The sequence below is a fragment of the Bacillus massilinigeriensis genome, assembly GCF_900117315.1.
GTDB lineage: Bacteria > Bacillota > Bacilli > Bacillales > Cytobacillaceae > Bacillus_BE > Bacillus_BE massilionigeriensis.
This window is the reverse complement of record NZ_LT630337.1, coordinates 2365601-2826973: the sequence shown is the minus strand read 5'-3', so window position 1 is coordinate 2826973 and position 461373 is coordinate 2365601. Positions and strand designations below refer to the sequence as shown.

Here is a 461373-nt window from a genome sequence, read left to right as displayed (position 1 = left end):
ATCCATCTGTGAGAATTATCGTTCTTCAAACAGAAGAGCTTTCAATAGGCATACTTGTACGGGACGCAAAAGAAATCATTGATATCCCAGAAGAGAAAATAAAACAGGTTGGACTGGTAGCCTATCAAAAAACAAGTTATTTTGTAGGAGTTGCAAATTTAGAGTCGAGATTAGTAACAATCATCAGTCCTACTCAACTTGTTCAGTCTTTAGAAGGCATCAGAGAAATTCAAGAGTTTATGATGAGTCAGGTATAATTTTGCAGCTACTATTGTAGCTGTTTTTTTTAGTTTGTTGGGCATGTTCACTATGGTTGAGGTGAGGGTTTGATAGGATGGACGTTTACGGATTCTTTGATAAGTCTTATATTTGCTTGATGAAGGGATACTTTTGGGAAGAACTACTGATAGTGTCTATTATGTTTTTGATGAAAGGCAAAATCCTGGGAAGAATCAAAGAAAATATCACTCCCCCAATACAAAACCACCTATATCTGCACCCCTATCTCTTCACAAAAAGTAGCCATCTTCCTATGCCCATTTTAGATTAGGGTTTCGAGCTTTGATTTTTTATCAACTTGCCGCATAGTAGGAAGATTTCTATGAAAATGATAAAATAAGGTTGAATTTGTTTTGGGGATGTGTCAGAGCATGAAGGAAATGTATCCGAAAAACGGTCGAGTCATTTTACATGTTGATATGAATAGCTTCTATGCATCCGTTGAAATGGCCTATGATCCCTCTTTAAAGGGGAAACCATTAGCCATAGCAGGGGATGTAGAGGAACGGCGTGGCATTATTGTAACAAGTAGCTATGAAGCAAGGAAATTAGGAGTGAAAACAACCATGCCACTATGGCAGGCAAAAAAGCTTTGTCCTAATCTTATAGTGATGAAACCAAACTTCGACCGTTATCGTGCTGCTTCGATGGGGATGTTCGAAATCTTAAGTGAATATTCTAAGCTAGTTGAGCCTGTTTCTATTGATGAAGGATACATGGATATTACAGATAGCTTTGAATTGGGCACACCTATCGAAATTGCAAAATCAATCCAAAAACAAATTTTACACCAGCTTGATCTACCTTGTAGCATTGGGATAGCACCAAATAAATTTCTTGCAAAAATGGCCTCTGATATGAAAAAGCCTATGGGTATCACGATATTACGGAAAAGAGATATTCCTACTGTTTTATGGCCAATGGACATTGAAGAGATGCATGGAGTGGGAAAAAAAACAGCGGAAAAGCTGAGAAAAATAAATATCCTTACAATTAAAGACCTCGCACAAGCCGATCAGTTAATATTGAAAGGCTTGTTAGGGATTAATGGAATTCGACTAAAAGAAAGAGCAAACGGCAACGATCAGAGAAGAGTGGATCCAGATTCTGTTTCTGATTTCAAAAGCATTGGAAACTCAACAACCTTACCAAGAGATACAACCAATCAAAAGGAACTTTTCAAGGTATTGGACATGCTAAGTGAAAAGGTAGCAGTTCGGATGAAGAGAAAGCAAGTATTTGCAACAACTCTGAGTGTCACCATCCGTTATAAGGATCGTTCAACCTTCACGAGAAGCAAAAAGCTTAATAATCCTATCCATTTAAAAGAAGAAATAGGAAAGGTAGCCAAGCGTATTTTTCTAAAACATTGGAGTGGGGACCCGATTCGTTTACTTGGAATCACGGGTACGGATTTAGTAGAACAAAATCATGCTGTTAAACAGCTCGATTTATTTTCCTATGAAAAGGATGCAAAGAAGGAACCACTTATTGAAGCCGTTTCAAAGCTGAAAGAGAAATTCGGTGAAAAAATCATTGAGAATGCAAGCAGTTTAAAACCTGTTGAGAAGCCCAATCGGATTGGTACGGATACAAGTTTTAATAAAGATTTCCTTCATTCTTTTTTAAGCGAAGAAAAAGATTCAGAATGAGTGTTTTTTTCTAACTTATTATTGAAAGAATAGGATTAGGGTAGATTAGTTGCAACAATAAATGAATCTTTGATAAAGTAAAGTGGATTCTGAAATAATATGGCTATATCAGGTTAGAAGGGAAGAAAAACATGAGCAATCAACAAATAGGTGTAATTGGTTTAGCGGTAATGGGTAAAAATTTAGCTATGAATATAGAGTCAAGAGGCTATACTGTTTCCGTTTATAACCGATCACGAGAAAAAACAGATGAAATGCTTAAAGAAACAGAAGGAAAGAACATTTACGGTACATATTCCATTGAGGAGTTTGTTCAGTCTCTTGAAAAACCAAGAAAGATCATGCTAATGGTTAAGGCTGGCGGACCTACTGATGCTACGATTGAACAATTAAAGCCATATTTAGAAAAAGGGGATATTCTAATTGATGGAGGGAATACCTTTTTTAAAGATACGCAGAGACGGAATCAGGAATTAAGTGAAATGGGAATCCATTTTATCGGAACTGGTGTCTCAGGCGGAGAAGAAGGTGCTTTAAAGGGACCTTCCATTATGCCAGGCGGACAAAAGGAAGCGTATGATCTTGTTGCCCCAATTTTCAAGGATATTTCTGCAAAAGTAAATGGGGAACCTTGTACAACCTATATAGGACCTGATGGAGCAGGGCATTATGTCAAAATGGTTCATAATGGGATAGAATATGGTGATATGCAGCTGATTTCTGAATCATATTACTTATTAAAACAAGTTCTAGGGTTAAGTGCAGAAGAGTTCCATCAAGTATTCTCAGGCTGGAATAAGGGTGAGCTTGATAGCTACTTAATCGAGATTACGGCTGATATTTTTACAAAAAAGGATGAAGAGACAGGAAAACCTCTTGTTGATATCATCCTTGATACTGCTGGTCAAAAGGGTACTGGTAAATGGACAAGCCAAAGCGCATTAGACTTAGGTGTACCACTACCAATCATTACGGAATCTGTATTTGCACGTTTTATTTCTGCTATGAAGAACGAACGTGTTGAGGCAAGTAAAATTCTTAACGGACCAGATAAGCAGGAGTTTACAGGAGATCGTGAAGTGTTTATTGAGTCAGTTCGCAAGGCCTTATATATGAGTAAAATTTGCTCTTATGCACAGGGATTTGCTCAAATGCGAGTGGCTTCAGAGGAGTATGGATGGGATCTGCGTTACGGCGAGATTGCTATGATATTTAGAGGAGGCTGTATCATTCGCGCACAATTCCTCCAAAAGATTAAGGATGCATATGATCATAATCCGGGTCTAAAGAATTTACTTCTTGATCCTTACTTTAAGGAAATTATTGAAAGCTATCAATATGCTTTACGTGAAATTATCTCCATTGCAGTGCAAAAAGGGATACCAGTACCATGTTTCTCTGCGGCCTTATCCTATTACGATAGTTACCGTACAGAAACGCTACCTGCTAATCTCTTGCAGGCTCAACGCGATTATTTTGGGGCACACACCTATCAAAGGGTGGATAAAGAAGGAGTTTTCCATACAAACTGGTTGGATTAAACATAAAAAGAAGAGCGGCATATGCTGCTCTTCTTTTTATATAATTGATGATTGAGCTGTATTAACAGCTTTCAACCTCTAAATCGGCAATTGGCCACCAAAAGAAGCCGTCTTTTTCAAGAAGCTCATTGGCTGCTTGTGGTCCAGCTGTGCCTGAAGCATAGTTCGGGAAGCTTTCCTCTTTTGTGTTTTCCCATACCTCTGATATTTTATCGACAAAGCTCCAGGAAAGAGCAACCTCGTCCCAATGAGTAAAGTTGGTTGCATCTCCACGCATACAATCATAGAGCAGTCTTTCATATGCCTCTGGGGTATTCATGCCATTAACCCCTTTGTTGGCGAAATTTAGTTTTACTGGGGTTGCATCCATGCTTTGACCTGCCTTTTTAGCATTTAAATGAAGGGTGATCCCTTCTTCAGGCTGAATATGAATAACCAATAAATTTGGATTTAAGGTTTGGTCTGTTTGATAATATAGGTTCATTGGAATATCCTTGAATTGAATAACTATCTTTGTAGATTTGGTTCCCATCCTTTTTCCAGTTCGGATGTAAAATGGTACACCTGCCCATCGGAAATTATCAATCAAGAGCTTTCCTGCTACATACGTTTCTGTATTAGATTCAGGATCCACCATTTGTTCCTCACGATAACCTGGAACGGCTTCCCCATTTATTTCCCCATTGCCATATTGTCCACGAACAAATTTCTTATGAACCTTGCCTCCTTCAATCGGACGTAAGGCACGAAGAACTCTAACCTTTTCTGAACGAATCTCATCCGTCGTTAATTTTATTGGAGGCTCCATGGCGAGTAATGCAACAATTTGGAGCATGTGATTTTGCACCATATCCCTAAGGGCTCCACTTTTTTCATAATAGCGTCCACGCTCTTCAACACCTAGGGTCTCACTTGATGTAACCTGGATATTGGATATGTAACGGTTATTCCATAAAGGTTCAAATAGGGCATTGGCAAAACGGATGACCTCGATATTTTGTACCATTTCCTTACCGAGATAGTGATCAATCCGATAAATTTCATTTTCCGAAAAGGCTTTTCGTATTTGCTTGTTTAAATGCTTGGCTGATTCTAGGTCATGTCCAAATGGTTTTTCAATAACAAGTCGTTTAAAACCTTTTACTTTGGTCAGTCCATCCTCTTTTAAATGCAGGGCAATTGTTCCGAAAAATTCCGGAGCCATGGCTAAATAAAAGATTCGATTCCCCTGTAGGTCATAATTTGTATCCAATTCCTCAGCCATTTGTTTTAATGTAGCATACGATGCAGAATCCGTAACATCATGTGAATGGTAATAAAAATGGGAAGCAAATTCCTCTATCAATGCATCTTCCTTAGCTGATGAATGGACAGAGTTTCTTATATTTTGTTGGAATTCATCATTGGAAAGTGGTCGTCGAGCAACCCCGATGACAGCAAATTTTTTCGAAAGCTTTCCTTTTTCAAATAATCGATAAAGGGAAGGAAATAATTTTCGGTTGGCCAAATCTCCAGTCGCCCCAAAAATCACAATTAATGCGGATGGTTTTTCAGTTGTATTCACGATATTTGAACCTCTCTTCATGTAGAAATCATATGTTTATGGTCTTGGCAAATTTTATTAAAATAATAGTCTTTACAAATATAAAATTTTATCGATTATCTCAAAAATAAGCAACAGTTATGCAATAGATGTACACTCTTTTTATTTTTTTCAAATTTAAGTGAACTATCCATAGGGATTTTTACTTATTGAAGCATTATGTGATAGAGGGTTGATATGATATATTATAGTTCAGTGAATCATGTATCGGACAATGATTGTTTTAGTTTTGCTTGATGAATGTTTGGAAGGGAGTTTTATCAGTTGGAGGTTTTTTTCTTAGGCACTGGAGCAGGTATGCCTGCAAAGCTTCGAAATGTTACGTCTATTGCGCTGAAGCTTTTGGAAGAAAGAGGAGCGATTTGGCTATTTGATTGTGGGGAAGCCACCCAGCATCAAATTTTACATACATCGATTAAACCAAGAAGAATTGAAAAAATATTTATTACCCATCTTCATGGAGATCATCTTTATGGGCTGCCAGGGCTACTGGCTAGTCGTTCCTTTTTAGGTGGGGAATCAGAGGTTACAGTCTATGGTCCGAAGGGTTTAAAGGAATTTATCGAAATCAGCCTTTCAGTCAGCCAAACCTATCTTAAATACCCACTAAAGGTGATGGAGATTGAGGAAGGGACGATTTTTGAGGATGAACAATTTGTAGTGGAGACAAGACTGTTAGAGCACGGAGTCCCTTCCTATGGGTATCGGATTATTGAAAAAGACCTTCCAGGGGCTTTGCTTGCGGAAAAGTTGGAGGAAGCTGGTATTAAACCTGGTCCGATTTATAAAAAAATAAAAAATGGAGAAGCCATAACACTGGAGAACGGAGAAATTCTTGATTCCTCTCAGTTTATTGGCCCAGCACAAAAGGGACGGATTGTGACCATTCTAGGAGATACAAGAAAATGTGATGCTGCGATTTTGTTGTCCCTTGATGCAGACCTAGTAATTCATGAAGCAACATTCTCAAAAGGGGAAGAGAATCTTGCCTATGAATATTTTCATTCCACGACCGTTCAGGCAGCAGAAATTGCTAAAAAAGCGGGGGCAAAAAGATTGTGCATGACTCATATTAGCTCAAGGTATGACCGGAATTCCTGGCAGACACTTGTCGCAGAGGCCCAAGAAGTATTTCCAAAGTCCATGATTGCAGAGGATTTTAAAGAGGTTTTCGTTCCATTAAATAAGTAGAGATATGAAAATGGAGCCTGGAATGTTAGTATTTCAAAAGAAAGACTAATGATCCGGGCTCTTTTATATAATTGTTTTATTCAAGTTGGAATGAAAAATAGAAAATATTTGATCCCTCAATTATGAGGTTTTTTGAATTTTATTAATTTCTAATGTAATGGCTGAACCAAGTCGTTTCGATTGGGCAGTTGCCTCTTTTATGCAATGGATAAAGGCTTTCTGTACACCGTGGGCTTCTAGAATATTGATTCCCGCTTCAGTAGTACCCCCTGGGCTTGTAACCTCTTTGCGGAGCTGTTGAGGTTTTTTCGTTGTTGTCGATAACATTTCTGCTGCTCCAAGTAGGGTTTGAACGATTAATTCCTTGGCCATTTCTTCTTCTAATCCTATCTCAATCGCGCTTTTCTCTAAGGCCTCAACAAGATAATAGATATATGCTGGTCCGCTGCCTGAAAGACCCGTAACAGCATCTAGTTGATCTTCTTTTACAAAAGTTGTCAGCCCAACCGTGTCAAACATACTTTTTACAAGATTCATTTGTTTAGTTGTCACCATTTCATTGAATGCAAGTGCTGTTGCCGATTTCCCAACGGTTGCGGACGTATTTGGCATCGCTCTAACAATAGGCAAGGATTTTTCCGTAAGCATGTTGATGGAATCAATTGAGATACCAGCTAGTACGGAAACGAGTAACATATCGCTTTTTAGAAAAGGATTTAATTGTTCAATCGCTTCCTGGGCATCCTTTGGTTTCATTGCTAGAACAATCATATTCGCACCTGATACAAGTTCACTCATTTTATAGGAGTAGCTTACTCCATATTGCTTTTGAAGCTCCTGTAATCTTGATTGATTGCTTCTATTTGTCGTCCAAATTTTCTCACCTGCGATGAAATCGTTCTTAACCATTCCTGAAATGATTGCCTCAGCAATGGATCCGGCACCAATAATAGTAATTTTATTCATGAATCAAACTCCTCCCGTGGAATGGATTATTAAAAAAATGTTCGAATGTGTCCAAATAAAAAAGACCTCCGCCCAGTAAAGGACGAAAGTCTAACTTCCGTGGTACCACCTTCATTCACCTTTTCTATAATAAAGAAAAGATGCAGCTTTAGTCCATTAACGCTGGAACACGTCTAGGTTTTCCTAGAAGCTCATAAGGTAGGTTCAATGGTCAAGAGGACGATGAAGCCTTTCAGCCTAAACGAGCTTCACTCTCTTTCGTCATTTTCCATTTACTGGCCTTAATCGATTGCCGTTTTCATTCATTGGAATATTAATTGTGATTATGCAAGAAAACAAGCCTATTTGTCAAGAAGTAACTTTGAATTTTTTAAATTTTCTTATAATAATTATGTGAAAATAATGACAATTCCTAAAAATAACGTTAAACTAATTTTTATAACTAATATATGCAAAAGGATAGGGGTTTATCAGAAATTTGTTTTTATTTTTTATTTATATATAAATATAATACAAAGGGGTTATTGTATGGCAGAATGGATAAACGGTATTGCTAAAATTACGTTGCCCACACCATTTCCGGTGGGAGATGTAAATGTGTATGTAATAAAGGGCGAAAGATTAACACTTGTGGATGCAGGGGTGAATACGGAAGCTGCTCGGGAAGTGTTTAATAACGAGCTTCAAGAGCTCGGTCTTACTCCAAAAGATATTGAACAGATTGTTTTAACCCATCATCATATTGATCATATCGGTCTACTTGAATATCTCTCTCCAGATCTCGAAGTCTATGGTCATCCTTTCAATAACAGATGGCTTGAGCAATCAGAGCAATTCCTCGAAGAGCAGCGACAATTTTTCTATAAGATGTTTACTGAATTCGGTGTGCCTGATGAATTCTTACCTTTAATTCAATTATTAAAAAAACAATTTAAATATTCCTCGAAGCGTTCTCTTTCAGGGATATTAGTTGAAGGGGATATTCCTAAGGGTTTGTCAGAATGGAGGGTTATTGAGACACCAGGACATGCACAAAGCCATATTGGGCTTTTACGTGAAAAGGATGGTACCTATATCGCTGGTGATCATTTACTCGCTCATATTTCTCCGAATCCACTTATTGAGCCACCACTTCCCGGATCAATGGAGCGTCCTAAATCGCAGCTTCAATATAATGATGCCCTAAAGAAGCTTTTGCATTATCCAATCAATCTTGTATATACTGGACATGGTGATGAGATTACAAATGTTCCAGAATTAGTTGAAAAACGGCTCAATCGTCAGCATCAGCGGGCGATGATGGTGAAAAAATGGTTAGAGACAGAAGCTTTAACTGTATTTGAAATTTGCAAGCGTCTTTTTCCAAAGGTGTATAAACGTGAATTGATGTTGACGCTTTCTGAAACCGTTGCTCAGACGGACTATTTAGCTTCTATAGAAGAAATAAATATCGATAGTAAGAATGGAGCATTATCATACATGGTTAAATCATGAGAGGACTGATACGGTGAATCGCCTTAAGGGAAAGAATGTCATAATAACTGGAGCATCAGGCGGAATTGGAGCTGAAATCGCCAGGCTTTGTGCAGAAAGAGGGGCCAATCTCGTTCTTTTGGCGCGAAGCATGGATAAGTTAGAGGCTCTAAAAATCGATTTAGAGAGTTGTTTTTCTGTTCCTGTTGAAGTGCATCAGCTTGATGTATCTGATAAGGATCAAGTTGAACATGTATTTAATGAAATCCTCAAAAAACAAGAACAAGTGGATGTTCTAGTGAATAACGCTGGCTTCGGTATTTTTCGTGAGGCACATGAAGCGAAGCTCGACGAAATTCAATCGATGTTTGATGTCAATGTGATTGGGTTGATGGCCTGTACCCTAAAGGTGTTGCCATCTATGCGAAGAAGAAAGAGTGGACATATTATCAATATTGCCTCACAAGCAGGAAAATTAGCTACTCCGAAATCAAGCGTGTATTCAGCAACAAAGCATGCGGTGCTTGGTTTTACAAACAGTTTGCGCATGGAGTTATCAGATTATCATGTCTTTGTGACTTCGGTTAATCCAGGTCCCATCTCTACGAATTTTTTTCAAATTGCTGATGAGAAGGGTACATATGTTAAGAGTGTCCAAAGATTTATGCTTGATCCAAAATATGTGGCCAAAAAGATTGTGGACGCAATGCTAACCCCAACAAGGGAAATTAATCTTCCGCGCTGGATGAATGCGGGAAGCGTGATTTATACCTTGTTTCCAAGGGCGTTTGAAAAAATCGGGAAGAGGTTTTTTGATCGAAAGTAGGAAGGGGCTTGTTTGTCCCTTCTTTTTTATGTACTTGGGAGGGCTAGATGCGAGTGGTTTTTTAGGATGTATTTTTTGTGAAGGGAGGGGAGTGGGGTTGTAATATGCGTATTTTGGATGTGGTGAGTAATTTTAATTTCGTGAATAACCCTTGGACTTTCATGAGTGAATATATGGTTTCCGAATAAACCTGATTTTCGCGAGTGAATTTGGGTTTCGCAAATTTTTGCGAGTGTGAATTATGATTACGTTTTGTGAAAAATCCTGGGGTTTTCGCGTGTATTATGATTTCGCGAATAAGTCTTGATTTTCGCGAATAAATTTATGAATTTGCGAATAAACCTGGATTTTTGCGAATAAATTTTGGTTTCGCGAATAAATGTCTAGTTTTCGCGAATAAATTTCAAATTTCGCGAATATTTCCGATGATTTCGCGAATAAATTTTATTTTTCGCGAATAAACGCAGTTGAAACCAATATTTAAAATGAATAGAATAGGCCCACTCTCATAAATCAAGCATTTTTCAAATGATTAACATTATTTTTCCATTTCATATGACAATTTTTTACGAACCTCTTGTCCATCATTCACCTTTTCATGGTTAAGATGCAACAAAATCTGACCCTCCCATCGTCATTCCAACTGAATCAACTGAGCAAATCAGGAAAGAATTCATAGACTACATCATTTATGACCTCATATAATTCTGTTTCTCTATCCACCATCCTCATACATATCAATGACATTCTTATCGCAGGTTAATGGGCAGTAAGACCCCACTTCAAGAATTAGAGAATTCGAAGAAAGATAAGCGGGGATCGCCCGTAAACGTGCAGATTGGTTCAACTAACCATCAGTGGGGGATGAAAGAAAACCCCCACTGGTGGAAGTTTCACTATATATAAATCCTCATAATCCTTCTCCATCAGAGGTAGTTCTGTAGTTCTTCACCCCCACGATAATATTGCTTCATTCCGCTCTCCATCCATTTATCCATCCATTTTTTGTCCATATTTTTTTGCATCTCAGCTGTCAGTTTAACAGGTTCAAGAATAGACGCTAGGTGGTTTAGTAAAAAAATCCCTATTGAAACCGAACGTATATTCTTGTATGCTTATGAATAGAATAATATAAGAACACTTGTTCCTAATTTCTAGTGATAAGAGGGAATGATTATGATTGATTACAGCAAGATGCCACATAACAAAATCTTATGTGTGGACATGAAAAGCTTCTATGCCAGCTGCTCAGCTGTTATGGAGGGACTAGATCCTCTTACATGTTATCTAGCGGTTGTCGGAGAAGAGGAGCGGCAGGGAAGCATTGTGCTCGCAGCCTCACCACAATTAAAAAAGGAATTTGGAATTAAAACAGGTAATCGAAGGTTTGAAATTCCTGATGATCCGCGGATTAAAATAGTCGCACCGAGAATGGCTACTTATTTAAGAATTTCTACTGAAATCTCACGCGTGTTTCACCGATACGTGCCGAAGGAAGATATTCATACGTATAGTGTGGATGAGAGCTTCATTAAGGTTGATGGAGCGGTTAAGCTTTGGGGTGATGCTCATACGATTGCACGGAAAATAAAGGATGATATTGAACGTGAAATGCAGCTTCCCTGTGCGGTGGGAATTGGCCCGAATATGCTTATGGCCAAATTATGCCTAGACCTTGAAGCAAAAAAAAAGGGAATTGCGGAATGGACTTATGATGATGTTGAAACGAAACTGTGGCAGGTCTCGCCATTAAGTGAGATGTGGGGGATTGGGCGCAGAGTGGAAAAAACATTAAATGGAATGGGAATTTTCACTGTTGGTCAGCTTGCACGTTTTGACTTGGAGCAGCTTGAAAAGAAGTTTGGTGTGATGGGAAATCAGCTTTACCATCATGCGTGGGGAATCGATCTTTCTGAAATGGGAGCCCCTATCATAGAGGGACAAATCAGCTTTGGAAAAGGTCAAATATTACTTAGGGATTATAAGCAGGAGGATGAAATAAAAGCTGTCATTTTAGAAATGTGTGAGGAGGTAGCAAGAAGAGCGCGCACGGCATGTAAGGCAGGAAGAACGATTAGCTTGGGGCTAGGTTATAGCCAGGACGAATTTGGTGGAGGATTTTATCGTTCTAAGACAATTTCTCAGCCAACGAATATTACAATGGACCTTTATCACATCTGCTTAGAGCTTTTTCATCGGTATTATCAAGGGAAAACGGTTCGGCAAATTAATATTGCTCTTAGCAATATTGTGGATGATACCGAGCTTCAGCTTAGTTTATTTGATTTAAATGGCTGGAAAAAAAGAGATCTCGGCTATGTAGTTGATTCGCTTCGCCGTCGTTTTGGCTCTGATGCTCTTCTCCGTGCAGTCTCTTATACGGAAGCAGGAACGGCAAGGCACCGAGTAAAATTAATCGGAGGACATAAAAGGTAAGGAGGTAGCGTAATGATTCGTGATCGTGGTCGAATGAAGTGGGTTTCCATGATGCTTCCGGAACATGTGAAATTATTGCGTGATTGGGTGAAGGAAGATACGTATGAGCAAAGAAAGGTACTTGATGAACAGCAATGGGATGTCTTGAATGAGATTGTCCAAGAAGCCATGAAATATAGGAATCATGTTACAATGACCTATTATGATAACCATCGCTATGAAATGGTTGTTGGGGAGATTCATCATTGGGATGATTTGAATGAAACATTCCATATTACTGATCATTTTGGAGAGGTTCATCGTTTAAGGAAATCTGATATTGTTGATGTTCAATTAATGGAGGAATAGGGTCGCAGAAAATCTGACCCTATTCCTTTTCTTCCTTCGGAGCACGAACAACGGACGAGAAATTTCCTTTATGGCTTCCATCACAAAAAGGCTTTTTAGAAGACAAGCCACAGCGGCAAAGAGAAAAACTGGGCTTTGTTTCAAATTTATTTCCTTCCGCGTCCACAAGCTCCACATCACCTGTAATACGTAAAGAACCATTGTCATTTACTTTAATTGTAACCTTTGACATATCCAATCCCTCATTTCTTATTACTATATATTACATATAATGGTAAAAAATTCAATAAATCAAGTTAAAAGATGATGCTTTTCTAAATTCCTTTTCAAATTCGTTGAAATCCTGCCAAACTAGCATATTAAAATTCATTCATATTTTCGTCTGCACCTACATGTATTGAAAGTAGTGGAAAAACATCATCGTAGGCGCAGGAGGGAATAATGAGAGCGAAGAATTGGTGTGGATTTGTCGTATGCCTTTTTCTTTTAACAGGCTGTAAATACGATACTTTGGAGGAAGCAATAAAAAAGGATATTCCGTTTAATGTAGCTAGTGTTATTCATATTGAAAAAGTAAAAGATGGAGCAGTGGTCCTATATACGACGGAGCAAGAGCAGAATTTTCATATCATCGAGACGGTAGCCGTGGCATTTGTGAGCGGAAATGACAAGAATGGGTGGGAGAATATCGGAAATAATCATTGGGAATATGAAGGAAATCAAGATTTTTCCGTCTACACGAATACGTTTTACAAATACGATAAGAAGGGCAAATTAGAGCAAAAAATCCCTGTTGTTTACGGAATGGTGCAAAGTGAAGCAATTGAAACGATACAGTTTCAGGCTACAGGGAAAAATCAAAAATATGAGGACATAGACATCATTAAAAAGAATGGCAAGAGGTATTTTATCAAGCTTGATTCATATCAAAAGAGCATGGGGATTACAAAGGAAGGGAAAAAAATCATAGCCAATCTGCCCTCTTGAAAACCAATTCATCTAAAAACTCATCAACTGCCTTCTCGTAGCCCTCTTGATTTTCATTAAAAGATTGCGCATGAACACCGTTTGGAGCGAGGAATAGCTTCTTAGGCCCTTTCTTCCGTTCATACAACGCTTTGGTCATCTTAGGTAGTATATAGTCATCTTTTTCACTATGAATGAAAAGAATGGGCTTTTGAATATTTTCAATGACTGAGATAGGGGATAACCCTTTAAGTGAGTATTTTCCTCGAATTCGCAAAAAGATTTCAGCAATAGGCAAAATAAGCCTTGGTGGTAGTTTCATTTCCGTTTTTAATACATTGCTTAATTGTTCTCTAAAATCAGAAAACGGGCAATCTGCAATGTAAAAGTCAGCACCATCCTCGATGCTTCCTGCATAAAGAAGCATGGTTGCAGCCCCCATGGATTCTCCGTGTATGCCAAGAAATAGATGGGGGCCTATATCCTCCTTTAACCAGTCCACTACCGCTTTTAAATCAAATTTTTCAAAATAACCGTAGCTAGTTGTTTTTCCACCTGATTCTCCGTGTCTGCGGTGGTCATAAATGACAGCATTAAATCCCCGCTCTAAAAAGAGATTCATATATTTAATGGAGTTTACCTTGTTTTCGGTTACACCGTGAGAAATGATAACGTACCGATTGGTATGATGTGGTTCAACGACAATGGCCTTTAATAAGTAACCAAAAGGAGAATCAATCAAGATTTCGCGTTTTGGTAACTTGTGAAATTGAACGGGATTTAGTCTCTTCGCTTCCTTTTCTCGGTTGAAAATAAGATTATCTTCCTTCTTTTTAATAAACATAATCCGATTGGTAAAATAAACACCAATAGATGTTAGCAATACGAAAAAGGAAAATAGAAGGCGAAGTAAGATTTTCAAGTGAATCCCTCCCAAGTAGTCATTTTCTTTATTTTACCATTTGGCAGATGGATGAGAAAGATGATTCGAAAGTAAGAGAATGGGCATGGAAAACAGCTGACAATGTTTACAGGGCAAAAAAAGATACCCAGGAATAACCTAGGTATTCATCGTCTATTGTGGTGTATTTTGTCTTTTCGTTGGATGGATGGCTGTTTCTAAATCCTCGGCAGCAATTGTTTGTTTGACTGTATTGGCATTGGGTTTTCCTTTTTGGCTATTGCCCTTATCACGCTTTTGACTCATCTTTTTCAGGACTCCCTTCTATAGGCTTCACTAAATAAGATGGATGAACCCTTCAATCCTTATTCATATTCTTTTTTATAAGCCAGTCAATATTTTAACGAAAGAAAAATGTGAATTTTGACAAAATTAGAGGAATTCTGCGTTTGTGTCAAGTATAATGATAAGAGAACAAATGATGTACATAAGGGAGAGGGATGAAAGAATGTCAGCAACTGAGGTTGTGATTGTAAGCGCTGTCCGCACAGCAATTGGGAGTTTTAATGGAAGTCTAAAGGGGATTTCAGCTCCTGAGCTTGGAGCTATAGCAATAAAGGGGGCTCTTGAGAAAGCGGGTGTGAAGCCAGAGGCAGTTGATGAAGTCATCTTGGGGAATGTTCTTCAATCAGGATTGGGACAAAACCCTGCACGTCAAGCGGCATTAAAGGCAGGCCTTCCTGAAACAGTATCTGCTTTTACCGTTAATAAGGTTTGTGGATCAGGAATGAAAGCGGTTCATCTAGCAGCCCAAGCCATAGCAGCTGGAGATGCAGAGGTAGTTATTGCAGGTGGAATGGAGAATATGAGCCGTGCTCCGTACGTATTAAACAACGCAAGAGAAGGCTTCAAAATGGGCAATCAAACATTAGTCGATACGATGATTCAGGATGGCCTATGGTGTGCATTTAATGACTACCATATGGGAGTTACAGCAGAAAACTTAAGTGAAAAATACGATATTAGCCGAGAAGAACAGGACGAATTTTCGGCAAGAAGTCAACAAAAAGCAGCAAAAGCAATTGAAGACGGGAAATTTAAAGACGAGATTGTTCCAGTTGTCATTCCACAACGCAAAGGTGACCCTGTCGTATTTGAAACAGATGAATATCCTAAAAAAGGAACAACAGCGGAAAAATTAGCTGCCTTAAGACCGGCATTTAAGAAAAATGGTACAGTAACTGCTGGAAATGCATCAGGACTTAATGACGGGGCAGCTGTCCTTATTGTGATGAGCAAGAAAAAGGCTCTTGAACTAGGTGTAACACCACTCGTGACAATTAAAGGGAAGGCCAGTGCAGGAGTAGATCCAAGTATTATGGGGATTGGACCTGTAGAGGCAGTTAAGAAGGCTTTAAAGAAGGCAGAAATCTCTATTGAAGAATTAGAATTAATTGAAGCAAATGAAGCCTTTGCTGCACAATCAATAGCAGTTGACCGTGAGCTTCACTTTAATCAAGAGATATTGAATGTCAATGGTGGGGCGATTGCATTAGGCCATCCAATTGGGGCAAGCGGAGCAAGAATTCTAGTAACGCTAATCCACGAAATGAAGCGCAGAGAAGCAAAAACTGGCTTAGCAACGCTTTGTATTGGCGGCGGGCAGGGCGTAGCAACCATAGTGGAGTTAGCCTAAACATTTTATAAAGAAATAATGTTTAAAATTGGAAAAAGTACAGTGAAATACTGTACTTTTTTTATGTATGATGATGTTATAATAGAAAAAAACAAAAAAGAGGGATTGTCATGAAAAAGCATCAAGCAAAGCCAAAACAAAAAACGGATGATAAACCACTCACTTTAGGAGATTTACTAAATAAAGAACTTGTTAATCAATTAAAAGAAACAAAGACCCAATTAAAGGTAGAGGAAGACCGAAAAAAAGAATTAGAGGAAGAACGTAAAAGAGAAGCGCGTAGACAAAAGGAAAAAAATAAATCCTTTGAGGAGCTATTAAATGAAAGTGAGCTTAATTGGAAGGAATATAAGTGAACCGTTCATTCATAAAAAGGGTGGAATTATTTTATTTGATGGGGAATGCAATTTTTGCAGCAGCAGCGTTCAATTTATCATTAAAAGAGACCTAATAGGTTATTATCAATTTGCCTCTGTACAAAGTGAAATAGGGAAAAAAATATTAGAACAATATCATGTAGCAGAAAATATAGATAGCTTATTTCTCATTGACAACCAAAAATATTATTACAAATCCTCAGCTGCCCTTCGTATTAGTAAGAATTTAAAGGGATTTTGGAAGCTAGGATATTATTTCTTAATTATTCCAAGACCATTAAGAGATTTCATATATGATATCATTGCGAAAAATCGTTATAAGTGGTTTGGAAAAAGGGAGAGCTGCATGCTCCCATCACCTGAAATAAAAAATCGATTTTTATAATAAAAAGGAAAGGTTCCATTTTATTACGGGCGCCTTTCCTTTCAATTATTTCAACATCTACAATCGATGCTCCTGATATTTATTTGCATTGGAAATCGAGTGAATGATTTCGACATCTTCCTTGCTCAGACTTTGACTTTTAATTGCCTGTGCATTTTCTTTTAGCTGACTTACGGAGCTCGCACCTGCAATAACAGATGCCATACTAGGATGTGCTAAAAGATATTGCAGAGATATTTCTGTGAGGGAACGATTTTCAGCAAGCCGTGTTTTTAACTCTGAAACCACTTTTGCAAGCTCCTCATAGCTGTAGTCTAAGTATCCATTTTCCTTCACAGAAGAAGAAGCCTTTTGAAGCATGGCTTCACTTAATAACCCTTTAGCAAGCGGTCCTCGAGCAACAACACTGATTCCGTTTTTCTGAAGTAAAGGAAGGGCTTGTTCCTCCGGGCGACGGTCAAGAAGGCTATATTGCATCATCACCGATACGATGCTCGATTTTTTTACATATTCGTTAATCACAGTAGGCCGAATAGAAGAAATTCCATAGTATCGAATCAGCCCCTCGGATTTCAATTCTTCAAATGCCTCAATTGTTTCCTCAATCGGATCAACCATTGTCCCACCATGGAGCTGGTATAAATCAATATATTCCATACCCAAACGTTTTAGGCTTTGTTTAACCGCTTCCTTAATATAAGCCTTCGACGGATCCCAGTGCCAGCCTAATCCATCTTCATTCCAACGGTTTCCAACCTTTGTTGCTATAATGACCTTTTCGCGTACAGGTTTTAAGGCCTGTCCAACGAGCTTTTCGTTTACACCGTGGTCATACAAATCAGCGGTGTCGAAATAATTGATTCCTTCTTCTAATGCAGTCTCAATGATGGAACGGGCTTGAACCTCATCTGTACCTAATGACATACAGCCTAATCCAAGCTCGCTTATATAGAGATCAGATTTTCCTAATTGTCTTTTTTTCATCCCAGTCACCTCTATATTATTGTAACGAAGGTATCAAAATTAACCAACTTTTAGCAATTAGGAAATAATAAATTTTAACATAAAATAAGTCAAGTGGTATTGCTGTTTAGAATCTATATACCAAATGATTGGGCTTGTTTTCAATCCTTGCAAGAAACTGCTTTAGTCCAATCTTTTAACAAAGTATAATATTGAAGATTTTCTTTTAACTTTTGTCTAACTTCCCATGCCTTACCAACCAATATGATGCCTTTATCATGAACATAGATCTTCATATCCTTCGTCCTCCATCTTATGTATGATAAAATGTATGAACAACCAATATATGAATAGAACAGGAGTGACAAAATTAATGAGTCGCTTTGAAGAAAAAACGATGAAATCAGAGAAAATATTTTCCGGAAATGTGGTTAGCTTGCAGGTCGACGAGGTCAAATTACCAAATGGAAAGACTTCGAAGCGTGAGCTAATTAAGCATCCTGGCGCTGTTGCCATCCTTGCGATTACTGATGAAAACAAAATCGTGATGGTTGAGCAATATCGAAAAGCGTTAGAAAGAGAACTGGTAGAAATTCCTGCTGGAAAATTAGAAAAGGGTGAAGAGCCTAGAATTTGTGCAGAGAGGGAATTGGAAGAAGAGACAGGCTATGAATGCGAAAGCTTGGAGTGGTTAATTTCATTCTACACATCTCCTGGATTTGCTGATGAAATTGTTCATCTTTATCTGGCAAAAGGTCTTAAACAAAAAGAAAACGCTGCTTCCCCAGATGAGGATGAGTTTGTCCAATTGATTGAGCTTACCCTTGATGAAGCCCTTCAATATGTGAAGGAGCAAAAAATTTATGATGCTAAAACGGTTTTGGCTGTTCAATACTTACAATTACAAGAGGCATTAAAATAGTGGAGCATGTTTATGTAGATTTACATATTCACATCGGGAGAACTTCATCTGGAAGAGCTGTAAAAATTACAGGAGCAAAATCGCTTACCTTTTCTAATATCATTGAGCATGCAAGAGACAAAAAAGGTCTAAATATGGTAGGAATCATCGACTGCCATTCACCAGAGGTCATCATGGAAATGGAAACACTTATGCAAGCCGGTGAATTGATTCAACATGAGGCTGGTGGTTTATTTTATGGTGGACTATCGATAATTCCAGGATCGGAATTAGAAATTTATGATGAAAGCTGTCATGGTCCTATTCATGTCCTATGCTTTTTTCCAACACTTGAAATCATGAAAGAATTTTCAGCTTGGCTTTCAGGCCATTTGAAAAATATCCATTTAAGCTCTCAAAGGGTATATATCACAGGCCTTGAACTGCAAAATAAAGTGAAGAGCCTCAAAGGGATATTTATACCTGCACACGTCTTTACCCCATATAAAAGCTTATATGGAAAAGGGGTGGAGAAATCCTTAAAGGAAGTATTCGATCCAAAGAAAATTGATGGAATAGAACTCGGCCTTAGCTCCGACACAAGTATGGCTGACCAGCTAAAAGAACTGCATGATTACCCGTTTGTCACCAATTCAGATGCTCATTCACTAGGGAAAATAGCAAGAGAATATCAAACCATGCTAATGGAAACACCCACCTTTGAAGAATTGTTCTGGGCATTAGAAGGTAAAAATGGGAGAAAAATTATCGCAAACTATGGATTAGATCCATTGTTGGGAAAATATCATCAGACCGTTTGCGAGAAATGTGATACTCCTTTAACTGGTAACGAGAAAACATGTTTGCATTGCGGAAGCGAAAGGTTTACAAAAGGGGTTGCCAATCGAATATTAGAATTAAAATCAGCCAATGGTCCAAAAGCAGGTCGCCCTCCATATGTCCATCAAGTCCCCTTAGACTTTATTCCAGGGCTTGGACCTAAGCTTCTTGAAAAACTACTTGATCATTTTGGAACAGAAATGGCCATCCTGCACAAGGTCCCTTTCGAATCCTTACAGCAAGTAGTTCCACAGAAAATTGCAGAACTAATTGTCAAGGCGCGTAGTGGAGAGCTAAAGCTGAGTGCTGGTGGCGGTGGAAAGTATGGAAAGGTTGCAATGAATAAGATAGAGTAAAATATTAGCCGATAGCTTGCATCGAAAGAACTATTACTTGCAAGCTGTCGGCTGTTATATTTTGGGGACTAAAAGATTTAGGTTACCCTCGGACTTTTGCGAACACACATGTATCACGCAGTTGTTTCCCGTCAGCGCTCAGCAAATCCTTTCTCAATATTCCTTCCAATGTAAATCCCAATCTCTCTGGAATTTTCCGGCTATTAATATTTTCAGTATCACACCTAATTTCGACTCGATTAGCTTTAAGATGGTCAAAAGTGAAATCTGTTAAGCCTGTAACAGCCTCAGTAATATACCCGTTTTTTTGAAAGCGAATGTCACACCAATAACCAATCTCAAACTTTCCTACATCCCAATTGATGCGATGTAATCCCGTTCCACCAATGAACTGTTGGTCCTCTTTTCGGAAAATATGAAGACGGAAATCCTCACGAAGAATGAACTTAGAGTAGGCCCTTCGAATATCCTCCTCTATTTGTTCAATGTTTTGGACCCTTTGTGCCCAAGGCATCCATTTTTTTAAATCATTTCTTGAGTGATAAATGGCATCAGAAAGGGTTTTTCCGTCCCCAGGTAAACATGGCCGAATGAAAAGTCGTTCAGTTTCAATTTTGTCTGGAAAATCAATCAAAATATGACTCACTTATCTCACGCTCCTTATATATTAGTGAAGATTATATCTAAGCTTGTGTACAGAATTCAACCATTTTTTTCTAAATTGAAATCTAGTATTTTGGAAAATTACTAGATTTGATAGTCATAGGGATAAAAAAATGAGCATAAAATTTAGCAATAGATGACAGGGAGGAATTAGGCATGAGAAGAAAATGGAATCAAAATGTAGTCGTTAAACATATTAGCGAACATTCCTCAATTTATATATTTATTATCGTATTATTTCTTATGGGTGTCATTTTTGGAGCCATTGTTGTGAATAGCCTTAGTTTGAATCAAAAGGAGGATTTATTCTATTATCTTTCCCAATTTTTTGGACAAGTTTCTGATGGAAAGGTAGCTGACTCGAGGGATTTATTTATTCAAAGCTTTCTTCATAATAGTAAATTTATCGGCTTATTTTGGATCTTAGGGATTTCAATTATAGGTTTACCAGTTATCTTGATTTTGTTATTTATGAAAGGAATGGTTGTAGGGTTTACCGTTGGATTTTTAGTTAATCAAATGAGCTGGAAGGGATTTTTATTATCTTTTGTCTCCATCCTTCCACAAAATTTCATTATTATCCCCATTTTTATCATAGCGGCAACAATGGCTGTGTCTTTTTCTCTGAGAATGGTAAAAAGGGAATTTATGAAAAAAATAGGTCAGCCATTTCTGCCTTTATTCGGAAAGTATATTTTTTCATTCAGTATAGCCATACTGTTCATTGTTGTGGCTGCAGCAATCGAGGCATATATTTCCCCAACCCTTATCAAAACTGTAATACACTCCATTTAAGAAAGGACTCTATCGTTTTTTATAATAGATACTAAATGATAATTATTATTGAATGTAAATTGTAATTATTTTATTTTGAAACGGGTAAAGTATCTGTTATAATGAGAATGATAGTGGCGGGGGAGGAAGTACAAGAATGGAAACGAGAATTGAGAGAATAAAAAAGCAGTTGCATTCATCAAGTTATAAGTTAACACCGCAGCGGGAAGCGACCGTACGGGTTTTACTTGAACATGAAGAGGATCATTTAAGTGCAGAAGACGTGTACCTCCTAGTAAAAGAAAAATCGCCTGAAATTGGATTAGCAACTGTTTATCGAACTTTAGAGCTACTAACCGAATTAAAAATTGTTGATAAAATCAATTTTGGTGACGGAGTCTCAAGATATGATTTAAGGCAGGAAGGTGCTGCTCATTTTCATCATCATTTAGTATGTATTGAATGTGGAGCAGTAGATGAAATTCAAGAGGATCTTCTTGAGGATGTTGAAGCTGTTATTGAGCAAAGATGGAATTTTAAAATTAAAGATCATAGACTTACCTTCCATGGAATTTGTCATCGATGTAATGACAAATTGTCGGAGGAATCTGCTTTAAGAGGCTGACAGAATGGTCAGCTTTTTTATATTAACTTTGAATCTTCAAGATCTAAAGAAATTAATATTGCTTTATAAAGGTATAAATCTTGTCCAAAATGGCATATGTTGTACTATATAGTCCATTTTGGAGGAACAATCATGAAATCGTGGTTTACTCTTATTTTTCAAACAATAAAGGTATTTGTTCTTTTTACCGGGTTTACGATTCTATTTTATTATGGAATCATGTGGTTAAATGAAGAATACGAGAACTATCATCACTTTGATGAACCAAAGGGAGCAGCTATTAAGGTATCAGCTAGCGAACATGAGGAGGATCATTGGTGGTTTAACCGGTTAATTTTGTTCTATTTAAATGGGGAGTAATGAACGTGGAAAATCATTTAAAGGATTTTATTCATTTCTTAATGGTTGAAAAAGGATTAGCAAAAAACACAATTGTATCTTACGAAAGAGATTTAAAAGGCTACCTATTCTATTTAGCTGATATTGAGAATATATCGGATTTAAATCAAGTACAGAGGCTTCAAATTATTCATTTTTTGGGTAACTTAAAGGATGAGGGAAAATCCTCAAAAACATTAGCAAGACATGTGGCATCGATTCGATCATTTCATCAGTTTTTACTCAGAGACAAGGTAGTTGATCATGATCCTTCCGTCCACATTGAAAACCCTCAGCTTGAAAAGTCACTCCCAAAGGTATTAAGTCTTAAAGAGGTAGAAATTCTATTAGAAACCCCGAAACCAATTAATCCATTTGGTTTGCGAGATAAGGCTATGCTTGAGCTTTTATATGCTACTGGCATTCGCGTTAGTGAGTTAATTTCATTGAATACTGGTGATGTTCATATCACAATGGGCTTTGTCCGCTGTATTGGGAAAGGCAATAAGGAGCGGATTATTCCAGTCGGGAAAACTGCTCTCCAAGCAATAAAGAATTATCTAGAATTAGGGAGACCTGAATTAAGGTCAAGTAAACATAATGATGAAGCATTGTTCTTAAATCATCATGGGAAAAGATTAACTCGTCAAGGCTTCTGGAAAATTTTAAAAAGACTAACTCAGGAGGCTGGGATAAATAAGGATCTTTCACCACATACCCTTCGTCATTCTTTTGCCACTCATTTATTGGAAAATGGAGCCGATTTACGTGCAGTACAAGAAATGCTAGGTCATGCAGATATATCGACTACTCAAATTTATACACATGTGACGAAGACACGATTGAAGGATGTTTATAGCCAATTCCACCCGCGGGCTTAGTTCGAAGTTTAATAGATTGTAGTTGTTCAAAAAGCTGCCATAACTTTTGGTAGCTTTTTTATTGTATTATTCATAACCTATTTAGTAGAATAAAGATGTCAGACTTCTGACTTCAAAACGATATTTGGTTAGCTTTTTTAGTAAAGGGCAACATATCATAATATGGAACCGCATACAAAATAAAGCTATGGTTTCAAGACGAAGTTTATACATAAAGGAGGAGCTTTCATGACAAATCAATTTAAAAGAATTTTTATCATTGTTATGGATTCAGTTGGTATTGGTGAGGCACCAGATGCGAAAGAATTTAACGATATAGGCTCTAATACTTTTGGTCATATTGCAGAGAAGATGAACGGACTTCAAATGCCCAATATGGGGAAATTAGGGCTAAGTAATATAAAAGAAATTAAAGGAGTTCAAAAAGAAGCGAAACCTCTTGCTTTTTTCACGAAAATGCAGGAAGCATCAAATGGAAAAGATACGATGACAGGTCATTGGGAGATGATGGGGCTAAATATTCAAACCCCTTTCAGAGTTTTTCCCGACGGCTTTCCGCAAGAATTAATTACTGAATTAGAGGAAAAAACCGGAAGAAAGATCATTGGAAATAAGCCTGCAAGTGGAACTGAAATCCTTGATGAACTTGGCGAAGAGCACATGAAGACGGGGGATATGATCGTCTATACCTCTGCTGATTCAGTTTTACAAATAGCTGCACATGAAGAAATTATTCCACTTGATGAGCTTTATAAAATTTGCAAAATTGCAAGGGAACTGACATTAGATGAAAAATATATGGTTGGGCGTGTGATTGCGAGACCATTTATCGGTGAGCCAGGCAACTTTAAACGCACACCAAACCGTCATGATTATGCATTAAAACCTTTTGAAAGAACCGTCATGAATGAGTTAAAAGATTCAGGCTTGGATGTTATTGCCATAGGAAAAATATCTGATATTTATGATGGAGAAGGCGTAACAGATTCTCTACGCACTGTATCGAATATGGACGGCATGGATAAATTAGTGCAAACCTTAGATATGGATTTTACTGGAATTAGCTTTGTCAATTTGGTTGATTTCGATGCGCTTTATGGACACCGCAGAGATCCTATAGGCTACGGAAAAGCTTTAGAGGAGTATGATGAAAGGCTTCCAGAGGTATTTGAGAAAATGAAGGAGGATGATCTCCTCATCATTACAGCAGATCATGGAAATGACCCTGTACACCATGGTACAGATCATACTCGAGAATATGTTCCACTTCTAATTTATTCAAAGAGCTTTGATGAGGGAAGGGAATTGCCAATTCGTGAAACCTTTGCAGATATCGGGGCAACAATAGCTGAAAACTTTCATGTGAAGATGCCTAAATATGGGAAGAGCTTCCTAAACGAATTAAAGTAAGGAGAGATTTAGATGGATTTTACAAAGGTTCAAAATGCAGCGAGCTTTTTAAAGTTAAGATACACGAGTCAGCCTAAGATTGGTTTAATTCTTGGTTCTGGGCTTGGGGTATTGGGAGATGAAATAGAAAACCCGGTGAAAATACCATACGAATCCATTCCTGATTTCCCAGTTTCAACGGTAGAAGGACATGCAGGACAGCTAGTTTTTGGAATGATCAATGGAGTTCAGGTAGTTGCTATGCAGGGACGTTTTCATTACTATGAGGGATACAGCTTTGACAAAGTAACATTCCCTGTACGTGTAATGAAGGAGCTTGGAGTAGAAACAATTTTTGTTACAAATGCAGCGGGTGGAGTAAATGAAAGCTTTTCTCCAGGCGATTTGATGCTTATATCAGATCATATAAATAATATGGGCTCAAACCCACTAATCGGACCGAATGATCCTAAATTAGGTGTCCGTTTTCCGGATATGTCTGAGAGCTATTCAAAGGAGCTTCGGTCAGTTGCTCGAAAGACTGCTGAAAAACTTCAAATAAAAATTCAAGAGGGTGTCTATGTTGGAAATACAGGCCCAACCTATGAAACCCCTGCAGAAGTTCGGATGATTCGTTTATGGGGTGGGGATGCAGTTGGTATGTCAACCGTTCCTGAAGTAATCGTTGCTCGTCATAGTGGTATGAAGGTATTAGGAATATCTTGTATATCCAATATGGCTTCTGGAATTTTAGATCAGCCCCTTAATCACGAGGAAGTAATTGAAACGACAGAAAAAGTTAAAATTAACTTTTTGAAATTTGTAAAGGAACTGATTAAAGAAATCGGAGCATAGGTGTTTACAAATAAGTCTGTTAATATCACCCTAGCTTGCCATGTAATACAAGTGGGGTGGAAGAATGACCTTATTCACTCAATATAAAAAGAAGTGGTGAGAAAAATGAGAATGGTTGATTTAATCGAAAAGAAACGTAATGGAGAGGTACTTTCAACAGAAGAAATTAACTTTATCATTCAAGGATACACAGAAGGGTCGATACCTGATTATCAAGTGAGCGCACTTACAATGTCCATCTACTTTCAGGGCATGAATGATCGTGAAAGAGCCGATTTAACAATGGCCATGGTTCAATCAGGTGAGCAAATTGATCTCTCAAAAATCGAAGGGATTAAGGTTGATAAACATTCTACTGGAGGAGTCGGTGATACCACCACTTTAGTATTAGGTCCACTTGTTGCCGCAGTTGGAGTACCAGTAGCCAAAATGTCAGGTAGAGGGCTAGGTCATACGGGGGGTACGATTGATAAGCTTGAATCCGTATCAGGATTTCATGTTGAAATCGACAAGGATGAATTTATCAAACTTGTCAATGAAAATGGGATAGCTGTTATCGGACAAAGTGGAAATTTAACACCTGCAGATAAAAAGCTTTATGCACTCCGTGATGTGACTGCAACTGTAGATAGTATTCCACTTATCGCAAGCTCAATCATGAGCAAAAAAATAGCTGCTGGTGCAGACGCTATTTGTTTAGATGTTAAGACGGGTGCAGGGGCATTTATGAAGTCTCTAGCAGATGCAAGGGAGCTTGCGAAAGCCATGGTTCAGATAGGAAATAACGTAAATAGAAAAACTATGGCCGTTATTTCTGACATGAGTCAGCCTTTAGGTTTTGCGATAGGCAATGCTCTTGAAGTGAAGGAAGCAATCGATACATTAAAAGGAAACGGCCCTGAGGACTTAACAGAGTTATGTTTAACACTAGGAAGTCATATGGTATTTTTGGCGAAAAAGGCAGACTCTTTAGAAACAGCGAGAGAGCTTTTGAAAAAAGTAATCAAAGATGGTTCAGCATTAGAAAAATTTAAGACATTTTTGTGTGCTCAAGGCGGGGATCCTACGGTTGTTGATGACCCTTCTAAACTACCTCAGGCTAAATACATAATAGAGTTAGAGGCAAAAGAAACAGGATTTGTATCAGAAATCGTAGCGGATGAAGTTGGTACAGCCGCAATGCTATTAGGAGCAGGTCGTGCGACAAAGGAATCCAAGATTGACCTAGCTGTTGGACTTATTTTGAACAAGAAAATAGGGGATCACGTAGAGAAGGGCGATTCTCTTGTAACCATCCATAGCAATTTTGAAAATGTCCAAGAAGTGAAGGAAAGATTATATCAAAGTATTAAAATCAGTAGTAATAAGGTCACACCTCCTTCACTAATTCATGAAGAAATAACAGAATAATAATCGATTAAAAAATGCCAAGGATTTGTAATCCTTGGCATTTTTTTATTCCAGTCCTATCGAAAATGGGTAGGTATTGAATACGTAAGATATATGATAAAAAACAAAAGGTAAAAATTGTATATATTTATCGAAAATGGAAAAAATGTAATTATTAAGAATGGAGGGTTACTGTCATGAAACGTATTGTCTCTTTATTGTTAGTATTTACATTTCTTGCACCAAATTTTTCACAGAATGCTTATGCAGAAAAACAAACAGGAGTTCAACTTGTTGATGATGCAAAGTCAGCCGTATTGATTGAAAGAGATACTGGGACCGTCATTTATGATAAAGATAGTAAAAAGCGTTTACCCCCTGCAAGTATGACGAAAATAATGACCATGTTATTGATAATGGAAGCCATTGACAATGGCAGTTTAAAAATGAATGAAAAAATTAGAACAAGTGAATATGCCGCCTCTATGGGAGGTTCTCAGATTTTCCTAGAGCCTGGGGAGGAAATGACCACAGAGGAGATGTTAAAAGGAATTGCCATTGGTTCAGCAAATGACGCATCTGTTGCAATGGCAGAAAGGCTTGCTGGATCAGAAGAAGCCTTTGTCGAGTTAATGAATAAGAAGGCTAGAGAATTGGGCCTTAAAGATACTCATTTTCAAAATACAACTGGGCTTCCAACAGAAAATCATTATAGCTCAGCATATGATATGGCAATAATGGCAAAAGAACTACTGAAGTATGATCAAATTACTAAGTTTACCGGAACCTATGAGGCGTATTTAAGAGAGAATACGGATAAAAAGTTTTGGTTAGTTAACACAAATCGCTTAGTGAAGTTCTATCCAGGAGTTGATGGATTAAAGACAGGATATACCAATGAAGCAAAATATTGTCTAACTGCAACAGCACAGAAAAATGGGATGAGGGTTATAGCCGTTGTATTTGGTGCAACAACCTCAAAAATTCGAAATGCACAGGTAACAAAATTACTGGATTATGCCTTTAGCCAATATGAGACGCATCCAATGTATAAGCGAAATCATTTACTAGGAAAAGTTACTATTAGCAAGGGTGAAAAAAGAACGGTTGAGGCCGTAACAAGTGAACCTATCAGCTTGTTAACGAAAAAAGGTGTAGATATTAAAGATGTTAAGCAAAAAATCATTTTAAGCAAAAACATAAAAGCACCAATTAAAAAGGGCGATAAGATTGGAACATTAAAAATTACAAAAGAAGGTACAACGCTCGTGTCAAGCCCACTGCTGGCAAAAGAGGATATCAAGGAGGCAAGCTGGTGGGGTCTCTATAAAAGATCGATTGGTATGTTTTCAAAAGTTGAAGAATGAGTAAATGAACCATAATTTGATGTCGAAACCATTTGTAAAATTATCTTTTTTTATCGAAATGACACTAGTTTTGTCCATAGGAAGGAAATTGTAGAAAAAATATCGAATTGACTCACTAAATAAGACTAAGGAGGCTATGGTAGTGAGTCTTAACATTCGATTGGAAACAAAGGGTGACGTACTTTGTATTCGTTTAAGTGGTGAATTAGACCATCACTCAGCGGATCTTTTGCGTGAACAAGCAGCAAAAACGATAGAAAATGAAGACATTCGTCATATTGTTTTAAATTTAGAAAACCTTACTTTTATGGACAGTTCTGGGCTAGGTGTCATACTTGGTCGATATAAACAAATTCAACCATTCCATGGAGAAATGGTCGTGTGTGCTATCTCCCCTTCTATTCAAAGACTATTTGATATGTCAGGCTTGTTCAAAATCATACGTTTGGAGCCGACAGAAGAATTTGCTTTGCAAAGATTGGGGGTTGCGTAAAGATGAAAAATGAAATGAAGCTTCAATTTCGAGCGTTGAGCCAAAATGAATCATTTGCACGAGTTACCATTGCCGCATTTGTAGCACAACTGGACCCAACGATGGACGAATTAACAGAAATCAAGACGGTCGTCTCAGAAGCAGTCACTAATTGCATTATTCATGGTTATGAAAATGATGAAAATGGAATTGTTTATATTTCTGTGAGCATTGAAGATGGTTTTATAGATATGTCTATTAGTGATAAAGGGAAAGGAATTACTGACATAGAAGAAGCGAGACAACCCCTTTTTACAACAAAACCGGAATTAGAAAGATCAGGAATGGGATTCACGATTATGGAAAATTTTATGGATGAAATTGAAATACAGTCCGAACTTGGTAAAGGTACTGAAGTTCGATTAAGGAAGCATTTATCAAAGAGTAAAATGCTATGCAATTAAGGGAGTCTTGCCTATGGATGTGGAGGTTAAATCAGATAAAAAAGAGACCTATTTAAAGGATCATGAAGTGAAGGAACTGATTAAAAAAAGTCAGGAAGGAGATCAATCCTCTCGTGACTTAATCGTTCAAAAAAATATGCGTCTTGTTTGGTCGGTTGTTCAACGTTTCTTAAATCGTGGATATGAGCCGGATGATTTATTCCAAATCGGCTGTATTGGGTTATTAAAGTCTGTTGATAAATTCGACCTAAGCTATGACGTGAAGTTTTCAACCTATGCTGTTCCAATGATTATCGGTGAAATTCAAAGATTCATACGTGATGATGGTACGGTGAAAGTAAGCAGATCACTGAAAGAATTAGGAAATAAAATAAGAAAAGCAAAGGATGAGCTGTCCAAGTCACTTGGGCGAATTCCTACAATTAGCGAATTAGCTGAGTATCTTGATATTCCAGCTGAAGATATTATCCTTGCTCAGGAAGCTAGCAGAACTCCTTCATCCATTCATGAAACCGTCTATGAAAATGATGGTGATCCAATTACATTGTTAGACCAAATTGATGATGGGAACGAGGGAAAATGGTTTGATAAAATCGCCTTGAAGGAAGCCATCAGCGAACTTGATGAACGGGATCGCTTGATTGTTTTCCTGCGATATTATAAGGATCAAACCCAATCAGAGGTAGCAGAACGACTGGGGATTTCACAGGTGCAGGTGTCAAGACTAGAAAAGAAAATATTGAGATATATGAAAGACCGTATGGAAATTTGATTTCTATGCGGTTTTTTGTTTGTTTTATTTGGTCTAAAAAAACTGCTAGTGTGATTTGCCTGGTTGGCCACGAAGCGCACATAAAGCCCTGTCACGGATGAAAGGATGACTTGCGGAGAAGTGCACGAAGCGTCCATTTTGATAAAAAAAACTGGTGCTAATAAAATGTTAATTTGTCCCTGAAGCGTCCATTTTGATGGAAAAGCCTCATCGCGGATAAATGGTGATTATCGCGGATATATTGGAAAAATCGCGGATAAATCGAAAAAATCGCGTATATATTCCAAAAATCGCGGATAAAACAAAATAATCGCGGATATCCATAATTAGTGGATATCTATTATCCCTTTGGGCTCAGAAATTGCCTTCATATATGGGAAAAAGCAGCAAATCCATCCTTAGTATCAGTTTCTGTTAAACTAGAAAACCCTCATCATGGTGGATAAAAGCCCATTTTCGCGTACAAATCAGCAAAAATTGCGAAAAAAAAACAGGATACCGAATTATTCGGGTATTGAATCCAATATTTTCGCCAACTAATACGCTAAACTAGCAAACAGCACTATAGGAATGGTTTGTTCCGGTGGCATGAACACCTGCTTTTCTAAAATTTGGTCATCATGAAGTCAAAATTTGTAACTCATACTATTTATACGGGTAATCAATGTGTGGGGAGTGAACAGAATGGGAAAAACGATTTATATTCGTATGCGTCATCGTATTCAAGTTCGACCGCACCAAAGTGTTTATCTACATGATGTTGCTCAAGTGATCGCAGATGAAACCATCATAGATCAGCTAAATAAGCTTCAAGTCCATAAAGTATCAAAGCAAGATAAAAATTATATTATTATCGATGCGATGGTGGTTATAAGTAAAATAGCAGAATTGTTTTCAAATGTTGAGATTCAAACATTGGGACCATCGCAAACGATTATTGAAGTTCTTTTAAAAAAGAGAAAGGTTTCAGTACCTTTATTTCTTCTCGTTTGGTTCCTGCTATTTTTCGGATCTGCCCTTGCCATTATGAACTTTCATGACGATGTAAGCATGCAGAGTGTTCATCGACGACTATATAAAATCATCTCTGGGAGAGAAATAGATAAGCCTTTAATTTTTCAAATCCCTTATTCTCTAGGATTAGGTCTTGGAATGATTCTATTTTTTAATCATATCTTTCAGAAAAAATTTAACGAAGAACCGAGCCCTTTAGAAGTGGAAATGTTCAATTACCAGCAGGACTTAGATAATTACGTCATTATGCATGAAAATAAGGAAAGCTTTAAGAAAATAGATGATCATTAGTGCCTTATTTATTATGTTCTTAGGTTTTGCTGGTGGTTTATCAGTTGGATCAGGTTTTGTAGCATTTTTAACCGTTCTAGGAATTATCCCACGGTTAACTCAGCTTACAAAGACAATGGGAATGATCCATTGGTACGAATGGGCAGTAGTATGTGGAGCAATAACAGGAACCATTGGAAGTCTTATGGAGCCAATGGTTCTATTGCCAATTATGCTATTGATTCCAATTGGTTTGTTAAGTGGTGTTTATAATGGAATGTTAGCAGCCGCTCTAACAGAGGTATTAAATGTATTTCCGATTTTAGCAAAGCGTGTAAGAATAGATGATAAAATCATTATTCTCGTGATGGCATTTGTTTTTGGTAAAATATTTGGTTCTTTATTTCAATGGATTTACTTTGTAAATGAATAAAAGAAAAGAGAATCTACATTAGTTGAAACCAGAAAGTATACCATCAAGGAAGGGACATCCAATATGAGTAATCGACGGCGAGTCATTATTGTAACAGATGGAGACGAATATGCTAGAAAAACAGTTGAACTTGTAGCGAGGAAAGTTGGGGGAAGATGTATCTCAATGTCCTATGGAAATCCGTCTGGTAGGTCTGGTCCCGAACTAATTGGATTAATTAAGAAAGCACCAAATGATCCTGTGTTTGTCATGTTTGATGATAGTGGGTTTGTTGGTGAAGGCGCAGGAGAAAGGGCAATGAAGTATGTTGCTAACCATCAAGATATTGAAATATTAGGAGTAATAGCTGTTGCGGCAAAAACAAAGCAAAACGAGTGGACAAGGGTAGATGTTTGTATTGATCGTGATGGTGAGTTGACACCCTATGGAGTCGACAAATATGGGATACCGGAATTGGAAATAGGTCGTATGAATGGTGATACGGTTTATTGCTTGGACCAATTAGATGTCCCAATTGTTGTTGGAATTGGCGATATCGGAAAGATGGCAAAAAAAGATCATGTCGACAACGGATCTCCTATAACGATGAAGGCAGTAGAGCTTATTTTAGAAAGGAGTGGATTTTATGCCAAAGACGAGCTCTAAGCGGATTCCTATCTCCGATTCACTTGAAAAAAACGAACAATACATGAAGGACCGTGTTGGCCTAGGGGTTAGCTTTGACTTAGGTGTGAGAAAGATAAAAGTCCTCAAAAAAGGGGTCAATATATATTATGTAAATGGATTATGTGATACAAGTTTTATCGTAGCTATTTTAAGAGAATTAATGCGGGTAAATGATTTTGAAAAACAGTCATCTAAGCTATACGAAATTATTGAAAATCGGTTAGTCAATCAATCCCTTAAGCCGATTCAATATATGGATGAGCTTGTCGATGAAGTTTTATCGGGATTGATTGTTGTGGTCATGGAGGGTGAAACGACTGGGTTTGTGGTTGATGTTAGGAGCTATCCCGGGAGACAGCCACAGGAACCTGATACCGAAAAGGTCATTAGAGGATCTAGGGATGGTTTCGTAGAAAATATCATTTTAAATACGGCATTAACTAGAAGAAGAATTCGTGATGAGCGGCTCCGCTTTGAAATTATGAGAATCGGGGAGCGTTCTAAAACGGATGTTGCCATTGGATATTTGAAAGACGTAGCTGATCCAGATTTGGTCTCTATCCTCAAAAAGGAGCTCAAGGGAATTGAAATAGATGGCCTTCCGATGGCAGATAAGGCTGTAGAGGAGTTTCTGGTCAGACAAGGATGGAATCCATATCCGCTTGTGAGATATACAGAAAGAGCAGATATCGCGTCAACCCATTTATTAGAGGGCCATGTCATTATTTACGTTGACACTTCTCCAAGTGTTATTATCACACCAACTACCTTTTTTCATCATTTGCAGCATGCTGAAGAGTATCGACAATCACCAATGATTGGAACTTTTATCCGATGGGTTCGATTTATAGGGGTTATTGCATCGCTGTTTTTACTTCCCCTTTGGTTATTAGTCGTATTAGAGCCATCTCTACTGCCAAAGAGAATTGCCTTTATTGGACCAAATAAAACGACTCATATTCCGATTATTCTTCAGATGTTTCTCGCAGATTTTGGAAACTTAATATTAAGAATGGCATCCATTCATACACCAACTGCCTTATCAACAGCTATGGGTTTAATTGCGGCCGTATTAATTGGACAAATAGCCATTGATGTTGGGTTGTTTGTACCAGAGGTTATTTTGTATATTTCAGTGGCAACAATTGGTACATATTCAACTCCAAGTTATGAATTAGGAATTGCAAATACACTAGCTAGATTATTATTGCTTTTATGTGTATCACTCTTCCACACGATTGGATTCGTCATTGGATTAACCTTGTATTTGTTATTTCTTGTATCCATCCGTTCCTTAAATACTCCTTACCTATGGCCGTTTTTCCCTTTTAACCCATCTGCCATTTTACATGTAATATTCAGAAGGTCGGTTCTATCGTCGATTGTCAGACCAAGTATTGTTCATCCGTTAGATCGGTTCAGGCAGCCAAAAAAATCATAATTTAGACTATCACACCTCTTAATAGAAAATCCCTTAAGGGGTGTCTTTTTATGGACTCCTTCCTTTATTGCGGATTTTAAGTCAGTGTGGTAAAGTAATTTTTAATTAAGCAAAGGATTAAAGGATGTTGGATTGAATTTATTCTTATTTTCGTAGAAAATGGTTGGAATGAGGGATTATGATGCTTTATCACGGGACGATGAACATAAATGAGCAAGGTCATTTAGAAATAGGTGGCGTAGATACTGTCGAAATGGTTGAAGAATTTGGGACACCAGTATATGTTTATGATGTTGCACTAATTAGAGAGCGAGCTAGGGGATTTAAAAAAACCTTCGAAAAACTTGGCGTTAAGGCACAAGTTGCCTATGCAAGTAAGGCATTTTCCTCAATTGCTATGATTCAGCTTGCAGAGGAAGAGGGCTTATCCCTTGATGTGGTATCAGGCGGAGAGCTATATACTGCCATTGCTGCAGAATTTCCAGTAGAACGGATTCATTTTCATGGAAATAATAAAAGCATAGACGAATTGTCAATGGCTATTGACTATCATATAGGATGTATAGTGGTCGATAACTTCCATGAGCTTAAACTATTGCAGTCCCTTTGTAAGCAAAAGAAGCGGAAAATGAATATTCTATTACGCGTGACTCCTGGGATTGAAGCACATACCCATGATTATATTTTAACTGGTCAAGAGGATTCAAAATTTGGTTTTGATTTGCAAAATGGACAAGTTGATGCAGCATTAAAATTGGCTCTTGAATCAGAATGGATGAATGTTCTAGGCTTACATTGTCATATTGGATCTCAAATTTTTGAGACCACAGGATTTATTATAGCCGCAAGAAAAATCTTTGAAAAATTAAATGAATGGAAAGAAACACTTTCTTTCGAGCCTTCTGTCTTAAATTTAGGTGGCGGATTCGGAATTAAATATACGGAAGAGGATGCCCCTCTTGAGCCATCAAAATATGTAGAAGCAATCATTGAAGAAGTAAAGCAAAATGTGAATAAGTATGATATGAAAGCTCCTGAAATCTGGATAGAGCCTGGTCGTTCCCTTGTTGGAGATGCTGGAACAACCCTATACCGCGTGGGTTCAAGAAAGGATGTTCCGAATGTCCGTCATTATTTAGCAGTGGATGGGGGCATGAGTGATAATATCCGACCTGCATTATATCAAGCAAAATATGAAGCAGTCTTGGCAAACAGACCGTTAGATGAAGTAGAAGAAACTGTTTCTATAGCAGGTAAATGCTGTGAATCAGGAGATATGCTTATTTGGGATTTACCACTTCCTAAGGCCGATAGCAATGATATATTAGCTGTTTTTTGCACAGGAGCCTATGGCTATTCCATGGCAAACAATTATAATCGAATTCCTAGACCACCTGTGGTCTTTATCGAAAATGGTAAGGCAAGGCTAGTGGTGAAGAGAGAGTCGTTTGAAGATATTATTCGTCAAGACCTTCCACTAAAGGAAACGGCAAAAATAAGAGGCTGACCATTGGTCGCCTCTTATTTTTTATGAAAACAAGGATTTTATCGCATCAATCAGACTTACAAAAAAGTCTTTAAGCTTATCTAAAAATCCTTGCCCTTCTTCACTCTCAAGATATTTTGAAATTTTATCTTTCGCTTTATTTAGTTGATCGCCAACTTGGTTCCAATCGATATTTAAGTCTTTGAGCTTATTAAATAAGTCGATTAAACTTTGGATTTGCTTTTCTGTTAATTTAATTCCAAGCTCACTTGCCGCTTGTTCAATAATATTTCTTAATTCTTCTTCTGTCTCTGGTGGGTTTTTTGCTATTTCTTCTTTTATTTTTGCTAATAACGCAGATGCGTTTTCCTTCCCAATTGATTCTCCAAGCTTAGCTGTTTCAACCATTTCTTGGTTTGCTGCCTGTTTAACATCCTCCGGAATCGTTTTATCAGCAGATATTTCATAGGCCTTGATGATCCCTGTTAATGCTGCTGTTCCTGAAACAGGAATGGGAGCTGTTATATAAATACTTGCATCCTTGACACCTGCTGTAATGAGAGCATTTATATACATTTCATCTGTAACCCAATTAATGTTATTGGTTTCAACCTCAAGCCCTGATCCTTTTGCTGCAACAGTAATCGCAGAGGATGAGATAGCCCTTGTCCCAATTAATGATTTAGCTACATAATTCCCTAAATATTTATGTTCTTCTGCATTAGACACCGTAATGATTTGAGGATTATCAGGTGCTTTCATTTCCTTCAATAATGAACTTTTTTGAGAATCAGTCAGGTTTTCACCTAAGGTAATAATCATATCCCCTTCAGCAACGTCGGCAAAGCCTTTTAATGGCCAAGTTAAAAGAAAGGCTAGAACAATCAAAATGATACTACTTTTCTTCATTTGGTCCTCCTTCATGCATTGATGATTCTTTTCCCACATTAAGATTATAGCTGAATGAAAGGGATAAATACATCAGGAATAAGGCTGAACATAGCATAATTGCATTTTTTCGTGTACAATAATTTTAATTGGCGAATAGTAAGAAATTTCAGGAGGGTAAAAACGAAAGCATGAAGGAGAACAATAGAGCATTATTTTTCTTTTTATTGGCAATTGCTCTTATTTGGGGACTAATATATTGGCTATTCATCGCTTAAAAAAAATTGATTGAACATCTTTCTTGAATTTTGTATGATTATATCATTATATAAAGTTTCAGAAACAAAGATTTGATGAATTACATATACTATGGAAAGAGTTTAAAAATTAAATAAATTGGGAAAAATGGTTAATAATGTTCTTTTAAATAATGAGGGATCAATTATGTTAATTCGCTATAAAAAGTCATTTGAAAAAATCGCGATGGGTTTAATGTCTTTTATGCCTAATGAAAAGGATTTAAAAAGATTACAGCAAACCATTAAGCAATACGAGGATTCGGATCAATGGCAATTATTTTTATGGAAAGAAGATGATGACATCATTGGATTGATTGGTGTTCTCTTTAATGATGACAAGATGGAGATTAATCATATTTCAGTAAACCCTTCCCATCGTCATCATGGAATCGGAAAACAAATGGTGAAGGCATTGGATAATTTATATCCGGATAAGATTCTATATGCAAATGAAGAAATTGCTTCTTTTTTTGAAAAATGCAAAGTGGATTGATACATTTTAATAGATAACAACTTCTAAGGTCTGATTCATTCATGATGAGTCAGACCTCTTATTTTGCCTATGCTGCAATGCGTTGAATCGCTCTTCTATAACACTCGTACGGTCTCTTTTGGCATGTCGATGAATAAGCAGGTCTTTTGTTAAATCACTTTCCTTTCCCCACACCATCCCTTGCTGGGTACATATTTCTATCCCCTTTTTTAATAGAATAGCATCAACAATAGGTAAATTCATGCTCCTATATGGTTCCCCTGACCTTATTTCACTTTGCTTTGAAGTAACCATATCCAAAAATAAATCGGGGCTCAAGCCTAGTTTTTCAAGTTCTGCTTTATGAATAGTGAAGATTGGTATTGTTTTTTGGATCGTTTTTAAAGCGCCGTTGAAGTTGTTTCTGCGATGGTGATATAAAGAAACAGAAAGTAAAATGAAACCAACCCAAATGGAGTCTTTTGCTTGCTTTGTTGTGGTTTTCCAGTACTCCTCTAAAATCTCATGGCATTCGAAATAATCCCTGTCACCGTGAAAATGTGCTAAGAACTTTATGTATTCCTTTGGATACATTTATTCTCCTCCTAATCATATATCGATAGTTTAACACAGCAATAAAGTATTAGAAAAAGATATTTCTTAGTGACTTGAATACAGAAGGTTTAAATTTCTATTGGACAATCCCCTTCCTTCCTCTATATTATTAATATTGGGCTGTTTTCTCAAAGCTTGTTGTTATTTTGATGATAAATAAGTAGAGAGTAATGACATAGCAGCCTGAATACACGTAGACTCCTGAGGGAATGCGAGAAAGGTGAGACCCCCGCAGGAGCGTAGCAACGAGGAGGCTCACCGCTCGCCCACAGAAAAGCGGTGTGTATTCAGGCTGCGGTTATAAAAGCAACAATCTATACGAAAACAGCCTAATATTGATATATAATAATTTTATGAATAGAAGTATTGGTGGAAAATATGCAATATAAAGTGAAAATTGATGCATTTGAAGGCCCACTGGATTTATTACTACATTTAATTAATCGTTTAGAGATTGATATTTATGATATTCCAGTAGCTGAAATAACAGAGCAGTATTTATTGTATATACACACAATGAACGAGCTCGAACTAGATGTTGCAAGTGAGTTCTTGGTAATGGCTGCTACCCTATTAGAGATTAAAAGCAGGATGCTTCTTCCAAAGCATGAGGAAGAAATGTTTGAAGACGACTTTGAAATGGGGATGGAGAACGATCCAAGGGATGAGCTTGTCGAACGATTAGTTGAATATAAGAAGTATAAGGAAGCGGCTGGTGATTTAAGGCATTTAGAAGAGGAGCGCGGTTTAATCTTTACGAAGCCTCCTAGTGATCTTTCCGATTTTTCAAAGTCAGAAAATCAAGTGAAAGCTGATCTAAACGTCTCCTTGTATGACATGCTCGCTGCCTTTCAAAAGCTTCTGAGAAGGAAGAAACTGCAAAAGCCATTAGCGACAAAAGTGACCCGTCAGGAGATTCCGATTGAAAAGCGGATGGAAGAAATTGTGACAGTATTACAAAAAGCCAAGAAAAGAATGAACTTTTTTGATTTATTTCCGTTTGAAGATAAAGAGCATATTGTAGTTACTTTTCTTGCCATTTTAGAACTTATGAAGAGAAATGAATTATTTGTAGAGCAGGAAATGAATTTTGCTGACATTTATGTGATGTCAAAGGGAGGGTAACTGGATTGAACATCATTAATTGGAACGGAATAATTGAGAGTCTTCTTTTCGCAGCAGGAGATGAAGGCCTTTCTTTAAAGCAAATTGCAGAGGCAATTGAAGTGGATGAATATAAGGTACAAGAGATTATTCAAGAGCTAAGTGAGGAATATGAAAAAAATGATTCCAGGGGAATAAAAATCGTTCAACTAGCAGGGACCTTTCAATTGGCAACCAAAAAGAAGCATTCCACTTATTTAAAAAAGCTGGTGGATTCTCCAAATACAACAACCTTGTCTCAGGCTGCATTAGAAACCTTAGCAATCATTGCTTATAAGCAGCCGATAACCAGAATAGAAATTGAAGAAATAAGAGGGGTAAAATCGGAAAGACCAATCCAAACTTTGGTGGCTAAAGTGCTAATCAAGGAGGTTGGGCGAGCGGAAGGCAGTGGAAGAGCATATTTATATGGAACCACGAAGGAGTTTTTAGACTACTTTGGCCTTAGAAGTATTAAAGAGTTGCCTCCACTTCCTGAAAAGGGAGAGGATGAGTATGTCCAGGAGGAAGCAGACTTATTTTTTGACCATTTCAAAGATTCGTTAGATTCATGATTTTCATAACCATTCCTCACTAGAATATGATAAAATAAAATCACTCATTAGAATGACTGACAAATGGAAAAAGTCAAAAATCCTGTGGAAATTATGTTTTTCAATAGGAGGTGACTTTTTGAGTCAGTCTTTTTCTATATTGATACATTTGAAATGATTTGTATTATATTATTTACGAATGGTGGGGAAGGGTTGAGATTAAGTGATCATAAAAGATTGTAATGGTTATGAATTAAAAAAGGAAAAATCAAATACATCTGAGGATTTTTTTAATAGAAGTGAAGTTACATATGTAATAAATGGAGAGGAAAGAAAGCTTTCTGTATTATATGTTCGTTATTTTGATGAGCTTTTTCCTGAGTTTACACCCTTTAAAGAAAATCCCATCTTTAAAGTAGGTGGACGGGATGTTCATTTTAAGGATATTGTCGCATTAGTTGCATTGATGAAAAATCCAAGATTTCAAGAACGAAAACGAGTATATATAAATGCACAAAGTGAATTTCAATCCCTTTTTCAAGGCTTTGATTTTAGAGAACTCCCTCAATTATTTCAACAAATGCAAGAACAACATACTGAAAAGCTCTAGGCTCCATTAATTTTTATTTTTCAATCAATATAATTTCTAATACGGAGGTATAATGAGCATGGGAAATACAATGGTTCAAACTCAATTAGAGGAAGTAAGTCATTTCTTAACCAATGTTGTCTTAAAGACAGAGGAATACCTAAATCAAACAACAATCAATGATTTGATGAAGGAATGTAATGGAGATGAACAATATTATAAAAGGATTCTTGCTAGCTTCCGAAAGATTCTTGTATACTGTGATGAAAGCTTAGAAGCATGTAAAATCGTCCTTAAGTCAGAAACCTTCCCAAAAGGGGCAGCGGAAAAGACTCTGTATAAAATATACCATCAATGCATTGAAGAATTTTTCTCCCCAAAGAATGATGCCTGGTATGAAGACAGCCGTTCTGCCTATACAGGCAGAAATTCAATTAAATTTCACCAGGAGGCACCAGAAAGCATTAAAAATATTCTAAAGGGCTTAGAGGGTGAATTTCAAAAAGTCCGCGAAGATCTTGAATATTACGAAACCGATTATCGGACGAAAATGATTCAATCAAAATAATATATTCTGAAATAGTTTAAAAGTGGTCCTGAGGGCCACTGTTTTTTTATGGAAAAACGAATAAGCCCTAAATTTGCTCAATATCCAAGCCCTCTTTTCATAGGATAGATGGAAGCAATATAAAAAGAAAAGAGGGAAAAGAATTGAGTAAGTTTGATGATTATGTAAAAGAAGTGCTTCAATGGAATAAAGAAATCAAATTTCTGCTTGAATCGGAAGCTATTGATAGGAACGAAGAGGTATGGAGGAATCTTGACCGTTTTGCAGAGATGATGGAGGGAATTTCATCATCAAAAGAGCAGGATATTGCAAAATTACAGAATGAGGTTGGAAAACTTCATGAAAATATGGAAACCTACTTTACAAAAAGGCAACAGCTCGGTTCGATATTTGTAAAAGAGCCGTCAGTTCCCATAGGAGGCCATCGCCTTCCTCCATTACCATATGGGTACAATGGCCTTGAACCACATATATCAGCAGAAATTATGGAATTACATCATAAAAAACATCACCAATCCTATGTTGATGGACTGAATAAAGCAGAAAAAATGCTTGAAAAGGCAAGGAAAGACAAGGATTTTTCGCTTGTGAAGCATTGGTCAAGGGAATTAGCCTTCCATGGGTCAGGGCATTATTTGCATACAATCTTTTGGAATAATATGAGTCCGCAGGGTGGAGGTAGACCACAGGGCAGTCTTTTGAAGGAAATAGAAAGCTATTTTGGAAGCTACGAGGCCTTTGTTAATCAGTTTACAGAGGCTGCTAAACAGGTCGAGGGCGTTGGTTGGGCAATATTGGTTTGGTCCCCAAGATCACGTCATCTTGAAATCTTACAATCTGAAAGGCATATGCTTTTAACTCAATGGGATACGATCCCCCTTTTAGTACTGGACGTTTGGGAGCATGCTTATTATTTACAATACAAAAATAATCGAGCGGATTATGTGAAAAATTGGTGGAATGTCGTGAATTGGCGCAATGTCGAGGAAAGATGGGATCAAGCTAGAAAGCTAAGATGGAAGGCTTATTAATTAGAGTAGCCTAGGAAAACCTAATTTAGTGGTTTTCCTTTTTTCGTTTTTGATTTCTCCACAAGTATATTTGAAAGGATTGAGTTACTTGAAAAAGATTTTATCCGCGGATATATCTAAATAATTGCGGATATATTGAGATTATCGCGGAAATATCGAAAAAATCGCGGATAAAAGAAATCCCCCCCTATTTCGCAGACTCCCCCCCATTACTTTAATGGGATTTCTAATGCATTAGTGGCTAAAATTCCTAATGGAGCTAATAAACCTACCCAGAATCTCCTCAATACAAGCCAAAAAACACGAGCCTCTGCCTCCTAATTTATCAAAGCGTTTTACGTACTCCTCCGATTAGGATTTTGTCATAACCATCTATCTCCTGCATAAACTTGTACAAACCATAAAAGGAGACGAGGTTTGCCCTATGATAACAAAATCCAAAATATTCATCATTCTCCTAGCAGTCTCATGTTTGTTAGTGTATATACCTCAGAAGGCCAAAGCCTCTGTTTCAGTTAGCGCGAAAAGTGCCATATTAATTGAACAAGATTCTGGAAGAATCATATACGAAAAAAATGCCAATGAGAAAAGAAGAATTGCCAGCATCACCAAAATTATGACGGCTATTTTAGCCATTGAATCAGACAAGCTAAAGGAGACAGTTACGGTTAGTGAAAAGGCGGTAAGGGCTGAGGGGTCTTCCATTTATTTGAAACCAAATGAAAAAATTAAACTTGAAGACCTGGTCTATGGTTTAATGCTTAGATCCGGAAATGATGCAGCGGTAGCAATTGCTGAATATGTCGGTGGAAGTTTAGATGGATTTGTGTACTTAATGAATCAAAAAGCAGAGGAAATTGGAATGAAGAACACCAATTTTGCTAATCCGCATGGTTTGGATGATCACGAGAATCATTATTCCACCGCCAAGGATATGGCTTTGCTTACTAGGTATGCGATGGAAAACGGCACCTATCGTAAAATCTCTGGTACAAAAGTCCATCGGGCTCCGAATCCAAGTGAGAAGTGGGATCGGGTTTGGAGAAATAAAAACCGTCTGCTAACAGAGCTTTACGAATATTGTACTGGGGGGAAGACGGGCTATACAAAAAGGGCAAAAAGAACTTTAGTGACCACTGCTGAAAAAGGGGATATGAAGTTAATCGCTGTAACCTTAAATGACTCCAATGATTGGAATGATCATATTCTTATGTACGAGACCGCCTTTAAACAATATGATATGGCTGAGGTCTTACCGGAAGGAACCATTAAAGATATTACAAATCCATATTACCGTGGAAAAACGTATATAAAGCATCCAGTAACCTACCCTATTACAAATCAGGAAGAGGATTTGTTCCGCATCGAATACAAAATGCTAAAGCCAAAGAAAATATGGAAGAACGGAAATAGAGTACCAGAAATCGTGGGAAGGGCCACTATTTATTTTAATCAACAGCCGATATCAAAGCTTCCAATCTACTACAGGTATGCTGAAGATAAGAAAGAAACTTCACTAAAGGAATTTTTTAAGAATATTTTTATCTCAATGGTCGGGGTTAACGAAAATGGTTAATATTATTTGGGTTGCTCTAACCGTTATTGGAATCGTGTATGCCATGTTTAATGGAACGATTAATGAGGTCAATGAAGCCGTATTTAATGGTGCAAAAGAGGCTGTTACCCTTTGCATCGGTTTAATTAGCATCCTAGTTTTTTGGCTGGGAATCATGAAGATTGCAGAGGATTCTGGTCTATTGAAAAAACTATCTGGACTATTTCGACCAATCGTAAGCAAGCTATTTCCAGATGTCCCAAACGAACATCCTGCGATGGGATATATTTTATCAAATATGATGGCCAATATGTTTGGGCTTGGGAATGCAGCCACTCCTTTAGGAATAAAGGCTATGGAGGAGTTAAAGGCCTTAAATGGTGGAAAAAATGAAGCAAGTCGGTCGATGATTACCTTCCTTGCTATCAATACATCGAGTATTACACTTATTCCTACAACCGTGATTGCTATTCGTATGAATTATCATTCAGCTTCTCCTACTGATATTGTGGGTCCTACCCTTGTTGCGACCATTATTTCCGGAATAGGGGCCATCTTGATTGATCGTTATTATTACCATAGAAGAAGCCGTAAAGGATGAATATAAATGGAGATTATTTCAGCGATTTCTCTTTGGTTAATCCCCGTATTAATTGGGTTTATCCTAATATATGGAACTATTAAAAAGGTACCCACATATGAAAGCTTTGTAGAAGGCGGAAAAGAAGGAATAAAAATTGCAGTATCAATTATTCCTTTCCTAGTCGGGATGTTAGTAGCTATTTCAATATTTAGGGCGTCGGGTGCGTTAGAAGCTATGATGAAATGGATTGGTCCAGCTTTAGAGGCCATAGGAGTTCCACCAGAAATAGCCCCTCTTGCAATTATTCGACCGATTTCAGGTACAGCAGCATTGGGGATGACAAGTGATTTAATCGCCACTCATGGACCTGATTCATTTATTGGCAGACTTGCTGCGGTCCTTCAGGGAAGCACAGATACGACCTTCTATGTATTGACAGTCTATTTTGGTGCCGTTGGAATAAAGAAAATGGGGGATGCCCTTAAAGTAGGACTTTTAGCAGACCTAATTGGAATTATTGCGGCAATTATTATAGTTAAAATAGTATTTGGTGGACAATAGGGACTAATGATTTCATGTAGAATTATTTTTGAATCAAAAGGATTTATTAGGATCAGTAAATGAAAAATAATATTGGGATTAATAGTATATAAATCAAGGCTAACTGATTGGGTTAGTCTTTTTTATTTGATTGTATAGTCACGCTTTGAAATTAGGACAAATTGTGTCATAATTCTTAAGATGGAACACAAAAAGTTATCATAGAAAAATGTACGAGGTGAAATAGATGGAAAGGCTTCAAAAGGTAATTGCACATGCCGGTTTTGCATCAAGAAGAAAGGCAGAGGAAATGATTCTTGATGGCCAAGTGAAAGTCAATGGCAAAACTGTGCGCGAATTAGGAATTAAGGTTTCCCCAACAGATAAAGTTGAGGTAAATGGTATACCCGTTGAAAGTGAGGAGCCTGTTTATTTTCTTTTTTACAAACCACGTGGAGTTATATCAAGTGTGAATGATGAAAAAGGAAGAAAGGTGATTACTGATTTTTTCGGGGAAATTAAACAAAGGGTTTATCCAGTTGGAAGATTAGATTATGATACTTCTGGATTAATCATTGTAACCAATGATGGTGAGTTTGCCAATTTACTTATGCATCCTCGAAACGAAATCGAAAAAACATATGTTGCTAAAATTAAGGGGATTCCAACAAGAGAAGAAATTAGGAAATTGGAAAAGGGAATCATGCTAGAGGATGGTAAAACAGCCCCTGCTAGGGCAAAATTAACTAGTTTAGATAAAAAGAAGGAAACTTCCATTATTGAGTTAACAATCCATGAGGGCCGTAATCGCCAGGTGAGGAGAATGTTTGAAGCTTTAGGCTATAAGGTGATGAAATTGAAAAGGGAAAGGTATGGCTATTTAACATTACATAATTTAAGACCTGGTGATGTTAGAGAACTTACACCACATGAGGTAAAGCAATTAAGGGCACTAGCGAGTCATAAATCCTAAAAAAATTCATAGAAGTGTCACACTTCTATCATGTTGTTTTTAATATCGACATGATGAAAAATGTTATAATAAGAAGTAAAATGTGTCTATTTTTATTGGCAGTATACAAATGGGGGGTTGTATATGAAAAAGCAGCGTTTAGTCATTCGAACGATTATTTTAGCCATTTTAGCAGCTGCGGTTATATATACGCTATATGCCAATTTTACAAAAGAGGAAGTAGAAAAAGTAGAATTAGGAAAAACGGCTCCAGACTTTGCTTTAGTTGATATGAACGGACAGAAACATAAATTATCCGATTATAAGGGTCAAGGGGTATTCTTGAATTTCTGGGCAACCTGGTGTAAACCATGCAAAAATGAAATGCCCTACATAAATAATCAGTATCAAAAATATAAGGATCAAGGAGTTCAGGTTCTTGCAGTGGATGTCGGAGAATCTGATATCGTTGTAAAAGAATATGCAGATAATCTAAATCTATCTTTCCCTATTGTAAATGATAAGGATGGACAAGTGATGACTGCGTATGGAATTGATCCTCTACCAATTACCTTTTTAATTGACAAGGATGGGAAGGTAGTTGAAATACACAAAGGCGAACTCGTAAAAGAAGAAGTAGTACAAAAATTTATGGAAAAGATTAAACCATAAGGCTTAGAGGAGTTTTTTGAATGAATCAAGTAAAATGTGAATGCGGTCATGTCAATCCTCTCGGTACCATTTTATGCGAATCCTGTGGTAGGATTCTTGAAGAGCAAGAGGGGAACAAAGAGATACTTGATATGAGGTACGAAGGAAGTGCAAGACGTTCACAGACGTACAACAAGACGATCATTGATAAAATCTGGAATTTCTTTTCTTCTGTTAAGGTTGGGGTTTGGTTAATCGTAATCACGCTTCTAGCATCAGCGCTTGGAACGATTTATCCACAGGAAATGTACATCCCAGACGTGATGCCGGCTTCTGAATATTATGAGGATCAATATGGATGGTTAGGAAAATTATATTATCAACTAGGCTTTCATAATCTATATAGCTCATGGTGGTATCTTATATTAATTGCGTTAATTGGAGTGTCCCTTGTCATATGTAGTATCGATAGGGTTGTTCCATTGTATCGTGCATTGAAAAATCAGCGGGTGACTAGGCATGAAGGCTTTCTCAAGCGCCAGCGCCTTTTTGGGGCATCAAAATCTCAAAGTGTTGATGAGGATATCCAAAAGATAAAAGTAAAATTAAAAGAAAAGCACTATCACATTCGTGAAGAAAATGGTAATCTTTTAGCAGAAAAGGGTCGTTTTTCGCGCTGGGGTCCCTATGTTAACCATGTAGGCCTAATTATTTTCCTTCTCGGTGCTATGCTTCGCTTTGTACCGGGGATGTATATTGATAAGGTTCTTTGGATTAGAGAAGGGGAAACAAAGGTCATTCCTGAAACAAATGAAGAGTACTATTTAAAAAATGAGAAGTTCATCCTAGATTTCTATGAAAAGGGAAAGGATAATGAGGTTTTTGAGCAGGCTATCGATCAATCAGGGGGAATGGTTGCCAAAAACTATCAATCTAATGTTATCCTATACAAGAAAAAGGGCGATACAGTTGTAGGTGAGAAGCCAGAGCTTGAAAAGGTAAAAGAGGAGGGAATTCGTGTTAATCAACCTCTTAAATTTGAACGCTTTGCCCTCTATCAAGTTTCTTATAAACTAAACGAATTAGATAAGATGTCATTCACTTTAATAGATAAGGAATCAAAAAAAGAATTTGGGGATATTACAATAGACTTATATGAACCACAAAAGAGATATGATCTTGGAGATGGTTATTCTGTTGAAATAAGAAATTATTTTCCTGATTTTGTCTTTAATGAGGATCAAGAGCCAACGACTAAATCGAAAGTTCCAAATAACCCTGCTTTTGTGTTTGAAATGTTTACCCCAGATAAAAAGGATCCAGAAATTAGCTTTGTAGCAATTAAACAAAACTTGGAACCTTTTGGTGATAACAAATACAAAATGCAGTTTAAAAATATTGAAACAAAAAATGTTTCCGCATTAACCGTGCGCAAAGATTTGACATTATGGGTGATTATACTTGGGGGAATCGTCTTTATGATTGGTGTCATTCAAGGAGCCTATTGGAATCATCGCCGAATCTGGGTCACGCGTACTAATGGGGAAGTTTGGGTGGCTGCACATACAAACAAAAACTGGTTTGGACTTAAAAAGGAAATTCAAACGGTACTTTCAAATACAGAAATCCAGGTACCAGAAGATAAACTTCAGAATGAGAAGAGCGAATAAGGAGAGTGCGGGATGGTTAACCTTAGTTCCAATTTATTATACATTGCCTTCGTACTTTATTTGGTAGCTACTTTATTTTTTGGTGGAGCCATTAAAGATAAAAGGAAAAAGGATAATAATGGACCCAATCGTTGGGCAAAAATTGGCTTAGTGATTACAGTTGTTGGTTTTATATCTCAACTTGGATATTTTATTTTGCGCTGGATTGCAGCGGGACATGCGCCAGTAAGTAATATGTTCGAATTTGTTACGTTCTTTGGCATGTCATTAGTTGGAGCCTTTATTGTTATTTATTTAATATATAAGACACCACTATTGGGACTGTTTACACTACCAATTGCAATATTATTAATTGCTTATGCTAGTATGTTCCCTAGGGATATTTCACCACTTATTCCAGCATTGCAAAGTCATTGGTTATACATCCATGTTACAACAGCAGCTTTAGGTGAGGCGATCCTATCCATAAGTTTTGCAGCTGGGCTTATTTATTTAGTTAAAGTGGTTGATCAATCAAAACCAAATAAAAGGGCTGCTTGGTTAGAGGTTGTCATGTTTGCGTTAGTTGCAGTACTTGGTTTTATTGTTATTTCTACTGCATTCTCTATTTCTAGCTATCATTCTTCTTTTGATTGGATGGACAAAAATAATAATCAATCAAAATTAGAATATAAAATGCCGGCATTAGTTGGACCACATGAAGGAGAGCTTACGACAGAAGGTAAATTCTCCCCATTATTTGAGGTACCAGCATACATTAATGCAAAAAAACTAAATACTGTTATTTGGTCATTAGCAACAGGCCTTCTATTGTATTGTGTTATTCGCTTGGTTTCGCGAAAACGAATAGGAGCCTTGCTTCAGCCGCTTGTTAAAAAGATAAAACTAGATTTGGTAGATGAAATTAGCTATCGTTCAGTATTAATTGGATTTCCTGTTTTCACCTTGGGCGCTTTGATTTTTGCGATGATTTGGGCTCAAGTTGCGTGGACGCGTTTCTGGGGCTGGGATCCTAAAGAAGTATATGCTCTGATCACATGGCTGTTCTATGCTGCCTTTTTACACCTGCGACTATCTAAGGGATGGCATGGTGAAAAATCAGCTTGGCTAGCTGTAATTGGATTTGTAATCATTATGTTTAATACAATCGTCGTCAATTTAGTTATTGCCGGTCTCCATTCTTATGCGGGGTCTTAAAATAAAATTAACTGATTACACATGAGATTAACTATTTCCGAAAAAAATAAAAATGGAATATGACATAAAAATTCGTGCTGACATTATGTTCTGCGAGGGGGACTACCAGATGGAAAAAGATGTACACATTTTGATTGTTGATGATGAAGAGAGAATTCGTCGTTTATTAAAGATGTATTTAGAAAGAGAAAATTATATTATTGATGAAGCTGAAGATGGAAATGAAGCCCTCTCAAAAGCAATCACAAATGACTACGATGTTATTCTTTTAGATTTAATGATGCCTGGTAAAGACGGAATTGAGGTTTGTAGAGAATTAAGAGAAAAAAAGGCAACGCCTGTCATTATGCTTACAGCAAAAGGTGAGGAAGTAAATAGGGTTCAAGGATTTGAGGTTGGAACGGATGACTATATCGTGAAACCATTTAGTCCACGTGAAGTAGTTCTTCGCGTGAAAGCATTACTTCGCCGTTCTTCCAAAACAAGCTATTTACAAACAGAAACAACTACGAAGGATGTAATCGTCTTTTCTCATTTAACAATAGATAATGATGCACATCGTGTTCTTGCAGATGGCAAAGAAGTGAGTTTAACTCCAAAAGAATATGAACTATTATATTTCCTTGCAAAATCTCCTGACAAAGTGTTTGATCGTGAACAGCTTCTTAAGGAAGTTTGGCACTATGAATTTTTTGGAGATTTAAGAACAGTTGATACTCATGTTAAAAGGTTACGTGAGAAGTTAAATAAGGTTTCTGAACAAGCTGCAAGAATGATAGTTACAGTATGGGGCGTTGGATATAAGTTTGAGGTCGTCAATGAATGAGACTCTTTCGAAGCGTTGTAGGTAAACTGTGGATTACCATACTATTATTAGTTTCCTTTGTCCTTTTTATTTTAACAATACTACTTCTAGAGTTTTTCGATAATTATCACATTGATGAAATGAAAAGGGAACTAACAGTTACAGCAAACAAAATATCTAACGTTATCGATCAGAGAGATGAAACAATCGGTTTAGAGATTTCTTGGGAGCTGCTTGATGATGTTACGAAGGCTGTGATCATAAAGAATGAAAAAGACTATTATTATTCTCCTGATAATAAAAGTTCCATTCACTTACCTGCTTCTTATTTTTTAGATGATAAAATCTTATCATCCGCAATGAATAAAGAAAAACAGGTAGACAAAATCACAGACCTTCCTAGTGAAAATATCGATAATTCTGCGGATTCAAAAGTACTAATTGTTGGTGTCCCTCTATATGAAAATAATGAACAGATTGGTGCTGTATATATATTCCAATCCATGCAGGACATGAAAAAGACGACCAATTCAACGACTAAATTTATTTTCTTAGCAGCGGGTGTTGCCATTGTCTTAACAACGATATTTGCCTTCTTTCTATCGACAAGGATCACATTACCATTAAGAAAAATGAGAGAGGCTGCATTTGAGGTTGCACGAGGAAAATTTGATACAAAGGTGCCTATCTTACAGCATGATGAGATAGGGGAATTAGCTATTGCCTTTAATCAAATGGGGCGGCAATTGAAGTTTAATATGAATGCATTAAAGCAAGAAAAAGAACAGCTTTCTAGCATCTTAAGCAGTATGGCTGATGGAGTTATTACATTTAATCGTGATGGTACGATATTAATAACAAACCCACCTGCTGAACTTTTCTTGCAAAATTGGTTTTACGAACAGGGTCAAAAGATTGTGACAAGTGCTGTTCCATCTGAAGTAATGGAATTGTTTCAATCCGCAGTAGATACCGAGAAGGAACAAATTGGAGAAGTATCGATTCAAGGACGTTTTTGGGTAATTATTGTTAGCCCTCTTTATAACAATAAATTTATTCGTGGTGCAGTTGCTGTCATCCGGGATATGACGGAGGAACGGCAATTAGATAAATTACGAAAAGACTTTATCGCCAATGTTTCACATGAATTAAGAACTCCAATTTCGATGATGCAGGGTTATAGTGAAGCCATTGTTGATGGTATTGCTGAGAGTGAGGAAGAGAAGAAGGAAATGGCCAAGGTGATATACGAAGAATCACTTAGAATGGGCCGCCTTGTTAACGAACTTTTAGATCTTGGAAGAATGGAAGCTGGACATATCCAATTGTCGTTTGAGAAAATAGAAATTCAACCTTTTATTCAAAGAATTATAAGGAAGTTTCAAGGTCTTGCGAAGGAGAAAGGAATTTCCATTAGCTATAATAGGAATAGCACAGATGATTATTTCAATCTTGATTCAGACCGTATCGAGCAGGTATTTACCAACTTAATTGATAATGCTTTAAAGCATACACCAAATGGTGGTAATGTAGAGGTTATCGAAAAAGCAGATGAAAAGGGTCTTTATATTGAGATATGTGACTCTGGTTCAGGAATTCCAGAGGAAGACTTACCATTTATTTTTGAAAGATTTTATAAAGCTGATAAGGCGAGAACTAGGGGATCCGGTACAGGTCTCGGACTTGCAATAGCGAAAAATATTGTTTCTGCCCATAAGGGACGAATAACCGTCCACAGCAAAGTTGGTCAAGGAACGACATTTTCCTTCTTTTTACCTCGAAATAAAGAGTAAATTAGGGATTGATGACGATTGTTCTTGATTCACGGGAAACATTTTATTAAAAAGCTACCATTCTATTATTAACTAATAATCATCTAACAAATGGTATATGAGAGTATAAAACCTCAGTTTCATAAATTTTAGGAAGGATTTACCACAATAAATTCTTCCTTTTTTTTATAAAAAATAATATATTTATACGTGTAACTTTATTATTTATTTACTCGACTAATAAGTTGAAACGGGGAGGGGATACCGATGGACTCCGTTTTTGATGAACTATATAGAAAATATCATCATGACGTATTTCAATTTCTTTATTATATGGTTAATAATCGAGAACAGGCAGAAGATCTTGTTCAAGAAGTATATATCCGTGTACTGAAGTCATATAAACAATTTGAGGGAAAGAGCAGTGAGAAAACTTGGCTGTTTTCTATAGCCAGAAATGTTGCGATTGATTCTTTTCGCAAGCAAAAAAACTGGCGACAACGGATATTAGAAAAATTTGATTGGTCCACTCAACAGGTGAAGGATGATAGTCCAATTCCTGAGGAAATTACCCTTCAGCGAGAAGAACTTCAACTTATTTATCATTGTTTAAATGATTGTACAGTTGACCAAAAAATGGTTGTGATCATGAGGTATATACAAGAACTATCAATTGCAGAAACGGCAGAAGCCTTAGGTTGGACAGAAAGTAAGGTAAAGACCACTCAGCATCGGGCATTGAAAGCATTAAGGCAAAAAATGGAAGGAATAATTGATAAGGGGGGAATTCGTGGTGAAAAAGTCAGAGTTGAGCGATAAGCAACTAGAAGAATGGCTTAGCAGTATGCCAAAGGTGAAAGATCATCGCGATCCTCGTGACATCTATCAAAATATTTCGCTTAAACTTACAAAGAGGAAAAAAAGAATGGTATGGGTTATGCCAACCATTGCTGCTGCTACAGCTCTTATTCTTATATTTATTTTAGCCTCAAATCAATTATTTAAAACGGATTCTGAACAATTTGCATTGGATAGTCGAGGCAGTAACAATAAAAATGCTAAAGTGGAAGAACCACAATCTTTGAGTGATGAAATGAAAAAGGATAATAATGAAGATATAACGAAGAAAACAGGTCCAGAGGATAATCAAAATGCTCCAGAATCCCTCCAAAACGATAAGCAACTTACTTTTGGAAGTATTCAGTCAGATGAGACAGAAGGGACAACAGCGGTCTATCAAGCAGATTTAGCCGACCATGATGTTATTACTTATGCCATTCCAGATGAGAATGCACAGATTACTGTTCCGGTCAGTGTTCTAATTCCTAAAAATGAAAAATCAGTATTAGAGAACTGGGAAAAAACGATGTCTGAAATCAATGAGGGTGAATGGGGATTGGGTGACTTTTATCCAATCAATGGAGACGTGGAGTTAAATAAAGAAGGCAATCAGTTAAATATAGATGTCCCAAGTGATCATCAATATGGAATGGGAAGCACGTCACCTGATATTTTTATTGATGCGCTACAGCAATTATTAGATTTATTGGATATGAATAAAATGACCTTATCAACGGAAGGTAATCCAGGGATTGATTTAGGAAATTATGGACCTAAAACTGAAATAACTTTAGAACCACAGGTAAACCATGCCTATTATTTATTATTCCCGGCCAATCGAGATGAGCCGTTTATGGTACCCTCAAGAGAGAAATTTGATTCGGTGGAAAAGGCTTTATTATCTATGAAAAAAGATATGCAACCCAATTTGAAAGCATCTATTCCAGAACATGTAGAGGTAAATACCAATGAAGCCTCAGGTGATGCATTAATAGTCAATCTTGATGGAAATGGACAAATTCAGAATAATCTGGAAAGTGAGTGGATGATAGAGGCCATTCTACTTACAGCAAAAAGCTTTAACTTTAAGGAAGTAAAGTTTGAAAATACTAAAGTAAATCAGATTGGTCAGTTTAATTTATCGGAAAATCTCGAAGTTCCGATTGCAGCGAACAAAGAATATATAAAAAAATAGAAATGATTGATGAACTGACTCTAAATGGGTCAGTTTTTTTATTTTCAAAAAATACTTTTTTTGAATAAAAAGGTGAAAAATGTCCAAATAATAACAAATGTGCTTTTGGATTTGTACTCTATACTTGACAAAAGGTTCTAAAAAAGTACAAGTTGTCATATTGTGAAAGGGAGGGTACAAGAACAAGGAGGAAGAGAATGCGAGACTATTTAAAAAGATTATTAATTGCAGGGTTAATGGCGCTCTGTGTTAGCTTATTATTTCTTGGTGGAAAGCACTCTCAAGCGGCAACATTCGATATTGCGGAAGCAACAAAGGATTGGGTATGGCCTTCTGATGGAACGATAACCGATATGTTTGGAACAAGGAATGGACAACATAAAGGAATTGATATAGCAGCAGAATATGGATCATCGATATACGCAGTTGATGGTGGAAAGGTAATGAAATCTTACTATTCAGCATCCTATGGTCATGTTATCTTTATAAAACACCCAAATGATACAGAAACCGTCTATGCGCATTTAAAGAAGAGACTTGTGAGCGAAGGACAAAAAGTAGAACAAGGTGAACAAATAGGAGAAATGGGTAACACAGGTGATTCATCAGGAGTTCACCTTCATTTCGAGGTACATAAAAATGAGTGGACCTTCGATAAAAAGAACGCAATCAATCCGACTTTTGCCTTAGGAGAAGGGAAAGTAGGACAAGTCGTCTATGCATTACATAAAAGATCAAATAAGGAAGATGTAATAGAAGCGTCAGCAAGACCACAAATTGCGGAAGTAAACGAGCAGATTAAACACAAAAAAGGAAACTTATTAAATGTAAGTGCAGAAAAAAGCATAGATAAAGGAAAGTCTAAGGAACTCATTTATTCCGTTAAACAGGGCGATACTCTATGGTCTATATCCAAAAGGTATCAAACGACGGTTGAAAGCATTAAAAGGTCAAATAGCATAAGTAGTGATGAAATTAAGACAAATCAAAAGCTGAAGATTCCTACTGAAAACCAAAAGCAGTATTTAGTTCAAAAAGGAGATACTCTCTTTTCGATTGCCAGAAAAACAAATACTTCAATAAATAAAATCAAAGCTCTAAATCAATTGCCAAATGACATAATTATGGAGAATGATATCATAATATTGCCCTAAAATTAGGAACACGTGCTTAAGGGATTGCTCCATTGCTTTATAAAAAAAGTGGGAAGAACCTAGCATTCTCCCCACTTTTAACTGGCTATTTCCTATAAAGTAATACGACTAATAGATATAATGTCATCAAATTTTCTTAATAAGTTAAAGGTTTCATCATCTAGCGGTTTATCAAATGTTAGAACCATAATAGCGTCTCCGCCTGCATTTTTACGACCAACTTGCATAGTAGCAATATTGATGAGGTTTTCACCGAGAATATTTCCTACTTTACCAATGACGCCAGGACGGTCGATATGTTGGATATATAACAAGTTTCCTTCTGGAATAAGGTCAATATTGAAGCCGTTTAGAAGTACAATCCTTGGTCCGTAGTGGTCAATGTATGTCCCACGGACGACAAACTCGAACTTTTCACCTTTCGCTTTAACTTCTATGCAGTTATCATAACCGAAGGAATTTGTTGAAACCTTTTCTCCAACTGTAATTCCACGCTCTTTCGCAATCACTAAAGCATTTACCTCATTAACATTTACGTCAATTCGATTCTTAAAGAACCCTGATAGCAATGCTTTTGTTAAGTAGGTTGTCTCCAATTCAGTAACTGAACCAGAATAAGTAACTGTTAATTCAAGTACGACATCTTTTTGAGATTGAGAAACAATAGATCCAATTTGTTTCGCAAGGTTATGATATGGATGAATTTTTTCAAAAATATCCTTAGACATTGCTGGTAGATTTATAGAATTTGAGACAGGTTTATCTTCAAAGAACATGCGAACTTCTTTTGCTACTTGAGTCGCAACATTTAATTGAGCTTCTTTTGTTGATGCACCAAGATGTGGTGTGAAAATAACATTATCAAATTTAAATAAAGGATGTTCACCTGGTGGTTCTGTTACAAACACATCAAGTGCTGCACCTGCAACATGACCGCTACCAATAGCGCTTGCTAATGCTTGTTCATCGATGATACCACCGCGTGCACAGTTTAGTAAATAAACACCTTTCTTCGTTTTCTTTATTGCTTCATCATTGATAAGACCTTTAGTTTGAGGCGTTAATGGTGTGTGTACAGTAATAATATCAGCCTGTGGCAGTAGTTCATCCAATGTACAAGACTTCACCCCAAGAGTGGCTGCTCTTTCCTTCGTTAAGAACGGATCAAATACGATGACATCCATACCAAAGACCTTAGCTCTCTTAGCAATCTCAGAACCAATTCTACCTAACCCAACGATTCCTAGAGTTTTTCCATATAGTTCTGTTCCGATGAATGCATTTCTTTTCCATTCTAGATTTCTAACTGAAGAATAGGCTTGTGGGATGTTCCTCATTAGGGAAGCCATCATAGCAAAAGTATGTTCAGCAGTTGAAATGGTATTACCATCTGGTGCATTAACAACGATGACCCCACGCTTAGTAGCGGCATTAACATCAATATTATCTACTCCAACACCAGCACGGGCGATGATCTTCAATTCTGGCATTTTTTCTAGCAATTCTTCCGTTACCTTTGTAGCACTTCTGACAAGAATGGCATTAATTTGATCAAGTTCTACTTCTGGATCATCTACTTTTTTTTGAATGACTTCAGCATTTTCCATTTCTAGTAAAGGCTGTAAACCTACTTCACTTATGGCGTCTGCCACCAATACTTTATACATTAGTTTAACCCCCAGCAAAAACGATATAATTTTCTGATTATTGTACAAAACGAATATTTATCTGTCAATTGCAAAAAAACGTTCATGTTTAAATGAAAACGCTTTAATTGAATAATGTCATTAAAATTTAAAATATTATGACAAAATTAAGGAAAAAGCTGTGAAATAGTATGACTTAATTTGGATTTTGCTAATTTTGGGAGCTTGTTAAAATAAAAAGACGCAGACCAATGGACTGCGTTTTCTTAAAAATTATCCTCTTCCAGATAGGATATCTGTTAAAACAGGAACAATTTGCTTTTTGCGTGAAACGACACCCTTTAATAAAGCAGAATTGTTTTCTAATGTCACATTGTACGCTTCTTCTACTGCATCAGCTGAACGTCCTAATGCAATCGCTGTTGAATCGTTGTTTAATATATCTGTTATAACAAATAAAAATAAATCTAAGTTTTTGCTATCGATTTTTTTATTTAGCGCATCCTCAACATCCGATTTTCTGGACATTACGTCTTGAATATCAACAGCGTTCACTTGAGCGATTTCAACTTTATAATTTCCCATTTGAAATTCCTTGGCATCAAGAGAAATTAGTTGATCAATAGTTTTCTCACTTAAATTTGCCCCGGCTTTTAGCATTTCTAATCCGTAACTTTCTGCATCGACACCCGCAATTTCTGCTAGCTCGCGTGCAGCGGCAATATCTTCTTCTGTGCAAGTTGGAGATTTAAATAATAAAGAATCAGAAATAATTGCTGAAAGCATTAATCCTGCTATCTCTTTAGGGATTTCCACACCATTTTCTTTATATAATTTCTTCAAAATGGTTGCAGTACAACCAACAGGTTCTGCTCGGTAATATAATGGATCACTTGTTTCAAAATTAGCAATACGATGGTGGTCAATAACTTCTAAAATACGGACTTGATCAATATCATTAGCGCTTTGTTGACGCTCGTTGTGGTCAACAAGAATCACATTGTTTACCTCATTTGATACATTTTCAACAAGTCGAGGTGCCGTTGCTTTAAATGTGTCTAGAGCAAATTGAGTTTCAGCATTAACTTCACCTAAGCGAATGGGTTCGACATCTAATCCCAATTGTTTTTTTAAGTCCGCATAGGAAAGCGATGAACAAATTGAATCTGTGTCTGGGTTTTTGTGACCGAAAATAAATACCTTTTCCATAGTACTCTCCTTTGGTTATAGAAAAATTATGTAGTTTGTTTTTACCTTATAAATTTATCATAAAAATAGTAAATCAACAAAAAAATCTTACGAATTGAGTAACTTTTATTCACAAATATGATGTAGTGGGTTATAATTGGTTTGATTTAATTAAATATTGGTCTATCTTCGGGGCAGGGTGAAATTCCCGACCGGCGGTGATGAGGCAACTCTAAGCCCGCGAGCCTTGTTTTAGGGGCAGGATTTGGTGCGATTCCAAAGCCGACAGTAAAGTCTGGATGGGAGAAGGTGGAGGTTCTGCGGACATTCAAAAAATGCAGATTTTGAATGTTTATTAAGCGTGCCTATGTAAATTCTCCCTCAAGTAATCTTCTTGAGGGATTTTTCATTTACATATGCTTATTTCCTGCTGAACCTTTCTTCTTTAGGTGAGATAGGTCCTAAAAAGGAGAGAGGAAAATGAAAAACCAAAGAATTAAAATGCTCGTAGCAATCGGAATGTTTAGTAGTATCGCATATTTGTTAATGCTGTTAAACTTTCCACTACCAATGTTCCCAAGCTTTTTACTAATCGACTTTAGCGATCTTCCTGCATTAATGGCAACCTTAATATTTGGCCCATTGGCAGGAATCTTAGTGGAATTAATAAAAAATATTTTGGATTATTTTATGACGGGTAGTGAGACAGGAATACCCATTGGACATGCCTCCAATTTCATTGCAGGGCTGCTGTTTATTCTACCAACCTATTATATTTATCAAAAATTAAAAACAAAAAAAGGAATGACTTTAGCATTAGTGATTGGTTCAGTTACTATGGCTGTAATCATGAGTTTCCTTAATTACTTTGTATTCCTTCCTGCATACACATTCTTTGTGAATATGCCGGCAATGGCAGCTGCAGAAGCAATAAAATACATTGCAGCAGGAATATTGCCTTTTAATATTGTTAAGGGTTTAGCGATGAGTATCGTTTTTATGCTTATTTTTACAAGGATGCATTCTTGGATAGGAAAGCAAAGTTCATTTCGGAATGCTTAATATAGACAACAAAACAACGGACTGCACCGTTGTTTTTTTTTTATCGAATTGTATTTAACCAATAAAAAAGGCTGACTCCAAGGAATCAGCCTAATATTCAATATTTATTACTCAAATTTTGTAGCATCTCCATCAAATGGTTCGTCAGCAACCTTGATAGAATCTGTTGGGCAACCTTCAAATGCATCCATCATGTCATCAATTAACACATCTGGAATTTCTACAATTCCTTGATTATCGTCTAGCGTAACGAAGGCAATACCTTCATCATCATAATCATAAATATCTGGTGCAGCCGCACCGCATGCCCCACATGCAATACAAGTTTCTTTGTCTACAATCGTATACTTTGCCATGAAAAATAACCTCCCAAAAAAATAAACATAAATATCTTTATTCTATCCCATGTTAAATCGTATGGAATCAGTTCCTATAAACCCTATTGTAAAACTGTATGGATAACTTTTCAATAGAAAAAGTATTGAGAATGCTTATCAAAAAGGTTTATGACAAAATTTCCTAAAATCATACAAAGGCCATTGTTTCTTTCATATTCATGTTAAAATAGATAGTAATCAGGATGGATACTATTCTTGAATTAGTATTTCCTTGTTATCCTAAATTAACTAGAAGTTGAATGATTAGTATAGGTGGGCCTTATGAATTTAAATTATTGTTCAGTAGTAATTCTATATTGTTTAGAGAAAATAAATGCTGAAAGAACCGTCTACTCTATATTCCATTTGCTGAAGGGAAAAAAATCATCACAAACAATACAGGATTCCCACATTTTCCATTTGAGCAAACTTTTTTATTTATATCCAACCTTATCAAGAAACATGTTTGATCAAGCTATTCATCATTTAGAGTCCGATGGGTATATAGAAAAGATTTCTGATCAGATTTACAAGATAACAGGTAAGGGTAGTGCACGATTAGATGCTTTTCCAAGCCATAATCCGCTTCCTAAACATGTAAACGGGTGGCAATACCATACAATTTCAGATGTTTTTTGGCGTAGGCTTTCATTGCTTGTTCAGGTTAGTTCCAATCTCAATAGGAATCATGTCCAATACTTACCTATTCAAAAAGATAAAGAAATCCAGCTGTGGGTTAAAAAATTTATCCACACTAAAAAGGTAAGTAAGCAAAGTATAGCTAGCATCCTTTACAAGGAGCTTTTATCGATATTGGATAGTGAGGAAGAGATTAATCCATCCACATTGGTCATCCGTTTTTCTGGTTTTAATAATTATGGATTAACTCCTGAACAAGCTGCGGAGGAACTACATATCGAGTTTTATGAGTACCATGTCCAATTTATAAATGTACTACATTATATGCTTGAAAGTTTACTTTCAGACACAAAAAACTATCCTTTCATCCAATCTATTATTGATGATTATTCAATCAAGGTACCATTAACGATTTCTACGAAAAAGACATTTTCGTTAGTTCAAAAAGGATACACAATCGATGAGATTGCACACATGAGAAAGCTGAAAAGTAATACGATAGAGGATCACATTGTGGAGCTTGTAATTAATGTTAAAGATTTTGATATTCTACCCTATGTCAGTAAAGGAAGGCAAGAAAAGATTCTTCATGCAGTTCAGAATGCATCTTCTAAACAGTTAAAGCAAATACGGCAATTAGTTCAAGAGGCTAGTTATTTTGAAATCAGATTAGTAATGGCGAAATATGGAGAGAAAGAATGGAACTAGAAAAATCATTAAAATCCTATTTTCAATATGAATCCTTTAAGCCTGGTCAAAGGGAAGTCATCTCCTCTATTATTGGAGGAAATCATACCGTAGCTGTACTTCCTACGGGTACCGGAAAGTCGCTTTGTTATCAGCTGCCAGGGTACCTCCTTCCCGGAAAAGTACTAATTGTTACTCCTTTATTGTCATTAATGCAGGATCAAGTCGAGCAAATGGCAATGAGGGGGGAGAAAAGGGCAGTAGCAATTAACTCTTTTTTAAGTAAGGATGAAAAAAGAGAGGTTTTAAAGCGGTTAAATCATTATAAATTCATTTATATTTCTCCGGAAATGCTGAGCATGGAACATATGATTGTTTTATTACAGAAGCTTTCCATTTCGTTATTTGTGGTTGATGAGGCCCATTGTATTTCACAATGGGGGTATGATTTTAGACCGGATTATTTGAAATTAGGAGATATTAGAGCTAAGCTCCAAAGTCCATTAACACTTGCTCTAACGGCGACAGCTACAAATAAAGTGATTCAGGATATAACCCATTCATTAAAATTAGGTAATTGGCAGGAGTATATTGCTTCTGTTGACCGTCCCAATATCTCAATGCTAATTGAGAATGTAGGAGATATAAATGATAAGATAAAAAGAACTTTAGAGCTTGTTCAATCTTTAAAGGGGCCAGGAATAATATATTTTTCTAGTAAAAGATTAGCAGAGGAAATGGCAGACAAACTAAAGAGGAATGGCCATGCAAAAGCCAATGCCTATCATGGAGGGATGACCCAGGAGGACCGTATTCTGATTCAACAGCAATTTATTCATGGTCAGCTTGACGTGGTTTGTGCGACCAGTGCTTTTGGAATGGGCATAAATAAGGAAAATGTTCGTTATATCCTCCATTTTCACCTTCCTCTGCAATTAGAATCCTATGTTCAAGAAATCGGTAGAGCAGGAAGGGATGGAAAACCAAGCATTGCCATACTTCTTTATTCAGAGGGAGACGAGCAGCTCGCATATCAGCTAATTGAAAGGGAAATACCTAGTCTAGCACAAATTGAGTGGATATATCGTGAAATTCAAATGGATCCAAACTTAATTGAGCATATAGAGGAAAAAAGTATAGAGATTTGCTCGTATATCGGTGCATCCGAAACTCAATGGAGAATACTTCTTGAATTTATTAATAATCTTTCTAAAGATTCAACAGAATATGAACCACGATTCTTGGAATTCAAGTCCTTTGTTCAATCAAGAATCGAAGCAAAGAGACGCAATATACATGACATGAAAAATTGGATAAAGTCTGGCGAATGCAAAAGAGAAAAAATTCTCAACTATTTTGGAGAAAGTTTAAACTATAAGGTGGATCAATGTTGTGACCGATGTGGCATTGATTTGGAATTGTTTCAAGTAAAAGAAGTTGAAGAAGTGATGGCAGAGCCTTTTAACTGGAAGGAATATTTGAGAGAACTATTTTAGAAGAGTGAGCGGGTATTTAGTAATGAAAAATAGACAAGAAGAATTAATTAAACAGATGACTGATAAGGAATTGTTATTCCATCTATATCTTACGCAAATATTACTATTAACGATTTCCCTCATTTTAGGTATGATATTATTTGATGAATTCTCTTCTTTTATTGAGTTGTTTCGTTTTAATGACGCAAATAGCTACCTTATTGGTGGAACGGTTGGACTTGGAGTTGTGATTCTTGATCATGTATTAATGAAGATTCTTCCTCCACGATTTTACGATGATGGGGGTCTAAATAATAGAATTTTTCGCAATAAGGGAATCCTTCAAATTGCATTCATAGCTGGGGTTGTTGCGTTTAGTGAGGAGATTCTGTTTAGAGGCATTATCCAAACCCACTTTGGTTTAATTGTCTCTAGCTGTATCTTTGCAATTGTCCATTTTCGCTATCTTTTTAATTGGTTTTTATTCACAAATATAGTTGCATTAAGTTTTTTAATAGGGTTTATTTATGATACATCAGGGAATTTAGTAGAAACGATTTTTATGCATTTTGTCATAGATTTTCTGTTGGGAATTATTATCTCGATTTCACAAAAGAAGAAAGATGATGAACAGGAAGGGATTACCAATGAATAAAGAAGATCCATATCGAGATCAAGCTGAAAGGTTAAGGCAAAGAGTCGTACTGCAAAAAGAGGATCAAAGCAATCATATCAAAGACCAATTGCCTTCTAGGTCAGAAGCTCATAAACAAAAACATAGGAAAAAGAAGACAAAGATTAAGATAAAATACCCGCTTATTCGTCTATTAGTCTTGTTCTTTATTCTCCTTCCTATTACTATTTTTAGTGTTTACACATATCTGGACAATCAAAATAATGGGAAAACAAAGACTGCTAGTGTTGATAATAGTAAGTTTGAAACGGTAGATATAGAAAGTGATTCTGTGGAGGAGGATGAAATATCACCTTCTGATGATACGAATTTCAATTCTGAATCTGATGAAGATGAATTAGATCTGATTGAACCTTCCATACCAACAAACACAAATCAACAGGCCGGCGATGATAAAAATTCAGCTTCCTCACAGGAGACTGAAGAAACTAGTAACGGAAAAGTAGTTAAAGAGGAAACGAAGAAGGAAGACAATCGCGAAGTTGAAAAGGAAAAAAACGTAACCATTGTCTATCATAAAGTCCAGAAAAAAGAAACTCTTTTTAGTATTGCGATGAAGTATTATCAATCACAGTCAGGAATCGAGAAGATTAAGGCAGCAAACCATATTCAGGGAGAAGAGATTCAAGTAGGGCAAGTTTTACAAATCCCAATAAGCAAATAATAAACAATAAAGGCTTATACCATTTTAGGTTTTAAATGGTATAGGCTATTTTTATTGTTAAAGGTATCAATATTGTCATATTCCTTAAGACAAGCACATAAATTTAGTTGTAGTTGATTTATTATTGTTGTGTTTATTTCACTTTCCACTATTATTGCGTTTTTGGAGGGATACGTTTGGAAACACCAATAATGATGCTTGATGAAAATACGGACCTTGCAACAAAACAGATGCTCCAAAAGGTTGTTGACAAGAAAAGGAAATTTGAAAAATATAAATTTAGGCATAATTTCATTATTTGGTTAACGATCATCTCAAGCTTCATATATTTGCTTTACTTATACTATTCAATTATACTCCCTTATTCATATTCTTTCTGGTCTATGTTTTCTGCATTTGTAGATAACTCTAAAAACCTATATATGTTAATTCTAACCATTGGATTGTTTGGTTTAATGAACCTATTAAAACAGAAACGAGAAAAGGCGGAAAAAGAATTTCATGACTTAAGGAGAGAAATTGTTGATAAGAGTAAGGATCTTTGGAAAAAGGAAGAGGCATGGAAGAATCGCCATCAAGTCTTTGAAATGATGAAAAATAATTATGACATCAATCTCTTTTATGAAAGTAAATAAGAAGCAGCTAGAAAGCTGCTTCTGCAATTCTAAAAAAATTGCTTTTTGCCCTGCTCTTCTTTTAGAATTTCAACTGCTTCCCTAAACCTTTGGGAATGGACAACTTCCCGCTCACGTAAGAATCTTAATCCATCGTTTAAATCAGGATCGTCACTTAAGTTAATGAGCCATTGGTATGTCGCTCTTGCCTTTTCTTCAGCAGCGATATCTTCATATAGGTCTGCGATTGGGTCGCCTTTAGCTTGAATGTAAGTAGCAGTCCAAGGGACGCCAGCGGCATTGTGGTAAAATAATGCCTTATCGTGGTCAGCATAATGATCCCCTAGGCCAGCTGCCTTTAATTGTTCTGGAGTTGCGTCCTTAGTTAACTTATACACCATGGTGGCAATCATTTCGAGGTGGGCAAACTCCTCTGTTCCAATATCTGTCAGTAAGCCAATAACCTTATCTGGAATGGTATAACGTTGATTTAAATAACGAAGTGCGGCAGCAAGTTCCCCATCGGCACCACCATACTGCTCAATTAAAAATTTAGCTAGCATTGGATTGCATATACTTACTCTTACTGGATATTGGAGTTTCTTTTCATAAATCCACATTGCTATTTCTCCCTCCTTTAATAAAGGTAAATCTTGCCTTTATTTGATTATGATCTAATCAGGCAATCATAATTGCCACGGCCAAGGAGGATCATTCCAATTCCATGGTGTACCGGAAAAGCTGTTACCGAACTGCAATAATGGCCCAAAATTTTCTTCAAATATTTTTTTTAACCTTCTTCTTTCCTTAGCAAAGTGATTAAACTGATTAATCGCTTCCACATCTTGGTCATGGGTATCTAAATAGAGGGTTAGTTCCACTAAGACAAAATCAACTGCTTGAAGCTGTTCCATTAATTGATAAAACTCATTTGGCATCTGTTTCATGGATTTCCACCCTCCCTAGGTCTTTCATTAGGACCAAAGTATGGATCATAAAAAACCTTCCATAAGGTTCCAGCTCTAAGTGCTTCCATTGGACTAAATTGTGGAAGGTTTGGGGGTTGAAATCCTAGAAAAAGATTAGGCGGTGTGGAGTAGGTTTTAACTTTGATTGGGGGACAGGGATCGAACGGGCTTACAAAAGGATAGTAAGCTTTATGATGCGAGAACATGTATATCCTCCTTTTTATGTTATTATTGATTAAGCCACACATTAGAGAGAGATCCTAGAGTTTTATCTATCATAAAAGACTTAAGAGAAAAAGACTCCCCCTCTATAAGTAGAAGTATCACTTAATCAATTGATTGTATGAAAAGAATTCTATTTTTATGTTGATAATAAAGTGAAAAGAGGAAATTAATCTGGATTTGTGGAAATATATACATAGGCCAAATTACATGAGGTGATGACGATGTTTGTTAAGAGTATTATGATTCCTAAGCATTTAACGATTTCAGTTCAAGAAACGGACACGTTGGAGGCTGCGTTAGAGAAATTAGAGGAAAATAAGATTGACGGAATGCCTATTTTAAAGGAAGACGAATACATTGGGGTTGTGACAAGATACAATATATATGAAAATTATTTTAAATCGAATCAACCAAAAGAGGTTTTCTTAAAACAAACTCAAGTCAAGGAAATCGTATCCCATCAAAATAAATTCTTATTAGGGAAAGAATTATTCGAAGAAACCTTAATTGAATTAAAGGACTTTCCACTGTTGGCAGTGGTTGAAGAAAATCGTAAGTTTTTAGGAGTCGTAACGCGAGCAGATGTACTGGAGCAATTCCAATCGGTTTTTGGAAAAAATAGACCAGGTGTACGGATTACCTTTACATCGGTTGAAACGGAAGGAAGACTTGCTCGTTTATCTGAAATCGCTCATAATTTTCGAATCAAAATCATTTCTTTGGTCACATTTGATGAAACGGATAAGCTCGTTAGAAGGATCGTAATGAAAATCGAAAAGAAGGGCTACAGCGAGAAATTTATTAAAAAGCTTGAGGAATCAGGATTTAGAGTACTAGATATTCATGAAGACCAATAATATAATCTTTCCCTTCCAGACAAGGAGTTTGGAAGGGATTTTCATAATAACAAGGAAAAATTGATGACCTCTTTTTCGAAATGTCATTTTATTAGTTGATTTATAAAAGGGAAAATAATAAAGGAGGCTGACGCTTATTACATATTTTTTAATTATTATAATATTGGCTGTTATGGTCAGCGTATTTGTTTATATGTATAAAGAAGCTTATGAGAATAGGGTGGTTTATCACACCTTAGAATTCTCCGATTTTCCAGGAAGTTTCGGGCAGATACATTTATTCTTTATTTCAGATATTCATAAGCGGATCATCGATGATTCGATTATTAATGAAGTGAAAGGGAAGGCAGATATTGTGATAATTGGCGGAGATCTGCTTGAAAAAAATGTTTCCTTAGACCATGTTGGAACAAACCTTACGAAATTAAAGAAGGTAGCTCCAATATATTTCGTTTGGGGAAATAATGATTATGAAATAGATTACCACTTACTTGATGCCACACTTTTAGAACACGGAGTGAAGATTCTCGATAATACATCTGCAACCTTTGAATCGGAATTAGGAGAACGTTTTGCATTATTAGGGATTGATGATATTAGTCAAGAAAGAGACAGACTAGACCTAGCTCTATTAGATACAGGAGAGATAAAGTTTAAGGTGTTAGTAAGCCACAATCCGAAAATTATCGAGAAAATAAATTCTGATCAGCAAATTCAGCTTATCTTAAGTGGACATACCCATGGGGGACAGATTCATATTTTGGGTTACAGTCCCTTTAAAAAAGGTGGGATAGAAAAAATTAATGATACGGTTTTGCTTATCAGTAATGGATACGGGACGACGATGCTTCCATTAAGACTTGGAGCAAAAGCCGAAACTCATTTAATTACTTTAACAAAAAATTTGAAGGAAATTTAAAATAGTTATCTAATTTTTATTATAAGCCGTGCCTTGGCAAGTCTAGTCGAATCACCAACTAACAAATGCTTCATACACTAAAGCAAGAGTTCTGTTCAAGGCAGGAGGCATAATGATGCGCTTGGAACGATTAACCTATAATAAGATAAAAATATTTTTAACAACAGATGATCTATCTGATAGGGGTTTAACTAAAGAGGATATATGGAAGGATTCTCTGAAATGGCACCAATTATTTCATGAAATGCTTGAGGAAGCAAACGAGGAATTTGGGGTAGATTTTCATGGTTCAGTTGCTGTTGAAATCTTTTCCATCCAAGCTCAAGGAATGATTATGATTGTAACGATTGAAGACCAAGAGGAAGAAAATTTAAATGATCCCTTTCTTGAGATGCATGTTTCGTTTAACGGAAGAGAAGAATTACTCTTTTCCTTTATTGATTTTGAAGATGTAATTCAGCTTTCCAAAAGGTTACAATCAGCTGGTTACTTGAAAGGTAGTTTATATCATATGAATCAAACATATTATTTTTATATAAATGATGTACTTAACGACGATCTTGATTATATTACTGCCATTCTTGCAGAATATGGCCAATGTTCCTTTTCTAGTATCCATTACATTGAGGAGTACGGCAAACGGATCATTGAAAACCAAGCAGTCAAAGAAATTCTTCAACATTTTCGTTAATAACAAATAGAAGATAACAGTCTGGAGGCAAGCAAATGCTTGCCTTTATATATGAAGTAATCAAGAGGATTATTTTGGGAATTTATGACCGATTCATCTTTTGTATAAAACCGATTTAATATACATCCATTTTATATATGAGACAAGCTGCATTAGCTCCTATGAAAATGAGGAAAAGCCTTTATACGTTATATGGTAGCGGTTACATTTTGCTTCAAGAAATGTGAAAAAGTGTATCTTTCATCTTGAATATATTAATTAAAGGTGTATACTTGTGACTGATACGGCACATTAGAAAAAGTGATTTTTAGGGGGTTAACGAATGGTGGCCGAAAAGGGTACTGAAAATACAAAACATGATGTATTAATATCAACTCAAACTGTTATTCATAAAGCATTAGAAAAATTAGGCTATCCTGAAGAGGTATATGAATTGCTGAAGGAACCATTAAGAATGTTGACTGTGAAAATCCCTGTAAGAATGGATGACGGTTCGGTAAAAATTTTTACTGGCTATCGTGCTCAGCATAATGATGCAGTGGGACCAACTAAGGGTGGAATAAGATTTCATCCAAACGTTTCTGAAAAAGAAGTTAAAGCGCTCTCAATATGGATGAGTTTAAAATGTGGAATCGTTGATCTTCCGTATGGTGGAGGAAAGGGTGGTATCGTCTGTGACCCACGTGATATGTCATTTCGCGAATTAGAAAGATTAAGTCGCGGATATGTTAGAGCTATCAGCCAAATAGTCGGTCCAACAAAAGATATTCCGGCTCCAGATGTATTTACAAACTCACAAATTATGGCATGGATGATGGATGAATATAGCCGAATTGATGAATTTAATTCACCAGGTTTTATTACAGGAAAACCACTAGTTTTAGGTGGCTCACATGGTCGTGAATCAGCTACGGCAAAAGGGGTAACCATTTGTATTCGTGAGGCAGCTAAAAGAAAAGGAATTGAATTGAAAGGCGCCCGTGTTATCGTACAAGGATTTGGGAATGCAGGCAGCTTCTTATCTAAATTTATGCATGATGCCGGAGCAAAGGTTGTCGGTATATCGGATGCTTATGGCGCTTTATATAATAAGGATGGACTAGATATCGATTACTTATTAGATCGTAGAGACAGCTTTGGCACGGTTACTAAACTATTTAATAATACAATAACAAATAAAGAACTACTTGAGCTTGAATGCGATATTTTAGTTCCGGCTGCCATTGAAAATCAAATAACTGAAGAAAATGCTCATAATATTAATGCAAAGATCGTCGTAGAAGCGGCTAACGGTCCAACCACATTAGAAGCTACTAAAATCTTAACTGAAAGAGGAATTTTATTAGTACCTGATGTTTTAGCCTCAGCAGGTGGTGTCACAGTTTCCTATTTTGAGTGGGTTCAAAACAATCAGGGCTATTATTGGTCAGAAGAAGAAGTAGATGAAAAATTAGAGCGTGTAATGGTAAGATCATTTAACAATATTTATGAAACTGCACAAACTCGTCGCGTAGATATGCGTTTAGCAGCCTATATGGTTGGTGTAAGGAAAATGGCGGAAGCTTCAAGGTTCCGCGGCTGGATATAATAATTAAAAGGTGCCTGGCATTACAAAGTTCTATATCTAGATTCTTTTTTGAAAGAATTGAAACCGGATATAGAGTGGTGTGGTGCTTGGCACCTGCGTTTTTGAGATAGCCTATCTTATTATTAAGATATCATCCTTTTAAGGAGTGAAAAACATGAAAAAAGAAGAAGATGCGATTATTATCGGGGGTGGCCCATGTGGTTTAGCTGCAGCAATCTCTTTAAAGGAGATTAATAAAGAACCATTGGTCATTGAAAAAGGAAATGTCGTTAATGCTATTTATCATTACCCTACTCACCAAACATTCTTCAGTACAAGTGAAAAGCTTGAAATTGGACAAGTCCCCTTTGTAACGGAAGAGTATAAGCCAAAAAGAAACCAGGCACTTGTTTATTATCGTGAGGTTGTAAAAAGAAAAGACATAAGAGTGAATGCATTTGAAAGGGTCCTATCGGTCGAAAAACAGGAGGATGGGAATTTTATTGTAATCACCGAAAAGGATGAATATATTACCCCAAATGTGATTGTAGCGACAGGGTATTACGATCATCCAAATTATATGAATATTCCCGGTGAAGATTTACCTAAGGTATTCCATTATTTTAAGGAAGCTCATCCATATTTCAATAAAGATGTAGTGGTTGTTGGAGGAAAGAATTCAAGTGTTGATGCAACCTTGGAGCTCGTGAAAGCGGGAGCGAGAGTAACGGTGATATACAGGGGGAATGAGTATTCTCCAAGCATTAAGCCTTGGATTTTACCAGAGTTTGACTCTCTGATTCGAAATGGAATAGTCAAAATGGAATTTAATGCAAATATTAAAGAAATCCGTGAAGAGACAGTCATTTATGTAAAAGAAAAGAAAGAAATTGAGATAAAAAATGATTTTGTGTTTGCGATGACTGGTTATCATCCTGATCATAGTTTCTTGAAGACCATGGGTGTTGGGGTGGAACAAGAAACAGGAAGACCAATTTATAATCCGGATACAATGGAGACGAATGTCCCAGGTATTTTTATTGCTGGTGTCATTGCTGCAGGTAATAATGCTAATGAAATATTTATTGAAAATGGTCGCTTTCATGGTGGACAAATTGCAAAAGCGATAAAAGAGCGGGAAGAAAAAGAAAATAATTAAAAAAGATAACCAAGGGCTCGAAAGGTCTTTGGTTATCTTTATAAATAAAAGTGATTATACTTGAAAGATCTCTTCAATTTCTTTAAGTGAATTCGTTGTTTCTAAGGCAATTAATAACTTTAACCTTGCCTTTTGCCCGTTTAAACCGTTTGAGAAAATCACCCCTAAGTCTTTCAAGTGTTTCCCCCCGCCTTCATATTCATAGATATCTTGTGCAATACCGTTAAAACATCGGGAAACAAGAATGACCGGAATTTTATCCATTAGTAATGCCTTAATTCCTTCAATCGTAGCAGGAGGAAGGTTTCCTTGACCAAGTGCTTCGATAACAACCCCATCAAATCCTAATTCCCTTATCGCTAATAATAGAGAAGAATCCATCCCGGCATGTGCTTTAATCAGTACAACCCTTTTTGAAACATCTTTGATATCATAGCATTCTCTTTTAGTTGGTGCATGATGGAATATGATCCCTCTCTTTGTTACAATTCCAATGGGTCCATACTGTGGACTTTGAAAGGTTGATACATTACTAGTATGGGTTTTTGTTACGTTTTCAGCTGTATGAATTTCATCATTTAGAACGACTAATACCCCTTTATTTTTTGCTTCTTCACATTTTGCGACTCTTATAGAAGAAATTAAATTATAAAGGCCATCTGAGCCAATCTCGTTGCTAGAACGCATCGCCCCAGTGACAACAATGGGAATGGAAGTTTTTACAGTAAGATCCAAGAAATAGGCTGTTTCTTCCAAAGTATCCGTTCCATGGGTAATAACAACTCCGCTAATGTGATCGTCACTTATTTTCCTTTCAATTATCCCCTTTATTTGAAGCATCTCCTTTGTAGTTATATGAGGGGATGGCAATTGAAAGGGTTCTTCAACAATTAAATCGGCAAGCTGCAAAAGTTCATTCGTTCTTTCTTTTATTGGGTTAGTGTCACTTGGTTTCACTGCTCCTGTTTCTGTATCTTCACTCATAGAGATGGTCCCGCCTGTGTGAATAACCAATATTTTTTTCTTCATTTCTCTCCTCCAGTAATTCCTAATAATAAGATATTCCCAAAAGTGAATAATCCATTTTCTTTCTTTACATTACATGATACGATTAAGAAAACAGATTGAAAAGAGGGTTCTCATGCTGGGAATATTATCCGCAGGGTTAGCACCTGGTATGGCTTTGCTAAGTTACTTCTACCTAAAAGACCAATATGAATCAGAGCCATTACCAATGGTTTTCAGAACTTTTATTTTCGGTGCTTTACTTGTTTTTCCAATAATGTTTATCCAGCATGTATTAAGTTCGGAAAACATGCTGAATTCAAATATAGTCAATGCCTTTGTTTATACAGGAATGTTAGAGGAATTTTTTAAATGGTTTATTCTTTTTTATACAGCCTACCAACATGTTGAATTTGATGAACCTTATGATGGTGTGGTATATGGTGCTGCTGTCTCACTTGGATTTGCCACAGTTGAAAATATCCTATATCTTATTTCGAATGGTTTAGAATTTGCCTTTGGTCGTGCATTTCTTCCCGTTTCTAGTCATGCCTTATTCGGAGTAATTATGGGATACTATCTTGGAAAAGGCAAATTTACGTTACAATCTAAGAATAAATGGTTAATATTATCTCTACTTATTCCAATCTTTCTCCACGGTGTTTATGATTATATCCTTATTTCCATTGAGCATTGGTTAAATTATATTTTACCCTTTATGATTTTTTTATGGTGGCTTGGATTAAAAAAGGTAAAAAGCGCAAGAGCTTTAAGTGCTCAATATGCTCGCAAACAAATAAGTCTTCAATAAACTCTTCATTTATAAATGAAGGGTTTTTTGTTTGTTAAGCTCCTAATAATTCAAAGGTAGAGTGGTGTATTATCTAATCTAAAATTAAATCTATTAAGGAATTTTGAATAAAAATCCAACTTCTACAAAAAATAGGTTTACTGTAAAATGATTGACACCTGGGGGGGTTAAAACAAATGACAATGAAATATTTGAAAGTTTTACTAGTTGTCACCCTTAGTATTTTGTTTATTCCATCAAATCCTTTTGTACAAAAAGCAAACGCCTTTTCGAATCAAGTCATCCAACAAGGAGCAACAGGTGATGATGTAATCGAACTACAAGCGAGATTACAGTACTTAGGGTTTTTTAATGGAAAAATAGATGGAGTATTCGGATGGGGTACCTATTGGGCATTAAGAAACTTTCAATATGAATTTGGATTGCCAATTGATGGACTTGCAGGAGCAACGACGAAGGCGAAATTAGTAAAGGCTTCAAAATATAATAAACAATATGTTTTGGACCAAATCAACAAAGGAGGAAAATTTACCCATTACGGTGGTGTAGATATCTCGAAACAAAGTAAACCTAATGGGAAAAACGCAGCTCCGGCCAAAAAGCCTGCGGCAAAACCAAATACTCAAGCCAAAACGAACTCAACACCAAAAGCAAAAACGAACACAACATCAAAACCAAAAGCATCCGCTGCCAAAGGAGCAACAGCTGCAAATGTTCCAAATGGCTTTTCTCAAAATGATATTAAGTTAATGGCTAATGCAGTTCATGGAGAATCAAGAGGTGAGCCATATATTGGGCAAGTTGCCGTAGCATCCGTAATATTAAATCGTGTTCAAAGTGCATCTTTCCCAAATACAGTTTCAGGCGTCATTTTCGAGCCAGGGGCTTTTACAGCCGTAGCAGATGGACAAATATGGCTAACCCCGAATGAGACCTCAAAAAAGGCTGTTCTTGACGCAATAAATGGATGGGATCCAACTGGAGAGGCTATTTATTATTTTAATCCTGATACAGCTACGAGCGCGTGGATTTGGGGTAGACCTCAAATTAAGCGAATAGGGAAGCATATATTCTGTAAATAGTGAGGTGAAAAATCATGCTTAGAGGAATTTTAATTGCGGTTTTAGTATTAGGAGTAGCGGGTACTGCGTTTTGGGGGTACCAGGAACACCGAGAAAAAAATGCCGTACTATTAAATGCTGAAAATAATTACCAGAGAGCCTTCCATGATTTAACCTTTCAAATGGATTTATTAAATGACAAAATAGGGTCTACACTTGCAATGAATTCTAGAAGTTCGCTTTCTCCATCGCTCGCGGAGGTTTGGAAAATTACATCAGACGCCCATATTGATGTTGGACAGCTGCCACTCACATTATTACCCTTTAATAAAACAGAAGAATTTCTGGCTAATATTGGGGACTTTAGTTATCGTACGGCAATTAGAGATTTGGATAAAGAACCGCTTACTGATAAAGAATATTCCACTCTTCAAAAGCTTTACGACCAATCAGCTGATATTCAAAGTGAACTAAGAAAGGTTCAACACTTAGTCTTAAAGAATAATTTAAGATGGATGGACGTTGAGCTAGCACTTGCTACCGGAAAGCAATCTGGTGATAACACGATTATTGATGGATTTAAAACAGTTGAACAAACTGTCCAAAGCTTCGGAGAGACGGAATTAGGGGCGACAATGGTCGGTATGCAGAAGCAAGATGAGAATTATAAGCATTTAAAGGGTGAAATCATTACAAAAAATGAGGCAGTTTCAACTGCCAAGAAGTATTCCGGGTTAGGAACGAATGTGGATGTGAAGGTAACAGAAAGTGGCAAAGGTTCTGATTATGGTTTCTATAGTATATCTATTGAACATAAAGGCTCAAACGAAGAAGCGAATATGGATATCACCAAAAAAGGCGGTTATCCGATTTGGTTTATATTATCAAGGGATGTGAATAAGCAAAAAATTAGTTTGAATGATGCGAGTAATCGAGCTGCTAAGTTTTTAAAAGCTCATAACTTTAAAAGCTTAGTCCCTTTTGAAAGTGCACAATATGATCATATTGGTGTCTTTACTTTTGTAACAGAGCAAGACGGGGTAAGAATTTATCCCGAATCGATAAAAATAAAAGTTGCTCTTGATAATGGAAATATTCTAGGATTTTCAGCAGAAGACTACTTAAAAACACATCATACTCGAAATATCACAAAACCTAAGCTGAAGGAAAATGAGGCGAAGAAAGAGGTCAATCCGAAGCTTAAGGTCATGGAAAGCCGTCTCGCTGTTGTGTTGAACGATTTAAATAAAGAGGTTCTATGTTATGAATTTTTAGGGACCTTGGGCGAGGATACCTATAGGATTTTTATTAATGCTCAATCTGGAGACGAGGAAAAGGTAGAAAAATTAAACAATGCAGAACCTATATATGAAAACGCCGTCTAAAGAAAGGAATTGAGATTCCTTTCTTTTTTTACGAGAATATCTTCTGCTTATTATTGCTCCGGCAAAAGAAGCGTGTCATAATAAGTAATGCAAACTGTAACTACAGAAAGAATGTGGGAAGCATGATTAAAATTGGTGATATCATCACCTTAGAACTTAAGTACAGTGATAAATTTGAGAAATATAGATGTAAATTAGTCGAAAAGCAAGGAAACAATATATACATAGACTATCCAATAAATAATGATACAAACAAGACTGCTTTTCTTCTTGATGGAACTCAGTTAAAATGCACCTTTTTAGATAGCAATGGCACCGTATATTTATTTGAGTCTGAGGTTTTAGGTAGAGTGAGGCAAAACATTCCTATGCTCAAATTGTCCTATCCTGGAGAGGAGCATTTGGTCAAAATCCAACGAAGACAATTCGTTAGGATCGAAACATCCGTCGATGTGGCCATCCACCCTAAAGAAATTGAATTTGCGCCATTTACAGCTGTAACAGATGATATAAGTGCAGGTGGAGTTGCAATCATCACAAATAGTGAAACGAAGCTGAAGCAAGGGATGAAAATATATATCTGGTTAGTATTGCCCATGCAAAATGGGGATTACCACTATATGAAACTAGAGAGTAAAGTGGTCAGAATCATTCCAATGAACAAAGATTTGATCAAAATATCCATTCAATTTATCAATCCAAGTCCACATGAGCGACAATTACTCCTACGTTTTTGCTTTGAAAGACAATTAGCTTTAAAGAAAAAAGGCATTGAATTGTAGCATAAAAACATCTGAAACATCCAATAATGGTAGTAAAAACGGAGTTTCTCATGAAGACATTTGAAAAAATCCTTATAAAAATTATTGTTGTTCAATGTTTCTTTTTATTCATTACGCAAATCGTTTTTCACCATTATAATCATTTTCCAGAGCTTAAAAAGCTCACACAATACGAAGGTGTCGGAAAAAATAATTATACTGATTTTTTAGAGACATTAAGTAGAGAATGAGTCCTATTTAGGTGCTTGGCAACCATATATGGTGCCAGGCGTTTTTTCTTTTCTATTGATTCCAATAGGATAGAAATTTACAAAAAATCACAAGTTAACATGAGAGGATTTTACATACATATGTTAAAATAATAATGGTATAGAAACAACGTAGATGAATTAGGAGGCATTATGAAGAAAATTTCAATTGCATTAGATGGACCAGCAGCTGCAGGAAAAAGCACGGTTGCAAAAATAGTAGCTGAACGACTTTCATACATATATATTGACACAGGGGCTATGTATCGTGCATTAACATACAAGGCAATTTCAAATGCAGTCGATATGGAGGATGAAAGAACACTCATCAGCCTATTACATGAAACCAAAATTGAGCTATTTCCTAGTGAAAAAGGTCAGTTGGTCTACCTTGATGGAAAAGATGTAACAACAGAGATTCGAACACCTGAGGTGACCAATTCTGTTTCAACAGTGTCCAAGCATCGACTTGTTCGAGAAGAGATGGTGAAAAGACAACAAGGTTTTGCTGCAGATGGTGGTGTTGTCATGGATGGAAGAGATATTGGTACACATGTTCTACCAAATGCAGAAGTGAAAATCTTTATGCTTGCTAGTGTCACAGAAAGGGCAATTAGACGACATAATGAAAATTTACAAAAGGGGTATCCCTCTGATTTAGAGAAATTAAAGGAAGAAATCGCCACTCGTGATAGGCTTGATTCAGAAAGGGAAGTAGCTCCACTTAAAAAAGCGGAGGATGCAATTGAAATTGATACCACTTCCTTATCAATTGAAGAAGTCGTTGAAAAAATCATTGCATTGGCTAAGGAAAGGATCGGATGATTTTGACGTTTTACTCATTTGCAAAGTCAGTTGTGTACGGATTATTAAAACCGATTTACCGGTTTGATGTAATCGGTACAGAGAATTTCCCAAAAGAAGGTGGAGTACTAATCTGTACGAACCACATCGATAATCTAGATCCTCCAGTTGTTGGAATTACAGCACCCCGTCCCATTCATTTTTTTGCAAAAGAGGAATTAGTACATGTACCGGTCTTGGGGAAAATTGTATTAAACTTAAATATCGTGCCTGTAAAACGTGGAATGAGTGATCGCGAGGCATTAAGGAAAGGCCTTGCTGTTCTTAATGAAGGAAAGGTCCTTGGGATTTTTCCTGAAGGACATAGAAGTAAGACTGGTGAATTAGGTAAAGGATTAGCTGGTGCAGGTTTTTTTACATTAAGGTCTGATGCATTAGTCGTACCTTGTGCAATCATCGGTCCATATAAAGCCTTCAAGAGGCTGAAAGTCGTTTATGGAAAACCAATGGATATGAGTGAATATCGCGAGCGAAAGGCCTCTGCAAAAGAGGTTACAGAGGCAATAATGGCTCAGATAAAGGGTTTAATTGAGGAAAATAGATAGAAGATTTCTCGCTTGACAAAATAAAGCTTTTGTAAGAAGTTAGTAAAAAGGGTAATTTAATGCTAAGTCAAATGAGTAATCATTTGTAATTATTATGTAAACTACAACTCATCATAGAAGTGATTTACTGGTATTTCGATTGCCGTGGATTAAGGAGGAATACATATGTCAGAAGAAATGAATTCAGTTGAAGTAAAAAGTTTCGAAGTAGGGGAACATGTTTTTGGAACAGTAACAAAGATTGAAGAGAAACAAGTGATTGTTAGCGTACCAGATAGCAAGCTTGATGGAATTATTCCAATTAGTGAGCTTTCTAGTTTGCATGTTGAAAAAGCAGGAGATGCTGTTTCAGAAGGTGAGCAATTAGAGCTTGTTGTTACAAAAGTAGAGGAAGATGCATTAATTTTATCTAAGCGCAAAGTGGATGCTGAAAAGGCTTGGGATCAACTTCAAGTGAAATTTGAAGGCGGAGAAATTTTCAATGCAGAAATTAAGGATGTCGTTAAGGGTGGCTTAGTGGTCGACCTAGGTGTTCGAGGCTTCGTTCCAGCTTCATTAGTTGAATCTCATTTTGTTGAAGACTTTTCTGATTACAAGGGTAGGGAGCTTTCTTTAAAGATTGTAGAATTAGATCGCGAAAAGAATCGTTTGATTCTTTCCCATCGTGCAGTCATAGAAGAAGAAAAGGGAAAAAGAAAACAAGCGGTGATTGACTCATTAGAGGTTGGCCAAGTAATTGAAGGTACTGTACAGAGAATTACGGATTTTGGAGCATTTGTTGATATTGGTGGAATTGATGGCTTAGTTCATATTTCTCAATTATCCTATGAACATGTTGAAAAACCCTCTGATGTTGTGGAGGAGGGACAAAAGGTTCAAGTGAAGGTTTTGAATGTTGATCGCAATCATGATCGTATTTCATTATCTATCAAGGAAACATTACCAGGACCTTGGGCAAATATTTTAGAAAAGGCACCTAAAGGCTCAATTTTAGAAGGCACTGTGAGAAGAATTGTTCCTTATGGAGCATTTGTAGAATTATTCCCTGGGGTAGAAGGACTTGTTCATATTTCTCAAATCTCTCATAAACATATAGGCACTCCAAACGAAGTCCTAAAGGAAGGTCAAGTCATAAAGGTTAAAGTGCTTGATGTGAATGAAGAAGAACAAAGATTATCTTTAAGTATTAAGGAATTAGAGGAAAAGGAATCCGAAATTCCAGCCGATTATCAAATGCCAGAAGAAGCAAAAGGCTTTCAGCTTGGTGAAATGATTGGAGACCAATTAAAGAATTTAAAATAATTGCGGTGATCGATAGTGTCAAGATCAAAACGAAAATGGGAACATATACAATATGCACTCGCAACTGGACAGAAGCGCCGGAGTGGTTTTGAAGATATTACCTTCGTTCATCAGAGCTTGCCTGATTCATCCCTAGATCAGGTAAGCTTAAACACTAAAATTGGCGAACTTTCTTTAAGTTCGCCAATTTTAATTAATGCAATGACCGGTGGTGGCGGAGAAAAAACTACACAAATCAATCGGAACTTGGCGGAGGTAGCCAAAATGACCGGGGTCACGATTGCAGTAGGATCTCAAATGTCAGCATTAAAGGATCCTCTTGAGGAAGAATCCTACAAAATTATTAGGCAAACTAATCCGAATGGTATGGTTTTTGGAAATTTGGGTAGTGAAGCAACTGTCGATCAAGCAAAAAAGGCAGTCGATATGCTTGAAGCGAATGCCCTTCAAATTCATCTTAACACGGTTCAAGAATTAACCATGCCAGAGGGTGATCGGAATTTTACAGGGGCTCTTTCGAGAATTGAAGGCATTATCCGTCATGTGGAAGTTCCAGTGATTGTTAAGGAAGTTGGATTTGGTATGAGTATGGAAACAGTTCGTTCTCTTCAATCGATTGGTCCTGCAGCCATCGATGTTGGAGGGTTTGGTGGGACGAACTTCGCTGAGATTGAAAATAAACGGAGGTCAAACGCCCTCTCTTTCTTTAATGATTGGGGACTCCCTACCACGATATCAATTATCGAAGCGGTAGAATCTGCACATGAAATGGATATTATCGGGTCAGGAGGCCTTCAATCAAGCATGGACATTGCTAAGACCCTTTCGCTAGGTGCAAAGGCAGCAGGGCAAGCTGGCTTCCTTCTTAAAATATTAGTAAAAGAAGGAATAGAAGCGCTTAAAGAAAAAATAGATCAAACTCATCAAGAGCTTGCTATGATCATGACGGCCCTTGGTGCAAAAAACATCCTAGAATTAAATAATGTACCGATTGTGATTTCTGGTGATACCCATCATTGGCTTACTGAAAGAGGAATAAACACAAAAAAATTTAGCCAAAGAAAACTCGGTTAAAAAAGCTCTCTAAGCGAGAGCTTTTTTCGTTGTGTCAGCTATATTTCGAATCATTAAGTTTTCTTGCTTCCTCAGGACTTTGTAATTTTGTCGAACCAGGATAGTGAAGAGCTTGGTCTCTGTCAAGACCCACATCCTTACTTTTTCGTAATTTCTTTTCTTGACGATCTCTACCCATTTAAAACACCTCCATATGTTTAAAATGAATCTCTAATCAAAAGATTATTCATCAGGAGACTAAAGTACATAAGCATTAGTCATAATGGAAATAATAGGAGGTGTAACGTGGAGGGGATTTTATTTTATTGGGTTATTTGGTTTTTATGGATTATTACAACATTCTTCTTAAGTAAGACAAATCCCATACGGATAAAGGTAGCAATATGGCTCTTACTTTGTATCATTTTTTCAACAAGAAGGATTGAGCTTTTTCATATGCAATTTTCTTACTCATCTATTTATATTTTGATAACCATTTATTTTCTTGCTTCTAAATATTCATTGAAAAAAAGAATGTATCTGATTATTACATCACTCGTTGTAATGATGGCATATGTAAGTATTCTAATGTTTGAGTTGTTTGATCCAGTTTTATTAATAATTAAGAGAGAGTGGATCATTCCTCTAATATTGACTTATGTAGTATTTCTTTTGTATAACGAGACTGAAATGAGGTTAATTTCATTATTAGCAGGAACAGTTCATGGAGAAGTTTTATTTTCTATCATTGTTGAAAAGTTAACAGCAGGCTATACGATTGGATCCCTTGTCTATCTGGATGTAATTGCAATTACTACAACGATGATTCTAGGATGGTATGGGATTGAAAGAATGGCGGCATACTTTAATCTGCATTTCCAGCAATTAGAAAAGGAAAAGCAAAAAACACCATGAGGGTACTGTTTTATACTGGTTATGCTTATTCCTTTAAATCTTTCCATTGCTTGGAAGTTTTCTCTTTGGTAAGATATTTAAGTTAGAAAGGCTATAGAGAGAGGATGATACTCATGTCTAAACCGGTGGTAGCGATTGTGGGACGCCCAAACGTAGGCAAGTCGACAATCTTTAATAGAATAGTTGGAGATCGAATTTCAATTGTAGAGGACATCCCTGGGGTCACTAGGGATCGTATTTATAGCTCGGCAGAATGGTTAAATCATGATTTTAACATCATTGATACGGGTGGAATTGATATTGGCGACGAGCCATTTTTAGAACAAATCCGTGCTCAGGCTGAAATAGCTATTAATGAAGCAGATGTAATTATCTTTTTGACAAATGGTCGAGAAGGAGTAACTGCGGCAGATGAAGAAGTGGCAAAAATATTATACAAAGCAAAGAAGCCAGTTGTACTTGGTGTGAACAAAATTGATAATCCAGATATGCGTAGTCAAATATATGATTTTTATTCATTAGGGTTTGGAGAGCCATTCCCGATATCAGGATCACATGGTTTAGGATTAGGAGATCTTCTTGATGAGGCAGCAAAGTACTTTCCAAAAGGGAAGGATAAAGATTACGAAGATGATGTAATAAAATTTTCATTAATAGGTCGTCCAAATGTAGGGAAATCCTCTTTAGTTAATGCTATTCTTGGAGAAGATAGGGTTATTGTTAGTAACATTGCAGGGACAACAAGAGATGCAATTGATTCTACGGTGACTTACAATGGAGAAAAGTATGTTATTATTGATACAGCAGGTATGCGTAAAAAAGGAAAGGTTTATGAGAGCACTGAAAAATATAGCGTGCTCCGAGCCTTAAAAGCGATTGAACGCTCTGATGTTGTTCTTGTTGTATTAGATGGTGAAGAAGGTATTATTGAACAGGACAAGAAAATAGCAGGCTATGCCCATGAAGCTGGACGAGCTGTTATCATTGTCGTTAATAAATGGGATGCGGTTGAAAAAGATGAAAAGACCATGAAGGAATTTGAAACAAATATTAGAGAGCATTTTCTCTTTTTAGACTATGCTCCGATTGTATTCTTGTCAGCAAAAACCAGGAAACGGATTCATACCCTCATCCCAATGATTAATTTAGCCAGTGAAAACCATAATAAACGTGTTGAAACAAGCGTTCTAAACGATATCATTATGGATGCTGTTGCAATGAATCCGACTCCTACTGATAAGGGAAAACGGTTAAAAATTTATTATGTCACTCAAGTCTCTGTTAAGCCACCTACATTTATTGTTTTTGTTAATGATCCAGAGCTACTTCATTTTTCCTATAAACGTTTTTTAGAGAATCGAATTCGAGATGCATTTGGTTTTGAAGGCACACCAATTCGTTTATTAGCTAGAGAGAGAAAATAAGAGGGATGTGTTTGTGATGGGTAAAGCTGAAAAGATTTCTGTATTAGGAGCAGGTAGTTGGGGGACAGCTTTGGCAATGGTTTTGGCGGATAATGGTCATGAGGTAAGGCTTTGGGGGAATAATCCTGATCATATTGATGAGATTAATGCAAAGCATACAAATAGTCAGTATTTGCCTGAAATTGCTCTCCCTGAATCAATTAAAGGGTTCTTATCATTAGAGGAAGTCTTGTCTGGGGTGTCAACAATCATTCTAGCTGTCCCTACGAAAGCGATTCGGGAAGTAATTCAACGGACTGTCGCCATAAGAAAGGAACCGTTAACAATCGTTCATGTCAGCAAAGGAATTGAGCCAGATACCCTCTTAAGAATTTCAGAAATGATTGAGGAAGAAATGCCTGAAGATTTATTAGGGGAAATCGTTGTGCTGTCAGGTCCAAGTCATGCGGAAGAAGTAAGCAGAAGACATCCAACTACAGTTGCAGTATCTTCAAAAAATATGAAGGCTGCTGAAAAGGTTCAAGACTTATTTATTAATCAAAACTTCCGAGTGTACACGAATCCTGATCTCATCGGTGTTGAAATCGGTGGAGCTTTAAAAAATATTATTGCATTAGCTGCTGGAATCTCTGATGGTCTTGGATATGGAGATAATGCCAAAGCAGCATTAATGACAAGAGGAATAGCCGAAATAGCAAGATTAGGAATCAAAATGGGAGCCAGCCCATTAACCTTTTCTGGACTAGCAGGGATTGGAGACTTAATTGTAACTTGTACCAGTGTTCACTCTCGTAATTGGAGAGCTGGTAATTTACTTGGAAAGGGTCAAAATCTCCAAGAAGTTTTGGATAACATGGGCATGGTCGTAGAAGGTGTAAGAACGACAAAAGCGGCTTTTCAGCTTTCACAAAAATATGAAGTGTCTATGCCTATTACAAATGCTCTGTATCGTATATTATTTGAAAATAAAAATCCAAAGGATGAGGTCGATTCTTTGATGGGACGTCCAAAGACTCATGAAATGGAAGACCTTGCAAATGAATTGGATAATCAAATCCAACAATAAAGGGTTAAAAATATTTTTATTAAAGCGTTCGATATTTGAAACTGATATTCTTTAGTTAGAATATTTTCCTATAATTATCCTGAAAATATAGGCTTTCGAGGATACAAGAGACTATTATTTTGCATAAAATACTTTGAAGCAAACTGGTGGAATCAGCATGTGTGTGGGTATTTAGTCAAATGGACTGAAGTAAGAAATTCGCCCTTCTTTACTTCAGTTTTTTTATGTTGAAAAAGACCCAATATGTTATAATACTCTCGAATAAAGGAGAGGATTAATTATGTCAGAGTCGATGCTAAAAATGTGGATATCCATAGCTGGAATGGGGTTTATGGTATTATCCATATTATTAATTTTATTCAGCCGTTATAAGTTAAAAGGTTTTTTTAAATTTATTGTTGCCCTAATTGCCTATATTTTTATGATACTATCAGGTTTAATTATTATTCTTATTGTATTTAGCGGACCGACCGTTTAATAAGTATATACATAGAGGATTGATCATAATGAGCAAAAACAATAGTATATCGTTATTACTTACTGCATGTATCATTTTTCTTTTGACAGGCTGTGCTTATCCAAAGGAAAAGCTACAGCAAAACCAGGTACCTTATGAGGATCAAATTAGTGCAGTTCAAAAGGCTGTCGATAACTTTCAAAAGGATAATGATGGGATATTACCAATTAAAACAAAGGATCTTTCAACACCAATCTATCAAAAATACCCTATTGATTTTAAAAAGCTAACACCGAAATATATGGCGGAGCCCCCGGGAAATGCCTTTGAATCTGGGGGTGTTTTTCAATATGTCCTTGTAGATGTTGAAAAAAAACCAACAGTGAAGATTTTTGATTTAAGAATAGCTGAGACCATAAGAGATTTGAAGCTTCATTTAAAAGCAAAAAAGTATCCGCCCTATAAAGAAGTGCTAACAAACAATGTTTTTTCACTAGATTATAAGAAGCTTGGTTATGATGAGGAACCGCTTGTGACAAGTCCGTATTCAAATCAAGGACTTCCTTTAATCATTACCGGAGAATCTGAAATTTACGTGGATTATCGTAAAGACTTGGCCCAGGCCCTTCAAAAAAATAATGATTATAAGCCAGGGGAGGATATAAGAGATATCCTAGTTAAAGACTCAATCTTTGTTCCGGCTTATTCATTGCCATATACCATTGATGAAAAAACAGAGGAACCAATCTTTTTAGAGAAATAGTCATAACTCTTCTTTTACAAAAATATATTGTAAAAGAAGGGTTATTTTTTTATTCTTGCATGACTTATTGAATATATAAAATAAGATATTTTCTATAAGAAACTATCGATAAGGAGGTAAAAAAATTTTTTTCAAAAATGGTCATAACGTTGTAGGACAACAACATAAATATATACTGTTTAAACTATTAATTAGGATAAAATTTTCCCACTAACTCACGATACAGGAGGGGATCACTTGGAAAAGGTAGATATTTTTAAAGATATTGCCGAAAGAACAGGCGGCGATATCTATCTTGGAATAGTTGGTGCTGTAAGAACAGGAAAATCTACATTCATTAAAAAATTTATGGAGCTTGTTGTTATTCCGAATATAAACAATGAAGCAGAGCGTGCCCGCACGCAAGACGAGTTACCACAAAGTGCTGCTGGAAAAACCATTATGACAACTGAGCCAAAGTTTGTTCCAAATCAGGCGGCGACGATTCACGTTGATGAAGGCCTGGATGTCAATATTCGACTTGTGGATTGTGTCGGATATACGGTCCCAGGGGCAAAGGGTTATGAAGATGAAAATGGTCCAAGGATGATTACCACTCCATGGTATGAAGAGCCTATCCCATTTCACGAAGCAGCTGAAATAGGTACAAGAAAGGTGATTCAAGAGCATTCAACCATTGGAGTAGTCATTACTACTGATGGTACTATAGGAGAAATTCCAAGGGCTAATTATCTTGAAGCAGAAGAAAGAGTGATTTCTGAATTAAAGGAAGTTGGCAAACCATTTATTATGGTCATCAATAGTGTGCAGCCACATCACCCAAATACAGAAGCATTAAGAAATAATCTTGCTGAAAAATACGATATTCCAGTGATTGCGATGAGTGTTGAAAGCATGAGAGAAGCAGATGTATTGAACGTGATGCGTGAGGCGCTTTATGAATTCCCTGTACTAGAAGTGAATGTAAATCTTCCTAGCTGGGTAATGGTGCTACGCGAGAACCATTGGTTACGTGAAAGCTATCAAGAAGCTGTTAAGAACACTGTGAAGGACATTAAAAGGCTAAGAGATGTGGATCGAGTAGTCAATCAATTTACGGATTATGATTTCATCGAGAATGCTAGCCTTGCAGGTATTGAAATGGGGCAGGGCGTAGCGGAGATTGACCTATTTGCTCCGGATGAACTCTATGATGATATTCTAAAGGAAATTGTGGGTGTGGAAATTCGGGGAAAAGATCATTTGCTAGAACTAATGCAAGATTTCTCTCATGCTAAACAAGAGTATGATCAAATTGCTGATGCATTGAGAATGGTTAAACAAACCGGCTACGGTATTGCTGCTCCATCATTAGCAGATATGAGTTTAGATGAGCCTGAAATCATTCGCCAAGGTGCAAGGTTTGGGGTGCGCCTAAAAGCAGTAGCACCATCAATTCATATGATTAAGGTAGATGTTGAATCAGAATTTGCACCTATCATCGGAACTGAAAAGCAAAGTGAAGAGCTAGTTCGATATTTAATGCAAGATTTTGAAGATGACCCGCTTTCTATTTGGAATTCAGATATCTTTGGGCGCAGCTTAAGTTCCATCGTCAGAGAAGGCATTCAAGCTAAACTTTCCTTAATGCCTGAGAATGCTCGCTATAAATTAAAAGAAACATTAGAGAGAATCATCAATGAAGGCTCCGGCGGTCTAATTGCTATCATATTATAGAAATCGACTCCTTTTTAGGGGTCTTTTTTCTGCTTATTTAATAAAAGTATGAAAAAAATAGCAAAATTTATAGGATTATGAAGAAAAATAAGAAAAGATTCCCACTAAATCAACAAATATCCTTGATAACCCTTGTTTATTATGATAATCTTTTATCAGAATTAACGTTGCGATAGCCTAGAAGCCTTGCGAATAAAGGTTTTTTTCATAAAAAGTTGACTTATTTTGACTCATATTTTAATATAAGTCAAGTTGTCAATTTAATTTCATCGCAACGAATAAAATTCAATATTTTTGTTTAGTAATGAAGATAAGATTCTTTATTTTATCGAGTTTTTTGGGAGGAGGTGAAAGGCATGAACAAGACAGAACTTATTAACGCAGTTGCTGAAGCTAGTGAATTATCAAAGAAAGATGCTACTAAAGCAGTTGATGCTGTATTCGAGTCCATTTTAAATGCTTTAAAAGATGGTGACAAAGTTCAATTAATCGGTTTTGGTAACTTTGAGGTACGTGAGCGCGCTGCACGTAAAGGTCGCAATCCTCAAACTGGGGAAGAAATTGAAATTGCTGCTAGCAAAGTTCCTGCTTTTAAACCAGGTAAAGCACTTAAAGATGCAGTAAAATAATTATTACATAAAACTTTAAGTTTTAACAAAAGGCTGCGATAATTCGCAGCCTTTTTGTGTGTTTAAAAAACAAATCACCATTTTTGCTAGGATTGAAATGGTTGTGCTAATATTAAACATGTCAGGTAGGAATCATCTTAGGAGGAAGGTAAATGGGAAATGTCAATCGTGCCCAAATTGAAGAGGCGGTACGTTTAATATTAGAAGCAATCGGGGAAGACCCAAATCGCGAAGGTCTATTGGATACACCAAAGAGAGTAGCAAAAATGTACGAAGAGGTATTTAGCGGTCTAAATCAGGATCCAAAGGAATATTTTGAAACAATATTCGGAGAGGATCATGAAGAATTAGTTTTAGTCAAGGATATTCCGTTTTATTCCATGTGTGAGCATCATTTAGTCCCTTTCTTTGGCAAGGCACATGTAGCATATATTCCGAGAAATGGTAGAGTAACAGGTTTAAGTAAGCTTGCAAGAGCGGTTGAGGCAGTCGCAAGAAGACCACAGCTTCAAGAACGTATTACATCGTCCATTGCTGATGCGATTATGGAACAACTTGAGCCCCATGGGGTAATGGTAGTCGTGGAAGCTGAACACATGTGTATGACCATGCGTGGGGTTAAGAAACCCGGCTCCAAAACAGTTACCTCGGCAGTAAGAGGTAATTTAGTGAGTGATTCCACAGCTAGAGCGGAAATATTAACGTTAATTAAATAATAAAAGTAAATAAAAGGCTGAAAGAACCTTTTCTTTGAGCCTTTTATTTAGAGGTTGTACCGGCTTTCGAGTTTAACTGAGCTAATTGAAAAGCCTTTCAAAAAAAAGTGTGTGGGGTGATATAATGGATAAAAAGTCGAATTTAACAGGAGAATACATTGTAATAAAGGCAATGGAAGATGGAGTAAATGTCATTGGTTTAACCCGTGGTTCAGATACAAGATTTCATCACTCAGAAAAATTAGATAAAGGTGAAGTAATGGTTGCCCAATTCACTGAACATACTTCCGCCATCAAAATAAGAGGGAATGCTCAAATAATCACTTCCCATGGTGAAGTGGAAAGTGATTCAAAAAAATAATGAATAAAAATGATAATTTTTTTATTTATATAATCACGACCATCTAGTTTGCTTTTATGATATAATTGTCAAGTCTGTGTTTGTGTCATTAATATATAAAAAGATTTAATCTTTTTATATGCTGAATATTTGGTTTTATTTGATTCAAGATTACATAATGAGAATTTAGGGGAAACAAGGGTGATGACTTTGCAAATTCAAGAGACATTTAATCACGTAAAAAAGCAAATTGAGAGAAAAGTACTAAATCCCTATTTGCTTCACTATATAACGTCACCTACTATTGACCAACATAAGCTGCTTATACTGACCTCTATACTAAAAAAAATTGGTCTAACAAAAAGTCAATTAGAAGCGTGTGCAGTAACAACCATGCTTATTCAAATTGCCCTTGATACCCATGATACAGTAAAAACAGAAGAGGATAAGGAACACAAAAGTCTCCAACTTACTGTCCTAGCTGGCGATTTTTATAGTGGCCTCTATTACAAAATTTTAGCTAATCATAATGATATAGAAATGATTCGAGTTCTTGCTGAGGGGATAAAGGATGTTAACGAACAAAAGATAAATCTATATCAAAAAGATTTTCACCATATTGATGAATTGATGGATTGTGTTAAAAAGATTGAGTCTGCCTTGTTTACAAAGATAATAAATTTCTTTCATTGTCAATCTTGGAACCCATTTGTACAAAACTTCCTTCTTCTCAATAGGTTATTAATGGAGAGAAGAACGTATCTTCAATATGGAACCTCAATCATTTTTGATGGTATCAATAAGTTATTTTTGTCCACTAGTGGAAAAGCTTTTACAAAAGGTTCAAATGGTAAACAAAATTCTAATATAATCGTTTTTGATCATTATATTGAAAAGTTGGCTGAAATGATTGAAAGTGAAGCTAATAAGATTCCATTTATTAATGATTTTCTTAGGCAAAGTATACATTCTTTATTAAATGAAAATAAACAATTGGCTAGAACGTTTGTGGAAGAAGGGTAAAAGATGCAGCATTCAAAGGAAGAACGTGTCCATCATGTCTTTGAAAATATTTCGGATAATTATGATAAGATGAATTCTGTCATTAGCTTTAAACAGCATCTTAGATGGCGGAAGGATACCATGAATCGAATGAATGTCCAAAAAGGGAAAGTTGCCCTAGATGTTTGTTGCGGAACAGCTGATTGGACGATTGCCTTAGCGAATGAAGTGGGTCCGACAGGAAAAGTAGTGGGCTTAGATTTTAGCAAAAATATGCTAAAGGTCGGGGAAGAAAAAGTTAAAAGCATGCATTTAGATCAAGTATCATTAATACACGGAAATGCTATGGAGCTTCCGTTTGAAGATGAAACATTTGATTATGTGACAATTGGATTTGGATTAAGAAATGTTCCAGATTATCTGCAAGTATTAAAAGAGATGCATCGTGTTCTAAAGCCAACAGGAGTCGCTGTATGCTTAGAAACATCCCAGCCAACCTTATTTGGTTATAAGCAGCTATTCTATTTTTATTTTCGGTTCATCATGCCTTTATTTGGAAAGCTATTTGCAAAAAGCTATAAAGAGTATTCTTGGTTACAAGAATCTGCCCGTGATTTTCCTAATATGAAAGAACTGGCAAAATTATTTAAACAGGCTGGCTTTAAAGAGGTCACCTATAAACCTTACAGCGGTGGAGCAGCTGCAGTCCATTTTGGACGGAAATAGGAAAAAGTAGGCATTTTTTCTAAAACAAATAGTCAGGAATCCATTATAACGTACGTAATGTAAAGGATTTTTTTAATCAGGGTGAAGTCATATGAAATTACAAATGATGTTATCATTTTTAAATCAAGATATAAATATAATTGAAAAATCACTCGAAGAAACGATTCATGCTGAGTCGCCAATTCTACATCAAGCATCCTTGCAATTATTACAAGCGGGCGGGAAAAGAATTCGCCCTATTTTTGTATTACTATCTGGAAAATTTGGCCAGTATGATATTAATAAGATTAAGAATGTTGCTGTTGCACTTGAACTGATTCATATGGCTTCCCTTGTTCATGATGATGTTATTGATGATGCAGAACTTAGACGTGGCAGACCTACTATTAATACCAAGTGGGATAATAAAGTGGCTATGTATACGGGAGATTATATTTTTGCAAGAGCGGTAGAATTAATGACAGAAATTAAGAATCCCGACGCACATAAAATATTGTCAAATACAATGGTTGAGTTAACGATTGGCGAGATTGAGCAAATAAAAGATAAATACAGATTTGATCAGAATATTAGAGATTACTTTAGAAGAATAAAACGTAAAACGGCTCTTCTTATTGCTGCTAGCTGTAGATTAGGAGCGATAGCGGCTGATGTGGATGAGAGGGTTCAGAAGAAATTATTTCAGTTTGGATATTATGTCGGCATGAGCTATCAAATTATTGATGATATTCTTGATTTTACAGGAACAGAAAAAGAGTTAGGGAAACCTGCTGGTGGAGACTTATTACAAGGGAATATTACCCTGCCTGTTCTATATGCAATGGAGGATCCCATTCTTCGAGAGGAGATATGTAAGGTTCATGAAAACACTTCTCGAAGTGAGATGGATCGTATCATCTCTTTGATTAAACAGTCTGATGTGATTGAAAAGTCAATGGCTGTTAGTGATCATTATTTAAATAAGGCTTTAAGAATAGTTGAAGAACTCCCACAAAACAAAGCAAAACGTGCACTAAGGGATATTGCGAATTTTATCGGCAAGCGAAAATTTTAGGATATTGCTAAATTTTCTAAACAATGATAATATTTTCGTGGACTGTTAATGAAATACAATCCATATACATAGTGTCATTAGGAGTGGGATAAATGGAAAAAACTTTTTTAATGGTAAAACCAGATGGGGTACAACGCAATCTAATTGGTGAAATTGTTGCACGATTTGAAAAGAAAGGCTTTCGTCTTGTTGGTGCTAAATTAATGAGCATCTCCAATGAATTAGCAGAGCAACATTATGGCGAGCATAAAGAACGTCCCTTCTTTGGCGAATTAGTAGACTTTATTACTTCAGGTCCAGTGTTTGCAATGGTTTGGGAAGGGGAAAATGTTATTGCAACAGCACGCCTAATGATGGGTTCTACCAATCCAAAGGACGCAGCACCAGGAACCATTCGTGGAGATTACGCTGCAACCGTTGGAAAAAATGTCATTCATGGTTCAGACTCACCAGAAAGTGCTGAAAGAGAAATCAACTTATTCTTTCAACAAGAAGAATTAGTCGACTACTCAAAACTTATTAGTGAGTGGGTTTACTAAAGAAATTGAAAAATACTTGTACACTTGTACAAGTATTTTTTTGTAAACGGATACGCCGATACTTGAAAAAAGAGAATGACAAATTTTTGAAACAAAAATAAAAAACGGTACGAGATTCCATTAATTCGATATAATTGACATAATGCATATCAAACTAGAGGAGAAGTAATACAAATGGCTGATGATTATCAACTATTTATCAATAACATAAAGAAGAAAACAGGAATTGATTTATCTCAATATAAAGAAGCACAAATGAAACGAAGATTAACCTCTTTATACGAAAAAAAGGGATTTCGTTCATTTCAAGACTTTTTTAATGAAATCAGTAAGGACAAGGAGCTACTAAATGAGTTTTTAGACCGCATGACGATCAATGTTTCGGAATTTTATCGAAATGCGAAAAGATGGGAGGTGCTCGAGAAGAAAATTCTCCCAAGGCTACTTGAAAAAAATAAGCGCTTAAAAATATGGAGCGCAGCATGTTCAACCGGTGAAGAACCGTATACTATTGCCATGATTTTAAGTAAATTTTTACCTATTTCACAAATTGAAATACTAGCAACAGATATTGATGAAAATGTTTTATGTCGTGCAAAAAAGGCCATATATCCAGAACGTTCTTTAAATGAAGTCCCAATGGATATAAAGAGAAAATATTTTCTTCAGGATGGGAGCTTTTATAAGGTTACAGAAGATATTAAGAAAGCCGTCACCTTTAAAAAGCAAAACCTCCTTTCAGATTCCTTTGGTGGTCCGTTTGATCTCATAGTATGTCGAAATGTATTAATCTATTTTACAGAAGAGGCAAAAGATGGGTTGTATAAAAAGTTCAGTTCAGCTCTGAAGCCTGGAGGAATCTTTTTTGTAGGCAGTACTGAGCAAATTTTTAATCCGGGATTATATCAATTTGAAACAGAAGATACCTTTTTTTATCGCAAAATATAATCCTAGAAAGAGCCGAATGAGGCTCTTTTTTCTTTCAATGAGTCTTCGTTGTTTGTAAAAATATATTTACTTCCTTAGTTGGTCGTTAATCCATAACATGATAAAATGGCAACAATCAACTATAAAAGCTTCTGGGAAGGATTCGAATTTTCAATCTTTACTATTTTTATTTTATTTCATATGATATATTGATACATAATCCTTTAATAGGTTGAAGGGGGAAAGAGTTTTGCGATATTTAACAGCCGGTGAGTCCCATGGACCCCAGTTAACAACAATTATAGAAGGTCTTCCTGCTGGGATGCCATTAACAACTGAAGATATTAATACGGAACTATTAAGAAGACAAAAAGGGCATGGTAGAGGCCGAAGAATGCAAATTGAAAAAGATTTGGTTCAAATGACAGGTGGAATTCGACATGGATATACATTAGGTTCCCCTGTTTCACTAATAGTTCAAAATAATGATTGGAAGCACTGGACGAAAATTATGGGTCAGGATCCTATTAATTCAGATGAAGAAGAGGAAATAAAGCGGAAGATTACTAGACCTCGACCTGGACATGCTGATTTGAATGGGGCAATGAAGTATGGACATCGAGATATGAGAAACGTCTTGGAGAGATCTTCAGCCAGAGAAACAACCGTACGAGTGGCTGCTGGTGCTGTAGCCAAAAAGCTTTTAGCATTATTAGGGATACAGGTTGCTTCACATGTAGTAGAAATCGGGGGGGTTCAGTCAAAGGTACATACATACAACTCTCTAAAAGAGGTGCAGGAAATAACTGAAGCCTCCCCTGTCCGTTGTTTAGATAAGGAAGCAGAACAAGAAATGATGAAGGCGATTGATGACGCAAAGAATAATGGTGATTCAATCGGAGGCATTGTTGAAGTGATTGTGGAGGGCATGCCTGCTGGAGTTGGCAGCTATGTTCACTATGATCGAAAGCTAGATGCAAAGATTGCTGGGGCCATAGTCAGTATAAACGCATTTAAAGGAGTAGAATTTGGCATTGGGTTTGAAGCTGCTCGAAAACCCGGCAGTGAGGTTCATGATGAAATTATTTGGGAGAAGGAAGTAGGCTATTCTAGAAAAACTAATCGTTTAGGAGGCTTTGAAGGTGGAATGACCACTGGAATGCCGATTATTGTCAGAGGAGTTATGAAACCAATCCCAACATTATATAAGCCACTTCAAAGCGTAGATATCGAAACGAAGGAACCTTTTGCAGCAAGTATTGAGAGATCAGATAGCTGTGCTGTTCCAGCTGCTGCAGTGGTAGCGGAGAGTGTTGTTGCTTGGGAATTAGCTTCAGCTCTCGTTGAACAATTTTATTCCGATAGATTCGAAACTTTAAAGCAAACCATTGATCAACAACGTCAATATGCGAGGGAATTTTGATGAATACTTTTACCATTCATACACAATCAAAGCAATATCCAACGATAATCGATCATGGAGCTAGTGATAAATTAGCTCCTTTTCTTAAAAAGAATTTTCCAAGTGTAACCAAATTACTGATCATAACTGACGAAAATATAGCAAAATTACATCTATCGACTTTTGAAGAAAAAATGGCCGACTTTGATTCTGTTATCTCTTATGTTGTTCCTAGTGGTGAAAAGGCAAAAACATTTGACATCTATTATCAACTATTGACCTTCGCCCTAGAACAGAAATTAGATCGAAAGTCGATGATACTTTCCCTTGGTGGGGGGGCTGTTGGTGATGTCAGTGGCTTTGTAGCAGGAACTTTTATGCGAGGTATACCTTTCATTCAAATTCCAACGACAATCCTTGCTCATGATAGCGCTGTTGGTGGCAAGGTGGCCATTAATCATCCATTAGGAAAGAATTTGATAGGAGTGTTTCACCAACCTGAGGCTGTTATTTACGACTTAGACTTCCTAGAGTCCTTGCCGTTAGTTGAAAAGAGGTCAGGCTTTGCAGAGGTAGTCAAAGAAGCCCTTATTAATGATGAAGAATTTTACGATTGGTTACTCACTCATATCGATTCATTGGAAACACTATCATCTGAGCATTTATCCTATTTTCTTTCTCAAGGAATGAAAATCAAAGGGTCTATTGTCTCAGAAGACGAAAAAGAAACTGGAGTTCGCGCCTACCTTAACTTAGGACATACTCTGGGTCATGCCATTGAAGCAGAACTTGGATATGGCCGTATTACTCATGGGGAAGCAGTGGCGATTGGGATGATATTTGCCATTCAATTAAGCCGTGATCTCCTAGATTTTTCATTTCATACAAAAGAGTTAGTGGATTGGTTGAATAAATTGGGCTTTATGACTGATTTGCCAGAGCAATTGGATTCCCAAAGGCTATTGAACAGAATGAAATTAGATAAAAAATCGATTGGGCAAAAGGTCCGTTTTGTCCTGTTAGAAAAAATCGGTGTTCCAAAGATTGAAGAAATTGAGGACACCCTACTTTTGAAAAAGCTTGAGGAATTTCAAGCAAAGGGGGTTAGTAAATGATTAGAGGTATTAGAGGCGCAACAACGGTTACGGAGAATTCAGAACAGGAGATTGTGCATGCGACTGAAAAACTTATCAAGGAAATGATTGAAAAAAATAAAATAGAACCAGATAATGTAGCATCCGTATTCATTTCAGTAACGGAGGATATTACAGCAGCTTTTCCAGCGAAAGCCATTCGATCGCTTGAAGGCTGGACCTACGTACCAGTCATGTGCATGCGTGAGATCCCTGTTGAAGCTTCACTAAAACAATGTATTCGCATTATGGCTCATGTAAATACCTTTCAAACTCAAAAAGAAATACAACATGTGTACCAAGAGGGTGCAATGGGCTTACGGCCTGATTTAAAACTAGAAAATGAATAAAAGATTCGCCGATTTTTGATAGGTATGGTAAAATAAAAATACTTTAGCGCTTTAAATTGATATCGAATAAGCTCTGTAATGAGGTGGAAAATCAAATGAGATGGAAAGAACAATTATTAACCTTAACTCCATACCAGCCAGGAAAAACAATTGGAGAGGTCAAGCGACAATATGGATTAAAGGAAATAACAAAGCTTGCTTCAAATGAGAACCCGTTTGGATGTTCGAAAAAAGTTAAAGAAGTATTAATGAATGCAGGGGATTTTGAAAAATATCCAGATGGATATGCGACAGATATTCGTTCGGATTTAGCTGAATTTTTACATGTGAATCCTAATCAATTGATTTTTGGCTGCGGATCGGATGAAATTATTTCAATGATTTCAAGAGCTCTACTCGACCCGAAATATAACACAGTAATGGCTTCTCCAACCTTTTCTCAATATAAGCATAATGCGATTATCGATGGTGCAGGGGAGATTAGAGAAATTCCATTAATTAATGGTGAACATGATTTAGATAAAATGTTGGATGCTATAGATGATAGAACAAATGTGGTTTGGCTCTGTAGCCCAAATAATCCAACAGGAACCTATATCCCTGAAGAAAGACTTATTTCATTTTTAAACAAGGTACCTAAAACGACTTTGGTGGTACTTGATGAGGCTTACTATGAGTATGTCGTCGCAGACGATTACTATAACTCCATTGATTTAATTGATGTGTTTGAAAATTTAATTGTTTTAAGAACCTTCTCAAAAATTTATGGCTTAGCCAGCTTCCGAGTTGGCTACGGTGTAAGTAATCCTGAGGTAATCCTATCATTAGAACCTGCAAGGGGGCCTTTTAACACCAATACACTAGGTCAAATGGTTGCAGCTCAAGCTATAAAGGATCAAGATTTTGTTGAGTTTTGTAGAAAAACAAATCGAGAAGGACTTCAGCAATTTTATGATTTTTGTGAGGAAAACGGATTGAAATACTACCCTTCACAAGCTAATTTCATATTAATTGATTTTAATAGGCAAGGAAATGAAGTGTTTCAATATTTGTTAGAAAGAGGCTATATCGTTCGTTCTGGGAATGCATTAGGCTTCCCAACTGCCGTAAGAATTACCGTCGGATCGAAGGAACAAAATGATGGTTTGTTAAACATGTTAAAGGAATATTTATCACATATTAAGGCGCTTTCTTAAAGTTGCTATGTAAAAATAAAGTGGGTGTTTTCCCTTGAAGGGTCGAGTTTTTGTCATAGGGTTAGGTTTAATCGGAGGTTCTATTGCTCTTTGCATTAAGAAGGAGCATAAGGAATCTGTTGTTATAGGATATGATATTAATAGTGAACAATGTAAGCTTGGAAAAATGTTGGGCGTCATTGATACGATTGCACAAACCATTGAAGAAGGGGCTAAAGAGGCCGACATAATTATTATTTCAACACCCGTGAATGAGGCTGTAAAAATACTCGATCTTCTTTGTTCCATTCCTTTAAAGAAGGATGTAATTGTTACTGATGCGGGAAGTACAAAGACGGAAATTGTCAAAGCATCGAAATGTTTAAAGGATAAAGGGGTTACTTTTATTGGCGGGCACCCAATGGCTGGTTCGCATAAAAGTGGTGTGAGCGCTGCAAAATCAATCTTATTTGAGAATGCGTTTTATTTATTAACACCTGAAGTAGATATTCAGCCTTCAAAGGTTGAGCTTTTAAAGAATTGGTTAATAGGGACTAATGCAAAATTTTTAATCTTATCACCTGAGGAGCACGATTATTTGACCGGGGTAATCAGTCATTTTCCTCATGTGATTGCCGCATCCCTTGTACACCAAGCAGAACAAACTAGTCAGGATAAAAAGCTTGTTTCTAGACTTGCAGCCGGAGGGTTTCGCGACATAACAAGAATTGCCTCTAGTAGTCCTGCCATGTGGAAGGATATACTTCTACATAATAAGAGTGTACTACTAGACCTGTTAGAAAAATGGCAGCAAGAGATGGAAAAAATCACTTGTATGCTCGAGGCTGAGAATGAGGATGCGATTTTTCAATACTTTAACCAGGCAAAACAATTTCGCGATGAATTACCACAAAAGGAAAAAGGCGCAATTCCAGCCTTTTATGATTTATTCGTAGATATTCCCGATTACCCAGGGATTATCTCAGAAATAACAGGCTTCCTAGCAAAAGAAAAAATAAGTATCGTAAACATACGTATTCTTGAGACGAGAGAAGATATTATTGGTGCCCTTGTTATCAGCTTCCAAACCGAAGAGGATCGCATGAGGGCTGATCAATGCATTAGGCACTATTCCAATTATGAAACCTCTATGGAGCCATAACTTCTTATAGACAACTCGTGGAAAATACTTTTAGAGGGGGATTCGTGTGGAAAGAAAAGAACTTATTTCAAATATTAATAAATTAACTGGAGTAATCTCTGTTCCTGGTGATAAATCAATCTCCCATCGCTCTATCATGTTCGGAGCAATCGCTCATGGGAAAACAACCGTAAGCAATTTCCTTTTGGGGGATGATTGTTTAAGTACCATTTCCTGCTTTCGTAAGCTCGGGGTTAAGATTATTCAAAACGATAGTGAAGTCACCATTGAGGGGAAGGGTTTAGAAGGTTTAACAGAACCAATAGAGGTATTAGATGTTGGGAATTCGGGGACAACCATCCGATTAATGCTAGGTATTTTATCTGGAAGGCCATTTTTTTCTAGTCTTGTAGGAGATCATTCAATAGGAAAGAGACCTATGACAAGGGTGACAAAACCTTTAAGGGAAATGGGAGCCTTGATTGATGGCAGACAGGAAGGGAAATTCACACCATTATCAGTTCGTGGGGGTGAATTAAAGGGGATTGAATACCAATTGCCAGTTGCAAGTGCCCAGGTTAAGTCTTCTTTATTATTTGCCGGTCTACAGGCCAGAGGAAAGACCACCATCATTGAGCCTGCAAAAACAAGGGATCACACGGAACGGATGATTAAGAAATTTGGCGGAGAGATAAAGGTCGAGGGAAAAATAGTAGAGCTAGATGGTGGGCAAACTCTTACAGGTACACATATTAATGTTCCTGGAGATATTTCTTCAGCAGCCTTTTTTCTAGTCGCAGGGGCTATTGTGCCAAACAGTGAAATTACCTTGTTGAACGTTGGCCTCAATCCTACACGGACTGGTATTATGGATGTACTTGAGGCAATGGGTGCAGATTTTTCTGTGAAAATAAATAAGAATGAAATTTTTGAGCCTTGTGGAGACATAACGATTCGTTCCTCCCAATTGAAGGGTACGGTCATTGAAGGAGATTTAATTCCTCGGTTAATAGATGAAATACCGGTCATTGCACTTCTTGCAACCCAAGCAGAAGGAACAACCATAATCAAGGATGCCGAAGAATTAAAGGTCAAGGAAACCAACCGAATTGATACGGTAGTGAATGAACTTACTAAGCTTGGAGTTAATATCGAGGCTACTAGTGATGGAATGATTATTTATGGCAATCAATCACTATCTGGCGGTGAGGTGTCAAGCCATGGGGATCATCGAATCGGCATGATGCTAGCAGTTGCTTCCCTTATTAGTAAAGAAACGGTCTATCTTGAAAACAAAGAAGCAATCTCTGTATCTTACCCAAACTTCTTCGACCATCTTAACAGCCTACTGTAAGGTGCGCGGCACCACATAAATATCTAGAATCAATTTTTGAAACTAGATATATTGATGTGGTGCTTGGTTCCTTTATTTTCATTATAAGGAATAATTTTTGTTTTTTTTCATAGCTTGTCATAAGACCGAATGGGAGTGGTTTTATGACTTATATCATTGAAAATGTAAATCTCTTAAAAAGCAATAGTCTTGAAAAGACTTCTTTACTCATTAAAAATGAAAAAATTGCAGCTATAAGACCAGACTTTAATAGATACACATATATGAAAATGAATGCCGAATCATTTATCATGACTCCTCCTCATATTACTTTAGACACTCAAATTCCACTTGACGAATCCTTTCCTTTCATGAAAAACTATTTTATTAAGGAAATGATTCAAAATGGGTGTACCACGTTTTTAACCTACTTCAAAGTAGATCATGAATACTTATTTGAGTCTTGCTACAAAGAGATGAAAATAAAGCTTCTAAATAGCCCTATTGATTATATCCTTGGTATTAAGATACCCCAGAGATTATTAACTCCAACCTTAATCAGAAAATGTAAAAAAATGAAAATCCCTGTGATCTTTGTTGAAATAAAAAATATAGAAGATTTAAGGAAAACTCCGTGGGGTTGGATTAAAGAGGCCTTGTTCCCATATAATTGTCCCTTAGCTCCAATTTTTATTGATATGAATAGTAGAGAGAAGCAACAAGCGAAAACCATATGGGTGGAAATCTTAAAGAAAGAGAGGATTCCGGGGATTTTTGATGAGTTGATGGAAAAGCTCCCGATTCAACTAGATATCTTAAAAAAGATTGGTATCTATCCATTAAAGTCATTTCTGAATCAGGGCGGAGAGGTAAGCTATAATTTTTATAAAAATGCCCGTGAAGTCAGAAAGATTGAAGAATTGGAGTTATTTCTTTATCATAAACATAGATTGATTATTACTGTTCATAAAGGAACAATTATTAGATCAGGGGAAGAGGTTTTGTTTCGCCCAGGATTTGGAGAACATGTTACCATTAAAACCCCTTCAATCTTCAATACGGATTAGTAGAAAGGAATTGTTATGGACCGGATAAATAAAATTATTTCATTGATAGAAAATGGTCAGCATCAGGAGGCTCTGAAAAAATATGAGCAGATTCTACAGGTTGGATCAAATGACGAAAAATTTGTTTTAGCTGAGGAGCTATTTCACTATGGTTTTTTAGAGGAAGCAAGGTCATTATTTGAACGGTTGCTAGAATCTTATCCTGAGGAAGGGGAATTAATCGTTCTTTTAGCTGAAACTTACATAGAATTAGGTGATGAGGATAAAGCAATTGGAATCCTAGATGGAATCAAGAAAAATGACCCAAGCTATCCTGAGGCCCTTTTATTATTAGCAGACCTTTATCAAATGGAAGGACTATATGAGGTAAGTGAACAAAAACTACTTGAGGCAAAAGAAATTGTTAAGGATGACGTCATTATCGATTTTGCACTTGGTGAGCTTTACTCTGAACAAGGGAAGTTTTTAGAGGCTATTCATTCTTATCAAAAGGTGCTGCAGGCCAAAAGTGAAATTGCTGGTGTCAATGTTAATCAGAGATTAGGGGAAGCCTATAGTGCAGGTGGAGCCTTTGAAGAAGCTTTACCATATTTTGAAAGGGCAATAGAAGAAAAATTGGAAATTAACACCTTGTTCAGCTATGCATTTACCGCATTACAAGCTGGTTACAATAAAACAGCGATTGAAAAATTCGAGGAGCTTAAGGTTTTAGACCCAGAGTATCATTCTCTTTATCTATATTTAGCGAAGGCGTACGAACGGGAAGAGGAATTAGCCTCAAGCTTTGAGGCAATAAAAGAAGGAATCAGGCAGGATGAATTTAATAAGGATTTGTTCTTTTATGGTGGGAAAATTGCATTAAAGCTAGGGAATGAAGTACAGGCAGAAAAGATGTTCAGGGAAGCCCTTGCACTAGATCCTGAATTTATTGAAGCTGCTATAACATTAAATAAACTATTGCTCAGCCAGGAAAGATTTGAGGATGTCATTGAAATAGTGGATGAAATGAATAAAAACGGGGAAGGAGAGCCTCAGCTTCTTTGGGACGCGGCAATATCATATCAAAACATGGAACAATATTCACAGTCATTAAACAAATACCGTCTTGCATATACTTATTTTAAGAACCAACCAGAGTTTTTAAAAGATTTCGGTTATTTTTTAATTGAAGAAGGAGAAAGACATGAGGCTGCCGAAATCTTTAAGAAACTACTTCAATTAGATTCTAGCAATGAGGAATATCTAGATATTCTACAAAGAATTTCAGATGACTTTAATTAAAAAAGTTGTATGCAGAGGAGGGAATCTAAGGTGGCTACCCCTGTATCTGTCAACGAGAAGAAGGAGTTCATACGCTGGTTCCTTAATCATTATCAATTAAAAAGACGAGAATGTGTGTGGATTTTAAATTATTTAATGAGTCATGATCAATTAATGGAGAAGGTCCATTTTGTTGAGCATGCTGGTTATTGTCCTCGTGGTCTTGTGATGAGCACGCATTGTGTCGATGAAGTGCCTTTTCGATTTTATAAAGAAAACGTGATGACAACCGATGCGGAAAAATCCTTCCATGACATTCGTCTTAATAGGGATGAGGAGATTTATATTCAGCTGAATTTTCACGCCTCCAACCTAGCGCACCAATATGCTGCAGTGCTAGAAGATAATCCCTATATGCCAAAAAATCTTCAGATAAGTGATAAGGACAAAATCTTAGCTGAAAGACTTCTTAGCGAAAGTATTGAAACATTTCAAAGAGAGAAATTGCTCAGATTAATTGATGAAGCACTAGATAGGAATGATAAGGAAGCCTTCCTAGTTTTAGCTAAACAATTGAGTGATTTAGGGAATAATTAATGTAAGCTTGCTTTTTAGCAGGCTTTTTATTTTGCTCTTATTTCTAAAAGGATGAATGTGTTATGATGAACATAATGAAAGACATTTTCGATTGACAGGAGTGATTGTTTTTGAGGTGGGACTCAAAGGATATTGATGTATTTATGAATGCAAGAGAATATGTTGATACCGTTGTATTACCGTTGCTCCCTGTATCATTTGGGGAGGATATGAAGCAAGTTGTTGGGATGGGGGAATTTATTACTTTATTAGCTCCTCAATTAGAAAAGCAATTTAAAGGAAGAATGCTTCTACTACAAGGATTTAATTATTTGAAAAGCAATGAAACGGACAAGCTAGTGGCTGATTTACATGAATGGGAGGAGCAATTCCAAAGCAACGGATTTAAACATATTTTCTTTATTACCTCAGACAGTGACTGGAAAGCGGTGGAGAATCAGTTGAAGGGTTCGCTTATTTGGTTGCCTTCTATCCCCTTAGAGAGCATGGATGAAAAGTATAAAAGAACCATTTTAGAAAATCAAGTGACACAATTGTTACAGCTTATTATTCAAAATTGGCAGAAGGATTGATAATTTTTTGATTATTTTGACACAACCTTGCCATGTTTTCATCTCAGTAGCGTATTGACCTTGTATAAAAGTTGATATATCATGGTTATGTCCTAGTTTTATAATGTGTTGAATTATGTCCGTTGGACTCAACTTTAGAAATAGGGGGGGGAAATGAATGAGTAAACAACGTGTTTCAAGACGTCAATTCCTTAACTATACACTTACTGGTGTAGGCGGTTTCATGGCTGCTGGAATGCTAATGCCAATGGTTCGGTTTGCAGTTGATCCTGTATTAAAGGCAGATGCAAGTGGAGATTTTGTTACAACTGATAAGAAAATTTCTGATATAACAGCTGAACCGACACGGGTTGACTTTACTTTTACACAAGTTGATGCTTGGTATGAATCAGATGTAACAAGTACTGCATGGGTATATAAGAGTGATAATGGTGACATTGTTGCATTATCTCCTGTGTGTAAGCATTTGGGATGTACGGTTAACTGGAATGAAGACAAAGCAAATCCAGAACACTTCTATTGTCCGTGCCATGGTGGTCTTTATACAAAGGATGGTACGAACGTTGCAGGTACACCACCAATTGCACCACTTGATGTCTATCCGTTAAAAGAAGTGGATGGATTCTTAGCTTTAGGTAGAAAAGCAGAACCGCGAAAGGGGGCGTAGATCTTGTTAAACAAACTTTATGACTGGGTTGATGAACGTTTAGATATTACGCCTTTGTGGCGCGATATTGCAGACCATGAAGTTCCTGAACATGTAAACCCTGCGCATCACTTTTCTGCATTCGTTTACTGTTTCGGTGGTCTTACATTTTTCATCACGGTAATTCAAATTTTATCTGGAATGTTCCTAACAATGTACTATGTTCCAGATATAAAAAATGCTTGGGAATCAGTATATTATTTACAAAATGAAGTTGCTTTTGGACAAATCGTCCGTGGCATGCACCACTGGGGTGCTAGCTTAGTTATCGTAATGATGTTTTTACATACGTTACGCGTTTTCTTCCAGGGCGCATACAAAAAACCTCGTGAACTTAACTGGATTGTTGGGGTTTTAATTTTCTTCATCATGCTAGCTCTTGGTCTTACAGGTTATTTATTACCATGGGATATGAAAGCGCTATTCGCAACAAAGGTTACACTTAACATTATCGATTCTGTTCCATTAATTGGACCATATTTGAAAACACTAATTGCGGGTTCACCTGATATCGTTGGGGCACAAACCATTTCACGTTTCTTTGCAATCCATGTATTCTTCTTACCTGCTGCATTGTTTGCGTTATTGGCTGCCCACTTTATGATGATCCGTAAACAAGGAATTTCCGGACCATTGTAAAATTTAAATTTACTAACTTAATAACTTCGATAAGAAGGAGGGGATTGCTAAATGCATCGAGGAAAAGGGATGAAGTTTGTAGGTGATTCACGTGTACCTGGACTTCAACATCGTAAGCCAAATATTCCAAAAGATTATTCGGAATATCCAGGCAAAACGGAAGCTTTCTGGCCTAACTTCCTTTTAAAGGAATGGATGGTTGGTGCGGTATTCTTAATCGGATTTTTATGTTTAACGATTGCTCATCCATCACCACTGGAAAAAATCGCTGATCCGAGTGACACAGCTTATATTCCAATGCCAGACTGGTATTTCTTATTCTTATATCAATTACTTAAATATACGTATGCATCTGGTCCATATAATTTAATAGGGGCACTTGTTATTCCTGGTCTTGCTTTCGGAGCATTATTATTGGCTCCATTTATTGATAGAGGACCTGAACGCCGTCCATCTAAACGACCATTTGCAACTGGCTTTATGCTATTAGCACTTGCTGCAATCACATTCTTAACTTGGCAATCAGTAGTTAACCATGACTGGGCAGCTGCTAAAGAACAAGGGAAAATTGTTGCAGAAGCTGAAATAGACACAAAATCTGAAGGCTATCAAATTTATGATAAACAAGGCTGTCTAGCTTGTCATGGTGATAATCTTCAAGGTGGTGCTGCAGCACCTTCGCTTGTTGACAATGGATTAAAACCTGAAGAAATTTCTAAGATAGCTAAAGAGGGTATTAAAACAATGCCAGCTGGCGTCTTTAAAGGCACTGATGAAGAATTACAAAAGCTTGCTGAATTTATTTCTTCTGTAAAAAGTAAATAACATGTTTGAGAAGCTGACGAATTTTTTCGTCAGCTTTTTTGTTATTTTAAATTTTTGATACATTATTAATATATTTTGGTAGAATACAAATAATAGTTTTGTTAAATAATTGCAGAAAGACGAGGAATGATATGAATTGGATTTATGCTTTTTTATCAAATAGAAATATTTTATGGCTTCTTTTGATTGTTAATGTGATTGGAACCATTTATGGTTACTATTGGTATGGATGGCAGCTAGCTGAGACACCGGCAATCTTTTTGCCCTTTGTTCCAGATAGTCCTACTGCAAGCCTATTTTTTGTCTTCGTATTGATTGCCTTTTTATTAAAAAGGAATTGGCCTCTCATAGAGGCATTTGCAATTGTTACTTTATTTAAATACGGAATTTGGGCGGTAGTGATGAATCTTCTAGTTCTTAAGGTTACAGGAGAATTAGACTGGACTGGCTACATGCTTATGATTTCTCATGGGGCGATGGCGATACAGGGCCTTCTCTATGCTCCATTCTATCGGATGAAACGATGGCATCTTGTTGTTGCAAGTGTTTGGACATTACATAATGATGTCATTGATTACGTATTTTTTATGCTTCCACGATACCAAGTACTCCATTCTTACATACATAACATAGGCTACTTTACCTTTTGGTTAAGTATATGTTCCATTGGAATTACATATTATTTTTCATTAAGAAAAAATAGATTTCAACTTCATATGAAATATTAGAATAATGGTCTAACCTTGTCCATCCACTCATAACATTTAATAGTAATTAGAGGGGGGACAAGGATGAGAGCAAAGTATGCCATATTTGCTTTAATTATACTACTACTAATTCCATTATCAGCTGAAGCAGAAACTACATCACCTATTGAAAAATTGGATCGTATTTCAGATGAGTCGCTTCAAATGGTTAAATCTGAAAGATACGAGGATGCCCAAAAGTTACTTCAATATTTCTCCAATCAATTTGAGACGATAAAGGGAGAACATTCATTAACTATGGATGAATTAAGAATGGTGACTTTTTTCTATGATGAGGCGTTAGAGGCAACAACTGGCGTGGATATGATGAAAGAGGAAAGAATAAAAAAGGTGACAAAATTTAGATTAATAATGGATGCTTTGAACTCTGAATATCAACCGATGTGGGCAGAAATGGAGGATTCCATTATGCAGACGGTTGGTGAAGTAAGAAAGGCGGCCAAGAAAAAGGACATTGAAACCTTTCATTCGGAGCTAAATTCTTTTTTGTCCCAATATGAGCTGATATACCCAAGTATCAAGCTGGATATTGAAGCGGAACGGATTCAAAAGCTAGAAGCTAGAATAAATTATATCGACCATTATCGTTCACAAGTAATTGAATCCTCTACTAGCCAGAAAGAGTTAGAATTATTGGAATCTGATCTCCATCAAATATTTACACAAGTTTCCGAAGACGATGCTGATCCTTCACTTTGGTGGGTTATGATTTCAACTGGAAGTATCATTATTGTTACATTAACCTATGTAGGATGGAAAAAATATAGGGGACAAAGAGAAAAGGCTAGAAATCGATCTAGAGGACAAAAAGATTGACAACATTTTTGTATAATGAATAGAATAGAATCAATCAATGGTGTTTAAGGAGGATTTTGCTTACGTGATTATGCTAGTTTATTTCGCTATCATCATTTTGGTTCCAATCTGGGCTCAGATTAAGGTTAAAGGAGCATACAATAAGTATTCCAAAGTTGCTTCCTCTTCATATTTAAGAGGAGCGGAAGTTGCTAGAAAAATTCTTGATGATAATGGGCTTTACAATGTAGGTGTAGAAGAAGTTAGAGGACATTTAACAGATCATTATGACCCGCGTACGAAAACCGTTCGTCTATCAACAGGAAATTATCATAGCCATTCTGTAGCCGCTGCTGCCATTGCTGCTCATGAATGTGGACACGCTATTCAGGATCAACAGGATTATGCCTTCCTTAGATTCAGACATGCCCTTGTTCCTGTGGCAAATTTAGGTTCAAATTTATCTTGGATTTTGATTATGATTGGGATTTTTGCTCAATTAAGCGGAATGCTCTTACTAGGAATTGTATTTATGGCTGCCGCTGTATTATTTCAGGTCGTCACTCTTCCGGTGGAGTTTAATGCATCTAATCGTGCGATGGATCAAGTGGTATCCCTAGGAATCATTCGAAACGATGAAGAAAGAGAAACCCGTAAGGTATTAAATGCCGCTGCATTAACCTATGTAGCCGCTGCGGCAGTTGCGGTTCTAGAGTTACTTCGTTTAGTTTTAATATTTACTGGCATGCAAGGTGATGAAGATTAATAAAGAAAGAGCCTGATGATAAATTCAGGCTCTTTCTTCATATAATAAATCAAATGATCACCTTTCAATCGGCATTTTGTTTTCATCCAATGTGAAGCCTTCACCAAGGACATCATGAACAATAGTTACTGATACAAAGGCGTGTGGGTCAATAGAATGGATAATATTTTTTAATCGAACAATTTCGTTCTTTGCAACCACACAATATAATACTTCTCGTTCTTCCTTTGTAAAGGATCCGTATCCCTTGAGAACGGTAACTCCTCGATACATCTCCTCCATGATTTTCGCAGCAATTTGTTCGTTACTGTTTGATATAATCATTGCCCCTCTTGCAGCATAAGCACCTTCTTGCATAAAATCAATTACTCTTGCACCGATAAAAACGGCGACTAAAGTATACATTGCTTCACGATAGGATAAGTAAAAAATCCATGAAAGAACGATGACGCAAAAGTCAAAAATAAACATCGTTTTTCCCATACTCACGCCAAAATATTTGTGTGTTAGCCGCGCAATGATATCCACTCCGCCGGTAGTACCGCCAAATCGAAAGATTACACCAAGTCCAATTCCAATAAAAATGCCAGCAAAGAGAGCAGCTAACATGAGATCATCATATAGAGGCATTTCAAAGGAATATCTTTGAAAGATCCATAAAAAAATGGACACACTTACAGTTCCAATAATCGTATATATAAAGGTTGATTTACCTAATAGTTTCCACCCAACAAAAAACAAAGGTATATTCAAAATTAAATTTGTATAGGAAGGATCCCATTTAAAAAGGAAAAAGAGAAGTAGAGTAATACCAGTAAATCCACCTTCTGCTAATTTGTTTTGCATATTAAAATGCACAAGACCAAATGCTAAAATCGCAGCTCCTATTAGAATAAAAAATGTATTTTTCAATCGAATACCAAATATCATAAAATTTCCTCTCTTTCCGACAATATGAAAATGAGCTAATTTATTATAATGCACAAAAATAGCAATGGCAACACGACGGGATCCACTATTTTTTAAAAGAAAGAGATCTCACTTTCATTTAATGAAAATATTTGTAATAATAATTATATTTAGCTAACATGAAAGGGAAATACCCATTCTTTTCTACTTCATTGTACCCATGAACTATACATGATAATAGTAAGGTGATGAATATGTCAGAAAAAACCATGAAGGAAATGCAAAACGAAGTACATAAGTATATTAGTCAATTTAAAGAAGGCTATTTTAGCCCCTTGGCGATGCTAGCAAGATTGACGGAGGAGTTAGGCGAATTAGCAAGAGAGGTCAATCACTATTATGGAGAAAAGCCCAAAAAGACGACTGAAGAGGAAAAAGAGATAGAAGATGAACTAGGAGATTTGTTATTTGTTACTATATGTTTTGCGAATTCTTTAAATATCGATTTAGAGGAAGCACATGACAGAGTGATGCACAAATTCAACACGAGAGACAAAAACCGTTGGACAAGAATTGATGGGGAAGAAGGAAAATCATGAATAAGGTAAAGGTTGTTGTAGCAGGGCCGAGAGGAAAGATGGGAAGAGAAGCTGTTCAAATGGTATTAAAAACAGAAAACTATCAATTAGTTGCTGTCATTGATTATAAAAATGATGGAAAAAAGTTAAGTGATCTAGAGGGATTTCACAATATTGAGGTGCCTGTGTACTCCAATATAGAAACCTGTTTTCAAAATGTGTCGGCACATGTATTAATTGATTTAACAACGCCAGAGATAGGAATGCATCATACGAAGACTGCTCTTACATATGGAGTAAGACCTGTTGTCGGGACCACTGGATTCACAAAGGAAAATTTAGATGAATTAAGAGCTATTTGTGAAGAAAAACAATTAGGCTGTATCATTGCTCCAAATTTTGCAATTGGAGCTGTACTTATGATGAAATTTTCACAAATGGCAGCAAAATACTTCCAAGATATTGAAATCATCGAGTTACATCATGACCAAAAACTAGATGCGCCATCCGGTACAGCCATAAAAACAGCTGAAATGATTGGTGAAGTTAGAGAAAGTAAAGGTCAAGGCCATCCAAATGAAAAGGAAACCATCAATGGTGCAAGAGGAGCAAAATTTGATGGGATGCATATCCATTCAGTGCGATTACCAGGATTAGTAGCGCATCAACAAGTATTATTTGGCTCTGATGGTCAAACATTAACTATCCGACATGACTCCTATAACCGCGCATCATTTATGTCAGGTGTTAAGCTTTCAGTAGATACAGTATTAAATCTTGACACACTTGTTTACGGGCTAGAAAACATACTTGAATAAAAGGGGCTAAGTTTATGAATATCGCATTAATTGCACATGACAGAAAAAAAGATGATATTGTTCGGTTTGCTATAGCTTATAAGAAAATCTTATCAAAACACTCCTTGTATGCAACTGGAACCACTGGTCTTAAAATAATTGAAGCAACGGGTTTATCCGTCCATCGCTTTCAATCAGGTCCGCTAGGTGGGGATCAAGAAATAGGATCGAGAATCGCCAAGAATAAAATGGATTTAGTTATTTTTTTACGAGATCCATTAGCCGCTCAGCCTCATGAGCCAGATGTCTCTGCTCTTATTCGTCTTTGCGATGTGTATTCGGTGCCACTAGCAACAAATATGGGCACTGCTGAAGTGTTAATAAAGGGATTACAAAGGGGAGATCTATCCTGGCGAGAAGTTATTCGAGAAAATAGTGGTGAAAAAAGTTGATGAACATGGAGAACTTACATATTCTAGCCTTCGGAGCCCATGCAGATGATGTTGAAATTGGTATGGCAGGAACTATCGCAAAATATTCTTCTCAAGGAAAGGTAATAGGAATTTGCGATTTAACCCATGCTGAGCTTTCTTCCAACGGAGATGTTGAAACCCGAAAAAAAGAAGCAAAAGAATCAGCAGGGATACTTGGTGTGAAGGTTAGGGAAACACTAGATTTGCCTGACAGAGGACTTTTATTGAACGATAAAGCCATTCGTAAAATCGTAAATGTCATTAGAAAATATCGCCCACAAGTGGTTTTTGTACCCTATCCAGAGGACCGACACCCTGATCACGGCAATTGCACACGCCTTGTCGAGGAGGCCATCTTTTCTGCAGGCATAAAAAAATTCGAGGATGAGGAAGAGCTTCAGCCTCACCGCGTAACAAGTCTTTACTATTATATGATTAACGGCTTTCATAAGCCTGATTTTGTCATTGATGTAACAGATTTTATGGATGAAAAGATTTCATCTCTTAATGCCTATAAAAGCCAATTCATGAGAGTGAAGAATAGCTTCGATACCCCTTTAGTCAATGGATATATAGAAACTGTGAAGGCAAGAGAACGATTATTTGGCACTGAGGTTGGCATTCCATTTGCCGAGGGGTTTAAGCTGAAGAAGCCGTTTCTTGTTAATAAAGATTTATTAGGAGTATAAAATGAATAAAAAGTTAAAGATAGGAATTACCTGTTATCCAACGGTTGGCGGATCAGGTGTTGTGGCAACAGAGCTAGGAAAGATGCTTGCTGAACGTGGATATGAAATTCACTTTATTTCCTCCAGTCTCCCATTTAGATTGAAAAAGATGTACCATAACATTTATTACCATCAAGTGGAGGTAAATCAATATAGTGTATTTCAGTATCCACCATATGATATTGCGTTAGCAAGCAAGATGGCGGAGGTTATTAATCGAGAGAATTTAGATTTACTTCATGTTCACTATGCGATTCCGCATGCTGTTTGCGCGATTTTAGGAAAACAAATGAGTGGTAAAAATGTAAAAATCGTTACTACCTTACATGGGACGGATATTACAGTTTTGGGATATGATCATTCACTAACAGATGCAATCCGCTTTGGAATAGAGAAATCAGATGCCGTCACAGCTGTTTCAAATTCTTTAATTGCCCAAACCTACGATTTAATAAAGCCTGATAAGCTAATTGAACCAATTTTTAATTTTGTTGATGAAAGAGTGTACAAAAGGGTAGATGCACAGCATTTAAAAGAGGAATTTGAAATATCAGATGAAGAAAAGGTAGTCGTCCATGTCTCTAATTTTAGAACGGTAAAAAGAGTAACAGATGTTGTTCATGCATTTAATAAAATTTCTCAACAAATTCCTGCTAAGCTACTTTTAATCGGAGATGGTCCTGAAATGTCAGTCGTTTGCAATCTCATTGACGAATTAGGACTTAGAGAAAAGGTGCTTCTTCTAGGAAGGCAGGAAAGTTTGGAAGACTTATATTCTATTAGTGACTTAATGCTCCTTCTGTCGGAGAAAGAAAGTTTTGGACTTGTTGCGTTAGAAGCAATGGCATGTGGGGTTCCATGTATCGGTACGAATATAGGTGGAATTCCGGAAGTAATTGAAGATGGGTATAACGGATATCTATGTCCCCTTGGTGATATCGATACCATCTCAAGGAAGGCATTAAGCATTTTGGAGAATGATGAAAAGCTACAAGAGATGTCATCAAACTCAATTAAAATTGTCCATGAAAGATTTCTTGCAGATATGATTGTTAGCCAATATGAGGAAATCTACCTACGCCTATTTAATGGAGAGAAAAAATGAAGCAACCATTTCTAAAAGCCGTTCCATTATTGGAGATAATTGAAGCTAATGGTTTTGAGGCCTATTTTGTTGGAGGTTCCGTTCGGGATTATTTGCTTGATAGAGAGATCACAGATATCGATATTGCATCATCTGCAACGCCGGCAGAAATTAAGAGTATTTTTTCAAAGACAATTGATGTAGGAATAGAGCATGGAACAGTGGTCGTTATTTTTGAAGGTGAAACCTATGAGGTAACAACCTTCCGCGCTGAAGAGGAATACATGGATTATCGCAGACCGAAGGAAGTTGTTTTTATCCGTTCCTTAATTGCCGATTTAGAGCGTCGTGATTTTACGATGAACGCAATGGCTATGGACAAAACAGGAAATATCATCGACCCCTTTTTCGGAAGACAGGCGATTGAAGATAAAGTGATTAAAACAGTAGGCATGGCAGAAGAGAGATTTAAAGAGGATGCTCTTAGAATGATGAGAGCTCTTCGATTTAGCAGCCAATTATGCTTTGAAATTGACTCAGCCACCTTTTCTGGTTTAGTTCAGTATGGTTATTTGCTGGAGAAAATAGCCGTTGAAAGACTACTAGTAGAATTTGAAAAACTATTATCCGGTCAGAATCGTAATGGCGCTTTAAAACTGTTATTAAAAAGTGGGCTTTTTCAATTTCTACCAGGATTCCATTCTCATCAACAAGAAATTGAAAAGCTAAGTGAGATGACAATTAATGAGCTTCATGTAGATGAGATTTGGCTTTTATTAACACATTTACTTGGATTAAATGGGAAGAATGTGGAACCATTTTTAAGAAAATGGAAATTTCCTGTAAAAAGAATTCATTGGATTCAAAAATGTTTAAACTGGTTAGAAAATCGACTGAAAAAGGAATGGACCATTGAGTCTATATATCACGCAAATGAAGAAGTATTTAATAGTGTTGAAAGAGTTTTTAATATAGTTTCAGGAAATGAGGTAAATACTTCTATCAATCATCTTAATCAGGTATACAAAAGCCTCCCGATAAAATGTCATTCAGATTTAGTAGTGTCAGGACGAGACTTGATGAATTGGTATCAGGCAGATGCGGGACCTTGGATAAAAGAGAAATTGTCTTTGATTGAAGAAGCAGTGTTACATAAAATTATTGAAAACAAGAAAGAGTCAATAAGGGAGTGGCTTTTAAGTTGCAATCAGAGTTGAGAAAGAAGTTACTTGATGCCTTTACAAATAGCAAAGAAGAATACTTATCTGGGCAATATATTGGGGACTTATTGGGAATATCAAGAGCGGCAGTATGGAAGCATATCGAAGAGTTAAGAAAGGAAGGCTTCGAATTAGAGGCCGTTAGGAGAAAAGGGTATAGAATCATTAATACGACGAAAAATGTAACAGCTGATGAAATCAGACTAGGCCTGAAAACACAGTTTATCGGTCAGTATATTCATTATGAGGATCGGGTCGATTCAACCCAAAAGATTGCCCAACGCTTAGCATATGATGGTGCTAAAGAAGGGACAATGGTTATTGCTGAAGAGCAATTCTCCGGAAAAGGGAGAATGGAGCGAGCTTGGCATTCTCCTAAATACACCGGTGCATGGATGAGCTTAATTCTTAGACCGAAGATTCCTATTCAAAATGCTCCACAGTTGACTTTATTAACTGCTGTTGCCGTAGTTCAAGCAATTGAAGAGGTCACATCACTTTCACCGCAAATTAAATGGCCTAACGATTTATTATTAAATGGGAAAAAGGTAACAGGTATCCTAACAGAGCTTCAAGCGGAAGCCGATTGTATTAAATCAATCATTATCGGAATAGGAATTAATGTTAATCAAAAGCTTGATGATTTTCCACATGAACTTCAAGCAATTGCTACCTCACTTGCTATTGAGGAAAAGACGGAAGTAAATCGGGCTGATGTAATTAGGGCTGTTCTGACTAATTTTGAAAAACTCTATATTTTATATTTAAATAGTGGATTTCAACCAATTAAGCTCTTATGGGAAAGCTATGCGGTAAGCATTGGAAGAACAATCATTGCTCGTACACTAACAGGTGAATTAAGGGGCAAAGCTTTAGGAATTACTGATGAGGGAGTTTTGAGGCTAGAGGACGAAAATGGTAAAATCCATTTAATCTATTCTGCTGATATTGAGCTAAAAGAAAAGTAGACTGTATTCTTTGCCCTTCTGTGAATTCAAAAATTTTCTGAATATGAATTGAAAACAGCGAGAAATGGGACTATAATGGCTTCAATAAATATATTGTGCAAATTTTATGTATTTATAGCAACCATTCTAACCATCTGGTATAATTTTTATGGGCGGTATCCTGATAGAACTGCACCGAATATTTTTTAAAACCTGATATGATATCTGCCTAGATCCAAGAAATGGACCGGGACAGAGGGATGAAACAAATTAATGATATGATTAAGGAATCCTTCTGGCTTTTTTGAGGATTCCTTTTATTTTTGGAATTAATTGAGTTTTATCTCCTCTCCGGAATGTACGTTTTTCGCTAAAACGAAAGACGAGCAATGAAAAAGAGGGAGGAAAATTTATGAAAAGTACTACTGATTTTCTAAACATGAAAAAAGCTAGGGAAAAGATAGTTATGTTGACTGCCTATGACTATCCTTCTGCTAAGCAAGCAGAAAAGGCTAATGTAGATTTTATTCTCGTGGGGGATTCATTAGGTATGGTCGTATTAGGCTATGATTCTACAATTCCCGTAACGATGGAAGATATGATCCATCATGGAAAAGCGGTTAAAAGGGGAGCACCCAATACCTTTATTGTCGTAGATATGCCGTTTATGAGCTATCATTTGTCTGTTCGGGATACGTTATTAAATGGAGCAAGAATCGTCCAAGAAAGTGGTGCAAACGCCGTTAAGATTGAAGGGGCGGATCATGTTCTAGAACATATAGAAGCATTAACGAACGCCGGAATTCCAGTTGTAGCACATCTTGGATTAACTCCACAATCAGTGGGAGTACTTGGAGGCTACAAGGTTCAGGGGAAAAATGCTGATGCTGCTAAAAAAATAATAGAAGATGCAAGAAAATGTGAGGAGGCAGGTGCCTTCGCTATCGTTCTTGAATGCGTGCCTTGGCAGCTAGCAAGAGAAATAACAAACACATTAACTATTCCGACCATCGGAATTGGCGCTGGAAATGAAACGGATGGACAGGTTCTTGTTTATCATGACATATTATCCTATGGTGTTGAGAGGGTTCCAAAATTTGTTAAGTCCTATGTTAACTTAAATGAGGCTTGTGATTTTGGAATTAATGAATATGTTCAAGAAGTAAAAAAAGGCATTTTCCCAAGTGAAAAACATAGCTTTACGATGAAAGAAGAGGATTTGCTGAGTTTATACGGAGGGAAATTATGAAAATCGTTACATCAGTAAGAGACATGCAATCAGCAATTAAAGAGGAAAGAAGAAAAAATAAATCTATCGGATTAGTTCCAACTATGGGCTATTTGCATGAAGGACATCGGGCATTAATGGAAAAGGCTAGACAGGAAAATGATATTGTTGTCGTTAGTGTTTTTGTCAATCCACTGCAATTTGGACCTACTGAAGATTTGGATTCATACCCAAGAGACTTTGATAGAGACCAGAAGGCTGCGAATGATGAAGGAGTCAATTATGTATTCTATCCTTCTGTAGAGGAAATGTATCCAAATGAACCGTCTGTAAGGGTAACAGTGAAGGATCGGACAGATGTTTTATGCGGAAAGTCTAGACCCGGACATTTTGATGGAGTAGCTACTGTATTAACAAAATTATTTCATATTACTCTACCAGATAGGGCCTATTTTGGGCTAAAGGATGCTCAACAGGTTGCCGTTATCGATAGTTTAGTAAGGGATTTTAATTTTCCAATTGAAATCGTTGCAGTTAACACGGTAAGGGAAGCGGACGGGCTTGCCAAAAGCTCAAGAAATATATATCTAACTCCTGATGAAAGGGAGAAGGCACCTATTCTCAATCAAAGCCTACAAGATGCAAGGAAGTTGATTGAAGAGGGGGAAAGGAATCCCGAGAAAATCATTTCTATTATTAGAGAGATTATCGAGGATAATACAAAGGCTTCCATAGATTATATTGAAATATACTCATATCCAGAGCTTAAAAGTTTAAATGAGTTAAGTGGCAAAATTATCATTGCTTTAGCTGTAAGATTTAGCAAAGCTCGTTTAATTGATAATATTGTATTAACTATATCTTAAAGGACCTAAAGGAGGAAACTGAATGTTCCGCACCATGATGAGTGGGAAAATTCATCGCGCCCGTGTAACGGAGGCGAACCTAAATTATGTTGGTAGCATTACAATCGATTCAGAAATATTAGAAACCGTAGGAATGGTAGCTAATGAAAAGGTGCAAATTGTAAATAATAATAATGGTGCTAGACTTGAAACATATATTATTCCTGGAGCAAGAGGTAGCGGTACTATTTGCTTAAATGGCGCTGCTGCTCGACTCGTTCAAGAAGGGGATGTAGTGATTATCATTTCTTATGCAATTGTCCCAGAAGAAAAGGTACCTTTTCATCAACCAAAGGTGGCTATCATGGATGAGAACAATCAAATTGTAGAATTAATTCATCATGAGCCAGAGAATACTCTTTTCTCACACTTTAATGGACAGTAAAAAATATTTATCGCAGGGTTATGGGCAGTAAGACCCCCACTTAGAGAATTCGAAGAAGATAGGTGGGATAGGTGGGGATCAATTGCCCGTAAACGCCCGATTGGTTCAACTAACCATCAGTGTGGGATGAAGTCGACTAAATACGCCACGTCCTGTGGCAACGTCGACGCTAGCACATCCTGTGCGTCGAAAAATCCCCACTGATGGAAGTTTCACTATATGATATCCTAAAGACTGACTTAAAATCACATTCATCTTGGACATTTTTGGTTAGAAATGTTCAAGAAAGTGAAAAACTTTTGAGTCAGCCTTTTTTTGTTTATAATAGGAAGGTAGCTTTTAGCACAGAATTGATTCCGTTATAACTACCGTTAGAAAAAGTATTTGTTTGAGGTGTGAGAAATGAGTAACAAATATGTTGTAGTTGACTTAGAAACAACAGGACATTCCCCAAAAAAGGGGGATAAAATAATTCAATTTGCTGCGGTAGTAGTGGAAAACGGAGAAATAACAGATACCTATTCGTCGCTTGTAAACCCTGGTCAACCAATTCCTGCATTCATTGAGGAATTAACTGGTTTAAATGATCAAATGGTCAAAAATGCCCCGACATTTTCTGAAATAGCTCCCAGGATCCATTCTCTATTAGAAGGAGCCTATTTTGTCGCTCATAATGTATTATTTGATTTGTCATTCCTACAAGAAGAATTAATCATGGCTGGATTCGAAGGATTTTACGGTTCTGTCATTGATACTGTGGAACTTTCGAGATTTCTTATCCCTACGGCTGATAGCTATAAGCTAGGGGATCTGGCCATAAGGGAAGGCTTAAATCATGACCGCCCACATCAAGCTGATAGTGATTCATATGTAACGGCAGAATTATTAATCATTCTGTTAGATCGCCTTAAGCAATTACCCATCGTAACATTACATCAATTATTAAAGCTATCAGGTGGATTAAAGAGTGATATTGAACAAATAATTGAAGAATATATTCAAATAAAAGAAACGAAAATAGAGGACCTTCCTTTTGATCTAGAAGTATACCGTGGAATAGCATTGAAGAAAAGAAAAGATAAAGGTAAGCCTATTAGCTTAGAAAAGCCGCAATATCCGTTAAGCGATGAGGACAAAGAGCAATTATTTCAAAGGGCGTTTCCTAGCTTTGAAAAGAGACTGGGTCAATTCCGGATGATGGATACAATTTTTCAATCCTTTCAAAAGAATGAACATGCCTTAATTGAAGCTGGAACGGGTGTTGGTAAATCTATTGCCTATTTGCTTCCTGCTGCTTTGTTTAGTAAGGAAAAGGGTGAGCCGGTGGTCATCAGTACCTATACAACCCAATTACAGGAACAATTGCTCGAGAAGGATATCCCACTTCTTGAAGGAATGCTATCGAGTCCACTTACGGTTGTTCTTTTAAAAGGGAGACAGCACTACATCAGCTTAGCCAGGTTTGAACAATCATTAAAAGATGATGATGACAATTATGATACTACCTTAACAAAGATGCAAATTCTCGTTTGGTTGACAGAGACTGAAACAGGGGACTATGACGAGATTAATCTATCAAGCGGTGGAGCGATTTATTGGGATAAGATAAAAAACGATGAATCTATTTTTATGCAAAATAAATCATGGTTTTCAAGAGATTTTTATTTAAATTCCAAAAAGGCTGCAGGAAATGCAGACATGATTATAACAAACCATTCCCTATTATTAAGCGACCTTGTTTCGGAACATCCAATTCTACCTGAATATCAATATGTCATTATCGACGAGGGACATCATTTTGAAAAGGCAGCTGGTAAATATTTTGGTTTATCATTTGATTACTTATCAACAAGATTGTTACTGAATCGACTAGGAACTATGGAACAAAGGCAATTGCTTTATAAATTGGATAATCTATTATCTATACAAGGGAATGAACATTTGCCCTCTCCGCTTCACTCATTTGAGGTAAATGAAATCATGCAGGAGCTCCATCTTGAAATGGATGATTTTTTTAGAATACTAGCCATGACAGTGAAAATTAAGGTAAAAAGTTCAACTTCAACAAGGATGAGCTATCGTTTGCGTGATTCTGATTCTAGTAAAGAATGGAAGGCTGCATTAAATTCCGCTGAAAGGTTTTCATTTTTATTAAAAGATTTAATTGGTGACACCGAAAAGAAGCTTCAAATCATGAAGAAAAATGAACATAAGCTAAAGGGCGGAGATAGGGCATTCTTAGAGGAAATATCGTCATTAGTTCAAAAAATGAAGGAAATGAGAGAAGGATTAAAAGAGACAGTCTTGAGAAAAAATCCGGAATATGTAAATTGGATCGAGCTTGATACCAGGTCACCGCAGAACATGGCGACCTTATATACACAGCCAGTAACGATATCAGGATTATTAAAGGAACGCTTTTTTGATCAAAAGAAAAGTGCGATTATTACTTCTGCGACATTAACAGTTAAAAACTCCTTTTCGTTTATATTAAAGGAATTAGGTTTAAAGGATTCAAAAGTCCATTTAGCGCAAATTCCATCTCATTTTCCATATGAGGAACAAGTTCAACTTGTTGTTCCAAATGACCTCCCAGAAATTAAATCAGTGACTCTTGATGAATATGTAGCAGCCATTTCCGAACATATCATTTCCATCGCAGAGGCATCAAAGGGAAGGATGCTTATCCTTTTTACCTCATATGATATGTTAAGAAAAACGTATAATCTAGTAAAAGAAAGCGGGTTGCTAGACGAGTTTATTCTTATTGCTCAAGGTATCACTGGTGGCAGCAGAACAAGGATGACACGGAATTTCAGGCGTTTTGATAAAGCCATACTATTTGGAACAAGCAGTTTTTGGGAGGGCATTGATCTTCCAGGTGAAGATTTGTCATGTTTAGTGATTGTCCGATTACCTTTTTCACCTCCGGATGAGCCAATAACGGAGGCGAAGTGTGAATTAATCAAAAAAAATGGTGGAAATCCATTTTACGAATATTCATTGCCTGAAGCAGTTCTTCGTTTTAAACAAGGCTTCGGGAGATTAATCAGAACCAATCAGGATAGAGGATTTATTGTCATTTTTGATCGAAGAGTGGTAACGACCACCTATGGAAAAGCATTTCTTCAATCTATCCCGTCTATACCGGTATTGAAGCAAAGTATCGATGAGACGGTTCAATTAATCCATGCCTGGTTACCCTAATGCTGGAGAAATCCGTTTACCCAGTTCACGATTTAGATTGAAATTGTAAAAATAAATTCCACCTAATTTACATTCATTTTGCTATAATGATGGTTAGTTCAACGTTTTATTTAAATAGGAATTTTTAGAAAAAGAATATGAATCAAGTGGAGATTGTCGTAGGAGGCGGTTTCAGGTGGAAAGTAAGATTGAGGTTTTGTCAACTGTTAAAATAATGCATAGCCCGGATTTATATAAAATTGTTGATGCTTTAAATCGGACTTTAAAAGATAGAGATTTGATGTTTGGTTTAGCATTAGATAAAGAAGATCAAAATAAGGTAGTATTTACAATCTATCGTACATAAAAAAGAGTGATGAACAATGAAAAAATGGATATTAATAACGACTCTTTCTATAGTAATTATTATTGGTATTACGATAAAAGTTTACTTTAAGGCAGTAGAGCCAGTCAGAACCGCAGAAGAACGTGCAATTTCAATTGCTGAGCAACAAACAGACCTTAAAACGACTGATGATTTTTATTTATATAATGGTACTGAATCTTACTCTGTCATTACTGGAACAAATTCAAAAGGTCAAAAAGTGATTATTTGGGTTCCTGATAAGGATGAGAACATTTATGTTCGACGAGCATCTGAGGGGATAACCAGGGAAAAAGCATTGCAGAAACTTTATGATGAAAAAAAACCAAGTGAAGTCATTTATACTCGATTAGGAATAGAATACAATCGACCACTTTGGGAAATTAATTATCGAAATGATCAAGACTTGTTGAATTATTATTATATTGATTTTGTAACAGGGGAAGAGCTAAAAGATATTGAGAACCTATAGGAAAAGGTCTATTATTATTGAAAAGACTTTTTCGTATTTTATCAAAATACAGTAAATTCAAAAGCGGAGGCAAAGGTATGGAGATCAAACTTGCACAAAGAGTAAAGCAATTAACGCCTTCTTCAACTTTAGCTATAACAGCAAAGGCCAAAGAGTTGAAGGACGCAGGAAAAGACGTAATTGGTTTAGGGGCTGGTGAGCCTGACTTTAATACACCACAGCATATTATTGATGCTGCTGTAAAGTCGATGAATGATGGTCACACAAAATATACAGCAACTGCAGGTCTACCAGCATTAAAAAAGGAAATTACGGAGAAGTTCAGAAGAGACCAGGGTTTAGACTATAACCCTAGTGAAATTATAGTAACCAATGGTGCAAAGCACGCATTATATACATTATTTCAAGTGATTCTTGATGAGGGTGATGAAGTCATTATCCCTATCCCTTATTGGGTTAGCTATCCGGAACAAGTGAAGCTAGCTGGTGGCGTCCCTGTTTATGTCGAAGGATTGGAAGAAAATGAGTTTAAAATCAGTCCTGAACAGCTTGCTTCAACGGTTACTGCACGTACAAAAGCGGTTATTATCAATTCACCAAGTAATCCAACTGGTGTCATCTATACCGAAGAGGAACTTAAGGCATTGGGAAGGGTTTGTTTAGATAAGAATCTAATAATTATTTCTGATGAAATATATGAGAAATTAATTTATGGTAATAATAAACATGTTTCCATTGCTCAGCTGTCACCTGAATTAAAGGAAAACACCATTATTATAAACGGGGTTTCCAAATCTCATTCTATGACAGGGTGGAGAATCGGGTATGCTGCAGGAAATCAAACAATCATTAAAGCAATGACTAATTTAGCTAGTCATAGTACATCGAATCCAACTACACCTTCTCAATATGGTGCAATCGCAGCCTATTCTGGCTCGCAGGATGCTGTGGAAGAAATGAGAAAGGCATTTGAGGAAAGATTAACCATTATATATGATAAGCTTGTTGCCATTCCAGGCTTTGAATGTGTAAAACCACAAGGTGCTTTTTATTTATTCCCTAATGCTAAGAAGGCAGCAGAGTTAACTGGTTTTGAAACAGTCGATGCCTTTGCTGAGAGCATATTAGAAGAGGCAAACGTAGCAGTTGTACCTGGTTCAGGCTTTGGTGCACCTAATAATATACGTTTATCCTATGCCACTTCTTTAGAATTACTAGAAAAAGCTGTAGAAAGAATCCATCAATTTGTGGAAAATAAGCTTAAATAGATTTTATTAAATTCAGCAATGGATATTATAAACAATAATATATCCTTGATTGGTTAACTGCCCGCATCTTGCGGGTTTTTGTTTTTTGTAAATAAAAGATTTTAGTAAAAAAGGGAATTCTATTTGTTCTTTTATTCTTCTATCAGGCATAACAAACTTCATGTTATACTATTAAGGAGGTGTCTGGTATGATAAAAACAAATTTAATAGATTGGCTTAAGGAAGGCAATATCACGATTCCTGGAGCTTTAATTTCACATTATAAAGATTTGGGTTTAAATGAAGAAGAATTAGTCCTTATTCTACAAGTTATTTCTTTTTTAGAAAAGGGAAATGGTTTCCCAACACCAGCTGAAATATCTTCAAGGATGACCCATTCGGTTTCAGATTGTACTGAGATGCTGCATAGATTAATACAAAAAGGGTTTATTGATATTAAGGAAGGGTACTCCGAATCAGGTATACGGTTTGAAAAATACTCATTGGATCCTTTATGGGAAAAGCTTGTTGAACAATTTCTATTACGTAAAAAACAAATGGAAAAGGTAGCTTCGCAAAAAGAGGAGAAGGATGTTTATACATGTTTCGAGCAGGAATTTGGAAGACCTCTATCCCCATTTGAATGTGAAACCTTAGCTATGTGGTTGGATGATGATCATCATGATCCTGTTATCATTAAAGCAGCATTGAGAGAAGCGGTTATTTCCGGTAAACTAAATTTTAGATATATTGATCGAATCCTTTTTGAATGGAAGAAAAATGGAATAAAAACCATTGAACAAGCAAAAAGTTATGGTCGAAAATTTAGACAGTATCAAACACAGCAGCGAACGAAAACCGAACAGAAAACGCCAAGTCAATCAAAAACGATTCCATTTTATAATTGGTTGGAACAATAATTTCTAAATAGTGGTTGTCCCATTAAGAATGATGCTTGGCATCATAGGGACAGCCTCTTTTCATAAGCATAAACAAAGGGGCAAATTGAATGTTAAATAAAAATCAAATAAGATATTGTTTAGATCAAATGGGTGAAATGTTTCCTGATGCGCATTGTGAACTAGTACATTCCAACCCATTTGAATTGGTCATTGCTGTTTCATTATCTGCCCAATGCACCGATGTTTTAGTTAACAAGGTGACCAAGCAGCTATTTCAAAAATATAAAACTCCTGAGGATTATTTAAGCGTTTCCCTAGAAGAGCTCCAACAAGATATTCGGTCGATAGGCTTGTATCGCAATAAGGCAAAAAATATTCAAAAGCTATGCCAAATATTAATCGATGAATATGATGGAGTCATTCCACAAAATCGCGATGAATTAACAAAGTTACCTGGAGTTGGGAGAAAAACAGCAAATGTTGTTGTGTCCGTAGCATTTGGAATTCCAGCCATTGCAGTGGATACTCATGTTGAGAGAGTGAGTAAACGTTTAGGTTTTTGTAGGTGGAAGGATTCTGTTCTCGAGGTAGAAAAAACCTTAATGAAGAAGGTTCCTATGGAGGAATGGTCAGACACCCATCATCGAATGATTTTTTTCGGCCGTTACCATTGTAAGGCCCAAAACCCCCAATGCCCCGAATGTCCTTTACTTGACTTGTGTAGAGAGGGACAGAAGAGAATGAAAAAAAAGTAACAAGAAGAAAGAGGGACCTATACATAATGCCGAACCGATTTGAAGTACCGAAAGAATTATCTCATAGATATTTCTTTCCACAAAAGGAAGTTACTATTGAACAAAAGAATTTACAAAGCTTTACATTAGAGGAACCTTTTTTATATGATTTTGCCTATTATGTAAATCTTACAGCTATTCATCCATGGGAAAACATAGATAACTATATGGAAGAAACTCTTAAAGAATGGGCTCAAACGAAGGAATCACTTCAGGAACTCTTTAAACTTAGAGATAAGAAAATAGTGCAGGAGCCCATGAAAAAAGGTATTGCCATCTTTATCCAGTTATTACACTGGGTAAATGGTGTCCCAGTTAAACTTTATCCATCCGTTGACTATTCTGAATTGAAAATCAGCACAGTTAATATTGAGGAGAGATTGTCCTATATATTAAGTCGACCGTATGCTTTTCCATCTTATATCCAATTAGTAGAAATGATGAAAGAGCTACAAAAACAATATGAAAAAAATATCGCCATGAAGAGGCTAAAGAAATAGATGCAAAAGTGCATAGCCTTAAGTCCATAAAAAAACCATTAGAAGGGAGATTTTCGTGTAGAAAACCTCATCCCAAACTAATGGTTTTTTATTTATTGAAATGGAATATTTCAAAGGATACCAGTAATTACCTTTATTTATGTTCCAGGGAAAAAGAATGATTCCGCCCCAGCGTCATCCTGTTCATCCTCATCAGAATTTCCGTTACCAGGGTTTCCGTTATTGTTTCCATTATTGTTACCATTTCCGTTACCATTCCCGTTATTACCTGGATTTCCATGATTATTCGGATTGCCATTATCCATAGGATTATCACCCTGATCATCATCCCATTGATTCTCTTGATCTCCTATATCTAATGGATTAGGAATTTGGATACTTATGGACGCCGAATCACTTTCCTGATCATCCAATATTGCCTTAACCTTAAAGACATAGGTTGATCCAGGTGTTGCATTACCGAGAATAAATCCATTCTTGCTTGTTGTTGTTAACTTTTGTTCTGCTCCACCATCTTGTGAGGCGGTTACCTCAAACTTAACATTTTTTCCATCTTTATTCTTATATTTCCATGTTACAGCAATTGAATTAGAAGCTTCATCATAATCAGCTTTTAATCCATTAGGTGCTTCAAGTTTATCATATTTTACTGAAACCTCTTTCGGACCTTGGCCTTTAACGGCATACTCATAAATGACCTGATCACTAGGTGTATATTCACTAGCAAGCTTAGCAGGAAGTGTTCCCTTTTCGATTTTTACCTTTTCAACAGACTTTGGCATGGTGAAATCTGGTGTTTCAATTCCAGATGAGATATGAGTCATTAAATTTTTAAATAATAATTGAGCAATTTTTTGTTCAGTTCCTATTAAATAGTTTTTCGTTTGACTCTCATAACCGGTCCATACAGCTGCCGTATAATTTGTTGTATAGCCTGCAAACCATGAATCCGGAACAGCACCTGCGGGAATATTATATTTTGCTCTAACATCCGCAGGGAAGTTTGTGGTACCCGTTTTTCCCGCTAATGGAAGACCGGATATATTGGCCATTGTCCCTGTTCCACTGGTTACTGCACTTTTTAACATATCCGTTATCATAAACGCAGTATAATCCTTCATGGCCACTTTTGACTCTGGCTTCATATCAAGCTTTGTTCCGTCACGCAACTCAATTTCCACGACTGAATGAGGCTCTGTGTAAAAGCCATTATTTCCAAAAGCACTATATGCACCTGCTAATTGCAGTGAAGTGATACCAACGTCTTCTCCGCCAATACCGCCTATTGCATAAGCCTCTTGCATATCCTTAAATGGAATACCAATACCAGCAGAAAATTTTTGTGCTTGGTCAAGGCCAACTGCTTGTAGAGCCTGTAAAGCTGGAATATTACGAGATAAGGCTAGCGCTGTTCGCATAGACATAATCCCTTTGTAAGAATTATCCCAGTTATTTATAGGTGTTCCTGTAGAGTAAGTGTATGGTTTATCCTCTAAAGCATGATAAGTTCCCCATTTTAAATACTCGATGGCTGGACCATAGTCTAATATAGGTTTAATGGTTGAACCTGGTTGACGTTTGGAATCTGTTGCAAAGTTAAATCCAAAATCAACCTTTTGATTCCTTCCTCCACCAATTGCTCTTATTTCTCCCGTTCTAGTATCGAGCAAGGTAATTCCAGCTTGCATTTTATTATCTGGAAATTGGACGATATCATTTGAGTTAAGCATATCTTCAACGTATTTTTGTGCGTCTGTATCGAGAGTTGTGTAAATTTTTACTCCATCGGAAAATACATCAACTTCCTTATATTTTTTCTCAACTTCATTAATTACTTGACCAATAAATGAATCATAAGGGATATCACTAGATGTTTTACGTTTTTCTTCTTTTACTAGTGTTGTTTCCACGGGAACCTTTTTCGCATTTTCCATTTCTTCCTTAGAGATATATCCATGCTGATTCATCAAGGAAAGAACGATATTACGTCGTTTCTCAGCTAAGTCAGGATGCCTAAACGGATCATAATTAGCTGGACTTTGAGGGATACCAGCTAAAAGAGCTCTTTGTGGGAGAGATAATTTATCTAGGTCTTTCCCAAAAAATATTTTAGATGCAGTTGCAATTCCATGCCCACCACTAGCGTACCAGGCCTTATTCACATACATTTCAAAGATTTCTTGCTTTGTATATTTACGTTCGAGCTGAAATGATAGCCAGGCTTCTTGCGCTTTACGCGATAATGTCTTTTCTGGAGTTAGAAAGGATGCCTTCACAACCTGTTGGGTAATAGTACTGGCACCTTCAGAACCATATCCTCTTGTCACATTGGCAACAACCGCTCCACCTAATCGGATAAGATCGACACCGTGATGCTTATAGAAGCGAACATCTTCTGTTGCTAGAACAGCATCCTCAACGCTTTTAGGGATGTCATCATAATCGATATAATCTCGTTTTACTTTTCCTATCTCAGTAACTAATTTGCCGTTCTTATCGTATATTTTTGAAGAGATTGGGTCCTTTAATAATTTTTCATCTAATTTTGGGGCGTCTTTAACATATATTGCAAAGGTGACTACTCCAGTAACCATTCCAATAATTCCAAGGGTCATAAGAATGAGTAATATTCGCATGAAAATATTTTTTGATTTACCTCTTGCTTTTTTCTTTGGCCCTCGAGCAAGCTGTTTTCGACGCTCCTCTCTTGATTGATATTTCTGAGTCATATATAAACCATTCCTTTCAATTCTTACCACTAAAAAATTATTCATTAAGAGGATAAAGATAATCTATTACTCTAATATAGTCAATCCGTGGCTGAAATCCAAGAGAAATAAAGTGTCCATTATTTTCAATTTCTGTTTTCGTGATAGACTTTCTTCCACCGGATTTCATTCTGTCCCAGTAAGATAGGAGATGCTCTGCCTCTAATAAGAATATTTCATTTGTTGTCGAAAATCTAAGAATCACAAAACAAATCCCTTTTTGCAATAGAATTGATTTCATATGATTAATTTGATGCTCATGAAAATTTGCTAATGGAAAGGAAGTTTTAAACTTTGTTTCCTTTGCTTCAAAATCAATATATTTGCCTTTATAAATCCCATTATAATCTGTAGTTGAAGCCTGTTTAAAATATGCCTCTTTAATGACAGCAGCACTTCTTTTCGGATAATCAACCTTAACAATTTGAACAGGTGTAGGCTTTTTATGAATGACAGCAATTCCCTGCTCTAAATAATACTGATTCGTTTCATTAATATCCTCTTCTAATGTCATCCCTCTGTTACCATAATTTGCATTATTATTAAATGCATTCAGTGAAGGTCTATTTTTAGTTGAGATATATTTTTTTCCATTTGGGTATCGAAAATTCATGGAAATTCACCTCACAAGCTATAACTATCATAACAGATGTCATTCTTTATTGTTTGAATAAAAATCCTAGATCTACAAACTATAAAGTAATAGATTGTACAAGGATTGATGCCCGGTGGAACTTAATTTGACAGATGATCCTAGGTTAACGGATTCAGAAATACTCATTATTACAGAAATAAGTAGAAAAATGCAAGTTAAAAATATGGATAATATCTCAAGAACCAATGCCTACTTTCAATTTTATCATCTATATCCTGAGATTGAATGGGCATTTTTAGCTAGTATGGTTTCCCGGAATGCTGGCTGGAATATGTGTGATTTAGAAGGGAAATGGTATCCCAAAATAATTGATTCTAATAGAAGAGTAAAATTATTTTTAACATATGAAAGAGCAAATTGGCTTATTTTTCAGGATGCTTACCCACAGTTGTTGCTCTATCATTATTCGACGAAAAGAAACCGTCCAATGTTTCACTTGTTAAAATATTTTCGTGTCTCTTCTTTTATGGAAAGGGAATGGATGGAGTTTTGGAGTAAACGAAATAAAATGAGGTTATTAGTTGCATTAATTATTAATGAACAAAATGTTATTGAGCAGCCGATAATTAAACATCCATTTTATAAAAATAATGTATTTGATACTTTCCTTTTTTCATTTCAAGATTCTTTCCATTTTAGTGCTGTTTTACTTCCAACTTGTAAAGGAGAATTATACGGTGCAAGTGTGAATGGATTTACTTCCGTCACAAAGCGTATTAATCTTGGGAAAAGGTTAGCCGATATCCTCTTTTCGCCAAGTTTATATTCAGACTTTATTCAGTTTGCAAATAGTACGATTCATACAGGATCAAGACATGATTATGAGCAATATTTCAAGAATCCTCCGAAGAGATCCACCCCCTTTTTAAGAACGACTTTTCCAGTGATTGAACATCGTTTGGGTAAGTGGAATGATTGGTCAAAAAAAAGACGAATCCTAAGAAGATGGAAAAATCCTAAGGTCAAGCATATTCAACCCATACATTTAACAAATTGGTATGTACAAAAACAAAAACAGCTGCGATGGTATATAAGAATAAAAAATTTGCTGGTCAAATAATGGTGCTATTAATTAAATAATAAAGAGAGGATTTTGTCCTCTCTTTATCTTAATGATTAAGTTGACGGACGGTCAGGACCTTCTATTTTTTTATCACCATAGCCTGCTTTAGTTTCTTCAATATTTTTAGGTTGAACTTTGTTTTCTTTTTCCTTATTATCCATTATTAACACCTCCGAAGCTTATTTTGTTCAATACTTTTCTTTTTCATTCTTAATATTCATGTCGAATCAAAGAGGAAAGAGTCGTGAAAAACAACTTTCTTTGCCGAATTACTTCTAGTTTTGTCATACGAGAAGGAAGCATCATTTAAGGAGCGAATAATAGTCTATGATAGCTGACTACCTATCAAAAATAGCTATTAGGAGGTTTTGAAAATGAAAGATCCATTAGTTCAAAAAGAGGAGATTCTATTGATGCTGACAGACTTACAACATCAATTGGATGAATTAGAACAATCTGTGACATTCAATTTTTCAACAACCCGCAAAAAAAGTCTAAATAGCCAATCAAAGAGATTAACTGATTTGGATATCAAATTGCAAAAATTAGAAAAAATTAGGAAGACAAACCCATTAACAGGATTAGATGATGTGAGTAAATCTGCCAAACCCCAAGGCTTAAAGCTTGAACTTGGTTTTTAGTTTTTCTATAATTAAGGTTATTCAGTAGCTTAAGCAGTTTTCGAGCTACTTTTATTTTTTTGAAAGAAGGATCATTCGGATGGATAATCGTTCATCATTATTCGTTGTCACACATAAATTACTTCAATATACCGATACGATATTAAGTCAATTTGAAAAAGTGAAGGATAGCAGAATAAAAGGAGATTTTTTGCTTGAGGTGAAACCCTTTGCCGATGAGGTGAAGGATGTGAATGACAAATGGAAAGAATTAGCTTCTCAATTCATTGGAGAATGGGAACCTAGAAATATTCATATGAACCAAATTTATTCAGCATATGATCAAATGGAGATGGTCTCTGTTCAATGCTTTTACCCAGAAACAAGTCGTACGAGGTTTTTGAATAATGTTAGAAGTATTCAATATATCTATAAAATAATGTTGGAACATATAGAAGCATAAAAAATGCATCCATCTTGGAATTGTCTTGTCCAAAAGGATGGATGCGTTCATTACTTTCTTGCTTTTGTGTATCCTTAGTTGTGTGAAACAGAGAATTCTTCTTCACCATCTGGCACCTTAGCACCTAGTGATTCTAATTCTCTAGTTAGTTCTCGATATTCCTTGATCGAAATATCCCCCAGAACGTACGCTTTTTTGGCGAAATCTAGCAATTGATTAACACTTTCTGCCTCGAAATTTTTACGTTTTAAAAACTTTTCCCTTAGTTCGTTCACCTTCATCTTTTATTTCCCCCTCTAAGCGTTTTTTTGAAATGTAGTTAAATTCATTCATTCTCCAAAACCAAGACCATGATAGAGGTTGCACCTATTGTTCAATTCAATCGTATCACGAATTGTCTTTATTTTTCGTTTTTATAATTTTGAGACTTTCGACAAAATACAACATATTTCGACAATCGGCAAATTAAATGATTGATTCACCTTAAAGGATGATGATTCATAATTTGAAGTAGTAAAGAGATAAGGAGGTATTAGTCCATGTTTAATCCAAATATGATTTATCATCCAATTTACACAAATCCCCAACGATATGTACCAAATCATTTTAATACATCTCTACAAAGGATGGGACAGCATCCATTTCCAATTTCCTCTTATCCACATTGGGGCGTGAATCCAAATTGGGGGCAGAGCCAGGATCCATTTGGGATGAGTCCACAGAGCTTTGGTCCGTTACAAAATCAACAGCAATGGTATCCTTCACCGTACCATTCATACGGTGGACAACAAGAATATCAACAATCCATATTTTCAAATCCTCTACAACCAGCAGATATGCATCCATACAGTCAACAATCACCCGTGAACTCCATTCCTAATTTTCATCAGTATCCAAAGAATTCATTGAATCCAAGACCACCTTCAGGAATGCAATCTATTATGAATTCATTTAAAGCACAGGATGGTTCACTAGATTTAAATAAGATGATTGACACAGCTGGTCAAATGATGAACGCGGTTACGCAGGTTTCTTCAATGGTGAAAGGATTCGGCGGAATGTTTAAAGTGTAGGTGTTGAATACTTATTAAGCGGGAGACAAAATTAGAACAGGTGAAGTTAAATAATTGAGGTGAAAATAAAATTGGCAGGATAAACCTGCCTTTTCCTTTTTAAGAAAGAATTATTCATCACCAATTGGTATTCTTTTTCCTTTTTGTTTAGGAATTCTAATTAACAATAACCCATTTTGATAGGTTGCCTTCACTTGTTTCTCATTGATGTGATGGGGAAGAGAAATGGTTCTACTAGCTTTTTGTATTGTTTTCTGCTTTGAATAATATGAATTTTTTTCATTTTCTTCAATAATTATATCCTGTGAGTTGACAGAAATGGTTACATAATTTGAATATACATCTATATGGATTTGTTCCCGTTTCACACCTGGGAGCTCTGCTTGAACAATATATTCATTTTCTTTTTCAATTAGATCAACAGCAAAACCCTGAAAAGGAAAAGGAGTTTTAAAAAACTCATCAATTGACTGTAAAAAGCCTTTTACTGGTTTTTCTAGAAAAAAACCATTCATTGTTTTCATTAAATCGCCAAAAGGTTCATGGTCATTGTTTTTCTTTGAACTTTCTGGATAGTTTGAATTTCCAGGAAGATTAGATGACATCCTCTTCGCTCCTCTCTATATGAATCCATATATTCTATGCAAAAGTTTAATGATTGTTAGTCAATTTAAATATAGTTAATCAATTGTGAAAATTTAGTGAAATTGGTAAAAAGTGTGATATATATCACGATTTCTCACCGAGTTGAATTGTATTCTAAAGGTAATTTGAGAGAAAGAGGGGATATATTGGATGTTTTGCTATCAATGTGAACAAACGCCGACAGGGGGATGCAAGGTAGTTGGAGTTTGTGGGAAGGATGAAACGATTGCTAGCCTCCAAGACACGATTATTTTTGGATTAAAGGGGATTGCAGCTTATCGTACCCACGCCTATCAATTAGGGTTTACTGATTCATTTGTCGATACAACTACACATGAGGCATTGTATATGACCTTAACAAACTCTAACTTTAATGTGCAAGAACATATCGATATGGCGATGAAGGTTGGACGTTCTGCAGTGCGAATGATGGAGGTATTGGATGAAGCCCATACTTCACATCTTGGGATTCCAGAACCGATACAAGTATCGCAAAATAGGATTGAGGGTAAATGCATTGTCGTTACAGGCCATAATTTATTTGCCTTAGAGGAGCTTTTGAAGCAAACAGAAGGAAAAGGTGTTAATATCTATACTCACTCGGAAATGCTTCCTGCCCATGGCTATCCCGCGTTGAAAAAATTTGGACATTTAAAAGGAAATATAGGAAAAGCCTGGTACGACCAAAGACGATTATTTGAGAAGTTTCCTGGAGCGATTCTTGCTACAACTAACTGTGTCATGCCGATCAAAGGAACCTATGCAGATCGAATGTTCTCATATGAGGTAGCTGGACTTGAAAATGTCCGAAAAATAGAAAATGATAATTTTACTCCATTAATCAAGAGGGCTTTAGAGCTTCCTGAAGCAAATATTGAATCTGATGAGACACTATTAACAGGCTTCCATCATGAAACCGTATTAGGACTTGCACCTGAAGTAATTGCGGCTGTGAAAGAAGGGAAAATTAAGCGGTTCTTTGTCATTGCAGGCTGTGACGCTCCAGGTAAAGGGGGAGAATATTATCGTGAACTAGCGACCTCGTTACCACCAGAAACGGTTATTTTGACAACATCATGTGGTAAATTCCGTTTTAATGATGTGGATTACGGTGTGGTTCCCGGAACTGAGATTCCTCGTTATATTGATTTAGGGCAGTGTAATAATTCAGGATCAACTATTAAAATTGCTAAGGCATTAGCTGATGCATTTGAATGTGAAATAAATGAGCTTCCGGTAAGCATCGTTCTTTCATGGTTTGAACAAAAAGCGGTTGCCATTCTTTTAGGACTATTTAGTTTAGGCATCAAGGACATCCGTATTGGGCCTAAGCCACCTGAATTTATTTCTGAAGGTGTGATGAAGGTTCTTCAAGATACATTTAACTTAAAGTTAATTGGAACGGCAGAGGAAGATATGAAGGAAATGCTTCAGATGAATTAATTTATCATGGGTTAGAATTTTTTGTTTTGATAATTATTCCAGCTTAAAATGAGAGTTTATGGAGAGAAAATCCGAAATATGAATAAAAACCAGTCCAAGATGAAAGTTTTCAAATTCCTAAATCGGAGAGAAAATCTTTCATTTAGGGCTGGTTTTTTCAACGTACACGGAGCAATTGTCCAATCTTCTTTCAAAAAAACGAATCTATGGAGAAAAATAACAAAACGTGGGGCTTGATTTTGAAATCTACTTTAAAATAATTCCTCCATAAGATCTTCAGGCTGAAAAATGAGATTTCCTTCCCCGTCAACCTCAAGTAAGTGATCCTTTTTCATCTTGGTAAGGGTACGGCTAACCGTTTCTCTCGTTGTCCCTATCATATTGGCTAAATCCTTATTAGTAAAATCACTTTTAAGCAGAATGACTCCCTTTTCCTTTTTCATTCCATCCTTTCGCCCCAATCTAACCAATAGCTTAATAATTTGTTCATAAGTATTGTTTAATATTTGGGCTTCCAGTCTATCCTGCAGCTCAACAATTTTCTCCCCTAGAACTTTGAAAACCTTTATACATAGCTCTGGATTATGAATGAGCACCGTTTCAAATTGAGCGATTGGAACAGTCACAATTGATGAGTTTTCTAACACCTCAGAATAGGCAGGATAACCTCCTTTTCGAAAGAACCCTACATGAGGAAACATTTCTCCCTTTTTAAGAATCGCCACGATTTGTTCCTTTCCATTGGCATCACTCTTATAGATTTTCACTTTACCAGAGTGAATGAAATAGACGTTTTCTATCGGGTCATCTTGTAAAAAAATATGATTGCCTTTAATCCATGTTCTTGAAATAGATATATCAACAATTTTATTTAACTCTTCATCATTTAGTTCTTTAAAAAGAGAAAAGCAGGAAAGAACCTTTTTAATCTCATTTTGATTCATAATCTCACCTCGAAAATATAAGCTGAATTATTAATTGTAAAATGAATATCCCTATTGTAACAAATAAGAGGTGGAATTGCTTTTATGTTTTCTTATATGAAATTATTTGTCAAAATCGACTGTGAAAAAAGCAAGAAAATTTATTGGATAAGAAAAAGGGAGAAAAGCTCTTTTTAAACGAACGTTTATTCGGTAAAATAGTTTTTATGGGGTGAATAAGATGAAAGTTAGACAAAGCCTAAAAGATGTGATTCGTCTTTTAAAAGAAGATGAAAAATTAAATGAAAATATTGTTTATTGGCATACCATTCCTGAAAAAGAAGCAAGAATGGTCGAGTTTCCAGATAAAATTGATCAAAAATTAAAGTTTGCCCTTCAAAAGCGAGGAGTCACCCAATTGTATACCCATCAAGGAACTGCTTTTGAAAGTGCGATGAAGGGGGAAAGCTTTGTTGCTGTTACTCCTACTGCTTCAGGAAAATCCCTTTGCTATCATTTGCCTGTTGTGCAAACAATCATAAATAATCCAAATGCGAGAGCTTTATATATTTTTCCAACTAAAGCGTTAGCTCAAGATCAAAAAACGGAAATCAATGAATTGATTGATGAAGCTGGCTTAGAAATAAATAGTTATACCTATGATGGGGACACCTCATCAAATATAAGACAAAAGATTCGAAAGGCAGGACACATTGTCATAACGAATCCAGATATGCTACACTCGGCCATTTTGCCCCATCATACGAAATGGGTTTCCCTTTTTGAAAACCTAAAATATATCGTGATTGATGAACTACATATTTATAGAGGTGTGTTTGGCAGCCACGTGGCCAATGTTATTAGAAGGCTAAAACGGATTTGTCGTTTTTACGGAAGTGACCCAGTATTTATTCTTACATCGGCAACAATTGCCAACCCATTAGAGCTTGCAGAAAATCTAACGGAAAAGAAAATGAAACTAATTGATAATAATGGGGCACCAAGTGGAAGGAAGCATTTTGTCTTTTATAACCCACCTGTTGTTAATAAACAATTAAATGTTCGTAGAAGTGCGACCCTTGAAACGAGAATGCTTGCAGGTCAATTTTTGAAAAATAAAATTCAAACGATTGTTTTTGCAAGAAGTAGAGTACGGGTAGAAATTTTACTTACCTATTTACAAGAGCTTGTAAGGCACCAGCTGGGTCCTAAATCCATAAGAGGGTATCGGGGTGGATATTTGCCAACAGAAAGAAGAGCTATCGAGAGCGGGTTAAGAACGGGTGAAATATATGGTGTAGTAAGCACTAATGCATTAGAGCTTGGTGTTGATATTGGGCAGCTTCAAGTTTGCATTATGAACGGGTATCCCGGTTCAATTTCTAGCTCATGGCAGCAAGCGGGAAGGGCAGGTAGGCGACAGGATGAATCGTTAGTCATATTAGTAGCGAGTTCTAGTCCTATGGACCAATATATCATTGCTAACCCAGATTATTTCTTTGAACGCAGTCCTGAAACGGCAAGAATTAATCCGGATAATCTGATTATTTTAATTGATCATATGAAGTGCGCTGCGTATGAGCTTCCCTTTAAAGAGGGAGAGAAATTTGGAACGTTTGAGACGGAAGAGGTACTCGAATACTTAACTGAGGAAAGAGTGTTATTCAAGAACGGAGATAAGTGGTATTGGATAAATGACTCCTTTCCTGCTCATGGAATTAGTCTAAGGTCTGCCTCTCAAGAAAATGTGGTCATCATTGACCAGTCGAATGTAGCCAAAGCAAAGGTGATCGGTGAAATGGACCGCTTCTCTGCGATGACTCTCCTTCATGAAGAGGCCATTTATCTACACCAGGGAATCCAATATCAAGTGGAAAAATTAGATTGGGAAGAGAAGAAGGCTTTTGTGAGGGAAGTAGATGTGGACTATTACACGGATGCTAATCTTGCCGTTCAGTTGAAAGTGCTTGAAGAAGACAAATGGAGGAAAAGAAATAGGTCTGTGATTGGCTATGGGGATGTTAGCGTGAATGCTAAAGCAACGATCTTTAAGAAAATCAAGTTTGAAACACATGAAAATATCGGTTCTGGCCCAATCCATTTACCAGAGGAAGAGCTTCATACGAGTTCTACCTGGATATCACTTCATATGGATGATCCTGAATCCAGCATTAGTGAGGAAAGGCTGCAATCTGCACTGATGGGGACTGCTCACGCGCTAAGACATATTGCTCCACTATTTGTCATGTGTGATTCAAAGGATTTACATGTTGTTCCACAGGTGAAGGCTGTCCATAATGAGAGACCGACTATTTTCGTTTATGATAGCTATCCTGGAGGTGTCGGACTCAGCGAAAAGCTTTTTGATCATATGGAAATGGTTCTTGAAGAAGCTAAACAAATGATCAGGAGATGTCAATGCCAGCATGGATGCCCATCTTGTATCGGGACAGAAACGATTTCCAAAAACGTTAAAAGTGATGTTTTATTAACGATAGACCAATTAATTAATGGCTGAGAAATTTGTATTGTACACGTTTTAAAGGAAGTGAAGGGTATGTCCATCAAATCAAAGCTAAATCGACTAAGGCCTCATTTGTCACAAAATGATGAAAGTAAAGTTGTGAACAAAAGCATGGAGCAAGGCCAAGATGAGAAAAAGTCCATTTCTGGTATTCCATATATAGAGAAGTGGCAGAAGGAAAATGTTTCGCCCTATTACTTCGATGGATCCTATTGCCTAGTAAAGGAGGTTAAATACCCTCTTGATGCACAGCATGGGAAATATCAATTTCGTGATTTTCTTACAGCGATTCATGCATGGAATCAAACAGATTTTGATCATCCCCTTTCAGCTCGAGGGTTTCGCCCTGAAGACCTGTTTTTCTTTGACACAGAAACCACAGGTCTTGGAGGGGGAACAGGAAATACGATATTTCTATTAGGTCAAGCAAGTGTACAAGGGGATCAGATTATCTTAAAACAGCATATTTTACCTAATCCAGGTGCGGAGGTGCCATTTTACAATAGTTTTCTTGAGGAAATCGACTATACAACTCTTGTGACCTATAATGGAAAGGCATTTGATTGGCCTCAGGTAAAGACTAGACATACTCTTATTAGGGAGCACGTTCCTAAATTACCTCCCTTTGGTCATTTTGATTTATATCATGCCTCAAGAAGAATTTGGAAGCATAGGCTTGAAAGATTAAAGCTATCCATTGTGGAGAAGGAAATTTTAGGAATTGAAAGAGAGGATGATGTTCCTGGATTTCTAGCCCCGATGATTTATTTTGATTTTGTAGAGAATCAAAACCCTGATGGAATGCTCGGAATTATGAAACATAATGAAATCGATATTTTATCCTTAATTACACTTTATACACATCTTACCTTTCAACTATTAAAGCTTGATCAATCTCAAACCTCCACCGAAAAATTTGAGATTGGGAAATGGTATGCTTCTCTCGGAGAAATATCAGCTGCAAAGGAGGTTCTTTCTGAGGTTGCTAGGGGAACAGAAGCCATCTCTACCCAGGCAAAGCATGCCTTAGCGCTAGAGTATAAACGGCAGCATAGCTGGGATATTGCAAAAGGCCTATGGGAAGAAATTGCCCTTCAAAACGGTACGGATATTCATGTGGAGGCTTGCATAGAATTAGCCAAAATTTATGAGCATCGGGAAAAATTATATAGTAAAGCACTCTCATATGCTTTGAACGCCAACAAATTACTTCAAATAAATGAAAATGTTGGGTCTAATAAAACTTTGAGAATAAAAATTGATAATGAGAAAAGAATTAATAGATTACAAGGCAAATTAAACCGGTTAAAGGATAAGCTATAGACAAAATAGTAATAGATTCAAGATACTTCATAGAACGTTCACGAAATGCCATATATTCCTTGTTGTAAGTATTAAGTTATCAGTTTAGAATATTGAATTGGTAATTTAGTAAATAAAATATAGGTGATGTATGTAATGTATAAAGCAGTTCTTTTTATGTTCTTTGTCCTCATTTGTTTAACGGTGATTTTATTTTCAAGCCTTCGGGATAGTTTTTATTCTTTACTATAATTTAAAAACTAAACGAAATGCTTGTATTATCCTAATATATGTAAAATTAGGTATTTTGTTTAGTACAAGATACTCCCTTTCTTCATAGCTTGTTAGTGTAGGAAATATACGAAATGAGGAAAGGAGAGAGTTAAAATATGCCTTGGTTCCCTGGAAATGTATGTCCACCAATTGTTCATCCAACGAAATGTTGTGTAAATCATAACTTTATTAATAATGTGGTGCCACACATCCATCCATCACATACAACAACTGTCAACCACATTAATTTCCAACACAAACATTTTTTTCCGCATACTCAATCTGCGGTAAATCAAGTGACTAACCAACAATTTATTTGCCCTGGACCTATGCCTGGTCCTACTCCTGGACTAGGAGCTAGTCCTTATCCGTTCTTTGGAAGATAAAATTTACTAATAGACCAAGGACTGATTATTAAATCAGTCCTTTTCTATGGACATGTTGTGGGCTTAAAGTTTTTATCTTACTTAAAAATTGTTCTATAATGCATATGAAGGTGTAAAAACCGTCATGTTTATGATAGCATGGTGTTGTAGAAACTATACATAAGAGAGTAGGCTAGAACATAGATTGGTAAAGATTGCATTAGTATCTGGTTATAAGGCACAAGAATTAGGCATTTTTAAACAAAATCATCCAAGTATTCACTTTATAAAAATGGCCATCAAAAGAAATTTAGAAGTTTTATTAGATGAAGGATTAGAATGGGTCATTATCAGCGGTCAGCTAGGCACCGAGATTTGGACTGCAGAGGTAGTCTTTGATTTACAAATTGAAGGATATTCTGATTTAAAGCTTGCGGTTATTACTCCATTTTTAAACCAAGAAAAAAATTGGAGCGAGGCAAATAAGGAATTGTATGAATCAGTGATAAGCAAAGCAGACTTTGTAGATTCTATCACAAAAAAAGAGTATGAAAGCCCTTCGCAATTTCGAATAAAAAATCAATTTTTAATCGAAAAAAGTGACTTGCTCATCCTTTTTTACGATGAAGAAAAGGAAGGAAGCCCTAAATACCTTTTTCAAACAGCGAAGGAATACGGTGAGAGGAATGAAGCTGATTATGAAGTTAGACTAATTTCCTTTTATGATTTACAGGTATTGGTTGAGGAAGAAAATGAATGGGGAAATAATTGAAAGAAAAATTGACAAATACATTAATTTTTGAAAAAATAAAAATGATGACTGGTGATTTACTGAGGTGATTGGAATGCTTTCGGATAAAATTAAATTGACAGCTAAAGATATTTTAGAGAAGGAATTTAAAACAGCTGTCCGTGGTTATAAACAAGAAGAAGTAGATAAATTTTTAGATTTAATTATTAAAGACTATGAAACGTTACATCAAGAAATAGAGATGCTGCAGCAAGAAAATCTGCGATTAAAAAAGCAGATGGAGGAATCTTCGAAGAGACCGACCTCACAAACAGCTGCTGCGGGAACAACAAACTTTGATATATTAATGCGATTGTCTAATCTAGAAAAACATGTATTCGGTAATAAACTATATGATTGATTGGATATTATTACCGAGTAAAACCTATTGATTTTTATATACTAGTTGCGTATACTAACTTAGTAGTCGTTAATCACGTTCGGGTAATCGCTGCAAAGAGCTTTATGCGAATTGTAGAGGAAAGTCCATGCTCGCACGAGCTGAGATGCTCGTAGTGTTCGTGCCTAGCGAAGTCATAAGCTAGGGCAGTAAGGATTCGTCTTTGCTGACGGCAGGGAAAATGCCTAAGTCCATTTGGATATGGTGTGAATACCTTGAAAGTGCCACAGTGACGTAGCCTCTTTAGAAATAAAGAGGGTGGAACGAGGTAAACCCCGCGAGCGAGAAACCCAAATTATGGTAGGGGCACCTTCTCTAAGGAAATGAACGAGAGAGAAGGACAGGTTGATTTTTCAATCTGTAGATAGATGATTGCCACCGGAGTACAAGACTTTTGTCGTTTGTAGTACAATGGTACAAAACATGGCTTACAGAACGTTATTAATGAGAATAGTATAGAATTATCGAGGACTCTCCTGTTTGATGGGGAGTCTTATTTTGTTTTATAAGAATATTTATGCTAAAGATTATTTAAAACATAATTATATGATAAAATATTCCCGGTTTAGCCTTAATTTTTTCCCCCTGAAACTAAGACTCACTATATAATAGATAATAAGGAATAATACCAACGTCCTAAGATCAATAATGAATGATTTTCACTGGGGGATACGCTTATGGGTGATAGACTACTTAATGATTTGATGGATGTAAATTCATCATTATCTACTGTGATATTTGAACATATGCAAGAGGGAGTTATGATATTAGATCGTGATTTCAATATCATCTCTCTTAACCCCTGGGCGCAAAAGGTTACATTATACTCAGAAAATGAGATTGTTGGGACTCATTTTTCTAAATTATTTGTTGATAAACACAAATATGAGTTGATACTTTTACATATAAAGCAAGATGGAAAATGGGTTGGAGAGGTATGGAAAACTAGGAAGAATGGGGTCATTTATCCAGAATGGATGAATGTCCAATCCGTTAACACTAATGAAAATCTTGTTACAAACTATTGTATTGTGTTTAGGGATATGTCTAGGCAAAAAAACTCAATAACTGAGCTTAAACTAGCAGAAAAGGCACTCGAAAATACGAGTGAAGGGGTATTAATAACTGATATACGTGGAAAAATCATATCAGTAAACCCTGCATTTGAAATAGTAACGGGCTATTCTGAAGCAGAGGTTATTGGTCGAAATCCGAATATATTACAATCAGGAATTCATAATAAAATGTTTTACAAAAACATGTGGGAGTATATACATAAATTCGGTACATGGAAAGGAGAAATTTGGAATAGAAGAAAGAACGGCGAAATTTATCCAGAGTGGATCAATATTAGTTCTATTAAGGATGAAAATGGGGTAGTGACAAATTTCGTTGCCGTCTTTTCTGATATCACCGATCGAAAACTAGCAGAGGAACAATTAAAGGAGCTTGCTCATATTGATACACTGACAGGAGTAGCAAATCGATATTCCTTTAATGAGAGATTTCAAAATCTATTGGGCACCGCGAAAACTCATAAGCAGCAATTAGCACTCCTTTTCTTGGATTTAGATCGTTTTAAGTATATCAATGATACCCTTGGCCATAATTTAGGTGATAAGCTTTTAAAAAGTGTCTCCTCAAGAATTCAAGGATTGCTTAAAAATAAAGATATGATTGCACGTCTTGGTGGAGATGAGTTTGTTATCATCATTACAAATATTAAGCATCCTAAGGAAGCAAAGATTCACGCGCAGCAAATTATTGACTGTTTAACAGATTCATTTATACTAGAAAAACAGGAAATCTTTGTTTCAACAAGTATCGGAATTAGTTTATATCCCCATGATGGAACAACGAAGGATGAACTCCTGCGAAAAGCTGACAAAGCCATGTATAAGGCAAAGTCAATGGGAAGAAATAAGTATGAATTTTATCATTCGGATTTTCATGAAAATGAAACTACATATTTTCAAATGGAAACGAAACTGAGAAAAGCATTGGAGAATAATGAATTTTTCCTTGTTTACCACCCGCTATTAGATGTGGATAAGAAAAAAATAACTGGAGTGGAGGCCTTAATTCGTTGGGAGCAAAGAGATCTTGGCACCATTCCACCTAGTGAATTTATTCCGTTGGCTGAAGAAACTGGATTAATTATTCCTATCAGTGATTGGGTTATGGGGAGAGCGTTAGAAGATTTAAAGAAAATACATCTCGCAGGGTATCCTAATATTCGAATGAGCATTAACATTTCCGCTATGTATTTTAATCAAGATGACTTATTGAAAAGGGTCAAACACATTATTGACGAAACGAATGTGAATCCTCATTATATTGATTTCGAATTGACTGAAAGTATGATTATGTCCAATGCTACAAAAACGATAGATAAGCTAGTTAAATTAAAACAATTAGGCATTAAATTTTCTATTGATGATTTTGGTACAGGGTATTCTTCACTTAGTTACCTAAATCGTTTTCCAATCGATAGCTTAAAAATAGATCAAAGCTTTATTAGAAAATTAACTGTCTATCATGAAGATGCCTCGATTGTTGAGGCAATTATTACTATGGCACATCGGCTCCATTTACAAGTAGTCGCTGAAGGTGTGGAGAATCATAAACAACTTCAATTTTTACGTAATGAGAGCTGTGATTTGATACAAGGCTTTTATATTACAAAGCCAATTATTATTTCTGAATTAATCGATTTTCTAGAAATCTGGGATGAAGAAATAGAATTATAAGGGTGAAGAAATGGCAAATTATCAATTGATTGCAACATCAGCAATGGGTCTCGAGTCTATTGTGGCAAAAGAAGTAAGAGATTTAGGCTATGATTGTCAAGTTGAGAATGGAAGGATCAATTTCTCTGGAGATGAATCAGCAATTGTTCGTTCAAATCTTTGGCTAAGAACAGCTGATAGAATTAAGATTAAAGTTGGTGAGTTTAAGGCCACTACCTTTGATGAACTCTTTGAAAAAACAAAATCCCTTCCGTGGGAGAGGTATTTACCGGAAAATGCCGAATTCCCCGTGATTGGAAAATCAGTAAAATCCAAGCTTTTTAGCGTCTCTGATTGCCAAGGAATTGTTAAGAAGGCAGTAGTAGAGCGGATGAAAAGGCATTATAAACACGTAAGCTGGTTTGAAGAGAATGGACCGTTATATCGAATAGAGGTTGCTTTACATAAAGATATTGCTCTAATAACCTTAGATACGAGCGGGAGTGGTTTGCATAAGAGGGGTTATCGTGCTGGTCAAGGGGAAGCACCTCTAAAGGAAACTTTGGCAGCAGCACTTGTTCTATTAACGAATTGGACGCCTGATAGGCCGTTTGTTGACCCATTTTGTGGCTCCGGTACCATTCCAATCGAGGCAGCGCTTATTGGCCAGAATATCGCTCCTGGCTTTAATCGTGAGTTTGTGTCTGAGGCTTGGCATTGGATTCCTCAAAAGGTTTGGGATGAGGCAAGGGATGAAGCAGAAAATTTAGCAAAGTATGATCAAGAACTAGATATTACAGGTAGTGATATTGATCATAGGATGGTAAAAATTGCGAGTGAAAATGCCTTTGAGGCTGGTCTTGGAGACATGCTTCAGTTTAAGCAAATGCAAGTGAAAGACTTTACTACTACAAAAGAATATGGTGTTATTGTCGGAAATCCACCGTACGGTGAGCGTCTCGGGGACCAAGCAACTGTAGAAAAAATGTACAGAGAAATGGGTGTAGCATTTGCGCCATTAGATACTTGGTCCATTTACATGCTGACCTCAAATGAACAATTTGAACAATTGTACGGAAGACAGGCAACAAAGAAAAGAAAGCTCTTCAATGGTTTTATTAAAACAGATTATTATCAGTATTGGGGTAAAAGACCTCCAAGAAAATAATCATATTCCTTATGAAAAGCAAAGTTCTTTTCTTTAAAGTAAGACGACTCACTCCTTTTTATGATAATAGTTTAAAGAAAACTGGTTATGCAGCCAGTTTTTTCTCATTCTTATTACGGAGGTTTACATGCTAAATCAACTACCATTTACTATTGCACCATCTGATTCATTCTTCGATAAATTAAGTGAATGGATTGGAGACGTATTTTATGATATTTTACCAGAGGCTGGATTTGAGCTTCGTGATGAACAAATTTTTATGGCCTATCAGCTAGAAAATGCCTTTAAGGAGAAGAAGGTGATTTTTGCTGAAGCTGGAGTAGGTACGGGGAAGACAATTGTATATTTACTTTATGCTATTTGCTACGCACGCTTCAAGAAATTACCCGCTATCATTGCATGCGCTGATGAAACCCTTATAGAACAGCTTGTAAAAAAAGAAGGGGACATTGCAAAATTAGAGCAAGCATTGAATTTAAAGATAGATGTCCGCTTGGCTAAATCAAGAGACCAATACTTATGTTTAAACAAGCTCGACAATACAGTGAATCTGGATGATACATTTAGTTCTGTATATGAACAACTACCTGAGTTTGTTCATAAAGGCGCATCCATGCAGCAGTTTAGCCGGTATGGGGATAGGAAGGACTATCCGGAATTAACTGATGAGCATTGGGAAAAGATTGGTTGGGATTCATTACAGGATTGCTTTATGTGTGATAGAAGACATCGTTGTGGAATGACCTTACATCGAGATTATTATCGTAAAGCTGAAGATATTATTATTTGCTCCCATGACTTTTATATGGAGCACATCTGGACAAAGGATTCAAGAAGGAGAGAGGGACAGCTTCCTTTACTTCCAGAAGCATCGTGTGTCGTATTTGATGAGGGACATTTGCTGGAATTTGCGAGTCAAAAGGCATTAACCTACCGTTTATCCGAGCAGACAATGGAATCATTACTAACGAAGCTACTATCAAATGATGTGAGAGAAAGCACCTTACATCTAATTGAAGATGCGATTTATGAAAATGAATCTTTCTTTCAATTGCTATCTAACCAAGCGTTAGAGGCTGCTGGCTCAGATAAAAAAAGGATTGTAAAAACATCGAATCTCTTAACGCAAGCAAAAAGGCTTTTTCAAAAATTAACTTCACTAGAAGAAGAGCTTGTTTTTGAAAGTGAAATGTACGTGATTAATGAGTATGATTTAAAAATTGTGGAGGAGCATTTAGACCAAATCACCTACTCACTCTCCCTTTTCCTTGGTGAATTAAAAGGAATTATTTGGTTTGAGGAGGATAAAGAGGAAAGAACCTTGGTAATTATGCCAAGAATGGTTGAGGATATCCTCAGAAAAGAGGTGTTTTCTCAAAAGAAACCATATGTTTTCTCCTCTGCAACCCTTTCAGAAAATAAATCCTTTGAATATATGGCTGGTAGCTTAGGCATTGAAGATTATCTATCATTTTCTGTTGCCTCACCTTTTGATTATGATGCGAATATGGTCATCAAAATGCCTAGCTTTATTAAGGAAAATCAAGAGAGCAAAATGGAGTATACGTTGAATCAATTGAAGCATACAGGTGGACGTGGGCTCGTATTATTTTCTAATAGGGATGATTTATATCAGTTTAAGTCCTATGTTCAGGGGAAAGCTGATTTTCCTATCTATTTTGAAGGTGACGCTGAAATTAGTACGATCGTGTCTCAATTTCAAAATGAGGAAGCGTCTGTATTGTGCTCGATTCATTTATGGGAGGGGTTAGATATCCCTGGAAGCTCCCTTCAAAATGTGATTATCTTCTCACTGCCATTTCCACCGGATGATCCTGTATTTGAGGCAAAGAGAGAGGGGCATGATCAGCCATTTATAGAAGTTGATTTGCCTTATATGCTCTTAAGATTAAGGCAGGGAGTCGGTAGGCTTATACGCAGTAGCGAGGATAAAGGCATTGTTCATATCCTGCTTGAAGAGAATACAGACGAATGGATTATTGATAAAGTAAAAGCAGTTCTTCCGACAAAAGTTAAATAAACGAAAAAAGGAGAAGCACAAATTGGCTTCTCCTTTTCCTGTTATCTCAATATTCTAGTTGCCTCGGGACTCATTTTGTCTGGGCTCCAGGCAGGTTCCCAAACTAAATTGATATCTACGTCTTTAATTTCTTCGACATTTAAGACAGAGTATCTGACACCTGTAACAATGCTGTCGTGAAGTGGACAACCTGGGGTAGTTAACGTCATCGTAATATGGGCAACACCATCTTCTGAAACGGAAATATCATAAATCAAACCAAGATCAACCACATTAATTCCTAATTCTGGATCTAATACAAATTTTAATTGAGATTTTATTTTATTAATGATTTCTTCCACAGTAGAAATCCTCCTTATTTTTTTAATACTAAAGCTATGTTTATGCTAAAGACTAGAACAGCCAAAGAAAATATGATTTGTCCCAAATAAAAAATAGTTAAATTCTTGATTATAACTGACATAGCTACTAGTAATGTCCCGATAATAAAGGAAATAAAGAGCGGCGGGGCTAGTTTGTCATTAATCATATCCTTCAATACAGGAACCTTCTTCTTTCCAATATCCTTGCTATATTTATGTGTCCACCATAGAAAGGGAACGATTTTATACAAGTATCCAATAATACTAAAGGCAATCCAAAAGTAAAAATAGGATAATAGAAGTGGGGCAGCATATTGAGCAAAATCCCCGAAAATGGCAACAATCACAGAAATTAAATGAATGAGCCATCCAAATAAAATAGCTAATAGGGCATAGGTAAATGGACGATCTAATATTTTCTTTACTCTCTTCTGAAGAATATGGATGATATGAGCTGAAAATAGAGAAAATCCAAGGAGTAACAAGATAAGCCCTGCTAATACTAGTCCATCCTCATTGGTAAAAAAGGCTAATATCATCGTGACTAAACCGGCAAAATAGAATAAAAATACCCATTTCGCTGGTTTCATTGAAAAACCATGGGATAAGGAAAACATGGGAACCATTTTATATGAAAAACCAAAAATGAGTAATGAAAACCAACCAGTTGAACCTAACAAAATGTGGCTTTTAAAAATTGCCTGGTAATGAGGTCCAAGAAAACCCGTTTTCCAGCTCGTTACAAGAGTGATTCCTAATAATATTGTTAGAAAGAATGAGATTAAACCAGTTCCAACAAATAGAGTTAGGATATTAGGTGTAGGCTGCTTTTTTAACGTCATCAGCATTTGAAATAAAAATAAAAGAATTCCGATGACAGTGATAGCTGCTGGAAGCAATGCTGTTTCTGGAGCATATAACAGGGTATGGGTAAACCAAAGTATCCCACCTGCTGTAATTAAAAATTGAACAAAGCCTAATTTTTCACTCCAAATCGGTGTTAAGAATGCAACAGGTACCAGCTGATACATAGCGCCCATTGCTGTGATTACAGCCCATCCTAGAATGAATAAATGGGCTGCCGACCATATAGGAGGAATCCGAAAACTTCCTGAAATAATATTATTTCCATTCATCAGTAGGATCAGTTGTGAAGAAATAAAAGCCAGTAAGCCAAATAAAATAAAAGAAAATGGCAGCTTAATATTGGTTTCATTTCCTTTGCTTTGTGGAATCATTTAAGCCTCACCCTTTTATTTAGTTATGATTATTTGATAACTGCCATCTTCACGTGGCTCTGTTTGATGTTTATAGCCTAGCTCATCAAGCTGCTCATATAAAAACATGGGCCTTCTATCATTAATAATCGTCAATTCCTCATGATCACCAAGGGATTTTAGCGCTTCTAAGGTTCTCATCATTGGCTGTGGCGGCTCAAGTCCGCGGTTATCTAGCAACATTCGATTATCTCCCTTGCTTTGTAAATGTAACTTTCCAATGCTTTGATTCTATTTTTTCTACTTCATTTGTAAAGCCTTTCCCTTTAAGAACAGCGAAAAGAGGAACAGGTTTAAATGGAGCGTGAAGTATAAATATATCATTTTCCTCTAAATCAGAAATAGCTTCCATAATTTTTTGGAAGGGCTCTAATTTATTTTTTAAGTCCTCACGAACATCTAGCTCCACAATTCTTTGACTCATGATTTCATCCTCCTTTATAAATAAAACCTACGATGGTGACCTATTCAACAATAATATGTAATGGTGTTTCTTTAGATTCTACAGTGATTCTTATTTAAATATAAGCACAGTTACAAATATGGTCCCCTGATATTCTTCATTTTATCAAGGTGTTATTGGAAATGTTGTGACCTAAATCATAGAAATAGAAATTTATGATTCTCATTCTCAACCATATGATTGATAAAGAAGTTGATTGATCTATTGGGAAAAATTGGTGCAAAAATATTGAATTGAAATGTGACGTGCTTCACTATTTATTCTTGAATAGGAGAATATAATGAGGTGGAATTATTACTTTATAGGAGGAACAATACTTATGAAAGAATTTGCACAAACAGTAATCGTCCCAGACTTTCCGCCTAAGGAAAAGCACCCAACCATTTTCCGTACATTTGATTCTTTAGAATCCGGTGAATACATGCTACTTGTAAACGATCACGATCCAAAGCCATTACGTTATCAATTTATGGTAGAGAGAGAAGATCAATTTACATGGGAGTACTTAGAAGAAGGACCCGATACATGGAAAGTTTCAATCGGTAAAAAATAAAATAGGTGCCAGGCACCATCCATTTTTTGGATGGTGCCTGGCACCTAAATTCTGAATTGTGTGCTAAAATGGAATATGAATCCAAATGAAAAGGGGCAATGCATTTATGAACACTATTCAGAAAATAGAAAAAGAGTTTTTTGACTACGTAAAGAAGATAGTCTCTTATAATGAAGCATTATCACTCATCTATTGGGATTTACGTACAGGAGCCCCAAAGAAAGGAATTAATCAACGTTCTGAAGTCATTGGTGTTTTATCATCCGAAGTATTTCATATGTCTACCTCTGATCAAATGGCAAATTACATAGAAAAGCTATCGGAGAAAGAAGTTGCTGGAGAACTTTCGAAAATAACAAAAGGGTTAGTAGAGGATTGTAAAAAGACGTATGAACGGAATAAGAAAATTCCTGCAAATGAGTATAAGGAATACGTCATCCTTCAATCAAAGGCTGAAAGCGTTTGGGAGGAAGCAAGGGCAAATTCTGATTTTGAAATGTTTCGACCATATTTAGAGAGGCTTGTTGATTTTAACAAGCGTTTCATTCATTACTATGGATACAAAGGGAACAAATATAATGCATTACTAGACTTATATGAGCCTGGTGTAACTGTAGAATTGTTAAATAAGGTTTTTGGAGAGCTTAAGAATGCAATAGTACCGTTAGTACAGCAAATATCAAATGGAAACAGAAAACCTGAAACTAGCTTCCTATTTAAAACTTTTCCAAAGGATCAACAACGTGACTTTAGCTTAGAAATCCTTAATCAAATGGGATATGACTTTGCTGCAGGAAGACTGGATGAAACGATACATCCTTTTGAAATTAGCCTAAATCCAGGGGATGTACGGGTCACAACAAGGTATGATGAAAATGACTTTCGAACTGCGGTATTTGGGACCATTCATGAAGGGGGACACGCCCTTTACGAGCAAAATATTTCAAGCGACTTAATAGGAACCACACTTTGTGCTGGAACCTCTATGGGGATTCATGAGTCACAATCCCTATTCTTTGAAAATTTTGTTGGTCGAAATTATTCCTTTTGGAAGAAGAACTATAGCTTGTTAAATAAATACGCAAAAGAACAGTTTGATGGGATTACATTAGATGATTATTATTTTGCCATAAATGAATCAAAGCCGTCTTTAATTAGGATTGAAGCTGATGAACTAACTTATCCTTTACATGTCATTATTCGGTATGAAATGGAATTAGGATTATTTAATGATGAGATCGAGGTTAAGGATATCCCGAAAATCTGGAATGATAAATATGAACACTATTTAGGAATTAGACCTATGAAAGATGCAGAGGGTGTTCTTCAAGATGTCCATTGGGCAGGAGGGAGCTTTGGCTATTTCCCATCGTATGCTTTAGGATATATGTATGCAGCTCAATTTAAAAATGCTCTATTAAAGGATATCCCAGGGTTCGATCAATTATTGGAGATAGGAAATCTAAAACCAATCAAAGAATGGTTTACAAAGAATATCCATCAATATGGAAAATTGAAACAGCCATTGGAAATATTGCACGATGCAACCGGTGAGGGATTAAACTCAAAATACCTAATCCACTATTTAGAAACAAAATACAAAGGATTATATCAGTTGTAGGCTATATAATCTAAATAAATAAGCAAAAAAAGCTCCCAACAGTAAGTTGGGAGCCCGTTTTTTACCACAATTTGAATCCTTTTGCTCCAGGAGGCGCATTTTGAATAAGGTCAATAAATGGAATCGTGTAAGCAAATAGGATAAGTAATGCTGTAATGCCAAGCCAAATCTTCCAGTTTTCGAATACCATTGGTGCTTTTTCTGTAGCATTTTCTGCCTCTCCAAGAGGGAATTCTTGTTCACCCTTAGGAGCGAAGAATGCAAGATTTACAAAGATGTATAGCATTAGAATGATAGATAAGAATAAGATTGATCCACCAACAGCTTGAGCGATTTGGTAAGGAACCCAATCAGCAGCCTGTGCAGAAGCAGCGTAATCTGAGAATGCAGAACGACGTGGAGCTCCTAGTAATCCAGCTGCGTGCATGGCTCCTGACATGAAAGTCATACCAACTGCCCAAAGAACACCTTGGATAATAGCTAATTTGTTCATTGCCTTTGATAAAGTACGTCCAGTTAAGTGTGGTACTAACCAATAAGCTGTTCCAAAGAAAGTAAGAACTACTGCTGTAGCTAGAGTTAAATGGAAGTGTCCAGTAACCCAAATAGTATTATGAACAACTTGGTTCATTTGGTGAGATGCATTGACCATACCACCAGCACCAGCTGGAATGAAGGCTAACATACCGATGAAAGGTACTGTGAATCGAGCATCTCCCCAAGGAAGTTTTCTAAACCATCCAAATAGACCAGTTGCTCCTTTTGAACGACCGAATCTTTCAAATGTCGCAAATAATGAGAAGGCGGTCATTAAAGAAGGAATAACAACTAAGAATGTTAATACAACCTGTAAGAACTTCCAAGCTGGATCAATACCAGGTTCCAACAATTGATGGTGGAAACCAACTGGGATTGAGAATAATAAGAACAAGATAAATGACATACGTGCTAATGAATCTGAGAAAATTTTACCACCGATAACTTTTGGAATAATGACATACCATGCCATGTAGGCTGGAAGTAACCAGAAGTATACTAGTGGGTGTCCAAAATACCAGAACAATGTACGGCTGACACCAACGTTTACGGTATCAACGAGCCCCATTGACCATGGTAGTAATTGAACTAATACAGTTGCTGCAACACCTAAAGTAGCAACATCCCATAAAATGGTATTTACAGTAGCCATAAAGGTAAGCAATGGACTAGGTTGACCTGGGTTATTTTTACGCCATCTTACATAACCCATAATAATTGCAGCACCGTCAATCCAGCTACCAACAACGACAAGTGTTAATCCTAGGTAGTAAAGGAAATGTGCTTGTAATGGTGCATAGAAAGTATATAGTACAGATGCCTCATTTAATAGAATCATCACAGCTGCCATTGCTGTACCGATTGTCATGACCCAAAAGCCAATCCATCCGGCTAAACGCTGACCTTTTGAATATGTACCGGACGTACGGCTAACGCCTGAGTGTTCAAAACCTAAGATAAAGAATGTAGTTAAGACAAGTGCTAAGATAACACCGTGAACGGTTAATATTTGATAATAAGTAATTCCAGCAGGTAAGGTTACCTTGCCAGTACGGACTAATACTTGTAATAGTCCGGCAATACCGCCTAACGCTAATGCAATAAATGCCACATAGAAGTGGGCCATTGCTAATTTGCCATCACGGCGGTCAACTTTTGGGTTAGCTGTTGGGCTAAGCATTATTTAACCACCTCGATTTTTGAAGTCATCATGTGGTGACCAGTACCACAGTATTCATTACAAAGAATTAAATATTCACCAGGTTTTTCAAAAGTAGTAACAATTTCACTGAGATATCCAGGTTCAAGCATCATATTAATATTGGTACCAGCAACCTCAAATCCGTGCATGACATCCTTAGTAGTTGCAATTACCTTTACTTTAGCTCCAAGTGGAACCTCTACATTACCAGGATTATAAGCAAATGCTTGTGCTACAAAGACAAGTTCATAATCCCACTCTTTTCCTTCCACTTTATGAAGACCAGGTTTATCGAATGGTGCTGTTGTGTCGATTTTCTCTGGGTCGACTGTTTTCAAACAGCTAGGTGGCTGATTTCCAAGATAGAATGCGCTTACTCCAAGTACAGTAAGGAAAACTAGAAGGGCGCCTACTCCGAAAATAAGCCATATTTTTTCAAATTTATGCATATGCATAGCTTAATTTCCCCTTTCTATTTCTTAAAAACGATCCAAGAATAAGAAGTAAACTCCAACCCATACCGCTACTAGGAAGAACCCTAATAAGAAAACGGAGGCCATAGTTCCTTTTAAGTTGGAACTATCTTCAACTTCGGTCTTTGTTTTGTTGCTAAGTTCCGTTTTCACCATGCTCTACACTCCCCTCATGTTTTTTAAATAAATAAATAATTACACTTTCATAATACCTAACAATTCAAAAGATTCCATTGGTGTTTAAGGTATTTCACAAATTGTTCATTAATCAATTTAATACTATGGTAATAGTAATAAATTGATATATCAGTGACGAATATCACAAAAACGGATTCCAAAATGTGAATAAATTGTGAAGTGTTGAATAATCATCATCATAAAAGCCTTGGTATTCCTAGAGTTTGTGTACATTACCCGAATATAATATATTTTCCAATTAAATGCAGTATTTGGAAAAGTCAAAAAATAGATTATGACAATATAGTGAACAAATTAGCAGATAAACCATTCACTAAAATAATAATTTTTCATAAAATATCCAACGGAATGATTTTGAAAAGTGAGTGGGTAAAATGTTTAAGTATTATTGTGATCAATGTAGACTCCTGTATAATAGTGAAGTAAATTGTAAGAATTGCGGAGTGGTTGTGAAGAATAAAATTTGGATAGAGGTTCATAATCAGAAAAACAACCATCAATAAAAATGGAATCATGAAAACAAAAGGGGATGATTCCAGAAAAAGAGGGACCATGTTAAACGGCCACCAATCTGGGAAGGCAGAGTGGCTGTCTCATCGGGTGTGCAGACACCATTTGAGACAGCCACTTTAATTTTTTATTTCATTTCAATCATTAGTATTACTTCAAGAGCACCTATATTCTCCATTTGAATCGGAAGACGAAAGGCCTTTTCGAAACCATAAACCTTAGTTTGCCCGACTAATACAGTAGGTGGAGTAATATCCATTTCAAATCCTTTTTCCGAAATGGAAGTTGAAAGGTTACCTGCAATCATATTTCCGAGCTCACCTGCGAAGGATTCTAGCATCTCGCCCTCTAGCGCCATACCGAACATTCCTTCTCCAATCTTCCCGAAAATTGATTCCTCACCATTAATGATGATCCTTCCTCTTAAATCACCAGTCATACCAATTAATACACCGACTGAATGTTGGGTAAAAGGTTGGGTGAATAAAGAGGGTTTTTCAACAGCAACCTCAAAAGGGAGGACAGCTTTTACTGATTCAATTGTTCCATTTAGTATATCTGTTATGTATTTTGATAGTGTCATGAAATTTTACCCCCTACTTTCTTACCAATTATCTTATCATAACTTCAATTTCATCGGTGTAACATAATTGAAAAAAGTAAATAAAAAAATTGACATTAATAACAAATTTTCCAATAAAAATTTATAGTGTCAATTTATCATAGATTGGAAAATTCCAAAAAAGAATTGGTAATGATTAAATAATGAATTATGCTCTAATAAAAAATATAATAGTAATTGCACAGCAACATCCTTCAAAACGTTATGGGGTTGTCCCAAAAGGAAAGGTATCAGGTACCTTTCCATTTTGGGACAACCCCTATTTTTTTACTATCTCCATAAAAGGAAGAGGAATAATTATGGCAAAAAGGAGCAGTATAAAAGGAAAAAGAATCCTAGGTGAATGACCAATGCCCACCATTTTGTCTATCTCAGAAGCAAGTCCTCCTTATGAATTAAAACAGGAGGATGTTTTAGAGTTTGCTCGGGAGCTATTTTCTAGTTCTTTCAAGGATATTGAAAGGCTATTAACTGTATTTCATAATGGATGTATCGAGAAACGATATTTTGTAAAACCATTAGATTGGTATCGTGAAGATCATTCTTTTCAAGAAAAAAACAAGGCATACATCGAAGCAGCGGTACAACTGGGAACTCAAGCCATCCAAAATTGCTTACAAAACCAGTCTTTTTTATTGAGGGAAATCCTCTGTAAGGAAATTGACGCGATCTTCTTTATTTCTAGTACCGGAATATCCACTCCAAGTATGGAAGCAAGAATTATGAATGTTCTTCCTTTTTCCGAGCATACAAAAAGGATACCGATTTGGGGTTTAGGCTGTGCAGGCGGTGCAGCTGGACTTAGCCGTGCATTTGAATATTGTAAGGCGTTTCCAAACTCAAAGGTTTTGGTTTTATGTATTGAGTTATGCAGTTTAACCTTTCAAAGAAATGATTTTTCAAAAAGCAATTTGATAGGGAGTTCTCTTTTTGCAGATGGTGCTGCGTGCTCGCTTATCGTAGGAGATGAGGTTAATAAAGATGAATTATATAAATTGAAGTGCTACCCTAATATCGTTACAACTCAGTCAACTCTAATGAAACATTCACTTGATGTAATGGGCTGGGATTTAAGAAAGGAAGGTCTATTTGTCATCTTCTCAAGAGATATCCCTTCCATAATTGAAAAATGGTTAAAGCCTAATGTTAATCAATTCTTGAATAACTATCATATTAATATAGAAGATATTCATCATTTCATTGCTCACCCTGGTGGAAAAAAAGTATTAGAAGCATACAAAGAAACATTAAGTCTTCCTTCAGAAATGATAGATGACTCCCTCCATATATTGAGAAATTACGGAAATATGTCATCCGTTACAGTCATTTATGTATTAAAGAGATTTTTGGAAAAAGGTAAATCTAATGAGATGGGATTAGTTACTTCCTTAGGTCCAGGTTTTAGCTCAGAACTACTATTATTAAGGTGGGAGTAGATTTGCTATTTGCTATATTTCTATTGGTTATCCTCCTTCAAAGAGGTATTGAACTAGCAATCGCTAAAAAAAATGAATTATCCATGAAAAGGCAAGGAGCAATAGAGTTTGGACAAAGACATTATCCATTTATTATAGCGGTCCATGCTCTGTTCTTAGTAACAGTTAGTCTAGAGGTACTGATAGGTGAAAAACAACTTTCACATGTCTGGCCGTTAATATTATCCTTGTTTTTGCTTACGCAAATCGTAAGGATCTGGGTAGTTGTTTCACTTGGGTCCTTTTGGAACACCAAGATCCTTGTTCTTCCACAGGCAAGTGTTATTAAGAGGGGCCCATACCGATTTCTTAAGCATCCCAATTATCTCGTTGTCACCCTTGAATTTCTCCTTATTCCTTTGATGTTTAATGCTTATTATTCTGCGCTGATATTTACCCTATTAAACTTCGTGATTTTGAGTGTTCGAATACCAAGCGAGGAAAGGGCATTGAGGCGATTAACAGAGTACGGGTCTGTTTATATACCTAAAAAAAGGGTATTGCAAAGATTGTTAAAACGGATTTAGCAATGTAAAAAAGTTTATTGAAAATGATTATCGTTCGTGATAAAATCCAATTGAAGATGAAAATTATTCTCACTATTCAATTAGTTAAGGATGGTGTTACATATGTTAGCTGCTCTAATTATCAGTACAGTCGTTGCATATTCTCTAGTCATGAAACATGTTCTTTCCAATGTAATGAAACCCCAATCAATTCATTCAAAATAATTTTTCTTAGCTGATTCCAGACGGAGTCGGCTTTTTTTTTATATGTGTCCATTCGCTTTTATAAAGATGAAAATTCATGATAGGAATTACAAGCAAAATCCATTAGAATAAAGTATGGTGAGAAAAGTTTTTTAATATTCTGTTTTTATGTAGGGAATTAATTTTGTTAGTCAAAGGGGTATACGGATGGTTCAAACAATAAGCGAACTAGATACGACGAAATTATTAGATCAAGTGGTGTCAGCTTATCATTATTTTAAAAATAATCATAATGCCATAGCCGCCGAAAAAGCAAAGCAATTAGGAAAAAAATTAAGCGATGGTGAATTTGCGATTGCTTTTTGCGGACATTTTTCCGCAGGTAAATCAAGTATGATTAATAAAATTGTTGGGGAAAATTTATTGCCATCAAGTCCAATCCCAACGAGTGCAAATCTTGTAAAAATAAAAATTGGTGACGAGTATGCGAAGGTATTTTTTAAAGAAGGGAACCCAAGACTTTATCCAGCTCCATACGATTTTGAAAAGGTCAAATCCTTTTGTAAGGACGGGGACCAAATTCAATCAATTGAAATAAGTCACAACACGAATATTCTTCCTAAAGAAGCGGTTATTCTTGATACTCCAGGAATTGATTCTACAGATGACGCGCATAGGATTGCTACTGAATCTGCCTTGCATTTAGCGGATCTTGTCTTTTATGTCATGGACTATAATCATGTCCAATCCGAATTGAATTTCCTCTTTACAAAGGAGCTAACAAAGGCAGGGAAGGAAGTATATTTAATAATCAACCAAATTGATAAGCATCGTGAGGAGGAACTGGGATTCGAGGAATTTCAAAATAGTGTAAGCGAATCCTTTGCTTCATGGGGAGTGAAACCAGCATATATCTTTTACACTTCTCTAAAGGAGGAAAGTCATCCATACAATCAGTTTTCCGAATTAACAACGTTTATTCATAATGCTATATCCAATCGGAAGGAAATTCTGCCCATTTCAGTGTTTCATTCCTTAAAGAAGCTAACTCAAGAGCATGCAGACTTTGTGTCTGAAGGGGATGTGCATGAATTAGAACGTATTGACCAGCTGCTTTCTACAGCAGAAATGGAACCGGAGGCTATTCGGAAGTTTTTTAAAGAGAATAATGAGAAATTAGAGACCTTGCAAAATGAAATAATGGAAAAAGAGAAGTTTATTGAGATGGAGATTGATAAGATATTAAAGAATGCTTACTTAATGCCATTTCAGACACGGGAGCTCGCAGAAAGTTATCTTCAAGCTGTTCAGTCGGATTTTAAGGTTGGACTGTTATTTTCTAAACAAAAAACTGAAATGGAAAGACAAGCAAGACTGCAAAAATTTTACGCAGACTTTCAGGATAAAGTGAAAACTCAAATAGAGTGGCATCTAAAGGAGCTGTTTAATCAGGTCCTTAAAAATAACCACATTCATCATCCAACATTGTTAACTGAAGTTCAAGGCTTCATGGTTGACTTTTCAGAGGATTTATTAGTTGAAAATGTAAAGTCTGGAGCGAAAATTTCTGGGGAATATGTATTAAATTATACAAATGATGTTAGTGAAGCAATTAAGAAGGTTGCGAGGAATAGGATCAGAAGGATTAAAGAACAGTATATTGATATATTATTTAATAATAATAAAGAAGAAAAGCAAACTATCGAAGTGGAAAATAATCACTTAAGGAAATTCATCAAGGCTCTCGATCAAAAAGACTCCATTATTGGTGCGCAAACAGCCATTCGTATTAAACTAGAGCAGCTTCTTTCAGGACATTATGAAGAAGTTGTTTCTAATGAAGAAAAGAACGAAATGCTTGCTGAAACAGCCGAGGTTGAAGTTGTATATTTAACTGAGGAAATGGAGACAGATTTTCAAGAATCAAAACAATCAAGCTGGAATAAAAGGGAGGAAGACGCAAATCTACAATTAAGGAATCAAGCCCCAGAGAGCGAAAGATTAGTAGAGAGATTACAATTAACTGCAAATGAGCTTTCTGATTTACCTGGTTTCCGAAAGATGTGCTCTGTACTCACACAAAAGGCAGAGAGTTTAGAACATAAGCAATTTACAGTGGCTTTATTTGGAGCATTCAGTGCTGGGAAATCATCCTTTGCAAATGCTCTAATTGGAGAAAAGCTGTTGCCAGTTTCTCCAAATCCGACAACAGCAGCAATTAATAAAATATTGCCAGTCGATGAACTCCATCCACACGGAAGTGTACTGGTAAAAATAAAAGATGAGGCAGCTCTGTTTGAGGATGTGAATCGCTCTTTATCTGTATTCCAAATGGAGGCAACAAATTTTGAGGAGTCGATGATTTTAATCGATTCTATCATGAGGAATTCCCAAGACTTTGATGCGAATGAAAAAACTCATTATGCGTTTCTAACAGCGTTCTCAAAGGGATTTGATGCCTATCATTTGAAATTAGGAGAATGGCTTGAAACGGATTTAACAGAGTTTAAGGATTACGTTGCTAAGGAAGAAAAGTCATGCCTAGTTGAAGAAATTAAGGTGTTTTTTGATTGTGAATTGACGAAAAAAGGGATTACCCTTGTTGATACACCAGGGGCAGATTCGATTAATGCACGACACACAGGGGTTGCTTTTGATTACATCAAAAATTCAGACGCTATCCTTTTTGTTACATATTATAATCATGCATTTTCAAAGGCAGATCGTGAATTTCTAATTCAATTAGGAAGGGTAAAGGATTCCTTTGAATTGGACAAAATGTTCTTCATTGTTAACGCCATTGACCTAGCAAATGACGAAGAGGAAATGTGTTCGGTCATGAATTATGTGGAAGATCAGCTGATCCAATATGGAATTCGAAAACCGCATTTATATCCTGTCTCAAGTCTACTAGCAATTCAAGAAAAGCTAGAAAAATTGCAAACAAGATCTTCAGGAATCAATGATTTTGAGAATCAATTTTATTCCTTTATCAATCAAGAATTAATGTTGGTGACAATCAAAGCTGCAGAATCCGAATGGCAACGCTCCGTCCATCAATTGAAGTCATTTATTGCCTCATCTCAAGAAGATCAGGAGGTCAAGAGAAGAAAATTTGAAGAATTAACCAATGAACAAAATATTATAAGAGATTTGGTAGAAAATCAATCTTTTGACTTGTTGCAAAATCGTTTAAGTCAAGAGATTAGCGAATTAGTGTATTATATTAAACAACGTGTATTTTTCCGGTTTAATGATTTCTTCAGGGAATCCTTCAACCCTTCCGTTTTAAAGGATGATGGAAGAAATCTGAAGAAGGCCCTAAACAATGCTCTAGAAGATTTTCTAACAAGCTTTGGTTTTGATTTTGCTCAAGAATTGAGAGCAACATCCATTCGTATTGAAGTGTTTATGAATGTATTAATTAGGGAGGTCCATGAGTCAACCAGTAGAGATGCCTTAAAAGTCAATAAAGAGTTATTCTTTCGCGCGTTCGAACCTTATAAAATGGAAAGCATTCCATTTGAATCTGCATTCTTAGATCTTGATCGTGGTTTGTTCAAAAAGGCTTTAAGCTATTTTAAAAACCCAAAGGCATTCTTTGAAAAAAATGAGAAAAAATATTGTAGTGATGAATTAGAAAGAACACTTAGCCTTCCAACTGACCAATACCTCCAAAAGGGTACGAATCGGCTTAACGAGTACTATAGTCAGCAACTTGAAGAAGTCTTCAATGATTGGAAATATGATCTGCAGGAACAATGTAATGAATTTTATCAAGGTATGCTTGCTGCAATAAATGATGAAATTTCCATTGAGCAGCTTGAAGAAATTCTAAAAAGAATCAATAACTTCTAATAAAGGATTTTGATCATGATTCATTGGCTAAAACAGTTAGAGATGGAGATGGATATAGAGATTCTGTTTGCTTGCGAGGCGGGAAGCCGTGCTTGGGGAATGGAATCTCTTTCCTCTGATTATGACATAAGATTTATTTATAAACATAATGACTTTCGTAGATATCTTTCACTAAATCAACCTAGAGAGGTAATTGAAAAAAAAGAGCCTTTTGATGCTGTTGGATGGGACTTAATGAAGACCTTAAAGCTTTTTAGAAAATCAAATCCTAGCTTATTCGAATGGATCCAATCGCCAATTTACTACGTAAACAACTATTCCTTCGCCGAGGAATTAAAAGGGTTGATCATCGAAAACTATTCCTTATATTCGCTCTTTATGCATTATCATTCTATTTGTACAAGGAATTTAAGAGAGATTCAATCAAAGAGCCTGAATGATAGACGGCAAAAGCAACTAATTTATGCACTAAGGTCGTTCCTGATTGCAAGAGAAATCGTTCATTATCAGGATCTTTCTTTCGTTCATATAAAGAACCCTATAAATACTGATGTAGAGGGATTAAATAAATATTATAATGAGTTAGTAGATGCAAAAAGGAATCAACTGCTTATTTCTGTTCAACGAGCAGATGAACTCCAGTATTTATTAGAAAATGAACAGATCTTATTACTTGAAAAAGCTGAAACTTTACCAAAAGGTCAGGACATTACTCTTCAGTTAAACACATGGCTGTGGAAATTGTTGGGGGTCTAAAAAGTGGAGGGAAACAAAAATGAATGATTTTGTGGATTGTCTATGGTTAAAGGAACATTTAAGTCAAGAGAAAATTAGAATTGTCGATTGTCGCTTTCATATGGGACAGCCAGAAGAGGGGAAAAATTTGTTTCTTCAGGAGCATATTCCAGGAGCTGTTTATTTTGATTTAGAAAAGGATCTTTCTAGTCCGATTGAAAAACATGGGGGTAGACACCCACTACCTAATTTTGAAATCTTTCGAGCATTATTAGAGTCATCAGGAATTGATCGTGATACGACTGTCATTGCCTATGACGGAGGTCAGGAAGCATTTGCATCACGGTTATGGTGGCTTATGAAATATGTGGGACATGACAAGGTTTATATTCTAAATGGAGGATTTACCGAATGGAAAAGGGCAGATTATCCTGTAGAACAGTCTATTCCATCCTATCCAAAAACGAATATAAGTTTTAATTTTCAACCACAAATGCTAGCAACCTTTGAAGAGGTAAAGTCTATTGTTGAAAATCCTAGACCTGATGTCGTTTTAATTGATTCAAGGGAAAGAAATCGTTACTTAGGATTGAATGAACCGATTGATAAAAAAGCAGGACATATCCCGGGAGCAATTAATAAGGTTTGGACAGATGGTTTTCAAGATGGAAATTTCAAGAATAATAGTGAACAGAAAGATAGATTTAACAATATTCATCCATCGAGTCAGGTCATTGTTTATTGTGGATCAGGTGTAACAGCCACTCCAAACTACCTCGCTCTTAAAGCAGCAGGATTTAAGAATATAAAACTATATATTGGAAGTTTCAGTGATTGGATTTCTTACGAAGAAAACGTGGTTGAAACGGGCGAAGCCCCAAAATAATGTATGATTAAATATAGAAGAATATTTCCATAGTGTATATTACCAACCACATAAGTGGGACCTACATGTTATAATTGAACTTATGTTGCAAAATAGTAGGGGGAATAGCTTTGGAAAATGTTCAAAAACCATCATTGATGTTAGTTGACGGGATGGCATTATTATTTAGAGCCTTTTTTGCTACTTCTGTTTCTGGCCAATTCATGTTCAATTCAAAAGGAGTTCCTACCAATGGTGTTTATGGATTCGTCAAGCATTTTTTAACAGCTGTTTCATCATTCGGTCCTTCCCATGTAGTCGTTTGCTGGGATATGGGAAGTAAAACCTTTAGAACGGAGCTTTTTTCAGATTATAAAGCGAATCGATCTGAGCCTCCAATTGAACTTGTTCCGCAATTTGATTTAGTAAAGGAAGTAGTAGAAGCATTTGATGTTCCTAACATAGGTTTGAAAGGTTATGAGGCTGATGATTGTATCGGTACTCTTGCCAAAAAATATCGAGGAAAAGCAAATATTAAGATCTTAACAGGGGATCGAGATATTTTACAGCTTTTAGATGAAGATATATCTGTGGCCCTTTTACAAAAAGGGTTTGGGAATTATTTAGTTCATACAACTGAAAGCTTCTTAGAAGAAAAGGGGATTCATCCTGCTCAAATGATTGATTTAAAGGCCTTAATGGGTGATACAAGTGACAACTATCCTGGAGTTAGAGGTATTGGAGAAAAGACGGCATTAAAGCTGTTACAGCAGTTCAAGCATGTAGATGGAATTGTTGAAAATCTCGATCAGTTAACCAAGGCACAAAAGGCAAAAATTGAACAGGATTTAAATATGTTATATCTAAGTAGAAAATTAGCGGAAATCAAATGTGATGTCCCAATTGAATGCTCCTTAGAAGAAGCTACCTATAAGTATAATTATGAAAAGGTAACAAATAAATTTAATGAGGTGGAGTTTCGCGGACTTCATCGACTATTAGAAACCCATCAGTCAATTGTGTAAATCATTATCAAGTTGAGGAGCCAGGCCTTTAGAGTAAATCGGTGCCTGACTCCTTTGCTTTTGGAAGGCCGCTCAAGGGGTGCCTATCCCCGTCGATTATTTAGTGTTTTTCTTTTTAGCTGCATTTTCAAGCTTGCTCTTTGGTTCTTCAGAAAATTCAGCATCCTGACCATATCCTTGGGGATTGACTCCACCTGCCTTTGTCCCCCTGTTGGATCTTTTCTTTTGGCCCATGCCTCCACCTCCTCCAATAAACATGTCACCATATGATTAAAGTTTTACCTGAAATACTCGAATCATACAAAAAAATCCCTTTCAACATATGAGTATAATCCAATTAATCTTTCCTAAACTAAGGTAGAGGTGAGGGAATGAACAAGGGTGTATATATAGCGTTAATTAGTATTGGTCTTGCACAGGCATTAAAGATTCCCATTCATTTTATGAAGGAACGTAAGTGGAAGCCTAGTCTCTTTTTCCAAACAGGTGGAATGCCGAGCTCACATTCTGCAGGAGTATCCTCATTAACAACATTTATTGCCTTAAAGAGGGGGATTCCAACAATCGATTTTGCCCTCTCATTAATCTATGGGTTAATTGTAATGTATGATGCACAAGGTATCAGGAGACAGACTGGTGAATTAACCTTAAAGGTCAATGATTTAGATGAGCTTATGGAAAAGGTTCATAAAGAGGAAAGCATAAAATTTAAGGAAAAGTCCCCAAAAAGGCTGAAGGAAATGCTTGGACATGAGCCAGAAGAAGTAGTTGGAGGAGCTATACTTGGAATAATAACGGGTACACTAGGACACCTTTTGACAAAAAAAGATAGAAAATCAAGCCTTTTTAAAGTAAGATTTAATAGGAAATGAATCGGCAAATTGAGAGGAAGGGGAAGCTTTGAAGACAGTAGAAGAATATTTACTCCATTTAGAAAGTAAAGGCTTTATATTTGGTGAGGATTCGGTTGGGTTTATTTATTTTGGGCAGCGTTATACAAATGCTTCGGACGAACTGACAAACACAGCCATTGAATTAACACTAAAAGCCCAGAGAAAGTTTGATGGGAGCTTTTATATCTCCTTACTTGAAATGTTAATTTCTAATCAAATAGAAAATCGCAGACAAGCCATTCAGTTTGTTAAAGAAACACAACTGCTTGCAATATAGGAGCTGACACCTAAGGTGCCATGGTACCTGGCACCTTCGCCTTTGGGACAGCTCTTTCTTGTCATCAAGAATATTTATTAATGATTAGAGCCAATTGTATTTTTCTTTCTTTCTTTTCTATACATAGGTATTTTTGTTGGAGGAAGCTCAGAAATAACCATCCCGGCTAATATAAATAGACATCCAAATAAAGCACTAATAGACAGGCGTTCCCCAGCCCAAATAAAGGCAGTCGCTGCAGCAAAAACTGGCTCCATGGCAAAAATCAATGCAACCCTTGTTGGAGTAGTAAACTGTTGAAACTTTGTTTGTGCAAAAAAGGCAAGGGCAGTGGCAAAAAAGGCTGTAACAAATAATGCCAAAAACACATCTGACTTAAATAAGATCGTTGGCTCTAATGCTAGCCTCCAATCTTCAAAGATGAAGGCAAAAAGAGAAGAAAAGATAGCAACTGTAGCAATTTGTACAACAGTCAAAAGCAATGACGGATAATTGGCACTATATTTTCCTGTGAAAATAATTTGAAGTGCAAAGCCGATGGCACATATAAGGACAAAGGCATCTCCAATATTTAATGAAGCAGCACCTGTCATGGTTAAAAAATATAATCCACAAGTTGCAATGAGTACGCCGATTACTGCATTCCTTCCCGGTCGAACCTTTAATAACAGGAATGAAAATAATGGTACTAATATAACACTTAATCCTGTAATAAAACCAGCTTTAGAAGATGTGGTGTAAAGGAGACCCAAAGTTTGGGTAGCATATCCAACAAATAGCCAAAAACCAATAATAACCCCAGAAATAATCAATTTTTTATTGACTAGTTTTAGCTGTTTCCTTTCAAAAACTAGAAGCCAACCCCCAAGTAATAAGGTTGCAATAAAAAAACGAACTCCATTAAAAGAAAATGGCTCCAAAAAAGAGATTGCATTTTGAACGAGAACAAAAGTCGCTCCCCAAACAAGAGCAACTAATAATAAGCTAATATCGGCAATTATTGATTTATTCACTATTTTCATTTCCCCTCTTCATTTTTTCTTATCGCAGCCCGTGCAAGTTCGTCTGCTGATTTATTTTCTATACTAGGAATCCATTTAATAAAAAAGAGATCGAATTGTTTTGATAATTGCATTGCTTTGTCTAGCAGGGCAAAATATTTTTTGTTTTTTACAAATCCCTTTTCCATACTCCTATTAACAAGCTCTGAATCTGTTCGAAAGGATACTACTCGATATCCATTTATTAAACAAATTTTTAATGCATGAATAAGTGAATGAAATTCAGCCTCATGGTTACTCATAATACCAAGGGGAATTGAATATCTTTCTACTTTCCCATCTTTTTTGATAAAAATCCCTGCACCACTTGGACCTGGATTTCCTGCACTCGCTCCATCAATGTATACTTCAATCAAGCGGCAAGCCTCCTGTGATTATTCATTATATGTTTTTGGTATTCTTTTTTAAAAATAATTAAATACATAGGTATTGTGGATGTGCCAAAATGCTATGATTGTAAGTGTATCATAAAATGGAAGATTAAACAGATAATTTAAAAGGAAAAGAAGAAACCAAAAAAGCTACCCGAGCGAAAGAGGTGTTGTACACATGAAATATAAAATTGAATGGAATTATAAATTAAATAGGAATCAAAATGTATGGTTCACATCTGATTGGCTAGATTCTGAATTAGCCTTGGAGACAGGATTAGAAATTGAAAAATCGGGTAAGGCCATCGATTTGAATTATTACGACGAGAAAGGAGTTTCTTGGACTACAAAGGAATTAAAGCAGCTTTTAGCTGAAGTGGAAGAGGAGCCTCATGATGTCACGATTTATTTTGATGGAGGTTTTGATAAGTCAAGATTTGAAGCAGGATTAGGCGTTGTTATTTACTATAAGCAAGGGAGAAAAAAATACAGAATTAGAGCCAATCAGCTTATACATGAAATGGATACCAACAATGAAGCTGAATATGCTGCCTTCTATTTTGCAATGAATTTGTTGGAAGAGCTTGGGGTCCACCATATGTCCTGTGACTTTAAGGGCGATTCTCAGGTTGTATTAAAGCAATTAGAAGGTGAATGGCCATGCTATGAAGATAACTTGAATCGATGGCTTGACAGAATTGAAGCAAAAATGAAGGAAATGGGGATTCATGCAAAATATACTCCAATTCCACGTCAAGACAATAAAGAGGCTGACAAACTAGCTACCCAGGCTCTCGAAGGGAAAAATGTGAACAGCAAAATGTTGATCATCTAAAAGGGAGAGACGATCTTGGATAGAAAGAAGCTACTGGAAGAAATGGACCACATCATGACTTATTTTTGCGAGAGCTGTTTTATACATAAATACCATCGAGTTGAAAATGGGAGAAGGTATGCTCATCGGTTTTGTATAACACAATGTACCATAGGTGAAAAATTAAAGTGCTATGGACAGAGACTGTCTTAAAAGAAATTTTGCGGGGTAAAAGAAATTTATATATGATATCGCTTTCAAAAATAAAAAAGCTGGCAAAAAATTTTGCCAGCCGAGTTATTTATTATAATAATTACAGTTTTACCACATTAGCAGCTTGAGGTCCGCGATTTCCTTCAACGATTTCAAAAGAAACTTCTTGACCTTCTTCTAGAGATTTGAATCCGTCACCTTGAATAGCAGTGAAGTGTACAAATACATCATCGCCACCTTCAACTTCGATAAAACCGAAACCTTTTTCGTTGTTGAACCATTTTACTTTACCGTTTTGCATAATAACATTTCCTCCTAAGCCTATCAAGACACCTCTTATGTGTCTAAGTAAGTATATTATCATTTAATTAAATATATATAAGCCATATTTTTGAAATAGCGGAATATATTAATAAATGATGATATAAATATACAATGAAAATAGGCCTTCAGTCAAGGAAATAAGTATATTTTTCCATAAATGTTCCCTAATAATTACATGATTAAAAATTTTCCTTAAATAATTTTATCAATAAAATTTCAGAAATTTCTTTATATTTTAATTAAATTTTGATATTATTTTATTAGTATACAATTATTGACATACTAGGTGATATTTATGAAAACGAAAAAAGTAAATAATCATAACAATGAGCCATCCTTTCTTAGCATCCAGGAGATTGATAAATTACTTGATTCATTTAGGAAGACAGAAAGAAATAGGTTTTTAGACCAAACCCAGATTGTACACCACCAAATTAATTTGAAAGAAGTTAGGGAAAAAATCAATCAAGCAACAAAAACGGTAAAACAAATATTTAATTTTGTAGGTGATGGAGGAAATCTACCAATATCTGAAATAATGGAAGATATTATTCCTTCAATTAAACAAGCAGCTGAGATTCCACATATATATCATCTGTTTTATGAATTACAATCAAAGGATGAATATACCTATAGACATACCATCAGTGTTGGAATTATTGCAACCATTATCGGTAAATGGATGGGGATGCCTAAGGATTCAATCAATGAACTAACGATTGCAGCTACTTTACACGATATTGGGAAATCGAGAATCCCAAAAGAGATATTAAATAAACCCGGGAAGCTGTCTAAAGAAGAATATAATGAAATGAAGAACCATACAATTATTGGCTATGAGCTATTAAGAGATATTCCGGAATTACCAATGACCATTCCATTAGTAGCTTTACAGCATCATGAAAGAGAGGATGGAGCTGGATATCCACTTGGTCTATCAGGGGATCAAATTCATCGGTTTTCAAAAATTGTATCCATTGCTGATGTATTTCATGCAATGTCATCTTCACGTGTTTACCATCATGCGAAGCCATTATATGAAGTAATTAAAGATATGCAAAACCATGCTTTTGGGAAATTTGATCCAAACATCATGTTAATCTTTCTCTATAAAATGATGGATAATTTGGCTGGAAAAAATGTACAGCTTTCAAATGGATCCATAGGGAAAATTGTGATGATTCACCCGTTTGATCCACTTCGTTCACTTGTTAAAGTGGAGGAAGAGTTAATCGATTTACGTTATAACAATGATTTACAGATTGAAAGAGTAGTGGATGATCAAGATTAGTATTTGTTGTGAAGGAAATCTATACAATCATATTTTTGAATATGGCTTCATATTTTTTATCATTGATGACATAGAAAAGGGATGAGAGTATGTACCGATTTTTGATTGCTGGTGAGGAATGGATATTAAGATTTTCACCCCATTTGATAATGGAGGAGGATTTGAAAAAAGTAATTGCTGACCTAATCGTCCAGATGGAACAGCAGCTTCAGTTATTTGCCCATGGTGAATCCTTTATGGTCATAGGTGAATGGATTGGAGCAATTGTCTTTAATATTGAGAAAATCCCATCTTTAATTTTAACCGTATCTAACATTGTTTCTAAGGAAAATTGGTATACCTTCAATAATGAAAATATGGTACCCTTAAAAATAAATAGACTTGAACAATAATCCTTTCATCAAACCGCTAAAAAGGATGAATACCTACGTAAAATAGAAGGAACAATCCATACTTTGTTTTTTATCGGTAGGAGGATACTATGAAAGAATTGGAGGTGATTGTCTATTTTAGGAATGACATATCTTGGTTGAACCTTCGTGTTACCCATCCCCAAAATTAGAACCCCATATCCATTTAGAATTACTTCAGAATTTTAACAAAAATAAATCCAATTTTACCAATTTTGCTTCTATTAATCTTAAATAGGATTGAATGGAATAATCGATGTGATGATTAATAGCTTTAGAAATATGCCCCCAAAAAGAATTTTCCTTGTTATAAGTTTATATATGCCTATATACTATTTTAGTATGATATTTTTTGCATACTAATGTAAGGAGTATGAAAATGAAACTGATAATTGCGGAAAAGCCTGATCAAGGAATAACCCTTGCCTCCGTTTTTAAAATGAAGAAGCATCAAGGATATATCGAAATTCTACCCAATGAAATCTTTCAGAATGGTGCTTATGTTACATGGGCCGTGGGTCATCTTTGTCAATTAGTTGGTCCAGATAAATATAATAAAGAATGGAAAAAGTGGGATCTTAACTCACTCCCAGTGTTACCAGCGCACTTTCAATACGAGGTAACCAAAGATAAATACAAGCAATTTAGTATAATAAAAAACCTTATACAATCACCAAATGTCACTGAAATCATTCATGCAGGAGATGCTGGGCGTGAAGGAGAGCTCATCATACGAAATATCATTCGCATGACAAAATGTAAAAAGCCTATGAAAAGATTATGGATTTCTTCACTTACAGCAAAGTCCATACGAGAAGGTTTTTCATCATTACTACAGGAAGAAGAAACGAGAAATTTATTTTATGAGGCTTATACTAGAGCCTGTGCAGATTGGATTGTTGGCATGAATGCATCCAGACTGTATAGCTTGCTTCTGCAGAATAAAGGGTTTCGAGATGTTTTCTCTGTTGGTAGGGTGCAATTGTATCCGTTAAATTTTCGGGCGTTTTTCAACTCCCCTTGATATATATAGCTTGTACGAATTCCACCCAATTTTATTTGGGCGGATTTAATTTCTATGTAAAAATACATGGGACTCCCTCCCCGAAAAGAGGGTAAATGGAGGTATAATAGTGGTTAGTGTAATTATTTCAGAAAAGCCATCCGTCGCAAAAAACATTGCGGATGCGTTAAATATAAAAAATAGAAAAGATGGGTACTTTGAAGGAAATGATTATATTGTTACTTGGGCTTTTGGACATTTATTACAACTTTATGATGCGAAGGATTATGATGAGGGAATGGCGAAATGGAGAATGGAAAACTTCCCTTTTATTCCTTCCAATTTTCGATACAAAGTAAAAAGCGATCCTCGCAATAAAGACAAAGAAGATCTTGGTGCTAAAAAGCAGTTAAAAATTATATACAACGTAATCAAACGAAATGATGTAGAAACAGTAATCTCGGCTACTGATTATGATCGTGAAGGACAAGTTATTGGGGATACGATTATTTATAATCTCAAGACAAAAAAACAAGTTTATCGCTTATTACTGAACGAATGGACTCCAGATGAAGTGTTAAAAGGACTTCAAAACTTAAAGCCGAATACGGAAATGAGACCCCTTCTAGACGCTGGTATTGGTCGTCAGTGGGCTGATTGGGTCATTGGCATTAATTTAACATCTGTGGCCACATTGAAGTATCAGAAGGGTTCTGGAAAGGCATTGAACATTGGAAGAGTTCTACTTCCAACGTTAAAAATTATTTATGATCGTGATAAAGAAATTGAAAACTTTGTGCCTGAAGATTATTTTAAATTAGCTGCTACATTTAAAACAAAAGATGGTAAAGAGTACGAAGGGACATATGTGGAAGATGAAGAGGAAAAATTTAAGAATAAAGCAACTTTGGAATTAATCCAACAAGCTCTAATTAATCAATCAGCCACAATCTTAGATAAAAAAGTTGAACTTAAAAAAGAATATCCCCCATATTTATTTAACCTTTCGAATTTACAAGGTTTTATAACAAGTAAATATAAAGGCTGGACTTCTGATAAAGTCCTGAAAGTGGCTCAATCTCTATATGAAAAGAAATATATTACGTATCCACGTACTGCCAGTGTAGTATTGGAAGAAAGTTTAGTGGATAAGGCAGCTAAGGTACTTAACAACCTAAAAAAAGGACTGCCATATGAAAATGAAATTACATTTGCGAAAAAGAAACGGGTTTTTGATAATTCTAAAGTAGAAAGTCACAGTGCGATTACTCCAACGTATTTAATTCCTAAATCCTTATCAGGGGATGAAGCAATTGTTTATAATGCAGTCAAAAATCGCTTTATTATGCAGTTTATGCCGATTGCCGAACATGAGGAAACGAAAATAATGACTAAAGTTAATTCTGATGAAATTAAAGGTCTGTTTATATCAAAAGGAAAAGTACAGTTGGTTGAGGGATGGAAAAAGGTAGAGAAAATTGAATCTAAGGATACTATCCTGCCTCTAGTAAATATTGATGAGATTGTTAGTATTATAGATCATAAATTGACTTCTCACGTGACGAAACCACCAAAGCATCATACAGAAAAAACATTATTAAGAGTAATGGAAACATGCGGCAAGGGTAAAGACAAAGAGGTTGAAGACAGTGAGGAAATGATGGCTGCCATTTTAAGTGGTTATAGCATTGGTACGCCAGCTACAAGAGCCGAAACAATAAAAAAGTTAAAAGATGTCGGCTATATTACTACTCAAAATAAAAACTTGATTTGTACGGAACTAGGAAGAAAATTAGTTGAAACATTTCCAGTAAAGGATTTGTTTGATTTAGAATTCACTGGTAGATTGGAAAAAACATTGTCTGATATTGAAAAGCAAAGGTTTACTAAGGAAAGTTTCTTGAATTTAATTTTTGATTTTACAACAAATGCTGTTAAAACAATTAAAAATGAAAAAGACATCATTATTAATGAAGTATCAAACGAAAAGAAAACCATTGAGGTTCTTGGAAAATGTCCTCTTTGTGGGCATGGAATTATTGAAGGTCAGAAAGGCTTTGGATGTAGTAACTGGAAAAATGGCTGTAAATTTGTTATTTGGAAAAATGATAAATACTTAGCATCAATGAAAAAGAAACCAACAAAAACAATGGTAAAAAGCCTTTTAAAAAATGGATTCGTTTTGGTTAAAGGATTAACGAGTAAAAAAGGCAATAAATTTGATGCTAATTTACGATATGAAAAAAATCCTGATAACGAATATTTTAGTTGGAAGATGGAGTTTCCTGAAAAGCAAAAGATTAAAAGTGAAAATTAATATGATTAGAATCTAAAGTGGAATACGAATGTGTTATTCATTTGCTTTTCTCTTTTTTATAATGGTTGCAGCATCCTGACATACTTTTTACCACTTTAAACCTTCTGATTATAGAAGACAGAAAACATAGTATTGGGAATCAAATATGTTATAGTTGTAATACAAATTTGATTGATATTCATAAAATCAGTCCCTCCGCATATGGCCATATTCTTGAAGAAGCTCTTATATTCTAAATTGGGTAAAAATGGTATAATTTTATTTAGAGGTGAGTATATGAGTATTATCCTTTTTGTTTTCATACACATACTAATAGGACTAGCATTAATATATTTTTACAGCAGATTACCAAAAGCACTAACTACATTTTACAATGAGTTTCCTATATTGGGGAGCAGTTTTAGTGCATTCTTCTCTGAGTTAACAGGTGCTTATTCTTACTAATTACGTATTTGTTTACAAATACAAGGAGGGATATTAATGAGCTTTGCTATACCACTCATAATAATTATATTAGCTGTCCTCGCCGACTACTTTTGGTTTGATACCGATAAAAAAAGATGGGGATGGATGAAAAATTGGTCTGCATTTAATAAAGGCTTATTCTTTTTTGGTTTTATTGTTGTTTCGGTATTGATATATCTTGGTTTAAGTACAGAGTATTTCTGATTAGATAATGTAATTTCATATTCAACTATAGGGCGCATTTATAGAGTAATGAAAAAGCTCAATTTCTCAGTATTAAAATCGAGAAATTGAGCTTTTTTATATTGAGATATCCTTAGTGCTGTAAATATGTAGTCCTAATACTAACACTTATAGTTGGTTGAGAATTGCGTTTTTTACTCATGCCCCTTTCAAGTATAAGTTTTAAACTAATCGTGTAAACACATGAAAGGGGTAATTGAATTGAAACCATTATTATCCGCAAGAAATGTAATTAAAAATTATAACAAAAATCAGGTGGCTGGGCTTAATAATGTGTCACTTGATATTGAAGCTGGTGAATTTGTTGGAATTATGGGAGCTTCAGGTTCGGGAAAGACTACATTGCTAAATATTCTATCAACTATTGATAGGGCAACAAGTGGCGATATTGTAATCAATGGAGTGAACATTAATAAACTGAATGAAAAAAAAGCTGCTGATTTTAGGAAAAGACATTTAGGTTTTATTTTTCAAGAATATTTTTTATTAGATAGTTTAACAGTTAAGGAAAATATCGCTGTTCCTCTTACATTATTGAAAAAATCTCCAATAGAAATTGAGTCGTCCATAAATAGTTTAGCAGATCGCTTCGGAATAAAAGAACAACTATCGAAGTATCCTAATCAACTTTCTGGTGGGCAAAAGCAAAGAGTAGCTGCAGCTAGAGCCATAATTAAAGAGCCTTCAATTCTATTTGCAGATGAACCGACTGGTGCATTAGATTCAAAATCTGCAACAGCATTATTACACAAATTAAAAGAGGTTAATGAGGAACTGGATACCACCATTTTAATGGTGACACATGATGCTTACACAGCCAGTTTCTCAAGCCGAATCCTTATGTTTAGAGACGGAAATATCATAAATGAATTAAAGAGAAATGGTCGGAAGAGGAATATATTCTTTCAGGAAATATTAGATGAAGTTACTAGAATTGAGGTCAACAATGAATAGGAGGATCTTATAAATGGGATTATTAACAATAGCTTATAAAAATTTGAAAAAGAATTTTTCTTTCTATTCCCTTTACTTTGCTTCTGTTGCATTTGTATTAATGGTGTTTTTCTCCTTTATTTCTTTTGCAATGAACGATGTTATTATGGAGAAAATATCCTCTGATGGCAGAGTGGAAACCATGTCGAGAACGGTTGCTATTTTCGTTATGGCATTTGTATTATTCTATATGTCCTATTCAAACACTTTCTTCATGAAAAGGCGGATGAAAGAACTTGGAGTTTACTCTCTTTTAGGGTATAGAAAATCAAGTATGTTAAGGTTATTAACTATTGAGAATATATTAATTTGCTTAGGCTCACTACTTGCAGGAGTTGTAATGGGTGCTATTCTTCATAAAGGCATTGTTGAGGTCATTGTCAGGGCGTTAAAATTACAAATTGAAACATCAGCAATTCCACTATTTAATTATGACGCAATTCTTTTTACTTTAACTTTTGTACTGGCTGTGTTAGTTGTATTGTTTTTTTCAAATTGGTTTGTCCTTCGAAAAAGCTCTGTTTTAACTTTGGTTCGCATGGAAAAAAGCGAGGAAAAGAAAATAAAAATCAGGATGAGTCTTTCCGTTATGGGATTGTTGTTCATGATTATTGGATATCTATTATCTTTTGATATTACAAGAGGCAAAGAATCATTATGGACAACGATTGGATTTTCACCAATTGCACTTTTGACTATGTTAACAGTAGTAGTTGGAACTATTTTCTTTATCCATTCATTTTTACCTTTTGCGATCCATAAATTAGAGCAAAGAAAAAGCTGGCTTTACAAGGAAATGAATATCATTATCCTTCCAAATTTCAAATATAAAATCCGATCAAAGGCCAAGACTTTAATTTTATTAACCTTATTAGCTGCCAGTACTCTATCAATTTTTGGTTCAACTGTGCTTTCTGTTTATTACCCAGTAGCAGCTACAGAACGTATTATACCATCAGCTATTGAATTTCCAGTAGAAGATGAAGATATGGCTAATAAGGCAATTGAAATAGTGAAGGGGACGAATAGTGTTGAAAATATGAAGCACAGCGAAACAACTATTATACAAGTAACATCCCTTTCGGACAATTTACCTTCCGAATATAAGGCAAAGGAAGTACAGGATGGGAACAACGCAAAGATAGTACCGGGTTTTGATTTGATTTCCGAATCAGATTATAAAGAACTTATGGAGCTTCAAGGAAAAGATGCCAAATTCGAAAAGCTGAAAGATGATGAGGCAGTATTAGTTAAATATCGGCCGGAAGAAGGGAATCCGGATCAAGGTAATATCTATACTTTAAATCTATCATCTGATCATAACGTAGAAGTGAATATAAAAGATACAACATTATTAAATCCAATAGGGTTTGCAAATAGCATTGCAACGCTAATTATCTCAGATACTCTTTATCAAGAAATTAAGACTTTTGGGCTTCCCGAAAAAACGATAATGAGTATTGACGGACAGAATATGAGGGATAACAAAGAGGTTTATGAAAACTTAGTACCACTATTTAAAGATGATCCTTATTTTGCAAGTAGTTATCAAAGAAATGAAGTCATTATACAAGAGAACAGTTCACTTTTTTTGCTGATTATCTTTGTTACCATTATCTTTTTTATTGCAACGGGAAGTATACTCTACTTCCACAATATTTCTAGTATGATGTCGGATAAAGATGATTTTACGATTTTAAAACGGATGGGTTATAACAAAAAAATGATGAAGAAAATAATTAGTAAACAGATTTTGGCTTTGTTTAGCATTCCATATGTTTTAGGTGTCACACATAGTATTTTTGCTTTAATAGCCTACAAATCAGCTCTAATGGATGATCTGCTAGGAAGAAATAGTGCCTTTATACTTCCTATATTGATAGCAGTGCTTATTTTTACCCTTGTTTACATCGTTTATTATATGGTAACAAAAAGAGCTTGTTATAAAATTATTTTTACAAATTAGAGTTAAGGAAGTTGCTGATGGACAGAGAATGTGCATCAGCTTTTTTAAAAAATTGATTGTATAATGATTTTAGAAAGTGAATAGAGGTAATACGATTATGAAAAAGTCCTATGAGAAAAAGCAAATTTTTATTTTGCTTAATCAAATTCTAGTTATCTTGTATTTATGTTATCAATATACAATTAACATCATTACGGGAACGGAAAAGTTAATACCATTAATCATTGTATCCTTAATTATCGTTGATGGAGCATATATTAGTTTCAAAAATATAAAAGGGAATATTACCCTATCAAGATTTACAAATTTATTATCTTTGGTAGCATGGCAATTTTTATTTTTATTGGACGAAAGCAGCACTTTTTACACACTAAGCACATTACTTAGCGTTGTGATCCTGTATAAATCCATTCAATTTTTGCTCAATTTCTTTTTTCAGGACACAACCTATACATATAAAAAGACAACAGACTGGACTTTAACAATAGTATGTCTGTTGACGTTAATATCCTTTCTGATAAATGAAAGACTGTTTGCTGTACTTTTCCTACTTCAGTGGATTTTGAGTTCTGGTTGTATTACCTTTTTATTTTTGAAACATAGAAAACGAATTGCTTTTGTCTTAACTAGTGAAAAAAGGCATTTTCTTAAAACAGGTCTCATTATTTTTATTTCATTTATTGGATACGCCTTTGCTTTTGCAGACAAGTCGGAATATCTTAGTAATTTTGGATGGTATATCATAATTGTTTTCCCTTTATTTAGTATTCATTCTATTGCTTTTAAAAACAAAGGAGTTGTGGGAGCATATCCTCCATTTAAGAAAACAAATCTTATTGTGATGTGCCTTTTCGCTTTAAGTAACATTATTTCTCTTGGATTGTTACTTCAATTCAATGTAATAAGCTATTTTATCATCATTCACATGATTCTTTTGATAGTATTACTTCGGTTTATATTAATGTATAAAGACCTGCAAGGCACTCTTTTCAAAAATGAAAATTCCGAAATGTCCCATGAGAATTTCTATGCTCATAATGTAATGCAAGTGGTGAAAGAAGAAGAACTGAAAAGGGATATATCTAATTTTTTACACGATGAGATTTTACAGGATATATTATCCATAAAAAATATGATAAATAAATCAGATAAAGAAAAAGTTCGAAAAATCATTTTTGAAACTTTGGATAATCTTAATCATTCAATACGAAAACAAATGGAAGAATTCCATCCAACTTTATTAAAGACACTAACTCTAAAAGAAAATTATGGGTATCTATTGGAAACGTTAGAGCAGAAATATGGCAATGGAGAGATAAATATTATTTTCAATTGCAAGAAAGATTTATTTTTGGTTGATCCCTACCATCTTGTTGTTTATCGGATTTTAAAGGAACTGGTTACAAACGCAATAAAGCACTCCCAATGCTCACAGATAACGGTAGCATTGAAACAGGAAAATGAAATAGTAGAACTTAAAGTATCGGATGATGGAATAGGCTTAAAGGAAAATGAATATAGAAAATATGGTTCTAATCATCATAAGGGCCTTAATTCTATCAATGAACAATTATTCTTATTAAACGGAGAAATGACTATTTCGAATAACGATTCTACTGGTTTAAGTGTCTGTATTCAAATACCCATGAAAGGTGATGATTCCTATCAATATTTTATTAATCGATGACCATGCTCTATTTGCAAAAAGTTTGAAGATAGCCTTTGAGGATTATCCTGAAGTAGATCATTTTTCTATTATACAAGATATCGATAATGTCATATCAGCAATAGAAAAGTTTGGACCTGACATTACTTTGATTGATATCAATTTGAGTAATATAAGTAATGAAGATGGTTTAGAGTTGGCAAAGACCATTATTAATAGTGGATGTAAGACGAAAGTAGTTATATTGACAGGTTATGATCTCCCCGTTTATCGACATGAAGCAAGAAAGATTGGGGTAAGTGGCTTTGTTAATAAAAATATTATGCCAGATAAATTATTGAAAATCTTAATAGAGATTAATATAGGTACTTTTTATTTTCCAAAGTCCTCCGGATATGTAGAGGAATTGACTGACAGCGAAAAGCAAATTCTACAATTACTAGCTGATGGGTATAAGCGTAAAGATATTGCTTCCATTGCTTTTGTAAGTGAACGTACAGTTTCAAACCATATTCAACATATTTTTGACAAATTGGATGTGTCATCTTCTTTAGAAGCCGTAACCAAAGGGATTAAATTAGGCTATATACATCCTAATTATGAAGAATAGTATTAGTTCTCAACAATATAAGCGATACGAAGTGATGATTCCCTACTGTATATGTACTTTAAGATCGGTAGTTTGTAGAACCCTGTCTATATTATCTTGTTCAAATAAACGCGGAATCGGAATTTGGGTATGGTATTATTGCAACGTTTAGGGAAACTAACACTTATCCGAATTATGAATGCAAAATTGTTGTAAATATAATCAAAGACCTTATCTATTGGAAAATGTAAATGTAAACTTGCATTAATTAATTATTCGAATTAAAAAATAACCAAGTTTAATAACAAAAGTTGGTATAAAAATGAAATGTAATCAATGTCAAAATGAAATGATAAAAAATTGTAATGTTAATGTTGAGGGCGGTATGTACGAAATTAAATAAGTAAAAAGGGGAAAGGGCTATTTAACAAAGTATTGCAAAACCTAAGCAGCCGTTTGTTCAAATTGTGGTTATGTAACTTTATACATTGATGAATACAAAGAATTCAGTGAGTAGTAGTATATGAATGAGGTGAAGTATATGAAAGTTTTTTTATATTTGATTATAGGAGTGTTTGTCGTTTTTTCATTAACAGGTTGTATTGGTGAAAATTATGATTTCTCCCCTCCAGCAATTAATCTTTCTAGTAACAGCAATTTGAAATCAGAGGAATTAGAAGAAGCAAATATTGATTGGCGTGGAGAAGGTAATAACCCAATCGAAAAAGAAACGGAGGATATTTTAGCGTTAGCAAAAAAACAACAACCAATGTACTTTATTACAGGGGAAAAAGTTGATTTGCTTTCTGAACACGCAGATTTTAAGACCGAAGGATTAAGTGTTTCGGTTTGGCAAAATGAAAAAAAGTTAGATTTAGAAGTTAATAACATTTCCTTCTATTTACCAAAAGAAAAAGGCGAGTATGTGATTGAGGTAAATCTTCAAACTGATAGAGGGAATGCTCAATATGTTGGGAATCTTGTTATTGTTGAGTAATTAATTGAATAAAACTGACGAAGGCGTTTCTATGATAGATGGAGACGCATTTTTCTTATTGAAATAACGGAGCAGGATAGTATAAAAATATTGAAATTTTTAAATGATAAAATAAAAAGGAAAAATGAAAATGACTCTAGCAGAAACATATTCAACCCTTGCAGTATCACCTTTGTACATAATTGTTTTAGTAATGTCTATTGGGTATTTAATTTTCAATCGAAACGAAAAAGGCTTTTTTGCTGCTTTATATAAAATTTATTGTGTTTTTGTAGCAGTTAATTATCTTATTGCAATTTATTTTCGTTTTTTTCACTAACAGCTACACGCCATATTGAAGTGAGATAATTGAAGAGACAAATTCTAGTTCTGGAGTTGTTTAGCATTGTTTGACTTTTTATTTGACTTTTTAGGTTCATTCCTATAAGGAAGTAATACAGGTTTAAATACAAGAAAAATTGACAAAAACATTGAACTTTTAAAACAGCAAGGTTGGTTTAAAAGGATTTATGAAGACGAAAAGTATCGTAGGTTGTTTTTCTCAAATTATTACGTAAGAGCTTATTTACAAAGCAATTATCGAGTAAAAAAATTATACGTAATGAGAGTGTTTAAAAAAGTTATTGCATCTGCTTGATAAGCAATTGAAAAGGTAATTACATCAACCGAACCAGTTAGAATTAATGTTATCTTCTTTAAATCGCCATTATAGGCGTTTTTTTATTTTTACTAAAAAAAATTTTACAAATTTTAAGCCAAATGGAGCTTTAAATTGTCTAATAGATATATGACCAAAAAAGAGAGGGTGAATTACGATTATACATTTAGTTAAAAAGGCTAAAAAGGGGAACGATAAAGCCTTTTTGGAAATTTTCCAAAAATATGAAAAGGACATTTATCGCATGGCTTTTGTATATGTGAAAAATCAAGAAGATGCCTTAGATGTTGTTCAAGAAGTAGCATACCAATCTTTCAAAAAGGTACATACATTAAAAAAACCAGAGTATTTCAAAACTTGGTTGATGAAAATTACTATAAGCTGTGCAACTAACTTAGTTAAAAAAAATAAGAAAGTGGTTCAATTATTCCCAGAGTTTGAAGAGTTTGTTGGTTCAGATGATGAAGATTTTCCCCTTACCTTATCATTACAAGATTTGATAGACACGTTACAAGAGGATGAAAAGAGCATTGTTCTATTAAGGTTTTATCAAGATTTTACGTTTAAAGAAATATCAGAGGTATTAGAGATTCCACTTGGTACAGCAAAATCGGTATTATATCGTGCATTAGATAAACTTCGAAAAGAGTTTAAGGAGGCTGATATTTGTGAGTAATAAAGTAAAACAAGAATTAGAAAAAATTGAAATTCCCAATGAATTACACGAGAGAGTAAAACTTGGTGTGATGAAGGCGAAGTCAGAAAAACCAAAAAGGAAATTTAAAAGGTTAATGATTCCTTTAGTTGCTTCTGCATTTGTAGTTTTTTCGGCCGGAGTAGCAGCAGCTAGTATACCAAGCTTTAATAATTTAGTAGCTATAGTCAGTCCTGAAATTGCATTAATGTTGCAACCAATTGAAACCAGTACTGAAAGTGATGGGATCAAAATGGAAGTGGTTGCTGCGATGAATGACAATGAAATGGCTGTTATTTATGTTACAATGCAAGATTTGACTGGAAATAGAATAGATGAAACCCTTGATATTTATGATTACTCACTGACTGAAGGCCATATGTTTAATAGTCAAATTGTAAATTTCGATGAGAATACGAATACTGCCACATTAAGAATTCAAGCTAACGGAGGCGAATACTTTGAAGGTAAAAAGTTAAACTTTCATATCGACTCTTTCCTAAGCAATAAACAAACATTTGAAGATGTTGAGGTTGATATAAATCTTTTAGATAAAAAATACCATACACCACAAACGGTAACACTGGATTCAAAAAATATTTCAGGTGTTGGAGGGAAGTTGATAAAAGAATTAAATGAGAAAAGAAAATTAACTGTCTTAAAGCCAGATAAAACTGAAATTACTCTTCCAGAAATAAAGTTTATGCATATTTCTAATATAGGAATCATTGATAGTCGTCTTCACATTCAAACAAAATGGAATAAAGACAATATCGATGATCATGGATATTTTTATTTAGTTGATCCTTCGGGAAACGAAATTCAATCATCTTCCATTTATTTTGAAATTGATGATTCAGATCAAACAAAAAACGAACAAAGAATTGTTGAATACGTATTTGACATAGACAATGTCGATTTAAATAAGCAGAAACTAACTGGAGATTTTGTAACTAATGGGAGTTACACAACAGGTAACTGGAATACTACGTTTAAAATCGAGTCTATTAGTGAAGAAAAAAAATTAGATTTTAACAAAGACTTTGGATCGTGGGTGGCAAATAGTGTTACAGTTTCACCATTAGGAGTAACTTTATATGGAAATGGTGAGTTTAATAATTCAGATAAAATAGTAGCAAGTGTCACAATGAAGGATGGAAGTGTTCAAATATTAGATTCATTGATGAGTTTTAGTGAGAAAGAAAAGGTTACAGTTAAATTTTTATCTTCTTTACCTTTAGATATATCAAATATTGAAACAGTAAATATTAACGGTATAGAAATAGAGTTAAATTGATTGTTATAAAATTTATTTTATAGGCTCTGTTAAATTTTAATGTTGATTTTTAGAAGCCATTTTGGGAAACCAATATAACGGTTTCCCATCTTTTTAAAAAAAGTAACTATAAAGAAGGATTATCGCTTACGAATCATTTTAAATACGATATAAATAACTCCGAATATTAAGAAGGAATAAGCTAATCACCCATGATTGTTCAACCTCATTAAAGTCTTTTCCCTTTATAATGATTAGGAGTATGAATCCTGCAATTACCATTACAATCCCTGTTAAATACCTTTTCACTTATTGCCCTCCAATTTCAGGGTAATTATGGGAATACTCTGCCCTAATAAAGGAGACTTACTCATTGAACTTTGATAGTAGCAAATGTCATATGTGTCCATCATTTCAAATGGAACTTGTAATTGTATTATAAGTTTAAATCTTCGATCAAAGTGTTCCCTTTTTTCTCCCTAAATGAGACAACACTGGTATTAGTGTTTGTATTCTGTTCTTTTCTTTTATTTTTTCTGAAATCTTCAAATTTTTCATAGCCCTTAACAGGATTTTCGCTGAACATGGTATCAAATAAATGTTGAACAATTTTATTCCTAGACTTGCCTGTTGTTATTATGTTAATAAGAGGTGTATCTTCATGGCTGCTAGCGTCAAGCCACTGAAAAAAGAGTTCTTCGTACTCAGTTAGTCTTTGTTTAAGAAGTTGGTTTTCTTGTTCTAATAAAGTAACCTTTTTGTCTCGATTTGCAAGATCTGCTGTAATTTTTCTATTTCTTTGTATATATTTTTTTAATTTATTTTCGTTGATAAGAATAGCACCAATAAGCTTTTCTTTATTGCTCTCTTTACCCTGAAAGAACTTGTTTACTGCGTCAATAGAATCCACAACTTTCTCATCTTCTTCCGTTGAAAGGGATACGGTATGTTCTATAACTTCATTTGCCTTATCAATTGCTTCTCTTCCTTGCCTTCCTTGTTTTCTCCAAAAATCCTCACTAAAGTGATAGGTAGATTCTCCATTCTCATATAATTCTTTGGAAAAACGATAAATATCCATATACTTAATCAAGCCATTATTTTTATGCAGTTGAAGATACTGATATATAATAATATCAATAATTTCTTGAGGATAAATTTTAGGTTTCCGGCCCTTTTTACTCATTGATAGTCACCTTTTCTTTTAACATTGCTAACTGGTGTAAGGAATGCTTTAGTTGTTTGGAAGTTTCTATTAATTCTCGGTTAAATAAGACGTTCTTTTCAGAATACAGATCATTTTTAAATCCTTTAATAGCAATGTGATATAGATTTTTCAAGTTAAAGATTAGTTGTTTTGTCACGTTTTCTTTTTCATTCATTTTTTTCATAATGATATCAGCTTTTTCTTTATATTCTTCAAAAGTAATACGCCATGCTTCACAAAAGACATGGTCCTCCACCTTACAGTTTTGATTAGGATCTGTGCAATATCCAATACTCAAGGGGATATGAGCTTCTTTGTTTTCCGAAGGTCTTAGAATAAATCTCTCTTTAAATTCTTTTTCATCAAAAATATCTTTTGTGTGCTGTCCTATATTTCGATTTAGGTTGAATTTGAGCATTAACTCCATTACTTCCGAATCAACCCAATATTCAAGATGTTGATGATAGTGGTATTGAGAGTAGATGGAAACATGCCCTCCTAATCTTGCAATCTCAACAGGATGGTAACCCTGTGTCATAAGATTTAAAAAGGCAAAATGTCTTGTATCGTTAGGTCTAATTTTTCTGTTAATCACTTTGTTAAGTGATAGGCTATGTTCAACAACCTTCACTTCTTCCTGTTCCATAATTTTAAAGCCATATCTCTTACAGACTATTTCATCATAGAAGTCTTTTAAGATGTACGAGAATATATTTGAGTCAAATGACTCGGAATCAATTTTTTGATCCAAATACTGCTTCCCGAACGGCAAGGATAAATAGGAAATTAGAGTTGAGGAATTGCCATATTTTATAGTTGAATCTTTGTATGCATTTATTGCCTCGGCTAATTTTTTGGGGATCAAAATAGAATCAACTACTTGTATCCTCCGGTTGTTTTGTTTTTTTCTAGGTAGTTTTAATAAAAAACCATCATCTACTTCATCTAAACTATTTCTTTTAATATCACAGAATTCCGAAATCCTCAAAGGAATAATAGTTGTTAAATTCCACCAAAGATAAATACAAAAATATTTTCGATAATGTTCATCTGATAAATTTGTCTTAAAATAATCCTCCACAACCAATGAAAATTTTAAAATGTCCTGAGAACTAGGTAGTTCTCTTATTCCATTCTTTTTCTCAGTCTTGGATTTAATCTCCCAAATTTTTTCTGTATAAATCCCTTCTTCATCGGCATATGGAAAATAATCAAAAAAGTTTAACACAGCATTGCAAAGGGATAAACGTGGTCGGAAAGTTGATTTTTCTATATACTCGATAGAGCTATCGAAAAAATCCTTTGAAAAACCATTAGATATTGTTACAACCTGTAAAAGACCATTTACTTTGCCTGTTATAGTTCCTGCTGATAGGCCTTTGTCGATTAAAGTAGCTGCCCAGCATTTCACAATAGTTTTTAAATCATATTTTGTCCTTGTTAACAAAATTTCTGACAAGTTTTCATAGTTTATATAACGATTTGTTTTTTCTGTTTCATCATGTAAAGCCCAAGTATCCTCATTAAATTCACAATGGTTAAATTGATTTTCAGTGGAGTATCTTGATAAAGCAGCTTTCGCCTGTAAGATTGAATGTTTCAGATCAAATTCTTCGTTCGCTAATACTTCAAGTTGCTCAAAATCTTCTTTTTTTATATTCAGCATTATATTAACCTCGTTTTATTGTTATATATTCGTAAGGGCTTGGCAATGAACTGATTTCTTCTTTCAAATCGTTGTAATCTATCTTAATAAAGGCACTTAAAACATCTTCACCAAATTTTTGTTTAGCATGGCTTAAAACTAAAAGATCGGAAAATAGTAGGTTGGATATTCTTACCTTTTCTCCCAAATACATCGAGTTATCATGTATATCCCGATATTCTTTTAGTCGCTTCACCATGTTTGCAGCAATTTTGGTTAACGCATAAAAATGAGGAACAGCAAACGGACATCTACTACAGTCTCTTTCTAGGAATATACATTTTCCATAAATACATTGATAGTTTGCTTCTTTAGCTGGGAGTTGTCCAAGATTCAATAAAAGCATTTTTTCTTGAAGTTCTTTTTCTGAATGACCATTTAAATAATGAAGGAGATCTTCATCTTCTTGTTCAAGAATATTAATATATCTAGCTAAGTTTTCAATCTCATAAATATCACCAAATATATTTTTTATTAAAACTGATTTATTCAAGGAATCATCTAGATGCATACTGGATGATCCAAGCAATACTTTCGTAAATAAATCATAAGTATATCCGAAGTATCCCTTATCAAATAGCTGACTGGCGATATAATCTAACTGTTCTTGCGGAATGTCAATGTAAGTGTTTGTCGTATCCAGATCTGAATGATTACGAATGAATTTAGATATTTCCAATGGATTTCTATTTGTTTTTTTCTTAACTACATCAGTCATTAGACCAATAAAGGTACGATTCATTTTTAACGAACCAAATTTAAAGTTCTTTTTAAAATTAGCAAAAAAAGCATCGTGAGTACCTTTAAGCATTTCATTTTTTTCATTCATAAAATCAATTAAATGTTGATTATTTAATCCCAGTAACCTTGTCCTTAATTCACAAATAATAAGTGCGTTGGCAAGAGGGAATATAAGTTCATCAGAACAAAAAAAGTAATTTGTTTTTTGATTTTTAGAATGTTTTAAGGACTGCAATTTACTAGAAAGCTGAATAACCATATACTTGGCATCATCTGAACTTAAATCAATATTCTCAAAATCAGAGATATTATTAATTTTTTCCGGTAAATCAAGTCGTGGGATATTATAAGCGAAATCGGATGATCTCCATCCATTGTTCATGTGAAGTAAAACATATAACCATGCTGAATCGTACTTTTTATATTTATTTCTCTTATTTAATGCAACATGAACATCATTAATGGCTTCCTGTTTGTGCAGCTCGACATCTTTAACATAGTCTAGCAACTGAATAAATTCGGTAGGGGAGTAGACTTCCTTTTTACTCATCTTTTTTCTTCTTTTTACCTCATTAGGATTTTTTATTTTGCTCAAATCTATTACAGGAAGTGGCATTTCATTATTAATGGCATTAAAAAAGGCATAAATAGTAATCTGGTATTCCTGAAATACTTCATGATTAAATAATAATAAATTTAACTCTCTTGCAGAGTAAGAGAATATCTCTTTTGATTTTGTTATACTCGCTAATAATTCACTTATTGAAACCAAGCGAATAACTTGCTTCTTAACGGATTGTTTATTTCCCTTCGTATTATTTAATATTTGACGAACATAGGAAAACCAGTATTTTTGTGTTAATGGTGCATCGCTTGAAAAGGAAACTTCTAACGCTAAAATCAAACGTTCAAAAGTAGCAAAAGGGATCGTGATGTCTTTAATTATATCCTTTTGAAGTTCTTCTTTTCTCTTCTGAATCATATATTCTTCAACACTGTTTTTGGGATAAACGACTTTTGAATTTTTAAATTTCTTTATTTTTATGATTCTAGGAGCGTCTATAACGGGAAAATTTTGAACAGCCTTTGTACTTATGTTTAAAGAGCGTACCTCGATAAATGTCATACACTCTTTTTCGAATTTATCATACAGACTATTCTGGGTTTCTTTAAGTTTGTAAATCGCACCTTTTGGATACCACTTTTCGTTATTGATAATATGCTTTGGTGTAATGTCATTTTCTTGCAAAACGGCCACCACAAGTGCTTTGGATAATCCTAAAACTTTACCTATATCATTTAAGGGAATATGCTCTTTTTTCAGGTTCTTTTCTTGGAGAATTTCGCTTCTTTCGTTCGCTTTTTTTTCCTTCAAATTTAAATTTTTTTTCTTACTTTTCTTGTCCTTCAGAACTGCTTCTGTTTTCTTTTTTTCCCTTATCCGCAAATATTCATAAATCGATGCTTTTGTAAAAGCTACGTGTGTTTTTGTAAAACGATTAAATTTAATAAGTGAAGGTATTTCTTCTGTAACTAAATTATTCTTCTTTATCACATGCGAACTAATCATTTTAACGTTTAATAACTTACTAACTTCTTTGTAAGTTAAATAATTTTGATCATAATGGTGATATAAATCTTCCCGTTTTTTTAATAAGGCATTAATTTCTTTTTTGTCCCATCGATAGAAATATCCACTTTTATTTTCTATAACAATCGGCTCGATATTGTTTTCTTTTAAAAGTTTTTCGATATGTATGATTTGGAATAGTTGTGATACCTCTTTTGTTGTATAGTAGGAAGTTGTATTTAATAGCGCCTTTTTTTCCAATACTTCGTTTAATAAGTTTTTTTCGTAAACTGTATTTCTTTTATAAAACTTTTTTATTCTTGTAATTATCGGTAGCTCTTTTGGATTAGATAAAGTTAAATCATAGGCACTAGCCCCTAGTTTTTTTCCTTCATCATAGGTAACAAAATTTCCTTGATAATACTCGTAAAGTTCACTTTGTATTTTCAGTAAATTTTCTACATCAACTGCTTTATAATACTCAATATTATGTGTATCTTTTGAAATAGGCTTAATATTATACTCATTCAATACATGAATTAATTTAGTTTGGTACGTAATATTTAGTAATTTACCCAATTCATATCTTGGATATATTTCCTTATCCATGTCCTTTATCGTTCACCTCTTTCCATTTTTCTAAATAAGCTGTGTCAATTGTTGAAACTCTATTATCATAAGCCTCACGAATAGTATTAATAGCCACTTTCATATTTTCAATTGCCGTTTTTTCATCAACATAGGCTAGAGCAGAGTTGATGTCTCTATCTCCCCGTGCAATGGCTATTTGAGTAGGATTAAGTCCGAGATCAAGCAAAAAGTTAGTAAAAATCCCTCTACCAATATGTGTTGACCAACTATTTTCAGCTAACAGGGAATAGTCATCTATATTTCCTTCCTTGCTTAATGCCTTTAAAAAGGCACTTTTCACTTTCATAAATTTTGAATGATATTGCTTTCCCGTTATAGGTAACCCAGTGCGTTCAGATACGAACAAATAATGTGGGTTGTTATAAACACCTTTCTTTTCAAGAATTTCAAGTTTCTCTAAATGCTCCTTATATATATTTAGCAATAGGCTATTCATTAAAAGTGACTGGTTTCTTGGGTTTTTCACTTGTATATGGGATGTATTTTTTATGTTAGGGAAGAGTACTTTTTGATTATCTCTTATTTCTAAGATCAATCCATTTCCTTGCTTTTTGATATTTTGTCGTGTTAAATTAACTACTTCTGACCGTCTTAGTCCCCCAAAGAACTGAAAACAAATTCCTAATGCAATATCTGGTGCAATATTTCTGGCAATGTTTATTAATTTTATTGTAAGTGGGTATCTATTCACTCCGAAATCAGATAACATACTTTTCACTCTTTCATCTCTTCCAACAAATATAGTTCCAAGCTCTATATCATCAAAAGGATTAACTTCCACTAACTGTTCACGTTGTCCACGTTTTATTGATTTATAAGTAATTTCAAAATCCTCATCAATAATCTTTTGAAGTTTTAGCCAATAATAAAATTTAATGATATATCTCATTTGATCATTAACATATTCCGGGGAAAGTTCCCCAGCCCTTGCTCGTAAAGATAAGCTTGAAATATATTTAGAACCATGAATTAACCCTAATCCACTTATCCCCTCATTTTCTAAATGCATAAAATAACTATCTTTTTGTTTTATCTGATTGATTATGTAGTTTAAAAACCTTGTTATTGCATATGCACTGTTACGTTGGCTACTTATAGACTTGCCTTTATTTCTATACATTGTTTTAATAAAATTAGTAATAGGCGAAGGGATGATATTGTTTGTGTTAGGATTTCTCATTCCTATTCCAATTGTTCTTACTGCACTTTCATACCCACCACTTGATTCAGTGATACTGTACTCCCTTACAACATATAAATTCATATAATTGTCCTCCTACTGTATTAATTTATTTTCTTTAGATTCAGCGAGTGAGGAAGTATTGTTTATAGCTTTTATGTAATCTATTATAAACCATTAATGACTGATTTGGGTGAAATATTTTAATAGACTTATAGCTTTAGATAGTGCGTTTGTGGTATGACAATTAAATTATTATTGTAAATAACCCAGAAAGAGTTATACAAGTGCAAACACCTACACTTGCCTTGATTGTGAAAAGGGATTGGGAGATTGAACAATTCGTTTCAGAACCTTTTTGGGAAGTACAAGCTAAATTTAATATAGAAGGAAAAACCTATCAAGGAAAATGGGAGAAAGATGGAGAATCCAGAATTCATTCCAAAGAAATGGCTGAAAAAATTGCAGCCTTTTGTCAAAAGAAACCAGCAAAAATTGCTGATATTCAAGTAGAGAAGAAGGATTATCTCCCACCTCTGCTATATAATTTATCTACATTACAGGCAGATGCAAATAGGAGATATAAATTTCCACCAAAGAAAACCCTTGATGTACTACAGAAGCTCTATCAAAAGGGAAATGTTTCTTATCCACGTTCAGATTCAAGGCACGTTACAAAAGGTGAAGCAGAAATGTTTCCTGAGACCCTAAGTAAACTAGGGAAAATCAAGGAATATGAGGATCTATTTCCCTTACCGATTCAATCGATTAAGGACAACAAACGATATGTGAATGACCAGAAGGTTACCGATCACTATGCCATCATTCCAACAGAGCAGGTTCCCAATTTGGAAAAATTAAGCAGTGATGAAAAAATAATCTATGATCTTATAGTTAAGAGTCTTATAGCCGCACATTATGAAAAATCAATTACCGAGTATACAACCATTCAAACGCTTGTCGACGGGCGAGCAAGTTTTATCTCTAAAGGGAAAGTGTTAGTAGAAGAAGGTTGGAAAAAGGTAATCAAACAACAGGATAAGGATAAGGAACCAATCCTCCCATTAATGAATATTGGTGAGGAAGGTAAGGTATCCAAGGTAGATGTGAAAGAAAGTAAAACACAGCCTCCTAAAAGATACACAGAGGGACAATTAATTACCTTAATGAAAACCGCGGGGAAATACATTGAAGATAAAGAACTTGAGAAGGTTTTAATGAAAACGGAGGGGTTAGGTACAGAGGCAACAAGAGCTGGAATCATAACCATGCTAAAGGATAGGAATTATATCACAATAACTAAAAATATTGTGTATCCAACGGCAAAGGCAAAAATTCTAATTACTGCTATTGGAGATGAAATATTAGCCTCTCCAGAAATGACAGCTAAATGGGAGCAACGCCTCAAAGAAATATCGGAAGGCAAGGCGTCTCCTAAGCAGTTTATGGATCAAACGAATAAAATGATTACCCATTTAATAAGTATTACCTCAAAGTCTTCCTCAGAATGGGTGTTCACAAATGTAGATCAAGATGATTTTGTACCAGGAAAACAGCGGAAGAGAAAGTCTGTAAATCTTGGGAAATGTATAAAATGTGATGGGCATATGGTGGATAAAGGTACATTCTATGGATGTACGAATTACCAAAAAACAAAATGTGATTTTACTATTTCTAAGAAGATCATGGGGAAATCCATAACACAAGTAAATATAAAAAAACTTCTTTCAGATGGAAAGACCGATGTGATTAACGGATTTAAGAAGGATGACAAGGTATTTAACGCAAAACTAATCCTTTCTGAAGGAAGAGTTAAATTGTCCTTTGATTAAATATAGGTAAAAAAATTGAACTCTCTGGTAAAAAAACAATCCTCTCTTGTTTAGTTTTTTTTAGTATAGTAAACTTTTTATTGATGATTGTGCTTTTTTTTAGGAGGATTAGGGATGCCGACACCTAGTATGGAAGATTATATTGAACAAATTTATAATTTAATTGAAGATAAAGGATATGCACGTGTATCAGATATTGCAGAAAGCCTTTCTGTTCATCCCTCGTCTGTAACGAAAATGGTTCAAAAGCTTGATAAGGATGAGTATCTAGTTTATGAAAAATATAGAGGATTAGTACTGACAACCAAGGGAAGAAAAATTGGAAAACTATTGGTTTTTCGCCATGAACTATTAGAACAGTTTTTAACTGTGATCGGTGTAGAGAAAGAGAATATATATAGAGATGTTGAAGGTATAGAGCATCATCTTAGCTGGAATGCCATTGATCGCATCGGTGACCTTTTACAATTTTTCGAAGAGGATGAATCTCGAGTTCAAGCGCTCCGAGAAATCCAAAATAGAAACGTAGACTAACCATATAAAAATAATTAAATGAAAAACAGAAATATTATACGGGCCATTTATAAGGGTGCTTGGTAATCACAAAGGAATGTGTTGCCGGGCACCCTTCTTTAATTAGAGTAAGCTCTATTGTATTTGTTGATTATCTACCATGTGGATTGGTGAGGGAATCAACATTCAAATATATTGGAGCCTAATCAAAGTATATACTTTTCAAGTCATAAGATGAGTCGTTTAAATACTGCCCGTCGATAATCCCCTCTTCAGCTTCCTGCACAGCCTTTCTGTAGGAAATAATCCTTCCTTCAGAGGTTTGGTAACTAATAATTTGCCCTAGGTGATTTCGAATCACACCTATTATTGTTTCTTGATTCATCCTTTATTCCCCTTCTATTAATTTTTATTTATATCATGACTCAATTTTTTGATATTCATTCAAGGATTTTTAAGTTTTGTAACGAATTAATTGGGATAGCATCTTCTAGAGTACATTATTATGAATGAATTGATTGTGATTAAATTGTGAAAAAGGTAGGTTAGGAATGAAGGATTTTAACTGGACAAAAGAGGCGGAAAAATTATGGGACCAACAGGCAGATCATTGGAACTCCCGAAGTAGGAAAATGTGGGAATCCGGGAGTAGAAAGGATATCATACCATTCCTTGAAAGATACGTAATTTCCGGGGCAAAGGTTTGTGACTTAGGATGTGGGGACGGCTATGGCTCATTGAAATTGTCTTCTGCAGGGTTTAAAGTTGTAGGGGTTGATGTATCAGAAGATATGATTCAAAAGGCAAAGATCATCAATGAGGGTCACCCTTCCCAATTTGTTAAGGATGACATTGGGTCTTTGAAGTTTCCTGATGAATCCTTCGACGCAGTACTTGCCATTAATTCCCTAGAATGGACAGAGAGCCCACTTAAGGTTATTGAGGAAATCAAGAGAATTTTGATTCCAAACGGAAGGGCCTGTGTTGGAATTCTTGGACCTACTTCAGCACCTAGAATCAATAGTTATCAAAGGCTGTATGGTGACAAGGTAGTTTGCAACACGATGATGCCATGGGAATTTGAAAGGTTAGCAAGCGAAAATGGATTAAAGAAAATTAGCGAGTTTGGAGTCTATAAACGTGAAAGTGAAGGACTTCCAATTGAAAACTTACCAGTTTCATTGAAGCAAGCATTGGCATTCTTATGGGTGTTTATGCTAGAGAAAGATTCATAAGATAAAAAAATATCCTCGACCAGAATAGCTCGAGGATATCTTTATCTGCAAAAAGATGCAACAATCAACTTATTAAATTATTCCCATTCATATGGAGTCTCTTGATATACATAATAGTTTAACCAGTTAGAGAAAAGTAAATGGGCATGTGATCTCCATCGGTTCAATGGTTTTTGTTTGAGGTCATTGTTAGGAAAATAATATTGAGGCATATGGATTTCAATGCCTTTTTGTAAATCGCGTTCATATTCTTCAGCTAGTGTATTAGCATCATATTCTAAATGACCCGTAACCATAATTTGTTTTCCTTTATCTGCAAGAAGGATAAATGGACCTGCTTCCTCAGAAGAAGAAAGTAGTTTAATATTTGGATTGGATGTGATTTCTTCAATGGAAACATCCGTGTATCTCGAATGAGGTGCATCGTAAATGTCATCAAAGCCACGTAACAGCATTTCAGAGCGGTCTAATACCGTATGAGAAAACACTCCTGAGCATTTTTTTGAAAGCTCATATTTGTCTATCCCAAAGTGATAATATAGCGCAGCTTGTGCCCCCCAACAAATATGTAAGGTGGAGGTAACGTTAGTAGTAGACCAATCCATAATTGTTTTCAGCTCTTCCCAATAATCTACTTCTTCAAAAGGAAGCATTTCAACAGGTGCACCAGTAATAATTAATCCATCATATTTACGATGAAATACTTCATCAAAACAAGTATAGAATTGCTCAAGATGGTGTTTACTTGTATTTTTAGATTGATAGGATGCTGTTTTTAAAAACGATACATTTACCTGTAAAGGGGTATTTCCTAGCAATCTGAGAAGCTGTGTTTCAGTCCTTTCCTTTTCTGGCATTAAATTTAAGATTAAGATATTTAACGGTCGAATATCTTGTGTATTAGCCCGATCCTCATCCATGACAAAGATATTTTCAGACTCCAGTATCTCTCTGGCTGGAAGAAGCTTCGGTATTTTAATTGGCAAAAAATCATCCCCTTGATTTGAATTTTTAGATTATTAATATTATATAGACGTTTTTTTTAAGTCGCAATCTTATATTCATGAAAACAGTGAATTATTAAATGAAATCGAATTTTAAATAACTTCTATTGATAAGATTCGACAAATCATGCAATATTAAGACAAGTACTACGGAGGCATAAAAGAGGGGGAAACATAGTTGAAGACACATACAGAAGTAAAATCTGATATTGCCATTGCTCAGGAAGCAAAATTAAAGCCGATTACTGAAATAGCTGAAAAAATAGGCTTAGAATTGGATGATATTGAGCTTTACGGAAAATACAAAGCTAAGCTATCATTCGAGGCTCTCAATCGCTTGAAAACAAAAAAGTCTGGAAAAATCATTTTAGTAACAGCAATTAATCCTACCCCTGCTGGTGAAGGAAAGTCTACTGTTACAGTTGGTTTAGGGGATGCCCTGAATCGAATCGGAAAAAAAGCAATGATAGCGATGCGTGAGCCTTCCCTTGGTCCAACAATGGGAATCAAGGGCGGAGCGACAGGTGGGGGCTACGCACAAGTTCTTCCAATGGAGGATATTAATCTCCATTTCACTGGAGATCTTCATGCGATAACGACAGCAAATAATGCTCTAGCAGCAATGATTGATAATCACCTTCAGCAAGGGAATGAACTTCAAATAGATCAGCGCAGAATTGTTTGGAAAAGGGCCTTAGATTTAAATGATCGTGCATTAAGAAAAGTGGTTATTGGATTAGGTGGTCCGCTTCAAGGAGTCCCAAGGGAAGATGGATTCGATATTACAGTTGCCTCTGAAATTATGGCTGTACTATGCTTGTCACATGATTTAAAGGATCTAAAAGAAAGACTATCAAAGATGGTAGTTGCCTATAATATTCATAAAAAGCCAGTAACGGTACGTGATCTAGGCGTACAAGGTGCGCTTGCACTTTTATTAAAGGATGCGGTTAAACCGAACCTTGTTCAAACGATTGAGCATACCCCTGCCCTTGTACATGGCGGTCCATTTGCTAATATCGCTCATGGGTGTAATAGTGTCATTGCTACAAATGCGGCATCACAATTGGCAGATTATGTTGTAACAGAGGCTGGATTTGGTGCTGATTTAGGGGCAGAAAAGTTTCTAAATATTAAGGCCCAGTCAGCAGGAATCCAGCCGGAAGCTGTAGTCATTGTCGCTACCATCCGAGCATTAAAAATGCATGGAGGAGTACTGAAGGAAGACCTTGGAAAAGAAAATGTTGAAGCGTTAAAGGATGGGTTCTCTAATTTGAAGAAGCATATTGAAACCATTCAAAGCTTTGGGCTTCCATTTGTTGTTGCAATTAATCGGTTTATTACAGATACAGTGGATGAAGTGAACACATTATTTGGTCTATGTCAGCAAGAAGGAATTCCAGCTGCCATTACAGAAGTATGGGAAAAAGGTGGAGAAGGTGGAATTGAGCTTGCTAAAAAGCTGCTTGATGCGATAGAGAATACAGAGAATAACTTTAAGCCATTATATTCACCAAGGGATCCAATTGAATTTAAAATCCTGAATGTTGTGCAAAAAGTGTATGGTGGAGTAGGTGTGGAATTTTCAAGAAAGGCGAAAAGGCAACTGCTCGAAATTGAGGGAAATGGTTGGGGCAATTTGCCAGTATGTATGGCAAAAACCCAGTATTCCTTGTCAGATGACCCTACAAAATTAGGAAGGCCTACTGACTTTGTCGTATCTGTGAGAGAATTAAAGCCTTCAGTTGGTGCAGGTTTTATTGTTGTTTTAACAGGGGATGTTATGACTATGCCAGGTCTCCCAAAAAGACCAGCAGCTCTAAATATGGATGTGGACGAATCAGGAAACGCAGTAGGCTTGTTTTAATCATTTTTTTGAAGATTTTTCTTTACAATGAGGGGTGTTAGCATGTTTGATCCTACTGCATTTGAGAACATGAAGGTTGTACTAGAAGGAGCTTTATATGATCGTGATTTAGAAGGAGAAATATGTATCATTGGCCGTAACGATTCAATAAATTTATCCTCTTTATCAAGGAGTTTCGAACTTACATTTACTCTGAAGGAAAAAGATACAGCGCAGTGTACTGTCAGAGTATATGCTAATTTGGAAAATTTAGCATCAGAGCTTCTTCCGTCAATGAAATCAGAAAGGTTATCAGGCTGCACTCTTTCCATTATTTTTACTGTGGATCATGAAGATGATTTCGAATTACATGAAGGAATTGCAAAAGCATTAACAGAAGTTTGGGGTATGGACCGAACCTATCAACATAAAATGATATTAAATCCCTTTCAAGAGGACAATATGATTAAGAAAGAAGTGACTATAGATTTTAACAGGCTCATTTATGAAGACCAAATGGACGATTTTATCCATATGATTGATTTTATGATCCTGTCGATGGTAAAAATAAATAAAATTATCCCTGTTTGAAGGAGAGCTTTCATGAAGAAAATTGCGTGGGTTACAGATAGTACAGCATTCATGGATGAAGAATTACAAAATCACCCGGATGTCTATACGATTCCATTATCCATTCTTATTGATGAAGAAGAGTACCTAGATGGCATTGATTTATCACCATATGACCTTTTTGACAAATTAAAAATGGTTCAGACTCCTCCTAAAACATCACAGCCTTCGATTGGAGCTTTTATCAAATTATATAATAACCTTAAAGATGACTATGATTTAATCATTTCAATTCTAGTATCTGCTAAACTTAGTGGTACCGTATCTTCTAGCGTGCAGGCAGCAAATCTAGTGGATATTCCGGTTATGACAATAGACTCGAAGATATTAACCTACCCACTTTCAGTACAGATTAAAAAAGGCATGGAATATCTGCAACAAGGCTTAAATCTTGATGAAATTAAGAAGAAGATTGAAAGCTTAAGAGATACGAATGAGGCATTTGTACTTGTTGGTGACTTAGAACAACTCCATAGAAGCGGTAGATTATCAGGATTACAATTTCTACTCGGAAGTGTATTAAATATTAAACCAATCATTTCGATTGAGGATGGAGCATTAAGTATTAAAGAAAAAGTAAGAAGCGCCAAAAAGGCAAAGGAGAAAATTGTTCAATATTTAAGAAACTCATGGGAAAAACATGTGTTTAAAGAAGTATATTTATTATATGGTCTCCATGATTATGAGGCCAATAAATGGAAGGAGGAGTTAAAAAAAATCTTTCCTACCATTGATTTTTATTGTTATCCTCTAGGTGCGACAATAGGTGTTCATGCAGGCGAACATACTTTGGGAATTTCCTGGTATAATGGATTAAAATGAGAAGTGCCAAAGCGGCACTTTCTTTTTTTTCGGTAAAATCAATATTTCATGTTAAAATATGAGAAGGTTTTGGGAAGGTTGGATTGGCTATGAATGATAGAGTTATTCAAGCAGCTGAACAATTTGTAAAAAATACATTAGGGAATGAACCAACAGGTCATGATTGGTTTCATATAGAAAGGGTCCGGAAAAATGCTGTCTATATATCGGAAACCGAGCAAAAGGGAGACCGTTTTATTATTGAAATGGCAGCTATCTTACATGATATCCCCGATGAGAAATTAACTCATTCGATAGAAGATGGAGAAAGGCGATTATCTTCTTTTTTGGACGATTTACCAATAGATGAACAGATAAAAGAACGGATTATCGAGATCATTGTTTCCATCTCATTTAAAGGGGGAAAACAGAGCTTATTACCTTCCGTTGAAGCAGAGATTGTTCAGGATGCTGATAGATTGGACGCCATCGGTGCTATTGGTATTTCTAGGGCATTTGCTTATGGTGGAAAAAAAGGTAACCCTATCTATGATCCTTCTTTTTCTGTACGAGAAAGCATGACTGAAATTGAATATCGGGAAGGAAATTCCTCTACGATTCATCATTTTTATGAGAAGCTATTACAGCTGAAGAATAGATTGAACACAGAAACTGCAAGAAAAATTGCAGAGAAGCGCCATGCTTTCATGGAAATATTTTTAGAAGAATTTTATAAAGACTGGAATGGTGAGTATGAAAACAATCTCGATTGAAAACCTTACGAAAACCTATGGAGACAAACAGCTCTTTCATGATATCTCCTTTTCAATTTCGGAAAAGGAACGAGTAGGGTTGATTGGGGTAAATGGAACAGGAAAGTCTTCATTACTGAGGATTGTTGCTGGAGTGGACCTTCAGGATTCAGGTGAAATTGTGGCTCCAAAGGATTTTAAAATGGCCTATCTTGAACAACAACCTGAACTTCAGCCGGATTTAACCATACTAGAGCAAGTGTTTGCGGGAGAGGCTCTTTTATTGAGGCTATTAAGAGATTATGAGAATACCATGCTAAAGATCAATGAGAAGCCTGATGACGTAGAGATTCAAGAACAGTTATTCGAAATGCAACGTCGTATGGATGCTTCTAATGCATGGGACGCAAGTACAAATGCAAAAACAATCTTAACAAAGTTAGGTATTGAAGACTTTGAGAAGAAAATTGGTGAACTATCAGGCGGACAGAAAAAGCGAGTCGCCTTAGCACAGGTGCTCATTCTAGAACCTGATTTATTAATACTGGATGAACCGACAAACCACTTGGATTATGAGTCAGTGAAATGGCTGGAGGAATATTTAGGTCGCTACAAGGGTGCTCTATTCCTTGTTACACACGATCGTTATTTCCTCGATCGGGTCACGAATCGAATTTTTGAATTGGATGGCGGCAATTTATATAGTTACAAAGGAAACTACGCAGACTTTTTAGAGGCCAAAGCGATTCGGGAAGAAAATGAAACTGCAACCTTGGAAAAAAGGAAGAACTTATTTAGGAGAGAGCTTGAGTGGATTCGGAGAGGAGCTCAAGCGAGATCAACAAAACAAAAAGCTAGAATCGACCGTTTTAACCAACTAGATGAACAAATTTCCAATGTGAAATCAAAAGAAAAATTGGATATTTCCTTGAGTGGAACAAGACTTGGAAAACAAGTATTTGAACTAAAGGAAGCAAGTAAACGATACGGTGATCAGGTCATCCTAAATCATTTTAATCTTCTCGTGAAACCAGGTGATCGAATGGGGATTATTGGAAGGAATGGGACAGGGAAATCAACCTTATTAAATATTCTTACCGGGAAGCTCCAACTCGATGATGGCGAGCTCATTATGGGTCAGACAGTAAGGGTTGGCTACTATACCCAGGAAAATGAGGATATGGATGAAAACAAGAGAATGATTGAATATTTGAAGGAAACCGCACAGGTCATCCATACGTCTGATGGGAAGACCATTTCAACCGCACAAATGCTAGAACGTTTCTTATTTCCTATGAATACTCACGGAACGCCAATTAGAAAGCTATCAGGTGGTGAAAAACGCCGCCTTTATCTTTTGAAAATCTTAATGTCAGAGCCGAATGTGTTGCTGCTTGATGAGCCAACTAATGATCTCGACACTCAAACCTTAACCGTTTTAGAGGACTATTTAGAGGATTATCCAGGGGTTGTGATAACCGTTTCCCATGATCGCTATTTCTTAGATAAAGTGGCAGAACAGCTTCTTATTCTAGAGGGGAATGGAAAGGTTGATAGCTATTATGGAAACTACAGTGAATATCTAGAAAAGCAAAATACGAAAAATACAGTAAAAGTAGAGATCAAGAAAGAAAAACAACCTGAGCCAGAAAAACCAAAAAAGAAAAAGATGTCCTATAAGGAAAAGGTTGAGTGGGAAGAAATAGAGGATAAAATCGCAGAAACTGAAGAAAGACTTGAGCAAATTTCTCTTGAAATGAGCAATACAGGAAGTGATTTTGAAAAAGCACATTCCCTTATGAAAGAGGAACAAGAGCTAAATAACCAACTGGAATATTTAATTGAAAGATGGAGCTATCTTTCTGAACTAGCAGAAAATAAATAATAAAAAGGCATGATTCGTCTAAAGAAATCATGCCTTTTTTGTTTAGAATGTGTTAATGCTCATTGTTGATATTAAGACATGTTGATCTACGTTTCAGGTGCGAAGACTCCTCTAAAAATGCTAAAGCATTTTTATCGTGCGGTGTGATTTCGATGAAGCCTTTTCAATGTCCTCTAAAAATGCTAAAGCATTTTTATCGTGCGGTGTGATTTCGATGAAGCCTTTTCAATGTCCTCTAAAAATGCTAAAGCATTTTTATCGTGCGGTGTGATTTCGATGAAGCCTTTTCAATGTCCTCTAAAAATGCTAAAGCATTTTTATCGTGCGGTGTGCTTTCAATGAAGCCTTTTCAAAGTCCTGCGGGAAAACGGGGCAGGGGAGACCCCGCAGGAGCGTTAGCTAGAGGTAAGCTCCCCGTCACGCCCGCGAACCGTTTGCGCCTGGAACGGAAATCAACATTCAAGTTTAACAGAGCCTTTGTTTAAAGAAGGGTTTGAGCAACCAATTATGAACGCTCTAGGGGTCTATGTTAAAATAATTCTAATCTCAATATAAAGGGGAGATACAATGAAAATCATATCCATCGAGCCAACTCCTAGTCCAAATACAATGAAAATAAATTTAGATGAAGAGCTTCCAAAAGGGAAGAGTAATAACTATAAAAAGGCCTCTAGTGAGGGTGCACCACAAGTAATTCGAGAAATATTAAAAATTGAAGGAGTCAAGGGAGTATATCATGTTGCTGATTTTTTAGCAGTTGAAAGAAATCCTAAATTTGACTGGAGGGAAATTCTACAAAAGGTAAGGTCCGCCTTTGGAATGGAGGCTGAAGAAGTTCAATCTCCTTCACAATTGGATGAGCATTATGGGGAAATAAAGGTTTTTGTTCAAATATTTAAGGGGATTCCCTATCAAGTGAAATTAATAAATGGACAGGAAGAAAAGCGATTTGGCTTATCAGAGGCCTATACAGCAGCAGTTGAGGAAGCGACAAACGAAGGAGATAATGTCGTTTATATGAGGAAATGGCAGGAGCTTGGAATCCGTTATGGAGATTTTGAGCAAATTGGCAAAGAAGTTGTTGAGGAGCTTTATGCTACTTACCCACCAGATAGATTAAGAGAACTTGTCATACAAGCAAAGGGAGATAAACAAGCCAGCATAATAAAAAGAGGGAATTTGATGAAAGTAGACCTTGAAAGTTTCAAGCATTCAGATTGGCTGGTGAGGTTTCAATTACTTGAAAGGATGGAGGATCCTGTTATCGAGGATTTACCGGTATTAGCTGAGGCTTTACAAGATGAGAAGGCATCGATTCGTAGACTAGCAACGGTATATTTGGGAATGATTAAAGATAAGCAGGTGCTTCCCTACCTTTATCAAGCATTAAAGGATAAAAGTGTTTCCGTACGTAGGACTGCCGGTGATTGTCTTTCGGATTTAGGATTTACCGAAGCAATGGAGGAGATGATGCAGGCTTTAAAGGACTCAAGCAAGATTGTACGTTGGAGGGCTGCGATGTATTTGTATGAAGTTGGTGATGAACGGTCTCTCCCTGCTTTAAAGGCTGCTGAGAATGATCCGGAATTTGAAGTGAGTATGCAAATAAAGCTTGCTATTGAGCGTATTGAACATGGGGAAGAAGCAAGAGGATCAGTTTGGAAGCAAATTCTTGAGTCAAGGAAGAACCAATAACCTAAAGCTTGTTCAAAAATGTACACAAACATTAAAACAATAAGCCATTCATCAAGAAAAACCATACACTAATACAAATCGGTTGTAAAACCTGAACGTAATGGTAACATCTTGACGAAATGGCTTAATTTTTCGGACTAAATTGCAATGGTTTTATCTGTTCATTTATTGGCTGAAAAGTATAGCCCATCGCTTGAAGTTTATCAATTAGCTTAGGCAACGCTTTTACAGAGATTTCCGTGTCATGTAACAATATTACTGGTGTGATGTCATGTTTCTTAAGTTGCTTTACTTGATTCACTACATGATTCACTAAGTATTTTCCTGATTTATTTTTGTTTAGCCAGTCTTCACTATCCACATTCCAATCCCACATAATAAATCCGGCATGATCTAAATATTTCTTTTGAATAGGTGAGAGATTAGGAAAGCTCCCATATGGTACCCGAATTAAGAGGGTTTCCTCTCCACTTGCTTTAAGAATTGATTTTTTGCAAGTGTTCATTTCCACTAACGGTGATTTTTTTGTTTGATAAAACCGGTCAACACGATGTGACACACCGTGGCATCCTAAGGAATTGCCTGCCTTGTTGACTGCAGCAACCATTTCTTTATTTTTTAATATATTATCATTTAACATGAAAAAGGTTGCAGTGGTCTTTTTCCTTTTGAGGATATGAAGGATTTTTTTTGTATGCTGATTAGGTCCGTCATCAAATGTCAAATAAATATTTTGAGTGTATTTGTTGAAATTTTGCTTAATGTTTATATTCTTATTTGCTAATGCCATAGATTTATATGGTTGTGGGCTAATAAGAGCAGAGTCACTTATTTTTGAATTAGCTTTAACTCTATCATTTTGAAAAAAACTTAATTCTACAATGGTGTAACTAACACTAAATAATGCACTAAGGCATAATAAAAATATAATTAAATGAATCCGCCGCTTGTTAAACATATTTACTCCTTTGAAAATATAATACATTTTAATCATAAAGAAGTTTTTAGTAGAATGGTAGGGAAAAATGTCATGTTTTGTAAAAAAAGATTACCTTCTCACTAGTAAGGTCACACTCGTTGCATTAAAAGGCCTATATATTGTATGCTAACAAAGAAATCAAAAGGGAGGTTTTTCATGATGTCAATGGCTTATGAAGAATATATGAAGCAGATGGTTAAACCTATGCGTGAAGAATTGGTGAATAATGGCTTTAAGGAGCTCTTTACTGCAGATGACGTAGAACAATTCATGGAAAACGTTGATGGTACAACATTAGTAGTTGTAAATTCTGTTTGTGGCTGTGCTGCTGGTCTTGCACGACCTGCAGTAAATCAGGCTCTTCAAAATTCGAAGAAAAAACCTGATCACTTAGTAACGGTATTTGCTGGTCAGGAAAAAGAGGCAACAGCTAAAATGCGTGAATATTTTGTTGAAATAGAGCCTTCATCTCCGTCAATGGCACTTCTAAAAGGAAAGGAAGTCGTTCATTTCATTCACCGTCACGATATTGAGGATCATTCTATGGAAGAAATAATGGAGAATGTCATTCATGCATTAGAAACATATTGTTAAAAAATTACTAAATCAAGGATGTCTCAATGGACGTCCTTTTTTTATTTGAAGTGAAAATTGTATAAAATAAAAATGGTTTATCAAATAAAAAGGATAGGATCTATATGTTTATCACAACAGCAGGAAGAACAAATAATCGCTTAGTTGAAAAGGCAAAAAGCATGGCAAATGAACTAAAGATTGAATATGTTTCAAGGCGTAAAAACTCGATTCAAGCGGTTCAACAATTATTAAATGACGATTGTATCGTGGTTGGCAAGGACCGGTTAGAAATGTATCCAATTGGTGGGAGTAAACCCTTCTTTTTCCACCCAAATTCAGCCATGTTCCGAGTAAAAAGAATTATGAGGGGAGAACCCGACCCATTTTTACAGGCATGTAATCTCAAAAGTGGAGAGCGGTTTTTGGATTGTACCTTAGGTCTAGCTTCAGACAGTATTGTGGCAGCATATAAGGTTGGAAATGAGGGTTCAGTGGTAGGAGTTGAAGGAAATCCCTATTTAGCTTATATAGTAGCCAATGGCTTACAAGAATGGGACTCTAATTCTACTGGTATCAATAAGGCAATGAGGAGTATCCAGGTCATTCATCAATTATCAACTGAATATCTAAAATCGCTGGAAGAAAACAGCTTTGACTGCGTGTATTTCGATCCTATGTTTGAGGATCAAATCATTGAATCTGACGGAATACAAGGATTAAGAAGATTTGCAGTTTATATTGATTTAACGGAAGAGTTGATTCAAGAAGCAAAAAGAGTGTCAAAAGGTAGAATTGTATTAAAGGACCACTTTAGAAGCGAGCGGTTCAAGAGATTTGGGTTTGACGTTTATACTAGACCATCTGCAAAGTTTCACTTTGGGGTGATTGAAAAATAGAAAAACAATTTGTCAATCAGTAATAGAAAGGTAAACAAAATACCCTAATAATAAAAAGGTTGCAATGATAAAAAGAATATTCCATTCCATTTTGATTCCCTCCTAAGTATTAATCAACTTACCTATATTTACGATAAAATTAATAAAATTATGAAACTATTTTTGAATTTTTTCGTAAAGTGAGTATATTATTAGATTAATAGTTTTTGAATATATGGTTTTAAGTGAGGGTAAAAAAGATGAAGGTAAAATTGGCTAACCGAATGAATGCCTTTCAAGAGAGTATCTTTTCGGAATTAACCCAAATGAAAAAAGCTGAAATTTCAGCGGGGAATGCGGTCATTGATTTAAGTATTGGTAGTCCCGACCTTCCTCCACCAACCTTTATTTCTGAGGTAGTGAGTAAATATGCAAATAATCCAGAGATGTATGGCTATTCCTTAACTGGAACCTATGAATTTTTGGAGGCAGTGAGTACCTTTTATGCTCGTAACTATGCGGTTTCCTTAGACTCGAAACACGAAGTATCACAGCTAATGGGTTCTCAGGATGGACTTGTACATATACCAATGGTCTTTTGTAATCCTGGTGATTATATATTAGTTCCTGACCCTGGCTACACTGCCTATGCAACTGGTGCTGCGATGGCTGGGGCCAATTTATATCCTCTGCCATTAAAAAAGGAAAATCAATTTCTTCCAGATTTAAAGGAGATTCCAAAGGATGTACTTGATAAAACCTCCATGCTAATCTTGAATTTTCCTGGAAATCCTGTACCTGCTTTGGCTACAAAAGAGTTTTTTGAAGAAGCAATTCGATTTGCTAATAAGCATAACATAATTATTCTTCATGACTTTGCCTATTCGGAGCTCTACTTTGATGAAAAACCAATTAGCTTCTTATCGATCGAGGGATCTAAGGAGGTTGGGATTGAATTGAATTCCCTGTCAAAAAGCTTTAGCATGGCAGGCTGTCGTGTTGCTTACGCAATTGGAAACAGGGAAATGATTCATGCAATTAATCAGTTTAAGTCAAATATCGATTATGGAGTATTTTTCCCAATACAATCGGCAGCAACAAATGCCCTTTTGGATGAGTCGAACTTTTTAAGTGAGAACCGGAAAATTTACCGCAAGAGAAGAGATATATTAGTTAATGGATTAAATGAAATTGGCTGGAGGGTTGCTTCTCCAAAAGCCTCAATGTTTGTTTGGGCAGAGATTCCTCCAAGTTATCAATCATCCAAACAATTTGCTATTGATTTAATCCAAAAAGCAAAAGTCGTTGTTACTCCAGGAGTCGCCTTTGGGAAATGGGGAGAAGGGTATGTCAGAATGGCCCTTGTTCAACCAGAGGAGCAATTACTTCAAACAATCAAACAAATTGAAAAAAGTGGAATTTTGAAGAAATCATCTCTGATAAAATAGTGAGGGGGTTGTATAGATAATGCCAATTTGGATTCGAAAATCACTTGTTGTATTAATATCGATTCTAACCTTTGGATTAATTACCCCAACACAAATATCATTTATTGAAAATGGAAATGCGAATAAATTACCTAAGAATGATGCTTTAGAAGAAAAGGTTATTAATCCAAGCTATCAGGAGCAAGAACGTTATTCCACTGAGGAAAAGATTAATAAGGAGGTTATACTTAGTCAAATTTTTCAGCAGGCTGAAGATCAGTCATACTTAAAATTCGGTGAAAAAATTAAACCGGTTATTCATGATGAATTTAAGGAAATTATTTTTCCAAATATAGAATCAGCGATTAAGGAAGCGGTTGCGGAATTCCCTGAACGAGACTTGAAATACTTAGCTGTTTCTGAAATACCCGGGAAAGGGAACGCCGAAAGGATTTTTCATATTACAGACATGAAGAAGAACCAGGATATAATGAGATTTCATGTGAGACGAGATCATCCACCACAACAAGGTTATTGGTATAACTTCCATTATCATACTTACCATGATGCTTTTGAAACCCATCATGAGCTTGGTTCTATTTATTGGGGGAAAAATACCCCGCCAAAATGGATGAGTTAGCAAAGGAAGATAAACAAGGGATATGCCCTTGTTTTTTTGCTTATTATTGATTGTGTGGAGAATATTACAATACTCTCATAATATTCCCTTCAAGGCTCCTACTAATTATGTAACCAGCCTATGATATAATTTTAGATAGATTAAAAGATTGGTTACTTTAGATAGAAAGGAATACCTTATGCGTAAATCGATAATCATCCTTGGACTAATGGTGTTCTCATTTTTGCTACTTGGAAAGTCTCAAGCTACTAGTCCCGATATTTACTTAGGGGAAATGGATGATACCTCTGATTTAAAAAGCCTACTTAATCTCAAATCTCATAGAATCCTTGATCAAATCATCATTTTACCTAAGGATGAATTTGAGACCACTAAGGCAGCGGAAATAATCTCAAGAATTGATCGTCTACCCACAACGCTATTAACAAAAATTAAAGATAAAGGGATTGTCATAAAGCTTTTTAATGGAAAATTAACGGATAATCCAACAGTAAGACATCTAAAAGGGGTTTCACCAAGGGGCTATATCGGTGGACATACTTGGGATGATGTTCCTGGTATCGGTGGGTCTAAGACAGTTTTAGTCAAGATTGGATATAGTAACAAGGGAATGGACCATGGATCAGTGAATCTGGAGCTCCATGAGCTTGCTCATTCAATCGATCGACATGTATTTAATAATATCCGCTATCAAAAAGGCTTCCTAAATATTTGGGGGGAGGAAAAGTATCTACTCTTCCCTGGTCAAACCTATTTTCTTTCCTTTCCTGAAGAATATTTTGCGGAATGCTTTGCCCTTTATTATCTAGGAGGAGAATATAGAGAACTACTTTTAGAGAAGGCACCAAAAACTTATAAATTTATTAAATCTCTAAAATAGAATAGAAGTAGTGTAATTTCTCCTTCCTATTGGTAAAATAGATAGGATGAATAGGCTTAAAGGTGTGTGAGGAATGAAACAATATTTACAATTATGCAGGCATGTACTAGAAAATGGAGTTAAAAAAGAGGATCGTACTGGAACTGGGACCATTTCCACGTTTGGCTATCAAATGAGATTTGATTTACAGGAAGGATTTCCACTTCTAACAACAAAAAAGTTACATTTAAAGTCTATCATTTATGAACTACTTTGGTTCTTAAACGGTGATACAAACGTCAAATACCTTCAAGATCACGGGGTTAGGATCTGGAATGAATGGGCAGATGAAAATGGAAATCTCGGTCCGGTTTACGGTCATCAATGGCGTTCTTGGACTGGTTCGGAAGGTCAAACTGTCGATCAAATTAGCGAGCTAATAGACCAAATAAAGACAAATCCTAGTTCTAGAAGGTTGATTGTCAATGCATGGAATGTAGGAGATATCGAAAAGATGGCCTTGCCTCCGTGTCATTGTTTATTTCAATTTAATGTTGCAGATGGGAAACTATCCTGCCAGCTATATCAACGTTCAGCAGATGTATTCCTTGGAGTTCCTTTTAATATTGCATCTTATGCTATATTAACGATGATGATCGCTAAGGTTTGTCATTTAGAGCCTGGTGAATTCATCCATACATTTGGTGATGTCCACATTTATCAAAATCATCTTGAGCAAGTTCATTTACAATTAACACGTGAGCCTCGAGAACTTCCGAAAATGAAAATTAATCGAGAGGTAGAAGATATTTTTTCATTTGAATATGAAGATTTTGAATTAGTGGATTACAACCCACATCCTCATATTAAGGGAGTGGTCAGTGTTTGATTTCTTTATTATGGGCAATGGATGAGAATAGGGTAATCGGTAAAAACAACGAGCTTCCTTGGCATCTGCCTGAGGACTTAAAATATTTTAAAAGAGTAACGATGGGCCATCCCATTATTATGGGACGGAAAACATATGAGTCCATTGGTCGCCCATTACCTGGAAGAGAAAATATCATTATGACAAGAAACCAAGATTACAAAATGGACGGATGTCAAATTATGTCATCCGTTGATGAATTACTTCGATTTAACAAAGCACAAAATGATGAGGTATTTGTGATTGGCGGAGCTGAGATATTCAAGGAGGTTCTTCCTTTTGCCGACAGATTATATTTAACACAAATTCATGAAGCCTTTCCTGGAGATACCTTTTTCCCTGAAATCAAAATGGATGAATGGAAATTAATCTCTTCCGAAAAAGGGATTAAGAATGAGAAAAATCCATTTGATTATGAATTTCTTGTCTATGAGAAAAAATAACTAAATGCCATGAATAAACAAGTCAAGTCAAAATGACTTGTTTATTCTCTTTTAAAGAAGAACCCAGCTCATGATTATTAATTTAGTAGATTAATAATCATTGGATACTTACCGGAGGATTTACATGCTTAGATTACTAGCTTGCTTTTTTTATATGAGTGGTTATTTAATATATAGCCTACCAACTCTATCGAAAATGAAAAAATTCAATAAAGAGGTTCCTGTTGCAGAAAGAGATAGGATGATTCATGACATGCCGAAAAGATGGTCACGAACCATTATGAGAATAACAGGTTCCAATATTACGATTCAAAATCAAGAATTAATTCCTGATGGTCCAGTTGTTTTTGTGTGTAATCATGAAGGTGATTTTGATATACCCGTTTTACTTGGCTTTATTGAAAAGCCGTTTGGATTTGTATCCAAGATTGAGGTTAAGAAGGTACCGATCATTTCTTCTTGGATGGAAGCAATTAACTGTGTCTTTCTCGATCGTGCCAATCCAAGACAGGCCGTTCGTTCGATTCGAGAGGGCGTTAATATCATCAAAAAGGGTCACTCCATACTTGTTTTCCCTGAAGGTACTAGAAGCAAAGGCGGGCCAATTGGAGAATTTAAATCAGGGAGCTTTAGACTAGCAAGGGGGGCAGAGGTTCCGGTTGTTCCTGTAAGAATTAAAGGAACATCTGAAGTTTTTGAAAGAAATGGAAGATTAATCAAGCCAGCAAATATTACCGTTACAATCTGCCAGCCTATTGAAGCAGAAATACATAAACATAAGGACTTAAATGAATTAGCAAAAGAGGTTCAACAAATTATTTCTAATAAATAAGTGGATTATTCATTATTTTATCAATGATAACTATGGAAGCGGGCTAACCTTATTAGTCCCGTTTTTTTATTTAGAAGTGATTCTTAAATGAAATAAAAAATAGTTTGATATAATTGAGAGAAAAATAATAAAATTTAAATAAATTTCATTGTAATGGGCGATGAAAGTGTTATAATGACAGAATTATAACGGGTAGAAATGAGGGTGAAGGTATGGAACAGAAGGTATTGAAAAAGAAATGGGTGCAATTAGAGGATGTCATGATTGCATACCAACAGCTTAAAGATATCGTTGCCCATACACCGTTGCAAAAAAACGAAAGATTGTCTGAAAAATATGACTGCAACGTGTATTTAAAAAGAGAGGATTTACAACATGTTAGATCCTTTAAGCTTCGTGGTGCTTATTATCTTATGAAATCTTTAGGCGAGGAAGCATTGAAAAATGGGGTGGTATGTGCATCTGCAGGGAATCATGCACAAGGTGTAGCATACGCATGTAAAAACTTAGCCGTAAAGGGTAAAATTTATATGCCAACAACTACTCCTAAACAAAAGATTCGTCAGGTGGAAATGTTCGGTCGTGGGTATGTGGATATTATTCTAGTTGGCGATACATTTGATGATTCTTATAACGAAGCGGTAGCATACTGTAAAAAAGAAGGTTCCTCCTTTATTCACCCATTTGATGATGAGATGGTTATTGCTGGACAAGGAACAGCTGCTGTTGAGATTTTAAATGATTGTGAGGAGCCAATTGATTTTGTCTTTGCGAGCATCGGTGGCGGAGGTTTGATGGCAGGATTAAGCACTTATATGAAGAGTGTGTCACCAAATACAAAGATGATTGGTGTAGAGCCACAGGGAGCATCTTCAATGAAAACCTCTATTGAATCAGGAGGAGTTACCCCTCTTGAAGAGATTGACAGTTTTGTTGATGGGGCAGCAGTAAAAATTGTTGGGGAAAAGACATATGACATTTTATCAGAGCTTTTGGAAGATACAGTAGTAGTACCAGAAGGCAAGGTATGTACAACCATTTTAGAACTTTATAATGAGCATGCCATCGTAGCGGAGCCTGCAGGGGCATTGCCAATTGCAGCCCTTGATTTTTATCGAGACGAGATCAAGGGAAAAACTGTTGTTTGTGTTGTAAGTGGGGGCAATAATGACATCGGTAGGATGCAGGAGATTAAAGAACGCTCCTTAATGTATGAAGGATTATTGCATTATTTTATTGTTAATTTTCCACAACGTGCAGGAGCATTAAGAGAATTTCTTGATGAAGTACTTGGACCGAATGATGATATTACTCGTTTTGAATATACAAAAAAGAATAATAAAGAGAATGGACCAGCACTAGTTGGAATAGAACTAAAAAGCAAAGAGGATTATGGCTCCCTAATTGCTAGAATGGAAAGAAAGAAATTTGCCTTTACAGAAATAAATAAGGACAGTAATCTTTTTAATTTGTTGATTTAATATTCCTTTATGTTAAAATGATTTTGATACTTTATTACCGTAGTTTTTTTGCACAATTACATAAAAAGTTTTTCATAAAAGATAGAATTTTCTGTTAGATGTGAATATCTCATGAACATTGGTGCAATCTCACTACCCAATAGGTGATAAACGTACTATAATCATGTTAGATTCATTAGATGAATAGTAAGGGGATGTTTCAACATGCTTTCGAACATTGGAATTCCAGGTTTAATATTAATACTAATTCTAGCATTAATTATATTTGGACCTAAGAAATTACCGGAAATTGGTCGTGCATTTGGTCAAACATTACGTGAATTTAAAAAATCTACTCGTGAATTAACGAGTGACGTAATTGAAGAACTAGATGATGAAAAGAAGAATGTGACTAAATAAGGTGTGAGTGATCTTACACCTTATTTTTCTTTCAATTCATGAGCATTATTGGCAGGGGAGAATTATGGAAGATAAAGAGTTAAATATGGTTGAACACCTGGATGAGCTTCGAAATAGAATTTTAGTTGCTGTTGCTGCTTTTATTGTATTTTTTGTCCTTGGATTTATTTATGTTAAGGACATATATAGCTGGTTGGTCAGGGATTTAGATGTAAAGCTGATCGTATTAGGTCCTAGTGACATCATCTGGGTTTATTTTATGATTGCTTCAGTGATTGCGATTGCCGCAACAATCCCAATTTTAGCCTTACAAATCTGGTTGTTTGTAAAGCCTGCATTAAAACCACACGAAAAGAAGATTACATTATCTTATATTCCCGCATTGTTTATTTTGTTTGTCGTGGGACTTGCTTTTGGATATTTTGTTATTTTCCCAATGGTCTTAAAGTTTTTAGTTGATTTAGGCGGAGATATGATGGTCACAAATTTTACCGCCGAAAAATATTTCCGATTTATAATGAATATGACCTTACCATTCGGAGTGCTGTTTGAATTACCAGTTGTTGTAATGTTCTTAACATCACTGGGAATTATTAATCCGTATGTTCTAACAAAAATAAGAAAATACGCGTATTTTGTTCTTGTCATCATCGCAATTGTCATTACCCCACCAGAATTTATGTCTGACTTTATGGTAACAGTTCCGCTACTATTCCTATATGAAGTTAGTATTAACTTGTCAAAAATCGTATACAAGCGCAGGTTAAAAAAGGAAAAGGAATGGGAGCTTGAAGAAGACGAATTTGCAACTGAAACTAAATAATACTGAAAAAGAAAGCTGTCGTTTTTGATAGCTTCTTTTTTTGTATTACAAGAGATATAAAGTATAAAAAAGAGAAATATACTCATAAAAAGAATGAATGAGGAGATGATAAAAATAATAAATGAAATATTTCCAAATCCCTTTTTGGGTATGATTGTAAGTGGTGAAAGGAATTGAATAAAATATTACTTTATGTTGGCTTTTTAAATATTTTTGATTCCTTGGCAACGTATTTGGGTTTGTTGAAAAGTCTTATTGAAGAAGAAAACCCATTGATGAATCATCTATTTCAAATACATCCTATTCTTTTTTTAACAATAAAAATGGTATTATCCCTCTCACTATTTTTACTCATTTCCTATAAAAATTTGCCTCAAACAAATTTGCTGCATTTATTATCCTGGATATCGGCATTTCTATATACCATCGTCTTTGTTACACATCTTTTATGGATAGTTTGGCTCCCTATTTATTAATGGCTGTTATGTAATAATTTATTTTAATATAAATAAAACTATAAGAAATTAATAAATAGTTGATATTCAGTCATTTCTTTTCTTTAATTTGATAAGTAAATACATGTATAATATAGCTAATGTACTTTAGGAAGTGAAGTGAAGAAATGAAGAAAATTAAGATAGTAACCGACTCAACCGTAGACCTTTCAAATGAGATAATTGAAAAGTATGATCTTGAGGTTGTACCATTATCTATTCATATAGATGGAGTAACCTACGTTGATCGGGTAGATATTACTCCAGTAGAATTTATCCAAAAAATGGGACAGGCATCAGAACTACCCAAGAGCTCACAGCCCCCTACTGGAGTGTTTTTAGAGCTGTATGATCGTTTAGCAGATGAAGGATATGAAATCATCTCTATTCATATGACAGGTGGTATGAGTGGAACGGTGCAATCAGCTGAAACAGCGGCACAAATGTCGAAAGCAAAAGTTACAGTAATTGATTCAAGATTTATTTCAAAGGCCCTATCCTTTCAGGTTATTGAAGCAGCGAAGATGGCTCTCAATGGAAAATCTTCTGAAGAGATTATAGAAAGAATCAATGAAGTGAGAACAGCAACAAAACTTTTCGTTGTGGTTGATACTTTAGAGAATTTGGTTAAGGGTGGGCGAATTGGCAAAGGAAAGGGATTAATCGGCTCGTTATTACACATAAAACCGATTGCTTCGCTTGAAGGGGGCGTCTATAACCCTGTACATTCTGTTAGAAGTCACACCCAAGTAGTAAAATATTTAGCTAAGCAATTTGCTGAGGATGTCAAAGGGAAGACTATAAAAGGGGTTGGAATTGCACACGCTGAAGGGCAAGAGCTCGCCAACAAGTTAAAGAACCTCATTTTTGAAATGACTGGATATGACAAGGTTGAAATTGATTATACAACACCAATTGTTTCTACCCATACAGGTGCAGGTGCCATAGGCTTTATGTATTATTTTGAATAACATCCTATCAAAGGCTTGTCTCATTCCTGGACAGCCTTTTTTGATATTACCCGAAATTTCTCCGTTAATTAATGGTTGATAGAGAGATAGATTCCTTGTTGTCACTTATTTGTTAAACCTTTTTCTTTTAAATTTCTTAATCCTTTGTTAAAATTATTGTCGATATAACCCAAGAGTGAATGCAGGTGAAGCGGATGAAAATTAGAATACTAGCAAGCATTTTGATCGTGATGGCAATGTTGCTTTCTGCATGTGGCCAAAAGGAAATCAAGGATAAAAGAGATTGGCCGATTAAAGATGACTTTTCTTATACTGATCAAGATGGAAATCCATTTGGACTTCAAGATTTAAAGGGAAAAGTATGGGTGGCAGATTTTATTTTTACTACTTGTATCGATGTTTGTCTCCCGATGACTTCTAACATGGCAAAGCTGCAACAAATGGTTAAGGACGAGAACATTAAAAATATTGAATTTGTATCATTTAGCGTTGACCCTGAGGTTGATAAACCGGAAAAATTGAAAGAATTTGGTGAAAGCTTTAGTGTTAATTTTAAAAATTGGCATTTCCTAACAGGCTATTCCCAAGAAAGTATCGAGAAATTTGCTATGGAAAATTTTAAAGCGATGGTAAAAAAACCAGAAAATGAAGACCAAGTCATTCATGGAACGGATTTTTATTTAGTCGATCAAAACGGAACCATAGTGAAATATTATACTGGACTTAATAAAATTCCATTTAAAATTATCTTGAATGATATTGAAGCTTTGCAATAGACCTACCATAGGTCTATTTTTTTACCCTCATTTGGAATCATTTACACTCTATTGAATAGAAACACAGATGATATAATATTTATATTTGTAAAGGTAGGTGAAAATGATGAAAAAGACATTCACCTTTCTTCTTGCTGTAGGTTTTATATTAACATTCACAAATGGATGTCATTTACTTGATAAAGAAAATTTCATTCAATTTAAGGAAACAACGGTAAGTGGGAAATCTTCTATTCCAAACGATTTTATACCTCAAAATCTAAAGGTTGTGTCTATTGGTGACTCCTTGACTGAGGGTATTGGTGATAGTACAAAGAGCGGTGGATACTTGCCTTACTTAGAGAAAAGTCTTGAGAAAGAAAAAGGGATAAATAAGGTCACCTTCTCAAATTTCGGGGTCAAGGGAAATCGCAGCTCACAAATTTTACAAAGGCTAGCTAAGCCTGTAGTGAAGGAAGCGATTCATGAATCAGATATGGTTATTATTACAATGGGTGGTAATGACATTATGAAGGTCGTGAAGGAAAATCTGACTAATCTTCAGATTCAAGCTTTTGATAAGGAAAAAGTAACTTATGAAAAAAACCTTCGTGAAGTGATTGAATTGATTCGAAACGAAAATTCAGAGGCAGTCATTGTTTTAATTGGATTATACAATCCTTTTAGTCAATGGTTTTCGAATGTTGAAGAAATGAACACAATCCTTAATGATTGGAATCAGACGAGTAGAATGATTATTTCCGAATTTGATCAATCCTTTTTTGTCGAAATTGATGATATTTTTCAGGAAAACGAGGAAAATTTATTGTATAAAGATTACTTTCATCCCAATGATAAAGGCTATGAACTGATTGCAAATCGTATCTATGAGCAGCTGGATGATCAAGCTTTAGCTGTTATTGCTAATAAAAAAGTCACATCCAGAAGTGAGGCATATTAATGAAATGAGAAATCATTGGAAAGGGCTTTTCTTTCTACTATTAGGGATAAATATTGCTATCACCCTTTTTCTTATTATCATGGTCTTGGTTCCTTCAGATTCTAAACAACAGGTCAAGGTGAATACCAAAAAACAAAGTCTTGTATCATTTCCAGTCGAAACCAATAAAGATGATTTAAATAAAGTCATCAATTATTATATAAAAAAGGAAGCTAAAGGAGCTATTGACTATGAGGTTTATTTAAGGGATGAAGTGGAGCTTTATGGAACGCTTGGCTTTTTTGGAGAGGATGTTCAATTAAGGCTAACCTTTGAGCCACAGGCGTTGAGTAATGGAGACTTACTGCTTAAGCAAAAATCGATATCGATAGGAAAACTGCACTTACCGGTATCTTATGTATTGAAATTTGTTGCCCAACAATATAAACTACCTGATTGGGTAATTATTGAACCTCAAGAGGAACAGGTTTATGTTTCGTTACAAAATATGAAGCTAAAAAGCGATTTACGAGTACAGGTAAATAAATTTGATTTACTTCATGATGAAATCAATTTAACATTTGGCATACCAATCAAATAAGTGTTGGTATGCCTTTCCTTACTTTAAATGTCTCTTATGGGAATCTGACTCGGTAATCCTCAAGTACTTGTACTTCAAATTTTGTATCATCCAATTGAGAATCTAATAAAAAAATAGAATAGATTCGATTTGGTTTAAATAAAAGCCTTGGCAGTGGGAGTAGGATCCTTTTTGTTCCAGACTTTCTTATTTCTAAATCAACCATCATTGGGGTTAGGCCCAAGTAATTAGTGGATTGACTAAAATGAATATTTGAAAAAACAACGTCTCCATAGGTTGCCTTTAAGTCAATAGCTTGACGATTATTTGCAAGATGAATCAATCGGAATTTTGTTTCACCAATTGGAACCTTTGTCGAATGTTCAAAGAGAAGGAGATCAACTTCTTCCGTTCCTTCACATAAGGCGATCGTATATATCTTCCCTGGATTAATAAATATTATTTTCCTCATGAAGGGGAAGGATGGTTTCGATGTTTCATATACTTCTACTTGATAAACTCCAGCGCGAAGGAAAAGATTACGACTTCCTTCTTTGAATGGGAGGTTCTGTAGGATTCGATAGCGGTTTATAAATATATCAACCTTGTCTCTGTTAGAAGCGGCATGAAAAAAACGAATCTTTCCGTATAGAGGTAATTCTTTGTTCATACACATCCCTCTCTTTAATAATTAAACGAAATATATTACATATGTATGAAAGTTGATGGAGGTTTAGTAAAGCTGGATTTTTTGAAAATTACTACTGTTATCATATAATTTATAGTGGGAATATCAAAAGGTTATTACTATGGAGGTGCGTATCAATTGACGGAGGACAATTATGAATTAGCCACATTTGCTGGTGGATGCTTCTGGTGTATGGTGAAGCCGTTTGATGAGCAGCCTGGAATAATTAAAGTGGTTTCAGGCTACACCGGTGGACATAAAGAAAACCCTACTTATGAAGAGGTTTGTTCTGATAAAACAGGGCATTATGAAGCGGTGCAAATTACATTTGACCCTACACTCTTTTCATATGAAAGGTTATTGGAAATATATTGGCAGCAAATTGATCCAACGGATGAAGGGGGTCAATTTTACGACAGAGGTTCATCCTATCAAACGGCCATTTTTTATCATAATGAGGATCAAAAGCAAGCAGCGGAAAAATCAAAGAAAAAACTCGAAGAAAGCGGAATATTTAGAAAGCCAATCGCAACCAAGATCCTTCAAGCGGGAGTCTTTTTTCCTGCGGAGGATTATCACCAGCATTTTTATAAGAAAAATCCTTTAAGATATAAATCTTATCATACGGGATCAGGGAGAGAGGCCTTTACTAAAAAATATTGGGGTGAAAGAAATGGCTGATAAGGATCATTTGAAAAAGCAACTTACTGAAATTCAATATCATGTTACGCAAAATAGCGGAACAGAACCACCCTTTCGCAATGAATATTGGAATGAATTTCGCGAAGGTATATATGTGGATCTCGTTTCAGGAAAACCACTGTTTAGCTCAAAGGATAAATTCGATGCTGGTTGTGGATGGCCAAGTTTTTCCAAGCCACTACATGAAGAGGAGCTTGTTGAGAAAGAGGATAAAAGTCATTTTATGATTCGCACAGAGGTCCGATCAAAGACAGCCGATTCGCATCTAGGGCATGTATTTGATGATGGACCTGAGCCAACAGGTCTAAGATATTGTATGAATTCTGCAGCGTTAAGATTTATACCAAAGGAGAAGCTTCAAGAAGAAGGCTATGGTGAGTATTTAAAGCTATTTAATGAAAAATAAAGCGAAAGCCGACAGAAATGGAATGACCATCTGTCGGCTTTCGCTTTTATTATTTACTTAGGCAAATACACATGCAGGTCAAGTACCTATAACATAAGCTAATATCGAAATGAATGTTATTCAAGGAGTGATATATGCATGCAATATGGATATGGTTCTTGTGGATGTGATCCATGTTATCAAGGTTTTGGATACGCACAACCTTGTTATAGTGGATTTGGAGGAAATTGTTTTGTACTGATTGTCGTATTATTTATTTTACTCATCATTATTGGTGCAAGCTGCTACGGGAAATTATAATCAATAAAAGCGAAAAAAGAAGACCATGCTCCTCGTTTATGATTGTTTAAGGATATACAAACAATCAAAACAGAGTATGGTCATTTTTGCATGAAGCAAATGAAGATTCACAAGTGATAACACGAACGTTAATATTATATTTACTTATATAGTTCGTGTTTTAAATCGACAAAAGGAAAAACTTATGATATGCTTAAAAAGGATGAGGTAAAAATACGAAGAATTACGTTCTGGGGGAATACGGATGAAGACTAACTATGATGTGATTGTTGTTGGAGCAGGTCCTGCAGGAATCTTTGCATGCTATGAACTAACATTAAAATTACCGGAAGCAAATATTCTGCTTATTGATAAAGGTCATGATATTTATAGAAGAAATTGTCCAATCTTGGAAAAAAGGATTGAAAAATGCCCACCAGCTGCAGGTAGAAAAGAATTTGCTGGTTGCCTGCCAGCGTGTTCTATCACAAATGGCTTTGGAGGTGCTGGAGCTTACTCAGATGGAAAGTTTAATATCACCAGTGAATTTGGTGGCTGGATGACAGACTACCTTCCCGATTCAACCGTTGTTAATTTAATCAAATATGTGGATGAAATCAACCTGAAGCATGGGGCAACAAAAACCATTACCAATCCATTAACACCTGAGGTAAAGGATATCGAACATCGAGGATACGCAGTTGGATTAAAATTGCTTCGCGCTCAAGTTAGGCATTTAGGGACGGAACAAAACTTAGAGATTATGAAAAGTATTTATGAGTATTTAAGAGAAAAGATTGATATGGTTTATAAAAAAGAAGTAGAGGATCTATTAACCGAGAGGAATTCGGAAGGGTTCAAAATTACTGGAATTAAGCTGAAATCTAAAGAAGAATTAACAGCAGAAAAGGTGGTTATTGCACCAGGCCGGGATGGCTCTGTATGGCTTACAAAGCTGATGAAATCACGGAGACTGCAAATGTTAAACAATCAGGTAGATATCGGTGTCCGTGTTGAAACCTCTAATATTGTCATGGAGGAAATCAATCAGCATCTTTATGAAGGAAAATTTGTCTATAATACATCCGTTGGCACAAGGGTAAGAACATTCTGCAGCAACCCATCTGGACATGTTGTCGTAGAGAATCATTCAGGAACAATGTTAGCCAATGGTCATGCTTATCGGGATCCGAAATTGGGGAGTATGAATACCAATTTTGCCTTACTTGTTTCACATAGCTTTTCAGAGCCGTTTGATAAACCAAATGAGTATGCCCATGGAATCTCTAGACTTGCAAATAGTTTATCCAATGGTGGGCTGATTGTTCAAAAATACGGTGATATACTGAAAGGTCGAAGGTCAACTGAAAAAAGGATCAAGGAAGGTTTTATTGAACCAACCCTGAAGGAAGCTGTACCTGGTGACTTAGGTCTCGTTTTGCCATATAATACACTTAAAAGTTTAATAGAAATGACAGAGGCATTAAATCATGTTACACCAGGTCTAGCCTCGGAACATACACTATTTTACGGTGTAGAGGCAAAATTCTATTCTGCTCGCCCAAAATTAAATAATCACTTTGAAACTGAGATTAGCGGATTATATGTTGGTGGAGATGGTGCTGGTGTGACGAGAGGCTTAGCTCAAGCAAGTGCTTGTGGCGTGTGGATTGCCCGTGATATTGTTAATAAAATTCATTCAAAAGTAGAATACAAGAATATCCATGTGTAACCTTATAGAATGTGAGGGGAGAAGTATGTTTGCAAGTAAATTACAGCTAGGTGATGAAATCAGAATAATTGCTCCATCTACAAGTGCTGCAATTATAAAGGACGAGCAGCTAACAATAGCAACAGAGCGATTACATGGGCTTGGCTTTCAAGTTACATATGGGACTCATATTTTTGAGCATGATGAATTTTTTAGTTCTTCCGTTGATGAAAGGGTAGAAGATTTACATGATGCCTTTAAGGATCCAAATGTTAAAGGGATCCTAACCGTTTTAGGTGGTTATAATTCCAATCAACTATTAAATGCAATTGATTATGAGTTAATCAAAAGGAATCCAAAGGTGTTTTGTGGATATAGTGATATTACTGCTTTAAGCCTTGCCATTTATCGTAAAACTGGTTTAGTCACCTATTCGGGACCATTTTTTTCTACATTTGGGGTGAAATATGGTCTGGATTACACCATGGAATCCTTCCTAACTGCATTGACGAACGATGCACCATACGAAATTCAACCATCCTCCCATTGGAGTGATGATCCCTGGTATTTAGATCAAGAGAAGCGAGAATTTATAGAGCAAGATTCATACTTAGTGATTCATGAAGGTGAGGCCCGCGGCAGGCTTATTGGTGGAAATCTTTGTACAATGAATTTGCTTCAGGGGACGGAGTATATGCCGTCATTAAAGAATGCCATTCTATTTATTGAAGATGATTACGAGTCCCATAGTCTCGTTTTTGAAAGGGATTTACAATCGCTTCTTCAATTACCAGATGCAAAGGATATCAAGGCTGTACTAATTGGTCGCTTTCAAAAAGACTCGAATGTAACTGACGAGGCTATCAAAAAAATCATTCATTCAAAACCAGAACTACAACATATTCCTGTTATTGCGAACGTCAACTTTGGACACGTTCAACCTCTGGCAACGATTCCAATCGGTTCAATGGCAACTGTTAAAGCGAACGGCCAAAGGACAGAAATCGTCATAGAGCAAGAAGAATAGATGCTTATAATAGAAAAAGAACTGACTCGTATAGAGCTCAGTTCCTTTTTTTATTTAGGTAGGTATTCCTTAATTTTCAAAACTCCATAAGAAAGATTTCTTTTTTTACTCATACAATGAATTGAGAGCTGAAAATAGCAACGTTTTTTCCTAAATGAATGGGGGAGGGGCATGGTCCAATCATATTTAATAAAACCAGATTTAGAAGGGGTTTATCCAAAAGTTGATTATGGTAAGGGGGTATTCCTCTTTGATGTGGATGGTAACAAATATTTAGATGCTTCATCGGGTGCCATAACAGCGAATATCGGTCATGGTGTCGAGGAAATTATCGAAGCGATGTATAACCAAGCGAAAAAGGTATCCTTTGTTTATCGTTCCCAGTTTACAAGTGAACCAGCAGAAAGACTTGCAAACAAATTGTCTGAACTTACTAAGGGTGACTTAAATTGGAGCTTTTTCGTCAATAGTGGTTCGGAGGCTACAGAAACCGCTATGAAAATAGCAATTCAATACTGGCAGGAACGTGGTGTCCATACAAAAACAAAGGTTTTATCTAGATGGGTTAGCTATCACGGAATTACATTAGGTTCTCTATCCATGTCAGGTCATCCTGGTCGAAGGGAACGATTTGTCTCCCTTTTAGAAGAATTCCCTGTAATAAACCCTCCCTATTGTTATCGCTGTCCATACGGATTGGCCCCTGATACATGTGGTCTACAATGCGCTCAAGAGCTGGATTCTGTCATTCAAAGAATAGGGTCTAAGCATATTGCAGCATTTATTGCCGAACCAGTGATTGGAGCAGCTGGTGGAGCGATTACTCCTCCTAAAAACTATTACAAAGAAATAAAGGAAATTTGCGAAAAGCATGACATTCTATTTATTGCAGATGAGGTCATGACCGGATGTGGAAGAACTGGAGCGATGCTTGCATGTGAGCATTGGGGGGTTTTACCTGATATCGTCACATTAGGCAAGGGTATGGGAGCTGGCTATACGGCAATAGCAGCCACACTAGTAAGCAATCAAGTAATGGAGCCTATCATTAAAGGGTCAAAATCGATTATGAGTGGCCACACATTGAGCGCGAATCCACAAGCATGTGCCGTGTCATTGGCTGTTTTAGAATATCTTGAAAAAAATAATATCTTGAACAAGGTTGAGGAAAAAAGTAGTTATTTGCGAGAAAAGCTAGAGGAATTGCAAAATCAATATCCTTTTATTGGAGATATTCGCGGCAAAGGATTATTGCTTGGAATGGAATTTGTCCAGGATTCTCATTCAAAAATGCCCTTCTCGAGAAACCTTCAAGTAACGCAAATGATTATTAAAATTGCCCAAAGAAATGGATTAATCCTTTACCCGGCAGGAGCAGGTCTTGATGGAATCAATGGAGATGCCGTATTAATCGCACCTCCATTAAATATTACCTTTCAAGAATTAGATTTGTTAGTGAATTTGCTTTCAAAAGCATTTCGAGAATTTGAAGAAAAAATAAATAAAACGAACGGAGAAGAAACATAAATGGCGGAGAATCCATTTGGAAAAATTGTCACCTTAAGTGAGGCGATGTCTCATTTTCATAGTGGTATGACCTTAATGTTCGGAGGGTTTGGTGGGGTCGGTTCTCCACCCACATTAATAGATGCCATTATTGAAAAGGGGATTTGCGAACTTACATTAATTGGAAATGATACTGGATTTCCTCATATTGGGATTGGGAAAATCGTAAGCAAAGGGCTAGCTAAAAAAATTATTGCGTCACATATTGGCTCTAATCCTATAGCAGGGCAGCTAATGACGGAAGGAAAGCTAGAAGTGGAATTTTCACCTCAGGGAACATTGGCCGAACGAATTAGAGCTGGAGGGGTGGGACTAGCAGCAATCCTAACAGATATAGGAAAGGATAATGAGGTAGTCGCTCGCAATAAACCTACCTTTGAACTTCAAGGGGAGGAATTTTTGGTAGAGACTGCTCTAACAGCCGAGGTTTCTATTGTTTACGCCAAAAAGGCAGATTCCTATGGGAATCTTGTTTATGACAAGAGTGCAAGAAATACGAATCCACTCGTTGCAATGGCTGGAGATATAACGATAGCTGAAGTGGAGGAAATTGTTCCAATTGGCCATCTTAACCCAGAGGAGATTGTAACACCAGGTGTCTTTGTAAATTATATCATTCCATCAAGAGGAGTTAATTGGAAATGGGCATGGGAGTAGATATTCGCAATAGAATGGCAAAAAGAGCAGCTGAAGAAATAAAAAATGGGATGGTTGTCAATTTAGGTATAGGAATCCCTTCGCTAATTCCTAATCACCTATCTCCCAATATGAACGTTGTCTTCCATGCAGAAAATGGAATTTTGGGAATGGGACCAAGCCCAATGGCGGGAATGGAAGATGAAAATTTATGTAATGCGGGTGGCTATCCTGTTACAACACTCCCTTTTGCGTCCTATTGTGATAGTGCAATAGCTTTTGGCATGATCCGAAGGGGATTCCTTGATATGACAGTTCTAGGGTCACTTCAGGTGAGCAGGTTTGGGGATATAGCGAATTGGATCGTTCCAGGGAAGAAAATTCCTGGAATGGGGGGAGCGATGGAGCTTGCACAAAAGGCGAGGAAGGTTATTGTGGTTATGAGTCATCTAGATAAAGATGGGAAGCCGAAAATCGTAGAAAACTGCACCTTACCACTCACCTCCACAAGAAGTGCTGATTTAATTATTACAGATATGGCGGTATTTTCAGTATCAAAAACCGGACTGCATCTTTTAGAAATATTTGAGCCACATAGTTTAGTAGATATTAAAAATCATACTGACTGTGAGTTTACTCATTAAGAATCTGGCTTCTTTTTGATGCAATGATAATTAAATCATAAGTTTCCATTAAAGATATTTTAATATTAATTGAGGAGCTGACCAGGGTTGGATTATGAAGAAGGGGTAAAGCAATGGATTCAAAAACACGAAATGAAAGGATTACGTCTGTTAAAAAAGCTTGTTCAAGAAGGTAGTGTCAGGGGAAATGAAAGTAAAGCCCAAGCAGTAATTATTGAAAAATGTAGACAGTTAGGGCTTGAATTAGATATTTGGGAAATTGATAAGAAATCAATAAGCGGGCACCCAGCCTTTCGTTCTGATAGGGATGACTTTTCAGGAAACCCGAATGTTGTTGCAGTATTAAAGGGGACTGGGGGAGGAAAGTCGATTATATTAAACAGTCATATTGACGTAGTTCCAGAAGGAGATAAGGGGGACTGGGAGGAGGACCCCTTTAGTGGAATCATTCATGAAGGTAGGCTATACGGTCGCGGATCAACCGATATGAAAGGAGGGACTGTGGCCTTACTTCTCGCAATCGAGTCCATCATTTCTTCCGATATTAAATTAAAGGGAGACGTTATTTTTCAAAGCGTCATTGAAGAAGAAAGTGGTGGTGCAGGCACACTTTCAGCTGTTTTAAGGGGTTATAAAGCAGATGGGGCGATTATCCCAGAGCCAACAAAATTGAAATTGTTTCCGAAACAACAGGGGTCCATGTGGTTTCGCATTGCAGTAAAAGGGAAATCTGCCCATGGTGGAACAAGATATGAAGGGGTATCTGCAATTGAGAAGGCGATTAAAATCATTCAACAAATACAAGAATTAGAGCGAAAACGAAACGTTAAAATCACAGACCCATTATACAAAGATACTCCTATACCCATCCCTATTAATATCGGAAAAATTTATAGTGGGGAATGGCCATCCTCAGTTCCGGATATTGCCTTCATAGAAGGAAGGATGGGGGTCGCCCCAAATGAACAGATGGAAGCTGCTGAGAAGGAAATGCAGGAAGCTATCCTTTCAGTTGGTGAAACTGATTCATGGCTACAAGAGAATCCCCCTACGATTGAATGGTTTGGAGGACGGTGGCAACCTGGAAATCTTGATGTAACCCATCCTTTAATGGAGGTAATATCTTCAAGTTATCAGAGGGTTTTAGATAAGCCTCCTGTTATTGAGGCATCCCCATGGGGGACAGATGGAGGAATTCTATCAAATGTAGGCGGTATACCTGTCGTTGTGTTTGGCCCTGGTGTGACAGAGGTCGCACATGATGCAAATGAATATATCGTTCTTGATGATCTTTTTACATCAGCAAAGATTATTGCACAAACCATAATAAAATGGTGTGGAGTATCTAAGTAGACAAAATAATAGATAGGTCATCATGAAATGGAGGCAGTAATTTGGACTGCCTCTTTTTTCCTATTAACTTTAGAAAGGTGGAAGACAAATTGAAAGATATGATGAAACAAAAAGATATCTCTACCAAACAATATTCGATCAAAATGGTTATTGATTCCTATAATAAGAGATTAAGGTTAGATGATTATCAGGGGAATATCAATCATGTCATTTATATTTTTGAAAAAATTGCTCATGAAGAACAAGTGCAAAAACTAATTATTAAGGGTAGAAGGAAGGATTATCATGCGTTATTAGAAAATGGGTATCAGTGTGAAGGGGTGATTGATCATTATTTTCTTGGTTCAGATGCCTACCTTTTCTGCAAATACTTAACGAAGGAGAGGAAGACAAATATTTATTGGATAGAAGAAGATAAAATTTTAAAGAATGTTCAAAAGCTAGATAAGTCAAACGAGCACCAACCTGTTCCAAAGGATTACCAATTAATAAAAATATCAAAGCAGGATGCTATTCCCCTAGCGACCCTTTATCAAAAAGTATTTGAAATCTATCCAACTCCACTTCATGATCCAAAATACATTGAAAAAACGATTGATAATGGGACGATCTATTTCGCCTTTAAAAATGGTGAAAAAATCGTTTGTTCAGCATCTGCTGAAAGGAATGTCTTTTATAAAAATGCCGAACTAACCGATTGTGCAACCTTGCCAGAGCATCGGAAACATGGGTTACTTAAAATACTCCTATTAAAGCTTGAGGAAGAATTAGTCCATGAAGGCATTTATTATGCTTATTCCCTTGCACGTGCACTTTCATTTGGGATGAATGCAGCATTACATCAGCTAGGCTATAGCTATCGAGGAAGGTTAATGAACAATTGCTATATCTTTGACAAACTTGAAAACATGAATGTTTGGGTCAAGGACTTATCGAAATAATCTGCTGTTAATGCTGAATTTTCGGCATGGAATTGATTGTTTTCGGCAGTGAAAAAGGATAGGTGAGGATGCTTGAAGGAACAGTTAGATGATATTTCAAAGGAAGTATTAACAGCCATTCTGAAAGGAATTGATGAAGGGATTCACGTCGTTGATACGAAAGGAAGAACCATCTATTACAATGAAGTGGCTGCAACACATGATGGCATGGATGTAACGGAAGTGATTGGCAAGCCTGTTTTGGAGGTCTTTCCATCACTCGACGAAGAAACAAGCACATTATTGAAGGTTCTCCAAACAAAAACAGCCCTGTATAACCAGGCACAATCATATTTGAATGTACACGGAAAAATGATTGAAACCATTAATACGACCATCCCCTTAATTGTGAAAGGGAAGCTTGTTGGTGCAATGGAAATTGCAAAAGATTACTCAAGAATGAAATTGTTATCGGAAAGGCTATTAGACTTACAAAAGGAAGTGAAGCAAAAGAAATCTAACCATCCAAAGGCTCGTTTAAGACACACTTTAGATGACCTAATATCAGTTAATCCAGCCTTTAATTTGGTTAAAAAAGAAGCCTTTAGACTGGCCAAATCAGATTCATCTATGCTTGTTTTTGGAGAAAGCGGGACTGGGAAGGAACTATTTGTTCAAGGAGTCCATCATGCTTCCAATCGTTCTAACGGTCCGTTTATTGCACAAAACTGTGCGGCAATTCCTGAAACATTATTGGAGAGTATCTTATTCGGAACCTCCAAGGGAAGCTACACGGGTGCAGTAGAGCGTCCGGGAATTTTTGAATTAGCTGATGGTGGAACATTATTTTTAGATGAAATCCATGCCATGCCGGTTGAGCTACAAGCAAAGCTGCTTCGTGTGCTTGAGGATGGGATTATTAGGCGGGTGGGAAGTACGAAAGATATTTCAGTTGATGTAAGAGTCATAGCAGCCATGAACATACACCCCATGCAAGCCCTTGAAGAGAAAAAGATTCGACATGACATCTTTTATCGTTTAAATGTATTTTCCTTTGAACTGCTACCACTAAGAAAAAGAAAGGATGACATAGTCTGTTTAACCAATCATTTTATTGAAAAGTTTAATGGAAAACTAAATAAAAGAGTGGTGAGAGTGAATGAAGGAGTCCATCAAATGTTTATGGATTATTTATGGCCAGGGAATGTCCGAGAATTAAAGCATACGATTGAATATATGATGAATGTAAGTGATCAAACAATTTTAATCGAGGACGATTTGCCGAATATGTTTAAAGGAACCATACTAAGTAGGAGAAAAGAATCAAATGAGGTTCGAGTACCACTTAGAAAGAATATAGAGCAATATGAAAAATCAATCATTCAAGAGGCATTGGAAATAACGGAAGGAAATGTTCTCCACACAGCAAAAATTCTCCAAATCCCACGACAAACATTGCAATATAAACTAAAGAAATATTCTTTAAGCTATGCTGAATAATCGGCATTTACCATCAATTAATTTGGATAAAAACATTCGCATTGGAGTAAATTCTTCTTCCTTTTATTAATGTATTCTTGTTTTCTCCCCTTTTTTGAAAAAAATATGAACGTTGGCATATTACTTGCATTAATGATTAATAGGAGTGTGATCTTTTTTTCCTTTTATTTTCCAATATCTTATAGATCACAGACTCAGAGTGATTGCTTAAAAGGGGAGGAATACAAGTGAAATTTGATTTATATAAACCGTCTCGCCATTGGAAGGATATTGAATTATGGAAGGATGTCACAGAGGAACAATGGAACGATTGGTTATGGCAGTTAACCAATACTATTCGAACTCTAGATGATTTAAAAAAGGTCATCCATTTAACACCAGAGGAAGAAGAAGGTGTTCGAATTTCCACGAAAACCATTCCATTAAATATTACACCATATTATGCATCCCTTATGAATCCAGATGACCCCCGTTGCCCAATTCGAAAGCAATCTGTTCCAATTTCGAAGGAGATTTATAAAACGAAATATGATTTAGAAGACCCACTTCATGAGGATGAAGATTCACCTGTTCCTGGATTAACTCATCGATATCCAGATCGCGTATTATTTCTTGTCACCAACCAATGCTCCATGTATTGCCGATATTGTACGAGGAGAAGGTTTTCTGGTCAAATCGGAATGGGAGTGCCGAAAAAGCAATTGGATGCAGCGATTGATTACATTAAAAAGACCCCTCAAGTTCGGGATGTACTCATTTCAGGTGGGGATGGCCTTCTTATTAATGACAATATATTAGAATATATCTTAAAAAATCTCCGCGCCATCGATCATGTTGAAATCATACGTATTGGTACAAGAGCGCCGGTTGTGTTCCCGCAACGAATTACGGAGAACCTTTGCAATATATTAAAAAAATATCATCCGATTTGGCTTAATACCCATTTTAATACCTCCATTGAAATTACAGAGGAGTCGAAAAAGGCATGTGAAATGCTCGCAAATTCCGGGGTTCCGGTTGGAAACCAATCAGTCATCCTTGCTGGAATTAATGACAGTGTTCCAATAATGAAAAAACTCATGCATGATCTTGTGAAAATAAGGGTCCGTCCATACTATATATACCAATGTGACCTGTCAGAAGGAATTAGCCATTTTCGGGCACCGGTATCAAAGGGCTTAGAAATTATCGAAGGCTTGAGAGGCCACACCTCAGGCTATGCGGTTCCGACCTTTGTTTGCGATGCACCAGGTGGTGGTGGGAAAATTGCATTACAACCGAATTATTTACTATCACAAAGTCCGGATAAGGTGGTTCTCCGTAATTTTGAAGGGGTAATTACCACATACCCTGAGCCAGAGAACTATGTTTCAGGTCAGGCGGATGGTTATTTTAAAGAAATATATCCTCAAATGGACGAAAAGAGATCTAATATTGGTATCTCATCCTTACTAAACGATCAGCAATTCAATCTTGTACCGGAAAATCTAGAACGCTTATCAAGAAGAAAATCTTATGAAAACGACCCAAATCATCAGTCACTAAAGAATAAAAGGGATAAACGGGATGAGTTAAAGGAAAAGAAATTTTTAGCACAGCAAACAAAAGATACTTTGCAAGAGAAATCAACGAATAGTTGAAATGACTCATATAGGGGGAAATGTATGGTCACTTGTTGTGAATGGTGTCAGAGTCAAAATATTAAAGATGGTGAGAGTCAAGTATTTTGGGAGCTTCCGGATGGTTCAGGGGCAATAGAAATCACTGAAACACCAACTGTTTTTTGCTTAGAATGTGAAATGATTTATCAACCTGAGGGAATTGTTAAAAAAATTGAAGAGCAATTAATGTTAATTAACACGAAAAACCTTGCTAAACAAGTAAACTATCAACAATTAATGGAAACACCAAGAATTTTAAAAAGAAATTATTTTGATATTACCTAAAACTGGATATAGGGGAAAATAGTTCACAATTTGTTCATTCTTTCTTCACAAACACTATTTATTTTATTTTTATAATAATTATAAGTTATATGGTGCAGGGAAGTATGAGAGTTTGGGGGAGAAAAGAATGAAATTAGTAATTATTATTATGCTGGCGGCTGCTATGATTGCATTATTTTTCTGTGGGTATTATGTTGGAGTCATTAAAGAAAAGTTCGGAAAAAATTGGCTTTTTGCAGTACCAATAACCGTTGCCATATTAATGTTTAATATTATTTTAGCGCTTTATGAACTTTCTCAGGATGGTCGTTGGCAATAAAAATAATATGAAGTACCCATTATATAGAAAAGCAGGCTGTACTCGAAGGCGAGGCAGCTTCTTTTTTTTCTAATTTACCTTTCGAGTGGACGCATAATTAGTTTTCAGATATAGTAACAATAAATATTTTTTGAGAAAATTAGCGTTTGATATGGAAAGGTGTTTTTTTATCATGACGAAATCCTTTTATCACTTTCTTATGAAGTATCGGCATCCAAAACCAAAGGATGCAATCAGCCAGTTTGCCAATGATGCCTTTGTTGATCACGGGTTTCCAAAGAATTCATCCAATTACGATGAAATAAGTACTTACCTCGAGTTTAACGGTCCATATTTAAATAATATGGCGATATTTGATGAGGCTTGGGACATCTATTTAAACGAAGGATAAACTACAGGACCATTTGGTTAATTAATAATATGGCTATTTTCCCCCATTTTTCTCGGATGTGCTATCACCATGGTTCGAATAATTTTGCGATGCATATAATATCGTATCATAATTCACGGCTAACCTTGAGAGGATGGAGGAAATGGCGAAGAAAAGGAAAAAACCGAAATTTAAAGTCGGTGATACGGTCGTGATCACAATGTATGGTACTGTTGGAAAAGTGACAGATGTGAAATGGTTGGATGGCATGTATGTTTATGAAATTAATCAAAGTGCAGGACTATATATTGAGTCAAGCCTCAAAAAACTATCTGAATATGATGCTAGTTTAGTTGAAAAGGAACATATTAATATTGTCTATAAATATATATTTGGAGATCTTGTCCAAGTGAAGGGATATGGTTCGGACTTATTTAAAATAGTGGGTTTCCGAACAGAGATATGGCGCTACAAGGAGGATGCTTGGGAGGATGTCATCTATGAAATGTCTAGAATAAATGATGGTGAATGGCTGGAAGCTGGGGAAGAGGAAATAACCCTCATTGCTGATGCCGAGAACGCGGATACATTTATAAGAAAGCTTGGTATCATAGATAGTCAAAACAAAAAGAGAATTCCCTTTGATGTTCCAGAAAAGCTGCCTGCCATACAAAAGGTTGAAAAGGAAACGGCGATTTCGAAGGAAGAAAAATATCAATATATTAATCACCTATTAGATGTGTATAATGATTATCATTTTTTATATCAAACCTTTAAAGATGATGATTATCTTCGTGTGATGAAGATGATTTTGCATAACCTGCAAAACATTAAATAGAATTTCAAGGCATTATTTTATGTAGGCCCCAAAAAAGGTAAATAAATAGCGGAATACTTAATAGGATAATTGCCTGAAACATACGGTTGGTTAGTCCGGTGAAAAATTGAATGAAAACCCCATCTTCATTATTTACATCTTCAACAAGTGATTCGATTAAATTCTTCATTTAGAACGACTCCTTCCACGAATAAGCTGCTTTATTTACTATTCATAGTCCATGTTTATGCATGAGCCCAACAAAAATGACTAAATTGTTTTTTTAAAATAGGCTTTGTTAAAGCTCACGGAAAGGAAATCACCATTCAATTTTTATAGAGCCTTAAAATATGAAAATATTTTGCAGGAATTTCCTGTTATTATCATGAAAAGTAGGATATGGTCATACAATTTGAAAAAAGGGGGCGGTGCTGTGAGAGAAATTGAAGTAATCATCGACACTGAAGAAATTGCAGAATTTTTCTTTCAAGAGCTTTTAAAAAGGGGATACGTTCCTAGCGAGTTGGAAGTCGAGGAGCTCGCCGATATTACATTTGAATATTTATTAGAAAAATCGATCATTGATGAGGAAATGGAAGAAGATTGATATAGAGAAAAATGGCGGGTATTCACTCGTCATTTTTTATTATTAGATGAGGTAAACCATTAATTGATTAGAAAGATATAAATTGTAATAAAAAGTTTGAAACCTAAAGAAGTAATTATCGTATGATTATTATAAAAAAGGAGGTTCGAATCCATGTTTAAAAAAATAATCAAATCCATTATTAAAGAATCACTTCACCATAAACATTTAAGCTCGAGTGATGCATGGAAGCATCATAAATCGCACAAATACGGTCACTTGGGGCATCATCATTATAAGCATAAGCATAAATATAAAAGTGGAAGCTTTTTTAGTAGCTTTTTTAGCAGTTAATCTTGCGAATGCTTAAATACTTCTTCAAAGCTATTGTCATCGCTGTATCAGATATATGTGAAACAAAGTTTGAATGTGGTGAAAGAATAGAGAAACGGTATGAGGTACAAAAATGTTTAGGTAAGGGTAGTTATGGAATTAGCTATTTAGTTTTTGATCATCAAAATGATATCCAAGTTGTCTTAAAAACACTAAGACTCCATAAAAGGCTGACGAAGAAGGGCAGAAAGGCATTTGAACAAGAATTTAACCTATTAGGTAATCTGAAACATCCTGGTTACCCTCAAGTTTTTGAACAAAGTATCTATAATCAGATTCCATATTTCACCATGGAATATATTAATGGAAAGACCTTCGAGCAATTGATATTTCAGGAAGGAAAAGTGTATGGAGAAAAAGAGGCCTTTCAAATTGGATTAGAGCTTTTCTCTTTAATAAGTAATCTCCATCAAAAGGGAATTATTCATAGAGATGTCCGTATTCCAAATGTAATGGTAGTTGGAAATGAATTGAAATTAATTGACTTTGGTCTAGCAAAATATGAGGAAGAATCATGGAGTGTTTCACACTTCAAGGATGTCAGGAAATTAGCAACTCCGTTAAGCGATTATTATGCTCTTGGTCATTTCCTCTTATTTCTTCTCTATTCCCAATATGAAATAAGGGAAAAAACGAAAGAGAAGAGTTGGGAGGAGGAATTAGATATTTCAATGGATGGGAAAAATGTCATTAAAAGACTATTACTCACCTCCTATCCTTATGAAAATGCAGAAGAAGTAAAAAATGATTTCATTCGAGTCATAACAAGAAGGTAGGAGGAAGAATATGTCATTGTTTAATAAAATATTTGCTAGCGTCGGAATTGGTTCAGCAAAGGTCGATACAAAACTTGAGTCATCATCTGTAGTTCCAGGAGAACTTGTAAAAGGTGCTATCGAAGTTCGAGGAGGGAATATTGAGCAGCATATAGAATCTATCTATTTATCTCTCCATACGACCTATATTAAAGAAATGGATGATAAAAAATTTACTGCTACAGGTTTAATCGATGGATTTCGAATTGCTGAGTCGTTTACCATCCAACCTAATGAACTGAAAGAGATTCCCTTCTCTTTTCTTTTACCAATAGATACACCGATCTCAATTGGCAGGACTAAGATTTGGGTATCAACAGGGCTAAATATTAGTAATGCAGTGGATCCAAGTGATAAGGATGATTTAAAAATTATTCCTAATCCTCTAATGTCAGCCGTTTTACAAGCTGTATCCGATTTAGGATTTCGTCTGAGAGAGGTTGAGTGTGAGGAGGCTCCATATCGCCTTCGTGGAAGATTCCCATTTATTCAAGAATTTGAATTTGTCCCTACATCAGGTCCATTTAGAGGAAGACTAGATGAGCTAGAGATTGTATTCTTCCCGAAATCAGCTAATGAAATTGAACTCCTAATGCAGGTTGACCGTCGCGCAAGGGGATTAGGTGGATTTCTTGCGGAAGCTCTTGAGATAGATGAAACGAAAGTAAGAGTAACAATAACAAGTGCGGATATGGCCTTCATGAAGGATAAAATGAAAAGAGTGGTTGAGTCCTATTCATAGGGGTGATATTAGGTTTAAAAGAGTCAAAATATTTAATGTTTAAAATGTTAACTAGGGACTGTCCCTAAATGGAAGATAACTCTTCTTTATGGGACAGTCCTTTATAATTCCTTATCTTTTTCTTTGTTTTGCAGAATGCTCCTTTGCATGAGCTTCATGCTCTGCAACGATATCCTCTGCAGGAATATGATTATTCTTTTTAGGTGAATTAATTCTGTTTCGATGTTTTTTACCCATATTACCCCCCCGTTTTTCACCCATTTTATTTTCATTTAACAATAAGTTCTTTCATGAGTGAAACTAATATTAGAATCCCCATTTGTTAACAAAGTATGTTTTTTTCCATTTTTAATTTTTCTGTTTCCCACGTTTATGTTATAGTTTTTTGTGCAACATTCATTTTTTTATAACGGAGGGTTAATAGATGAGTGTACATATTGGAGCAAGGGATAATGAAATTGCAGAAACGATATTATTGCCAGGTGACCCACTTCGAGCAAAATACATTGCAGAAACATTTTTAGAAGGGGCTGAATGCTATAACGAAGTAAGAAATATGTTTGGTTATACAGGTACATATAAAGGGAAAAGGGTTTCTGTCCAAGGTACAGGTATGGGAATTCCTTCTATTTCTATTTACATTAATGAGCTGATGAATAGCTACAATGTCCAAAATTTAATAAGAGTTGGAACATGTGGAGCTATTCAAAAGGATGTGAAGGTTCGTGATGTGATATTAGCAATGAGCTCGTCAACAGATTCCCAGATGAACCGATTGACATTTGGCGGTGTAGATTATGCACCAACGGCAAATTTTGAACTTTTGAAAACGGCCTATGATTTTGGGGTTGAAAAAGGGTTAAACCTTAAGGTGGGAAATGTTTTTTCAGCTGATATGTTTTATAACGATAATAGCGAGCTTGAAAAATGGGCGAAATATCAAATATTAGCTATCGAAATGGAGACAGCAGCGCTTTATACGCTCGCAGCTAAATATGGTCGGAAAGCATTGTCTATATTAACAGTGAGTGACCATATTTTAACAGGTGAGGAAACTACTGCCGAAGAAAGACAAACAACCTTTAATGACATGATTGAAGTAGCGCTAGAAACAGCTTTAAACCATAAATAATTAGTGGTGAGACTGACTTCATTAGTCAGCCTCTTTTTTTTGCATAGTAGGCTAACTAGATTGATTGAAGTGTATAGAAACTTCTCACGAATGGATATGAAGGCAAGACCCGATGAATAAAATCAGTTTCAGACACCAATGAATAGTGGTAAAATAAAAATATTGCATTTGAAAAGGATACAGGTGAGAATACAATGAAGAAAACATACATTCTTTCGCTTTGCTTGGTGTTTTTATTATCAGGCTGTAGTCAATGGAATGCCATAATGGATAAAATGCCATGGCAAAAGGATGAGGAAAATCAATCTAGTTCGGATGAAAATGCTGTACCACATGACACAGATGATCGTAGTAATCCAAGCTCAAATGATAAAGATGATGGACAAGCAGGGCAAGAAAATGAGGAAAGCGACTCTTCGCAAGGTATGGAAGAAGATAAGCTTACTCTTGAATCTGCATTTTTTAATGAAATTAAAATGGTGGATGGCAAAAAGGTAATTCAGAATCCAAGTAACATCGTAGCATTAGTAAATAAACAATATGCACTTCCAAGTAGCTACATACCAGCAGATTTAATGAGACCGAATGTCCCATTCCCCTTTGGCGATCAAAAAATTGAAAAAAGCTATTTACGAAAAGAAGCTTCAAGGGCATTAGAAAAAATGTTTGCACAAGCAAAAAGAGAAAATATTGAACTTTTCGGCGTTTCAGGTTACCGTTCTTATAAGAGACAGCAGGAAGTATTTTCTGCAGAGGTGAACCGGGTAGGTGAAAAAAAAGCAGTTCTCGCAGTTGCTATACCAGGATTTAGTGAGCATCAATCAGGGCTAGCAATGGACATTTCAAGTCCAAGTGTAAATTATGATTTAACAGAGAGTTATGGGAATACAAAAGAAGGAAAATGGCTAGTTGCCAATGCCCATCGTTTTGGATTTATCCTCAGGTATCCAAAGGGAAAAGAACAAGTGACAGGGTATCAATATGAGCCATGGCATTTTCGCTATGTTGGGATTCAAGCGGCGACAGATATTTTCGAGAGAAATCTAACGTTGGAAGAGTATTTCAAAGTCGTAGAGAAAATATGATGAGTACGGGCTTTTTACCAAACTTTTCGGTCAAATGAGGTGAAAGAATGGAACATTGTCATGATCAAAATATAGAAGAGAAAAATCCAATCGTTCCTCGAACAGATATAGAAAAAGAACAAATGATTACTAGACTAAAAAGAATTGAAGGTCAGGTACGTGGTTTGCAAAAAATGATTGATGAAGATCGATATTGTGTCGATATTTTGATTCAGGTTACAGCTGTCAATAATGCATTGAAAAAGGTAGGGATGAATCTTCTTGAGAGGCATACCAACCATTGTGTATCCAATGCCATTAAATCAGGGGATGGCGACCAGGCTATCGACGAACTAATGAAGGTAATTGAACAGTTTAGTCGTTCTTAAGAGGTTTATAAAAAATCATAACATTTTCTCTTTATCATAGAAAATGTTATTCTAATCTTTAGAGAATTTTTAGCATAAGTATTGGGAAAAGTGGTGAAAGATTTGGACATTGAAAAAACAAATGAAGATACTTCTCAGAACGGGTCCGGCTTTATCCAAATAAAGAAATTTCATTTTATCATGCTGATCTTTTTGGTCGTGTTTTTAGCTGCAGGTATAACAGCTGTTGCTCTCTCTTTTGGAGATGAGGAAGCAGTTAAGGTTGTCAATGAGCGGAGTGAATTTGATAAGCTTTACTCAGCTTATGATACGATTAGCGAAAATTACTATCAAGAAGTCGATAAGAAAACATTAGTGAATGGTGCAATCAACGGAATGGTAGAATCTCTTGATGACCCATATTCAGATTACATGGATGAAAAAGAAGCTAAGAAATTCCATCAAACCATTTCTTCATCCTTTGAAGGAATTGGAGCAGAAATTGAAGAGATAAATGGAAATATTTCCATTGTATCTCCATTAAAAGGCTCACCAGCAGAAAAGGCTGGTTTGAAACCAAAGGATAGGGTTCTCTCGGTCAATGGTAAAAGCCTACAAGGCTTAAGCTCAACAGAAGCTGTAACGTTGATTCGAGGCAAAAAGGGAACCAAGGTTACTTTAGTCATCGAGCGACCTGGGACAGAGGGTACCATGACCATTTCAGTGGTTCGCGATACCATTCCTATTGAAACTGTTTATGGTGAAATGCTTCAGGACGGAATAGCAAAAATTCAGATTACCACATTTTCTGAAAATACTTCAAAAGAGGTAATTGATAAGCTAAATGAATTACAGGATAAAGGAATGAAGGGTGTCATCCTTGATTTAAGACAAAATCCTGGTGGACTATTAGATCAAGCCGTAAATATCGCCAATCTATTTGTTCCAAATGGGAAAACGGTATTGAAAATTCAGGACCGCAAAGGAAATATTGAGGAAATTAAAGCAACCAATAACAATCCGAAAATTCCCTTAGTAGTTGTTATTGATAAAGGCAGCGCGAGTGCTTCAGAAATATTGGCAGGTGCTGTTTCGCAATCTGCTGGGGTTCCATTAGTAGGTGAGAAATCATTTGGTAAAGGTACAGTGCAAAATGCAAAAGACTTTGATGATGGCTCTAATTTAAAGTTTACTACTGAAAAATGGCTAACACCTAGTGGGAATTGGATTCATAAAAAGGGAATTGAGCCAGATTATAAGGTATCATTGCCAGATTATGCCTCGATACCATATATTAACCCTGATTCAAAATTAAAAGTAACGGATTCTTCTGATCAAATTAAGGCTGCTGAGAAAATGCTCAAAGCAATCGGCTACAAACCAGGTAAGATTGATGGTTACTTTGATGAGAAAATGAAAGCTGCTGTAATTCAATTCCAAAAGGATGAAAAATTAAAAGCAGATGGTATTCTAACGGGTGAAGATTCTCTAGCCCTCATGGAGAAGCTAGGGGAGAAAATTAGGAAAAATGATACCCAATTGAAAAAGGCGACTGAAGTATTAAAAAAACAAATGAATCAATGATTTTTAAAGGCTTGCTTATTGATGTCCAAGGTATTCTCTAAACTTGGAGGATGCGATAGGCAAGTCTTTTATTCTGAAGTGATTTTGTATTCTCAGGTATAAGATGAAAATTTATTAGTAATGACGAAATAGAGGGTAGAGAAAATGGAAAAGAAAACGGAAATATATATACTATCAGGTTTTCTCGGCAGTGGGAAAACGACTTTATTAAAAAATCTTTTACAGGAGGAAAAGAAGGATGAACGTAAAGTGGCGGTCATGATGAATGAGCTTGGAGAGGTATCCATTGATTCACATGCTGTTCAGGATGATGACATCACTTTAAGGGAATTACTAGATGGCTGTATTTGCTGCACCATACAGGATAAGCTGGAATCACAGCTACAAGGTTTGCTAATGAATGATAAACCAGAGGTTATTTACATCGAAACGACTGGTGCTGCCCATCCCGTTGAGGTATTTGACGCCATTCTATCCCCGTTATTTGCAGACAGGTTAGATGTTAGAGGGATTGTCACGCTCGTTGATTCCCTTCAGTGGAGCAAAAGAAAAGAATTTAGCCCACAAGTCCAGCAGCTTTTACTTGAACAGGTTAGACATGCAGATTTAATTTTACTTAACAAGGTTGATTGCTTAACTGAATCAGAACAAGGAAAACTTGTGATGGAAATACAAGGAGTTAATACATACGCTACAACTATTTTGACAACTTTTGCAAAAGTACCTCTGCAAAAGTTGAAGGGGATGAGATGGAATAGAAAAAGCGAAAAGCAGCAATCACATGTTCATCTCCATTTACATTTAAGTAGTTTTGTTTACCGATTCCAACATTCCGTCCAGCAACAGGATTTTGAAGAGTTTCTAAAATCTTTACCAGATACCATTTATCGTATAAAAGGCTATATAAAGTTTCCTCATTCGAATGTTCCATATTTATTTCAATATTCCTATGGAATGCCTTTATATATGAAGGAAAATATGAACTATCCACTGAATTTAGTCTTTATAGGTGAAGGCATAGACTGGAGCATTCTAGAAAGCAAATTACAGGAGCTAGAAAGAGGGGAAGGATAGGAAATTCCTCTTATTCAAGACTATTTGAGGCTTCTATTTGAAGGGAAAGATAATATTTGAAACAAGAGCAAATCTTTGAGCTTGAGCAACTGCTTAGAACAGTTTACCGCATATTGAAGCACGATATTCATACCATTTTTCGGAAGGAAATAAGTCAAAGTGAATTTACAATATTAAAGCTTCTGTCACGGAATCAATCACTAAAGGCATCTGATTTGTCAAAGATATTAAATGTATCAGCAAGTCATATTACCTCTGTTACAGACTCTCTTGTAAAAAAAGGGTACTTAAAAAGAAAAAGGTCTGAAGTCGATCGTAGAGTAGTTGATATGATCGTGACAGACATAGGAAAATCTTTAATTAAGGAATTTGGTGAAAAGAAATCAGAATATTTTTATTCAAAGTTAAAACGTTTTTCGGATGATGAAATGGCAGAGTTTGTGCGTTTATTAAATAAATTGAAGGATTAATGATATACATGAATAAAATGTTCATATAAAATGAAAATCTGTGAATTCTACCCCTCATAAAAGGGGACACTCTACTTGTATTGTTCATCTGTTGGTCTATTTCTTCTTGATAAAAAAGAATGGGTTCAATAATTGAAATAGAGTAGGTGTTATCATTTGAAGAATCTATCGATGGCGATTATTATTTTCTTTTCTTTCTTTTGCACAGATGGCTTAGCTAAGGTGAAGAAACCAGCACCTGCAGAAATGCTTCCATGGAAGGAAGTCAATGAACTTCTGCCAAGGTATTCAAAATTTATTGTAAGGGACTTAGAAACAGGGAAACAGTTTCAAGTACAACGACGAGCAGGAAGCCAGCACGCGGATGTACAACCTCTAACTGCAAAGGATACTGCCATTATGAAAAGGATATACAACGGCAGCTGGAGCTGGAAAAGACGGGCAATTATTGTTATCCATAATAAGAAACGGATTGCCGCCTCCATGCATGGAATGCCTCATGGGGCGGGTGCATTAATTAATAACTTCCCAGGTCACTTTTGTATACACTTTTACGGAAGTACGACCCATCGCCATAATTATATGGATCCATCTCATATGTTAATGATTTTCAAAGCTTCAGGTATGCTTAAACAATACTTGGCCAATGCAAGTCCGTATGAGGTGATAAGTGCTTATATCGTTGGCTATAAGCAGCAGGATCCGAAAATTGTCACTCCCATTTCTTTACAGCCAATAAAATGGGAAAATATATTACCTAATATAGAAAATGCAGCCATATCAAGTATGTTAGAATTACCGATTGAGGATTTAAAGGATGAAATATATCTTGAGGTACCTGTTGTGGTTGAATGGTTTATTAAGGGGCAAAGGAAGAGGATATATAGGGGGAATGTTCACTTAGTAAGATTTTCACCTATAGATCCATGGAAGGTGGATTCCATCACATTTTTGGAAAAAAATGATTTTTTAGGAGAATCATAAATGGGGCTGCAAAGATACCTGGCACTTAGCAGCACCCATTTCTTTTTTTCTTATTCTTTGACTTTATCAACTCTATTTTTGTTCCCCAAATTTAATAAATGTTCGCTCATCCTCTATTAAACCACAAGCTCCACATTGAATACGATAATCAGGCCCTTTATATGCTAAATGAAAAGGACTTAATTGCTCATTTGAGTACTCCTCCAGGATATCTCCTGTTTGAGGATCAAGCTTTACTGACTGTGGTACCTGCTTAATGAGATTAAATCTGCTCCGATTAGTTTTGCAATTCGGACATCGATAGGGTGTTGTCATAGTCATTTTCCTTTCTTTTTTAATTATTTTTGCCAGACAGATCTAAATTATGTAAAAAGACAGATTGGTTGCTGTTTGTAATCAATTAAAGGAGAGTAAATGAAATGATTGACTATACATTTTTACTAAACGAATATCGTTTGCTTTGGAATAATAGACGGCTAATGGAGGAAGGAACGGATGAATCCGTGTTAAAAAATGTCATCTTAAAGGAGTTAAAAGATGAAAATTCTCATCCAAGAGTGAGAAAATCTTCAGCTGAAAAATACTTCCTTGCTGTCAAAAGGATCTTGAATTCCACTCTTTCATTAAATACTAAGCTTTTACTTATTCAGCTTCATACAGAGTTAATGGATGAAATATAGATAGAAATCCTACCATTTCTAACCGCTAACAATAATCTATTTATCTCGCTGAAATGAGAGCCTTATACTGTTAGGGTGGATCTTATGACAAGATTCATCCAGATTTCACATTTTTCTCACAGTCCCATGTTAAATTGTTTTAAAATAGAATTATTCTTATAAGGAGAAAAGGTACATGAAGTATGTTGCGAAGATTCTCTTAGTAATGTCTATTTTCCTATTATCTGCTTGCCAAAGCGAGTCCTATTCGAAAATTTCAAGAAATCTCTCGGTATTGGCTACTGTTAATATTAAAGATATGAGTATTAGTTTTATCGATCTGGCCAATGGGAAAAAGGTGACCGAATGGAAAATGAGTCAGCCCTATTCAGGTGGGCTAATCCTTCCTGATGGGGATACGTTGCTTTTATATGGCAAACAGGTTGACACGATTGACTTGTATTCATTAGAAAAAGGAAAAAAAATAAAGAGCTGGGATGCAGGGAAAGGAATTGTCAACGCAAAGTTAATCAATAATCAAAAGGAAATTGCATTTTCTGACCAGTTCAACCATGTGGTACGTTTTTTTAGCATCAATGGAAAAGAAATAATTGATGTGAAAACTGAACGAAATCCTCTAACCTTATTAGAAAATGAAGAAAAAGGTCAATTAAATATTATTAGCTATTCATCGGAAAAAATGACAACCATCGATTTGAAAAAGAAAAAACCTATCAAAACAATAAATATCCATCCATCTGCAGCTGGTGCTATGTATGATGAGGAGAAAAATGAGATTTGGATTGGCGGACATGGAGAAGGACTCGAGCCTGAAAAAAATATTCATGTCTATAATGATGAAGGCAAGCTAATAAGAAAAATCCATGCGCCTGTCATGCCTGTGAACTTTGTAAAATACAATAAAAATATTTTTGTACTAAGTCATGGTTCCAGTACTTTGCTTAAACTAGATTCTAATGGGAAACAGATGAAATCGATTGTAATAGGGGCAAATCCTTTTGAGATGCTCATTTTTCATAATGAAATTATTGTTGCTGGTTATGACAGCAACGATATCCATATCGTGGACCCCAAATCATTGACAATCAAAAAAACGATTAAAGTAGGGAAAGGTCCATTTCAATTAATCGTAAGAGAGGGGAAATAGAGATGAACTCAATTACTATATTAATTGTAGATGACGAAGAGGAAATGCGTCATCTAATTCAAATGTATTTAGAAAACTCAGGATTTCACTGTTTGCAGGCTGCCAGTGGAACAGAGGCGTATCAATTAATTGACAATGAAAAGATAGATCTCATCATATTAGATGTTATGATGCCAAACGAGAATGGTTTTTCAGTATGTGAAAGAATTAGAGAAAAATACGAGGTACCCATTATCTTTCTCTCTGCTAAGGGAGAAGAATGGGATAAAGTTCGAGGCTTGCAGCTTGGTGGAGATGACTACATGGTTAAGCCATTAAGTCCAGGTGAATTAATTGCAAGAATTCAGTCTGTATTAAGAAGAACCGGAAATCCATCTATCGAACAGGATATACTGAAGGTGGGTAAGATTACTATCGACAAAAAGGCTCGAAAAGTGACGGTCTTAGATAAGGCCATCCCTTTAACTTTAAAGGAGTATGAACTATTAATCTATTTTATCGAACATAAGACACATGCCTTAAGCAGAGAACAAATTTTAGAAAGTATATGGGGAATAGATTACCATGGATCTTTAAGAACAGTTGATACCCATATCAAAACATTAAGAATGAAGCTCGGAATAGAGGAGTACATCCAAACCGTTTGGGGAATTGGCTATAAATTTGAGGTGCCTGAGGAATGATTTTAGGTCCGAATTCTTTATCCAAAAAATTATGGATGACCGTTTTTGCATCCATTTTCATCACTATTGCCTTCTCATTTTTATTATCGAATTTCTTCTATGAAAAGCTCTACGTAGAAAAGACGGAAAATACCTTATTAGATGAGGGGAAACGTATTGCCCATAATTATCAAGGTGGTCCGTTAACAAAGGATTTGAAAGAAAAAGTAGAATGGTATAATTCAATATCAGACACAGAAATATTTATGGTGAATAACCCTAAAGAGCTTAGCGCTTGTCTTCCGTTTGATATAGATTATCAAAGCTTAATCAAACCGGAGGAAAGGGAGCAGTTGCTAGACGGAGAGTCTATTATTAAGACGGGCTATGAGAAAAGGTTTGATAGAAAAATTGTTGCGACCATTATCCCGCTTCTTGATGAAAATAGACTTGAGGGGATTATATATTTGTACTTGCCATTAGAAAAAATCTCCGAGGTCACAAAGGATTTTTCTATATTATGGTTAGCTGCTGCGGTCTTATTCCTTGTAATCTCCTTGTTTTTTGGAACAAAATTAATACATAAATTGACTCGACCATTAAAACAGATGACTATTGCTGCACAAAAGGTATCTGAAGGAAATTATAATACTAGGGTTGATATTGACTCAAAGGATGAAATTGGTCAACTTGGTGCAGCATTTAATCAGATGTCTGCTTCCATCCAGAAGGAAGATGAACGGAAAAAGGAGTTTTTGGCTAATGTTTCTCACGAGTTAAGAACGCCTATCAGCTATGTTAAGGGTTATAGTGAAGCATTAACATCTGGAATGATAAAGGAAGATGATTTCCAAAGGTATCTTCGTTTGATTCATAGGGAAGCAGGGAGAATGGAGAGACTAGTTGGTGATATTTTTGATCTGACTAAAATGGAATCGGATGAATTTAAGCTCATCTTCTTCCCTCTTGTTTTATCACAGCTTATTGAGGATGCAGTTGAGAAATATACCCTTGTTATGAAAGAAAAAGGATTATCACTTACTCTTGAATTGGACCCTGATATTATTATCAATGGGGATGAGGGTAGATTGGAGCAGGTATTACAAAATTTGATGGATAACTCCATTCGCTATACAAAAACTGGTGGAATCACCATCAGTCTTAATAAACATCCAAAAGGTTGTATAATCGAATTGATGGATACGGGGTGTGGAATCCCAAAAGAAGATTTACAAAAGTTAACACAACGTTTTTATCGGGTAAACAAAGGAAGAACAAGAGTAGACGGTGGGACAGGATTAGGTCTTGCAATCACTGAAAAAATCATTCTTCTCCATGGAGGAGACTTGGAAATTGAAAGTGAACTTGGGAAAGGAACCTGTGTTAAAATAATTTTGCCAACGATTGATTAAACAAAAGTTGACATACTTACATGAACAAAGTAGCGGATTAAAGGAGTGCTTGAGTTGAAGAAAAGCGCAATGGTGATGATTTCAATTTTTTTATTGATTTTATTAACGTCATGCAATAAAGCAAAAAACGAAGAGGCAGTACCTCAATTTTTAGACGTAAAACTAACGGTCAATCCTGAAAAGACAAACATGAATGACCCTATTCAATTTGAAGCAAAGGTAACCTATGGGGATAAAAAGGTAAAGAATGCAGATGAGGTTGAATTTGAAATTTGGCGAGCAAAAGATGAAAGTCATGAAAAAATTGAAGTTAAGCATGACCATGATGGCATCTATACTCTGAAGAAGGACTTTTCAAAGGAAGGGACCTATTACGTTATATCCCATGTCACAGCTGAGGGCATGCACGCCATGCCAAAGAAGGAGTTTGTAATCGGGACTCCAAGTGAACCAGAAGAAAATTAAGGCTGTTTTCTCAAAGTTTGTTGTTATTTTGATGATAAATAAGTAGAGAGTAATGACTTAGCAGCCTGAATACACGTAGACTCCTGTGGGAATGCGAGAAAGGTGAGACCCCGCAGGAGCGTAGCGACGAGGAGGCTCACCGCTCGCCCACGGAAAGCGGAGTGTATTCAGGCTGCGGTTATAAAAGCAACAATCTATACGAAAACAGCCAAAATTAATAATCAGTTAAAAGGTGCCTGACACCACAAAAAATGTATCTTGAAACAAGATAAAGAATTGTGGTACTGGCACCTTTGTTTTTATAAAAAATGAAATTGACGTCTAATATATTTCTTTAACGTCAATTTCTGAATATTGCATATCAATATTTTTGGGGATTTTCACTTCAAGCACCCCTTCCTTGAACTGAGCCGTAGATCCTTTTCTTTTTACGATGGCAGGTAAGGTAATGGTATGCCGGTCCTCAAGCTCTGGAATGTGCTCGATAATTAATTGATTTGAAGTATGAAAAAGACGCAGCTGTTGTAGCCATTCTTCATTTTTTATAGGAATACGGGCATAAACATAATCATGGGTTTCAAAAACGGAGGATTGAATTTTCGAAGATGAATGATGATCGTTTTCATTAGAATTTGGATTGTTTATAGGGGAAAATCCCTTGAACAAATTCTCAGGGTTTCCCATTCCATTAAAGTTACCCTGAAAGGCTTTTTTCATCAAATCCTTTACATACTGATCAATCTCTTCCGGCTTCATCTCACTAATTATTTTTTGTATATTATTATTATGGAAGGGAAATAGATTCCAGGGAAACAACATGGTTCCTCCTTTCCATCCTTTCTTTGTATCCATACTATGCATTTACTAAGGCTAATGTTTATGGAAACTTTCTCTGTAGGGGAACATTTCCCTTAGCATAAAAAACTGCATATTATTTGCATAAATGTGATGTTCTTCTTAGTATAGATTTAAAGAACAATAAAATTTAATTATGGTGGGGTTATCATTTGTGAAAATAAAAACCGCTTTAATAACGGGAGGAGCCGCTGGAATCGGGAAAAGAACCGCTATTCAATTGGCCAAACAAGGTATTTCCGTCATTATAAATTATCGAAATAGTGAGGATAAGGCTAAGGAATTAGCCAACTTTTTAACAAATGAGTATGGAAACAAGAATTTCATTATTCAAGGGGATTTGGCGGACCTGGAGGATTGTCAGAGAGTCATAAAAGAAGCCTTTTCAATCTCACCAACGATTGATATTGTCATTCATAATGCTGGACCATACATACATGAAAGAAAGCCTATGATTGATTATTCACTCGAAGAATGGAATTATTTGATTAACGGAAATCTTAATGCTGTTTTCAATCTGTGTAAGGCATTTATTCCGAAGATGAGGGAACAAAAATGGGGAAGAATTATTACCATTGGATTTGACCGTGTGGAAACGGCCCCAGGATGGATTTACCGCTCGGCATTTGCAGCGGCAAAAACCGGTTTAGCATCATTAACAAGAACAATCTCCCTTGAAGAAGCAAGTAAAGGAATTACGGCGAATATGGTTTGCCCAGGTGATATTACAGGGGAGTGGAAGGAAGGGGATATCACGGAGGCCATCGACGTTTTGGATACTGATTCTCCTATTGGAAGACCAGGAACAGGAGAAGATATTGCAAGAGTGATTTCTTTTTTAATCGATGATCATTCAAGCTTTATTACTGGTAGTGTTATACCTGTGACTGGTGGAAAAGATGTTTTAGGAAAGATCAATAAGCTTTAAAACGAACAGTCACAATAACAAAGGTGCCTGGTATGAGCCAGACACCTTTGTTGTATACCTTATTAAGCCTCTAACAATTGTGAATCCTCTTGTTGATCATTTCCAGTTCGTAGGACATGTAGAGTATATAAATCCTTTGGAATTTCAAATAAATTAAATAAGCATCCACCTGCATTTAATTGATCATAAATTGATTTTCTTGTTTCATTTGCTTGGATAACATAAGGGAGTTTTTCGGCAGCTTTTTGAGAGCGGATATTGACCTTGCGAATTCGCATAAAGATGGTATTTATATCTAACTCATAAAATAGCTCTTTAAAGAATAAATCCTTTGCCATTTGATTGTAGCCTTTCCCATGATATTCCTTTCCAAGCCAAGTGCCTAAAAATCCTGCACCATTCTCAATATCATATAAGCTAATCGTTCCAATAGGAGCTCCCCATTCATCCAGAATGGTCCTCGAGATAACTTCTCCACGTTCTTCAGCTTCAATCGTTTGTTTGGTCATAAATAGAAATTCATCATATGATCTTGGTTTTTGGCGCACAAAAGGGAAGACATCAGGGTGCGTTATAAGTTCGTACAAAGCGTGACAATCATGAAGATCACGTTTTATGAGCATGTTAATCCCTCCACAATAAAGGGCAGTCCGATTCTACTACCTTCAGCCTAGAACCACCCTCGAAATTTTTTGTAATGTTACTAAAAAAATTTCGGGGTGGGAATCGAACCCACTAGAACCAGTATTGCTGGTGGCGCACCATTTGCCTTCCCAATTACTTTTATTTATCATTTTTATAAAACTATTTTATAATAAAATAATTCTTTCCCTTACGTATCATACTAAAATTTTTTTCAAAAGAAAATAGCTTTTTTGTAGATTTTTTTTAAAATAAATCGTCATTATTTTACATTTTTCTTGGACAATATTCTACAAATTTTCAAACACGATGAAACCGTTAATCATGGTCCATTTTGGTTTTGCAGAAAAGTGAAATGGATGATTATCCCATAGTACTAAATCGGCATCTTTTCCTTCCTCGATACTTCCTAGTCGTGAGTCAATCCCTAGGTTTCTCGCAGGGAAAATAGTGATTCCTTCAATCGCCTTCTGTTCAGACAATCCTTCTCTTACGGCAATGGCTGCAGAAACATTAAGGTATTGAATGGGAACGTATGGATGATCTGTTGTAATAGATACTTCCACCCCATGATTGGTAAGTTCCTGGTAGGTCCTCCATGTCTTGTTTTTTAGTTCAATCTTGGATCTTCTTGTTAAAGTAGGACCAACAGACACCTTCAAACCGGACTGAGCCAGTTCCTCTGCAATCAAATGGCCTTCTGTACAATGCTCAATTCTTAGGTCTAGATTGAACTCTTCTGCGAGCCTTATGGCAGATATGATATCATCTGCCCGATGCGCGTGAGCTCTAACAGGGATTTCTCTTTTTAATGCTGAAATAAGAGAAGCAGTTTTCAGAGAATGAGGATCGTCTAGTATCTGTGCCTCATAAAATGCTTCTCTTAGCATTCCCATGATCCCCATTCGGGTTATGGAATCACTATTCCCATGACTATGAATCCTTTTTGGATTTTCACCAAAGGCAATCTTTAATCCTGCTATTTCCCTAACAATCATCTTATTAATATTCTTCCCATAGGTCTTAATGACGCTAGTTGTGCCACCAATAATGTTTGCGCTTCCTGGCATTACATGAACCGTTGTGATTCCGTATTTTGCTGCATCAGTAAAGGCGGGGTCTAATGGATATACACCATCAATCGCGCGAACATGAGGACTCATTGGTTCAACCGTCTCATTGGCATCATTACCTGCCCAGCCAGTGCCTTCATCATACAAACCTAGGTGGGTGTGAACATCAATAAAGCCAGGAAACAGAAACAGGTTGTTACAATCAATGACCTCTAGATGAGAAATATTATGTAAACTGGATTCAGGCTGAATATGTGGACCTATTTTTTTGATAATTCCATTTTCTACTAGGACGTCACAATGAGGGATAGGCTTTGAGGTAACTGGACAGACGTAGGCATTTTTTAATAAATAATTCGTCATAATAGCCCCTTTCCGATAGAGATTAAATAACATTATTAAAATATATGTGTCTGTATTTGTGCATATTAAAAAACTCACCAATTGGTGAGTTTTTTCGGAAAGAGTTTTATTTTCTTTTTCTTTTCCAATTTTGAAATAGGAAATAGATGGTGAAAAATAATATAGCAATGATAATAATAGGCATTACATATGGTCTTGCATATTCCTTAATATCTTGCCAATGATCTCCAAGCTGCATTCCTAAAAGTAAAAAGAGGATGGTCCAAGGGATGATTGCTCCAACCGTATAAATAATAAATTTAGAAAGTGGCATTTTTGAAATTCCAGCCGGGATCGATATTGCATGTCTAACAACGGGTATAAATCTTGCAGTAAAAATGACTACCGTCCCATATTTATCAAACCAGTGTTCTGCAGCATCAATATGCCTTTTATGTATAAGCAAGTATCTTCCGTACCGGTCTAAAAATGGTCGACCACCGAATAATCCAATCCAGTAAAGGAAGACTTGTGCTAATGTACCACCAATAACCCCTGCAAATAGAGCACCAAAGAAGTTGATTTGGTCAATACTGATTAAATATCCACCATAGCTTAAAACAATTTCACTAGGAATGACTTCGATCATAAGTCCGAGGGCAATTCCCCAATATCCAAGTTGATTAAGATAATCAAAAATGGATAGGATAATTTCTTTCAATTAGTTACTCCTCCTTTAAAACGAAAAAAATTTAAAAGATGCCAATCAGTTGGAGGGTGATAATAAGGATTCCTAAAATCCAAACATATACGGCAAAAATTTTAAGTGAACGCTTTTTTAAATAATTAATCATCCAAACAACTGCCATATATCCAAACAGAGCGGAAGAAAGGGTAGCAATCAACAAGCTGCCAAAGCTAATTGCTTCTACATGCCCGGAAAAGAGCTCTCCAAACTGAAGAACGATTCCGCCTGCGATTGCAGGAATCGATAACAAAAAGGAGAAGTAGGCAGCAGTTTCACGATCAAGCTTTCGAAAAAGCCCAGCTGCTATGGTAAGTCCAGAACGAGAAACGGCAGGGAAAATGGCCGCTGCTTGAAACGCACCGATGAAAAGGGCGTCGCCATATTTAATGTCTACCATTTTCTTATGACCGTTTTTAATACCATCTGCACCCCAAAGGATTAAGCCAGTTAATAAAAACTCCCAGCCAATTGTAACACCCGTCTTCGATATCGTATCAAATAAGTCATTGAAAAGTAAACCAATTACCACCGCAGGCAATGTTCCTAAAATTAGTAAAAGGGATAGCTTCCCAAAAGGATTCCTAATAATTTGCAGCAATTCATTTTTATATACAACAAGAACCGCAAGTAATGTACCAACATGAAGCATCGTATCTAAGAAAAGTCCTGCTTCATCCAGTCCAAATAAATGTCTTCCTAAATATAAGTGGCCAGTGCTTGATATCGGTAAAAACTCCGTCAAACCCTGAATAATTCCAAGAATAAACGCTTCAAATTTTGACATCAATTCACATCATCCTTTTTAAAATGCTTCTGATATATAATTGTATTCAAGTTGTCCCAAACAAGAACAAAAAAAGGATGAATTCCTAGAACCATGAGAGCATAATAAGGGTAGGAAGAAATATAATAGGATGTTAAACATTGAAATTTGGATGAAACTTTTACCAAATATAAACGTAAAATAGCTATAAGGCAAGCTATTATTAAATAGGGGGAAGAAATGATGCCATCTCAGGATGAAAGATTGATTGCAGCGGCTATATATGTAGTAAGTTTTTTTACTGCATTTATCGGACCACTCATAATATGGTTAATAAAAAAAGATGATTCTCCATTTATTGATTATCATGGTAAAGAGTATTTAAACTTTTTGATTTCATATGCCGTATATTCTGTTATTAGTGTTGTATTAATGCTAGTTCTAATCGGTTTTATATTAATATGGGTAGTGGGATTATTAGCGTTTATTTTTACTATCATTGCCGCAGTAAAGGCATACGATGGTCAAACATATCGAATACCACTAGTCTTTCGAGTTATTCATTAAGTTCAAGGAGTGTTGAGTCTGTTTGAATCAACCTCCTTTTTTAGGTGTTCTATTTAACTTTTTAGCTTAACAAGTGGTTAACTTACTATTAAAATGGAATTATCTTTCGTTGGAGGACTATTTTACTAGAGTAGTCTTTTTATGTAAAAAGGGGGTATTCAAATGGAATTTTTAGAGGCAATCAATTGGGGGCTCATTGCGCCTTTAGTAGTCATTCAGCTTATTCTGCTTGCAGTCGCAATCATTGATTTAATTCGAATTGACAAGGCAAATGGACCGAAATGGGTATGGGCAATAGTTATCATCTTTATTAATATTATTGGACCCATTATTTACTTCCTATTTGGAAGGAGAAATCAATAATGACCATCATACATGTGGAAAATTTGAAAAAAAGCTTTCAAAGCAATGAGGTCATTAAAGGGATTTCTTTCGGACTTGAAGAGGGGCAATGCATAGCATTATTAGGTGCAAATGGTGCAGGAAAAACAACCATTTTAAAAATGCTTTCAGGTTTGATGAAGCAAAGTTCAGGTAAGATTATTTTTGATGGCATTCAAAAGGGAGACGACCTCCGAAAATACATCGGTTATTTACCACAGTTTCCTGTCTTCTATGAGTGGATGACGGGAAGGGAATTTCTGGAGCATGTTGGGAAGCTTGCTGGACTTCCAGGTAAAGAAGCGAAGGAAAGAACTGTAGAGCTACTTGAGCTCGTTGGGATTCTTGAAGCAAAAAATAGAAGAATTGGAAAATACTCTGGTGGGATGAAGCAGCGTCTCGGAATCGCACAAGCGATTATTCATAAGCCGAAGCTTGTGATGCTCGATGAACCAGTTTCTGCTTTGGATCCTTTTGGCAGGAGAGAGGTATTACAATTAATTGAAAAGTTAAAGAAGGAAACGACCGTGCTCTTTTCAACACATATTTTAAATGATGCTGAAGAAGTGTGTGATGAAATTATGTTCCTTCATAAGGGTGAAATCGTGGAGTCAGGTACTATGGAGGAGCTTCGTTCAAAGCACCAGCAAGCCAGTATCGACATTGTTCTACAAGACAAAGCTGAGAAGTTTATGGATCAATTTAAGGATCACCATTTAATTCAATCCTATACCATTGATGGAAACAGATGCAGTGTTATTGTAACTAATATAGAAGAGGCAAAACAGGCATTCTTAAAAGAAATTATAGTGAATAATTGGCCACTAATAAAATTTGAGCTTAGTAGAACCAGTCTTGAAGATGTGTTTATGAAGGTGGTGCAAAAATGAGGCAATGGTTTACGCTTTTACATAAAGAGCTATTAGAGATGATTCGTAATTTTAAATTGATTTGGGTACCGATTGTTTTTATTCTATTAGGTGCTTCAGAGCCCCTAACAACCTATTATATGCCACAAATACTAGATTCTGTTGGGGGACTTCCAGAGGGGGCAGTTTTTGAAATGCCGGAGCCATCACCTGCTGAGGTATTTTTTAGTAGCTTAAGTCAATACGATATGCTAGGTGTTCTAATTATTGTCCTAACGATTATGGGAACCATTTCAGGTGAAAGAAAAAGCGGAGTGGTTGAACTCATTTTGGTCAAACCAGTATCTTTTACTTCTTTTATTACATCAAAATGGGCTAGCGGACTTATTCTTTTATTTCTATCTTACTTTGCAGGGTTAATTGTCTCATGGTATTATGTAGGAATATTATTTGATTGGATTCCATTTATAGATTTTCTGTATAGCTTTATTATCTACGGTATTTGGTTGTCATTGGTGGTTACCTTAACCATTTTCTTTAATAGCTTCTTGAAATCGCCAGGTGTTGTTGCATTTTTATCACTAGCTGTTGTTCTAATCCTGAATATTGTTTCAAGTTCTTTATCCACAGTAATGGAATGGAGTCCAGCTCAGTTATTGAACTATACGAGTGAATTCTTAATGAAGGGATCCTGGCCTGAAGAGACATTCATAGCATCAATCATTGCGATTGTAGGAATGGTCATATTACTGGTTTCTAGCATTCTTATTTTTAGAAAAAAAGAATTAGCAGTATAATTGTTGTATATACTATGTGGCTGACCAAAAGGGGTGCGAGGGTACCTGATCAATTTGGTTGGCCTTCTTTTCTTTTCAAAAACTTGTAAAAGAACAGGTATCTTATTATGCTTATATAATAGTATTTGAAAATAGAAAGGGAGATTATTGTGTTACATGATTTCGGATTAGTTCTTGAAGGTGGAGGGATGAGAGGAGTATATACAGCAGGTGTCCTTGAATATTTTCTTGAACAAGAGATCTTTTTTCCTTATGTGATTGGTGTCTCAGCAGGCGCTGGAGTAGCGGCCTCCTACCTTTCGAAGCAAAAGGGAAGAAATAAAACGGTCAATATTGATTACGTGTCGGATCCTCGATATTTGTCATTGAAAAATTATTGGAAGAATAGAGAGCTTTTTGGGATGGATTTTATTTTTGGTGAGATTCCAAATAAGCTAGTGCCCTTTCATTATGATGTGCTGCTAGAACAGAATCCTGCTGAATTTGTTATTGGAACAACGGACGTTGTAACGGGAGAGCCTGCCTATTTTCATAAAAAAGATTATGGGAATGACATATTAACGGTGATGAAGGCCTCAAGTTCATTACCATTTGTTGCTCCAATTGTTGAATTTCAAAATCAAAAATTACTTGATGGTGGAATCAGTGATCCCATTCCAATAAAAAAAGCACAAAAGGATGGAAATAAAAAAAATATTGTTGTTTTAACTAGAAATGAAGGATACCGAAAAAAGCCATCGAGATTCCAATATTTAGTAAAAAGGAAGTATCCTGAATTTTCCGGGCTTCAGATGGCTCTTGCCAATCGTTATCGAAAATATAATGAGACAATTGAATACCTGGAGGAGGAAGAAAAGAAAGGAAATGTCCTAATCATTCGACCTCAAGTTCCTCTTGAAGTAGGCCGAGTGGAGAGAAATCCAAAGAAATTACAAAGTCTATATGACCAGGGATATCAAGATGCCCAGAGAATGAAGGATCAAATTCAATCACTATTATGACAGTGAATCATCCTAAAGTAATCATATTCATAGCGTAGGTTAATAGAATATTTAGTAGGATTCCCTTCATAAGGAGTATACGTTATGAATATTCGGCAATATTATCGATTATCGGCCATGATGTCACTGAATGCAAGCTTAGTATCGTTGTTACCAATTATTCTATTTTTGATTGGAATTATTCAGTTTCCTTCGAAGATGTGGTTGGTCATTGCATCTATTCCTTTTATTGTTTATAGTTTTATCTGTTTTCAAAACTATCAGCGACAAAGCAGGCGTTATGAGGAAATTGATGAGATACAAGAGACAGAAAAGAAGCTGACCATTTTCAATCAGTCTCAAATTCTCCTTTCCTTCCTTCCAGCCCCTTCCATAAGAATGGTTCTATTTGAACCAAACGGAAGGATGGTTGGAGAAGTTAAGGATATGAATTTTAAAAGTTTTCGTTGGTTTTTGCCCTACTTTGTTGATAAGCTAATTCCAAAAAAATATGGTTTGTATAATGAAAATCAACAATTGTTGGCTGTTCTTTATGTTAATAAAAGGGAAATAAATTTATTGAATCCTATAGGACAAGCTATTGGTTCAATTATACAAACGGAAAAAAAAGGAAAAAAGGAAACCTGGTGTTTCAAGGAAAAAATATGGACGATCTCAAAGGAGCCTTTTTATACAGATATTCGGATTCGATATGAGGACTTAGAATTAGCTCTTCTTAAAAAGGGCTGGATGCCAATAGAATGGGAAAGGTATTTTAAGGATGCAAACACTCCTGTTTTGACTATCCAACAAGGATTAACAGACGAAGAAAGGCTGATTCTCTTCGGATTAGTAGCAAAATATTTTTGCTACAGAGAACATTAGATGAAAAAAATAGTGAGGTAAAGGAAGCTCAACGAAAAAGCGCGGGCTTCCTTTTTATATTAATTGATTCTAATTTGTTGGTAAGCTTTTATTGAACATTCCTAAAAAATATGGCAATCTTACCATATAGTAATCTGAAAAAAGTTGAATGATGCAATACGTTGGAGGGTTTAAAATTGCAATTGAAAATAACAAAATGTCACGGTTCTGGAAATGATTTTTTACTAATCGATGAAATAACCAATGATTATGCTTTTTCGGAAAAGGAATGTGCGGATTTAGCAAAGGCCTTATGTAATCGGAATACTGAATTGGGAGCGGATGGGATTCTATTTGTTTTAAAGAGCGATCATGCGGATGGTCGAATGAGGGTTTTTAACTCTGATGGTTCAGAAGCTTCTATGTGTGGGAATGGCCTACGCTGTGTTGCTAGGTATGTTTGTGAGCTCCTTGGGAAGGATTCTGCAGTTATTGAAACTATGAGGGCAGACCTTGAAGTGGAAAAACAAGAAGATATTTTCCCTGGAATTCCAACCTATCAGGTGGAAATATCCCCAGTATCTTTTCGATTAAATGATCTACCATTGTCATTAGATCAAGAGACTTTAATGAATGAAAAGATTACTCGTCTATCCGATGAACTGACATTTACAGCAGTAGCCGTGCCTAACCCACATTTGATTTCGATTGTTGATACAGATGTTATTCAATCTGAGACACAGAAACAAATAAGTGAATATGTTAATGGTCCAAACGAATTATTCCCAGATGGTGTCAATGTGAGCTTTGTAAAACCATTTGAAAATGGACATATTTATGTCAGAACCTTTGAAAGAGGTGTTGGTTTCACCAATGCTTGTGGTACTGCGATGTCTGCCTCTAGTTTAGTTACTTGCTTACAGGGGATTAATGAAATGGAGAAACCGATTCAGGTCTATAATAATGGAGGAAAGGTTCGTTGTGTTGTCCACGATAACGAAGGAAAGTACAAAATTGATCTAATTGGGAATGCCACTTACATGTATCAAGTCGTTGTTCAAGTTAATTTAGAACATCCTGAAGCATTTGAAATGGGAGAGAAATTCCTATTTGCTGCTGAGGAAGAGAGATATGCTGAATTACAAAAGGATGCAAAAGACTATATTTCTAAATGGATGTAAATTCATTGATATGGTAGCCGATTTTTCTTAAAAATCGGCTACTTTTTGAATTGGGAAGTTCGGTGGTATGATTTTATCGGACAAGGTTTCCATTATTTGAGTAAAAACAACCCAATGATCGAAATTAACGGACAGAGAATTCGCTATTGGTAAAAAAATAGTAGGAAAAGGGCTGAATTTTGGCTATTAGCGGAACGTGAGTCTGATAAGCTCCCAAAAATGGGCAATTTATTATTGATAACGGAACGAGGGTCCGTTACGGCCAAGACTTCTACTTTCTTTTCAAGAAATCCAATATCGGATCAAAATTCTGTTCTTCCTTTACCTGAAAGTACGATTGAAAGGGATCTCCTTCAGTATTAATTCTTTTAACCATCATAGGAATTTGAAATTGATCGATTGTTAGCTTTTCGTTAACTTCCTCCCAAAAGAGTGGAGTCGCTACTGTTGCGTTTTCTCTTCCCCTTGGGGAGTATGGTGCAATAATGGTTTTTCCTTCCGCATGCTGAACATAGTCTACATACAAGCGTTTGCCTCGATTTTTTTTCAATCTCTCAATTGTAAAAGAATCAGGATCCTTTGAGACTAAATAATCCGCAATAAAGGAAGTGAACAATCTAGTTTCATCAAAGGTATATCGGTTTTCCGGCAAAGGAATATAGATTTGAAGACCTTTACTTCCAGAGGTCTTGATAAAACTAATTAATTGCAAGTGGTCAAAAACCTCCTTCATGTAAATGGCGGCCTTTATTGCAAGATGAAAGGCATCCTTTGAAGGAGGATCTAAATCAAAAACAATTTCACTGGGACCAGTACTTGATATAGTTTTAAAAGGAATGTGAAATTCAAAGGCAATCTGATTTCCGAGCCAAAGAAGGGTTTTAATATTGTTGCAAACCAAATAGTTTATCCCATCTTCTATATGTGTTTTGACGAAATCTGGTGCGTAATCTGGACTATTTTTTTGATAAAAGGCTTCTCCAAATATCCCATGTGGGTAGCGAATGACTGTTAACAAGCGGTCCTGTAAAAATGGGAGCATATAAGGGGAAATCTCTCTTAAATAATGGATATAGTCCATTTTACGAATCGCGGGCTTTTCCCATAATGGTTTGTCTGGATGAGTAACTTCCACATCTTGTGGAAGGTTTTTTTGCTGTTGAAACATTTTATCAAAGGTGCAATCCTTGGGCTTCAAATCAAAACGAAAGCGATCAAAATGGGGTTCACGCATTCCTTCCTGGTACCACTCTAAATATTTAAGCTCAACACATATTCCGGGCTCTACATAAATAAATTGGTCATCCTCCTTTGACTTATTTTCTTTTATGATTGAATATAGTGCATCTTTTTCCTCAGGCTTTATACCAAATAGAAAAGCACCAATAGGAAGAACTCGTTCTTCCTTAAGGACCCCAACATAAAAGTAGCCATTAGCTTTTTCAAAGGCAGTCACAAAACAAGAAACATATTTCCAATTTTTATATTTTATCCAGGTTGTGGTTCTCTTTCCCTCTTCCCATATATTATTTTCCCGTTTAGCGACGATTCCTTCCCCATCATTCAAGATGACTTTTTCCCAAATCTCTTCAAAGTGGTTATAAAATGGGATCAATTGAAGTAACTGCGTACTATTGTTATTAGGCTTTAACGGGAGGGAGCATGACTGAAAAAAATCCTTTAGTGTTTCCTTTCTTTTTAAATAGGTCATTTCCTTTGTCGACTTTCCTTTTAGCATTAATACATCAAAAATTAATAGCATGCAGGGAGCCTTGAATGCCTTTTCTCTTATACGTTCTTGTGAACGCATTCTTCCTCTTACTTGCAGATTACCGAAATTTGCTTTATAGGGGTTCTCTAAAAAGACCAATTCTCCATCTAATACAAAGGGTAAAAATGGTTTGAATTGATCTGCCCATTTTTCCAGGAACTCTTTCATTTCGGGGAAAATTTCAAGTAAAGATTTCCCGTTCCGACTGATTAATTGAATTTCTTTGTCCCAGTGTAGGATTGCTCGAAAACCATCATATTTTACTTCATAAAACCAATCTTTCCCTCTTGGGACATCAAAGGATAAACTTGGCAGCATAGGTTTCATCATTCATAATCCTCTCAATTCCTTTTCAATTAATTTTCCCAAAGGATAAGATTACTCCTCTACCAAATGTTGAAATACATGCTTCGCAATTGTTTACATAAATTAAGAAGAAATAAGGTAGGAATGGAGAAATGGTATGCATACTATGTGGAAAGGAAGCATTAGCTTCGGTCTTGTTAATATTCCAATAAAACTACATGCTGCAACGGAAGACAAGGATGTAAAGCTTCGAACACTTCACAAGAAATGTCATGCACCGATCAAGTATGAAAAGATTTGTTCAGCGTGTGAGGAAGAAGTTAAACCTGATGAAATTGTTAAGGCATATGAGTATACAAAAGGGAAATTTGTCGTTCTTGATGAAGAAGATTTAGAAAAGTTAAAGAAGGAAAATGAAGACAAGGCTGTAGAGATTATCGATTTTGTAAAAATGGAACAAATTGATCCTATATATTACGACAAATCGTATTATATGTCTCCCCATGAGGGTGGGGGAAAGGCCTACTCCTTGCTAAGAAAGGCATTAGAGGAGTCTGAAAAGGTCGGTCTCGCCAAAATCATTATTCGTGCGAAGGAACAGCTTGCTGTAATTCGAGTTTATAATAACACATTAGTCATGGAAACAATCCATTATCCAGATGAGGTTAGATCGGCGGGAGATGTTCCAAATGTTCCTTCAGAGGATAAAGTGACGAAAAAGGAATTAGACACAGCGATATTGCTTATTGACCAATTAACCACCGATTTTGAACCGGAAAAATATACGGATGATTACCGTACGGCTCTACTTGAGCTTATTGAAGCTAAGAGAACTGGAAATGAGGTGGTAACATCTGCTGAAAAAGAGGTTAAATCGAATGTTACTGACTTAATGGCTGCTCTTCAGGCCTCTATTGACAGAACAAAGCCCCAAAAGGAAACAAAGACAAGGAAAAGAACGACAGCAAAAACAAAGGAACGAAAGCAGGCATAGAAATGAATTCAATGTTACAGTTTTTCATCTTTACCGATTTTGCCACTAGGCAAAGTCGTTTTTTTATAGGAAGAATCCCAACTTCTGCAATATAATAAAAGTATACGTTTGACTGGAGGTGGTATATGGTGGAAAAATATATTCTATCATTAGATCAAGGAACAACAAGCTCCCGGGCAATTCTTTTTAATAAAAAAGGGGAGATTGTCCATATTGCCCAGAAGGAGTTTACGCAATACTTCCCAAAGCCAGGCTGGGTAGAACATAATGCCAATGAAATATGGGCATCCATATTATCCGTGATAGCTGAAGTGCTAACCGAGTCTGGAAAAAAGGCAGAGCAGATAGCTGGTATTGGGATTACCAACCAAAGGGAAACGACAGTCGTTTGGGACAAGGAAACAGGAATTCCTATCTATCATGCAATTGTGTGGCAATCAAGGCAGACGAATGAAATATGTGAGGAGCTTAAGGAGAAAGGGTATAATCAACTTTTCCGAGAAAAGACGGGTTTACTCATTGATCCATATTTTTCAGGGACGAAGGTTAAATGGATTCTTGACCATGTGGAAGGAGCCCGTGAAAAAGCAGAACAAGGGAAGCTTTTGTTAGGAACGATTGATTCATGGTTGATATGGAAGTTATCAGGAGGGAAAGCCCATATCACCGATTACTCTAATGCCTCTAGAACCTTGTTGTACAATATCCATAAGCTTGAATGGGATAAAGAGCTGCTTGAAATATTAGGTATTCCGAAGTCAATGCTTCCAGAGGTCAGACCATCATCAGAAGTCTATGCTAAAACAGCCTCCTACCATTTCTTTGGTCAGGAAATACCAATAGCAGGGGCAGCTGGGGATCAGCAGGCAGCGCTATTTGGCCAGGCTTGCTTCAACGAGGGGATGGCAAAAAATACATATGGCACCGGCTGTTTTATGCTTATGAATACTGGCAATAAGGCAGTTCAATCACAGCATGGTTTGCTTACCACGATTGCATGGGGGTTAAACGGAAAAGTAGAATATGCCCTTGAGGGAAGTATCTTTGTTGCTGGTTCAGCCATTCAGTGGCTTAGAGATGGCTTAAGGATGCTAAAGAAGGCAAAGGATAGTGAAGCATATGCATTAAAGGTTGGTTCAACCGATGGCGTATATGTCGTCCCAGCTTTTGTCGGCTTAGGGACACCTTATTGGGATAGCGATGTCCGTGGTGCCGTATTTGGTTTAACCAGGGGTACAACAAAGGAGCATTTTATTCGAGCAACATTGGAGTCATTAGCCTATCAGACAAAGGATGTTTTAGCAGCAATGGAAGCTGATTCGAAAATCGAACTAAAAACATTGCGTGTTGATGGAGGAGCTGTCTCGAATCATTTCCTCATGCAATTTCAAGCAGATCTATTGAATGTTCCGGTAGAAAGACCAAAGATTAACGAAACAACAGCACTTGGTGCCGCTTATTTAGCTGGCCTCGCAGTCGGTTATTGGACGGATCAAGCTGAAATTTCTAAGCAATGGGTTATAGAACAGTCATTTATTCCAGAAATGGATGAGCAGAGACGAAAGCTTTTATATTCTGGCTGGAAAAAGGCTGTTCATGCCGCTATGGTCTTTAAATAATTGGGTCCCATAAGAAGAGAACATCCCCTGTAAAAGGAAAGGAGTTCTCTTTTCATTTTTTTGCCATTCCAACATACATTTACAAAGTGAGGCGCAATGTTGGGAGGAGGATCATGAATTTTTCTAATAAAAATCGCGAGGCTTTTGTGGATAAATTAAAGTCTGAAAAGCATGACCTTATCATTATTGGGGGTGGGATAACAGGTGCAGGTATTGCTTTAGATGCGACTACACGAGGAATGAAGGTGGCTCTAATTGAAATGCAGGATTTTTCTGCAGGCACATCCAGTCGCTCTACAAAGTTAATACACGGGGGACTTCGCTACCTGAAACAATTGGAAATAAAAATGGTATCGGAGGTTGGAAAGGAAAGATCGATTGTTTATGAAAATGGCCCACATGTCACAACACCAGAATGGATGCTTTTACCCATATACAAGGGAGGAACCTTTGGAAAATGGAGCACCTCCCTCGGATTAAGAATCTATGACTATTTAGCAGGGGTAAAAAAGTCTGAAAGGAGAATGATGCTCAATAAGAATGAGACATTAGCTCGTGAGCCACTATTAAATAAGGAGGGTTTAAAGGGAGCAGGATATTATGTAGAATATCGGACAGATGATGCTCGGTTAACCATTGAAGTAATAAAAGCAGCTAATGAAAAAGGGGCAACAGCAGTCCATTATTCAAAGGTTGAAAAGCTGCTTTATCAAGACGAAAAGCTAGTTGGAGTTCTAGTATCGGATCAACTAACTGATGAGATTTATGAGATTTATGCAGACTATATTATTAATGCTGCTGGTCCATGGGTGGATACCATTCGTGAATTGGACCGCTCAAATCATGGTAAATATCTAAACCTGACAAAGGGTGTGCATTTAGTTTTTTCTCAGTCTAGATTTCCTTTAAAACAGGCAATTTACTTTGATACAAATGATGGAAGGATGGTGTTTGCCATTCCTCGCGAAGAAAAAACGTATGTCGGAACAACAGATACCTTTTATGAATGGAATCCAATCTATCCAAAGGTAACCTCAAAGGACAGAATCTATCTTTTACAAGCAATAAATGAGCGGTTTCCGAGTATTCATCTGGATGAAAATGATATTGAATCGAGTTGGGCAGGTGTTAGACCGCTCATTTCAGAAGAAGGGAAGAAGCCTTCCGAGATTTCTCGTAAGGATGAAATATGGGAGTCGAGGTCTGGATTGATTACAATTGCAGGCGGAAAATTAACAGGTTATCGAAAAATGTCAGAAGAAGTGGTTGATTTGATTGTTAAAAAATCTAAGGAGGAAAATGGAAGACGTTATCCTAACTGTAAAACAAAGCATTTTCCCATTTCTGGAGGAAATGTGGGTGGATCAAAGGGGTTCAAAGATTACTTACATGTCCATACAAAAAAGGGCATCTCAATTGGGCTAACAGAAGAGGAGGCTAGGCAATTAACGATCAAGTATGGTTCAAATGTTAGCGTTTTGTACAAAATAATCGCTTGCGAAAAGGATATAGCTGACCGTTACCAACTGCCTATCCTCCTTTTTGCCAAGCTTAAGTATGGTCTTGAAGAAGAAATGGTTGTCACACCTGTCGACTTTTTTAGTCGAAGAACGGGAGATTTATTATTTCATTTGGACGTTGTCAAAAAGTATAAGGATGAGGTTATAGTTTTTTTAAAAGATTACTTCGGATGGAACCGAAGGATGGAACAAATCATGAAAGAAGAAATGGAAATAGCCATTCAAACGGCAACAATTTCAATGGAAGAGAAATAATTTTAAAAGTTCTATAGACAAATAAGAAAAAAAGTATTATAATAATAATTCTTGTGTTTGGATATTAGACTTTGAATAATATCATCATGAAGAAATATATAAATAGTTTTACTCTTTAGATTGTATAGTTTTGTGTGTTTCCAGAGATTTTTAACCCACTTTGTAACAAACCTCTTTTATACACGTAATATAACCCCAATATATCAATGAGTATTTTTCCTTGAAACTATTAGAGAACCTGATTCTAAGAGGCGCGGTCTAGGAGCCGTATTGATGAAAGAGAGGTAGGGCTTTCGTTGTTTTAGGTTTTGTGCAGAATAAAAAGAATGTCCAAATACATGACGATAAGGTTGACCCAATTGGTAATGACAGTGAATGTTCCCTGTCATACCATTGAGTCGGCCTTTTTTGATATATCTGAAAAGACGAACAATTTTTTGAAATAATCTTGAAATATATGTGCTCTATGCTATTATGTGAGTAGAAAAAAATTAGGGATTCGCAGTAACTGACGACAATATGGAATAAACCATAGGGGAGCTGCGTTCAAGAATAGCCGGTCGTCTGGGCAGAGATTAGGGTACCCTGTCTCTTTTTACCAATTCCGGGGAGTGAAAGAAATGGAAAAATTGATTTTAGATGGAAACAAAGTATCGAATGCAGTAAAAGACAGTTTAAAGGTAAGGATTGAACGATTAAAGGAACAAGGAGTTGAACCTTCTTTAGTTACGATTCTAGTAGGAGCCGACCCTTCATCAGCTACCTATGTAAAAATGAAAGGAAATGCATGTAACCGCCTAGGTATTATATCTCGAAAAATCCATTTGCCTAACGATACAACGACAGAGACTTTATTAAAAACCATTGATGAATTAAATGAAGATAATAGTGTGCACGGAATCCTCCTTCAGCATCCAGTACCAAGTCATATTGACGAACGGAGAGCATTTGAGGCGATTGCGCTTGAAAAGGATGTTGATGGAGTAACAAGCTGGGGTTATGGTCAAACTGCACTAGGTTTTGGCATTTTCCCTTCCTGTACACCAGCAGCAATCATGAAAATATTAGAGCATTATGATCTTTCAGTGGAAGGAAAGCATGCAGTAGTTGTGGGAAGAAGCCCAATATTAGGAAAACCAGTTTCAGCACTCTTGCTAAATGAAAATGCTACGGTTACAACCTGTCATTCCTACACGAAAAATCTACCGGAGATTTTGAAAATGGCTGATGTAGTGGTTGCAGCTGTGGGAAAACCAAATTTTATTAAGGGCGAGTGGCTAAAAGAGGGTGCCATTATCCTCGATGCCGGTTATAACAAGGGGAATATTGGTGACGTGGAATATGAGTCTTGCTATGAAAAGGCATCTGCAATTACCCCAGTACCAGGGGGCGTCGGCCCAGTCACCATCTCTATGCTTTTGAAACATACTGTTGATGCAGCTGAAAGAAAATTATCAATGGATAACTGAGATTGAGATTTAATTAATATTTACTTAAAAGAGCGCAATTATGTGCTCTTTTTTAGTTAGAGATTTTAAAAAAATAAATTCCTATCGAAATACTAGGGTTGACATCAATGGAATATGTGATATTATTTAGAATAATAAAATAATTAAACTTATCCAGAGTGGTGGAGGGATCTGGCCCTATGAAACCCGGCAACCTACAAGCTGATGCAAGGTGCTAACTCCAGCAAAATGAATAATTCATTTTGAAAGATAAGGTATATGCCTACAGGTCTTTCCAAATGGAAGGATTTTTTTATTCAGGTGATAGACCTTAATAAGTTTGTCCACGGGGATAAGATAGGTGGGAGGAAATTGAGTGGTCAAAAAGCTAGGGAAAGATGACCAATTGGATCATGTTATTCCTAAATTAAGAGAGATGTTACATTCAATGGGTCATGGATCAATTACACTCATAATCCAAGATGGCAATGTGATTCAAATTGAGAAGAACGAAAAAGTGAGGCTTAAATAAGGGTGAGATGCTGACTAGAAAACTAGAGGCGTCCTAACCATGAGAAATATTTTTTTCACATGGTTGGGGCGTCTCTTTTTGATTCACAGAGAAGTGATTTTGGTTTATTGAAAATGAATGCAAAAGGATGATTAACATGCTTACTTACGAAGAATGGGTAAAACCAACGGAGGATTTTGAGGTAGACGAAACCTTTAAAGGAGCAATGAATGTCTTAAGCTGGGCATACGAGCACTACGGAAAGGAAATCGTATATGCCTGCAGTTTCGGTATAGAAGGGATTGTATTAATCGATCTAATTTCCAAAGTAAACCCAAATGCAAAAATTGTCTTTCTCGATACCGATGTTAACTTTAAAGAAACCTATGAAACTATTGAAAGGGTAAAAGAAAAATATCCTCAATTAAATATTGTGTTAAAGAAGCCTGAATTGACACTTCAACAACAGAGTGAGCTTTATGGGAAAAATTTATGGGAAACAAATCCTGATCAGTGCTGTCAAATTCGTAAGCTGACTCCATTAAAAGAAACATTATCAGGGGCAAAGGCATGGATTTCTGGACTTAGGAGAGAGCAGTCGGAAACAAGAAGAGAGGTTGAATTCATTAATTTAGACCCTAAATTTCAATCGATTAAAGTATGCCCGCTGATTCATTGGACATGGAAGGATGTGTGGAGATATGTTCACAAAAATAATCTTCCATACAATCCTTTACATGATCGAGGGTATCCAAGCATAGGTTGTTCTCATTGTACTGCACCGGTATTTTATGAAGAGGATATGAGAGCAGGTAGGTGGAAGGGAAAAGGGAAGACTGAATGTGGTCTTCATTAAGAGAGGATAACCTCTTTGTTTAATGTTTTTGGCATCCTCATCAGTTTGTTTTTTGCAATGAATATTGGTGCGAGTGGTGCAGCCGCATCAATGGGGGTTGCCTACGGCTCAGGTGCAATCAAAAATGCGCGAAATGCGTTAATTATTTGTTCGATTGGTGTATTTTCTGGAGCCATTTTAGGTGGGGGTGAAGTTGTTAAGACGATTAGCTCGGGAATCATTCCACAGGAAATGATTTCGGTAAAGGTGGTCATAATTATTCTCATATCCGCTACAAGCTCGCTGTTTTTGGCCAATTTAATTGGAATCCCGTTATCTACGAGTGAAGTAACAGTGGGCGCGGTTGTTGGAATAGGAGTTGCTTACAAGGTTCTATTTATTGACTCATTATTAACCATTATGATGTTTTGGGTGTTAGTTCCTGTAACTGCTTTTTTCATCACCTGGCTGCTTGGTAAAGGATTATTTTTATTGAGGAAGAAAGGCCATACGTTTGAACATCACTCCCTTACGTACATCTTAATCATCGCAGGTTTTTTTGAAGCTTTCTCAGCCGGAATGAATAATGTAGCAAATGCTGTAGGTCCGCTCGTAGCAGCAGGGCTCCTGTCAATTGAAAACGGTACTTGGATTGGTGGCCTATTTGTCGCATTGGGTGCGGCTTTTCTAGGGAAACGCGTCCTTGAGACGAATGGTAAAAAGATTACCCAATATGAAAAAACGGAGGGTATTTTGATTTCATCCACAGGTGCTGGTCTCGTCATCATCAGCTCACTTTTTGGATTACCTGTTCCACTTACACAAGTCACATCTTCATCCATTATTGGGATTGGAATGGCTAAGAATGGAAGTCGTATTTTACAAAAGAGTATTGTTAAGAAGATTTTTAGTATTTGGATTGTCTCACCGCTCTTTTCTTTAACCATTTCATACTTTTTGGTCAAGCTCTTTTTAGATTTTGATGTCTATTCCGTGATCATTCCACTTTGCGTCATTATTGCAGCTTTAGGTGGAAATGTTCTATTAAGAATTATTAATGAAGAAAAGCGATCGATCTATGAAGATGGTGGAGGCATTTAACTATATAGCCTACTATTTGTATATTAAAAGGAGGAATTAGAATGAGTCTATTACCGCATGGTGGAGTGCTTGTTCAAGCATATCATCCAGATGAACAGCTACAAGCCTTGGAAGCAGAAATCCAAATTGATGCCATGGCCTTAAGTGATTTAGAGTTAATCGCTATAGGTGGCTATAGTCCAATTAATGGTTTTTTAAAGGAACAGGATTACAATCGAGTAGTTGACCAGATGAGGTTACAGGATGGTACCGTTTGGAGTATTCCAATTACTTTGCCTGTAAAAGAAGTGCAAGTGAAAGGGATAAAGCTAGGGGAAAGAGTACGCCTTGTCCATGAAGGTGTAGCCTACGGTGCGATAACCGTTGAAGAAATATATATACCTGATAAGTGGAAGGAAGCCCAAAATGTATATGGAACAACGGATTTAGCTCATCCTGGAGTAAAAAAACTATTTGAACGCGGGGATGTATATGTAGGAGGAGAAATTACACTAGTAAAAAGACCAGCAAAGCCTTTTGCAGAATTCACCTTTGATCCTCAGGAGACACGAGCGATTTTTGCAGAAAAGGGCTGGAAAACTATTGTTGGTTTTCAAACAAGAAATCCGGTTCATCGCGCCCATGAATATATTCAAAAGGCTGCCTTAGAAACAGTCGATGGACTCTTTTTAAATCCACTTGTTGGAGAGACAAAATCAGATGACATACCCGCAAATATCCGAATGGAAAGCTATCAGGTTCTGCTACAAAACTACTATCCTGAAAACCGGGTGTTTTTAGGTGTATTTCCAGCAGCTATGCGTTATGCAGGGCCAAGAGAAGCGATATTTCATGCATTGGTCCGAAAAAATTATGGTTGTACTCATTTTATAGTTGGACGTGATCATGCCGGAGTCGGAGATTATTATGGTACATATGATGCACAGAAGATTTTTGATCAATTTAAGGAAGAGGAGCTTGGTATTAAACCACTGAAATTTGAGCACAGCTTCTATTGCCAAAAATGCGAGGGCATGGCCACAACCAAAACCTGCCCACATGATAAAAGAGACCATGTCATTTTATCTGGTACAAAGGTGAGAGAGATGTTAAGAAATGGAGAAATACCTCCTAGTACTTTCAGTCGTCAAGAAGTCGTAGAGGTTTTGATTAATGGACTAAAACAAGAGGTAGGAACATTTTAAGGGGGATTTAGCTTGAGCGGGAAGGTCCAAAATATCGTTTGGCATGACACATCAATTACAAAAGAAGAAAGAAGGGTTAGAAACAAACATCATAGTTTTATTATTTGGTTTACCGGTCTTTCGGCATCAGGAAAATCGACGGTGGCTAATGCGTTGGCAAGAAGGCTTTTTGATGGTGAAAAACAAGCCTTCGTTCTAGATGGTGATAATGTTCGTCATGGATTAAATAAGGATTTAGGCTTTGATGAAAAGGATCGAAAGGAAAATATTCGTAGAATTGGAGAAGTATCTAAGCTATTAATTGAAAGCGGACAAATCGTTTTGACAGCCTTTATTTCACCTTATCGGGAGGATCGTAATGTGGTAAGAGGATTGGTGGAAGCAGATGAGTTTCTCGAAGTGTATGTGAAATGCTCTGTTGAGGAGTGTGAGCGGCGAGATCCTAAAGGCTTATACAAAAAAGCGCGAAAACAAGAAATCGCTCACTTCACAGGGATTAGTGCCCCCTACGAGGAGCCGCTTCACCCAGAAATCGTTTTAGACACTGAAGATTTCTCCATTGAGGAATGTGTACAACAGGTAACTCAATTTTTAAGTGAAAAAGGCTGGATTTAATCATTCGATGAAAAATGCTCGCACAGGGGTTTAGCCCACAGGAGGCTAAAATGAGAATATAAAGGAGTAGATATAATGGCATACACGAAAACCTGGGCAAATAATGAGAAGCTAAATTCAACTGAAAAATGGAAGCTTGAGAGGGATGGATTGTCTATTCTTCAAGATATTCCATATTACGCGGAAAATGGTTTTGACTCAATTCCTAAGGAAGAATGGGATAAATTTAAATGGGCGGGTCTATACTTACAAAGGCCAAAAGAAGATGGTTATTTTATGATGAGAGTTTGCGTGCCTTCCGGAATTTTAACAAATGAACAGGTTCGTGTGCTTGCTTCTATTGCAAAGGATTATGGAAGAGGAGTATATGATATTACTACTCGTCAAGCAGTCCAATTTCATTGGCTTACTATAGATCAAATTCCTGACATCTACAAAAGATTAGAAAGTGTCGGTCTTTCAACGATTGGTGCCTGTGGAGATATTACAAGAAATATTGTTGGGAATCCACTTGCTGGAATTGATCAGGATGAGCTTTTTGATACAACAGAAGTGGTTAAAGATGTTTTTGAGTTTTTCCAATTGAATGAGGATTTTTCAAACCTTCCAAGGAAATTTAAGATTTCAATCAGCGCTAACGTAAGAAATGCATCGAATTCTCAAATCAATTGTGTTTCCTTTGTCCCTGCGAAAAAGGCAATCAATGGGAAGGAAGCATTAGGGTTCCACTTAATCGTAGGGGGTGGGTTATCCGCTCGACCGTACCTTGCACAAAAAGTAGACGTATTTGTTGCCCCTGAGCAAGTAAAAGAAGTGGCTATAGCTGTAACGACGATTTTCCGTGATTACGGCTACCGAGAAAAGCGTCATTATGCTCGTTTGAAATTTTTAATGGCTGAATGGGGACCAGAGAAGTTCAAGGAAGAGCTATTGAAATATGTTGATCTACCACCAAGTGGTGAGGATGTAAGGGAGACATGGAATGCAGGATATTTTTATGGGGTACATCCGCAAAAACAAGAGGGTCTGTCTTATGTTGGATTAAACATTCCAGTAGGGCGTTTAACCGCTGAAGATGTGATTGAGCTTGCAAACCTATCAGAGAAATATGGAAATGGTGAAATACGAAATTGCAACTCTCAAAATCTCATTATCCCTAATATTCCTAATGAAAAAATGGATGCCCTTCTTGCAGAGGATCTACTAAAAAAATACAATGTCAATCCACTTTCTTTCATCGGCTACTCTGTATCCTGTACAGGAATTGAGTATTGTAATCTTGCCCTCGTTGAAACAAAAGAAAGAATGAAAGAAATAGCCAACCGATTAGATCGAGAAATTTCCCTTGATGTCCCCGTTCGAATTCATATGGTTGGATGCCCAAATTCATGCGGTCAACGTCAAATAGCTGATATTGGTCTTCAAGGGATAAAAATGAAATCAAAAGATAAAGGCTTGGTAGAAGCTTTTGAAATTTATGTAGGCGGAACCCTTCAGGATGACGGGAAATTAAATGAAAAATTAAAAGGGAAAATCGAAGCTGAGCACCTGTATTCAGTCGTGAAAAATCTATTACTTCATTTTAAAAATACAAAATTGCCAAATGAAGCATTTTTTAACTATGTTGAACGCGTGGGCTTAGAATCCCTGCAGGAAGCATTAGACAAAATCCTACAAACTGCATAAGGAGAATATGATGTACTTATATCGATTTGAGGTTATTACAAATGAATATATAACAAAGGTAGTCGTTGCGGCTGAGAAAGACGAAAATGCCTTTGAACAAGTTGAGTATGAATTAGAACAATACTTTCTTAAAAAACCAGAAATCATTGATTTATCATTGTATGAAAAAAGAAGGATTGCCAATGGGACTGGTTACGTATTATATGAACAAGAAAATAACGTTGCTGGATGAGAAAAAGCAAAGTGAAATCATCCTAACGCCCAACATGGAGAGGAGGAAAACAATGGGTAAGGTCTATATTGTTGGTGCAGGTCCAGGTGACCCGGATTTAATTACACTAAAAGCGATAAAATGTATACAACAAGCGGATGTTATTTTATATGATCGTCTAGTTAATAAAGAATTACTCTCCTATGCAAAAAAAGGGGCGGAGTTAATATATTGTGGGAAATTACCTCATTATCATACCATGAAGCAGGAAACCATCCATCATTTTTTAATTCGATATGCTAAGAGTGGAAAGATTGTAACAAGACTTAAAGGGGGTGACCCCTTCGTATTTGGTCGTGGGGGTGAAGAAGCGGAAGCATTAGCTAACCACCGTATCCCGTTTGAAATTGTACCTGGGATAACCTCGGGGATCGCAGCAGCTGCTTATGCTGGAATTCCTGTCACTCACCGAGAACTAAGCTCAAGCGTAGCTTTTGTTACAGGACATTTGAAGGATAATCAAAAAGAAGATGAAAAATGGAAAAGCCTAGCGAATGGAATGGATACATTAGCTATTTATATGGGGGTAGGCAATCTACCTTATATTAAAGATCAATTAATAAAAAACGGGAAAAGCAAAGATACACCAGTTGCTCTTGTAAACTGGGGGACAACAGACGTTCAAAGAACAGTAACTGGGACACTGGAAAATATAATAGATATCGTAAAAGAAAAAAAGATTGAAAACCCAAGTATGATTATTATTGGCGAGGTAGTACGTTATCGTGAAAAAATTAAATGGTTTGAGGATGCCCTCGAGACAAAGGCTAAATTATGTGAGGCGCTTTAAATGAAGCAGGCAGTGCTATATGTTTGTCATGGAAGTCGCCTACCAAAGGCCCTTCAGGAGGCGATTTCCTTTATTGAAAAATGCCAAAAAAGGATACCGGCAGACATTCACGAAATCAGCTTTTTAGAGCTTGCCACCCCTTCAATCAGAGAAGGGTTTCGAGCATGTGTTGAAAAAGGGGCTACTCATATCGCAGTGGTTCCCTTGCTACTTTTTTCAGCTAACCATGCAAAAGTAGACATACCCCATGAAATAAGACAATTAAAGGGTCAGTTCCCCTTTATAAAGGTTACTTACGGACAACCTATTGGTGTGCATGAAAAAATGGCTGAAATTGTGATTGAAAGGATTAAGCAGTCATTTAAGGTTGAACAGATTGAACCAATGTCTAAAGTCATATTAATTGGAAGAGGGAGTACCGATGAGGATGCTGCTCGTGATTTTCAAAAAATTGCCCATTTAGTTCAACAATTGTCTGGGATCTCTTCTGTTAAGACCTGTTATTTACATGCTGCAGAGCCCAGCTTTGAAGATGTTCTAAAACAGGACACCATTCAGAGAGAAGTCACTAGAAATATATATTTCGTCCCTTATCTACTGTTTACTGGCCTATTAATGAAAGAAATTGAAAGAAAAGTGAGGCATGCAAAGCAAATAAATCCTCATATCCATTTATGTCGATATTTAGGATATGATGTAAAGACAGAAGAGGTTTTTATCGAAAGAGTAATAGAGGCTATGGTTAATCAAAATAAAACAAAAAAAATTGAGATTCTGTCATTTGATTGGACCTAGTAACTTGACTTTATGCAAAGTTTTCTTTATCATGAAGAGTAACGCTAATAAGTCGGTATATATTCTTGGATAAGTAGTCGTAGCTGCAAAGATAGGGGCCGATGTTTATTCGATCCCAATTCAAGTAGCTGCGACTTTTTTGGTTTAATGTATGCAATGCTTATGGTGAACAATTTTTGGAGGTAAGTAAACATGACTGGAAAAGTTAAATGGTTTAATGCAGAAAAAGGATTTGGATTCATCGAATCTTCAGAAGGTACAGATGTATTCGTTCATTTCTCCGCTATTCAAACTGAAGGCTTCAAGACTTTAGAAGAAGGCGAAGCTGTTTCTTTTGAAATCGTTGAAGGAAACCGTGGACCACAAGCTGCTAACGTAATTAAAGGTTAATAACTCATTCAATCAAGGGTGATGTCATTTGCATCACCTTTTTTTATTGTTAAATCGCATACTTATTAAAAATTATATAAATAAATATATAAATTACCTTGAACCATTTCTTTGCAATATTTTCACAAGAATTTGTTTGTAAATTAAATCATTTATTGAAATACTAATATTGTGTTGTGAGAACAATTGCATTTATATATAGGAATTTTCCGTAATTTGGGACTTTCCATAGGAAGATGGAGCTTATTTAAAGGAGGAAGAACAATTTGACAACTTTTTCAGATTTTGGTCTTAGTGAGGAACTAGAAAAGGCCATATCAAATATGGGATTTGAGGAGCCAACTCCAATTCAGGCACAAGCCATACCAATCGGACTAAAAGGGAAAGATATGATTGGACAGGCACAAACAGGTACTGGTAAAACAACGGCATTCGGTTTGCCGCTTCTAGAAAAGGTATTGAAAGACGGAGGAATTCAAGGTCTCGTACTTGCTCCGACAAGGGAACTTGCCGTACAAGTAGGAGAAGAGCTAAACCGAATTGGACAGGTTAAAGGTATACGAACATTACCTATTTATGGTGGTCAAGATATTAACCGACAAATTCGCGCATTAAAAAATAGACCACAAATCATTGCGGCAACTCCAGGAAGATTAATCGATCATATTGAAAGAAAAACAATCAGATTAAACAATATTAAGATGGTTGTATTGGATGAAGCAGATGAAATGCTCAATATGGGATTTATTGAAGACATTGAAAGAATCCTAAGTGATATACCAGAAGATAGGCAAACGCTCTTGTTTTCAGCGACCATGCCAAGAAAAATTCAAAATTTAGCTGAGAAATTTATGAAGGACCCTGAGCTTGTAAGAATAAAAGCAAAAGAAATGACGGTCACTAATATTGAACAATATTATTTTGAGGTTCATGAAAAGCAAAAGTTTGATGTCCTTTGTGGATTGCTTGATATCGAATCCCCTGAACTCGCTATTGTCTTTGGAAGAACAAAAAAACGTGTAGATGAAGTGGTCGAAGGTTTAATTAAAAGGGGTTATTCTGCAGAGGGTATTCATGGAGATATCCCACAGGCAAAACGTGATCAGGTAATACGACGCTTTAAAGAGCAATCCATCGATATCATGGTTGCCACTGACGTGGCTGCAAGAGGTCTTGACATAAGTGGTGTTACGCATGTGTATAACTTTGATATCCCTCAGGATCCTGAAAGCTATGTCCATCGTATTGGAAGAACCGGAAGAGCAGGGAAAAAAGGACAGGCTTATACCTTTGTTACTCCTAGAGAGATGGATCATTTAAAAATCATCGAAGGTGTTACAAAAAAACGGATCACGAAAAAACCTATTCCATCATATCGAGATGTATTGGCAGGAAACCAACAAGCTACAATAAACCTATTAATGAAAACAATTGAAAAAGGCGATTACTCGGAATACAAGAAAGTTGCTGAAAACCTGTTAGATGATACCGATTCAGTAACATTACTTGCTTCAGCCTTAAAGCTCCTAACAAAAGAACCTGACGCAACTCCAGTTAAATTAACTGCAGTTGAGCCTTTAAGATCGAAAAAGCCAAGATATGATAAGGATTCAAAAGGCCGTGGAGGAGATCGGAGAGATCGAAGTAAGAATTATGATCGTGGAAGAAAAAGAAATCGAAACAGAAATCGATAAAATCAGCTTATAAAAAATGAAAAATTAGTCATATTAGTAATGTGAATATTTTTATTCACTGTGTTAGCTTTTTGATTTAGGAGGATGGAAATGGCAACTGGTAAAGTAAAATGGTTTAATGCAGAAAAAGGATTTGGTTTTATCGAAGTTGAAGGTGGCGAAGATGTTTTCGTTCATTACTCTGCGATACAATCAGAAGGATTTAAATCCTTAGAAGAAGGACAAGAAGTAAGCTTTGACATTGAACAAGGAAATCGTGGTCCACAAGCTGTCAATGTAACGAAGCTATAATTGTTCCAGGAGGCTGCTTAGAATCAATATTACACTCATAATTGGCGTTAGTGCTAATTGTATACTGAGGTAATAAAATTCTAGGTTAGCCTCTTTGTAGTTTATAAACAGTTTTTAAGGCTGATTCTTAATATTATTAATGAATACATAGTTGGAGGAATGGGTATGAAGGCATTTACCGTTAATTTCCACCAGGAAGATCAAGTGGAAGCAATGAAAATTAATAAATTAAGTGAAGAGGATTTCAATCAATTGACCGAAGGAGGTACTCGTCATCTCTTTGAACTTGATACAAATATCGGGTTTTTTGTATTTTTTGATGCAATTGATAGCCACGATCATGAATCCTATTTAGTTCTGCATTATGAAGAGGATCAAGAAGAACCCATTGGTTGCTATTCCTTTGAGCTAAAGGATTTTTATCAATTTTGTGCATTACATTTAAATGATTTAGAGTTTCAAGAGGAACTTGATGGAGAAGAAGAGGAAGAAGAATATAGTCCAATTCATCATCTAGCCCATTTAATGTATCATATCATTGAAGAAGGAAAAGAAATAGAAGCGTAAAAGACATACCTAATGAAAGAAGAGTAGATGACCTCTACTCTTCTTCATTAGGTATATTCTGCCTGCAGTAATTATCAATCAATAACTCTTCATCTTCCTCTAATTCAAAATCCAGAACTTTATCTGTATTATTTTCGATTATATGATAATTAGATATTCGCATACCTTTCTCATCCATGATATAAAGTACTCTAACTTTTAAACCAAATTCGGAAAAAAGCTCGTCGTCTTCCGGAACCTCGACTTGTAAATAAAACTCATATCTTTCACCAGATAGTATTCCAAATGGATCTTCGATTTTTTCAACACTATGCCCTGTTATATTCAAATGTATCATCCCTTCAATTGAATAACTCTTTTGTTTTTGTTAATTATTCCATAAGTATAGAAAAAGTGAAGGGTTCAGTCAAACGATAATCTTTATGGGTGCTTGGCTATGAGAAATGTAATAGCTGATATTTAAGTTTATCCTGCCTTAACGGGCAGTAGATTTTGCTTATTCAAAGAAGATAGGTGGGGGATCAGCTGCCCATAAAGGTCCGACGAGCGATAGATGTCTTAGTCAGGCGAAGGACACAGGACATGGCTGTATCTGAGCCTGATTGGTTCAACTAACCATCAGTGGGAGATGAAGTCGACTAAATACAACACGTCCTGTGCCAACGTCGCCACTAGCACATCCCGTGCATCGAAAAACCCCCACTGATCGCAGTTTCACTTTATTATTGTTAATGAAATATTATCTAACATAAATTCCATGTAAAACTCCCACACTATAACTATTATTGAAAACTTTTGGGAGGCTAGAGAATGGAAAAGGCATCTAAGAGTGGAGAAGGGAAATTGCAATGGTGGCAGTTATCCCTTATTGGAATTGGATGTATAATCGGGACAGGATTTTTTTTAGGTTCCAGTATTGCTATTCAGATGGCTGGACCATCCGTTATTATCGCTTTTGTTTTAGCAGCCATTGGTACATATATTGTGTATGATGCATTAGCAAGAATGTCTTCAGATCACCCGGAAAAAGGCTCATTTCGTACATATGCAAAGAAGGCATTTGGTCGTTGGGTTGGGTTTGGAAGTGGATGGGTTTATTGGTCTTCAGAACTTTTCATTATGGGGAGTCAATTAACAGCCTTGTCTATTTTTTCTCGTTTTTGGTTTCCGAGTATTCCACTTTGGATATTTGCATCGGGATATGCAGTTTTAGGAATTGGGGTTGTTTTACTTGGAACAAAAGGATTCGAACGAATGGAAAATATCTTTGCTGTCGTAAAGGTAGCCGCAATTGTTATGTTTTTAATCATTGCAATCGCAGCTCTTTTTGGTATGTTTGGAGGATCCTTCAAAGATTTTCAATTGCCGAATGATGTACAAGGATATTTCCCAAATGGTTACAAAGGATTATGGTCAGCCATTATTTTTGGTTTTTATGCGTTCGGTGGAATTGAAATTATGGGAATAATGGCAACAAGATTAAAGGAGCCAAAGGAAGCGCCTAAATCGGGAAAAATGATGCTTTTGCTCTTAACAATTATTTATATCCTATCCATTGGTATTGCGGTTTCTATCACCTCAATAAATAAATTTAATTCAAAGGAAAGCCCATTTATTGTTGCGCTAGACCGATATGATATTGCGTTTGTTCCCCATGTTTTCAATGGTGCACTAATTATCGCCGGATTTTCGACGATGGTGGCCTCTTTATTTGCTATTACAAGCATGCTGGTCACATTAGCTGAAGATGGAGATGCACCTTCTATTTTTGCAAAAAAAGGGAAAAAATTAAAGGTGGCCCCTTATGCTATGGGGATTACTACCTTAGGGATGGTAGCAGCCATTATTCTTGCTTTATTAATACCAGGAAAGATTTATGAGTATATCACCACTGCTGCAAGTTTGATGCTTTTGTATAACTGGCTCCTAACACTAATTACTTCATCGAAATTATTAAAGCTTTCAGGATTTGATCAAATGAAAAAAAATGCTGGAATATTGCTTATTCTCATTGCTGTGAGCGGAACTATATTTGATAAAACAAGTAGACCTGGATTTTTTATAAGTCTGTTATTCTTAATAGTTATCACAGTAGTGGCTTTTGTGATGCGGAAGGTATTGAAAAAAAGACATAGTTTTAAGCCGCAGAGAGCCTAATCCGTTATCAAGTTGTACTAAAACTTAAACCCAATTCCTTCTTAAAGCACAAATTAATGTGATACAGAGAATGGTTTGGCTTAAAATCAATGTAATTATAAAAACTTGAGACAAGCACACGAATGAGAAGATTATTTCAAAAAAAGCAGCTTAAATGCTTCATAACCAAAGTACAGTCCAAAGCCAATCATTGACAGCCCAGAAAGGATGGAAATAATCGTAAGTAGCTTAGTTGTTAGTAGCTTTCGAAAGCTTGATGAAAGGGCAGCCATCGAGATATCCCAAGTGATAATCCCGATAAAAATTGCACTGCTATACATAATAAGCTGCCCATTTGCATAGACAGATGCTGTTTTTGCTAACACCGATCCATAAATTCCTAACCAAAAAAGGATTGTAAGTGGATTGGAGATGGACATAAAAAATCCAGATAGAAATGACTTCAGTTTTGAGTCAGATTTGTTCCTATTGTTTGAAATAAATTTTCCTGCGCTTAATAAGCTTTCCACACCGGTATAAATTAAAACAAAAAAGCCAAATAACCAGAGGAAGGTTTTCATAAATGGAGTCTCTAGAAAGTGAACAACTCCTAAATAGACGGTAAGCATATAAACTGCATCGGCAAGTGCAGCACCTAAGCCAAGAACCCAAGCATGCATAAAACCTTGTTTAATCCCCTTATCCAATTGCGCTGCATTAATTGGACCGATTGGTGCGGCTAAAGATAGTCCTAGAAATATGTAACTTAAAATAACACTCATATGATCACTCCATCTGAAACATTAAAGGTTGTACCATAATATTCAAAAGGGAAGGTTTGTACGACAATAAATCAAATATTTTTCTTAACAATTATGAAAAAATTGGACATTAAATAGGAGAGTTGCTATAAAGAAGCTACTGGGAGGTAGAAGATAAAATCCTTTACATACCCTATAAGGGTATGCTATATATAAAATAGATAGTAAGAAATGGAGGAAAGACAATGGAAAATGTAACATTAAAAGTGAATGGCATGTCTTGTGGACACTGTGTTAAAGCAGTGGAAGGAAGTGTTGGTAAATTAGATGGAGTAGAGAAGGTCAGTGTGAGCTTAGAAAAAGGGGAAGTTCAGGTTGAATTTAATGCAGATGCAGTGACAATAGATCAAATTAAAGAGACTATTGATGATCAAGGTTATGATGTAGTCTAAAAAAAGGGAAGCCTGAAGGTAAACTTAGGCTTCCTTTTCAATATTCATTTCATTTAAGTTCGTATCATTTATGGCAATATTTTCTCTATTTAAATGACTATGTTTATATCCATAACTAAAATAAATAACTAGCCCGATACCTAGCCATATTAAAAATCCTTTCCAAGTAAATGCCTGGAGCTGTAGCATTAGGTAAACACAGAAAATGACTGCTAATCCAGGTATAACAGGGACCCAGGGTGTTTTGAATCCTCGCTTCAATTCAGGCTTAGTTTTCCTTAAGACAGCTACCCCCAGAGATACCATTGAAAAGGCGAATAATGTTCCGATATTCGTTAATTCTGCTAGTTTATCCAATGGAACTAAACCTGTAAAGCAAGACACTAAGCTACCAGTAATCCATGTGCTTTTTACAGGGACTTGAGTTTTTGGATGTACCTCCGATAATAGCTTAGGCAAAAGACCGTCTCTAGATATCGCATAAAAAAGTCTTGTTTGACCATACATCATAACGATTAAAACTGTTGTTATGCCAACAATGGCACCAAGAGAAATAAATCCAGCAACCCAGTCCTGGTGAATATATGATAACGCAAATGCAACAGGGGCATTTACACCTAGCTTATCAAATGGGACAATTCCGGTAAGAATTAAAGAAACAACAATATACAAAATTGTGCAAATAGCTAGGGAGGAAATGATACCAACCGGCAGGTCTCTTTGAGGATTCTTTACTTCTTCAGCAGCTGATGATACGGCATCAAATCCAAAATAAGCAAACACTACTACAGCTGCGCCTGATAATACCCCGGAAAAACCAAATGGCATAAATGGAGTCCAATTCGTTGGTTTAATATACCAAACACCAACTACGATAAAAAGAACAATAACTGCAATTTTGATAAAGACCATCCAGTTATTAAACTTAGTCGACTCTTTAATCCCTCTAGTTAGGACAAAAGTGATGAGCAAAATGATTAATACTGCAGGTAAATCAAAATAGGTTCCATTAGCAGGGTTAAAGGCGCTTGATATGGCTTTAGGTAAATGGATGCCAAATCCAGATAATAAACCTTGAAAATAACCTGACCATCCACTAGCTACAGCGGAAGAGGCGAGTCCATATTCCAAAATCAAATCCCATCCTAAAATCCAAGCTATAATTTCTCCAAATGCTATATAGCTATAAGTATAGGCACTTCCTGCTTGAGGAATCATTGAGGCAAATTCAGAATAGCATAATGCGGCAAAAGCACATGCTAGACCAGCGATAATAAATGAAAGGATGAGAGCAGGACCGGCGTAGTTTGCGGCCGCAACTCCAGTAAGGACGAAGATTCCCGTTCCGATAATAGCGCCTACACCTAGTAAAGTTAAGTCAAAGGCTCCTAATACTTTATTTAAAGAACTTGTCTGTTCATTTGTGCTAATAGGTTTCTTTCTAAATAATATCATGCAAAGCCTCCTGGTGATTCTAACGCAATAATTTTGTCAAAGAGAACATTTTGTTATTTTACTAGTATAATGTTTTTTTGTAAAGGAAATTCTGAATATTTAACCTCACTCACTATTACATCTTTGTGAAAAAAAACATATAAAATGGGAAGGATATAAAATGGATATACTAGGCTGGAGATTTTGAGATTTCCTAGGAGATTAAAGGGCTTTCGAGGTGGGATACGGTTTTTCTTGTAAATAAAAACTAGAGCGATATGGACTCCATCTTTTAGTTTCAATAGATAAAAGCATATCACTCTAGTTATATGATATTATTCTTCTAAATTAGCTTTTTCACTAAGTGCAGATGCAATATGAACAAGGTGTTCAAAGGAGGAATGAAACTCTTCAATCATTGCAGACTGTTCTTCTGTTTGGGAAGAAAGGTCATTAACCGTTGCATTTATTTTTTCTAGGTTTTCTACCATTCTTTTTACTTCAGGTTCAATGCCCTCAATTGCTTCTTTACTGTTATCTGCCATTTTCTTTATTTCACTAGCAACAATTGCGAATCCTTTTCCTGCTTCTCCTGCACGGGCAGATTCGATAGAAGCATTTAATCCAAGGATCCTCGACTTGATAGAGGTCTTTTTGATGATATCAAGGATTTCTTCTATATGTTTCACTTCATCCTTAATCATATTGGATTCTTCTGCAAGTGACTGAAGATCTCTCGCCGTTACATCAGATAATTTGGTCATTTCTTCTGAAGTTGCAGATAACTCTTCGCTAATAGCAGTTAATTCAACGGCACCTCTTCTAAGTGTATCAAACCTTTCATTTGAAACAATCGCTGAGATGACACCAATGACTTCTCCATTTTCTTTAATTGGGGTTGCAGTGGAAATATAGGCGATTCCAAATAGCTCTGGCCCTCTTTCCTCTCTGCAGGTTTTTCCTGTTTCATATGCTTCATAGCTTACAGTCCCTTTAAAATTCTCAATCGGTGCTCCAACTGGGATTTTAATATCAATCTTTTCTCCAGGAAGATATTCAAGCACTTTATCAATATCTGCTAGTACAAAACATGCATCATCTGGGAAGATTTTTTGTATAACTGGGAGACTTTCGCTTAATTGTTTTAATTGGCTATTCACTTTCTAGCCCCCTTTTTTAAAAAATTCGTGATAATCACCATATTAAATTATATAACAAATGAAAGCGCCTTCCTACTATTAATTATAAAAATTTGTCGAAAATAGGCGGGTATTGAGTTTTATAGAGATGAAAGACCCATATTTAATAAAGATGGTCACGATTTATGAAAATATGAAATATATTTGAATTTTTTATAGACATTGTAATTTCATTTGCATTATAATGCTTTGTATATTCAAAAATTCAAAGATACAAAAGTGAAGATGAGGGATTTGTCTTGAGTAAGCTTGTTTTTGACAGATATAACGGATACTCCGTTAAGAATTTCCAAAAAGATTTATTTTCAGGTTTGATTGTAGGTGTTATTGCAATCCCGCTTGGAATGGCTTTTGCCATAGCTTCAGGAGTAAAACCTGAATATGGAATCTACACGACTATTATTGCCGGGATTCTCATATCTCTTTTTGGTGGTTCCAAATATCAAATAGGTGGTCCAACCGGTGCGTTTATCCCTGTGTTATTGGGTATTGTCATGTCATATGGATATGAGAATCTATTAATAGCAGGTATTATGGCTGGTTTTATGTTATTCCTGATGGGAGTGTTAAGATTAGGTTCTCTAATTAAATTCATTCCAAAACCTGTAACCATTGGCTTCACTTCGGGAATTGCAGTGATTATCTTTACGGGCCAAATCGCCAATTTTTTTGGTCTAAGTGATATAGAAAAGCATGAAGAGTTTATTAAGAATATGCAAGAAATTATTATTCATTTTGATACAATTAATTTTTATAGTATATTGACCGCGATAATCAGTTTAGCAATCATACTAATATCTCCAAAAATATTTCCTAAAGTTCCCGGTCCATTGATTGGACTAGTGGTTTCAAGCCTTGTTGCAGCTCTACTCTTCCCGGATAAAGTGGCTACGATTGGTTCAACCTATGGTGATATTCCTAATAAACTACCAAACTTTCATATTCCGGAATTGTCTTGGGATGTCATCCAGCCATTGATTGGCCCAGCGTTTGTCATTGCGATGCTAGGTGGGATCGAATCCTTACTCTCAGCCGTGGTTGCGGACGGGATGACTGGAACGAAGCATAATAGTAATAAAGAATTGATTGGGCAAGGAATCGCCAATATGATTACTCCTCTTTTTGGTGGTATCCCTGCAACAGGAGCTATCGCAAGAACCGCTACTAATATTAAAAATGGAGCAACCTCTCCCATGTCTGGCGTTATTCATGGTATAGTAGTACTGATTGTTTTATTACTGCTTGCACCACTGGCTTCGTCTATACCACTCGCAAGTATGGCGCCTATTTTGATGGTTGTTGCTTGGAATATGAGTGAAGTAAAGCATTTTTCACATGTGCTTAAGACGAGAACGAGTGATTCTCTCGTATTAGTGATTACATTCTTGCTGACGGTGTTTACCGATTTAACAACGGCAGTGGAGGTTGGTTTAGTTTTAGCTGCTATACTGTTTGTGAAACGTATGAGTGATATTCTTACCGTTGCAAAAGGGCTTCCTGATCCTTTTGATAATAATCGAGTAAGATCACAGGTTGTTGATGCGGGTAATGATTGTCCGCAAGTGAGCATTTTCACCATTGAAGGAGCATTATTCTTTGGCGCCATTCAAATGTTTGAAAGCTCTGTTATGGGGATTATCAATCATCGACCAGAAGTATTAATACTGAGAATGGGAAAGGTCCCTTATATGGATACCTCTGGTGAGTCAAATTTATCTGATATTGTCCATGATTTTAAAAAGCATGGAGGTTTAGTTATTATTTCTGGTCTACAGGAACAGCCTAAAGCAGTGTTGATGAGAACCGGTTTATATGATGAAATAGGGGAAGGTCAATTCTTTGAACATACAGGGGAAGCTATTAATTTTGCATTGAGAAATATTAAAAAGAATAAATGCCTTGGATGCAAACATTTTGCTTTCCAAGAATGTACCCAATTATCCAATTTACCTGGAGAGGCAGGCAGGATCATTCGAACCAAAAAAGTGTTGGCAAAATCTTAAGAACGGAGGAATCGAATGAATTTAGAACTCCAACGATTTAAAGCAGATTTTTTTAAAGCTCTTGCCCATCCGCTTCGAATTCGCATACTTGAATTATTGGCTGAAGGCGATAAAAATGTGAATGAGCTTCAAGCCCTTGTTGGAGATGAAGGATCTGCAGTTTCGCAACAATTAAGCATATTACGAAATAAAAATATTGTCTATGGTACGAAGGATGGGAACCGGGTAACCTATACCCTAAGGGACCCAATGATTATGGAATTGCTTGTGACTGCAAGGCAAATTTTTAATAATCATTTAATTGATGCTGTGACAATGCTCGACAAATTTCAGGGTGATCTGGCAAATAAAAAGTAACAGCGCTGCTAAATGCGGCGCTGTTTTTTTTGTGAAATTTGAATCTAGTGTAATTATTTTCCTTAATTAGATGTACTAGTGAATTTTTTACTGATATAAAAAATATTTATATAAAGACATGTTCTCCTGCTTTTTGTTTTAAGTAATGAGGTGAGAATGATTATTATTAAAAATGCTGCTATTTTGATTGGAAGTTTTTTAATTGGAATTGGAATTAATGGATTTTTGGTTCCTCATCACCTATTGGATGGGGGAATGGTAGGAATTGCTTTAATCATACATTATTATTTTCATTGTCAGACAGGATTAACTATGTTTGTCATTAGTATTCCTCTAATCATCTATGCATGGTTTCAGGAAAGGGGATATTTTTTCAGTAGCTTTCAAGGGTTAATTGTGTCTTCATTTTTCATTGATTGGCTTGCGCCGTTACAAACACAATTTCATCTTCCCATATTAATAAGCACCTTGTTAGGGGGAACGATAATAGGGATTGGGGTGGGGCTTATGCTCCGATATGAGACAAGCACTGGAGGAACGGATTTACTTGCAAGTATTATTTCAAAAGCAACTTCCATTCATATAGGAGTGTTGATTTTCTTAATAGATGGTCTAATTGCTCTTCTAGGCCTTCAGGTATTAGGAGTGAAAAGTTTCCTATTTTCAGCTTTATGTATTATTACCGTAGGAAGTATGACATCCTTGTTTGTAGGTAATGAATTCAGAAATGGAAAATATTGCTGGAGAGTTTCTCCATTCCTGAGAAGGTAAAAATGTGATAATAGAATTCCTAAAGATTTATCAAATATTCACGAACAATGATAAGGTAATCAAAAAAACATGGTAAAATGTTAAAAAAAGATTGAGAGAGAGGATAGGTTCCTTTTTGAATTTTCAAATCAGCTATCACACCTTTCTCTTACAGCTAAGGTGATCTCATTGGAGGAAGAAAAATTAAAGAAAATCATTGAAGCAGCAAAGTTATATTACTTATTGGATTATAATCAGAATCAAATTGCTAGTAAGTTAGGAGTTTCAAGGCCTACTGTCTCAAGGCTTTTACAACAGGCCAAGAGTGAAGGAATTGTAAAAATCCAAATAACAAATCCCATGGAAAATAGCACGAATCTTGCAAAACAATTAGAGAAAAAGTTTAACCTAAAAAAGGCAATTATTGCAACGATACCCCAGTATGAAAGCCATATCATCAAAAATTATTTAGGGGAAAAGGCTGCTGACTATTTAGACCAGATTGTAAGTGACAACGATATTATTGGCATAATATGGGGTACAACCCTTTATCATATTGCCGTTGAGCTCAAGCAAAAGTATGTAAAAAATGTGAAGGTTGTTCAATTAAAGGGTGGAATTAGCCATTCTAATAAAAATACGTATGCTTCTGAAATACTCTACTTATTTGGAAAGGCATATAATACAACACCAATTCACCTTCCTCTTCCGGCTATTGTTGACCAGGTATTAGTAAAGCAAGCTATGGAGGAAGATCGTCATATACGAACAATTCTTGAGCTTGGAAAGCAAGCAAACATCGCGATATTTACAACAGGACCAGTTCAAGATGAGTCATTGTTATTTCAACTTGGATATTTTTCAGAAGATGATATTAAGATGTTATACCCAAATGCCGTTGGGGATATTTGTTCAAGATTTTTTGATATGAATGGAGATATTTGCAATAAGGATTTAAATAATAGAACCCTTGGGATTGAATTAGATGAATTAAGGAAGAAAGAATACTCGATACTTGTCGCTGGTGGTGCGAACAAAATTAATGGTATTAATGGGGCATTGAAAGGGAAATATGCAAATGTGCTGATTACTGATCAATTCACTGCTCAGTTTCTTTTAGACAAGGAGTAGGGGGGCTGCTTCGAATGAAGCAGCTATTTTTATAAAAATGGTCAGTCGTCTGACAATATTTTTTTACATTTGTTCAATAAAGAATTTACGTTTGTTCAAAAACTTGTTATAGTAAAGATATAAGGGAAAAGCATTTCTATAACATAATGATGAATACATATGAAAAGGAGAGCAAACAATATGAATCTTGGAAGAATGATTGACCACACTCTACTAAAGGCTAATGCAACACAGGAGGAAATATTAAAATTAACTCAAGAAGCGAAGGAAAACTTATTTGCGTCTGTATGTGTGAATCCAACTTGGGTCAAGTTTGCTGCTGAACAATTAAAGGATACTCCTGAAGTGAAGGTTTGCACTGTTATTGGATTTCCTCTAGGGGCTACCACTACGGAAGTAAAAGCATTTGAAACAAAGAATGCTATTGAAAACGGGGCAACAGAGGTAGATATGGTGATAAATATTGGTGCATTGAAGGATAAAAATTTTGAGTTAGTTGAACAGGATATCAAAGGAGTCGTGGATGCAGCTAAAGGAAAGGCGTTAACAAAAGTTATTATTGAAACTTCTCTCCTTACTGATGAGGAAAAGGTGAAGGCATGTGAGTTAGCTGTTAAAGCGGGAACCGACTTCGTGAAAACATCTACCGGTTTTTCAACAGGTGGGGCAACACCTGAAGATATCGCTCTAATGAGAAAAGTAGTTGGACCAGAAATTGGTGTTAAGGCATCAGGTGGGGTAAGAAGCTTAGAAGATGCAGAGAAGATGGTTCAGGCTGGCGCTACTCGTATCGGTGCAAGTTCAGGAGTTGCTATCATGAAGGGCCAACAATCAAATTCTGCATATTAATTTTCAATTTCAGATAAACTTTTAAAGGTTATTCTAAAATGGAGATGAATCATGATGGATATGAAAAGCCTATTAAATAAAGCAATCGAAGGTAGAAATCTAGCTTATGTCCCATACTCAAAGTTTCAAGTTGGCGCAGCTGTTCTTACAGATGATGATCAAGTATTTGTAGGATGTAATATAGAAAATGCTTCTTTTGGATTATCCAATTGTGCTGAAAGGACCGCCATATTTAAGGCAGTATCGGAAGGCCATAAAAGAATTAAGGCAATTGCTGTTGTTGGTGATACAGAAGGACCGGTGTCCCCATGCGGAGCTTGCAGACAAGTAATCGCTGAGTTTTCTACTGAGGAGACAAAAATACTCTTAGCCAATTTGAAGGGTGATGTGCTAGAAACATCCATTAATGAATTGCTTCCTGGATTTTTCTCTTCTAAAGATTTAAATAAATAAAATATAATTAAAAGAAAAGTGATTCCTTTTAACAGAATTGCTTTTCTTTTTTTCTGATAGGGAAATTTTAAGCATGATAATGAGTCAAATGGAATAGGCTAGTTTCATTGACAAGTTACAAAACGGGAAAGTATCCTTAAGTACGAAGGAGGGATATGATGGGAATTGAAAATAAAGAAGATAAAATTATTGAATCTGCCTTAATCCTTTTTGCGGAAAAGGGATTCCATGGCACGAATGTCCCTGAAATCGCGAAATTAGCAAACGTTGGTACAGGTACGATTTATCGTTACTTTTCTAACAAAGAAGCTCTTGTCAATAAAGTATATCAAGTATATATGAAAAAATTATCCAACTCTATTCTCTCTAATTTCCCTACCACTAATTCTACATATGAAAAGTATCTTCATATTATGAACAATTTAATTCAGTTCGCTAAAGATAATAAAACGGCTTTTATTTTTATTGAAACTCACAATCATGCAAATTACTTAGATGAATCTAGTACCCTCATTGTTCAAGAATTTCAAAGCTTTCTAAATGTATCCATTCAAGAAGGGGTAAAACAAAAACATTTGCGTGATTATATGCCAAGCGAAGCGTTAATTGCCATTATTTATGGGGCCTATGTAGCATTCTTTAAAAGAATAGAGGCAGGAGAAATTCAGGAAACACCTGAGCTAATGAGGCTCTTTTTGCAATCGGGATGGGATGCTATAAAAAATAATGATGTGACGAAATAGCTCCTCGCAACCTCTAATGTCCGGTAATTGTAAAAATGTTGAAATTTTTGATTGACAAGAAATAGCAATGAAACTATAATGAGGAACAGGTACAATATCCAAATATTACCATTATCCTAGAATCAACTAATCTTAATGATTGATTCCATCGAACTACTACAAACTTCTTCACTTAAACCTTGAAAATTGGAAACCTCTTAACTAGTAAAGTATTTTATGCCACACCTCTGATCATTCAATAAACATATATCGTAAATAATAGTCCACATTTGAAATGCAAAAATAATGTATGAACCCCAAAAGAAAATGTTGATTGATAGCATATTAATAAGAAAGCCCAAATACAATGAAGGCGAAGGCTTGTAAATGCTAAAGTAATTTTAGGAATGAACATTCATTCCTATTCCACCACGTTGTATGTAAACGCTTCCATAAATTTAAGGAGGTGATAGTCCAGGTATTTTTAGAGAAGTATAATGGAATTCTTTTTTCTACAAACCTTCATATTAATCCACTGGGGGAATGATTATGCGCTATTACGTGTCAACAAGTGAAAAGGGGATAAACAGAGAGTCTCTACCATTTAAACTATATGAAAAGGCAAAAAAATTTGGAGTCTGGGACCCTAATGACATTGATTTTAGTAAGGATAAAGCAGATTGGGAGTCACTTTCAAATGAACAAAGAGACTCTTTATTACAATTGATTGCGTTCTTTTATAGTGCGGAAGAAGCAGTTACTCATGATATTCTTCCTATGATCCATGCTGTATCAAAATTAGGCCATTTTGAAGAGGAAATGTACTTAACCACCTTCTTATTTGAAGAAGCGAAGCATACTGATTTTTTCAATCTCTTTTTACAAAACATCGGAATTAAGGGAGATTTGAACTATTTGCATTCCCCAATTTATCGGAAACTATTTGATGAAATCGTACCAGAAACAATGGGGCGTCTTTTACATGATCAATCTCCGAAGGCAATTGCTGATGCGGCAATTGTTTACAATATGTTTGCTGAAGGAGTATTAGCAGAAACAGGTTATTGGTCATTTTATGAGAGCTTAGTAAATATCGGAAAACTACCTGGACTTCTAGAAGGAATTACGAATATTAAAAGGGATGAGTCAAGACATATCGGTTTTGGTACATTCTTATTACAACGTCTGATTTCTGAGGATTCAAATATGCTGGAATATGCCTTAAATAAACTTGGAGAATTAATGCCAATTGCCATTGAAATGAATGAAACGATGAGGGATGGAGAAATCAGCCCGTTTGGTGTAAGAAAATCGGATGGCCAGGCTTTTATGATGAAGCAATTAAATATCAGAATGGAAATTTTAAAAAGAGCACAAGGAAAAACTCTGGAAGAATTATATAAAACAGAAGTGATTTTTGAATAGGAAGGTAATGTATATTAGGAGGTGCTTTTATTTATGAGTACGGAAACAATGATTCAGCAATTTCCATTATTTATTAACGGTCAATGGACACCGGTAAGTAGTGGTGAAACCTTTGATGTAATAAATCCAGCAACGGGAGAAGTTGCAGCAAAAGTTGCAAAGGCATCGCCAACTGAGGTGGATTTAGCTGTACAAAATGCTAGAGACACATTTGAGTCAGGAGTGTGGTCCGGGAAGTCGCCAGCTGAGAGAGCCCAAGTTCTCATACGATTTTCTGAAAAAATTATCGAGCATGCGAATGAAATTATTTACCTAGAAGCGATTAGCTCAGGTGGGACGATTCGCAAACTGGGTGGTGCGGATATCCAACAGTTAGTTTTAACCATTCAACAAACAGCAGACCTTGCATTGAAGTATCAATATGTTGAAACTTTGCCTATTGTTTCGGCATTAGGACCTAGTAGAAATCAAATCATCCGCGAGCCAATCGGTGTTGTAGCAGCCATCACTCCATGGAACTTTCCATTAATTTTAGCGATGTGGAAGATTGCTCCTGCCCTTGCAATGGGGAATTCAATAGTAGTTAAGCCAGCTTCTAACACCCCACTTGGAACATTGAAATTAGCAGAGATAGCGATTGAGGCTGGTCTTCCACCTGGTGTATTTAACGTCATTACAGGACCTGGCTCAACCATCGGGGAAGCATTAGTAACCCATCCGGAAGTAGACAAGGTTGCCTTTACAGGTTCTACTGAAGTTGGCAGAAGGATCATGAAGCAAGCGTCAGGGACGGTGAAAAAGGTTACCCTTGAATTAGGAGGTAAGGCACCTGCCATTGTACTACCTGATGCAGATTTGGAGATTGCGATTCCTGGTATTTTGTTTGGAGTATTTTTCCACTCTGGTCAGGTTTGTGAATCAGGAACGCGACTCTTAGTTCATGAATCCATCTATGAAGAGGTATTACAAAAATTAGCAGCCATGGCTTCCACTATCAAACTAGGTAATCCGTTAGATCCAGCTACAGGTATGGGTCCTGTTGTATCCAAACAACAGATGGAAACCATCCTTTCTTATATAGAATCTGGTAAGGAAGAAGGGGCAAGGTTAGTTTGTGGTGGAAAAAGGGCAACAGGTTCTGGTCTCGACCAAGGATATTTTATTGAACCGACGATCTTTGCAGATGTCAATAATGATATGAGGATTGCTCAAGAGGAAATATTCGGACCGGTTTTATCAGTTATAAAGTATTCAACAGAAGAAGAGGCAATAGAAATTGCAAATGATACAATCTATGGATTATCTGGCGGGATCTGGACTCGTGATTTAGTAAAGGCAAATAAAATTGCTTCAAAAATCAAGGCAGGAACCATTTGGATTAATGATTGGCATATGTTCCGGAATGATGCTCCATTCGGGGGATATAAACAGAGTGGCGTCGGTCGTGAATTAGGTAAGAACGTATTAGACGAATATACGGAGATCAAGCATATCCATACAGCGTTAACAAGTGAAAATAATCAACGACCTGCTCTAAAATTATTATTTTAGTAGAAGAGATACATGTATTTTCTAAAAATATTTATTGCAGTGAAAAACTTTCCAAGTAGGTGAGAATATGAAGATTACATCTTACTCTGAAATCACTCAACGAACCTCCCTTAGAATAGGAGCAGGTACGAGAATATTAGTTTCAGATTTAATAGAAGGTTTAGGTGGAAAAAGGCCGGTCATCTTTACAGATAAAGGATTGACAAAGGCTGGCTTGACACAACAAATCATAGACCTCTTTGACAATGTACCAGGAATCCAGCTAGCAGGTGTGTTTGATGAAATTGAGCAGGATGCCAAATCCTCCAATATCAATAACGGTATCCAATATTATAAGGCCTGTAATGCTGACTCTATGATTGCATTGGGGGGAGGAAGTGTATTAGATACGGTTAAAGGGATAAAATGGGCCCTTCATAAAAGGGTCAATAATATTGAATTAGCCTTGAAGGGTAATGTGATTGAAGTATGGCCAGCAGCGACTGAAATCGACATCCCACATGTTGCAATTCCAACTACGGCAGGGACAGGTGCGGAGGTATCTCCAATTGCGGTTATTTTTAATGAAACGATTGGAGTAAAATGTAATCTTTTGCACCCTTATATTAATGCAGACATAGCTATTCTGGATCCGGATTTAACAGTTGGACTGCCATCGTATGTAACAGCCTTTACGGGAATGGATGCTCTATCACATGCTGTTGAAGGATATTTTACTTCAAAGGCCAATCCGATGACAGATGCATTAGCATTACAAGCAATTAAACTTGTTGTTCAAAATTTAAAAAAGGCTGTGGCAAAAGGGGACGATGTCCAGGCCCGCTCTAATATGCTTCAGGCTAGTACCATGGGAATTCATAGCTTTACCTTAACATTTGGTGAAAACCCAGTTCATAATATTGCGCATACACTTGGTGCCAAGTTTAGAATTCCTCATGGTTTAGCTATCTCTACCCTATTACCTACTGTCATGAAGCATCTTGCACCACTTTACTTAGGTAAGATTAGAGAATTCGCTCTAGCACTTGGGGTGGGAAGCCCTTCTAATCAACCTGAGGAATGCCTTACTCAATGTATTGAAGTAATTTCAGAATTACGCAATGACATTGGCTTACCAGCTGATTTCTCTGAGTACAATATTGATTCAGCTCTGATTCCACAATTAATCCCAGCCGTCCAACTAGACCCATCCGGTATAGGATTAAGAATCCCAGAAGATGTGCTTGCGAATATTTTACAAGAAGTAATCGGTACGAAGGTTCCGGTAGAATAGAAGATTACTAATATAGAAACAGTTTAGAGGATGTCATCATGTTTTGCATTGCGATGACATCCTTAATTTGTATGTTGTTGGAGAGTGTCAGCCAAATCAAATTTTGGCGTAAAGTTGCCAATAATTCTAGCAAAACAAAATTTGATAAGGAATATATTTTCAACATTTTTGGGGACAGGTCTGAATATTGATAGAAAGTAAGGGTTTTTGATAAGTAAATATGCTACATATTTGAAAGGGGAAGATTAAATGAGAGCAGCACAAATCATTGAACACAGAAAACCATTAAGGATTGGGAATGTACCAGATCCAACTCCAGGGCCTCATGATGTCATTGTTAAAATAGAAGCAAGCGGTGTATGTCGAAGCGACTGGCATGCCTGGATGGGTGATTGGGAATGGCTTGGATTAAGCCCGGTTCTTCCAATTATTCCTGGTCACGAGATGGGTGGTGTAGTTGAAGCAGTAGGAAAAGAGGTAAAGAACTTTCGCCCAGGTGATCGGGTGACTACCCCTTTCCATGAAGGATGCTCACATTGTGCAAACTGTTTAAGTGGTCATTCTAATCGCTGCGATAATCTCCAAATTTTTGGATTTGGCTATGATGGTGCATATGCGGAGTACGTAAAGGTCCCTAATGGTGATTTCAACTTAGTACCTCTTCCTGATGAAGTGGACGCAGTCACAGCAGCTGCCATTGGTTGTCGCTATATGACTGGATATCATGGCGTTGTGCGCAGTAACGTCAGACCAGGTAATTGGCTTGTCGTTCATGGTGCAGGGGGGGTAGGACTTTCCGCTGTACAAGTGGCAAATGCAATAGGTGCACAAGTTATTGCTGTAGATGTCGATGATGCAAAATTAGAAATTGCGAAGAAGGAAGGAGCAGTAGCTGCGGTAAATGCCCGAAATGCTAATGTCGTGGAGGCAGTGAAGGAAATAACAAGGGGTGGTGCTCATGCATCCATTGAAGCTCTGGGAATTCAAGAAACAATATTAAACTCTGTTCTTTCCTTACGTAAGGGTGGCAGACATGTCCAAATTGGTTTAACCACACATAATGAAGCTGGGATTGCCGGCCTACCAATAGATGCGATAACAGCTCAGGAGCTAGAAATTGTAGGAAGCTTAGGGAATCCTCGTACAGAATATGATGGCTTATTATCTTTAATTGCACAAGGAAAGTTAAACCCAAGGTCCCTTGTTTCAAGAGAAATTGCTCTTGATGACGTGACTGATGTTCTTAATGATATGACGAACTATAAAACGTATGGCTTTAATGTAATCACTCAATTTAAATAATGATAAAAAAATGGATACTAATTCATAATTAGTGTCCATTTTTTTATCAATTAAAAGAAGAACATCGTAATTGGCCATTCTGCCTCGAGATTGCCTTCATACTTTTTGCTCTAAGGAAGATTGGAACCCTTCTGTCAATTCTTGAATGATTCTATTATAATTATATTAAAATAATTAAAAAATCAAAATAATATAGGATAAACACAAAAGCAAATAGTGGAGCAAAATCTAAGTCTTTAATAATAAGAAATAAGGTGTTTGAACATGTCATTTGTTGAGGTTTCTGAATGTTATAAACGTTATCAAATGGGTGAAAGTATGGTTGTGGCGAATAATGGAGTTAGTTTTGAGATTGAAAAAGGAGAATTTGTAGTGATTGTTGGACCTTCGGGTGCAGGGAAATCTACCGTATTAAATATCCTTGGTGGGATGGATACTTGTGATGAGGGAAAAGTGATTGTCGATGGAATAGATATAGCCAGTTATAATGCTCGGCAATTAACCGGATATCGCCGATCCGATGTAGGATTCGTTTTTCAATTTTATAATCTAGTTCCTAACTTGACTGCGAAGGAAAATGTGGAGCTTGCTTCACAAATATCTTCAAAATCATTAGATGCTTTTGAGGTATTAAAAAAAGTCGGTTTAGAAAATAGAGTGGACAATTTTCCTGCTCAACTTTCAGGGGGAGAGCAGCAAAGGGTCGCCATTGCAAGAGCTGTGGCAAAAAGTCCAAAATTATTATTATGCGATGAGCCTACAGGGGCACTTGATTATGAAACAGGAAAAACGGTTTTAAAAACATTGCAGGATACGTGTCGAGAGACAGGGACCACAGTAATTGTTATTACACATAATTTAGCAATCGCCCCTATGGCGGATAGGGTGATTGAAATTAATAACGCCAAGGTACGTAAAATACATAAAAATCAAGATCCGGTTTCAATTGAAACCATTGAATGGTAGCCGATATGAAGAAAAAATCGTTGTATAAGGATATTCGACGTGAAATTTTACATTCTAAGGGTCGATTTTTTTCTATTCTCATTCTAATTATGCTTGGTGTTTCAACTTTTGTTGGATTAAAAGCTGTTGGACCAGCGATGCTTATTACCGCAAATGATTATTTTCGTACTTACCAACTAGCTGATGTGGAAGTTCAATCGACCTATGGTCTTGACGAAACCGACGTAAAAATACTTAACAGGCTTTCCAATATTAAAAATCTTGAATTTGGCTATACAGCCGATGTTATTTTAAAGGATTCCAATTTAGTAATGAAAATTTTTTCAACTCCTGGCAAAGAGCAAAAAACAAATCAATATTTAATTAAGAAAGGTCGTATGCCAGAAAAATCAGGAGAAATTGTAGTTGATGACATACTTGCAGGGGATCCTTATCAAATTGGTGATAAAATTACTTTTGTCCAAAATGACGGAAGTGAATTTACCGATACTTTTCGAACATCCACTTATAAAATTGTAGGCTTTGTATCCTCAAGTAAATTTATTGATAAAACCAATCGTGGGAGCAGCACAATTAGTTCTGGAAGTATTGATGCTTTTGCAGTGATTATGGAGTCAGACTTTGATATGGAGGTATATACAGTCGCATCCATTGTGTATAACAATACAGGGCACAAGGATGCATACTCGAAGAATTATCGTAATCTTATTGACCAGCATGTGGCAAACGTTGAAAATGCAATTAAGTCGCAGCCAAAAGCACGTCTATCGAAAATAAAGAAAGAGTCGAAAGATGAAATATATACTGCTGAACAAGAATGGAAGGAAGGCAGGAAGCAATTAGCCAACCAAGAAAAACATTTGAAACAAGCGAGAGAGCAATTAGATAACGCAAAGAAACAGCTGGAAAATGGTGAAAAGAGACTAACAGAAGAGTATGCAGCTGCATACGCAAGGCTACAAGCCAACGAAAAAAAATTAAATGATAGTAGGATAAAATTAGATGATGCAGAAATAAAACTGTCTGATGCTAAGGAATCAATTGCTGATGGAAAAATTGGAATGGAAAAAGGCGAGCAGCAACTAGCTAAAAAGCAAACAGAACTTGATGAACAGCGGAAGGCTCTTGAACAAGCTGGCTTACTCATAGGTGAAGCATTGCAAAAAATCCATGCAGCACAGGAAGCGCTTAATAATGAAAAGGAGAAACTATCAGAGGAAAAAGCTAGGCTACTAGCAAAGGAAAAAATGATTCATAGCAAGGAAATGGAATTAATAAGACAGGAAAAAGTCTATCAGCAGGCCAAGGTAAAACTTGCCCATGGGAAAATACAGTATCAAAAAAGCAAGTCGAAAAGTTTGGCGATTTTTAAAAAGCAAAGGGATTTACTTAAAGAAGGTGAATCTGAATACAAAAAAAATATAACCCTATTTAATCAAGAAAAACCAAAAGCGGAAAGAAAGCTCACAAAGGCAAAAGAAGAGATAAATGAGGCAAAAGAAAAAATCGAAAAAATGAAATTGCCAAAATACTATGTTCTTGATCGTACTTACAACAACGGCTTTTCCGAATTCAAGGACAATGCAAACCGTGTAACGTCCCTTTCAACCATTTTTCCTGTTCTCTTCTTTCTCGTTGCTGTTCTTGTTTGTTTAACGACCATGACAAGAATGGTTGATGAAGGTCGCACTCAAATAGGGTTATTAAAGGCACTTGGATATAGTAATGGAGATAGTATTGCCAAATATTTAATTTATGGGACCTTAGCTTGTGTGATTGGATCTCTGGTTGGTATCATTTTAGGTTTCGAGTTTTTTACGAGGTTAGTTTTCAATGCATATCGAGGGTTGTATAATATCCCAGATTTAATTATTTCTTATGACCCAAAACTAATGTTGCTATCTGTTGGGGTAGCCTTTCTTTGCACAACGGTTGCTGTATATGCAGCAGCGAGACCTAAATTTAGCATGAATGCAGCAGAATTAATGAGACCTGAGGCTCCTAAAAATGGAAAGAAAATTTTGTTGGAACGCTTTTCTTTTATATGGAAACACCTGAATTTTACTAGCAAAGTGACCGCGCGTAATTTGTTTCGCTATAAAAAAAGAATGATTATGACCATTTTTGGTGTGATGGGCTGTACGGCTCTTATGTTTACCGGATTTGGGTTAAGAGATTCAATTAATGATATCGTTCCAATTCAATATAAAGAAATCTTTAAGTATGATGCTTTAGTTGCAAGAGATAAAGAAATGACAGAATCTGCTTATCAAAAATACAAGGAAATATTGGATGACAAACATGTTGTTTCGAATTTAAGTATTTATCATGAATCATTGACTGCGTTGAAAAAAGGGGAAAATAATCAAACGGTTAATCTATTCATTCCAAAGGAAACGAAGGATTGGGATTCCTATATTACATTACGTACTCGTGAACAACATCAAAGGTTAGAGCTGTCAGATAAGGGCGCAATTATTACGGAAAGATTGGCTAGACTCTTTGATGTAGACATTGGGGACAAAATAAAAATGAAAAATGAAGATGGAGAGGCAGCACTAATTGAAATATCGGGAATCACGGAATTGTATGCTGGTCATTTTATCTATATGACCTCTAACTATTATCAAGCTACCTTCCATGAAAATGCTGACTCTAACGCAGAGCTATTAATCTTAAAGGACTCTAATGAAAAATGGAAGGATCAATTTGCTGAGAGGCTTATGAAAACGAACTCGGTCTTAGGCGTTTCTTTTATGGATGTCAGTAGCAGAGTCATGGATGAGACGATGAATAGTCTAAATTTAGTCGTAATCGTAATCATTGGATGTGCAGCAATCCTAGCCTTTGTTGTCCTATACAATTTAGTGAATATCAATGTTTCTGAACGAATAAGAGAGCTTTCCACCATTAAAGTTCTTGGGTTTTATCCATTTGAGATTACGATGTATGTCTATCGTGAAAATATCCTGTTAACCCTTTTAGGCATGGTATTTGGTTTTATTGGGGGAATATATCTTCATAGAATCGTCATTGCAACCGTTGAGATGGACGAGTTAATGATGAGTCTTAATATTCATTGGACAAGCTATCTATTTTCTGGAATCCTTACACTCTTTTTCTCCCTTCTCGTCATGCTTGTCATGCACGTGAAGCTAAGAAGAATTGACATGGTAGAGGCATTAAAGTCAGTTGAATAACGAACAAAGTAATATAAAAAGTATGAGAAAAACACATGAAAAGTGTATTTTTATGTGTTTTTTTCATTTGAAAAGTTTTTTAAGAAGTTAATAATTTGTTTGAGTAAGGAAGCATATGGTGTAATAAGACAGTATTTTCGTGTAAAAAGGTGAGTGTTGCTTATGAAGTGGGTATTTGATTGGCGAATGGATAGGGACTGTAGGGGGGCTGTACTTTTGAAATCAAAAAGATTTCTAGTATAGCTCCCTTTTTTCTATTTCCTTTAGTTCGATAAAGTGGTGAGAAGGTAGGGATTACGATGGTCATATTGACAGGTCATTCCTTAACAATGAAGGACATGAGAAGTATTCTTTTTGACGGTCAAAAGCTTGCTGCCTCGACCGAAGGATTAAAGCGAGTTGAAATAAGTAGGAGAGCAGTAGAACAAATTGTGAATGAAAATAGGATTGTATACGGAATAACGACTGGATTCGGGAAGTTCAGTGATATATGGATTGACCCAAAGGACGTGGAAGAATTACAACTGAATTTAATTCATTCCCATGCATGTGGAGTCGGAGAGCCTTTTCCAGAGTCTGTTTCCAGAACGATGTTGGTGTTAAGGGCAAATGCGTTGCTGAAAGGATATTCAGGCGTAAGAAAAATAGTCATTGAAAGGCTGCTTCAGCTAGTGAATGCAAAAATACATCCAGTCGTTCCTCGGCAAGGGTCACTTGGTGCCAGCGGTGATTTAGCACCATTAGCCCATCTGGTTCTCCCACTACTTGGTGAAGGTGAGGTATTTTACAAGAATGAGAGAATTCCAGCAAATGTTGCTTTAAAGACAGAAGGAATTAACCCGATTACCTTAACAGCAAAAGAGGGGCTAGCTTTAATCAATGGAACGCAAGCAATGACGGCAATGGGTGTAATTGCCTATTTAGAAGCGGAAAAGCTTGCTTTTCAATCAGAAGCCATAAGTGCGATGACAATGGAAGGGCTTAACGGGATTATTGATGCATTTGATGAGAAGGTTCATACTGCACGTGGATATCCGGAACAAATCGCCGTTGCAAAACGTATGCGTGAGCTATTGAAGGATAGCAAGCTTACGACAAAGCAAGGGGAAATAAGAGTTCAGGATGCCTATTCTCTTCGCTGCATTCCTCAGGTGCATGGAGCCGTATGGCAGACACTAAATTATGTAAAAGAAAAGCTAGAAATCGAAATGAATGCGGCAACAGATAATCCGTTAATTTTTGACGACGGAAAAAATGTCATTTCTGGGGGAAACTTTCACGGTCAACCGATTGCCTTCGCAATGGATTTTTTAGGTATAGCTATGGCAGAATTAGCAAGTATTTCAGAACGTAGAATTGAGCGACTTGTCAATCCTCAGCTAAATGATTTACCTCCATTTTTAAGCGTGAAGCCAGGTCTTCAATCAGGTGTGATGATATTACAATATTGTGCCGCTTCTCTAGTTTCCGAAAATAAAACCCTAGCCCATCCAGCAAGCGTTGACTCCATCCCATCCTCTGCGAATCAAGAGGATCATGTAAGCATGGGGACGATTGCCGCCCGTCATGCTTACGAAATAATAACAAATGCAAGAAAAGTACTAGCCATTGAATCCATATGTGCTATGCAGGCTGTGGAGTTAAGAGGAATTGAAAAAATGGCACCAATCACGAAAAAGGTGTATGAGGAAGGGAGGAAGAGAATTCCTTCGATAGAAAAGGACAGAGTCTTTTCAAATGATGTATTCAAGGCAGAAAAATGGTTAAAGGATGAATTTTCTGTAGAAATGAACTATTGAAGTAAAAAAAGAAGAGTAACAATGATCAACAGAATACTCTCGAAAAATCGTTTGACAGGTGTAGATATTGTCTTTCATTGGGTTAATTGAGGGCAAAAATCGTTATTCAAGCAAAATTGTCTTTCATCGAGCTAATGAAAGACAAAAATAATGAACCAGAAAGCCAAACCCACAAGGTTTGGCTTTCTGGTTCATTATTGCTCTGACTCAAGACTAACTTGCCAATGGATTCCGAATTTGTCGGTTAGATTGCCGTAGCATTTGCTCCAGAAAGTCTCTTGCAAATCCATCTCGACCTTCCCGCCATCTTTCAATTTATTGAACACTGATTTAATATCGTCTATATCCTTGCTCATATATGTGAGGGAAATATTATTTCCCTGAACAAATGGAGAGCCTGGAAATGTATCTGAGAACATGATCGTTCGATCTCCAATTGTTAAATTTGCATGCATAACTAAATTTTTTGCATCTTCTGGTAAAGGATATTCAGGATTTTGTGGTGAATCCCCAAAGGTCATAATTTTTGGTTCCTCTGTTTTAAAAACCTGTGAGTAATATTCGACAGCTTCCCGACAATTTCCGTTAAAAATCATATAGATTTCAATAGCCATGGTTTCGCTCCTTTTACATATGTAAATTTTTTACATTATTATGCTTGCTTACAAATTATACCATCTTAGAAACAAAAGTCAAAAATACTAAGGAGATGAGGGTATCGAAGGCTAGAAAATATTATGTTATATTATAATGAATAAAGGAAAGATTCTGATTTAGACAAATGTTGCGCCCATTCCTTGGACTACTATCCTGCATAAGGTGAAGTATGCAAAGAAAACTTAGGATAGGGAGTGAGTAGTGTGATGGATTATAGACCAGTGCATGGCGGACACCATGGAGGTCACCACGGTGGATATCATGGCGGCCACCACGGTGGATATCATGGCGGACACCATTGGGGACACCACGGAGGACATTATGGTGGACTTGGTGCACCATTTGTTGGAGGTTTACTTGGAGGCTTGACGGCTGGAGCGATTACTTCACCGGGAGTAGGATACGGTGCATATCCTTACTCTTATCCATATCCGACATACCCATATTCAACACCAACACCATATCCATATGGAGGATACCCTTATTATTAAAGGTTAATGGTGGCTCGAGAAAATAGTTTTATTAATTAATAATGGAAAAGTGAGACAGTGGAGGGAGGGGATCCCTTTCTGTCTTACTTTGATTTCAATCGCAAGGAGAAGATGTTGATGGAAAAAATAAAGATCACTCACATTTCAAATGAACTAAAGGACTGGATTGTCCAAACATTAACAAATGGTGCAAATCCGGAATCAATTGTCGAAGCGATGATAAAAAAAGGTTTTGAGGCTAATTTTTCCTACTCTACCTTATTGAGAATAGTTAGCAATCAAACGATTAATACAAATGAAAAAGTACATAGTCCATATGTTTATGAACACCCTCCCATTTATTGTAAGGGGAAAATGATTCATACAAGTGACCGAGATATTAAAGTATTGATGAGAGTTGAAAGGCCGTTTATTACTTACCTGGACAATGTATTGAGCGGCGAGGAATGTGATGAACTAATTTCCCTTTCAAGAAATCGTCTGTTGCCTTCAACTATTATTGATTCCGATACAGGGAAGGAAATTCAAGTACCAGGAAGAACGAGCGAGGGTACATATTATGGGATTAATGAAAATCCCCTCATTACAAGAATTGAAAACAGGATTGCTGAAATGACAGATCATCCCCTTCCAAATGGTGAAGGACTTCAGGTGCTCCATTATCGAATAGGAGAGGAATATAAGCCACATTTTGATTACTTCCCTCCAAATAAGGTTGATATGAATAAGGGTGGGCAAAGAGTTGGGACTGTGCTCATATATTTAAATGATGTTGAAGCCGGCGGTGAAACGATTTTTCCGAAGATTGGTCTTTCTATCACCCCTAAAAAAGGTACTGCCGTATACTTCCATTATGGGAATAGCAAGGGTCAAGTGGATCGTATGTCCGTGCATAGCAGTGTCCCTGTTGTAAAAGGCGAGAAGTGGGTTGCTACAAAATGGATTCGCCAAGGTAAAATCTATTAGTTTCAGTTTGGAGGAAAATAAGCCCTAGAATCATATTTTCAAAAATAGAAAGTTTATCCAAAATATTCGAGATATGATAAAATGGAAAAATACTTATTGATTTGCCTATTCATTAATAGGTTTTATATCATATTTTCATAGAAAGAGGGGTATCTGTTCTTTAAATAGGGCAAGAAAAGCCATGAAAATAATAAGAATCATTTTACAAATTTTTTTCCTTTTTATCATTTCATTCATAGGAGAATGGCTACATAAGCAACTTCATATTCCATTACCGGGAAGTATCATCGGTTTTATCTTGTTATTGATTTGTCTCTGGAGTAAGATCATTCCTGAGAAGTGGGTTGAAGATGGAGCGGGTTTTATTTTAGCCTTTTTGCCTTTGTTTTTCATTCCTGCTTCAGTTGGAATTATGAATCATCCTTCTCTTCTTTCTTTGCAAGGTGGGTTATTGATCCTAATTGTTATCGCTAGTACGATAATCACTATGATTGCAGCTGGTAAAACGAGTCAATTTTTAGAGAGAAAGGCGCTTAAGAGAAGGGAGGAGTTGGAATGCAGCAAGAATTTTACGCATTCATAATTATCTTAATAACTGTGATGATTTATTTATCTATGCGGATATTGTATATGAAGTATCCTTCGCCATTCTTCATGCCATTATTACCAACGACAGTTATCATTATTATTTTAATAATCATCAGTCACCATTCCTATCATGACTTTATGGTAGGTGGAAAATATATTCAATCCTTTTTAGGTCCTGCGGTTGTTGCGTTGGCTTATCCTTTATATAAGCAACGTCAAGTATTAATATCCCATATTGCACCAATCTTAGGTGGTGTAATTATAGGTTTGGTAGCCGCTTTATTGAGCGGTTTTTTATTTTCTATTGTTTTTGGACTAGAACGTGCCCATATATTATCACTAGTGCCAAAATCATTGACAACCCCTATAGCCATACAGGTATCATCTGGAATTGGAGGAATTCCATCCTTGACGGTTGCATTTGTAATGATTGCAGGATTCACTGGAACTATTTTGGGACCATTGGTGATCAAATGGGCGAATATTCAAAGTGACCTAGGGAAGGGAATTGGGTTTGGAAGTGCCTCCCATGCATTTGGTACATCAAAGGCCTTTGAATATGGTGAATTAACGGCTTCCATGAGCTCTGTTTCTATGACATTAAGTGCCATTATAGGTTCAGTTGTGGGACCTTTATTTGTTTGGTTGTTTCACCTATAAAATAAAATAGAATACTAATATAGACTGCCTATCACAAATTATACTTTTCTAGTAAATTAGACGGAGACTTGTTTACAAAATAAGTCTCCGAAATAGATACTTAGTTACAAAAATTTCAAAAAAATAGGAAAATTTATATTGACTTGTTCTTTATATAGAATTAATATTAGATTACAAGCAGATTTTTCCAGATGATATACGACAAAACTTGAACATAATATCATAATTTAAAATATTTCAATATTTTTTTACATATTCCGTTCTTAATATAGAACATCCTTGTTTGAGATTAGAGAATACAAATATATTGGACGAATTTTTTTACCCTCGCTGTTCTATATGAAGAACATATATTTCGTTATAATAGACATTCTTTATCTTAGGTGATGTCTCTTTGCCTATATCAAAAGAGGCACTCGACCATGCTGTGGGTTTTACGACCTTAGACGCAAGTCGTCGATAGTGTGGTGTGAGGAGGGGTTGAATGCCCCATATTTAAAAATAAAGGAATGAATAAGCATAAATTCCCCAATTTATTCCTTTATTTTTAAAATAAACAATAAAATATTTTTATTTATTAGATACAAGAAAGGGAGGAAGGTAGGTGACTTATCGTCAGAGATTTTCACTTTTTCTAATTATTGATACTTTCATTATCTTTACCTGTATATTTATTGGACGGTTCCTTGTTGATGGAGCTACTCATTTTATGACTTATTCTATTATGATAAGCAGTATTGCAATAATAACGAGCCATTATATATTTTCCATCCATTTTCATTTATATAAAAAGGCATGGGAATATGCGAGTATCGGAGAATTAGCAATTATTTTTAAAACGGTTACTGCCAGTATTGTAACTGCTGCCCTCATTCAACAAATTGCTTTTGAAGAAATATACTATCGACTGCTCATAGTGACTTGGCTTTTACATATGTTGTCGATTGGAGGATCGAGATTTTGTTGGAGAGTATTTCGTGATCAGGTATTATTCAGGGATTTAAACAAAAAAAGAACGTTAATTGTAGGTGCTGGATCGGCCGGTACCATGGTTGCACGACAATTATTAAAAAGAAGGAATAAATCTGAACTACTGCCAGTAGCATTTATAGATGATAGTAAAAGAAAACAAAATTTAGATATTTTAGGGATACCTGTAGTTGGTGGAAAAGAAAACATATCTGATATTGTTCATGATATGAATATACAGCATATTATCATTGCTATTCCATCGTTAAATAGGAAGGAACTTAATTTCATTTTCCAGGAATGTGCAAAGACTAAAGCCAAAACACAGATACTGCCACATTTCGAGGATTTATTAATAGGTAAGTTAACGGTCAATAAATTACGCGATGTTAAGGTGGAAGATTTACTTGGGAGAGAGCCCGTTAAATTAGATAACATCGGCATTAAAGAATACGTAACAAATCAAGTGATTTTAGTAACAGGTGCTGGGGGATCGATTGGCTCAGAAATATGTCGACAGATATCCAATTTCAATCCTAAGAAACTTATCCTTCTAGGTCATGGTGAAAATAGCATATATAATATCGAAATGGAATTAAAAGAAAAATATAAGCATACAAATATTGAGTTTCTACCCGAAATTGCTGACATACAAGATTCAGAAAAAATGATATCAATCATGAATACATATCTGCCAGATGTTGTTTATCATGCAGCTGCACATAAACATGTGCCACTGATGGAAAGGAATCCAGAGGAGGCAATAAAAAACAATATTATTGGAACAAAGAATGTGGCAAATGCAGCAAAAATGGCCAATGTAAAGACGTTTGTTATGATTTCAAGTGACAAAGCAGTCAATCCAACTAGTGTCATGGGTTCAACAAAACGTCTGGCAGAAATGATTATACAACATATCAATTTGCAATGTGAAACAAAATTTGTGGCAGTTCGATTTGGAAATGTACTCGGGAGCAGGGGAAGTGTTATCCCGTTATTTACTAAGCAAATTGAAAAAGGTGGTCCTGTTACGGTAACACATCCAGACATGGTTCGCTACTTTATGACGATTCCAGAAGCATCGAGGCTGGTCATACAAGCAGGTGCCCTTGCCCGTGGTGGAGAGATATTTGTCTTGGATATGGGGGAACCCGTAAAAATAGTCGATTTAGCAAAAAATTTAATCACACTATCAGGCAATAATATTGAAGATATAGGAATCCAATATATTGGAATGCGACCAGGGGAGAAGATGTTCGAAGAATTATTAAATGTAGATGAAATATATGAACAACAGATTTACCCAAATATATATATTGGTAGGTCAAGAGAAATTTATATAGAAGAGATTGAAAAAATAATTACTACCTATTCGATATTAGATAAAGAAGCAATAAGAAAATGGGTGGTAGAATTAGCAAATGATCGTCAGGCTTCTGAAGCAAAAATGAAGATATTAAGCTAGAAAGGGCTGAAACAATGAAGATTAGAAAAGCGATTATTCCTGCTGCAGGGTTAGGGACACGCTTCCTTCCAGCAACAAAAGCCATGCCTAAGGAAATGCTTCCTATCGTCGACAAACCTACTATTCAATACATTGTCGAGGAGGCTATAGAGTCTGGTATTGAAGATATCATTATTGTAACTGGGAAAGGAAAAAGGGCAATAGAAGACCACTTTGACCACTCCTTTGAATTGGAACAGAATTTATTTGAAAAAGGGAAATTGCAACTTTTAGAGGAGGTTAAAAAGTCATCCAATTTAGTAGACATTCATTATATTCGCCAAAAAGAACCAAAAGGTCTAGGCCATGCCATTTGGTGTGCACGAAAGTTTATTGGTAATGAGCCATTTGCAGTTCTCTTAGGGGATGACATAGTAATTTCATCTGAAAAACCATGTCTTAAACAGATGATTGACCAGTATGATCAAATCAAAGCATCCATACTAGGGGTTAAGCAAGTATCAGAAGAAGAGGTACATAGATACGGTATTATTGACGGAATTCATTTAGGTAATCATATATATCGTGTTAATAGTTTGGTAGAAAAACCTAAAAAAGAAGCAGCTCCATCAAATGTGGCAATTATGGGTAGATATATTTTAGATCCAAAAATATTCGAAATACTTGCCAAGCAACTGCCTGGTGAAGGGGGAGAAATCCAACTTACAGACGCGATTTCTATTTTGAACCAGTCTGAAGAGGTATATGGTTTTGAATTTGAGGGTGTTAGATATGATGTCGGAGAGAAGCTGGGTTTCATTAAGACAACCATTGAGATGGCTCTTCAAAGAGATGACCTTAGAAATAAAATGCATGACTATCTTCAAACTTTACTGACCAAAGATTCGATTAAATAGGGAATCAAAAAGAAAATAAAATGAGAAATCTAAAATATTTATCAATTTTATTTTTGAGGTGATATTTTGGCCATTCTTGTAACAGGTGGTGCTGGTTATATTGGTAGTCATACTTGTGTAGAACTTTTAAATGCCGGTTATGAGCTAGTTATAGTCGATAACTTATTAAATAGTAGTTCAGAGGCAATAAGACGTGTGAAGAATTTAACAAGACGTCATTTTCTATTTTATCAAATTGATATGTTAGAAGAAGATCAGCTAGAAAAAGTGTTTGTGGAAAATGAAATAGAAGCATGCATTCATTTTGCTGGTCTTAAAGCAGTTGGGGAGTCTGTTACTAATCCACTATTATATTATAGAAATAATTTAATGAGCACTATTGTTCTATGTCAGATTATGAAAAAATATGGCGTAAAAAATCTGGTCTTCAGTTCCTCGGCAACAGTATACGGATCACCTGAAAGGATGCCTATCCTAGAAGACTTTTCTCTTAAAGCTATGAATCCCTATGGTAGGTCGAAATTATTTATTGAAGAGATTTTGCAGGATTTGTATTTTAGTCATAGCGAATGGAGTATTACTTTATTGAGATACTTTAATCCGATTGGTGCACATATGAGTGGACAGATTGGTGAAAGTACAAGGGGGATTCCAAACAACTTAATGCCTTATATTACAAATGTTGCTCTAGGAAAATATCCAGAGCTCTTTATTTTTGGTAATAATTATCCAACGCGAGATGGTACATGTGTGAGGGATTATATACATGTAGTTGACTTAGCGATAGGACATATAAAAGCTCTTGAAAAAAATATGATACAGACAGGTGTTCATACATATAATCTTGGAACAGGAAGAGGCTATAGTGTTCTAGAATTAGTATCTACTTTTGAAGACACTACAGGAAATAAAATCCCCTACCAATTTTCTAAACCAAGACCAGGGGATGTTGCAATCTGTTATGCAGATCCAACAAGGGCTGAACAAGAAATTGGTTGGAAAGCGGGTAAGACTCTTGAAGAAATGTGCATCGATTCTTGGCGATGGCAACTCAATAATCCAAATGGCTATTTGGCATAGTGACAGAATTATATATTGATAACATAAAATTCTTCTTTTCTAGGTAAGGGGGAGAGGATTGAAAAGAATCTTAGATTTATTAGCAGCGTTAATCTTGTTGATATTGTTAAGTCCACTAATACTAGTCATTGGGGCATTAGTAAAGATAAAACTTGGCAATCCCATTCTTTTCAAACAGAAGAGACCTGGATTACACGGTGAGCCTTTTTATCTCTACAAATTTCGGACAATGAATGAACAAAAGAATAGTAAGGGAGAATTATTACAAGACTATCAAAGATTGACTCCCTTTGGTAAACTCCTTAGGAAATATAGCCTTGATGAACTACCACAATTATTCAATGTAATCAGAGGAGATCTTAGCTTAGTTGGTCCAAGACCCTTATTAATGGAATACCTTCCATTGTATTCAGAAGAACAGGCTAAAAGGCACCTTGTAAAACCAGGGATCACAGGATGGGCACAGGTTAATGGACGTAATACAATCACTTGGGAAGAAAAATTTGAACTTGATGTTTGGTATGTCAATCATCAATCAATCTTATTGGATATTAGAATCCTTTGGTTGACATTGATTAAGGTATGTAAATCTGAAGGAGTAAATCAAACTGAAAATGTTACAATGGAATCCTTTACGGGTACAGTGAATAAAAGAAGAGAAGAGCATGGATAAACAATTTGACTTTGGTGGTGTTATGACTTGGTTAATACGGTATTAAATAAGAGAATTTTTCTTTCGTCACCGCATATGAGCGGGAATGAAAAAAAATATATCGATGATGCATTTGAATCAAACTGGATTGCACCATTGGGTCCGAATGTTGAGGAATTTGAAAGGGAAATAGCAAATTATGTTGGAGTCAAGAAAGCATTTGCTGTTAGTTCAGGAACAGCTGCTATTCATTTGGCTCTTATTTTATTAGGTGTACATAAAGGAGATACGGTTTTTTGCTCTAGTTTAACATTTGTTGCAACAGCAAACCCTATTCTTTATCAAGGTGCAGAGCCGGTCTTTATTGATTCAGAACCAGAAAGCTGGAATATGTCCCCAACAGCATTAGAAAATGCATTTAGAGATGCTTCCTTAAATGGGAAGCTTCCAAAGGCAGTCATCATTGTCAACCTTTATGGACAGTCAGCTAAGATGGATGAGCTGATTCCTATCTGTAGAAAATATCATGTTCCAATTATTGAAGATGCTGCCGAGTCACTAGGTGCAGCCTATAAGGGAAAGGCTAGTGGCACCTTTGGGGATTTTGGGGTTTACTCCTTTAATGGGAACAAAATCATTACTACCTCTGGAGGTGGTATGCTTGTTTCAAATAATATGGAAGCACTGCAAAGGGCAAGTTTTTTAGCCACTCAAGCAAGGGATCCAGCCCCCCATTATCAGCATAGTGAGCTTGGATACAATTACCGATTAAGTAATGTATTGGCTGGGATAGGTCGTGCACAATTAGGGATTTTAGAAGAAAGAGTGAATGCTAGAAGATCAGTATTTGAAAAATATAAAGAGGAATTAGATGGTCTTTCAGGACTATCATTCATGCCAGAATATGAGGGAAGCTTCTCCAATCGATGGTTAACAGCTATAACCATCGATGAAAAGAAGGCTGCGGCCACTTCAAGAGAGCTTTTAGCATTTCTTGAGAAGGAGAATATTGAAGCACGTCCAGTTTGGAAACCATTACACCTTCAGCCACTTTTCAAAGATGTAAGGTATTTTCAACATGACGAGAGAGAAAGCACCTCAGAACAGCTCTTTTTATCGGGTATTTGTTTACCATCAGGATCAAATATGACCCATGAGGAACAAATGAGAGTAATTAACTGTATCAAAAAAAATCTAAAGCCATAATGTCTTTTTTAGAAACATTTTATTCTTGAGAGGAAAGTGATGATAATCATAAAAGAAAATACTCGTAATATAGAGTAAAGAGGTATTCAAATGATTGGGAAAAGTATCGCAGAAATTAGAGAAAAAAAAGGGCTTACACTCTCTCAGCTTTCTAAGCTAGCAAATATATCGAAATCTTACTTAAGTAATATTGAACGAGGGATTAATAAGAATCCATCACTAGAAGTCATTCAAAAGTTAGCAAAAGTCTTGGAAACGGACCTTATAACATTGTTAAAAACCGGAACTGAATTAGATTCTCATATCCATATTGAGAAGGAATGGATTGATTTTGTCATAGAGTTAAAGGAATTAGGATTAAACAAGGATCAAATCCAGCAGTACAAAACATTGATTGAATTTATTAAGTGGCAGAAGGATCGCCCAGATCAGTAAATCACTTGGGCTCAAATAATTGAACAATTTCAAGGGAATGGAGGAAAAATGAAAAAATATATTGTTCTTTTAATATTTTTCACTTGCATGATTGGGTTATATTTGGGTCATTTACATTGGAAAAATAAAACCGTTGAAGCAAGCATTGAAGGAAGAAAGACAACAGAAAAATTCACTGAGAAGGAGAATTTAGATAAGGCTGCTTTGAAAAAAATGTTGAGCCCAGAAAATAATAAATCCCAATCACTTGTTGATTATTTACGATATAAAGCAATTACACAAAATAAAGCTAGTATTGCAGTAATTGGAAGCAATATTACTGCCGGAACCGGAGCCACCAGTATTTCTAATACATGGCCACAATTATTAAAGGGCAAGCTGAAAGCCGAATATCAAGAATTAAATTCAATAGAACTCTACACCTTTGGATTTGAGGGTTATTCGACTGTGGATTTATTAAAGAGTAAGAAAATAGACCAGATGATTGCAGAAAAACCTGATCTCGTTATTTTCGAGAACTCAATCATCAATGATTATTCTCAATCAATCAATTTAAAGCAAACTCAAAAAAATATAGAGGATATCATGTCAAAAATACAAAAAGGACTTCCAAATTCAAAATTATTAATGATGTCTCCTAATCCAATAGTTAATAGTAATAATCCGAATAGTATAAATCTTAGTTTCCTTGATTATGTAAAGGCTTCTGAGCAATTAATAAATAAAAACAAATGGTCGTATATAAATATTATTAGTGGTATGAACGAGAAAATAAAATCTAATCATATTCTTTTAGTTGATATTTTATCGAATGATTATCTCCATCCTAATAATTGGGGATACCAATTATTGTTTGAAGTTTTGTATGATCAATTGAAAAAACAAAACTAAGTAACAGTTATGTTTATTAAGAATATGGTTAATCGGACCAAATAGTATGCTTTACATAATTTCTTCATACATGACTAAAATGTGCAGGAGGTCAATATGGACGACACTTTTAGCTTAAGTGATATTTTCTTAGTGTTTAAGAAACGTTGGAAGCTAATTTTGCTGATCACATCATTAGCAATGTTAGTTAGTGGAGGTATCTCCTTCTATTTAATGACACCAATCTATCAATCATCAACACAAATCCTTGTAAATCAAAAAAATTCGCAAAATCAGGTTGATATCACTCAACTGAGAAGTAATATTGATCTTATAAATACGTACAGTGTGATTATTAAGAGTCCTGCCATTCTAGAGACAGTGATAAAAGAGTTGGAATTACCGGATTCCGTGGATCAGCTAAATCAAAAGATTTCAGTCAGTAGTCAGGAGAATTCACAAATTTTCTTGGTTACCGTTCAAGATACAAATCCTGGGATGGCAGTTGAAATTGCCAATACTGTGTCAGAAACGTTTCAAAGAGATATTCAAGGAATTATGAATGTTGATAATGTGAGTATTCTCGCCAAGGCAGAATTAAAAAAGAACCCAATGCCCATAAAACCTAATCCAATCTTAAATATTGGTATCGCTATGATTATAGGGTTATTAGCAGGAATGGGTTTGGCCATCCTATTAGACTACTTAGATAATTCACTAAAAAATGGTGATGATGTGGAAAAATATATAGGTCTTCCTGTTTTGGGATCCATTCAAAATGTAGGGCAGCTGAAAGGTAAAAAAAATTTAGCAACCCAAAATAGTATGGGGGTGCAATCATTTGAAACTTAGAAGAAAACATAGAGATAAAAAGGGTGTTCATTTAATTGCCCATACCCACCCGAAGCTACCAGTATCTGAGCAGTATCGGCTTATTCGAACAAATATTCAATTTTCATCTGTAGATAAGGAATTAAAATCCTTAATCGTTACTTCGCCAGAAAGCTCTGAAGGAAAGTCAACAACAGCAGCCAATCTTGCCATAGTTCTGGCTCAACAAGGAAAAAAAGTTTTATTGGTTGATGCAGACTTAAGAAAGCCAACCATCCATATAACCTTTAATACCAGCAATATCGATGGGTTAACAAATGTTTTAACAAAGGAAATAAGCTTGCTTGAAGCCATCTCCAATACCTATATTCCTAATTTAGATATCCTAACAAGTGGTCCTATACCTCCAAATCCATCTGAGCTTTTAAATTCAGAGACTATGGAAACCTTAATGAGAGATATGAATCAGATTTTCGATTATGTTGTGTATGATACACCTCCCGTTCTAGCAGTCACCGACCCTCAAATTCTAGCTAATAAATGCGATGGTGTTGTCATGGTTGTTGCGAGTGGAAAAACCCGTATTGATCAGGCATTGAAAGCAAGGGAATTATTAGAGAAAGCTAAGTCTCAGCTACTTGGTGTAGTAGTTAACGGAGTGGAGACTGGGAGTAGCGAGTACTATTCATAGTCAATAATTCTTCTTTTTGAATGTGGATTTTGAAAAGGAGGTTTCTAAATTGATCGATATTCATTGCCATATTCTCCCCAATGTTGATGATGGTCCGTCTAATTATTTTGATGTGATTGAAATGGCTAATCAAGCAGTAATGACAGGAATTACTCATCTATTTGCTACACCTCACCATATGAATGGACGATATGAAAATACAAAGACTGAAATTTTAGCAGGTGTACGTTCTCTAAACCAAATTCTTCAAAATGAGAAAATTCCTCTAAGTGTGCACTGTGGTCAAGAGTTAAGAATCCATCGGGAGATTTTTCATACTCTTGATTTAAATGAAGTTCTAACACTTGATAATCAGGGTAAATATTTGCTAGTAGAGCTGCCATCAAAGGAAATTCCAGATTACACCTTAGATGTTATTTATGAATTGTTGTTAAAGGGCATCACACCCATTCTAGTTCATCCTGAGAGAAATATGATGTTCCATGAAAATCCCAGTCTTTTATTTGAATTGGTTCAAGTAGGGGCATTAACGCAACTTACATCTGGGAGTATCATCGGCCATTTTGGTAAAAAAATAAAGAACTTTTCAGAAAAAATGATGGAACATCACTTAGCTCATTTTGTCGCAAATGACGCCCATAATATACATTCAAGAGGATTTTTCCTTCAAGAGGCCTATGAAGTAATAATAAGGAAATTTGGAGTGAAGCAGTCCGCTTATTTTAATAATAATGCAGAACTTCTATTGAACGGAGAAAAATTTCAAAGAGAAGAGCCAATGAGAATTAGGAACAAATTTCTTGCATTTTTTGAAAATACCTTTGGTAATTAATAGAAAATATCCATGACATTAAAGCAGGTGGATTAATTGAACCTTTTATTTTTAACATTAGCCAATATGGATAATGTATTTGAAAGAGGAATTTATACCGATCTCGTTCGTGAACTTGCTAGAAGAGGAGTAAATGTTTATATTGTTTATCCTGGAGAAAGAAGATCAAGTGTACGTACAAAATTTACAAAAATAGATAATATCCACCTTCTAAAGGTAAGGACGGGAAATATTACGAAAACAAATATAATTGAAAAGGGAATTTCTACATTAACGATTGAGGGACAGTATTTAAGAGCAATAAAGAAGTACCTAAGGGATATTCAGTTTAATTTAGTCTTATATTCCACACCTCCAATCACGTTTGCATCAGTGGTTAAGTATTTAAAAAAACAAGGAAGCAAAACTTATTTAATGTTAAAGGATATATTTCCACAAAATGCAGTGGATATAAATATGATAAAGGAAAAAGGAATCATATGGAGATATTTTAGAAGAAAAGAAAAATCATTATACGAAGTATCAGATACAATAGGCTGCATGTCAAAGGGAAATGTTGAATATTTATTACAGCATAATTCTTTTATCAATCATAGTAAGGTAGAAATTTTCCCAAATGCGATTGAACCTGTTGTGCAGAAGGAATTATATAAGTCGGACGCACGTTTCCTTGAGAAATATCATATTTCAAAGGAATCCACATTATTTGTTTATGGAGGGAACTTAGGAAAGCCACAAGGAATCGATTTTTTATTACAAGTAGTAGACCATTTTCACAAAATTGAAAATGGTTTTTTAATGATTGTTGGTTCAGGTACTGAATATGAAAGAATTGAAAACCATATAAAGACCTTCCAGCCCAAAAATGTTTGTTTGATAAACTCACTTCCAAAAAATGAATATGATCTTTTATTAGAAAGGGCGGAAGTGGGATTAATATTTTTAGATAAAAGATTTACAATCCCGAACATCCCTTCTAGATTAACAGCATATATGGAATACTCACTTCCAATTCTTGCAGCAACTGATAAGAATACTGATTTAAAAGAAATATTATTAGAGTCGAATAGTGGTCTTTGGTTGGAAAGTGGAGATATAGAATTATTTATTGAACATGCTAGAACATTAGTTAATGACGTCGATTTAAGAAAGCAAATGGGTTCGAATGGAAGACGATACTTAGAATATCATTTTGATATTAAAGATACAGTTCAGATATTATTAAACCATTGTTAAGGGGGATGTTTGCACTTGTTTAAGGATAAAACCTTATTAATAACAGGAGGCACGGGATCGTTTGGGAATGCAGTCATGGAACGATTTCTTCATACTGAGGTTAAAGAAATAAGAATATTTTCGCGTGACGAGAAGAAGCAGGATGATATGAGGAAAAAATATCAAAATGAAAAGCTCAAGTTTTATATAGGGGATGTTAGAGATCTTGCCAGTGTAAAAAATGCGATGCATAATGTAGATTACTTATTTCATGCAGCAGCTCTAAAGCAGGTGCCCTCATGTGAGTTCTTTCCACTTGAAGCGGTAAAGACAAATATATTCGGTACAGATAATGTACTAACAGCTGCGATTGCCTACGACGTTAAAAAGGTAATTTGCCTATCAACAGACAAGGCGGCATATCCTATTAATGCCATGGGGATATCAAAGGCAATGATGGAAAAGGTATTTGTCGCAAAATCGAAGACAATATCACAAGAAACTACCCTTATTTGCGGAACCAGGTATGGAAATGTAATGGCTTCGCGTGGTTCAGTCATTCCACTATTTGTAGAACAAATCAAAAGTGGATTACCATTAACCATCACCGACCCTAAAATGACAAGATTCCTAATGAGCCTTGAGGAGGCAGTGGAACTTGTCATTTTTGCGTTTCAGCACGCTGAGGCAGGAGATATTATGGTACAAAAGGCACCTGCTTGTTATATCGGTGATTTAGCACAAGCATTAATTGAGCTTTTCAATGCAGAAAATGAAATAAAAACCATAGGAATTCGACATGGGGAGAAGTTGTTTGAAACTCTTTTAACTCGTGAGGAATATTTAGTTGCAGAGGACTTAGGGGGGTTCTACCGAGTTCCTTCAGATAAAAGGGATTTAAACTATGATAAGTACTTTGAAGAAGGAGACAAAAAATTGTCAACTGAAGAATATAACTCTTATAATACACAAATTTTGACCATTGATGAGATTAAAGAAAAGTTGCTTAAATTAGACTACATTCAAAAAGAGTTGACGAATTTAAAGGTGACGAGCCTATGAAAATACTTGTAACCGGAGCAGGGGGATTTGTAGGTAAAAACCTAATTGTAGAGCTAAAAAATAGAGGATATACAGATATTTTGGAGGTCCATAAGGATACAGATTTCTTTTTATTAAGCAGATATACCAAGGAATGTGATTTTGTCTATCATTTAGCTGGAGTGAATCGTCCGAAGAATGAAGATGATTATATGAAGGAGAATTATGGTTTTACTATTAAGCTATTGCAATTGCTGAGAATGCATAAAAATAATTCACCTATCGTATTTACCTCCTCAATTCAGGCAAATCAAGAAAATCCTTATGGGAAAAGTAAAAATGCCTGTGAAAAGCTACTTTTCAAATATGGTCAAGAAACAGGTGCAAATATTTTAGTGTATAGGCTACCAAACCTCTTTGGAAAGTGGTGCAAGCCAAACTATAACAGTGTAGTGGCTACATTTTGCCACAATATTTCAAGAAATAAGGAAGTCCAAATCCATAATCGAGAGACATTGCTTACCTTATGTTATATAGACGATGTTATTGAAGAATTTCTTCATTCATTAGAAGGGAATGAATCGAAGGAAGGAGATTTTTGTGTAGTCCCTGTATCATATCAAATCACTTTAGGTGAGCTATCTGATAAATTATATGCATTCCAAGATAACAGGGAATCTTTGGTGATGCCTTCATTAGAGAATGCCTTTGACCGAGCGTTATATAGTACCTTTCTATCCTATCTAGAAGAGGATAATTTCTCTTATAAATTAAAGAAAAACGTTGATCATCGAGGATGGTTGACTGAATTTATTAAATCTCAAAGTATGGGTCAAATTTTCATCTCAAAAACAAGACCAGGTGTAATTAGGGGAAATCATTGGCATCATACAAAGGTTGAAAAATTCCTTGTTATCCAAGGGGAGGCTGTCATCCGTTTTCGAAAGATTGATAGTGACCAAGTAATTGAGTATAGGGTAAATGGGGAAAACCCTGAGGTTGTCGACATCCCTGTTGGTTATACCCATTCAATTGAAAATACAGGAGATGTAGACGTAATTACATTATTCTGGGCATGTGAAATTTTTAATCCTGAAAAACCGGATACTTATTTTGTGGAGGTTTAACTATAGTGAAAAAAATGAAGGTTATGACAATTGTTGGTACACGGCCGGAGATTATTCGCTTATCTGAAGTGATAAAGGCTTGTGACCAATATTTTCATCATATCCTAGTTCATACTGGCCAAAACTGGGATTATCGTTTAAATGATATTTTCTTTGAGGAATTAGGAATTAGACAGCCGGATCATTTTCTTGGTGTGGTTGGAGAAAATCTAGGAGAAACAATGGGAAATATCATCGCGGCCTCCTACAATATTCTAAGGCACGAAAAACCTGATGCTCTATTGATTTTAGGTGATACCAACAGCTGTCTAAGTGCGATAGCAGCAAAACGTTTAAAGATTCCTATTTTTCATATGGAGGCGGGCAATCGTTGCTTTGATTTGAATGTTCCAGAAGAGATTAACCGCAAAATTGTTGACCATGTTTCCGATATAAATTTACCATACACTGAGCATAGCCGCCGATATTTACTGTCCGAGGGTATCAGAAAGGAACATATCTTTGTAACTGGCTCTCCGATGACAGAGGTTCTTCATAAAAATAGGGAGCGCATTTTAAACAGTTCGGTTTTAAAAGAATTAAGTTTAGAAGCGGGAAAATACTTCCTCGTTTCCGCTCATCGTGAAGAAAATATCGATAATGAGAAAAATTTCTTTTCTTTAATGAATGCCATTAATCGAATTGCTGAAACCTATCAGCTTCCAGTCATCTATTCCACCCACCCAAGAAGCTGGCAAATGATTGAAAACCGCGGCTTTGTTTTCCACCCATTAGTTCGTCAGCTGAAGCCATTTGGATTTTTTGACTACAATCATTTACAACTAAATGCTTTTTCCGTTCTATCCGATAGTGGAACTCTGTCTGAGGAATCAGCCATTCTTGGGTTCCCTGGAATTCTCATTCGAACATCAACCGAACGTCCGGAGGTATTAGATAAGGGGACGGTGATTATTGGTGGAATAACTGAAAAAGAAATCTTGCAGGCGGTGGAATTGACGAGAGCCATGTGGAATAAGGGAGAACAGGATTGTTTAGCTACTGATTATCGGGATATTAATGTTTCGGAGAAGGTTGTGAAGGTTATTCAGAGTTATGTGGGGGTTGTGAATAGGGTTGTTTGGGGGAGGCCTTAAAAGAATGAAAATTATGGTATTTGATGTTCCTGCGGAGAGTGGTGGGGCATTATCTGTCCTTAACGATTATTATTTTGAAGCCAAAAAGAGTCACAACACAACCTGGTTTTTTGTACTTAGCAATCCTAAACTTAAAGAAACTTCTAATATTAACGTTTTACGTTTTCCTTGGATTAAAAACAGTTGGTTACATCGGATATTTTTTGATAAATTTATCGCACCAAGATTAGTGAAGAAGTATAAAGTGGATAAAGTTGTATCACTACAAAATATTCTGGTACCCAATGTGAAATGTGAACAGATTCTGTATGTACATCAACCACTACCTTTTATAAATTATAAATATTCACTTAAAGAAAACAAATTATTTTGGATTTATCAAAATATTATTGGTTGGAAAATAATTCATTCAATTAGAAAGGCGAATAAAATAATCGTTCAAACAGAATGGATGAAGGTTGCATGTTCAAAAAAAGCTCAAGTATGCGAAAGAAAATTTGATGTAATACCTCCTTCAATCAATATTAAAATAAATAATATGTTTAAGCCAACCAAAGAATCATTATCCACTTTTTTTTATCCAGCAAGTGGTCTTGCTTATAAAAATCATCAAATCATTGTAGATGCCTGCAGTCAGCTCGTAAATATGACAAATAAAAAATTCAAAGTGATATTTACATTAAACGGAAATGAAAACGAACTCATTAGTGATTTATACAGGCGTATACAAGATGAAAGGCTGCCTATCTTGTTTGAAGGTACTAAACAAAGAAATGATGTATTTGAACTCTATACTAAATCCGTATTAATCTTCCCTTCATTTATTGAAACTTTTGGATACCCCCTTTTAGAGGCTAAACTTCATAAAGGGATAATTTTAGCCGCAGAAACAGAATTCGCAAAAGAAATAGTTAATGGCTACGACAAGGCATGGTTTTTTGATGCATTCGATTCTAATGAATTATGTCAGTTAATGCACCAATGTTTAAATTATCATGCTTAATATTATCATATGAAGGTGTTTTAAATGGAAATTTTGTATTTTGGAAGTTATTGCGAAGAGGAATGGTCCGATTCTGTTATTAAGAACAGCGGATTACCTTTTAAAGTTGCACAATACTCATTTGAAAAGGCATTTATAAATGGGGTCATAGAATTAAAGGATGTTAATATGCAAATATACTATTTAAACCAAGAACCATACTATCCTAGGGGAACTAATTTTAGATATAAAAGCAGAAGCACAATAATAAATGAGAAAATGATTCTTCATCATTTATCCAATATTAATTATCCTTTTATTAAGGAGTTAATATCATTTTTGCAAGGTATTGGTGTTACTCTAAGATGGTTTTGGAAGAATCGTATGATTAAAGAAAAGGTCGTATTAACTCCGTTTAATTACACTCCTTTATCATTAGGAATTTATCTCACAGCAAAATTATTCAGAATAAAACGTGTGAATATTTTTACAGATCTTTCTGGACATATTTTAACTTCAACTAGACAAAAAAATATGATTTGGTTTAAAAAAGCTATCCTTCCTTTATATTATAAATTAGTTCAATTTGTTGAAAATCAATTTGATGGGTATATCTTATTTACAAAACCTATGAATAGAAAAGTAAATCCTTTAGGGAGGCCGTACATAGTAATGGAGGGGATTTTTAATAACGATCTGGATCTATCCTCTGTTACGAGAAGTAAAGCAATTATGTATGCGGGAACTTTATCATATGAGTATGGAATAAAAAATATATTGGATGCCTTTAATCAAATAGAGGATCAGGAATTAGAACTTTGGATATTCGGTGATGGAGATATGCGTGAATATATTGAGAAGTTGTCATTATCAGATCGAAGAATTAAATATTTTGGATTTAAACCAAGAAATATAGTTTTTGAATATGAGAAAAGGGCACAATTATTGATTAATGCAAGAAACCCAAAGGATGAATACACTCATTTTTCCTTTCCTTCAAAGACCTTTGAATACATGGTTTCAGGGACTCCATTTTTAACAACGAAAATTCCTTGTATTCCAGATGAATATCATAAATATTTGTATTTTGTAGAATACAATAATATCGTAGATTTAAAGAATAAAATGATAGAAATATTAAATAAGCCTAAACAAGAACTTGAAGAATTTGGGGATAATGCTCGTAGATTTATTTTACAGAACAAGAATAGTCTTATACAGTCAAAAAAAATTATTGAAATGATAAAATGTAAAGTACTTACAAAATAAAAAAGTTGAATTTAAGTTATTTTTAACTATGCAGAGTTGTAGCATAATTTTATCTTACTATGGAGAAGTTGTTAATGATAATAAATAGTGAGGGAATATTAAATAAAAACCTTAGTTGGTTATCCTTTTTTGTTGTATTTATTCTTGTCTATTATAATAATGAAACCTTTCCGTCAATCCTATTTAAAGGACAAGGGCAAACCATTATTTATATTTTTCTTATTATTGGTATAGTCTTTTTTTATCGGATTGTTCTAAAAAAACAACTGGTATATAAGAGCAACACAATAATTATATTAACTTTATGTGTTTTAATACTTTTGACTATGTTATTTAATCAAAATTTTTCAGGTGGATATATAAAAATAATAATATGTTTGTTGATTGGCTATATGATTATTCACATAGTAAATGTTGAAGAGTTCGCTACCTACTATGTAAAGGTAATGTTGTTTTTGGCTATATACTCATTAATAGTAACTTATCTAATAAGACCTTGGATTTTTAGTTTACCAAGCTTTATTGCTCCGGTATTTACTAATGAAGCAGGTTTTTCTTTTATTAATATGAGATTTTCTGTGGTTTTTAATAATCCAATATATTACAGGAATTTTGGGATATATAGAGAGCCAGGGGTTTATCAATTCTTTTTAAATATGGCATTAATTTTTGAACTATTTTTTAAAAAGAATAAAATTTCTCCCCTTACAGTTATGATCCTCTGTATAACAGTTCTCAGCACATTCTCTACTGCGGGATATATTACAAGTCTATCCATAATTGTCGCCTACAATTTTGTTAGCAAAAACCATTATGATTCAGAAAATAATTCAAATAAAAAAATATACTTTCTTAGCGTTTTATTTTTAATATTATCAATCACTTTTATCTTTTTTAAAAGTTATGAGTTTTCTTACATGTTTACGGACACAGTGGATAAATTTACAAATAAAGAATCTTCTTACCAAGGGAGAATGGTGGCTATATTAGCAAACCTAAAATTATGGGGGGATAGTCCAATTTTAGGAAGTGGAATACAGGCCTTGGCAAATTCCGTAAAGGATGTAATGCAAACTCAATTTTCATATTCCACAGTTCATAATACAAGTACAACGGGGGCTATGTTGGTCGCATTCGGGTTAATATTCGTCATTATTGTAACAACTAGTTTATATATGTTCATAAGAGAATCGAGCCAAAACACATTTGTTGTTTTGGTTATTTTTTTAGTAATTATGTTTTCAATAAATACCCAATTACTGATTTATAATGAATTTTTATACACATTGATCATCTTTGGAGGAAAAAACGTTAAATTTGAAAATTATTTGAGAGGTCACTGATATGAAATTGTTATGGATTACCAATATATCTCTACCAGAAGCTAGTATTCTTCTTAAAGAAGAGATTTCTCCTTTTGGGGGATGGCTTATAGATATAGCAAAGTTGCTCTCTGATAATGAAAATATTCATCTAAATATCGCATTTCCTAAAAATGACGCAGAGGGTATTGATTTCATCAATGGAGAAAAAGTTAATTATTTCACTTTTCCGAGTATTACTTCGAAAGACAATCAATGGAATAACCATTTTTCTGAAAAAATCATTGAACAAGTGAAACCAGACATTGTTCATATTTTTGGTACTGAATTATATCATTCCCATGCGATAGTGAATATTTGTAAAAAAAGAAACATTAAATGTGTGATCTCAATCCAAGGTCTTGTTTCAATAATTTCTAAACATTATACATTGGGCTTACCTGTTGATATTCAGCGGTCTTTTACAATAAGAGATTTTATTAAGCAGGATAATATCAAACAACAACAAAGAAAATTTGAAAAACGAGGAAAATATGAAATTGAGACGTTACAGAAAGCTTCCTATATAATTGGCAGAACAACTTGGGATAGAGCATGTCTTTCATTTATTAATAATAATGTGAAGTATTATCATTGTTATGAAACTTTAAGAAGTGAATTTTATAAGAATAAATGGGATATTAATCAATGTGAAAGATATTCAATATTTATTAGCCAAGGCACTTATCCAATTAAAGGATTACACTTTATGATTGAGGCCTTACCATTAATATTAAAACGTTTTTCTAAAGCTAGGTTATATATTGGGGGGCCGGACATTACCAGAAATAAATCACTCTTAGAAAAATTGAAATTATCGAGCTACGGTAAATATATTAATACATTAATACAGAAATATAACTTAGAAAACCATATAACCTTTACTGGAATATTAAGCGAAAAACAAATTTGCAAACGCTTTTTATTATCAAATGCTTTTGTTTGTCCCTCAACTATTGAAAATAGTCCTAACTCTTTAGGAGAGGCTATGATTCTTGGCGTTCCTTCGATTGCGTCGAACGTTGGTGGAGTATCCGATTTACTAAAGCATAAGGAGGAAGGATTTATATATCCCTCGGATGCTCCATATATGCTAGCTTACTATACATGTGAAGTACTTGGTAACGACCAGCTTGCATTGAATTTATCAAAAAATGCAAGAATTAAAGCATTAAAATTGCACGATAAACATCAAAATTATAAGAGATTACTTGAAATATATGATGACATTTTTAATATGGTTTAAAGGTATCTTCTATTAAAGGAGAATTTTGTTGATGAACATTTTAGTAAGTATTAACTGCATAACTTACAATCACGAAAAATACATCTCTGATGCAATAGAAGGATTTTTACATCAAAAAACAGATTTTGAATATGAAATTCTTATTGGTGAAGATTGTAGTACTGATTGCACGAGAGAAATTGTTGAAAAATATGCAAAATCATATCCAAATCTGATTAGAGTCATAACATCAAGTAGGAATGTTGGAGCTGCCGAAAATATGAGGAGATTATTTCAAAATTCTAAAGGAAAATACATTGCCCTATGCGAGGGGGATGATTATTGGATTGATATGAACAAGCTTCAAAAGCAAGTAGATTATATGGAAAATAATCCGGATTGCACGTTATGTTTTCATAATGGTATCGTGGTGGAAGATAAAAATAAGATTAATGACAGGTCGGTAATCCCTTGGATGAAAAATAATGAAAAATATTATTTTAATAGAAGCTGTCAATATACTGCAGGAGAGCTGGCTTTATTGGGTTATATACCCACAGCTTCATATCTTTATCCAAAACACCTTTTGGAGGATCTTCCAGATTGGTGCTATAACGCAATTGTTGGTGATAATGTTATCAAGCTCATTACGTCAAGCCATGGATATGCTTATTACATGAATGAATGTATGAGTGTCTATCGTTTTGGCATAGGAGGTTCGGCTACATCAAACTGGATAAAAGAGAATGACTCAATTGAAAAAAAAATTACACATTGTCAGGGCTTTATTGATTTATTTGATAACTTTAATCAATATTCAAATCAAAAGTTCACTGAAGAAATAGAAAAAGCAAAAAAAATCTTTGAATTTCAGATTGCCATAATAAAAGGAGATTTAAAACTGATAAGGGAAGAAAGATTCAAAGAAAATTTGGCAGAACTATCCTTAAGAGAAAAAATAAAGCTTTATTCGAAATGCCTTTTTCCAAAAGCTTATACAAAAATGGCTGCAATTAAAGTTTTTTTGTTTAGTAACTAAAATGAGTAACAGTATCTTGTTATGTAATTATTTATTAGAAAAAGGGGGAATTCAAAATGAAAGTAGAGACTACTAGTTTTAAAAAAATTGAAAAGATGCTAAAGAAAAGGCAACTAGGGATTATAGAATTGGATTATAGTGAATTGAATTTGGATCGATTAATTTCAATATTCAATAACATTGAATCTGCTTTTCTTACTCCAAGACAACCAGGGATGGATATTAAGACTTATGCCAATAAATTAATAAAAAATGCTTATAATTTTGTTATTACGGATAATGAAAAGGATATTGGAATTGTTTCTTTATATGCAAATGACTTTACAAATAAATTAGTATTTATTAATGCAATTGGGCTACTATCTTCCTATCAAAGTAAAAATATAGGTAATATAATTTCTGAATTTATTATAGATTTTTCTAAGGAAAAAGGGATGGAAATTCTAAAATCTCATATCGATAAAAGGAATCAAGCATCATTGGGGTTAGCTACAAAATTTAAACTTAAAATAGAAGGTGAACTTGATGAAAATACATATATTATGTCAAGGGACCTTAGGGAAGATGAACAATATAAAAATTGAAGGGAAAAAATTTTATGAAGGGGATAATTTTAGCTGGTGGAAGCGGAACGAGGCTCTACCCGATTACTCAAGCCATTTCCAAACAATTATTGCCAATTTATGACAAACCTATGATTTACTATCCTTTGTCTGTTTTAATGCTTGCAGGCATAAGGGAAATATTAATCATCTCGACTCCGAAAGATGTCCCGTTATTTAAAAATTTACTTGGCAATGGTGAAAGATGGGGCATTCAGCTTGAATATGCCATTCAAGAGCATCCGCGTGGATTAGCGGATGCTTTTATTATTGGTGAGAAATTTATTGGGAATGATACGGTTTGTTTAGTACTAGGTGATAATATTTTTTATGGTTCTGGTTTTCGGCCTCTTTTACAAAATGCTTCAACAATCCAAGAAGGAGCAGTAGTATTTGGGTATCAAGTTAAGGATCCTCATCGATTTGGAGTTGTCGAAATTGATGAAGAATTTAACGCAATTTCCATTGAAGAAAAACCGGAAAAGCCAAAGTCTCCTTATGCTGTGACAGGCTTATATTTTTATGATAATGAGGTCATTGAGATTGCAAAACAGGTAAAACCATCAGCTAGAGGAGAACTAGAAATTACGGATATTAATCAGGAATATTTAAGGAGAAAGAAACTTAAGGTGGGAATTCTAGGTAGAGGTTTTGCTTGGTTAGATACCGGGACATTTACGAGTTTCTTGGAGGCAGGTCAGTTCGTGGAAACTATTGAAAGACGTCAAGGCTTTAAGATTGCTTGTTTAGAAGAAATTAGTCTTAGAAACAAATGGATTTCCACTGAGGAAGTACTGTCTCAAGCGATTCATTACAAAAATGACTATGGAACATACCTATATAATTTAGTCCATGGGAGGTATATGGATGATACCAGTTACGCAGCCATTTCTGCCTCCAATCGGTGAATATCAAGATTTATTATCAAAAATATGGGATGAGAAATGGATTACCAATCATGGACCAATTGAACAGGAACTTGAACGAATGCTTGAGGAATTTTTGCACGTTCCATCCCTAACCTACGTCAGTAATGGAACAATGGCCCTTCAGCTCGCTATAAAATCACTAGGCATCAGAAAACAAGTAATTACAACACCATTTTCTTTTGTTGCTACATTAACATCTATTTTGTGGGAGAATTGTGAACCTGTGTTTGTTGACATTGATCCTAGAACTCTCTGTATTGATGCAAATAAAATTGAGGAAGCTATCACGGAAGATACAGAAGCAATTTTAGCAACACACGTATACGGAATTCCTTGTGAAGTTGAAAAAATAGAAACCATTGCAAAGAAACATAAGATAAAGGTCATTTATGATGCAGCACACGCATTTGGTGTGAAATATAAAGGCAAATCAATTCTAACATATGGGGATCTCTCCATTTTAAGCTTTCATGCTACAAAGCTTTTTCATACAGTGGAAGGTGGAGCAATCATCAATAACTTAGGGAAAAAACTAGGAGATATACTTAAGCGATTAAGGAACTTTGGGTTTGAGGGAGATTCCTATGAGTTTGCTGGTATAAATGCAAAAAATTCAGAGCTTCATGCAGCTATGGGGATATGTAATTTAAAGTACGTTGAGGAAATTATTCAAAAAAGAAAAGAAGCTTCCAAAATGTATGATTTGCAGCTTGATAACCGCTTCGCCAGACCATATATTGCGAATGATGTTTCCTATAATTATTGCTATTATCCCATTATTTTAGAGTCAGAGGAAGATTTATTAAAGATCAAAGAAAATCTTGAAGAACATCAAATAGTAGCAAGGAGATATTTTTACCCATCTTTAAATCGGCTATCCTATATAACAAGCAGGAAATCTTGTCCCATATCTGAGGATATATCAAAGAAAGTTTTATGTCTCCCTTTATATAGTGAACTGAGTAGTACACAGATTGAAAAAATAACAGACTTAGTAATAGGGAATACTATTAAGACCATTTAATGAAGAGGTATTCACAAATTGATGTTAGAAAAGTTGCAAACACAAAATGGAGTGAGACGATGAACATACTGGTAACGGGTGGGGCTGGTTTTATCGGCTCTAATTTTATTTCTTATTTATTAGAAAGACACGAAAACATTAAAATAATTAACCTTGACAAATTAACATATGCTGGGGATCTTGAAAATCTCCAATCGGTATGGTCACATCCTAGACATACGTTTGTAAAGGGGGATATTTGTGATCAAAAGCTCCTAGAAAGAACATTTGAACAATACCAAATAAATGGGGTTATCCATTTTGCGGCAGAATCTCATGTAGATAATTCTATTGAAAATCCAAAGTCATTTCTTGATACAAATATCATTGGTACTTTTACGTTGCTAGAGACTGCTCGAAAATACTGGATGGACGGAGTAAGCAAGTATAAACCTGGTTGTGAGGGATCACGATTTCATCATATCTCTACGGATGAAGTTTACGGTACTTTAGAGGAATTTGGTTTCTTTACCGAAGAAACATCATATGCACCTAATAGCCCTTATTCAGCAAGCAAAGCCTCATCTGACCATTTGATTAGGAGTTATTTTCATACGTATGGATTGAATGTCGTTACAACAAATTGCTCAAATAATTACGGGCCAGGTCAGCATGACGAAAAATTAATCCCTACGATTATCAGAAGAGCCTTATCGTTAGAGGGGATACCTATTTACGGAAACGGGGACAACATACGTGATTGGCTGTATGTTCTAGACCATTGTCGTGCAATAGAAAAAGTATTTTTTGAAGGTATTTCCGGAGAGACCTATCTTATCGGGGGGCATAATGAAAAAACAAATCTTGAAATTGCACACACAATCTGTGATATTCTTGATAGTTTAGTGCCCCTTAAACAAAATAATAAGGAAATAGATAGCTATCACCAGCTGATTGAATTTGTGGAAGATCGACCTGGGCATGACTTTAGATATGCTATTGATGATTCAAAGATTAGAAATGAGCTAGGGTTTTACGCCGAAACGGAGTTTGAACGAGGGATCAGAAATACAATTGGTTATTATTTAGATAGGTATAAGAAAATGCCTGTATAGAGATGATTAAAAAGTAATGTCGAATTTAAATGAAAAAAGGTGAGGGTTATTTCTATGCAAAATGAGGGATCACTAAAACAGAAAACAGTAAAAGGGCTGTTTTGGAGTTTTAGTGATTTATTTGCAAATCAAGGTATACAATTTATCATCCAAATCATCCTTGCAAGGGTATTATTACCGGAGCATTTCGGCTTGATTGGAATGATTGTCGTGTTTATTTCGATATCGAATATAATTATTGACAGTGGAGTTTCCCAAGCCCTAATCCGTGAGCAAAATACGACACAGGTGGACTACTCCACTGTTTTTTATTTTAATTTATTGATGGCAATTGTGATGTATGGATGTCTATATTTTCTTTCTCCAGCCATAAGTTCTTTTTTTCATGAACCAAAATTGATATTAATTTTACGGGTTCTATCAATCGGAATTATTATTAATTCATTGGGAATTATTCAGAGAGCGCAAATGATTAAAAGAATTGATTTTAAAACTCAAACTAAAATAAATATCATCTCGGGGTTGATCTCAGGGACGTTTGGAATTGTGTTTGCAATGGTAGGATTTGGGGTATGGAGTCTGGTTATTAAAACTATTTCTATGCAAGCGATTCAATCAATTCTTTTATGGAAATTTGTTAAATGGATGCCTTCCTTAGGTTTTAATATGGAGTCATTTCGCAGATTATTTGGGTTTGGTGTAAAAATTATGCTTGCTGGATTACTATCAACGATTTATTCAAATATTTATAACATAATCATTGGACGCTTTTTTGCTGCCACTCAGCTTGGTTATTTTACCAATGCTTCCAAACTGAATGATGTTGCTTCAGCATCGATAACTTCTGCTCTACAAAGTGTTACCTATCCTGTATTAAGCAAAATTCAGAATGAGAAAGAAAGATTAAAGTACGGATTTAGGAAGATTATTAAAACTTCAACATTTATCCATTTTCCAGTCATGGTAGGATTAGCATCCGTAGCAGAACCACTAGTACATATATTATTTGGGGGGAAATGGATGCCCATGGTTGTTTACTTTCAACTCTTGTGTTTTGCTGGTATGCTCTATCCCCTAAATGCAATTAATTTAAATATTCTGCAGGTAAAGGGAAGGTCGGATCTTTATTTATTTATAAGTATTTTGAAAAAGTTATCGTTAACTATTATGATTATAACAGTTATTTGGTTAAGGCTTAATGTGATAGGATTGGTCAGTTTAGCTGTTATTGACTCATTTGTCTCGTTTTGGATTAACAGCTTCTATTCTAAAAGAGAAATTTCTTACTCTTCTTTGGAACAACTGAAAGACATATCTGTCCCATTGATCATTTCACTCATAATGGGAATCACGGTATATTTGGGTGGGAAAATTATACCGGGCTACGAATTGGTGAAACTTACCATCCAAATCATTATAGGCTTGCTCATCTATCTTGGCATGAATAAATGGATGAAGACGCAAGAATTACAGGAAATTGGGCATTTATTTAGGTCATTATTAAATAAATCGAAGACAAACAGTGTAGAACTAAAACATGAATAATTTATTGTAATGTGGGGGGGGATGAGGGATGGACATTATCCGTAAATCAACGAAAATTCTCTTAGAAGAAGGTTTCTATGCAATCATCATTTATTTTTACATTTGGCTGAAAAGAAAAAGATTCGTAAGTCTTTGTATACAAAAGGATTGGATGAAGGCTTCTGTTGTAGGGGAAAAATTGATTAAACTCCTTCCAGAAAGGATTGAATATTATCTGTATTTAGCACTGTGTTATAGAAATTTAGGGAAAATCAATTCAGCATCCACCATTTTATATAAAGGCCTTCAGAAAATAACACCTCCGGATTTACTCCTAAATAATGTTGAAAATAATCTTTTCACAAACAATCTCGTTGAATCTCACTATATTTATTTAGGAGGTGAACAAAACTTAGGATGTTTTGAACATACTGATAAAATAAATGAAGAAACATATTTAACCAAAATTACAATTCTCTCTAATTTCGAGAGCGAAAAGTGGTTTTACAATCAGTTATATCAGAATTATGAAAGTATTAGATTAATAACACCGAAAATTATTAATATTATTGAACGAAAATCGGTAAGTCTTGCTTTAATTACAATGGAAAAAATCGATGGAGTGGTACCTAAAATAGAAGGAAAAGTATTAAAAGAAGTTGTTCGTATTAGTAAACTTATTAATTCTATACAATTTGGTGAAATAAAGCACCTTATTCCTACACCGGATTTTAACCTAGAATTTCAATTAACGAATAAAAATTATCCTAATCATCCAATCTTTGCATTGCACTCATTTACAGGTATTCATAGAAAAAAAACAAATCAAAGGTTATTTCAACTAATTTATAAAAGAATGAAACAATTAAAATATTCCTCTAAAACTATTGAATTAATTAGGAATTTAGAAAAACTCATTTTTGATTCAGAAATATATAACTGGATTTGTCCAGAAATAGATTACACCCTACAGCATGGAGATTTTAATAGTCATAATATGATTTGGGATGAACGTAAGGAAAAACTGTATATTATTGATTGGGGAAATACTCGGGTTGGTCCTAAGTGGGTTGATTTGGCTGGATTGTTTGGACAACTTAAGCTATCGTATTTTGAAATAGAGCACTTACTTCTTGGTGACAAAGAAAATAAAACTTCATTTAGTCCAAAAGAAAAAATGCTTTTCTTGTATTCATTGATCGTCACATGGATCATTGTTTTCACAAGAAATGAATTAGAAGGAAATCTCCATCTTTATCTCGAGCCAGCAATAAAAAATATAGAGTTTACTATTAATGAAATGAACATTAGATGGGCTGTAAACCATTAAAGAAAATGTGAAATGAGGGTTACAATGGAAAAGGATGCCTCTCTCCCCAAAAAGTTTACTTCTGCTATTTTCCTTTTTGTTTTTATTATAATTATTATCTGGATGAGTTTGTTGCAATTCACAATGCCTGATGTTGGACACAAAAATAGAAGGGTGGACTTATTTTCAGCTGATCGGGCCATGAATTATGTAAAAAACATAGCTAATAAGCCTCATCCACTTGGATCAGAGGAACATGAAAGAGTAAAAGAATATATTGTAAGAACTCTTACAGATTTAGGAGTAACACCTGAGATACAAAGTGAAGAAGGCGTATTTTCTGCTTGGGGAGGTCCATATAAGGGGAAGATTGAAAATATTGTTGGCAAAATACCCGGTAAGGATTCATCAAGAGCAATCATGATATCAGCACATTATGATTCTGAGGGTGATAGTCCAGGAGCATCGGATGACGGATCAGGTGTTGCAGCAATTCTCGAAACTATTAGAGCTCTAAAAAATGAAAAGCCTTTAAAGAATGATATCATAATATTTATTTCAGATGGAGAAGAAAAAGGATTATTAGGGGCACAACTCTTTGTACAAAAGCATCCATGGGCAAAAGAGGTTGGATTGGTTTTCAATTTTGAAGCACGGGGCAACGGTGGTCCATCTGTATTATTTGAAACAAATCAAGGAAATGAAAGACTTATTTCTGAATATGTAAAAGCTGTTCCTAATCCATTAGCCCATTCCTTTCTATACAATCTATATAAAAATACTCCGCACGACACAGATTTAACAGTATTTAAGAATGCAGGTATGTATGGTCTAAACTTTGGTTTCTTCGAAGGGGTAAATAGCTATCATACTTCTCAAGATACAGTTGAAAATTTAAGCATTGAAAGCTTACAACAACAGGGGGATAATATGCTTCATCTTGCGAAGCATTTTGGGAATATGAATTTAGTAGCTAAAAAGGACGGAAACAAAATCTTTTTTAATATAATCGGTCATAAAGTAATAACATATTCAGATACTCTTGTGCTACCGCTTATGATTTTAACAGTAATTGTTTTTGGGTTAACATATATCCATGGATATAAAATGGGAAGTTTAACACTTTTAAAGACATGTGTTAGCTTTTTTATTTTTTTAGGGATTGCTGCTACATCCTACATACTAGGGGAAGTTATGATGGATACGATAAAAATAGTAGCACCCAATAGAATCTGGCTTCTTGAAACAAATTTATCGGTAAGTAATCCTCTATTTCTTCTTATTATTATCATTCAAATCACTTTGATTACTATCGTTTATTCTTTTTTATTGAAAAAAATAAATTGGTCCAATTTGATGATGGGTGCCTTTATTGGATGGTTATTATTATCGGTAATATCTAGTATTTGGTTAAAAGGGTCAAGCTATATTTTTGTTTTGCCACTTCTTTTTGGATTATTTGGTTTGAATCTTTATATGAGAAAAAAAGTTCATCATTCTAGTTTGGTCAGAGGGATTCTTCTTATTTTATTAGTCCCAATTCTTCTTATTACAGTTCCAGTAATCTATTTAGTTTATGTGATATTAACCTTGAAAGCCCTGCCAATATTGTTATTGCTTGTTTCAATTGTATATTCATATTTGATTCCTGTTATTAGCTATTTGAAATTTAGATATCTTCCGGTCATTCCCGGCTTATCAATCGCAACTATTGTATGTTTATTTTTGCTAGGGAGGCCATAATATTATTAAACCATTGAGGTGGATTAAGAGTGTTTGAAACAAAGGAACAATACAAAATAAAAAAGTATCAATTTATAGTCTTAAAAGGCGGGGATGATTGGAGTTCCTTTACGAGAATGTTCAGCAACTTAGATATTTATTATTCAAAAAACTATGTAAGTCTTTTTGCTGAAATTCAAAAGGGAGTTCCAGAGGCAGTCTTTTTTGAAAATGAAAATGGAAAGGTTTTTTATCCATTTATTAAAAGGGAGATTGAGTTAAAAAAAGGTTACTTTGATATTGTTACACCGTATGGATATGGAGGTCCAATTTTAGAAGGATCCCCTTGGCTACTGAAATTGTTTTATAAACAATTTAAAAAATATGCTTTGAGTCAACGTATTGTTACAGAGACAGTTACCTTCCATCCTGTATTAGATAACGTGAAATACATGAAAAATATCATGGAATTGGAAAAGATTAGAATGACTACTGCTGTTGATTTAACCCCCACATTAGAAGAAATCCGAAATAACTATTCTTCCCAAAATATAAGAAATATAAAGAAGGCAAAGAGAGAAGGAGTAGAAATTATTCAGTCTACGCAGCAAGAAGAAATAAAAGCCTTTATTGAAATGTATTATGAAACAATGGATCGCAACGAGGCCTCCCAATTTTACTACTTTCCTGCATCTTATTTTTTTCGCCAGATGGAAGAAACAGACCTAAGCAACACAGTTTTACTATTAGCAAAATGTAATGGAGAAATAATTGGAGGCATTCTTTTCATTTATGGAAAAGAGTATGCTCATTATCATTTAGGGGCATCTAGATCTGACTATCTCCATTTAAGAGTTAATAATCTATTATTTGATGCAATGATAGAACTATCAAAATCTCTCGGTTTAAAGGCTCTTCATTTAGGGGGAGGAAAAGTGGAGGGTGATAGCTTGTATAAATTTAAAGCATCATTTTCTAATCATAATGACTACCAATATTACTTAGGAAAGCAAATATTCAACGAAGAAACATATCGGGAATTAATTGAAATTAGTAAGATAAATCACCTTATCCCTTCTCAATCAAATTTTTTTCCAGCATATCGAGCCCCAGTGTGATAGAAGAAAGACATATGATTCATAATAGGTATAAGTATGAGTAAAAGAAAAAAATCATTGACTAGCTCTTTATAAAGAACAAACGTGAAATATAGTTATAAAATTATATATTTTTTATTTATATTGTTCTTTATAACGAATTACGTAAATTGGTTATTGACGATGGTATTGCTTGTTATGATTTTTTCGAAATGAACCATCAGCTCTACAAAACACGGAGGTTAGGATTAAAAAATCAAAAACTGTTAGTTATTTTAGGGAACGCTAAGATAAAATAATTTGCTCAGATGCAACTATTTTTAGGAGGAAAAATTATCATGAGTGACCTATTAAAAACAGCAATGATCTTGCAAGTACATAAAAACCCAGACCAACTGAATCGTTTTATTAGGCAGCTCCTTTCAGAAAATCAGGCGGATGTTTATGTACATATCGATCAAAAGGCATATCATTCAATGAATGGAGCAATAGTGGAAAGCCCCCATGTTACAGTTCTTAAACAATGTGTTAGCTGTGAATGGGGTGATATTTCCCAGGTTGATGCAACCCTTCTTCTATTAAAAGAAGTAATTAAATCAAATAAATCCTATGATTATGTTTGTTTAAGAAGCGGACAGGATTTATTGGTTAAAAATGGATTTAAAAGTTTTCTAAAAGAAAGTGATAATAAAATATTTATGACCTATAGAAAACTAACTGGTAAGGAATTGGGTTTGATGAATATTAATTGGCCTAAGATGACCCGCAATAGATACACTTCTATTCACCCAATAAGAATTTTCAGAAAGGTATTCCTTTATCTATTTAGCAAGGGAATAAATCTTGTACCCAATAGAGGATACTGGCCGGAGGAATATCATTTTTATAAAGGATCTCAGTGGTTCACTATACCCTTAGATGTGGCGAAATACATCGTAGAGTTTATAGAGAACAATGAATGGTATTATCAATATTTTAAAAATTCATTGGTACCCGATGAAAGTTTTTTTCAAACTTTAATTATGAACTCTCCATATAAAGATAGGGTGTTAAATAATAATCTATATTTTTTAAAATGGGGTGAAACGTTAGGGGAACGGAATTCTCCTCAAAATTTAACCTCGAATGATATTGATTTAATAGTTAACGATAATCAATTTTTTGCTAGAAAATTTGACGAGGCTATAGACAGTAAAGTAATAGAGTACTTTGCAGAGAACGTTCATTTTGAAGGAATAACAAAAAGACAATTTCTTAAAGCTTAGTGGAAAAGAGGAGAAACGGGTGAAAAAATATTTACAATTAATCCAGCTTTCAAGGGCAATTGTTCCGCTATTTGTCATGTTTTTTCATATAGTAGCGTTTATAAGGGTTTATTTCCATGTGAACTTTCTGAATTTAACAAATGTTACAAAGTCTGGTGGAGTATACTACTTTTTTGCACTATCAGGGTTTATGGTGTATTACATTTATCATAAGAAACTTAGTGATAAAAGTATGATTAAACCTTATCTATCAAATCGATTGATTCGCATTTATCCTCTTTATTGGGTACTCACAATTCTCATTTTGCCTATATATTTCATTATTCCAAGTTTAGGGAATGGAACTGAAAGACAATTTAGTAATATTGTAATGTCTTTCCTCCTTTTTCCTAAGCAGGATTACCCTATTTTAAGCGTAGCTTGGTCATTGGAGCATACAGTTTATTTTTATTTAATATTCTCACTTGCCTTTTATAAAAATAAGCTTGTTTCCATAGGAATTCCTTTAACCTGGGCATTGATATCAACTGCATTTAGCTTGAAGATAATCAGCAGTTCAAATTATTTAATAAATTTCCTGTTTAATCCTATAAATTTGATATTTTTGGCTGGTGTTGGTTGTGCTTATCTTGTTACGAAAAAGACCCTAAATATATATATATCTATTATTTTCATCATTTTAGGATTTGCTGGATTTCCTTTCTCCTGGATTAATACTCAGAATCAATTGATTGATATTTCTCTTCCTGTATTAACATCCTTGTCGTCCATTTTGCTTATTATTGGTATTGCCTCAGTTGACCTTCAAAAAAGTTTGATAATCCCTAGAGTAATACAATTTATTGGAGATGCTTCCTTTTCTATTTATTTAACCCACACTACTTGTATGTCGGCCATTTGCATCATCGTAAGTTCAACATTTTTAAAGTCTCTTCCAATTAATATTATTGCTTTTCTGCTTATGGTCATTCCATTTGTAAGCGGATGTATTATTCATTATTATCTGGAAAAACCTCTTACAAAAAAACTACGAAAATTAATAAACAAGAGTAAAGTAGAAGTTAATTATTCTGTTCCAACCTATGTAGGTAAAAATTATAAATAAAGAGAGGAATAAAAATGTTATTGAATTATCATGAGGCCGAGGAGCTTGATAACAAAGTCGGTTCTTCTTTCTTCTTATTTGAAATAAGTAAACTACATGAAAACTTTAAGAAAATTAATGATGCCTTTAAAAGTAGATATGAACATTTAATTATTGGATATTCATATAAAACAAATTATTTACCCTTTCTATGTAAAGAGATGTCGCACTTAGGTGCTTATGCAGAAGTCGTTTCAAGATTAGAATACGATTTGGCTATTAAAATCGGAGTGGACCCAAGAAAAATTATTTTTAATGGACCTTTAAAGAATTATGAAGATATCAAAACAGCTTTAGATAATGAAAGTATCCTAAATATTGATTCCCATTATGAAATAGAACATATTCAAAATTATTGTTTTATAAATAAGGATAAAAGGGTAAAGATTGGAATAAGGGTAAATTTTGACCTTTCCGAGGATGGAAAAAGCCCACTTCAAGAAGGCTATGAAGTTAGCAGATTTGGAATTTGTGTTGAAAATGGAGGTTTTCAGTCTGCAATCATGCAACTTCGAAGTATAGAAAATCTTAAAATTGTTGGATTACATGGACATTTTTCTACTACTGCAAGAAAAGCAAAAACATACAGAAAGATCACAGAAGAGCTTTGTGAATTAGCAGAAAGATATATTGAAGAATTGGAATACATTGATATCGGTGGTGGGTTTTATGGCGAATTACCCTCCACATTTAAAATGAATGCACCAAGCTTCGATAATTATGCTGAAGAAATTTGTGAAGTAATGAATTCAAAATTTAACAATAGGTCATTCAAGCCTTTCTTAATCATTGAACCGGGCATTTCGATGGTTGCTAATACATTTCAATTTATTACTAAGGTTATTGAAACGAAAAACGTAAGGGATCATCATTTCGTTCTAGTGGATGGAAGTGTGCATAATATTAAGCCAACGATGCATAAGAAAAACCTGCCCATGAAAATGATTCATAAAGAGAGTAAAAGTCGCAATCAGGGGAGCTATAACATCGTAGGGTACACCTGTATGGAAAAAGATTATTTAGCACATGAAGTAAAGGATGCTATTCCAGAGAAAGGTGATTTTATCGTATTTGAAAATGTTGGCGCTTATACAATTGTTTTTAATCCTCCTTTTATTAAGGAGAGGCCAGCAATAGTTGCCAAAGATAATAATGAATACTTTATTGTTCGAAAAAAAGAAAGATTGAAAGATTTTTTCAACGAGGATTTATATGTATTTTGAAAATTTTCTAAGGAGGGATAGTTTGAATATATTATTTTGTAGCGCAGGTCGAAGGGTTAAGCTCTTAAACTATTTTCAGGAGGAATTAAGCAAAATTGGTGGTAAGGTTGTGGCAGTGGATTGTGAATCATCGGCACCTGCCTTGCAATTTGCTGATATTGCAGAAACAGTCTCTCCAATTACTCATCCGGATTATTTAAAACAGATTAGACAACTATGTAAAAAATATAACATTCAAGCAATAATAAGTTTAATTGACCCGGAATTAACCCTTTTGTCTGAGCATAAAGAAGAGTTTGAGAAGGGAAACATTAAAGTTATTGTCTCTGATAAGGAAATTGTTGAAACATGTTTTGATAAATATAAAACGCATCAAATTCTAGAAAAGAATCATATACCAACTGTGCCAACATTCATCAAATTTCGAGATGTGATGAGGGCAATAGAAGGAGATTATATAAAATATCCTCTCATTGCTAAGCCTAGAACTGGAAGTGCGAGTATAGGAATCTCTCTAATAAATACTGTTGACGAATTAAAGAAGATTTTTATGGAGAATAAAGAGATCGTTCTCCAACCGTATATAGAAGGGGAGGAGTATGGAGTTGATTGCTATGTAGATTTGATTAATCAAAGAACTACAAATATCTTTTGTAAGAAAAAACTAGGAATGAGGGCTGGCGAGACAGATCGATCAATTGCTGTTTATGATGAGGAATTAATTCAATTGATCAATAGAGTTTTAGGGAAGCTTGAATTAATAGGACCTATAGATATTGATTGCTTTAAAACATCTAAGGGATATCTTATTTCTGAAATAAATCCTAGATTTGGCGGTGGATATCTCCACGCGCATAGTGTAGGTCAAAATTATGTGAAAAACATAATAAACAATATGAGAGGGATAATTAATGAACCTAACATTGGTAACTACATTGAAGGATCAATCATGATAAAATTTGATAATGTTATGGTGATTAATTCGGAAAAATCAGTCTATTTATGATTGTAGTCAGATGAAAGATGAAGTTTAATTGGAAAAATCTAAAAAAGGGCTGGGGTCACTATGTACGAAGTAATTTCATATCAGGAAAAAGAAAAATGGGAAGAAAAGTTAAATCTCTTGAAAAGGAGAGATGTCTTTTATCACCAAGCCTACTCAAATGTATGTCAAGGATTAGGTGATGGAGATCCTTATTTGTTTTTTTATGAAGATAGAAAATATGGAGGGAAATTATGTTATGTCTTTATAAAAAGAAGAATTGAATTATTTTCGGGCTCCAGTAATGATAGATGTACCACTGTGTATTATGACATTACAACCCCATCATATGGCTATGGAGGACCTCTATATGATGAAAAGGATGATAAGCTTCTTTTTGGATTTAGGTCTGCATTTGAGGAGTATTGTAAGAAGGAAAATATAGTATGTGAATTCATAAAGTTTCATCCCCTTCTTCAAAATCAACATCATTTAGAGAATACTATGGAGGTTAGCTTTGACAGGGAAACGGTATATATAGATTTATGTAAGAATGAAGAGGAAATAGTAAATTCTTACCATAAAAATCATAAACGGAATATGAAAAAAGCGAAAAACAATAAATTAGAATTTACTGTTTTTCAGGGGAAAGAGGCTTTTAACCAAATTACAACATTTTATCGTTTATACAAAGAAACAATGGATAAGTTACAGGCTTCTAAATATTCATACTTCTCAACTGATTATCTATTTCAGTTATTAGAAGGATTTCAAAATCACTTTTTAATTGGTGCTGTTTACCAGGAAGGTGATATGATTTCTGCAGCATTATGTCTACATGATGGCGGAAGGTTACATTATCATCTTGGTTGTTCTAATAAGGATTTTTTAAATTTGGGCGGAAACCCTTACCTTTTTCATCGGCTTGCTCTGTGGGGAAAAGAAAATGGACTGAAAGCATTTCACTTAGGAGGAGGCCATAGTGCCTTACATAATGGTGGTGTACAGAATAGAGATTCTCTTTTCCAATTTAAATATCGGTTTAATCCAGATGGGCTGTTAGATTTCTATATAGGAAAAAAAATACATATCCCAGAGGTATACAAAAATTTAGTCAATCAATGGGAAACTTACTATGGTCAAAAGGCTGATAAAAGATTTTTCCCGTTATACCGTAACCAACCTAAGATATTTCAAGAAATAATGTAAGCTGGGTGAAATGAATATTAATGATTTTACTAATTAAAATACATTTCCTCTTCCAAGCAGAAAGGGTTAGGGAATATGAAAAACATAATAAGGCATATTATTATAGGGATCCTACCAATCTTGTATTTGGGGTTAATCTGGGTTCAATCAAGCCATTTTGATCCTTCATCGATTGAACATTTTTCTAATACGATTGATGAAAAGATTCTTTTTGTCATAGGTGCGTTTTTTGAACTAGCCCACCTTGTTGAATTTGGCTTACTTTATCTTTTTATCCTCATCGCTTTCCGTACCTTACGTATATTAAACCAAAAAAGTGACAATTTAGCAGTGATATTTGCCCTTATTTATGGAATATTGGATGAAGTTCATCAAATTTTTGTCCCTTTTCGGTCATTTTCTGTAACTGACCTCTTGAAAGATTTTATCGGAATATTTATTGTGTGGTTATTTGTCCACAAAACTAGATATGGACTCCAACTTAAAGGAAGGCCTGTTTCTAAATAGAAGTAGGAGCAAGCCTTCTCACCTGAAATTATTAATAAGGGGTATAATCCACACCCGTTGTATATTTATTGGAACTATTCCACAATAAAAATTCATCAATTCCTTGTGAATGTAAGGCACGGATTTGATCCTCCACTTCCTTCTTTCCATATGGTTTATAATTCCCCTTTCCAAGCCAAGAGGCGGTAAAGTCCTGGACCCATGGACGAGTTATTGGACGATTCTCTAGCTTGTTTAATCTCTTTTTTTCCTTTTTGGCGTAGTTTTGAACGGTCTCATATGGCTTTAGGTCAGGCTTTTTGATTCCTTTCATACCAGTCCAGTGACTTGGGTAGATCATGGCAGAGATGGCATCAACGTTCGTTGCTATTTCAGAGAAATTTTGTCCAATGCCCTGAGCTTCCGGTATCACGGTAACAATGCCAAAGGTGGCAATTGAAAGTTTTACTTGGTAAGGTTGAAGTTTTTTTCGAGCATATTTAACAAATTCAGTTATGGCAGTCACCCTATTGCGGTCAAGGTTGTCATCAAATGGTTTCTTTGTGTAGGAAAGGGTATGCTCAAATTTTTCAAATCTCTCTGGGAATCTAACATAATCGAATTGAATTTCCTTAAACCCGAGTTTTGCTGCTTCTATCGCCATCCCAATATTGTAATCCCAAACTTCGCGTAAATATGGATTCGTGAAGGAATCCCCCCGTGAATTTTTCCAAAGTCCCCTAGAGGTTTGAAAAGACCAATCTGGGCGGGAATTTGCTAACACCCGGTCTTTGAAGGTAACAATTCTAGCAATCGGATAAATATTGTTCTTTTTTAATGTGTGCAGAAGAGCTTTCGGATTAGTGATATAGGGGTGACTGACTTTATAATAAGAGGAATGCTTAGACGGGAGAAAGGTTAAATGCCCGTCATCATCTTTCATATCAATTACCATGGCATTTAACTCAGTTCGTTTGACTAATGAAAGATATTTATTAAATACTGTCTTATTAGTATTGGGAGCATTTATGTAGATCCCTCTTATAGGTTCATGTTTAGAATAAGCGTGAGTGTGCTCATAAAAAAATGAAATACTAATAAAAAGTAGTATGGAAACAATTAAAATCCTTCGCATAAAACCACCCCTCCCTTAACCCATTTGCCCTTAGCGTTCTCAAATGGGATGGAAAATATTAATTGGAAATGAGTATGAATATGCACATTTTTCTAAAACTAAAAGGAATAGACGGCTAAGTTTATTCATTATGAAGATTTAAACATATATCATACGTTATTTTATTTACCACATTGAAGGGAGAAATGAGCGCATGCGTATACAAAAGTGGCAACTACCTCTGCAAACCTTAAGCCTGGTGGTAGGCTTTATGATTTGGGTAATTATTTCATCATTAATGCCAAGAATTAAAGAGGATATATCACTTTCGGCAAACGAGGTCGCTTTAGTTACCGCTGTTCCGGTCATTTTAGGTTCTGTCATGCGGATTTTTATCGGTTATTGGACCAACCGATTTGGTGCGAGAATTCTGTTTTTTATTAGTTTTATTATATTAATATTTCCTGTCTTTTATATAAGTGTGGCTGATTCACTTATGGATTTACTCATTGGGGGATTTTTGCTTGGAATGGGAGGGGCGATTTTTTCCATTGGAGTTACCTCTTTACCTAAATATTATCCAAAGGAAAGACATGGATTTGTGAACGGGATTTATGGGGCTGGGAACATAGGAACAGCGATTACTTCATTTTCTGCCCCTGTGCTGGCCAATAATTTTGGGTGGCAAAACACGGTAAGGCTATTTCTAATCCCAATTATCCTATTTGCCATTTTAAATTTCTTATTTGGAGATCGTAAAGAACCTAGAGTTTCAAAGCCACTGTCTGAACAAATAAAGAGTGTTTATAAGAATGAAAAGCTTTGGTTTTTAAGTTTATTTTATTTTATTACCTTTGGTTCTTTTGTCGCTTTTACAGTCTATCTTCCTAATTTCCTAGTGACGAATTTTAACTTAACCTCTGTCGATGCAGGGTTAAGGACGGCTGGATTTATCACTCTCGCTACCATTTTTAGACCAATAGGTGGTTATCTAGGGGATAAATTCAATCCATTTCTCATTTTACTGTTTGTTTTTGGAGGATTGACTTTCTCTGGTGTACTACTCTCATTTTCCCCGACAATCACCTTGTATACGATTGGATGCTTGACCGTTGCCTTTTGTGCAGGAATAGGAAATGGAACGATTTTTAAGCTTGTTCCTTATTACTTTTCAAAACAAGCAGGAATCGTGAATGGGATTGTTTCTGCTATGGGTGGCCTAGGTGGATTCTTCCCACCGCTTGTTCTTTCGATGGTATTCAATATCACTGGGCATTATGCCATAGGTTTTATGTCTCTTGCCATGTTTGCTCTGGCTAGCTTTGTGATTATTGTTTGGATGTATTATTTAGAAAGATTAAGCTTAGAAACAAAGATTATGGAGAATATTGGTCAGGGCATGATGGTTACAAACATCAAAGGCTATATTCAAAAGGTGAATCAGGCATTTACAAGGGTTACAGGGTATCAATCAGATGAAGTAATTGGGAAAAATCCCAATATTCTTCGATCTGATAAGCATGATCAAAGTTTTTATGAGCAAATGTGGAAATCCATTAAAGAGCAAGGATATTGGCAAGGGCAAATATGGAATAAAAGAAAAAATGGAGAAGAATATTTAGGGTTATTAACAATCAATGAAATAAAAAATGATGTGGGAGATGTTAAATATTATCTCGGATTATTAAATGATTTAACAGAAGTAAATAAAGACGGGAAAGAAGCTGTGGAATAATCCATAGCTTCATTTTTTTCTTCTTTTTCATAAAATCCAAAGGATGAAGTTTATTGAAAAGGATAATGGATAGGCTGATGAAGGTAAGTAACCATTAACTCTATTTATATATCTTTTGAAAGGAGAAGGAACATGACAGGACCTAGTTTAAAAAAACAAGAGGCACACTCAACGATCCATGAAGCTGCTCTAAATGAAGCGAGAGAATTAAATAAATTATTTAGAAAATGCTTAGAAAAACGTGAAAAGGAGAGGGCATTACAAATCGCAGAAATCGCCATTGAACATTGGGAATCGCGAACATTGAAGCATGCTGAGGCAGAGGAGGAGGGCCTATATAAGGATTTAGTGGAGGAAAGGCCGGAATTGCAAAAAACCATTCATCAGCTTACACGCGACCATGATCTCATGAGAGTAATTGTGGATCACTTGAAGACAAGCCTGCACTCCCAAACTCCCAATGACCAAATGCTGACATTACTCGATACCCTTATTGTCATCGATGAAATCCATAATGAAGAAGAAATGAATAAACTTTTAGCGAATAACTAACAATATTTAGGAAAAATTAGGATGAAAAGGTAAAGGGTGATAAAAATGAGTGGTTCACAAGGGATAGAGGAAAGATTATTACGCTATGCTGCACCTGCCTTGTATCAAAGTATGGTAGAAGCTTTTTCAACCTATCATATTCATCCATACGATGTTCATGGGACGATTTCCAAAAATGAGCATGGCTTTTTACTCACAATAAGGTATTCTACTGAATTCACTCAAAAGCTTACAAAGCAAATCAGTTCTGACCAAGCAATTCAACCAAATGAAGAGATTTCCCGCTTCTTTCTGGAGGCAGCAGAAGAATGTAAATCACAGCTGATCAATGACTATTATAAAATGATCAAACTTTAAACTTGGGGGTGTGGTGATGTTTTCATTTGAATCTGATGCAATGCTAGTAGATGATCGAGAAGATTTAATTGCCCTGCTCCAAATGAGATTTGGAAGGATAACAGGTGAAATGATTCAGAGAATCTATGCTATCAATGATATGAATACATTACAACGACTGATACTAGTAGCCGCAAATGCACCAAATTGGAAAATCTTTATGTCGGAATTGGATTCAGGAATAGACTCATATCGAATAATAGGAGAGGATTTCAATCCATTAAAAGAGCTTATGAAAGGAAGGGTAGACATCAATGGAGAAGAAGAAAAATAATTTACTACACTCCCTTAAACACCTTGTTCGCGGAGAACGAATTAATGATGGTTGGACAGAAGAGAACCCTAGGCCTCGTGATTGGGAATCCATTTACAGAAACCGTTGGGGATTTGATAAAATTGTCCGCTCCACCCATGGAGTGAATTGCACTGGTTCCTGCAGCTGGAGAATCCATGTAAAGGATGGAATCATTACATGGGAAACGCAACAAACGGACTATCCTTCGACAGGTGATGACTTTCCAGAATACGAACCAAGGGGATGCCCACGTGGCGCAAGCTTTTCTTGGTATATTTATAGTCCTACACGAGTGAAGTACCCCTATGTGAGAGGCGATTTATATGCTTTATGGAAGGATGAGGTTCAAAGGGCCAATAATCCAGTGGAAGCATGGGAAAATATTGTAACTGACCCTAAAAAACGGGACCGATATGTGAATGCCCGTGGAAAAGGTGGCTTTGTCAGAGGTAGCTGGAAAGATGTTTGCCAGATGATTGCAGCTGCTACAATCCACACCATAAAAAAATATGGGCCGGATCGCGTCGTAGGCTTCAGTCCAATACCAGCCATGTCTATGGTGAGCTACTGTGGGGGAGCAAGATTTTTATCCTTAATCGGGGGAACAATTCTAAGCTTCTATGATTGGTATGCTGACTTGCCTCCAGCCTCCCCACAAGTTTGGGGTGACCAGACGGATGTACCAGAGAGTGGGGATTGGTACAATACGAAATATTTTATTATTTGGGGGACAAATATTCCACAAACGAGGACTCCGGATGCTCACTTCATGGTGGAATCAAGGTACAACGGTACAAAGGTCGTTGGGGTTAGTCCAGATTATGCCGAATATGAAAAATTTGCGGACATGTGGCTACCCGCTAAAGCTGGTACAGATGGTGCTCTAGCAATGGCCATGACACATGTCATCTTAAAAGAATTTTACGTTGATAAAGAAACTCCATACTTTACTGATTACGTTAAGCAATATACAGATTTACCATTTATAGTGACTCTATCCAAAAAACAAGATACATACCGTTCGGACACTTTCTTAAGGGCGTCTGATATATCCGACCAGCATGAACTTGGCGAATGGAAAACCGTCGTTTGGGATGAGGCAAAAAAGGGATTTGCCGTTCCAAATGGAAGTCAAGGGCATAAATGGGATCAAGGCAATAAGTGGAATTTGGATTTATCCGCAGAGGATGGTTCAGAAATCAAACCGATGCTTAGCTTCATAAATGATTCTGATGAGGTTGCCGTGGTGGAATTTCCATACTTCGGTGAAAAAGATGGTGGAATGATTAAGCGAGGAGTTCCGATTAAGAAAATAAAGGATAAATCTGGTCAGGAACGGATAATTACCACGGTCTTTGATTTACTTCTTGCCCATACAGGTGTTAACAGAGGGCTTCAGGGAGAATACCCTACTGACTACAATGATGCTGATAAGCCCTATACCCCAGCTTGGCAGGAAAGTATTACCGGAGTAAATAAAGCACACGTCATTCAAGTTGCCAGAGAATTTGCAGAAAATGCTGCGCTTACGAAAGGTAAATCAATGATTGCCATGGGCGGGGGAACGAACCATTGGTATCATAGTGATCAAATTTATCGATCCATTTTAAATCTAGTCTTACTGACTGGATCACAAGGGGTGAATGGCGGTGGATGGGCCCACTATGTCGGTCAGGAAAAGGTCCGACCACTAGAAGGCTTTTCACAGATTGCCTTTGCGAATGATTGGTTGAAGGCTCCTAGATTAATGAATGGGACATCCTTCTTCTATTTTGTTACGGAGCAGTTCCGCTATGAATATGAGAAAAATGAAGAAAATACCGAGTGGGGTAGTAAGTATTCCAATATGCATCCGGCTGATTTCAATGCTCTCTCAGCACGTCTCGGTTGGTTACCAAGCTTTCCTCAGTTTTCTCAAAATTCCTTGGACGTAATGAAGGAAGCAAAATCACAAAATTCTGACGACCAAGCGATTATTGATTATATTGCCAAACAACTGACAGAAGGAAGAATCGATTTTGCGATTGAAAATCCGAATGATCCACGGAATTTTCCTCGTGTCTTTTTTAACTGGCGTTCAAATCTGCTAGGGGATAGTGGGAAGGGACATGAATACTTTGTTAAGCATTTAATTGGAGCGAAAGATTCTTTACTAACGGATACTGAAAGCTCCTGGCAACCGGAAAATGTAAAGATTTCAGATGTTCCACCTGAAGGGAAGACCGATTTATTTGTCAGCATGGATTTCAGAATGACCAGTTCTGGACTATTTTCGGATATTATTTTGCCGGCAGCCACCTGGTATGAAAAGCATGACATTAGCAGCACAGATCTCCACCCTTTTATTCATCCATTCAATGCGGCCATTAACCCGCCATGGGAAACGCGAAGTGACTGGGATGCATTTAGAGAGATTGCCAAAAGCTTTTCCGACCTTGCGAAGGAGCATTTACCTGCTCAGGAAGACGTGGTGATGTCACCACTAGCCCATGATACCATTAATGAAATTGCTCAGCCCTTTGGAAAAGTGAAGGATTGGCGAAAGGGTGAGGTAGAAGGAATCCCAGGGAAAACGATGCCGAATTTTAATTTCGTGAAACGAGATTATCCACATGTATTCGATATGTGGATTACACTAGGTCCGAACGTAAAAAATGGTTATGGCACAAAGGGGGTAAAAATACCTGGTGATAAGGTATATAAGGAATTGCTTGATCGCCTAGGACCATCTAAGCATGAAGGTATTGGAAAAGGATATCCTGACTTATTTACGGATAGGAAGGCGATTAACGCAATCCTCCTAATGTCTGGTGCAACCAATGGTAAGAGGGCTGTCGAGGGTTGGAAATCGATGGAACAAAAGACAGGGAAGAAGCTTAGTCATATTTCTGAAGGTCGCGAGGAAGAAGACTATACATTAGATGCCTTAACGATTCAACCACGACCAGCCATTTCAACACCTGTGTGGAGCGGACTCGAAAATGATAATCGTCGTTATTCTCCTTTTACAGTGAATAAAGAATATCATATTCCTTGGCATACGCTTACGGGAAGACAAAGCTTTTACCTTGATCATGAGGTAATGCTTGATTTTGGTGAAGGTCTTCCTCTGTATATTCCACCGATTACAAAAGGACCATTTATTAAAAACGAAAAGGAAATTGAGAACAGTGGAAAGTCCATTACATTAAGATATATGACCCCTCATCAAAAATGGGGTATTCATACGATGTTTACGGATACAACACAAATGGTTCAATTGTTTAGAGGCTGGCAGGTTGTCTGGATGAATGAAAAGGATGCTGCTTCCATTGGAATAAAAGATAATGATTGGATTGAAGTTTACAATCGCAACGGGGTAGTGGTTGCGAGGGCCGTTCTGACCTATCGGATGCCTCCCGGTGCCGTTTACATGCATCACGCTCAGGATCGGACCATGGGTGTTCCGGGAAATACGATAAATAAAACGAGGGGCGGAACACATAACAGTGTGACGAGAATATTTCCAAAAGCAACCCATATGATTGGCGGATATTCTCAGTTGAGTTACGGTTTTAATTATTATGGACCCACTGGTAGCCAGAGGGATACCCTAACAATAATTAGGCCGCTTAAGGAGGTCGATTGGCTTGAGAATTAAGGCTCAGGTGGCAATGGTTATGCATCTAGACAAATGCATTGGCTGCCATACTTGTTCTGTAACTTGTAAAAATGTTTGGACAAATCGCCCTGGGATGGAGTATGTGTGGTTCAACAATGTCGAGACCCGACCTGGTGTAGGTTATCCAAAACAATGGGAAAATACAGAACGATTCAAAGGCGGTTGGGTTTTACGAAATGGAAAGCTCCATTTAAAAGCAGGTGGTCCCATATCCAAGCTTGCTAATATTTTCTTCAATCCAAATATGGCAGATTTGGGGGATTTCTATGAGCCATGGACCTATGATTTCGAGCATCTTCATTGGCGTGAAAAAGGTGATAGCCTCCCGGTTGCACGGCCAAAGTCCATGGTTACCGGTGAATATATGGACAAGCCTGAATGGGGACCGAACTGGGATGATGACCTTGCAGGAGGTAATGAGGTTGTTCCAATGGACCCAAACGTGCAAAAGCTTCAAGAACATGTCACCTTGGAATATGAGAAGACATTTATGATGTATTTGCCACGCATCTGTGAGCATTGCCTCAATCCATCCTGTGTCGCATCCTGTCCATCAGGTGCGTTATATAAAAGGGATGAAGACGGCATCGTATTAGTGGATCAAGATGCTTGCAGGGGCTGGAGATTTTGCATGAATGGCTGTCCCTATCATAAGGTTTACTATAATTGGAATACTCATAAAGCAGAGAAGTGTAACTTTTGCTATCCGCGAACAGAAGCTGGACTACCTACTATATGTTCTGAAACCTGTGTTGGTCGGATTCGCTATATTGGAGTCGTTCTATACGATGCAGACAAGGTTAAAGAAGCGGCATCAGTAGAAAACCCAAAGGATTTGTATCAATCCCAGCTCTCAGTCTTTCTTGACCCCTTTAATCCAGAAGTCATCGAGAAAGCCCAAGAACAAGGGATTAATTATAGCTGGATAAAAAGCGCTCAAGAATCTCCAGTCTATAAGCTGGCAATGAAGTGGAAAATTGCTTTACCGTTACATCCAGAATATCGAACTCTGCCAATGGTTTGGTATGTTCCACCGTTAAGTCCAATCATGAATCACATTACTAATGAGCAATCCTTAAGTCCAGATGGTTATATACCAGCTGTTGATCAAATGAGGATACCGCTTGAGTATTTGGCTTCCATATTAACTGCAGATGACACGGAAGTCGTCAGAAAGGTGCTGTTAAAAATGGCTGCCATGCGAATCCATATGAGGGCAAAAACGGTTGGTGGCATGGATGAGCTGAAGAAGAGTAAGCTTCTGCAAGAGGCAACTACAACAGAGGATGAATTAGAGGAAATGTCTCGACTATTAGCGGTTGCAAAATATAATGAACGATTTGTGATTCCTACAGGACGTCGTGAAATGGACGAGGATTTACATTATAAATACGGCGCATGCAGTATAGAAGAATTGGCACCACCTGAAGGTATGGTGACCCATCCATTTGGAAGAAGTGAAAGCCAATGATTAATGATGAAAAAGCGATATTAATTATCCTATCACGGATACTAGATTATCCTGGAGAAGATTTTCTGGAAGAACGCAATCAAATTGAAGAGTTTGTAAATGAGACGATCACATCGGAGGGCTTGAGGTCAGAGGTGATCCAAAGAATCATACCATTATATGAAATGCCCATTCAAGAGTTGCAAGAATTATACGTTGATACTTTTGATCATAGGCAGAAAACCAATTTATATTTAACTGCACAAGAAGTAGGGGACAGTAAAAAGCGTGGGGCTGCCTTAATTCAATTACAAAAGTTAATTGTAGAAGCTGGATATGATTATGAAGGAAAAGAACTTGCGGATTATATTCCGATGCTATTGGAGTTGTTAGCCGTAGCGCCAGAGGAATTGGAAGAGAAAATCGCAAGCTTAGCCAAACGCCTAGGGTTTGCGCTTCAACGAATCTTAAATTATCTTCCTAGCAATAACCCTTATTACAAAGTCATTGAAGTATTAATGATGTTTGTTTTTGAAGCACCTTTAGATAATGAAATGGATTTGCTAGAGAGCGAAATTGAAGAACCAGATTTGGATGAGCTACCTTATCCATTAATGTATCGCTAAAGGAGGGTAATTGTGATGGAGGCACTATTTTGGTGGACGGTATTTCCTTATATATGTGGAACCATCCTTGTAATTGCAACATTTTATAGGTTTATCTTTCGCGGAAAAAGCTGGACAGCACCATCCACAGAAATCTTTGAGAAAAAGTGGTTACGTATTGGGTCAATGGTTTTTCATTATGGAATCATTTTTGCCTTTTTGGGACATGTCATGGGTATGCTGATTCCTCTTCAATTTTATAACGCGATTGGTGTAGATGATCATACCTATCACTTCTTTGCTATAGTTGGTGGTGGATTAGCGGGAGTCATGGTTGTACTAGGCTTGATTGTCCTACTCGTTCGAAAGTTTTTTTTCCCAAGAGTTCGCAAACATACGAGTTTTGGAGGTTATTTTACGATAATATGGCTATTACTAGTTGCAAGTCTTGGTACTTATATGACGATTATATACAATACAACCGTTGGAGCATATGAATACCGATTATCCATTGGCCCATGGTTTAGAAGCCTATTTACCTTAAATCCCCAGGCAGAATTAATGATTGGCGTGCCCACTCTATTTAAGGTCCATGTGATCTTGTCGTTTATCTTATTCGCATCCATTCCATTTACACAGCTTGTCCATATGTTTAGTTTTCCTGTACGTTACCCAACAAGGGCACCACAGCAATATCGGTCAAGGGATGGATATAATAAAAATAGTAAAAAAACCTAATATATTATCGTGATTAGGACTGATTCTATGTGCATTATCTAGCAAATAGAATTCAGTCTTTTCTATTTAAGTAATTGATTTGAAGTTAAAGATGACACTTATTATTCATAGTTCACAGGTAAAAAATAAAAAAACTTTAAAAAGCCTTTTATTATTTATATATGTGCTATATAATACCCCTATAGGTATATTAAATGTACAGAATTAACTTATGGGGAGGTTAAAAAATGAAGAAAATTTTAATTGTTGGTGGGGTCGCTGGAGGGGCTTCTGCTGCAGCTCGTTTACGAAGATTAAGTGAAGAAGACCATATTGTGATGTTTGAAAGAGGTGAATATATTTCTTTTGCTAACTGTGGTTTACCCTACTATATTGGTGAGGTGATTCAAAATCGAAATAAGCTTTTAGTTCAAACCATAGAGGGGATGACGAATCGTTTTAACCTTGATATTCGTAATTTTACAGAAGTAGTTAAAATTAATCGGGATGAAAAGAAGATTACAGCTAGAAATGTTCAAACTGGTGAAGAATATGATGAATCCTATGATGTATTAATCCTATCACCAGGTTCGAAGCCTATTCGGCCAAATATTCCAGGTATTGAAGAGGCAAAGGCATTATTTACGATACGAAATGTACCTGATACAGACAAAATAAAGAAATATGTAGATGTAGTAAAGCCAAAACAAGCAGTCATTGTAGGCGGAGGGTTTATTGGCTTAGAGATGGCAGAAAACCTGGTGGAACGAGGGGTTGAGGTTACTTTGGTGGAGAGATCCAATCAAGTAATGGCTCCTATTGATTACGAAATGGCACAAATTGTTCAAACCCATCTTCTAGAAAAAGGAATTGACCTAGTCTTAGATGATGGAGTTGAATCATTTGAGAATGAGGGGAAACAAATCTGTTTAAGTAGTGGTAAAGTGATTGATACAGACATGATTATTCTAGCTATCGGCGTTCAACCTGAAAACTCACTTGCGAAGGATGCAGGGCTTGAGCTAGGCTTACGTGGAGCAATTAAAGTGAACAGTCATTTACAAACCTCCGATTCATCCATTTATGCTGTCGGAGACGTTATCGAGGTTAAGGATTATATTAATGAATTTGAAACCTTCGTCCCTCTAGCTTGGCCGGCTAACCGTCAAGGTCGATTAGTCGCAGACCATATTAATGGTAGAGAAGCAGAGTACAAAGGTACAATGGGAACATCGATTGCCAAAATTTTTGATTTAGCTGTTGCAGCCACAGGTAATAATGAAAAAACATTACAACGAATCGGTATTCCCTATGAGGTCGTTCATGTTCATCCAAACAATCATGCAGGGTACTACCCAGGGGCATCTCAGCTTACATTAAAACTTATTTTTGATAAAGAGACAGGAAAGATTTATGGTGCTCAAGGGGTAGGTAAAGACGGAGTTGATAAGCGTATTGACGTCATTGCTACAGCAATAAAAGGTGGTCTAAAGGTTCAAGACTTACCTGATTTGGAACTAGCTTACGCACCACCATTTTCATCTGCAAAGGATCCAGTTAACTATGCGGGGTATGTAGCAACAAACATCATGGAAGGCTTAGTTGATACAATTCAATGGCATGAAATTGATCAGATTGTTGAAAATGGCGGATATTTGATTGATGTTAGGGATCCGCAAGAGGTAGCACGTGGTGCAATAAGGGGATCTGTTAATATTCCTGTAAATGATTTACGTGATCGACTAGACGAGGTACCTAAGGATAAGGACATCTATGTATCTTGTCAGGTTGGTTTACGCGGATATTTAGCTGCACGTATTTTAGATGAAAATGGAATAAAGGCGAAAAATCTAGATGGTGGATATAAGCTATACTCAGCAGTTTTTGGAAAATGATCTAAGTAATTTGGGAGATTCATAAAGTGACTTCCTTTACGAAATATGAAGAAATGCCCGTGATTCCTATGAAATAGGCACGGGCGTTTTTTATTTATGACAAATGTTCACATAGAATGTTTTTGTTGGCCAATCTCATTTTATAAAACTAAAGAAGTAAATGATTAATTACATACATTTTCTTATATGGGATTGTAAAAGGTTTAATTTTATCAATGCGTGGGTAAACGGGCTAAGGAATCATATCCTTAGCCTCTTCTGTTTCTTTTTAGACAAAAATCCACGAATAACTTTCCCTTTTTTTCATCTTTGTGGTATCTTTTTGGTTAAATAATAGATTTTTTTTAACTTTCAGTATTTTTTGAGGTTACTATGTTTACCATCGATAGAAAAAAGGAGACTAGGTTCTATGGATTTACATTTAAGACGTGATTGGGGATGGGCAGATTGGTTTGTAGTAGGTCTCCGGTTGATAGGATTTTTACTTAGTCTTGCCTATATTTATGGCTTAACTGTTGAGGAGCAGCGTGGATTAATATTCACTTTAGCTTTAATTGCCTATGCAGCCCCACAATTATTCTATTTACCAAAGAATATTAAGCCTAAACTCTTTATTACCTTTGAGCTTATACTAAGTATAGGATTTGTATTGTTTTTCATGATATATATTTCAAAGGAAAATAATGTTACTAGTTATTTCTACATCCCACTATTTGTCATCAGCTATTTATCTACAAAAAAACTTTACTACTGGATTGTACCCATTTGTTGTATAGTGTTTCCTCTTACTCTAGAAATAATGGGTGGTCTTGATTGGAATGCTTTAGGTAATCAGATCGTAAATTTATGCTTGTTTTCCGCATTTGGATTTAGCTTTGGGGTATTTTTTAGACAAAAGCATCAATTAGCTGAAAGTCTAAGCTTAATCGAAGAGAAAAATAGGGAACTAGAGCATTATATCTATCAGGTTGAGCGTGTGACCTTATTGGAAGAGAGAAACCGGATGTCTCGGGAACTGCATGACACAGTTGGTCATTCCTTGACTGCATCGATTGTGGCGATGGAGGCCGTTCACACTCTGATGGACCGAGACCCAGTGAATGCCAAGAAGAGACTAGGGGAATTAATTGTTTTTAGCCGGGGAAATTTAGAACGTTTGAGGCAGACGGTCCATGATATGGCAATGAATGAATTAAGGCTTCCTATTGATCAGTTGCTTCAGAAAACAGCTGAAGAGTTTGCTAATCAAACGGGGACAAGAATACTTGTCGAAAGCGATCATCCGGAAGTATATATTTCAGAGTCTACGAAACTTGTCTTTTTGAGGTGCTTACAGGAAGCACTCACAAATGCAAAAAAACATGGGAATGCCACTGAAATTATTGTTACATTAAAGTCTAACAACAATCACTTAATATTAAAAATTGATGACAATGGAACTGGTTCAGATTCCATTCAAGAGGGATACGGTATTGAAGGAATGAAGGAGAGAATAGAATCTCTTAAAGGGAAATTCCAAATCAGTTCCACGTTAGGTGAAGGAACTGCTGTATCATTTGAGATACCAATGGGGGGATAAGATGGAGCACATTCGAATTCTAATTGCTGAAGATCAAGAACTGATTCGTTCGAGTTTACAAATTGTATTAGACATTGAGCCTGATATTGAGGTCGTTTCAACAGTAGAGAACGGTGAACTAGCGGTTAGACAATGTGAAAAAGACCCACCGGATATTATACTAATGGATATTAATATGCCGGTAATGGATGGAATCGAAGCAACAAAAAGGATAAAAGAAGACCATCCAGATGTGAAAGTTATTGTCCTTACAACCTTCCAGGAGATGGACTTTGTGATAAATGCACTACATGCTGGGGCTGAAGGATACCTTCTTAAAGCAATTGACACGAAAGACCTAGTAGCGGGGATTCGTGTGGTCGCAAATGGTGGAAATTTAATTACTCAAGAGGTTGCTAAGGCCTTGTTCACTAATTATATTCATCATGCAGGAACAAAAGGGGAAGGGGACATGGTCGATAAATATAAGCTGAGTAAGCGTGAATTAGAGGTTCTAAAGTGCTTAGCAGACGGATTATCCAACCAATATATTGCAGAAAAGCTATATCTTTCAATGGGAACGGTAAAGAACTATATTTCAAACCTTTATGCAAAGCTAGAGGTTGCCAACCGCACCGAAGCCATTCTTAAGGCTCAAAAGGAAAATCTAATATAATAAGACAATGAGTTTATGTCTATAAAAAGGTCTGTATCTTTGATTACTATTGGTCATCAAAGATATGGACCTTTTTAATGAAAAAATTTTTTATGACTTTCTTCATTACTTAATGCACTAAGAAATTATGACTATTCTCCCTTACTATTAGATTATCGAAAGTGAAGGGAGAAAAGAAGGGTGAATAAAAAATTATTAGGGATTATTGGTAAAACAATTTTAAGTGTGGTTCTGCTTTTGGGATTAATAATTATATTAAACGGTTTTACACAAAGTGTATTAAATGAAAAAGAGAGTGGGGAGTTACTAACTCCAATTAGTTTAGGATTAACTGCCTTCACTATGTATTTATTGTTTGAGAGAAAGAAAGGCTGGGTTGTAGGTTGGAGGGATCGTCACACTATCAGTAATATCTTTATGGGGCTTATGATTATCTCCATTGTAGTTGCTATATCAATGTCTATTATGATACTTGGTGGAAAAGTAACATTAGAAGACCATTCCTTTAAGATGGAATTAGTAATCAGTCAGGCTTTATTATTTCTAATCGTAGGGCTTGGGGAGGAGTGGCTGTTTCGTGGGTACTTCTATGGACTTTATAAAGAAGCATATGGGGTAAAAACTGCAATAATTACAAACTCTCTTTTGTTTGCAGCCATCCATCTATTGAATCCTTATTCGTTTTCAAAGCCCCTTGAGTTTCTTTTTATCGAAATAGTGAATATCTTCCTATTATCTTTAATAATGTCCCAAAGCCGAGTGTTTTCAGGAAGTTTATGGATGCCAATTGGAATTCACTTTTTGATGAACTTTTTACAGTCTTCCATATTTGGATTTAGAAATGGAGGGAAAGATGTCGAATCACTTTTCTCTGTAATATACAGTGATAAAAACATTTGGAATGGTGCAGGATATGGCTTAGAATCTAGTCTTATCTTTACACCGGTATTATTAATTGTAGTTCTTTTATTAGGATTCTTATATAGAGGAAGCTTAAAAGCTCAACCTTGATAGGAGCAAAAGGTCTTTTGGACTTTTCTTAATGATATTAGGTGAGATTACCTTTTTTGTTCCTTTGGCTCTTGAGTATGTTGGTGCTATAGCAGGTATGATTTATTTAGGGCTTGTCATATTTGTGGTGATCTCAGTCGTTGTCTATACGTTTATATTAAATGGAGCCCTAAGATGGCGATACCGTACATACCTTGAAAGAAGTGGGATGTATGGTATTTTAATTATCAAAGTACCATTATACGATTCCTTGTATACTCTATAGAAAAGGGGAAAGATTTGTATGGGAAAAATCGGGAGTGATTCTAGATGAAATGGTTGATTTCCACCATTTTTGTTTTGCTTTACTTAGGGGTAACCTTCTTTGGTTTAGGACCAGTATTGTTAGCAGATGGTTCAACCCAGGAAAGAATGATTACCCTTGGAGTCGTCATTTTGATATATTTAGTCTTAACCTTCATTTTAATCAAGTGGATAAAAAGAAGGAGATAAGGTTTATGGCTTAGATGGAATAAATTTATTAATATCATTAGATAAGATATTCGTATCCCATGGATGCCAAAAATAAGTGAAGCCATCAAACTGTAGATCGTATTTATATGCAATAGGTCCATCCGTATATAATAGAATATCATAATAGGTCGGATCACCTTTTTCCATGTTTGGTTCGAAGTTTGGATTCTCTCGACTGTTCTTTAATAGTTGAAGGAAGCGTTCGACCTCTTTATTCGTTTTCAATTCACTTACCTTTTTGTTTTCATTAGAAACCATCAATTGGTAAATTTCAATTTGGCTTACTTTTGTAAGTGGAACTTGTTTGAAGTACCAGTTATACTCTGACTCATCGATATCATAATATACAGCATATCCATTTATTTTATCTGGGGATTTCACGGCTATATAATCTGGATATCCCTTTATTTCATAAATTTCTGTTCCTTTTTCATGAAACGCAGCGTCACCATTTTTTATTTTGTAATGTGTGTCAAAGATATTGTCTGCAACTTTAAATTTGACTTCTCCAATTTTTCCCCCAATAGATTTTTCATCAGCCAATTCCGCTGTATAAATTCCGTTATATTCCTTTCCATTCCATTTAATAAAATCTACCCATTCAATTTCAACATGAGTCCTTATGGGGAGAGCTTTGCAGCTAGCGAGAGTTCCTAGTAGAAGAATGAAAATGGCTAATTTTTTCAATAAAACCACTCCTTTAACATAAATAGACGTAAGAAATTGAGTATAGTTCCACGGATAATGATTCCTTTCTCAGGTTAGAAAATCCTTTTCTTGTTCTTATAACTTTACCTTTTTCAAAGGTGTAATTTTATTTTTGTATATTATATTAATAATGATGGGCATTTACAGCGTTTAAACGAATGAGTGATTGAGAAAGAAGGAAAAACAATGAACGACCATATGCATGAAGAAAAACACTTTACGAATTCCGATTTAGTTCGTGATATTGTGATTGGTATGTCAGATGGACTTACCGTGCCATTTGCTTTAGCTGCAGGATTGTCAGGAGCAGTTGATTCCGTAGGCTTAATTTTGACTGCGGGTGGAGCAGAAATTGCTGCCGGGTCTATTGCCATGGGACTTGGCGGATACTTGGCTGGAAAAACGGAAGAGGAGCATTACGAAGCAGAATTGGAAAGAGAGCGAAGGGAAGTTATTGAAGTTCCGGAAAGAGAAGAGGAAGAAGTAGCTGAGGTGTTTAGGGAGTATGGGTTAGAGGAGGAACAAATCAATTCTATTACGGCAACGATGAAAAACCACCCTGATAAATGGGTAGATTTCATGATGAGGTTTGAGCTAGGACTTGAGAAGCCTGACCCAAATAGGGCGCGAAGAAGTGCCATTACAATTGCTATATCCTATATCGTTGGAGGATTAATCCCACTATTTCCTTACATGGTTATTCCCCAACCGGCATTAGCCTTAAAAATGTCTGTGATAATCACTTTGGTTGCTCTACTTGTATTTGGGTATATAAAAGGGAAATTTACAGGAGCATCTCCTAGAAAGAATGCTATTCAAACGATGATCGTTGGTGGACTGGCAGCTGCTGTGGCATTTGGTCTCGCAAAATGGCTATCGTAAAAAAAATGCACGAACCATTGAGGTTTGTGCATTTTTTTTTACGATGCTGGCAACCTTCTTTTCTTTAGAAGCCTGGCAATCAGTAAGTAATCTTTATGAAAAAATGATTTTTTAGTATTCTTCCATAAAAAGGAATACGAACCTCCTGTGTAAAATTTCCCCTTTAGAACAATATATAAAGGGTAGAAATCATTGCGATTCACACGAAAAATATTTTATTTGAGGGTCAAATAATGAAAATTCGATTTGGTTATGTTGCAAATGCAGTAGCTTTATGGGACGCTAGCCCTTCAAAATCCTTAACATTTGCTCGTTATTCTGCACTTCCTAAAACCGAGCGGATGGAAAAGCTCAAGGAAGTGACCGCACAAAATATCCTTCACACGAAAAGAATTCTTTACTATAACATGGCGCATGAGATTCATTTATATCGTTTCTCTAGTTCACTTGTCCCTCTAGCCACTCATCCAGAAGTGATATGGGACTTTGTTACACCTTTCAAAGAGGAATGGATGGAGCTCGGCCGATTGATAAAGAAAGGAAACATACGCCCCAGTTTTCACCCTAATCAATTCACTCTTTTTACAAGTTCAAAAGATAACGTGACACGAAATGCAGTGAAAGATATGGAATACCACTATGCCATGCTAGAAGAAATGGGAGTGACAGAACAAGCAATCATCAATATTCATATTGGTGGATCATATGGAGATAAGACCACTTCCCTAAAACGTTTTCACGAAAATGTAAAAAAATTACCCATCCATATAAAAGAGCATATGACCCTAGAAAACGATGATAAAACGTATAACGTGGAGGAAACCCTCAAAGCGTGTGAAAAGGAAAATATCCCTTTGATTCTTGATTACCATCACCATATGGCAAATACAGGAGAGGTGGATTTATCCCAAAACCTAGAGAGTATCTTCCACACCTGGCATAATAGGAATCTCCTGCCAAAGGTCCATATCTCTTCACCAAAATCGGATACTGCTTTTCGGTCCCATTCAGATTATGTCTCTTTGGAATTCATCATGCCTTTCTTAAAAATGGCAAAGGAACTTAATCATGATTTTGACATCATGATTGAAGCGAAAAATAAGGACCTCGCTATGCATTCGCTAATTGAAAAAATAGCATCCATAAGGGGAATTAAGCGTGTTTCTAGCTCTACCGTGGAATGGTAAGCTTACCATTAATCATTTAATTTATTCCATATTTAAGAAGGGGCTTTTTGAGTCTTCTCTACAGATAGATTTTTAAATTAATGTTAAGAAGTCATGAATATGCGATAATATTGCTATGTTTAGGTGGAAAATTGTAGAAGATACAAATTTGAACAATTAAAATTTTAATCCTATTAACAATAGATTTTTAGGAAAGAGGAACATTATTTGAAAAGGAGACCTAAGGCATGACAGAATTTTGGGAATCGAGTTTTATTGAAAATCAAACGATGTGGGGCTTTGAACCCTCAGACTCTGCAATATGGACCAGTGAGTTTTTCCTTGAAAAGAAAGTAAAGGATATATTGATTCCTGGTATTGGATATGGTAGAAATGCAAAGGTTTTTCTTGATAAAGGAATAAATGTAACAGGTATTGAAATTTCAAAAACAGCCATTGATTTGGCAAGACAAAATGGGATGAATATAAATATTTTTCATGGTTCAGTAATCGACATGCCTTTTGATAACAAACTTTATGATGGAATATTTTGCTATGCATTGATTCACTTATTAAATCACCATGATAGGGAAAAGTTTATTAAGGATTGCTATAACCAGTTAAAACCAGGTGGTTATTTGATTTTTACAACTATATCAAAGGAAGCCCCTATGTATGGAAAGGGCAAACAACTGGATAAAGATTATTTCGAGATAATGGATGGAGTAAAAATGTTTTTTTATGATTCTGACTCAATCAAGCAGGAATTTGGAAAATATGGATTGATAGAATTCTCGAAAATTATTGAGCCGCATAAGAATATGGAGAATAAACCACCATTTACATTTATGATGATAAAATGTCAAAAGAAATGATAATTACAATTTCGTAAAAATATACCAAAAAAGTATTGTGAAATAATTTCTCTGGTATTAGAATAATATGGGATTAATCAGAGAAAGAAGGATCATCATGTGGATTGCAGCTGCATTTATCACAATGCTTTGCTTCGGTACGAATAATATGATTTTTAAGTGGTGTACAGAAAGAGGGCTTTCAAAGATTCATATTCAGTTTTTCTTTTATCTTGTTGCTTTTATATTATCAATTGGTTATGGAATGATGGTAGGGATACCAGATTTAAATTTAGTAACAGTATTGATTGGAGCCTTGATTGGTATTTTAAATGCGATTGGAAATATTCAAATGACAAAGGCCTATGATGTGGGACCAGCTAGTCTAACGGCACCATTGATCGGCATAAATACCATTTTCCCGATTATTTGTGCTGCGTTTATTTTTCACGAGCAGATTACCCTTATTCAATGGTTTGGGATTGTTTTAATCCTTGGTTCTGCTCTAGTAATTCAGTATTCATCTAGTACTTCTGCTAATAAGAATTATGGTTCTTGGCTTATTAGAGTGATCCTAGCTATTTGTTCATTTGGAATTCTCGGGATCCTAATGAAAACATCTACCTACTTACACATTGACTCCATCGATACATTGATTTGCATGTATGGTGCGGGTACAACATATCTTGCAATTAATAGTGTAGTAGAAAAAGAGAAATGGAATCAATCTGAGGTGAAAATTGGAGCACTTGTTGGTTTACTTAGTGTTACAGGTTATGGGATGTATTTCTTCGCTTTAAATACAGGTACCGCCAGCATTGTTTTTCCAATTGTCAGCTTAAATTGTTTGGTGGTTATCTTAGGAGGCTGCTGGTTCTATAGAGAACGGTTAAAAATATATCAAGTATTTGGAGTATTGTCGGCCTTGATTGGCATTATTTTTACGAAAATATGATGGAATAAATATTTATCATTTATGATCAAAAGACACTATCATCAACATAGTGTCTTTTCTATTTTTTAGGATTAGTTTTTGATTTATTAGATTGAGTTTGGTCCAATTTCCTGACTCTAGGTAATTTTTAGAAAAAATATCCCGTTCCATTTTAGAAACGGGAAAAAATGAGACAAGTAGATCGAATAACAAATTACACAATATGTAGTATCTAGTTAGATATAATACTCAATATATTGATGATATCATATTGAACTAGCACTCGTAAATAAAATAATTCAGGATTCGGTTAGTTCATCAATTTCAACAATGGTTCTTTCCTCAAGAGGACCTCTTAGATGAACAGTTGCTGTTCTACCATCCTCATTTAATTGGTCAATCCAGACCGATGCACCATTATATTTTACTTCTACGTCAGCAGATGATGATAGGATTTGTTTCACTCTATTTGCTTCCATCCTTCTTTTCACTCCTTAGCAAGGTTCATCCATTAAATAAGTTCCATTATATTATTTGAGCATAATAATAATTTATTCATAAAAAGACTCACCCCAAAGCAAATTGATAGTTGAAGGTGAGTATTAGTTTGTATGTGTTTATGTGGTTTAGTGAATAAATAATTAAAAGCAGTCAAGAAACAATCAAAATCTTTCAAAAATGTGAACGCTGTTGAAAGAAATTGAATATTTTTGAAAGAAATTGATTGATTTTTGAAATCGTTTACAGTAGACTGAAACCATAAATAAGAAACTAATCTTTTTTAGGGAGTGATGAATTGCTTACACCTGAAAGACATCGAATCATTTTACAATTACTAAAAGAAAAAAACATTGTTAAGATTGCAGAATTAGTTGAAGCTACTGATACTTCAGAATCCACAATCAGACGCGATTTAACACAATTGGAGCAGGAAAAGTATTTAAAAAGAATCCACGGGGGAGCAGCAAGACTGCAGGGAAAATTAGAAGAGCTAAGCATGACTGAAAAAGCAGTCAAAAACAATCAAGAAAAACAAAAAATCGGTCAATATGCTGCAAATCTAGTTGAAGAGGGTGACTGTATATACTTGGATGCAGGATCTACTATTTATGAAATGATTCAATACCTTCCAAAGGATATCGTAGTTGTCACTAATGGATTAACTCATGTCAATGCCTTAATCGAAAGGGGAATACATACTTACCTATTGGGCGGGTATGCGAAGCCAATTACGAAAGCACTTATTGGAAGAGGGGCTTTATCAAGCTTAGAGCTTTATCGATTTGATAAATGCTTTTTAGGAGTTAATGGAATTCACCCACAAATGGGTTATACAACTCCTGATCAAGAAGAGGCGATGATAAAAAATGTGGCTGTTTCTCTAGCGCGTGAGGTGTTTGTGGTGAGTGATTCCTCTAAATTTTCCGAAATTTCCTTTGCGAAAATTGCCGAGCTTCACGAGGCAACAATCATTACAAATGAGCTAGATAGTGACCTAGAAGCTCAATACTCCAGCAAAACTACCATAAAGGTTGTGACATCATGATTAATACCGTAACGTTAAATCCCTCGCTAGATTACGTGGTTGAATTAGATTCTGTAAGGCTAGGGGAACTGAATCGAATCAAAAAGGATACAAAATTTCCTGGTGGAAAGGGTATTAACGTTTCCCGTGTCTTGAAGAGGTTGGGAGTGAATAGTTTAGCAAGTGGCTTTATTGGAGGCTTTACAGGGAATTTTATTAAAAGCTATCTAATAAAAGAAGATATAGTGACTCACTTCATTCGTGTAAAAGAGGATACAAGAATTAATGTGAAAATAAAGGGTGAAAAAGAGACAGAAATAAATGCTACCGGTCCCAAGATTAGTAATGAAGATTTTGAACAGCTGAAATTATTTATTAGCTCATTATCAAGTGAGGATTTATTGGTGGTTGCAGGAAGTATACCATCTTCCATGCCTCCTAATACTTACAAAGAAATCTTAAGTATTTGTCAAAAGAATCATATTAAATTTGTGGTGGATGCAGAAGGAGATTTATTGAAAAGTATTCTCTCCTATAAACCATTTCTAATCAAACCGAATCACCATGAATTGGGACAATTTTTCAATACAAAGATTACGAATTGGGAGGAGGCTATTCCTTACTGTAGAAAACTTGTCGATTTAGGGGCTGAAAATATCATCGTATCCCTTGCTGGAAACGGGGCCATTTTCATGAATCGAGAGAAAGGGTACTATGCTAGCGCTCCAGTTGGCGAAGTGAAAAGCTCTGTTGGTGCTGGTGATTCCATGGTTGCAGGTTTTCTCGCACAGTATACAAAAACGAAGGATGTTAAAGAAGCATTTCGATATAGTGTAGCAACAGGCAGTGCAACAGCATTTTCAATTGGCTTATGCACGAAGGATAGAGTAGAAGAATTAATACCTCAAGTACAAATTACAGAGATATAGGGGGAAGTACGATGAGAATTACAGAATTGCTAACACGAGACACAATCAATCTTTCCATGAATGCCAGAAATAAAGGTGAAGCAATTGATGCTTTAGTAGATGTACTAGATAAAGCTGGGAAGTTGAATAATCGCAATCAATATAGGGAAGAAATCATGAAACGGGAGCAACTTAGCACAACGGGAGTTGGAGATGGAATTGCTATCCCACATGCAAAAACATCTGCTGTTAGTCAGGCTGCTATCGTATTTGGAAAATCAGTTGGAGGGGTGGACTATGAGGCGCTCGATGGGCAACCGTCACATTTATTTTTCATGATAGCAGCACCTGAGGGAGCAAATAATACCCATTTAGAAGCTTTATCACGCTTATCTTCCATCCTAATGAAACCAAGTGTTCGAAACGCTCTAATGAAGGCAACAAGTGCTGAAGCTGTACTGGCAATTATTGATTCACATGATGGAATGGAGGAAGAAAGGTTATCCACCCCTCAAGGAAATCGTCCGTTTATCGTTGCCGTTACTGCTTGTCCTACCGGAATTGCCCATACGTATATGGCTGCTGATTCTCTAAAGGCAAAGGCAGAGGAAATGGGTGTTGATATTAAGGTTGAAACGAACGGTTCCGGTGGGGCAAAAAATATTTTGACCCCTAGTGAAATTGAAAAAGCTGTGGCTGTAATTATTGCTGCAGACACAAAGGTAGAAATGGAACGTTTCTCAGGAAAACATGTGATTGAAACCGCAGTAGCTAATGGCATTCGAAAACCTGAGGAATTAATTGATTCTGCTATAAAGCAAAATGCTCCCATTTATAAAGGTACTGGAGCTAATACTAAAGAAACTAAGCAAAAATCAACAAAAGGGATTGGAGCAACAATTTATAAGCATTTAATGAATGGTGTTTCCAATATGCTTCCATTTGTAGTGGGTGGCGGGATATTAATTGCCATATCCTTTATGTTCGGTTACCAATCGGCAGATCCAAATGATCCATCCTATAATGTCTTTGCAGAGGCCCTAAAGACCGTTGGTGGAACGAATGCATTTGCACTAATGGTTCCAGTTTTAGCAGGATTTATTGCCATGAGTATTGCTGATCGTCCAGGATTTGCAGCAGGTATGGTTGGCGGTATGATGGCTGCCAATGGTGGTGCAGGATTTTTAGGCGGGTTAGTAGCAGGATTTTTGGCAGGATATGTGGTTGTTGGATTAAGAAAAGCATTAGCAGGACTTCCAGCTTCATTAGAAGGAATCAAAGCAATTTTATTATACCCTTTATTAGGGATTGCAATAACGGGCCTATTAATGCATTTTGTAATTAATAAACCGGTTGCAGCATTAAATGAAGGAATTACTCACTGGCTAACTGGACTTGGAACAGGAAATGCAATTATACTCGGTATTCTTCTAGGATTAATGATGGCAATTGATATGGGAGGCCCTATTAATAAAGCGGCCTATGTATTCGGTACTGGATTATTAGCAAACGGAGTGTATGAGCCAATGGCTGCAATTATGGCAGCAGGTATGGTTCCTCCACTTGCCATTGCTTTAGCGACTACCATCTTCAAAAATAAATTTACAAAGGAAGAACGTGATGCAGGAACAACAAATTACATCATGGGTCTATCGTTTATTACTGAAGGTGCAATTCCATTCGCAGCAGGTGACCCACTTCGCGTGATTCCATCTGTCATGATTGGAGCAGCAGTAGCAGGGGGACTTTCCATGGCATTCCATATTGGACTTCGAGCACCACACGGCGGATTGTTTGTCGTTCCATTAGTAGATGGTGGTTGGTTATTGTACCTAGTTGCAATCGTTATTGGTTCAATAGTTGGAGCTTTATTGATGGGATTTTTGAAAAAGCCAGTTTCCCAATAAAAATTTTAAGAAAAGACTATTATCCTAGTTTTAAGAAAGCTAACTTCCCTTAATGTGGGGGTTAGCTTTTTCGTTTTACACCATTAGAAGCAAAAATGATTGACGGAGGAAATAAAAGGAATTTCAAAAACAAAATATACAAGACCTCCATTTCAAAATTTGAAAAACTCATCATCATAAGGCCCTCAGAATCCACTAATCCTCCAATTTATTCGTCATAAACTATACGGGTAATCGATAAATTTAAAAGAAGAGCATTAAAAAGGAGGAAGAAGCTTAATGAGCTTTGAAAAATATGCAAAATTTGAACATAAATTTTGGCTTCAAATTTTAGGGGATCATGCAAGATTTATCCATGATTCCCTCTCTCCAAAAGAAATGAACGACATTCAAAATGCAACCTACTTCATTCAAACCTTTGATCAACTGCTTGGGCGTGTCGACGTCAATGATTTAATGGAACTAAGCAAAAGAGCAGAAGAGGAGGCATTAAAACTAAGGGAATTTAAATTGAGTATAGTAGAAAGGCTGCTATTAGGAAAAATTACGATTCATCTAGGTCCAACCTTCATCAGTCACATGGTAAACGAATTAGAGGAATACCTTCGCATTTTACAATATGTGAGAAAAGGGCAGATTCCACCACAGGTTCACGAGCTTCATCATCATTTAATTTGGCTTTTAGACGCTGCGGGACACGCCGGGGCAATATCAGATAATATGGATCGAATAGAAAAGAAAATCAAAATGAAAAGTGACCAATTTACAAAGGATTTCGAGGCATTTTATTTAAAAGCAGTTGAAATGACAGGTTATCTTCGCACAAACCTACACTCCTTTCCAGCTTTATCACGTTTTAATCAAGATACATCAATGGAAATGGCCTTATTTATGAATTTCCTTCATGAAATGGAAGAATTGGAACTGAGCGCACAAGCATTGGGGATCTTCGCACCATTAATGGCTGACCATATGATGCGAGAGGAATGCTATTATTTAACTAAACTATCAGAAACGACAGATGTAAAACAGCCAAATTGTGATCCAACAAAGCCCCGTTTAAAAGGAAACTAAATCTATCAATCTAACTAAATGAACAGAGGGTGACCTTATGGGCAGCCCTCTGTTCATTATTCAATAGGAAGCCAATTGGAAAACCTTTAGCTAATCATTTCTATTAACTCATCTAACGGTTTTGGCTTAGAGAAATAGAATCCTTGAGCCTCATCACAGCCTATCTGACTTAAAAATTCTAATTGTTCCAACGTTTCAACGCCCTCTGCAGTAATAGAGAGTCCTAGATGTGTAGCCATGGCGACAATCGTTTTGACTATTGTTTCTGAATGGGTATTGCTTCTCACATCTTTTATAAAAGAGCGGTCAATTTTCAATCTTTGAATTCTTAATTCATGTAAGTTACTTAAAGAATTATATCCAGTCCCATAGTCATCGATGCTAAGTTGTACACCTAGTTCCTGGATCTTTTTAAAAGTTTTCATTGCAGCCTGTAAATCTCCCAAAGCAACTGATTCTGTAATTTCTAATTCTAATAAATTCGGTGAGATTTCTGTAATTTCAAGAATTTCTTGAATAGATTCAATAATATCTTTCTGGATCAGTTGTTTAATTGAGAAATTTACGGATACCTTAAAGCTTCGATTTAATTGTTCGTTCATTTTGACAATATCTTTACAAGCCTTATGTAATACCCAATTTCCAATCTCGATAATAATCCCTGTTTCTTCAGCTAATGGGATAAATTCAGCAGGAGGTATATTTCCTAGAGATGGATGGTACCACCGGAGTAAGGCCTCAAAACCATTAATGCTCTGATTGTTCACATCAACCTTAGGCTGATAGTGGAGAGATAATTGCTCTTTTTTTAATGCAAGCTTTAAATCCTCTTTAAGCTGAAAGGAGCGCAGGACTTTTTTGTCTAACTCTCTTTCGTAGATAAAAAACTTATTCCTTCCACCGCTTTTTGATTGGTACATAGCCATATCTGCTCTTTTTAATAATTCAATGGCACTTGTACCATGGTTAGGGAAATGGGCAACACCTAAACTCGTTGTCACAATCATTTCTTGATCATGTAAATAAATGGGAGCAGTAATCCAATCAATTAAGTTTTCTGCAAATGATGGTAATTCGGATTCATTTATCTTTGATTTGAGGATGATAAACTCATCCCCACCAATTCTACCGACAATATCAGCTCTATCTATCATTTGGTCCATTCTATTCCCCATCTGAATAAGCAATTGGTCACCCACATCATGGCCTAATAAATCATTAACGTTTTTAAAATGATCCAAATCGATGAAATAGACCCCAAATGGCCTACTTTTACTAATCCAGTCCTCCATTGTTTCAAAAATTTCTCGCCGATTCGATAGCCTAGTTAAAGGATCATGATAGGCAAGATAATATAGACGTTTTTTTGTTTTAATCCACTCAGATTGTTTTTCATAAAATTGCTTTTCACTATAGATAGCTGTCATCACATGTAAGAGAAGAATAGCAAAAACCTCGATCGTAACAGATAAATAGTCGAAATCTCCTTTGACACTTTTTATTACCTCCAAGATTCCAAAAACGATGGAAATACTAGAGAAGAAGGAGGAGGAAAGGATAATCCATAGCGGTGGATTCTTTTTGTTCACCATGATATCTATGTAGATTAATTGAATTAATCGAATGGACAGAAAAACCAAAAGAAGAAAGAGAGTTGATGATAATAATAGATTTAAATAATTTAAGTTTAGTCCAGGTAAATATTGATAATACAAAAGCTGGGCAACTGCTATCGTGCTTCCTACTAATCCAAAGCATATGAGAAAATTTTTTAATGTACCTTCCTTTTTCTTATCAAAATAGATAAATTGAAATAGAATAATATACATTCCCGTGTGTATTAAGAAATCTATAATAATCTTCATCGAAAATAATTGATAATTAATACTTGCCCCAGCAGTTTTTAATAACAAAAAGATAAGAGAAAATATATAAATAGAAGTAAGGATAGGGAGAAGTAAATTTTTAACTACTTTTTGCTTTCTTATTACAATTTTACTACCAAGGAAAAGGGCTAAAAAAAAGCAAAAAGAAAAGGTAATGGCGGTTATAAGATATAATTGATTCTCTTCCATTCAAAATTCCCCTTTAATTTCCATAAAAATAGAAAAAATGGTATAGATACATCTTACTATCATTTATTTTCCATTGTCAAAATTGAATGAATTTATTGCAATGGAAAAAACCAAAGCTTGAGGCTTTGGTATGGTTTTATGAGGTTTTTTTGTCTGGTTTGATGGATATCAAGGTTAGAAGGACGCAAAATGCCGCTAATCCACAAAGAATATAGAACAATATGTTCTCTGTTTTTGCCATTAAAACTGCCATGATTGGAGGCCCTGCAGCTACTCCAATGAATCTCATTGAACTATAGATTGAGGTAATTGTACCTCTTTGCTCCTTTTCGATTCCCTCGGTAATTAATGCGTCTAAACAAGGAAGACTGACGCCAATGCCAATACCACCAAGGACAAACAGACCAAGAAGGAACCAAAGTTGGTCCGAAAAACTTAAAATAGCTGTTGAAATTGAAAGCAATGCAATTCCTGAAAAGGTAATCCACTTCATCAAAATTTTATTTTCTTTAATTTTTTTTCCTGTAATAAAGGAGGAGAGACAAAGAGCCCCAAGGGGAATTGCTAATAATAAGCCTTTTTTTACATTGGTTATTGCATATTTCTTCTCTAAAACATCAGAAAGATAGAAAAGAACCCCAAATAGGATAAACATTAAAATAGCCCCTATGGTAAATATTGCGAATAACCATTTACCATTATGGACAAATATTTTCTTTATATTATTAATAAATTGCTTAAAGGGAATTGATTCAGCTTTTGATTTTGGACTTTTTATAAAGAAAATCATCAGCAATAAAGAGATAGCACAAAAAATGGGTATAGAGAAAAATGGGATATACCAGATGATTCCTGCTAGGAATGCTCCTAAAATAGGGCTTAACACCTTACCAAGGGTATTGGATGTTTCAATGATTCCGAGGGTACTGCTTACCTCTTCTTCATTTTTATACAAATCCCCCACTAAAGGAAGTACAATGGGAAAAGCACCTGAAGCGCCAATTCCTTGTAAAGCTCTTCCAAGTAATATTACCATATACGCATCCTCCATCTTCCATGCCGCCCATCCTGCAATAAATCCCCCGATTCCAGTCAATATAAGGCTTGGAATAATTACCTTTTTCCTTCCAATATGGTCAGATAAATAACCTGCAATTGGAATTAGAATAATCGCTAGGATGGAATATACGGTAATAATCATACTTGTTTGGAAGGAAGAAATATTTAAATGCTTTTCCATTGAAGGCAAAACAGGAATGAGCATGGAATTTCCTAAGGTCATAACAAGAGGAATAGAGGATAATGCCGCAATGACAAGAAATTTCCCGTGTAATTTTCCACCTTTAGATTTTCCGCTTGATTGCTGATCGGTTTTATTCATTGGTTTACTGGATTGAAACTTCTCTATATGTTCCATTTTCAAACCTGCCTTTTGATTATTATCCAATTTCCAGGGAGCATTTCAAAAATAAAAAATCCATTTGTAAACATATGATTAATATGAACCAAATGACGAAAACTCATGAATAAAACGGAATCCTTTATTTGGAATTCAGTTTTCGTAGTAATTGGCAAATGGATGAAGTAAAGTTAAAATATAGGTGAAGGTTTGAATACTATTGAACTGGGTGAAATATATGGGGAAAATTATTAGTTTAAGTATAGGGATGCCGAAAAATGTTATCTGGAAGGGGAAAAACGAAGAATCAGCAATCAATAAAAAAAGGGTCCAATCTGCCTTCTTAAGAAAGCAAGGATTTATCGATGATGATGTTGCTAATCATAAATATCACGGTGGAGCCGATCGTGCCGTTTGCGTCTATCCTTTCGAACATTATGCTAAATGGGAAAATGAATTTAAACAAAGCTTCGAACCTCCTTCTGTTGGGGAGAATCTATGTGTGACTGAAATGCTGGAGAAGGATGTTTATATAGGAGATACATATTCCATTGGAGAAACCATTGTACAGATTACACAAGGAAGAATTCCTTGCGATAAAATCTCTAAGCACAATGGTGTGGATTCTTTGTTGAGTAGAATGGTTGAAACCGGATATACAGGATATTTTTTTCGTGTAGTACAAGAGGGTTTGATAGAGGAGAGCTCTCAGGTCAAATTAATTGAACGTACACAAGAAAAAGTCTCTGTTCTCTATGCCAATCAAATTATGTTTCACGATCGGAAAAATAAAAAAGCCATCGAAGAAATATTGGCGGTAAAAGAGCTTGCGGAAAAGTGGCTTGAAAGCTTGGAGAAAGCCTATTATAAATAAATCCTGTTATTTAAAATAGTATAAAAAATTCGGAATTATCTTGACAATCATTGGAATAAGAATTAAGATGATTTCATTAATAAAAATGGCAATGAGGAAGAGGAGTAGCTTAAAAAGGAATTTAAAGAGAGCTGATGGATGGTGCAAATCAGTGATTCGTTTTAGGTGAATGGACTTCTGAGCCCCAAACCGAACCCTTTAAGGAAGTAGGCCTTGGCGAGTGGTCTCAACGTTATATGAGACGGATATTAAAGATTACAAAGGAATCCCATGGACTCCAAGTAAATCAAGGATATCCTTAAAGTGAGCTAATGTTAGCTAATAAAGGTGGCACCACGGGTTTCTCGTCCTTTTTTTTGGATGGGGGCCCTTTTTGTGTTTATAAAAAAATAATATCAAAAATCGTCGAGTAAGAAGAGTACAATGAAAAGTCATTGTTGCAGAGAGCCGGATTGGGTGAGAACCGGTACAAGGAATTCATTGGAATGGGCTTACGAGAGGCTTCTTGAACCTTTAGTAGGGAAGCACGGAATTCCACCGTTATTGGGATAGGGTATGGGTAGAGTGAAAGGAAATCGAAGTGCAGGAATCGGTACTGTACTATTCTCGTCTATAGTACCCGAAAAGTGGAAGCATGTATTTTTGCTTCAACATGAGGTGGCACCGCGGTGATTAATCGTCCTCTATATGCACAGTTTTTATGTGTATATAGAGGATTTTTTATTTTCTACCAAATTTTATTTGAAAGGGGAAAGAAATATGGGGCGATCAACCTATGAAAAGAAAGCTCTTGTGGAGGAACTCCAAGGGGATACCTTAACACCAATTTCCATATTCCAAAGGCTAAAAGGGAAAAAGTTTTTACTAGAAAGCTCCTTGAAGCATGAGAACACAGGAAGGTATTCCTTTATCGGAGTAAATCCGACCTTCGAATTAAAGGGGATCAATGGAAAAACGGAAATTTTAAAGGCGCAAGGAAAGGAAATACTTGATGAAAAGCCATTAGAAGTGTTAAAGAAAAAAATCCCGGTGAATACAGAGCTTTGTGATATTAATCTTCCCTTTATTGGAGGGGCAGTGGGCTACGTAAGTTATGATGTGATACGGGATTATGAATACATTGGAGAGGTTCCGATAGATGAATTGGGTGTACCAGATGTTCATTTTATGATGTTTGAGGATGTAGTCGTTTTTGATCATTTAGAGGAGAAGGTTTACTTAGTTGCTGTTCCTTTTAATGAAACGACAACAATCGAACAATTAGCAGAACGTCTTTTAGAAAGAAAGGCTGAAATATTATCAATTGATCCTTTAGAGGCTCCACCATTTACCATTTCATCCTATGAAGCTTCCATCAAACGTGGGGATTACATCAAGATGGTGGAGAAAGCGAAAGAGCATATCTTGGAAGGAGACATTTTCCAAATTGTATTATCACAGCGAATGAATGCTGATTTCCAAGGGGATCCTTTTTCCTTTTATCGAAATTTACGGGTGAAAAATCCAACCCCATATATGTATTATCTGGATTTTCATGATTATGTGATAGCAGGCTTTTCACCAGAAAGCCTAATTAAAGGGAATATGGAAAAGATTATTACGAACCCGATTGCCGGAACCAGACCGCGAGGAAAAACACAGCAGGAAGACCAACATTTTGAAATAGAGCTCCTCCAAGATGAGAAAGAGTTAGCGGAGCACCGGATGCTTGTAGATTTAGGGAGGAATGACATAGGCAGAGTGAGTGACTTTGGTTCTGTTAAAGTAGAAAAGTATATGGAAATTGAAAAATACAAGCATGTCATGCATATCGTTTCCGAAGTAAGTGGGAGGTTAAAGGATTCACTATCACCGATAGATGCTTTAATCTCGTGTCTTCCAGCAGGAACAGTATCTGGAGCTCCCAAAATTCGAGCAATGGAAATTATTAATGAGCTTGAGGATAAGAAAAGGGGAGTTTATTCAGGGGCCATTGGCTATTATTCGATTAACGGTAATATGGATTTTGCTCTTGCCATTCGAACAGCTTTAATCAAGGATCAAAAGGCTTTTATCCAAGGTGGAGCAGGAATTGTTTATGATTCCCTTCCAGAGAAGGAATACGAGGAAACACTTCATAAATTAAAAACGTTTTTGGAGGTATAGCTGTTGATTTTACTAATTGATAATTATGATTCTTTTACATTTAATTTGTATCAATATTTAGGCGAACTTGGTTGTGAGATTGTCGTAAAAAGAAATGATGATTTGACGATTTCTGAAATAGAAGAACTTGCACCAGAAGCCATTGTTATCTCACCTGGTCCAGGTAAGCCAGAGAATGCCGGTATATGTATTGAGGTCATCAAGCAGTTATATAAGAAAATCCCAATTTTAGGAATATGCTTAGGCCATCAAGCGATTGGCTATGCATTTGGGGCAACGATAGAAAAAGCTAGAAATGTTATGCATGGGAAGATTTCTAAGATGACTCATACAGGTTCCTATATTTTTGAGTATTTATCACAGCCAATTGGGGTCATGCGTTATCACTCCTTAATTGTTAAGCCTGAAACACTTGCAGGTGGGTTTAAGGTTTTGGCAAAATCGATGGATGATCAGGAAATTATGGCAATGAAGCATAAAGATTACCCATTATATGGATTACAATTTCATCCGGAATCAGTAGGAACAGAAACAGGAAAGCAAATCCTAAGAAATTTCTTGAACGAAATAGGAAAGGGGAATAAAAATGAGGGATTATCTTGAGCGTATATCTGAAGGGGAATCATTAACTGAATTGGAAATGAGAGAGGCAATAGAAAAAATCTTTGCTGATGAGGTTTCTGATAGTGAAATTGCTGCATTGATGATTGGGTTGAAAATGAAGGGTGAAACAGCACAGGAAATAGCAGGGATTGCAAATGCATTAAGAAGTAAATCTCTAAAATTTAATAAGAAAATTCCGAATGTTATGGATAATTGTGGTACTGGCGGGGATAAATCAAGCAGCTTTAACGTCAGTTCCACCTCAGCTTTTGTTATTGCTGGTGCAGGAATTCCAATGGCGAAGCACGGGAACAGAAGCATCACGAGTAAGACAGGAAGTGCGGATGTTCTGGAATACCTAGGAATTTCGTTGGATTTTTCACAGGAAGCCATTGAAGAATTATTGGAGGAAATCGGGATTGCGTTTTTGTTTGCTCCACATGTGCATCCAAATTTAAGAAGAATTATGAAGGTTCGGATGGATTTACGTATCCCTACTACCTTTAATTTAATTGGACCTCTAACCAATCCAGTGGATCTCGATTCGCAATTACTTGGGATTTACCGAAGTGATTTGATTGACATGTTTGCTGAAGTACTTAAGACGTTAGGTAGAAAACGAGCGGTTGTCCTAACTGGATCAGGGAATATGGATGAGGCCTCCTTACAGGGAGAAACCCAAATAGCTTTATTAGAAAATGGCGAAATCAAGAGAGTGTTGCTCCATCCTGAGGAGGTCGGATTGCCAATTGTTCAAAACGAACAAATTCGGGGTGGGGATGCAAGGGAAAATGCAGATATTTTATTAAGGGTATTAAAGGGAGATAAGAGTCCTTATAGAGATACCGTTCTTCTAAATGCAGGAGTCGCTATTTTTGCAAATGGAAAGGTTGAATCCATCAAAGAAGGAGTTAATCTTGCTGGGGAGATCATTGACTCTGGTGCTGCCCTTCAGAAATTAGAGCTATTAGTAGAGAAAAGCAAAGGCTACAAACTAGGAGTGAGATAAATGGGGACAATTTTAGATAAAATTATTGCTGAAAAAAAGGTTGAGGTTAATAAACTGAAAAAGGATGGCAAGCCTGAGATTGTAGTAGAACGAAAGAACCGTTCCTTCATAAAGAAGCTATCAAAAGCTACGGAAATTTCTATTATTGCGGAGTTTAAACGAGCCTCACCGTCTAAAGGTGATATTAATCCTTCGCTCGATCCAACGGAACAAGCTCAATTTTATACGAATGCGGGAGCTGATGCTGTTTCTATTTTAACCGACTATCCTTTTTTTAAAGGGAGCTTTGATGATCTGCGTGCAATTCGTTCGGTAATTGATCAACCAATATTATGTAAGGATTTTGTTATTGATCCAATTCAAATAGAATATGCCTATGCTTCTGGGGCAGATATTATTCTCTTGATTGCTGCGGCTTTAGATGATCGGGAACTGAAAACCCTTTATCAATATGCACAAGACAAGAATTTAGAGGTATTAATGGAGGTTCACAATGAGGAAGAGCTTGAACGAGTACTAAAAACAGGAAATCAATTAATCGGAGTCAATAATCGCGATTTAAAGACCTTTCACGTTGACCTGGCAGCGACTGAACGATTAGCGAGTGACATCAAGAACTATGGTGCTTTTCTTATTAGTGAAAGCGGTATTAAAACAAAAGAAGATGTTGAAAGAGTGGTAATAGCAGGGGCAAATGGTATTCTTGTCGGTGAAGCATTTATGACTCATCCAAATGTCTCGAAGGCATTGAAGGAAATGAAGATACCTCTCAAAGGGGTGCAAGCCTAATGTTGGTAAAAATTTGTGGAATTATGGATATGGAAACGGCCCGATTTGCTGTCGAAACTGGAGCTGATGCTTTAGGATTTGTCTTTGCAGAAAGCAAAAGAAGGATAACCATAGAACAAGCAAAAGCAATCATAGATCAATTACCAGAAAGCCTCTTAAAGGTTGGGGTATTCGTAAACGAAGACTTATTAACCATTGAAAATATTATTAAGGAAACAGGAATTAATATCGTTCAGCTGCACGGAGATGAAACGCCGGAATATTGTAATAGGGTTTCTGTCCCTGTTGTAAAAGCTATCAGTGTTGCTTCAAAGCATGACCTCATAAATGCACTCAATTATCCTTGTGAATACATCCTATTTGATAGCCCTAAGGAGAAATACCGTGGTGGAAACGGAAAGTCATTTAACTGGGACCTTTTAGAGGATTTTAATAGAGAAGGAAAAAAAATAATCTTAGCAGGTGGATTAAACGAAGATAATGTAGATGAAGCAATTATAAGAGTTAAGCCTGATATGGTTGATGTTAGTAGTGGGGTAGAAACAAACGGAAAAAAGGATTTTAGAAAAATAAAAACTTTTATTGAAAAAGCAAACAAGGTGCAAAGGGAGGAAGTTCGATGAACACATACGCAATGCCAGATAAAAAGGGCCATTTCGGTATTTATGGAGGGAGATTTGTTCCAGAGACTTTGATGACTGCTGTGATGGAATTGGAGGCAGCTTATAAAATGGCATTACAAGATCCAGAATTTCATCATAAATGTCATACTTTGTTAAAAGACTATGTAGGTAGAGAAACACCACTTTATTTCGCAGAAAATTTAACAAATTTCGCAGGAGGTGCTAAAATCTATCTTAAACGAGAGGATTTAAACCATACAGGTGCTCACAAAATTAATAATACGATTGGGCAAGCACTTCTTGCTGTTCGTATGGGGAAGAAGAAAATTGTTGCAGAAACGGGAGCTGGACAACACGGAGTGGCAACAGCAACTGTATGTGCCCTTTTAAACCTCGAATGTATTGTTTTTATGGGAGAAGAGGATATCAAAAGACAAGAGCTAAATGTCTTTAGAATGGAGTTATTAGGGGCGAAAGTAGTGAGTGTCACATCCGGAAGCAGGACATTAAAGGATGCATGTAATGAGGCTCTCAGATATTGGGTTTCAAATGTCAATGATACCCATTATATTTTAGGTTCAGTAATGGGTCCACATCCATTTCCTATGATGGTACGTGATTTTCAAAGTGTCATCGGTGAAGAAACCAAGCAACAGTATTTAGAGAAAGAAGGAAAACTCCCCGATGCGCTTGTAGCTTGTATAGGTGGAGGGAGTAATTCCATGGGGATGTTTTATCCATTTATTAAAGATGAAGGGGTAAGCTTGTATGGAGTGGAAGCTGCAGGCCTCGGAGTTGACACAGACAAACATGCTGCCTCCCTCTCAAAGGGTAGACCAGGGGTATTACATGGAGCATTAATGTATTTGTTGCAGGATGAAGCAGGTCAAATACAAGAGGCATTCTCCATATCAGCAGGATTAGATTATCCAGGAGTAGGTCCGGAGCATTGCTATTTACATGATGAGGGTCGTGTTACTTATGATTCAATCACCGACCAAGAAGCGCTAGAGGGTTTTCAATTGCTGTCTAAATTGGAAGGAATTATTCCTGCTTTAGAGAGTGCCCATGCGGTTGCATTTGCTCTTAAGCTTGCACCGAAGATGAATAAGGAGGAAGGACTTGTCATATGTCTATCAGGGCGTGGTGATAAGGATGTTCAGGCAATCAAAGCAAAGTTAGAAGGGGAGAATAGATGATGAATCGTTTGGAGAAAGTATTTCGTGATTTGAAGAAAAGGAACGAAAAAGCCTTTATCCCCTACATCATGGCGGGAGATGGAGGACTCCATGCCTTAATGGAGAGAATCGTCTTTTTGGAAAAATGCGGGGCTACCGCTATTGAAATCGGGATTCCCTTTTCCGATCCTGTTGCGGACGGTCCAACCATTCAGCAAGCAGGAATTCGGGCACTGCAGCAAGGAACGACCTTAAAAGGGGTATTAGATACTTTAAGGGATATTAGACCTATTGTAGCTGTTCCTCTCATTCTTATGACGTACTTAAATCCTATCTATAGCTATGGAACTCATAAGTTTATTGAAGATGCATCAAAATCAGGTGTGGATGGACTCATTATTCCAGATCTCCCTATTGAAGAGGAAGAAATGCTTGCACCAGAGGTTGAACGGGGTGGAATTGAGCTAATACGACTTGCTACCTTAACCAGCTCAAAGGAGAGAATTGAAGCCATTTCAAGTCGTGGCAAAGGTTTTTTATACGCCGTGACTGTTACAGGAATTACAGGGTCCAGAAATCAGTTTGAAAATGGCGTCTGCCCATATTTACAAAAGCTTAAGGAAATTAGTCCAATTCCAGTATTAGCGGGATTTGGTATTTCATCACCTGAACAAGTGAAGGAAATGACTCGTTATTGTGATGGAGTTGTAGTTGGAAGCAAAATAGTTGAACTGCTTCATGAAGGAAGGTTTGATGAGGTAGAAGCTTTAATAAGAGAATCGAAGTTGGCGGAGATTTCTTAGACCAAAATGAATATTTCAATCAGTATGATAGAAAGCCTGGATAGCCATCCAGGCTTTTTTGGTATTTTCTTTACACGATATGGAATACACTTTTATAATATGATGCCTACACCACTAAATAAATTAAGTGGTGCCAGGCATCTATATTTCTGAGTACAATACTATTGTGAAATGGCTTGACCATTAGGATCGGAATGAAGATAATTAAGTAACGCTTTGGTATCTCCCTCAAAATACAAAAAATGCGAATTGTTCTCATCATCAAACAACATCAAATATGGTTGTTCTTTAATGGGGAAAACAATAATTATTTCATTAACATAGGACTCCATCCATTGGTTTTTTACTAGGACTTGCGGTTCCAAAGGAATTTTAATCATATGCCCCTTTTTAGGTATAGGGTTTAATTTAACATAGATGCGATTAATGCCTTTCAAGTATTTTTCAGCCTCATTCTGGGTCACCTGGCTAACAGGAACGGTCTTAATCACTTTTCCTTTTTCCAAATCAAAAATCTCCACTTGATTTAAACCTTGAGAATGGCCTGAACAAGTGAGTAAAGTAAGGAAAAGAAAGAGAAATAACCATATTTTTTTAATCATGATAAAAAGACCTCACTTTAGTTGAAAGAGGAGAGCCTCCGACCAATGCCCTCCTCTTTCCTTTTATTCCTCTATTTATTTTCCTATAAACATTTGTGTCCAGTGATAGCCTGTTTGGTCAAATCCGACACCGATATGAGTGAAATTACGATTTAAAATATTTTTTCTATGCCCTTCACTATTCATCCAGGACTTCACGACTTCTTGTGGACTCCGCTGTCCTTGTGCAATATTTTCCCCTGCGGACTTATAAGTCACTCCAAAGTCTCTCATCATGTCAAATGGAGAACCATAGGTTGGACTAGTATGTGAAAAGTAGTTGTTTTGCTGCATATCATCAGACTTTTTCTGAGCCACTCCACCTAACTGTGTATCGGCCTTCAAATCAGGAAGGCCATTCTTCCTTCGCTCAGCGTTGGTCAAATTTATGACCTCTTGTGCTGCCTGACTTATTGATTTTGAAGTAGTTGTTGTATCAGGCTTTTTAGTGGCTGTATTTTGATTAGGCGCAGGTGTTGTTTGCTTCTGTTGTGTTGGTGCTTGAGTTACCTGTCTCTGTTGTGTATTTGGTTGCCATTGGTTAGGCACTCCTTGAAAACCAAGATTACCAAACTTACGAAGATCCTCAGGATTTACTCGGACAAATTGATACTTCGCTTCTTGTATAAGAACCGGTCTGGTGTGAGGATAGCTTTTACTGGAAAGAGACGTATTTGCGTCTGAAATGTTTAACATGCCATTTCGATTGTAACGTTTTCCACTGATATCAAAATCGTTGTCTCTATTGTTAATATTGTACTCTTCTGTAAGTGGCCCATCTGGATCGGCACCATTATTATTGTTATTGACACCAAAGCCACGATTGTTATTCATAATACGGTTGTTTTGGTTATCTCGATCATTTGTATTTAAAATATTTGGTCGATTATTATCTGTGTTCATCGCTTTGTTAGTATTACATGCTGTGAGACCTAATACTAATGCTGAGGAAGCGATAAGCATACTGAATTTTCTTTTACCCATTGGAATTGCCTCCTTTGACAGTAATGTAATACATGATTTAGTGTTGTTATTTTTTAAAAAAGTATGGGTGGTAATATTCGAGATATATGGGAGTGAAAAGATGGTTAAGCGTTTGGATAAGGATGATGAATATGGAGAACTTAACAGTAAAGATCATGTGAGGATTGAAAAAATGATGGATAATCAGCAATATAAAAAGGAATTGCAAAGCTACTTGTTAAATATCCATACACAAACCTCAGAAATTTCCAAAACCTTGGAAGATCAAAATTGCTGTATATTGGGGGAAATGGAAAAATTACTAGAACTAGTCGTTGGGGCACAAAGTATAGCATCTTCCTTCTATTTGAAATCTTATTTGTCTCCTTTTACGGATGAATATTCCACTCTTTCAAATGCAGCCTTTCGCTTATCCGAAAAGCGACATGGTGGCTTAATTATTGTTGAAAGAAAGGATTCTGTTGCAAAATTCATCCATAATGGGATACAAGTAAATGCAAAAATCAGCGTTCCTCTTATAGAAACGATTTTTTATCCGGGAAATCCTCTTCACGATGGAGCCTTATACATCAAAAGCGACTTGATTATCTCAGCAGCTAACATTTTACCTCTTACAGAAACTTCCTATATAGGAAGGAAGCTTGGAACTCGGCACCGGGCAGCAATTGGGTTATCAGAAAAAACAGATGCACTAATCATAATAATATCTGAGGAAACTGGTAGAATTTCTTTTGCATTAAACGGAAAAATATTTGTCATACATATATAGTCTTTTATAGATTTTCTTTGAATAAGAGAAATAAACCATGAAAAAGCGCCCATGTAAAAATGGGCGCCTCTCGAAGCAAACTGGTACTAGGCAAACATTTAAGTTAGTATAGTTTAGTATCCTCCACCAACATAAGCAACACCAACAATGATTAACAAAATAAATAATACAACAATTAAAGCGAATCCGCTGTTGTATCCTCCGCCACCACCACTGTAGCCCATAAATATCACCTCCAGCTTGCAAATTCACAGGACCGCAAAAAGCAAAGAAAACCGGTAAGTGTAAACAAAATAAAAAAAGAGATATTTTGCAATCCTGTCAAAATATAGTATGTTGACGGATAACAAAAGCTTGGACATTTCATTTATTTCAATTGCCTTTTTTTAAAGAAATTTTATGGATATCTCTGGAAAAATTATAATTGGGTAAATCAAACGGGTAAATCATTTGAGTAAAGGATGGTAACGCTCACAAATTTTTATGACAGATATTTGTATTTATAGTAAAATATCTATTAATTACATAGATAATTGGGGGAAGAGCCGTGAAGATTTCATCTATGATTAGAGTGATGACTGCAATCATACTTGTTTTAACCTTTATTACTTTTACTAATCTATTTTTTTTGAATCAAGCTATCAACAATCGTACAGCTGCTTTTCAGAACCGGATGGAGCTGCAAAAACTGGGGGATCAACTAGCTTCTACCTCTGACTACCTGGAAAATGAAATTAGAAGCTATGTACAATACGGGGAAATGACATACTTAAATGCTTATTTGAAAGAAATTAATGAAACAAAGACAACGGAGAAAACGATTGCAAGATTAAAAGAGTTAAATGCACCGAAGGATTTAATGATGGTAGTGAATAATGCTTCTAGAGCAAATGATACATTGAAGAAAATGAATCAGGAGGCTATCGATGAAGTTGGCAACCAGCAATATGATACAGCAAAAGAAATTGTTTATGGTAGTGAATATAAAAGTGTAAAGATCTTAGTTAACACCAATATGAATCAATTCCAAAAAAAATTAGATACGTGGATGGAGAAAGAAACAGATAAAACAGATTCGAAAATGAGTCTTTTCCTTAAGACGACTCTAATCATGAATGTTATCCTACTTATTAGTATGATCTCAAACTTACTTATTCTACGAGTCAAAATTAGACCGATGAATCAACTGACAGAACTTTCAGATCGTGTCGCTGAAGGGGATTTGACGGTTGAACAGGTGAAAACAAAGAATACGAAGGATGAAGTTGGACTATTAGCAGCTTCCATTAATAAAATGGTTATCAATTTACAAGGTCTTGTAAAACAGGTTCAATCTACATCTGAACAGGTGGCATCTTCAGCAGAAGAACTATTAGCAAGTTCAGAACAGAGCAGTCGCTCTACAGAGGAAGTGACAATGACAATTCAGCAATTGGCAGTTGGAGCGGAAAACCAAGTACAAAGTATAGAAGAAACGGCTGAAATCATTCAACAAATTGCTGAAAGCTCTAACCAAATTGCCATTAATTCCGAGGATTCATTACAGACTGCAAATATTGCGACTGAAAAGGCAATGGAAGGGAACAAGGCGTTGGAAATTTCGGTTAATCAGATGAATTCGATTCATCAAAGTGTAAATGGATTGGCTGAGGTTGTAAAAGGTCTAGGTGATCATTCCAAGGAAATTGGACAAATTGTTGATGTTATTACTGGTATTGCTGAACAAACGAATTTACTTGCACTCAATGCGGCAATTGAAGCCGCCCGAGCTGGAGAGCATGGACGTGGATTTGCAGTCGTAGCCGATGAGGTTCGCAAGCTTGCTGAACAATCAGCTGATTCTGCAAAACAAATCTCAAATTTAATTGCAGTTATTCAAGCTGAAACAGATAAAGCGGTTCATTCCATGGAGAATACAACAAATGAGGTTGAAGGTGGCATTAAGCTAGTCAATACAGCAGGAACCTCCTTTAATGAAATTCAATCTAGTATTGACCGAGTAACCGAAAAGATTAGAGAAGTATCTTCTGCAGTTGAAGGTATGGCAAATGATACGAAACGTGTAGTATCTTCAGCCCAAATGGTGAGAGAGGTTGCGGAAAAGGCATCATTTGGTACACAAAATGTTTCAGCTTCATCTCAGCAGCAACTGGCTTCTATGGAAGAAATTACGGCATCTGCGCAGTCACTAACGAAGGTTGCAGACGAGCTTCATACACAAATTGGAAAATTCCAATTGTAAAATTTGATATATATATTAATTTCAGAAAACCCTTATTTCAGAGGAAAGATGAATTTCTCTGAATAATAAGGGTTTTTTTGTGTTTTTCTATTTTTTTGTCGAATATCCAAAAAAATCCGTGGCAGAATAAGTTCAGGAAAAGCTTAGAGAAAAAAGGGGGCAAGAGAGTTGGGAAAAACAAAATTGACAAAATTCATTCAAAAGTGGATTAAGAATCCTGTATACCCTCAAGCCTCATCTCAAAAAGAAATCCAAATAAAGGAACAGCCGATATCTGTTCATATCGATGAGATGCTAAAAACATTTAAAGAAATATATCATTCTCCAGACAATGTGGATGTGAAGTTTCGTGAAATAGAAATAAATGGGTTGAAAAAACGAGCAGTTGTTATTTTTATCACCACGATTATTGATGTCAAAGAGATGGAAGATGGTGTGATTAGACCACTTTTGCTAAATGAAGTAAAGGATAAAGAAATAAAGGATATAGTTACTGTCCAAACGGTCGATGAAGTCCAAAAAATTCAGGAAGTTATAAATGCTATCAACAAAGGAAATACAGTTTTATTAGTTGATGGTGATCATACTGCCTATACGTTTAACACGACTAGGATGCAAAGTCGGTCGATTGAAAAAACAGAAAATGAAATAACTTTGAGAGGCCCAAAGGAATCCTTTATTGAAAATCCTGAAGCAAATATTTCTTTAATAAGAAAGAAAATAAAGAATGAAAACTTAGTGGTCGAAACGAATATCGTTTCAAAGAGGGCAAGGAATGATTTATATATTGTCTATGTTCGTGATTTGGTGAATGATCAATTACTAGAAAACGTGAAGAAGAAGATAAAATCAATAGACATAGATTCAATAGGCAATATTAGTATGCTGGAACAATATATTGAGGACCGGCCATTATCTATTTTTCCAACAATCCTAAATACAGAAAGACCAGACCGCGCTGCTGCCTTTTTAGAAGAGGGTTGCATTGTCCTGTTAATGGATAATTCACCATCCAGTCTCATATTGCCTGTTACTTTCTGGTCATTTTATCAAAACCCCGAAGAGCATTATCTTCGCTTTGCAAGTGGCAACTTCACAAGGATATTAAGGGGATTTGCTCTATTTATTTCCGTCTTTTCTTCAGCCATTTATATCGCAGTTACCAATTATCACTCTGAAATGATTCCACCTGATTTACTTTTTGCAATCTCGGCCTCAAGGGAGAAGGTTCCCTTTCCTGGTATTATTGAAATTTTAATTATGGAATTAGCCTTTGAACTCATCCGTGAGGCCGGACTGAGGGTTCCAACACCGATAGGGCCAACGATTGGAATTGTAGGGGCGTTAATCCTTGGACAAGCTGCTGTTCAAGCAAATATTATCAGTCCATTAATTATTATTGTAGTCGCATTGGGTGGACTCAGCTCATTTGCCATCAACGATATAAGCTTTAACTATGCAGTCCGAGTGATGAAGTTTATTTTCATTTTTGCAGCAAATATATTCGGGATTTATGGAATGGTTGCCTTATTCGTAATGGGTCTTCATTATATGGTGACGATAAAATCGTTCGGAGTCCCATATTTTGCACCAATGACTCCAAGATATGCTTCCTCGAGAGGGATGATTTTACGGAGGTTATTAACGAATGAAGTGTATCGACCAGGCTTTTTAAAACCAAAAGACATGGAAAAAAAGGGTAGAAATAATGAATAAAAAGAAGGGTCAAATAGGAATTCGCGAATATGTGGCATTAGTGTTACTCATGATTGGTTCGAAATTATCAGATGACACGGCGGCACTTTTGTATGATAAAATGAAAAATTCAGCCTGGATGGCACCAATCATTGGAGGGATTCTAAGTGTCATACCAATATATTTATTAGTAAAGGTTGTCACAAATTACAAGGATAAAAATTTACACGATGTTCACATTCATTTGTTTGGAAAGTATATTGGTACTATTCTATCCAGTGGTATTTGGTTGGTTGGAACGTACGCCATAATTATTGACACAAGAGGTTATGCGGACATAATTACCAATATATATTTTACAAAAACACCCTTGGCAGCGGTCTACAGTACATTAATTCTTGTGTGTGCTTATTCTGCCAAGAAAGGAATCCAGCATATTAGCTCTGTAGCATGGATGCTTGTACTTTATGTCAAAATAATCTTTGCTCTATCATTATTTTTGGCATTACAAAATACACAACTAAATCGGATTTTCCCCATCCTTGGTCCAGGGGTTAAAACCATTATAAAGGAATCCTTTTTAAAATCCTCCATGTTTTTGGATTTTATTTATCTCGGGTTGGTAGTACCACTGATGTCATCAACAAAGGACTATAAAAAAGGAACCTGGATTGTTCTTTGCTTAGTCATTATTGAATTAAGCGGCTCATTATTGATTTATGAATTAATGTTTGATTATATCCCAATTTCCATGTTGAGTTACCCGTTTCATGAAGCAATTCGCTATATTTCGATTGGGGATTTTTTAACGAATGTTGAGACCTTTTTCTTTCCAATTTGGCTTATTACCTGTTTTATTCGTTTTTCCGCATATCTCTATTTTAGTGCTATTCTATTTGGAGGAATATTTAGGATTAAGAATTTTGAAAAGGTCATTCCAGCCTTGTCAGCATTAGTTTTTATCATTGGAATGATTCCTGAAACGCCGGCATTTACCACCTATGTCTTAAGAAATCAGTTGTTGAATGTCCTATCTCCCATGATTCTTTTTTTTCCATTCCTCTTATGGATTGTTGCAAAAGTAAAAGGAGAGTTTAAGCGTGATCAAACGAATACGAATATGTAATTTATCTTTATGTTTTATTCTATTATTAGGGATTCTTACTGGCTGCTGGGATAAAAGGGAAATTGAAGAATTATCCTATGTTATTGGGATAGGAATCGATAAAGCAGAGAAAGAAGGTCAAATAAAAGTAACTTACTTATTTGCCAATCCAGAGGTCGGCTCATCGCTTATAGGGGGTACCGCAAATGAACCGGCAAGGGAAACGTTAACCTTTACGGCTAATGATTATATTTCTGCAAGAAATACGGCCAATTCAATGATTCCAAGGGAAATCATCTATGATTTACTTAGGATTATTGTTGTATCTGAAGAAATGGCCAGGGACGAGAATTTTATAAAAATTATTTATGACACCATTAAGGATAGAGAAATTAGAAGGGATGTACATTTAGCTGTTTCTAAGGAAAATGCATCTGAATATTTGAATAAAAATAATCCAAAGATTGACACAAGGCCACATAAGTATTTTCAATTTATGATTAATCGTGGGGTAGAAACAGGTATGATTCCAGACTCAGATCTACACCGCTTTTATCTCATCACTGAACAGGATGCTGATTTATATTTATCCATATATACGTCGGCTATTAGGGAAGATACGAAGACGGAAAATGAAGATGAATACATAGCGGGACAGTTACCTACTAAAGGTGAGGCTAACAAAACTCAATTTTTTGGCTCAGCTGTTTTCAAAGAAGGTAAGATGATAGGAACATTAGATGGTGAAGAAACGAGAATCGCCGGTATTTTAGATGAAACAACCGACCTTAATGACGTATTAACGACATTTCCTGACCCTTTTAATGAAAAAGAACGAATATCAACGAGGGTAATAAAAAAAGAGCGAAACAAGGTGAAAATGAATTTAAGAGGATCGAAACCAAAAATAAGAATAGAAATACCTTTAATTGTTGAGGTCCTTTCAGATCCGGAAATGGTTGATTATGCTGAAAATGAAAAGAACCGTGAGATTCTAAAAAGAAAAATAACCGAGAGTCTGAATAATATCTATAGACAGTTTATAAAAAAATCCCAGGAAGAGTTCAAGGCGTGTCCTTTCTCCTTATCGGAGGAAGCTAGAAAGTATTTTAAGACCATTAAAGAATTCGAGGATTTTGATTGGATGAAAAGCTATCCAGAAATGGACATCGAAGTGAGTGTCAAAATTAGGTTGGGGGAATTCGGTGAACAAACCAAATTACCTAGCTTAAAAGAAACGAGAGATTAGAAATGAATGTAGTCTTATTTTTTGTTTTCCTAGTGCTAACATTTTACACATTTAGATTTTCCTTTTCAATTTGGAAGGAAAAAAACAAGGTGGGTGCAATTGCGGTGATGGTATTGGCTGCAGCAATAATAATCTTACCTTTTTTCACCATATTTAAATAATAAATACTTATTTTGAAAAAATTCATATTGTGTTCATCAAATTACTTTTATTTTGTTATGTTCTTCTGATATGATTTATATGCAAACGTTATCACTTTATTTTTTAGGATGGACAACTATGGCAGAATGGAACTCAAACGAACTAAAATTACTTTTAAAGAATTTATTGGAAAAGGATGATTTGACCCTTCTTCATTCCTACCGGGTCACCAAGATGGCAGTTTCTTTTGCTGAGTATTTACAACTTAATGATTTAGAAATGAAGACGATTGAACTTGGTGGTTTATTGCATGATATCGGAAAGATAAATATTACTGAGAACATATTAACGAAAAAAGGTAAGCTGGATCCAAAGGAATATACAGAAATTAAACGTCATCCACTTTATGGAGTGGACCTATTAAATCCATTTTCATCATTAAATCAAAAGATTAAAGACATGGTTTTATTTCATCATGAGCGATGGGATGGGTTGGGTTATCCGTATGGGTTAAAAAATGAGGAAATTCCTTTATTAGCACGTGTGTTAACATTAGTTGATTCACTAGAAGCAATGACGGGTAAGCGTCCTTATCGCTCCTCTATGTCATGGCAGGAGGCTTACGAAGAGGTGGAAAGAGGGAAAGGAACACAATTTGATCCTAAGGCAACTGAATTATGTTTGAAATGGATGGAAAACTTCAATCACGTGAATGAAGTAAGTCCAGAAATGAAAATTAATAAATATAATAAACCAGTCAATATAGACAGGATCCATGGATGATAACAAGAATCCATGGATTTTTTTTGGTCAATAACTAACACGGAAGGAATAGAATAGGAAAAGGGTTATTCATACTCGTGTTTGCTTGAGATGAAAAGGTAAATTACTGTAATGGAAAACCATCCGTTAAACTACTCACTTTAACAGGCCGTTAAGGGGTGCAGGCATCTATGGGTCAAAAATGGGACAAAAGCTATGATGTAATCGTGATTGGATTTGATGCAGGAAGCTTGACAGCTGCCATAACAGCCAAAATAAATGGAATGGAAGTTCTAATCATTGGGAAGAATGAGCATTATTGTGAAATTTGGCCGAGATTTGAAGGGGAGATATGGATTCCAAATAATTATGATGGACATCAGGTGGGGGTTGGAGATTCTTTTGAAAGGGCTAGGGCATATCTTAATAGTTTTAATGGATGTAATAATAATGAAACCATTACTGAAAATTTCCTATATCGTAGTCCAGAGATGATTGCCTTTTTACAAAAATACACACGCCATGTTCGCTTTCAACTCCTACGCCATTATCCCGATTATTACCCTGAGATACTTGGAGGTTTAACAGGAGGAAGGACTTTAAGAATAAGAGATTTTGTATTAAGGATATGGAGTAAGGAATCAATCGATGGGTTAGTCAATGGCGAAGAACCATCTAGTCATAAGGGAACTAGAAAAACATGGTGGCCAGTATCATTCAAATGGAAAAGGCTATCTACATTCAAGCAATCCATGAAGTTGGGGAAAAAAATTCCTTCTGCTTTTTCAATGTTTATACGGTATTTTTTAACAATAAAAGACCTGGACATTGAGTATTGGCTGTCTTCTTCCCTTCACCGCCTCGTATTCCACCAGGGGAAAGTTAGTGGAGTTATTGTTGAAAGAGGAGGACAGAAGTTTGCGCTCGAAGCTCGAAAAGGGGTCATTGTCAGTTCAGAAGGATTAATGGAGATTTTCAGACAAACATCAATGGTGAATGGGCTATATAAGGGTTCTCTTTTTCAACCAGATATTGAAGTACTTAATGGAAAAAGAGGTGTTCTAGATGTAAACCGTGAATTTCGTGAATTGCTGGAGGTTTTTAGAGGGATTCCAAATAGTTACATAGTGGATAACCAGGCCAAGAGGTTTTTGAATGAGGCAGCCCCAGAACAAATTGTCTTGCAAAACTTGTGTAAAAGAGTAAAGGGCCTCGCTCAGTTTTGGCTTATCACTGATCAAACAGGACTAGACCAATTTAATAGGGAGTGTAGAAGGAAAGGGTTGGTTTTGAAAAAGTTTCAAATCCAACAAGGAAGTACGCTAATAGAGCTAGGAAGAAGGACTCACATATCGACCGAACAACTCACAACTACTGCATGGAGGTTTAATGGCTTTGCTCGAAAAGGGAAGGATGAGGATTACTTTCGAGGTGCAAGCCAATACGAAAATTATTTTGGGAATAAAAAGCTACTTAATCCTAATCTTGCACCAATTGAAAACCCACCATTCTATGCAATAGAAATCGAATTTGATCCAGAGGTCCACTCGAGCTATTTTCAGATTGATGAGGTTGCTAGAGTCTTAAATAAAAAGGGTGAACCAATTGAAGGTCTGTTTGCAATAGAAGATCCTTTTGTATTCTCCCCAGAAGGGTTTGAGCCAGGAAAGGGTGCGGGGCAGGCCTTCTCGATGATGTTAGGGTATGTTACATCTAATTTTATTGGGAGAAATGGATGAGTACTTAGGATAATATCCGGGATATTGGTCTAGAATCACGTATCGCGGATAAATAAGAAAAATCGCGGATAAATCGGAAAAATCGCGGATAAAATCACCAATCGCGCGGATATAGGTCTTTTGCATTCTTCGAGCGGTTGGGTGTATGCAAATTCCATAAAAATAATGGAGAGTACTTAGGATATATTCGGGTTACCGGTCTAGAATCGCGTATCGCGGAAAAATAAGCAAAATCGCGGATATATCGAAAAAATCGCGGATATATCGAAAAAATCGCGGATATATCGAAAAAATCGAGGATAAACACATAAATACCAGTAAAGAATATGTTCCATTCTATTAAGAGCTGACACTCACATCGAGGTCAGCTCTTATGTTTCAAAAAAACAGAGTAACAAGACCTATTTTTTTTATTCCACTCTAAAATTTGGTATTGTTTATATATCAGAAATCATTAATTGTTAAGATTGAGTTTTCTGCATCCCAAGCAGCGTATACCTCTACTAAGGAGAAATATCAAATGAAGCGAACAAGGTATAGAAATTATGATAACATACAAAACACGAAAACATTCTCAGATATGCGACGCTGGTCAAAAGAGAGAAAGTCAAAGAAAAAGGATTTATCTGTTCAAATAGCTCAAGCGGAGCATAAGCAAATCAATAGGCTGCGTAATAATCGAAAGGACTTTTCCATTACTTGGATCGGTCATTCAACCTTTCTTATTCAAATGGAAGGATTGAATATATTAACGGACCCTGTTTGGGCAAAATGGATGGGTGTTCAAACAAGACAAACTCCACCTGGAATTCCAATCCATGAGCTACCAGTAATTGATATTGTCGTTATTTCACATGGCCATTATGATCACCTCGATTTTGGGTCTATTCGAAAATTAAAGGGTTCACCAACCTTTTATGTTCCGATTGGGTTAAAATCAGCTTTTACAAGAAGAGGTTATCGAAAAGTAATCGAGGCTAACTGGTGGGATCATTTTTCTCATGAAAAACTTATTCTTTCCTTTGTTCCTGCACAGCATTGGACAAAAAGATCCTTATTAGATACGAATACCTCCCATTGGGGTGGGTGGATCATCGAAGATCTAGATAAAGAAAAGTCTGTATATTTTGTTGGAGATACAGGATATTTTAGAGGCTTTAAGGAAATAGCAGAGAGGTTTACCGTTAATATTGTATTAATGCCAATAGGTGCATACGAGCCGGAATGGTTCATGGCCACCTCTCATATTAATCCAGAGGATGCGATCAAGGCCTTTTTGGAATTGAAAGGAAAAACCTTTATTCCAATGCATTATGGGGCATATAGACTTGCAGATGATACAGGCCCAGAAGCCTTGAACCGTTTTCTAGAAGAATGGAACAGACTTCAGTTAAGTGTAGAACAACGAAAGGTTCTTGCGATTGGTGAGACCTATTGGATTACAGGGGAATGAATGGGTCACTACCAACCCCAACAAAAATCTGTAGGGGAGGAATCAACTTTTGCTTTCTTCACTAGTCTTACAAAATGGTTTATTAGATGATCAAAAAATATGGAAAAAAGAAACCATCTATCAAGGAACGAATGGGAAATCTGTGGAGAGATTTTATCTCTCGCCCAAAAAGAGTTATATTTTTAAACCATTAACGAATGAAACTCAAATAGGAAAGGAAGCATGGATACAGGAGAATATATTAATTGATTTTCCGGATATTTATCCTAAGATTCTTGCCAAATCGCAAAACGAAGACCCATCACGAAGCTGGTTAATATTAGAGGATATTGGAAGCTTGCAGCATGTGTTCAACGAAGAGTCAGTTCGAGCTGTAATAAAATGGATGGCGTGGTGGCATCAATATCCGACAGAAGGTCTAGTTAGTTTCCCGCTTATGGGTCATAAGCCTTCAATAAATACGATTATTGCAGAAATTCAGTTGAAAAAGGAAAAAGTATTCAAGCTGACACGGAGCTTAGCTATTCAGCACAACCTAATCGAAAAAATCTATGAAAACCTTCAAATGAACCTGTTTTCTAATCAACTCGTTCTTTCCCATGGTGATTTACACCTCGGAAATTATGGATTAGTAGAAAATCAGATATATATTCTCGATTGGGAGCATGCCCATTTAAACTTGCCTTTTTGGGACTTGTATCACATGTTAGACCTTGCTCATCCAGATTTTCCAAGAACAATGTCTCATGATGCACGAAATTATTTTTTGGATTATTATCTAAAAATAAGGAACGACTCTGGTAGTCATCTGGATGTTCATTCTTTTAAAAGAAATTACCATCTTTTTTCTAGTGCCTTTTCCATCTGGATGTTACTTCTAATTCAAAATGACCTAGAAAAAAATGAAGGAAAATGGACTGTAGAACAGCTTCAAAGGGAATTATCTGAAACAATCATTACCATTATACAGTGTGGGGAAGAATTACAACGATTAACAAATGGATAGGAATTGTAGGGGGTAATTATGAAAAAGGTTGGTTTAGTTATGAGGAAGATCCAATTTAGTGAAGCACAAGGACCGAGAGTGTTTGCTGATCGGTTAAAGGCTATAGGAGCTGAATTAGGGGTTGAGATTGTTTTTATCTCACCTGAGCGTCATGTTAGTTCCTATGATTGGATTTCTGGTTATGAGCATGAAAAAGGGGATCTTGTCAATTATGATATCGTTCTTGATCAAATCTATAATCAAAAGATTGAACACATCATTTATACTGTATCAGGTTTCACCTTTTTAAATATGTTTTTCAAAAATAGTGTTCTTTTTCCCCACAGCTTTCCAGATCCAGCTTTAACAGGCTACGAAATGATGAAGCCATTTTATAGCATCGTAAACAAGGCCATTGTCCAAACGGAGTTTTTAAAAAGGGAGATGGAACGGAATTTTGGTGTGGAGGATGTAACGGTCATCCCAATCGGCTTCAATGAACAACTTGCATTAAAGTATTTTGATCCCAATCAAGTTGTGGACAATCGCATCCTCTGGATTGGAAGAGATGAAGAAAATAGACGTCCAGATTTAGTTCTAGAGTATGCTAGACAAAACCCTGATAAAGAGATTTTTATGGTTTTCGGGGGAGAACGGTATCGTGAGAGTATGAAAAAATATGAGATTCCATTTAATATAAAGCTGCATTTTGCCTTATCTCAGAATGAGGTTTTTGAATTGATGAATACAGCAAAGGTGTATTGGAGCTGTTCAAAATTCGATACCTTTGCCATGCCACTAACCGAAGCATTAGCTATGGGAAAAATCGTAGTGAAGCCAGAGCATCCTTGCTATGACCATATTAGTTCAAAGCATTCCTTCTCTGGGAATGAAAATAATTGGTTTGAGTTAGTAAATATGGCAGCTGCAACTCCAAAAAGGGTGTCAGAAGAAAATAGAGCCTACGCCTTTGAAGCCTTTTCAAGCAAGGTAATGAAGGAAGGCTATCAAAAATTCTTTGACAAATGGCTGAGTAGCTAGAATATTCATGTAAAAATGAGGATGTCTCATTTGGTGTATGGCACCATAGAGACATCCTCTGCTATTAGAGTGGTCTGATTATAGTCTTACAATTGTTCTTCCACGAGCTTGACCCTTAAGAAGGGTTGGGAGTACTTCAGGTAACTGTTCCAGGGTAATTTCTTGTTGAATGAGCTTTTCAAGATGATCAGGCTTATAGTCGGTTGCAAGTCTGTCCCAAATGTTTAAACGCTTATCCATCGGACAATAAACAGAGTCAATTCCAAGTAAATTAACCCCTCTAAGAATAAATGGAAAGACAGATGTTGGTAAATTGGTACCTGCTGTTAATCCACTGGCTGCAACTGAACCTCCGTACTGAATTTGGCTAAGTAAGGAAGCGAGCGGCTCACCTCCAACCGGGTCAACAGCTGCAGCCCATTTTTGCTTTCCAAGAGCTCTGATTTTCCCGTCATATACTTCCTCTCTGGAAATAACTGAAGCTGCACCAAGATTCTTTAAGTACTCATGTTCAGTTTCTTTTCCTGTACTAGCTTCTACTTGAAATCCCAGATTGGATAGGATAGATACAGCAAAGCTACCTACTCCTCCAGTTGCCCCAGTGACAAGTACCCGACCTATATCAGGAGTAACTTGATTATCCTCAAGGGCTTGAACCGACATGGCCGCTGTAAAACCAGCAGTTCCAATAACCATCGCTTCCTTCAATGTTAGTCCTTTAGGAAGAGGTACGACCCAATTAGCTGGGATGCGAGCATACTCACTATAGCCCCCAAAATGGGAAACACCAATTTCATAGCTGGTAGCAAGCACCTCATCCCCCTCTTTGAAACGTGGATCACTAGAAGAGACCACAACTCCCGATAAATCAATCCCCGGAATAAAAGGATATGTACGGACAATATTTCCATTTGGAATGGCGGCAAGACTATCCTTATAATTCACACCAGAATAGTGAACACGAATGAAAACCTCTCCATCAGGTAAGTCATCAATTGTTTTATGTTGAACCTCAACTTTAAATTCATCCTCAAGTTTATTAACTACAAGTGCAGCAAAATTTGTCATAAATATTTCTCCTTTCTAAAAAAAATCCCATATATCTGATTATACAAGAAGTGGAAATTGATTTGTGTAAAAATGAATATTTATGGAATTTTATAAATTTTTATCAATCTATTAAAATATATTCCATTGTTAAGTCCTATCAATCATAGTATTATACAGGTGAAAAAGATGATTGTAACCGATATTGATATAATTCCCGTCATAAGTTAAAATATGCCTTTCACTATTTCAATGATCCTTAGGTTGCATCAATTCTAAGACTTAGGTCTTAAGTGAAAATAAAACTCTGGATTGTTTATCCTTTTTTTTTATCCCTGTATGATGAGATTGAGGATAAAAGTTGAAGTAATTACTTTCAGACGAAAATAGAAACATGTTTTAGTAGGAGGATATTTGGATGAAACGGAAAGTATATATTTTACTCACTGACACGGGGACAATATTTACTAGAATGATTAAATTATATACAAAGAAACCTTTGAATCATGCTTCCATTGCATTTGATGAACAGTTACAAGAAGTATATAGCTTCGGAAGGAAAAAACAGAGAAACCCATTTATTGGCGGCTTTGTTAGAGAAAACACTAGAAAAGGTTTATTTGAGAAGGCAAAATGTGCGATCTATTGCTGTTCCCTCACAGATCAGCAATTTCAGGAAATAAATAGAATTATCGATGAAATGGACAAACATAAGCATCATTATCGTTATAACCTTATTGGGTTAGTAGCGGTTATGCTAAATATGGAATTTGAGCGTAAAAACGCCTACTTCTGTTCCCAATTTGTCGCATCTGTTCTTGAAGAAAGTGGTATCAGACTAGTCAAAAACAAGCCTTTATCTCTAGTGACACCTAATGATATAAAGGAGTCACCACAATTAGAACTTGTATATGAAGGTTCTCTATCCTCCTATCTAGGGAAAGAGCAACCAAGTTATCGGAATCACTTACGTGTAAAAGCGGTATGAAAAGTGGCTGCCCCTAAAAGAATGGCTTTTAGGTCAGCCACTTTTTTCTATTTTCGATATTTTTCTAAGTTGTGATTGCCGCCTTCCACTTCAAACCTATGCTAAAAATGAAAACACGTTAAATCAATGATTGAACAAAATCCTTCTTTCACTGATAATAATATTAATAAAATAATAATCGGTTAAAAAGAAATCATAAGGTGTGATTAAATGAATTTTCAGGATACAGCTACAATGGCAGAACGCTTAGCAATCATGAAGGTCTTGTCAACGAATTTTTTTGAAAGAGCAGCAAAAATAGATGAAGAGAAAGGCTTCCCATTCGAAAATATGATGGAGCTGATTGATTCTGGATATACCGCTTTAACCGTACCGAAGAAGTATGGCGGTAAGGAAATCTCACTATTAGAGTTTGTGCAGCTTCAAGAGCAAATCGCAATAGGAGATGGGGCCACGGCCTTATCAATCGGTTGGCATTTAGGGATCATAAAAAACTTAGGAGAAAAACAACCTTGGGAAGAGACCTTATTTCATTGGTTTTGTGAAGAGGTTAAAAAAGGAGCATTAACAAATAGTGCAGCTTCTGAGCGGGCAACTGGGAGTCCAACTAGGGGAGGGAGACCACAAACAACTGCGGAAAAAAGAGGAGATAGATGGGTCATTAATGGACGTAAGGTCTTTACAACTATGGCACCTATTTTAGATTATTTTCTTGTTAGTGCTTCCATTAAAGATAGCGAAACCTGTGGTAGCTTTTTAATTCCGCGTGATACCAGGGGATTAGAAATCGAAGAAACTTGGGACAGTATTGCGATGACCGGAACGGGGAGTCATGATTTAGTATTAAAAGATGTTGAAATAGAGCTCAAATATCTTGTAGAAACCATTCAACCAGGAAACATGCAGGCAAGTGGATGGCTTCTGCATATTCCTGCCTGTTATTTAGGTATCGCACAGGCTGCACAAAATTACAGTATTCAGTTTGCCAAGAGGTATTCTCCAAATAGCATCAAAGGGTTCATAATCGATTTGCCAAATGTACAGCAAAAGATTGGAGAAATGGAAAAGGAGCTTCTTGTATCGCGCTCATTCCTTTACTCGGTTGCCAGGCAGTGGGATGAGTCGTCAGAAGCGGAAAGACAACTGATGAGTCCACAATTAGGGGCTGTTAAAATGGTTGTTACAAATAATGCCATTAAAGTTGTAGATCTCGCTATGAGAACAGTAGGTGCTAGTAGCCTTTCTCAGAGAAGTCCACTTCAACGCTATTACCGTGATGTTAGAGCAGGTCTTCATAATCCACCTATGGATGATATGACCATAATCCAGCTTGCAAAGGACGCAATTGAGAAAGTATAGGAATCTTTTTTCCATATAGAAGATTAAGTGGAGGGTCTATTCTATGGAATGGCTCTCTTCTTTTTTATGAGTAAGAAAAATAAATCGCGAGTATCCTGAGATATCGCGAAATAATTAATATGAGAGGATTAGATAAAATATAGAAAATATCTCATCTATCACAATTTTTAAAGAACTGAAAGATAAGCAACTATAGATAAGCAACTATATTAATTATATCTTATCCTTTGGAGAGTCTTGGGTCATCTTTTCTAGCTCGAGTCTCATCTTTTCAGTTTCAATAAGATAGTTTTCTTGTTTTAGCTTCTCCAGCTCTAATTGATCCTTAATGATTTGATGTTTGAGTTTAGACTGTGCTTGAAGATGATCAGTTATTATAGCAATAATTGGAATGGAGAATATCATAATCACTGCAACAAGCCATGTTGACATAAAGTCCACCTCGATATTTAATAATTTAACTTGGTAGTCCTTAGTTAAATAATATCAAATGTATGAAATAATTTATATAAATAGGTGGATGAAAAATTCGATTTCTCTTTTGACAATCGACCAATCGTACAATGTAAATTGGTAATTATTAATATTTAATTTCGAATATATTTTGAATTTCATTCAGAACTAATTTATACAAGTAGTAGTTCTTTCAAAAGTTGCTAATACCAATCAAATTTTTTTATTAAATGAAGAGAATAATTAAGTACAGGAAATGGAAAATCAACGTTTATGCAATGGTAATAAATAATCTTTACAAATTTCCCTCCTCAGAAGACTTTCTTACATGAACAAAAGGTCATATGGAGCATAATAACTTTTGTGACTTAAAAGTTAGGGGGATGATGAGGTTGAAATGGCATAAAAATCTTTTAAAGATGGTTCAGGAAAGAAAAGGGAAGAAAATCGCTCTTGCAGTGGATACTTCAACTAATGAAACAAATATAAATTTAATCGCTGACATTGTGAAATTTTTTAAAGAATTGAGTCCGAGCACGATATTAATTGAAGCTGATTTCAAAATAAGATCTGTAACCCCGATTACGGAATCCAAGCAACTTAAATATTACACTCATGGAAAGTCATCCTATACTCTAGTTTTGGAATGGGGAGAAGAGGAAGAAATTGATTCCCTCTTTTATATTACGGACTTAACAGGCTTTATACATGATGAATTACAGATTGACTATGAGGTATGTTGGTTAGTTCCAACAGAATTCGTTCCGAAGGCGCCCTTTGGTAAAGTGATGAAGATTGCCTAAGACGTAACCTATCCATACACTAAACTCATTTATACAATTTCGCGAGCATTTGATCAAGGTTTTTGTTTCTGTGTATGGTATCATGGGGTTAATGCTCTTAAAGAGGTGATTTGAATTGAAAATTGAAGTTTGGTCCGATTTTGTATGTCCGTTTTGTTATATTGGGAAGCGCCGGTTAGAATTGGCCCTTTCCCAGTTTCCTCATAAAGAATCTGTTGAGATTGAATTTAAAAGCTTTGAACTGGATCCGTACTCCCCTAAGTATAGTGGGAAATCCATTCATGAGGCATTAGCAGAAAAATATCGTATGAGTATTGAACAAGCGAAAGAGGCCAATGAAAATATTGGGCGTCAAGCTGCAAGTGTTGGTCTAACCTTTAACTTTGAAACAATGAAGCCAACCAATACCTTTGATGCTCATCGTTTAGCAAAGCTTGCCAAGGAAAAAGGAAAAGAAAAAGAAGTGACGGAAAAATTATTATTTGGATATTTTACACAATCCGTTAATCTTGGCGATCATAAAGTCTTGGCAGATATTGCTGAATCAGCTGGCATGAATCGTGAGGAGGTCATTGCAACATTAGAGGATGAAATAGCCTATGCAAATGATGTTCGAATTGATGAATCCATTGCCCAACAATATCAAATCACAGGCGTACCATTTTTTATCATTAACCAAAAATACGCAATTTCAGGAGCACAGCCAACTGAAACCTTTGCAAATGCCCTACAAAAGGTGTGGGAGGAAGAAAATCCTAAGCCGATTTTTGAAGATTTGTCCGGAGCTGGAGCAGAGGGTACCATTTGTGATGCGGATGGGAATTGTGTCATACCTAATCAAAAAGAACAAGAATAGAATGAACTTTGATTGAGAGCTAGCCAAAATAGCTCTCTTTTTTGTGGAAATAGCGGGCCTCAAGACATTTTTACCAATACATTAGGGCATAATCACTATATCCAAAAGTTTATTAAGGAGTTCAAAGATGTCATTTGAATTACAAAATTCATTTCTACTAATCCTCGCTACAATAATCGGAATTATTTCTACCATAAGCTCAATCCTTTTAACGAAAAAACTTTCAATACCTAGTACCATAGTGGAAAAAGAGAGTGTTGAGCGTCTTTATCATTTAGTTTCGAAAGAAAACCTGTTAAGAAAGAAATTAGAGGAGAGCCAGCAGCGTTATCAGTCTTTATTTACTCATAATCCAAATGGTGTTTATTCTTTAGACAAAGAAGGAAGATTAACGAGCGTCAATCATGCTTTATTCGAAATGTTAGGTTACTCAAAAGCAGACCTTTCAAAGATGACATTTCACGATGTGATTGATGAGGATTATAAGGAAGTTACAAATCAATATTTTCAAAGGGCTTTCAGAGGGGAGCCCCAATTTTACGAAATTGTTTTAGTAAATAAAAGCAGAAAAAGGCTCCACGTCAAAATAACAAATGTCCCAATTGAGTTAGGCGATAAAGTAATCGGAGTGTACGGGATAGCTACGGATGTAACAAAAGAAAAAGAAGCAACACGATTACTTGAGGAAAAGGAGGAAAAATATCGTTCCTTATTTGAACATAATTTAGATTCTGTCCTTGAGTTGGATGAGCGAGGAAACTTTATCGATGCAAATATTAAGGCGAAGAGTGTTACTGGATTCACAAAGGATGAGCTAAGAGCTAAATCCTTCCTTTCTCTTGTTGCTGATGATTTAGAAAAGGTAATTGAAAGATCTGAAGAAGTGTTTGGAGGAAAAGCCATTCGGGTTGAACAAAAAATAATAAATAAGTATGGAGCTCCTATTTTTATGGATATTAGCACCATCCCAATAAAAATACGTGGCGAATTAAAGGGCTCCTTTTTGATTGCAAGAGATATAACTGAAAAAAAGCGTCATCAAAGAAGAATTAGGGATTTAGCCTATACGGATCAACTAACAGGTGTCCCTAACCGCCACTGGTTCTATAAGGAATTGAAATCCTTAATTGAAAAATCAGGTGATAAGAATCAGAACTTTGCGGTACTAACAATTGATTTTGATGATTTTAAAGCGATTAATGATACTTTAGGACATAATGCAGGTGATTTCTTTTTAAAACTTGTGACCAGTCGAATGAGAGAGTCCCTTCGAATGAATGATAAAATAGCAAGGATTGGTGGGGATGAATTTATCATCATTTTAGAAAATGTAACTAAGGAGGAAACTCGTTATATTGCTGAACACATTTTAGAAAAAATGAACCAGCCAATTATTCTTCATGACCATGAGATTACGGTAACCCTAAGTATTGGAATTAGTTTATTCACGTCCAAATGTGCTAGTGATATTGAAACAATTATTAAACAAGCAGATTTAGCCTTGTATTCTGCAAAAGAAAAAGGGAAAAACAATTATCAATTTTTTTCAGAAGAGTTGGATGAAAAGATATCTAGAATACATCAATTAAGGTATGCTCTTCAAAAGGCTCTCGATCAGGATGAATTTAGTTTGGTTTATCAGCCCAAAATAGCCATTCAAACTGGGAAGCTTGTTGGCTTTGAAGCTCTTCTTCGGTGGAAAACAGACTTTGGAAACGTTTCTCCAGTTGAATTCATTCCCATTGCAGAGGAAATGGGTTTGATCATACCAATAGGAGAATGGGTGATTAGAGAGGCATGTCGCCAAATGAAAAAATGGGAATCTATAGGTTTGTCAAATGTGATCATCTGCGTCAATGCATCGGGTAGACAATTTAAAGAAGCAGATTTTGCATTAAATGTGAAGAAGATTATTGAAGAGGAAGGAATTAATCCAAATTATTTTGAAATTGAGATTACAGAAAGCGTCATGTTACATATTAAAGACGCTGCAGTTATCATTAATGAATTGAAGAAACTAGGGGTAAAAATTGCTATCGATGATTTTGGTGCAGGCTATTCCTCCTTAAATGTCGTAAGAGAAGTGGAAATAGACTCTCTTAAGATTGATAAATCCCTTTTAGAAAATGTGATGAGAAATCAGCGAATGAAATCTATCCTAGCTGCCATTATAAGTGTGGGGAAAAGTATTAATGCTCAAGTCGTGATTGAAGGAATTGAAACACAAATTGAAAAGGATTATTTAACACGGTTTGATGTGATTGGACAAGGTTATTTTTTTAGCCACCCACTTCCACCTGAAGAGATTGAAAAGACTTGGAAAGAAAAATGGCTGAAATAAAGTCGTAGATGTCCGTTACTATGAATTGAATGGTAATAATAAAAGCGAGGGTGCCATCTAACCTCGCTTTTATCAGGCTAATCCCTTTCAAGAAGTCCATATTGAAAATACTGACTCACTAAGTTATTAAAATCATTTCGATGAATTTCCTTTTTCTCCATTTTTCCATCGTGCCAATGTGTAATAGAGGTATCAGTTAAGGTAATGTTGCCTCCTTTTGTCAGGCGAGTTACTAAGGGGTTTTTATTAAAAGGAGAATGTGGATGGTCGTGGATTATTTGTTGGACCTCATTCACTTCTTGTAAATCATTTAAGGGACGGCTAGCTTGGAAGGCATATCCTATCTTCCAGTCTGTATCTTTATGCCTCAATTTCATCTCTAAAACGTGGTCTCCATACTCGCTTTCTACCTTTTTAATTCGAAATTCTCCATTAAAAGAATTGACGATCTCCCCATTTAATGGAACAGGCTTCAGAGGAAGATTCCCACCAAATCCAGTATCAACAATATATTCGTTATCTTGATGATTTAAGAGAATGGTTATGTGAGTTCTCCCGGAAACTGGATAGCTATTCGTTGAATGATTGTAGACAATTCCTCGGATGAGGGATACATCAAACCCATTTTCTTGCAAAAAGTAATAAAGCATTGTATTTAATTCATAGCAAAGTCCACCTTGGTTCTTATAAAAAAGCTTATCGATCAGATTCCTTTTATTGATTTCCCTTTTTTCATTCTCAAAGATACATAGGTTCTCAAATGGGATGGAGAGGGCGGTTTTTTCCAGTATCGTATTAAGCATTTCAAAAATAATCTCTTCATTTTCTGGAAAATCAATTCTTCTTCGAAACAGAGTATTTACTCTTTCCAACTAGTCATCCTCCTTTTTTCGTGGTACTATTACTAATTTGATGGGTTTAACGAATGAATACTGGGTTGATTTCTATAATTGCTCCTGTCAATTCATTCTAAAAAAATTACATATTGTTATTTTAGTTTACCAAAGTGTAAAAAGTATAGCCGGAATTTTTTGTTATAATGAAAAAATCAAATATTATTATAAGGGCAAAATAAGCTTCATCTATTATAACCTTTTTTAAAAAATACCAATTCTTACAATATCAAATATTCAAGGAGCCGTCATCATGAATCAGACCTTTACGTTAAAAGAAAGAATTAATCAGATCATTATTTTGTTACTTCCGATTTTAGTTACGCAGCTTGGGATGTTTTCAATGGTCTTTTTTAATACAATCATGTCGGGTAAATATAATTCTGCTGACCTGGCAGGAGTGGCCATAGGGGCATCGATTTGGAATCCCGTTTTTACTGGTTTAAGTGGCATACTTTTGGCCGTATCTCCGATTGTGGCTCAACGATATGGAGAAAGAAAGAAGAGAGAAGTGACTATTGCTGTTACTCATGGAATTTTATTAGCAATCTTGATAGCTATTCTAGTTATTGCTTGTGGGGCCATATTTTTGAATTCTATTTTGGGGTATATGAACCTTGATGTGAGAGTTGAAGAAACAGCACATGAGTATTTAGTAGGACTTGGTTTTGGGATTATTCCTTTATTTATTTTTAATGTATTAAGATCCTTTATTTACGGGTTAGGTAAAACGCGTGTTGTCATGGTCATTTTACTTTTATCGTTACCTATTAATCTATTTTTAAATTATGTATTGATTTTTGGAAAACTTGGGTTCCCTGAATTAGGTGGGGGAGGAGCTGGATTTGCTACTTCTGTAACCTATTGGGTTATTACTGGAATGATTGTGTACGTTATTCATAAGCAGAAGCCATTTTCTAAATATCAAGTATTTGCTAACTTAAGGAGATTTTCTTTCGAACCATGTAAGGAAATTTTGAAAATAGGCGTTCCTATGGGTCTTTCCGCATTTTTTGAGACGAGTATGTTTGCTGTTGTCACGCTATTGATAAGTAAATATAGTGTAGAAACAATAGCTTCTTATCAATCTGCCCTGAATATTGTTTCGTTTCTTTATATGATTCCTCTCAGTGTTTCCATGGCGCAGACGGTTCTCGTTGGATATGAAGTGGGGGCAGGACGCTATCGAGATGCGAAATCTTATAGCTGGCTTGGAGTTTATCTTTCGGTTTTTATTGCTCTTTTTGCTGGTGGATTTATCGTTTTGTTCCGTCATGAGGTGGCAAGCTTTTATTCAAATGAGGCTGCCGTTATAAATTTAACTGCGCATTTTTTAATTTATGCTTTGTTTTTCCATATATCTGATGCAATTCAGGTTACAGCTCAGGCTGCTTTAAGAGGGTATAAAGATGTGAATATCGCTTTTGTCATGACTTTATTTGCCTATTGGATTATTTGCCTTCCAGTAGGATACCTCCTTTCACATTACCTCGATTTAGGGGCAAGGGGTTACTGGATTGGACTAACTATAGGATTACTTGCCGCGGGGATAGGCTTATCATTAAGGCTGATTTATATTCAGCGCGTAAAGTTTGTGGCTAGAGAGGTTCGGGTATAGGTGCCAGGCACCATCCATTTTTTGGATGGTGCCTGGCACCTAGGATGAGGTATGCTGATTCATCCAGTCCAAGGAAACCATGGATACCTCTGACCATTCTGGAATTTGTCCACTATGCTTTTCCACCCAACTCATACAGAATTGTGGATCTATATTATTTTCAAAGCATTCCTGTAAGAATGACTGAATAGTTGACTGCGTACAGTTTTCCCAGGAACCGCATGTATTTTGAAAAGCCTTTTCCACTTTTTCTTGTAAGGAAATTTCATTTTCATTCGTCATGCTTACTTCCTCCGTTCATTTGTAGATATCCTCACATCCTTAAGTATGTCCAATGAACATAGTTTCAAAGATTTTTTGTTTTTTCAGAAAACTATGGTATCATACTACATAAAACCGATTGGGAAAGGATGTAAAAGATGTCGTTAGAAAGTGTTAAAAACCATTTTAAGAAATGGAACAGAGAAAATGATGTGATGGAATTTGAATCATCAAGCGCAACGGTTGATCAAGCCGCTGCAACTATTGGGGTTATTCCTCATCGAATTGCTAAAACACTCTCATTTAGAGGAGAGATTGACCAAGCGATTTTAGTTGTGGCTGCAGGAGATGCAAAAATAGATAATAAAAAATTCCGTCAAACCTTTGGTTTTAAGGCCAGAATGCTGTCACCAGATGAGGTTCTTGAGCAAACTGGACATGCAATCGGTGGGGTTTGTCCGTTTGGATTAAAGAATGAACTGGCTGTTTATTTGGATGTTTCTTTAAAAAGATTTGATACGGTTTATCCAGCATGTGGTAGTACAAATTCCGCCATTAAATTGACCATTGAAGAATTATTTCAATATTCTTCTGCCATTGAATGGGTGGATGTTTGCAAAGGTTGGGAGGAATCGGATATAGGTGAATTAGCCCACCTTCAGAACAACAAATAGAACCTCTTTCCTAGCGAATATGGTACAATACACCATATCGGGGGGTGAGAGATTGAAAAAGGGTTCTAATAATCATCTGTACGTAATAGGCTATTGGAGTTCAATCCTATTTACTCTAACAGGGATATTGTACGGGATTAGCATGGGAATTTTAATTAGTAATTATATGATTCCGAAATATGATCACTTGGAGCAGTTTATCAGTCTGGTTGATGGGAATTTTATTGACCTTTATACTTTTAGTCAATTATTCGCTTTTATCTCAACCATTTTTTACATGGTGATGTTAAGCAGCATTCACGAAAGTGTAGAAACAAATCAGAAAATCTATAGCAGATTAAGTAACATTTTTGGAATTGGATTTATGATTTTAGCTTGCTTAAACTATTTTGTGCAATTTAGTATTGTGAGATTAAAATTAAATGCTGGAGTAACTAGTGATTTAGAGAATTTTGTACAGTTTAATCCATTGTCATTTTCCTTTGCTATGAATATCTTAGCTTGGAGCTTGTTCTTAGGCCTATCTACTTTTTTTCTTGGAATGATCTATAAGGGAAAGGGACTCAATTTCGCGATAAGAGTTTCGTTCTACATAACTAGTGTTTTTTGCTTCATTGGTTTTATTTCGTTTATCTTGGATATCCAATCATTAATGACTGTTTTCCAAATGGGGATGACATTTGGTCTTACGGTAGGAGCCATTTTTTTAGCAATTGCATTCAGAAGGCGTATAAAGAGAATTTAACATGAGGTGACAGGCACCATCCAATATTTGGATGGTGCCTGGCGCCTTTATGAAAGGAAGTATTAATTATGAATGGAAAAACAGCATTGATTGCGGGTTCAACTGGATTGATTGGAAAAGAGTTGCTTCAGCTCCTTTTAAATGGTTCAGAATACAAACAGGTAATAGCTATTGTCAGAAGAACTACTCATATGACGCACCCAAGGCTTAAAGAAGTAGAGGTGGATTTTAATCAGCTTGAACTCTTTGCGGATTATTTTGCTGTGGATGACGTATTCTGCTGTTTAGGAACTACGATAAAAAAAGCAAAAACAAAAGAAGCAATGTACAAGGTCGATGTTGAATATCCCTTACATATGGCGAAATTGGCTTATGAAAAAGAAGCGAAGCATTTTCTAATCGTTAGCTCTATGAATGCAAATCCAAATTCCTCTTTATGGTACCCTAAAATGAAAGGGAAACTAGAGCAAAAATTGTCAAAGATCCCACTCGAGTCTATATCAATCATAAGACCATCTCTTTTATTAGGAAAAAGAGACGAATTTAGATTGGGTGAACAATTAGCAGGGGTCGCCTTTGGAGGAATATCATTTCTTTTTCAGGGACCACTTAGAAAATTTCGAGCCATTAAAGGTCTTACGGTTGCTAAAGCGATGTATCAAATTGCCCAAAATTCACAAAAAGGGAAAAGTATTTTTCCTTCAGAACAATTAGAGAGCATAGGTGCCCAGTTATAAAGAGGGATAATGGAAATTGGGAACTTGCTTGGCCAAAAACAATTTCTATAAATAGGTAAGAATCTAAACCTCCTTGAATTTGAGACATACACTATTGTGAAATCATTCAAGGAGGCGAAGGGAATGGAAAGACAATATCCAAGTTACGGCGGCTTTCAACATGGACAGGGAGGATATTTTCCAGGTCAAGGCTACCACCATGGACATGGAGGATTCTATCCAGGTCAAGGCTATCACCACGGACATGGGGGATATTTTCCAGGTCATGGTTATCACCACGGACATGGAGGATATTTTCCAGGACAAGGCTATCATCATGGACACAGTAGTTTTTATCCAGGTCAAGGCTATCACCACGGACATAGCGGTGGATACAGGAAATAATTGGAAGGTGCCTGGCACCTTCCAGGCACCTCAAAATTACATAAGAAGTAGGTTATCCGATTCCTTCCAGATTACGAATCGCCATTGAAATCAACTTCATTAAAGTCTCCTTTTGTTCTGAAGAGAACCCATTCAATGTAGCCTCATTAACCCATTTTGCTTGGGGAATGAGTTGTTCCTCTAAGCTTTTCCCTTTTTCAGTTAAAAAGATCCGGTGAATGCGTTTATCGGCCTTATCTGTTCTCTTGAATACTAACCCGGAGCGGGACATTCTTTGGATAAGACCTGTAACTGTAGCTTTTTCCAAACGTAACCTTTGCTGAATCTCTACCTGTGAGAGGCCTTCCTTTTTCCACAACAAGGCTAATACTGCCCACTGGGACGATGTTACCTCATAACTACTTAAACGATGCTCAAGTTCGACTTGCATCATATGAGCCAATTTATTGATTAAAAATCCGGGACTTTGACTTAATTCCATAAAAAATGCTCCTATCATCACCATTAGGTTCGCATGCAAACTTATAATAATACCAATATATGGTCGAATTTTCCTACTGTCAATCAAATTTTAAGAAAAAAGCAAAAAAAATCTAATTAAACAACATAAACATGTTGAAAACCATTCGAATAATCATTATAATTACTTACATAAACTTAAAAGTAATTGGAATTACTTAAAAATAGGTGCCAGGCACCATCCAGGAAATGGTATTTGGCATCCGGATGGGTGAGATTGTTGTATCAAGAGGAAAGGTTACTAGCCATATTAGAGTATTTAAAGGAGAGTCAAAGAATATCTGTTGAACAGATTTGTTCGCTTCTAAATGTATCACGAGATACAGCTAGAAGAGACCTTGTTAAGCTTGAAGAAAATAAAGCTATAGTACGTACACGTGGAGGAGCAATTCTTCCACAAAGTAAAATAGAAATAAAGAACTACACCAACCGTCTTAAATTCGTTTCAAATGAAAAGAAAATTATAGGGAAAAAAGCTGCTTCTTTAATTTCTGAGGGCGATCGGGTCATTTTGGATGCCTCAACTACAGTCCAAGCCTGTGCGGAACAAATCAAAAACATGGATTGTACTGTTCTGACAAATTCTATTAATCAGGCTGAAGTATTATCCGCTAATCCTCAGGTGAATATTCATCTTTTAGGTGGGATTTTAGAAAAGGAGCATCGTTTTCTATATGGTTCAACCGTTGTGGAAACTCTTTCCCAGTACAATGTAGATAAAGCCTTTATAGGGGTTGTTGGCATTTCTGAAAAAGGATTAACCATTGCCCATGAAGAGGACGGGGTAGTTAAAAGAAAAATAATACAACAAGCCAAACAAGTATTTGTTCTAGCTGATCATACAAAGTTTGAAAATACAGGCTACTTTCGTTTTGCTGGCCTTTCTGAGATAGATATCTTAATAACAGATAGAGAACCTTCAAATGAATTCATGGACCTGTTGATAAAATACAATGTTGAGTTAATAGTAGCTAACACCTGAGATTAGGAGATGAATCATGTGGTAAAACTAATTGCTGTAGATTTAGACGGTACATTATTGAATGAAGATAAAAAGATTAGCAAAAGGAATTTAGATGCAATTAAAAATGCACAAGCACAAGGAATTGAAATAGTTGTTGCAACAGGTCGGGCTCATTTTGATGTTGAAGCTATATTAAAAGATACCGATTTCAAAACTTGGATTATTAGTGCAAATGGAGCTACGATACATCAACCTAATGGAGAGTTGTATCATTCTGTTTCAATCAACCATCAAGAGGCGATTGATATTTTGGAATGGCTTGAAACAGAAAATTACTATTATGAAGTATCTAGTAATGAATTCATATATTCTCCAAAGAATGGACCTCAGCAATTAGCCTTTGAGATGGAGCAAGTTCACCAGGCTAATCCAGAAATCAGTTTAGTAGAGATGGAGAATGCTGCACAAATGCAATATAGTCAAACAGGATTTTCCTTCATTGAATCTCACAAAGAACTTTTAGGTGAAAGTATTGACATTTTCAATATTCTTGCGTACTCTTTTGATAAAGAGAAGTTATCTAAAGGTTTGGAAAAATTCAAACAATACAATAGTTTATCTGCTGTAAAATCTCATATTAATAATTTTGAAATACAACATCGGAATGTTTCAAAGGGGAAAGCATTAAAATTGCTTGCCAAGAAGCTAAACATAGATCTCATACATACCGCTGCAATTGGTGACAGCGAAAATGATTTATCTATGTTTAAAATTGTGGGAAGAAGCGCTGCGATGGGGAATGCTCATCAAGAAATAAAAAATTGCTGCGATGAGGTAACCCTTTCTAATAAGGAAGATGGGGTTTCGCACTTTATCAATTCGTTAACTAAGAAAATCAAATTTGTTTGTTAACAATTGCAAGATGGGGGGAAGTAACAAGTGTATACCATACACCTGTTATTCCAAGGTTCATTCAGGGGGAGACTTAAACTATTTATGGCGTTACGTTTAGGGCGGCGCGACATAAAAGTTTGAGATATATGTTAGAAGCGTCCAGCTTTGGACGCTTTTTTCATTTTTCCTAAAAAATTATTTGGTATAAAAGTTTTCAGTGTAATAAGGAATTGATTCTTTATTAAAAGCAACGCCTACTCCTAAATACCGAAAATCTTTTTGTAAAATATTTTTCCGATGACCAAGAGAGTTCATGAGTCCTTCATGGGCAAAGATGCTGCTAAATTGGCCGTATGCTAGATTCTCCCCTGCAAGAGTATATCGGATTTGATCCTCCTCCATTCGATCAAAAGGTGATTCTCCTTCTAAATTCGTATGGCTAAAATAATTGTTTACAGACATATCCTTGCTATGGTCTCTAGCAGTTTCTTTTACTTGATCATCCCAGGTGAGTGCCTTTAAACCGTGCTTGACTCGTGCCGCATTGGTTAAGTCAAAAAGCTGAAGCTCAAGACCTTCTCTTAATTTGCTAGTTGCTTTTCCATAAAACCCTTCCTTATTCATTTCAAGTTCTTCCTTGATGATTTGGATGGCGTCGACCGTATTATTTTGGTGTTGGTCATAAAAAATGGTTATATAGCTTCCATCCAACAAGTACGTGTCATATTCTTGTTTCCCATCTATTTGATAATAGGTTAATCCTTTCCGTATCTTAGTAATTGGCTGGCCTAAATTTTTATTAACGCTATTTTTGGAGGTTCCGAGTTTAATTCCAGTAGAAGAGGAGATCAAGTCTTGATTTGTGAACAAACCATTTACTTTTCCGTTTTCATCAAGTGAAACCATCATGAAGTTTTGATAGTCTTGATGATACGTATACCATTTTGTTCCGTATTCATTAGAAGAGGTTCTTTTTGCTTTCCCCACTTCTTCTTCTACCTCAAGGTTTGAATCCCCAAGCTCTATGTTATGAATGGAAAATACATGTTGATCAGGTGTTTCTAAGTTGGGTTTTTCGACTGTCTTTAAGGGCTGATCGCCATCTTTTCCCAAATTTTCAATTGGAACATCTAATTTGCGAATTACTTCTCTAATGGAATGGGATATGGTTTCGATTGCTGATGACAGATTTGCATCCTCTATCAAGGTGTTTATCTCAGACTTCATTGTTTGATAATCCTGAGCGTAATCTGAATGATTGATTTGCTTTTCAATTAATGGCCATGAGGTATATAAAACTAACAGGAATAGAATAATAAGAAGAATTCTTTTCAATTTTACGGTTCCTCCATTTAGAATAAATACCAAAAAATAAATATATTTTTCTTGAGTTTTAATAGGGATACGTCTATAGTAAACAAGTAAAGACAGATGTAAAGACATTAGACGATTGAGAAAAGGAGGTATCAGTTTGACTGGTAAACAATTTTCGCAAAGAAAAATGCTTGGAATCGCCGGGTTCGGATGGATGTTCGATGCGATGGACGTGGGAATGCTATCCTTTATTATAGCAGCATTAAAGACAGAATGGAATTTAACTCCTTCAGAGATGGGATGGATAGGCAGTGTGAATTCGATAGGAATGGCAGTCGGTGCATTTTTATTCGGAATATGGGCAGATCGTATCGGAAGGAAGCATGTTTTTGTCATTACATTGCTCATGTTTTCACTAGCTAGTGGAATTTCCGCGCTCACAACATCACTAGGGATTTTCCTCGTTTTACGTTTTATTATTGGAATGGGACTTGGAGGAGAGTTACCCGTTGCATCGACTTTAGTTTCAGAGAGTGTCCCTGCTAATGACCGTGGGAGAATTGTTGTTCTGTTAGAAAGTTTTTGGGCAGTAGGTTGGTTGCTTTCTGCAATTATTTCATATTTTGTCATTCCATCATTTGGATGGAGAATTGCCCTTATTCTTAGTGCCCTTCCAGCGCTTTATGCCCTTTACTTGAGACTAAAACTGCCAGATTCGCCTGCATTCTCGCCAAAACAAGGGGAGAAGCGCACAATGATTCAAAATATTACAGAAGTATGGTCAAAAAAGTACTCTCGCTCAACTTTTGTTTTATGGGTCGTTTGGTTTACCGTTGTTTTCTCATACTATGGCATGTTCCTTTGGTTACCAAGTGTGATGGTTATGAAGGGATTTAGTATGATCCAAAGCTTTGAGTATGTTCTAATTATGACGCTTGCACAATTACCTGGCTATTTTACTGCAGCATGGCTAATTGAAAGGGTAGGTCGAAAATTTGTTCTTATTGTATACTTATTAGGAACTGCAGTATCAGCTCTTGTTTTTGGACATGCAGAAACAACAGCCATTCTTATCGGCTCTGGTATACTTTTATCGTTTTTCAACCTCGGTGCTTGGGGTGCATTATACGCCTATACACCAGAGCAGTATCCTGCAGTGATTCGTGGAACTGGAGCAGGTATGGCCGCTGCAATTGGTAGGGTAGGTGGCATCCTTGGACCACTACTTGTCGGCTCCCTCGTAGGGCGTGGCATTTCCATCGGTATCATTTTTGCAATCTTCTGTGTAAGTATTGTGATAGGGGTATTAGCCGTAGCCTTCTTCGGTCGTGAGACGATGAAAACGGAGTTAACTTAAGTTTAGTTTTGAATTGAAACCTTGGGGAGATGAATTCATTTCATTTCCTTCAAGGTTTTTTGTTAAATTGGACGGCATTTTTGTGAATATCTGTGTAAGTGGAAAAAGTAAGACTTGGGATTAGGTGAATCTTAGTATTTGAGAATCTTATGAAGGGTTGGAGGGCTTCGTGGAGATAGGTAATAATAGCGATAGGGAAAATATGAAGTGGTTTGCGGCGGGTAGGGGTAAGCAGAAAATATTCCACGTAAGCGAATGTTAATCGAAAATATGCAGTGGGTGGCGTGTTGTTTAGCTGAAAATATTTGCGAATAAAAGTGAAAAAGCGCGAATAACCACAGCCTTTCGCGAATAAAAGTGAAAAATCGCGAATAACCACAGCCTTTCGCGAATAAAATTAGGGTTCGCGAATAAATTTCATTTTTCGCGAATAAATATTTGGTTTTCGCGAATAAATCTCGGAATTCGCGAATAAATATAATAATTTCGCGAATAAACGTTTTATCTTCAGAACTTTTTAACAATTTTTTTGCCACATATATGAAAAAGGGCCAATTTTGGTCAGTTTCAAATTGGAAAATCCCATTATTAGTCTTTTTTTAGGTTAGCAAACAATTTTTTACATATCCTTATGACTTTATGCTAAAACAAAGGTGAAAATTTTCTCCCAGCAAACTGATCAATTAGTAGGGGAAATTCCAAGATTACCGAAAGTACATATTTTATCATGAAGTAGATTAGTTGGAGTATCCAAAGAAAAAAATAAGTTTTGCCTTTTTAATAAATGTATTTTAGTAAAAAGGCTAGGTCTACCAAACAGAACGACCTAGCCTCAATTTTATCACTATTATTTTCATGAATCCCAAAACATCTTTAAGAAAGTGTTCTTATTAAATAGAGGTAGCTGAGACCACTTCTTGGCTTGCTTTTAAAGCTTGATCTAAGTCATTTAATATATCATCAATTGCTTCTGTTCCGACAGAAAGTCGAATTAATTCTGGTGTAACTCCTGATGCGCGTTGCTCTTCCTCAGAAAGCTGTTGATGGGTTGTACTCGCCGGGTGAATGATCAGTGATTTTGAATCGCCAATATTGGCCAAATGAGAAAATAGTTTTACAGAATCGATAAGTTTTCTTGCAGCTTCTTTGCCACCTTTTACACCAAAGGTTAATAAAGCCCCTTGACCCTTTGGTAAATATTTTTGCGCCAAAGAGTGGGATGGATGGCTACTTAAGCCTGCATAGCTTACCCAATCGACTAACTCGTGCTTTTCTAAAAATTGAGCTGTTTTTAATGCGTTTTCACTATGACGTTCCAGTCGTAAATGCAAGGTTTCTAAGCCTTGTAAGAGTAAAAAGGAATTAAATGGTGATAGTGCAGAGCCAAGGTCTCTCAATAGCTGCACACGTGCCTTTGTAATATAAGCTGCTGCACCAACAGCTTCGGTATATTTCAGTCCGTGATAGCTATTGTCAGGCTCAGTTAATTCAGGGAATTTTCCACTTGCCGCCCAATCAAATTTTCCACTATCGACAATGACACCACCAATTGTAGTCCCATGGCCTCCAATAAATTTAGTAGCTGAGTGGACAACGATATCTGCTCCAAAATCAATTGGTCGGAGCAAATATGGGCTTGGGACCGTGTTGTCAATGATTAATGGAATACCGTTTTCATGGGCAATATTGGCAACAGCTTCAATATCTAAGACATCGCCTTTCGGATTCCCAACGGCTTCAGCATAAATTGCTCTAGTCCGTGGTGTGATTGCCTTTCTGAAATTTTCAGGATCCTCCGCATCAACGAAATGAACCTTGATGCCAAACTTTGCAAAAGTAGTAGAAAAAAGATTATAGGTCCCACCATACAAGCTGCTTGAAGAAACAATTTCATCTCCTGATGAAGCGATATTTAAGATAGCAAAGGTAGTTGCTGCTTGGCCGGATGCCACTCCTAATGCTCCAATTCCGCCCTCTAAAGCAGCCACTCTCTGTTCGAAAACATCGGTTGTTGGATTAACAATTCGAGTGTAAATGTATCCAGCTTCACTTAAATCAAATAAACTTGCTGCATGGTCACTGTCGCGAAAACCAAATGATGAGGTTTGATAAATGGGTACGGCACGAGATAACGTTGTAGGATCTAGTTGCTGACCAGCGTGAATGGCTTTGGTTTCAGAACGAAATTCTTGACTATTTGACATATGAATACCTCCTTATTTGGTTTATTAAATCCTACAAAATTGATAGGGATAATAAACTTTGATTTTTACTATAAAGGGATTAAATGCCAAAGTCAACAGAAAAGTTAAAATTTTTAAAATATTAGTAATCCTATTTGAATCTAACTCAAAGAAAATAGGAGCAGATTGGTTCTTACCATGAATAAAAAAGGGGCTCAAAAGATGTCAGTCAGTTTTAACCAGACACCTCTTAACCCCTACACTTTAATTTAAAATGACTAACCTATAAACTATAACAATACTCAACTCAATCGAATAGATAAATTCTTTTTAGCAAATCTTTTAGTTCCCATACTACATAGTACTATTCCTAATCCAGCAAAAGCCATATACAACACACCCATACCAGTGGCATGAAAGACTTCTCCAAAAATAATGCACGCACTTCCAATAATTTTTCCAATTTGAAAAATGAATCCATTAAAAGCCATATAGGTACCCCTTTTTGACTCATCAATCATTTCAGCCAAAATGGTTTGTCTAGTTGGGACATAAAGCAATTCTCCAATGGATAAAATAATCACCGATAAAAAGAGAGTGAAAAGCTGATTAGAAATCGCCATCATCGCATATCCTAGCCCGAAAAAGAGAAACCCAACATACATTATTGGCTTTATTGCATTTTGTTGTTTTCTCACAAATCGAGCGATCACGGTTGAAAATAACACGATAAAGAGCGTATTTTCAACCGTTAATATACTTAAAAGTCTGACCCCATCCAAAGAAAATTGACCCATTCCAAAGAATGATACGATTCTGGTATGAAACTCCTCAGCTAATTTAATAGAGATATAATTATTTCGCTGATATTCAATGGACATAATGGCAATTCCACCTAATGTAAATAAAATAAAAGGAATATCTCTTATAACCGACCAATAGCTTTGGAAGATGGGTTTTAAAGCAAAAGTCGGAACTTGGGATTCTTGTTTTATTTTATAGGTTTCATGAATCAATGTCGCAGTCATCCATAAGGTAATAAAAGAGATCAATAATAAAGCAATCAACAGCTCAAAAAAATTGGTTTGAAATAGCCACCCTCCTACCATTAAACCAAGCATCAGTGAAAGGTTTGCGGCCCAATAATTTATTGTATACATGAAAGCTCGGGTTTCTTTCGTGCTAACGTCAACCATCATCGCATCTGCTGCTGGATTAATGAAGCCAGTTGAGATACTCATAAGGAGCAACATGAAAAACATGAGCCAAGGAGAGGTCCACCAAGGAGAATTTGCTAATATCATGCCAATGAATGCCACAACCTTTAACCACTCCCCTAAAACCATCATTTTCTTTCTTCCCTTCGTATCGGCTAGAAATCCCCCATATAGACTGGCTAGAAATTGAATGCCAATTTGAATCATTAATAAAATGCCAGCAGCCGTAGCATTAATTTCCTTTGTAAAATAAATCGCCATAAATGGAAAAACCATGGAGCCAATCACTCGACTTAAAAATGAGATATAGATTCGAATGCGTATATTAGGATGCATTTCCTTTAACATCTTTCCAACCCCTTCCTTCCCTTCCTATTTTATCTATAAAAAAGGGGATAAAAAGGGTAATATGTAATTAGAAATGTCCCCTTTTAAGGAGGAGTTAGATGAAAGACCTATCCTATTATCAGCTACGTGCTCATTTATTTCATAGGGAAGCAGATCTGCGTGTACATTTTAAACTACATGAATTAGAGCCCATATGGTTTTGTACGATAAAAAATATAAAGAGAAAGCTGAAAAGGTTCTCAGAGCTTGGATTGATTGAATATTTTCCAGGAAAGGGGAGGGGGAATTCATCACAGATTCATTTTTACAGATCATTTCAATCGGAGGTCGAGGAGTTGGTTACTAACCTAGTTCAACGGGATCAGCTTGATGATCTCTTTCAGTTAATGCAATATCCAATTCCAAAATCATGGTTTTCAAATGCTAGGTTAGAAATTGAAAAGTTATTTGGGCATCACATCCATACGGATAATCGTGATTCATTGCGAGTAATCATTACGCGTGATATTACGACATTGGACCCAGTCTATACTTCCGTCTCATTTGAGTCATCTTTGTTGAAACACTTAGGTGATACGCTCACAGTCTATGATTCTAGCGTGGATGAAGTTAGGCCCCATTTAGCCCATCATTGGGAATTAGGTGAGGATGAAAAGACATGGACGTTTTATTTGCGTAAAGGAGTGATGTTTCACCACCAACGAATCATGACAAGTCAGGATGTAAAGTATTCTTTCGAAAGATTCAACCAACCGACACAACCCTATTATTGGCTAGTCCAAGATATTCAGGAAATATACTGCCCGACTAGATATGTGATCCAATTTCGATTAAAGAAGCCTAATTCTTTTTTCCTTCGTTATATCAGTATTCCAAATTTATCGATTCTTCCTGATGATGTTCCATTTGATGAATATCAATGGATAGGAACAGGTCCATTTAAGTTAAAAGAACGGACGGGAAAAAAGTTTGTTTTAGAAGCATTTGATTATTATTTCTCAGAACGTCCGTTTATAGATGAGATTGAATTTTGGAGGGTACCTAGAGAAGACTTTCAAGTGGAAACGTTTCATATTGTCCAATCGGAGGACCATTCAGAACTGAACGCATTGAAAAGAAACGAGACAGGTTTTCGCTTTCTTGCTTTTAATTTTAATAAGCAAAAGTTATCCAACAACATGCTTTTCGCCAGGCCATTTATCATCTTTTGGATATGCAGGAAATGTGGAATGACCTGGGGAGAGTAGATTTAGTAGAGGCGTCAAGCTTTTTTCTTGAAAAATCGGTTCCCAAAAAGAAATTATCTTATTTAATCAAAGCGAACCTGGATGAATCTGGATATCAAGGAGAGCCACTTAACCTATATATACCAGATAGCCCGATAGTAAGAGAAGAATGTACGTGGTTACAAAACAAAGCGAGATTATATGGACTTCAACTTAATCTAAAGGAATTTAAGATGGGGGACTTATATTCCTCCGAGCTTCAAGAAGATGCGGATCTTCTTTCATTAGGGGAAGTGGCTTCAGAAGACACTCACCTTTCTTTTATTGGTGCATTTCTAAACGAATCATTAATTTTTCGAAGGTTCTTTCCAAAAAAGCAATTAAGAACAATAGAAATGTATCTGGAAGAAATGAAGAGTGAAAAAACCATTCATGCAAGGGAAAAATGGATTGATCGAGTGGAGGATATCATACGTGATGAACATTTGCTTATTTTTACCCATCATCCTTTTCGGAATCGCATGTTTCATCCAATGATTAAAGATGTTCATTATCAATTATATGGCCATGTAGACCTAAGAAAGCTCTGGATTCAGTAAGCTCATTCATATTAGGGGTATAGTGTCGTTTCATTTGGGAAAGTTAAACCTAAAAAAGGATAATTCTATGATTGGACTTCTAATTGCTGTTATTATTTTTAATTTTGCTGCGTTTAAAACGAATAAAAACTTAACCGGAAATCTAATTGTTCACATTTGGTCATTTACTGTCGCCTTTCAGGTCATTTTTGATGTCTTGATTGAATTTAAATATCACGGATATTGGTATTTTGAAAAAGAAATCGATTGGAGGGGACTGATCCCTCATATGTTACTCATTCCTCCAGTGAATATGCTGTTTCTTAATTGGTTTCCTTTTAAGTCTAGTGGATGGAAAAAGCTAATGTATTTGTTCTTGTGGGTAATCGCTATTTTAATATACGAATGGATTGCATTATTGCCAGAGCCTTGGGGATACTTTCATTACGGATGGTGGAACCTTATGTATGCCGTCATAGTTGATCCAATCCTATTTTTGATCTTATTAGGATATTATAAGTGGGTTTACAAATTGGAAAAAAAGGCGGTTCATCTAGCAGAGGGAAACCAATAATCAAACTGTCTTTTTTGCAGGAGGAAGGCTTTGCATGAGACGACATAAAAAATGGAGTAAATATCCATTTATATTCTTGCTTCTTATTCATTCTGTTTTACTAGCATTTTCATTTTATCGAAGTAATGATCGAAAGCGACTGTTCGTTCTCCTTTTTTCAAACATTGGAATGGCTTATCTATTTGAATATATTGTTTTAAATGTATTTAGAGGCTATCGTTATAAGGCATTTTTTATTAAAAATAAAGAGTTAAATAATATTCTAGGAGCAATCTTTTCACAAGCCATTTTCGTTCCTTTTACCGCATTGTTTATCACCTCTATGCATTGGGGGTGGAAGGCAAAATGCCTTTTTACTCTCTATTTTGCTGCAGTGGAGACCCTTTTTTTGAGAATTGGAATATACAAGCAAAATTGGTGGAGAACGATATATACCTCGATTTTTTTGCCAATATTTTTCACCCTTAGTGACATATGGTATGAGCATTTGAAACGGAGAACCCCCTTTGTCATGTTTACCTCATTATTTTTGATTTCAATGGCGACGAATGTGAACATGTTATTCATTCTCGCAGTAAATAGAAAGTTCAAATTTGGATATGGTTGGTTCCATTCTTGGAGAGAGCATTTTCTCCTTGCCCCTCTTTATTCAATTGTTGTTTCATTGGTCAGTAATTTCCTTTTAATATATAAACATTCGATTTCAAAGGTGGGCAATTTTATTTTTAGAATAGCGTTGGACACCATTCTTGTTAAACGGCATCTTATTAAATTTAAATATAAAAAATTTACTTGCCACCTGTTATATCATGCTTTCATGATTTTTATGGGAGGGATCTATAAGCGGATGGTATACGGAGGGAAAGCCTGTGAAAAGTAGACTCTATTGGCTTGATATCCAGAAAAAATGACCCCCAAATGGAGGTCGTTTTTTTCGTATTATATTACAGATATTTGAAGGTTAGAATCTTCAATTTTCAATCCACTCGATTTTCTTTAATAGCTTCCATTTAAATAGTCCAAGAACGAAGGTAAGGTAGGAATCCTTTTTCACAATAATTTGTATGTGATTCTGATAGGTATAGAATAATATATCTGTATAAATTTCATCACTCTCAAAGAATTGCCTAATTTGATGCAATGCGTTCTTAACCTCTTGCTTTTTTATTATGATAATAAATTCTATATCTTCATCTCTTTTGTTTTCCTGAAGGTCAATTACGTCAGTATCAACCACATATCTAAGACCTTTCATGTCAATCCCTCCCATTACAAATATCTTAAATATATATACACCATGGATATAACAACCGATACGAGCATTAATGGAAACCCGATAAGAAGAAATTTAATAAATGAGATGTTATATCCTTCTTTTGATGCAAGTCCTGCCACAATTAAGTTGGCACTGGCCCCTATTAAGGTACCATTTCCACCCAAGCATGCCCCTAAGGATAAGCTCCACCACAATGGCTCAAGATTATCAATTCCTAATTGGCCCATTTCTTTGATTAAAGGGATCATGGTGGCAACAAATGGGATATTATCGACAAAGGCTGAAGCAATAGCGCTAAGCCATAGAATAAGGAATGAGCTTGCGACTAAGTTACCATCTGTTAAGTTTATAACAAAAGTGGCCACTTGACTAATAACTCCTGTTTCCACAAGTCCAGAAACGAGAACAAATAGACCGACAAAGAAAAAGATGGTGGTCCATTCAACCTTTTCTAATGCTTTTTCTAAATAGCTTTCACCAGATAATAGTAGTAGGATAAAAGCGGCAATGAGCGCAATAGTTGCTGACTCAACATGAATCAGCTGATGTAAGAAAAAGCCTATGATTGTTAAAAACAAGACAGCCAAGGATTTGATCATTAGAGAGACATTATTAATTTCATCCTTCTCATTTAATTCTAAAATTCTTTGTCTCGTAGTATCATCTACAATTAATTGTTTTCGGTAAATAGCAATTAACAAAAGAATCGTGACAATTAATAATACAACGACAACAGGTGCTAAATTGGTAATGAATTTTCCAAAGGTAAGCGAACGGACCGCACTACCAATCATAATATTAGGGGGGTCACCAATCATCGTCGCAGTTCCACCGACATTAGACATGATGATTTCAGAAATCAAAAATGGAATAGGGTTAATGTTTAGTTGCCTTGTTAGGCTAAATGTAATAGGAACCATTAACAAAACGGTTGTCACATTATCTAAAAAGGCAGAACCAACTGCAGTAATAAGGGATAATGCAACAAGTATGTGCAATGGCTTTCCCTTTACCTTTTTTGCAGACCAAATGGCGACATACTTAAAAACACCCGTTTCTGCAGTAATGCTGACGATAATCATCATTCCGATTAATAATCCTAAAGTATTAAAGTCAATATGGTGCAGGGCAGTTTCTTGCTCAACAATGCCGAAAAAGACAATCAAGCCTCCACCAATCATCGCGACAATGGTGCGATGGATCTTTTCAGATATAATTAATCCGTAAGTTATAAAGAAAATGCCAATCGCAATGATAGCCTCTATACTCAAATTTCATCACTCCTTTGTAATTATATTTTTCCCACATTATTAGTAAAAGTAATAAGAATCTGTTGAAAACATTTGGATTTAATAGTAACATCCTCCTTTTTTGGAATGTATTTTTTAAAACACAAAAAGAGCCTGCAACAAATGGGCATAAGTATCCCAAATGTGACAGACTCCTCCAAGACAATCTATTTAATTATTGTTTTACTATATCATATGTTGGCAATGATGGAAAGTATGTATTTATACACGAAGAATAATTTGGTTCCAACAAATAATAGTAATTTATGCAATATATAAAAATAGAAAAATGTAGTTGCATTTTGCTATAATAGTAAAGATATATTTTTTGAGTGTAAAAAAAAGGGAATTCTACAGCTGTGAGTATCAAATAGGAGGCTTATATGAAAAAAAATATGTACGTGTTTTGGGGGCTTGTTATTACCACCCTCATATCAGCACTTGATTCAAATATAATGCAAACAGCCAGCCCGACCATTGTAAAGCAGTTTGGCGGAATGGAATATTTTGCATGGATATTTTCTGTCTATATGTTAGCAAGTACGGTGACTGTTCCACTTTATGGAAAGCTTTCAGATATGTATGGTCGGAAAATATTATTAGTTGTTTCGGTAGTAATCTTTACCATTGGATCCATCCTGTGCGGAATGGCTAACTCAATGGTTACTCTCATTATTTATCGAGGGATTCAAGGCTTGGGTGCAGGAGGAATGGTTCCGCTAGCAATAATTATTGTTGGAGATTTATTTACAATAGAAAAGCGGGGGAAGATCCAAGCAATTTTTAGCGCAATCTGGGCATTGTCATCCATCATCGGACCAGTACTTGGTTCATTTTTTGTTGAAGAACTAACTTGGAGATGGATCTTCTTTATTAATATTCCTATAGGAATCCTTACAATTCTGTGCCTCATTCCATATAAAGAGCAAAGAGAATTTAAAAAGACGAATATTGATTACAAAGGCTTCTTTCTTTTCGGAATATCAATCACTCTTCTTATGCTAGCTACAAATGTAAGGAATCCATTCTGGTACGTAGTATTTGGAGTTATTGGAATGATTATTTTTATTTTGGTAGAAAGGAAAGAGAAAGAGCCATTCTTACCTGTTACCTTATTAAAAAATAAAGGAATCTTGACATCAAATGTATTTATGATGTTTTATACTTTATCATTTTTCTCGACTTCTAGCTTCATTCCACTATACTTGCAGGAGGGTAAGGATGTGAGTATTTACATGAGTGGACTCATCCTCCTAAGTATTTCTATAGCTTGGATGTTTGGAAGCCCTCCAGCCGGTAAATGGATAATAAAATATGGATATAGAAGACTATTTATCATAGGAAGTTTCCTTACGACTATATCCGGTTTAGCGCTATATTTGTTTATTCAGGATATAGGGTATTGGGTCTTGTTCTTAATTTTAGGGATTCAAGGTTTCGCTTTTGGTTTACTCTTTGCAACTGGAACCATTGCTTCCCAGGAATTTGCAGGTTTTCACATTAAAGGCCTTTCAACCTCTCTGCAAATGTTCCTGAAAAACATTGGGAACTCAGTTGGGGTAACCATAATGGGGGTCATTATTAGTAAAGCTGTAACAATTAACATGGGCATGAAAAATGTATTTTTATTTGCATTGCTTACTAGCCTTATTACTATTATTGTTAGTTTCTTTATACCGAGGGAAACAGGCGAGGTTACTGAGGGGTAATTATATTATAGTTTGTTATATTTTGAGGTGGTGCGTGAATTCCAGTGGGGGATTCACGTTTTTTTGTGGCCGATTTTGGGTGGTGGATAAGATGTTTGTGAAACTGCAGGGGGATGGCTATCGTGGATTAATGGTCGGATATAACGTGGAAGGTTATCGTGGATTAATGGTCGGATATAATGGGAAATGGTTATCTGGATTAATGGTCGAATATAACGGGAAATGGTCAACGTGGATAATAATAGTCGGATTTAACGGGAAATGGCCATCGCGGATAAAATGGTCATTTCTGCGGATAAAATCAAATAATCGAGGATATAATTGGAAAATCGCGGATAAAATCAAATAATCACGGATATAATTGGAAAATCGCGGATAAAATCAAATAATCGCGGATAAATTGAAAAAATCGCGGATATATCCATAAAACCCGCGGAAATACATAAATCAGCCGAACTCAAATTCAAAATCATACTTCAAAACGAGTTCATTTTATGAAAAAGCACAATTAATAAAACGATATTAACCCATTTGGCTCACAAAACACTTCAATTTGAAAAAAATCCACACTTTTTACCAAAAGTCACCTTTCTTTTTATCCAAATATCCGTATTTTTCACAGAATCATCACATCGTCTAGGCAGAAGAAAAACTACAAAGTGTTAAAATTACCCTGGAATAATGAAAATAAGGAAAATGGACCTTATTTTTCATGAAAATTTATAAAAGGGATTGAGATTTATGAAAAGAATTTTGACACTAAGTACACGTAAACTAACTGATACTGTTAAACACGGTGGTTGCGGTGAATGTCAGACATCTTGCCAGTCTGCTTGCAAAACTTCTTGTGGAGTTGCCAATCAGAAGTGTGAAAACTCATTGAACAGATAGTAACTGTTCTTCCGCCCATCTACTCTTAGGTGGGCGGCAATTTTTTTGAAAAGGAGTTAAATGACTAATTATGATTCATCAATATAAACTTAATGGATATAACATTGTGCTCGATACCTACAGTGGCTCCGTGCATGTTGTAGATGATCTCGCTTTTGATATCATTGCAATTTTCGAGAATACCCCAAATGAGGAAATCGTGTCTAGATTGCTTGAACAGCAGGTGAATAATTCCCAAATCTCTGAAGTGGATATACGTGAAACCATCGCAGATATTGAGGAATTAATAAAGGATGGACAGCTGTTTACAGAGGATGAATATAGGGATCTCTCGATTGACTTAAGGAAGCGCAAGACTTATGTAAAAGCTCTCTGCCTTAATGTTGCACATACTTGTAATCTTTCCTGTGAATATTGCTTTGCCAGTCAAGGGAAGTACAATGGAGACCGTGCAATCATGAGTTATGAGGTTGGAAAAAGAGCTATCGATTTCCTTTTGGAAAACTCAGGGCATCATCGCAATCTTGATATCGATTTCTTTGGTGGAGAGCCACTCATGGCTTGGAAAGTGGTCAAGCAGATTGTTGCATACGCCAGAAGCAAAGAGAACGAGTATAAAAAGAAATTCCGTTTCACTTTTACCACGAATGGCATGTTGCTAGATGATGAAGTGACCGATTTCTTGAATCAGGAAATGCATAACGTGGTTTTAAGTATTGATGGAAGAAAAGAGGTCCATGATAGGCTTCGCAAAACGGTGAATGGAAAAGGCAGTTATGACTACATCATTCCGAAGTTCCAAAAATTTGTTGAAAAACGTGGGGACAAGGAATACTATGTGCGCGGAACCTATACACATAACAATGTTGACTTTACGAACGATATTTTTCATATCGCAGATCTCGGTTTTGACAAGCTTTCAATGGAACCGGTAATTTGTAATCCTAGTGAGCCTTATGCCTTAACAGAGGCGGATCTTCCAGAAATCTATAATCAATACGAAATCCTCGCAAAGGAAATGCTAAAGCGTAATGAACAAGGAAACGGCTTTACATTTTATCATTACATGCTGGATCTTTCTGAAGGTCCATGTATTCAAAAGAGGATAACAGGATGTGGCTCAGGAACGGAATATCTTGCTGTTACTCCATGGGGTGAGCTTTTCCCTTGTCATCAATTTGTTGGGGACGAGGAATATAGTATGGGTAACATTTGGGATGGTATCAAAAACGTTGAGTTGCATGGCAAATTTAAAGAGAGCAACTGCTATACTAAGCCAGAATGCCAAGATTGTTGGGCAAAGTTGTATTGCAGCGGTGGCTGCCCAGCGAATGCATTGCACGCAACCGGCTCCCTGAATGGAACTTATGATTTTAGTTGTGATATTTTTAAGAAGCGAATCGAATGTTCGATGATGGTGAAGGTGGCCGAGGCTATGAAAGAGATGGAACAGAGCGAGCAGGTAGTAGAATAATTGGCAAAATTTATGGAAATTGCTATTAGTGTTTAAATCAAGTTTCTGTAGATATTTTGTTTACTTCGATGAGTGGGTAGAAAGACATTTCACTGAAAATTTAAGTGTGGAATGTCTTTTTTTGATTTGATGAAGGACAAAATATTGATATTGCGGAAGAGTTTTGTCTTTCATAAGCGAGATGAAGGACAAAAAGTTGAGATTGCGGAAGAGAATGGTCTTTCATAAGGGAAATGAAGGACAAAAAGTTAAAAAATCGGAAGAGAATGGTCATTCATAAGGAAGCTGAAAAACCAAAAGGGACCAAAGATGACCAAAGAGGATTTGACGATGAGCGGCCTCCTTGATGAAATTTATGAAGTGACCGGAAATACTGCCAAATCCGTTTGGAAAAGTGATGAATTTTTTTATTGAATCATCAGTTGGGTCCATTCATGGATTTCCTGCTCTGGTTACCGTGAAGATGATCAGGAAACAATAGGCTTTTTTGAAACCAATTCATCAAAAGCCATTCGGGATGTTAACTTTGTCTTCTATCAAAGACACGATTCAGGATGTATATAGTTGGTATAAGAGCCAGCCGTTTCAATTGAAGATGGGGGTATCTAGGAAATGAGAGATGGAGAAATTGAGGAAATAGATTTTTACCGTTTTGACGCGACTCAGATTTAGGAAAAGGAAATTTTGGAAACCGAGGATGGGAAATCTGTCCAACGGTTTTTTGTGTAAACCCGTACCAATAATTACATTTGGGACAGTGAAAATGTCCCTTTATCTTGTTAGATTGTCGAAATGTGTAGGAAAATATTGGTTGAAGATTTCTGAATATTAAATATAATAAGAAAATAAGAGGTGATTCAGGTGTCAGAAAAATTAATAACAAATCAATTTAATCTAACAAAAAAAGGACTTGAGACAAGGGAAAAGCTGTTACAGGCTGCAGAAACAATTTTTGGGCAGAAGGGATACTATGAGGCATCTATTGTCAACATTACTCAGGAAGCACAAGTTGCACATGGTACCTATTACAACTATTTCCCATCCAAAAAGGATATTTTCGATGAACTAATACGTGAGTATAATCGGGGACTGCGTTTAACCATCAAAGAAGAAATGAGTCATGCAAAAAACTTTGAAGATGCACAGAGAAAAGGATTTCATGCCTTCTTTAATTGGGTAAAAAATCGACCTAACTTATACAGTATTGTTCAACAAGCGGTAGTTGTAGATGCAGAGTTGTATCGATGGTATTATTCTAAGCTTGCCAGTGGCTTTCTAAAGAGTTTAACTGCTGGAATGGAGGCAGGAGAATTTAAAGAGATTGACAAAGAAACGGTTGCTTACAGTTTAATGTCCATTGGTCAATTTTTAGGAATGAGGTGGGTTTATTGGGAAAAGAAAGATTTACCAGAAGAAGTATTTGAAGCAGCTATGACATTAATATTTGATGGATTAAAGAAATGATGTTATATCTGATCAAAATCTTTTAATAAAAGAAAGGAGACCTTCTATGAAAGGTATTGCGTATTGGATTGAAAAGCATGCTGAAATCAATCCAAACCGTATTGCAATTATTTCAGAAACAGAAGAAATATCGTATAAGGAATTAAATGGAAAAATTAATCAGACTGTTGCTATTTTAGTACAAAATCTTCGAGTTCAAAAAGGTGATCGAATAGCGATCCTATCTCAAAATAGAGTGGAATATATTCTCTTGTTATTTGCAATCGCAAAAATACAATGTGTTGCTGTTCCACTCAATATTCGCTTAACTGAAAATGAATTAGTCTATCAATTAAATGATAGTGGAACTACACTACTATTTGCCGAGGAGCCTTTATATTCATTGGGAATCTCATTGAAAAAGAAAACTCCAATCCAAAATGTGGTTGAGATCGAAGCTTTGTCAAATGAGGTCCAACAGTTATCATATGCCTTCGACGAAATCAATGAAGACGAACCCTACATTATTTGCTATACATCTGGAACAACCGGGAAACCAAAGGGTGCTGTATTAACTCAAAGCAACATGTTCTGGAACGCAATCAATAATGCCATCCCACTTGATTTAACTTCAAATGACCGCTCCATAGTTCTGCTCCCTCTGTTTCATATTGGAGGCATTGGACTATTTGCCTTTCCTACCATTTTTGTTGGAGGTACGGTTGTAATTCCGGGTAAATTTGATCCTGAAAAAGTCCTAGCTATGATCGAACAGTATCAAGTAACAATAGTAATGGGAGTACCATCGATTCATCATTCACTACTGAACTCTCCAACCTTTGAAAAGACGAATCTTAAATCCGTACGTTGGTTCTACAATGGTGGTGCACCTTGTCCCCATAGTATCATCAAAGCTTTCCTAGATGGGGGGTTCTTATTTGGTCAAGGATTTGGTATGACTGAAACTTCTCCAACTGTGTTTTTACTATTAAAGGAAGATGCGCGTAGAAAAATAGGTTCTATAGGAAAACCTGCCCTGTATTGTGAGTTCATGCTAGTAGATACATTGGGAAACCAGGTTGGTACAGGAGAAGTAGGAGAACTCATAGTTAGAGGTCCAAATGTCATGAAGGAATACTGGCAAAATCCAGAGGCAACAAAGGAAACAATAAAGGACGGTTGGCTTTATACAGGTGATCTTGCGTATACAGATGAAGAGGGCTTTGTCTTCATTGCTGGAAGAAAAAAAGAAATGATTATATCTGGTGGAGAAAATATCTATCCTTTAGAAGTTGAACAAGTAATTGGCAAATTAGATGAAGTAAGCGAGTGTGCAGTTGTTGGAACTCCGGATAACTATTGGGGAGAGGTTCCAGTTGCTTTTGTCGTATTAAAGGATGGGCATGTATTGAAGGAAGATGATATTACTGAACATTGTAAGCGCTTCCTAGGAAAATATAAAGTTCCTAAACGGGTTCAATTTTTAAATGAATTGCCGAAAAACGCCACTGGGAAAATTCAAAAGACTCTCCTTGCCATTAAGTCATAAGATAAAGTCTTCACTTAAAAATGCTATATCTATGACCCATTATCAGTAAAGAAAATCTATATCACACAATGATTGAAGATAGGAAGACAAAGGATAGGAGGTTCAATAGGATGTCAATCTTTTCTGTAGGACAGCAGGCTTCATGTAGTAAGACAATAACTGAAGCAGATATCGTTCTTTTTGCTGGACTAAGTGGTGATTTCAATCCAATCCATATAGACAGTGAATATGCAAAGAATACTAGATTTAATCAGCGCATTGCACATGGATTGCTGACCTCAAGTTTATTATCTCAATTACTAGGAATGTACCTACCAGGTAAAGGGTCAGTATATATGGAGCAAAGTCTTCGTTTTAAGGCTCCTGTTTTTATCGGAGATACGATTACAGCAACGGGTACAGTACAAAAATATAATGAAGAAAAGAGAATTCTACAGCTATTAACCGAATGTAAAAATCAAAAACATGAACTAGTTCTAACTGGCAAAGCAGTGATGAAGGTTCCTTATGAAGGAGAGTGAAGCTAATGGATAATATAGGAATTGAAGAGATTAATACATTTTTTCCTAAAGAGATACAATCAGCTGCTTTTTTATCAAAGAAAACTGGAATTCCGAAGAATGTTATTATCGAGAAGTTTGGTTTATATCAAAAGCATGTGGCAGATGAAACGATGCAGTCATCTGATTTAGCCATAGAGGCAGCTAGACCCATATTGGAAAAAATCGATCCATTGTCAATCGATGTTTTAATATATTTCGGTAGCCCTCATAAAGATTATTATGTTTGGCCGATTGCCCCAAAAATACAGCACGAATTGGGGGCCAAAAATGCTTATGCCTTTGAAATCATGAATGTTAGCTCCTGTTTTCCTATCGCATTAAAAGTAGCCAAGGATATGTTGAAATCTGACAAAACCATTCAAGCAGTTCTATTAGTTGGAGGATGTAAGGAATCTCAAATAATAGATTATGAAAACCCTCGTTCACGCTTTATGTTTAATTTTGCAGACGGTGGATGTGCAGCATTAGTGAAAAGAGGGGCAACTAAAAGTGAAATTTTAGAAAGCTCGATTATGACTGATGGCTCCTTTCACGAGGATGTTCTTGTTCCAGCTGGGGGTTCAAAGTATTTTACTAGCTTTGAAACAGTTGAAAAGAATATGCATTATATCGATGTACCTAATCCTCAAAGTATGAAGGAGCGTCTCGACCCAGTTTCAGTTCGGAACTTTGAGACTGTCATTCGTCAATCTCTGAACAAAAGTAGATTATCAACGAAAGATATTAATCTACTTCTTCCTCTTCATACAAAAAGATCAATGTTTATGAGCCTCTTGAGTTCATTGGAATTAGAGGAGGAACAGACCGTTTACTTAGACCACTATGGGCATATGTCTGCATTGGATCCTTGTGTAGGTCTACATATTGCGGCAAAGCAAGGAAGGATAAAACCAGGCGATATTGCTGTAACGGTTAGTGCAGGTACAGGCTATACCTGGGCATCCACAGTTCTTCAATGGAAGGGATAATAGGGAATATAGGGGTAAGGAAGAAATGAATTATAAAGTTTGAAAGGGGAATTGTCATGATTAGTATAAAAAAAACTTGGAGCAGATATGTGCTGGTTGGAAGTATGATTGGATCTCTTCTTTTAACGGCTGCTTGTTCTAATGAAAAAACGAGTTCAAAAGATGAGAGTATTAAGGTTGGTGTTTTGGCTTCTATTACGGGGCCGCTTGAAAGCTACGGTAAACAAACGGTTCAGGGATTTGAACTTGGATTAGATTACGCAACTGATGGTACCAATAAAGTATCTGGCAAAAAGATTGAATTTATTGTTGAAGATACAGAAACAAAACCAGATGTAGCAGTGAAAAAGGCAACAAAACTTTTAGAGGAGGATGAAGTTGACTTTTTAGTCGGTTCTTCTAGCTCAAGTGATACATTGGCTGTATTACCACTTGCGGAGGAATATGAAAAGGTTATGGTAGTTGAACCTGCTGTTGCAGACAGTATTACGGGGGAGAACTGGAATCCTTATATCTTTAGAACAGGGAGAAACTCATCACAAGATGCTCTTGCAGGGGCAAATGCCATTTCCCGTGAAGGGGTAAAGATTGCGACTTTTGCTCAGGATAATGCCTTTGGAAGAGAAGGTATTGCGGCGTTCAAAAAAGGAGCTGAAAAATTGGGTGCCAAGGTCATTAATGAACAATACGCAGATGCTAACTCCACAGATTTCACTGCTAATATACAAAACATCATCAATTCAAAACCAGATTATCTCTATATCGTCTGGGCTGGATCAAACTCCCCATGGAAGCAACTAAAAGACATGAGACTTGAGGATCATGGAATTAAGATATCTACCGCTGCACCCGATATTGCATCTCTAAAGACGATGAATGCCCTTGTTGGAATGGAAGGCTTTGCAATTTACTACCATACATTGCCTAATAACAAAATAAATGATTGGTTAGTTGAAGAACATAAAAAACGATTTGAAGAAACGATTCCGGACCTTTTCACAGCCGGTGGTATGACAGCAGCGATTGCTATTGTTGAAGCTTTAAAAAAGACTGAAGGAAAAACTGACTCAGATACATTAATTAAAAAAATGGAAGGAATGGAGTTTGACACTCCAAAGGGAATCATGAAATTCCGTCCAGAGGATCATCAAGCATTACAAAGTCTCTATTCTATTAAGCTGGAAAGACAAGATGGGATTGACCATCCTGTGCCTATTCTTATAAAAGAATTAACCAAGGAACAAACGGAGCCACCTATTCAAAATAAATAAGGTAATACACATTGGTTAAACCATTTTAAAGGCAAGAGGAGACTAACATGTCTCCTCCTGTTATTAAATAATCGGTAATAAAGGTGGAGGATGAGAGATGGGAAACCTATTAGAATGTAGGAATCTTTCAATTACTTTTGGAGAACATTGTGTGATCCAGAATCTGAATTTTAATGTTCCAAAAGGGAGTTTTGTCTCAATCATTGGGCCAAATGGGGCTGGAAAAACAACTTTATTTAATTTATTAAGTGGTGAGCTTTCCCCAACAAAAGGTGATATTTATTTTAAAAATCAAAATATCACGAAATTTTCAGTTCCTAATCGAACGCGTTTAGGGATAGGAAGATCCTTTCAGCTTACAAATGTTTTTCCTGATTTAACTGTCCTTGAAAATGTTAGACTTGCCATCCAGTCTGTTTATAATGATTACTACAGTTTTTTTACTAGACCTTCACATTACCGTAAACAGCAGGAAGAGGCAAAGGAATATTTAAAAACGGTTCTACTTCAAGGGAAGGAAGATATACTTGCAAAAAATCTAGCCCATGGTGAGAAAAGAAAATTAGAAATAGCGATGATTTTGGCATTGAAGCCAGATTTGCTTTTACTTGATGAACCGACAGCAGGGATTTCTTTAGAAGAGGCTCCTGCCATTTTACAAGTGATCGAAAATATTAAAGAAGAAAAGAATAAAACGATCGTATTAATTGAACACAAAATGGAGATGGTCCTCCATTTATCAGATTCTCTAGTTGTATTGTTTCATGGGGAATTATTAGCCGAGGGAGAACCATCCGTTATCATTAATGATGAACTAGTGCAGTCGGCATATTTAGGAGGGCTACATAGTGACTCTATTAAAAGTAGATAATATCGAAATGTATATTCAACAGTTTCATATATTACAAGGTGTCTCTTTTGAAGTGAAGAAAGGTTCCGTTACTGTACTATTTGGAAGAAACGGAGCCGGAAAAACTACAACATTGCAAACAATCCTTGGACTTCATTCAACTACTAAGGGAGCTATTTATTACAATGGTGAGAAGATCAACGGTTTAAACACACACGTCATTTCTCGGAAAGGCATAGGTTATGTACCAGAAAATCAGGGGATTTTTCATGATTTAACAGTGGAGGAAACATTCGCTTTAGCAAAAACAAAAAGAGGGGAACATATAGAGGAAAAAGCCGAATGGATGCTCGAGCTTTTTCCAGATTTAAAGAAGTTTTGGCGGAAAAAGAGTGGATTATTAAGTGGCGGTCAGAAACAAATGCTTGCTATTTCAAGGGCTTATATAAATTGTAATGACTTGATGCTGATTGATGAACCGAGTAAAGGGTTATCCCCAATCATGGTTGAGAAGTTAATGGAATCTATCAATCTTATGAAGGAAAAGCTAACGATCCTTTTAGTTGAACAAAATTTCCTAATGGCTAGTCAAATAGGAGAATATTATCACATTATTGACGATGGAAGAATTGTCCATCAAGGTGATATGAACCGACTTATAGATGACAAAGAAACATGCAGAAAATATCTAGGAATTGCTTAGTATTAAAAGGAGGTAATGATGGTTGGATGGATTCGTTAACCTTACCATTAATGGGCTTTCGACAGGTATGTTGATTTTTTTATTGGCGTCAGGGCTCTCGTTAATTTTTGGATTGATGAGTGTACTGAATTTTGCACATGGTGGATTGTTTGCTTGGGGAGCTTTTACGAGCGTATGGTTGTATAGAATGACTGAAAACTTCCTTATTTCAATAATTGGGGCAGTTTTGATTGGGATGTTGCTTGGGTGGTTTTTGGAAAAAGTACTGATTAGACCTGTTTATGGGAATCATGTTCGTCAGTTACTCGTTACCCTTGGTGGGATGCTTGTCCTAAGTGAATGTCTTAAATTAATTTGGGGTCCAAATCCCATTCAAGTAAACCTTCCTCAATGGCTGCAAGGAAGTATAATGCTGAACGATATTACTGTTATTAAATATCGCATATTTGTAATCGTTATTGGAATTCTAATATATTTAGGCCTGCTACTTTTATTGAAAAAAACAAAAATTGGGCTGATGATTCGTGCTGGGGTTAATGATCGAGATATGGTTCAGGCCCTTGGTATTAATATTAAATTAGTCTTTTCATTTGTTTTTTTACTAGGTGCTGGAATGGCATCATTGGGTGGTTCTTTACTAGCTCCATATTCCGGTGTTATCTTTGCGGATATGGGAATGCAATATGCTATTTTAAGCTTTGTTGTGGTCATTATCGGGGGACTTGGAAGCGTCCAAGGTGCAGCTGTTGCTTCACTTATAGTGGGAATCTTGGGGTCTTTTGTAGCATATTATCTTCCTGATTTATCCATGTCAATCAATATGCTCATGCTTATCAGTGTTTTAATATTTAAACCAACAGGACTGTTTGGTGAAAAAGGAGTGAGCTAGTGGTGCAAATACTGTCAAAAAGAATTCCAATGATTGTAGGAGTAATGATATTCATATGCTTACTTATGCTTCCCTTTGCCAATGATTCTAGAAGTATGCTTATATTATTTACCCAAATTTTTATTTTTGCTATTTTTGCAATGAGTTATGATATTCTACTTGGTTATACAGGAATTGTGTCATTTGGTCATTGTATGTTTTTTGGGATAGGTTCATATAGTGTGGCTATCATGTTGGATAAAAATGAGCCTACATTGAGTAGCGTATTGATTGGTCTAGGTATTTCGATTGTATTAGCTGCCTTAATTAGCTATATGATTGGCTTACTGTCATTAAGATTAAAAAGTCATTTTTATGCTATGCTTACTTTGGCAATTTCACAATTATTTCTTATGACAGCTGAAAAATGGAGGACACTGACTCATGGAGGGGATGGCTTTACCTTCCGGGTACCGCATATTTTTAGTGACCGGCTTTCATTGTATTATGTTTCATTAATAACTCTTGGTCTAATATTTTTGTCTCTTTGGATATTTACCCATTCAAACGTGGGAAGAGTGTTGCGTGCAATATCTCAAAATGAGCGGCGTGTAGAGGCAATGGGCTTTAAGACCATCCATTACAAAGTCATCTCGAGTATTGTTGCTGGGGTAGTTGCTGCAGTAAGTGGAGGTTTATATGTATTAACCTTACGATTTGTAAATACATCAGTATTTTCGGTAGAAATTACATTGGATGCACTTTTAATGACCATGATTGGTGGAATTGGTACCCTTATAGGGGCTATCCTTGGTTCGGGGATGATAGAATATATTCAAGATGTACTTTCAAAACTGGCGATGGATTACCCAATTTTTGAGAGATGGAATATTTTTCTTGGTATTCTATATGTGATTGTTATCCTTGGTTTTCCAACAGGAGTAGTTGGGGCAGCAAAAACATTGTATTCTAAGAAAGAAAAGAACCAAAGGAAAATCAAGAAAAAAGAGCAGGTTGTGGGACAGTAATAACCTTTCTTATCATCAAACTCATCTTTTTCACCAAAAACCTACCACATAGACTAACCGCCCCCACTAAATTCTTCCATTGCGTTAGAGGGGAAATTATATTATTATTAATTCACTAGCTGCTTTGTTCGTAAGCTTAATAAGTTTTAACCTTTATGCTGTAATAGGGAGTTTCAGATTGAAACAGGAATGACATGCATCTGTCTATATGACAAGGATGACAAGCAAGAATGTTTCTGCGAACACCCACTTTGAGGAGTGGTGGTTTAAAACTTTCTATATTTGATTACGGCAAAGGCGGCTACTACATATTTGAAAATAAAAAGCTCCGTTATGGGGCTTTTTTTTATGAGTTGCATTATTTCAATTTAAAGCATCTCCTTCGTTTTGTGAAAACTTAATAAGTAATTGGAATTCTATCCTGAAATAATTGTGATAATATGCCTGTTCCCTTATCCCTATGAAATTATGAAACTTTCGGTAACTTTGGTAAAATAGTTCCATTTGAGGTTGAAACAAGAAAAGGAATAGAATATTATGGAATATAGAGATTGTATTTAGATTATATTTATTTGTATTCTTGTATAATTATTCTGAATCGTTTGGTTTATATATTTAGAAAAGGCCTTTATTACTGGTTTAAAGATAACTAAATGAATAACTCTTATACTTTATAAGATCGAAACGCTCTCATATAATTCTTACTTGTATTAATTATTATTAGATAACAGTTATTTTCAATACCATTTGAGAACATAGGTTGGACAAGGTGGGGTGTGGGTAAGTAATGAAGGATATTATTCAATCAAGTTTATCAAATATTGCGATAATATTTTTAATGCACCTATGTCTCGACATGTTAATAAAAAGGAGAAGAAAAAAGGATTGGGATTTTTTTCCGGTATCGATGATTGCGGTTATCTCTGTAGCTGTCATTCTTATGTTTTATCTTCCTATTAAATATGGTGGTTACAGTTTAGATTTAAGAATGATACCACTTATCTTATTTGCCTATAAATGGGGCGGTAAATATGTGATTCCTGCTGTTTTCATAACCTCACTTTGGAGACTAGGAATGGGAGGAGACGGAGCCATACCAGGGGTCATTTTCGGATTGATATTACCAGTATTCGCAGGGATCATTTTTAGAAAAATGGTCATAGAATCACCGAACATCAAACTTCCCACACTCTTTTGGTTAATATTAACCGGATGGTTCATTTGTGATGTACCAGTTATTTTTTTCGTACCGGATGGGTTAGCAGTTTTTACTGAAATTGTATTTATTCGACTGGTATCTTTTCTATTGACCGGTTTTACATTAAATTTCTTTATTACAAATACTGAAAAAGAATTACGAATGAGGGACAAACTAAAGTATTATGCGGAAAGAGACCCTTTAACAGACCTTTTCAATATTCGTTTTTTTGAGACGAATGTTAAGTCGTATTCTTTTTCCAAAAAATATAAATATATCATAATGATTGACATCGATCATTTTAAACCAATTAACGACACGTATGGACATTTAAATGGCGATTTTATATTAAAAAAGGTTGCAAGTGTGATTTCTGAAACCACCAAGAAGCACGCAAAGGTAGATACGATTATTGGGAGATATGGTGGGGAAGAATTTATTATTTTTGCTGGTGCTCTTTTCAAAAGTGATATGATTCGATTGGTTGAGGACATACGCATGGACATGGAAAAAACAACCTTCTACACAGAAGACCTTGCGCATAGAATCAAACTTACTGTCTCTATTGGGGTATCCAATCTACCTGACTATTCACGACTACACGATGCTATCGAACAAGCTGATCAGTCACTCTATAAGTCCAAGAAAAACGGCCGTAACCAAGTAAATTACGTTGAGTTGGACAACTGTGAGAGGAGTCGTGTTTCAGAAAGTGAGAAATCAGGAACGGACACCTTATCCCAATTGAAAAATGGACAGTTAAGACAATTACTTATGGAAAAATCATGATGATTAATGTACATAATAGAGGTAAAAGCTTTGAAAAATATTACGAAAATGCTTGGTGAGAACCGAGCGTTTTTCATTTTAATAAAAAATCTTACGTTCGATGAGGGGGAAATGAGAATGACTATGATTGAAAAAGCCATTCAATTTGCAGCAACTGCCCATAGGAAGCAGACTAGAAAAGGGACTGAAATCCCTTATATTACGCATCCGTTTGCAGTTGGAATGCTGCTGCAAAAGGCCAATTGCTCGGATGAGGTAATTGCAGCGGGAATTCTTCATGATACGATTGAGGATACGGAGACTACGTATGAGGATTTAACCGAGGAATTTGGAGCATTGGTTGCCAATCTAGTCCGTGCTGCATCCGAACCCGACAAAAGCTTGCCTTGGAAAGATCGTAAACAGCATACAATAAATTTTCTTAAAGAAGCGAGCCTAGAAGAAATTCAAGTCATCACTGCAGACAAATTACATAACCTAAGTAGTATTAGAGACGACCTGGAAGCAATCGGAGAAGAGACGTGGAATCGATTCAAACGAGGGAGAAACGACCAGCATTGGTATTATGCTAGTATCGTGAAAGCCATTGCACCTTTAAAGAACGAATTTGTGTTAATAGGGAAGCTGGAAAAAGTAGCAAAAGAGGTTTTTGGGGAAATAGGGTAGTTGAATAGATAACTTTTTTTATGGAAATTGCGCTGATGTTATTGTGGAGAATTGTTCTTCAGAATGATCAGTATTAATTAAGCCTTATTTTATTAAATCAAGTACGGATAGGGCTAGAGTCGGCGGGACAAATCACCTGTCCCTTCGTCCCAGACACTCCAACCCCAGTGCCTTATTGTGAGACGTGTAAAATCTCATATACTGTAAGGTGTTCAATTGATTCGATTGTTGGTTTTTCTTGATAAAAACTAAATTGACTATAGCCCCATTTATCTGGATTATAAACTAATAGGTCCCCTAAGCTTCCTTCTGCTTTTTTTACAAAGTGATGTCCTGTTTGAAATAATGGATTGACTAACGATTTACTTTCAGGAATATTTCCCGCATATTCAACGACATATCTACTCTTGTGAAAATCTTTGTCCAGATTCATAGAAAAAGGAACACCGATATTTATCTGTTGCCACCCAAATGAATCTAAAATATTGTCATAAAAACCCTCAAAGATAAACTGGTTCATGCCTTGTGACTCTTTCCAAATATATAATGGAGCATAGCAATTATATAAATTTCCATTTTTCCCTGCCTCGGTGATTAAATAGGCTTTAAAATGTAGACCCGGAAATCCATCTGTCTTATGTCCATTGGCTTGAACTCTTTTTCTAATTATCTCCATATCATAATCCCTTGGTAGTACAATTTTATATTGCATTCCAATCATGTGGATCACCCTCCTTCTTCCTTATAATTGAATCATATCTCTCGTTTAATAAAACGTAAAATAGGTATTAATGATGCATGATATCATTTAAAATGATAGGTAACAAGGAGTTGATTGTATGGAAATAAATGACCTAATCATTTTTCAAACAGTTGTGAAAGAAGGCTCAATAAGTAAAGCGGCTAAAGAACTAGGCTATGTTCAACCCAATGTCTCCGAAAGAATCAAAAAATTAGAACAAGAGTTAGAAACTTCACTCCTACAAAGAAACAACAAAGGAATTTCTCTTCTTCCATCAGGAGAAATTCTATGCAACTATACTGAAAAAATACTAAAACTGTTAGATGAAGCAAAAAAAGAAATCAAGAAGTCACATGAGTTATATCGAATTGCGACAACCCAATCGATTTTGGCTAATTATTTAATTAACCGTATAAATGATCATTTTCAAAACTATCAAATCTTTATGGAAAATAGCCTACAGCTGCAGCAGTTGCTAAAACAACAGAAGGTAGATATGGTTATAACTTATGGAAATTATCACGACCCAGCATTTCAAAAGGTATTCAGTTCAACAATTTTGATGGCCTTACAAAAGGCTAAAGGAAAGCCTAATATTGATTTTTCGAAGGAGTACTTCTTTGTAAGCAATGATCCACAATGCCCATTTAGGAATTATACTATTCAATTCATGGAGGGGCATGGCCTTTCAAAAAGTAATCTTCATCTAGTAGATTCCTATTCTCTTATTCAAGAATTTGTTGCACAAGGGAAGGGCCTTGCGTTTTTACCAATACAAAACGAACCATTGGAAATCGTAGAAGAGGTTCAAGAAGACAAAGTACCTTTAAATTTTTATATCCCTAGGACATCAGAAAAAATAATACCTAGTGAGCTGTTTGAAGAAGGATAAAGGAAAATGGATTACTTGAGATACGTTGGAGAGGTTAGTTATTCAGAAAAATATTTATTAAAATCATTTTAGGATATTACAACAAAGAACCCATACTGAAGTTATATTTTTTACATTTCAAATTCAGATGCTATAGAAGAACAGAAAAATGGGACATTTGGTGGGAAAACTTCTATTAAAAGAGCCGCATTTTTTCTTACGCTTAAAAGTTACAATACACCATTGTCTTAAAAGTTCTTGTTCCCGGTGTGCCAATAATTATCTAAGAAATAGTAACGCATCTATTTTGTTTAGTATTAAAATGATATTGTAGAAACTTATCAACATGAACACCAAAAATTGTGGCCGATGGACAATAAAACCGTCTCCAAATCTCATTGAGGTGGTAACCATGAAATCTATCCCAAATTTATTATCAATAAGTAGAATCCTATTTTCTTTAATGATGCTTTTGGTAGAACCGTTAGGCCCGGTCTTTTTAATCCTTTATCTAATATGTGGATTGACTGATATGTTAGATGGATTCATCGCACGGAAGACAGGGACAACAAGCATCTTCGGCGCTAAACTTGATTCAATTGCTGATTTAACGATGATTGTGGTGTTGCTCATTATCTTAATTCCAATCATAAAGCCTTCCACACCAATTATTAGTTGGATTATAGTCATTGGATTAATAAGAATCACTTCAATGATGATTGCTTGGCTCAAGTACAAAACCTTTGCAAGCATTCACACCTATGCAAACAAAATCACAGGCCTACTATTATTTTTATTTCCAATCATGCTTCCCGTAATATCAACAACTGTATGGATGAATATTATTTGTTCTGTAGCAACCCTTTCTGCATTGGAAGAGATAATGATCCAACTAACATCAAGTAAATTACATTTAAATAGGAAAAGTGTATTTTTAAAATAATAACCATATCCAAAGAGGTAAAGGTTTTTTGCTGGATAATCAAGATAAATCCACTCCCCCAGATTTATCTGCCAAAAAGGAGGATACCCATGAATAGTCCAATTTAAAAACCCCCATTAGAAAAGATTTAACAAAATGGGGGATAAAACATGATATGGAATAGAAATTTCACGTTATTACTTTTAGGACAATCGGTAGCTAATATAGGGGATATTCTCTATGTAGTTGGTGTCATTAGCACCATTTATTCTATAACGGAATCGGCATCAGCAGCAGCGCTTGTTCCATTTATCGTGTCTACATCGATGTTCCTTTCGAGCCTATTTACACCGCTTTTAATTGGTAAAGTCAATCTAAAATGGCTGTTGACTTGCTCGCAAATAGGGAAAACAATCATTCTTTTTATTGTGGGCATTGCTATGGTAAAAATAACGCTAGCTAACTTATACTGGTTATTTATCTTAATCAGTCTGATTGCGTTTCTTGATGGCTGCTCCAATCCCATTAGACAAACCTTGATTCCACATTATGTGAAAAAAGAACACCTTATCCAAGCAAATGGCTTAGTAGAAACATTCTCGCAAGTTATTCAAGCTGTTATGTGGTTTGTTGGTAGCTTGTTCTTATTGGTTATGAATTCGAATCAGCTGATTTGGTTTGTTGGAGGACTATTCCTTCTGTCAAGTTTCATGTTGAGCTTCCTGGAGAATGTTATCTATGAAACCCAACAGTCAGAAGGGCAGATTAAACAATTGAAAAGGGGATGGGAAACACTATCTCAAACTCCTGTTCTCAGAAAAATGGCCTCTATCTATTTTCTCGAAACCATCTCAGGAACAGTATGGATTGCTGCCATTTTATATGTTTTCACTAGCGAGATTCTCCATGTCGGTGAAAAATGGTGGGGATTCATTAATGGGGCTTACTTTGTAGGTCTAATGATTGGTAGCATGTTTTGCATCAGATTTTCAACCTTTATTGAAAAAAATCTCGCTTCCTTTATATTTACAGGCTCACTTGCATCCTCTATGATAACCATTCTTTTTGGATTAAATAGTATTCCTGTGATCTCGCTTTTCCTTTCCATTGGAATCGGGATGTTTGCTCAAATCAAAATGATTCCTCAACAAACCGTGATTCAAACCAGTGTTTCGATTGAACAGCTTTCAACGGTTTACACTTCTTTAGGAGCTATAGAGACTGGAATATTTGGTCTCGGATCTTTCATCATGGGTATTTTAACTGATTTAATGGGAGTGAGGATCGTATTTGTGATAGCTGGGGTTTTACTTGGGGTTGTGACAATCATTGTTTATAAGCATAAAAGGTTGTTTTTATCGTCACAATATCAACAATGATTATTAACGTAACATTTTTTAAAGGCTCCTGGAATCAGCAGATCCAGGAGCCTAATCTTGCCATATGATAAGTCTTATAACTTTGCTAATCATGGCGATGACGAAGCTTATAAATGAACGTCGCAATAATTGCGGAAGGCCAATTGATGAAACTTCCCTGCATGTTAAAATTTAACTGCTGCATTTCAAAGCTCATATCATCAATGATTTGTTCATTCGTTTGTTTTTTCTTCTTCTTCAATTCCTTCATTTCAGAAATGTATTGATATTGAAGAGGAATCATAGCCAGAATATAGAGAACAATGACAGAGCCAACAATCCAGTAAAGAATATGCATGAAGATCAGTCCTCTTATATATTTTTAATAATACAGATACGAATGAATGAAGAGAAAGGTTTCGAATATTTTAGATAATATTTATAATTTTTAAATTATATAGAAAAAAAGGTGACTGACCAAAAGTAAAAAATGGTTGGGGCAGTCACTTTTTAAAAAGGCATGAGTGTTCGAATATACTTAAATAATACCAATCCCCATCTATTCATAGAGACTAGAACGAAAAGATCTGGTTGATTTCTTTCTCCATACATTGATCCGCTAGAAATAGAATTTGGTCATTTGCTTCAATAATTGTGTTTCCACGCGGAATGACAACTTCATCAGCATTTCTTAGGATGGAGATTAATACACATTTAGGGGGAATATTCAGATCTTTGATTTCTTTAGAAATAGCATTGGATTCCCCATTTACGGTTATTTTTGCAATGGAAAGATTTCCACGATTTAACTTCATTAAGGTTGCCACGTGTTCCATATCCATTTCTTCTACGACCATTTGGGCCATGATTTCCGCTTGGTTAATTAATACGTCAACACCCATATCACGGTTATAAAGCCAAGCGTTGCGAGGATTGTTCACTCTCGCAACGACTCGGGGTACCGAAAATTCAAATTTGGCAATGGTGGAGGCAACCAAATTCACCTCATCACTTCCTGCAACAGCAACAAGAACATCTGCTGTTTTGATGCCCGCTGCTTCTAACGTATTAGGGTCTGTACCACTTCCATGAATGACCCTTTCTTTAGAAAAATCCTTTACCAAGCTTTCGGCATGTGCTTCTTGATATTCTATAATCTTTATATTTAAAGCATTGTTTAAAAGTACCCGCCCAATATGTGCACCTGTTTGACCGCCGCCGATAATGATGACGTTCATACCGATTCTCCTCCTATTCTAGACCTAACATTATTTTTAGCTTATCAATTGAAGACCTGGCCACAATCAAATAAAGAATGTCCTGACCTTCTAAAACGGTACCTGTCACTGGGATAAAAGCTTGATTATCACGAACAATAGTTACTATTTCGACTTCACCGATCCTTCTTAATTCACTTAACGGATGGCCAATAAGAAGTGGGGGAGTTTCGATTCGAATCATCTCGACGTCACCATTTTCATAACTCCAAACGCTGTCTAATTGGTTATAGCTTAATAATTCAGATACCTTGTGAACTCCCCATATAATAGGGGAAATGGTCTGAATCCCAAAGCTTTGATAAATATCAGCCTTTCTTGGGTCGTATATCCTTGCGATAACCCTAGGGACCATGTATTCATTTTTGGCCACTCGGGCTAACAAAGCATTGGTTTCATCACTATTCGTACAAGTTATGACGGCATCAACCATATGGATGTTAACTGATTCCAAGACCTCTTTATCAATCCCATGTCCAACTATGGTTTCGCCATGGAAGGCATTGGGAAGCTTTTTAAAAGCCTCTGACTTTTTATCAATTAGAGTAATCTCATAGCCTTTTGTCTGTAGATGAATCGCTAACCAAGCACCCAGATAACCACATCCAACAATAATGACCTTCATGATCTTCACCCTTTTCCATTATTATCGTTTCACCCTAGTGTCGTGCCAATCTTCTGGTAAAAGCCTTTCGAATTTCCTCAATCAATAAAATTATCGGTGGAATACAGAAAAGGAGTACCCAGCCTTTCATACCAATTGGTTCTGTTCCAAAAACCTTTTGTAATAAAGGAACATGCATGATCAAGGCAAGGAAAGTGACTTCAGATGCAATCCCAATGTTTACAAGAGGGTTTTTCCAGAGTCCTTTCTTAAAAACGGATTGCTTTTCTGTACGACAGTTTATCACTGCACCAATTTGGCTAAAAACGATTCCGGCTAGGGTCATTGTTGTTGCCATTTTATAAATGGTGCTGTCTTCTGATGCGAAGTCTCCTGATGAGAAACCATGGGTGTAGTTGATAAAGAAATAAGCACTCATGGAAACAATAGAAGCTAAAAGGCCATACCAACAAAACGCCTTAATAATAATTCCTTTGTTTAATAATGGTTCCTTTAAATTTCTTGGAGGCTTGTTCATAATCCCTTTTTCTGGTTCTTCTGAGCCTAAGCCTAATGCGGGTATTAAATCGGTTCCTAAATCGATAAATAATATCTGCATGATTGTTAATGGCAAGGGAATGGCTCCTTTCGAAAATAAGAAAAACGCTGAAGGGACAGCCTCTGGCATATTACTATTTAATATATAAAGTAAAAACTTCCGAATATTGTTGTAAACCGCACGACCTTGTTCAACCGCATGGACGATGGAGGCAAAGTTATCATCGGTCAATATCATATCGGCTGCTTCCTTTGCAACATCAGTACCTGATATCCCCATAGCCACTCCAATGTCTGCCTTTTTTAGAGCAGGAGCGTCATTGACGCCGTCTCCTGTAACCGCGACTACTTCTCCCATTCTTTGTAAACTATCCACCACGCGGTATTTTTGCTCAGGGGCGACCCGGGCGAAAATAACCTCCCCTTTTAGTGCTGAGCTTAATTCTTCGTCAGACATTTTTTCTAGTTCAATTCCTGAGATGACATGGGGATGTTCGCCAACTACCACTCCAATTCTTTTGGCAATACTTTCAGCTGTTAATCCGTAATCACCCGTAATCATCATAATCCGAATCCCAGCACGGTGGCATTTGGCTACAGCGTCAGCTACTTCCGGTCTAGGAGGATCTGCCATCACGACTAAGCCAATGAAGGTCATCTTTTTTTCGATATTTTCAGGTGTATAATCACTTAAATTAGATGGAATATCTGGGTCATCTTTTCCTATATAACGGACAGCAACCGCCAAAACACGTAAACCTAAACGGGCATAATTGTCATTTGCTGCCATCACGTTTTGTTTCATCATCTCTGTGAATGGTTGTATCTCACCATCCACGTATACCCACTCACATAAATCAGCAAGTTCTTTCGGAGCTCCCTTTGTAAAGGCAGCCCGATTTTTCCCGTTTACCGGCTGAATGAGTTGATGAATCGTTGTCATTCTTTTTCTTCTGGAGTCAAAATGCAATTCACGGACTCGAGGCAGTTCCTTTTGTAAATTTTCAACTAGAAGTCCAGCTTTTTCAGCAACTACTCCTAAGCAAGCCTCCGTTGGGTCTCCTAAAACGGTGTACCTTGAATTCTCTTGATTTGGTGGAACCACTCTTGCGTTGCTGCAAAGACTTGCCGCTGTTAAAATTAGTTTTAATGCTGAGTTAGATACTGAAGTAATTTCTTTTCCCTTATCTAAGATTTTCCCTACAGGAGCAAAGCCGGTGCCTGTGACCTCTAATTCTCGATCGGGCAGCCATATATGGTTAACGGTCATTTCATTCTGAGTTAATGTTCCGGTTTTATCTGTACAAATGACTGAGGTGCATCCCAACGTTTCGACCGATGATAGATTTTTCACAAGCGCATGCTTTTTCGCCATTCGTTTTACGCCCTGTGCCAAGGCAAGCGTAACGGTAGGGGATAAACCCTCTGGAATAAAAGCAACAATCATTCCTAAAGCGAAAATAAAGGATTCCGCTAAGGGATTTTTTACAAAGAAAATAGCAAGTAGGAAAAATGTAAGCCCAATAGCAAAGGCAATCAGTGAAATCTGTTTCGTTAAGCGGTTCAATTCTTTTTGTAATGGACTTAATTCATCCGATACATTTTGGGTTAAATTCGCGATTTTTCCAAACTCTGTTTCCATTCCGGTTTTAATGACCACTGCCTTGCCGGAGCCACTAGTAACCGTACTACCAGTAAAGATTAAATTGGGTGTTTCAAAGCTCGTTAAATCCTCCTGGTGAATAGCATCGGAAATTTTTCTCACAGGATTGGATTCTCCTGTTAGGGCAGATTGGTTGACCTGCATTTCACTTGATTGGATCAGACGGGAATCGGCTGCAATTTTATCTCCTTCTTCAACCAGCAAAATGTCACCAGGTACAAGTTCATCGGTAAGAATTTGCTGTTCTTTTCCGTCCCGTATGACCCTGGCATAAGAAGATAACATTCCCTTTAAGGCTTCTGTTGCTTTACTAGCCTGATACTCTTGAATGAAGCTAAATATCCCATTAATCACATTGACACACCAAACGGCAACACCTAATTCAGGCATTTGCGCAACAAAGGCAATTCCACCACTAATCCACAATAGAATGGCCATTAGTGAAGTGAAGTTAGCAAGAAACCTCAAATATAGAGATTTTCCCTGTTTTTCCTTAATAGAGTTTCTTCCATACTGATTGAGTCTTTGATTTGACTCCTCCGCTGTTAATCCATCTTCAGATGTTCGCAGCTCCTCTAATACTTGATTTGGAACCAATTTTGTTATCGTTAGTTCGAATGATTTTGCTTCATTTTTCACGTTCATCTTTAGTTCCTCCACGTAGAGATCAAATCTATAACTCTATTTTACCACTAAAAGTCAAAAAATTTTGTCTATAATAAGGCATTAAGAGGGAGAGTAGAAGGAATAGTAAGCATAATTTGCGGTAAAACGGTGGAATGTATATATCTTTCAAAGGGTGAAACCTTCCAATATAATCCAATAATAAAATAGAATTGTCATCTATTTTTATAATTTTTAGAAAAATTATTTGACTACAACCATATAAATATAGTATTTCTAGATAGAAGGATTATTTGAAAGTATTTTCCACTTCTATAAAAAGAATCCTTGGTCCTTCTTTTTTATCTTTTTCAGTAAATATGTTTTGAAATTGGGGGAGAAAAAAATGTCAAACATACCACCTATCCTTAAATCCTTAAGAATTCCAGTAATCGGATCACCACTTTTCATTATTAGTAATCCAAAGCTTGTGATTGAACAATGTAAGGCAGGAATTGTCGGCTCTATGCCAGCATTGAATGCTAGACCAGCCTCACAATTAGATGAATGGTTGGCCGAGATTACGGAGACGCTTGCTGATTACAATGCGAAAAATCCTGATCGTCCAGCCGCACCATTTGCGATTAACCAAATTGTACACAAATCTAATGATCGGCTTGAACATGATATGGAGCTGTGTGTAAAGTACAAGGTTCCTATTATTATCACTTCTCTTGGGGCACGCGAGGAGGTAAATGTTGCAGCCCACAGCTACGGGGCCACTGTGTTACATGACGTTATTAATAATAAGTATGCCCACAAGGCTATTGAGAAGGGAGCAGATGGTCTTATTGCCGTGGCCACTGGTGCAGGAGGACATGCAGGAAGCAAGAGTCCATTTGCTTTAGTTCAGGAAATCCGTGGGTGGTTTGACGGTCCACTAGCATTAGCAGGTTCTATTGCGAATGGGAAGTCAATTCTAGCTGCCCAAGCAATGGGTGCAGATTTTGCCTATATCGGTTCTCCTTTTATCGCAACACATGAAGCTCGTGCAGTAGAGGAATACAAGCGAGCAATTGTTGAATGTACATCTGATGATATTGTTTATAGTAATTTATTTACAGGTGTTCATGGAAACTATCTTGCTCCTTCCATTCGTGCAGCAGGCTTAGATCCTGAAAATCTTCCTGAAAGCGATCCATCCAAAATGAATTTTGGTGGAGATGGGAAAGCAAAGGCTTGGAAGGATATTTGGGGAAGCGGCCAAGGAATCGGCGTTATTAACGAGGTTACAGGTGCAGGAGAGTTTGTTGAAAAGCTCTATCAAGAATATATAGAAGCAAGAAATAATTTAATGAAAATAAGCGAAGTATTTGCTTAATGTTCTAAATTAAAAGTGGTGCTTACTCCTAATTTGGTTTTTAATAAAGGAGTAAGCATTTTTTATTATAGAAACAGGCGCCTACCCTCAAGGGATAGTAGGATCTTGTTTTTGGCTGACGTTATTATAATAGGAAAAGAGAAGGCAATAATTGAGAAGGGAATGAAAATGATGAAATACGAATGGAGAAAACAAGAGAAGAATTTTTATATCCCAAAACAAAAACCTGAAATTGTAACCATTCCGGAACAGAAGTTTTTCATGATAAACGGTAAAGGAAATCCAAATGAACAGGAATTTGCCGAGAGGATAGGTGTTCTTTATTCATTGGCTTATGCAGTCAGAATGATGCCGAAGCAAGGATACACTCCAAATGGTTATTTTGAATATACGGTCTATCCATTAGAAGGAATTTGGGACTTAACAGAAGAGGGGAGAAGGCAAGATCAATTAAATAAAGATGAATTAATGTATACAATTATGATTCGTCAACCTGATTTTGTTACAAAGGAAGTAGTAGAGAGAGCGTTCGGCCATGTAGAAAAAAAGAAGCCACATCCATTCCTAAAAGATGCATCATTTGGAACGTATCAAGATGGTTTATCCGTACAAATGCTTCATGTAGGTCCATTTGACGATGAACCTCAAAGCTTTGAGCTAATGAATGAATTTATTAAAAATAATCATCTTGAAAGAACTTCATTACAACATAGAGAAATATATATTTCAGACTTTAGAAAGGTTGAACCCGCAAAATTAAAAACTGTTTTGAGTATAAGGTTAGGAAATCAGACTGAAAATTAATAGCGGAGCGTCTGATTTTTGCTAGATCTGTAAATTCCATAAGTATTCTCGCTTATTTGCTAAACGCTTAATAATAATATATTTTTCTATAAATCTTATTTTTAATATAATAATCAAATGAATTAAACTAAATCTTTTCATACCTGAAAGTGATTCTATAAATAGCGATGATATCTTAGGCATGACCAGTGGATGGTTAACGATAATAAAAATAGAATATTATTGAAGGGGATAAAAGGAGAATTATTGAATGGAGAGAAGATTGGTAAAAGCAGGGATCTACGGTTTGTTGTTTGGATTGGCAACTTCTATCCTGTTTGTCGACATAAAGAGGTTACACAGATCAATAATGGTGAGTATATCACTACATATACACCTATATTTGAATACATAATATCTATCTTACGTATCGGTGTTATTGGCATGTTTTTTGGTATATTTATTGGTTGGAAGGGTTATGAAAAAAACATAAATCACAACAAGAAAAATCCTATTACTTTTTATTCTTTTTTGTTGCGTTTCTTATTTCAATGATTTTGATGATTGTTTTTAATTGGTAACAAAATATTTCTCTATAAATGGCGTTCAGCACGAAGGATGAATACCATTTTCTGGTGAAGTTATTATAGTATCAGAGCGGATTTGTTCATGAATATATCACAACAAAAAAAGTAATTACAGTGGGTTAACTGTAAAATAATATTAGATGCATTTCTTGCTAAAACCGAGGATGATGATTCATTGTCATTTGTTTTTATATTACTTACTTTGGAAGGGGGATTAGTTTATGATTGAATTTTTTAATGCTGCTTTTCCTTGGGTTGCTTTTGGATTAGCAATTGCTGTGGTTCTTACGTATAAGAACTCAAAAAATAAAACTAATGATGAGAAAAAGTAGATACCTAAATTTTGGATAACATCTAATGAAAAGCAATAGAATGCCACAGCATTCTATTGCTTATTTTTTATAGCTAACTAATTAAAAATCTGCATTACCTGGTGTACGAGGGAATGGGATGACATCGCGGATATTCTTCATACCTGTTAAATACATGACAAGTCGTTCAAACCCAATTCCATAGCCAGAATGTTTTGTACCACCGTATTTTCTAAGCTCGAGGTACCACCAGTAATCTTCTTCTGTCATACCAAGTTCTTTAATTTTATTGGCAAGGACTTCTTCTCTTTCCTCACGTTGGCTTCCTCCGATTAACTCGCCAATACCGGGAACTAATAGGTCCGTTGCAGCTACTGTCTTGCCGTCATCATTTGCTCTCATATAAAATGCCTTAATTTCCTTCGGATAGTCGGTTACAAAGACAGGGCGCTTGTAGATTTCCTCGCTAAGATAACGTTCATGTTCCGTTTGTAGATCTGTTCCCCATTCAACTGGATAGTCAAATTTCTTACCGGAGTTCTTTAATAATTCAACAGCTTCGGTATAGGTAACTCTTCCAAAGTCGGATTCCAATGCATTCTTCAATCTTTCAATAAGTGTTTTATCAATAAAGCTATTGAAGAAGTTCATTTCCTCAGGCGCCTGTTCAAAAACGTATTGAATGACATACTTGACCATTTCTTCCCCGAGGTCCATGATATCCGGTAATTCTGCAAAAGCAACTTCTGGCTCAATCATCCAGAATTCTGCGGCATGTCGTGCAGTATTTGAGTTTTCTGCTCTAAAGGTTGGACCAAAGGTATACACATTACGGAATGCAAGCGCAAAGGTTTCCGCATTTAATTGACCGCTAACGGTTAAGTTGGTCTCTTTGCCGAAGAAATCAGCACTGTCATCGACTTTTCCTTCTTGAGTTTTTGGAAGTTGGTTTAAATCCATTGAAGTTACACGGAACATTTCTCCGGCGCCTTCTGTATCGCTTCCTGTAATAATCGGAGTATGTACATACACAAATCCTTTTTCTTGAAAGAATTGATGAATAGCATATGAGGCAAGAGATCTTACTCTGAAAACGGCTGAGAAGGTATTGGCTCTCGGACGTAAATGCGCGATTGTTCTTAAATATTCAAGGGAATGTCTCTTTTTTTGTAAAGGATAATCTGTATCTGATAATCCTTCCACAACAATTTTAGTTGCTTTTATCTCAAAGGGCTGCTTCATTTCAGGGGTTGGAATAAATTCACCTTCTACCCTAACAGAAGAGCTAATAGGTAACTTCGTAATTTCTTTGAAATTATCAAGGGTATCCTCAAAAACAACTTGTACACTCTTAAAGAATGTTCCGTCGTTTACTTCCATAAAGCCAATGGTTTTGGAATCGCGAAGAGTACGAATCCAGCCTGAAATTTGAACAGTTGTGTCTTTAAAATTATCTTGATTTCTGAATAAATCTTTTACTACGGTCTTTATCATAAGTATCCTCCTTATGGTAATTCTTCACAATAAAAAAACCTTTTATCCCCAAAAAGGGACGAAAGGCTAACTTCCGCGGTACCAACCAAATTGTCATGATATGACCAACTTTAAAGCAAATATTGCTTAACCCAGTCAATTAACGTGCAGGTAACGTCTAAGCCTACTAAAGATATCCCTTTTGGTTAGAACTCAAAGGTGTTTTTCACTTATACTTCTTCGCCAGGTTCTCGCCGTCCCTGACACGCTATCAATTATACCAAAAATTACTTTTCTCTTCATCGTTTTATAAATATGTAGAAAAAATAAATCATTATTGTAATAAAATATCACAAAACATAATCCTTTGTCTAGATACGTTCGGAACGGGGTTTCATTAGAGGGTAGTAGAAGCAAATTACTATAACAAAAATTTATATGAAAAACTCGTCTATTTAACGGACGAGTTTTTGCATTTCTTATAGGTTTTAATGACACAAAACGATTACTCTATAGGGACTGGTTTGTGCGGGGGATACTTTTAGTGGTTGGACCATAAATAACCATTAATCCAGTCTTGAAGGATTGTTAGAAAAGTGTTGTCCATTTGTTTAGACTAGCCTGAGTAAAAGGGGTGAGAGGTTAATACCCTAGCTGATTGTGTAATCACCTAATATCAATTAGAAAATATTCCTGAAAGTAGGTAAATGCACATTTTGAGGGTACAAGTTGATAGGTAAATGACTATTGAATAGGATGTGATGAGAATTGAGTAGAGGAGAGTATCTAATGTATCCAAATTATCTTCAAATGTATGATTATATCCCATATAGTCAGGAATTGTATTGGCCTTCATATGATGAGTGGAATGATTATTCTGGAGCTTATGGTGAAAGAATATTTGGTGGGGGGTTCCCGCCATTCTCACCACCTGGTCAAGGCCCAACAGGAGGGCTTCCTCCATTTGGACCGCCAGGCCAAGGCCCAACAGGAGGCCAGCCCCCATTTGGACCACCTGGTCAAGGTCCAAATGTAGGACCACCAACTTCTGCCCCTCCTTCTTTTGTACCTCAACAACAAGCAACAGCATTTGCGGTTGATCCTGGAGGTATTAGAGGTTGCTTATTTAGGTTCACTTATGTATGGCTAAGAGGTTTTCAACAGTTCTGGTTCTATCCAACCTTTGTAGGTCGTACCTCTGTTGCAGGCTATCGTTGGACGGGATTTAGATGGATTTTTGCAGGAGTTAGCTTACGTCAGATTCAATCGTTTAGTTGCTTTTAAGGAAGCAGGGGACGGTTCCCCGCTTCCAAAAAAATACTTCAAACACACAAAAAGTAAATCTTGAATTGGACGTATATACACAAATTTAGTCTTACAACTTTCATTTTTTCCGACATTCATCATATAATGATAATAAGTTAATAAGGTTATCAAGAGTGAACGAGAGTACTGGCTCAATGACTTCACAGCAACCTGCCGAAAGTGGTAAGGTGCTCCATCCAGCAAAGCATTGCTTTGAATGATAACGTCGGACTATAAAGGCCCCTTGTTGCATTCACGCTTGCAACAAGGGGCCTTTTTTCTTGATGCCTTATTAAGAAATAAGGATAAAAGGAGAGGTTTGAAGATGAACGTACAAGGTTGGATTAGAGGGTATATGTCAAAATCAATGGATCATGAAAAATTCCTCCTTTACGTGGTGGAATTAATGGAAAAGGAGATGAAGGAATGGGATGAGACATTTTACGGCATTCTAATGAAACTATCGGACTATAGATTAGTGATTAAAAATAATGAGTCCTCCTATGAAGTTACTATAACAGAAAATGAACTAGCGACTCTTCAGGATAGAAGCCCGTTTTCTGTAGACAGGTATTTGTGGGAGCAATTAGAAAAACAGGGGCTAGAAATTAAAAGTGGATATGGGAATTACATCTACTATGTGTTTATCGATCGATTCGAGAAAAGAGGGAAGAACAAATAATCTTTTGAGATGACAGGGGTGTCACCGCAACAAGAGTAAAATAAATCCATAAACAAAAGGGAGATGATCAAATGAAAGATTGGAATCGATTATTTATTCGTCATGGGTTTATGGTGGAGGAGAAAAGCTTAAGGGTTTTTGATTGTATAGGGGAAACAGAAAAAAATATGGATTTTCTCTTAGAGGGATTAGAAAAGCTTTCTATTCAATATAGCTATGAAAATGACACTTTAACAATTAATGATGAACCAATTTCTGAAGACCGCTGGATAAAATGTCTCGATTTCAAATTTAGAGGTCGTGGAGAAGGGCTATGGTTTCGACCAGGGCAGGAAGAACCTAAAATAAGAGAGCTCGACACTTATATTGCTGGCGTTATTAGACAATTAAACCGACTCGGACTTCATACCAATATATGCTGTGACGGTCATGAAAAGACAAGACCATCCATAGGGTTTGCTGAGTGGGTTGAGATGGATAAGGTCAGTAGGGTATTTCAAGCAATTGGTATCGGTAGATTTTTCATTAGAAATCGTTATATCAGATTTAATATAGAAAGAAAGGATCTTCTTGATTTAGCAGAAAAACTAAAAGCAATTCAAAAGGATTGGTTAATGGAGGAAATTGACTTTATAAAGAAGCAGCTATTTCTGCAAAAGCTTGATACATGCTTATCAATTAAAGGGGAGAGTGGATCCGAGGAGAGGATTCGTGAATATGTAATGGATACAATAAAACCATTTGTTGACTATATTACAGAAGACAGATACGGAAATATTCTTGCAGAAACTTCATACGGTACAGGTCAGGGGCCAACCATTCTACTAAATTCTCATTTGGATACCGTTGATATATTTGAAGATGGTAGAGTAATATTCAAAGAAGATGGTACCTGGTCTAGCAGCAATGGAATTTTAGGAGCAGATGATCGTGCTGGAGTAGCGGTTCTATTAGAGTTAGCCGAGAGACTTCAAACAATTCGTTTCAATGGAAAAGTAAAGTGGATTTTCACAGTCGAGGAGGAAATTGGATTAAATGGTGCTAGGAATGTAGATGAATATTTCCTCTGGGGAACGCATGCGGCTATTGTAGTAGATCGACGTGGAAACGGAGATATTGTTACATCGTGTGGTGGATATTTCTCTTTTTGTGATGAGAGATATGGTGAGTTTATTGAAGAAGTAGCCAGGAACAATGGAATGGAAGATTGGAAATGCACATCAGGAGGAAGTAGTGACACGAGAATTTGGGCATCTCATGGAATTCAAAGCGTGAATTTATCTGTTGGATATCAAAATGAACACACCAGTGCAGAAACGTTGGATACGGATGCTTGCTATCGAACAGTAAAGTTAATAGAAGGAATTTTTCAAAGTACGAGAGAATTAAACAATGTACTCCGTACGATTCAGCGAAGAGGAAATACACTTTTTCGAGGAAGAATTTTAGGCACATCACAAGGTTGGAAGAAAAAACATGAAGCATAAAACATTGTTGTAAAGACAATAAGTTAAATCTTTATCAGTCAAAACGTGAAGAGGCATTCTTAAGCTTTAAAAGTCTGAATGCTTCTTCTGATTTATGTGGGATAAAGGATAATAAAATAACAAAGTGAAGGCTGTTTATTATCTAAATCATATAAGAAATAAATGCTTAAAACGTTAGGAGGAGAACCAATTGGAGCTAAAAGAACTAACCTGGGAGGAATTAGAAGAGCTTGAACAAGAGGTTCATAATCTCGAGGAAGTAAATAAGTTTTCATCACTCCCTCGAAAAATCAAAATTCATGAAGAAATGTATCGAAGATTAAGGTATCAAAAGAAACCGGAAGAGGAGAGGTATCTAGAGTATGTTACTAAAAAACTTGTTTTCAATTTAATTCACTATGGTACTTTTCTAAAAATGGAATATCAAAAGGACGACCAATTGGCAATAGTATCTTTAGAAAAGGCCTTGAGATATGACAGGAATAATCCAATAGCTGCTTATCGTTTAGGATTTTTATTTTACAAGCATCATAATTTTGAAGAAGCATTGCATTATTTCCAGAAGGCCACTATAAATCAGGAATATTATCCTTCCACTAGATACCAATTAGATCAAAAACAATTGATAAACGCTCATCTTTATTTAACCAACAGCGCTCTATATATTGCAAAAGATACCCATGAAAAGTTAAAAAAACTGGTATCCACAAATGCACACCCTCTTCCAAATTACGAATTTTCATCATTGTATCCGAGCTTAGAAGAGAATGAACAGTATTTAGAAAATAATGCTTTTTATAAGATTTGCCCAGAAGGTATTTCAACATGCTCCAAAAGAGAATGTGAAGAACTCATCACCCAAGAAAAACTAGATACGATTATTCTCTACTTTGGAGATCGGAGGATAAATATTTTTTTCAATGGAGACACTGTTGAATTAAATCAGAGGCAGGGGGATATCATCCGGTACTTATTAACGAAAACTAATATTAATCACCCTGCAACAAGAATTTCTCTCCGACACCTATTTGAGCATTCGTTCATTGATGAGGAAGTTAGACCGAATACTTTTATAAGGACAATCAGTAGAATAAAAGGAAAATTAGATAGCTGTGGTATACCAGATGTCATTGAAACCGAGAGATATAGAAATGAGACTGGGTATTATTATAATCAAGAATTTCCTTTTGTTGTGTTGGTGCGTGTTGAGGAGGAGATGGGGTTTATTTCTTCTTGAAAAATGCTAGTAAAAATTTAAATTTAATAAACTGTTGTTTAAATATAAATAACAACAGTTTATTAAATTTTTAAAAATATTATTAAGTGGATTTTCCTAAAATAATACTAAAAAGATATCATATTTATTACTGTAAATGGGTGGGAATTATTAAAATATTTAGATTAGTGGTTAGGATAGGATTTAAGGAATCTTGTATTTTTAGGTAAGGAATCAAATAGTATTCTTGATCAATTTTTATGATTGTTTATGTGAAAAAGATAAATTGCATTTTATAATAGGTTAAAGGAATGGTAATATTTACATAAGGAACTAAGAAGGTGACCGATATGAAATGTCCATTCTGTACACTAGATAATAATCAAATTCTATTTGAAAATGATTTTGCTTTTGCAATTTATGACAAATTTCCTATTCAAAAGGGTCACATGTTAATCATTCCAAGAAAACATGTCGAAACATACTTTGATGCAACTTCTCAACAGATAGCTGCTATTCATGAACTAATAAAAGAGGGTAAAAACAAAATAGATTTTGAGTATGGACCTGACGGATATAATATTGGCGTTAACATTGGATATTATGGTGGCCAAACAGTTAACCATTTACACTTTCATCTAATCCCTCGCTATAAGGGAGATATTGAAGACCCAAGAGGTGGAATCCGAAAAGCAATCCCTAATTTGGTTCAATATCCATAAAGAAAAGGGGAATCAACATGCCTGAATACAATAAATTAGTCAGAAATCATATACCTGAGATTATTATGAAAAGTGGGAAAATCGCTAACACGAAAATCCTTTCAAATGAGGAATTTATTGCTGAACTCCGAAAAAAGGCTCATGAAGAATTGTCTGAGTATATGGAAGCATCAACAGATAAAGACAGTATTGAAGAGTTAGCAGATCTCCTTGAAATTATACATTCACTTGCGGCTATACATGGCACAACATTTGATGAATTAGAAAAGGTGCGAGAAAAAAAGGCAAATGAACGTGGAGGGTTTGACAAAAGGATTTTTTTAATTGGTGTTAACGATGAAGAAAATTGAATTAATTACGGAAAATATAATTGATAGTATTATGGATGGCATTGAACATGCAACAACCATTTACATACTAACTGCATTTGTTATGAAATCAGGTGTGGATTTAATTAAGCATCAATTAAAAGATGCTGTAGATCGTGGAGCTGATATTAAAATTTGTACCGGGGATTATTTGTACATCACGTAGCCAGACGGGTTAAAGGAGCTTGCAACAATTAATGACAACATAGAAATTCGGATGTTTCGTAGCAATGGGGTTTCCTTTCATCCAAAGGCATACATATTTCAAAATGAAGAGGATGGAACCTTTATTATTGGTTCTTCTAATCTGTCAAGATCTGCATTAACGTCAGGGATCGAGTGGAATTTGGCAATGAAAGAATCGGTAGAACCAATAACATTCCAAGATGCAATGGATCACTTCATTTCAACTTTTTTAAATGAGCAAACGATCCCAGTGAATATCGAAACAATAAAAAATTATGAGAAAAACTATGAAAATTTTCATAAAAAGCATCCACAATTGGCGAAAAAATGGTCTAGTTTAGAAGAAAAAACGCTAATGTTTCCTATAAATAAAGAACAGGAAGATGGTTCAACAGACCAAATAATTAAAGATCCTCCTATAGAATATGGTACCATCAAACCCTTACCTGTCCAAGAAGATGCATTAAATTCTCTTAATCAATTAATTGAAGATGGTTATAACAAGGCCATGGTGGTTTTAGCTACGGGTCTCGGTAAAACTTATCTTGCGGCATTTTTTGCAAAAAAATTTCAGAGGATATTATTTATTGCCCACCGCGAAGAGATATTATTTCAAGCGAAACGTTCTTTTGAAAAGGTAATTACTAATAAAACAGCTGGTCTTTATTATGGCCATGAAAAAAATTCGAGTGCTAATATGATTTTTGCTTCTGTTGGAACCTTAAGTATGCAAAAACATCTAAATGCTTTCAAATCTGATGACTTTGATTTAATTATAATTGATGAATTTCACCATGCTGCAGCAACTACATACCAGCGTATTCTTCAATATTTAGAACCACAATTTTTATTAGGTATAACAGCCACACCAGATCGAATGGATAATAAAGATATCTATGGAATTTGTGATGGGAATGTAGCTTTTCAGATGCACTTTCTTGAAGCTGTTGAACATAACTGGTTATCGCCATTTAAATATTATGGGGTATATGATAAGACTGACTATTCAAAGGTTAAGTGGCTTGGTTCAAAATATGACCAAGAGGAGCTCTTAGCTGTTCAACTGAGAAATGATATGGCAGAAAGGATACTGGATGCTTGGAATAAATATAAGCAATCTAGAACATTAGTTTTCTGCTCAAGTATTAGGCAGGCAGTATTTCTATCAAACTATTTTAATAACCGTGGTCATAAATCGATAGCTCTTCATTCAGGTTCAAGTGGTGTGGATAGAAAAGAAGTGATATCCAAGCTTGAAAATAAAGAAATCGATGCCATTTTTACAGTTGATCTTTTTAATGAAGGGATTGATATTCCATCAGTTGATACATTGCTTTTTGTAAGGCCAACAGAATCTTTAACTGTGTTTACGCAACAAATTGGTAGAGGATTAAGGCTTCATCCTAGCAAAACAAACTGTACCATTATTGATTTAATCGGGAATTATCGAAATGCCGATCTAAAGCTTCGATTATTTGATACAGGGAGAAAAGAGACAAATAATACAAGAATCGTTCTTCCTATTCCTCCAGCTACATGTGAGATGAACTTAGACATAGAAGTAATTAATTTATTTAAGGAATTAGCGAAAAAACGGCAGCCTAGAAAAGAAAAACTATTGTATGCTTATCAAGATTTAAAAGAGCAGTTAGGGAAAAGACCTACATATTTGGAACTACATTTATATGGAAGTTCTGAATCTAAGGAATACAAGCAGGAATTTAAGTCGTATGCAGGGTTTTTGAATTGGGCTGAGGAGCTAACGGAACCAGAAAAATTTGTTTATGAAAAGTATAAGAAATGGCTAGAAGAAGTAGAATCTACAAGAATGGAAAGAGCATATAAAATGGTTGTTCTACTTACCATGTTACAGAGGGGAATTGAAAACTGGTCATTACCAATTACAGCTGAACAAGTAGCCCCATTTTTCAAGAATTTTTATCAAGAAAAGCAATACAGATTTACTATTGAGTTTTCAAAGGAAAAGACTAAAGGTGATTGGCTTAACGATGAAAAGAAGTTAATAAATCAAATAAAGGTTATGCCTATGTCAAAGTGGAGTGGGTCATCAAGGGGATTAGTAAAGTTTAGTAATAACATCTTTAAACTTACTTTTGATATAGAAAAGTCTGATATGGAAATATTATTTTATTTTACAAAGGAAATTTGTGAATACAGGTTGCATGAGTATTTTGAGAGGAAAGAAAATAGGAAGTAGCTAAAGGAAGCAGGGGACGGTTCGCTGCTTCCAAGAATTCTTTTTCACACAATAATTTTGGCACAGATGGAAGCAAAGAACCGCCCCTATGCTTCCATTAGGAGGTAGAACATGGAAGGAAGCAGGGGACGGTTCGCTGCTTCCAAGAATTTTTTTTCGCACGAAATTTTAGCACAGATGGAAGCAAAGAACCGTCCCTATGCTTCCGTTTATGCTGTTGGAAAAGGGGGCCAAAGAAGAAATCTCAGAGATTTTTGAGAAACACCATCTCTTTCCACAAGTTAATTTTACAACATGGGATGACTATGCCATTATGTCTATGGTAGAAAACGGGCTTGGCATCAGTATATTACCAGAATTGATTTTACAGCGTGTACCTCACAAAATTATTGCAAAAGAGCTTGAAGTTCCTGTTTTTAGAAATATTGGTGTTGCTATGAGAGAGCAAAAATCACTTTCCCTAGCATCCAAGAGATGTTTAGAATATTTATCATATAGGAATAGTGGGTGAGTATGTATGATAGATGGACGTAATCATTTTTTTATCAGCATTTTTTCTATGGTTGTTTCTAGTTTATTAATGAAAAAAAGAAGAGTTTTTCTTACTTTAAAAAAAAGAGGGGATTTTGAAATGATTTTTGAACCCATCACAGAAGATTCAATTGAGCGAGCTCTGGATATTGTTAATTCAAATTCAGAATATAACCTTTTGGAAAATGGTAACCCATTAAGATCAATAGAGGAAGTAAGAAGTGAATTTCTTAACTCGAATAGTGATAGTTTCTTAATAATTCGGGAAAATAAATACATTGGAATTATAGATTTTCTCAAAAATAATCCGAATGACAACCATCCATGGATTGGTTTACTAATGATAAAAGGGGATTATCATTCATTAGGATATGGGAAAATAGCTTATGCCTCTTTTGAGGATCACTTAATAAAACAACAATTTAATAAAGTTCGCATTGGTGTATTACAAGATAACGTAACTGCTAAGGGGTTTTGGAAATCCTTGGGGTTTAAGTTATATGGAAATAGTATTTGGCAAGGAAAAGCTGTTGACTGCTTTGAGAAGAAATTATTTTAGCAAAATGGATGGATTGCCAATGCTTCTTTGGATGTCGAGGAGGAATTTGCAATGGAGAACAACAGCACAAGTAATAAGCAAAGTAAAAAATGGTTGAATTTCAAAAATCATCTCATTCCCCTAATATTGAAGTACTGGAGAGATTTTCACAATAAATTATCGAAACAATTAGTAAATAGACCATTAATGGATTCTGCCATATTTGTGAATGAAATATATTTTGAATATAATAAATCAAGATTAATAAATGGGGGAATTCACAATGTTTAAGAGCAGCTATATAACAATCGTTGTAGAGGATTTAAAAACAGCAGAAAAGTTTTACGTGGAAACCCTTGGATTAAATGTTCAATTTAAAGTAGAAGGGCATTTGGTGCAGCTCGAAGCACCGGGACTATCCATTGGGCTAGTTCATCCTCGTGAAGGCCAAGATTCACATTCTATGAAATCAGGTAGCGTACATATTGGATTGGAAGTAGAGGAGTTAGATTCAGCTATCAAGCTGTTAGAATCCCGGGGTGCTCAATTCCAGCCTATTATGGAAGAAGAAGCAACCCGAATCGCGTACTTCAGTGATCCAGAAGGGAATCCCCTTTACTTGATTGAGTTAAAGGCAAATCCCCAAATGTAATCATTCATTTTTGGGCAAGCAATTAATGAGAATAATTTCCCCATCTGGAGTCAAACTGGAGCTCACTCTATATATATGGGTGAAGAGGAACAAACAGATTTTTATTATGGCCAAAACACTTAAGTTATTATTAATAATTAGTTGATTTCGACATTAATTGGTTCCTGTTTTGACCATAATAATACTTAATCAATGAATAGGAAAAACAACAGGTGCTGCTAAAAGTGAAAAGAGAGATGGTATTAATGAAAATAGAGATTAGTGATAGGGCATTGCAATGGTTTAAAGAGGAAGTTGGATTAGAAAAAGGAAATAAAGTTCGTTTTTATACTCAAATTTATGGAACAAGTCCCATTCAGGAAGGATATGCACTTGCTTTTACAATCGATAACGATTCTAGAAATGCTGCTGTGTCTACAGTTTTAGATGATATCACTTTCTTTATAGAAGAATCGGATCTATGGTTTTTTAATGGCCATGATTTATATGTGGAATATAATGATGCCAATGATGAAGTCGAGTATAAATATATTAAACAATAGGAAGCAGGGGACGGTTCGCTGCTTCCATAAAATTTCCTCTATGCACAAAAATAATTAATTCAGCTGGAAGCAAAGAACCGTCCCCATGCTTCCCTATCTCGAAAATTAGACTTGCTTGAAAGCAAAATACGAAACAATATTGTCATTTTTAAAATCTGCAGTCTAAAATATAAAGGGATGATTTAATGAAGAATCCGAAATTCTTTTACATAGCTTTGCTAATACTGCCTTGGTTAACAGTACCTCTATTAGGTCGAAATTCATTTAAAAAGTATCTTCCCGCTGCAATTTTTATTAGTACATTTACAAAAGCAATTGATTTATTCGGTGAAAGGAAAAAATGGTGGAGATTTTATAAAGGGATACCACCATTGGACAGCATGAACTTTTTTAATTTTGGCCCATATTTTGTTACCAGTCTTTGGATGTTAAAAATGACATATGGTAAATTCCCGTTGTATTTAATTTCTAATTTAATACTTCACATTTGTTTTATCTATTTTGGAGGATTAAAATTTGTACACCGATATAAGATATTTACATTGGACAAATTAACTAAATCTCAATACTTAGCTATCGACTTTTTAAGAGCATTACTTCTTTATAGTTTTCAATACGTAACTAATATAAGTAAAAATACTAAAAGCTTTATAACAAGTAAAAAAGTATTGTAAAAAAGAGTAAGGGAATAATAATTATTAGACGCAATCCACTCACGTTGTTTGGCTATTCCTTCAATAAATATTAGATTTTAAACTCCAATGATATGAAGGATAAAAACTATGAATTTATTCTGGTCCCATACTATTTGGTATTTGTTGTTAGGTGTCTCGTCCACAATTCAAATCGTATATACCCTTTATCATTCTAAAAACCGTTGTAGAACGTTTGCGTTTTTTTTGACGGTCGTTGCCCTTCCGTTATATTTCGAAACGATGGTCATGATTTTTTTTGATGCATATGTGTATTACCCGAAAATAATACGTAATTCAAGCATTGATCCTTTTAATGATGTATTAACGGGTAATCTTTTCTCGCAGTTTAGCGTCGCCTCTTCTGCCCTGTTATTGACCGTTCTCCAAAAACCATTTTATTTAAATGTAGTTGTGTCATTTCTATATAGTTTGGTGGAGGAACTCTTTATTTCATTGGACATATACCGTCACCATTGGTGGAGTACGTGGATGACGTTCGTCGGTTTGCTTCTGTTCTTCATGATTTCAAAATGGATGTACACAAGCTTAGACCGAGTTCTTAGACTAACATATCAATATTACGTATATATCTTTTTGGGTATGTTCCCAGTATGCACAATCGTGTTTCTATGGGGTGTACTCGATTTATCTGGCCTCATGAGATTTACGGTAGATTTATTCTCTAACCCCAAATTTAGCCGTTACGGTTTATATCTAACCTTTTTTTCTATTTGTTACCCAGTTATGATATGGGGATATTTTCGGCAACATTGGCTGTGGAAAATTATGGCGTCTACTTTAGTAGGTATTATCATTTTCTTGGGGCACAAATTTCACTTGTTAATTTTTCGGGAAGGTTGGTTTGTACCAACCCTCATTCTTATGATCTTTTGGATATATTCCTCGGTGTGGGTACTAGACAACTTATATAGAGGAAGAAGCAGGGGACGGTTCCCTGCTTCCAAATAATTTTTCCCCATGCAAAAAAGAATCAATAATTAGTCCTTGCTGGAAGCAAAGAACCGTCCGAAATCACTGAAAAAGTACCCTTTTTTGATTAAAAAATCTCCATTTTTAGGAGGCTATCAGAAAATGGAGATATTTTGATCCGTATTTTTGGTAGCTCCAAGAAAATGGAGATATTTTTACTTAATTTTTTAATCAGTTGCCACTTTATTTGTTATAAAGCAGCCTTTTTAGAGGATAGTATGCTTGCTATCCTCTTTAAATTTACTGCTATGGCTGTTAACTTTGCTTGTACGGTCATGCTTTTTAGACCGTACCCTCTGGCACGATCTAACCCGTGGAAATTTTTCATTTCGCCATTTTTCCATTCTTGACAAGCTCTTTTCTTATATTTTTCCTTGAACTCATCTGTTTTCTGTTCCTGACTGTATCCATAGAATTCTGGCGTATTGATTCCTATTGCTAATATTTTACTTTTCCTTTTCTCCTTAATACATGTCTCTCTGAGTGGACAATCGGCACATAGTTCCTTTTCAAAATAATATTTGTAAACTTCTCTTCCTCGTTTATCTTTATAATATTTTTTTCTTTCTGTTTTGTTTCCTTGAACACAAAACCATTCGTCAGAATCTTTGTTATAGTTGTATAAATCTTCATCAATTTTATAGGCCATCGGGCTGACTGGTATATAAGCTTTTGCGTTTATTTCCTTAATCTTATCTAAAATGGGCTTCTTGAAGTATCCCTTGTCGCCATATAATTCCTCTAATGTCAATCCGCTTTTTAGAGTCCATTCCATCAATTCATCAAACTTTTGCCCGTCCACATATGCTCCTGGGTTTACTCCAACAGCTGTAATCAATCTTTCTTCTACGGTAATCATGTATTCGGTTTTAAATCCAAAGAAATTTTTAGTTTTACTCTTATGACCCACTCTTGCGTCTTGATCAACAATGGAACGAACTCCTTTTTGTTCGATAAACTTAGGGTCACGGAGAATTTCTTTCGCATTTTCTATTACTTCTTTTGTTTGGTGGCTAACTTCTAAGTCAACGCTTTCTTCTACCTTTGCGATGGTTTCCTCCAGAAAGGCTTTCATTGTTACTTTTGCTTCTTTATGATTATCTATTTCTTTATAATCTGGGATTTCTTGATTGATGCCCTCAGGTACATTACCATTCTCTTTTTCTACTGTTTTAAATATTTTTTTTGCGAGTTTCTTCATAACCCTTTCTGGAGTTGCCTTAAAGGTATTTGCCTCGGTATGGGTTGTATCGATACTTATTCCATTTCCGCTAATAATCCCCATATCCACGCACTGCTTTATGATTTCTTTAATCATTTCATCCAAAGATATTTCTTTCTTTTGTAGTTTTTGTACTCGAAACTTGGCTAATAAACTAGGATGAGGCAAATCTTCTTCTGGATTTATTTCAAGAAAATACATAAAAGCAAGATTTAAAGAGGCATCTTCAATGACACGCTCATCAGATAATTTATAAAGATATTGAAGGATCAATAATTTTATCATAAGTTCAGGTTCTTTTGCTGGTCTCCCATAATGTTTACAATAAGTATCCTCTAATAGTTTATTTATAAAGCTAAAATCAACGGCCTCCTTAATCAGTCTAAGCATATGATTTTCAGGTATTTTATCGTATAATAATGAATAGATGCTTAACTGCATATTTTTGTCTTTAAGCATAAAAAACCCTCACTTTGGTTATAGTTTCTAGTCAATTCTATTATACCAATTAGTGGGGGTTTTTCTTAATATTTCGATTGAATTCTTTGTTTACCAAATTTTAGGATGCGTTTTTCAGTGATTTCGAACCGTCCCCATGCTTCCAAGGAGTGGAGGGATTTGGTGATAAGAAGCAAGGTGGCATTGGTAAGTTCATTGATTATTTTAGGTATCTGTAGGTATTTGTTTTTTCCGTTTCCTAATAATGTCATGTTTGAAGCACGTTCCTCATTCATGTCATTTCCTATCCGCAATCAAGATGGATATATTCCCCTTGGGATAATTGGATCATTTTTGTTTATTATCGCCATAATTTTAATTGTTATGGGTATGAAAAAATATCAATTTCGGACAATTGTAATAGTTTTTATAGTATATACATTTTTCCCAAATCTATTAATTTATGTGTACCAAGAAACGTTAGCAAGCGGCATCTCAGCAATATCGTATGATGGTGAGGGTCGATGTAATTTTGAATATGTAAAAGAGGATTTACTAGAGGGGGAATGTAATCTAGTATTACATAATCGAAGCAGTGAAGATGTTACATTTGAATTAGAATTTTTAGATTCCTATATCATGGAAGATGAGTTACGCACGGAGTCACTAATGAATGTAGCTGGTCCCTATATTATTACCATAGAAGCAAATAGTGAAAAGTCTATTCATTTGAAGGAATTACTCGATTTATCAAATGTGCCTAAGCATATTGAAGGAGGAACATCGAATAACATTCACCTTAAATTAATTGAAAATGGGAAAACACGTATTTTATAAAAATTGGAAGCATGGGGACGGTTCTCTGCTTCCGAAGCAGAGAACCGTCCCCATGCTTCAGAGGGGTTGGAGATTTGGTATTTATTTATATGTATTTAATTGGCTTATTGATAGGTCTGGGATGCTATTCTATTACTTTTCTTTTTAGTAAAAAATCTGACAATAATAGGAGAGTATTAGTTGTATATATCCTTGGTGGGGTCATTTTATTAGGAAGTCTTATCGTCATTGGCGGATTTGAAGGGATGCCTTTTGGAGTATTAAGTTTAGGGGTTTTTACCGTATCCTTTTTATTGACTCTTTTTGGGAATAAAAGGATATGGAAAAAGTTAGTTTATACGGTTATTATTTTGTCTGTTGCTTTCTTTATCCTTTTTGATTGGCTAAATAAGGTTGATTATTGGATTGGTAAAAAAAGGGACTATGGTGATGAAGTATCCATATATACACAACAGCTTCAAGAAGATACAAGTATTCGAGGATATAAAGCTTTTACAATTTCTGAAGGGGATAAAGGTATTGTTCTTTCTTTAGGTGGGAAAATGGCTGGGAACAATATTGAGGTTCTAGATGTGAAGGAACAGGGAAATACAACAATAATTGAAATCAGAACCTTCTATAATCAGTCGGCCGAGAAAAACCCTTGGATTTTGATTGGATTAAATCGATTAAAATCGGAAGTAGTAATAATGGATACTGATGGGACCTTGTATGAAGAAGTAGGAAAAGTGAAATAGATTACGGAAGCGGGGAACGGTTCCCTGCTTCCTAGTAAGTTTCTCAATCAAATTAGTGAATTATGAATTGTTTGCGGTTGGAAGCAAAGAACCGTCCCCACGCTTCCTTTTTATTGAAATTTAGTCTAAAATAACCTATTCAATGTAAAAAATATCTATATAATATATTTATAGGGCATAACAGTGTATCTGCTGTGCTCTATTTTTATGAAAAGAGAGAGAGGGGAAATAGTCAATGTCTAATGATAATGAGATTGGATTAGATAAAGGCAACCAGAATGATCAAAAAATAAAAGTAGAAAGGAAAGAGGGGGAACCAACTTCAGCCTTTAAATTAAATATAGATTATTTATTATAGGATAGTTAGTCTATTATGAGGGCTAATTATCCTTTTTTATTTACATAATATATTAGTTAAATAATGGTTGAATATATGGTTTCAAAAGTTTAATATGAATATATAAACTAAAGAACGTTTGTTTGTTTTCAAGAGGACGTAGCCTCGGTGCGAGGATAGCACTCCGCAGAAACGATAGTTTCGAGGACCTTTAAAGAAACAATAAGGATAGTACTTTTATGAGCAGAGCCACTATTAAGATAATAAAAGGATTGGAGGTTATATCATGAGGATAGTTGAGGTAACTGTAGAAAATAGAAAAGCATTTCTTCTTATTAGAGCAGATGGGTTACCTGTAGAACCTGTTGCTAAGTATATGAAGTATTTACATAACAGAGAGGATAGTAGCAATACTTTAAGGACTTACTGTACGGCTTTGAAATTCTACTTTACATACTTAGAACAAATTGGAATAGATTATCAGGATGTGAGCTTTGAAAAATTATCTAACTTTATTGCTTGGCTAAGAAATCCATATGAAAGCAATAAAGTAGTACCTCATAAAAAATTACCAGCCAAACGTAGTGCGAAGACAGTTAATACTTACCTTACAGTAGTTACAAACTTTTACGATTATCTATACCGAAACGAGCTAATTGATTCAGATATTGTCGAGAAACTAATGAAGAAGATGTTTGTAGGTGCAGGTGGAAATGGGTATAAGGGCTTCTTACATCATGTGAATAAGGGTAAACCCACCACTAAAAATATCCTTAAATTAGATGAACCAAGAAGAAATAGAGTTAAAATATTTACAAAAGAACAGGTTGATGAAATCTATCAATCTACTACAAACATTAGGGATCGATTCTTAGTAAGGTTACTTTTTGAAAGTGGATTACGTATAGGTGAGGTCCTCTCTTTATTCCTTGAAGATTTTCTTTTTGATGCTAGAAAAAGGGAGCATAAAATTCAGTTAACTGATAGAGGCGAATTACCAAATGGCGGGAAATTGAAGACTGGTGAACGGAAAATAGATATTTCTCAAGGACTAATGGACTTATATGATGATTACTTGTATGAGGTAATTGATGAATATAATCCAGACCATAACTTTGTATTTGTTAAAATTTGGGGAAAGAATGCTGGACAACCTCTCACCTATTCGGATGTCTACGCAACTTTTAAAGAGATTGAGAGAAAAACAGGCATACATATTACACCACATATTTTTCGTCATACTCATGGGACAATGTTTTATCTTAAAACTAAGAACATTAAAGCGGTACAAGAGCGTTTAGGACATGCACAAATACAAACAACGATAGACTTATACATCCACCCATCTGAAGATGATATTCGTAAAGATTGGGAGAAAGTCTCTCACGTTTTTGAGATTGGGAAGAGTAAAATCACAGAGGATGAAATTAATTCAAATATTCCTGATGATTTAGTTCCCTTTTAATCTAGATTGATATTTAAGGAGGATAAACTTTGGAAAACAAAGTAGCAAGTAATCCAATTCAAAAAAGTGAATATTGGGATTTAATCACATCTACTCTTTCCTCTTATGAGGTTAAGGAAATTTCTAGAGATGGGAAGGTAATAACAGAGTTAGTTTATGATGATTACTTTTTAGTTAGTGATAGTTGGAATGTAAATGACATTGGTATTATTCCTAACTTTAAGGAACAATTCAAAAAATATACACAAAAACGTAAAAATGTAAATTTCACTTCCGAAAATCATAACTTTGCTTTAGAACTGAAATATGTTATGTTCCACAGATTGTTTAATGATGAAATTGGTCTAAGAGTCTTCTTTAGTAAATACTCTGGGTACATATATCGAATTATTTTATTTCTAAACGAAAAATACCCCAAACTCCAATCACTTCTTGATTTGGATGTTGATGAAGCTGAGAAAAAATGGATTTGGTGGCTAAATAACAACGGTCTAAAAACAACTAGGAAAAGTCATCATTATAAGTATGGTGGAAGAGAAATTAGATCAAAGTTAGCAAACTTCTTCCGCGCAGTTTATGAACAGTTATTTACTCTTACAGATAAACGTGAAGAATGGGAAAAAGACAGATGGGATGTAAGAGTGCTAAATGCTAAATATGGAGTGGAATATAATAGATCCACGACTGATTTTTTCGTTGACTTTATGAAAATTGAAAACACTGTCTTTAGACAGTATTTTAAGAAATATTTACACACTCGACTACTAGGTGGAGGCAGATTTTCGTGGGGGACGGCTCGGAAATATTCAATTTATGTTCCAAGATTTCTCAATTTTATTTCTGAAATTGAACCACAGTGGAATGATTTAAAGGGACTAACGAGACAGCATATAGAGAGCTATTTGAATTACCTTCGGGATTATTCAATAAATGAATTGAAACAAAAAAATGCAAATCCTAAACAAAATAGAAGTGATAACATAAAATGTGTTTACACTTTTTTAAAAGATATCCAACGATTTGAATATAGTATCGCATCTGAGAAATCAACATCATTGCTTCTTTATCCGGAGGATTATCCCTCACTTGATAAAAAATCTGATGATGTTATTGAATATATTCCTGATTCGGTATTAGAGCAACTCTTCGGTAACATTAACGAACTTAATCCAGATGTACAACCTGTTGTGTGGGTAGCATATAAAACAGGCCTACGTATAAGCGATGTATTAGGATTAACACAAGATTGCTTAGTACGTTTAAATGGTAAATACTCTATCGTTACGGATATTGAAAAAGTATACGTTAAAGGCCATAGAATACCAATTGATGAAGAGTTAGCAAATATGCTTGCCGTTGTCATACATAACTCAAAGGAATTTAGTAATGACGATAACAACCCTAATAAATACATCTTCGTTCGATATAAGGGTTTTCGTAAAGGACTGCCTTATGCACAAGGTTGGATTAGCGATAAACTTAATGAATTGGCTATCAAAAAGAATATCACTGATGAAATGGGGAATCTCTTTCACTTCAAAAACCATCAATTCCGGCACACATACGCTGTAAAATTGTTAAATGGTGGCGCTGATATTCTAACAGTGCAAGAGTTGTTAGCTCACGCGTCACCCGAAATGACGTTGAGATATGCTCGCTTATTAGATGACACAAAACGGAAAGAGTTTGAAAAGGTTATTAAACAAGGTGTTTTTACGTTTGACCTTAATGGAGAAATACATGAGGTATCAGAAACTGAGGACATCCCTGAAGACATATTGGATATGATTTGGAAAGACGAGAAATTAAATGCATTGGATAACCCTTACGGCACTTGTCGTGCAAGAGTTAACGGAAATTGTCCATTAGCAGCTGAGCCTCCTTGTCTAACAGCGAACGATGGAAAGCCTTGTTTTGACTTATCCGTTGGCATGGATAGTTTTGATGTAAAAAAGTATGAATTACTTATAGAGTCAACAACTAAAACTATTCAAGTAGCAAAAGAATATGGTCGGGAAGAGATGGTAAAAGCGAATGAAAAGAATCTAGATAGGTACAAAAATATTTATGAAACAATTAAGAAAGGAAATGTCATTTTCGGGCGTATTGACCGTATGAAGAGACAATTAGATCGGAAGAAAATGAAAGGTGTTACACATGGCTAAATTTGACCGTGAAAAGCAATTAAGTCAGCTCCATGAAAAGAGAAAGCAAGAAACCAAGATTAAGGTTGAGGAAGCTATTAAACGCCTTACAAGGACATCTAAGGCCATTAATTTTAATAGTGTGGCAAAAGAAGCTGGAGTTAGTAAAGCAACCCTATATAACCATTCTGAGCTTAAAGAGCGCATTAATTTCTTACGCAATCAACAAGAAAAAGCATTTGTAGATAGTAGAATTAAAAGAGATGAAAACAATCAAAACGCTGTAATTGCTTCACTTAAAAGAAGGATTGAAAAATTGGAGAAAAAAAACAAAGAACTTGAAAAGGAAAATAAGCAATTACGTGATAAGGAAAACGAAAAGCTAACCGAATACTTCAAAAATATTTAGCCATCTTTCAATCGGCAACCTAGTAGTATAATTTATCGAGTGCAGTGGGAATTATTGAGTGGGTCTGCGTAAAATTTTGTGTAGGTAATATCCGACAATCTTCGCAAGGCAAGAAATAATAGGTATAGAAAAAACATCATTTGTCAAAAATATAATTGGCTTTTACCATAAAACAGGATAGGGCAATGCAGAAGTGCAACCCGAGCGGTTTTATGGTTTTTCCCTAAAACGGACGGATCTTTTCTGTCCGTTTTTTTAGTCCGTTTTAGGGAAAACAAAAGCGCTAAACTTCAGGGGTTTGGGGACAGAGTCCCCAATTAGGATGTTTGATTCAAAATCTCAAGCTGACTCAAGATCATGTCCCAATTCCGATAACGCATGGTCCATTTTTTCGTAATGTTTTGAGAGGCCAAGAAAAGC

Annotated in this window: 463 protein-coding genes, 2 other RNA genes, 6 pseudogenes, 4 riboswitches and 2 other annotated features (1 of these 477 running past the window's edge); of the genes and pseudogenes, 386 read left to right on the top strand and 85 right to left on the bottom strand. The window is 35.9% G+C overall.

Annotated features, from left to right (window positions below):
* The 3 genes from BQ6100_RS14105 to gndA all read left to right on the top strand — a co-directional run.
* Positions 1–257, top strand: the 3' portion of a protein-coding gene (locus BQ6100_RS14105) for a chemotaxis protein CheW (RefSeq protein ID WP_075982227.1). The gene continues 211 nt to the left of window position 1, outside the view; only the last 257 of its 468 coding nucleotides appear in the window; the start codon falls outside the window, past its left edge; it ends in the stop codon at positions 255–257.
* A 393-nt stretch (positions 258–650) separates the two neighbouring features.
* Positions 651–1931 (top strand): DNA polymerase IV, encoded by a 1281-nt coding sequence (locus tag BQ6100_RS14095; protein ID WP_075982225.1) that lies wholly within the window; start codon positions 651–653, stop codon positions 1929–1931.
* Between the two features lie 131 nt (positions 1932–2062).
* Positions 2063–3472: an NADP-dependent phosphogluconate dehydrogenase gene (gene gndA, locus BQ6100_RS14090; RefSeq protein WP_075982224.1), complete on the top strand. Its 1410-nt coding sequence runs from the start codon at positions 2063–2065 to the stop codon at positions 3470–3472.
* Between the two features lie 61 nt (positions 3473–3533).
* Here the strand turns inward: gndA and zwf are convergent, their stop codons facing one another.
* Entirely contained in the window at positions 3534–5057 is a 1524-nt protein-coding gene (gene zwf, locus BQ6100_RS14085) for a glucose-6-phosphate dehydrogenase (RefSeq protein WP_075982223.1), read from the bottom strand.
* 282 nt (positions 5058–5339) lie between these two features.
* On the opposite strand from zwf, the gene rnz reads away from it, so the two are divergent.
* Positions 5340–6266 (top strand): ribonuclease Z, encoded by a 927-nt coding sequence (gene rnz, locus BQ6100_RS14080; RefSeq protein ID WP_075982222.1) that lies wholly within the window; start codon positions 5340–5342, stop codon positions 6264–6266.
* Between the two features lie 120 nt (positions 6267–6386).
* Here the strand turns inward: rnz and proC are convergent, their stop codons facing one another.
* Positions 6387–7232, bottom strand: a complete 846-nt coding sequence (gene proC, locus BQ6100_RS14075) for a pyrroline-5-carboxylate reductase (protein WP_075982221.1) — start codon at positions 7230–7232, stop codon at positions 6387–6389.
* 528 nt (positions 7233–7760) lie between these two features.
* On the opposite strand from proC, the gene BQ6100_RS14070 reads away from it, so the two are divergent.
* From BQ6100_RS14070 to BQ6100_RS14055, 4 genes are all read left to right on the top strand, one after another.
* The gene (locus BQ6100_RS14070; RefSeq protein ID WP_075982220.1) at positions 7761–8726 is read left to right on the top strand and encodes an MBL fold metallo-hydrolase; all 966 of its coding nucleotides are present in this window, start codon (positions 7761–7763) and stop codon (positions 8724–8726) included.
* Between the two features lie 13 nt (positions 8727–8739).
* On the top strand, positions 8740–9531 hold the full coding sequence (locus BQ6100_RS14065) for an SDR family NAD(P)-dependent oxidoreductase (RefSeq protein ID WP_235816529.1): 792 nt from the start codon (positions 8740–8742) through the stop codon (positions 9529–9531).
* Positions 9532–10707: 1176 nt separating this feature from the next.
* Complete coding sequence (locus BQ6100_RS14060; protein WP_075982218.1) at positions 10708–11967, top strand: Y-family DNA polymerase; 1260 nt, start codon at positions 10708–10710, stop codon at positions 11965–11967.
* 12 nt (positions 11968–11979) lie between these two features.
* The gene (locus tag BQ6100_RS14055) at positions 11980–12315 is read left to right on the top strand and encodes a YolD-like family protein (RefSeq protein WP_075982217.1); all 336 of its coding nucleotides are present in this window, start codon (positions 11980–11982) and stop codon (positions 12313–12315) included.
* A gap of 19 nt (positions 12316–12334) precedes the next feature.
* Here BQ6100_RS14055 and BQ6100_RS14050 read toward each other — a convergent pair whose 3' ends face one another.
* Positions 12335–12547, bottom strand: coding sequence for a CDGSH iron-sulfur domain-containing protein (locus tag BQ6100_RS14050; RefSeq protein ID WP_075982216.1), 213 nt, complete (start codon positions 12545–12547; stop codon positions 12335–12337).
* A 209-nt stretch (positions 12548–12756) separates the two neighbouring features.
* Here BQ6100_RS14050 and BQ6100_RS14045 point away from each other — a divergent pair, with 209 nt between their 5' ends.
* Positions 12757–13302, top strand: coding sequence for a hypothetical protein (locus BQ6100_RS14045; protein ID WP_075982215.1), 546 nt, complete (start codon positions 12757–12759; stop codon positions 13300–13302).
* Here BQ6100_RS14045 and BQ6100_RS14040 read toward each other — a convergent pair.
* Together BQ6100_RS14040 and BQ6100_RS21860 are read right to left on the bottom strand one after the other, a co-directional pair.
* Positions 13280–14203 carry an alpha/beta hydrolase gene (locus tag BQ6100_RS14040; protein ID WP_075982214.1) on the bottom strand — a complete coding sequence of 308 codons (924 nt, stop codon included), beginning with the start codon at positions 14201–14203 and terminating at the stop codon, positions 13280–13282. The genes BQ6100_RS14045 and BQ6100_RS14040 overlap by 23 nt on opposite strands.
* Positions 14204–14356: 153 nt before the next feature.
* Positions 14357–14488 carry a hypothetical protein gene (locus BQ6100_RS21860; RefSeq protein WP_261798579.1) on the bottom strand — a complete coding sequence of 44 codons (132 nt, stop codon included), beginning with the start codon at positions 14486–14488 and terminating at the stop codon, positions 14357–14359.
* 202 nt (positions 14489–14690) lie between these two features.
* On the opposite strand from BQ6100_RS21860, the gene BQ6100_RS14035 reads away from it, so the two are divergent.
* The 3 genes from BQ6100_RS14035 (at position 14691) to BQ6100_RS14025 (ending at position 16640) form a co-directional block, all read left to right on the top strand.
* On the top strand, positions 14691–15878 hold the full coding sequence (locus BQ6100_RS14035) for an acetyl-CoA C-acetyltransferase (protein ID WP_075983579.1): 1188 nt from the start codon (positions 14691–14693) through the stop codon (positions 15876–15878).
* Positions 15879–15988: 110 nt separating this feature from the next.
* Positions 15989–16234, top strand: coding sequence for a YqkE family protein (locus BQ6100_RS14030; protein ID WP_075982213.1), 246 nt, complete (start codon positions 15989–15991; stop codon positions 16232–16234).
* The gene (locus tag BQ6100_RS14025; protein WP_075982212.1) at positions 16200–16640 is read left to right on the top strand and encodes a thiol-disulfide oxidoreductase DCC family protein; all 441 of its coding nucleotides are present in this window, start codon (positions 16200–16202) and stop codon (positions 16638–16640) included. Before BQ6100_RS14030 ends, BQ6100_RS14025 begins: the two co-directional genes overlap by 35 nt.
* A gap of 57 nt (positions 16641–16697) precedes the next feature.
* Here BQ6100_RS14025 and BQ6100_RS14020 read toward each other — a convergent pair whose 3' ends face one another.
* Positions 16698–17624 (bottom strand): aldo/keto reductase, encoded by a 927-nt coding sequence (locus tag BQ6100_RS14020; RefSeq protein ID WP_075982211.1) that lies wholly within the window; start codon positions 17622–17624, stop codon positions 16698–16700.
* 140 nt (positions 17625–17764) lie between these two features.
* Positions 17765–17899, bottom strand: a complete 135-nt coding sequence (gene mciZ, locus BQ6100_RS14015; RefSeq protein WP_075982210.1) for a Z-ring formation inhibitor MciZ — start codon at positions 17897–17899, stop codon at positions 17765–17767.
* A 77-nt stretch (positions 17900–17976) separates the two neighbouring features.
* Here mciZ and BQ6100_RS14010 point away from each other — a divergent pair, with 77 nt between their 5' ends.
* Positions 17977–18525, top strand: a complete 549-nt coding sequence (locus BQ6100_RS14010) for an NUDIX hydrolase (protein WP_075982209.1) — start codon at positions 17977–17979, stop codon at positions 18523–18525.
* On the top strand, positions 18525–19700 hold the full coding sequence (locus BQ6100_RS14005; RefSeq protein ID WP_075982208.1) for a TIGR00375 family protein: 1176 nt from the start codon (positions 18525–18527) through the stop codon (positions 19698–19700). Before BQ6100_RS14010 ends, BQ6100_RS14005 begins: the two co-directional genes overlap by 1 nt.
* Before the next feature lie 82 nt (positions 19701–19782).
* Here BQ6100_RS14005 and BQ6100_RS14000 read toward each other — a convergent pair whose 3' ends face one another.
* Entirely contained in the window at positions 19783–20346 is a 564-nt protein-coding gene (locus BQ6100_RS14000; RefSeq protein WP_075982207.1) for a GNAT family N-acetyltransferase, read from the bottom strand.
* Positions 20347–20519: 173 nt separating this feature from the next.
* On the opposite strand from BQ6100_RS14000, the gene spoIIM reads away from it, so the two are divergent.
* The 16 genes from spoIIM to lysA all read left to right on the top strand — a co-directional run bounded on the left by spoIIM (position 20520) and on the right by lysA (position 35060).
* The gene (gene spoIIM, locus BQ6100_RS13995; protein ID WP_075982206.1) at positions 20520–21158 is read left to right on the top strand and encodes a stage II sporulation protein M; all 639 of its coding nucleotides are present in this window, start codon (positions 20520–20522) and stop codon (positions 21156–21158) included.
* Positions 21159–21294: 136 nt separating this feature from the next.
* A complete protein-coding gene (gene fur / locus BQ6100_RS13990; protein WP_075982205.1) occupies positions 21295–21762 on the top strand; it encodes a ferric iron uptake transcriptional regulator in 468 nt (155 codons plus the stop codon).
* A gap of 132 nt (positions 21763–21894) precedes the next feature.
* A complete protein-coding gene (locus BQ6100_RS13985) occupies positions 21895–22122 on the top strand; it encodes a YqzK family protein (protein WP_075982204.1) in 228 nt (75 codons plus the stop codon).
* Positions 22123–22127: 5 nt separating this feature from the next.
* Positions 22128–23021 (top strand): site-specific tyrosine recombinase XerD, encoded by an 894-nt coding sequence (gene xerD / locus BQ6100_RS13980; protein ID WP_075983578.1) that lies wholly within the window; start codon positions 22128–22130, stop codon positions 23019–23021.
* A 228-nt stretch (positions 23022–23249) separates the two neighbouring features.
* Entirely contained in the window at positions 23250–24431 is a 1182-nt protein-coding gene (gene deoB, locus BQ6100_RS13975) for a phosphopentomutase (RefSeq protein ID WP_075982203.1), read from the top strand.
* A 12-nt stretch (positions 24432–24443) separates the two neighbouring features.
* Positions 24444–25265 (top strand): purine-nucleoside phosphorylase, encoded by an 822-nt coding sequence (locus BQ6100_RS13970; protein ID WP_075982202.1) that lies wholly within the window; start codon positions 24444–24446, stop codon positions 25263–25265.
* A gap of 105 nt (positions 25266–25370) precedes the next feature.
* Positions 25371–26675 carry a pyrimidine-nucleoside phosphorylase gene (locus tag BQ6100_RS13965; RefSeq protein ID WP_075982201.1) on the top strand — a complete coding sequence of 435 codons (1305 nt, stop codon included), beginning with the start codon at positions 25371–25373 and terminating at the stop codon, positions 26673–26675.
* 176 nt (positions 26676–26851) lie between these two features.
* Entirely contained in the window at positions 26852–28021 is a 1170-nt protein-coding gene (locus tag BQ6100_RS13960) for a D-alanyl-D-alanine carboxypeptidase family protein (protein ID WP_075982200.1), read from the top strand.
* Between the two features lie 142 nt (positions 28022–28163).
* Complete coding sequence (spoIIAA, locus tag BQ6100_RS13955) at positions 28164–28514, top strand: anti-sigma F factor antagonist (RefSeq protein ID WP_075982199.1); 351 nt, start codon at positions 28164–28166, stop codon at positions 28512–28514.
* Positions 28515–28516: 2 nt separating this feature from the next.
* Positions 28517–28957, top strand: coding sequence for an anti-sigma F factor (gene spoIIAB / locus BQ6100_RS13950; RefSeq protein ID WP_075982198.1), 441 nt, complete (start codon positions 28517–28519; stop codon positions 28955–28957).
* Positions 28958–28970: 13 nt separating this feature from the next.
* Positions 28971–29729: an RNA polymerase sporulation sigma factor SigF gene (gene sigF / locus BQ6100_RS13945; protein WP_075982197.1), complete on the top strand. Its 759-nt coding sequence runs from the start codon at positions 28971–28973 to the stop codon at positions 29727–29729.
* Between the two features lie 684 nt (positions 29730–30413).
* On the top strand, positions 30414–31034 hold the full coding sequence (locus tag BQ6100_RS13940) for a stage V sporulation protein AA (protein WP_075982196.1): 621 nt from the start codon (positions 30414–30416) through the stop codon (positions 31032–31034).
* On the top strand, positions 31024–31446 hold the full coding sequence (locus BQ6100_RS13935; protein ID WP_075982195.1) for a stage V sporulation protein AB: 423 nt from the start codon (positions 31024–31026) through the stop codon (positions 31444–31446). The genes BQ6100_RS13940 and BQ6100_RS13935 overlap by 11 nt, the downstream gene beginning before the upstream one ends.
* A gap of 63 nt (positions 31447–31509) precedes the next feature.
* The gene (locus BQ6100_RS13930; RefSeq protein WP_075982194.1) at positions 31510–32091 is read left to right on the top strand and encodes a stage V sporulation protein AE; all 582 of its coding nucleotides are present in this window, start codon (positions 31510–31512) and stop codon (positions 32089–32091) included.
* Positions 32072–33553: a spore germination protein gene (locus BQ6100_RS13925; protein WP_075982193.1), complete on the top strand. Its 1482-nt coding sequence runs from the start codon at positions 32072–32074 to the stop codon at positions 33551–33553. The genes BQ6100_RS13930 and BQ6100_RS13925 overlap by 20 nt, the downstream gene beginning before the upstream one ends.
* Positions 33554–33734: 181 nt before the next feature.
* Positions 33735–35060, top strand: a complete 1326-nt coding sequence (gene lysA, locus BQ6100_RS13920; RefSeq protein ID WP_075982192.1) for a diaminopimelate decarboxylase — start codon at positions 33735–33737, stop codon at positions 35058–35060.
* A 21-nt stretch (positions 35061–35081) separates the two neighbouring features.
* On the opposite strand, the gene BQ6100_RS13915 is transcribed toward lysA, so the two are convergent.
* Positions 35082–35948, bottom strand: a complete 867-nt coding sequence (locus BQ6100_RS13915; RefSeq protein ID WP_075982191.1) for a DUF1002 domain-containing protein — start codon at positions 35946–35948, stop codon at positions 35082–35084.
* Positions 35949–36371: 423 nt separating this feature from the next.
* Here BQ6100_RS13915 and BQ6100_RS13910 point away from each other — a divergent pair, with 423 nt between their 5' ends.
* A complete protein-coding gene (locus tag BQ6100_RS13910) occupies positions 36372–36719 on the top strand; it encodes a GNAT family N-acetyltransferase (protein ID WP_075982190.1) in 348 nt (115 codons plus the stop codon).
* A 39-nt stretch (positions 36720–36758) separates the two neighbouring features.
* Here the strand turns inward: BQ6100_RS13910 and BQ6100_RS13905 are convergent, their stop codons facing one another.
* Complete coding sequence (locus BQ6100_RS13905; protein ID WP_075982189.1) at positions 36759–37292, bottom strand: DUF309 domain-containing protein; 534 nt, start codon at positions 37290–37292, stop codon at positions 36759–36761.
* Between the two features lie 399 nt (positions 37293–37691).
* On the opposite strand from BQ6100_RS13905, the gene BQ6100_RS13900 reads away from it, so the two are divergent.
* From BQ6100_RS13900 to BQ6100_RS13820, 17 genes are all read left to right on the top strand, one after another.
* Entirely contained in the window at positions 37692–38438 is a 747-nt protein-coding gene (locus BQ6100_RS13900; protein WP_097677920.1) for a segregation/condensation protein A, read from the top strand.
* Positions 38439–38443: 5 nt separating this feature from the next.
* Positions 38444–39031, top strand: a complete 588-nt coding sequence (scpB, locus tag BQ6100_RS13895) for an SMC-Scp complex subunit ScpB (RefSeq protein ID WP_075982187.1) — start codon at positions 38444–38446, stop codon at positions 39029–39031.
* Positions 39032–39233: 202 nt separating this feature from the next.
* Complete coding sequence (locus BQ6100_RS13890) at positions 39234–39620, top strand: hypothetical protein (RefSeq protein ID WP_075982186.1); 387 nt, start codon at positions 39234–39236, stop codon at positions 39618–39620.
* 58 nt (positions 39621–39678) lie between these two features.
* Positions 39679–40167, top strand: a complete 489-nt coding sequence (locus BQ6100_RS13885) for a YpuI family protein (protein ID WP_075982185.1) — start codon at positions 39679–39681, stop codon at positions 40165–40167.
* 143 nt (positions 40168–40310) lie between these two features.
* Positions 40311–41198 (top strand): superoxide dismutase, encoded by an 888-nt coding sequence (locus BQ6100_RS13880; RefSeq protein ID WP_075982184.1) that lies wholly within the window; start codon positions 40311–40313, stop codon positions 41196–41198.
* Positions 41199–41622: 424 nt separating this feature from the next.
* On the top strand, positions 41623–42774 hold the full coding sequence (locus tag BQ6100_RS13875; RefSeq protein WP_075982183.1) for a D-alanyl-D-alanine carboxypeptidase family protein: 1152 nt from the start codon (positions 41623–41625) through the stop codon (positions 42772–42774).
* Positions 42767–43354, top strand: a complete 588-nt coding sequence (locus BQ6100_RS13870; RefSeq protein ID WP_075982182.1) for a nucleoside recognition domain-containing protein — start codon at positions 42767–42769, stop codon at positions 43352–43354. Before BQ6100_RS13875 ends, BQ6100_RS13870 begins: the two co-directional genes overlap by 8 nt.
* Before the next feature lie 6 nt (positions 43355–43360).
* On the top strand, positions 43361–43897 hold the full coding sequence (locus BQ6100_RS13865) for a spore maturation protein (RefSeq protein WP_075982181.1): 537 nt from the start codon (positions 43361–43363) through the stop codon (positions 43895–43897).
* A 226-nt stretch (positions 43898–44123) separates the two neighbouring features.
* Positions 44124–44849, top strand: coding sequence for a pseudouridine synthase (locus BQ6100_RS13860; RefSeq protein ID WP_075982180.1), 726 nt, complete (start codon positions 44124–44126; stop codon positions 44847–44849).
* Positions 44850–44972: 123 nt separating this feature from the next.
* Entirely contained in the window at positions 44973–45500 is a 528-nt protein-coding gene (gene resA / locus BQ6100_RS13855) for a thiol-disulfide oxidoreductase ResA (RefSeq protein ID WP_075982179.1), read from the top strand.
* 20 nt (positions 45501–45520) lie between these two features.
* Entirely contained in the window at positions 45521–47149 is a 1629-nt protein-coding gene (resB, locus tag BQ6100_RS13850; protein ID WP_075982178.1) for a cytochrome c biogenesis protein ResB, read from the top strand.
* A 12-nt stretch (positions 47150–47161) separates the two neighbouring features.
* On the top strand, positions 47162–48346 hold the full coding sequence (gene ccsB / locus BQ6100_RS13845) for a c-type cytochrome biogenesis protein CcsB (RefSeq protein WP_075982177.1): 1185 nt from the start codon (positions 47162–47164) through the stop codon (positions 48344–48346).
* Between the two features lie 109 nt (positions 48347–48455).
* On the top strand, positions 48456–49172 hold the full coding sequence (locus BQ6100_RS13840) for a response regulator transcription factor (RefSeq protein ID WP_075982176.1): 717 nt from the start codon (positions 48456–48458) through the stop codon (positions 49170–49172).
* A complete protein-coding gene (locus BQ6100_RS13835) occupies positions 49169–50944 on the top strand; it encodes an ATP-binding protein (RefSeq protein ID WP_075982175.1) in 1776 nt (591 codons plus the stop codon). The genes BQ6100_RS13840 and BQ6100_RS13835 overlap by 4 nt, the downstream gene beginning before the upstream one ends.
* 246 nt (positions 50945–51190) lie before the next feature.
* The gene (gene sigX, locus BQ6100_RS13830; RefSeq protein ID WP_075982174.1) at positions 51191–51742 is read left to right on the top strand and encodes an RNA polymerase sigma factor SigX; all 552 of its coding nucleotides are present in this window, start codon (positions 51191–51193) and stop codon (positions 51740–51742) included.
* Positions 51717–52958: a GerMN domain-containing protein gene (locus tag BQ6100_RS13825; protein WP_075982173.1), complete on the top strand. Its 1242-nt coding sequence runs from the start codon at positions 51717–51719 to the stop codon at positions 52956–52958. Before sigX ends, BQ6100_RS13825 begins: the two co-directional genes overlap by 26 nt.
* A gap of 197 nt (positions 52959–53155) precedes the next feature.
* Positions 53156–54112 carry a M23 family metallopeptidase gene (locus BQ6100_RS13820; protein ID WP_075982172.1) on the top strand — a complete coding sequence of 319 codons (957 nt, stop codon included), beginning with the start codon at positions 53156–53158 and terminating at the stop codon, positions 54110–54112.
* Positions 54113–54204: 92 nt separating this feature from the next.
* On the opposite strand, the gene serA is transcribed toward BQ6100_RS13820, so the two are convergent.
* Positions 54205–55779 carry a phosphoglycerate dehydrogenase gene (gene serA / locus BQ6100_RS13815; RefSeq protein ID WP_075982171.1) on the bottom strand — a complete coding sequence of 525 codons (1575 nt, stop codon included), beginning with the start codon at positions 55777–55779 and terminating at the stop codon, positions 54205–54207.
* Positions 55780–56031: 252 nt separating this feature from the next.
* Complete coding sequence (locus BQ6100_RS13810; protein WP_075982170.1) at positions 56032–56967, bottom strand: manganese-dependent inorganic pyrophosphatase; 936 nt, start codon at positions 56965–56967, stop codon at positions 56032–56034.
* Between the two features lie 160 nt (positions 56968–57127).
* Positions 57128–57261: riboswitch (FMN riboswitch) on the top strand.
* A 165-nt stretch (positions 57262–57426) separates the two neighbouring features.
* On the opposite strand from BQ6100_RS13810, the gene BQ6100_RS13805 reads away from it, so the two are divergent.
* Positions 57427–58008 carry an ECF transporter S component gene (locus BQ6100_RS13805; RefSeq protein WP_075982169.1) on the top strand — a complete coding sequence of 194 codons (582 nt, stop codon included), beginning with the start codon at positions 57427–57429 and terminating at the stop codon, positions 58006–58008.
* Between the two features lie 107 nt (positions 58009–58115).
* Here the strand turns inward: BQ6100_RS13805 and BQ6100_RS13800 are convergent, their stop codons facing one another.
* On the bottom strand, positions 58116–58364 hold the full coding sequence (locus BQ6100_RS13800) for a ferredoxin (RefSeq protein ID WP_075982168.1): 249 nt from the start codon (positions 58362–58364) through the stop codon (positions 58116–58118).
* A 303-nt stretch (positions 58365–58667) separates the two neighbouring features.
* Here BQ6100_RS13800 and BQ6100_RS13795 point away from each other — a divergent pair, with 303 nt between their 5' ends.
* The 5 genes from BQ6100_RS13795 to BQ6100_RS13775 all read left to right on the top strand — a co-directional run bounded on the left by BQ6100_RS13795 (position 58668) and on the right by BQ6100_RS13775 (position 63179).
* Complete coding sequence (locus BQ6100_RS13795) at positions 58668–59732, top strand: helix-turn-helix domain-containing protein (protein WP_075982167.1); 1065 nt, start codon at positions 58668–58670, stop codon at positions 59730–59732.
* Entirely contained in the window at positions 59723–61207 is a 1485-nt protein-coding gene (locus BQ6100_RS13790) for a RecQ family ATP-dependent DNA helicase (RefSeq protein WP_075982166.1), read from the top strand. The genes BQ6100_RS13795 and BQ6100_RS13790 overlap by 10 nt, the downstream gene beginning before the upstream one ends.
* A gap of 22 nt (positions 61208–61229) precedes the next feature.
* On the top strand, positions 61230–61841 hold the full coding sequence (locus BQ6100_RS13785; protein WP_075982165.1) for a CPBP family intramembrane glutamic endopeptidase: 612 nt from the start codon (positions 61230–61232) through the stop codon (positions 61839–61841).
* Entirely contained in the window at positions 61834–62544 is a 711-nt protein-coding gene (locus tag BQ6100_RS13780; RefSeq protein ID WP_075982164.1) for a LysM peptidoglycan-binding domain-containing protein, read from the top strand. Before BQ6100_RS13785 ends, BQ6100_RS13780 begins: the two co-directional genes overlap by 8 nt.
* A 176-nt stretch (positions 62545–62720) precedes the next feature.
* Positions 62721–63179, top strand: a complete 459-nt coding sequence (locus tag BQ6100_RS13775) for a YpbF family protein (RefSeq protein ID WP_075982163.1) — start codon at positions 62721–62723, stop codon at positions 63177–63179.
* Between the two features lie 29 nt (positions 63180–63208).
* On the opposite strand, the gene BQ6100_RS13770 is transcribed toward BQ6100_RS13775, so the two are convergent.
* The 3 genes from BQ6100_RS13770 to BQ6100_RS13760 all read right to left on the bottom strand — a co-directional run bounded on the left by BQ6100_RS13770 (position 63209) and on the right by BQ6100_RS13760 (position 64332).
* The gene (locus BQ6100_RS13770) at positions 63209–63778 is read right to left on the bottom strand and encodes a manganese catalase family protein (protein WP_075982162.1); all 570 of its coding nucleotides are present in this window, start codon (positions 63776–63778) and stop codon (positions 63209–63211) included.
* 66 nt (positions 63779–63844) lie between these two features.
* Positions 63845–64105 (bottom strand): spore coat protein CotJB, encoded by a 261-nt coding sequence (locus tag BQ6100_RS13765; protein WP_075982161.1) that lies wholly within the window; start codon positions 64103–64105, stop codon positions 63845–63847.
* Positions 64102–64332 (bottom strand): spore coat associated protein CotJA, encoded by a 231-nt coding sequence (locus BQ6100_RS13760; RefSeq protein WP_075982160.1) that lies wholly within the window; start codon positions 64330–64332, stop codon positions 64102–64104. The genes BQ6100_RS13765 and BQ6100_RS13760 overlap by 4 nt, the downstream gene beginning before the upstream one ends.
* Before the next feature lie 240 nt (positions 64333–64572).
* Here BQ6100_RS13760 and BQ6100_RS13755 point away from each other — a divergent pair, with 240 nt between their 5' ends.
* The 5 genes from BQ6100_RS13755 (at position 64573) to BQ6100_RS13735 (ending at position 69544) form a co-directional block, all read left to right on the top strand.
* Complete coding sequence (locus BQ6100_RS13755) at positions 64573–65208, top strand: CBS domain-containing protein (protein WP_075982159.1); 636 nt, start codon at positions 64573–64575, stop codon at positions 65206–65208.
* Positions 65209–65380: 172 nt separating this feature from the next.
* Entirely contained in the window at positions 65381–66127 is a 747-nt protein-coding gene (locus BQ6100_RS13750; RefSeq protein WP_075982158.1) for a metallophosphoesterase, read from the top strand.
* Between the two features lie 115 nt (positions 66128–66242).
* Positions 66243–66818: a genetic competence negative regulator gene (locus BQ6100_RS13745; RefSeq protein ID WP_075982157.1), complete on the top strand. Its 576-nt coding sequence runs from the start codon at positions 66243–66245 to the stop codon at positions 66816–66818.
* 322 nt (positions 66819–67140) lie between these two features.
* Entirely contained in the window at positions 67141–68406 is a 1266-nt protein-coding gene (locus BQ6100_RS13740; protein ID WP_075982156.1) for a Glu/Leu/Phe/Val family dehydrogenase, read from the top strand.
* A gap of 154 nt (positions 68407–68560) precedes the next feature.
* Positions 68561–69544 (top strand): YpdA family putative bacillithiol disulfide reductase, encoded by a 984-nt coding sequence (locus BQ6100_RS13735; protein ID WP_075982155.1) that lies wholly within the window; start codon positions 68561–68563, stop codon positions 69542–69544.
* Between the two features lie 54 nt (positions 69545–69598).
* On the opposite strand, the gene BQ6100_RS13730 is transcribed toward BQ6100_RS13735, so the two are convergent.
* On the bottom strand, positions 69599–70573 hold the full coding sequence (locus BQ6100_RS13730; protein ID WP_075982154.1) for an asparaginase: 975 nt from the start codon (positions 70571–70573) through the stop codon (positions 69599–69601).
* A 112-nt stretch (positions 70574–70685) separates the two neighbouring features.
* On the opposite strand from BQ6100_RS13730, the gene prsW reads away from it, so the two are divergent.
* The 9 genes from prsW (at position 70686) to fni (ending at position 78621) form a co-directional block, all read left to right on the top strand.
* Positions 70686–71360: a glutamic-type intramembrane protease PrsW gene (prsW, locus tag BQ6100_RS13725; RefSeq protein ID WP_075982153.1), complete on the top strand. Its 675-nt coding sequence runs from the start codon at positions 70686–70688 to the stop codon at positions 71358–71360.
* 176 nt (positions 71361–71536) lie between these two features.
* Positions 71537–72442, top strand: a complete 906-nt coding sequence (sleB, locus tag BQ6100_RS13720) for a spore cortex-lytic enzyme (protein WP_075982152.1) — start codon at positions 71537–71539, stop codon at positions 72440–72442.
* A 14-nt stretch (positions 72443–72456) separates the two neighbouring features.
* Complete coding sequence (ypeB, locus tag BQ6100_RS13715) at positions 72457–73806, top strand: germination protein YpeB (RefSeq protein ID WP_075982151.1); 1350 nt, start codon at positions 72457–72459, stop codon at positions 73804–73806.
* Positions 73807–73928: 122 nt separating this feature from the next.
* Positions 73929–74588: a flagellar brake protein gene (locus BQ6100_RS13710; protein WP_075982150.1), complete on the top strand. Its 660-nt coding sequence runs from the start codon at positions 73929–73931 to the stop codon at positions 74586–74588.
* Positions 74589–74638: 50 nt separating this feature from the next.
* Positions 74639–74818, top strand: coding sequence for a YpfB family protein (locus BQ6100_RS13705; protein WP_075982149.1), 180 nt, complete (start codon positions 74639–74641; stop codon positions 74816–74818).
* A gap of 168 nt (positions 74819–74986) precedes the next feature.
* Complete coding sequence (cmk, locus tag BQ6100_RS13700) at positions 74987–75661, top strand: (d)CMP kinase (RefSeq protein ID WP_075982148.1); 675 nt, start codon at positions 74987–74989, stop codon at positions 75659–75661.
* Entirely contained in the window at positions 75658–76245 is a 588-nt protein-coding gene (locus BQ6100_RS13695) for a lysophospholipid acyltransferase family protein (protein WP_075982147.1), read from the top strand. Before cmk ends, BQ6100_RS13695 begins: the two co-directional genes overlap by 4 nt.
* Positions 76246–76410: 165 nt before the next feature.
* A complete protein-coding gene (gene rpsA / locus BQ6100_RS13690; RefSeq protein WP_075982146.1) occupies positions 76411–77547 on the top strand; it encodes a 30S ribosomal protein S1 in 1137 nt (378 codons plus the stop codon).
* A gap of 15 nt (positions 77548–77562) precedes the next feature.
* Positions 77563–78621, top strand: coding sequence for a type 2 isopentenyl-diphosphate Delta-isomerase (fni, locus tag BQ6100_RS13685; protein ID WP_075982145.1), 1059 nt, complete (start codon positions 77563–77565; stop codon positions 78619–78621).
* 34 nt (positions 78622–78655) lie between these two features.
* Here fni and BQ6100_RS13680 read toward each other — a convergent pair whose 3' ends face one another.
* Complete coding sequence (locus BQ6100_RS13680; protein WP_075982144.1) at positions 78656–78799, bottom strand: YpzI family protein; 144 nt, start codon at positions 78797–78799, stop codon at positions 78656–78658.
* A gap of 107 nt (positions 78800–78906) precedes the next feature.
* Here BQ6100_RS13680 and BQ6100_RS13675 point away from each other — a divergent pair, with 107 nt between their 5' ends.
* From BQ6100_RS13675 to BQ6100_RS13530, 30 genes are all read left to right on the top strand, one after another.
* A complete protein-coding gene (locus tag BQ6100_RS13675) occupies positions 78907–79515 on the top strand; it encodes a YphA family membrane protein (RefSeq protein WP_075982143.1) in 609 nt (202 codons plus the stop codon).
* A 113-nt stretch (positions 79516–79628) separates the two neighbouring features.
* The gene (gene der, locus BQ6100_RS13670; protein WP_075982142.1) at positions 79629–80939 is read left to right on the top strand and encodes a ribosome biogenesis GTPase Der; all 1311 of its coding nucleotides are present in this window, start codon (positions 79629–79631) and stop codon (positions 80937–80939) included.
* A 16-nt stretch (positions 80940–80955) separates the two neighbouring features.
* Positions 80956–82005, top strand: a complete 1050-nt coding sequence (locus BQ6100_RS13665) for an NAD(P)H-dependent glycerol-3-phosphate dehydrogenase (RefSeq protein ID WP_075982141.1) — start codon at positions 80956–80958, stop codon at positions 82003–82005.
* A gap of 280 nt (positions 82006–82285) precedes the next feature.
* Complete coding sequence (locus BQ6100_RS13660) at positions 82286–82483, top strand: DUF2768 domain-containing protein (RefSeq protein ID WP_075982140.1); 198 nt, start codon at positions 82286–82288, stop codon at positions 82481–82483.
* A gap of 28 nt (positions 82484–82511) precedes the next feature.
* On the top strand, positions 82512–83225 hold the full coding sequence (locus BQ6100_RS13655) for a hypothetical protein (RefSeq protein WP_075982139.1): 714 nt from the start codon (positions 82512–82514) through the stop codon (positions 83223–83225).
* Positions 83226–83462: 237 nt separating this feature from the next.
* On the top strand, positions 83463–84941 hold the full coding sequence (spoIVA, locus tag BQ6100_RS13650; RefSeq protein WP_075982138.1) for a stage IV sporulation protein A: 1479 nt from the start codon (positions 83463–83465) through the stop codon (positions 84939–84941).
* 356 nt (positions 84942–85297) lie between these two features.
* The gene (locus BQ6100_RS13645) at positions 85298–85570 is read left to right on the top strand and encodes an HU family DNA-binding protein (RefSeq protein ID WP_075982137.1); all 273 of its coding nucleotides are present in this window, start codon (positions 85298–85300) and stop codon (positions 85568–85570) included.
* A gap of 152 nt (positions 85571–85722) precedes the next feature.
* Entirely contained in the window at positions 85723–86286 is a 564-nt protein-coding gene (gene folE, locus BQ6100_RS13640) for a GTP cyclohydrolase I FolE (protein WP_075982136.1), read from the top strand.
* A gap of 124 nt (positions 86287–86410) precedes the next feature.
* Positions 86411–86647, top strand: coding sequence for a trp RNA-binding attenuation protein MtrB (mtrB, locus tag BQ6100_RS13635; protein ID WP_075982135.1), 237 nt, complete (start codon positions 86411–86413; stop codon positions 86645–86647).
* Positions 86648–86830: 183 nt separating this feature from the next.
* The gene (locus BQ6100_RS13630) at positions 86831–87649 is read left to right on the top strand and encodes a heptaprenyl diphosphate synthase component 1 (protein ID WP_075982134.1); all 819 of its coding nucleotides are present in this window, start codon (positions 86831–86833) and stop codon (positions 87647–87649) included.
* Between the two features lie 3 nt (positions 87650–87652).
* Positions 87653–88354, top strand: coding sequence for a demethylmenaquinone methyltransferase (locus BQ6100_RS13625; protein ID WP_075982133.1), 702 nt, complete (start codon positions 87653–87655; stop codon positions 88352–88354).
* Positions 88355–88445: 91 nt separating this feature from the next.
* On the top strand, positions 88446–89408 hold the full coding sequence (gene hepT, locus BQ6100_RS13620; protein WP_075982132.1) for a heptaprenyl diphosphate synthase component II: 963 nt from the start codon (positions 88446–88448) through the stop codon (positions 89406–89408).
* 92 nt (positions 89409–89500) lie between these two features.
* The gene (gene ndk / locus BQ6100_RS13615; protein WP_075982131.1) at positions 89501–89947 is read left to right on the top strand and encodes a nucleoside-diphosphate kinase; all 447 of its coding nucleotides are present in this window, start codon (positions 89501–89503) and stop codon (positions 89945–89947) included.
* 174 nt (positions 89948–90121) lie between these two features.
* Positions 90122–90895: a CheR family methyltransferase gene (locus tag BQ6100_RS13610; RefSeq protein WP_075982130.1), complete on the top strand. Its 774-nt coding sequence runs from the start codon at positions 90122–90124 to the stop codon at positions 90893–90895.
* A gap of 229 nt (positions 90896–91124) precedes the next feature.
* Positions 91125–92297, top strand: coding sequence for a chorismate synthase (gene aroC / locus BQ6100_RS13605; RefSeq protein WP_075982129.1), 1173 nt, complete (start codon positions 91125–91127; stop codon positions 92295–92297).
* On the top strand, positions 92297–93391 hold the full coding sequence (gene aroB, locus BQ6100_RS13600; RefSeq protein ID WP_075982128.1) for a 3-dehydroquinate synthase: 1095 nt from the start codon (positions 92297–92299) through the stop codon (positions 93389–93391). Before aroC ends, aroB begins: the two co-directional genes overlap by 1 nt.
* A complete protein-coding gene (aroH, locus tag BQ6100_RS13595) occupies positions 93388–93759 on the top strand; it encodes a chorismate mutase (RefSeq protein ID WP_075982127.1) in 372 nt (123 codons plus the stop codon). The genes aroB and aroH overlap by 4 nt, the downstream gene beginning before the upstream one ends.
* Positions 93760–93854: 95 nt before the next feature.
* Entirely contained in the window at positions 93855–94955 is a 1101-nt protein-coding gene (gene hisC, locus BQ6100_RS13590; protein WP_075982126.1) for a histidinol-phosphate transaminase, read from the top strand.
* A gap of 34 nt (positions 94956–94989) precedes the next feature.
* A complete protein-coding gene (locus BQ6100_RS13585) occupies positions 94990–96096 on the top strand; it encodes a prephenate dehydrogenase (RefSeq protein ID WP_075982125.1) in 1107 nt (368 codons plus the stop codon).
* A gap of 46 nt (positions 96097–96142) precedes the next feature.
* Complete coding sequence (aroA, locus tag BQ6100_RS13580) at positions 96143–97429, top strand: 3-phosphoshikimate 1-carboxyvinyltransferase (RefSeq protein WP_075982124.1); 1287 nt, start codon at positions 96143–96145, stop codon at positions 97427–97429.
* Between the two features lie 143 nt (positions 97430–97572).
* On the top strand, positions 97573–98475 hold the full coding sequence (locus BQ6100_RS13575; RefSeq protein ID WP_075982123.1) for a hypothetical protein: 903 nt from the start codon (positions 97573–97575) through the stop codon (positions 98473–98475).
* 15 nt (positions 98476–98490) lie between these two features.
* On the top strand, positions 98491–99756 hold the full coding sequence (locus BQ6100_RS13570; RefSeq protein WP_075982122.1) for a tetratricopeptide repeat protein: 1266 nt from the start codon (positions 98491–98493) through the stop codon (positions 99754–99756).
* Positions 99757–99786: 30 nt separating this feature from the next.
* The gene (locus tag BQ6100_RS13565) at positions 99787–100332 is read left to right on the top strand and encodes a ReoY family proteolytic degradation factor (protein ID WP_075982121.1); all 546 of its coding nucleotides are present in this window, start codon (positions 99787–99789) and stop codon (positions 100330–100332) included.
* 110 nt (positions 100333–100442) lie between these two features.
* Positions 100443–100904, top strand: a complete 462-nt coding sequence (locus BQ6100_RS13560) for a YpiF family protein (RefSeq protein ID WP_075982120.1) — start codon at positions 100443–100445, stop codon at positions 100902–100904.
* 157 nt (positions 100905–101061) lie between these two features.
* Complete coding sequence (locus tag BQ6100_RS13555; protein WP_075982119.1) at positions 101062–101571, top strand: QcrA and Rieske domain-containing protein; 510 nt, start codon at positions 101062–101064, stop codon at positions 101569–101571.
* A gap of 3 nt (positions 101572–101574) precedes the next feature.
* Positions 101575–102249: a menaquinol-cytochrome c reductase cytochrome b subunit gene (qcrB, locus tag BQ6100_RS13550; protein WP_075982118.1), complete on the top strand. Its 675-nt coding sequence runs from the start codon at positions 101575–101577 to the stop codon at positions 102247–102249.
* Between the two features lie 51 nt (positions 102250–102300).
* The gene (locus tag BQ6100_RS13545; RefSeq protein WP_075982117.1) at positions 102301–103074 is read left to right on the top strand and encodes a menaquinol-cytochrome c reductase cytochrome b/c subunit; all 774 of its coding nucleotides are present in this window, start codon (positions 102301–102303) and stop codon (positions 103072–103074) included.
* 131 nt (positions 103075–103205) lie between these two features.
* Positions 103206–103802 (top strand): lipoprotein heptaprenylglyceryl N-acetyltransferase LhaT, encoded by a 597-nt coding sequence (lhaT, locus tag BQ6100_RS13540; RefSeq protein ID WP_075982116.1) that lies wholly within the window; start codon positions 103206–103208, stop codon positions 103800–103802.
* A 63-nt stretch (positions 103803–103865) separates the two neighbouring features.
* On the top strand, positions 103866–104657 hold the full coding sequence (gene ypjB, locus BQ6100_RS13535; protein WP_075982115.1) for a sporulation protein YpjB: 792 nt from the start codon (positions 103866–103868) through the stop codon (positions 104655–104657).
* Between the two features lie 70 nt (positions 104658–104727).
* Positions 104728–105402, top strand: a complete 675-nt coding sequence (locus BQ6100_RS13530; protein WP_075983577.1) for a zinc metallopeptidase — start codon at positions 104728–104730, stop codon at positions 105400–105402.
* 57 nt (positions 105403–105459) lie between these two features.
* Here the strand turns inward: BQ6100_RS13530 and BQ6100_RS13525 are convergent, their stop codons facing one another.
* Positions 105460–106332 (bottom strand): YitT family protein, encoded by an 873-nt coding sequence (locus tag BQ6100_RS13525; RefSeq protein WP_075982114.1) that lies wholly within the window; start codon positions 106330–106332, stop codon positions 105460–105462.
* A 233-nt stretch (positions 106333–106565) separates the two neighbouring features.
* On the opposite strand from BQ6100_RS13525, the gene BQ6100_RS13520 reads away from it, so the two are divergent.
* From BQ6100_RS13520 to BQ6100_RS13440, 17 genes are all read left to right on the top strand, one after another.
* Positions 106566–106910 carry a nucleotide pyrophosphohydrolase gene (locus tag BQ6100_RS13520; RefSeq protein ID WP_075982113.1) on the top strand — a complete coding sequence of 115 codons (345 nt, stop codon included), beginning with the start codon at positions 106566–106568 and terminating at the stop codon, positions 106908–106910.
* Complete coding sequence (gene dapB / locus BQ6100_RS13515; RefSeq protein ID WP_075982112.1) at positions 106907–107707, top strand: 4-hydroxy-tetrahydrodipicolinate reductase; 801 nt, start codon at positions 106907–106909, stop codon at positions 107705–107707. Before BQ6100_RS13520 ends, dapB begins: the two co-directional genes overlap by 4 nt.
* A gap of 14 nt (positions 107708–107721) precedes the next feature.
* Positions 107722–108138, top strand: a complete 417-nt coding sequence (mgsA, locus tag BQ6100_RS13510) for a methylglyoxal synthase (RefSeq protein ID WP_075982111.1) — start codon at positions 107722–107724, stop codon at positions 108136–108138.
* On the top strand, positions 108138–108848 hold the full coding sequence (gene bshB1, locus BQ6100_RS13505) for a bacillithiol biosynthesis deacetylase BshB1 (protein WP_075982110.1): 711 nt from the start codon (positions 108138–108140) through the stop codon (positions 108846–108848). Before mgsA ends, bshB1 begins: the two co-directional genes overlap by 1 nt.
* A 1-nt stretch (position 108849) precedes the next feature.
* The gene (bshA, locus tag BQ6100_RS13500) at positions 108850–109992 is read left to right on the top strand and encodes an N-acetyl-alpha-D-glucosaminyl L-malate synthase BshA (RefSeq protein WP_075982109.1); all 1143 of its coding nucleotides are present in this window, start codon (positions 108850–108852) and stop codon (positions 109990–109992) included.
* Entirely contained in the window at positions 109989–111188 is a 1200-nt protein-coding gene (locus BQ6100_RS13495) for a CCA tRNA nucleotidyltransferase (RefSeq protein ID WP_075982108.1), read from the top strand. The genes bshA and BQ6100_RS13495 overlap by 4 nt, the downstream gene beginning before the upstream one ends.
* Entirely contained in the window at positions 111173–112159 is a 987-nt protein-coding gene (locus BQ6100_RS13490) for a biotin--[acetyl-CoA-carboxylase] ligase (RefSeq protein WP_084780403.1), read from the top strand. The genes BQ6100_RS13495 and BQ6100_RS13490 overlap by 16 nt, the downstream gene beginning before the upstream one ends.
* Positions 112160–112550: 391 nt before the next feature.
* Positions 112551–113387, top strand: a complete 837-nt coding sequence (gene panB, locus BQ6100_RS13485; protein ID WP_075982106.1) for a 3-methyl-2-oxobutanoate hydroxymethyltransferase — start codon at positions 112551–112553, stop codon at positions 113385–113387.
* Positions 113384–114232, top strand: coding sequence for a pantoate--beta-alanine ligase (gene panC, locus BQ6100_RS13480; RefSeq protein ID WP_075982105.1), 849 nt, complete (start codon positions 113384–113386; stop codon positions 114230–114232). The genes panB and panC overlap by 4 nt, the downstream gene beginning before the upstream one ends.
* Positions 114233–114254: 22 nt before the next feature.
* Positions 114255–114656 carry an aspartate 1-decarboxylase gene (gene panD, locus BQ6100_RS13475; RefSeq protein WP_075982104.1) on the top strand — a complete coding sequence of 134 codons (402 nt, stop codon included), beginning with the start codon at positions 114255–114257 and terminating at the stop codon, positions 114654–114656.
* 402 nt (positions 114657–115058) lie between these two features.
* Positions 115059–117863 carry an ATP-dependent DNA helicase DinG gene (dinG, locus tag BQ6100_RS13470; protein ID WP_075982103.1) on the top strand — a complete coding sequence of 935 codons (2805 nt, stop codon included), beginning with the start codon at positions 115059–115061 and terminating at the stop codon, positions 117861–117863.
* 175 nt (positions 117864–118038) lie between these two features.
* The gene (locus BQ6100_RS13465) at positions 118039–118209 is read left to right on the top strand and encodes a YpmA family protein (protein WP_075982102.1); all 171 of its coding nucleotides are present in this window, start codon (positions 118039–118041) and stop codon (positions 118207–118209) included.
* A 16-nt stretch (positions 118210–118225) separates the two neighbouring features.
* On the top strand, positions 118226–118699 hold the full coding sequence (locus BQ6100_RS13460; RefSeq protein WP_075982101.1) for a cell wall elongation regulator TseB-like domain-containing protein: 474 nt from the start codon (positions 118226–118228) through the stop codon (positions 118697–118699).
* Between the two features lie 83 nt (positions 118700–118782).
* Positions 118783–119967, top strand: a complete 1185-nt coding sequence (locus BQ6100_RS13455; protein WP_141770178.1) for a pyridoxal phosphate-dependent aminotransferase — start codon at positions 118783–118785, stop codon at positions 119965–119967.
* A 188-nt stretch (positions 119968–120155) separates the two neighbouring features.
* Complete coding sequence (locus BQ6100_RS13450) at positions 120156–120866, top strand: DnaD domain-containing protein (protein WP_075982099.1); 711 nt, start codon at positions 120156–120158, stop codon at positions 120864–120866.
* Positions 120867–120955: 89 nt separating this feature from the next.
* On the top strand, positions 120956–121603 hold the full coding sequence (gene nth / locus BQ6100_RS13445; protein ID WP_075982098.1) for an endonuclease III: 648 nt from the start codon (positions 120956–120958) through the stop codon (positions 121601–121603).
* A gap of 26 nt (positions 121604–121629) precedes the next feature.
* The gene (locus BQ6100_RS13440; RefSeq protein WP_075982097.1) at positions 121630–122142 is read left to right on the top strand and encodes a YpoC family protein; all 513 of its coding nucleotides are present in this window, start codon (positions 121630–121632) and stop codon (positions 122140–122142) included.
* A 137-nt stretch (positions 122143–122279) separates the two neighbouring features.
* On the opposite strand, the gene BQ6100_RS13435 is transcribed toward BQ6100_RS13440, so the two are convergent.
* Both BQ6100_RS13435 and recU read right to left on the bottom strand, forming a co-directional pair.
* The gene (locus tag BQ6100_RS13435) at positions 122280–124871 is read right to left on the bottom strand and encodes a PBP1A family penicillin-binding protein (protein WP_075983576.1); all 2592 of its coding nucleotides are present in this window, start codon (positions 124869–124871) and stop codon (positions 122280–122282) included.
* 37 nt (positions 124872–124908) lie between these two features.
* A complete protein-coding gene (gene recU / locus BQ6100_RS13430) occupies positions 124909–125523 on the bottom strand; it encodes a Holliday junction resolvase RecU (RefSeq protein ID WP_075982096.1) in 615 nt (204 codons plus the stop codon).
* A gap of 115 nt (positions 125524–125638) precedes the next feature.
* Here recU and BQ6100_RS13425 point away from each other — a divergent pair, with 115 nt between their 5' ends.
* From BQ6100_RS13425 to BQ6100_RS13415, 3 genes are all read left to right on the top strand, one after another.
* Entirely contained in the window at positions 125639–126625 is a 987-nt protein-coding gene (locus tag BQ6100_RS13425; protein ID WP_315970025.1) for a DUF2515 domain-containing protein, read from the top strand.
* 377 nt (positions 126626–127002) lie between these two features.
* The gene (locus BQ6100_RS13420; RefSeq protein ID WP_075982095.1) at positions 127003–127269 is read left to right on the top strand and encodes a hypothetical protein; all 267 of its coding nucleotides are present in this window, start codon (positions 127003–127005) and stop codon (positions 127267–127269) included.
* A 79-nt stretch (positions 127270–127348) separates the two neighbouring features.
* The gene (locus BQ6100_RS13415; RefSeq protein ID WP_075982094.1) at positions 127349–127711 is read left to right on the top strand and encodes a YppE family protein; all 363 of its coding nucleotides are present in this window, start codon (positions 127349–127351) and stop codon (positions 127709–127711) included.
* 74 nt (positions 127712–127785) lie between these two features.
* Here BQ6100_RS13415 and yppF read toward each other — a convergent pair whose 3' ends face one another.
* Complete coding sequence (yppF, locus tag BQ6100_RS13410; RefSeq protein WP_075982093.1) at positions 127786–127992, bottom strand: YppF family protein; 207 nt, start codon at positions 127990–127992, stop codon at positions 127786–127788.
* A gap of 258 nt (positions 127993–128250) precedes the next feature.
* On the opposite strand from yppF, the gene BQ6100_RS21725 reads away from it, so the two are divergent.
* Entirely contained in the window at positions 128251–128784 is a 534-nt protein-coding gene (locus BQ6100_RS21725; protein WP_084780402.1) for a YppG family protein, read from the top strand.
* 110 nt (positions 128785–128894) lie between these two features.
* Here the strand turns inward: BQ6100_RS21725 and BQ6100_RS13400 are convergent, their stop codons facing one another.
* Entirely contained in the window at positions 128895–129389 is a 495-nt protein-coding gene (locus BQ6100_RS13400) for an Hsp20/alpha crystallin family protein (RefSeq protein ID WP_075982092.1), read from the bottom strand.
* A gap of 190 nt (positions 129390–129579) precedes the next feature.
* Between BQ6100_RS13400 and hcp the strand changes: the two genes are divergently transcribed.
* Entirely contained in the window at positions 129580–130872 is a 1293-nt protein-coding gene (hcp, locus tag BQ6100_RS13395; protein ID WP_075982091.1) for a hydroxylamine reductase, read from the top strand.
* Between the two features lie 251 nt (positions 130873–131123).
* Here the strand turns inward: hcp and BQ6100_RS13390 are convergent, their stop codons facing one another.
* On the bottom strand, positions 131124–131816 hold the full coding sequence (locus tag BQ6100_RS13390) for a Crp/Fnr family transcriptional regulator (RefSeq protein ID WP_075982090.1): 693 nt from the start codon (positions 131814–131816) through the stop codon (positions 131124–131126).
* Positions 131817–132036: 220 nt separating this feature from the next.
* On the opposite strand from BQ6100_RS13390, the gene BQ6100_RS13385 reads away from it, so the two are divergent.
* From BQ6100_RS13385 to BQ6100_RS13345, 9 genes are all read left to right on the top strand, one after another.
* Complete coding sequence (locus BQ6100_RS13385) at positions 132037–134313, top strand: DEAD/DEAH box helicase (RefSeq protein ID WP_075982089.1); 2277 nt, start codon at positions 132037–132039, stop codon at positions 134311–134313.
* A gap of 39 nt (positions 134314–134352) precedes the next feature.
* Entirely contained in the window at positions 134353–135642 is a 1290-nt protein-coding gene (locus BQ6100_RS13380; protein WP_075982088.1) for a ribonuclease H-like domain-containing protein, read from the top strand.
* Between the two features lie 368 nt (positions 135643–136010).
* Complete coding sequence (locus BQ6100_RS13375) at positions 136011–136280, top strand: CotD family spore coat protein (protein ID WP_075982087.1); 270 nt, start codon at positions 136011–136013, stop codon at positions 136278–136280.
* Positions 136281–136464: 184 nt separating this feature from the next.
* Positions 136465–137031, top strand: coding sequence for a DUF1273 domain-containing protein (locus BQ6100_RS13370; protein WP_075982086.1), 567 nt, complete (start codon positions 136465–136467; stop codon positions 137029–137031).
* A 73-nt stretch (positions 137032–137104) separates the two neighbouring features.
* Positions 137105–137410 (top strand): cell division regulator GpsB, encoded by a 306-nt coding sequence (gene gpsB, locus BQ6100_RS13365; protein ID WP_075982085.1) that lies wholly within the window; start codon positions 137105–137107, stop codon positions 137408–137410.
* 75 nt (positions 137411–137485) lie between these two features.
* An RNA gene (rnpB, locus tag BQ6100_RS13360) (RNase P RNA component class B) lies at positions 137486–137885 on the top strand.
* 241 nt (positions 137886–138126) lie between these two features.
* Positions 138127–140199, top strand: coding sequence for a sensor domain-containing protein (locus BQ6100_RS13355; RefSeq protein ID WP_075982084.1), 2073 nt, complete (start codon positions 138127–138129; stop codon positions 140197–140199).
* A 10-nt stretch (positions 140200–140209) separates the two neighbouring features.
* The gene (locus tag BQ6100_RS13350) at positions 140210–141346 is read left to right on the top strand and encodes a THUMP domain-containing class I SAM-dependent RNA methyltransferase (RefSeq protein ID WP_075982083.1); all 1137 of its coding nucleotides are present in this window, start codon (positions 140210–140212) and stop codon (positions 141344–141346) included.
* Between the two features lie 127 nt (positions 141347–141473).
* Positions 141474–143387, top strand: coding sequence for an ATP-dependent DNA helicase (locus BQ6100_RS13345; RefSeq protein ID WP_075982082.1), 1914 nt, complete (start codon positions 141474–141476; stop codon positions 143385–143387).
* 41 nt (positions 143388–143428) lie between these two features.
* Here the strand turns inward: BQ6100_RS13345 and BQ6100_RS13340 are convergent, their stop codons facing one another.
* From BQ6100_RS13340 to BQ6100_RS13325, 4 genes are read right to left on the bottom strand one after another with little or no spacing between them, the layout of a single operon-like run.
* Positions 143429–143728, bottom strand: coding sequence for a metal-sulfur cluster assembly factor (locus tag BQ6100_RS13340; RefSeq protein ID WP_235816528.1), 300 nt, complete (start codon positions 143726–143728; stop codon positions 143429–143431).
* Between the two features lie 14 nt (positions 143729–143742).
* Positions 143743–144987 (bottom strand): heme-copper oxidase family protein, encoded by a 1245-nt coding sequence (locus BQ6100_RS13335; RefSeq protein WP_075982080.1) that lies wholly within the window; start codon positions 144985–144987, stop codon positions 143743–143745.
* A 15-nt stretch (positions 144988–145002) separates the two neighbouring features.
* Positions 145003–145209 carry a DUF2249 domain-containing protein gene (locus tag BQ6100_RS13330; protein WP_075982079.1) on the bottom strand — a complete coding sequence of 69 codons (207 nt, stop codon included), beginning with the start codon at positions 145207–145209 and terminating at the stop codon, positions 145003–145005.
* A gap of 4 nt (positions 145210–145213) precedes the next feature.
* Positions 145214–145450, bottom strand: coding sequence for a DUF2249 domain-containing protein (locus tag BQ6100_RS13325; protein ID WP_075982078.1), 237 nt, complete (start codon positions 145448–145450; stop codon positions 145214–145216).
* A 358-nt stretch (positions 145451–145808) separates the two neighbouring features.
* Between BQ6100_RS13325 and BQ6100_RS13320 the strand changes: the two genes are divergently transcribed.
* Together BQ6100_RS13320 and BQ6100_RS13315 are read left to right on the top strand one after the other, a co-directional pair.
* Complete coding sequence (locus tag BQ6100_RS13320; protein ID WP_075982077.1) at positions 145809–146042, top strand: DUF2249 domain-containing protein; 234 nt, start codon at positions 145809–145811, stop codon at positions 146040–146042.
* A gap of 106 nt (positions 146043–146148) precedes the next feature.
* The gene (locus tag BQ6100_RS13315; RefSeq protein WP_075982076.1) at positions 146149–147663 is read left to right on the top strand and encodes a carboxypeptidase M32; all 1515 of its coding nucleotides are present in this window, start codon (positions 146149–146151) and stop codon (positions 147661–147663) included.
* A 61-nt stretch (positions 147664–147724) separates the two neighbouring features.
* Here the strand turns inward: BQ6100_RS13315 and BQ6100_RS13310 are convergent, their stop codons facing one another.
* From BQ6100_RS13310 to BQ6100_RS13295, 4 genes are all read right to left on the bottom strand, one after another.
* Positions 147725–149380 carry a b(o/a)3-type cytochrome-c oxidase subunit 1 gene (locus tag BQ6100_RS13310; RefSeq protein ID WP_075982075.1) on the bottom strand — a complete coding sequence of 552 codons (1656 nt, stop codon included), beginning with the start codon at positions 149378–149380 and terminating at the stop codon, positions 147725–147727.
* Positions 149380–149856, bottom strand: coding sequence for a cytochrome c oxidase subunit II (locus BQ6100_RS13305; RefSeq protein ID WP_075982074.1), 477 nt, complete (start codon positions 149854–149856; stop codon positions 149380–149382). The genes BQ6100_RS13310 and BQ6100_RS13305 overlap by 1 nt, the downstream gene beginning before the upstream one ends.
* A gap of 24 nt (positions 149857–149880) precedes the next feature.
* The gene (locus BQ6100_RS13300; protein ID WP_075982073.1) at positions 149881–150030 is read right to left on the bottom strand and encodes a subunit I/II of b(o/a)3-type cytochrome C oxidase; all 150 of its coding nucleotides are present in this window, start codon (positions 150028–150030) and stop codon (positions 149881–149883) included.
* A gap of 679 nt (positions 150031–150709) precedes the next feature.
* Entirely contained in the window at positions 150710–151165 is a 456-nt protein-coding gene (locus BQ6100_RS13295; RefSeq protein WP_075982072.1) for a chemotaxis protein CheX, read from the bottom strand.
* A gap of 389 nt (positions 151166–151554) precedes the next feature.
* On the opposite strand from BQ6100_RS13295, the gene BQ6100_RS13285 reads away from it, so the two are divergent.
* The 6 genes from BQ6100_RS13285 (at position 151555) to BQ6100_RS13260 (ending at position 159872) form a co-directional block, all read left to right on the top strand.
* On the top strand, positions 151555–152640 hold the full coding sequence (locus BQ6100_RS13285) for a type III polyketide synthase (RefSeq protein WP_075982070.1): 1086 nt from the start codon (positions 151555–151557) through the stop codon (positions 152638–152640).
* Positions 152641–152642: 2 nt separating this feature from the next.
* Complete coding sequence (locus tag BQ6100_RS13280) at positions 152643–153206, top strand: isoprenylcysteine carboxyl methyltransferase family protein (RefSeq protein WP_075982069.1); 564 nt, start codon at positions 152643–152645, stop codon at positions 153204–153206.
* A gap of 390 nt (positions 153207–153596) precedes the next feature.
* Positions 153597–157247: a dynamin family protein gene (locus BQ6100_RS13275; RefSeq protein WP_075982068.1), complete on the top strand. Its 3651-nt coding sequence runs from the start codon at positions 153597–153599 to the stop codon at positions 157245–157247.
* Between the two features lie 15 nt (positions 157248–157262).
* Positions 157263–158003: a nucleotidyltransferase domain-containing protein gene (locus tag BQ6100_RS13270; protein WP_075982067.1), complete on the top strand. Its 741-nt coding sequence runs from the start codon at positions 157263–157265 to the stop codon at positions 158001–158003.
* A 19-nt stretch (positions 158004–158022) separates the two neighbouring features.
* Positions 158023–158868 (top strand): sulfurtransferase, encoded by an 846-nt coding sequence (locus tag BQ6100_RS13265; RefSeq protein WP_075982066.1) that lies wholly within the window; start codon positions 158023–158025, stop codon positions 158866–158868.
* 137 nt (positions 158869–159005) lie between these two features.
* Positions 159006–159872: a 5'-3' exonuclease gene (locus BQ6100_RS13260; protein WP_075983573.1), complete on the top strand. Its 867-nt coding sequence runs from the start codon at positions 159006–159008 to the stop codon at positions 159870–159872.
* A gap of 96 nt (positions 159873–159968) precedes the next feature.
* Here BQ6100_RS13260 and sspL read toward each other — a convergent pair whose 3' ends face one another.
* The gene (sspL, locus tag BQ6100_RS13255) at positions 159969–160106 is read right to left on the bottom strand and encodes a small, acid-soluble spore protein L (RefSeq protein ID WP_075982065.1); all 138 of its coding nucleotides are present in this window, start codon (positions 160104–160106) and stop codon (positions 159969–159971) included.
* A 137-nt stretch (positions 160107–160243) separates the two neighbouring features.
* Between sspL and BQ6100_RS13250 the strand changes: the two genes are divergently transcribed.
* Together BQ6100_RS13250 and BQ6100_RS13245 are read left to right on the top strand one after the other, a co-directional pair.
* The gene (locus tag BQ6100_RS13250) at positions 160244–160744 is read left to right on the top strand and encodes a divergent PAP2 family protein (RefSeq protein WP_075982064.1); all 501 of its coding nucleotides are present in this window, start codon (positions 160244–160246) and stop codon (positions 160742–160744) included.
* Positions 160745–160772: 28 nt separating this feature from the next.
* Entirely contained in the window at positions 160773–161042 is a 270-nt protein-coding gene (locus BQ6100_RS13245) for a DUF6123 family protein (protein WP_075982063.1), read from the top strand.
* Between the two features lie 77 nt (positions 161043–161119).
* Here the strand turns inward: BQ6100_RS13245 and BQ6100_RS13240 are convergent, their stop codons facing one another.
* Positions 161120–162055 (bottom strand): DMT family transporter, encoded by a 936-nt coding sequence (locus BQ6100_RS13240; protein ID WP_075983572.1) that lies wholly within the window; start codon positions 162053–162055, stop codon positions 161120–161122.
* Positions 162056–162060: 5 nt separating this feature from the next.
* A complete protein-coding gene (locus BQ6100_RS13235; RefSeq protein ID WP_075982062.1) occupies positions 162061–162459 on the bottom strand; it encodes a reverse transcriptase-like protein in 399 nt (132 codons plus the stop codon).
* Between the two features lie 193 nt (positions 162460–162652).
* Between BQ6100_RS13235 and BQ6100_RS13230 the strand changes: the two genes are divergently transcribed.
* Positions 162653–163309 carry a reverse transcriptase-like protein gene (locus tag BQ6100_RS13230; protein ID WP_075982061.1) on the top strand — a complete coding sequence of 219 codons (657 nt, stop codon included), beginning with the start codon at positions 162653–162655 and terminating at the stop codon, positions 163307–163309.
* A gap of 15 nt (positions 163310–163324) precedes the next feature.
* Positions 163325–163501, top strand: a complete 177-nt coding sequence (locus BQ6100_RS13225) for a zinc-finger domain-containing protein (RefSeq protein WP_075982060.1) — start codon at positions 163325–163327, stop codon at positions 163499–163501.
* 100 nt (positions 163502–163601) lie between these two features.
* Here BQ6100_RS13225 and cspD read toward each other — a convergent pair whose 3' ends face one another.
* Positions 163602–163802 carry a cold-shock protein CspD gene (cspD, locus tag BQ6100_RS13220; protein ID WP_009791749.1) on the bottom strand — a complete coding sequence of 67 codons (201 nt, stop codon included), beginning with the start codon at positions 163800–163802 and terminating at the stop codon, positions 163602–163604.
* A gap of 318 nt (positions 163803–164120) precedes the next feature.
* Between cspD and BQ6100_RS13215 the strand changes: the two genes are divergently transcribed.
* The 12 genes and pseudogenes from BQ6100_RS13215 (at position 164121) to BQ6100_RS13150 (ending at position 178414) form a co-directional block, all read left to right on the top strand.
* Positions 164121–165116 carry an HD-GYP domain-containing protein gene (locus BQ6100_RS13215; protein WP_075982059.1) on the top strand — a complete coding sequence of 332 codons (996 nt, stop codon included), beginning with the start codon at positions 164121–164123 and terminating at the stop codon, positions 165114–165116.
* An 89-nt stretch (positions 165117–165205) separates the two neighbouring features.
* Positions 165206–165508: a hypothetical protein gene (locus tag BQ6100_RS13210; RefSeq protein ID WP_075982058.1), complete on the top strand. Its 303-nt coding sequence runs from the start codon at positions 165206–165208 to the stop codon at positions 165506–165508.
* 397 nt (positions 165509–165905) lie between these two features.
* Positions 165906–166508, top strand: a pseudogene (locus BQ6100_RS13205) (toprim domain-containing protein); the annotation flags it as partial.
* A gap of 151 nt (positions 166509–166659) precedes the next feature.
* Entirely contained in the window at positions 166660–168846 is a 2187-nt protein-coding gene (locus tag BQ6100_RS13200) for a type IA DNA topoisomerase (protein ID WP_075982057.1), read from the top strand.
* A 480-nt stretch (positions 168847–169326) separates the two neighbouring features.
* Complete coding sequence (locus BQ6100_RS13195) at positions 169327–169515, top strand: hypothetical protein (protein ID WP_075982056.1); 189 nt, start codon at positions 169327–169329, stop codon at positions 169513–169515.
* A 240-nt stretch (positions 169516–169755) separates the two neighbouring features.
* Positions 169756–170508 (top strand): ABC transporter ATP-binding protein, encoded by a 753-nt coding sequence (locus BQ6100_RS13190; RefSeq protein WP_097677919.1) that lies wholly within the window; start codon positions 169756–169758, stop codon positions 170506–170508.
* 13 nt (positions 170509–170521) lie between these two features.
* Positions 170522–172513 (top strand): FtsX-like permease family protein, encoded by a 1992-nt coding sequence (locus BQ6100_RS13185; RefSeq protein WP_075982054.1) that lies wholly within the window; start codon positions 170522–170524, stop codon positions 172511–172513.
* Positions 172514–172610: 97 nt separating this feature from the next.
* The gene (locus tag BQ6100_RS13180; protein ID WP_075982053.1) at positions 172611–174200 is read left to right on the top strand and encodes a sensor histidine kinase; all 1590 of its coding nucleotides are present in this window, start codon (positions 172611–172613) and stop codon (positions 174198–174200) included.
* Entirely contained in the window at positions 174169–174789 is a 621-nt protein-coding gene (locus BQ6100_RS13175; protein ID WP_075982052.1) for a response regulator transcription factor, read from the top strand. Before BQ6100_RS13180 ends, BQ6100_RS13175 begins: the two co-directional genes overlap by 32 nt.
* Before the next feature lie 520 nt (positions 174790–175309).
* Positions 175310–175765: a hypothetical protein gene (locus tag BQ6100_RS13170; RefSeq protein WP_075982051.1), complete on the top strand. Its 456-nt coding sequence runs from the start codon at positions 175310–175312 to the stop codon at positions 175763–175765.
* Positions 175766–176574: 809 nt separating this feature from the next.
* Complete coding sequence (locus BQ6100_RS13155; RefSeq protein WP_075982049.1) at positions 176575–177099, top strand: sigma-70 family RNA polymerase sigma factor; 525 nt, start codon at positions 176575–176577, stop codon at positions 177097–177099.
* Positions 177092–178414: a hypothetical protein gene (locus BQ6100_RS13150; RefSeq protein ID WP_084780398.1), complete on the top strand. Its 1323-nt coding sequence runs from the start codon at positions 177092–177094 to the stop codon at positions 178412–178414. Before BQ6100_RS13155 ends, BQ6100_RS13150 begins: the two co-directional genes overlap by 8 nt.
* A gap of 138 nt (positions 178415–178552) precedes the next feature.
* On the opposite strand, the gene BQ6100_RS21285 is transcribed toward BQ6100_RS13150, so the two are convergent.
* From BQ6100_RS21285 to BQ6100_RS13130, 5 genes are all read right to left on the bottom strand, one after another.
* Positions 178553–178702 carry a hypothetical protein gene (locus tag BQ6100_RS21285; RefSeq protein ID WP_159433157.1) on the bottom strand — a complete coding sequence of 50 codons (150 nt, stop codon included), beginning with the start codon at positions 178700–178702 and terminating at the stop codon, positions 178553–178555.
* A gap of 127 nt (positions 178703–178829) precedes the next feature.
* Positions 178830–179579, bottom strand: coding sequence for a hypothetical protein (locus tag BQ6100_RS13145; protein WP_075982047.1), 750 nt, complete (start codon positions 179577–179579; stop codon positions 178830–178832).
* Positions 179572–181266 (bottom strand): site-specific integrase, encoded by a 1695-nt coding sequence (locus tag BQ6100_RS13140; protein WP_084780396.1) that lies wholly within the window; start codon positions 181264–181266, stop codon positions 179572–179574. The genes BQ6100_RS13145 and BQ6100_RS13140 overlap by 8 nt, the downstream gene beginning before the upstream one ends.
* Positions 181267–181270: 4 nt before the next feature.
* Positions 181271–184225 (bottom strand): hypothetical protein, encoded by a 2955-nt coding sequence (locus BQ6100_RS13135; protein WP_075982045.1) that lies wholly within the window; start codon positions 184223–184225, stop codon positions 181271–181273.
* Positions 184218–185531, bottom strand: a complete 1314-nt coding sequence (locus BQ6100_RS13130; protein WP_075982044.1) for a hypothetical protein — start codon at positions 185529–185531, stop codon at positions 184218–184220. The genes BQ6100_RS13135 and BQ6100_RS13130 overlap by 8 nt, the downstream gene beginning before the upstream one ends.
* 197 nt (positions 185532–185728) lie before the next feature.
* Here BQ6100_RS13130 and BQ6100_RS13125 point away from each other — a divergent pair, with 197 nt between their 5' ends.
* Both BQ6100_RS13125 and mntR read left to right on the top strand, forming a co-directional pair.
* Positions 185729–187279 (top strand): type IA DNA topoisomerase, encoded by a 1551-nt coding sequence (locus BQ6100_RS13125; RefSeq protein ID WP_390622442.1) that lies wholly within the window; start codon positions 185729–185731, stop codon positions 187277–187279.
* A gap of 114 nt (positions 187280–187393) precedes the next feature.
* Positions 187394–187813, top strand: coding sequence for a transcriptional regulator MntR (mntR, locus tag BQ6100_RS13120; RefSeq protein ID WP_075982043.1), 420 nt, complete (start codon positions 187394–187396; stop codon positions 187811–187813).
* Between the two features lie 181 nt (positions 187814–187994).
* Here mntR and BQ6100_RS13115 read toward each other — a convergent pair whose 3' ends face one another.
* Positions 187995–188177, bottom strand: a complete 183-nt coding sequence (locus tag BQ6100_RS13115; protein WP_075982042.1) for a DUF3892 domain-containing protein — start codon at positions 188175–188177, stop codon at positions 187995–187997.
* Between the two features lie 166 nt (positions 188178–188343).
* Here BQ6100_RS13115 and BQ6100_RS13110 point away from each other — a divergent pair, with 166 nt between their 5' ends.
* On the top strand, positions 188344–189027 hold the full coding sequence (locus BQ6100_RS13110; protein WP_075982041.1) for a class I SAM-dependent methyltransferase: 684 nt from the start codon (positions 188344–188346) through the stop codon (positions 189025–189027).
* Positions 189028–189104: 77 nt separating this feature from the next.
* Here BQ6100_RS13110 and metA read toward each other — a convergent pair whose 3' ends face one another.
* A complete protein-coding gene (gene metA, locus BQ6100_RS13105; protein WP_075982040.1) occupies positions 189105–190013 on the bottom strand; it encodes a homoserine O-acetyltransferase MetA in 909 nt (302 codons plus the stop codon).
* Positions 190014–190209: 196 nt separating this feature from the next.
* On the opposite strand from metA, the gene BQ6100_RS13100 reads away from it, so the two are divergent.
* The 6 genes from BQ6100_RS13100 to BQ6100_RS13075 all read left to right on the top strand — a co-directional run bounded on the left by BQ6100_RS13100 (position 190210) and on the right by BQ6100_RS13075 (position 197640).
* Complete coding sequence (locus BQ6100_RS13100; RefSeq protein WP_075982039.1) at positions 190210–191898, top strand: formate--tetrahydrofolate ligase; 1689 nt, start codon at positions 190210–190212, stop codon at positions 191896–191898.
* A 42-nt stretch (positions 191899–191940) separates the two neighbouring features.
* Positions 191941–192468, top strand: a complete 528-nt coding sequence (locus BQ6100_RS13095; RefSeq protein WP_075982038.1) for a hypothetical protein — start codon at positions 191941–191943, stop codon at positions 192466–192468.
* Between the two features lie 12 nt (positions 192469–192480).
* Positions 192481–193329, top strand: a complete 849-nt coding sequence (locus BQ6100_RS13090) for a DegV family protein (RefSeq protein WP_075982037.1) — start codon at positions 192481–192483, stop codon at positions 193327–193329.
* 89 nt (positions 193330–193418) lie between these two features.
* Positions 193419–194081 carry an HD domain-containing protein gene (locus BQ6100_RS13085; RefSeq protein WP_075982036.1) on the top strand — a complete coding sequence of 221 codons (663 nt, stop codon included), beginning with the start codon at positions 193419–193421 and terminating at the stop codon, positions 194079–194081.
* Complete coding sequence (locus BQ6100_RS13080) at positions 194062–195945, top strand: ABC-F family ATP-binding cassette domain-containing protein (protein WP_075982035.1); 1884 nt, start codon at positions 194062–194064, stop codon at positions 195943–195945. The genes BQ6100_RS13085 and BQ6100_RS13080 overlap by 20 nt, the downstream gene beginning before the upstream one ends.
* Before the next feature lie 567 nt (positions 195946–196512).
* The gene (locus tag BQ6100_RS13075; RefSeq protein WP_075982034.1) at positions 196513–197640 is read left to right on the top strand and encodes a conserved virulence factor C family protein; all 1128 of its coding nucleotides are present in this window, start codon (positions 196513–196515) and stop codon (positions 197638–197640) included.
* A 124-nt stretch (positions 197641–197764) separates the two neighbouring features.
* On the opposite strand, the gene BQ6100_RS13070 is transcribed toward BQ6100_RS13075, so the two are convergent.
* Entirely contained in the window at positions 197765–198598 is an 834-nt protein-coding gene (locus tag BQ6100_RS13070) for a polysaccharide deacetylase family protein (protein ID WP_075982033.1), read from the bottom strand.
* 180 nt (positions 198599–198778) lie between these two features.
* Between BQ6100_RS13070 and BQ6100_RS13065 the strand changes: the two genes are divergently transcribed.
* From BQ6100_RS13065 to BQ6100_RS12990, 16 genes are all read left to right on the top strand, one after another.
* Positions 198779–199213, top strand: coding sequence for a BrxA/BrxB family bacilliredoxin (locus tag BQ6100_RS13065; protein WP_075982032.1), 435 nt, complete (start codon positions 198779–198781; stop codon positions 199211–199213).
* Positions 199214–199317: 104 nt separating this feature from the next.
* A complete protein-coding gene (locus BQ6100_RS13060) occupies positions 199318–200091 on the top strand; it encodes a class I SAM-dependent methyltransferase (RefSeq protein ID WP_075982031.1) in 774 nt (257 codons plus the stop codon).
* 239 nt (positions 200092–200330) lie between these two features.
* The gene (locus BQ6100_RS13055) at positions 200331–201518 is read left to right on the top strand and encodes an LL-diaminopimelate aminotransferase (RefSeq protein ID WP_075982030.1); all 1188 of its coding nucleotides are present in this window, start codon (positions 200331–200333) and stop codon (positions 201516–201518) included.
* Between the two features lie 19 nt (positions 201519–201537).
* Entirely contained in the window at positions 201538–202137 is a 600-nt protein-coding gene (locus BQ6100_RS13050) for a YpjP family protein (RefSeq protein ID WP_075982029.1), read from the top strand.
* Positions 202138–202315: 178 nt separating this feature from the next.
* Positions 202316–203017: an anthrax toxin lethal factor-related metalloendopeptidase gene (locus BQ6100_RS13045; protein ID WP_075982028.1), complete on the top strand. Its 702-nt coding sequence runs from the start codon at positions 202316–202318 to the stop codon at positions 203015–203017.
* 73 nt (positions 203018–203090) lie between these two features.
* Complete coding sequence (locus BQ6100_RS13040; RefSeq protein WP_075982027.1) at positions 203091–203885, top strand: thymidylate synthase; 795 nt, start codon at positions 203091–203093, stop codon at positions 203883–203885.
* Entirely contained in the window at positions 203882–204367 is a 486-nt protein-coding gene (locus BQ6100_RS13035) for a dihydrofolate reductase (RefSeq protein ID WP_075982026.1), read from the top strand. Before BQ6100_RS13040 ends, BQ6100_RS13035 begins: the two co-directional genes overlap by 4 nt.
* 124 nt (positions 204368–204491) lie before the next feature.
* Positions 204492–205199 (top strand): lysophospholipid acyltransferase family protein, encoded by a 708-nt coding sequence (locus tag BQ6100_RS13030; protein WP_075982025.1) that lies wholly within the window; start codon positions 204492–204494, stop codon positions 205197–205199.
* A gap of 212 nt (positions 205200–205411) precedes the next feature.
* The gene (ilvA, locus tag BQ6100_RS13025) at positions 205412–206680 is read left to right on the top strand and encodes a threonine ammonia-lyase IlvA (RefSeq protein WP_075982024.1); all 1269 of its coding nucleotides are present in this window, start codon (positions 205412–205414) and stop codon (positions 206678–206680) included.
* A 204-nt stretch (positions 206681–206884) separates the two neighbouring features.
* Positions 206885–207079 carry a twin-arginine translocase TatA/TatE family subunit gene (gene tatA, locus BQ6100_RS13020; protein ID WP_075982023.1) on the top strand — a complete coding sequence of 65 codons (195 nt, stop codon included), beginning with the start codon at positions 206885–206887 and terminating at the stop codon, positions 207077–207079.
* A 64-nt stretch (positions 207080–207143) separates the two neighbouring features.
* The gene (tatC, locus tag BQ6100_RS13015; RefSeq protein ID WP_075982022.1) at positions 207144–207902 is read left to right on the top strand and encodes a twin-arginine translocase subunit TatC; all 759 of its coding nucleotides are present in this window, start codon (positions 207144–207146) and stop codon (positions 207900–207902) included.
* 173 nt (positions 207903–208075) lie between these two features.
* Positions 208076–208378 (top strand): DUF5658 family protein, encoded by a 303-nt coding sequence (locus BQ6100_RS22020; RefSeq protein WP_075982021.1) that lies wholly within the window; start codon positions 208076–208078, stop codon positions 208376–208378.
* A 146-nt stretch (positions 208379–208524) separates the two neighbouring features.
* A complete protein-coding gene (locus tag BQ6100_RS13005; protein WP_075982020.1) occupies positions 208525–209367 on the top strand; it encodes a DegV family protein in 843 nt (280 codons plus the stop codon).
* Positions 209368–209561: 194 nt separating this feature from the next.
* Positions 209562–210143, top strand: a complete 582-nt coding sequence (locus tag BQ6100_RS13000) for an SCO family protein (RefSeq protein WP_075982019.1) — start codon at positions 209562–209564, stop codon at positions 210141–210143.
* A 106-nt stretch (positions 210144–210249) separates the two neighbouring features.
* Positions 210250–211083 carry an SGNH/GDSL hydrolase family protein gene (locus tag BQ6100_RS12995; RefSeq protein ID WP_075982018.1) on the top strand — a complete coding sequence of 278 codons (834 nt, stop codon included), beginning with the start codon at positions 210250–210252 and terminating at the stop codon, positions 211081–211083.
* Positions 211043–211663, top strand: coding sequence for a YpmS family protein (locus BQ6100_RS12990; RefSeq protein WP_315970023.1), 621 nt, complete (start codon positions 211043–211045; stop codon positions 211661–211663). Before BQ6100_RS12995 ends, BQ6100_RS12990 begins: the two co-directional genes overlap by 41 nt.
* A 34-nt stretch (positions 211664–211697) precedes the next feature.
* Here BQ6100_RS12990 and BQ6100_RS12985 read toward each other — a convergent pair whose 3' ends face one another.
* On the bottom strand, positions 211698–212312 hold the full coding sequence (locus BQ6100_RS12985) for a DUF4397 domain-containing protein (RefSeq protein ID WP_075982016.1): 615 nt from the start codon (positions 212310–212312) through the stop codon (positions 211698–211700).
* 210 nt (positions 212313–212522) lie between these two features.
* On the opposite strand from BQ6100_RS12985, the gene msrA reads away from it, so the two are divergent.
* The 16 genes from msrA (at position 212523) to BQ6100_RS12905 (ending at position 226547) form a co-directional block, all read left to right on the top strand.
* Positions 212523–213011: a peptide-methionine (S)-S-oxide reductase MsrA gene (msrA, locus tag BQ6100_RS12980; protein ID WP_315970036.1), complete on the top strand. Its 489-nt coding sequence runs from the start codon at positions 212523–212525 to the stop codon at positions 213009–213011.
* Positions 213004–213438, top strand: a complete 435-nt coding sequence (gene msrB / locus BQ6100_RS12975) for a peptide-methionine (R)-S-oxide reductase MsrB (protein WP_075982014.1) — start codon at positions 213004–213006, stop codon at positions 213436–213438. The genes msrA and msrB overlap by 8 nt, the downstream gene beginning before the upstream one ends.
* A gap of 138 nt (positions 213439–213576) precedes the next feature.
* The gene (locus BQ6100_RS21925) at positions 213577–213738 is read left to right on the top strand and encodes a YjcZ family sporulation protein (RefSeq protein WP_075982013.1); all 162 of its coding nucleotides are present in this window, start codon (positions 213577–213579) and stop codon (positions 213736–213738) included.
* A gap of 244 nt (positions 213739–213982) precedes the next feature.
* Complete coding sequence (locus BQ6100_RS12965; RefSeq protein WP_075982012.1) at positions 213983–215449, top strand: NAD(P)/FAD-dependent oxidoreductase; 1467 nt, start codon at positions 213983–213985, stop codon at positions 215447–215449.
* Between the two features lie 25 nt (positions 215450–215474).
* Positions 215475–216455 carry a S66 family peptidase gene (locus BQ6100_RS12960; protein ID WP_075982011.1) on the top strand — a complete coding sequence of 327 codons (981 nt, stop codon included), beginning with the start codon at positions 215475–215477 and terminating at the stop codon, positions 216453–216455.
* 171 nt (positions 216456–216626) lie between these two features.
* Positions 216627–217982: an aspartate aminotransferase family protein gene (locus BQ6100_RS12955; RefSeq protein WP_075982010.1), complete on the top strand. Its 1356-nt coding sequence runs from the start codon at positions 216627–216629 to the stop codon at positions 217980–217982.
* Entirely contained in the window at positions 217983–218678 is a 696-nt protein-coding gene (locus BQ6100_RS12950; protein ID WP_075982009.1) for a CoA transferase subunit A, read from the top strand.
* Entirely contained in the window at positions 218663–219301 is a 639-nt protein-coding gene (locus BQ6100_RS12945) for a 3-oxoacid CoA-transferase subunit B (RefSeq protein ID WP_075982008.1), read from the top strand. Before BQ6100_RS12950 ends, BQ6100_RS12945 begins: the two co-directional genes overlap by 16 nt.
* A gap of 87 nt (positions 219302–219388) precedes the next feature.
* Entirely contained in the window at positions 219389–220654 is a 1266-nt protein-coding gene (locus BQ6100_RS12940; RefSeq protein WP_075982007.1) for a peptidase, read from the top strand.
* Positions 220655–220752: 98 nt separating this feature from the next.
* On the top strand, positions 220753–221595 hold the full coding sequence (gene ablB / locus BQ6100_RS12935; RefSeq protein ID WP_097677959.1) for a putative beta-lysine N-acetyltransferase: 843 nt from the start codon (positions 220753–220755) through the stop codon (positions 221593–221595).
* Between the two features lie 72 nt (positions 221596–221667).
* Positions 221668–223074: a sigma-54 interaction domain-containing protein gene (locus BQ6100_RS12930; protein ID WP_235816527.1), complete on the top strand. Its 1407-nt coding sequence runs from the start codon at positions 221668–221670 to the stop codon at positions 223072–223074.
* A 227-nt stretch (positions 223075–223301) separates the two neighbouring features.
* Positions 223302–224714, top strand: a complete 1413-nt coding sequence (kamA, locus tag BQ6100_RS12925; protein ID WP_075982006.1) for a lysine 2,3-aminomutase — start codon at positions 223302–223304, stop codon at positions 224712–224714.
* A 24-nt stretch (positions 224715–224738) separates the two neighbouring features.
* Positions 224739–225020, top strand: coding sequence for a YokU family protein (locus BQ6100_RS12920; RefSeq protein WP_075982005.1), 282 nt, complete (start codon positions 224739–224741; stop codon positions 225018–225020).
* A 127-nt stretch (positions 225021–225147) separates the two neighbouring features.
* Positions 225148–225339 carry a hypothetical protein gene (locus tag BQ6100_RS12915; RefSeq protein ID WP_075982004.1) on the top strand — a complete coding sequence of 64 codons (192 nt, stop codon included), beginning with the start codon at positions 225148–225150 and terminating at the stop codon, positions 225337–225339.
* A 172-nt stretch (positions 225340–225511) separates the two neighbouring features.
* Positions 225512–225730: a YozE family protein gene (locus BQ6100_RS12910; RefSeq protein WP_075982003.1), complete on the top strand. Its 219-nt coding sequence runs from the start codon at positions 225512–225514 to the stop codon at positions 225728–225730.
* Between the two features lie 142 nt (positions 225731–225872).
* Positions 225873–226547 carry a hypothetical protein gene (locus tag BQ6100_RS12905; RefSeq protein WP_315970022.1) on the top strand — a complete coding sequence of 225 codons (675 nt, stop codon included), beginning with the start codon at positions 225873–225875 and terminating at the stop codon, positions 226545–226547.
* 4 nt (positions 226548–226551) lie between these two features.
* Here BQ6100_RS12905 and BQ6100_RS21280 read toward each other — a convergent pair whose 3' ends face one another.
* Entirely contained in the window at positions 226552–226716 is a 165-nt protein-coding gene (locus BQ6100_RS21280) for a hypothetical protein (protein ID WP_159433156.1), read from the bottom strand.
* 243 nt (positions 226717–226959) lie between these two features.
* On the opposite strand from BQ6100_RS21280, the gene BQ6100_RS12900 reads away from it, so the two are divergent.
* The 3 genes from BQ6100_RS12900 to BQ6100_RS12885 all read left to right on the top strand — a co-directional run bounded on the left by BQ6100_RS12900 (position 226960) and on the right by BQ6100_RS12885 (position 229062).
* Positions 226960–227133, top strand: coding sequence for a YozD family protein (locus BQ6100_RS12900; protein ID WP_075982001.1), 174 nt, complete (start codon positions 226960–226962; stop codon positions 227131–227133).
* Positions 227134–227474: 341 nt separating this feature from the next.
* Positions 227475–228281 carry a serine/threonine protein kinase gene (locus BQ6100_RS12890; RefSeq protein ID WP_141770152.1) on the top strand — a complete coding sequence of 269 codons (807 nt, stop codon included), beginning with the start codon at positions 227475–227477 and terminating at the stop codon, positions 228279–228281.
* Between the two features lie 10 nt (positions 228282–228291).
* Positions 228292–229062: a sporulation protein gene (locus BQ6100_RS12885; protein WP_075981999.1), complete on the top strand. Its 771-nt coding sequence runs from the start codon at positions 228292–228294 to the stop codon at positions 229060–229062.
* Between the two features lie 111 nt (positions 229063–229173).
* Here the strand turns inward: BQ6100_RS12885 and BQ6100_RS21855 are convergent, their stop codons facing one another.
* Complete coding sequence (locus BQ6100_RS21855; protein WP_097677918.1) at positions 229174–229299, bottom strand: hypothetical protein; 126 nt, start codon at positions 229297–229299, stop codon at positions 229174–229176.
* A 187-nt stretch (positions 229300–229486) separates the two neighbouring features.
* Here BQ6100_RS21855 and deoD point away from each other — a divergent pair, with 187 nt between their 5' ends.
* From deoD to BQ6100_RS12850, 7 genes are all read left to right on the top strand, one after another.
* A complete protein-coding gene (gene deoD / locus BQ6100_RS12880; protein ID WP_075981998.1) occupies positions 229487–230194 on the top strand; it encodes a purine-nucleoside phosphorylase in 708 nt (235 codons plus the stop codon).
* Positions 230195–230388: 194 nt separating this feature from the next.
* Complete coding sequence (locus BQ6100_RS12875) at positions 230389–231279, top strand: M15 family metallopeptidase (protein WP_075981997.1); 891 nt, start codon at positions 230389–230391, stop codon at positions 231277–231279.
* A 47-nt stretch (positions 231280–231326) separates the two neighbouring features.
* Entirely contained in the window at positions 231327–231647 is a 321-nt protein-coding gene (locus BQ6100_RS12870) for a metal-sensing transcriptional repressor (RefSeq protein WP_075981996.1), read from the top strand.
* A 102-nt stretch (positions 231648–231749) separates the two neighbouring features.
* Positions 231750–233210 (top strand): lmo1851 family serine protease, encoded by a 1461-nt coding sequence (locus BQ6100_RS12865; protein ID WP_075981995.1) that lies wholly within the window; start codon positions 231750–231752, stop codon positions 233208–233210.
* A 144-nt stretch (positions 233211–233354) separates the two neighbouring features.
* Positions 233355–234284: a CobW family GTP-binding protein gene (locus BQ6100_RS12860; RefSeq protein WP_075981994.1), complete on the top strand. Its 930-nt coding sequence runs from the start codon at positions 233355–233357 to the stop codon at positions 234282–234284.
* 56 nt (positions 234285–234340) lie between these two features.
* Complete coding sequence (locus tag BQ6100_RS12855) at positions 234341–234754, top strand: MarR family winged helix-turn-helix transcriptional regulator (RefSeq protein WP_075981993.1); 414 nt, start codon at positions 234341–234343, stop codon at positions 234752–234754.
* Between the two features lie 156 nt (positions 234755–234910).
* A complete protein-coding gene (locus BQ6100_RS12850) occupies positions 234911–235738 on the top strand; it encodes a hypothetical protein (RefSeq protein WP_084780385.1) in 828 nt (275 codons plus the stop codon).
* A 72-nt stretch (positions 235739–235810) separates the two neighbouring features.
* On the opposite strand, the gene BQ6100_RS12845 is transcribed toward BQ6100_RS12850, so the two are convergent.
* Positions 235811–236053 (bottom strand): DNA alkylation repair protein, encoded by a 243-nt coding sequence (locus BQ6100_RS12845; RefSeq protein WP_075981992.1) that lies wholly within the window; start codon positions 236051–236053, stop codon positions 235811–235813.
* Between the two features lie 104 nt (positions 236054–236157).
* On the opposite strand from BQ6100_RS12845, the gene BQ6100_RS12840 reads away from it, so the two are divergent.
* The 5 genes from BQ6100_RS12840 (at position 236158) to BQ6100_RS12820 (ending at position 240104) form a co-directional block, all read left to right on the top strand.
* On the top strand, positions 236158–236418 hold the full coding sequence (locus tag BQ6100_RS12840) for a hypothetical protein (protein WP_075981991.1): 261 nt from the start codon (positions 236158–236160) through the stop codon (positions 236416–236418).
* Between the two features lie 175 nt (positions 236419–236593).
* Positions 236594–237565: a YncE family protein gene (locus BQ6100_RS12835; protein ID WP_075981990.1), complete on the top strand. Its 972-nt coding sequence runs from the start codon at positions 236594–236596 to the stop codon at positions 237563–237565.
* A gap of 2 nt (positions 237566–237567) precedes the next feature.
* Entirely contained in the window at positions 237568–238248 is a 681-nt protein-coding gene (locus tag BQ6100_RS12830; protein WP_075981989.1) for a response regulator transcription factor, read from the top strand.
* Entirely contained in the window at positions 238245–239639 is a 1395-nt protein-coding gene (locus tag BQ6100_RS12825; protein WP_075981988.1) for a sensor histidine kinase, read from the top strand. Before BQ6100_RS12830 ends, BQ6100_RS12825 begins: the two co-directional genes overlap by 4 nt.
* 45 nt (positions 239640–239684) lie before the next feature.
* A complete protein-coding gene (locus tag BQ6100_RS12820) occupies positions 239685–240104 on the top strand; it encodes a FixH family protein (protein ID WP_315970021.1) in 420 nt (139 codons plus the stop codon).
* 321 nt (positions 240105–240425) lie between these two features.
* Here the strand turns inward: BQ6100_RS12820 and BQ6100_RS12815 are convergent, their stop codons facing one another.
* On the bottom strand, positions 240426–240923 hold the full coding sequence (locus BQ6100_RS12815; protein ID WP_315970020.1) for an Hsp20/alpha crystallin family protein: 498 nt from the start codon (positions 240921–240923) through the stop codon (positions 240426–240428).
* A 190-nt stretch (positions 240924–241113) separates the two neighbouring features.
* Here BQ6100_RS12815 and BQ6100_RS12810 point away from each other — a divergent pair, with 190 nt between their 5' ends.
* Positions 241114–241887 (top strand): SDR family oxidoreductase, encoded by a 774-nt coding sequence (locus BQ6100_RS12810; protein ID WP_075981985.1) that lies wholly within the window; start codon positions 241114–241116, stop codon positions 241885–241887.
* Between the two features lie 62 nt (positions 241888–241949).
* Here the strand turns inward: BQ6100_RS12810 and BQ6100_RS12805 are convergent, their stop codons facing one another.
* The 4 genes from BQ6100_RS12805 to BQ6100_RS12790 form a co-directional block, all read right to left on the bottom strand.
* A complete protein-coding gene (locus BQ6100_RS12805; RefSeq protein WP_075981984.1) occupies positions 241950–242510 on the bottom strand; it encodes a GNAT family N-acetyltransferase in 561 nt (186 codons plus the stop codon).
* A gap of 309 nt (positions 242511–242819) precedes the next feature.
* Positions 242820–243965, bottom strand: coding sequence for an amidohydrolase (locus BQ6100_RS12800; RefSeq protein ID WP_075981983.1), 1146 nt, complete (start codon positions 243963–243965; stop codon positions 242820–242822).
* 106 nt (positions 243966–244071) lie between these two features.
* Positions 244072–244665 carry a DedA family protein gene (locus BQ6100_RS12795; RefSeq protein ID WP_075981982.1) on the bottom strand — a complete coding sequence of 198 codons (594 nt, stop codon included), beginning with the start codon at positions 244663–244665 and terminating at the stop codon, positions 244072–244074.
* A 31-nt stretch (positions 244666–244696) separates the two neighbouring features.
* Entirely contained in the window at positions 244697–245476 is a 780-nt protein-coding gene (locus tag BQ6100_RS12790; protein ID WP_075981981.1) for an undecaprenyl-diphosphate phosphatase, read from the bottom strand.
* Between the two features lie 222 nt (positions 245477–245698).
* On the opposite strand from BQ6100_RS12790, the gene BQ6100_RS12785 reads away from it, so the two are divergent.
* The 7 genes from BQ6100_RS12785 to dapF all read left to right on the top strand — a co-directional run bounded on the left by BQ6100_RS12785 (position 245699) and on the right by dapF (position 251094).
* Positions 245699–246022 carry a DUF4870 domain-containing protein gene (locus BQ6100_RS12785; RefSeq protein ID WP_075981980.1) on the top strand — a complete coding sequence of 108 codons (324 nt, stop codon included), beginning with the start codon at positions 245699–245701 and terminating at the stop codon, positions 246020–246022.
* Positions 246023–246184: 162 nt separating this feature from the next.
* Positions 246185–246385 (top strand): PLDc N-terminal domain-containing protein, encoded by a 201-nt coding sequence (locus BQ6100_RS12780; protein ID WP_075981979.1) that lies wholly within the window; start codon positions 246185–246187, stop codon positions 246383–246385.
* Complete coding sequence (locus BQ6100_RS12775; protein ID WP_075981978.1) at positions 246385–247293, top strand: ABC transporter ATP-binding protein; 909 nt, start codon at positions 246385–246387, stop codon at positions 247291–247293. The genes BQ6100_RS12780 and BQ6100_RS12775 overlap by 1 nt, the downstream gene beginning before the upstream one ends.
* Positions 247290–248069: an ABC transporter permease gene (locus tag BQ6100_RS12770; RefSeq protein ID WP_075981977.1), complete on the top strand. Its 780-nt coding sequence runs from the start codon at positions 247290–247292 to the stop codon at positions 248067–248069. The genes BQ6100_RS12775 and BQ6100_RS12770 overlap by 4 nt, the downstream gene beginning before the upstream one ends.
* A gap of 149 nt (positions 248070–248218) precedes the next feature.
* Positions 248219–249070: a patatin-like phospholipase family protein gene (locus BQ6100_RS12765; protein ID WP_075981976.1), complete on the top strand. Its 852-nt coding sequence runs from the start codon at positions 248219–248221 to the stop codon at positions 249068–249070.
* 84 nt (positions 249071–249154) lie between these two features.
* The gene (locus BQ6100_RS12760; protein ID WP_075981975.1) at positions 249155–249934 is read left to right on the top strand and encodes a hypothetical protein; all 780 of its coding nucleotides are present in this window, start codon (positions 249155–249157) and stop codon (positions 249932–249934) included.
* A 176-nt stretch (positions 249935–250110) separates the two neighbouring features.
* Entirely contained in the window at positions 250111–251094 is a 984-nt protein-coding gene (gene dapF / locus BQ6100_RS12755; protein WP_075981974.1) for a diaminopimelate epimerase, read from the top strand.
* A 271-nt stretch (positions 251095–251365) separates the two neighbouring features.
* Here the strand turns inward: dapF and BQ6100_RS12750 are convergent, their stop codons facing one another.
* On the bottom strand, positions 251366–253192 hold the full coding sequence (locus BQ6100_RS12750; protein WP_075983567.1) for a DNA ligase D: 1827 nt from the start codon (positions 253190–253192) through the stop codon (positions 251366–251368).
* Between the two features lie 136 nt (positions 253193–253328).
* On the opposite strand from BQ6100_RS12750, the gene ku reads away from it, so the two are divergent.
* The 17 genes from ku (at position 253329) to BQ6100_RS12665 (ending at position 269737) form a co-directional block, all read left to right on the top strand.
* A complete protein-coding gene (gene ku, locus BQ6100_RS12745) occupies positions 253329–254165 on the top strand; it encodes a non-homologous end joining protein Ku (RefSeq protein ID WP_075981973.1) in 837 nt (278 codons plus the stop codon).
* Positions 254166–254293: 128 nt separating this feature from the next.
* Complete coding sequence (glpK, locus tag BQ6100_RS12740; RefSeq protein WP_075983566.1) at positions 254294–255784, top strand: glycerol kinase GlpK; 1491 nt, start codon at positions 254294–254296, stop codon at positions 255782–255784.
* A gap of 110 nt (positions 255785–255894) precedes the next feature.
* Complete coding sequence (locus BQ6100_RS12735) at positions 255895–257559, top strand: glycerol-3-phosphate dehydrogenase/oxidase (protein WP_315970035.1); 1665 nt, start codon at positions 255895–255897, stop codon at positions 257557–257559.
* Positions 257560–258053: 494 nt separating this feature from the next.
* A riboswitch (ZMP/ZTP riboswitch) is annotated at positions 258054–258136 on the top strand.
* A gap of 43 nt (positions 258137–258179) precedes the next feature.
* Positions 258180–259028 carry a bifunctional 5,10-methylenetetrahydrofolate dehydrogenase/5,10-methenyltetrahydrofolate cyclohydrolase gene (locus tag BQ6100_RS12730; RefSeq protein ID WP_075981971.1) on the top strand — a complete coding sequence of 283 codons (849 nt, stop codon included), beginning with the start codon at positions 258180–258182 and terminating at the stop codon, positions 259026–259028.
* Positions 259029–259174: 146 nt separating this feature from the next.
* Positions 259175–259284, top strand: a riboswitch (SAM riboswitch).
* A gap of 141 nt (positions 259285–259425) precedes the next feature.
* Entirely contained in the window at positions 259426–259539 is a 114-nt protein-coding gene (locus BQ6100_RS21120; RefSeq protein WP_390622441.1) for a DUF2292 domain-containing protein, read from the top strand.
* A 136-nt stretch (positions 259540–259675) separates the two neighbouring features.
* The gene (locus BQ6100_RS12720) at positions 259676–260374 is read left to right on the top strand and encodes a phosphoadenylyl-sulfate reductase (protein WP_075981970.1); all 699 of its coding nucleotides are present in this window, start codon (positions 259676–259678) and stop codon (positions 260372–260374) included.
* A gap of 57 nt (positions 260375–260431) precedes the next feature.
* A complete protein-coding gene (locus tag BQ6100_RS12715; protein ID WP_075983564.1) occupies positions 260432–261454 on the top strand; it encodes an inorganic phosphate transporter in 1023 nt (340 codons plus the stop codon).
* A gap of 41 nt (positions 261455–261495) precedes the next feature.
* The gene (gene sat, locus BQ6100_RS12710; protein ID WP_075981969.1) at positions 261496–262638 is read left to right on the top strand and encodes a sulfate adenylyltransferase; all 1143 of its coding nucleotides are present in this window, start codon (positions 261496–261498) and stop codon (positions 262636–262638) included.
* Between the two features lie 12 nt (positions 262639–262650).
* A complete protein-coding gene (gene cysC, locus BQ6100_RS12705; RefSeq protein ID WP_075981968.1) occupies positions 262651–263253 on the top strand; it encodes an adenylyl-sulfate kinase in 603 nt (200 codons plus the stop codon).
* A 75-nt stretch (positions 263254–263328) separates the two neighbouring features.
* Positions 263329–264939 (top strand): nitrite/sulfite reductase, encoded by a 1611-nt coding sequence (locus BQ6100_RS12700; RefSeq protein ID WP_075981967.1) that lies wholly within the window; start codon positions 263329–263331, stop codon positions 264937–264939.
* A gap of 10 nt (positions 264940–264949) precedes the next feature.
* Positions 264950–265171 carry a DUF3906 family protein gene (locus BQ6100_RS12695; protein ID WP_075981966.1) on the top strand — a complete coding sequence of 74 codons (222 nt, stop codon included), beginning with the start codon at positions 264950–264952 and terminating at the stop codon, positions 265169–265171.
* Between the two features lie 52 nt (positions 265172–265223).
* Positions 265224–266000 (top strand): uroporphyrinogen-III C-methyltransferase, encoded by a 777-nt coding sequence (cobA, locus tag BQ6100_RS12690; RefSeq protein ID WP_075981965.1) that lies wholly within the window; start codon positions 265224–265226, stop codon positions 265998–266000.
* Positions 266001–266795 (top strand): sirohydrochlorin chelatase, encoded by a 795-nt coding sequence (locus BQ6100_RS12685; protein ID WP_075981964.1) that lies wholly within the window; start codon positions 266001–266003, stop codon positions 266793–266795.
* A 192-nt stretch (positions 266796–266987) separates the two neighbouring features.
* Positions 266988–267185 (top strand): cold shock domain-containing protein, encoded by a 198-nt coding sequence (locus tag BQ6100_RS12680; protein WP_075981963.1) that lies wholly within the window; start codon positions 266988–266990, stop codon positions 267183–267185.
* 266 nt (positions 267186–267451) lie between these two features.
* Positions 267452–268879 (top strand): DEAD/DEAH box helicase, encoded by a 1428-nt coding sequence (locus BQ6100_RS12675; protein ID WP_097677917.1) that lies wholly within the window; start codon positions 267452–267454, stop codon positions 268877–268879.
* Positions 268880–268969: 90 nt separating this feature from the next.
* Entirely contained in the window at positions 268970–269170 is a 201-nt protein-coding gene (locus BQ6100_RS12670; RefSeq protein ID WP_075981962.1) for a cold-shock protein, read from the top strand.
* A 165-nt stretch (positions 269171–269335) separates the two neighbouring features.
* On the top strand, positions 269336–269737 hold the full coding sequence (locus tag BQ6100_RS12665) for a cytosolic protein (RefSeq protein WP_075981961.1): 402 nt from the start codon (positions 269336–269338) through the stop codon (positions 269735–269737).
* Between the two features lie 34 nt (positions 269738–269771).
* Here the strand turns inward: BQ6100_RS12665 and BQ6100_RS12660 are convergent, their stop codons facing one another.
* Complete coding sequence (locus BQ6100_RS12660) at positions 269772–270074, bottom strand: DUF6509 family protein (protein ID WP_075981960.1); 303 nt, start codon at positions 270072–270074, stop codon at positions 269772–269774.
* 473 nt (positions 270075–270547) lie between these two features.
* Between BQ6100_RS12660 and BQ6100_RS12655 the strand changes: the two genes are divergently transcribed.
* A complete protein-coding gene (locus BQ6100_RS12655) occupies positions 270548–271894 on the top strand; it encodes an amino acid permease (RefSeq protein ID WP_075981959.1) in 1347 nt (448 codons plus the stop codon).
* 131 nt (positions 271895–272025) lie between these two features.
* Here the strand turns inward: BQ6100_RS12655 and BQ6100_RS12650 are convergent, their stop codons facing one another.
* Positions 272026–272655, bottom strand: a complete 630-nt coding sequence (locus BQ6100_RS12650; protein ID WP_075981958.1) for a LysE family transporter — start codon at positions 272653–272655, stop codon at positions 272026–272028.
* 224 nt (positions 272656–272879) lie between these two features.
* Here BQ6100_RS12650 and copZ point away from each other — a divergent pair, with 224 nt between their 5' ends.
* Complete coding sequence (copZ, locus tag BQ6100_RS12645) at positions 272880–273086, top strand: copper chaperone CopZ (RefSeq protein WP_075981957.1); 207 nt, start codon at positions 272880–272882, stop codon at positions 273084–273086.
* A gap of 24 nt (positions 273087–273110) precedes the next feature.
* Here the strand turns inward: copZ and BQ6100_RS12640 are convergent, their stop codons facing one another.
* Positions 273111–274541, bottom strand: a complete 1431-nt coding sequence (locus BQ6100_RS12640) for an amino acid permease (RefSeq protein ID WP_075981956.1) — start codon at positions 274539–274541, stop codon at positions 273111–273113.
* Positions 274542–274855: 314 nt separating this feature from the next.
* Entirely contained in the window at positions 274856–275680 is an 825-nt protein-coding gene (locus tag BQ6100_RS12635; RefSeq protein WP_075981955.1) for a methyl-accepting chemotaxis protein, read from the bottom strand.
* Between the two features lie 278 nt (positions 275681–275958).
* On the opposite strand from BQ6100_RS12635, the gene BQ6100_RS12630 reads away from it, so the two are divergent.
* The 14 genes from BQ6100_RS12630 (at position 275959) to hutH (ending at position 293500) form a co-directional block, all read left to right on the top strand.
* On the top strand, positions 275959–277722 hold the full coding sequence (locus BQ6100_RS12630; RefSeq protein WP_075981954.1) for a SulP family inorganic anion transporter: 1764 nt from the start codon (positions 275959–275961) through the stop codon (positions 277720–277722).
* Between the two features lie 15 nt (positions 277723–277737).
* Positions 277738–278079 carry an ArsR/SmtB family transcription factor gene (locus tag BQ6100_RS12625; RefSeq protein WP_075981953.1) on the top strand — a complete coding sequence of 114 codons (342 nt, stop codon included), beginning with the start codon at positions 277738–277740 and terminating at the stop codon, positions 278077–278079.
* Between the two features lie 156 nt (positions 278080–278235).
* The gene (locus BQ6100_RS12620; RefSeq protein WP_075981952.1) at positions 278236–278850 is read left to right on the top strand and encodes a YitT family protein; all 615 of its coding nucleotides are present in this window, start codon (positions 278236–278238) and stop codon (positions 278848–278850) included.
* Positions 278851–279018: 168 nt separating this feature from the next.
* The gene (locus tag BQ6100_RS12615) at positions 279019–279960 is read left to right on the top strand and encodes a sugar-binding transcriptional regulator (RefSeq protein WP_075981951.1); all 942 of its coding nucleotides are present in this window, start codon (positions 279019–279021) and stop codon (positions 279958–279960) included.
* 180 nt (positions 279961–280140) lie between these two features.
* Positions 280141–280809, top strand: a complete 669-nt coding sequence (gene deoC / locus BQ6100_RS12610) for a deoxyribose-phosphate aldolase (protein ID WP_075981950.1) — start codon at positions 280141–280143, stop codon at positions 280807–280809.
* A gap of 54 nt (positions 280810–280863) precedes the next feature.
* Positions 280864–281262 (top strand): cytidine deaminase, encoded by a 399-nt coding sequence (locus BQ6100_RS12605; protein WP_075983562.1) that lies wholly within the window; start codon positions 280864–280866, stop codon positions 281260–281262.
* A gap of 158 nt (positions 281263–281420) precedes the next feature.
* Positions 281421–282005 (top strand): TetR/AcrR family transcriptional regulator, encoded by a 585-nt coding sequence (locus BQ6100_RS12600; protein WP_075981949.1) that lies wholly within the window; start codon positions 281421–281423, stop codon positions 282003–282005.
* A gap of 528 nt (positions 282006–282533) precedes the next feature.
* Entirely contained in the window at positions 282534–283409 is an 876-nt protein-coding gene (locus BQ6100_RS12595; RefSeq protein WP_075981948.1) for a R2-like ligand-binding oxidase, read from the top strand.
* 33 nt (positions 283410–283442) lie between these two features.
* Positions 283443–284960: an aldehyde dehydrogenase family protein gene (locus BQ6100_RS12590; protein WP_075981947.1), complete on the top strand. Its 1518-nt coding sequence runs from the start codon at positions 283443–283445 to the stop codon at positions 284958–284960.
* Positions 284961–285027: 67 nt separating this feature from the next.
* Positions 285028–286233 carry an iron-containing alcohol dehydrogenase gene (locus BQ6100_RS12585; protein WP_075981946.1) on the top strand — a complete coding sequence of 402 codons (1206 nt, stop codon included), beginning with the start codon at positions 285028–285030 and terminating at the stop codon, positions 286231–286233.
* A gap of 249 nt (positions 286234–286482) precedes the next feature.
* Positions 286483–287535, top strand: a complete 1053-nt coding sequence (locus BQ6100_RS12580) for a zinc-dependent alcohol dehydrogenase family protein (RefSeq protein WP_075981945.1) — start codon at positions 286483–286485, stop codon at positions 287533–287535.
* Positions 287536–287799: 264 nt separating this feature from the next.
* A complete protein-coding gene (locus tag BQ6100_RS12575; protein WP_075981944.1) occupies positions 287800–288501 on the top strand; it encodes an ABC transporter ATP-binding protein in 702 nt (233 codons plus the stop codon).
* 5 nt (positions 288502–288506) lie between these two features.
* Positions 288507–291701 (top strand): ABC transporter permease, encoded by a 3195-nt coding sequence (locus tag BQ6100_RS12570; protein ID WP_075983561.1) that lies wholly within the window; start codon positions 288507–288509, stop codon positions 291699–291701.
* A gap of 299 nt (positions 291702–292000) precedes the next feature.
* A complete protein-coding gene (gene hutH / locus BQ6100_RS12565) occupies positions 292001–293500 on the top strand; it encodes a histidine ammonia-lyase (RefSeq protein WP_075981943.1) in 1500 nt (499 codons plus the stop codon).
* Positions 293501–293694: 194 nt separating this feature from the next.
* Here hutH and BQ6100_RS12560 read toward each other — a convergent pair whose 3' ends face one another.
* A complete protein-coding gene (locus BQ6100_RS12560; protein WP_075981942.1) occupies positions 293695–294114 on the bottom strand; it encodes a VOC family protein in 420 nt (139 codons plus the stop codon).
* Positions 294115–294363: 249 nt separating this feature from the next.
* Between BQ6100_RS12560 and BQ6100_RS12555 the strand changes: the two genes are divergently transcribed.
* The 37 genes from BQ6100_RS12555 to BQ6100_RS12375 all read left to right on the top strand — a co-directional run bounded on the left by BQ6100_RS12555 (position 294364) and on the right by BQ6100_RS12375 (position 332812).
* A complete protein-coding gene (locus BQ6100_RS12555; RefSeq protein ID WP_075981941.1) occupies positions 294364–294648 on the top strand; it encodes a hypothetical protein in 285 nt (94 codons plus the stop codon).
* Between the two features lie 117 nt (positions 294649–294765).
* Positions 294766–295614 carry a 2OG-Fe(II) oxygenase gene (locus tag BQ6100_RS12550; protein WP_075981940.1) on the top strand — a complete coding sequence of 283 codons (849 nt, stop codon included), beginning with the start codon at positions 294766–294768 and terminating at the stop codon, positions 295612–295614.
* A 181-nt stretch (positions 295615–295795) separates the two neighbouring features.
* Positions 295796–296197 (top strand): CidA/LrgA family protein, encoded by a 402-nt coding sequence (locus BQ6100_RS12545; RefSeq protein WP_075981939.1) that lies wholly within the window; start codon positions 295796–295798, stop codon positions 296195–296197.
* The gene (locus tag BQ6100_RS12540) at positions 296170–296862 is read left to right on the top strand and encodes an LrgB family protein (protein WP_075981938.1); all 693 of its coding nucleotides are present in this window, start codon (positions 296170–296172) and stop codon (positions 296860–296862) included. Before BQ6100_RS12545 ends, BQ6100_RS12540 begins: the two co-directional genes overlap by 28 nt.
* A 604-nt stretch (positions 296863–297466) precedes the next feature.
* A complete protein-coding gene (locus tag BQ6100_RS12535) occupies positions 297467–299296 on the top strand; it encodes a polysaccharide biosynthesis protein (protein ID WP_075981937.1) in 1830 nt (609 codons plus the stop codon).
* Positions 299297–299310: 14 nt separating this feature from the next.
* Positions 299311–300192 (top strand): UTP--glucose-1-phosphate uridylyltransferase GalU, encoded by an 882-nt coding sequence (gene galU, locus BQ6100_RS12530; RefSeq protein WP_075981936.1) that lies wholly within the window; start codon positions 299311–299313, stop codon positions 300190–300192.
* Between the two features lie 66 nt (positions 300193–300258).
* Positions 300259–301272, top strand: a complete 1014-nt coding sequence (galE, locus tag BQ6100_RS12525; RefSeq protein ID WP_075981935.1) for a UDP-glucose 4-epimerase GalE — start codon at positions 300259–300261, stop codon at positions 301270–301272.
* Positions 301273–301330: 58 nt separating this feature from the next.
* Positions 301331–301945, top strand: coding sequence for a sugar transferase (locus BQ6100_RS12520; protein ID WP_075981934.1), 615 nt, complete (start codon positions 301331–301333; stop codon positions 301943–301945).
* 27 nt (positions 301946–301972) lie between these two features.
* On the top strand, positions 301973–303130 hold the full coding sequence (locus tag BQ6100_RS12515) for a DegT/DnrJ/EryC1/StrS family aminotransferase (RefSeq protein WP_390622409.1): 1158 nt from the start codon (positions 301973–301975) through the stop codon (positions 303128–303130).
* A 90-nt stretch (positions 303131–303220) separates the two neighbouring features.
* Positions 303221–303565 carry a helix-turn-helix domain-containing protein gene (locus BQ6100_RS12510; RefSeq protein WP_075981933.1) on the top strand — a complete coding sequence of 115 codons (345 nt, stop codon included), beginning with the start codon at positions 303221–303223 and terminating at the stop codon, positions 303563–303565.
* Between the two features lie 48 nt (positions 303566–303613).
* Positions 303614–304456: an SGNH/GDSL hydrolase family protein gene (locus BQ6100_RS12505; protein WP_075981932.1), complete on the top strand. Its 843-nt coding sequence runs from the start codon at positions 303614–303616 to the stop codon at positions 304454–304456.
* Between the two features lie 96 nt (positions 304457–304552).
* Positions 304553–305287, top strand: coding sequence for a YveK family protein (locus tag BQ6100_RS12500; protein ID WP_075981931.1), 735 nt, complete (start codon positions 304553–304555; stop codon positions 305285–305287).
* Positions 305277–305957, top strand: coding sequence for a CpsD/CapB family tyrosine-protein kinase (locus BQ6100_RS12495; RefSeq protein ID WP_075981930.1), 681 nt, complete (start codon positions 305277–305279; stop codon positions 305955–305957). Before BQ6100_RS12500 ends, BQ6100_RS12495 begins: the two co-directional genes overlap by 11 nt.
* Positions 305958–306006: 49 nt before the next feature.
* Positions 306007–306789, top strand: a complete 783-nt coding sequence (locus BQ6100_RS12490; RefSeq protein WP_075981929.1) for a tyrosine-protein phosphatase — start codon at positions 306007–306009, stop codon at positions 306787–306789.
* A 36-nt stretch (positions 306790–306825) separates the two neighbouring features.
* The gene (locus BQ6100_RS12485) at positions 306826–308025 is read left to right on the top strand and encodes a glycosyltransferase family 4 protein (protein WP_075981928.1); all 1200 of its coding nucleotides are present in this window, start codon (positions 306826–306828) and stop codon (positions 308023–308025) included.
* Positions 308026–308040: 15 nt separating this feature from the next.
* Positions 308041–309066 (top strand): polysaccharide biosynthesis protein, encoded by a 1026-nt coding sequence (locus tag BQ6100_RS12480; RefSeq protein ID WP_075981927.1) that lies wholly within the window; start codon positions 308041–308043, stop codon positions 309064–309066.
* Positions 309063–310172: a polysaccharide biosynthesis C-terminal domain-containing protein gene (locus tag BQ6100_RS12475; RefSeq protein ID WP_075981926.1), complete on the top strand. Its 1110-nt coding sequence runs from the start codon at positions 309063–309065 to the stop codon at positions 310170–310172. Before BQ6100_RS12480 ends, BQ6100_RS12475 begins: the two co-directional genes overlap by 4 nt.
* 5 nt (positions 310173–310177) lie before the next feature.
* A complete protein-coding gene (gene wecB / locus BQ6100_RS12470) occupies positions 310178–311305 on the top strand; it encodes a non-hydrolyzing UDP-N-acetylglucosamine 2-epimerase (RefSeq protein ID WP_075981925.1) in 1128 nt (375 codons plus the stop codon).
* A gap of 4 nt (positions 311306–311309) precedes the next feature.
* Positions 311310–312308: a glycosyltransferase gene (locus BQ6100_RS12465; protein ID WP_075981924.1), complete on the top strand. Its 999-nt coding sequence runs from the start codon at positions 311310–311312 to the stop codon at positions 312306–312308.
* A 24-nt stretch (positions 312309–312332) separates the two neighbouring features.
* Complete coding sequence (locus BQ6100_RS12460; RefSeq protein ID WP_075981923.1) at positions 312333–313556, top strand: glycosyltransferase; 1224 nt, start codon at positions 312333–312335, stop codon at positions 313554–313556.
* A gap of 74 nt (positions 313557–313630) precedes the next feature.
* Positions 313631–314899, top strand: coding sequence for an O-antigen ligase family protein (locus BQ6100_RS12455; protein WP_075981922.1), 1269 nt, complete (start codon positions 313631–313633; stop codon positions 314897–314899).
* Position 314900: 1 nt separating this feature from the next.
* Positions 314901–316163, top strand: coding sequence for a glycosyltransferase family 4 protein (locus BQ6100_RS12450; protein ID WP_075981921.1), 1263 nt, complete (start codon positions 314901–314903; stop codon positions 316161–316163).
* Positions 316164–316194: 31 nt separating this feature from the next.
* Positions 316195–317181 carry a glycosyltransferase gene (locus tag BQ6100_RS12445; RefSeq protein WP_075981920.1) on the top strand — a complete coding sequence of 329 codons (987 nt, stop codon included), beginning with the start codon at positions 316195–316197 and terminating at the stop codon, positions 317179–317181.
* Positions 317182–317237: 56 nt separating this feature from the next.
* Complete coding sequence (locus BQ6100_RS12440) at positions 317238–317765, top strand: GNAT family N-acetyltransferase (protein WP_075981919.1); 528 nt, start codon at positions 317238–317240, stop codon at positions 317763–317765.
* A gap of 14 nt (positions 317766–317779) precedes the next feature.
* Positions 317780–318691 (top strand): glucose-1-phosphate thymidylyltransferase RfbA, encoded by a 912-nt coding sequence (rfbA, locus tag BQ6100_RS12435; protein ID WP_075983559.1) that lies wholly within the window; start codon positions 317780–317782, stop codon positions 318689–318691.
* Entirely contained in the window at positions 318651–319736 is a 1086-nt protein-coding gene (locus BQ6100_RS12430; protein WP_075981918.1) for a DegT/DnrJ/EryC1/StrS family aminotransferase, read from the top strand. Before rfbA ends, BQ6100_RS12430 begins: the two co-directional genes overlap by 41 nt.
* A 59-nt stretch (positions 319737–319795) precedes the next feature.
* A complete protein-coding gene (gene rfbB / locus BQ6100_RS12425; protein WP_075981917.1) occupies positions 319796–320830 on the top strand; it encodes a dTDP-glucose 4,6-dehydratase in 1035 nt (344 codons plus the stop codon).
* 54 nt (positions 320831–320884) lie between these two features.
* Positions 320885–322375: a lipopolysaccharide biosynthesis protein gene (locus tag BQ6100_RS12420; RefSeq protein WP_075981916.1), complete on the top strand. Its 1491-nt coding sequence runs from the start codon at positions 320885–320887 to the stop codon at positions 322373–322375.
* 151 nt (positions 322376–322526) lie between these two features.
* A complete protein-coding gene (locus BQ6100_RS12415; RefSeq protein WP_159433155.1) occupies positions 322527–323684 on the top strand; it encodes a phosphotransferase in 1158 nt (385 codons plus the stop codon).
* Between the two features lie 12 nt (positions 323685–323696).
* A complete protein-coding gene (locus tag BQ6100_RS12410) occupies positions 323697–325406 on the top strand; it encodes a M28 family peptidase (protein ID WP_084780382.1) in 1710 nt (569 codons plus the stop codon).
* Positions 325407–325435: 29 nt separating this feature from the next.
* Complete coding sequence (locus BQ6100_RS12405; protein ID WP_084780380.1) at positions 325436–326503, top strand: lipid II:glycine glycyltransferase FemX; 1068 nt, start codon at positions 325436–325438, stop codon at positions 326501–326503.
* 317 nt (positions 326504–326820) lie between these two features.
* The gene (locus BQ6100_RS12400) at positions 326821–327747 is read left to right on the top strand and encodes a beta-1,6-N-acetylglucosaminyltransferase (protein WP_075981913.1); all 927 of its coding nucleotides are present in this window, start codon (positions 326821–326823) and stop codon (positions 327745–327747) included.
* Positions 327748–327766: 19 nt separating this feature from the next.
* Positions 327767–328852 (top strand): acyltransferase family protein, encoded by a 1086-nt coding sequence (locus tag BQ6100_RS12395; protein ID WP_075981912.1) that lies wholly within the window; start codon positions 327767–327769, stop codon positions 328850–328852.
* Positions 328853–328866: 14 nt separating this feature from the next.
* Positions 328867–330114: a type III PLP-dependent enzyme domain-containing protein gene (locus tag BQ6100_RS12390; RefSeq protein ID WP_075981911.1), complete on the top strand. Its 1248-nt coding sequence runs from the start codon at positions 328867–328869 to the stop codon at positions 330112–330114.
* A 22-nt stretch (positions 330115–330136) separates the two neighbouring features.
* Positions 330137–331120 (top strand): ATP-grasp domain-containing protein, encoded by a 984-nt coding sequence (locus BQ6100_RS12385; protein ID WP_075981910.1) that lies wholly within the window; start codon positions 330137–330139, stop codon positions 331118–331120.
* Positions 331121–331180: 60 nt separating this feature from the next.
* Positions 331181–332305, top strand: a complete 1125-nt coding sequence (locus BQ6100_RS12380; protein ID WP_075981909.1) for a GNAT family N-acetyltransferase — start codon at positions 331181–331183, stop codon at positions 332303–332305.
* A gap of 75 nt (positions 332306–332380) precedes the next feature.
* A complete protein-coding gene (locus BQ6100_RS12375; protein WP_075981908.1) occupies positions 332381–332812 on the top strand; it encodes a VanZ family protein in 432 nt (143 codons plus the stop codon).
* Between the two features lie 31 nt (positions 332813–332843).
* Here BQ6100_RS12375 and BQ6100_RS12370 read toward each other — a convergent pair whose 3' ends face one another.
* The gene (locus tag BQ6100_RS12370) at positions 332844–333926 is read right to left on the bottom strand and encodes a putative glycoside hydrolase (protein ID WP_075981907.1); all 1083 of its coding nucleotides are present in this window, start codon (positions 333924–333926) and stop codon (positions 332844–332846) included.
* 193 nt (positions 333927–334119) lie between these two features.
* Here BQ6100_RS12370 and BQ6100_RS12365 point away from each other — a divergent pair, with 193 nt between their 5' ends.
* The 14 genes from BQ6100_RS12365 to BQ6100_RS12300 all read left to right on the top strand — a co-directional run bounded on the left by BQ6100_RS12365 (position 334120) and on the right by BQ6100_RS12300 (position 348948).
* A complete protein-coding gene (locus BQ6100_RS12365) occupies positions 334120–335640 on the top strand; it encodes a nitrate/nitrite transporter (protein WP_075981906.1) in 1521 nt (506 codons plus the stop codon).
* A gap of 132 nt (positions 335641–335772) precedes the next feature.
* Positions 335773–336192 (top strand): hemerythrin domain-containing protein, encoded by a 420-nt coding sequence (locus tag BQ6100_RS12360; RefSeq protein ID WP_075981905.1) that lies wholly within the window; start codon positions 335773–335775, stop codon positions 336190–336192.
* A 45-nt stretch (positions 336193–336237) separates the two neighbouring features.
* On the top strand, positions 336238–336549 hold the full coding sequence (locus BQ6100_RS12355) for a hypothetical protein (protein WP_075981904.1): 312 nt from the start codon (positions 336238–336240) through the stop codon (positions 336547–336549).
* A gap of 16 nt (positions 336550–336565) precedes the next feature.
* Complete coding sequence (locus BQ6100_RS12350; protein WP_075981903.1) at positions 336566–336862, top strand: hypothetical protein; 297 nt, start codon at positions 336566–336568, stop codon at positions 336860–336862.
* On the top strand, positions 336843–340523 hold the full coding sequence (locus tag BQ6100_RS12345) for a nitrate reductase subunit alpha (RefSeq protein WP_075981902.1): 3681 nt from the start codon (positions 336843–336845) through the stop codon (positions 340521–340523). The genes BQ6100_RS12350 and BQ6100_RS12345 overlap by 20 nt, the downstream gene beginning before the upstream one ends.
* Positions 340513–342015 carry a nitrate reductase subunit beta gene (narH, locus tag BQ6100_RS12340; protein ID WP_075981901.1) on the top strand — a complete coding sequence of 501 codons (1503 nt, stop codon included), beginning with the start codon at positions 340513–340515 and terminating at the stop codon, positions 342013–342015. Before BQ6100_RS12345 ends, narH begins: the two co-directional genes overlap by 11 nt.
* Positions 342012–342620, top strand: a complete 609-nt coding sequence (narJ, locus tag BQ6100_RS12335) for a nitrate reductase molybdenum cofactor assembly chaperone (RefSeq protein WP_084780374.1) — start codon at positions 342012–342014, stop codon at positions 342618–342620. The genes narH and narJ overlap by 4 nt, the downstream gene beginning before the upstream one ends.
* A gap of 15 nt (positions 342621–342635) precedes the next feature.
* Positions 342636–343337, top strand: coding sequence for a respiratory nitrate reductase subunit gamma (narI, locus tag BQ6100_RS12330; protein ID WP_075981900.1), 702 nt, complete (start codon positions 342636–342638; stop codon positions 343335–343337).
* Positions 343338–343564: 227 nt separating this feature from the next.
* Positions 343565–345211 carry a CoA-disulfide reductase gene (cdr, locus tag BQ6100_RS12325; protein ID WP_075981899.1) on the top strand — a complete coding sequence of 549 codons (1647 nt, stop codon included), beginning with the start codon at positions 343565–343567 and terminating at the stop codon, positions 345209–345211.
* A 409-nt stretch (positions 345212–345620) separates the two neighbouring features.
* Complete coding sequence (locus BQ6100_RS12320; protein WP_075981898.1) at positions 345621–346790, top strand: sensor histidine kinase; 1170 nt, start codon at positions 345621–345623, stop codon at positions 346788–346790.
* A gap of 1 nt (position 346791) precedes the next feature.
* Positions 346792–347445 (top strand): response regulator transcription factor, encoded by a 654-nt coding sequence (locus BQ6100_RS12315; protein ID WP_075981897.1) that lies wholly within the window; start codon positions 346792–346794, stop codon positions 347443–347445.
* A gap of 180 nt (positions 347446–347625) precedes the next feature.
* A complete protein-coding gene (locus BQ6100_RS12310) occupies positions 347626–348456 on the top strand; it encodes a CPBP family intramembrane glutamic endopeptidase (RefSeq protein ID WP_075981896.1) in 831 nt (276 codons plus the stop codon).
* A gap of 31 nt (positions 348457–348487) precedes the next feature.
* Positions 348488–348721 (top strand): hypothetical protein, encoded by a 234-nt coding sequence (locus BQ6100_RS12305; protein WP_075981895.1) that lies wholly within the window; start codon positions 348488–348490, stop codon positions 348719–348721.
* Between the two features lie 44 nt (positions 348722–348765).
* Complete coding sequence (locus tag BQ6100_RS12300; RefSeq protein WP_075981894.1) at positions 348766–348948, top strand: DUF6954 family protein; 183 nt, start codon at positions 348766–348768, stop codon at positions 348946–348948.
* A gap of 3 nt (positions 348949–348951) precedes the next feature.
* Here the strand turns inward: BQ6100_RS12300 and BQ6100_RS12295 are convergent, their stop codons facing one another.
* A complete protein-coding gene (locus tag BQ6100_RS12295; protein WP_235816526.1) occupies positions 348952–349656 on the bottom strand; it encodes a hypothetical protein in 705 nt (234 codons plus the stop codon).
* 207 nt (positions 349657–349863) lie between these two features.
* Between BQ6100_RS12295 and BQ6100_RS12290 the strand changes: the two genes are divergently transcribed.
* The 4 genes from BQ6100_RS12290 to BQ6100_RS12275 all read left to right on the top strand — a co-directional run bounded on the left by BQ6100_RS12290 (position 349864) and on the right by BQ6100_RS12275 (position 353534).
* Complete coding sequence (locus BQ6100_RS12290) at positions 349864–350559, top strand: VIT1/CCC1 transporter family protein (protein ID WP_075981892.1); 696 nt, start codon at positions 349864–349866, stop codon at positions 350557–350559.
* A gap of 233 nt (positions 350560–350792) precedes the next feature.
* A complete protein-coding gene (gene uvsE, locus BQ6100_RS12285) occupies positions 350793–351746 on the top strand; it encodes a UV DNA damage repair endonuclease UvsE (RefSeq protein ID WP_075981891.1) in 954 nt (317 codons plus the stop codon).
* 227 nt (positions 351747–351973) lie between these two features.
* A complete protein-coding gene (locus BQ6100_RS12280) occupies positions 351974–352600 on the top strand; it encodes a class I SAM-dependent methyltransferase (protein ID WP_075981890.1) in 627 nt (208 codons plus the stop codon).
* Positions 352601–352667: 67 nt separating this feature from the next.
* A complete protein-coding gene (locus tag BQ6100_RS12275) occupies positions 352668–353534 on the top strand; it encodes a DMT family transporter (protein ID WP_235816525.1) in 867 nt (288 codons plus the stop codon).
* A gap of 278 nt (positions 353535–353812) precedes the next feature.
* Here BQ6100_RS12275 and BQ6100_RS12270 read toward each other — a convergent pair whose 3' ends face one another.
* Positions 353813–353992: an H-type small acid-soluble spore protein gene (locus BQ6100_RS12270; RefSeq protein WP_075981888.1), complete on the bottom strand. Its 180-nt coding sequence runs from the start codon at positions 353990–353992 to the stop codon at positions 353813–353815.
* Positions 353993–354309: 317 nt separating this feature from the next.
* On the opposite strand from BQ6100_RS12270, the gene BQ6100_RS12265 reads away from it, so the two are divergent.
* The 4 genes from BQ6100_RS12265 to BQ6100_RS12250 all read left to right on the top strand — a co-directional run bounded on the left by BQ6100_RS12265 (position 354310) and on the right by BQ6100_RS12250 (position 358927).
* Positions 354310–355059 carry a DeoR/GlpR family DNA-binding transcription regulator gene (locus tag BQ6100_RS12265; RefSeq protein WP_075981887.1) on the top strand — a complete coding sequence of 250 codons (750 nt, stop codon included), beginning with the start codon at positions 354310–354312 and terminating at the stop codon, positions 355057–355059.
* Complete coding sequence (gene pfkB / locus BQ6100_RS12260) at positions 355056–355967, top strand: 1-phosphofructokinase (RefSeq protein ID WP_075981886.1); 912 nt, start codon at positions 355056–355058, stop codon at positions 355965–355967. The genes BQ6100_RS12265 and pfkB overlap by 4 nt, the downstream gene beginning before the upstream one ends.
* An 11-nt stretch (positions 355968–355978) precedes the next feature.
* Complete coding sequence (locus BQ6100_RS12255; protein WP_075981885.1) at positions 355979–357853, top strand: PTS fructose transporter subunit IIABC; 1875 nt, start codon at positions 355979–355981, stop codon at positions 357851–357853.
* Positions 357854–358132: 279 nt separating this feature from the next.
* Complete coding sequence (locus tag BQ6100_RS12250; protein ID WP_075981884.1) at positions 358133–358927, top strand: DUF2935 domain-containing protein; 795 nt, start codon at positions 358133–358135, stop codon at positions 358925–358927.
* Positions 358928–359013: 86 nt separating this feature from the next.
* Here BQ6100_RS12250 and BQ6100_RS12245 read toward each other — a convergent pair whose 3' ends face one another.
* Positions 359014–361002, bottom strand: coding sequence for a putative bifunctional diguanylate cyclase/phosphodiesterase (locus tag BQ6100_RS12245; RefSeq protein ID WP_075981883.1), 1989 nt, complete (start codon positions 361000–361002; stop codon positions 359014–359016).
* 136 nt (positions 361003–361138) lie between these two features.
* Positions 361139–362419 carry an MFS transporter gene (locus tag BQ6100_RS12240; protein ID WP_075981882.1) on the bottom strand — a complete coding sequence of 427 codons (1281 nt, stop codon included), beginning with the start codon at positions 362417–362419 and terminating at the stop codon, positions 361139–361141.
* 220 nt (positions 362420–362639) lie between these two features.
* On the opposite strand from BQ6100_RS12240, the gene BQ6100_RS12235 reads away from it, so the two are divergent.
* The 8 genes from BQ6100_RS12235 to trpA all read left to right on the top strand — a co-directional run bounded on the left by BQ6100_RS12235 (position 362640) and on the right by trpA (position 370425).
* Positions 362640–363275, top strand: coding sequence for an MOSC domain-containing protein (locus BQ6100_RS12235; RefSeq protein ID WP_075981881.1), 636 nt, complete (start codon positions 362640–362642; stop codon positions 363273–363275).
* An 82-nt stretch (positions 363276–363357) separates the two neighbouring features.
* Positions 363358–363630: a binding site (T-box leader), on the top strand.
* 41 nt (positions 363631–363671) lie between these two features.
* Positions 363672–363962 (top strand) — a binding site (T-box leader).
* Positions 363963–364034: 72 nt separating this feature from the next.
* A complete protein-coding gene (trpE, locus tag BQ6100_RS12230; protein ID WP_075981880.1) occupies positions 364035–365420 on the top strand; it encodes an anthranilate synthase component I in 1386 nt (461 codons plus the stop codon).
* A 3-nt stretch (positions 365421–365423) separates the two neighbouring features.
* The gene (locus BQ6100_RS12225) at positions 365424–366023 is read left to right on the top strand and encodes an anthranilate synthase component II (protein WP_075981879.1); all 600 of its coding nucleotides are present in this window, start codon (positions 365424–365426) and stop codon (positions 366021–366023) included.
* A complete protein-coding gene (trpD, locus tag BQ6100_RS12220; protein WP_075981878.1) occupies positions 366007–367032 on the top strand; it encodes an anthranilate phosphoribosyltransferase in 1026 nt (341 codons plus the stop codon). Before BQ6100_RS12225 ends, trpD begins: the two co-directional genes overlap by 17 nt.
* A complete protein-coding gene (trpC, locus tag BQ6100_RS12215; protein WP_075981877.1) occupies positions 367033–367821 on the top strand; it encodes an indole-3-glycerol phosphate synthase TrpC in 789 nt (262 codons plus the stop codon).
* The gene (locus BQ6100_RS12210; protein ID WP_075981876.1) at positions 367821–368444 is read left to right on the top strand and encodes a phosphoribosylanthranilate isomerase; all 624 of its coding nucleotides are present in this window, start codon (positions 367821–367823) and stop codon (positions 368442–368444) included. Before trpC ends, BQ6100_RS12210 begins: the two co-directional genes overlap by 1 nt.
* Entirely contained in the window at positions 368441–369643 is a 1203-nt protein-coding gene (gene trpB, locus BQ6100_RS12205; protein WP_075981875.1) for a tryptophan synthase subunit beta, read from the top strand. The genes BQ6100_RS12210 and trpB overlap by 4 nt, the downstream gene beginning before the upstream one ends.
* Entirely contained in the window at positions 369643–370425 is a 783-nt protein-coding gene (trpA, locus tag BQ6100_RS12200; protein ID WP_075983556.1) for a tryptophan synthase subunit alpha, read from the top strand. The genes trpB and trpA overlap by 1 nt, the downstream gene beginning before the upstream one ends.
* Before the next feature lie 161 nt (positions 370426–370586).
* Here trpA and BQ6100_RS12195 read toward each other — a convergent pair whose 3' ends face one another.
* Positions 370587–371027 carry a hypothetical protein gene (locus tag BQ6100_RS12195; RefSeq protein WP_075981874.1) on the bottom strand — a complete coding sequence of 147 codons (441 nt, stop codon included), beginning with the start codon at positions 371025–371027 and terminating at the stop codon, positions 370587–370589.
* Between the two features lie 75 nt (positions 371028–371102).
* Entirely contained in the window at positions 371103–371762 is a 660-nt protein-coding gene (locus BQ6100_RS12190; protein ID WP_075983555.1) for a CAP domain-containing protein, read from the bottom strand.
* 460 nt (positions 371763–372222) lie between these two features.
* Between BQ6100_RS12190 and cdaS the strand changes: the two genes are divergently transcribed.
* Positions 372223–372819, top strand: coding sequence for a sporulation-specific diadenylate cyclase CdaS (gene cdaS / locus BQ6100_RS12185; RefSeq protein WP_075983554.1), 597 nt, complete (start codon positions 372223–372225; stop codon positions 372817–372819).
* Positions 372820–372932: 113 nt separating this feature from the next.
* Here cdaS and BQ6100_RS12180 read toward each other — a convergent pair whose 3' ends face one another.
* A complete protein-coding gene (locus BQ6100_RS12180) occupies positions 372933–373043 on the bottom strand; it encodes a YjcZ family sporulation protein (protein ID WP_075981873.1) in 111 nt (36 codons plus the stop codon).
* A gap of 338 nt (positions 373044–373381) precedes the next feature.
* Here BQ6100_RS12180 and BQ6100_RS22015 point away from each other — a divergent pair.
* From BQ6100_RS22015 to BQ6100_RS12160, 5 genes and pseudogenes are all read left to right on the top strand, one after another.
* Positions 373382–374119: pseudogene (locus tag BQ6100_RS22015) on the top strand (HAMP domain-containing protein); the annotation flags it as partial.
* On the top strand, positions 374114–375061 hold the full coding sequence (locus BQ6100_RS22010) for a methyl-accepting chemotaxis protein (protein WP_390622440.1): 948 nt from the start codon (positions 374114–374116) through the stop codon (positions 375059–375061). The pseudogene BQ6100_RS22015 and the gene BQ6100_RS22010, both read left to right, overlap by 6 nt.
* 168 nt (positions 375062–375229) lie before the next feature.
* Complete coding sequence (locus BQ6100_RS12170) at positions 375230–376777, top strand: spore germination protein (protein ID WP_235816522.1); 1548 nt, start codon at positions 375230–375232, stop codon at positions 376775–376777.
* A complete protein-coding gene (locus tag BQ6100_RS12165; protein ID WP_075981871.1) occupies positions 376770–377882 on the top strand; it encodes a GerAB/ArcD/ProY family transporter in 1113 nt (370 codons plus the stop codon). The genes BQ6100_RS12170 and BQ6100_RS12165 overlap by 8 nt, the downstream gene beginning before the upstream one ends.
* Positions 377857–379110, top strand: coding sequence for a Ger(x)C family spore germination protein (locus tag BQ6100_RS12160; RefSeq protein WP_075981870.1), 1254 nt, complete (start codon positions 377857–377859; stop codon positions 379108–379110). Before BQ6100_RS12165 ends, BQ6100_RS12160 begins: the two co-directional genes overlap by 26 nt.
* 43 nt (positions 379111–379153) lie before the next feature.
* On the opposite strand, the gene BQ6100_RS21275 is transcribed toward BQ6100_RS12160, so the two are convergent.
* Entirely contained in the window at positions 379154–379297 is a 144-nt protein-coding gene (locus BQ6100_RS21275; RefSeq protein WP_159433154.1) for a hypothetical protein, read from the bottom strand.
* 92 nt (positions 379298–379389) lie between these two features.
* Here BQ6100_RS21275 and BQ6100_RS12155 point away from each other — a divergent pair, with 92 nt between their 5' ends.
* The 5 genes from BQ6100_RS12155 to BQ6100_RS12135 all read left to right on the top strand — a co-directional run bounded on the left by BQ6100_RS12155 (position 379390) and on the right by BQ6100_RS12135 (position 385231).
* On the top strand, positions 379390–380034 hold the full coding sequence (locus tag BQ6100_RS12155) for an HD-GYP domain-containing protein (RefSeq protein WP_075981869.1): 645 nt from the start codon (positions 379390–379392) through the stop codon (positions 380032–380034).
* A gap of 170 nt (positions 380035–380204) precedes the next feature.
* The gene (locus BQ6100_RS12150) at positions 380205–381752 is read left to right on the top strand and encodes an FAD-binding protein (protein WP_075981868.1); all 1548 of its coding nucleotides are present in this window, start codon (positions 380205–380207) and stop codon (positions 381750–381752) included.
* A gap of 520 nt (positions 381753–382272) precedes the next feature.
* Positions 382273–383205 (top strand): MBL fold metallo-hydrolase, encoded by a 933-nt coding sequence (locus tag BQ6100_RS12145; protein ID WP_075981867.1) that lies wholly within the window; start codon positions 382273–382275, stop codon positions 383203–383205.
* 49 nt (positions 383206–383254) lie between these two features.
* The gene (locus tag BQ6100_RS12140) at positions 383255–384211 is read left to right on the top strand and encodes a phosphotransferase family protein (protein WP_075981866.1); all 957 of its coding nucleotides are present in this window, start codon (positions 383255–383257) and stop codon (positions 384209–384211) included.
* Positions 384212–384229: 18 nt separating this feature from the next.
* The gene (locus tag BQ6100_RS12135) at positions 384230–385231 is read left to right on the top strand and encodes a glycosyltransferase (protein WP_075981865.1); all 1002 of its coding nucleotides are present in this window, start codon (positions 384230–384232) and stop codon (positions 385229–385231) included.
* Positions 385232–385309: 78 nt separating this feature from the next.
* Here BQ6100_RS12135 and BQ6100_RS12130 read toward each other — a convergent pair whose 3' ends face one another.
* Positions 385310–386299 (bottom strand): NADPH:quinone oxidoreductase family protein, encoded by a 990-nt coding sequence (locus BQ6100_RS12130; RefSeq protein WP_075981864.1) that lies wholly within the window; start codon positions 386297–386299, stop codon positions 385310–385312.
* A gap of 397 nt (positions 386300–386696) precedes the next feature.
* Between BQ6100_RS12130 and BQ6100_RS12125 the strand changes: the two genes are divergently transcribed.
* Together BQ6100_RS12125 and BQ6100_RS12120 are read left to right on the top strand one after the other, a co-directional pair.
* Complete coding sequence (locus BQ6100_RS12125) at positions 386697–387266, top strand: hypothetical protein (RefSeq protein WP_075981863.1); 570 nt, start codon at positions 386697–386699, stop codon at positions 387264–387266.
* Positions 387267–387476: 210 nt separating this feature from the next.
* Positions 387477–388625: an acyl-CoA dehydrogenase family protein gene (locus BQ6100_RS12120; protein WP_075981862.1), complete on the top strand. Its 1149-nt coding sequence runs from the start codon at positions 387477–387479 to the stop codon at positions 388623–388625.
* A 213-nt stretch (positions 388626–388838) separates the two neighbouring features.
* On the opposite strand, the gene BQ6100_RS12115 is transcribed toward BQ6100_RS12120, so the two are convergent.
* Positions 388839–389057 (bottom strand): hypothetical protein, encoded by a 219-nt coding sequence (locus BQ6100_RS12115; RefSeq protein WP_075981861.1) that lies wholly within the window; start codon positions 389055–389057, stop codon positions 388839–388841.
* A gap of 407 nt (positions 389058–389464) precedes the next feature.
* Here BQ6100_RS12115 and BQ6100_RS12110 point away from each other — a divergent pair, with 407 nt between their 5' ends.
* From BQ6100_RS12110 to BQ6100_RS12100, 3 genes are all read left to right on the top strand, one after another.
* Positions 389465–389881, top strand: coding sequence for a VWA-like domain-containing protein (locus tag BQ6100_RS12110; RefSeq protein ID WP_315970034.1), 417 nt, complete (start codon positions 389465–389467; stop codon positions 389879–389881).
* Between the two features lie 115 nt (positions 389882–389996).
* Complete coding sequence (locus BQ6100_RS12105) at positions 389997–390737, top strand: DsbA family oxidoreductase (RefSeq protein WP_075981859.1); 741 nt, start codon at positions 389997–389999, stop codon at positions 390735–390737.
* A 127-nt stretch (positions 390738–390864) separates the two neighbouring features.
* Positions 390865–393078, top strand: a complete 2214-nt coding sequence (locus BQ6100_RS12100) for an EAL domain-containing protein (RefSeq protein WP_075981858.1) — start codon at positions 390865–390867, stop codon at positions 393076–393078.
* Between the two features lie 77 nt (positions 393079–393155).
* Here the strand turns inward: BQ6100_RS12100 and BQ6100_RS12095 are convergent, their stop codons facing one another.
* Positions 393156–393950, bottom strand: a complete 795-nt coding sequence (locus tag BQ6100_RS12095) for an arylamine N-acetyltransferase family protein (RefSeq protein ID WP_075981857.1) — start codon at positions 393948–393950, stop codon at positions 393156–393158.
* A 274-nt stretch (positions 393951–394224) separates the two neighbouring features.
* On the opposite strand from BQ6100_RS12095, the gene BQ6100_RS12090 reads away from it, so the two are divergent.
* The gene (locus BQ6100_RS12090; protein ID WP_075981856.1) at positions 394225–395589 is read left to right on the top strand and encodes an MATE family efflux transporter; all 1365 of its coding nucleotides are present in this window, start codon (positions 394225–394227) and stop codon (positions 395587–395589) included.
* Positions 395590–395628: 39 nt separating this feature from the next.
* Here the strand turns inward: BQ6100_RS12090 and BQ6100_RS12085 are convergent, their stop codons facing one another.
* A complete protein-coding gene (locus tag BQ6100_RS12085; protein ID WP_075981855.1) occupies positions 395629–395871 on the bottom strand; it encodes a hypothetical protein in 243 nt (80 codons plus the stop codon).
* Positions 395872–396008: 137 nt separating this feature from the next.
* Here BQ6100_RS12085 and BQ6100_RS12080 point away from each other — a divergent pair, with 137 nt between their 5' ends.
* From BQ6100_RS12080 to BQ6100_RS12065, 4 genes are all read left to right on the top strand, one after another.
* The gene (locus BQ6100_RS12080) at positions 396009–396524 is read left to right on the top strand and encodes a YbaK/EbsC family protein (RefSeq protein WP_075981854.1); all 516 of its coding nucleotides are present in this window, start codon (positions 396009–396011) and stop codon (positions 396522–396524) included.
* Between the two features lie 52 nt (positions 396525–396576).
* On the top strand, positions 396577–397269 hold the full coding sequence (locus tag BQ6100_RS12075) for a hypothetical protein (protein ID WP_075981853.1): 693 nt from the start codon (positions 396577–396579) through the stop codon (positions 397267–397269).
* Between the two features lie 68 nt (positions 397270–397337).
* Positions 397338–398006 carry an NAD-dependent epimerase/dehydratase family protein gene (locus tag BQ6100_RS12070; protein WP_075981852.1) on the top strand — a complete coding sequence of 223 codons (669 nt, stop codon included), beginning with the start codon at positions 397338–397340 and terminating at the stop codon, positions 398004–398006.
* A 123-nt stretch (positions 398007–398129) separates the two neighbouring features.
* Complete coding sequence (locus tag BQ6100_RS12065) at positions 398130–398390, top strand: hypothetical protein (RefSeq protein ID WP_075981851.1); 261 nt, start codon at positions 398130–398132, stop codon at positions 398388–398390.
* Positions 398391–398442: 52 nt separating this feature from the next.
* On the opposite strand, the gene BQ6100_RS12060 is transcribed toward BQ6100_RS12065, so the two are convergent.
* Positions 398443–398871: a MarR family winged helix-turn-helix transcriptional regulator gene (locus BQ6100_RS12060; protein ID WP_075981850.1), complete on the bottom strand. Its 429-nt coding sequence runs from the start codon at positions 398869–398871 to the stop codon at positions 398443–398445.
* A 258-nt stretch (positions 398872–399129) separates the two neighbouring features.
* Between BQ6100_RS12060 and BQ6100_RS12055 the strand changes: the two genes are divergently transcribed.
* Together BQ6100_RS12055 and BQ6100_RS12050 are read left to right on the top strand one after the other, a co-directional pair.
* The gene (locus BQ6100_RS12055; RefSeq protein WP_075981849.1) at positions 399130–399891 is read left to right on the top strand and encodes a DeoR/GlpR family DNA-binding transcription regulator; all 762 of its coding nucleotides are present in this window, start codon (positions 399130–399132) and stop codon (positions 399889–399891) included.
* An 18-nt stretch (positions 399892–399909) separates the two neighbouring features.
* The gene (locus BQ6100_RS12050; protein ID WP_235816521.1) at positions 399910–400785 is read left to right on the top strand and encodes a Cof-type HAD-IIB family hydrolase; all 876 of its coding nucleotides are present in this window, start codon (positions 399910–399912) and stop codon (positions 400783–400785) included.
* A gap of 177 nt (positions 400786–400962) precedes the next feature.
* Here BQ6100_RS12050 and BQ6100_RS12045 read toward each other — a convergent pair whose 3' ends face one another.
* Positions 400963–402102, bottom strand: a complete 1140-nt coding sequence (locus tag BQ6100_RS12045; RefSeq protein WP_173719846.1) for a CAP domain-containing protein — start codon at positions 402100–402102, stop codon at positions 400963–400965.
* A gap of 166 nt (positions 402103–402268) precedes the next feature.
* On the opposite strand from BQ6100_RS12045, the gene BQ6100_RS12040 reads away from it, so the two are divergent.
* Entirely contained in the window at positions 402269–403438 is a 1170-nt protein-coding gene (locus tag BQ6100_RS12040; RefSeq protein WP_075983551.1) for an MFS transporter, read from the top strand.
* 890 nt (positions 403439–404328) lie between these two features.
* Here the strand turns inward: BQ6100_RS12040 and BQ6100_RS12035 are convergent.
* Positions 404329–405642, bottom strand: coding sequence for a homocysteine synthase (locus BQ6100_RS12035; RefSeq protein WP_075981847.1), 1314 nt, complete (start codon positions 405640–405642; stop codon positions 404329–404331).
* Positions 405643–405923: 281 nt separating this feature from the next.
* Complete coding sequence (locus BQ6100_RS12030) at positions 405924–407186, bottom strand: MDR family MFS transporter (protein ID WP_075981846.1); 1263 nt, start codon at positions 407184–407186, stop codon at positions 405924–405926.
* 98 nt (positions 407187–407284) lie between these two features.
* Between BQ6100_RS12030 and BQ6100_RS12025 the strand changes: the two genes are divergently transcribed.
* The 4 genes from BQ6100_RS12025 (at position 407285) to BQ6100_RS12010 (ending at position 410444) form a co-directional block, all read left to right on the top strand.
* Positions 407285–408433 (top strand): ABC transporter substrate-binding protein, encoded by a 1149-nt coding sequence (locus BQ6100_RS12025; protein ID WP_075981845.1) that lies wholly within the window; start codon positions 407285–407287, stop codon positions 408431–408433.
* A complete protein-coding gene (locus BQ6100_RS21715) occupies positions 408409–409011 on the top strand; it encodes a periplasmic substrate-binding domain-containing protein (protein WP_235816520.1) in 603 nt (200 codons plus the stop codon). Before BQ6100_RS12025 ends, BQ6100_RS21715 begins: the two co-directional genes overlap by 25 nt.
* 67 nt (positions 409012–409078) lie before the next feature.
* On the top strand, positions 409079–409564 hold the full coding sequence (locus BQ6100_RS12015; protein ID WP_075983549.1) for a hypothetical protein: 486 nt from the start codon (positions 409079–409081) through the stop codon (positions 409562–409564).
* 34 nt (positions 409565–409598) lie between these two features.
* Positions 409599–410444, top strand: coding sequence for a hypothetical protein (locus BQ6100_RS12010; protein WP_075981844.1), 846 nt, complete (start codon positions 409599–409601; stop codon positions 410442–410444).
* A 90-nt stretch (positions 410445–410534) separates the two neighbouring features.
* On the opposite strand, the gene BQ6100_RS12005 is transcribed toward BQ6100_RS12010, so the two are convergent.
* Positions 410535–410819, bottom strand: coding sequence for a hypothetical protein (locus BQ6100_RS12005; RefSeq protein ID WP_075981843.1), 285 nt, complete (start codon positions 410817–410819; stop codon positions 410535–410537).
* A gap of 14 nt (positions 410820–410833) precedes the next feature.
* Positions 410834–412111, bottom strand: coding sequence for an ArsB/NhaD family transporter (locus BQ6100_RS12000; RefSeq protein WP_075981842.1), 1278 nt, complete (start codon positions 412109–412111; stop codon positions 410834–410836).
* 401 nt (positions 412112–412512) lie between these two features.
* Here BQ6100_RS12000 and BQ6100_RS11995 point away from each other — a divergent pair, with 401 nt between their 5' ends.
* The 16 genes from BQ6100_RS11995 (at position 412513) to BQ6100_RS11920 (ending at position 428099) form a co-directional block, all read left to right on the top strand.
* On the top strand, positions 412513–413838 hold the full coding sequence (locus BQ6100_RS11995) for an MDR family MFS transporter (RefSeq protein WP_075981841.1): 1326 nt from the start codon (positions 412513–412515) through the stop codon (positions 413836–413838).
* 91 nt (positions 413839–413929) lie between these two features.
* Positions 413930–414187 carry a hypothetical protein gene (locus BQ6100_RS11990; protein WP_075981840.1) on the top strand — a complete coding sequence of 86 codons (258 nt, stop codon included), beginning with the start codon at positions 413930–413932 and terminating at the stop codon, positions 414185–414187.
* Between the two features lie 392 nt (positions 414188–414579).
* Positions 414580–414729, top strand: a complete 150-nt coding sequence (gene scfA, locus BQ6100_RS11985) for a six-cysteine ranthipeptide SCIFF (RefSeq protein ID WP_075981839.1) — start codon at positions 414580–414582, stop codon at positions 414727–414729.
* A 70-nt stretch (positions 414730–414799) separates the two neighbouring features.
* On the top strand, positions 414800–416203 hold the full coding sequence (scfB, locus tag BQ6100_RS11980) for a thioether cross-link-forming SCIFF peptide maturase (RefSeq protein ID WP_075981838.1): 1404 nt from the start codon (positions 414800–414802) through the stop codon (positions 416201–416203).
* 861 nt (positions 416204–417064) lie between these two features.
* Positions 417065–417667: a TetR/AcrR family transcriptional regulator gene (locus BQ6100_RS11975; RefSeq protein ID WP_075981837.1), complete on the top strand. Its 603-nt coding sequence runs from the start codon at positions 417065–417067 to the stop codon at positions 417665–417667.
* A 46-nt stretch (positions 417668–417713) separates the two neighbouring features.
* Positions 417714–419195 (top strand): o-succinylbenzoate--CoA ligase, encoded by a 1482-nt coding sequence (locus BQ6100_RS11970; RefSeq protein WP_075981836.1) that lies wholly within the window; start codon positions 417714–417716, stop codon positions 419193–419195.
* A 110-nt stretch (positions 419196–419305) separates the two neighbouring features.
* The gene (locus BQ6100_RS11965; protein WP_075981835.1) at positions 419306–419716 is read left to right on the top strand and encodes a MaoC family dehydratase; all 411 of its coding nucleotides are present in this window, start codon (positions 419306–419308) and stop codon (positions 419714–419716) included.
* 5 nt (positions 419717–419721) lie between these two features.
* Positions 419722–420726, top strand: a complete 1005-nt coding sequence (locus BQ6100_RS11960) for a 3-oxoacyl-ACP synthase (RefSeq protein ID WP_075981834.1) — start codon at positions 419722–419724, stop codon at positions 420724–420726.
* A 56-nt stretch (positions 420727–420782) separates the two neighbouring features.
* Entirely contained in the window at positions 420783–421997 is a 1215-nt protein-coding gene (locus BQ6100_RS11955) for a substrate-binding domain-containing protein (RefSeq protein ID WP_075981833.1), read from the top strand.
* Between the two features lie 97 nt (positions 421998–422094).
* Positions 422095–422868: an ABC transporter ATP-binding protein gene (locus BQ6100_RS11950; protein WP_075981832.1), complete on the top strand. Its 774-nt coding sequence runs from the start codon at positions 422095–422097 to the stop codon at positions 422866–422868.
* The gene (locus tag BQ6100_RS11945; RefSeq protein ID WP_075981831.1) at positions 422846–423550 is read left to right on the top strand and encodes an ABC transporter ATP-binding protein; all 705 of its coding nucleotides are present in this window, start codon (positions 422846–422848) and stop codon (positions 423548–423550) included. Before BQ6100_RS11950 ends, BQ6100_RS11945 begins: the two co-directional genes overlap by 23 nt.
* A 22-nt stretch (positions 423551–423572) precedes the next feature.
* Positions 423573–424439 carry a branched-chain amino acid ABC transporter permease gene (locus BQ6100_RS11940; RefSeq protein WP_075981830.1) on the top strand — a complete coding sequence of 289 codons (867 nt, stop codon included), beginning with the start codon at positions 423573–423575 and terminating at the stop codon, positions 424437–424439.
* Positions 424440–424486: 47 nt separating this feature from the next.
* Positions 424487–425446: a branched-chain amino acid ABC transporter permease gene (locus BQ6100_RS11935; protein WP_075983548.1), complete on the top strand. Its 960-nt coding sequence runs from the start codon at positions 424487–424489 to the stop codon at positions 425444–425446.
* 113 nt (positions 425447–425559) lie between these two features.
* Positions 425560–425754, top strand: a non-coding RNA gene (gene ssrS, locus BQ6100_RS11930) — 6S RNA.
* 479 nt (positions 425755–426233) lie between these two features.
* A complete protein-coding gene (locus BQ6100_RS11925) occupies positions 426234–427433 on the top strand; it encodes a GGDEF domain-containing protein (protein WP_075981829.1) in 1200 nt (399 codons plus the stop codon).
* Positions 427434–427550: 117 nt separating this feature from the next.
* Positions 427551–428099 (top strand): HD domain-containing protein, encoded by a 549-nt coding sequence (locus BQ6100_RS11920; RefSeq protein WP_075983547.1) that lies wholly within the window; start codon positions 427551–427553, stop codon positions 428097–428099.
* A gap of 172 nt (positions 428100–428271) precedes the next feature.
* On the opposite strand, the gene BQ6100_RS11915 is transcribed toward BQ6100_RS11920, so the two are convergent.
* Entirely contained in the window at positions 428272–428820 is a 549-nt protein-coding gene (locus tag BQ6100_RS11915) for a DUF4865 family protein (RefSeq protein WP_075981828.1), read from the bottom strand.
* 118 nt (positions 428821–428938) lie between these two features.
* On the opposite strand from BQ6100_RS11915, the gene BQ6100_RS11910 reads away from it, so the two are divergent.
* The 3 genes from BQ6100_RS11910 to BQ6100_RS11900 all read left to right on the top strand — a co-directional run bounded on the left by BQ6100_RS11910 (position 428939) and on the right by BQ6100_RS11900 (position 432013).
* The gene (locus BQ6100_RS11910; protein ID WP_075981827.1) at positions 428939–429733 is read left to right on the top strand and encodes a LysR family transcriptional regulator; all 795 of its coding nucleotides are present in this window, start codon (positions 428939–428941) and stop codon (positions 429731–429733) included.
* A gap of 391 nt (positions 429734–430124) precedes the next feature.
* Positions 430125–430655 (top strand): CDP-alcohol phosphatidyltransferase family protein, encoded by a 531-nt coding sequence (locus BQ6100_RS11905; protein WP_075981826.1) that lies wholly within the window; start codon positions 430125–430127, stop codon positions 430653–430655.
* Positions 430656–430804: 149 nt separating this feature from the next.
* Complete coding sequence (locus tag BQ6100_RS11900; RefSeq protein ID WP_075981825.1) at positions 430805–432013, top strand: MFS transporter; 1209 nt, start codon at positions 430805–430807, stop codon at positions 432011–432013.
* An 85-nt stretch (positions 432014–432098) separates the two neighbouring features.
* On the opposite strand, the gene BQ6100_RS11895 is transcribed toward BQ6100_RS11900, so the two are convergent.
* From BQ6100_RS11895 to BQ6100_RS11880, 4 genes are all read right to left on the bottom strand, one after another.
* Positions 432099–432350 carry a DUF3949 domain-containing protein gene (locus tag BQ6100_RS11895; RefSeq protein WP_075981824.1) on the bottom strand — a complete coding sequence of 84 codons (252 nt, stop codon included), beginning with the start codon at positions 432348–432350 and terminating at the stop codon, positions 432099–432101.
* 214 nt (positions 432351–432564) lie between these two features.
* A complete protein-coding gene (locus tag BQ6100_RS11890; RefSeq protein ID WP_075981823.1) occupies positions 432565–433230 on the bottom strand; it encodes a potassium channel family protein in 666 nt (221 codons plus the stop codon).
* 13 nt (positions 433231–433243) lie between these two features.
* Positions 433244–433894, bottom strand: a complete 651-nt coding sequence (locus BQ6100_RS11885; RefSeq protein WP_075981822.1) for a potassium channel family protein — start codon at positions 433892–433894, stop codon at positions 433244–433246.
* A 34-nt stretch (positions 433895–433928) separates the two neighbouring features.
* The gene (locus tag BQ6100_RS11880; RefSeq protein ID WP_075981821.1) at positions 433929–436739 is read right to left on the bottom strand and encodes a cation-translocating P-type ATPase; all 2811 of its coding nucleotides are present in this window, start codon (positions 436737–436739) and stop codon (positions 433929–433931) included.
* 364 nt (positions 436740–437103) lie between these two features.
* On the opposite strand from BQ6100_RS11880, the gene BQ6100_RS11875 reads away from it, so the two are divergent.
* The 3 genes from BQ6100_RS11875 to BQ6100_RS11865 all read left to right on the top strand — a co-directional run bounded on the left by BQ6100_RS11875 (position 437104) and on the right by BQ6100_RS11865 (position 439416).
* Positions 437104–438078, top strand: a complete 975-nt coding sequence (locus BQ6100_RS11875) for an NAD(P)H-dependent flavin oxidoreductase (protein ID WP_075981820.1) — start codon at positions 437104–437106, stop codon at positions 438076–438078.
* Between the two features lie 111 nt (positions 438079–438189).
* Positions 438190–438882, top strand: coding sequence for a GyrI-like domain-containing protein (locus BQ6100_RS11870; protein WP_315970019.1), 693 nt, complete (start codon positions 438190–438192; stop codon positions 438880–438882).
* A gap of 222 nt (positions 438883–439104) precedes the next feature.
* Positions 439105–439416, top strand: coding sequence for a hypothetical protein (locus tag BQ6100_RS11865; protein WP_159433153.1), 312 nt, complete (start codon positions 439105–439107; stop codon positions 439414–439416).
* 445 nt (positions 439417–439861) lie between these two features.
* Here BQ6100_RS11865 and asnS read toward each other — a convergent pair whose 3' ends face one another.
* Positions 439862–441253 (bottom strand): asparagine--tRNA ligase, encoded by a 1392-nt coding sequence (asnS, locus tag BQ6100_RS11860; protein WP_075981818.1) that lies wholly within the window; start codon positions 441251–441253, stop codon positions 439862–439864.
* Positions 441254–442021: 768 nt separating this feature from the next.
* Here asnS and BQ6100_RS11855 point away from each other — a divergent pair.
* The 13 genes and pseudogenes from BQ6100_RS11855 to BQ6100_RS11795 all read left to right on the top strand — a co-directional run bounded on the left by BQ6100_RS11855 (position 442022) and on the right by BQ6100_RS11795 (position 452353).
* Positions 442022–442516 (top strand): hypothetical protein, encoded by a 495-nt coding sequence (locus BQ6100_RS11855; protein ID WP_173719844.1) that lies wholly within the window; start codon positions 442022–442024, stop codon positions 442514–442516.
* A 143-nt stretch (positions 442517–442659) separates the two neighbouring features.
* Positions 442660–442764: riboswitch (SAM riboswitch) on the top strand.
* A 98-nt stretch (positions 442765–442862) separates the two neighbouring features.
* Positions 442863–443219, top strand: a complete 357-nt coding sequence (locus BQ6100_RS11850) for a hypothetical protein (RefSeq protein WP_141770147.1) — start codon at positions 442863–442865, stop codon at positions 443217–443219.
* 71 nt (positions 443220–443290) lie between these two features.
* Positions 443291–444706, top strand: a complete 1416-nt coding sequence (locus BQ6100_RS11845) for a M20/M25/M40 family metallo-hydrolase (RefSeq protein ID WP_075981816.1) — start codon at positions 443291–443293, stop codon at positions 444704–444706.
* A gap of 190 nt (positions 444707–444896) precedes the next feature.
* Positions 444897–445943 (top strand): hypothetical protein, encoded by a 1047-nt coding sequence (locus tag BQ6100_RS11840; protein ID WP_075981815.1) that lies wholly within the window; start codon positions 444897–444899, stop codon positions 445941–445943.
* Positions 445944–446272: 329 nt separating this feature from the next.
* The gene (locus tag BQ6100_RS11835) at positions 446273–446644 is read left to right on the top strand and encodes an HIT family protein (RefSeq protein ID WP_075981814.1); all 372 of its coding nucleotides are present in this window, start codon (positions 446273–446275) and stop codon (positions 446642–446644) included.
* 17 nt (positions 446645–446661) lie between these two features.
* On the top strand, positions 446662–446994 hold the full coding sequence (locus tag BQ6100_RS11830) for a nucleoside triphosphate pyrophosphohydrolase (protein ID WP_075981813.1): 333 nt from the start codon (positions 446662–446664) through the stop codon (positions 446992–446994).
* Positions 446981–449416, top strand: a pseudogene (locus BQ6100_RS11825) (DEAD/DEAH box helicase family protein). The gene BQ6100_RS11830 and the pseudogene BQ6100_RS11825 overlap by 14 nt, the downstream one beginning before the upstream one ends.
* 205 nt (positions 449417–449621) lie before the next feature.
* Positions 449622–449927 (top strand): annotated as a pseudogene (locus tag BQ6100_RS11820) (LysR family transcriptional regulator substrate-binding protein); the annotation flags it as partial.
* A 6-nt stretch (positions 449928–449933) separates the two neighbouring features.
* Positions 449934–450506: a GNAT family N-acetyltransferase gene (locus BQ6100_RS11815; RefSeq protein WP_218921360.1), complete on the top strand. Its 573-nt coding sequence runs from the start codon at positions 449934–449936 to the stop codon at positions 450504–450506.
* A 51-nt stretch (positions 450507–450557) separates the two neighbouring features.
* A complete protein-coding gene (locus tag BQ6100_RS11810) occupies positions 450558–450776 on the top strand; it encodes a hypothetical protein (protein WP_075981812.1) in 219 nt (72 codons plus the stop codon).
* Entirely contained in the window at positions 450769–451137 is a 369-nt protein-coding gene (locus BQ6100_RS11805; RefSeq protein ID WP_075981811.1) for a VOC family protein, read from the top strand. The genes BQ6100_RS11810 and BQ6100_RS11805 overlap by 8 nt, the downstream gene beginning before the upstream one ends.
* Positions 451138–451361: 224 nt before the next feature.
* Positions 451362–451679 carry a HesB/YadR/YfhF family protein gene (locus BQ6100_RS11800; protein WP_315970018.1) on the top strand — a complete coding sequence of 106 codons (318 nt, stop codon included), beginning with the start codon at positions 451362–451364 and terminating at the stop codon, positions 451677–451679.
* 185 nt (positions 451680–451864) lie between these two features.
* Entirely contained in the window at positions 451865–452353 is a 489-nt protein-coding gene (locus BQ6100_RS11795; RefSeq protein ID WP_075981810.1) for a hypothetical protein, read from the top strand.
* Between the two features lie 1216 nt (positions 452354–453569).
* On the opposite strand, the pseudogene BQ6100_RS11785 reads toward BQ6100_RS11795, so the two are convergent.
* Positions 453570–455045, bottom strand: a pseudogene (locus BQ6100_RS11785) (IS1182 family transposase); the annotation flags it as partial.
* Between the two features lie 162 nt (positions 455046–455207).
* Between BQ6100_RS11785 and BQ6100_RS11780 the strand changes: the two are divergent.
* The 6 genes and pseudogenes from BQ6100_RS11780 (at position 455208) to BQ6100_RS11760 (ending at position 460953) form a co-directional block, all read left to right on the top strand.
* Positions 455208–455861, top strand: a complete 654-nt coding sequence (locus BQ6100_RS11780; RefSeq protein WP_075981808.1) for a hypothetical protein — start codon at positions 455208–455210, stop codon at positions 455859–455861.
* A 74-nt stretch (positions 455862–455935) separates the two neighbouring features.
* Positions 455936–456598 carry a hypothetical protein gene (locus tag BQ6100_RS11775; RefSeq protein WP_075981807.1) on the top strand — a complete coding sequence of 221 codons (663 nt, stop codon included), beginning with the start codon at positions 455936–455938 and terminating at the stop codon, positions 456596–456598.
* Positions 456599–456833: 235 nt separating this feature from the next.
* Positions 456834–456932 (top strand): annotated as a pseudogene (locus BQ6100_RS21850) (inner membrane protein YiaA); the annotation flags it as partial.
* A 289-nt stretch (positions 456933–457221) separates the two neighbouring features.
* On the top strand, positions 457222–458400 hold the full coding sequence (locus tag BQ6100_RS11770; RefSeq protein ID WP_075981806.1) for a tyrosine-type recombinase/integrase: 1179 nt from the start codon (positions 457222–457224) through the stop codon (positions 458398–458400).
* Between the two features lie 29 nt (positions 458401–458429).
* On the top strand, positions 458430–460565 hold the full coding sequence (locus BQ6100_RS11765) for a tyrosine-type recombinase/integrase (RefSeq protein ID WP_075981805.1): 2136 nt from the start codon (positions 458430–458432) through the stop codon (positions 460563–460565).
* A complete protein-coding gene (locus BQ6100_RS11760) occupies positions 460558–460953 on the top strand; it encodes a DUF6262 family protein (RefSeq protein WP_075981804.1) in 396 nt (131 codons plus the stop codon). The genes BQ6100_RS11765 and BQ6100_RS11760 overlap by 8 nt, the downstream gene beginning before the upstream one ends.
* The last annotated feature ends 420 nt before the right edge of the window (positions 460954–461373 follow it).

Bases quoted from the DNA above. Each gene is read 5' to 3' on its own strand.
- BQ6100_RS14095 (WP_075982225.1), top strand. From the start codon at position 651: ATGAAGGAAATGTATCCGAAAAACGGTCGAGTCATTTTACATGTTGAT.
- gndA (WP_075982224.1), top strand. From the start codon at position 2,063: ATGAGCAATCAACAAATAGGTGTAATTGGTTTAGCGGTAATGGGTAAA.
- zwf (WP_075982223.1), bottom strand. From the start codon at position 5,057: ATGAAGAGAGGTTCAAATATCGTGAATACAACTGAAAAACCATCCGCA.
- proC (WP_075982221.1), bottom strand. From the start codon at position 7,232: ATGAATAAAATTACTATTATTGGTGCCGGATCCATTGCTGAGGCAATC.
- BQ6100_RS14070 (WP_075982220.1), top strand. From the start codon at position 7,761: ATGGCAGAATGGATAAACGGTATTGCTAAAATTACGTTGCCCACACCA.
- BQ6100_RS14060 (WP_075982218.1), top strand. From the start codon at position 10,708: ATGATTGATTACAGCAAGATGCCACATAACAAAATCTTATGTGTGGAC.
- BQ6100_RS14055 (WP_075982217.1), top strand. From the start codon at position 11,980: ATGATTCGTGATCGTGGTCGAATGAAGTGGGTTTCCATGATGCTTCCG.
- BQ6100_RS14050 (WP_075982216.1), bottom strand. From the start codon at position 12,547: ATGTCAAAGGTTACAATTAAAGTAAATGACAATGGTTCTTTACGTATT.
- BQ6100_RS14045 (WP_075982215.1), top strand. From the start codon at position 12,757: ATGAGAGCGAAGAATTGGTGTGGATTTGTCGTATGCCTTTTTCTTTTA.
- BQ6100_RS21860 (WP_261798579.1), bottom strand. From the start codon at position 14,488: ATGAGTCAAAAGCGTGATAAGGGCAATAGCCAAAAAGGAAAACCCAAT.
- BQ6100_RS14035 (WP_075983579.1), top strand. From the start codon at position 14,691: ATGTCAGCAACTGAGGTTGTGATTGTAAGCGCTGTCCGCACAGCAATT.
- BQ6100_RS14030 (WP_075982213.1), top strand. From the start codon at position 15,989: ATGAAAAAGCATCAAGCAAAGCCAAAACAAAAAACGGATGATAAACCA.
- BQ6100_RS14025 (WP_075982212.1), top strand. From the start codon at position 16,200: ATGAAAGTGAGCTTAATTGGAAGGAATATAAGTGAACCGTTCATTCAT.
- BQ6100_RS14020 (WP_075982211.1), bottom strand. From the start codon at position 17,624: ATGAAAAAAAGACAATTAGGAAAATCTGATCTCTATATAAGCGAGCTT.
- mciZ (WP_075982210.1), bottom strand. From the start codon at position 17,899: ATGAAGATCTATGTTCATGATAAAGGCATCATATTGGTTGGTAAGGCA.
- BQ6100_RS14010 (WP_075982209.1), top strand. From the start codon at position 17,977: ATGAGTCGCTTTGAAGAAAAAACGATGAAATCAGAGAAAATATTTTCC.
- spoIIM (WP_075982206.1), top strand. From the start codon at position 20,520: ATGAGAAGAAAATGGAATCAAAATGTAGTCGTTAAACATATTAGCGAA.
- fur (WP_075982205.1), top strand. From the start codon at position 21,295: ATGGAAACGAGAATTGAGAGAATAAAAAAGCAGTTGCATTCATCAAGT.
- BQ6100_RS13985 (WP_075982204.1), top strand. From the start codon at position 21,895: ATGAAATCGTGGTTTACTCTTATTTTTCAAACAATAAAGGTATTTGTT.
- deoB (WP_075982203.1), top strand. From the start codon at position 23,250: ATGACAAATCAATTTAAAAGAATTTTTATCATTGTTATGGATTCAGTT.
- BQ6100_RS13970 (WP_075982202.1), top strand. From the start codon at position 24,444: ATGGATTTTACAAAGGTTCAAAATGCAGCGAGCTTTTTAAAGTTAAGA.
- BQ6100_RS13965 (WP_075982201.1), top strand. From the start codon at position 25,371: ATGAGAATGGTTGATTTAATCGAAAAGAAACGTAATGGAGAGGTACTT.
- BQ6100_RS13960 (WP_075982200.1), top strand. From the start codon at position 26,852: ATGAAACGTATTGTCTCTTTATTGTTAGTATTTACATTTCTTGCACCA.
- spoIIAB (WP_075982198.1), top strand. From the start codon at position 28,517: ATGAAAAATGAAATGAAGCTTCAATTTCGAGCGTTGAGCCAAAATGAA.
- sigF (WP_075982197.1), top strand. From the start codon at position 28,971: ATGGATGTGGAGGTTAAATCAGATAAAAAAGAGACCTATTTAAAGGAT.
- BQ6100_RS13940 (WP_075982196.1), top strand. From the start codon at position 30,414: ATGGGAAAAACGATTTATATTCGTATGCGTCATCGTATTCAAGTTCGA.
- BQ6100_RS13935 (WP_075982195.1), top strand. From the start codon at position 31,024: ATGATCATTAGTGCCTTATTTATTATGTTCTTAGGTTTTGCTGGTGGT.
- BQ6100_RS13930 (WP_075982194.1), top strand. From the start codon at position 31,510: ATGAGTAATCGACGGCGAGTCATTATTGTAACAGATGGAGACGAATAT.
- BQ6100_RS13925 (WP_075982193.1), top strand. From the start codon at position 32,072: ATGCCAAAGACGAGCTCTAAGCGGATTCCTATCTCCGATTCACTTGAA.
- lysA (WP_075982192.1), top strand. From the start codon at position 33,735: ATGCTTTATCACGGGACGATGAACATAAATGAGCAAGGTCATTTAGAA.
- BQ6100_RS13915 (WP_075982191.1), bottom strand. From the start codon at position 35,948: ATGAAGAAAAGTAGTATCATTTTGATTGTTCTAGCCTTTCTTTTAACT.
- BQ6100_RS13910 (WP_075982190.1), top strand. From the start codon at position 36,372: ATGTTAATTCGCTATAAAAAGTCATTTGAAAAAATCGCGATGGGTTTA.
- BQ6100_RS13905 (WP_075982189.1), bottom strand. From the start codon at position 37,292: ATGTATCCAAAGGAATACATAAAGTTCTTAGCACATTTTCACGGTGAC.
- BQ6100_RS13900 (WP_097677920.1), top strand. From the start codon at position 37,692: ATGCAATATAAAGTGAAAATTGATGCATTTGAAGGCCCACTGGATTTA.
- BQ6100_RS13885 (WP_075982185.1), top strand. From the start codon at position 39,679: ATGGGAAATACAATGGTTCAAACTCAATTAGAGGAAGTAAGTCATTTC.
- BQ6100_RS13875 (WP_075982183.1), top strand. From the start codon at position 41,623: ATGATAACAAAATCCAAAATATTCATCATTCTCCTAGCAGTCTCATGT.
- BQ6100_RS13870 (WP_075982182.1), top strand. From the start codon at position 42,767: ATGGTTAATATTATTTGGGTTGCTCTAACCGTTATTGGAATCGTGTAT.
- BQ6100_RS13865 (WP_075982181.1), top strand. From the start codon at position 43,361: ATGGAGATTATTTCAGCGATTTCTCTTTGGTTAATCCCCGTATTAATT.
- BQ6100_RS13860 (WP_075982180.1), top strand. From the start codon at position 44,124: ATGGAAAGGCTTCAAAAGGTAATTGCACATGCCGGTTTTGCATCAAGA.
- resA (WP_075982179.1), top strand. From the start codon at position 44,973: ATGAAAAAGCAGCGTTTAGTCATTCGAACGATTATTTTAGCCATTTTA.
- resB (WP_075982178.1), top strand. From the start codon at position 45,521: ATGAATCAAGTAAAATGTGAATGCGGTCATGTCAATCCTCTCGGTACC.
- ccsB (WP_075982177.1), top strand. From the start codon at position 47,162: ATGGTTAACCTTAGTTCCAATTTATTATACATTGCCTTCGTACTTTAT.
- BQ6100_RS13840 (WP_075982176.1), top strand. From the start codon at position 48,456: ATGGAAAAAGATGTACACATTTTGATTGTTGATGATGAAGAGAGAATT.
- BQ6100_RS13835 (WP_075982175.1), top strand. From the start codon at position 49,169: ATGAGACTCTTTCGAAGCGTTGTAGGTAAACTGTGGATTACCATACTA.
- sigX (WP_075982174.1), top strand. From the start codon at position 51,191: ATGGACTCCGTTTTTGATGAACTATATAGAAAATATCATCATGACGTA.
- BQ6100_RS13820 (WP_075982172.1), top strand. From the start codon at position 53,156: ATGCGAGACTATTTAAAAAGATTATTAATTGCAGGGTTAATGGCGCTC.
- serA (WP_075982171.1), bottom strand. From the start codon at position 55,779: ATGTATAAAGTATTGGTGGCAGACGCCATAAGTGAAGTAGGTTTACAG.
- BQ6100_RS13810 (WP_075982170.1), bottom strand. From the start codon at position 56,967: ATGGAAAAGGTATTTATTTTCGGTCACAAAAACCCAGACACAGATTCA.
- BQ6100_RS13805 (WP_075982169.1), top strand. From the start codon at position 57,427: ATGAAAAACCAAAGAATTAAAATGCTCGTAGCAATCGGAATGTTTAGT.
- BQ6100_RS13800 (WP_075982168.1), bottom strand. From the start codon at position 58,364: ATGGCAAAGTATACGATTGTAGACAAAGAAACTTGTATTGCATGTGGG.
- BQ6100_RS13795 (WP_075982167.1), top strand. From the start codon at position 58,668: ATGAATTTAAATTATTGTTCAGTAGTAATTCTATATTGTTTAGAGAAA.
- BQ6100_RS13790 (WP_075982166.1), top strand. From the start codon at position 59,723: ATGGAACTAGAAAAATCATTAAAATCCTATTTTCAATATGAATCCTTT.
- BQ6100_RS13785 (WP_075982165.1), top strand. From the start codon at position 61,230: ATGAAAAATAGACAAGAAGAATTAATTAAACAGATGACTGATAAGGAA.
- BQ6100_RS13780 (WP_075982164.1), top strand. From the start codon at position 61,834: ATGAATAAAGAAGATCCATATCGAGATCAAGCTGAAAGGTTAAGGCAA.
- BQ6100_RS13770 (WP_075982162.1), bottom strand. From the start codon at position 63,778: ATGTGGATTTATGAAAAGAAACTCCAATATCCAGTAAGAGTAAGTATA.
- BQ6100_RS13765 (WP_075982161.1), bottom strand. From the start codon at position 64,105: ATGAAACAGATGCCAAATGAGTTTTATCAATTAATGGAACAGCTTCAA.
- BQ6100_RS13760 (WP_075982160.1), bottom strand. From the start codon at position 64,332: ATGTTCTCGCATCATAAAGCTTACTATCCTTTTGTAAGCCCGTTCGAT.
- BQ6100_RS13755 (WP_075982159.1), top strand. From the start codon at position 64,573: ATGTTTGTTAAGAGTATTATGATTCCTAAGCATTTAACGATTTCAGTT.
- BQ6100_RS13750 (WP_075982158.1), top strand. From the start codon at position 65,381: ATGGTCAGCGTATTTGTTTATATGTATAAAGAAGCTTATGAGAATAGG.
- BQ6100_RS13745 (WP_075982157.1), top strand. From the start codon at position 66,243: ATGCGCTTGGAACGATTAACCTATAATAAGATAAAAATATTTTTAACA.
- BQ6100_RS13740 (WP_075982156.1), top strand. From the start codon at position 67,141: ATGGTGGCCGAAAAGGGTACTGAAAATACAAAACATGATGTATTAATA.
- BQ6100_RS13735 (WP_075982155.1), top strand. From the start codon at position 68,561: ATGAAAAAAGAAGAAGATGCGATTATTATCGGGGGTGGCCCATGTGGT.
- BQ6100_RS13730 (WP_075982154.1), bottom strand. From the start codon at position 70,573: ATGAAGAAAAAAATATTGGTTATTCACACAGGCGGGACCATCTCTATG.
- prsW (WP_075982153.1), top strand. From the start codon at position 70,686: ATGCTGGGAATATTATCCGCAGGGTTAGCACCTGGTATGGCTTTGCTA.
- sleB (WP_075982152.1), top strand. From the start codon at position 71,537: ATGACAATGAAATATTTGAAAGTTTTACTAGTTGTCACCCTTAGTATT.
- ypeB (WP_075982151.1), top strand. From the start codon at position 72,457: ATGCTTAGAGGAATTTTAATTGCGGTTTTAGTATTAGGAGTAGCGGGT.
- BQ6100_RS13710 (WP_075982150.1), top strand. From the start codon at position 73,929: ATGATTAAAATTGGTGATATCATCACCTTAGAACTTAAGTACAGTGAT.
- BQ6100_RS13705 (WP_075982149.1), top strand. From the start codon at position 74,639: ATGAAGACATTTGAAAAAATCCTTATAAAAATTATTGTTGTTCAATGT.
- BQ6100_RS13695 (WP_075982147.1), top strand. From the start codon at position 75,658: ATGATTTTGACGTTTTACTCATTTGCAAAGTCAGTTGTGTACGGATTA.
- rpsA (WP_075982146.1), top strand. From the start codon at position 76,411: ATGTCAGAAGAAATGAATTCAGTTGAAGTAAAAAGTTTCGAAGTAGGG.
- BQ6100_RS13680 (WP_075982144.1), bottom strand. From the start codon at position 78,799: ATGGGTAGAGATCGTCAAGAAAAGAAATTACGAAAAAGTAAGGATGTG.
- der (WP_075982142.1), top strand. From the start codon at position 79,629: ATGTCTAAACCGGTGGTAGCGATTGTGGGACGCCCAAACGTAGGCAAG.
- BQ6100_RS13665 (WP_075982141.1), top strand. From the start codon at position 80,956: ATGGGTAAAGCTGAAAAGATTTCTGTATTAGGAGCAGGTAGTTGGGGG.
- BQ6100_RS13660 (WP_075982140.1), top strand. From the start codon at position 82,286: ATGTCAGAGTCGATGCTAAAAATGTGGATATCCATAGCTGGAATGGGG.
- BQ6100_RS13655 (WP_075982139.1), top strand. From the start codon at position 82,512: ATGAGCAAAAACAATAGTATATCGTTATTACTTACTGCATGTATCATT.
- BQ6100_RS13645 (WP_075982137.1), top strand. From the start codon at position 85,298: ATGAACAAGACAGAACTTATTAACGCAGTTGCTGAAGCTAGTGAATTA.
- folE (WP_075982136.1), top strand. From the start codon at position 85,723: ATGGGAAATGTCAATCGTGCCCAAATTGAAGAGGCGGTACGTTTAATA.
- mtrB (WP_075982135.1), top strand. From the start codon at position 86,411: ATGGATAAAAAGTCGAATTTAACAGGAGAATACATTGTAATAAAGGCA.
- BQ6100_RS13630 (WP_075982134.1), top strand. From the start codon at position 86,831: ATGACTTTGCAAATTCAAGAGACATTTAATCACGTAAAAAAGCAAATT.
- BQ6100_RS13625 (WP_075982133.1), top strand. From the start codon at position 87,653: ATGCAGCATTCAAAGGAAGAACGTGTCCATCATGTCTTTGAAAATATT.
- hepT (WP_075982132.1), top strand. From the start codon at position 88,446: ATGAAATTACAAATGATGTTATCATTTTTAAATCAAGATATAAATATA.
- ndk (WP_075982131.1), top strand. From the start codon at position 89,501: ATGGAAAAAACTTTTTTAATGGTAAAACCAGATGGGGTACAACGCAAT.
- BQ6100_RS13610 (WP_075982130.1), top strand. From the start codon at position 90,122: ATGGCTGATGATTATCAACTATTTATCAATAACATAAAGAAGAAAACA.
- aroB (WP_075982128.1), top strand. From the start codon at position 92,297: ATGAATACTTTTACCATTCATACACAATCAAAGCAATATCCAACGATA.
- aroH (WP_075982127.1), top strand. From the start codon at position 93,388: ATGATTAGAGGTATTAGAGGCGCAACAACGGTTACGGAGAATTCAGAA.
- hisC (WP_075982126.1), top strand. From the start codon at position 93,855: ATGAGATGGAAAGAACAATTATTAACCTTAACTCCATACCAGCCAGGA.
- BQ6100_RS13575 (WP_075982123.1), top strand. From the start codon at position 97,573: ATGACTTATATCATTGAAAATGTAAATCTCTTAAAAAGCAATAGTCTT.
- BQ6100_RS13570 (WP_075982122.1), top strand. From the start codon at position 98,491: ATGGACCGGATAAATAAAATTATTTCATTGATAGAAAATGGTCAGCAT.
- BQ6100_RS13555 (WP_075982119.1), top strand. From the start codon at position 101,062: ATGAGTAAACAACGTGTTTCAAGACGTCAATTCCTTAACTATACACTT.
- BQ6100_RS13545 (WP_075982117.1), top strand. From the start codon at position 102,301: ATGCATCGAGGAAAAGGGATGAAGTTTGTAGGTGATTCACGTGTACCT.
- lhaT (WP_075982116.1), top strand. From the start codon at position 103,206: ATGAATTGGATTTATGCTTTTTTATCAAATAGAAATATTTTATGGCTT.
- ypjB (WP_075982115.1), top strand. From the start codon at position 103,866: ATGAGAGCAAAGTATGCCATATTTGCTTTAATTATACTACTACTAATT.
- BQ6100_RS13530 (WP_075983577.1), top strand. From the start codon at position 104,728: ATGCTAGTTTATTTCGCTATCATCATTTTGGTTCCAATCTGGGCTCAG.
- BQ6100_RS13525 (WP_075982114.1), bottom strand. From the start codon at position 106,332: ATGATATTTGGTATTCGATTGAAAAATACATTTTTTATTCTAATAGGA.
- BQ6100_RS13520 (WP_075982113.1), top strand. From the start codon at position 106,566: ATGTCAGAAAAAACCATGAAGGAAATGCAAAACGAAGTACATAAGTAT.
- dapB (WP_075982112.1), top strand. From the start codon at position 106,907: ATGAATAAGGTAAAGGTTGTTGTAGCAGGGCCGAGAGGAAAGATGGGA.
- mgsA (WP_075982111.1), top strand. From the start codon at position 107,722: ATGAATATCGCATTAATTGCACATGACAGAAAAAAAGATGATATTGTT.
- bshB1 (WP_075982110.1), top strand. From the start codon at position 108,138: ATGAACATGGAGAACTTACATATTCTAGCCTTCGGAGCCCATGCAGAT.
- bshA (WP_075982109.1), top strand. From the start codon at position 108,850: ATGAATAAAAAGTTAAAGATAGGAATTACCTGTTATCCAACGGTTGGC.
- BQ6100_RS13495 (WP_075982108.1), top strand. From the start codon at position 109,989: ATGAAGCAACCATTTCTAAAAGCCGTTCCATTATTGGAGATAATTGAA.
- panB (WP_075982106.1), top strand. From the start codon at position 112,551: ATGAAAAGTACTACTGATTTTCTAAACATGAAAAAAGCTAGGGAAAAG.
- panC (WP_075982105.1), top strand. From the start codon at position 113,384: ATGAAAATCGTTACATCAGTAAGAGACATGCAATCAGCAATTAAAGAG.
- panD (WP_075982104.1), top strand. From the start codon at position 114,255: ATGTTCCGCACCATGATGAGTGGGAAAATTCATCGCGCCCGTGTAACG.
- dinG (WP_075982103.1), top strand. From the start codon at position 115,059: ATGAGTAACAAATATGTTGTAGTTGACTTAGAAACAACAGGACATTCC.
- BQ6100_RS13460 (WP_075982101.1), top strand. From the start codon at position 118,226: ATGAAAAAATGGATATTAATAACGACTCTTTCTATAGTAATTATTATT.
- BQ6100_RS13450 (WP_075982099.1), top strand. From the start codon at position 120,156: ATGATAAAAACAAATTTAATAGATTGGCTTAAGGAAGGCAATATCACG.
- nth (WP_075982098.1), top strand. From the start codon at position 120,956: ATGTTAAATAAAAATCAAATAAGATATTGTTTAGATCAAATGGGTGAA.
- BQ6100_RS13440 (WP_075982097.1), top strand. From the start codon at position 121,630: ATGCCGAACCGATTTGAAGTACCGAAAGAATTATCTCATAGATATTTC.
- BQ6100_RS13435 (WP_075983576.1), bottom strand. From the start codon at position 124,871: ATGACTCAGAAATATCAATCAAGAGAGGAGCGTCGAAAACAGCTTGCT.
- recU (WP_075982096.1), bottom strand. From the start codon at position 125,523: ATGAATTTTCGATACCCAAATGGAAAAAAATATATCTCAACTAAAAAT.
- BQ6100_RS13420 (WP_075982095.1), top strand. From the start codon at position 127,003: ATGAAAGATCCATTAGTTCAAAAAGAGGAGATTCTATTGATGCTGACA.
- BQ6100_RS13415 (WP_075982094.1), top strand. From the start codon at position 127,349: ATGGATAATCGTTCATCATTATTCGTTGTCACACATAAATTACTTCAA.
- yppF (WP_075982093.1), bottom strand. From the start codon at position 127,992: ATGAAGGTGAACGAACTAAGGGAAAAGTTTTTAAAACGTAAAAATTTC.
- BQ6100_RS21725 (WP_084780402.1), top strand. From the start codon at position 128,251: ATGTTTAATCCAAATATGATTTATCATCCAATTTACACAAATCCCCAA.
- BQ6100_RS13400 (WP_075982092.1), bottom strand. From the start codon at position 129,389: ATGTCATCTAATCTTCCTGGAAATTCAAACTATCCAGAAAGTTCAAAG.
- hcp (WP_075982091.1), top strand. From the start codon at position 129,580: ATGTTTTGCTATCAATGTGAACAAACGCCGACAGGGGGATGCAAGGTA.
- BQ6100_RS13390 (WP_075982090.1), bottom strand. From the start codon at position 131,816: ATGAATCAAAATGAGATTAAAAAGGTTCTTTCCTGCTTTTCTCTTTTT.
- BQ6100_RS13385 (WP_075982089.1), top strand. From the start codon at position 132,037: ATGAAAGTTAGACAAAGCCTAAAAGATGTGATTCGTCTTTTAAAAGAA.
- BQ6100_RS13380 (WP_075982088.1), top strand. From the start codon at position 134,353: ATGTCCATCAAATCAAAGCTAAATCGACTAAGGCCTCATTTGTCACAA.
- BQ6100_RS13375 (WP_075982087.1), top strand. From the start codon at position 136,011: ATGCCTTGGTTCCCTGGAAATGTATGTCCACCAATTGTTCATCCAACG.
- gpsB (WP_075982085.1), top strand. From the start codon at position 137,105: ATGCTTTCGGATAAAATTAAATTGACAGCTAAAGATATTTTAGAGAAG.
- BQ6100_RS13355 (WP_075982084.1), top strand. From the start codon at position 138,127: ATGGGTGATAGACTACTTAATGATTTGATGGATGTAAATTCATCATTA.
- BQ6100_RS13350 (WP_075982083.1), top strand. From the start codon at position 140,210: ATGGCAAATTATCAATTGATTGCAACATCAGCAATGGGTCTCGAGTCT.
- BQ6100_RS13345 (WP_075982082.1), top strand. From the start codon at position 141,474: ATGCTAAATCAACTACCATTTACTATTGCACCATCTGATTCATTCTTC.
- BQ6100_RS13335 (WP_075982080.1), bottom strand. From the start codon at position 144,987: ATGATTCCACAAAGCAAAGGAAATGAAACCAATATTAAGCTGCCATTT.
- BQ6100_RS13330 (WP_075982079.1), bottom strand. From the start codon at position 145,209: ATGTTGCTAGATAACCGCGGACTTGAGCCGCCACAGCCAATGATGAGA.
- BQ6100_RS13325 (WP_075982078.1), bottom strand. From the start codon at position 145,450: ATGAGTCAAAGAATTGTGGAGCTAGATGTTCGTGAGGACTTAAAAAAT.
- BQ6100_RS13320 (WP_075982077.1), top strand. From the start codon at position 145,809: ATGAAAGAATTTGCACAAACAGTAATCGTCCCAGACTTTCCGCCTAAG.
- BQ6100_RS13315 (WP_075982076.1), top strand. From the start codon at position 146,149: ATGAACACTATTCAGAAAATAGAAAAAGAGTTTTTTGACTACGTAAAG.
- BQ6100_RS13310 (WP_075982075.1), bottom strand. From the start codon at position 149,380: ATGCTTAGCCCAACAGCTAACCCAAAAGTTGACCGCCGTGATGGCAAA.
- BQ6100_RS13305 (WP_075982074.1), bottom strand. From the start codon at position 149,856: ATGCATATGCATAAATTTGAAAAAATATGGCTTATTTTCGGAGTAGGC.
- BQ6100_RS13300 (WP_075982073.1), bottom strand. From the start codon at position 150,030: ATGGTGAAAACGGAACTTAGCAACAAAACAAAGACCGAAGTTGAAGAT.
- BQ6100_RS13295 (WP_075982072.1), bottom strand. From the start codon at position 151,165: ATGACACTATCAAAATACATAACAGATATACTAAATGGAACAATTGAA.
- BQ6100_RS13285 (WP_075982070.1), top strand. From the start codon at position 151,555: ATGCCCACCATTTTGTCTATCTCAGAAGCAAGTCCTCCTTATGAATTA.
- BQ6100_RS13275 (WP_075982068.1), top strand. From the start codon at position 153,597: ATGGTTCAAACAATAAGCGAACTAGATACGACGAAATTATTAGATCAA.
- BQ6100_RS13270 (WP_075982067.1), top strand. From the start codon at position 157,263: ATGATTCATTGGCTAAAACAGTTAGAGATGGAGATGGATATAGAGATT.
- BQ6100_RS13265 (WP_075982066.1), top strand. From the start codon at position 158,023: ATGAATGATTTTGTGGATTGTCTATGGTTAAAGGAACATTTAAGTCAA.
- BQ6100_RS13260 (WP_075983573.1), top strand. From the start codon at position 159,006: ATGTTAGTTGACGGGATGGCATTATTATTTAGAGCCTTTTTTGCTACT.
- sspL (WP_075982065.1), bottom strand. From the start codon at position 160,106: ATGGGCCAAAAGAAAAGATCCAACAGGGGGACAAAGGCAGGTGGAGTC.
- BQ6100_RS13250 (WP_075982064.1), top strand. From the start codon at position 160,244: ATGAACAAGGGTGTATATATAGCGTTAATTAGTATTGGTCTTGCACAG.
- BQ6100_RS13230 (WP_075982061.1), top strand. From the start codon at position 162,653: ATGAAATATAAAATTGAATGGAATTATAAATTAAATAGGAATCAAAAT.
- cspD (WP_009791749.1), bottom strand. From the start codon at position 163,802: ATGCAAAACGGTAAAGTAAAATGGTTCAACAACGAAAAAGGTTTCGGT.
- BQ6100_RS13215 (WP_075982059.1), top strand. From the start codon at position 164,121: ATGAAAACGAAAAAAGTAAATAATCATAACAATGAGCCATCCTTTCTT.
- BQ6100_RS13210 (WP_075982058.1), top strand. From the start codon at position 165,206: ATGTACCGATTTTTGATTGCTGGTGAGGAATGGATATTAAGATTTTCA.
- BQ6100_RS13195 (WP_075982056.1), top strand. From the start codon at position 169,327: ATGAGCTTTGCTATACCACTCATAATAATTATATTAGCTGTCCTCGCC.
- BQ6100_RS13185 (WP_075982054.1), top strand. From the start codon at position 170,522: ATGGGATTATTAACAATAGCTTATAAAAATTTGAAAAAGAATTTTTCT.
- BQ6100_RS13180 (WP_075982053.1), top strand. From the start codon at position 172,611: ATGAAAAAGTCCTATGAGAAAAAGCAAATTTTTATTTTGCTTAATCAA.
- BQ6100_RS13175 (WP_075982052.1), top strand. From the start codon at position 174,169: ATGATTCCTATCAATATTTTATTAATCGATGACCATGCTCTATTTGCA.
- BQ6100_RS13170 (WP_075982051.1), top strand. From the start codon at position 175,310: ATGAAAGTTTTTTTATATTTGATTATAGGAGTGTTTGTCGTTTTTTCA.
- BQ6100_RS13145 (WP_075982047.1), bottom strand. From the start codon at position 179,579: ATGAGTAAAAAGGGCCGGAAACCTAAAATTTATCCTCAAGAAATTATT.
- BQ6100_RS13140 (WP_084780396.1), bottom strand. From the start codon at position 181,266: ATGCTGAATATAAAAAAAGAAGATTTTGAGCAACTTGAAGTATTAGCG.
- BQ6100_RS13135 (WP_075982045.1), bottom strand. From the start codon at position 184,225: ATGGATAAGGAAATATATCCAAGATATGAATTGGGTAAATTACTAAAT.
- BQ6100_RS13130 (WP_075982044.1), bottom strand. From the start codon at position 185,531: ATGAATTTATATGTTGTAAGGGAGTACAGTATCACTGAATCAAGTGGT.
- mntR (WP_075982043.1), top strand. From the start codon at position 187,394: ATGCCGACACCTAGTATGGAAGATTATATTGAACAAATTTATAATTTA.
- BQ6100_RS13115 (WP_075982042.1), bottom strand. From the start codon at position 188,177: ATGAATCAAGAAACAATAATAGGTGTGATTCGAAATCACCTAGGGCAA.
- BQ6100_RS13110 (WP_075982041.1), top strand. From the start codon at position 188,344: ATGAAGGATTTTAACTGGACAAAAGAGGCGGAAAAATTATGGGACCAA.
- BQ6100_RS13095 (WP_075982038.1), top strand. From the start codon at position 191,941: ATGTTTGATCCTACTGCATTTGAGAACATGAAGGTTGTACTAGAAGGA.
- BQ6100_RS13090 (WP_075982037.1), top strand. From the start codon at position 192,481: ATGAAGAAAATTGCGTGGGTTACAGATAGTACAGCATTCATGGATGAA.
- BQ6100_RS13085 (WP_075982036.1), top strand. From the start codon at position 193,419: ATGAATGATAGAGTTATTCAAGCAGCTGAACAATTTGTAAAAAATACA.
- BQ6100_RS13080 (WP_075982035.1), top strand. From the start codon at position 194,062: ATGAAAACAATCTCGATTGAAAACCTTACGAAAACCTATGGAGACAAA.
- BQ6100_RS13075 (WP_075982034.1), top strand. From the start codon at position 196,513: ATGAAAATCATATCCATCGAGCCAACTCCTAGTCCAAATACAATGAAA.
- BQ6100_RS13070 (WP_075982033.1), bottom strand. From the start codon at position 198,598: ATGTTTAACAAGCGGCGGATTCATTTAATTATATTTTTATTATGCCTT.
- BQ6100_RS13065 (WP_075982032.1), top strand. From the start codon at position 198,779: ATGTCAATGGCTTATGAAGAATATATGAAGCAGATGGTTAAACCTATG.
- BQ6100_RS13060 (WP_075982031.1), top strand. From the start codon at position 199,318: ATGTTTATCACAACAGCAGGAAGAACAAATAATCGCTTAGTTGAAAAG.
- BQ6100_RS13055 (WP_075982030.1), top strand. From the start codon at position 200,331: ATGAAGGTAAAATTGGCTAACCGAATGAATGCCTTTCAAGAGAGTATC.
- BQ6100_RS13050 (WP_075982029.1), top strand. From the start codon at position 201,538: ATGCCAATTTGGATTCGAAAATCACTTGTTGTATTAATATCGATTCTA.
- BQ6100_RS13045 (WP_075982028.1), top strand. From the start codon at position 202,316: ATGCGTAAATCGATAATCATCCTTGGACTAATGGTGTTCTCATTTTTG.
- BQ6100_RS13040 (WP_075982027.1), top strand. From the start codon at position 203,091: ATGAAACAATATTTACAATTATGCAGGCATGTACTAGAAAATGGAGTT.
- BQ6100_RS13030 (WP_075982025.1), top strand. From the start codon at position 204,492: ATGCTTAGATTACTAGCTTGCTTTTTTTATATGAGTGGTTATTTAATA.
- ilvA (WP_075982024.1), top strand. From the start codon at position 205,412: ATGGAACAGAAGGTATTGAAAAAGAAATGGGTGCAATTAGAGGATGTC.
- tatA (WP_075982023.1), top strand. From the start codon at position 206,885: ATGCTTTCGAACATTGGAATTCCAGGTTTAATATTAATACTAATTCTA.
- tatC (WP_075982022.1), top strand. From the start codon at position 207,144: ATGGAAGATAAAGAGTTAAATATGGTTGAACACCTGGATGAGCTTCGA.
- BQ6100_RS13005 (WP_075982020.1), top strand. From the start codon at position 208,525: ATGAAGAAAATTAAGATAGTAACCGACTCAACCGTAGACCTTTCAAAT.
- BQ6100_RS13000 (WP_075982019.1), top strand. From the start codon at position 209,562: ATGAAAATTAGAATACTAGCAAGCATTTTGATCGTGATGGCAATGTTG.
- BQ6100_RS12995 (WP_075982018.1), top strand. From the start codon at position 210,250: ATGAAAAAGACATTCACCTTTCTTCTTGCTGTAGGTTTTATATTAACA.
- BQ6100_RS12985 (WP_075982016.1), bottom strand. From the start codon at position 212,312: ATGAACAAAGAATTACCTCTATACGGAAAGATTCGTTTTTTTCATGCC.
- msrA (WP_315970036.1), top strand. From the start codon at position 212,523: ATGGTGAAGCCGTTTGATGAGCAGCCTGGAATAATTAAAGTGGTTTCA.
- msrB (WP_075982014.1), top strand. From the start codon at position 213,004: ATGGCTGATAAGGATCATTTGAAAAAGCAACTTACTGAAATTCAATAT.
- BQ6100_RS21925 (WP_075982013.1), top strand. From the start codon at position 213,577: ATGCAATATGGATATGGTTCTTGTGGATGTGATCCATGTTATCAAGGT.
- BQ6100_RS12965 (WP_075982012.1), top strand. From the start codon at position 213,983: ATGAAGACTAACTATGATGTGATTGTTGTTGGAGCAGGTCCTGCAGGA.
- BQ6100_RS12960 (WP_075982011.1), top strand. From the start codon at position 215,475: ATGTTTGCAAGTAAATTACAGCTAGGTGATGAAATCAGAATAATTGCT.
- BQ6100_RS12955 (WP_075982010.1), top strand. From the start codon at position 216,627: ATGGTCCAATCATATTTAATAAAACCAGATTTAGAAGGGGTTTATCCA.
- BQ6100_RS12950 (WP_075982009.1), top strand. From the start codon at position 217,983: ATGGCGGAGAATCCATTTGGAAAAATTGTCACCTTAAGTGAGGCGATG.
- BQ6100_RS12945 (WP_075982008.1), top strand. From the start codon at position 218,663: ATGGGCATGGGAGTAGATATTCGCAATAGAATGGCAAAAAGAGCAGCT.
- ablB (WP_097677959.1), top strand. From the start codon at position 220,753: ATGATGAAACAAAAAGATATCTCTACCAAACAATATTCGATCAAAATG.
- BQ6100_RS12920 (WP_075982005.1), top strand. From the start codon at position 224,739: ATGGTCACTTGTTGTGAATGGTGTCAGAGTCAAAATATTAAAGATGGT.
- BQ6100_RS12915 (WP_075982004.1), top strand. From the start codon at position 225,148: ATGAAATTAGTAATTATTATTATGCTGGCGGCTGCTATGATTGCATTA.
- BQ6100_RS12910 (WP_075982003.1), top strand. From the start codon at position 225,512: ATGACGAAATCCTTTTATCACTTTCTTATGAAGTATCGGCATCCAAAA.
- BQ6100_RS12905 (WP_315970022.1), top strand. From the start codon at position 225,873: ATGGCGAAGAAAAGGAAAAAACCGAAATTTAAAGTCGGTGATACGGTC.
- BQ6100_RS21280 (WP_159433156.1), bottom strand. From the start codon at position 226,716: ATGAAGAATTTAATCGAATCACTTGTTGAAGATGTAAATAATGAAGAT.
- BQ6100_RS12890 (WP_141770152.1), top strand. From the start codon at position 227,475: ATGCTTAAATACTTCTTCAAAGCTATTGTCATCGCTGTATCAGATATA.
- BQ6100_RS12885 (WP_075981999.1), top strand. From the start codon at position 228,292: ATGTCATTGTTTAATAAAATATTTGCTAGCGTCGGAATTGGTTCAGCA.
- BQ6100_RS21855 (WP_097677918.1), bottom strand. From the start codon at position 229,299: ATGGGTAAAAAACATCGAAACAGAATTAATTCACCTAAAAAGAATAAT.
- deoD (WP_075981998.1), top strand. From the start codon at position 229,487: ATGAGTGTACATATTGGAGCAAGGGATAATGAAATTGCAGAAACGATA.
- BQ6100_RS12875 (WP_075981997.1), top strand. From the start codon at position 230,389: ATGAAGAAAACATACATTCTTTCGCTTTGCTTGGTGTTTTTATTATCA.
- BQ6100_RS12870 (WP_075981996.1), top strand. From the start codon at position 231,327: ATGGAACATTGTCATGATCAAAATATAGAAGAGAAAAATCCAATCGTT.
- BQ6100_RS12860 (WP_075981994.1), top strand. From the start codon at position 233,355: ATGGAAAAGAAAACGGAAATATATATACTATCAGGTTTTCTCGGCAGT.
- BQ6100_RS12845 (WP_075981992.1), bottom strand. From the start codon at position 236,053: ATGACAACACCCTATCGATGTCCGAATTGCAAAACTAATCGGAGCAGA.
- BQ6100_RS12840 (WP_075981991.1), top strand. From the start codon at position 236,158: ATGATTGACTATACATTTTTACTAAACGAATATCGTTTGCTTTGGAAT.
- BQ6100_RS12835 (WP_075981990.1), top strand. From the start codon at position 236,594: ATGAAGTATGTTGCGAAGATTCTCTTAGTAATGTCTATTTTCCTATTA.
- BQ6100_RS12830 (WP_075981989.1), top strand. From the start codon at position 237,568: ATGAACTCAATTACTATATTAATTGTAGATGACGAAGAGGAAATGCGT.
- BQ6100_RS12825 (WP_075981988.1), top strand. From the start codon at position 238,245: ATGATTTTAGGTCCGAATTCTTTATCCAAAAAATTATGGATGACCGTT.
- BQ6100_RS12815 (WP_315970020.1), bottom strand. From the start codon at position 240,923: ATGTTGTTTCCCTGGAATCTATTTCCCTTCCATAATAATAATATACAA.
- BQ6100_RS12805 (WP_075981984.1), bottom strand. From the start codon at position 242,510: ATGCTCATAAAACGTGATCTTCATGATTGTCACGCTTTGTACGAACTT.
- BQ6100_RS12800 (WP_075981983.1), bottom strand. From the start codon at position 243,965: ATGACGAATTATTTATTAAAAAATGCCTACGTCTGTCCAGTTACCTCA.
- BQ6100_RS12790 (WP_075981981.1), bottom strand. From the start codon at position 245,476: ATGTCAAAATTTGAAGCGTTTATTCTTGGAATTATTCAGGGTTTGACG.
- BQ6100_RS12785 (WP_075981980.1), top strand. From the start codon at position 245,699: ATGCCATCTCAGGATGAAAGATTGATTGCAGCGGCTATATATGTAGTA.
- BQ6100_RS12780 (WP_075981979.1), top strand. From the start codon at position 246,185: ATGGAATTTTTAGAGGCAATCAATTGGGGGCTCATTGCGCCTTTAGTA.
- BQ6100_RS12775 (WP_075981978.1), top strand. From the start codon at position 246,385: ATGACCATCATACATGTGGAAAATTTGAAAAAAAGCTTTCAAAGCAAT.
- BQ6100_RS12770 (WP_075981977.1), top strand. From the start codon at position 247,290: ATGAGGCAATGGTTTACGCTTTTACATAAAGAGCTATTAGAGATGATT.
- BQ6100_RS12760 (WP_075981975.1), top strand. From the start codon at position 249,155: ATGAATATTCGGCAATATTATCGATTATCGGCCATGATGTCACTGAAT.
- BQ6100_RS12750 (WP_075983567.1), bottom strand. From the start codon at position 253,192: ATGAAACCTATGCTGCCAAGTTTATCCTTTGATGTCCCAAGAGGGAAA.
- ku (WP_075981973.1), top strand. From the start codon at position 253,329: ATGCATACTATGTGGAAAGGAAGCATTAGCTTCGGTCTTGTTAATATT.
- BQ6100_RS12730 (WP_075981971.1), top strand. From the start codon at position 258,180: ATGGAAAAATTGATTTTAGATGGAAACAAAGTATCGAATGCAGTAAAA.
- BQ6100_RS12720 (WP_075981970.1), top strand. From the start codon at position 259,676: ATGCTTACTTACGAAGAATGGGTAAAACCAACGGAGGATTTTGAGGTA.
- BQ6100_RS12715 (WP_075983564.1), top strand. From the start codon at position 260,432: ATGAATATTGGTGCGAGTGGTGCAGCCGCATCAATGGGGGTTGCCTAC.
- sat (WP_075981969.1), top strand. From the start codon at position 261,496: ATGAGTCTATTACCGCATGGTGGAGTGCTTGTTCAAGCATATCATCCA.
- BQ6100_RS12700 (WP_075981967.1), top strand. From the start codon at position 263,329: ATGGCATACACGAAAACCTGGGCAAATAATGAGAAGCTAAATTCAACT.
- BQ6100_RS12695 (WP_075981966.1), top strand. From the start codon at position 264,950: ATGTACTTATATCGATTTGAGGTTATTACAAATGAATATATAACAAAG.
- cobA (WP_075981965.1), top strand. From the start codon at position 265,224: ATGGGTAAGGTCTATATTGTTGGTGCAGGTCCAGGTGACCCGGATTTA.
- BQ6100_RS12685 (WP_075981964.1), top strand. From the start codon at position 266,001: ATGAAGCAGGCAGTGCTATATGTTTGTCATGGAAGTCGCCTACCAAAG.
- BQ6100_RS12680 (WP_075981963.1), top strand. From the start codon at position 266,988: ATGACTGGAAAAGTTAAATGGTTTAATGCAGAAAAAGGATTTGGATTC.
- BQ6100_RS12670 (WP_075981962.1), top strand. From the start codon at position 268,970: ATGGCAACTGGTAAAGTAAAATGGTTTAATGCAGAAAAAGGATTTGGT.
- BQ6100_RS12665 (WP_075981961.1), top strand. From the start codon at position 269,336: ATGAAGGCATTTACCGTTAATTTCCACCAGGAAGATCAAGTGGAAGCA.
- BQ6100_RS12660 (WP_075981960.1), bottom strand. From the start codon at position 270,074: ATGATACATTTGAATATAACAGGGCATAGTGTTGAAAAAATCGAAGAT.
- BQ6100_RS12655 (WP_075981959.1), top strand. From the start codon at position 270,548: ATGGAAAAGGCATCTAAGAGTGGAGAAGGGAAATTGCAATGGTGGCAG.
- BQ6100_RS12650 (WP_075981958.1), bottom strand. From the start codon at position 272,655: ATGAGTGTTATTTTAAGTTACATATTTCTAGGACTATCTTTAGCCGCA.
- copZ (WP_075981957.1), top strand. From the start codon at position 272,880: ATGGAAAATGTAACATTAAAAGTGAATGGCATGTCTTGTGGACACTGT.
- BQ6100_RS12640 (WP_075981956.1), bottom strand. From the start codon at position 274,541: ATGATATTATTTAGAAAGAAACCTATTAGCACAAATGAACAGACAAGT.
- BQ6100_RS12625 (WP_075981953.1), top strand. From the start codon at position 277,738: ATGAATTTAGAACTCCAACGATTTAAAGCAGATTTTTTTAAAGCTCTT.
- BQ6100_RS12620 (WP_075981952.1), top strand. From the start codon at position 278,236: ATGATTATTATTAAAAATGCTGCTATTTTGATTGGAAGTTTTTTAATT.
- deoC (WP_075981950.1), top strand. From the start codon at position 280,141: ATGAATCTTGGAAGAATGATTGACCACACTCTACTAAAGGCTAATGCA.
- BQ6100_RS12605 (WP_075983562.1), top strand. From the start codon at position 280,864: ATGGATATGAAAAGCCTATTAAATAAAGCAATCGAAGGTAGAAATCTA.
- BQ6100_RS12600 (WP_075981949.1), top strand. From the start codon at position 281,421: ATGGGAATTGAAAATAAAGAAGATAAAATTATTGAATCTGCCTTAATC.
- BQ6100_RS12595 (WP_075981948.1), top strand. From the start codon at position 282,534: ATGCGCTATTACGTGTCAACAAGTGAAAAGGGGATAAACAGAGAGTCT.
- BQ6100_RS12590 (WP_075981947.1), top strand. From the start codon at position 283,443: ATGAGTACGGAAACAATGATTCAGCAATTTCCATTATTTATTAACGGT.
- BQ6100_RS12585 (WP_075981946.1), top strand. From the start codon at position 285,028: ATGAAGATTACATCTTACTCTGAAATCACTCAACGAACCTCCCTTAGA.
- BQ6100_RS12580 (WP_075981945.1), top strand. From the start codon at position 286,483: ATGAGAGCAGCACAAATCATTGAACACAGAAAACCATTAAGGATTGGG.
- BQ6100_RS12575 (WP_075981944.1), top strand. From the start codon at position 287,800: ATGTCATTTGTTGAGGTTTCTGAATGTTATAAACGTTATCAAATGGGT.
- BQ6100_RS12570 (WP_075983561.1), top strand. From the start codon at position 288,507: ATGAAGAAAAAATCGTTGTATAAGGATATTCGACGTGAAATTTTACAT.
- hutH (WP_075981943.1), top strand. From the start codon at position 292,001: ATGGTCATATTGACAGGTCATTCCTTAACAATGAAGGACATGAGAAGT.
- BQ6100_RS12560 (WP_075981942.1), bottom strand. From the start codon at position 294,114: ATGGCTATTGAAATCTATATGATTTTTAACGGAAATTGTCGGGAAGCT.
- BQ6100_RS12555 (WP_075981941.1), top strand. From the start codon at position 294,364: ATGGATTATAGACCAGTGCATGGCGGACACCATGGAGGTCACCACGGT.
- BQ6100_RS12550 (WP_075981940.1), top strand. From the start codon at position 294,766: ATGGAAAAAATAAAGATCACTCACATTTCAAATGAACTAAAGGACTGG.
- BQ6100_RS12545 (WP_075981939.1), top strand. From the start codon at position 295,796: ATGAAAATAATAAGAATCATTTTACAAATTTTTTTCCTTTTTATCATT.
- BQ6100_RS12540 (WP_075981938.1), top strand. From the start codon at position 296,170: ATGCAGCAAGAATTTTACGCATTCATAATTATCTTAATAACTGTGATG.
- galU (WP_075981936.1), top strand. From the start codon at position 299,311: ATGAAGATTAGAAAAGCGATTATTCCTGCTGCAGGGTTAGGGACACGC.
- BQ6100_RS12510 (WP_075981933.1), top strand. From the start codon at position 303,221: ATGATTGGGAAAAGTATCGCAGAAATTAGAGAAAAAAAAGGGCTTACA.
- BQ6100_RS12505 (WP_075981932.1), top strand. From the start codon at position 303,614: ATGAAAAAATATATTGTTCTTTTAATATTTTTCACTTGCATGATTGGG.
- BQ6100_RS12500 (WP_075981931.1), top strand. From the start codon at position 304,553: ATGGACGACACTTTTAGCTTAAGTGATATTTTCTTAGTGTTTAAGAAA.
- BQ6100_RS12475 (WP_075981926.1), top strand. From the start codon at position 309,063: ATGAAAATACTTGTAACCGGAGCAGGGGGATTTGTAGGTAAAAACCTA.
- BQ6100_RS12465 (WP_075981924.1), top strand. From the start codon at position 311,310: ATGAAAATTATGGTATTTGATGTTCCTGCGGAGAGTGGTGGGGCATTA.
- BQ6100_RS12460 (WP_075981923.1), top strand. From the start codon at position 312,333: ATGGAAATTTTGTATTTTGGAAGTTATTGCGAAGAGGAATGGTCCGAT.
- BQ6100_RS12455 (WP_075981922.1), top strand. From the start codon at position 313,631: ATGATAATAAATAGTGAGGGAATATTAAATAAAAACCTTAGTTGGTTA.
- BQ6100_RS12450 (WP_075981921.1), top strand. From the start codon at position 314,901: ATGAAATTGTTATGGATTACCAATATATCTCTACCAGAAGCTAGTATT.
- BQ6100_RS12445 (WP_075981920.1), top strand. From the start codon at position 316,195: ATGAACATTTTAGTAAGTATTAACTGCATAACTTACAATCACGAAAAA.
- BQ6100_RS12440 (WP_075981919.1), top strand. From the start codon at position 317,238: ATGAAAGTAGAGACTACTAGTTTTAAAAAAATTGAAAAGATGCTAAAG.
- rfbA (WP_075983559.1), top strand. From the start codon at position 317,780: ATGAAGGGGATAATTTTAGCTGGTGGAAGCGGAACGAGGCTCTACCCG.
- BQ6100_RS12430 (WP_075981918.1), top strand. From the start codon at position 318,651: ATGATACCAGTTACGCAGCCATTTCTGCCTCCAATCGGTGAATATCAA.
- rfbB (WP_075981917.1), top strand. From the start codon at position 319,796: ATGAACATACTGGTAACGGGTGGGGCTGGTTTTATCGGCTCTAATTTT.
- BQ6100_RS12420 (WP_075981916.1), top strand. From the start codon at position 320,885: ATGCAAAATGAGGGATCACTAAAACAGAAAACAGTAAAAGGGCTGTTT.
- BQ6100_RS12415 (WP_159433155.1), top strand. From the start codon at position 322,527: ATGAAGGCTTCTGTTGTAGGGGAAAAATTGATTAAACTCCTTCCAGAA.
- BQ6100_RS12410 (WP_084780382.1), top strand. From the start codon at position 323,697: ATGAGGGTTACAATGGAAAAGGATGCCTCTCTCCCCAAAAAGTTTACT.
- BQ6100_RS12400 (WP_075981913.1), top strand. From the start codon at position 326,821: ATGAGTGACCTATTAAAAACAGCAATGATCTTGCAAGTACATAAAAAC.
- BQ6100_RS12390 (WP_075981911.1), top strand. From the start codon at position 328,867: ATGTTATTGAATTATCATGAGGCCGAGGAGCTTGATAACAAAGTCGGT.
- BQ6100_RS12380 (WP_075981909.1), top strand. From the start codon at position 331,181: ATGTACGAAGTAATTTCATATCAGGAAAAAGAAAAATGGGAAGAAAAG.
- BQ6100_RS12375 (WP_075981908.1), top strand. From the start codon at position 332,381: ATGAAAAACATAATAAGGCATATTATTATAGGGATCCTACCAATCTTG.
- BQ6100_RS12370 (WP_075981907.1), bottom strand. From the start codon at position 333,926: ATGCGAAGGATTTTAATTGTTTCCATACTACTTTTTATTAGTATTTCA.
- BQ6100_RS12365 (WP_075981906.1), top strand. From the start codon at position 334,120: ATGCGTATACAAAAGTGGCAACTACCTCTGCAAACCTTAAGCCTGGTG.
- BQ6100_RS12360 (WP_075981905.1), top strand. From the start codon at position 335,773: ATGACAGGACCTAGTTTAAAAAAACAAGAGGCACACTCAACGATCCAT.
- BQ6100_RS12355 (WP_075981904.1), top strand. From the start codon at position 336,238: ATGAGTGGTTCACAAGGGATAGAGGAAAGATTATTACGCTATGCTGCA.
- BQ6100_RS12350 (WP_075981903.1), top strand. From the start codon at position 336,566: ATGTTTTCATTTGAATCTGATGCAATGCTAGTAGATGATCGAGAAGAT.
- BQ6100_RS12345 (WP_075981902.1), top strand. From the start codon at position 336,843: ATGGAGAAGAAGAAAAATAATTTACTACACTCCCTTAAACACCTTGTT.
- narJ (WP_084780374.1), top strand. From the start codon at position 342,012: ATGATTAATGATGAAAAAGCGATATTAATTATCCTATCACGGATACTA.
- narI (WP_075981900.1), top strand. From the start codon at position 342,636: ATGGAGGCACTATTTTGGTGGACGGTATTTCCTTATATATGTGGAACC.
- cdr (WP_075981899.1), top strand. From the start codon at position 343,565: ATGAAGAAAATTTTAATTGTTGGTGGGGTCGCTGGAGGGGCTTCTGCT.
- BQ6100_RS12320 (WP_075981898.1), top strand. From the start codon at position 345,621: ATGGATTTACATTTAAGACGTGATTGGGGATGGGCAGATTGGTTTGTA.
- BQ6100_RS12315 (WP_075981897.1), top strand. From the start codon at position 346,792: ATGGAGCACATTCGAATTCTAATTGCTGAAGATCAAGAACTGATTCGT.
- BQ6100_RS12305 (WP_075981895.1), top strand. From the start codon at position 348,488: ATGATATTAGGTGAGATTACCTTTTTTGTTCCTTTGGCTCTTGAGTAT.
- BQ6100_RS12300 (WP_075981894.1), top strand. From the start codon at position 348,766: ATGAAATGGTTGATTTCCACCATTTTTGTTTTGCTTTACTTAGGGGTA.
- BQ6100_RS12290 (WP_075981892.1), top strand. From the start codon at position 349,864: ATGAACGACCATATGCATGAAGAAAAACACTTTACGAATTCCGATTTA.
- uvsE (WP_075981891.1), top strand. From the start codon at position 350,793: ATGAAAATTCGATTTGGTTATGTTGCAAATGCAGTAGCTTTATGGGAC.
- BQ6100_RS12280 (WP_075981890.1), top strand. From the start codon at position 351,974: ATGACAGAATTTTGGGAATCGAGTTTTATTGAAAATCAAACGATGTGG.
- BQ6100_RS12275 (WP_235816525.1), top strand. From the start codon at position 352,668: ATGGGATTAATCAGAGAAAGAAGGATCATCATGTGGATTGCAGCTGCA.
- BQ6100_RS12270 (WP_075981888.1), bottom strand. From the start codon at position 353,992: ATGGAAGCAAATAGAGTGAAACAAATCCTATCATCATCTGCTGACGTA.
- pfkB (WP_075981886.1), top strand. From the start codon at position 355,056: ATGATTAATACCGTAACGTTAAATCCCTCGCTAGATTACGTGGTTGAA.
- BQ6100_RS12255 (WP_075981885.1), top strand. From the start codon at position 355,979: ATGAGAATTACAGAATTGCTAACACGAGACACAATCAATCTTTCCATG.
- BQ6100_RS12250 (WP_075981884.1), top strand. From the start codon at position 358,133: ATGAGCTTTGAAAAATATGCAAAATTTGAACATAAATTTTGGCTTCAA.
- BQ6100_RS12245 (WP_075981883.1), bottom strand. From the start codon at position 361,002: ATGGAAGAGAATCAATTATATCTTATAACCGCCATTACCTTTTCTTTT.
- BQ6100_RS12240 (WP_075981882.1), bottom strand. From the start codon at position 362,419: ATGGAACATATAGAGAAGTTTCAATCCAGTAAACCAATGAATAAAACC.
- BQ6100_RS12235 (WP_075981881.1), top strand. From the start codon at position 362,640: ATGGGGAAAATTATTAGTTTAAGTATAGGGATGCCGAAAAATGTTATC.
- trpE (WP_075981880.1), top strand. From the start codon at position 364,035: ATGGGGCGATCAACCTATGAAAAGAAAGCTCTTGTGGAGGAACTCCAA.
- trpD (WP_075981878.1), top strand. From the start codon at position 366,007: ATGAGGGATTATCTTGAGCGTATATCTGAAGGGGAATCATTAACTGAA.
- trpC (WP_075981877.1), top strand. From the start codon at position 367,033: ATGGGGACAATTTTAGATAAAATTATTGCTGAAAAAAAGGTTGAGGTT.
- BQ6100_RS12210 (WP_075981876.1), top strand. From the start codon at position 367,821: ATGTTGGTAAAAATTTGTGGAATTATGGATATGGAAACGGCCCGATTT.
- trpB (WP_075981875.1), top strand. From the start codon at position 368,441: ATGAACACATACGCAATGCCAGATAAAAAGGGCCATTTCGGTATTTAT.
- trpA (WP_075983556.1), top strand. From the start codon at position 369,643: ATGAATCGTTTGGAGAAAGTATTTCGTGATTTGAAGAAAAGGAACGAA.
- BQ6100_RS12195 (WP_075981874.1), bottom strand. From the start codon at position 371,027: ATGATTAAAAAAATATGGTTATTTCTCTTTCTTTTCCTTACTTTACTC.
- BQ6100_RS12190 (WP_075983555.1), bottom strand. From the start codon at position 371,762: ATGTTAAACATTTCAGACGCAAATACGTCTCTTTCCAGTAAAAGCTAT.
- cdaS (WP_075983554.1), top strand. From the start codon at position 372,223: ATGATGGATAATCAGCAATATAAAAAGGAATTGCAAAGCTACTTGTTA.
- BQ6100_RS12180 (WP_075981873.1), bottom strand. From the start codon at position 373,043: ATGGGCTACAGTGGTGGTGGCGGAGGATACAACAGCGGATTCGCTTTA.
- BQ6100_RS22010 (WP_390622440.1), top strand. From the start codon at position 374,114: ATGGTTATCAATTTACAAGGTCTTGTAAAACAGGTTCAATCTACATCT.
- BQ6100_RS12165 (WP_075981871.1), top strand. From the start codon at position 376,770: ATGAATAAAAAGAAGGGTCAAATAGGAATTCGCGAATATGTGGCATTA.
- BQ6100_RS21275 (WP_159433154.1), bottom strand. From the start codon at position 379,297: ATGAATTTTTTCAAAATAAGTATTTATTATTTAAATATGGTGAAAAAA.
- BQ6100_RS12155 (WP_075981869.1), top strand. From the start codon at position 379,390: ATGGCAGAATGGAACTCAAACGAACTAAAATTACTTTTAAAGAATTTA.
- BQ6100_RS12150 (WP_075981868.1), top strand. From the start codon at position 380,205: ATGGGTCAAAAATGGGACAAAAGCTATGATGTAATCGTGATTGGATTT.
- BQ6100_RS12145 (WP_075981867.1), top strand. From the start codon at position 382,273: ATGAAGCGAACAAGGTATAGAAATTATGATAACATACAAAACACGAAA.
- BQ6100_RS12135 (WP_075981865.1), top strand. From the start codon at position 384,230: ATGAAAAAGGTTGGTTTAGTTATGAGGAAGATCCAATTTAGTGAAGCA.
- BQ6100_RS12130 (WP_075981864.1), bottom strand. From the start codon at position 386,299: ATGACAAATTTTGCTGCACTTGTAGTTAATAAACTTGAGGATGAATTT.
- BQ6100_RS12125 (WP_075981863.1), top strand. From the start codon at position 386,697: ATGAAACGGAAAGTATATATTTTACTCACTGACACGGGGACAATATTT.
- BQ6100_RS12120 (WP_075981862.1), top strand. From the start codon at position 387,477: ATGAATTTTCAGGATACAGCTACAATGGCAGAACGCTTAGCAATCATG.
- BQ6100_RS12115 (WP_075981861.1), bottom strand. From the start codon at position 389,057: ATGTCAACATGGCTTGTTGCAGTGATTATGATATTCTCCATTCCAATT.
- BQ6100_RS12110 (WP_315970034.1), top strand. From the start codon at position 389,465: ATGAGGTTGAAATGGCATAAAAATCTTTTAAAGATGGTTCAGGAAAGA.
- BQ6100_RS12100 (WP_075981858.1), top strand. From the start codon at position 390,865: ATGTCATTTGAATTACAAAATTCATTTCTACTAATCCTCGCTACAATA.
- BQ6100_RS12090 (WP_075981856.1), top strand. From the start codon at position 394,225: ATGAATCAGACCTTTACGTTAAAAGAAAGAATTAATCAGATCATTATT.
- BQ6100_RS12085 (WP_075981855.1), bottom strand. From the start codon at position 395,871: ATGACGAATGAAAATGAAATTTCCTTACAAGAAAAAGTGGAAAAGGCT.
- BQ6100_RS12080 (WP_075981854.1), top strand. From the start codon at position 396,009: ATGTCGTTAGAAAGTGTTAAAAACCATTTTAAGAAATGGAACAGAGAA.
- BQ6100_RS12070 (WP_075981852.1), top strand. From the start codon at position 397,338: ATGAATGGAAAAACAGCATTGATTGCGGGTTCAACTGGATTGATTGGA.
- BQ6100_RS12065 (WP_075981851.1), top strand. From the start codon at position 398,130: ATGGAAAGACAATATCCAAGTTACGGCGGCTTTCAACATGGACAGGGA.
- BQ6100_RS12060 (WP_075981850.1), bottom strand. From the start codon at position 398,871: ATGGAATTAAGTCAAAGTCCCGGATTTTTAATCAATAAATTGGCTCAT.
- BQ6100_RS12040 (WP_075983551.1), top strand. From the start codon at position 402,269: ATGCTTGGAATCGCCGGGTTCGGATGGATGTTCGATGCGATGGACGTG.
- BQ6100_RS12035 (WP_075981847.1), bottom strand. From the start codon at position 405,642: ATGTCAAATAGTCAAGAATTTCGTTCTGAAACCAAAGCCATTCACGCT.
- BQ6100_RS12030 (WP_075981846.1), bottom strand. From the start codon at position 407,186: ATGTTAAAGGAAATGCATCCTAATATACGCATTCGAATCTATATCTCA.
- BQ6100_RS12025 (WP_075981845.1), top strand. From the start codon at position 407,285: ATGAAAGACCTATCCTATTATCAGCTACGTGCTCATTTATTTCATAGG.
- BQ6100_RS21715 (WP_235816520.1), top strand. From the start codon at position 408,409: ATGTGGAATGACCTGGGGAGAGTAGATTTAGTAGAGGCGTCAAGCTTT.
- BQ6100_RS12015 (WP_075983549.1), top strand. From the start codon at position 409,079: ATGATTGGACTTCTAATTGCTGTTATTATTTTTAATTTTGCTGCGTTT.
- BQ6100_RS12010 (WP_075981844.1), top strand. From the start codon at position 409,599: ATGAGACGACATAAAAAATGGAGTAAATATCCATTTATATTCTTGCTT.
- BQ6100_RS12005 (WP_075981843.1), bottom strand. From the start codon at position 410,819: ATGAAAGGTCTTAGATATGTGGTTGATACTGACGTAATTGACCTTCAG.
- BQ6100_RS11995 (WP_075981841.1), top strand. From the start codon at position 412,513: ATGAAAAAAAATATGTACGTGTTTTGGGGGCTTGTTATTACCACCCTC.
- BQ6100_RS11990 (WP_075981840.1), top strand. From the start codon at position 413,930: ATGTTTGTGAAACTGCAGGGGGATGGCTATCGTGGATTAATGGTCGGA.
- scfA (WP_075981839.1), top strand. From the start codon at position 414,580: ATGAAAAGAATTTTGACACTAAGTACACGTAAACTAACTGATACTGTT.
- scfB (WP_075981838.1), top strand. From the start codon at position 414,800: ATGATTCATCAATATAAACTTAATGGATATAACATTGTGCTCGATACC.
- BQ6100_RS11970 (WP_075981836.1), top strand. From the start codon at position 417,714: ATGAAAGGTATTGCGTATTGGATTGAAAAGCATGCTGAAATCAATCCA.
- BQ6100_RS11965 (WP_075981835.1), top strand. From the start codon at position 419,306: ATGTCAATCTTTTCTGTAGGACAGCAGGCTTCATGTAGTAAGACAATA.
- BQ6100_RS11960 (WP_075981834.1), top strand. From the start codon at position 419,722: ATGGATAATATAGGAATTGAAGAGATTAATACATTTTTTCCTAAAGAG.
- BQ6100_RS11955 (WP_075981833.1), top strand. From the start codon at position 420,783: ATGATTAGTATAAAAAAAACTTGGAGCAGATATGTGCTGGTTGGAAGT.
- BQ6100_RS11950 (WP_075981832.1), top strand. From the start codon at position 422,095: ATGGGAAACCTATTAGAATGTAGGAATCTTTCAATTACTTTTGGAGAA.
- BQ6100_RS11925 (WP_075981829.1), top strand. From the start codon at position 426,234: ATGAAGGATATTATTCAATCAAGTTTATCAAATATTGCGATAATATTT.
- BQ6100_RS11920 (WP_075983547.1), top strand. From the start codon at position 427,551: ATGACTATGATTGAAAAAGCCATTCAATTTGCAGCAACTGCCCATAGG.
- BQ6100_RS11915 (WP_075981828.1), bottom strand. From the start codon at position 428,820: ATGATTGGAATGCAATATAAAATTGTACTACCAAGGGATTATGATATG.
- BQ6100_RS11910 (WP_075981827.1), top strand. From the start codon at position 428,939: ATGGAAATAAATGACCTAATCATTTTTCAAACAGTTGTGAAAGAAGGC.
- BQ6100_RS11905 (WP_075981826.1), top strand. From the start codon at position 430,125: ATGAAATCTATCCCAAATTTATTATCAATAAGTAGAATCCTATTTTCT.
- BQ6100_RS11900 (WP_075981825.1), top strand. From the start codon at position 430,805: ATGATATGGAATAGAAATTTCACGTTATTACTTTTAGGACAATCGGTA.
- BQ6100_RS11895 (WP_075981824.1), bottom strand. From the start codon at position 432,350: ATGCATATTCTTTACTGGATTGTTGGCTCTGTCATTGTTCTCTATATT.
- BQ6100_RS11890 (WP_075981823.1), bottom strand. From the start codon at position 433,230: ATGAACGTCATCATTATCGGCGGCGGTCAAACAGGTGCACATATTGGG.
- BQ6100_RS11885 (WP_075981822.1), bottom strand. From the start codon at position 433,894: ATGAAGGTCATTATTGTTGGATGTGGTTATCTGGGTGCTTGGTTAGCG.
- BQ6100_RS11880 (WP_075981821.1), bottom strand. From the start codon at position 436,739: ATGAACGTGAAAAATGAAGCAAAATCATTCGAACTAACGATAACAAAA.
- BQ6100_RS11875 (WP_075981820.1), top strand. From the start codon at position 437,104: ATGTCAAACATACCACCTATCCTTAAATCCTTAAGAATTCCAGTAATC.
- asnS (WP_075981818.1), bottom strand. From the start codon at position 441,253: ATGATAAAGACCGTAGTAAAAGATTTATTCAGAAATCAAGATAATTTT.
- BQ6100_RS11855 (WP_173719844.1), top strand. From the start codon at position 442,022: ATGTATCCAAATTATCTTCAAATGTATGATTATATCCCATATAGTCAG.
- BQ6100_RS11850 (WP_141770147.1), top strand. From the start codon at position 442,863: ATGAACGTACAAGGTTGGATTAGAGGGTATATGTCAAAATCAATGGAT.
- BQ6100_RS11845 (WP_075981816.1), top strand. From the start codon at position 443,291: ATGAAAGATTGGAATCGATTATTTATTCGTCATGGGTTTATGGTGGAG.
- BQ6100_RS11835 (WP_075981814.1), top strand. From the start codon at position 446,273: ATGAAATGTCCATTCTGTACACTAGATAATAATCAAATTCTATTTGAA.
- BQ6100_RS11830 (WP_075981813.1), top strand. From the start codon at position 446,662: ATGCCTGAATACAATAAATTAGTCAGAAATCATATACCTGAGATTATT.
- BQ6100_RS11815 (WP_218921360.1), top strand. From the start codon at position 449,934: ATGATAGATGGACGTAATCATTTTTTTATCAGCATTTTTTCTATGGTT.
- BQ6100_RS11810 (WP_075981812.1), top strand. From the start codon at position 450,558: ATGGAGAACAACAGCACAAGTAATAAGCAAAGTAAAAAATGGTTGAAT.
- BQ6100_RS11805 (WP_075981811.1), top strand. From the start codon at position 450,769: ATGTTTAAGAGCAGCTATATAACAATCGTTGTAGAGGATTTAAAAACA.
- BQ6100_RS11795 (WP_075981810.1), top strand. From the start codon at position 451,865: ATGAAGAATCCGAAATTCTTTTACATAGCTTTGCTAATACTGCCTTGG.
- BQ6100_RS11770 (WP_075981806.1), top strand. From the start codon at position 457,222: ATGAGGATAGTTGAGGTAACTGTAGAAAATAGAAAAGCATTTCTTCTT.
- BQ6100_RS11760 (WP_075981804.1), top strand. From the start codon at position 460,558: ATGGCTAAATTTGACCGTGAAAAGCAATTAAGTCAGCTCCATGAAAAG.